General features: G+C 64.8%; 373 protein-coding genes, 9 tRNA genes, 6 rRNA genes, 10 pseudogenes and 1 riboswitch (2 of these 399 running past the window's edge). Of the genes and pseudogenes, 255 read left to right on the forward strand and 143 right to left on the reverse strand.

What is annotated here, in order from left to right; translation table 11 throughout:
* A protein-coding gene (locus HWX32_RS00220; RefSeq protein WP_175934275.1) for a rhodanese-related sulfurtransferase crosses the window boundary here: on the forward strand, nucleotides 1-490 show its 3' portion. 401 nt of this gene lie to the left of the window's left edge; the window shows 490 of its 891 coding nt (coding positions 402-891); its start codon lies off the left edge, out of view; the stop codon is at nucleotides 488-490.
* Between the two features lie 290 nt (nucleotides 491-780).
* Here the strand turns inward: HWX32_RS00220 and HWX32_RS00225 are convergent, their stop codons facing one another.
* From HWX32_RS00225 to HWX32_RS00235, 3 genes are read right to left on the reverse strand one after another with little or no spacing between them, the layout of a single operon-like run.
* Nucleotides 781-1,251 carry a hypothetical protein gene (locus tag HWX32_RS00225; protein WP_175934276.1) on the reverse strand — a complete coding sequence of 157 codons (471 nt, stop codon included), beginning with the start codon at nucleotides 1,249-1,251 and terminating at the stop codon, nucleotides 781-783.
* A 10-nt stretch (nucleotides 1,252-1,261) separates the two neighbouring features.
* Complete coding sequence (locus HWX32_RS00230; RefSeq protein WP_121509078.1) at nucleotides 1,262-2,308, reverse strand: universal stress protein; 1,047 nt, start codon at nucleotides 2,306-2,308, stop codon at nucleotides 1,262-1,264.
* Between the two features lie 52 nt (nucleotides 2,309-2,360).
* Complete coding sequence (locus HWX32_RS00235) at nucleotides 2,361-2,822, reverse strand: MarR family winged helix-turn-helix transcriptional regulator (protein WP_075468637.1); 462 nt, start codon at nucleotides 2,820-2,822, stop codon at nucleotides 2,361-2,363.
* A gap of 91 nt (nucleotides 2,823-2,913) precedes the next feature.
* On the opposite strand from HWX32_RS00235, the gene HWX32_RS00240 reads away from it, so the two are divergent.
* From HWX32_RS00240 to HWX32_RS00295, 12 genes and pseudogenes are all read left to right on the forward strand, one after another.
* Nucleotides 2,914-3,276, forward strand: coding sequence for a DUF5318 family protein (locus HWX32_RS00240; RefSeq protein ID WP_175934277.1), 363 nt, complete (start codon nucleotides 2,914-2,916; stop codon nucleotides 3,274-3,276).
* A gap of 433 nt (nucleotides 3,277-3,709) precedes the next feature.
* Nucleotides 3,710-5,819, forward strand: a pseudogene (locus tag HWX32_RS00245) (transglycosylase domain-containing protein).
* Between the two features lie 6 nt (nucleotides 5,820-5,825).
* Entirely contained in the window at nucleotides 5,826-7,358 is a 1,533-nt protein-coding gene (locus HWX32_RS00250) for a glycosyltransferase family 87 protein (RefSeq protein ID WP_175934278.1), read from the forward strand.
* Complete coding sequence (locus HWX32_RS00255) at nucleotides 7,355-7,543, forward strand: hypothetical protein (RefSeq protein ID WP_075468633.1); 189 nt, start codon at nucleotides 7,355-7,357, stop codon at nucleotides 7,541-7,543. Before HWX32_RS00250 ends, HWX32_RS00255 begins: the two co-directional genes overlap by 4 nt.
* Nucleotides 7,544-7,574: 31 nt before the next feature.
* Nucleotides 7,575-7,829 (forward strand): hypothetical protein, encoded by a 255-nt coding sequence (locus tag HWX32_RS00260; protein ID WP_075468631.1) that lies wholly within the window; start codon nucleotides 7,575-7,577, stop codon nucleotides 7,827-7,829.
* Between the two features lie 379 nt (nucleotides 7,830-8,208).
* A complete protein-coding gene (gene rpsF / locus HWX32_RS00265) occupies nucleotides 8,209-8,505 on the forward strand; it encodes a 30S ribosomal protein S6 (RefSeq protein ID WP_075468629.1) in 297 nt (98 codons plus the stop codon).
* Nucleotides 8,506-8,565: 60 nt separating this feature from the next.
* Nucleotides 8,566-9,186, forward strand: a complete 621-nt coding sequence (locus tag HWX32_RS00270; protein ID WP_175934279.1) for a single-stranded DNA-binding protein — start codon at nucleotides 8,566-8,568, stop codon at nucleotides 9,184-9,186.
* 56 nt (nucleotides 9,187-9,242) lie between these two features.
* Nucleotides 9,243-9,695, forward strand: a complete 453-nt coding sequence (rplI, locus tag HWX32_RS00275; RefSeq protein WP_075468624.1) for a 50S ribosomal protein L9 — start codon at nucleotides 9,243-9,245, stop codon at nucleotides 9,693-9,695.
* Between the two features lie 167 nt (nucleotides 9,696-9,862).
* Nucleotides 9,863-10,036, forward strand: coding sequence for a hypothetical protein (locus tag HWX32_RS00280; RefSeq protein ID WP_165603581.1), 174 nt, complete (start codon nucleotides 9,863-9,865; stop codon nucleotides 10,034-10,036).
* A gap of 32 nt (nucleotides 10,037-10,068) precedes the next feature.
* Complete coding sequence (locus HWX32_RS00285; protein WP_175934280.1) at nucleotides 10,069-10,839, forward strand: hypothetical protein; 771 nt, start codon at nucleotides 10,069-10,071, stop codon at nucleotides 10,837-10,839.
* A gap of 12 nt (nucleotides 10,840-10,851) precedes the next feature.
* A complete protein-coding gene (locus HWX32_RS00290) occupies nucleotides 10,852-11,544 on the forward strand; it encodes an AAA family ATPase (RefSeq protein ID WP_175934281.1) in 693 nt (230 codons plus the stop codon).
* Nucleotides 11,541-12,224 carry an AAA family ATPase gene (locus HWX32_RS00295; protein ID WP_175934282.1) on the forward strand — a complete coding sequence of 228 codons (684 nt, stop codon included), beginning with the start codon at nucleotides 11,541-11,543 and terminating at the stop codon, nucleotides 12,222-12,224. Before HWX32_RS00290 ends, HWX32_RS00295 begins: the two co-directional genes overlap by 4 nt.
* Here HWX32_RS00295 and HWX32_RS00300 read toward each other — a convergent pair.
* Both HWX32_RS00300 and HWX32_RS00305 read right to left on the reverse strand, forming a co-directional pair.
* A complete protein-coding gene (locus HWX32_RS00300) occupies nucleotides 12,221-12,595 on the reverse strand; it encodes a type II toxin-antitoxin system death-on-curing family toxin (RefSeq protein WP_175934283.1) in 375 nt (124 codons plus the stop codon). The genes HWX32_RS00295 and HWX32_RS00300 overlap by 4 nt on opposite strands.
* A complete protein-coding gene (locus tag HWX32_RS00305; RefSeq protein ID WP_075468617.1) occupies nucleotides 12,592-12,798 on the reverse strand; it encodes a hypothetical protein in 207 nt (68 codons plus the stop codon). The genes HWX32_RS00300 and HWX32_RS00305 overlap by 4 nt, the downstream gene beginning before the upstream one ends.
* A 69-nt stretch (nucleotides 12,799-12,867) precedes the next feature.
* Here HWX32_RS00305 and HWX32_RS00310 point away from each other — a divergent pair, with 69 nt between their 5' ends.
* The 3 genes from HWX32_RS00310 to HWX32_RS00320 all read left to right on the forward strand — a co-directional run bounded on the left by HWX32_RS00310 (nucleotide 12,868) and on the right by HWX32_RS00320 (nucleotide 17,121).
* A complete protein-coding gene (locus HWX32_RS00310) occupies nucleotides 12,868-14,940 on the forward strand; it encodes an ATP-dependent DNA helicase RecQ (protein ID WP_175934284.1) in 2,073 nt (690 codons plus the stop codon).
* Between the two features lie 362 nt (nucleotides 14,941-15,302).
* On the forward strand, nucleotides 15,303-16,829 hold the full coding sequence (gene dnaB, locus HWX32_RS00315; RefSeq protein WP_175934285.1) for a replicative DNA helicase: 1,527 nt from the start codon (nucleotides 15,303-15,305) through the stop codon (nucleotides 16,827-16,829).
* 91 nt (nucleotides 16,830-16,920) lie between these two features.
* Entirely contained in the window at nucleotides 16,921-17,121 is a 201-nt protein-coding gene (locus HWX32_RS00320) for a hypothetical protein (RefSeq protein WP_175934286.1), read from the forward strand.
* Nucleotides 17,122-17,178: 57 nt separating this feature from the next.
* Here HWX32_RS00320 and HWX32_RS00325 read toward each other — a convergent pair whose 3' ends face one another.
* The 4 genes from HWX32_RS00325 to HWX32_RS00340 form a co-directional block, all read right to left on the reverse strand.
* Complete coding sequence (locus HWX32_RS00325) at nucleotides 17,179-18,516, reverse strand: MFS transporter (protein ID WP_075468609.1); 1,338 nt, start codon at nucleotides 18,514-18,516, stop codon at nucleotides 17,179-17,181.
* 84 nt (nucleotides 18,517-18,600) lie between these two features.
* Nucleotides 18,601-20,904, reverse strand: coding sequence for a cation-translocating P-type ATPase (locus HWX32_RS00330; RefSeq protein WP_175934287.1), 2,304 nt, complete (start codon nucleotides 20,902-20,904; stop codon nucleotides 18,601-18,603).
* A 44-nt stretch (nucleotides 20,905-20,948) separates the two neighbouring features.
* Complete coding sequence (locus tag HWX32_RS00335; protein WP_075468604.1) at nucleotides 20,949-21,149, reverse strand: heavy-metal-associated domain-containing protein; 201 nt, start codon at nucleotides 21,147-21,149, stop codon at nucleotides 20,949-20,951.
* A gap of 50 nt (nucleotides 21,150-21,199) precedes the next feature.
* Nucleotides 21,200-21,400 carry a heavy-metal-associated domain-containing protein gene (locus HWX32_RS00340; RefSeq protein WP_175934288.1) on the reverse strand — a complete coding sequence of 67 codons (201 nt, stop codon included), beginning with the start codon at nucleotides 21,398-21,400 and terminating at the stop codon, nucleotides 21,200-21,202.
* Nucleotides 21,401-21,491: 91 nt separating this feature from the next.
* On the opposite strand from HWX32_RS00340, the gene trxA reads away from it, so the two are divergent.
* Nucleotides 21,492-21,863: a thioredoxin gene (trxA, locus tag HWX32_RS00345; protein WP_175934289.1), complete on the forward strand. Its 372-nt coding sequence runs from the start codon at nucleotides 21,492-21,494 to the stop codon at nucleotides 21,861-21,863.
* 99 nt (nucleotides 21,864-21,962) lie between these two features.
* Complete coding sequence (locus HWX32_RS00350) at nucleotides 21,963-22,931, forward strand: PspA/IM30 family protein (RefSeq protein ID WP_175934290.1); 969 nt, start codon at nucleotides 21,963-21,965, stop codon at nucleotides 22,929-22,931.
* Nucleotides 22,932-23,032: 101 nt separating this feature from the next.
* Here HWX32_RS00350 and HWX32_RS00355 read toward each other — a convergent pair whose 3' ends face one another.
* Complete coding sequence (locus HWX32_RS00355; protein ID WP_175934291.1) at nucleotides 23,033-24,439, reverse strand: NYN domain-containing protein; 1,407 nt, start codon at nucleotides 24,437-24,439, stop codon at nucleotides 23,033-23,035.
* A 202-nt stretch (nucleotides 24,440-24,641) separates the two neighbouring features.
* Between HWX32_RS00355 and HWX32_RS00360 the strand changes: the two genes are divergently transcribed.
* The 6 genes from HWX32_RS00360 to rrf (HWX32_RS00385) all read left to right on the forward strand — a co-directional run bounded on the left by HWX32_RS00360 (nucleotide 24,642) and on the right by rrf (HWX32_RS00385) (nucleotide 32,639).
* Entirely contained in the window at nucleotides 24,642-25,016 is a 375-nt protein-coding gene (locus HWX32_RS00360; RefSeq protein ID WP_175934292.1) for a GntR family transcriptional regulator, read from the forward strand.
* A complete protein-coding gene (locus tag HWX32_RS00365; protein ID WP_217702877.1) occupies nucleotides 25,013-25,783 on the forward strand; it encodes an ATP-binding cassette domain-containing protein in 771 nt (256 codons plus the stop codon). Before HWX32_RS00360 ends, HWX32_RS00365 begins: the two co-directional genes overlap by 4 nt.
* The gene (locus HWX32_RS00370; RefSeq protein WP_175934294.1) at nucleotides 25,783-26,781 is read left to right on the forward strand and encodes a hypothetical protein; all 999 of its coding nucleotides are present in this window, start codon (nucleotides 25,783-25,785) and stop codon (nucleotides 26,779-26,781) included. Before HWX32_RS00365 ends, HWX32_RS00370 begins: the two co-directional genes overlap by 1 nt.
* Before the next feature lie 553 nt (nucleotides 26,782-27,334).
* A 16S ribosomal RNA gene (locus HWX32_RS00375) occupies nucleotides 27,335-28,847 on the forward strand.
* A gap of 397 nt (nucleotides 28,848-29,244) precedes the next feature.
* A 23S ribosomal RNA gene (locus HWX32_RS00380) occupies nucleotides 29,245-32,336 on the forward strand.
* A 185-nt stretch (nucleotides 32,337-32,521) separates the two neighbouring features.
* Nucleotides 32,522-32,639, forward strand: a 5S ribosomal RNA gene (gene rrf, locus HWX32_RS00385).
* The 16S, 23S and 5S rRNA genes sit together here, the layout of an rRNA operon.
* A gap of 91 nt (nucleotides 32,640-32,730) precedes the next feature.
* Here rrf (HWX32_RS00385) and HWX32_RS00390 read toward each other — a convergent pair.
* On the reverse strand, nucleotides 32,731-33,690 hold the full coding sequence (locus HWX32_RS00390; protein ID WP_175934295.1) for a pseudouridine synthase: 960 nt from the start codon (nucleotides 33,688-33,690) through the stop codon (nucleotides 32,731-32,733).
* Nucleotides 33,691-33,710: 20 nt separating this feature from the next.
* Between HWX32_RS00390 and HWX32_RS00395 the strand changes: the two genes are divergently transcribed.
* The 6 genes from HWX32_RS00395 (at nucleotide 33,711) to HWX32_RS00420 (ending at nucleotide 36,914) form a co-directional block, all read left to right on the forward strand.
* Nucleotides 33,711-33,857, forward strand: coding sequence for a hypothetical protein (locus HWX32_RS00395; RefSeq protein ID WP_165603583.1), 147 nt, complete (start codon nucleotides 33,711-33,713; stop codon nucleotides 33,855-33,857).
* A 50-nt stretch (nucleotides 33,858-33,907) separates the two neighbouring features.
* Nucleotides 33,908-34,801: a universal stress protein gene (locus HWX32_RS00400; RefSeq protein WP_175934296.1), complete on the forward strand. Its 894-nt coding sequence runs from the start codon at nucleotides 33,908-33,910 to the stop codon at nucleotides 34,799-34,801.
* 176 nt (nucleotides 34,802-34,977) lie between these two features.
* Nucleotides 34,978-35,247, forward strand: a complete 270-nt coding sequence (locus HWX32_RS00405) for a GlsB/YeaQ/YmgE family stress response membrane protein (RefSeq protein ID WP_175934297.1) — start codon at nucleotides 34,978-34,980, stop codon at nucleotides 35,245-35,247.
* 69 nt (nucleotides 35,248-35,316) lie between these two features.
* Nucleotides 35,317-35,934 carry a TetR/AcrR family transcriptional regulator gene (locus tag HWX32_RS00410; RefSeq protein WP_075468718.1) on the forward strand — a complete coding sequence of 206 codons (618 nt, stop codon included), beginning with the start codon at nucleotides 35,317-35,319 and terminating at the stop codon, nucleotides 35,932-35,934.
* Between the two features lie 2 nt (nucleotides 35,935-35,936).
* Nucleotides 35,937-36,761 carry a class E sortase gene (locus HWX32_RS00415; RefSeq protein WP_075468719.1) on the forward strand — a complete coding sequence of 275 codons (825 nt, stop codon included), beginning with the start codon at nucleotides 35,937-35,939 and terminating at the stop codon, nucleotides 36,759-36,761.
* A complete protein-coding gene (locus HWX32_RS00420) occupies nucleotides 36,762-36,914 on the forward strand; it encodes a hypothetical protein (protein WP_175934298.1) in 153 nt (50 codons plus the stop codon).
* Between the two features lie 58 nt (nucleotides 36,915-36,972).
* Here the strand turns inward: HWX32_RS00420 and HWX32_RS00425 are convergent, their stop codons facing one another.
* The 4 genes and pseudogenes from HWX32_RS00425 to HWX32_RS00435 form a co-directional block, all read right to left on the reverse strand.
* Entirely contained in the window at nucleotides 36,973-38,085 is a 1,113-nt protein-coding gene (locus tag HWX32_RS00425) for an HNH endonuclease signature motif containing protein (RefSeq protein ID WP_175934299.1), read from the reverse strand.
* A 100-nt stretch (nucleotides 38,086-38,185) separates the two neighbouring features.
* Entirely contained in the window at nucleotides 38,186-38,725 is a 540-nt protein-coding gene (locus HWX32_RS11340) for a TIGR00730 family Rossman fold protein (protein ID WP_368485900.1), read from the reverse strand.
* Nucleotides 38,726-38,746: 21 nt separating this feature from the next.
* Nucleotides 38,747-39,133, reverse strand: a pseudogene (locus HWX32_RS11345) (NUDIX domain-containing protein); the annotation flags it as partial.
* Nucleotides 39,130-39,675: a DUF2020 domain-containing protein gene (locus tag HWX32_RS00435; protein ID WP_175934301.1), complete on the reverse strand. Its 546-nt coding sequence runs from the start codon at nucleotides 39,673-39,675 to the stop codon at nucleotides 39,130-39,132. The pseudogene HWX32_RS11345 and the gene HWX32_RS00435, both read right to left, overlap by 4 nt.
* Here HWX32_RS00435 and HWX32_RS00440 point away from each other — a divergent pair.
* Together HWX32_RS00440 and HWX32_RS00445 are read left to right on the forward strand one after the other, a co-directional pair.
* Nucleotides 39,674-40,909, forward strand: coding sequence for a sensor histidine kinase (locus HWX32_RS00440; RefSeq protein WP_175934302.1), 1,236 nt, complete (start codon nucleotides 39,674-39,676; stop codon nucleotides 40,907-40,909). The genes HWX32_RS00435 and HWX32_RS00440 overlap by 2 nt on opposite strands.
* Entirely contained in the window at nucleotides 40,910-41,548 is a 639-nt protein-coding gene (locus tag HWX32_RS00445) for a response regulator transcription factor (protein WP_075468723.1), read from the forward strand. It abuts the gene before it with no gap.
* Between the two features lie 136 nt (nucleotides 41,549-41,684).
* Here the strand turns inward: HWX32_RS00445 and HWX32_RS00450 are convergent, their stop codons facing one another.
* The gene (locus HWX32_RS00450; RefSeq protein ID WP_075468724.1) at nucleotides 41,685-42,326 is read right to left on the reverse strand and encodes a DUF6474 family protein; all 642 of its coding nucleotides are present in this window, start codon (nucleotides 42,324-42,326) and stop codon (nucleotides 41,685-41,687) included.
* Between the two features lie 99 nt (nucleotides 42,327-42,425).
* Between HWX32_RS00450 and HWX32_RS00455 the strand changes: the two genes are divergently transcribed.
* Nucleotides 42,426-43,919 (forward strand): TM0106 family RecB-like putative nuclease, encoded by a 1,494-nt coding sequence (locus tag HWX32_RS00455; protein WP_175934970.1) that lies wholly within the window; start codon nucleotides 42,426-42,428, stop codon nucleotides 43,917-43,919.
* Here the strand turns inward: HWX32_RS00455 and HWX32_RS00460 are convergent.
* Both HWX32_RS00460 and HWX32_RS00465 read right to left on the reverse strand, forming a co-directional pair.
* The gene (locus HWX32_RS00460) at nucleotides 43,916-45,103 is read right to left on the reverse strand and encodes an MFS transporter (RefSeq protein ID WP_121509083.1); all 1,188 of its coding nucleotides are present in this window, start codon (nucleotides 45,101-45,103) and stop codon (nucleotides 43,916-43,918) included. The genes HWX32_RS00455 and HWX32_RS00460 overlap by 4 nt on opposite strands.
* A gap of 178 nt (nucleotides 45,104-45,281) precedes the next feature.
* Nucleotides 45,282-45,884 carry a superoxide dismutase gene (locus HWX32_RS00465; protein ID WP_175934303.1) on the reverse strand — a complete coding sequence of 201 codons (603 nt, stop codon included), beginning with the start codon at nucleotides 45,882-45,884 and terminating at the stop codon, nucleotides 45,282-45,284.
* Between the two features lie 92 nt (nucleotides 45,885-45,976).
* On the opposite strand from HWX32_RS00465, the gene msrA reads away from it, so the two are divergent.
* On the forward strand, nucleotides 45,977-46,630 hold the full coding sequence (gene msrA, locus HWX32_RS00470) for a peptide-methionine (S)-S-oxide reductase MsrA (protein WP_175934304.1): 654 nt from the start codon (nucleotides 45,977-45,979) through the stop codon (nucleotides 46,628-46,630).
* Between the two features lie 3 nt (nucleotides 46,631-46,633).
* Here msrA and HWX32_RS00475 read toward each other — a convergent pair whose 3' ends face one another.
* Complete coding sequence (locus tag HWX32_RS00475) at nucleotides 46,634-47,530, reverse strand: GDSL-type esterase/lipase family protein (protein ID WP_217702878.1); 897 nt, start codon at nucleotides 47,528-47,530, stop codon at nucleotides 46,634-46,636.
* Nucleotides 47,531-47,588: 58 nt separating this feature from the next.
* Nucleotides 47,589-49,475: an alpha/beta-hydrolase family protein gene (locus HWX32_RS00480; protein WP_254868183.1), complete on the reverse strand. Its 1,887-nt coding sequence runs from the start codon at nucleotides 49,473-49,475 to the stop codon at nucleotides 47,589-47,591.
* A 65-nt stretch (nucleotides 49,476-49,540) separates the two neighbouring features.
* Between HWX32_RS00480 and HWX32_RS00485 the strand changes: the two genes are divergently transcribed.
* The 6 genes from HWX32_RS00485 (at nucleotide 49,541) to HWX32_RS00510 (ending at nucleotide 56,817) form a co-directional block, all read left to right on the forward strand.
* On the forward strand, nucleotides 49,541-50,317 hold the full coding sequence (locus tag HWX32_RS00485) for a glycerophosphodiester phosphodiesterase family protein (protein ID WP_303049127.1): 777 nt from the start codon (nucleotides 49,541-49,543) through the stop codon (nucleotides 50,315-50,317).
* 35 nt (nucleotides 50,318-50,352) lie between these two features.
* Nucleotides 50,353-51,276, forward strand: coding sequence for a DUF5926 family protein (locus HWX32_RS00490; RefSeq protein WP_175934306.1), 924 nt, complete (start codon nucleotides 50,353-50,355; stop codon nucleotides 51,274-51,276).
* Between the two features lie 133 nt (nucleotides 51,277-51,409).
* Complete coding sequence (locus tag HWX32_RS00495) at nucleotides 51,410-53,077, forward strand: ABC transporter substrate-binding protein (protein WP_175934307.1); 1,668 nt, start codon at nucleotides 51,410-51,412, stop codon at nucleotides 53,075-53,077.
* 28 nt (nucleotides 53,078-53,105) lie between these two features.
* Nucleotides 53,106-54,179 carry an ABC transporter permease gene (locus HWX32_RS00500; protein ID WP_075468730.1) on the forward strand — a complete coding sequence of 358 codons (1,074 nt, stop codon included), beginning with the start codon at nucleotides 53,106-53,108 and terminating at the stop codon, nucleotides 54,177-54,179.
* Nucleotides 54,179-55,168, forward strand: a complete 990-nt coding sequence (locus HWX32_RS00505) for an ABC transporter permease (RefSeq protein WP_075468731.1) — start codon at nucleotides 54,179-54,181, stop codon at nucleotides 55,166-55,168. Before HWX32_RS00500 ends, HWX32_RS00505 begins: the two co-directional genes overlap by 1 nt.
* Complete coding sequence (locus HWX32_RS00510) at nucleotides 55,165-56,817, forward strand: ABC transporter ATP-binding protein (RefSeq protein WP_175934308.1); 1,653 nt, start codon at nucleotides 55,165-55,167, stop codon at nucleotides 56,815-56,817. The genes HWX32_RS00505 and HWX32_RS00510 overlap by 4 nt, the downstream gene beginning before the upstream one ends.
* A 312-nt stretch (nucleotides 56,818-57,129) precedes the next feature.
* On the opposite strand, the gene hutI is transcribed toward HWX32_RS00510, so the two are convergent.
* The 3 genes from hutI to hutH all read right to left on the reverse strand — a co-directional run bounded on the left by hutI (nucleotide 57,130) and on the right by hutH (nucleotide 61,827).
* On the reverse strand, nucleotides 57,130-58,320 hold the full coding sequence (gene hutI, locus HWX32_RS00515) for an imidazolonepropionase (protein WP_175934309.1): 1,191 nt from the start codon (nucleotides 58,318-58,320) through the stop codon (nucleotides 57,130-57,132).
* 82 nt (nucleotides 58,321-58,402) lie between these two features.
* Nucleotides 58,403-60,094, reverse strand: a complete 1,692-nt coding sequence (hutU, locus tag HWX32_RS00520) for a urocanate hydratase (RefSeq protein ID WP_175934310.1) — start codon at nucleotides 60,092-60,094, stop codon at nucleotides 58,403-58,405.
* Between the two features lie 182 nt (nucleotides 60,095-60,276).
* Nucleotides 60,277-61,827, reverse strand: a complete 1,551-nt coding sequence (hutH, locus tag HWX32_RS00525) for a histidine ammonia-lyase (protein ID WP_175934311.1) — start codon at nucleotides 61,825-61,827, stop codon at nucleotides 60,277-60,279.
* A gap of 212 nt (nucleotides 61,828-62,039) precedes the next feature.
* Between hutH and HWX32_RS00530 the strand changes: the two genes are divergently transcribed.
* From HWX32_RS00530 to HWX32_RS00540, 3 genes are all read left to right on the forward strand, one after another.
* Nucleotides 62,040-63,665, forward strand: coding sequence for a sodium:alanine symporter family protein (locus HWX32_RS00530; RefSeq protein ID WP_175934312.1), 1,626 nt, complete (start codon nucleotides 62,040-62,042; stop codon nucleotides 63,663-63,665).
* Between the two features lie 160 nt (nucleotides 63,666-63,825).
* Nucleotides 63,826-64,614 carry a PTS sugar transporter subunit IIA gene (locus HWX32_RS00535; RefSeq protein WP_175934313.1) on the forward strand — a complete coding sequence of 263 codons (789 nt, stop codon included), beginning with the start codon at nucleotides 63,826-63,828 and terminating at the stop codon, nucleotides 64,612-64,614.
* A complete protein-coding gene (locus HWX32_RS00540) occupies nucleotides 64,611-66,170 on the forward strand; it encodes a PTS ascorbate transporter subunit IIC (protein WP_075468737.1) in 1,560 nt (519 codons plus the stop codon). Before HWX32_RS00535 ends, HWX32_RS00540 begins: the two co-directional genes overlap by 4 nt.
* Here the strand turns inward: HWX32_RS00540 and HWX32_RS00545 are convergent.
* The 4 genes from HWX32_RS00545 to HWX32_RS00560 all read right to left on the reverse strand — a co-directional run bounded on the left by HWX32_RS00545 (nucleotide 66,167) and on the right by HWX32_RS00560 (nucleotide 70,780).
* Nucleotides 66,167-66,898, reverse strand: coding sequence for an IclR family transcriptional regulator (locus HWX32_RS00545; RefSeq protein WP_175934314.1), 732 nt, complete (start codon nucleotides 66,896-66,898; stop codon nucleotides 66,167-66,169). The two genes, HWX32_RS00540 and HWX32_RS00545, sit on opposite strands and share 4 nt — an antisense overlap.
* A gap of 90 nt (nucleotides 66,899-66,988) precedes the next feature.
* Complete coding sequence (locus HWX32_RS00550; RefSeq protein ID WP_175934315.1) at nucleotides 66,989-68,386, reverse strand: YjiH family protein; 1,398 nt, start codon at nucleotides 68,384-68,386, stop codon at nucleotides 66,989-66,991.
* 69 nt (nucleotides 68,387-68,455) lie between these two features.
* Nucleotides 68,456-69,598, reverse strand: a complete 1,143-nt coding sequence (locus HWX32_RS00555; protein ID WP_175934316.1) for a CaiB/BaiF CoA-transferase family protein — start codon at nucleotides 69,596-69,598, stop codon at nucleotides 68,456-68,458.
* A 15-nt stretch (nucleotides 69,599-69,613) separates the two neighbouring features.
* Nucleotides 69,614-70,780, reverse strand: coding sequence for an acyl-CoA dehydrogenase family protein (locus HWX32_RS00560; protein ID WP_175934317.1), 1,167 nt, complete (start codon nucleotides 70,778-70,780; stop codon nucleotides 69,614-69,616).
* Nucleotides 70,781-70,931: 151 nt separating this feature from the next.
* On the opposite strand from HWX32_RS00560, the gene hutG reads away from it, so the two are divergent.
* Nucleotides 70,932-71,909 carry a formimidoylglutamase gene (gene hutG, locus HWX32_RS00565; protein WP_175934318.1) on the forward strand — a complete coding sequence of 326 codons (978 nt, stop codon included), beginning with the start codon at nucleotides 70,932-70,934 and terminating at the stop codon, nucleotides 71,907-71,909.
* 34 nt (nucleotides 71,910-71,943) lie between these two features.
* Here the strand turns inward: hutG and HWX32_RS00570 are convergent, their stop codons facing one another.
* The 3 genes from HWX32_RS00570 to HWX32_RS00580 form a co-directional block, all read right to left on the reverse strand.
* The gene (locus HWX32_RS00570; protein ID WP_175934319.1) at nucleotides 71,944-73,383 is read right to left on the reverse strand and encodes a YjiH family protein; all 1,440 of its coding nucleotides are present in this window, start codon (nucleotides 73,381-73,383) and stop codon (nucleotides 71,944-71,946) included.
* Between the two features lie 133 nt (nucleotides 73,384-73,516).
* Nucleotides 73,517-74,878, reverse strand: coding sequence for an LCP family protein (locus HWX32_RS00575; protein ID WP_175934320.1), 1,362 nt, complete (start codon nucleotides 74,876-74,878; stop codon nucleotides 73,517-73,519).
* 249 nt (nucleotides 74,879-75,127) lie between these two features.
* Entirely contained in the window at nucleotides 75,128-75,829 is a 702-nt protein-coding gene (locus HWX32_RS00580; protein ID WP_175934321.1) for a CPBP family intramembrane glutamic endopeptidase, read from the reverse strand.
* Nucleotides 75,830-75,873: 44 nt separating this feature from the next.
* Here HWX32_RS00580 and pheA point away from each other — a divergent pair, with 44 nt between their 5' ends.
* A complete protein-coding gene (gene pheA / locus HWX32_RS00585) occupies nucleotides 75,874-76,779 on the forward strand; it encodes a prephenate dehydratase (protein ID WP_175934322.1) in 906 nt (301 codons plus the stop codon).
* On the opposite strand, the gene HWX32_RS00590 is transcribed toward pheA, so the two are convergent.
* The 3 genes from HWX32_RS00590 to HWX32_RS00600 form a co-directional block, all read right to left on the reverse strand.
* Nucleotides 76,776-77,123: a metallopeptidase family protein gene (locus HWX32_RS00590; RefSeq protein WP_075467695.1), complete on the reverse strand. Its 348-nt coding sequence runs from the start codon at nucleotides 77,121-77,123 to the stop codon at nucleotides 76,776-76,778. The two genes, pheA and HWX32_RS00590, sit on opposite strands and share 4 nt — an antisense overlap.
* Nucleotides 77,124-78,245, reverse strand: coding sequence for a septum formation family protein (locus HWX32_RS00595; protein ID WP_175934323.1), 1,122 nt, complete (start codon nucleotides 78,243-78,245; stop codon nucleotides 77,124-77,126).
* A gap of 61 nt (nucleotides 78,246-78,306) precedes the next feature.
* Entirely contained in the window at nucleotides 78,307-79,032 is a 726-nt protein-coding gene (locus tag HWX32_RS00600; RefSeq protein WP_175934324.1) for a GntR family transcriptional regulator, read from the reverse strand.
* Between the two features lie 91 nt (nucleotides 79,033-79,123).
* Here HWX32_RS00600 and serS point away from each other — a divergent pair, with 91 nt between their 5' ends.
* From serS to HWX32_RS00615, 3 genes are read left to right on the forward strand one after another with little or no spacing between them, the layout of a single operon-like run.
* Nucleotides 79,124-80,377 (forward strand): serine--tRNA ligase, encoded by a 1,254-nt coding sequence (gene serS, locus HWX32_RS00605; RefSeq protein ID WP_175934325.1) that lies wholly within the window; start codon nucleotides 79,124-79,126, stop codon nucleotides 80,375-80,377.
* Entirely contained in the window at nucleotides 80,377-81,234 is an 858-nt protein-coding gene (locus HWX32_RS00610; RefSeq protein ID WP_075467686.1) for a 1-acyl-sn-glycerol-3-phosphate acyltransferase, read from the forward strand. The genes serS and HWX32_RS00610 overlap by 1 nt, the downstream gene beginning before the upstream one ends.
* Nucleotides 81,235-81,237: 3 nt before the next feature.
* The gene (locus tag HWX32_RS00615; protein ID WP_175934326.1) at nucleotides 81,238-82,083 is read left to right on the forward strand and encodes an HAD family hydrolase; all 846 of its coding nucleotides are present in this window, start codon (nucleotides 81,238-81,240) and stop codon (nucleotides 82,081-82,083) included.
* 67 nt (nucleotides 82,084-82,150) lie between these two features.
* On the opposite strand, the gene HWX32_RS00620 is transcribed toward HWX32_RS00615, so the two are convergent.
* Nucleotides 82,151-82,729, reverse strand: coding sequence for a hypothetical protein (locus tag HWX32_RS00620; protein WP_175934327.1), 579 nt, complete (start codon nucleotides 82,727-82,729; stop codon nucleotides 82,151-82,153).
* Between the two features lie 654 nt (nucleotides 82,730-83,383).
* Here HWX32_RS00620 and glpK point away from each other — a divergent pair.
* Nucleotides 83,384-84,844: a glycerol kinase GlpK gene (glpK, locus tag HWX32_RS00625; RefSeq protein ID WP_175934973.1), complete on the forward strand. Its 1,461-nt coding sequence runs from the start codon at nucleotides 83,384-83,386 to the stop codon at nucleotides 84,842-84,844.
* Nucleotides 84,845-84,854: 10 nt separating this feature from the next.
* Here the strand turns inward: glpK and HWX32_RS00630 are convergent, their stop codons facing one another.
* Nucleotides 84,855-86,831, reverse strand: coding sequence for an N-acetylmuramoyl-L-alanine amidase (locus HWX32_RS00630; RefSeq protein WP_254868184.1), 1,977 nt, complete (start codon nucleotides 86,829-86,831; stop codon nucleotides 84,855-84,857).
* A gap of 157 nt (nucleotides 86,832-86,988) precedes the next feature.
* Between HWX32_RS00630 and glf the strand changes: the two genes are divergently transcribed.
* From glf to HWX32_RS00660, 6 genes are all read left to right on the forward strand, one after another.
* Nucleotides 86,989-88,176 carry a UDP-galactopyranose mutase gene (gene glf / locus HWX32_RS00635; RefSeq protein WP_175934328.1) on the forward strand — a complete coding sequence of 396 codons (1,188 nt, stop codon included), beginning with the start codon at nucleotides 86,989-86,991 and terminating at the stop codon, nucleotides 88,174-88,176.
* Nucleotides 88,177-88,185: 9 nt separating this feature from the next.
* Nucleotides 88,186-88,434, forward strand: coding sequence for a hypothetical protein (locus tag HWX32_RS00640; protein WP_075466629.1), 249 nt, complete (start codon nucleotides 88,186-88,188; stop codon nucleotides 88,432-88,434).
* Between the two features lie 682 nt (nucleotides 88,435-89,116).
* Nucleotides 89,117-90,019: a siderophore-interacting protein gene (locus HWX32_RS00645; RefSeq protein ID WP_075466627.1), complete on the forward strand. Its 903-nt coding sequence runs from the start codon at nucleotides 89,117-89,119 to the stop codon at nucleotides 90,017-90,019.
* 12 nt (nucleotides 90,020-90,031) lie between these two features.
* Nucleotides 90,032-91,054: an iron ABC transporter permease gene (locus HWX32_RS00650; protein ID WP_075466625.1), complete on the forward strand. Its 1,023-nt coding sequence runs from the start codon at nucleotides 90,032-90,034 to the stop codon at nucleotides 91,052-91,054.
* On the forward strand, nucleotides 91,054-92,049 hold the full coding sequence (locus HWX32_RS00655; RefSeq protein WP_303049128.1) for an iron chelate uptake ABC transporter family permease subunit: 996 nt from the start codon (nucleotides 91,054-91,056) through the stop codon (nucleotides 92,047-92,049). The genes HWX32_RS00650 and HWX32_RS00655 overlap by 1 nt, the downstream gene beginning before the upstream one ends.
* A complete protein-coding gene (locus tag HWX32_RS00660) occupies nucleotides 92,046-92,816 on the forward strand; it encodes an ABC transporter ATP-binding protein (protein WP_075466623.1) in 771 nt (256 codons plus the stop codon). Before HWX32_RS00655 ends, HWX32_RS00660 begins: the two co-directional genes overlap by 4 nt.
* A gap of 21 nt (nucleotides 92,817-92,837) precedes the next feature.
* Here HWX32_RS00660 and HWX32_RS00665 read toward each other — a convergent pair whose 3' ends face one another.
* The gene (locus HWX32_RS00665) at nucleotides 92,838-93,791 is read right to left on the reverse strand and encodes an iron-siderophore ABC transporter substrate-binding protein (protein WP_242648218.1); all 954 of its coding nucleotides are present in this window, start codon (nucleotides 93,789-93,791) and stop codon (nucleotides 92,838-92,840) included.
* 99 nt (nucleotides 93,792-93,890) lie between these two features.
* A complete protein-coding gene (locus HWX32_RS00670) occupies nucleotides 93,891-94,067 on the reverse strand; it encodes a hypothetical protein (RefSeq protein WP_175934330.1) in 177 nt (58 codons plus the stop codon).
* Nucleotides 94,068-94,145: 78 nt separating this feature from the next.
* Here HWX32_RS00670 and HWX32_RS00675 point away from each other — a divergent pair, with 78 nt between their 5' ends.
* The 3 genes from HWX32_RS00675 to HWX32_RS00685 all read left to right on the forward strand — a co-directional run bounded on the left by HWX32_RS00675 (nucleotide 94,146) and on the right by HWX32_RS00685 (nucleotide 97,606).
* A complete protein-coding gene (locus HWX32_RS00675) occupies nucleotides 94,146-95,738 on the forward strand; it encodes a sodium:proton antiporter (protein ID WP_175934331.1) in 1,593 nt (530 codons plus the stop codon).
* A 57-nt stretch (nucleotides 95,739-95,795) separates the two neighbouring features.
* Nucleotides 95,796-96,134, forward strand: coding sequence for a hypothetical protein (locus tag HWX32_RS00680; RefSeq protein WP_175934332.1), 339 nt, complete (start codon nucleotides 95,796-95,798; stop codon nucleotides 96,132-96,134).
* A gap of 251 nt (nucleotides 96,135-96,385) precedes the next feature.
* Complete coding sequence (locus tag HWX32_RS00685; protein WP_175934333.1) at nucleotides 96,386-97,606, forward strand: ATP-binding protein; 1,221 nt, start codon at nucleotides 96,386-96,388, stop codon at nucleotides 97,604-97,606.
* A 115-nt stretch (nucleotides 97,607-97,721) separates the two neighbouring features.
* On the opposite strand, the pseudogene HWX32_RS00690 reads toward HWX32_RS00685, so the two are convergent.
* Together HWX32_RS00690 and HWX32_RS00695 are read right to left on the reverse strand one after the other, a co-directional pair.
* A pseudogene (locus tag HWX32_RS00690) lies at nucleotides 97,722-98,003 on the reverse strand (DEAD/DEAH box helicase); the annotation flags it as partial.
* A 457-nt stretch (nucleotides 98,004-98,460) separates the two neighbouring features.
* Nucleotides 98,461-98,841, reverse strand: a complete 381-nt coding sequence (locus HWX32_RS00695; RefSeq protein ID WP_075466613.1) for a hypothetical protein — start codon at nucleotides 98,839-98,841, stop codon at nucleotides 98,461-98,463.
* Between the two features lie 189 nt (nucleotides 98,842-99,030).
* Here HWX32_RS00695 and HWX32_RS00700 point away from each other — a divergent pair, with 189 nt between their 5' ends.
* From HWX32_RS00700 to HWX32_RS00750, 11 genes are all read left to right on the forward strand, one after another.
* Complete coding sequence (locus HWX32_RS00700) at nucleotides 99,031-100,950, forward strand: glycosyltransferase (protein WP_303049139.1); 1,920 nt, start codon at nucleotides 99,031-99,033, stop codon at nucleotides 100,948-100,950.
* Entirely contained in the window at nucleotides 100,940-101,452 is a 513-nt protein-coding gene (locus HWX32_RS00705; RefSeq protein WP_175934334.1) for a phosphatase PAP2 family protein, read from the forward strand. The genes HWX32_RS00700 and HWX32_RS00705 overlap by 11 nt, the downstream gene beginning before the upstream one ends.
* Complete coding sequence (locus HWX32_RS00710; protein ID WP_175934335.1) at nucleotides 101,453-102,460, forward strand: decaprenyl-phosphate phosphoribosyltransferase; 1,008 nt, start codon at nucleotides 101,453-101,455, stop codon at nucleotides 102,458-102,460.
* Between the two features lie 34 nt (nucleotides 102,461-102,494).
* Nucleotides 102,495-104,315 (forward strand): hypothetical protein, encoded by a 1,821-nt coding sequence (locus HWX32_RS00715; RefSeq protein ID WP_175934336.1) that lies wholly within the window; start codon nucleotides 102,495-102,497, stop codon nucleotides 104,313-104,315.
* Nucleotides 104,316-104,459: 144 nt separating this feature from the next.
* Entirely contained in the window at nucleotides 104,460-105,494 is a 1,035-nt protein-coding gene (locus tag HWX32_RS00720) for an alpha/beta hydrolase family protein (RefSeq protein WP_175934337.1), read from the forward strand.
* A 410-nt stretch (nucleotides 105,495-105,904) separates the two neighbouring features.
* Nucleotides 105,905-107,857: an alpha/beta hydrolase-fold protein gene (locus tag HWX32_RS00725; RefSeq protein ID WP_075466607.1), complete on the forward strand. Its 1,953-nt coding sequence runs from the start codon at nucleotides 105,905-105,907 to the stop codon at nucleotides 107,855-107,857.
* Nucleotides 107,858-107,871: 14 nt separating this feature from the next.
* Nucleotides 107,872-108,321: a DUF732 domain-containing protein gene (locus HWX32_RS00730; protein WP_175934338.1), complete on the forward strand. Its 450-nt coding sequence runs from the start codon at nucleotides 107,872-107,874 to the stop codon at nucleotides 108,319-108,321.
* 212 nt (nucleotides 108,322-108,533) lie between these two features.
* Complete coding sequence (locus tag HWX32_RS00735) at nucleotides 108,534-109,289, forward strand: cutinase family protein (RefSeq protein WP_368485894.1); 756 nt, start codon at nucleotides 108,534-108,536, stop codon at nucleotides 109,287-109,289.
* Between the two features lie 31 nt (nucleotides 109,290-109,320).
* Nucleotides 109,321-111,141, forward strand: a complete 1,821-nt coding sequence (locus tag HWX32_RS00740) for a FadD32-like long-chain-fatty-acid--AMP ligase (RefSeq protein ID WP_175934339.1) — start codon at nucleotides 109,321-109,323, stop codon at nucleotides 111,139-111,141.
* Nucleotides 111,142-111,457: 316 nt separating this feature from the next.
* Nucleotides 111,458-116,311, forward strand: coding sequence for a polyketide synthase Pks13 (gene pks13, locus HWX32_RS00745; protein WP_175934340.1), 4,854 nt, complete (start codon nucleotides 111,458-111,460; stop codon nucleotides 116,309-116,311).
* A gap of 11 nt (nucleotides 116,312-116,322) precedes the next feature.
* Nucleotides 116,323-117,873, forward strand: coding sequence for an acyl-CoA carboxylase subunit beta (locus HWX32_RS00750; RefSeq protein WP_175934341.1), 1,551 nt, complete (start codon nucleotides 116,323-116,325; stop codon nucleotides 117,871-117,873).
* A 171-nt stretch (nucleotides 117,874-118,044) separates the two neighbouring features.
* On the opposite strand, the gene HWX32_RS00755 is transcribed toward HWX32_RS00750, so the two are convergent.
* The 7 genes from HWX32_RS00755 to trmB are packed head-to-tail and all read right to left on the reverse strand — an operon-like array spanning nucleotide 118,045 to nucleotide 126,123.
* The gene (locus HWX32_RS00755; RefSeq protein ID WP_254868185.1) at nucleotides 118,045-118,392 is read right to left on the reverse strand and encodes a DUF3054 domain-containing protein; all 348 of its coding nucleotides are present in this window, start codon (nucleotides 118,390-118,392) and stop codon (nucleotides 118,045-118,047) included.
* 10 nt (nucleotides 118,393-118,402) lie between these two features.
* The gene (locus HWX32_RS00760; RefSeq protein WP_254868186.1) at nucleotides 118,403-119,701 is read right to left on the reverse strand and encodes a cyclopropane-fatty-acyl-phospholipid synthase family protein; all 1,299 of its coding nucleotides are present in this window, start codon (nucleotides 119,699-119,701) and stop codon (nucleotides 118,403-118,405) included.
* Nucleotides 119,702-119,705: 4 nt separating this feature from the next.
* A complete protein-coding gene (locus tag HWX32_RS00765) occupies nucleotides 119,706-121,157 on the reverse strand; it encodes an FAD-binding oxidoreductase (RefSeq protein ID WP_175934342.1) in 1,452 nt (483 codons plus the stop codon).
* 58 nt (nucleotides 121,158-121,215) lie between these two features.
* Nucleotides 121,216-122,349 (reverse strand): YbhN family protein, encoded by a 1,134-nt coding sequence (locus HWX32_RS00770; protein WP_254868187.1) that lies wholly within the window; start codon nucleotides 122,347-122,349, stop codon nucleotides 121,216-121,218.
* Nucleotides 122,339-124,648, reverse strand: a complete 2,310-nt coding sequence (locus HWX32_RS00775) for an MMPL family transporter (protein WP_175934343.1) — start codon at nucleotides 124,646-124,648, stop codon at nucleotides 122,339-122,341. The genes HWX32_RS00770 and HWX32_RS00775 overlap by 11 nt, the downstream gene beginning before the upstream one ends.
* A 21-nt stretch (nucleotides 124,649-124,669) precedes the next feature.
* Nucleotides 124,670-125,344, reverse strand: coding sequence for an NYN domain-containing protein (locus HWX32_RS00780; protein ID WP_175934344.1), 675 nt, complete (start codon nucleotides 125,342-125,344; stop codon nucleotides 124,670-124,672).
* A gap of 2 nt (nucleotides 125,345-125,346) precedes the next feature.
* Nucleotides 125,347-126,123, reverse strand: coding sequence for a tRNA (guanosine(46)-N7)-methyltransferase TrmB (gene trmB, locus HWX32_RS00785; protein ID WP_175934345.1), 777 nt, complete (start codon nucleotides 126,121-126,123; stop codon nucleotides 125,347-125,349).
* 217 nt (nucleotides 126,124-126,340) lie between these two features.
* Here trmB and HWX32_RS00790 point away from each other — a divergent pair.
* A pseudogene (locus HWX32_RS00790) lies at nucleotides 126,341-128,149 on the forward strand (phosphoenolpyruvate carboxykinase (GTP)); the annotation flags it as partial.
* A gap of 202 nt (nucleotides 128,150-128,351) precedes the next feature.
* Here the strand turns inward: HWX32_RS00790 and HWX32_RS00795 are convergent.
* From HWX32_RS00795 to HWX32_RS00810, 4 genes are all read right to left on the reverse strand, one after another.
* Complete coding sequence (locus HWX32_RS00795) at nucleotides 128,352-129,053, reverse strand: response regulator transcription factor (protein ID WP_175934347.1); 702 nt, start codon at nucleotides 129,051-129,053, stop codon at nucleotides 128,352-128,354.
* A complete protein-coding gene (locus HWX32_RS00800; RefSeq protein ID WP_175934348.1) occupies nucleotides 129,040-129,882 on the reverse strand; it encodes a sensor histidine kinase in 843 nt (280 codons plus the stop codon). Before HWX32_RS00800 ends, HWX32_RS00795 begins: the two co-directional genes overlap by 14 nt.
* 351 nt (nucleotides 129,883-130,233) lie before the next feature.
* Complete coding sequence (locus HWX32_RS00805; RefSeq protein ID WP_175934349.1) at nucleotides 130,234-130,662, reverse strand: hypothetical protein; 429 nt, start codon at nucleotides 130,660-130,662, stop codon at nucleotides 130,234-130,236.
* Between the two features lie 112 nt (nucleotides 130,663-130,774).
* Nucleotides 130,775-131,515, reverse strand: a complete 741-nt coding sequence (locus tag HWX32_RS00810) for a class I SAM-dependent methyltransferase (RefSeq protein ID WP_175934350.1) — start codon at nucleotides 131,513-131,515, stop codon at nucleotides 130,775-130,777.
* 4 nt (nucleotides 131,516-131,519) lie between these two features.
* Here HWX32_RS00810 and HWX32_RS00815 point away from each other — a divergent pair, with 4 nt between their 5' ends.
* Nucleotides 131,520-132,584, forward strand: a complete 1,065-nt coding sequence (locus HWX32_RS00815) for a glycosyltransferase family 4 protein (protein ID WP_175934351.1) — start codon at nucleotides 131,520-131,522, stop codon at nucleotides 132,582-132,584.
* Here the strand turns inward: HWX32_RS00815 and HWX32_RS00820 are convergent.
* From HWX32_RS00820 to HWX32_RS00835, 4 genes are all read right to left on the reverse strand, one after another.
* Entirely contained in the window at nucleotides 132,567-133,019 is a 453-nt protein-coding gene (locus HWX32_RS00820) for a DIP1984 family protein (RefSeq protein WP_075466583.1), read from the reverse strand. The genes HWX32_RS00815 and HWX32_RS00820 overlap by 18 nt on opposite strands.
* A gap of 307 nt (nucleotides 133,020-133,326) precedes the next feature.
* Nucleotides 133,327-133,578 carry a three-helix bundle dimerization domain-containing protein gene (locus HWX32_RS00825; protein WP_075466581.1) on the reverse strand — a complete coding sequence of 84 codons (252 nt, stop codon included), beginning with the start codon at nucleotides 133,576-133,578 and terminating at the stop codon, nucleotides 133,327-133,329.
* 186 nt (nucleotides 133,579-133,764) lie between these two features.
* Nucleotides 133,765-135,159, reverse strand: a complete 1,395-nt coding sequence (locus tag HWX32_RS00830; protein WP_254868191.1) for a hypothetical protein — start codon at nucleotides 135,157-135,159, stop codon at nucleotides 133,765-133,767.
* Entirely contained in the window at nucleotides 135,146-135,772 is a 627-nt protein-coding gene (locus HWX32_RS00835) for a hypothetical protein (protein ID WP_175934352.1), read from the reverse strand. Before HWX32_RS00835 ends, HWX32_RS00830 begins: the two co-directional genes overlap by 14 nt.
* A 29-nt stretch (nucleotides 135,773-135,801) precedes the next feature.
* On the opposite strand from HWX32_RS00835, the gene HWX32_RS00840 reads away from it, so the two are divergent.
* Entirely contained in the window at nucleotides 135,802-136,977 is a 1,176-nt protein-coding gene (locus HWX32_RS00840; RefSeq protein WP_254868192.1) for an acyltransferase, read from the forward strand.
* On the opposite strand, the gene HWX32_RS00845 is transcribed toward HWX32_RS00840, so the two are convergent.
* From HWX32_RS00845 to HWX32_RS00855, 3 genes are all read right to left on the reverse strand, one after another.
* Complete coding sequence (locus HWX32_RS00845) at nucleotides 136,963-138,018, reverse strand: HNH endonuclease signature motif containing protein (protein WP_175934353.1); 1,056 nt, start codon at nucleotides 138,016-138,018, stop codon at nucleotides 136,963-136,965. The genes HWX32_RS00840 and HWX32_RS00845 overlap by 15 nt on opposite strands.
* 64 nt (nucleotides 138,019-138,082) lie before the next feature.
* On the reverse strand, nucleotides 138,083-141,145 hold the full coding sequence (locus HWX32_RS00850; RefSeq protein ID WP_175934354.1) for an alpha-(1->3)-arabinofuranosyltransferase family protein: 3,063 nt from the start codon (nucleotides 141,143-141,145) through the stop codon (nucleotides 138,083-138,085).
* 4 nt (nucleotides 141,146-141,149) lie between these two features.
* Entirely contained in the window at nucleotides 141,150-141,356 is a 207-nt protein-coding gene (locus tag HWX32_RS00855; protein ID WP_075466571.1) for a DUF2613 family protein, read from the reverse strand.
* 112 nt (nucleotides 141,357-141,468) lie between these two features.
* Here HWX32_RS00855 and HWX32_RS00860 point away from each other — a divergent pair, with 112 nt between their 5' ends.
* From HWX32_RS00860 to HWX32_RS00870, 4 genes are read left to right on the forward strand one after another with little or no spacing between them, the layout of a single operon-like run.
* On the forward strand, nucleotides 141,469-142,683 hold the full coding sequence (locus HWX32_RS00860) for a glycoside hydrolase family 3 protein (protein WP_175934355.1): 1,215 nt from the start codon (nucleotides 141,469-141,471) through the stop codon (nucleotides 142,681-142,683).
* Between the two features lie 24 nt (nucleotides 142,684-142,707).
* Nucleotides 142,708-143,571 carry a hypothetical protein gene (locus tag HWX32_RS11350; protein WP_368485895.1) on the forward strand — a complete coding sequence of 288 codons (864 nt, stop codon included), beginning with the start codon at nucleotides 142,708-142,710 and terminating at the stop codon, nucleotides 143,569-143,571.
* Nucleotides 143,529-144,470 carry a VanW family protein gene (locus HWX32_RS11355; protein WP_368485896.1) on the forward strand — a complete coding sequence of 314 codons (942 nt, stop codon included), beginning with the start codon at nucleotides 143,529-143,531 and terminating at the stop codon, nucleotides 144,468-144,470. The genes HWX32_RS11350 and HWX32_RS11355 overlap by 43 nt, the downstream gene beginning before the upstream one ends.
* A 39-nt stretch (nucleotides 144,471-144,509) precedes the next feature.
* Complete coding sequence (locus HWX32_RS00870) at nucleotides 144,510-145,901, forward strand: GntP family permease (RefSeq protein ID WP_175934979.1); 1,392 nt, start codon at nucleotides 144,510-144,512, stop codon at nucleotides 145,899-145,901.
* Here the strand turns inward: HWX32_RS00870 and HWX32_RS00875 are convergent.
* Nucleotides 145,898-146,719, reverse strand: a complete 822-nt coding sequence (locus tag HWX32_RS00875; RefSeq protein ID WP_254868193.1) for a triacylglycerol lipase — start codon at nucleotides 146,717-146,719, stop codon at nucleotides 145,898-145,900. The two genes, HWX32_RS00870 and HWX32_RS00875, sit on opposite strands and share 4 nt — an antisense overlap.
* A 58-nt stretch (nucleotides 146,720-146,777) precedes the next feature.
* Nucleotides 146,778-146,898: riboswitch (SAM riboswitch) on the forward strand.
* Nucleotides 146,899-146,910: 12 nt separating this feature from the next.
* Between HWX32_RS00875 and HWX32_RS00880 the strand changes: the two genes are divergently transcribed.
* The gene (locus tag HWX32_RS00880; protein ID WP_175934356.1) at nucleotides 146,911-147,321 is read left to right on the forward strand and encodes a hypothetical protein; all 411 of its coding nucleotides are present in this window, start codon (nucleotides 146,911-146,913) and stop codon (nucleotides 147,319-147,321) included.
* Here the strand turns inward: HWX32_RS00880 and HWX32_RS00885 are convergent.
* Nucleotides 147,318-147,821, reverse strand: a complete 504-nt coding sequence (locus tag HWX32_RS00885; protein ID WP_254868194.1) for an Ltp family lipoprotein — start codon at nucleotides 147,819-147,821, stop codon at nucleotides 147,318-147,320. The genes HWX32_RS00880 and HWX32_RS00885 overlap by 4 nt on opposite strands.
* Before the next feature lie 342 nt (nucleotides 147,822-148,163).
* Nucleotides 148,164-148,234: transfer RNA gene (locus tag HWX32_RS00890), tRNA-Gly, on the reverse strand.
* 133 nt (nucleotides 148,235-148,367) lie between these two features.
* Between HWX32_RS00890 and dcd the strand changes: the two genes are divergently transcribed.
* Both dcd and HWX32_RS00900 read left to right on the forward strand, forming a co-directional pair.
* Complete coding sequence (dcd, locus tag HWX32_RS00895; RefSeq protein ID WP_175934357.1) at nucleotides 148,368-148,931, forward strand: dCTP deaminase; 564 nt, start codon at nucleotides 148,368-148,370, stop codon at nucleotides 148,929-148,931.
* 70 nt (nucleotides 148,932-149,001) lie between these two features.
* Nucleotides 149,002-149,421 (forward strand): hypothetical protein, encoded by a 420-nt coding sequence (locus tag HWX32_RS00900; RefSeq protein WP_175934358.1) that lies wholly within the window; start codon nucleotides 149,002-149,004, stop codon nucleotides 149,419-149,421.
* 183 nt (nucleotides 149,422-149,604) lie between these two features.
* Here HWX32_RS00900 and HWX32_RS00905 read toward each other — a convergent pair whose 3' ends face one another.
* A complete protein-coding gene (locus HWX32_RS00905) occupies nucleotides 149,605-150,570 on the reverse strand; it encodes a hypothetical protein (protein WP_175934359.1) in 966 nt (321 codons plus the stop codon).
* Between the two features lie 106 nt (nucleotides 150,571-150,676).
* Between HWX32_RS00905 and HWX32_RS00910 the strand changes: the two genes are divergently transcribed.
* Together HWX32_RS00910 and HWX32_RS00915 are read left to right on the forward strand one after the other, a co-directional pair.
* Nucleotides 150,677-152,023 (forward strand): UDP-glucose/GDP-mannose dehydrogenase family protein, encoded by a 1,347-nt coding sequence (locus HWX32_RS00910; RefSeq protein ID WP_175934360.1) that lies wholly within the window; start codon nucleotides 150,677-150,679, stop codon nucleotides 152,021-152,023.
* 107 nt (nucleotides 152,024-152,130) lie between these two features.
* Entirely contained in the window at nucleotides 152,131-157,935 is a 5,805-nt protein-coding gene (locus tag HWX32_RS00915; protein WP_175934361.1) for a hypothetical protein, read from the forward strand.
* A gap of 123 nt (nucleotides 157,936-158,058) precedes the next feature.
* On the opposite strand, the gene HWX32_RS00920 is transcribed toward HWX32_RS00915, so the two are convergent.
* From HWX32_RS00920 to HWX32_RS00945, 6 genes are all read right to left on the reverse strand, one after another.
* The gene (locus tag HWX32_RS00920; protein WP_254868198.1) at nucleotides 158,059-158,655 is read right to left on the reverse strand and encodes a PIN domain-containing protein; all 597 of its coding nucleotides are present in this window, start codon (nucleotides 158,653-158,655) and stop codon (nucleotides 158,059-158,061) included.
* A 241-nt stretch (nucleotides 158,656-158,896) separates the two neighbouring features.
* Nucleotides 158,897-160,129 carry a pyridoxal phosphate-dependent aminotransferase gene (locus tag HWX32_RS00925; RefSeq protein ID WP_175934363.1) on the reverse strand — a complete coding sequence of 411 codons (1,233 nt, stop codon included), beginning with the start codon at nucleotides 160,127-160,129 and terminating at the stop codon, nucleotides 158,897-158,899.
* 11 nt (nucleotides 160,130-160,140) lie between these two features.
* Entirely contained in the window at nucleotides 160,141-160,788 is a 648-nt protein-coding gene (locus HWX32_RS00930; protein WP_175934364.1) for a DUF1707 domain-containing protein, read from the reverse strand.
* A gap of 241 nt (nucleotides 160,789-161,029) precedes the next feature.
* The gene (locus HWX32_RS00935) at nucleotides 161,030-161,965 is read right to left on the reverse strand and encodes a substrate-binding domain-containing protein (protein ID WP_175934365.1); all 936 of its coding nucleotides are present in this window, start codon (nucleotides 161,963-161,965) and stop codon (nucleotides 161,030-161,032) included.
* Nucleotides 161,958-162,338 (reverse strand): hypothetical protein, encoded by a 381-nt coding sequence (locus HWX32_RS00940; RefSeq protein WP_175934366.1) that lies wholly within the window; start codon nucleotides 162,336-162,338, stop codon nucleotides 161,958-161,960. Before HWX32_RS00940 ends, HWX32_RS00935 begins: the two co-directional genes overlap by 8 nt.
* A 9-nt stretch (nucleotides 162,339-162,347) precedes the next feature.
* Nucleotides 162,348-163,658, reverse strand: a complete 1,311-nt coding sequence (locus HWX32_RS00945; RefSeq protein ID WP_175934367.1) for a Na/Pi symporter — start codon at nucleotides 163,656-163,658, stop codon at nucleotides 162,348-162,350.
* Between the two features lie 200 nt (nucleotides 163,659-163,858).
* Between HWX32_RS00945 and HWX32_RS00950 the strand changes: the two genes are divergently transcribed.
* Nucleotides 163,859-164,818, forward strand: a complete 960-nt coding sequence (locus HWX32_RS00950; protein ID WP_175934368.1) for an endonuclease domain-containing protein — start codon at nucleotides 163,859-163,861, stop codon at nucleotides 164,816-164,818.
* 186 nt (nucleotides 164,819-165,004) lie between these two features.
* Here HWX32_RS00950 and HWX32_RS00955 read toward each other — a convergent pair whose 3' ends face one another.
* Both HWX32_RS00955 and HWX32_RS00960 read right to left on the reverse strand, forming a co-directional pair.
* Nucleotides 165,005-166,897, reverse strand: a complete 1,893-nt coding sequence (locus HWX32_RS00955) for an ABC transporter ATP-binding protein (protein WP_175934982.1) — start codon at nucleotides 166,895-166,897, stop codon at nucleotides 165,005-165,007.
* A 62-nt stretch (nucleotides 166,898-166,959) separates the two neighbouring features.
* Nucleotides 166,960-168,618: an ABC transporter ATP-binding protein gene (locus HWX32_RS00960; protein WP_175934369.1), complete on the reverse strand. Its 1,659-nt coding sequence runs from the start codon at nucleotides 168,616-168,618 to the stop codon at nucleotides 166,960-166,962.
* Between the two features lie 83 nt (nucleotides 168,619-168,701).
* On the opposite strand from HWX32_RS00960, the gene HWX32_RS00965 reads away from it, so the two are divergent.
* A complete protein-coding gene (locus HWX32_RS00965; RefSeq protein ID WP_254868199.1) occupies nucleotides 168,702-169,886 on the forward strand; it encodes a Fic family protein in 1,185 nt (394 codons plus the stop codon).
* A 132-nt stretch (nucleotides 169,887-170,018) separates the two neighbouring features.
* Here HWX32_RS00965 and HWX32_RS00970 read toward each other — a convergent pair whose 3' ends face one another.
* The gene (locus HWX32_RS00970) at nucleotides 170,019-171,380 is read right to left on the reverse strand and encodes an FAD-dependent oxidoreductase (RefSeq protein WP_175934370.1); all 1,362 of its coding nucleotides are present in this window, start codon (nucleotides 171,378-171,380) and stop codon (nucleotides 170,019-170,021) included.
* 238 nt (nucleotides 171,381-171,618) lie between these two features.
* On the opposite strand from HWX32_RS00970, the gene HWX32_RS00975 reads away from it, so the two are divergent.
* From HWX32_RS00975 to HWX32_RS01020, 10 genes are read left to right on the forward strand one after another with little or no spacing between them, the layout of a single operon-like run.
* On the forward strand, nucleotides 171,619-173,271 hold the full coding sequence (locus HWX32_RS00975) for a nitrite/sulfite reductase (RefSeq protein ID WP_175934371.1): 1,653 nt from the start codon (nucleotides 171,619-171,621) through the stop codon (nucleotides 173,269-173,271).
* On the forward strand, nucleotides 173,268-173,540 hold the full coding sequence (locus tag HWX32_RS00980; RefSeq protein WP_175934372.1) for a hypothetical protein: 273 nt from the start codon (nucleotides 173,268-173,270) through the stop codon (nucleotides 173,538-173,540). Before HWX32_RS00975 ends, HWX32_RS00980 begins: the two co-directional genes overlap by 4 nt.
* 7 nt (nucleotides 173,541-173,547) lie before the next feature.
* Nucleotides 173,548-174,315 carry a phosphoadenylyl-sulfate reductase gene (locus HWX32_RS00985; protein WP_175934373.1) on the forward strand — a complete coding sequence of 256 codons (768 nt, stop codon included), beginning with the start codon at nucleotides 173,548-173,550 and terminating at the stop codon, nucleotides 174,313-174,315.
* Nucleotides 174,308-175,207: a sulfate adenylyltransferase subunit CysD gene (gene cysD / locus HWX32_RS00990; RefSeq protein WP_175934374.1), complete on the forward strand. Its 900-nt coding sequence runs from the start codon at nucleotides 174,308-174,310 to the stop codon at nucleotides 175,205-175,207. The genes HWX32_RS00985 and cysD overlap by 8 nt, the downstream gene beginning before the upstream one ends.
* On the forward strand, nucleotides 175,207-176,496 hold the full coding sequence (locus HWX32_RS00995) for a sulfate adenylyltransferase subunit 1 (protein WP_175934375.1): 1,290 nt from the start codon (nucleotides 175,207-175,209) through the stop codon (nucleotides 176,494-176,496). Before cysD ends, HWX32_RS00995 begins: the two co-directional genes overlap by 1 nt.
* Before the next feature lie 5 nt (nucleotides 176,497-176,501).
* Nucleotides 176,502-177,221, forward strand: a complete 720-nt coding sequence (locus HWX32_RS01000; protein ID WP_175934376.1) for a sirohydrochlorin chelatase — start codon at nucleotides 176,502-176,504, stop codon at nucleotides 177,219-177,221.
* Complete coding sequence (locus HWX32_RS01005; RefSeq protein WP_175934377.1) at nucleotides 177,221-178,159, forward strand: sulfite exporter TauE/SafE family protein; 939 nt, start codon at nucleotides 177,221-177,223, stop codon at nucleotides 178,157-178,159. Before HWX32_RS01000 ends, HWX32_RS01005 begins: the two co-directional genes overlap by 1 nt.
* The gene (locus tag HWX32_RS01010) at nucleotides 178,146-178,823 is read left to right on the forward strand and encodes a GPP34 family phosphoprotein (RefSeq protein WP_175934378.1); all 678 of its coding nucleotides are present in this window, start codon (nucleotides 178,146-178,148) and stop codon (nucleotides 178,821-178,823) included. The genes HWX32_RS01005 and HWX32_RS01010 overlap by 14 nt, the downstream gene beginning before the upstream one ends.
* Before the next feature lie 24 nt (nucleotides 178,824-178,847).
* The gene (locus HWX32_RS01015) at nucleotides 178,848-179,402 is read left to right on the forward strand and encodes a nucleosidase (RefSeq protein ID WP_254868200.1); all 555 of its coding nucleotides are present in this window, start codon (nucleotides 178,848-178,850) and stop codon (nucleotides 179,400-179,402) included.
* 1 nt (nucleotide 179,403) lies between these two features.
* Nucleotides 179,404-180,009 carry an endonuclease gene (locus HWX32_RS01020; RefSeq protein ID WP_254868201.1) on the forward strand — a complete coding sequence of 202 codons (606 nt, stop codon included), beginning with the start codon at nucleotides 179,404-179,406 and terminating at the stop codon, nucleotides 180,007-180,009.
* Between the two features lie 426 nt (nucleotides 180,010-180,435).
* Here the strand turns inward: HWX32_RS01020 and HWX32_RS01025 are convergent, their stop codons facing one another.
* Nucleotides 180,436-180,960 (reverse strand): type 1 glutamine amidotransferase domain-containing protein, encoded by a 525-nt coding sequence (locus HWX32_RS01025; protein WP_175934381.1) that lies wholly within the window; start codon nucleotides 180,958-180,960, stop codon nucleotides 180,436-180,438.
* Between the two features lie 63 nt (nucleotides 180,961-181,023).
* On the reverse strand, nucleotides 181,024-182,427 hold the full coding sequence (locus HWX32_RS01030) for an AI-2E family transporter (protein ID WP_254868290.1): 1,404 nt from the start codon (nucleotides 182,425-182,427) through the stop codon (nucleotides 181,024-181,026).
* A gap of 268 nt (nucleotides 182,428-182,695) precedes the next feature.
* Between HWX32_RS01030 and HWX32_RS01035 the strand changes: the two genes are divergently transcribed.
* Both HWX32_RS01035 and HWX32_RS01040 read left to right on the forward strand, forming a co-directional pair.
* Nucleotides 182,696-184,216 (forward strand): aldehyde dehydrogenase family protein, encoded by a 1,521-nt coding sequence (locus tag HWX32_RS01035; protein WP_175934383.1) that lies wholly within the window; start codon nucleotides 182,696-182,698, stop codon nucleotides 184,214-184,216.
* 371 nt (nucleotides 184,217-184,587) lie between these two features.
* The gene (locus HWX32_RS01040) at nucleotides 184,588-188,070 is read left to right on the forward strand and encodes a Rib/alpha-like domain-containing protein (protein WP_175934384.1); all 3,483 of its coding nucleotides are present in this window, start codon (nucleotides 184,588-184,590) and stop codon (nucleotides 188,068-188,070) included.
* A 124-nt stretch (nucleotides 188,071-188,194) separates the two neighbouring features.
* Here the strand turns inward: HWX32_RS01040 and HWX32_RS01045 are convergent, their stop codons facing one another.
* From HWX32_RS01045 to HWX32_RS01060, 4 genes are all read right to left on the reverse strand, one after another.
* Nucleotides 188,195-188,941: a hypothetical protein gene (locus HWX32_RS01045; RefSeq protein WP_175934385.1), complete on the reverse strand. Its 747-nt coding sequence runs from the start codon at nucleotides 188,939-188,941 to the stop codon at nucleotides 188,195-188,197.
* Between the two features lie 186 nt (nucleotides 188,942-189,127).
* A complete protein-coding gene (locus HWX32_RS01050) occupies nucleotides 189,128-199,726 on the reverse strand; it encodes an Ig-like domain-containing protein (RefSeq protein WP_175934386.1) in 10,599 nt (3,532 codons plus the stop codon).
* A gap of 300 nt (nucleotides 199,727-200,026) precedes the next feature.
* The gene (locus HWX32_RS01055; protein WP_175934387.1) at nucleotides 200,027-204,241 is read right to left on the reverse strand and encodes an Ig-like domain-containing protein; all 4,215 of its coding nucleotides are present in this window, start codon (nucleotides 204,239-204,241) and stop codon (nucleotides 200,027-200,029) included.
* A 294-nt stretch (nucleotides 204,242-204,535) separates the two neighbouring features.
* A complete protein-coding gene (locus HWX32_RS01060; protein WP_175934388.1) occupies nucleotides 204,536-209,812 on the reverse strand; it encodes an Ig-like domain repeat protein in 5,277 nt (1,758 codons plus the stop codon).
* Between the two features lie 1,058 nt (nucleotides 209,813-210,870).
* Here HWX32_RS01060 and dnaK point away from each other — a divergent pair.
* From dnaK to HWX32_RS01105, 9 genes and pseudogenes are all read left to right on the forward strand, one after another.
* Entirely contained in the window at nucleotides 210,871-212,718 is a 1,848-nt protein-coding gene (gene dnaK, locus HWX32_RS01065; RefSeq protein ID WP_175934389.1) for a molecular chaperone DnaK, read from the forward strand.
* A 19-nt stretch (nucleotides 212,719-212,737) separates the two neighbouring features.
* Complete coding sequence (gene grpE, locus HWX32_RS01070; protein WP_254868202.1) at nucleotides 212,738-213,469, forward strand: nucleotide exchange factor GrpE; 732 nt, start codon at nucleotides 212,738-212,740, stop codon at nucleotides 213,467-213,469.
* Between the two features lie 181 nt (nucleotides 213,470-213,650).
* Nucleotides 213,651-214,844: a molecular chaperone DnaJ gene (dnaJ, locus tag HWX32_RS01075; RefSeq protein WP_175934390.1), complete on the forward strand. Its 1,194-nt coding sequence runs from the start codon at nucleotides 213,651-213,653 to the stop codon at nucleotides 214,842-214,844.
* Between the two features lie 15 nt (nucleotides 214,845-214,859).
* A complete protein-coding gene (locus HWX32_RS01080; RefSeq protein WP_175934391.1) occupies nucleotides 214,860-215,294 on the forward strand; it encodes a heat shock protein transcriptional repressor HspR in 435 nt (144 codons plus the stop codon).
* 1,721 nt (nucleotides 215,295-217,015) lie between these two features.
* Nucleotides 217,016-219,247: a YPDG domain-containing protein gene (locus HWX32_RS01085; RefSeq protein WP_175934392.1), complete on the forward strand. Its 2,232-nt coding sequence runs from the start codon at nucleotides 217,016-217,018 to the stop codon at nucleotides 219,245-219,247.
* A gap of 14 nt (nucleotides 219,248-219,261) precedes the next feature.
* Entirely contained in the window at nucleotides 219,262-221,745 is a 2,484-nt protein-coding gene (locus HWX32_RS01090; protein ID WP_175934393.1) for a hypothetical protein, read from the forward strand.
* A 137-nt stretch (nucleotides 221,746-221,882) separates the two neighbouring features.
* Complete coding sequence (locus tag HWX32_RS01095) at nucleotides 221,883-222,764, forward strand: hypothetical protein (RefSeq protein ID WP_175934394.1); 882 nt, start codon at nucleotides 221,883-221,885, stop codon at nucleotides 222,762-222,764.
* Nucleotides 222,764-224,107 (forward strand): IS256 family transposase, encoded by a 1,344-nt coding sequence (locus HWX32_RS01100; protein WP_175934395.1) that lies wholly within the window; start codon nucleotides 222,764-222,766, stop codon nucleotides 224,105-224,107. The genes HWX32_RS01095 and HWX32_RS01100 overlap by 1 nt, the downstream gene beginning before the upstream one ends.
* 80 nt (nucleotides 224,108-224,187) lie before the next feature.
* Nucleotides 224,188-225,258, forward strand: a pseudogene (locus tag HWX32_RS01105) (IS3 family transposase); the annotation flags it as partial.
* Between the two features lie 176 nt (nucleotides 225,259-225,434).
* On the opposite strand, the gene HWX32_RS01110 reads toward HWX32_RS01105, so the two are convergent.
* From HWX32_RS01110 to HWX32_RS01125, 4 genes are all read right to left on the reverse strand, one after another.
* Nucleotides 225,435-226,253 carry a hypothetical protein gene (locus HWX32_RS01110; protein WP_254868203.1) on the reverse strand — a complete coding sequence of 273 codons (819 nt, stop codon included), beginning with the start codon at nucleotides 226,251-226,253 and terminating at the stop codon, nucleotides 225,435-225,437.
* 358 nt (nucleotides 226,254-226,611) lie between these two features.
* Nucleotides 226,612-228,372 (reverse strand): pyruvate dehydrogenase, encoded by a 1,761-nt coding sequence (locus HWX32_RS01115; RefSeq protein WP_303049129.1) that lies wholly within the window; start codon nucleotides 228,370-228,372, stop codon nucleotides 226,612-226,614.
* 50 nt (nucleotides 228,373-228,422) lie between these two features.
* Nucleotides 228,423-229,589 (reverse strand): alpha/beta hydrolase, encoded by a 1,167-nt coding sequence (locus tag HWX32_RS01120; protein WP_175934396.1) that lies wholly within the window; start codon nucleotides 229,587-229,589, stop codon nucleotides 228,423-228,425.
* Nucleotides 229,586-229,843: a hypothetical protein gene (locus tag HWX32_RS01125; RefSeq protein WP_175934397.1), complete on the reverse strand. Its 258-nt coding sequence runs from the start codon at nucleotides 229,841-229,843 to the stop codon at nucleotides 229,586-229,588. Before HWX32_RS01125 ends, HWX32_RS01120 begins: the two co-directional genes overlap by 4 nt.
* A gap of 91 nt (nucleotides 229,844-229,934) precedes the next feature.
* Here HWX32_RS01125 and HWX32_RS01130 point away from each other — a divergent pair, with 91 nt between their 5' ends.
* The gene (locus HWX32_RS01130; protein WP_175934398.1) at nucleotides 229,935-230,777 is read left to right on the forward strand and encodes a carbon-nitrogen hydrolase family protein; all 843 of its coding nucleotides are present in this window, start codon (nucleotides 229,935-229,937) and stop codon (nucleotides 230,775-230,777) included.
* Here the strand turns inward: HWX32_RS01130 and HWX32_RS01135 are convergent.
* A complete protein-coding gene (locus HWX32_RS01135) occupies nucleotides 230,774-231,835 on the reverse strand; it encodes a hypothetical protein (RefSeq protein ID WP_175934399.1) in 1,062 nt (353 codons plus the stop codon). The two genes, HWX32_RS01130 and HWX32_RS01135, sit on opposite strands and share 4 nt — an antisense overlap.
* 80 nt (nucleotides 231,836-231,915) lie before the next feature.
* Between HWX32_RS01135 and HWX32_RS01140 the strand changes: the two genes are divergently transcribed.
* Nucleotides 231,916-233,265: a sodium/glutamate symporter gene (locus HWX32_RS01140; RefSeq protein WP_175934400.1), complete on the forward strand. Its 1,350-nt coding sequence runs from the start codon at nucleotides 231,916-231,918 to the stop codon at nucleotides 233,263-233,265.
* 21 nt (nucleotides 233,266-233,286) lie between these two features.
* Here the strand turns inward: HWX32_RS01140 and HWX32_RS01145 are convergent, their stop codons facing one another.
* Entirely contained in the window at nucleotides 233,287-233,745 is a 459-nt protein-coding gene (locus tag HWX32_RS01145; RefSeq protein WP_175934401.1) for a YafY family protein, read from the reverse strand.
* A 354-nt stretch (nucleotides 233,746-234,099) separates the two neighbouring features.
* On the opposite strand from HWX32_RS01145, the gene clpB reads away from it, so the two are divergent.
* The 10 genes from clpB to HWX32_RS01195 all read left to right on the forward strand — a co-directional run bounded on the left by clpB (nucleotide 234,100) and on the right by HWX32_RS01195 (nucleotide 245,764).
* Complete coding sequence (clpB, locus tag HWX32_RS01150) at nucleotides 234,100-236,646, forward strand: ATP-dependent chaperone ClpB (RefSeq protein WP_175934402.1); 2,547 nt, start codon at nucleotides 234,100-234,102, stop codon at nucleotides 236,644-236,646.
* Between the two features lie 100 nt (nucleotides 236,647-236,746).
* Nucleotides 236,747-237,655: a 3-hydroxyacyl-CoA dehydrogenase NAD-binding domain-containing protein gene (locus HWX32_RS01155; RefSeq protein ID WP_175934403.1), complete on the forward strand. Its 909-nt coding sequence runs from the start codon at nucleotides 236,747-236,749 to the stop codon at nucleotides 237,653-237,655.
* A gap of 667 nt (nucleotides 237,656-238,322) precedes the next feature.
* Nucleotides 238,323-238,769 carry a DUF4265 domain-containing protein gene (locus tag HWX32_RS01160; protein ID WP_075469143.1) on the forward strand — a complete coding sequence of 149 codons (447 nt, stop codon included), beginning with the start codon at nucleotides 238,323-238,325 and terminating at the stop codon, nucleotides 238,767-238,769.
* A 47-nt stretch (nucleotides 238,770-238,816) separates the two neighbouring features.
* The gene (locus HWX32_RS01165; RefSeq protein WP_175934404.1) at nucleotides 238,817-239,659 is read left to right on the forward strand and encodes a sulfurtransferase; all 843 of its coding nucleotides are present in this window, start codon (nucleotides 238,817-238,819) and stop codon (nucleotides 239,657-239,659) included.
* Between the two features lie 80 nt (nucleotides 239,660-239,739).
* Nucleotides 239,740-240,867: a hypothetical protein gene (locus HWX32_RS01170; RefSeq protein ID WP_175934405.1), complete on the forward strand. Its 1,128-nt coding sequence runs from the start codon at nucleotides 239,740-239,742 to the stop codon at nucleotides 240,865-240,867.
* Nucleotides 240,860-241,390, forward strand: a complete 531-nt coding sequence (gene pyrE, locus HWX32_RS01175) for an orotate phosphoribosyltransferase (RefSeq protein WP_242648326.1) — start codon at nucleotides 240,860-240,862, stop codon at nucleotides 241,388-241,390. The genes HWX32_RS01170 and pyrE overlap by 8 nt, the downstream gene beginning before the upstream one ends.
* Nucleotides 241,383-242,057 (forward strand): RNA methyltransferase, encoded by a 675-nt coding sequence (locus HWX32_RS01180; protein ID WP_175934406.1) that lies wholly within the window; start codon nucleotides 241,383-241,385, stop codon nucleotides 242,055-242,057. Before pyrE ends, HWX32_RS01180 begins: the two co-directional genes overlap by 8 nt.
* A gap of 53 nt (nucleotides 242,058-242,110) precedes the next feature.
* Nucleotides 242,111-243,313 (forward strand): glycoside hydrolase family 76 protein, encoded by a 1,203-nt coding sequence (locus HWX32_RS01185; RefSeq protein ID WP_075469138.1) that lies wholly within the window; start codon nucleotides 242,111-242,113, stop codon nucleotides 243,311-243,313.
* Nucleotides 243,314-243,441: 128 nt separating this feature from the next.
* Nucleotides 243,442-244,476: a class II fructose-bisphosphate aldolase gene (fbaA, locus tag HWX32_RS01190; RefSeq protein ID WP_075469137.1), complete on the forward strand. Its 1,035-nt coding sequence runs from the start codon at nucleotides 243,442-243,444 to the stop codon at nucleotides 244,474-244,476.
* A 70-nt stretch (nucleotides 244,477-244,546) separates the two neighbouring features.
* A complete protein-coding gene (locus HWX32_RS01195; RefSeq protein ID WP_254868204.1) occupies nucleotides 244,547-245,764 on the forward strand; it encodes an aromatic acid exporter family protein in 1,218 nt (405 codons plus the stop codon).
* A gap of 477 nt (nucleotides 245,765-246,241) precedes the next feature.
* Here the strand turns inward: HWX32_RS01195 and HWX32_RS01200 are convergent, their stop codons facing one another.
* Nucleotides 246,242-247,069, reverse strand: coding sequence for a PRC and DUF2382 domain-containing protein (locus HWX32_RS01200; protein ID WP_175934407.1), 828 nt, complete (start codon nucleotides 247,067-247,069; stop codon nucleotides 246,242-246,244).
* Nucleotides 247,070-247,379: 310 nt separating this feature from the next.
* Complete coding sequence (locus HWX32_RS01205) at nucleotides 247,380-248,144, reverse strand: hypothetical protein (protein WP_175934408.1); 765 nt, start codon at nucleotides 248,142-248,144, stop codon at nucleotides 247,380-247,382.
* Between the two features lie 53 nt (nucleotides 248,145-248,197).
* Between HWX32_RS01205 and HWX32_RS01210 the strand changes: the two genes are divergently transcribed.
* From HWX32_RS01210 to HWX32_RS01260, 12 genes and pseudogenes are all read left to right on the forward strand, one after another.
* A complete protein-coding gene (locus tag HWX32_RS01210) occupies nucleotides 248,198-249,487 on the forward strand; it encodes an adenylosuccinate synthase (RefSeq protein WP_175934409.1) in 1,290 nt (429 codons plus the stop codon).
* A 243-nt stretch (nucleotides 249,488-249,730) separates the two neighbouring features.
* A pseudogene (locus tag HWX32_RS01215) lies at nucleotides 249,731-249,946 on the forward strand (adenylosuccinate synthetase); the annotation flags it as partial.
* A gap of 663 nt (nucleotides 249,947-250,609) precedes the next feature.
* Complete coding sequence (locus HWX32_RS01220) at nucleotides 250,610-252,751, forward strand: hypothetical protein (protein ID WP_175934410.1); 2,142 nt, start codon at nucleotides 250,610-250,612, stop codon at nucleotides 252,749-252,751.
* Nucleotides 252,736-255,204, forward strand: a complete 2,469-nt coding sequence (locus tag HWX32_RS01225; protein ID WP_175934411.1) for a putative Ig domain-containing protein — start codon at nucleotides 252,736-252,738, stop codon at nucleotides 255,202-255,204. Before HWX32_RS01220 ends, HWX32_RS01225 begins: the two co-directional genes overlap by 16 nt.
* Nucleotides 255,205-256,009: 805 nt before the next feature.
* Complete coding sequence (locus tag HWX32_RS01230) at nucleotides 256,010-262,045, forward strand: YPDG domain-containing protein (protein ID WP_175934412.1); 6,036 nt, start codon at nucleotides 256,010-256,012, stop codon at nucleotides 262,043-262,045.
* 12 nt (nucleotides 262,046-262,057) lie between these two features.
* Nucleotides 262,058-262,195: a hypothetical protein gene (locus tag HWX32_RS11130; protein WP_217702879.1), complete on the forward strand. Its 138-nt coding sequence runs from the start codon at nucleotides 262,058-262,060 to the stop codon at nucleotides 262,193-262,195.
* A 117-nt stretch (nucleotides 262,196-262,312) separates the two neighbouring features.
* The gene (locus HWX32_RS01235) at nucleotides 262,313-263,371 is read left to right on the forward strand and encodes an ATP-grasp domain-containing protein (protein WP_175934413.1); all 1,059 of its coding nucleotides are present in this window, start codon (nucleotides 262,313-262,315) and stop codon (nucleotides 263,369-263,371) included.
* 603 nt (nucleotides 263,372-263,974) lie between these two features.
* A complete protein-coding gene (gene pta / locus HWX32_RS01240; RefSeq protein ID WP_175934414.1) occupies nucleotides 263,975-265,330 on the forward strand; it encodes a phosphate acetyltransferase in 1,356 nt (451 codons plus the stop codon).
* Nucleotides 265,331-266,536, forward strand: coding sequence for an acetate kinase (locus tag HWX32_RS01245; protein WP_175934415.1), 1,206 nt, complete (start codon nucleotides 265,331-265,333; stop codon nucleotides 266,534-266,536).
* A 228-nt stretch (nucleotides 266,537-266,764) separates the two neighbouring features.
* Nucleotides 266,765-267,211, forward strand: coding sequence for a Rib/alpha-like domain-containing protein (locus tag HWX32_RS01250; protein WP_175934416.1), 447 nt, complete (start codon nucleotides 266,765-266,767; stop codon nucleotides 267,209-267,211).
* A complete protein-coding gene (locus HWX32_RS01255) occupies nucleotides 267,180-269,519 on the forward strand; it encodes a Rib/alpha-like domain-containing protein (protein ID WP_175934417.1) in 2,340 nt (779 codons plus the stop codon). Before HWX32_RS01250 ends, HWX32_RS01255 begins: the two co-directional genes overlap by 32 nt.
* Nucleotides 269,520-269,523: 4 nt before the next feature.
* Nucleotides 269,524-271,923 (forward strand): hypothetical protein, encoded by a 2,400-nt coding sequence (locus HWX32_RS01260; protein WP_175934418.1) that lies wholly within the window; start codon nucleotides 269,524-269,526, stop codon nucleotides 271,921-271,923.
* Here the strand turns inward: HWX32_RS01260 and HWX32_RS01265 are convergent.
* From HWX32_RS01265 to HWX32_RS01275, 3 genes are read right to left on the reverse strand one after another with little or no spacing between them, the layout of a single operon-like run.
* Complete coding sequence (locus HWX32_RS01265) at nucleotides 271,920-274,433, reverse strand: serine/threonine protein kinase (protein WP_254868206.1); 2,514 nt, start codon at nucleotides 274,431-274,433, stop codon at nucleotides 271,920-271,922. The genes HWX32_RS01260 and HWX32_RS01265 overlap by 4 nt on opposite strands.
* Nucleotides 274,430-275,518: a glutamate ABC transporter substrate-binding protein gene (locus HWX32_RS01270; RefSeq protein ID WP_254868207.1), complete on the reverse strand. Its 1,089-nt coding sequence runs from the start codon at nucleotides 275,516-275,518 to the stop codon at nucleotides 274,430-274,432. Before HWX32_RS01270 ends, HWX32_RS01265 begins: the two co-directional genes overlap by 4 nt.
* Nucleotides 275,515-276,993: a hypothetical protein gene (locus HWX32_RS01275; protein ID WP_254868208.1), complete on the reverse strand. Its 1,479-nt coding sequence runs from the start codon at nucleotides 276,991-276,993 to the stop codon at nucleotides 275,515-275,517. Before HWX32_RS01275 ends, HWX32_RS01270 begins: the two co-directional genes overlap by 4 nt.
* Nucleotides 276,994-277,029: 36 nt before the next feature.
* Between HWX32_RS01275 and HWX32_RS01280 the strand changes: the two genes are divergently transcribed.
* The 3 genes from HWX32_RS01280 to HWX32_RS01290 are packed head-to-tail and all read left to right on the forward strand — an operon-like array spanning nucleotide 277,030 to nucleotide 279,248.
* On the forward strand, nucleotides 277,030-277,536 hold the full coding sequence (locus tag HWX32_RS01280; RefSeq protein WP_175934419.1) for an NUDIX domain-containing protein: 507 nt from the start codon (nucleotides 277,030-277,032) through the stop codon (nucleotides 277,534-277,536).
* Nucleotides 277,529-278,524, forward strand: coding sequence for an ABC transporter ATP-binding protein (locus tag HWX32_RS01285; RefSeq protein ID WP_175934420.1), 996 nt, complete (start codon nucleotides 277,529-277,531; stop codon nucleotides 278,522-278,524). The genes HWX32_RS01280 and HWX32_RS01285 overlap by 8 nt, the downstream gene beginning before the upstream one ends.
* The gene (locus tag HWX32_RS01290) at nucleotides 278,517-279,248 is read left to right on the forward strand and encodes an ABC transporter permease (RefSeq protein WP_175934421.1); all 732 of its coding nucleotides are present in this window, start codon (nucleotides 278,517-278,519) and stop codon (nucleotides 279,246-279,248) included. Before HWX32_RS01285 ends, HWX32_RS01290 begins: the two co-directional genes overlap by 8 nt.
* 527 nt (nucleotides 279,249-279,775) lie before the next feature.
* On the opposite strand, the gene HWX32_RS01295 is transcribed toward HWX32_RS01290, so the two are convergent.
* The 5 genes from HWX32_RS01295 to HWX32_RS01315 are packed head-to-tail and all read right to left on the reverse strand — an operon-like array spanning nucleotide 279,776 to nucleotide 284,778.
* Nucleotides 279,776-281,311 carry a phosphatidylserine/phosphatidylglycerophosphate/cardiolipin synthase family protein gene (locus HWX32_RS01295; protein WP_175934422.1) on the reverse strand — a complete coding sequence of 512 codons (1,536 nt, stop codon included), beginning with the start codon at nucleotides 281,309-281,311 and terminating at the stop codon, nucleotides 279,776-279,778.
* Between the two features lie 6 nt (nucleotides 281,312-281,317).
* Entirely contained in the window at nucleotides 281,318-282,097 is a 780-nt protein-coding gene (locus HWX32_RS01300; protein ID WP_175934423.1) for an exodeoxyribonuclease III, read from the reverse strand.
* Between the two features lie 10 nt (nucleotides 282,098-282,107).
* On the reverse strand, nucleotides 282,108-283,070 hold the full coding sequence (locus tag HWX32_RS01305) for a GNAT family N-acetyltransferase (protein WP_175934424.1): 963 nt from the start codon (nucleotides 283,068-283,070) through the stop codon (nucleotides 282,108-282,110).
* A gap of 27 nt (nucleotides 283,071-283,097) precedes the next feature.
* Nucleotides 283,098-284,153 carry a hypothetical protein gene (locus HWX32_RS01310; RefSeq protein ID WP_175934425.1) on the reverse strand — a complete coding sequence of 352 codons (1,056 nt, stop codon included), beginning with the start codon at nucleotides 284,151-284,153 and terminating at the stop codon, nucleotides 283,098-283,100.
* 46 nt (nucleotides 284,154-284,199) lie between these two features.
* Nucleotides 284,200-284,778, reverse strand: coding sequence for a peptide deformylase (locus HWX32_RS01315; protein ID WP_075469240.1), 579 nt, complete (start codon nucleotides 284,776-284,778; stop codon nucleotides 284,200-284,202).
* Between the two features lie 15 nt (nucleotides 284,779-284,793).
* On the opposite strand from HWX32_RS01315, the gene HWX32_RS01320 reads away from it, so the two are divergent.
* The 6 genes from HWX32_RS01320 (at nucleotide 284,794) to HWX32_RS01345 (ending at nucleotide 293,048) form a co-directional block, all read left to right on the forward strand.
* On the forward strand, nucleotides 284,794-285,009 hold the full coding sequence (locus HWX32_RS01320) for a DUF3263 domain-containing protein (RefSeq protein ID WP_075469239.1): 216 nt from the start codon (nucleotides 284,794-284,796) through the stop codon (nucleotides 285,007-285,009).
* Nucleotides 285,010-285,460: 451 nt separating this feature from the next.
* On the forward strand, nucleotides 285,461-286,603 hold the full coding sequence (locus HWX32_RS01325; RefSeq protein WP_175934426.1) for a LytR C-terminal domain-containing protein: 1,143 nt from the start codon (nucleotides 285,461-285,463) through the stop codon (nucleotides 286,601-286,603).
* Nucleotides 286,604-286,811: 208 nt separating this feature from the next.
* Nucleotides 286,812-288,905, forward strand: a complete 2,094-nt coding sequence (locus tag HWX32_RS01330) for a hydantoinase/oxoprolinase family protein (RefSeq protein WP_175934427.1) — start codon at nucleotides 286,812-286,814, stop codon at nucleotides 288,903-288,905.
* Nucleotides 288,898-290,550 (forward strand): hydantoinase B/oxoprolinase family protein, encoded by a 1,653-nt coding sequence (locus HWX32_RS01335; protein ID WP_175934428.1) that lies wholly within the window; start codon nucleotides 288,898-288,900, stop codon nucleotides 290,548-290,550. Before HWX32_RS01330 ends, HWX32_RS01335 begins: the two co-directional genes overlap by 8 nt.
* A gap of 20 nt (nucleotides 290,551-290,570) precedes the next feature.
* Nucleotides 290,571-291,884 (forward strand): cytosine permease, encoded by a 1,314-nt coding sequence (locus HWX32_RS01340; RefSeq protein ID WP_217702880.1) that lies wholly within the window; start codon nucleotides 290,571-290,573, stop codon nucleotides 291,882-291,884.
* A gap of 24 nt (nucleotides 291,885-291,908) precedes the next feature.
* Entirely contained in the window at nucleotides 291,909-293,048 is a 1,140-nt protein-coding gene (locus tag HWX32_RS01345; protein ID WP_175934429.1) for a glutamate--cysteine ligase, read from the forward strand.
* Here HWX32_RS01345 and HWX32_RS01350 read toward each other — a convergent pair.
* From HWX32_RS01350 to HWX32_RS01390, 9 genes are all read right to left on the reverse strand, one after another.
* A complete protein-coding gene (locus HWX32_RS01350; protein WP_175934430.1) occupies nucleotides 293,045-293,473 on the reverse strand; it encodes a monovalent cation/H(+) antiporter subunit G in 429 nt (142 codons plus the stop codon). The two genes, HWX32_RS01345 and HWX32_RS01350, sit on opposite strands and share 4 nt — an antisense overlap.
* The gene (locus HWX32_RS01355) at nucleotides 293,470-293,748 is read right to left on the reverse strand and encodes a monovalent cation/H+ antiporter complex subunit F (RefSeq protein WP_075469232.1); all 279 of its coding nucleotides are present in this window, start codon (nucleotides 293,746-293,748) and stop codon (nucleotides 293,470-293,472) included. Before HWX32_RS01355 ends, HWX32_RS01350 begins: the two co-directional genes overlap by 4 nt.
* 4 nt (nucleotides 293,749-293,752) lie before the next feature.
* Complete coding sequence (locus HWX32_RS01360; protein ID WP_175934431.1) at nucleotides 293,753-294,265, reverse strand: Na+/H+ antiporter subunit E; 513 nt, start codon at nucleotides 294,263-294,265, stop codon at nucleotides 293,753-293,755.
* Complete coding sequence (locus HWX32_RS01365) at nucleotides 294,265-296,073, reverse strand: Na+/H+ antiporter subunit D (protein WP_175934432.1); 1,809 nt, start codon at nucleotides 296,071-296,073, stop codon at nucleotides 294,265-294,267. Before HWX32_RS01365 ends, HWX32_RS01360 begins: the two co-directional genes overlap by 1 nt.
* On the reverse strand, nucleotides 296,063-296,551 hold the full coding sequence (locus HWX32_RS01370) for a Na(+)/H(+) antiporter subunit C (RefSeq protein ID WP_075469229.1): 489 nt from the start codon (nucleotides 296,549-296,551) through the stop codon (nucleotides 296,063-296,065). Before HWX32_RS01370 ends, HWX32_RS01365 begins: the two co-directional genes overlap by 11 nt.
* Complete coding sequence (locus HWX32_RS01375; protein ID WP_175934433.1) at nucleotides 296,552-299,563, reverse strand: Na+/H+ antiporter subunit A; 3,012 nt, start codon at nucleotides 299,561-299,563, stop codon at nucleotides 296,552-296,554.
* Nucleotides 299,564-299,907: 344 nt separating this feature from the next.
* The gene (locus tag HWX32_RS01380) at nucleotides 299,908-300,531 is read right to left on the reverse strand and encodes an acetyl-CoA acetyltransferase (RefSeq protein ID WP_175934434.1); all 624 of its coding nucleotides are present in this window, start codon (nucleotides 300,529-300,531) and stop codon (nucleotides 299,908-299,910) included.
* Between the two features lie 242 nt (nucleotides 300,532-300,773).
* Nucleotides 300,774-302,126, reverse strand: coding sequence for a M20/M25/M40 family metallo-hydrolase (locus HWX32_RS01385; RefSeq protein ID WP_175934435.1), 1,353 nt, complete (start codon nucleotides 302,124-302,126; stop codon nucleotides 300,774-300,776).
* A 68-nt stretch (nucleotides 302,127-302,194) separates the two neighbouring features.
* Entirely contained in the window at nucleotides 302,195-302,344 is a 150-nt protein-coding gene (locus HWX32_RS01390; protein ID WP_175934436.1) for a hypothetical protein, read from the reverse strand.
* Nucleotides 302,345-302,616: 272 nt separating this feature from the next.
* Between HWX32_RS01390 and groL the strand changes: the two genes are divergently transcribed.
* The 20 genes and pseudogenes from groL (at nucleotide 302,617) to HWX32_RS01490 (ending at nucleotide 327,927) form a co-directional block, all read left to right on the forward strand.
* Complete coding sequence (gene groL, locus HWX32_RS01395) at nucleotides 302,617-304,254, forward strand: chaperonin GroEL (RefSeq protein WP_175934437.1); 1,638 nt, start codon at nucleotides 302,617-302,619, stop codon at nucleotides 304,252-304,254.
* A 407-nt stretch (nucleotides 304,255-304,661) separates the two neighbouring features.
* A complete protein-coding gene (locus tag HWX32_RS01400; RefSeq protein WP_175934438.1) occupies nucleotides 304,662-304,802 on the forward strand; it encodes a hypothetical protein in 141 nt (46 codons plus the stop codon).
* A gap of 31 nt (nucleotides 304,803-304,833) precedes the next feature.
* Entirely contained in the window at nucleotides 304,834-305,013 is a 180-nt protein-coding gene (locus HWX32_RS01405) for a hypothetical protein (RefSeq protein ID WP_175934439.1), read from the forward strand.
* Between the two features lie 136 nt (nucleotides 305,014-305,149).
* Nucleotides 305,150-306,049, forward strand: coding sequence for a polyphosphate kinase 2 (gene ppk2 / locus HWX32_RS01410; protein ID WP_075469257.1), 900 nt, complete (start codon nucleotides 305,150-305,152; stop codon nucleotides 306,047-306,049).
* Nucleotides 306,050-306,510: 461 nt separating this feature from the next.
* The gene (locus tag HWX32_RS01415; RefSeq protein WP_175934440.1) at nucleotides 306,511-307,026 is read left to right on the forward strand and encodes a DUF6036 family nucleotidyltransferase; all 516 of its coding nucleotides are present in this window, start codon (nucleotides 306,511-306,513) and stop codon (nucleotides 307,024-307,026) included.
* A 334-nt stretch (nucleotides 307,027-307,360) separates the two neighbouring features.
* Entirely contained in the window at nucleotides 307,361-308,941 is a 1,581-nt protein-coding gene (locus tag HWX32_RS01420) for a SpaH/EbpB family LPXTG-anchored major pilin (RefSeq protein WP_175934441.1), read from the forward strand.
* A gap of 21 nt (nucleotides 308,942-308,962) precedes the next feature.
* Entirely contained in the window at nucleotides 308,963-309,847 is an 885-nt protein-coding gene (locus HWX32_RS01425) for a class C sortase (protein ID WP_175934442.1), read from the forward strand.
* Nucleotides 309,834-312,272, forward strand: a complete 2,439-nt coding sequence (locus HWX32_RS01430) for a DUF5979 domain-containing protein (RefSeq protein WP_175934443.1) — start codon at nucleotides 309,834-309,836, stop codon at nucleotides 312,270-312,272. Before HWX32_RS01425 ends, HWX32_RS01430 begins: the two co-directional genes overlap by 14 nt.
* Nucleotides 312,273-312,556: 284 nt before the next feature.
* Nucleotides 312,557-313,624 carry an LLM class flavin-dependent oxidoreductase gene (locus HWX32_RS01435; RefSeq protein ID WP_175934444.1) on the forward strand — a complete coding sequence of 356 codons (1,068 nt, stop codon included), beginning with the start codon at nucleotides 312,557-312,559 and terminating at the stop codon, nucleotides 313,622-313,624.
* 100 nt (nucleotides 313,625-313,724) lie between these two features.
* Nucleotides 313,725-313,829, forward strand: a pseudogene (locus tag HWX32_RS01440) (polyphosphate kinase 2); the annotation flags it as partial.
* Between the two features lie 799 nt (nucleotides 313,830-314,628).
* On the forward strand, nucleotides 314,629-316,236 hold the full coding sequence (locus tag HWX32_RS01445; protein WP_175934445.1) for a SpaH/EbpB family LPXTG-anchored major pilin: 1,608 nt from the start codon (nucleotides 314,629-314,631) through the stop codon (nucleotides 316,234-316,236).
* Nucleotides 316,237-316,316: 80 nt separating this feature from the next.
* On the forward strand, nucleotides 316,317-317,228 hold the full coding sequence (locus tag HWX32_RS01450; RefSeq protein ID WP_254868213.1) for a class C sortase: 912 nt from the start codon (nucleotides 316,317-316,319) through the stop codon (nucleotides 317,226-317,228).
* A 2-nt stretch (nucleotides 317,229-317,230) separates the two neighbouring features.
* Complete coding sequence (locus tag HWX32_RS01455; RefSeq protein ID WP_175934446.1) at nucleotides 317,231-318,637, forward strand: SpaH/EbpB family LPXTG-anchored major pilin; 1,407 nt, start codon at nucleotides 317,231-317,233, stop codon at nucleotides 318,635-318,637.
* Between the two features lie 55 nt (nucleotides 318,638-318,692).
* Nucleotides 318,693-322,904: a VWA domain-containing protein gene (locus HWX32_RS01460; protein ID WP_175934447.1), complete on the forward strand. Its 4,212-nt coding sequence runs from the start codon at nucleotides 318,693-318,695 to the stop codon at nucleotides 322,902-322,904.
* Between the two features lie 156 nt (nucleotides 322,905-323,060).
* Complete coding sequence (locus HWX32_RS01465; protein WP_175934448.1) at nucleotides 323,061-323,750, forward strand: hypothetical protein; 690 nt, start codon at nucleotides 323,061-323,063, stop codon at nucleotides 323,748-323,750.
* A 125-nt stretch (nucleotides 323,751-323,875) separates the two neighbouring features.
* A complete protein-coding gene (locus HWX32_RS01470) occupies nucleotides 323,876-324,382 on the forward strand; it encodes a hypothetical protein (protein WP_175934449.1) in 507 nt (168 codons plus the stop codon).
* 2 nt (nucleotides 324,383-324,384) lie between these two features.
* Nucleotides 324,385-325,143: a hypothetical protein gene (locus tag HWX32_RS01475; protein ID WP_175934450.1), complete on the forward strand. Its 759-nt coding sequence runs from the start codon at nucleotides 324,385-324,387 to the stop codon at nucleotides 325,141-325,143.
* Nucleotides 325,144-325,283: 140 nt separating this feature from the next.
* Nucleotides 325,284-326,024 carry a hypothetical protein gene (locus HWX32_RS01480; protein ID WP_254868215.1) on the forward strand — a complete coding sequence of 247 codons (741 nt, stop codon included), beginning with the start codon at nucleotides 325,284-325,286 and terminating at the stop codon, nucleotides 326,022-326,024.
* 226 nt (nucleotides 326,025-326,250) lie between these two features.
* Nucleotides 326,251-327,105, forward strand: a complete 855-nt coding sequence (locus HWX32_RS01485) for a hypothetical protein (RefSeq protein ID WP_175934451.1) — start codon at nucleotides 326,251-326,253, stop codon at nucleotides 327,103-327,105.
* A 150-nt stretch (nucleotides 327,106-327,255) separates the two neighbouring features.
* The gene (locus HWX32_RS01490) at nucleotides 327,256-327,927 is read left to right on the forward strand and encodes a hypothetical protein (RefSeq protein ID WP_254868216.1); all 672 of its coding nucleotides are present in this window, start codon (nucleotides 327,256-327,258) and stop codon (nucleotides 327,925-327,927) included.
* A gap of 12 nt (nucleotides 327,928-327,939) precedes the next feature.
* Here HWX32_RS01490 and HWX32_RS01495 read toward each other — a convergent pair whose 3' ends face one another.
* Nucleotides 327,940-328,383: a MarR family winged helix-turn-helix transcriptional regulator gene (locus tag HWX32_RS01495; protein WP_175934452.1), complete on the reverse strand. Its 444-nt coding sequence runs from the start codon at nucleotides 328,381-328,383 to the stop codon at nucleotides 327,940-327,942.
* Nucleotides 328,384-328,438: 55 nt separating this feature from the next.
* Nucleotides 328,439-328,735 carry a rhodanese-like domain-containing protein gene (locus HWX32_RS01500; protein WP_175934453.1) on the reverse strand — a complete coding sequence of 99 codons (297 nt, stop codon included), beginning with the start codon at nucleotides 328,733-328,735 and terminating at the stop codon, nucleotides 328,439-328,441.
* Between the two features lie 19 nt (nucleotides 328,736-328,754).
* On the opposite strand from HWX32_RS01500, the gene HWX32_RS01505 reads away from it, so the two are divergent.
* From HWX32_RS01505 to HWX32_RS01520, 4 genes are all read left to right on the forward strand, one after another.
* Nucleotides 328,755-329,534, forward strand: coding sequence for a hypothetical protein (locus HWX32_RS01505; protein WP_254868217.1), 780 nt, complete (start codon nucleotides 328,755-328,757; stop codon nucleotides 329,532-329,534).
* 119 nt (nucleotides 329,535-329,653) lie between these two features.
* On the forward strand, nucleotides 329,654-330,589 hold the full coding sequence (locus tag HWX32_RS01510) for a hypothetical protein (protein ID WP_175934455.1): 936 nt from the start codon (nucleotides 329,654-329,656) through the stop codon (nucleotides 330,587-330,589).
* Nucleotides 330,590-330,669: 80 nt separating this feature from the next.
* Nucleotides 330,670-331,509, forward strand: a complete 840-nt coding sequence (locus tag HWX32_RS01515) for a hypothetical protein (RefSeq protein WP_175934456.1) — start codon at nucleotides 330,670-330,672, stop codon at nucleotides 331,507-331,509.
* Nucleotides 331,510-331,536: 27 nt separating this feature from the next.
* A complete protein-coding gene (locus HWX32_RS01520) occupies nucleotides 331,537-333,363 on the forward strand; it encodes a hypothetical protein (protein ID WP_175934457.1) in 1,827 nt (608 codons plus the stop codon).
* Nucleotides 333,364-333,664: 301 nt separating this feature from the next.
* On the opposite strand, the gene HWX32_RS01525 is transcribed toward HWX32_RS01520, so the two are convergent.
* Complete coding sequence (locus HWX32_RS01525; RefSeq protein WP_175934458.1) at nucleotides 333,665-334,198, reverse strand: inorganic diphosphatase; 534 nt, start codon at nucleotides 334,196-334,198, stop codon at nucleotides 333,665-333,667.
* Between the two features lie 63 nt (nucleotides 334,199-334,261).
* Here HWX32_RS01525 and dacB point away from each other — a divergent pair, with 63 nt between their 5' ends.
* From dacB to HWX32_RS01605, 16 genes are all read left to right on the forward strand, one after another.
* Entirely contained in the window at nucleotides 334,262-335,521 is a 1,260-nt protein-coding gene (dacB, locus tag HWX32_RS01530; RefSeq protein WP_175934459.1) for a D-alanyl-D-alanine carboxypeptidase/D-alanyl-D-alanine-endopeptidase, read from the forward strand.
* Between the two features lie 13 nt (nucleotides 335,522-335,534).
* Nucleotides 335,535-336,494 carry a tRNA lysidine(34) synthetase TilS gene (gene tilS / locus HWX32_RS01535; RefSeq protein ID WP_254868291.1) on the forward strand — a complete coding sequence of 320 codons (960 nt, stop codon included), beginning with the start codon at nucleotides 335,535-335,537 and terminating at the stop codon, nucleotides 336,492-336,494.
* Between the two features lie 272 nt (nucleotides 336,495-336,766).
* Nucleotides 336,767-337,366 (forward strand): hypoxanthine phosphoribosyltransferase, encoded by a 600-nt coding sequence (gene hpt, locus HWX32_RS01540; RefSeq protein ID WP_075469207.1) that lies wholly within the window; start codon nucleotides 336,767-336,769, stop codon nucleotides 337,364-337,366.
* Between the two features lie 37 nt (nucleotides 337,367-337,403).
* The gene (ftsH, locus tag HWX32_RS01545; protein ID WP_175934460.1) at nucleotides 337,404-339,791 is read left to right on the forward strand and encodes an ATP-dependent zinc metalloprotease FtsH; all 2,388 of its coding nucleotides are present in this window, start codon (nucleotides 337,404-337,406) and stop codon (nucleotides 339,789-339,791) included.
* Nucleotides 339,784-340,365 carry a GTP cyclohydrolase I FolE gene (gene folE, locus HWX32_RS01550; RefSeq protein WP_175934461.1) on the forward strand — a complete coding sequence of 194 codons (582 nt, stop codon included), beginning with the start codon at nucleotides 339,784-339,786 and terminating at the stop codon, nucleotides 340,363-340,365. The genes ftsH and folE overlap by 8 nt, the downstream gene beginning before the upstream one ends.
* Before the next feature lie 7 nt (nucleotides 340,366-340,372).
* Complete coding sequence (gene folP, locus HWX32_RS01555; RefSeq protein ID WP_175934462.1) at nucleotides 340,373-341,215, forward strand: dihydropteroate synthase; 843 nt, start codon at nucleotides 340,373-340,375, stop codon at nucleotides 341,213-341,215.
* Nucleotides 341,208-341,570, forward strand: coding sequence for a dihydroneopterin aldolase (gene folB / locus HWX32_RS01560; RefSeq protein ID WP_175934463.1), 363 nt, complete (start codon nucleotides 341,208-341,210; stop codon nucleotides 341,568-341,570). Before folP ends, folB begins: the two co-directional genes overlap by 8 nt.
* A 4-nt stretch (nucleotides 341,571-341,574) precedes the next feature.
* Nucleotides 341,575-342,033 carry a 2-amino-4-hydroxy-6-hydroxymethyldihydropteridine diphosphokinase gene (folK, locus tag HWX32_RS01565; protein WP_175934464.1) on the forward strand — a complete coding sequence of 153 codons (459 nt, stop codon included), beginning with the start codon at nucleotides 341,575-341,577 and terminating at the stop codon, nucleotides 342,031-342,033.
* Entirely contained in the window at nucleotides 342,030-342,497 is a 468-nt protein-coding gene (locus HWX32_RS01570; RefSeq protein WP_175934465.1) for a DUF3180 domain-containing protein, read from the forward strand. Before folK ends, HWX32_RS01570 begins: the two co-directional genes overlap by 4 nt.
* A 10-nt stretch (nucleotides 342,498-342,507) precedes the next feature.
* Nucleotides 342,508-343,428: a DUF6779 domain-containing protein gene (locus HWX32_RS01575; protein ID WP_175934466.1), complete on the forward strand. Its 921-nt coding sequence runs from the start codon at nucleotides 342,508-342,510 to the stop codon at nucleotides 343,426-343,428.
* Nucleotides 343,429-344,130, forward strand: a complete 702-nt coding sequence (locus HWX32_RS01580) for a hypothetical protein (RefSeq protein WP_175934467.1) — start codon at nucleotides 343,429-343,431, stop codon at nucleotides 344,128-344,130.
* A gap of 3 nt (nucleotides 344,131-344,133) precedes the next feature.
* A complete protein-coding gene (locus HWX32_RS01585; protein WP_175934468.1) occupies nucleotides 344,134-344,922 on the forward strand; it encodes a pantoate--beta-alanine ligase in 789 nt (262 codons plus the stop codon).
* Between the two features lie 24 nt (nucleotides 344,923-344,946).
* The gene (locus HWX32_RS01590; protein WP_175934469.1) at nucleotides 344,947-346,200 is read left to right on the forward strand and encodes a hypothetical protein; all 1,254 of its coding nucleotides are present in this window, start codon (nucleotides 344,947-344,949) and stop codon (nucleotides 346,198-346,200) included.
* 16 nt (nucleotides 346,201-346,216) lie between these two features.
* Nucleotides 346,217-347,728 (forward strand): lysine--tRNA ligase, encoded by a 1,512-nt coding sequence (lysS, locus tag HWX32_RS01595; RefSeq protein WP_175934470.1) that lies wholly within the window; start codon nucleotides 346,217-346,219, stop codon nucleotides 347,726-347,728.
* Nucleotides 347,729-348,364, forward strand: a complete 636-nt coding sequence (locus HWX32_RS01600; protein ID WP_175934471.1) for a hypothetical protein — start codon at nucleotides 347,729-347,731, stop codon at nucleotides 348,362-348,364.
* Nucleotides 348,365-348,381: 17 nt separating this feature from the next.
* A complete protein-coding gene (locus tag HWX32_RS01605) occupies nucleotides 348,382-348,930 on the forward strand; it encodes a hypothetical protein (RefSeq protein ID WP_175934472.1) in 549 nt (182 codons plus the stop codon).
* Between the two features lie 14 nt (nucleotides 348,931-348,944).
* On the opposite strand, the gene HWX32_RS01610 is transcribed toward HWX32_RS01605, so the two are convergent.
* The 3 genes from HWX32_RS01610 to HWX32_RS01620 all read right to left on the reverse strand — a co-directional run bounded on the left by HWX32_RS01610 (nucleotide 348,945) and on the right by HWX32_RS01620 (nucleotide 352,087).
* Nucleotides 348,945-350,048, reverse strand: a complete 1,104-nt coding sequence (locus HWX32_RS01610; RefSeq protein WP_175934473.1) for a hypothetical protein — start codon at nucleotides 350,046-350,048, stop codon at nucleotides 348,945-348,947.
* Nucleotide 350,049: 1 nt separating this feature from the next.
* A complete protein-coding gene (locus HWX32_RS01615) occupies nucleotides 350,050-350,760 on the reverse strand; it encodes a hypothetical protein (RefSeq protein WP_131820168.1) in 711 nt (236 codons plus the stop codon).
* A 67-nt stretch (nucleotides 350,761-350,827) separates the two neighbouring features.
* Entirely contained in the window at nucleotides 350,828-352,087 is a 1,260-nt protein-coding gene (locus tag HWX32_RS01620) for a hypothetical protein (RefSeq protein ID WP_175934474.1), read from the reverse strand.
* 268 nt (nucleotides 352,088-352,355) lie between these two features.
* Between HWX32_RS01620 and HWX32_RS01625 the strand changes: the two genes are divergently transcribed.
* Complete coding sequence (locus HWX32_RS01625; RefSeq protein WP_175934475.1) at nucleotides 352,356-353,354, forward strand: hypothetical protein; 999 nt, start codon at nucleotides 352,356-352,358, stop codon at nucleotides 353,352-353,354.
* 33 nt (nucleotides 353,355-353,387) lie between these two features.
* Nucleotides 353,388-354,770 (forward strand): hypothetical protein, encoded by a 1,383-nt coding sequence (locus HWX32_RS01630; protein WP_175934476.1) that lies wholly within the window; start codon nucleotides 353,388-353,390, stop codon nucleotides 354,768-354,770.
* Between the two features lie 3 nt (nucleotides 354,771-354,773).
* Here HWX32_RS01630 and HWX32_RS01635 read toward each other — a convergent pair whose 3' ends face one another.
* Together HWX32_RS01635 and HWX32_RS01640 are read right to left on the reverse strand one after the other, a co-directional pair.
* Nucleotides 354,774-356,222, reverse strand: coding sequence for a serine/threonine-protein kinase (locus HWX32_RS01635; protein WP_175934477.1), 1,449 nt, complete (start codon nucleotides 356,220-356,222; stop codon nucleotides 354,774-354,776).
* 5 nt (nucleotides 356,223-356,227) lie between these two features.
* Entirely contained in the window at nucleotides 356,228-356,899 is a 672-nt protein-coding gene (locus HWX32_RS01640) for a hypothetical protein (protein WP_175934478.1), read from the reverse strand.
* A gap of 38 nt (nucleotides 356,900-356,937) precedes the next feature.
* Here HWX32_RS01640 and HWX32_RS01645 point away from each other — a divergent pair, with 38 nt between their 5' ends.
* The 6 genes from HWX32_RS01645 (at nucleotide 356,938) to HWX32_RS01670 (ending at nucleotide 366,980) form a co-directional block, all read left to right on the forward strand.
* Nucleotides 356,938-357,675, forward strand: a complete 738-nt coding sequence (locus HWX32_RS01645) for a hypothetical protein (RefSeq protein ID WP_175934479.1) — start codon at nucleotides 356,938-356,940, stop codon at nucleotides 357,673-357,675.
* A 137-nt stretch (nucleotides 357,676-357,812) separates the two neighbouring features.
* A complete protein-coding gene (locus tag HWX32_RS01650; RefSeq protein WP_175934480.1) occupies nucleotides 357,813-359,900 on the forward strand; it encodes a glucose PTS transporter subunit IIA in 2,088 nt (695 codons plus the stop codon).
* Nucleotides 359,901-359,926: 26 nt separating this feature from the next.
* The gene (ptsP, locus tag HWX32_RS01655; RefSeq protein ID WP_175934481.1) at nucleotides 359,927-361,618 is read left to right on the forward strand and encodes a phosphoenolpyruvate--protein phosphotransferase; all 1,692 of its coding nucleotides are present in this window, start codon (nucleotides 359,927-359,929) and stop codon (nucleotides 361,616-361,618) included.
* A 450-nt stretch (nucleotides 361,619-362,068) separates the two neighbouring features.
* A complete protein-coding gene (locus HWX32_RS01660; protein WP_175934482.1) occupies nucleotides 362,069-363,733 on the forward strand; it encodes an ABC transporter substrate-binding protein in 1,665 nt (554 codons plus the stop codon).
* A gap of 158 nt (nucleotides 363,734-363,891) precedes the next feature.
* A complete protein-coding gene (locus HWX32_RS01665; RefSeq protein ID WP_175934483.1) occupies nucleotides 363,892-366,663 on the forward strand; it encodes an ATP-dependent Clp protease ATP-binding subunit in 2,772 nt (923 codons plus the stop codon).
* A gap of 146 nt (nucleotides 366,664-366,809) precedes the next feature.
* Nucleotides 366,810-366,980, forward strand: a complete 171-nt coding sequence (locus HWX32_RS01670) for a DUF4236 domain-containing protein (protein WP_082259708.1) — start codon at nucleotides 366,810-366,812, stop codon at nucleotides 366,978-366,980.
* Here the strand turns inward: HWX32_RS01670 and HWX32_RS01675 are convergent.
* Nucleotides 366,959-367,819 (reverse strand): A/G-specific adenine glycosylase, encoded by an 861-nt coding sequence (locus HWX32_RS01675; RefSeq protein WP_254868218.1) that lies wholly within the window; start codon nucleotides 367,817-367,819, stop codon nucleotides 366,959-366,961. The genes HWX32_RS01670 and HWX32_RS01675 overlap by 22 nt on opposite strands.
* A gap of 22 nt (nucleotides 367,820-367,841) precedes the next feature.
* Between HWX32_RS01675 and HWX32_RS01680 the strand changes: the two genes are divergently transcribed.
* Together HWX32_RS01680 and HWX32_RS01685 are read left to right on the forward strand one after the other, a co-directional pair.
* Nucleotides 367,842-368,468 (forward strand): carbonic anhydrase, encoded by a 627-nt coding sequence (locus HWX32_RS01680; RefSeq protein ID WP_075466299.1) that lies wholly within the window; start codon nucleotides 367,842-367,844, stop codon nucleotides 368,466-368,468.
* Nucleotides 368,469-368,477: 9 nt separating this feature from the next.
* The gene (locus HWX32_RS01685; protein WP_175934486.1) at nucleotides 368,478-369,209 is read left to right on the forward strand and encodes a hypothetical protein; all 732 of its coding nucleotides are present in this window, start codon (nucleotides 368,478-368,480) and stop codon (nucleotides 369,207-369,209) included.
* Here HWX32_RS01685 and radA read toward each other — a convergent pair.
* Nucleotides 369,206-370,576, reverse strand: coding sequence for a DNA repair protein RadA (gene radA / locus HWX32_RS01690; protein ID WP_175934487.1), 1,371 nt, complete (start codon nucleotides 370,574-370,576; stop codon nucleotides 369,206-369,208). The genes HWX32_RS01685 and radA overlap by 4 nt on opposite strands.
* A 91-nt stretch (nucleotides 370,577-370,667) precedes the next feature.
* Entirely contained in the window at nucleotides 370,668-371,216 is a 549-nt protein-coding gene (locus HWX32_RS01695) for a hypothetical protein (protein WP_175934488.1), read from the reverse strand.
* 231 nt (nucleotides 371,217-371,447) lie between these two features.
* On the opposite strand from HWX32_RS01695, the gene HWX32_RS01700 reads away from it, so the two are divergent.
* The 8 genes from HWX32_RS01700 to rlmB are packed head-to-tail and all read left to right on the forward strand — an operon-like array spanning nucleotide 371,448 to nucleotide 378,099.
* Nucleotides 371,448-372,038 (forward strand): CarD family transcriptional regulator, encoded by a 591-nt coding sequence (locus HWX32_RS01700; RefSeq protein ID WP_175934489.1) that lies wholly within the window; start codon nucleotides 371,448-371,450, stop codon nucleotides 372,036-372,038.
* Nucleotides 372,039-372,740: a 2-C-methyl-D-erythritol 4-phosphate cytidylyltransferase gene (gene ispD / locus HWX32_RS01705; protein ID WP_175934490.1), complete on the forward strand. Its 702-nt coding sequence runs from the start codon at nucleotides 372,039-372,041 to the stop codon at nucleotides 372,738-372,740.
* 53 nt (nucleotides 372,741-372,793) lie between these two features.
* Complete coding sequence (locus HWX32_RS01710; protein ID WP_075466281.1) at nucleotides 372,794-374,056, forward strand: hypothetical protein; 1,263 nt, start codon at nucleotides 372,794-372,796, stop codon at nucleotides 374,054-374,056.
* A gap of 31 nt (nucleotides 374,057-374,087) precedes the next feature.
* A complete protein-coding gene (locus tag HWX32_RS01715; RefSeq protein ID WP_175934491.1) occupies nucleotides 374,088-374,654 on the forward strand; it encodes a hypothetical protein in 567 nt (188 codons plus the stop codon).
* A complete protein-coding gene (locus tag HWX32_RS01720; RefSeq protein ID WP_175934492.1) occupies nucleotides 374,655-375,272 on the forward strand; it encodes a hypothetical protein in 618 nt (205 codons plus the stop codon).
* Between the two features lie 17 nt (nucleotides 375,273-375,289).
* Nucleotides 375,290-375,778: a 2-C-methyl-D-erythritol 2,4-cyclodiphosphate synthase gene (gene ispF, locus HWX32_RS01725; RefSeq protein WP_075466275.1), complete on the forward strand. Its 489-nt coding sequence runs from the start codon at nucleotides 375,290-375,292 to the stop codon at nucleotides 375,776-375,778.
* Nucleotides 375,779-375,783: 5 nt separating this feature from the next.
* Nucleotides 375,784-377,151 (forward strand): cysteine--tRNA ligase, encoded by a 1,368-nt coding sequence (gene cysS, locus HWX32_RS01730; RefSeq protein ID WP_175934493.1) that lies wholly within the window; start codon nucleotides 375,784-375,786, stop codon nucleotides 377,149-377,151.
* A gap of 6 nt (nucleotides 377,152-377,157) precedes the next feature.
* Nucleotides 377,158-378,099, forward strand: coding sequence for a 23S rRNA (guanosine(2251)-2'-O)-methyltransferase RlmB (gene rlmB / locus HWX32_RS01735; protein WP_175934494.1), 942 nt, complete (start codon nucleotides 377,158-377,160; stop codon nucleotides 378,097-378,099).
* Here the strand turns inward: rlmB and HWX32_RS01740 are convergent.
* The 6 genes from HWX32_RS01740 to HWX32_RS01765 all read right to left on the reverse strand — a co-directional run bounded on the left by HWX32_RS01740 (nucleotide 378,089) and on the right by HWX32_RS01765 (nucleotide 383,144).
* On the reverse strand, nucleotides 378,089-378,859 hold the full coding sequence (locus HWX32_RS01740) for a PHB depolymerase family esterase (protein ID WP_075466269.1): 771 nt from the start codon (nucleotides 378,857-378,859) through the stop codon (nucleotides 378,089-378,091). The genes rlmB and HWX32_RS01740 overlap by 11 nt on opposite strands.
* Nucleotides 378,841-379,554, reverse strand: coding sequence for a trehalose-phosphatase (locus tag HWX32_RS01745; RefSeq protein WP_254868219.1), 714 nt, complete (start codon nucleotides 379,552-379,554; stop codon nucleotides 378,841-378,843). The genes HWX32_RS01740 and HWX32_RS01745 overlap by 19 nt, the downstream gene beginning before the upstream one ends.
* Nucleotides 379,551-379,931, reverse strand: a complete 381-nt coding sequence (locus HWX32_RS01750) for a hypothetical protein (RefSeq protein WP_175934495.1) — start codon at nucleotides 379,929-379,931, stop codon at nucleotides 379,551-379,553. The genes HWX32_RS01745 and HWX32_RS01750 overlap by 4 nt, the downstream gene beginning before the upstream one ends.
* Nucleotides 379,932-379,978: 47 nt before the next feature.
* A complete protein-coding gene (locus HWX32_RS01755; RefSeq protein ID WP_175934496.1) occupies nucleotides 379,979-381,274 on the reverse strand; it encodes a trehalose-6-phosphate synthase in 1,296 nt (431 codons plus the stop codon).
* On the reverse strand, nucleotides 381,275-381,637 hold the full coding sequence (locus tag HWX32_RS01760; RefSeq protein WP_075466262.1) for a hypothetical protein: 363 nt from the start codon (nucleotides 381,635-381,637) through the stop codon (nucleotides 381,275-381,277). It abuts the gene before it with no gap.
* Between the two features lie 61 nt (nucleotides 381,638-381,698).
* Entirely contained in the window at nucleotides 381,699-383,144 is a 1,446-nt protein-coding gene (locus HWX32_RS01765; protein WP_175934497.1) for a threonine/serine exporter ThrE family protein, read from the reverse strand.
* Nucleotides 383,145-383,221: 77 nt separating this feature from the next.
* On the opposite strand from HWX32_RS01765, the gene HWX32_RS01770 reads away from it, so the two are divergent.
* From HWX32_RS01770 to HWX32_RS01780, 3 genes are all read left to right on the forward strand, one after another.
* Nucleotides 383,222-383,297, forward strand: a tRNA-Thr gene (locus HWX32_RS01770).
* Between the two features lie 353 nt (nucleotides 383,298-383,650).
* Nucleotides 383,651-384,352: a response regulator transcription factor gene (locus tag HWX32_RS01775; RefSeq protein WP_175934498.1), complete on the forward strand. Its 702-nt coding sequence runs from the start codon at nucleotides 383,651-383,653 to the stop codon at nucleotides 384,350-384,352.
* A 21-nt stretch (nucleotides 384,353-384,373) separates the two neighbouring features.
* The gene (locus HWX32_RS01780) at nucleotides 384,374-385,750 is read left to right on the forward strand and encodes a cell wall metabolism sensor histidine kinase WalK (RefSeq protein WP_175934997.1); all 1,377 of its coding nucleotides are present in this window, start codon (nucleotides 384,374-384,376) and stop codon (nucleotides 385,748-385,750) included.
* Here HWX32_RS01780 and HWX32_RS01785 read toward each other — a convergent pair.
* On the reverse strand, nucleotides 385,728-386,144 hold the full coding sequence (locus HWX32_RS01785; protein WP_175934499.1) for an HIT family protein: 417 nt from the start codon (nucleotides 386,142-386,144) through the stop codon (nucleotides 385,728-385,730). The two genes, HWX32_RS01780 and HWX32_RS01785, sit on opposite strands and share 23 nt — an antisense overlap.
* Nucleotides 386,145-386,175: 31 nt before the next feature.
* On the opposite strand from HWX32_RS01785, the gene purD reads away from it, so the two are divergent.
* Both purD and purB read left to right on the forward strand, forming a co-directional pair.
* On the forward strand, nucleotides 386,176-387,432 hold the full coding sequence (purD, locus tag HWX32_RS01790) for a phosphoribosylamine--glycine ligase (RefSeq protein ID WP_175934500.1): 1,257 nt from the start codon (nucleotides 386,176-386,178) through the stop codon (nucleotides 387,430-387,432).
* Nucleotides 387,429-388,865: an adenylosuccinate lyase gene (purB, locus tag HWX32_RS01795; RefSeq protein ID WP_175934501.1), complete on the forward strand. Its 1,437-nt coding sequence runs from the start codon at nucleotides 387,429-387,431 to the stop codon at nucleotides 388,863-388,865. The genes purD and purB overlap by 4 nt, the downstream gene beginning before the upstream one ends.
* Here purB and HWX32_RS01800 read toward each other — a convergent pair.
* Nucleotides 388,862-389,440: a hypothetical protein gene (locus HWX32_RS01800; RefSeq protein WP_175934502.1), complete on the reverse strand. Its 579-nt coding sequence runs from the start codon at nucleotides 389,438-389,440 to the stop codon at nucleotides 388,862-388,864. The genes purB and HWX32_RS01800 overlap by 4 nt on opposite strands.
* 19 nt (nucleotides 389,441-389,459) lie before the next feature.
* On the opposite strand from HWX32_RS01800, the gene HWX32_RS01805 reads away from it, so the two are divergent.
* Together HWX32_RS01805 and HWX32_RS01810 are read left to right on the forward strand one after the other, a co-directional pair.
* Nucleotides 389,460-390,356: a phosphoribosylaminoimidazolesuccinocarboxamide synthase gene (locus HWX32_RS01805; protein ID WP_075466323.1), complete on the forward strand. Its 897-nt coding sequence runs from the start codon at nucleotides 389,460-389,462 to the stop codon at nucleotides 390,354-390,356.
* A gap of 53 nt (nucleotides 390,357-390,409) precedes the next feature.
* A pseudogene (locus HWX32_RS01810) lies at nucleotides 390,410-392,518 on the forward strand (S9 family peptidase); the annotation flags it as partial.
* 21 nt (nucleotides 392,519-392,539) lie between these two features.
* Here the strand turns inward: HWX32_RS01810 and HWX32_RS11360 are convergent.
* Together HWX32_RS11360 and HWX32_RS11365 are read right to left on the reverse strand one after the other, a co-directional pair.
* Nucleotides 392,540-392,593, reverse strand: a pseudogene (locus tag HWX32_RS11360) (hypothetical protein); the annotation flags it as partial.
* Nucleotides 392,594-392,687: 94 nt separating this feature from the next.
* Nucleotides 392,688-393,056, reverse strand: a complete 369-nt coding sequence (locus tag HWX32_RS11365) for an HNH endonuclease (RefSeq protein ID WP_368485897.1) — start codon at nucleotides 393,054-393,056, stop codon at nucleotides 392,688-392,690.
* 355 nt (nucleotides 393,057-393,411) lie between these two features.
* Between HWX32_RS11365 and HWX32_RS11370 the strand changes: the two genes are divergently transcribed.
* On the forward strand, nucleotides 393,412-394,233 hold the full coding sequence (locus tag HWX32_RS11370; protein ID WP_175934505.1) for a hypothetical protein: 822 nt from the start codon (nucleotides 393,412-393,414) through the stop codon (nucleotides 394,231-394,233).
* 129 nt (nucleotides 394,234-394,362) lie between these two features.
* Nucleotides 394,363-395,037 (forward strand): DUF2334 domain-containing protein, encoded by a 675-nt coding sequence (locus HWX32_RS01825; RefSeq protein WP_175934506.1) that lies wholly within the window; start codon nucleotides 394,363-394,365, stop codon nucleotides 395,035-395,037.
* Between the two features lie 6 nt (nucleotides 395,038-395,043).
* Here HWX32_RS01825 and HWX32_RS01830 read toward each other — a convergent pair whose 3' ends face one another.
* From HWX32_RS01830 to HWX32_RS01840, 3 genes are read right to left on the reverse strand one after another with little or no spacing between them, the layout of a single operon-like run.
* Complete coding sequence (locus tag HWX32_RS01830; protein ID WP_175934507.1) at nucleotides 395,044-395,943, reverse strand: metal ABC transporter permease; 900 nt, start codon at nucleotides 395,941-395,943, stop codon at nucleotides 395,044-395,046.
* Nucleotides 395,940-396,623: a metal ABC transporter ATP-binding protein gene (locus tag HWX32_RS01835; RefSeq protein WP_175934508.1), complete on the reverse strand. Its 684-nt coding sequence runs from the start codon at nucleotides 396,621-396,623 to the stop codon at nucleotides 395,940-395,942. The genes HWX32_RS01830 and HWX32_RS01835 overlap by 4 nt, the downstream gene beginning before the upstream one ends.
* Nucleotides 396,624-396,633: 10 nt before the next feature.
* Entirely contained in the window at nucleotides 396,634-397,440 is an 807-nt protein-coding gene (locus tag HWX32_RS01840; protein WP_175934509.1) for a metal ABC transporter solute-binding protein, Zn/Mn family, read from the reverse strand.
* Nucleotides 397,441-397,760: 320 nt separating this feature from the next.
* Here HWX32_RS01840 and purS point away from each other — a divergent pair, with 320 nt between their 5' ends.
* The 3 genes from purS to purL are packed head-to-tail and all read left to right on the forward strand — an operon-like array spanning nucleotide 397,761 to nucleotide 400,954.
* Nucleotides 397,761-397,991, forward strand: a complete 231-nt coding sequence (purS, locus tag HWX32_RS01845; protein ID WP_075466238.1) for a phosphoribosylformylglycinamidine synthase subunit PurS — start codon at nucleotides 397,761-397,763, stop codon at nucleotides 397,989-397,991.
* Nucleotides 397,988-398,662, forward strand: coding sequence for a phosphoribosylformylglycinamidine synthase subunit PurQ (gene purQ, locus HWX32_RS01850; RefSeq protein WP_175934510.1), 675 nt, complete (start codon nucleotides 397,988-397,990; stop codon nucleotides 398,660-398,662). Before purS ends, purQ begins: the two co-directional genes overlap by 4 nt.
* A 6-nt stretch (nucleotides 398,663-398,668) precedes the next feature.
* The gene (gene purL / locus HWX32_RS01855) at nucleotides 398,669-400,954 is read left to right on the forward strand and encodes a phosphoribosylformylglycinamidine synthase subunit PurL (RefSeq protein WP_175934511.1); all 2,286 of its coding nucleotides are present in this window, start codon (nucleotides 398,669-398,671) and stop codon (nucleotides 400,952-400,954) included.
* 85 nt (nucleotides 400,955-401,039) lie between these two features.
* Here the strand turns inward: purL and HWX32_RS01860 are convergent, their stop codons facing one another.
* Nucleotides 401,040-402,068 (reverse strand): acyl-CoA thioesterase, encoded by a 1,029-nt coding sequence (locus HWX32_RS01860; protein ID WP_175934512.1) that lies wholly within the window; start codon nucleotides 402,066-402,068, stop codon nucleotides 401,040-401,042.
* A gap of 25 nt (nucleotides 402,069-402,093) precedes the next feature.
* Between HWX32_RS01860 and HWX32_RS01865 the strand changes: the two genes are divergently transcribed.
* Genes HWX32_RS01865 through purM form a run of 3 tightly spaced genes read left to right on the forward strand, consistent with a single transcriptional unit; the run spans nucleotide 402,094 to nucleotide 405,057 of the window.
* Nucleotides 402,094-402,486: a sterol carrier family protein gene (locus HWX32_RS01865; protein ID WP_175934513.1), complete on the forward strand. Its 393-nt coding sequence runs from the start codon at nucleotides 402,094-402,096 to the stop codon at nucleotides 402,484-402,486.
* A 30-nt stretch (nucleotides 402,487-402,516) separates the two neighbouring features.
* On the forward strand, nucleotides 402,517-403,986 hold the full coding sequence (gene purF / locus HWX32_RS01870) for an amidophosphoribosyltransferase (protein WP_075466230.1): 1,470 nt from the start codon (nucleotides 402,517-402,519) through the stop codon (nucleotides 403,984-403,986).
* Between the two features lie 6 nt (nucleotides 403,987-403,992).
* Nucleotides 403,993-405,057, forward strand: coding sequence for a phosphoribosylformylglycinamidine cyclo-ligase (gene purM, locus HWX32_RS01875; protein ID WP_175934514.1), 1,065 nt, complete (start codon nucleotides 403,993-403,995; stop codon nucleotides 405,055-405,057).
* An 88-nt stretch (nucleotides 405,058-405,145) separates the two neighbouring features.
* On the opposite strand, the gene HWX32_RS01880 is transcribed toward purM, so the two are convergent.
* Nucleotides 405,146-405,361: a DUF3073 domain-containing protein gene (locus HWX32_RS01880; RefSeq protein ID WP_175934515.1), complete on the reverse strand. Its 216-nt coding sequence runs from the start codon at nucleotides 405,359-405,361 to the stop codon at nucleotides 405,146-405,148.
* A gap of 109 nt (nucleotides 405,362-405,470) precedes the next feature.
* Entirely contained in the window at nucleotides 405,471-406,526 is a 1,056-nt protein-coding gene (locus HWX32_RS01885; RefSeq protein ID WP_175934516.1) for a folate-binding protein YgfZ, read from the reverse strand.
* A 22-nt stretch (nucleotides 406,527-406,548) separates the two neighbouring features.
* On the opposite strand from HWX32_RS01885, the gene HWX32_RS01890 reads away from it, so the two are divergent.
* Nucleotides 406,549-407,454: an aminodeoxychorismate lyase gene (locus HWX32_RS01890; protein ID WP_175934517.1), complete on the forward strand. Its 906-nt coding sequence runs from the start codon at nucleotides 406,549-406,551 to the stop codon at nucleotides 407,452-407,454.
* A 45-nt stretch (nucleotides 407,455-407,499) separates the two neighbouring features.
* Here HWX32_RS01890 and HWX32_RS01895 read toward each other — a convergent pair whose 3' ends face one another.
* Both HWX32_RS01895 and HWX32_RS01900 read right to left on the reverse strand, forming a co-directional pair.
* Complete coding sequence (locus HWX32_RS01895; RefSeq protein ID WP_075466220.1) at nucleotides 407,500-408,144, reverse strand: FABP family protein; 645 nt, start codon at nucleotides 408,142-408,144, stop codon at nucleotides 407,500-407,502.
* Nucleotides 408,145-408,163: 19 nt separating this feature from the next.
* Nucleotides 408,164-408,889, reverse strand: a complete 726-nt coding sequence (locus HWX32_RS01900) for an LmeA family phospholipid-binding protein (RefSeq protein WP_254868221.1) — start codon at nucleotides 408,887-408,889, stop codon at nucleotides 408,164-408,166.
* Nucleotides 408,890-408,926: 37 nt separating this feature from the next.
* Between HWX32_RS01900 and mshD the strand changes: the two are divergent.
* From mshD to HWX32_RS01930, 6 genes and pseudogenes are all read left to right on the forward strand, one after another.
* Nucleotides 408,927-409,795 (forward strand): annotated as a pseudogene (gene mshD, locus HWX32_RS01905) (mycothiol synthase).
* A 188-nt stretch (nucleotides 409,796-409,983) separates the two neighbouring features.
* Nucleotides 409,984-411,135: a phosphate ABC transporter substrate-binding protein PstS gene (gene pstS / locus HWX32_RS01910; RefSeq protein ID WP_175934519.1), complete on the forward strand. Its 1,152-nt coding sequence runs from the start codon at nucleotides 409,984-409,986 to the stop codon at nucleotides 411,133-411,135.
* 162 nt (nucleotides 411,136-411,297) lie between these two features.
* Nucleotides 411,298-412,383, forward strand: coding sequence for a phosphate ABC transporter permease subunit PstC (gene pstC, locus HWX32_RS01915; RefSeq protein WP_075466213.1), 1,086 nt, complete (start codon nucleotides 411,298-411,300; stop codon nucleotides 412,381-412,383).
* A gap of 19 nt (nucleotides 412,384-412,402) precedes the next feature.
* Nucleotides 412,403-413,398 carry a phosphate ABC transporter permease PstA gene (gene pstA, locus HWX32_RS01920; protein WP_082259704.1) on the forward strand — a complete coding sequence of 332 codons (996 nt, stop codon included), beginning with the start codon at nucleotides 412,403-412,405 and terminating at the stop codon, nucleotides 413,396-413,398.
* A 36-nt stretch (nucleotides 413,399-413,434) separates the two neighbouring features.
* Nucleotides 413,435-414,211, forward strand: a complete 777-nt coding sequence (pstB, locus tag HWX32_RS01925; RefSeq protein WP_175934520.1) for a phosphate ABC transporter ATP-binding protein PstB — start codon at nucleotides 413,435-413,437, stop codon at nucleotides 414,209-414,211.
* Nucleotides 414,212-414,337: 126 nt separating this feature from the next.
* The gene (locus HWX32_RS01930; protein ID WP_175934521.1) at nucleotides 414,338-415,276 is read left to right on the forward strand and encodes a hypothetical protein; all 939 of its coding nucleotides are present in this window, start codon (nucleotides 414,338-414,340) and stop codon (nucleotides 415,274-415,276) included.
* 18 nt (nucleotides 415,277-415,294) lie between these two features.
* Here HWX32_RS01930 and HWX32_RS01935 read toward each other — a convergent pair whose 3' ends face one another.
* Complete coding sequence (locus tag HWX32_RS01935; protein WP_075466207.1) at nucleotides 415,295-416,029, reverse strand: phosphate uptake regulator PhoU; 735 nt, start codon at nucleotides 416,027-416,029, stop codon at nucleotides 415,295-415,297.
* Between the two features lie 5 nt (nucleotides 416,030-416,034).
* A complete protein-coding gene (dusB, locus tag HWX32_RS01940) occupies nucleotides 416,035-417,204 on the reverse strand; it encodes a tRNA dihydrouridine synthase DusB (RefSeq protein ID WP_175934522.1) in 1,170 nt (389 codons plus the stop codon).
* Between the two features lie 194 nt (nucleotides 417,205-417,398).
* On the opposite strand from dusB, the gene HWX32_RS01945 reads away from it, so the two are divergent.
* Both HWX32_RS01945 and HWX32_RS01950 read left to right on the forward strand, forming a co-directional pair.
* A complete protein-coding gene (locus HWX32_RS01945) occupies nucleotides 417,399-418,910 on the forward strand; it encodes an acetyl-CoA hydrolase/transferase family protein (RefSeq protein WP_175934523.1) in 1,512 nt (503 codons plus the stop codon).
* A gap of 113 nt (nucleotides 418,911-419,023) precedes the next feature.
* Nucleotides 419,024-419,096 (forward strand) — tRNA-Lys (locus HWX32_RS01950).
* Nucleotides 419,097-419,150: 54 nt separating this feature from the next.
* Here HWX32_RS01950 and HWX32_RS01955 read toward each other — a convergent pair.
* Nucleotides 419,151-419,834, reverse strand: coding sequence for a metal-dependent transcriptional regulator (locus HWX32_RS01955; protein ID WP_075466203.1), 684 nt, complete (start codon nucleotides 419,832-419,834; stop codon nucleotides 419,151-419,153).
* An 80-nt stretch (nucleotides 419,835-419,914) separates the two neighbouring features.
* Between HWX32_RS01955 and zupT the strand changes: the two genes are divergently transcribed.
* The 7 genes from zupT (at nucleotide 419,915) to HWX32_RS01990 (ending at nucleotide 422,290) form a co-directional block, all read left to right on the forward strand.
* Nucleotides 419,915-420,721, forward strand: a complete 807-nt coding sequence (zupT, locus tag HWX32_RS01960) for a zinc transporter ZupT (protein WP_175934524.1) — start codon at nucleotides 419,915-419,917, stop codon at nucleotides 420,719-420,721.
* Between the two features lie 47 nt (nucleotides 420,722-420,768).
* Entirely contained in the window at nucleotides 420,769-421,182 is a 414-nt protein-coding gene (locus HWX32_RS01965) for a YccF domain-containing protein (RefSeq protein WP_075466201.1), read from the forward strand.
* 205 nt (nucleotides 421,183-421,387) lie between these two features.
* Nucleotides 421,388-421,460, forward strand: a tRNA-Glu gene (locus HWX32_RS01970).
* A gap of 1 nt (nucleotide 421,461) precedes the next feature.
* A tRNA-Asp gene (locus HWX32_RS01975) sits at nucleotides 421,462-421,535 on the forward strand.
* Nucleotides 421,536-421,793: 258 nt separating this feature from the next.
* A tRNA-Asp gene (locus HWX32_RS01980) sits at nucleotides 421,794-421,867 on the forward strand.
* 1 nt (nucleotide 421,868) lies between these two features.
* Nucleotides 421,869-421,941: transfer RNA gene (locus HWX32_RS01985), tRNA-Phe, on the forward strand.
* Between the two features lie 67 nt (nucleotides 421,942-422,008).
* Nucleotides 422,009-422,290, forward strand: coding sequence for a GNAT family N-acetyltransferase (locus HWX32_RS01990; RefSeq protein WP_175934525.1), 282 nt, complete (start codon nucleotides 422,009-422,011; stop codon nucleotides 422,288-422,290).
* A gap of 3 nt (nucleotides 422,291-422,293) precedes the next feature.
* On the opposite strand, the gene epsC is transcribed toward HWX32_RS01990, so the two are convergent.
* Together epsC and cysK are read right to left on the reverse strand one after the other, a co-directional pair.
* Nucleotides 422,294-422,884 (reverse strand): serine O-acetyltransferase EpsC, encoded by a 591-nt coding sequence (gene epsC / locus HWX32_RS01995; protein ID WP_175934526.1) that lies wholly within the window; start codon nucleotides 422,882-422,884, stop codon nucleotides 422,294-422,296.
* A gap of 97 nt (nucleotides 422,885-422,981) precedes the next feature.
* A complete protein-coding gene (gene cysK / locus HWX32_RS02000) occupies nucleotides 422,982-423,923 on the reverse strand; it encodes a cysteine synthase A (RefSeq protein WP_175934527.1) in 942 nt (313 codons plus the stop codon).
* A 285-nt stretch (nucleotides 423,924-424,208) separates the two neighbouring features.
* On the opposite strand from cysK, the gene ramA reads away from it, so the two are divergent.
* Together ramA and murA are read left to right on the forward strand one after the other, a co-directional pair.
* Nucleotides 424,209-425,054 carry an acetate metabolism transcriptional regulator RamA gene (ramA, locus tag HWX32_RS02005; RefSeq protein WP_075466187.1) on the forward strand — a complete coding sequence of 282 codons (846 nt, stop codon included), beginning with the start codon at nucleotides 424,209-424,211 and terminating at the stop codon, nucleotides 425,052-425,054.
* Between the two features lie 102 nt (nucleotides 425,055-425,156).
* Nucleotides 425,157-426,416 (forward strand): UDP-N-acetylglucosamine 1-carboxyvinyltransferase, encoded by a 1,260-nt coding sequence (murA, locus tag HWX32_RS02010; RefSeq protein ID WP_175934528.1) that lies wholly within the window; start codon nucleotides 425,157-425,159, stop codon nucleotides 426,414-426,416.
* A 199-nt stretch (nucleotides 426,417-426,615) separates the two neighbouring features.
* Here murA and HWX32_RS02015 read toward each other — a convergent pair whose 3' ends face one another.
* The gene (locus HWX32_RS02015) at nucleotides 426,616-426,864 is read right to left on the reverse strand and encodes a hypothetical protein (protein ID WP_175934529.1); all 249 of its coding nucleotides are present in this window, start codon (nucleotides 426,862-426,864) and stop codon (nucleotides 426,616-426,618) included.
* A gap of 138 nt (nucleotides 426,865-427,002) precedes the next feature.
* Here HWX32_RS02015 and HWX32_RS02020 point away from each other — a divergent pair.
* The 5 genes from HWX32_RS02020 to HWX32_RS02040 all read left to right on the forward strand — a co-directional run bounded on the left by HWX32_RS02020 (nucleotide 427,003) and on the right by HWX32_RS02040 (nucleotide 435,926).
* Nucleotides 427,003-428,516 (forward strand): 16S ribosomal RNA (locus tag HWX32_RS02020).
* 399 nt (nucleotides 428,517-428,915) lie between these two features.
* Nucleotides 428,916-432,004 (forward strand): 23S ribosomal RNA (locus tag HWX32_RS02025).
* Nucleotides 432,005-432,184: 180 nt separating this feature from the next.
* Nucleotides 432,185-432,302, forward strand: a 5S ribosomal RNA gene (gene rrf / locus HWX32_RS02030).
* A 339-nt stretch (nucleotides 432,303-432,641) separates the two neighbouring features.
* Nucleotides 432,642-433,370: an ABC transporter ATP-binding protein gene (locus tag HWX32_RS02035; protein ID WP_175934530.1), complete on the forward strand. Its 729-nt coding sequence runs from the start codon at nucleotides 432,642-432,644 to the stop codon at nucleotides 433,368-433,370.
* Nucleotides 433,371-435,926: an ABC transporter permease gene (locus HWX32_RS02040; RefSeq protein WP_175934531.1), complete on the forward strand. Its 2,556-nt coding sequence runs from the start codon at nucleotides 433,371-433,373 to the stop codon at nucleotides 435,924-435,926.
* A 25-nt stretch (nucleotides 435,927-435,951) separates the two neighbouring features.
* Here the strand turns inward: HWX32_RS02040 and HWX32_RS02045 are convergent, their stop codons facing one another.
* From HWX32_RS02045 to HWX32_RS02055, 3 genes are read right to left on the reverse strand one after another with little or no spacing between them, the layout of a single operon-like run.
* On the reverse strand, nucleotides 435,952-436,317 hold the full coding sequence (locus tag HWX32_RS02045) for a CrcB family protein (RefSeq protein ID WP_175934532.1): 366 nt from the start codon (nucleotides 436,315-436,317) through the stop codon (nucleotides 435,952-435,954).
* A complete protein-coding gene (locus HWX32_RS02050) occupies nucleotides 436,310-436,660 on the reverse strand; it encodes a CrcB family protein (RefSeq protein WP_175934533.1) in 351 nt (116 codons plus the stop codon). Before HWX32_RS02050 ends, HWX32_RS02045 begins: the two co-directional genes overlap by 8 nt.
* 27 nt (nucleotides 436,661-436,687) lie before the next feature.
* Nucleotides 436,688-438,106, reverse strand: coding sequence for a sodium:alanine symporter family protein (locus tag HWX32_RS02055; protein WP_175934534.1), 1,419 nt, complete (start codon nucleotides 438,104-438,106; stop codon nucleotides 436,688-436,690).
* Between the two features lie 212 nt (nucleotides 438,107-438,318).
* On the opposite strand from HWX32_RS02055, the gene pgm reads away from it, so the two are divergent.
* The 9 genes from pgm (at nucleotide 438,319) to HWX32_RS02100 (ending at nucleotide 443,781) form a co-directional block, all read left to right on the forward strand.
* Entirely contained in the window at nucleotides 438,319-439,977 is a 1,659-nt protein-coding gene (pgm, locus tag HWX32_RS02060) for a phosphoglucomutase (alpha-D-glucose-1,6-bisphosphate-dependent) (protein WP_175934535.1), read from the forward strand.
* Between the two features lie 190 nt (nucleotides 439,978-440,167).
* Nucleotides 440,168-440,608, forward strand: a complete 441-nt coding sequence (locus tag HWX32_RS02065) for a MauE/DoxX family redox-associated membrane protein (protein ID WP_175934536.1) — start codon at nucleotides 440,168-440,170, stop codon at nucleotides 440,606-440,608.
* Between the two features lie 68 nt (nucleotides 440,609-440,676).
* Nucleotides 440,677-441,411: a thioredoxin domain-containing protein gene (locus HWX32_RS02070; RefSeq protein WP_175934537.1), complete on the forward strand. Its 735-nt coding sequence runs from the start codon at nucleotides 440,677-440,679 to the stop codon at nucleotides 441,409-441,411.
* A gap of 78 nt (nucleotides 441,412-441,489) precedes the next feature.
* A tRNA-Ala gene (locus HWX32_RS02075) sits at nucleotides 441,490-441,562 on the forward strand.
* Nucleotides 441,563-441,601: 39 nt separating this feature from the next.
* Nucleotides 441,602-441,677, forward strand: a tRNA-Ala gene (locus HWX32_RS02080).
* Between the two features lie 29 nt (nucleotides 441,678-441,706).
* On the forward strand, nucleotides 441,707-442,168 hold the full coding sequence (locus tag HWX32_RS02085) for a methylated-DNA--[protein]-cysteine S-methyltransferase (RefSeq protein WP_175934538.1): 462 nt from the start codon (nucleotides 441,707-441,709) through the stop codon (nucleotides 442,166-442,168).
* A complete protein-coding gene (locus HWX32_RS02090; RefSeq protein ID WP_175934539.1) occupies nucleotides 442,161-442,919 on the forward strand; it encodes a fructosamine kinase family protein in 759 nt (252 codons plus the stop codon). Before HWX32_RS02085 ends, HWX32_RS02090 begins: the two co-directional genes overlap by 8 nt.
* Nucleotides 442,920-442,988: 69 nt before the next feature.
* Entirely contained in the window at nucleotides 442,989-443,375 is a 387-nt protein-coding gene (locus HWX32_RS02095; RefSeq protein ID WP_175934540.1) for a type II toxin-antitoxin system Phd/YefM family antitoxin, read from the forward strand.
* Nucleotides 443,368-443,781 (forward strand): PIN domain-containing protein, encoded by a 414-nt coding sequence (locus tag HWX32_RS02100; protein WP_254868222.1) that lies wholly within the window; start codon nucleotides 443,368-443,370, stop codon nucleotides 443,779-443,781. The genes HWX32_RS02095 and HWX32_RS02100 overlap by 8 nt, the downstream gene beginning before the upstream one ends.
* On the opposite strand, the gene nadE is transcribed toward HWX32_RS02100, so the two are convergent.
* Nucleotides 443,778-444,602 (reverse strand): ammonia-dependent NAD(+) synthetase, encoded by an 825-nt coding sequence (nadE, locus tag HWX32_RS02105; protein ID WP_175934542.1) that lies wholly within the window; start codon nucleotides 444,600-444,602, stop codon nucleotides 443,778-443,780. The two genes, HWX32_RS02100 and nadE, sit on opposite strands and share 4 nt — an antisense overlap.
* A 35-nt stretch (nucleotides 444,603-444,637) precedes the next feature.
* On the opposite strand from nadE, the gene HWX32_RS02110 reads away from it, so the two are divergent.
* From HWX32_RS02110 to nrdE, 5 genes are all read left to right on the forward strand, one after another.
* Nucleotides 444,638-446,008, forward strand: a complete 1,371-nt coding sequence (locus tag HWX32_RS02110; RefSeq protein WP_175934543.1) for a sugar porter family MFS transporter — start codon at nucleotides 444,638-444,640, stop codon at nucleotides 446,006-446,008.
* A 140-nt stretch (nucleotides 446,009-446,148) separates the two neighbouring features.
* Nucleotides 446,149-446,271, forward strand: a complete 123-nt coding sequence (gene ykgO, locus HWX32_RS02115) for a type B 50S ribosomal protein L36 (protein WP_005288826.1) — start codon at nucleotides 446,149-446,151, stop codon at nucleotides 446,269-446,271.
* Between the two features lie 477 nt (nucleotides 446,272-446,748).
* Complete coding sequence (gene nrdH / locus HWX32_RS02120; RefSeq protein WP_075466344.1) at nucleotides 446,749-446,976, forward strand: glutaredoxin-like protein NrdH; 228 nt, start codon at nucleotides 446,749-446,751, stop codon at nucleotides 446,974-446,976.
* 103 nt (nucleotides 446,977-447,079) lie between these two features.
* A complete protein-coding gene (gene nrdI, locus HWX32_RS02125) occupies nucleotides 447,080-447,601 on the forward strand; it encodes a class Ib ribonucleoside-diphosphate reductase assembly flavoprotein NrdI (RefSeq protein ID WP_175934544.1) in 522 nt (173 codons plus the stop codon).
* Between the two features lies 1 nt (nucleotide 447,602).
* Nucleotides 447,603-449,768 (forward strand): class 1b ribonucleoside-diphosphate reductase subunit alpha, encoded by a 2,166-nt coding sequence (nrdE, locus tag HWX32_RS02130; RefSeq protein ID WP_175934545.1) that lies wholly within the window; start codon nucleotides 447,603-447,605, stop codon nucleotides 449,766-449,768.
* Nucleotides 449,769-449,846: 78 nt separating this feature from the next.
* Here the strand turns inward: nrdE and HWX32_RS02135 are convergent, their stop codons facing one another.
* Nucleotides 449,847-450,560, reverse strand: a complete 714-nt coding sequence (locus tag HWX32_RS02135; RefSeq protein WP_175934546.1) for a FadR/GntR family transcriptional regulator — start codon at nucleotides 450,558-450,560, stop codon at nucleotides 449,847-449,849.
* Nucleotides 450,561-450,712: 152 nt separating this feature from the next.
* Between HWX32_RS02135 and nrdF the strand changes: the two genes are divergently transcribed.
* From nrdF to HWX32_RS02150, 3 genes are all read left to right on the forward strand, one after another.
* Entirely contained in the window at nucleotides 450,713-451,711 is a 999-nt protein-coding gene (gene nrdF / locus HWX32_RS02140) for a class 1b ribonucleoside-diphosphate reductase subunit beta (protein ID WP_175934547.1), read from the forward strand.
* A 333-nt stretch (nucleotides 451,712-452,044) separates the two neighbouring features.
* Nucleotides 452,045-453,811 (forward strand): cytochrome c oxidase subunit I, encoded by a 1,767-nt coding sequence (ctaD, locus tag HWX32_RS02145; protein WP_175934548.1) that lies wholly within the window; start codon nucleotides 452,045-452,047, stop codon nucleotides 453,809-453,811.
* A 165-nt stretch (nucleotides 453,812-453,976) separates the two neighbouring features.
* The gene (locus tag HWX32_RS02150; protein ID WP_254868223.1) at nucleotides 453,977-454,690 is read left to right on the forward strand and encodes an aminoacyl-tRNA hydrolase; all 714 of its coding nucleotides are present in this window, start codon (nucleotides 453,977-453,979) and stop codon (nucleotides 454,688-454,690) included.
* Here HWX32_RS02150 and HWX32_RS02155 read toward each other — a convergent pair.
* Together HWX32_RS02155 and HWX32_RS02160 are read right to left on the reverse strand one after the other, a co-directional pair.
* A complete protein-coding gene (locus tag HWX32_RS02155; protein ID WP_175934549.1) occupies nucleotides 454,680-456,710 on the reverse strand; it encodes an ATP-dependent DNA helicase in 2,031 nt (676 codons plus the stop codon). The genes HWX32_RS02150 and HWX32_RS02155 overlap by 11 nt on opposite strands.
* A 68-nt stretch (nucleotides 456,711-456,778) precedes the next feature.
* Nucleotides 456,779-458,137: a nicotinate phosphoribosyltransferase gene (locus tag HWX32_RS02160; protein WP_217702881.1), complete on the reverse strand. Its 1,359-nt coding sequence runs from the start codon at nucleotides 458,135-458,137 to the stop codon at nucleotides 456,779-456,781.
* Between the two features lie 96 nt (nucleotides 458,138-458,233).
* Between HWX32_RS02160 and clpS the strand changes: the two genes are divergently transcribed.
* The 5 genes in view from clpS to murI are tightly spaced (at most 22 nt apart) and all read left to right on the forward strand, a layout consistent with a single transcriptional unit that may run on beyond the window.
* Nucleotides 458,234-458,533, forward strand: coding sequence for an ATP-dependent Clp protease adapter ClpS (clpS, locus tag HWX32_RS11135; protein WP_075466376.1), 300 nt, complete (start codon nucleotides 458,234-458,236; stop codon nucleotides 458,531-458,533).
* Nucleotides 458,534-458,547: 14 nt separating this feature from the next.
* Nucleotides 458,548-459,087, forward strand: a complete 540-nt coding sequence (locus HWX32_RS02165) for a DUF2017 domain-containing protein (protein ID WP_175934551.1) — start codon at nucleotides 458,548-458,550, stop codon at nucleotides 459,085-459,087.
* Between the two features lie 22 nt (nucleotides 459,088-459,109).
* Nucleotides 459,110-460,117 (forward strand): P1 family peptidase, encoded by a 1,008-nt coding sequence (locus HWX32_RS02170; protein WP_175934552.1) that lies wholly within the window; start codon nucleotides 459,110-459,112, stop codon nucleotides 460,115-460,117.
* A 12-nt stretch (nucleotides 460,118-460,129) separates the two neighbouring features.
* Complete coding sequence (locus HWX32_RS02175; RefSeq protein ID WP_082259714.1) at nucleotides 460,130-460,933, forward strand: rhomboid family intramembrane serine protease; 804 nt, start codon at nucleotides 460,130-460,132, stop codon at nucleotides 460,931-460,933.
* A gap of 10 nt (nucleotides 460,934-460,943) precedes the next feature.
* Nucleotides 460,944-461,373, forward strand: the 5' portion of a protein-coding gene (murI, locus tag HWX32_RS02180) for a glutamate racemase (RefSeq protein ID WP_175934553.1). It continues 365 nt past the right edge of the window; only the first 430 of its 795 coding nucleotides appear in the window; its start codon is at nucleotides 460,944-460,946; its stop codon lies beyond the right edge, outside the window.

The raw sequence follows: 461,373 nt of genomic DNA on the forward strand, positions 1-461,373 counted from the left end.
CGGACGCAACGCGCGCGAAGCCGAAATCGGACGCTTCAAGAACGCCGTGGTCCCGGACGTGGAGACCACCCACGACTTCATCGCTGAGCTGGAATCCGGCAAATACGACTGGATGAAAGACAAGCCCGTCGTGTCGTACTGCACCGGCGGCATCCGCTGCGAAGTGCTGTCCAGCCTGATGAAGAACCGCGGTTTCGAGCAGGTCTACCAAATCGACGGCGGCATCGTCCGCTACGGCGAGGCCTTCGGCAACTCCGGGCTGTGGGAAGGCTCGCTCTACGTTTTCGACAGCCGCATGCACACCGAATTCGGCGCCCCCGACGACCCCGACTACGTGCAGCTCGGCCACTGCGAGCACTGCGGCGCGCCCACGAACACGTTCTACAACTGCGCCGAAGAGCCCGAGTGTCGGCGCCAGTACTTGAGCTGCGAGGAGTGCCGCGAGCGGAACCCGTACTGCGCGCAGCACGCGGCGCTGGCTGAGCAGTAGGGGATCTTGCTGGTTGGGTTTGAGTGGCCGGGTCTGGGTTGTTGGGCCGGGCTGGCGGCTGGGTCGGGGTTGGTGGGCCGGGTTGCTCCGGTAGACCTGGATTTGCGCACCGCGGTAGACCTCGATGCCTGGTAGACCTCGATTTGGCTCCAAAACCCCAGTTGGAATGTGTGTACAAGTGATCGGGGTCTAGTGCGGTCCGGTCATGGAAAGCTGAGTCCTTGTTTCGCCCCGCGCCGATTAAGTGCCCAGCAACAGACAAGAGCTCAGCGAGCCGCCGCTCGCTACAACTAAGCCAGGTCCACCGCCAGGATCCCCACTGTAAGCACCAGCCAGCCCATGCAGAACGGGACGAGCGGGATCCAGAACACGCCCATCCACGGCATCCAGCGCTCGTAATTGTTCAGCTTGCGCACCATGATCACGGCGCAGCTGAGCACACCGGCGATCGGGGGGATGGAGGTGAGCACCGCCCACCACGTGCGCCAACCTGGGGTGCACAGCCAGGTGGCGGTGCCTTCGCTGCACAGCGGGCCGCCTTGCATCCGCGAAATCAGGCCGAGTACCAGCGCGAACAGAAACGTCACGGCCACGGTGCCGACGCCGAAGATGATGGCGTCGCGGGTGGAGCGGCGGTTGCGTCGGTCGATCTCTAGCGGGTCCGGCTCGTCGGCGAGGTCGTCGAACGTGCGGGGTTCAGGGCGGACGCGGGAGAAGCGGTCGGCGGGGGAGTGCAGGTCGTTTTCCGGGTGGTCGCGCATGTTGGCCAACCTACCCCTCGTGGTCGTCGCGGCGCGGGCAGATGACCACGGGCACGGAGGCGAACCGTATGAACTCGCACTCGCGCGAGCCGACGAACACGCTGCGCAGCTGGCCAGTGGGCTGGGAGCCGAGGCACATCAAGTCGCCCTTCTTCCACTTCACCGAGTCGATGGCGCGCTTCCAGCTTTTCGCAGCCGCCACGGAGGACTGCACGTCGAAGTGGTCCAGGCGGTCCGGGGTGAGGGCTTCTGCGACCAGCCAGGCGCGGTCGCGCGCGCGGTCGAGCATGCCGAGCGTCGCCTCGTTCCACCCGGTCGGCTGCTCGGTGTACGCGGTGGGGGAGAAGGCGATGATGCGCAGCGGCACCCCGATGTGGCAGGCCAGGGCGGTGGCGAAGTCGAGGCCGGGGAACGTCGGGTCGGCCGGGTCGGTGAACTCCGATTCGACGATGGCGTAGGTGACGCGGGTCGGACCCTTCTTCGACAGTTTCACGCCGCGAGGTGCCAGGCCGAGGGGGACGGGGGAGGAGCGCATGAGTTCGTCGGCAACAGTGGTGGGGCGGAAGCGCCCCTTCGGTGCCTTCGCGCGAGAGCCCAAGAGGATAAGGTCTGCGTCGAATTCGTTCGCGGTGGTGTGCAGCGCGCCGACGGCATCTTTCGCGTCCACGAGTTTTGCTGGCTGGTCGGCCCACTGCGTGCGCGGCAGGTGCTCTTTCAGCGCCCGCACCACGCGGGTGTGGAAAGCCTCGTTGGCCGCCTTGAGTCGCTTCTTGCGATTCTTTCCGCTGTTTCGGATGGGTTTCGTCCACGGGGCGGAGGTGGTGGACATCACCTGCACGCTCATCGGTAACGAGTGGCCGAGCCAGGCGGCGAACTCCACGGCTTCAGTGTTCGTGGCGTCCCAACCAACTACAGCGCGTACGGGTTCATCCTCGCTGGGCAGGCGGACGAAGCTTGTCACACTGGCCGGGTCGGCTGGCTGTGCTTCGGCGGCTTGGCTGCTCAAGTCCTGCCCTCCCTGGAGGCACTCGGGGTCCACGTACACGTCGATAAGCATGCGATGCTTTGCGTGTCATCATATGCGCCCGCCCGCAATGGGCGAAAACCCGCTAGGGAGTCTCGCCCTCCACGTAGGCGGCGGCGAGTTTGTCCATCACGTCTGCGAACCCCTCGAGTTTGTGCAGCGACTCGTTGTCCAGCGAGTCCAGCATTTCCGCGAGGTAGCGGGTGCGTTCCGCGCCGACGCGCTCGAGTTCCTCGCGCCCGAAATCGGTCAGCTCGACGCATACGCCGCGCCTGTCGTCCTGCGAGCGAACGCGGTGCACCAGGTCACGTTTCTCCAGCTGGTTGACGGTGTTCGACGCGGTGGGCAGGCGCACGCCTTCTTCGTCTGCGAGCTGGCTGATACGCATGGGGCCGCGCAGGGCGAGCCGGCTGAGCACGGACAGCTGTGGCCCACTCAGATCCGAGTGTTGCGCGTGGCGGAAGTATGAGACGTACAGGCTTGTCATCGCGGGCCGAATTGCGCTGGCGATGCGCATGGCATCGGGCCTAATATGCTGCTCAGCCATAGTGTGTTGGTCCTTTCCGCGGCAACCAATTTGGTGACCAAGTTTCTGCCGCGAAACATTACCACTGTCTCCGACACTAGAATGTTCCGCGATGGTCAGATACGTACATGAGGTCTCGCACGAGTGGCGCAGGCGCAACACGTTGCGCGCGTTTCGGCAGGGGCATGTGCTTATCGACGAGCTCTGCGACGCCGACTTTCTCTTAAGGGCGGCCGCCGAGCACCACGGGGACGCGTCGATAAGCAATTGCCCTGTGTGCGGGGAGGCGATGCGCGACGTGAAATGGGTGTACAGCGAGAAGCTCGGGCGACGGACTGGTACCGCGCGCAGCGACGACGAGATCGAACGGATGGTCGAAGAAGTTGGGCCGATCACGGTGCACGTGGTTGAGGTCTGTCAACACTGCAAATGGAACCATCTGCTGAAGGAATTCACGGCCGTCGCGGGCGAGTGAGGCGCCAGCTGCGATTGCTGGTATGTGAATGTCGGGTGGGCGGGTAGTGTGTCCGATAGCAATTGAGTAGGTCAATAACGCCCGCGCCGCCCACTCTTGCGGGGCAGCAGGGCGGAAATGTGCAGGGAAACGCGTGGCAGACAAGAAAAAGGGCGCCGGCGACGGGCGTGTCGAGCGGGTTGAGAAGGTGAAAAAGACCCGCGCAAAAAGCGACGGCAAGCGTGCCGAGCGAGTGGAGAAAGTCGAGGTCGTCGAGGACGACGCGGCCGAGGTTGCCGACGCGGCCGAGGTTGCCGACGTCGCCGACGTGGATGCGGCCGCGGACACCGACTCGGACCCCGACGGCGACAAGAAGGCCGCCGGCGGCAGCACCAAGGTGAAGAAAAAGAAGCGCAACCGCGTGTGGCAGTGGGTTCTCGCGATCCTGCTGTTCCTGGCGCTGCTCGCCGCGATTCCGCTCGGTTGGTTCGCCTGGGCCTACTCGCAGGCTGAGGTGCCGGATCCGAACGATATTGAGACCGCGCAGATTTCCAACATCTACTTCAGCGACGGGGAAACTGAGCTCGCGCGCATTGTGCCGCCGGAAGGTAACCGTGAGCAGATTGCGCTCGAGGCGGTGCCGGAGCACGTGCAAAACGCCGTACTCGCCGCGGAGGACCGCGACTTCTGGGAGAACCCGGGCTTCTCGCCGACCGGCTTCGCGCGTGCCGCGATCGGCCAGATCACCGGCAACCCCGGCGCCGGCGGCGGCTCCACGATTACGCAGCAGTACGTGAAGAACGCCCTGGTGGGCAACGAGCACTCGTACCAGCGTAAGGCGAAAGAGCTCGTCTACTCGGTGAAGATGACCAACCAGTGGGACAAGGAAGAGATCCTCCGCGCCTACTTGAACACGGTGTACTTCGGCCGCAACGCGTATGGTGTTGAGGCTGCCGCGCACGCCTACTTCGGCAAGCCGTCCACCGAGCTCACGCTCGAGGAGGGTGCTGTCCTCGCCGCATCCATCCAGCTGCCGAGCGAGCTCGACCCGTGGACGAACCCGGAGGGTGCGAAGGACCGCTGGAACTACGTCATGGACGGCATGGTGGAAATGGGTGCCTTGGCGCCTGAGCAGCGCGGCGGGCTGCAGTACCCGGAGACCCGCGACCCGTCGACGTACTCCGCATACACCGAGGCAACCGGCCCGAACGGCCTGATTAAGAACCAGGTCATCGCGGAGCTGGGAGAGAAGGGCATCACGGAGGACGACCTGACCAACCGTGGCCTGCAGATCACCACCACAGTGGACGCGGCCAGCCAGGCGAACGTCGAGCGCATTGCCAACGAGCGCTTGGAGTACCTGCAGGAGGACGCACGTACCGGCGTGGTGGCCATTGAGCCGAGCACCGGCGCGGTGCGCGCCTACTACGGCGGCGACGACGCGAGCGGCTGGGACTACGCGAACGCGGGCCTGCAGACCGGCTCGACGTTTAAGATCTTCGGCCTCGCCGCGGCGCTGCAGCAGGGCATTCCGCTGAGCGCTACGTTCGACTCCTCGCCGGTTACCTTGCCCGGCGGCCAGGTGGTGACCAACTGGGACGGCGGTGGCGGCGGAATGCTGTCTATGGCCGAGGCGACCCGTGCGCATCCAGGACGATTTGGACAACACCACGCAGGACACGGCGGATATGGCGCACGCGCTCGGCGTCGCGCGCTCTATCCCGGGTATCCCGGTCACGCTGCGCGAGAACGGCGGCCAGCCTTACGAGGGCATCGTGCTGGGCCAGTACCAGTCCCGCGTCCTGGATATGGCAACGGCGGTTTCTACCCTGACCAACCGCGGCCTGATGCACCCGACCCACTTCGTGGAGCGCGTGGTGGACGCAAACGGTGAGGTGCTCTACGAAAACGACCCGGAGTACGCCGAGCGCCGCGTCTCCGAGCAGGTGGCGGACAACGTCATCGAGGCGATGCAGGGCGTGGTGGGTTATTCCAACGCCACGTTGGCGGGCGGGCGCCCGTCGGCAGCAAAGACTGGCACCGCGCAGATGGGTGACACCGGCATGAATAAGGACGCCTGGATGGTCGGCTCCACCCCGCAGCTCGCTGTGGCCGTGTGGGTGGGCACCGCGGACAACACGTCGCCAATTTTCAACGAGTACGGTGGCAACATGTGGGGCTCCAACACCCCGGCGAAGATCTGGAAGGAGATTCTGGATACTGAGCTTGAGGGCCAGGAGTTCGAGGCCTTCCCGGTGGCTACCCCGGTGAGCTGGGGTGTGACCCCGTATTCCGGCGGCACTAACCTGGGCGGCTACTACTCCGGTGCCGGCACCTCCGGGTACAACAATGGCTGGCAGGGTACGGCGGACACGCCGGCGGAAGCACCCAGCTCCGCGGCACCCGCACCGGAACCGGCACCGGCACCTGCGCCCGCTCCGGCCCCAGCTCCGGCTCCTGCCCCCGCGCCGGCCCCGGCTCCGCTGCCAGCCCCCGCGCCGCCGCCGGGCATCCGCGACGCGGTGAACGACGTAATCGGCCAAGTCCAGGACGCATTCCAGTAAGGCATCATGACTGAAACGACAAACACAGCCACCGCGGAAATCACCTGGCCAGACCCCGCCGACCGGGTGCAGCCCGGTAGAACCGAGCCCGCTGCGAAGGGCTGGGTGGGCATGCTCGGCGGGCCGATGGGCCGCTACGCACAAATCGGCCGCGCGCGGTTCTGGACACCTTTGCGCGCCCTGCTCGCTGTCGCCTACGTCTTCCTGTCCTTCGGCCTGCTGCAGAAGGCGCACTGCGCCGGTGGCCGAGCCGACGACAATGGAATCATCCAGCTCAACTGGGACGGCAACCGCCAGTTCACGGCCGCCTGCTACAACGACATCATCCCACTCTACGGGGCCCGCGGGCTCGACCAGCCGGGATTCGTGTACGACTACTCCTGGGTGGAAGACGGCATCACCCGCTACATGGAGTACCCGGTGCTTGCCGGGTTGTTCCAGCAGCTTTCCGCCTGGATCTCGCGCGGCACCTACTTCTTGGTGGACAGCGTGCTGCCCGAAGCTGGCTGGTACTTCTACGTCACCGCGCTGCTCATGTCCATCCTATGGGTGATGACCATCCGCATGGTGGCGGAACTGGCAGGAAACCGCATCTGGGACACGCTGCTCGTCGCGGCGTCTCCGCTGCTTATCGTCCACGCGTTTACCAACTGGGACATCCCGTCCATCTTCTTCGCGGTCGCCGCGATGCTGGCCGCCCGCAACCGCAAGTGGTGGCTCGCAGGTGTGCTCATCGGCCTGGGCACCGCCTTCAAGATGTGGCCGCTGTTCCTTCTCGGCGCCTACCTGACGGTGGGTGTCCGCGAGCGCAAACTCGTGCCCTTCTTCAAGATGGCCGGCGCCGCCGCCGTCACCTGGGTCGCCGTGAACCTGCCGGTCTACCTGCGCAACCCGGACGCCTGGGCGGAGTTCAACCGCCTCAACACCGAACGCGGCTGGGAATGGACCACCATCTACGCGGTGCTCTCCCGCGAGTTCGGCTGGACCGGCTTCGACACGGGCGAGGGCGCCCCGGTGATTCTCAACACCGTGACGTTCGTCCTGTTCGCACTCGGCTGCCTCGCCGTGCTCGTCATGGGGCTTAAAGCGCCGCGCACCCCGCGCATCGCGGAGCTGGTGGTGCTTATCCTCGGCTTCTTCCTCATCTTCAACAAGGTGTGGAGCCCCCAGTACTCCATCTGGTTCGTCGTCCCGGCAGTGCTCGCGCTGCCGTACTGGCGCCTTCTGCTGAGCTGGATGGTGGTGGACATGATGGTGTGGCCGGTATTGATGTGGCACATGCTCGGCGCGGACAACATGGGCGTGCCGGGCTGGTTCCTGGACATTTTCGTGCTTGGCCGCGACGCGTTCATCATCGCCATCATGGTGCTGGTGATCCAGCAGATGTTCGGCAAGCGCGAGGACAAGGTCCGCGCCGCGCACAACGGCCACGACCCGCTGCTGTCCACTCCGGCGCAGTGGAAGGAGCAGCTGCTTATCGACGGCTCCGCCCACCAACCGGACGGCGTCGATAAGCACGTGCTCGAAGGCGCCCGATGACTGCCGGAACAGTCGCTGGCATCATCTCCATCGTGATCGCCTTCGCGCTGTTTTCCGGCGCGTTCTTCGCCACGATGCGCGGCAAGAAACGCCTGGCCATCGGCCTGGGCGTGACGGCGTTTCTGTTCATGACGCTCATACCCGTCTCGCTCGCGCTGTTCGTGGCCGTGCCGAACCCCACGTGACATCTCGAGCGACATCGGTACAGTGGGGCGCATGTTTACGAAGAAAGCCATCGCAACCGCCGCAACCGCAACCCTGGCCATCGCTGGCCTGACCGCCTGCAACGACACCGCAGAAACCGTGGACGACCAGACGGGTGCGGACGAATCCGTGGCCTCCGAGGTCGCCTCCGAGGTGGAGACGAACCCGCAGGAGACCACCTACGCCGACACCGAGCAGCCCGTCGACGACACGATGGGCACCGACACGGTGGAGACCCTCGACCCGGGCACCGCTCCCACGAACTAGAACCTTCTTCGCTTCGCGGCTGTCACGCACTCGCACGTGGCGGCCGCTTTTGTGTCCTCGGGTTGGGCGTGCCGGGCATGGATGGGCCGTGCGAGCCAGCCAAAAGACTTCATGTGTCGGTGAGGGAGCCGGTCGCGATACACGAACCGTGGATACGGGCCAGAAATGTGCGAGTTTTCGGGATCGGGCCCACCGCCCGTAATCCAACAAGCCGACCCCCAAGACCCACGCCACCAGTCAATTACCCGGCCCACCCCAGAAGCCCAGGTTTTGAGCTGCGGAAACCGTGCGCTAAGCTGTTCAGGTTGCTTGACGTAAGCGACCCTCCTGCCACCACCACAAGGGTGATGGCCGAAAGATACCAAGACCATAGGAGGTGATGAGGTCCGTGCGTCACTACGAAGTAATGATCATCCTCGATCCGCAGCAGGATGAGCGCACCGTTGCCCCGTCCCTGGACAAGTTCCTTGAGATTGTCCGTAAGGAAAACGGCAAGGTGGAAAACGTTGATGTGTGGGGCAAGCAGCGCCTTGCGTACCCGATCAACAAGAAGGAAGAGGGCATCTACGCCGTTGTGAACCTTGACTGCGAGGCTGACACGGTTAAGGAGCTCGACCGCGTGATGAACCTGAACGAGAACGTTCTGCGTACCAAGGTTCTGCGTACCGATAAGTAAGAACCGGTAGGCTCGGAACCCACACGATCACCAGCATTTCTGGCAGGAAGGTGCAAGGACATGGCTCAAGGCGACACCCCGATTACCGTGGTTGGCAACCTGGTTGCTGATCCGGAGCTGCGTTTCATCCCCAGTGGCGCGGCGGTTGCGAACTTCCGTATCGCATCCACCCCGCGCTCGTTTAACCGGGAGACGAACCAGTTCGAGGACGGCGAAGCCCTGTTCCTTACCTGTAACTGCTGGCGCCAGATGGCCGAGAACGTCGCGGAGTCCCTGACGAAGGGGATGCGCGTCGTAGTGACCGGCAAGCTGCGTCAGCGTTCTTACCAGACGAAAGACGGCGAGAACCGCACTGTGTTCGAGGTGGAGGTCGACGAGGTCGGCCCGTCCCTGCGCTACGCCACCGCGTCTGTGAACCGTAACCCGCGTGAGGGCGGTTACGGCCAGGGCGGCGGCAACCAGGGCTACCAGAACCAGGGCGGCTTCGGCGGCGGCCAGGGCCAGAACCAAAACCAGGGCTTCCAGAACCAGGGTGGTTTCGGCGCCCAGGGCCAGAGCCAAGGTCAGGGCCAAGGCCAGTCGCAGCAGGGCCAGCAGGCTCAGCAGCCGGCGAATGATCCGTGGAATTCCGCTCCTCCCGCCGGTGGTTTCGGCGGGATGGATGATGAGCCTCCGTTCTAAAACGACAACCCCACCAGCATTTTTCACTAGAAGGCAATTTAAGGAAGGTTAGGATTATGAGGCTGATCCTCACCGCTGCCGTTGACAAGCTTGGCGAACCTGGAGAGGTCGTCGAGGTCAAGGACGGCTACGGACGTAACTTCCTGCTCCCGCGGGGCCTGGCTATCCCGGCTACTCGCGGCGCAGAGAAGCAGATCGAAGACATCAAGCGTGCTCAGGCTGACCGTCAGGTCCGCGACCTGGATCACGCGAAGGAGCTGCGTGACCAGCTCGACCAGCTCAAGGGCGTCAAGGTTGCTGTGCGCACCTCGGACGAGGGCAAGCTGTACGGTGCGGTCCGCCCGGCGGATATCGCTGATGCAGTCAAAGCTGCAGGCGGCCCGTCGCTGGATAAGCGCCGCATCAATGTTCCGCGTGGTCTGGTCACCAAGACCGGCGGTTACCAGGTTAAGGTTGCGCTCCACGATGATGTGGAGGGCAAGGTGAACTTCGAGGTCGTCTCCGCGTAAGTGCTTGAGCGTAAGCTCGCATTTGCTTGACGACGATTGCCTGGCCACTTGAAGCCAGCGCAGTCCAACGACAACAGCATTTCGGCCGCGGGTCCTGCTTGTGAGGAGCAGGGCCCGCGGCCGTTTTTCACGTGCGTCTTACACACTGCGTCTGGCACACTGTGGGCATGAACAACAACACCACGGGCAACCAGGACATCGTGATGGGGCTGGTCCTGTTTGTGGCTGGCTTCATTGCGGTAGCTACGGCTTGGGGCACGATCTCGTACATGACCGCGGTGGCCAGCTGGATTGCCGGTGGTTACCTGGTGTTTCGAGGTGTGACGAAGAATCGGAGTTAGGCGCGTCTAGGGGCGGGGTAGACTCTGCAGCCATGTTCCGAAACCCTGCCCTCGCTGTGCGTAGCCTCGTGCTCCCGTTGCTTCTTGCGTTGGCGGTAGCGCTTGGCGGTGCTGTGGCCGCTGCCCCGAAAGCATCCGCGCTCGCGGTGTATTCCGGCGACCAGATCGTCGTCCGTTTCAGCAACGGCGACGCGTATGCGTGCACGCTGAACTCGGTGGCGCGCAAAGACGGCGCGCTGTGGGGGATCACGGCCGGGCACTGTTTGTCGCCGATTGGCGGGGCACGTCCGGTGGGTGTGTACGCTGCGGATAACGCCACGCCAATCGCCTCCGACCTGCGCGGGTCCGGCGTGCAGTTCGTCGGCGGGCGCGGTGCGAACAACTTCACCGACGTCGCTTGGTTCCGTCTCGACGGCCACGTGCAGGACGCAGGTGCGGCGCGCGGCGGTAACTACAGCGTGCCCTTTCTGGGCGGAAACACCCCGCTCACACAGGTCACGCGAACGCTTCACCCGAATCGCGCCATCGCAGGCCGCCTGCCGGTCAGCGCGCTGCGCATAGGCCAGATCGTGTGCAAGGACGGGGGCACCACTGGCCGCACATGCGGCCCGGTGATCAGGGTGAATGCCGACTCCGGCGAGATCTGGGCGCTCATGCTTTCAGCCGTCGGCGACTCGGGTTCGCCGGTGTACACCTTGGGCCCGGATCGGCGGGCGTACATCGTGGGTGTGCACTCGCGCGGCGGCTACGGCGTGCTGTCGGTGGCGGATGCGGCGCTACCGTTGCCGGCGGGCCTGCGGTAGGGGAGAGTCTCGATGTTCGTCACGAAGGTGAGCGTTACGGCGCCGGTGAAAGGGTATGCGGCCGGGCTGGCTGTCGTCGATAAGCTAAGCTCCGCCCCGCTCAAACTCGCGCAAGTGACTGCGCTGACCGGCGACAACGGCAGCGGCAAGTCCACGCTTGTGGAGGCGGTGGCCGTCGCCGCCGGGGCGAATGCGGCCGGAGGTTCGCGCCACGCGCGCTTCGCAGCCGCGGACCACTCGTCGCTGCACGCCTCGCTTACGCTCACCCGCCGGAAAAACCCGGCTGACGTGTACTTCCTGCGCGGGGAAACCTTCCTTGACCTCGGGGAATATCACGCAGGCCTGGCTCCGCCGGAGGAGGACCCCCTTGCGGACATCCCGAAGCGCAGCCACGGGCAGGGCATTTTGCACCTCGTGCGCACGCGCTTCGGGCCGGGCACGCTGATTATTCTGGACGAGCCCGAGGACGGCCTTTCGGTGCTATCCCAACTCGAACTGCTCGGCCGGCTCACGGCCCTTGCCCGCCGCGGGGCGCAGGTGGTGATGGCGACGCATTCGCCGGTGTTGCTCGCTATGCCGGGCGCGCGGATCTACGAGGTGCCGTCGCTTGAGGCGGTTGAGTTTGCGCAGACTGCCCCCGTCACCGCCACCAAAGAGTTCATCCGCGACCCGCTGGGTACCGCCGAGTTCCTGGTGGCGCCATGACAGCCAAGGCGTTGTTTATCGAAGGCGTTCACGTCGACGCCGCCTTGGCTCCGGACTGGGCGTCGCGCACCCCCGCAGTTTCCCACGTCGCCGCGTACGGGCTGACGTTTGAGCGCCCCGTGACCGTGCTTACCGGCGGCAACGGGGTGGGCAAATCCACGCTGCTCGAAGGCATGGCGCGGGCTTGGGGGTTTGATGTGGAAGGGGGGACGTGGGGCGTCGATAAGCCAAGTGCCTCGGATGTGCTCTACGGCGCGCTGACGCTGCAGACCGGGCCGCGAGCAAAGGCCGGGTATTTCCTGCGGGCGGAGGCGCTCACGCGCACGAACTACTTCGGCGGACGCTCGCACGGCGAAAGTGTGCTTGAGCTGACATCCCGTCTCATCCCGGATGCGCTGTACCTGTTAGACGAGCCGGAGTCGGGCCTGTCAGCGGTGGCGCAAATGGCGTTGCTCGCGCAGCTACACGCACTCGGGGAAGCCGGTGCGCAGGTGGTAATGGTGACCCACTCGCCGATCCTCACCGCAGTACCCGGGGCCGAACTGCTAGAGGTCGACGACCACGGCATCACCCCGCGTGCGGTGGAGGAGACGATGGCGTTCCGGGCAATGCGGGACTTCCTGGCTGACCCGCACGGCGTCGCGGAATACATGGCCGAATGGGCGGAGGGCGAGTTTTAGCTGGTCAAAAGCTCTAATTTGCGGGCGATGGACTCCACGCTCGGGTGCGTTGCGGCGATGTCGCATACGAGGTCGAAGAACTCGTCATCGCTGATTGCAGCGTCGTCGACACCATGCGCCGCGAGCAACAAGCTGGTCAAAAGGACCCCGGCGCGCTTGTTGCCGTCGTAAAGCGGGTGGCTGCTTTGGATGCTGTGCAAGAGCGCGGCGGCCTTGTGCCAAGGGTCGGGGTAGAGTTCGGTCCCATCGAAACGGAGCCAGGGGCGCTCTAACGCCGCAGCCAGCAAGCCCATATCCCGAATGTGGAAGCCTTCGCGCTCGAGCCACTCGGCGATGACCTCAACTTTGAGTAAGGTTCGAGGATCGCTCATGCGTCCTTCAATCGTTCCATCAGCTGGGTGCGCTGAGCGTAGATACGGTCGAGCTCCGCGTGTGCGATGCGCCGAGCTTCTTCGCGATCCCACGCTTCCCGGATGAGGCGAGTTACGGTCTGATTCTTCGAGAACCCCGTCGCTTTTGCCAGCTCATTGAGCATGCGGTCTTCTTCTTCGTTGAGCCGTAAGTTGAGAGCCATGGGTCTATGGTACTGCCATGGTACCGGTTCCGGAAGGGCGTGTCGTACCCGTGTTATAGGGTGTGCGCCATGAACGAATTATCGAACACAACCGCGACGCGCCAACACGCGGACGAACTGCTCAAAGGGATTGCGGGTGAAGGCGCCCAGCTGCGAAGCGATCAATGGTCGGCCATCGACGCTTTAGTGAACCAACGCAAGCGCATGCTGGTGGTGCAGCGCACCGGCTGGGGGAAGTCCGCGGTGTATTTCATCGCGGCGAAATTGCTGCGTGAGGCGGGTAGCGGTCCGTCGATCATCGTTTCGCCGCTGCTCGCGTTGATGCGCAACCAGGTGGAGGCCGCAGCCCGCGCCGGGATCCGCGCCGCCACGATCAACTCGGCAAACGTCACGGAGTGGGACCAGATCGACGTCGGTGCCCTCGACGTGCTGCTTATCAGTCCGGAGCGCCTCAACGCGCCGGACTTCCGCAGCGAGGTGTTGCCGCAGCTCACCGCAGACGTGGGCATGCTCGTTGTGGACGAGGCGCACTGCATCTCCGACTGGGGGCATGACTTCCGCCCGGATTACCGCAGGATCGCAGTGCTTATCGACGAGCTGCCGCCCGCCACTCCTGTCCTCGCCACTACCGCAACCGCCAACGACCGCGTGGTAAACGACGTGGTCGCGCAGCTCGGCGGCGATACTGGGGTGCTGCGCGGAGGGTTGGACCGCGAATCCCTTTCGCTCAACGTGGTGCAGTTGGAAGACCCTACGAAGCGCGCAGCGTGGATCGCACAATACCTGTCGCGGGTGGAGGGCTCCGGCATCATCTATTGCCTCACTGTCGCCGCCGCCCACGACCTGGCGGAGGCACTGGAGACCGCCGGGTGGAACGTCGCCGCTTACACCGGGCGCACGGAGGCGGAGGAGCGCGAGCGGCTGGAGGGCGCGCTGATAAACAATGAGCTCAAAGCGCTGGTGGCCACGTCTGCGCTCGGCATGGGCTTCGATAAACCCGACCTTGGCTTCGTGGTGCACCTTGGCGCGCCTTCGTCCCCGGTGAGCTATTACCAGCAGATCGGGCGCGCCGGGCGTGCGACGGATCACGCTGAGGTGGTGCTGCTGCCTGGCCCGGAGGATGAGCGGGTGTGGGAGTACTTCGCCTCCGTGTCCATGCCGGCCGAGCCGGTGGTGCGCGACTTGCTTGCGGCGCTTGGGGACGAGCCGGTTTCCACCCCGAAGCTGGAGAACGCCGTCGATCTGTCGCGCACCCGCATCGACCAAGCGCTCAAGGTGCTCGACGTCGACGGGGCGGTGCAGCGGGTCAAGGGCGGCTGGGTGTCCACGGGCGCGAGTTGGACTTACGACCACGAGCGTTACGGCGGCCTCGCCGAGGCGCGCCAGCGGGAGCAGGACTTGATGCTCGCCTACGAATCCACCGACGGCTGCCGCATGGCGTTTCTGCGCCGCGAGCTGGACGACCCGACTTTGGGCACGGAGGAGCGCTGCGGGCGTTGCGACAACTGCACGGGCAACCACCTGCCCCACGACGTTGACTCCGCGCTTGCGGAGCGCATCGACGCCCGCCTCAAAGCCCCCGGCGTGCCTCTGGGCCAACGCAAGATGTGGCCCACCGGCTCGGCCCGCCGTGGCAAGATCAAAGGGGTGCTGCCGGGTAAAGCGCTGGGCAGGCTTAACGACGTCGCCCGCGGTCCCGCACTGACCTCCCTGCTGCGTGACAACGCCTATCGCCCTGCGGCGAACTGGCGCGAGGACCAGTGGATGCGTCGGTTCGTGGCGGTGCTCGCCGACTGGGACTGGGACACCCGCCCTGCCACCGTGGTGGCGCTGGGGACACACGATCCTGCGCGCACCGAAATGGTCGCCGCGACCGCGGAGGCGCTTGCGGCCGTGGGACGGATGTCTTTCGGCGGCGTGGTGCATGCTGGCGCGCACGAGATCCAGGCACGCAACTCAGCATTCCGCGTCGGCGCGCTGGACCGGTATTACGACTACTCGGCGCTGGATGTCGCAGCCGGGCCGGTGCTGTTGCTTGCAGGCGAGGTGGACACGGGTTGGTCGGTTACCGTCGCGGCGGCGGACATCGCGCAGCGATACGGCGTCGAGGTGTTGCCACTTGCGTTCGCGGCTTCGTCGTGAAGCTTGCGAAAGTCTCCACCGTAGTGTGGACCCGGTGTGGATAAGTGTGGGATAAGAATCCCTGCGTAGGGCAGGAAATGGTTACGAGAAGGTAAAAACTGGCCGTGTCAAACGTGCAGGTTGGGAAGTTATCCCCCGCCGTTTATGGATACTCGAAAAGTAAATAAATACCCGCTGAACTGCGGGAAGTGAGGTTTGTACTGGCGTGTCTCAGTGGCATTCCACACGTTTTCCACAAGTTCTCACCGCAGGGTGTGGAAAACCTCCTCACACAACGCAGGTTTGTGCACAGCCCCTGTGGATAACTTCCGGAGGGGCTTGCGCGACGGGGTACAGTCATGGCAGTAGCGAAAGGGGAGCACATGAGCGCGAACGATGGTGCGAGCGCAAGTTTCGGGGACAGCTTCGAGGATTATGTTCCGCCGCCGGAGCCGGCTGCGGACTACGGCGACTTCGGGGATTTCAGCGACTTCGAGTCGAACGGCGGCGGCTCCACGCGTTACGGCGGCAACCGCTCCGGCGGCGGCAAGTACTCGAACTACAACCGGGGCCGCAGTGACCTCGAGGAGTACCGGCAGCCGCCGCACGACGAGCGCGCGGAGCGCTCGGTGCTCGGCGCGATGTTGCTGAACCCGGACGTCATCCTGGATGTTGCGGAGGGTTTGAGGCCCGAGGATTTCTACTTCCCGGCGCACCAGCTCATCTACCAAGCGGTTCTGGACTTGTTCGCGCAGGGCAGCTCGATCGACGTGCTCATCGTTTCCGGCCGCCTCGACCGCCTCAACGCCCTCGAGCGCGTCGGCGGCGCGCCGTACCTGCACACGCTGATTTCTGAGGTGCCTACGGCGGCGAACGCGCGCTACTACGCGGAGATCGTGGAGGAGAAGTCCCTCCTGCGCCAGCTGGTCAACGCGGGCACCGAGGTGGTGCAGCTGGGCTACGACGGCGAGGAGGGCATGGAGATCGACGCGTTGGTGGACCACGCGCAGCAGAAGATCTTCGCCATCTCGAAAAACCAGGCGGGCGAGGATTACCGCCCGCTGTCGGACCTGCTCAAGCCCACCATCGACGAGTTGACGATGATCGCCTCCGGTGGCGCGCTCGAGCAGGGGGTGCCGACCGGATTCATCGATCTGGACAAGCTGACCAACGGCCTGCACGCCGGGCAGATGATCATCATCGCGGCTCGCCCCGGTGTGGGTAAGTCGACGCTGGCGCTCGACTTCATGCGTTCGTGCTCGATTCACCAGGGCAAGACCTCGGTAATCTTCTCGTTGGAGATGAGCGCGTCCGAGATCATCATGCGCATGCTCTCAGCGGAGACGGAGATCAAGCTCTCGGCGATGCGCTCGGGCCAGATGGAGGAGCGGGACTGGGAAAAGCTCACCACCCGCCTCACGGAGATCCAGGATGCGCCGCTGTTTATCGACGATTCCCCGAACCTCACCATGATGGAAATCCGTTCCAAGGCCCGCCGCCTGAAGCAGCAGCACGGCCTGGACCTCGTGGTGGTGGACTACCTGCAGCTGATGAGCTCGGGCAAGCGCGTCGAGTCCCGCCAGCAGGAGGTCTCGGAGTTCTCCCGACACCTCAAGCTTTTGGCGAAAGAGCTCGAGGTGCCCGTGATCGCTATTTCGCAGCTCAACCGTGGTCCGGAGTCCCGCACGGACAAGCGCCCGCAGCTCGCAGACTTGCGTGAATCGGGCTCGCTGGAGCAGGACGCCGACATGGTGTTCCTCCTGTACCGCCCGGACTCGCAGGACCGCGACGACGAGCGCGCGGGCGAGGCGGACATCATCGTGGCGAAGCACCGCGGCGGGCCGATCGACACCATTCCGGTGGCGCACCAGCTGCACTACTCCCGCTTCGTCAACATGGCCCACGGGTAGGATTACCTACGTAAGGCTTGGCTTTCCAACGGTGACAACGCAGGTGACGGCGGTATAGCATCGCGCTTATCGACGTCCCGAAGGAGGCACCATGACCGTTCGATCCATCAACGCTCCCGCGGCCTGTGCGGCCACTGTGGCGAAACTTGACCCGTCCATCACCGTCGCCCGCACGGGTGAATCGACGATGCTGATGAACCTCCCGCGCGACATCAACCAGCTTGAGCAGGCGACGGACACGGGCCTGAAAGGGTTCCGTCGCAAGCTGGCTAAGCTCTTCGGCGCCAAGTAAGCCACTCAGCCGCTGAGCCGCTGAGCCCCCGGGGCGCCCCGGGGCACCTAGCCCCCTCTAACGCAGCGCGACGCCTTTTTGCTCCGGCAGGGTGAACGCGGCTATGCAGGCCACGGCGAACGACGCCGCGAACACGCTGAACACCGCGATCGGCCCGCCGAAGGCCATCACTGGCGGCACCACCAGCGGCGCAAGGATAGAGCCGATGCGTCCGAAGGAGGCGCCCGCCCCGGTGCCGGTGCCGCGGATAGCGGTGGGGTAGAGCTCCGGCCCGATGGCGTACAGCGCACCCCACGCCCCCAAGTTGAAGAAGCTGAGCAGGCAGCCCGCGGCGATAATCTGCCACTCCGCGCTGGCTAGCCCGTACAGCAGTGCCGATACCGCCGAGCCCGCGAGGAAGACCGACAGTGTGATGCGGCGGCCCCAGATTTCAATGAGCCACGCGGCGGCGAAATACCCGGGCAGCTGCGCGATCGTGATGATCAGGGTGAAGCTAAACGAGCGCACCAGGGAGAACCCCTGGTCCACCAGCAGGGACGGGATCCACGTGAACGCGCCGTAGTAGGAAAGCGATACGCAAAACCACACCGTCCAGAACGCCAGGGTGCGCCGCCACAGGTCGGGGCCCCAGATCCCGCCCTGCACCGGTTTCTCCTGCGGTGCTTCGGTGGTGTCGTAGTCGGCCGGGTCGGCTGCCGCCTCGAACTCGCGCACGATCTGCTCAGCCTCCGCGTGGCGGCCCTTCGACTCTAGGAACCGAACCGATTCGGGCAGCCCCATGCGCACGTAGATCGCGTACAGCGCAGGCACGGCGCCGAACGCGAAGCCCCAGCGCCAGCCGTTCTCACCCTGCGACACCACGAACGTGCCGATGACGGCGGCCATGATCCAGCCCACCGCCCAGAACGCCTCGAGCAGCACCACCATGCGCCCGCGCGACTTCCGGGGAGAAAACTCGCTGACCAGCGTGGACGCCACGGGCAGCTCCGCGCCCAAACCGAGGCCCACCAGGAAGCGGAACACCATCAGAGAGCCCACCGACCACGCCAGCGCCGATGCGCCGGTGGCAAGGCCGTAAATCAGTAGCGTCGCGGCGAACACTTGGCGCCGGCCGATCTTATCGGCGAGCAGGCCGCCTAGCGACGCCCCGACCGCCATCCCGATAAAACCCACCGACGCAATCCACGACGTGGTGGTCTTATCCAGCTCCCAGTGGACGGCGAGCGCGGCGATGATGAAAGACACCAGGCCGATATCCATCGCGTCTAGTGCCCACCCGATGCCGGATCCCACCAACAGACGTTTGTGTTTGCTGGTCACCGGGAGACGGTCGAGTCGCTCGGTTCTGGAAAGTTGTGGCGCGGGCTGTGCCGGCACCTGTGAGGGGGCTGTCATGCGGGGAAAGCGTACTCGCCCATCGGATTGAAGTGGCGAGTTCTTTTCACCCCGACGTCCTATGCCCGCCCCCCGAGCCACCGGCTACGCCTCGAGCGGCTGGAACCCGCGCAACCTCAGGGAGTTCGACACCACGAACACCGAGCTAAACGCCATCGCGATGCCGGCGAGCATCGGGTTCAAGAAGCCCAGCGCCGCCACTGGGATCAGCAACACGTTGTAGGCGAAGGCCCAGAAGAGGTTGCCCTTGATGGTTTTCAGCGTCCGGCGCGACAACCGGATCGCGTCGGCGGCGGAGAGCAGCGAGTTGTGCATCAAGGTGATGTCGGAGGCTTCGATGGCCACGTCAGTGCCGGCGCCCATCGCTAGACCCAGGTCGGCCTGAGCGAGCGCGGCGGCGTCGTTCACGCCGTCGCCCACCATGGCCACGCGGTGCCCGGACTCCTGCAGCGCCTTCACCACTTCAACCTTGTCTTCCGGAAGCACACCAGCGGTCACATTCGCTGGTGCGATGCCCACCTCTGCGGCGATGGCTTCGGCGGCGCCCTGGTTGTCGCCCGTCAGCAGATGCGGGGTGAGCCCCAGGGCCTCCAGCTCGGCGACCGCACGCGCGGAATCGTCTTTCACGGTGTCGCGCACGGCGACGAACCCGGCCAGCTCGAGGCCAGAGCCGCGCTCGACTTCCACGGCCACAGGGGTCGCGCCGGAGCGTTCGGCTGCTTCGAAATCGCTGGCCAAGGTGTCGAGATCCACGGTGGGGCGGCCGACGCGGACGCGGGAGCCGTCGATAAGCGCTGATGCCCCGCGCCCCACCTCGTTCTGGAAGTCCGCGGACTCCGGGACGGTTGAAACTGCCGCAACCACAGCTCGCGCGATCGGGTGCTCCGAGCCGGCCTCAACGCCGGCGGCCAGCGACAACACATTGTCCTCTGACCAGCCCGGCGCAGCGGTGACGCCCTGGACGCTCATCTCGCCGGTGGTCACGGTGCCGGTTTTGTCCATCACGATCGTGTCCACTTGGCGGGTGGATTCGAGCACCTCGGGGCCTTTGATCAAAAGCCCGGTCTGGGCACCGCGGCCCGTGCCCACCAGAATCGCGGTGGGCGTGGCGAGGCCGAGCGCGCACGGGCACGCGATGATGAGCACGGCGACGGCGGCGGTGAACGCGTGCGCCACCGAGTGGCCAACCATCAGGTGCCCGGCTAGCGCCACCAGCGCAATCCCGATCACGGTGGGCACGAAGATCTGGGAGATGCGGTCTACCAGGCGTTCCACCGGCGCCTTGCCGGCCTGGGCGTCTTTCACCAGCTGCCCCATCTGCGCAAGCGTGGTTTCGGAGCCGACGCGCGTCGCCTCAACCACCAAGCGGCCGGACGTGTTTACGGTCGCCCCGGTCACGCGCGAGCCTTCGGTGACTTCCACGGGCACCGATTCGCCGGTGAGCATGGATTCGTCCACCGCGGAGCTGCCGGAAACCACCACGCCGTCCGTGGCCACCTTTTCGCCGGGGCGCACGATGAAGCGGTCGCCGACGGCCACCTGGGAGATCGGCACGCGGACTTCCTTGCCCGCGCGGATCACGGCGGCGTCTTTGGCCCCCATGTCCAATAGGTCGCGCAGCGCCTGGGAGGATTGCCCCTTCGCGCGCGTCTCAAACCAGCGCCCCAGCAGCAGGAACGTGATCACCACGCATACGGATTCAAGGTAAATCTCGTGGTGCCCGGCACCCGACGGCAGCAGCGACATCTCCATCACCATGCCGGGCTCGCCCGCGCCGCCGAAGAACAGCGCCCACACCGACCACAAATAGGCGGCTGTGGTGCCGAGCGTGATCAGCGTGTCCATGGTCATCGCGCCGTGGCGCAGGTTGAGCAGCGTCGCGCGGTGGAACACGCGCCCGCCGGCGAAGTACACCAGCGTCGTCGCGGCGAAGGCGGCCCACTGCCAGAACCGGAACTGCCACGCCGGGATCATGGACACCAACGTCACGGGCAGCGACACCGCCGCCACCCAGATCACGGTGCGCTTGAGCTGCTCGGCTTCCTTCTCGCGCGCGTCGTCGAGCACATTGCTTTGCGACGCTCCCCCGGCCGCCCCCTCCGCAGCATCACCAGCCTCCCCGGCGGCGTCTGTGTTCGATCCACCCATGGCGAACGCGTCGTAGCCTGCGGCCCGCACCGTCTCAATCAGCGAGTCCGCGTCCTGCTGCGCCGGGTCGTAGTCCACCACGGCGGTTTCGGTGGAGAAGTTGACGTTCGCCTCCACCCCATCCAGTTTGTTCAGTTTGCGCTGCACGCGCGATGAGCAGGACGCGCAGGTCATGCCTGTCACGCCCAGCTCGATGTGTTCAAGTGCGGGTACGTCCGCGGGCGTTGTGGAAGTAGTCATGCTCCCCACCCTATACCCCCCGGGGGTATGAACGCTAGGCCGGTTTAGGCCAGCTTGTAGCCGGCCTCTTCCACGGCGGCGGCGATCTGGTCGTCGGTGTAGCCCTCGCCGATCACGGTGACCTCACCGGTTTCGTGGTCCGCCTTCACGTCGTTCACACCGGCGATCTCAGCGACCTCTTCCTTCACGCTCATTTCGCAGTGCCCGCAGGTCATGCCCTCAACGTTGAAGATGCGCTTTTCCATCATGTTCCTCTTTCCTTCGTTGGCTACATCTGCGCCACCGAGGGTAGCGCTTAATCCGCCACTTGGTAGCCCGCGTTTTTCGCGGCCTTCTGCACGTCCGCGTCGGCGAATTGGTGCCCGACCACCGTAAGACGCCCGGCTTCGATGTCGATGTCCACCTCGTGCGCACCGTCGATAAGCGAAAGCTCATCGGCGAGCGAGTCGACGGCGACCTGGTCCGCAGGGCCAGTGATCCGGTACGTCTTCGTCATGGCGGGTTCGCGCCTCCTTGGAATACTGCGAGAATTGTTAGGGTTGGGTAACGCATAAGCACCTTATCTACGAACTTCAAGGAGCGAAACATTGAGCACTATTGATGTAACCGAGGACACGTTTGAGCAGACCGTTGCCCAGGACGGGATTGTCTTCGTCGATGCGTGGGCGAGCTGGTGCGGCCCGTGCCGCCAGTTCGCGCCGGTGTACGAGGCCGCGAGCGAGAAGCACACGGACGTCACCTTTGCCAAGCTGGACACCGAAGAGAACCAGGGCGTCGCTACCGCGCTGGAGATCCAGGCGATTCCGACGCTGATGGCGTTCCGCGACGGCATCCTCGTCTTCCGCAACGCGGGTGCGCTGCCGCCTGCCGCGCTGGAGGATCTCATCACCCAGGTGAAGGGCCTGGACATGGAAGAGGTCAAGCGCCAGATCGAAGCGCAGAACGCCAACGAAGGCTAGTTAGACCCGCTCGAGCGCCCTCCGGGGCGCTTTTTTCATACACTTGGGGCAATTGCTTATCGACGAATCCCCGAAGACCCCAAAGAAAGGACCTGACCCATGGCGAATCCGTTCAGCAAGGGCTGGAACTACCTCATGCAGTCGTTCGACACCAAGATCGACCAAAACGCAGACCCGAAGGTGCAGATCCAGCAGGCCATCGCCGCTGCGAAGGAGCAGCACCAGGCGATCTCCCAGCAGGCCGCGGCGATTATCGGCAACCGTAACCAGCTGCAAATGAAGCTGGACCGCCTGATCAAGTCGCAGGAGGACCTGCAGACCAAGGCGCGCACCGCGCTGCAGGCCGCCGACAAGGCCGCCGCCGCGGGCGACGCTGAGAAGGCGCAGCAGTTCAACTCCACCGCCGAGGTCATCGCCACGCAGCTGGTCAGCGTGGAGCAGGAGCTCGAGCAGACGAAGCAGGCGTACACCGCGGCCGAGCAGGCGGCGAGCGAGGCGCAGGCGAAGCAGCAGCAGTCCGAGGCGCGCCTGAAGGAGCAGATGGCGCAGGTCTCCCAGCTTGAGTCCCAGCTGAACCAGGCGAAGATGCAGGAGCAGACCGCGGCGACGATGGACTCCATGAACTCCATCGGCACCAACGACAACGCGCCCACGCTCGACGGCGTGCGCGACAAGATCGAGCGCCGCTACGCCAACGCCCTCGGCGCGCAGGAGCTCGCGGAGAACTCCATGGGTGACCGCATGGCGGAGATCGAGGCGGGCACGACCGACATCGCGGCCGCGTCGCGCCTGGACCAGATCCGCGCGTCCATGAACGGCGGCAATGAGCTCGAGGCCGGCGCCGCTGGTGCGCTCGAGGCTGGTGAGGCAGGCGCTGAGGGCGCGGAGGGCGCGGAGGGCGCCGGCTCTGCATCTCAGGCTGAAGAAACCCCGTCCGCCGAAACCCCCACCTCTGGCACCGCCGCGAGCGTGGACGACATCCTGGCAGACGCCGCGGCCTACGTGGGCGACGATCCTGACGGCGACGATGCGGACGTCGAGGGTGCGGCAGGGGACGACGAGCGCTAGTCGCACCCTAAAACAGTTCCGGCGGGCCCCCCGCAGCATCCATCCCTTTGGGGATGTGCTGCAGGTAGCCCGCCGGTTTCGTGTGGGTGGGGAACCCGCGCCTAGGATTCGCGCTGAATGTTGATCAGCACCCCGCGGATCCCGGAGTGGAACCCGTCGCGCAGGTTCACGCGCTGCGTCTCGGTCAGCGTGTACTCGTGGAGTGTCTCGCACGCGAACTGCAGCAGCGGCCTATCGATCTCGGGCGGCAGCCCACCGCCCGAAAGCAAATGCGCGTTGTCGCGCTGCTCCATGGAAGCCGCGTTCTCAAACCACCACGTGGCGTACTGCTGGCCCACGTCGTACGGGGTTTGGAAGCCCGCGGAGGTCCACACCTCCTCCGGCAGCGGCACGTAGCGCGAGCGCAACTTGCGGCGCGGCGCCATCATTGACGGTTTCGGCGCGGGCTTGGGGCCCGGCTTTGGCGTGTCCTCGCTCGCCACCTGCTTGTTGCCGGGTTTGTTGGCTTGGTTGTTTGCCTCCACCTGCGCCTCGGATGGCTCGTCGAGCTCCGGCGACTCGGGGCGGTGCGTGCGCTGGTCCGAGGGGTGGGCTCCCACGATGTCGGAGGGTTTCGGCGCGGGTTTCGGGCCGGGTTTCGGTGCGGCAGGTGCGGTGTCTGCCGCGTCTGCCGCGTCTGTCACCGGGGCGCTCGGCGCTGCCGGGGTGGCCGGAGCGGGCCCCGGCACTGGGGCAACCGGGGCAAGAGGCTCCTGCGTAGACCCCGCCGAAGGCTTCTTCGCGCTTTCCGGTGTGGCTTCCCCCGCAAGTTCCCCAGCCTGCGTGTCCTGCTCCGCTGCCTCCTCGGACTCCGGGCGCAGCGGGTCGGGCCCAAGCCCGGGCACTGGTGCGGGGCCGGCATCCTCGCCGATCGGGGCAGCGTCGTTAAGCGGGCGCTCCCTGATGGTTGGCGGCAGCGGGCCTTCGAGCACCTGCAGCTGCATGGCGTCGGCGAAGTCCTCGCGCGGGTCGAGGATGGTGGTGGAGTCGCACGAGTGTCGCAGCGCCGAGGACATGGAGTCCCAGCCGAAGCCGTAGAGGTGCATTCGTGCGCCGTGGGCGGTGACTTCCTCCACGCCGGGGATCATGTCCGCGTCGCCGGAGACCAGCACGAAGTCGCTGAACTTCTCGTTCATCGCGTTGACCACTAGGTCGGCGACGAGCCGTGTGTCCACCCCCTTCTGCGTGCGACGTTCCCCCCATTCGATGAGTTGGCCTGTACGCAGCTGCACGCCGTCGCAGGTGCGCAGGGCGCGCTGGTAGCGGTGTGGGCCGGAGTCCGGGATGCCGTCGTACCAGAACTGCCGGTGGATGGGTTGATGGAGTTGGTTGGTGATCATCTTGCCGAGGGTCGCCACAACCTCCGGCAAATCAATTTCTAACTGTGCGCGGGCGCCGATTTCCCACGAGTTGTAAAAGCTCGCGAGCAGGTATGACGTGTCGACGAACACAAGTGTGCGTTCAAGCATGGCTCCTAAATTCCGTTTTCTTTATGTTCCTAATTTGAGTTTTCCGGCCCCTATAGGGAGCTAGATACGCCCATTTTGCCGAAATTTGGCCGATTGCACCACGTTCCGAGCGCAACCGCCTTGCCAGCTCTCCTGGAACCGTGTTAGCTAGTTAGTTACTCGAGTAACTAACCGTCCGTAACTTTGGAGAGAGGGGGTCGCAGTGAACCCAGACGCCGAGCCGTTGTTCGTGCAGATCGCCCGCTTCGTAGAGGACTTGATCGTCGACGGCTCGCTGAAACCCGGCGACCAGGCGCCGTCCCAAAACACGCTCGCCGAGTTCCACGAGATCAATCCCGCCACGGCGCGCAAGGGGCTGAGCCTGCTTGTCAGCGCCGGCGTGCTGGAAAAACGCCGAGGCCTCGGCATGTTCGTCACCGCTGATGCCCGCGAGCGCATCCTCGCGCAACGTCGAGAAGCTTTTGCGGGCCAGTTCATCGCCCCGCTTATCGACGAAGCCCTCCACCTCGGCCACACCCGCTCCGAACTCCACGACCTCATCGACCGCGTCGCAGAAAGCAGAGGCATGTACCAATGACCGCCCCAGTGACCATCTCAACTCGCGGCCTCACCCGCTCTTTCAAGAAGAAGCACGTTCTCACCGGCGTCGATCTCGACCTCGGGCCCGGCATCCACGGTCTGCTCGGCCGCAACGGCGTGGGCAAATCCACACTGCTGCGCATCATTGGCGGGCAGCTCAAGCCAACCTCGGGCACCGTCGAGGTGTTTGGCGAGCGCCCCTTCGACAATGGCAGCGTCATGGACCGCACATGCCTCACCGGCGTCGACACCGCGTACCCGGGCACGTGGTCCGGCGCGGACGTGATCAAAGGTGCCCGCCTGCGCTACCGCACGTGGGACCAGCAGCTTGCGGATGCCCTGACCGCCGAATTCGCCATGGATCAGGCATTGGAAACCCGCTACGGCAAGCTTTCCCGCGGCCAGCGCGCCATGATCTCCATCGTTATCGGCCTGTCCGCCGGTACGGGGCTTTTGCTTCTCGACGAGCCCTACGTCGGCCTCGACACCCACAACACTGACGTGTTCTACCGCCACCTGCTCGCACAGGCTGGCACGGGCCGCACCATCGTCATGGCCACCCACCACATCGAGGATGCGGCGAAGGTGCTGGATTCGGCGGTGGTGCTGGGCCGTGAGGGGACCGTCGTTAAGCAGTGTGTCCCTGAGGACGCCGACGCTTTCGCAGTGGCCGGCGGCGAGCTTTTGCCTATCGACGACGCTCCGCGCCACGCCCGCCCAGCCCACTTCGACGACCTCATTGCGCACTACCTGGAGGTGTACTGATGAACACGACCCTGCTCGGATTCTTCCGCCACCAGTTCGTCGCGTCCTCGCTTTTTAGGTTGCTGTGGATGGTGCCGCTGGCGGTGATGTTCGGCCTCGGCGCAGCGATTACGAATCACCAGCTTACTGCGGTGATGAGGCCTGCAATTGTGACCCTCTTTGTGATCGGCGCGCTCTCGATGGAAGAGACGGCCTACGCGGCCTACGGCATGCCGCGGGATCGGCGGCTACGACTTGCCGCGATGGCAGTGGTGCCGGCGGTGGTGGTTGGCGTGGCCGTCGCGTTGCTGCTGCGGCCTGATTGGATTGGAGTTGTGGGCGCCTTGGGAGCCGTGGCGATGGGCCTGATCATGGGGCAGCGCTACGTCACCGGCGAGGTGCCCGAGGCGAGTGAGCGTGTGCGGTCGCGCGTAGGCTCGCGAGGCTTCCTTTTGGAGCTGGTGTGGAAACCACAGCTGCTCTGGGCTTTGGGCATCGCGGCGGCGCATTGCGTGACGCTTTATCTGGCCAGCCTCATTGGTTCCGAGTCGCTCAGAGTGTGGATTGGGGCTTTGCCGTTGTTGGTTTGGTACGGCGTGTATTGCATGCACGGCACGGGGATCGCCGGCCCGGACGTGGGCGCGAGCTACGGGGTGCCGCGTCGGCGCTGGCTCGGAGTATCGCTCGCTGCATCGGTCGTCTCGGTGCTGTTCTATGCGGTCGTAGTTGGTGTTTTCTCGGCTTTGAGCTGGGCCGCGGTGGTGGCCGGGGCGGCGGGTGCGTTCGCAAGCTCGGTGGTGGGGTCGGCCATGAAAACGCGTCGCAGCGAAATGGGGCTGTTGCCGGCGATGTTCCTGGCCATTCCCATTTCGCGTGCGGCGGAAGCGGAAAGCTTCGCGGACGGTGACGTCGTGTACTGCCTGATCGTATCGGGACTGCTGTTGCTGGTCGGTGCAGTGCTGCAGGTGGCGTATTTGGGTGGCTGCATGAACCCAAAACGAGCAATTAAAGGGACATAAAAACCCAAGTTGTGCTGGGGGTTTGTGTTGTGTGTGGGGTGTGTGTAACTTATATCGAGTCAGCGAGACCGACAACGCCCCGCTAGAGAGCAAGGTTTTTGCTTCTGGTTTGTGTGGCGGGCAGGAAAACAATCGTTGACGGAAATAAAATCCTTCAGCTTCTTTCGGCTAGCCCTTGTTTGTGGGGTTGGTTGTGGTGTGCTGGTGTTGTTTGAGAACTCGATAGTGTGCCAATGTATATTTTTTGTTTGTGGGTTGGTTGCGTGTGCGCTGTGCTGCATCGTTTTGGTGTGGTTGGTGTGTGCCGGTTGCAGTTGTTGTGAACCTTTGATGGCAATGATTGTTTCTGGTGGATCGTGAACTGATTCATGTTTGTGGTGCTTGTGGTTTTTCCTCGTCGGATGCGCAGGTGCCATGTGTTGTGATTTTTTGCAGCAGTAATTTGAGGATTGCCAGTCCGGCACCTTTTTGCTCTTGGAACTGTTTTTGGTTTTGGGTGTGGGGTGTTGGTTGGTTTGTTTTTTGCCAGTTTGGTTGGGCTTTTCACGGCCTTTTTGTGGAGAGTTTGATCCTGGCTCAGGATGAACGCTGGCGGCGTGCTTAACACATGCAAGTCGAACGGAAAGGCCCTAGCTTGCTGGGGTGCTCGAGTGGCGAACGGGTGAGTAACACGTGGGTGATCTGCCCTGCACTTCGGGATAAGCCTGGGAAACTGGGTCTAATACCGGATAGGACCACTTCTTGGAGGTTGTGGTGGAAAGTTTTTCGGTGTGGGATGAGCTCGCGGCCTATCAGCTTGTTGGTGGGGTAATGGCCTACCAAGGCGTCGACGGGTAGCCGGCCTGAGAGGGTGTACGGCCACATTGGGACTGAGATACGGCCCAGACTCCTACGGGAGGCAGCAGTGGGGAATATTGCACAATGGGCGCAAGCCTGATGCAGCGACGCCGCGTGGGGGATGACGGCCTTCGGGTTGTAAACTCCTTTCGCCAAGGACGAAGCTTTAAGTGACGGTACTTGGAGAAGAAGCACCGGCTAACTACGTGCCAGCAGCCGCGGTAATACGTAGGGTGCGAGCGTTGTCCGGAATTACTGGGCGTAAAGAGCTCGTAGGTGGTTTGTCGCGTCGTTTGTGTAAGTCCGTAGCTTAACTGCGGGACTGCAGGCGATACGGGCATAACTTGAGTGCTGTAGGGGAGACTGGAATTCCTGGTGTAGCGGTGGAATGCGCAGATATCAGGAGGAACACCGATGGCGAAGGCAGGTCTCTGGGCAGTAACTGACGCTGAGGAGCGAAAGCATGGGGAGCGAACAGGATTAGATACCCTGGTAGTCCATGCCGTAAACGGTGGGCGCTAGGTGTGAGTCCCTTCCACGGGGTTCGTGCCGTAGCTAACGCATTAAGCGCCCCGCCTGGGGAGTACGGCCGCAAGGCTAAAACTCAAAGGAATTGACGGGGGCCCGCACAAGCGGCGGAGCATGTGGATTAATTCGATGCAACGCGAAGAACCTTACCTGGGCTTGACATACACCAGATCGCTGCAGAGATGTAGTTTCCCTTTGTGGCTGGTGTACAGGTGGTGCATGGTTGTCGTCAGCTCGTGTCGTGAGATGTTGGGTTAAGTCCCGCAACGAGCGCAACCCTTGTCTTGTGTTGCCAGCATTTGGTTGGGGACTCATGAGAGACTGCCGGGGTTAACTCGGAGGAAGGTGGGGATGACGTCAAATCATCATGCCCCTTATGTCCAGGGCTTCACACATGCTACAATGGTCGGTACAACGCGCGGCGAGCCTGTGAGGGTGAGCGAATCGCTGAAAGCCGGTCGTAGTTCGGATTGGGGTCTGCAACTCGACCCCATGAAGTCGGAGTCGCTAGTAATCGCAGATCAGCAACGCTGCGGTGAATACGTTCCCGGGCCTTGTACACACCGCCCGTCACGTCATGAAAGTTGGTAACACCCGAAGCCAGTGGCCTGTAATGGGAGCTGTCGAAGGTGGGATCGGCGATTGGGACGAAGTCGTAACAAGGTAGCCGTACCGGAAGGTGCGGCTGGATCACCTCCTTTCTAAGGAGCTTATTTGTTTTTGTGCCCGCAGTTGCGGGTGTGCCCACACGTTTTGTGGTGTGGGTTGGTGGTTGAGTCGTCGAACGAATGGCTGCCGCCTTTTTTGTTTTGGAAAAATTGTCCGGGTGGACACACGCCGGCGGCCATGGGTTGGTTGCTTTTGTGGTGTGCGCGTTGAGCTTTCCTGCAAGCAAGTGTGTGTTGGTGCGCTGTTGGGTGTCTGGGGCAGCACGTGATGTGTTTTGTTCCTTGTGGCTTCCATGTGCTGCATGCGTGTGTGTTGCATGCGTGTGTGGTGTGTGGGGGTGTGTTGTGTGAGAACTGTAGAGTGGACGCGAGCATCTTTCTTTTTATTTTTTGTTTGTGTTTTGGTGTTTTGTACCTGTTTTTGTCTGTGATGGTTGTGTGTTACGGGCGTATGGTGGATGCCTTGGCATGCTGAGCCGATGAAGGACGTGTGAGACTGCGTTAAGCCTCGGGGAGTTGTCAACAAAGCGTTGATCCGAGGGTGTCCGAATGGGGAAACCTAGCCGTGGTTGTGTGCGGTTACCTGCTGGTGAATACATAGCCGGTGTGGGGGTGTACGCGGGGAAGTGAAACATCTCAGTACCCGCAGGAGAAGAAAACAATTGTGATTCCGTGTGTAGTGGCGAGCGAAAGCGGATGATGGCTAAACCGTGTGTGTGTGATACTTGGTAGGGGTTGCGCATGCGGTGTTGTGGGGTGCGGGTGTGTATGGTCTACCAGCTGTGCGCATGTGTTGCGGTGTGAGCGGAAGTGTCTGGGATGGCACGCCGGAGTGGGTGATGAGCCCCGTACGTGTAGGCACCGCAAGATGTGTTACCCGTAATCCCCGAGTAGCAGCGGGCTCGTGGAATCTGCTGTGAATCTGCCGGGACCACCCGGTAAGCCTGAATACTCAGTGTGACCGATAGTGGATAGTACCGTGAGGGAATGGTGAAAAGTACCCCGGGAGGGGAGTGAAAGAGTTCCTGAAACCATGCGCTTACAATCCGTCAGAGCACCGTTTTGTGGTGTGATGGCGTGCCTTTTGAAGAATGAGCCTGCGAGTCAGCGGCATGTCGCGAGGTTAACCCGTATGTGGGGTAGTCGTAGCGAAAGCGAATCCTAATGGGGTGTTTTTTTAGTGGCATGTCCTGGACCCGAAGCGGGGTGATCTACCCATGGCCAGTGTGAAGCAGCTGTAAGAGGTTGTGGAGGCGCGAACCCACTTAGGTTGAAAACTGAGGGGATGAGTTGTGGGTAGGGGTGAAAGGCCAATCAAACTCCGTGATAGCTGGTTCTCCCCGAAATGCATTTAGGTGCAGCGTGATGTGAGCTTGCCGGAGGTAGAGCTACTGGTTGGTTGAGCGGGACTATCATCTTAGCGACGTCAGCCAAACTCCGAATGCCGGTTATAGTGTTGCATTGCAGTGAGACTGTGGGGGATAAGCTTCATAGTCGAGAGGGAAACAGCCCAGATCGCCGGTTAAGGCCCCTAAGGGTGTGCTAAGTGGAAAAGGATGTGGGATCGCGAAGACAGCCAGGAGGTTGGCTTAGAAGCAGCCATCCTTGAAAGAGTGCGTAATAGCTCACTGGTCGAGTGGTTCTGCGCCGACAATTCAGTGGGGCTCAAGCACACCGCCGAAGCCGCGGCAACACTTGTTTTGTGTTGGGTAGGGGAGCGTCGTGTGTGGGGTGAAGCCGTATCGTAAGGAGCGGTGGACTGCATGCGAGTGAGAATGCAGGCATGAGTAACGAATGGCAAGTGAGAATCTTGCCCGCCGGATGACTAAGGGTTCCTGGGTCAAGTTCGTCTTCCCAGGGTGAGTCGGGTCCTAAGGCGAGGCCGACAGGCGTAGTCGATGGTCAACGGGTTGATATTCCCGTACCCGTGTGTGCGCGACAAATTGTGAAGCGGTGATACTAACCACCCTGACCCGCCGGCCAAACACGACCTTTGGTTGTGTGGTTGGTGGTGATGCGTGGGGCCTGATCTGTTGTAGCAAAGTGATGGGGTGACGCAGGTTGGTAGCCAATGCCGCTTATTGGATTGCGGTGCAAGCGTGTGGCACGACACCATGGTCAAATGCGGGTGTCAATAGTGTGAGGCGTGATGCGTAAGCCCTTTTGGGTGAAGTTGGTGATCCTGTACTGCCGAGAAAAGCCTCTAGCGATGTGCATGTACGGCCCGTACCCGAAACCGACACAGGTAGTCAGGTAGAGAATACTAAGGCGCTCGGGTGAACTGTGGTTAAGGAATTCGGCAAAATGCCCCCGTAACTTCGGGAGAAGGGGGACCTGCACTGGTGACACACGTATCGTGTGGTAGCTGGTGTGGGTCGCAGAGAAGAGAGGGGAGCGACTGTTTATCAAAAACACAGGTCCGTGCGAAGACGGTTAAGTTGATGTATACGGACTGACGCCTGCCCGGTGCTGGAAGGTTAAGAGGACCTGTTAGGACATTTTTTGTCCGAAGCGGAGAATTTAAGCCCCAGTAAACGGCGGTGGTAACTATAACCATCCTAAGGTAGCGAAATTCCTTGTCGGGTAAGTTCCGACCTGCACGAATGGCGTAACGACTCCTCTGCTGTCTCAACCACAGGCCCGGTGAAATTGCATTACGAGTAAAGATGCTCGTTACGCGCGGCAGGACGAAAAGACCCCGGGACCTTCACTATAGCTTGGTATTGGCATTCGGTGCGGTTTGTGTAGGATAGGTGGGAGACTATGAAGCGGCCACGCTAGTGGTTGTGGAGTCGTTGTTGAAATACCACTCTGACCGTAGTGGATATCTAACCTTGGCCCATGATCTGGGTTGGGGACAGTGCCTGGTGGGTAGTTTAACTGGGGCGGTTGCCTCCCAAAATGTAACGGAGGCGCCCAAAGGTTCCCTCAGCCTGGTTGGCAATCAGGTGAGTAGAGCGTCAGTGCCCACGGGAGCTTGACTGTGAGACTCACAAGACGAGCAGGGACGAAAGTCGGGACTAGTGATCCGGCACCTACTTGTGGATGTGGTGTCGCTCAACGGATAAAAGGTACCCCGGGGATAACAGGCTGATCTTCCCCAAGAGTCCATATCGACGGGATGGTTTGGCACCTCGATGTCGGCTCGTCGCATCCTGGGGCTGGAGTAGGTCCCAAGGGTTGGGCTGTTCGCCCATTAAAGCGGCACGCGAGCTGGGTTCAGAACGTCGTGAGACAGTTCGGTCTCTATCCGCCGCGCGCGTGTGAAACTTGAAGAAGGCTGTCCCTAGTACGAGAGGACCGGGACGGACGTACCTCTAGTGTGCCAGTTGTTCCGCCAGGGGCATCGCTGGTTGGCTACGTACGGAAGGGATAACCGCTGAAAGCATCTAAGCGGGAAGCCTGTTTTAAGATGAGGTTTCGATTGAGGTTCCCAGCAGACTACTGGGTTGATAGGCCGGAGTTGTACCCACCGTAAGGTGCTGAGACGACCGGTACTAATACACCGATTGACAACCAACACCAACAAAGCAAGTGTTGCAAAACACCAACAACAAAAACACGCAAAACAATGTAGAAAGAACCAGTCGTGTTCGCGTCCACTGTGCAGTATCTGACACAACACACCCACCCCAACCCCGGGTGGCCACAAACATAAATGAACAGTTACGCCCAACGCGTGGCACACTCATTGCCCCAATAAGTGTGTCGGTGGTTGATGGCGGCGGGGAAACGCCCGGTCCCATTCCGAACCCGGAAGCTAAGCCCGCCCGCGCCGATGGTACTGCTCCCGGGAGGGAGTGGGAGAGTAGGTTACCGCCGACCCAACAACTTCAGAATAGAAAGCACCCGCGCCACTTCCCACACAGGGACCACGGCGCGGGTGCTTTTTCGCGTCCGCCCAGCGTCAAAAACGTCAAAGAGCGAAGGAACGCTGCTCGCCAGACAACGGGTCCGCAAAGCCGAGATGCACGCACCGTAAACGCATCGGCGCATCAAAGTCTTCAGTTTCCGCCGGCAAAGGCGTCGGGTAAATGCGGTCACCGAGAATGGGCGCCGCCTCCAACATCATCTGCACCCGGAGTTGGTGTGTTCGTCCGGTGATAGGCCGAAGTGTGTACCGCGCGAGGGGCTCGGTGGTGTGGTGGAGGCGTTGGAGGTGCGTGAGCTCGTCGTGAAGCAATTGCTCGACCTTGAGCAGTTCCGTAAACGAGTTTGGCTCCGCGTGCTCGTCCCATGTCGTCGCGACCTCGCCCGGCACCTTTGCCAAGTGGTGCGCCCACGTCGCGGGCGCCTGCATTGGGCGCAGCGGCGCGATCGCCTCGTACTTCTTAGACACCTCACGCCGCGCAAACAGCTCCTGATAGGGGCCGCGTAACTCGCGTCGCTTGGTAAGAAGTAGAAGCCCGGAGGTCGCGCGGTCGAGGCGATGCGCTGGTGTGAGCTCCTCGTTGCCGGTCGCGCGTCGAAGCCGTACCGTCGCGGTTTCGGTAATGTGCGCGGCGCGGGGCATGGTGGCAAGAAACGCAGGCTTATCGACGACCATGATGCCCTCGTCCTCATACACCACCTCAATCTGGTGTGGCACTTTGCGCTCGGGGGCGGGGCGCCGGTAGAAGAAGACGTCAGTGCCGGGAGGTACCACGTCGTCGGGTGCGAAAAGCGTGCCATCGCGGGCAACCACCTCGCCGGCAGCAAACCGGGCAGCGACCGCGTCGGGGGTATCTTCCGGGTGGCGGTGGCGCTGCGTGGCCACGAGGTGCGCGACGAACTCGAAAGCGGTGAGTTCTGCATCCTCCGGGACGCGGGCGCGCGTGGCACCAAGCCCGTTACGCGGGGGCAGTGGTGTGACTGGTGTGGTCTTTTTCCTGGCCATTGTGTAGTAGATTATCCGCCATGGATCTTGCAGCACTTATTGAGCCGATTCTTGCGTTCTTCTCCCAGGGCATTGGCAAAGCTATCGCGGACGCGTTGACCTTCCTCTACCACCTTCTCTTCCCGGCGAACGCGCCGGCGGCCACTCCGGTGCCCCTGCCGAACTAAGCGCAGTATGCTGTGGGTATAACCAGTTCGTGGACGGAAAGGACTGAAAAATGACCCGCGAAGACATCGTTGTGGTGGCCGTTGACGGTAGCCCGGCGTCCGATGTAGCTGTGCGATGGGCGGCCAACACAGCCCGCAAGCGCGACATCCCGCTGCGGCTCGCCGCAAGCTACACCATGCCCCAGTTCCTCTACGCAGAGGGGATGGTGCCGCCGCAGGAGATTTACGACGATCTGCAGCGCGAGACGATGAAAACCATCGACGCCGCCCGCGAGATCGCGCTCGGTGTGGCGCCGGATCTGCGCATCGGTCACGCGGTGGCAGAGGGCTCGCCGATTGACATGCTGCTCGAGATGTCGCGCGACTGCACGATGATCGTCATGGGCTCGCGTGGTCTCGGCGGGTTGTCAGGCATGGTGCTCGGCTCCGTGTCCGGCGCGGTGGTCTCCCACGCACACTGCCCGGTCGTGGTGGTGCGCGAGGACAACGAGATCAACGAGGGCAACAAGTACGGCCCCGTGGTGGTCGGCGTGGACGGTTCTGACGTTTCCCGCCGCGCGACCGAGGTGGCGTTCGAAGAGGCCGACGCGCGCGGTGCTCAGCTGCACGCGGTGCACACCTGGGTGGACACCCAGATCCAAGGCCCGGGTGCCGGCTACACGGTGGCGGACGATTACTGGCAGGCCGTGCAGCAGGAAAAGTCCGAGCTTCTGGGCAACTACCTCGGCGAGCTCTCGGAGCGGTTCCCCAACGTGGAAGTGAAAAAGACGATCACCCGCGACCGCCCGGTGCGCGCGCTGACCGCGGCCGCGGAGGACGCGCAGCTTCTGGTCACCGGCTCGCACGGCCGTGGCGGGTTCAAGGGCATGCTGCTCGGCTCCACGTCGCGCGCGCTGCTGCAGTCAGCGCCGTGCCCAATCATGGTGGTGCGCCCGCAGGACTAAAGCCGGTACCAGGCGCGGGTGCGCTGCCAGGTAATGGTGGCGCAATTGTTACGCAAATGCATGCGTAGCGTTGCACAACCCGCGCCGAAACGCTGGATAATGGGGGTTGTGGCGCTTTGAGCGCGATAAACATACGAGAAAACAATCGACGTTATTTTGAAAGGTAGCGCAACACAATGACTCCTCAGCTCGGTTTCCTCGGCTGGCTTATTATCGGTGGCCTCGCAGGCTGGATCGGCTCCAAGATTCAGGGTCGCGACGCACAGATGGGCATCGGCCTGAACATTCTGGTAGGTGTTATCGGCGGTCTGCTTGGCGGTTGGCTGCTCACCCTGTTCAACATCGACGTCGCGGGCGGCGGCTTGATCTTCAGCTTCCTCACCTGCTTGCTTGGTGCGGTGATTTTGCTGTGGATTGTGAACGCGGTGACCAGCAGGCGTCGATAAGCTTCTGCTTCATCCCCCGGGTAGACCAACCCGGGGGATTTTTTGTACCGATTGGTCTATATTGAAGTAATGGCCACAGGCACAAAGAAGACCCGCCGACGCGACCGGCCCAGCCCCCGGCAACGGTTGCTGGACGCTGCGACGAAGCTGTTCACCGAGGAAGGCATCCGCGTCATCGGCATCGACCGCATCTTGCGGGAGGCGGACGTGGCGAAGGCGTCGCTGTACTCGCTGCTCGGGTCGAAGGACAACCTGGTCATCGCCTATCTAGAGGAGCTGGACGCCGAGTACCGCGCGCGCTGGGAGTCTCGCGCCGCGGACCTCGAGGGGGCCGACGCGAAGATCCTCGCGTTCTTCGACATTGCCATCGAGCAGGAGCCGGAGAAGGAGTTCCGCGGCTCGCCGTTCATCAACGCCGCGACGGAGTACCCGCGCCCGGAGACAGATTCGGAGAAGCAAATCGTGGCCACGGCAGCGGCGCACCGCACGTGGCTGCACGACACGATCACCGGCCTTTTGAACACGAAGAACGGCTACGATTCCTCGGGGCTGGCCGACGAGCTGCTCATTTTCCTCGAAGGCGGGCTCACCGGCGCGCGTTTCGTGCGCGATGTCGCCCCGCTGATCACTGCGAAGTCGCTCGCCGAGTCGAAGCTTGGCGCCCCGCCCGCGGATTACTCTATTTAGCAATGCGCTTATCGACGACTACCCCCCTCAACTCCCCACCCAAACCACAACCAGTGCACCGGCTCAACGCCTCGACAGTAATCGGCGAGGTGCTGCTCACCGTCGGAGTGCTGCTGCTGCTGTTCGCGTTCTACGAGTCCTACTGGACCAACCTCGCCTCCGCGCGGATGCAGGACGAGGTGCAGACCCGCCTGGAGGAGCAGTGGGTCAACCCCCGGCAGGCGCGCGCCACCGAAATGGGAGAGGCGTTTTCCAAGCTGTACATCCCGGCGTTCGGCCAGGACTACCAGTTCGCCGTGGTGGAGGGCGTGCAGGAGGCGCAGTTGCTCACCGGGCCGGGCCACTATCCGGGCACGCAGATGCCGGGGCAGCCGGGCAACTTCGCTGTGGCGGGCCACCGCGTGGGTAAGGGTGCCCCGTTCAACGACTTGGGTGCGCTGCGGGCGTGCGACGCCATCGTGGTGGAAACCCGCCAGGCGTGGGTGACGTATCGCGTGATGCCGATGGCCGCGGACCCCGGTCAGCGCCACGCGGAGGGCGCCGGGTGCCTGCCCGGTCCCCTCAACGAGCGCGTCGCCTCCGGTGATTACGCCGCGGTGCAGGGCCGCCACATCACGCTGCCGGGCAACATCGAGGTGGTCAACCCGATGCCGGGTGCGCGCTCCACGCAGGTGCCCGACGGTGCGCTGCCGCTGGTCACACTCACCACATGCCACCCGCAGTTCTCCAACGCGGAACGCATGATCATCCACGCTGTGCAGACGGAGTATCTGCCGAAAGACGAAGCCGCCGGTGCGTTGCCGGCCGCGATGCAGGAGGTGCGCTAGATGTACGCGGCGTTGTGGCGGAAGTTGCCGGGCCCGCCGTGGGTGAAGTGGCTGCTCACGCTGATCATCCTGGTGGCGGTGTTTTTCCTGCTCATGGAGGTTATCTTCCCGTGGGTGTCATCGCTCATGCCGTACAACGACGTCGCCGTGTAGGCACTGCAGGCGCGCCGAAGCGCCCGCGGCTGGCGGGGTTTTTCAAGCGGGCAAGCAATCAGGCAGCGAAGAGCGTGTGCATCGCTCCGTATCTGTGGCGGGTGTTTGGCGCGGGGTAGCCGCGGGGTGAGATCCAGGTGGCGGAGCCGTCGATAAGCGAAATGCGCCCCCGTCTCGCCGCGCGCGGATCGTCGTCGTTGACCCTGTTGTGGTAGCTGCACAGCGGCGCCAGGTTCGCGATGTTCGTTTCGCCCCCACGCGCCCACGCCTCAACGTGGTGGCTCTCGCAGTTGTCCGAGCCGTGTCGGCACCCGGGCACCAGGCACGAGCTGTAGGCCAGGCGCATCAGGTCGCGCTGCTTCTTGTTCGCCAGGCGCTCGTTGCGGTACAGGTTCACGGGCCCTTCCTGCGGGTGGAACAGCGCTGCCTCGGCGACGCCGCCGTTTTCCGCGAGCAGGTTGAGGTACTCGGCGCCGGTGATGGTGGTGCCGTCGCTGAGCCCCAGGACGGTGTCGTCGCCGTGCCCGCCGAGGATGGCCACGTGGGTATCAAGTGGCACGGCGAGCACGGGGCGCGGCGCGGCGGGCGCCACGGCCGGAGGAATCGCCTCGCCGGGTTTGCCGGTCGCCGCCGCGAGCTGCCCGCGTATCAGCGCGACGAAGCGCGTGAGCAGCTGCGGGCCTGCCGGAAGGTCGGGGTTCAGGCCCTGGCGCAGGTAGTGTTCAAGGTCGGCGATGTCGCGTTCCGGGCCAACGAGCACGAGCGTGCGCATCCCGAGTCGCGACGCGGAGAACCGCACGGTCGGCTGTGGCGGTGTCGGCTCGGGCGGCGGGAGGAGCTCCTTGGCGCGCCGCTTCAGTGCGTCGTAGTTGCCGCGCACGGCCAGCAGTTCGCGGCGTAGGCGCCACTGTTCAAGTTCGGTGTCCACGCGGGCAAGTTGCTTCTCGACGTACACCAGCTGGTCCAAACTCAACCCACCTTCGCGGGCCGCGTCCAGGGCGAGGCGTTGTTGTTTCCGGCAGCGGGTGGGGGTGAAGTACGTCTCGTGCACCCGGGCGAGGTCGCGGACCTGGCAGGGGCGCAGCCCGGCGTCGATCGCGGCTTGCCGGTCGAAGTCGGCGAGCGCGTCGACGCTTGTCAGCGCCTGCAGCAAGGTGTGGAAGGTGGTCATGGGAAGCACGCTATGCGACGAGCGCAAGCGTGAAAAGCCCCCCTCCCAAATTCTGTGGATAACTCCCTGCTGCGCGAAGCGGTTTTCCACAATCCGCAGGTTAGAGCCACCGAGGCACGGGCGGCGACCATCCCCGCAGATTCGCGATGAGCTCGTCCGGGTCATCCGCAACCACCAAGTGCTCCCGGTCGGTGGCGCGGATGAAGCCGGCCGCGACCATGTGGTCGACCATGGAAAGCAGCGGCGCCCAGAACTCGGTGCCTAGCAACCCGATCGGCTTGGCGTGCAGGCCGAGCTGCTGGTTCGTCCACTCCTGGAACAGCTCGTCCAAGGTGCCGGTGCCGCCGGGCAGGGCCACGATTGCGTCGGCGAGCTCGCTCATGCGGGCCTTGCGCTGCGCCATCGTCTCCACCACTTCGAGGCGGTCGAGGTCGTCGTAGCGCAACTCGTAGCGCTCCAGATGCGTGGTGAGCACGCCGATGCGCCGCCGCGCCCCGCGGGCCACCTCGCCCATCAGCCCGAGCTTCGAGCCGCCGTAGACCAGGGTGATGCCCTCGCGGGCGAGCGCCTCGCCGAACGCGCGGGCAAGGGCGGCGTTGGCTGGGTCGGTGCCCACGCGCGCCCCGGCGTAGACGGCCACTGCGCCGAGTTCGCGCGGGGCGAGGGCCGGGAAGATCTGCGTTTCCAGCAACGGCGCGAGCTCTTCGCCGACGTGGTCGAACGGGTCGATCCAGCGCAGCTCCGCGATCTCCCCGCGCGCCACCGGCGACACAGCAGCGCCCGGCGGCGCGAGGAACACCCGCGACGTCACGCTCTGCCCCGGCTCGTTCGATGCGGCGGCCGTGAACGTGCCCAAAAAGCTCAGCTGCTCCGCGTCCAGCGCCACCCCGGTTTCTTCGCGCACCTCCCGCACCGCGGTTTCGGCCGCCGTCTCCGCCCCCTCCGGCTTGCCGCCGGGCAGCTGAAACCGCGGGCTGGACGCTTTGCGCACGCACAGCACCCGCCCCCGGTCGTCGCGGAACACTACTGCGGAAACGAGAATGCTCATAGCCCCAGGTTAGCGATAACTTCCGCCGCCACCATCTCCGCTTTCACTGACTCGTCCTGGTTCGTGAACACCGTGATGGCCCGCGGCCCTTTCGACACGGAAAACGCCGCCCCGATGCGCCCGGGCACGTCGCCGCCGCCGTGGCGCCCACCTTCCCAGCCGCCGTCCAGCGAGGCCGGCTGCGTGTGGTCCACGGGCGCCGCCCAGTCCACTTCCTCCCGCGCGCGTTCCTCGGTGCCCATGTCGCGCACGATGACGGTCAGCTGCGGCTCCTCTGGGTAGGACCAGAACTGGCACGCCGGGGGATCGAATCGCTCGTCCACGCCTACGCCGGTGACCATCTGGCCGTTCGTGTTAGCCACCCACTGCGTGTCCAGGTACGGGCACTCGTTCCAATCGGTGCGCTGCGTCGCTGGCAAAGCGTCGAGGGCTAGTCCGTCGCTGGCGGGGGGTGCGGGGGCGGGGTGAGCGTCGTCAAGCGATTGCTCCGAACATCCGGCGAGCGCAAGCACGAGCAGCGCGGTGGGTAATCTCAAACGCATGAGCTCCAGACTAGTGGTGCTGGAGAAGCACCCCGGCAAAGCGAGGGACAACACTGCGCTGGACACGGGCATCACCATCCTCGCGGTGTGCCTGCTGGTGGTGTCGCTCGGTGCGTTGGCGCGGATGCCGCTCAACGCCGCGTTGCTGCACATTGTGCTGGTCAGCGCGTTTTCCTTCCTGCTGTTCTACGGCATGTTGGAGATGTACCGGTGGGGCAAGTGGGGCCGCATCATCTGGCTCGTGGGCATCACGGCGGTGTGGGTGGCGGACATGACCGTCTCCGCGGTGGCCGTGTACTGGGTGTTTCTGCTGTTTTTTGTGTACCTTCGCGCATTCAATTCGTGGCGCGGCTACGTCTGGGTCGCGGTGGGCCTGGCCATCACGGTGGCGATGCAGATCCCGGCGGGACTCACACTTGGCGGGGTGATGGGCCCGGCGCTGTCGGCGGTGGTGGTTGTGGCGATCAACTATGCGTTCACCACCATCGACAGGGTGAGCAAGGAGAGGCAATTGCTTATCGACGAGCTCCTGTCCACCCGCGAAGCCCTCGCCGAAACCGAACGCTCCGCGGGCGTGGCCCAAGAACGGGAGCGGCTCGCGCACGAGCTGCACGACACGGTGGCGCAGAATCTGTCTTCGATCCAGATGCTGCTGCACTCGGCGGAGCGCGACATCCGCGGTTTCGTGCGCGCGGGGGAGATGGAGCAGCCGCTGCGCAAGATGGAAACGGCGCGGCGCGCGGCGTCCAACAACCTCGCCGAAACGCGTGCGATGATCGCCGCGCTCGCGCCCGCGCCGCTGTCGGAGGCCTCCCTGCGCGAGGCGCTCGAGCGGGTGGCCGCCGACTTCTCGGCCGCCGGCGACTTGGCGGTGGAGGTGGACGTGGACGGCGAGCCGAGTGACCCGCTGCCGATGCGTTTAGAGGCCGGGCTGTTGCGCATCGCCCAGGGCGCGGTGTCGAACGTGGTGAACCACGCCGCGGCGACCCGCTGCCGCATCACGCTCACCTACGGCGAGGACGAGGTGCGCCTCGATGTGGTGGACAACGGCCGCGGCTTCGACGTCGCCGGCGCCGTCGAGAAACCCTCCGGGCTGGGCCACCTTGGCCTCGACGCGATGCGTTCTCGGGCGGCCGAACTCGGCGGGCGCTTAGACATCGAGTCCGCGCCCGGCGGGCCGACGGCGGTATCGGTGGCGGTACCCGTTAGTATCAACCGAAAGGAGGATGCTTAGATGATCAGGGTTTTGCTCGCTGACGACCACGAGATCGTGCGTCTTGGCCTTCGCGCCGTACTCGAGGAGGCCGACGACATCGAGGTCGTCGCCGAAGTGGCCACGGCAGAGGGCGCGATTGCCACCGCTCAGGCCGGCGGCATCGACGTGGTGCTCATGGACCTGCGTTTCGGCGCCGGCGCCCAGGGTGCCCGCGTGACCACAGGTGCGCAGGCCACCGCGGAGATCCGCCGCACCATGCAGCACCCCCCGAAGGTCCTGGTGGTCACAAACTACGACACGGACGCCGACATCCTCGGCGCCATCGAGGCCGGCGCCGTCGGCTACCTGCTCAAAGACGCCCCACCGGAGGAGCTCGTCGCGGCGGTGCGCTCCACCGCGCGCGGCGACGCAACCATGTCCCCCGGCGTGCGCGACCGCCTAGACACCCGCGAACGCGCCCCGCGCAGCTCGCTCACCCCGCGCGAACTCGAGGTACTCCAGCTCGTCGCCGCCGGCAAATCCAACCGAGAGATCGGCGCCGAGCTCATGCTCTCCGAGGCAACCGTGAAAAGCCACCTCGTGCACATTTACGACAAGCTCGGCGTGCGCTCCCGCACCTCCGCGGTGGCGTCGGCGCGGGAGCAGGGCGTGCTGTAGCGGGCTCCTTCGTCGCCCGCTACAGGGGAAGTGGGAGCGTCGCCCGCTACAGGGGGTCTTCGTTCGCTGTTCTTCCTCGTAACGCGAGGAACGAGCGTCGCGTCACAGGTTTTCCTCGTAACGCGAGGAACGAGCGTTACGAGCGGCGCGAGAGCTTCTCGTGCACCTCTGCGGCGAGGTCGTTCAGGTCGTTCTCCACAGACGCGTACGCGAGGCGGCGCTGCTCCGGGTTCGCGTGCTCTGCGTTGCGTACGGCTTGCTCGAGTTCGTCGAGGCGGACGCGGGCGTCGCTGCGGAAGCCGTCGCTAAGCGAATCTGTGTGCTCCACGTTTGCGCGCACCGCGTCGATGCGGGCCTTCAGCTCAGCGCCGCGGCCGGAGTGGCGCGCGAGGTCCTGCGCGTCCACGCCGAGGTCGGCGGCGCGGGTGTTGATCGCGCCCTGCTGGCGCGCGGTGAGCGCCTTGTACGCCAGCGGCAGCAGGATGGGGATGAGCACGCGCGCCGCGCCGATGCCCTGCTTCGCCTTCTTCTTCGTGATGCCGGCGTTCTCGATGCGCTTCAAGTGCGCCTCCGCGAGTTCCTTTTCGTGCTTGCGCTTGCGCTTGAGGCCCTTCTTTTCCTCTTTCAGCAGGCGCTTTTCTGCCTTGTCCAGCAGCTCGAGCGTGCGCTTGTCCAGCTTCGCCTGCTGCTTGGCCAGCTGGCGTGCGCGGACCTCGGCGGCTTTGACATCGGCCTTGGTTTTCGCGCGGGATTTGCGGATGGCCTCGAAAATGCCCATTGTGGGGTACTCCTTGCACGTTTTTGTTCGTATTCGCACACCAACTCTACCTGGCCTATCGTGGGCGGCATCGTGAAAACAGCGAAAGCAGCGAAAGCAATGGATGTGCCCGGGGAGGCGGTGCGGGCCGGCGATCTTGTCGGGTGCCGCTATCGCCTGCGTCAGCGCACCGCGCACCCGGATACGCCGGAGTTGCCGGAGGCGCTTGAGCGCCAGCCGCAGTTTGATGCGGCGCGTGCGGCGGTGTTTGGGTTGTTGCCGCAGAAGCGGGCGCTTGGCGACGGGCGCAAGCGTTTCATCCGCGTCGACCTAGATCCGGCCCCAGACTCGGCAGGCGACGCTGCGGCGGCGACGCGCGAGGCGATCCGTACCCGCGCCAACCTGATCACGAACGCGCTGCTTATCGGCGAAATTGACGGTGTGCCGGCGCAGGCTGAGGTGGACGTGTTGGTGCGCACGGGGCGCGGGTACGCGCCGGTGATCATTTCGAACCACCGCGTGGCCCGGCCGCACCCGGAGGCGACGTTGCAAATGGTGCACACCGGGCGCCTGGGGCTTTCCGGCCCGCTTGAGGTGCGGGCGAAGGCGCGCCACCACACCGTTGACGGTTACCGCATCGCAATGGCGCACCTGCTGCTGGGCGATGTGGCGGACGGTCGCGGCGCGGCGATCGGGCAGGACCGCACGCGCGCGTACGTGGTGGAGGCGAACCGCTACGTGCCGCAGCTTTTGGAGGCGTTGCACGCCCCGGTCCCGGACGAGCCCAAGCGGTTGAAGCAGTGCGCCACATGCCGCTTTTGGCCGCTGTGCGGGCCGCGGTTAGAGGAGCTCGACGATATTTCGCTGCTGCTTCCGGGTGGTCGCGGCGACGTGTGGCGCGAGCGCGGCGTCGACACGGTGCAAAAGCTTATCGACGCTAAAGTGGGCGAGCCTTCCTCCCTCGCCCGGGCTTGGCGCGCTGGTGTGCCGGTGCTGCGCCGCCCGGGCGAGATCACCATCCCGCGGGCGGACGTGGAGATAGACGTGGACATGGAGGCCTACCTGGACCAGGGCGCCTACCTGTGGGGGGCCTTCGACGGCGAGGCTTACCGTCCGTTCGTTACCTGGGACGAGCTCGGCGCAGGCGACGCGGAGGAGCGCAACTTCGCGGCGTTTTGGTCGTGGCTGAAAGGGGTGCGTGAGGCGGCGCACGCGCAGGGGAAGACGTTCGCGGCGTACTGCTACGCGGCGGGTGGGGAGAACCATTGGCTGCGCGCTTCGGCGAAGCGCTTTTCGTCGGTGGACGAGGCGGAGGTGGCCGCGTTTATCGCCTCGGATGAGTGGGTAGACGTGTTCGCCCACGTGCGGCGTCACCTGGTGGGCACCGACGGGTTGGGGCTCAAAGTGCTCGGGCCCGTGGTGGGGTTCAACTGGGAGGACGACGACGTGGACGGGGAGCGTTCCGTGGCGCTGCGGCGGGCAGGGCGGCTCGGCGACGAACGCGCCCGCGAGATGCTGCTGCGCTACAACGAGGACGATTGCCGCGCCACCCGCGCCGTGCGCGAGTTCCTTACCGCTGGCGCGCCGGGCGTGCCGGTGCTCGGCGAGGTTTAGCGCCGCTCCGCCTTCCACAATAGAAACGTCACCGCGCACATCGAGGCGAGCAGCGCGGTGAGCACGCCGACGAAACCAGCCCAGGGCAGCGCCTCGAAGGCGCGGCCGGTGGCGGCGCCGAGGATGGACGAACCCATGTAGTAGCTGAACACGTACATCGAGCTGGCCTCCGCGCGGTCGCGCTCCGCGATAAGCCCCACCCAGCCCGACGCGGTGGAATGCAGTGCGAAGAAGCTCGCGGTGAACACGAGCAGTCCGGCGAGTGCGAGCCAGAGGTTCGGGCTTGCCACCGCGAGCGAACCGAGGAGCATGAGCGCGGCGGCGCCGAGGACGGTCGGGCCGCGCCCGTAGCGCCGGGCGAAGAAGCCGGCCCGCGCCGACGACACCGTGCCCGACAGGTACACCACGTAGACCAGCCCCGACAGGGAGGCAGGCAGGCCGAAGTCGAGCACGGCGCGGAAGCCGAAGAAGTTGTACATGGACACGAACACGCCCATCGCGATAAATGCTGTGGCGTACAGGCCGACAAGGCGCGGGTTGGTCAGGTGGCCGACCATTGCGCGCAGTTCGGCGCTCGGGCGGATGGACGCCTTGGGATGGAAGTTGCGCTGCGCGGGCAGGAGCACGGCGGCGGCAACGGCGAGTGCGAACGCGACGGCCCCGCTGCCGAACAGTGCCCAGCGCCAGGTGGTCACCTCGAGCAAGAACGCCGGGATGAGGCGGCCGGTGAGCCCGCCGATGGTGTTGCCCGCGATGTAGAGCCCCATCGCGCCGGGGAGATCTTTGGCGTCGAGTTCCTCGCTGAGCCACGTCATCGCGACGGCGGGGGTGCCTGCAATCATCGCTCCTTGGACCGCGCGCAACGCGATGAGCTGCGCGGCGTTGTGCGCCAGCGGCAGCAGCAGGCCCAAAAAAGTGGCGGCGATCGCGGAGACGACGAGCACGCGACCGCGGCCGTATTTCTCCGACAGGATCGACGCCGGTACCACGCACAGCGCGAGCGCGCCGGTGGCGGCGGAGACGGTCAGCGCCGCTGTCGACGGGGTGATGCCCAACTCCCGGGTGAGCACGGGCAAAAGCGCCTGGGTGGCGTAGAGGGTGTTGAAGATGGCGAGTCCCACCGCGAGCATCGCCAGGGTGGCGCGCCGGTATTCCACGCTTCCCTTCTCCATTCCCTTTTCCATGGCCTTCGATGGTAACCCCGGCGCGAAAAATTTCCGTCAACCCCTTGTGAGTTAAGGCAAGCCTAACCTAGGATGAGGGGCGGGTTCGCGAGGACTCGACGTATCACAGGGAAAAGCAAACGCCCGCCACTTGCGAAAGTGGCGGGCGTTTGCGTGAGCTCGTCGATAAGCGAACAGCTTATGCGGCGGCCTTGGTGTAACGCTCGTTGACGTCGTCCCAGTTCACGACGTTCCACCACGCCTCGACGTAGTCAGCCTTGACGTTCTTGTACTGCAGGTAGAACGCGTGCTCCCACATATCGAGCATGAGCACCGGGGTGAAGTCCACGGAGATGTTGCCCTGCTGGTCAGTCATCTGCTGGATGATCAGGCGGCCAGCAACGTGGTCGTAACCCGCGACAGCCCAGCCGGAGCCCTGCAGACCGTTGGCGACAGCGGAGAACTGCTTCTTGAAGCCCTCGAAGGAGCCGAAGTCGCGGTCGATGGCCTCAGCGATCGCGCCGGTCGGGTTGCCGCCAGCGTTCGGAGCCATGTTCTTCCAGAAGATGGAGTGGTTCGTGTGGCCACCAAGGTTGAACGCGAGGTTCTTGGTCAGCGCGCGGATCTTGTCGGCGTCAGCCTCGCCGCCCCGCTCCGCCTCCAGCGCCTCAAGCGCGGCGTTGGCGCCCTTGACGTAGTTCGCGTGGTGCTTGTCGTGGTGCAGCTCCATAATCTCGGCGGAGATGTGCGGCTCCAGCGCGTCGTATGCGTACGGCAGATCGGGCAGCTCGTAAACAGCCATGATTGGTATTCCTTTCAATTGCGTTCGTGTACGGCACCCCATGGTAGAGAAAATTTGGGAACAGGGTCGCGGGCCCAACCGTTATGGCAGGTATGGGATTTATGTTTGGTAGGTTGGCGGAGCTCGTCGATAAGCAAAATGCTCTTCCGGGGCGCGGGGAGCCCGTGCTTGCGCACCCCAAGTCCCACGCGGTGCTGGACACCCCGATCACGGGGCCGTGGCGCGAAGGGCAGAGGCGGCTGCTGGTGGGCATCGGCTGCTTCTGGGGCGCGGAAAAGATGTTCTGGCAGCTCGACGGGGTGGAATCCACCTCCGTGGGCTACGGCGGCGGCGTGACCCCTAACCCCACCTACGGAGAGGTGTGCACGGGGCAAACCAACCACGTCGAGCTGGTGGAAGTGGTCTACGATCCGCAGGTGGTGAGCCTGAAGGAACTCGTGCGCGTGGCGCTCGAGGCGCACGACCCGACGCAGGGCTACCGGCAGGGCAACGACGTGGGCACGCAATACCGCTCGGCGTTCTACACTGACACCGAGGCAGAAGCGGAACAGATCCGCGGCTGGATCACCGAGTACGGCGAGGCGCTTCGCGACGCGGGCTACGGCGACATCACCACCGAAGTCGCCTCCGTGGAGCGCGACGGTGTGGACTACTACCTCGCCGAGGACGAGCACCAGCAGTACCTGCACAAGGTGCCCGACGGCTACTGCCCGCACCACTCAACAGGCGTGGCCTGCGGGATCTAACGGCTAGAGGCTGCGAGCGATTTGCTCGGCCATAAACCGCGAGCCGGGCACGGTCGGGTGCAGGCCCATCGTGTGCTGCGTAGTGGTGTCAATCGCGCCCGCGACCCAGCGCTGCGCGTCCGGCGCGCACGTGTTGTGGGCGGCGGACGGGGCCTTCAACTCGACGTACGTCGAACGGGTGGCGTGCGCGGCGGCGCGCTGGTGGTTGCGCACGTGGTTCTCAATCGCCTGCAGGCCCGGCAGCGGGATGCCCGTGCGCAGGTTGGGGATGACGTTGACCAGGCACACCGACTGCAGGCCGTACGGCTCGGAGACGGAAAGCATGCCGGAGAAGATGATCTTCGCCCGCGGGGCCACGGCGCGCACCTTGTTCACGGCGGTGGTCATGTTGCTTACGTACTCGCGGTGCATCCGCGGCTGGTCGAGGGGCTTCGCGCCGCGGTTGATGCCGTACGGGCCGTAATCGTTAATCCCCACCGCGAACACCACCGCCCGGGTGCCCGGGTGAATGTCGCCCTGGGCAATCGCACGGTCCACGCGGCCCGGCATCACGTGCGAAGACTCGGCTGTGCAGGAGTGGTCGCTCACCGGCACGTTCGCGATGCGGCTGAGCTGGCGCGGCCAGTTGTCCGGCGACTGCAGGCAGCCGTTCTTGCTGGGGTAGGTGCCCCACACGAAGTGGCGGATCTGGGGGACCTGCGACTTCTTCAGCGTGTTGCGCACCTCGTCCGGGTTCGACGTGTAGGAATCGCCGAACGTGACCACGTTGCCGTTGGGCGCGGCGTGGGCAACCGGGCTGGTCGCCGGGCTCACCGCCACTCCCGCGAGCGCCGCCGCAGTAGCCAGTGCTGTCATGAGGCGTCGAAGCTTCATCGCCGCGTCCTTTCCTTGCGCGCCCACGCTGGGGTCCGTGTGGGCATTTAACTGTTGGGCAAGTGTAGCGTCCCCGGGGCCCGTTTTAGTACCCGTGCTTGGACGGGAAGCCGTCCGGCGGCTTGCGCAGCTTCGTCGCATCCTGGTGGATCCACTCCGCGGCGCGCTCGATTTCCTCGGGTGTCAGCCCGGCGCCCTCGCCGTTGACCACCGCGTTCCAGTAATGCACCGTCTCGTCGTGATAGTTGTGCCCGTGCGGCGAGGGATACTCCTGCGAGGCCAGTTGGTCGATGCCTACCTGCCAGAACGTGATCAGCGGCGTCCAGCGCAGCGTGTCCAGCACGTCGAGGTGCTGCGCCTCAGGCGCCGGCACCCCACGCGAGCCGGGCTCCCTCAACCAGTCGGGGATGCGCCAGGCCAGGCTGGGGCGCCACCACACCACCGGGTCGGAGGCGTGCTGGGCGAACAGGTAGCGCGGCTGTGTCCACTCGTTTGCATAGGCTTCGCCCTGGAAGTCGTGGGCGATGTGGTCTTGGTGGGCGGCGAAGCGGATGTGGCGGCCGCCGTCGACAAGCGGCAAGCGCTCCGGCGAACCTTCCTCGCGCGCGTCGGTGACCGCGCGGTGGTTGCGCGCGAACCCGGGCACGCCGGTGAACACGCCGCCGGAAGTGCCGTCCAAAAACTCCTCGACGCTTTCAAACGTGTCGGACACGCCGTACGCGCCGAGCGATTCGCCGCCAACGTAGAGCTTCGGGCGCTCGTTTTCGGGCATGTCCTGCATTTCGCGCAGGATGGCAAGCACGAGCGCGCGTGACGACGCCACCGGGGACTCGTGATCGGCCAAATACGCGTAGGCGGACGGCAGGTACGAGTACTGCATGGCGACGATCGCCGAATCGCCGCGGGTGACGAACTCGAAGCCGGACGTGTGGAAATCGTTGATCCACCCGGTGCCGGCCGCCGACATCACGGCGATGTGGGAGCGCTCGAACGCGTCGGTGCGGTGCATCTCCGCCACCGCCTCCTCGGCCATGGCCTCGAAGTCCGGCGACGCGCTCGGGTCCAGGTCGTGCAGGCCGATGAACACGCGGATCGGCTCGGCCTCCGCGCTGCCCACCACCTCTTCGATGTCGGCCTTGCGCGGCCCGCCCGCCACCACGGCGCGGCCCTGGCGCCCCATGGAGTTCCAATCCACCGCCGATGCCGGGGAGCCGGAGCGTTCCGGCTCTGTCGGCTGGTCGGCGCCGCGCATGAACTCGCGGTCGAGCTCCATCGCGGACTTCGACGCGGCCGAGAGGAAACGGCGGATGATGAGCCGGTCGCCCACCAGGACGAGCAGCGCGCCGCCGCCCGCGATGGCAAGCGGCCACGAGGTCACGGACGGCAGCTTGCGGCCCAGAAGCGCCTCAATCGAATCGATAAACCGCTGAATGCCCTCGCCCACCAAAAGCAACCCGCCGTAGCCGACGGTGCCCAGTGCGATGCCGCCGACCACCTCGGCCACGGTGAACGAATCGTCCGACTCCACCAGATTCTCGTGCTTCACGCGCCTCGCCATGGAGCTGGCGTACACGCTCAAAGTCACGCCGGTCATGGCCAGGCGCGCCGAGCGTGGCAGCGGCCCGCCCACGCCCTTAGGCAGCACGGGTTTGAGCGCCTGCGTGAGCCCGGTGGCGCAGGCGTGGCCGATGGCCTGCCAGGCAGCCACGTTCGCCGTCATTGCCCACAGGCTGTGCGGCAGAAGCGACGGGCTCACCGCACCCCACGTGGCCACTTCCGCGCCGACGAGACCCGCGCGGAAGTTCTCCGGCAAGCTGCGCATCCCCCGCATGCGCAGCCCCGGGGCGAGATCGGAAAAGACATCCACAGCCATCATCGGCACGGCCAGCACGCCATCGCGCTTCAGGGAAAAGCGGCGCTTTGTGCGTCGGACTGCATCGGTAAGAGGTACCCGGATGTCGTCGATAAGCATGCGCCCTATTGTCCCAAAAACCTTCCGCTCGCGCCCGCTTGCAAGCGGGGGTAGCGTTGGGGCCCGTGAGCGACGTCCAGACATCCGAGCAGACCCCGAAGATTGTGGCGCACCGCGGCTTTTCCGGAATGTTTCCCGAACTGACCTTCCGCGCGTTCGACGAGGCGCTCAAGCTGCCCATCCACGGTATCGAATGCGACGTGCGCCTCACCCGCGACGGACGCCTAGTGGTGTTCCACGACGCGACGGTCAACCGCACCAGCGACGGCCGCGGGCGCGTCGACGCGATGGACTACAAGGACCTGCGGGAGCTGAACATCGGCACCAAGGAAGACCCGCAGCACATCATGCTGCTGGAAGAGCTGCTCGAGCTGATGGGCGACTACCCCGACAAGCACATCTACATCGAGACGAAACACCCCACCATCTACGGGCCCGAGGTGGACGAGCAAACACTGCGCATGCTCTCCTACGCACGGCTTTTGGATTCGGAGAACATCCACGTCATCTCCTTTTCCCACAAGGCGGTGCGCTACTTCACCCGCATGGCGCCGCAGCTGGAGACCTACTACCTGTTTCGGCTCAAAGAGCGGAAGTGGAACCCGAAAAACGCGATGCTCTCGCGCCCCTACGGCGTGGGCCCAGCGCTGTCGCACCTGCAGTCGAAGCAGGAGCTGCTGCACAAGGACGGGCTGAAAACGTACACGTGGACCGTGAACACGCCGCGCGAGATGATGTGGTGCGCCGACAAGGGCGTGGACGTGATGGCCACCGATCTACCGAACTTGGCAGTCGACACGTTCGAGCGGGGCATCCAGTACGCGAAGGCCGTCGCGCAGTAGCCGGCCGTACGATTGCGTGCCGTACGATTGCGTGCATGGTGCAACGCAAGCCGAAGAAAAAGAAGACGAAAGAGCAGCTGCCCGAGGGTATGAGCCGCCGCGAGGCGAAGCTGGCCGCCCGCGCCGCCGAGCGTGAGGCGCTGCAGCGCGATCCCCGCCCGTTCAAGGGTCTGGCCGCCGAGGCGGATCTGGTGGCGCTGCAGGAGTTCGTCCCGTCCGCGGTGACGCAGTTCGAGGTCCGCGGCACGCCCGTCAACGTGGTGACGGTGCTGCCGGGCGCGGGCGCGGCGCTTGTGCGCGAGGAGGCCCAGGGAGGCGAGCGTTTCGTCGCGCTGCAGGTGCAGCACCACTCGCAGAACCCGGGGCGCGACTTGGCGTACGCGCTGAATTGGGTGCTTCAGGCCGCGCCGGGTGAGTCGTTGCAGTCCACTGTTGCGGATGGTTCGCAGCCGGAGCTTGCATCGCTTATCGACGTTGACGTGACCCCCGAGATCACCACACACCAGGACTTCGCCTGGTGGTTCCCCGAGGGCGCGGCCGTGCCGCCGCAGGTGCAGCAGGCGCTGCGCCAGGCCAACGACGCGGTGCTGCCGTCGCAGCAGGTGGGCGAGGGCCTGCCGGGCGCGATCTGGTGGGTGAACCCGGGCGGCGGCAAGGCACACATCCGCTGGGTGCGCACCGAGGACAGCGAAGAGCAGATGCTGGCCGCGCTGGCGCGCATCGCCGCGCGCGGTGAGCTCAACCTGGGCGAAGGCACGAAGTTCGCGGGCGCGTTCCGTACGCACGGCTTGGTGGTTCCGGTGTTCGACCTTGATCCGTCCGTTGCGGCCGCCGCCTACGAAGGCGCACTGAAGGCGCTGGATGAGCGCATCAGCGCGGAGTACGGCAACAACGCGCAGCTCAGTGCCGAGGAGCGTAAGCAGCTGGACAACATCAAGTCGCGCCAGGTAACCATTTAAAGGTTTCGTACTCTGACGCGCACGCGTTTTATAACGTTTTTATAACTCCTAGGGTTTTTCTACTATCTACCCGGCTACAGTTTCTGCAACGTTGCCGCAGACCCGGGCAACTGATAACGCTAGGAGTTTTTGCATGTCCTCTTCGAAGAACCGCGTCCTGCTTGCGCCGGTACTTGCCCTGATCACGGCCGGTGCCCTCACTGCCTGCGCGACAACTGACACAGCGTCCAACGACGCCGAGACCACCGCGGCGGAGGGTTCCGATGCCGCAGCCGCCCCCGCGGGCGAAGGCGTAATCACCGTCGGCACCACCGACAAGGTGACCAAGCTCGACCCGGCCGGCGCCTACGACAACGGCAGCTACCAGGTCATGCGCCAGGTCTACGGCTTCCTGGTGGAGTCCCCGGCCGGCGAGGAAGACGCGACACCTGTGCCGTCGCTGGCGGAGTCCGCCGAGTTCACCAGCCCGAACGAGTACACCGTGAAGCTTCCGGAGGGCCTGACGTTTGAAAACGGCAACGAGCTGACGTCGTCCGACGTGAAGTTCACCTTTGACCGCCAGATTGGCATCGACGACCCGAACGGCCCGGCTTCGCTCCTGGCCAACCTGGACTCCGTCGAGACGCCGGACGAGCAGACCGTGGTGTTCAAGCTGAAGGAAGGCAACGACCAGACCTTCCCGTTCGTGCTGAACTCCCCGGTTGCGCCGATCGTGGACGAAGAGGTCTTCGCCGCCGACAAGGTGATGGAAAACGCCGAGGTTGTGGAGGGCAAGCCGTTTGCTGGCCAGTACACGATCGACAACTTCAACGAAAACGAGCTCATCTCTTACTCCCCGCGCGCCGACTACAAGGGCCTGCTGGGTGAGGCGGCGAACGAGGGCGTGAACGTGAAGTACTACGCCGACGCGTCGAACATGAAGCTCGACGTCCAGCAGAACAACATCGACGTCGCCTATCGCTCGCTGACCGCCACCGACATCGACGACCTGCGCGGCGACGACAACGTGAAGGTCGTCGAGGGCCCGGGTGGCGAGATCCGCTACATGGTGTTCAACCTCAACACCCAGCCGTACGGCGCGACGACCGAAGAGGCCGACGCTGAGAAGGCGAAGGCTGTGCGCCAGGCCGTGACCGCGTCCATCGACCGTTCCGCGCTGGCCACCGACGTGTACAAGGACACCTTCTCCCCGCTGTACTCCTCCGTGCCGGAGGCGATGAACGGCGCCACCGAGCCGGTGAAGGACCTCTACCTCACCGCCGACGGCGGCGCGGACGCCGACAAGGCAAAGCAGATCCTTGAGGACGCGGGCGTTGAGGTTCCGGTGGACCTCGCGCTGCAGTACAACCCGGACCACTACGGCCCGTCTTCCGGCGACGAGTACGCGGCGATTAAGTCCCAACTCGAGGCAACCGGCCTGTTCACCGTGGACCTGCAGTCCACCGAGTGGGTGCAGTACAACAAGGACCGCACCGAGGACGTCTACCCGCTGTACCAGCTCGGCTGGTTCCCGGACTTCCCGGACGCGGACAACTACCTCACCCCGTTCTTCACACTGAACAACTTCGTGGGCAACCACTTCGAGGATGAGACTGCGGACAAGATGATCCGCGAGTCCGCCGTGGAGCCGGACGAGGATGCACGCATGGCGAAGCTGGGCGAGGTCCAGGACTACATGGCGGAAGAGCTCTCCACTGTCCCGCTGCTGCAGGGCAAGCAGTTCGCCATCGTGGGCAAGGACGTCGAGGGTGTTGAGCTCGACTCGTCCTTCCTGCTCCGCTTCGGCCCGATTTCCAAGTAACACCAGAAAGTAAGGCTCAGCGAGAACTATGACTGCCGCCGTAGAGGCGGAAAACGAACAGAAAACGAGTAAGGGTAGCGGCGGGAGTTTCCTGCGGTACATCCTTATTCGTTTTCTGCTTATTTTCCCCACAATCTTCATCCTGGTCACCACCGTCTTTTTCCTGATGCGCTCAACGGGCGACCCGATTAGCGCGGCCCTCGGCGGGCGCCTGCCAGCCGACGAGCTGGCCCGCCGCGTGGAAGAAGCCGGTTACAACAAGCCGCTCATCGTCCAATACTTCGACTACCTCGGCGACGTCGCGCGCGGCGACTTCGGCACCACGTTCACCGACGGCCAGAAGGTCACCGATTTGCTGGTCACCTACGGCGCCGCGACCGCGGAGCTGGTGTTTTACGGGCTCATCGTCGCGCTGCTGCTCGGCGTGCCGGGCGGCATGGTCGCCGCCTACTACCGCGACCGCTGGCCAGACGCCGTGCTGCGCATCCTGGGCATCCTCGCCTACGCCACCCCGGTGTTCTTCGTCGGTCTGCTGCTCAAGCTGGTCTTTTCGGTGCAGCTGGGTTGGTTGCCGGTAGCAGGGCGCGTATCGACGGCCGGTGAAGCGACCCTGCGCTCCATCACCAACCCCACGCCTTTCTACGGCCTTGACGCGCTGCGCTTGGGCGACCCGGCCCTGATCAAGGACGTCGCTTCGCACGCGATCCTGCCGGCCGTCGCCATCGGCCTGCTCATCGGTGGTGTGTTCCTGCGCCTGGTGCGCACGAACCTGATCGGCACACTGGAGCGCCAGTACATCGAGTCCGCCCGCTCCCGCGGCGTGAAGGAGCGCAGGCTGGTCACCCACCACGGCCTTCGCCCCGCGCTGATCCCCGTGATCACGGTGATGGGTATGCAGATCGCGCTCTCGCTCGGCGGCGCCGTGCTCACGGAGACCACCTTTGAGTGGAAGGGCCTGGGCTACATCTTGGTGCAGTACATGCAGGCGCGTGACTACGTGGCGGTGCAGGGCATCGTCATGCTCATGGCCGTCATCGTCGCCGTGACCAATTTCATCGTGGACATCATCGCCGCGTTCGTCGACCCGAGGGTGAGGTTCTAATGTCCACCGCAACCACAGCGAAAAAGTCCCCCGGCACCACGCCGAAGTGGAAGCAGCTGCCACTGATTAAGGACGTGGTGCGCTCGGCTGGCCTGCAGCGCTTCATGCTTATCGTCGGCCTTATCCTCACCTCGATTCTGTTGCTCACCGCGCTGTTCGCTCCGCTTATCGCGCCGTACACCTGGTCGCAGACCGCGGACGAGGCTGGCACGTTCGGCACCCAGCAGCCGCCGTCGGCTGAGCACATCTGGGGCACCACCGTGTCCGGCTTCGACGTGTTTTCCCGCGTGGTGTGGGGCACCCGCACCGCGGTGGCCGTCATCGTGGCGGCCGTGGTGCTGTCCATCATCCTGGGCACGCTGCTCGGGCTGATCTCCGGCTACATCGGCGGCTGGCTCGACCGCATCCTGGTGATGATCGCGGACGCCATCTACGCGTTCCCGTCCCTGCTTTTGGCCATCGTGATGTCGATTGCGCTCACCGGCGGCAAATCGAGCGCGCTCGGCGGCATCGCCGCGGCCGCGATCTCGATCACCGTGGTGTTCATCCCCCAATACTTCAGGGTGATACGCGCCGAAACCATGCGCTTGAAAGCCGAGCCGTTCGTGGAATCCGCCATGGTGGTCGGCGCGTCGCGCTGGCGCATCATGGGCGTGCACATCTTCAGAAACGCCACCCGCACCCTGCCTCTGATCTTCACGTTGAACGCCTCCGAGGCCATCCTCACCCTGGCGGGCCTGGGCTTCATCGGCTTCGGCATCGAGCCCACCTCGGCCGCGGAGTGGGGCTACGACTTAAACCGCGCCGTCTCCGACGTCACCTCCGGCATCTGGTGGACCGCCCTCTTCCCGGGCCTGGCTATCGTCCTTTCAGTACTGGGCATCACACTGGTCGGCGAGTCCTTGAACGACTTGAACGACCCGCGGCTGCGTGTTCGTCGTAAAGCAAAAGCCCACGACACAGACCGATTCGAGGAGGCGGACGCATGAACCGCGTAGATATTGAAAACCTGCACGTCGGCTTCAACACCGACTCCGGTTTCGTGCACGCAGTGCGCGGCGTGAACCTCGCGCTCGAACCCGGCGAGATCCTCGCGCTCGTGGGCGAATCCGGCTCCGGCAAAACCGTCACCGCCCGCTCCGTGCTCGGGCTGCTCGGCGACACCGCCGTATCCAAAGGCACCGTGCTGGTCGAAGGCAACAACGTGACCACCATGAGCGGCGACGAGCTGCGCGAAATGCGCGGCAAGGACGCCTCCATGATCTTCCAGGAGCCCTCCAGCGCCATGAACCCCGTGTTCCCCATCTGGTGGCAGATGGCGGAGGGGCTGCGCGCGCACAACCCGAAGATCTCGAAGAAGGAAGCTAAACGACGCTGCGTGGAAGCGCTGCGCGCCGTGGGCATCCCCGAGCCGGAAAAGCGCATCAACCGCTACCCGCACGAATTCTCCGGCGGGCAGAAGCAACGCATCATGATCGCGATGGCCATCGAACTCGGCGCGAACACCATCGTCGCCGACGAGCCAACCACCGCACTTGACGTCACCGTGCAGGCCGAGATTCTGCAGCTGCTGCGCAAGCTTCGCGACGAGCGGGGGACCTCCATCATCATCATCACCCACAACATGGGCGTCGTGGCGGACCTCGCGGACAGCGTTGCCGTGATGTACCAGGGGCGCATCATCGAGCGGGCGCCGGTGCGCGAACTGTTCGCCAACCCGCAGGAGGACTACACCAAGCGGCTGCTGAGCGCGGTTCCGCGGCTGGGAACACAGTCGCTTTCGGCGCTGACGCCCGCGGCGGAGTTGGATGAGATGCGCTCCGGTGTGCCCGTGGTGGAGGCCAATGGGCTCGAGGTGACGTACCCGGGCCGTCTCGGAGCGCCTTCGTTTACCGCGGTGAAAGGCGTGTCGTTCGCGATTCACGCGGGCGAGGTGTTCGGCCTGGTCGGCGAGTCCGGCTCCGGTAAGACCACCATCGGACGTGCCATGGTGGGGCTGGAGAAAGTCACCGGCGGGTCGCTGAACGTGCTGGGGCAGGACCTCAAAGGCATCCGCCCCGATGCGCTTCGCGAGCTGCGCAAACGCGTCGGCTTCGTGTTCCAGGACCCGGCGACCTCGTTCAACCCGTACTTCACCGTGGAGGAGTGCATCACCGAGCCGATGGTGGTCAACTCTGACGCGTCGGCGAAGGACCGGAAGCGTCGCGCCGCCGAGCTTCTCGACGCCGTCGAGCTCCCCGTCGAATTCGCATCCCGCTACCCGCACGAACTCTCCGGCGGCCAGCGACAGCGCATCTCACTTGCCCGCGCACTGGTCCTCGACCCGGAGCTGCTCATCGCCGACGAGCCCACGTCCGCCCTCGACGTCTCCGTCCAGGCCGTGGTGCTCGAGCTGTTCCAGTCGCTGCAACGCGAACTGGGCTTCGCGGCACTGTTCATCAGCCACGACCTAGCTGTGGTGGACATGGTCTCCCACACCGTCGGCGTGCTCTACCACGGCGACCTGGTGGAATACGGCTACGGCAAGGATGTGATGGCCAACCCGCAGGAGGCCTACACGCAGCGCCTAGTCGGCTCGTTGCCGGTGCCGGATCCGGTGGAACAGGCCGCGCGCCGGGAGGCGTTCTTCGCCAAGTAGGCGGCGCGGGGGCTGCGGCGGCGCTGGTGCCGGGGCGAGCGCGCCGGGCTGCAGAGGTGTGCCGGGGTTTACCGGCCTCCGCGAAGTAGACCCAGCGGTTGAAGTCAGCGTCAGCGAGCGCGCGACCTGGGGGTTTGTGGTAGGTCCCTGTAGACCCCAGCGCTGGGGTCTACATCAAAATCTATAGCTGTAGACACCAGAGATTTGTATAGATATACGAGCTGGAGTTTTATCGCGTGATTCTGGGCTCAGATGCGCTGGGGTCTACTTGCTTGTAGACCCCAGCGTTTGGAGGGTGCGCGGGGCTGCGCCTTAGCCGTAGACCTTCTCGCCTGCGACCCAGGTCTGCCACGTGATCGGCATACCCGGGCGGTACGCCAGGTTGATGGCGTTCTCCGCGTCGAGGATGTGCAGGTCAGCGGCTGCGCCCGGAACCAGGGTGCCCTTCGCGGGGCGGCCCTGTGGGTCTTTGCCGCCGCCGACATTGTGGCGGCGCAGGGCCTTGGCGCCGCCGGTGGTGGCGGCCTCGATGGCCTCGTCCAACGTGAGGTACTGCTGCAGCACCGCCGTGGTGACGCAGAAGTTCATCGAGGACGTGAAGCTGGTGCCCGGGTTGAGGTTGGAGGCGATGGCGAGGGTGGCGCCGGCGTCGCGAAGCGCGCGCGCCGGGGCGAGGTCCTCGCGGGTGGACAGGTCGCAGGCGGGCAGCAGCGTGGCGACGGTGTCCGAGCCAGCCAGCAGCTCAATGTCCTCCTCGGACAGGTAGTTCACGTGGTCGACGCTGGCCGCGCCCATCTCCACGGCGAGCTTCACGCCAGGGCCCTCACCGAGCTGGTTGCCGTGCACGCGCACGCCCAGGCCGGCGGCCTTGCCGGCCTCGAGTACGCGGCGGGACTGCTCCTCGTTGAACGCGCCCTTCTCGCAGAACACGTCGATCCAGTTCACGTGGTCCTTCACGGAGTCGAGCATCGGGCCGACCACCTCGTCGAGGTACTCTTCCGCGTCCGCCCCCGGCGGCACGAGGTGGGCGCCGAGGAAGGTGACCTCGTCGACGTGGCGGGCCGCCACGCGCGCGGCCTCCGCCTCGGATTCGACGTTCAGGCCGTAGCCCGTCTTCGTCTCGAACGTGGTCGTGCCACCGGCGTGGCCTGCGGCGATGCGCTCGCGCACCAGCTCGTCCAGGCGGTCCTCGCCGGCGGAGCGGGTTGCTTCCATGGTCACGGCGATGCCGCCTGCGGCGTAGGACTCGCCGGCCATGCGCGCCTCGAACTCCTCGGCACGGTTGCCGTCGAAGACCATGTGGGTGTGCGAGTCCACCCAGCCTGGCAGCACGGCGCGGCCGCCCACATCCACGCGCTCAGCGGAGGAAGCCTCCGCGGGGGCTTGGTCGGCGGGGCCGACCCAGGAGACCACGCCATCGTCGATAAGCAATGCTGCATCCTTGATGGTGCCAAGCTCAGACACGGTGCGAAGTTCGGAAATACCAGTAATGAAAGTGCTCATGGGTGCCTTTCTAGTTGATTTGATGAAAAACCGCCCACGCCCGGTTGGGCGCAGGCGGGATGTAGAGGCCGGGTTCTAACGATTAATCGCGTGCGTTGAACGGCATCGGGATGCGAACGCCGCGCTCCTCGGCCACCTCAGCGGCGCGGGAGTAACCGGCATCGAAGTGGCGGAACACGCCGAAGCCAGGGTCGTTGGTCAAAACGGCCTTCAGCTTCGCCTCTGCAATGTCGGTGCCGTCAGCGACGGTGACCTGGCCGGTGTGGATGGAACGGCCCATGCCAACGCCGCCGCCGTGGTGGATGGACACCCAGGTAGCGCCGCCGGAGACAGCGGTCATCGCGTTGAGCAGCGGCCAGTCCGCCACAGCGTCGGTGCCGTCGAGCATCGACTCGGTCTCGCGGTACGGAGACGCAACGGAGCCGGAGTCGAGGTGGTCGCGGCCGATAACGATCGGGGCCTTGACCTTGCCCTCGCGCACCAGGTTGTTGAAGATCACGCCGGCCTTGTCGCGCTCGCCGTAGCCCAGCCAGCAAATACGCGCGGGCAGGCCCTCGAACTCCACGTACTCCTCGGCCGCGTCGAGCCACTTGTGCAGGTGCTCGTTGTCCGGGAACGCTTCCTTGATGGCCTGGTCGGTGACCTTGATGTCCTCCGGGTCGCCGGAAAGCGCAACCCAGCGGAACGGGCCGAGGCCCTCGCAGAACAGGGGACGGATGTAGGCCGGGACGAAGCCCGGGAACTCGAAGGCGCGGTTGTAGCCGGCCTTGCGCGCCTCGTCGCGGATGGAGTTGCCGTAGTCGAATACCTCGGCGCCCTCGTCCTGGAACTCCACCATCGCCTGCACCTGAGCGGCCATGGCCTCGCGGGCCTTCTTGGTGAAGGTGACCGGGTCGGCGGCGGCCTCGTTGTGCCAGTCCTCGAAGGCGATCTCGGACGGCAGGTAGCTCAGCGGGTCGTGTGCGGAGGTCTGGTCGGTGACAATGTCCACCTCGAGCTCGCCGGCGCGGTGGCGGCGCAGCATCTCCGGGAAGACCTCCGCGGCGTTGCCCACCAGACCGACGGACAGGGCACGCTTCTCAGCCTTCGCCTCGGTGACCAGCTTGATAGCTTCCTCGATGTCGGTGGTGACCTCGTCGAGGTAGCGCTTGCCCTGGCGGCGCTTCAGGCGCGACTCGTCCACGTCCACGATGAGGCAGGCGCCACCGTTCAGGGTGACGGACAGCGGCTGAGCGCCACCCATGCCGCCGCAGCCGCCGGTGAGCGTCAGGGTGCCGGCCAGGGTGCCGTCGAAACGCTTGCGCGCAACCGCCGCGAAGGTCTCGAAGGTGCCCTGCAGGATGCCCTGGGTGGCGATGTAGATCCAGGAGCCAGCCGTCATCTGGCCGTACATCATCAGGCCCTCGTCCTCGAGCTCACGGAAGTGCTCCCAGTCGGCCCAGTCACCGACGAGGTTCGAGTTCGCGATGAGCACGCGCGGCGCCCACTCGTTGGTCTTCACAACACCGACGGGCTTGCCGGACTGCACGAGCAGCGTCTCGTCCGACTCCAGGTCCTTCAGGGTGTCGCAGATCGCGTCGAAGGCCTCCCAGCTGCGGGCTGCGCGGCCGGTGCCGCCGTAGACCACGAGCTCGTCCGGGTTCTCCGCAACCTCCGGGTCGAGGTTGTTCTGCAGCATGCGCAGCGGAGCCTCGGTCTGCCAGGACTTCGCGGTGATCTCCGTGCCGCGGGGTGCGTGGACCTCGCGGGCGCCTTCGGACCAGTTCTTCGCCATAGGAATTCCTCCATCGTGAACGTAACGGGAAATTGTGATGCGGACCTCCGGTGCCCACCGGTGTTATCCGCGTTACTCGTAGGTTAGGGCTCGCGCCCTGTTGCAGAAAGTAGGTTTTGCGCGATGCTGTCTCGAATGCGAGACGTCCCGCGGGTGTTTCGGTGCCCACCGTGAGGCGTCGATTAGCGCAATGCCCCAACTGCCTGCTCGACCGTCGCGACGTAGGCGCCCGACTTCACCAGCGCCACCGACGCCTCGATGTCGGGGGAGAGGAAGCGGTCCGTGCCCGGCCCCGGCACCGTTTCACGCAGCACGTCGCGGGCCGCAGCGGTGCCCGGCGCCGGGTCCTCGTCGCGCATGTCGATGGCGCGCGCGGCGGCGAGCGCCTCCACCGCAAGCACCCGCTGCAACCCGTCCACGCTGCGGCGCAGCTTCTTGCCCGCGGCCCAACCCATCGAGACGTGGTCCTCCTGCATCGCGGAAGATGGGATCGAATCGGCCGACGCCGGCGCCGCGTCGCGCTTCATCTCGCCGACAATCCCGGCCTGCGTGTACTGCGCGATCATCAGCCCGGAATCCACGCCCACATCGTGTGCGAGGAAAGGGGTCAGCCTGCGGTTGCGGGCTTCGTCGAGGAGGCGGTCGGTACGGCGCTCGCTTATCGACGCTTCGTCAGCAGCCACAATGGCCAAAAAGTCCAACGCGTAAGCCACCGGGGCGCCGTGGAAGTTGCCGTTGGACGCTACCCGCCCGTCAATCGTGACCACGGGGTTATCCACCGCAGACGCCAGTTCGCGGCCCGCCACCTGCGCGGTGTAGTCGATCGTGTCGCGGAAGCCGCCGGAAACCTGCGGGGAGCAGCGCACCGAATACGCGTCCTGCACGTGGCTCTGGGCGAACGCCTCGGTCGCCGCCGCGAGGATCGGGGAGTGGGCCGCAACCGCGCGCACGTTCGCGGCGGATGCCGCCTGGCCCGGGTGCGGGCGCAGCTCCTGCAGGTCGGCGTCGAACACGGAGATCGACCCGGTGAGCCCCTCCAGCGTCATCGCGGTGGCGATGTCGGCCACCTTCGCCGCGGCGCGTAGGTCGTGGATGGCCAGGCAGAGCATGCCGAGCATGCCGTCGGTGCCGTTGATCAGGGCGAGGCCCTCCTTTTCCAGGAGGGTAAGTGGGGCTATGCCTGCGTCGTCAAGCGCGCTTCGCGACGCCACCGGCGCCCCACCCTTCACCCTGCACTCACCTTCCCCGAGCAACGCGAGCGCGCAATGCGCGAGTGGCGCGAGGTCGCCCGAGCAACCCAGCGAGCCGTACTCGCGCACGACCGGCGTGATGCCCGCGTTGAGCGCGTCGGCGTACGTCTGCGCCACCACCGGGCGCACGCCCGTACGGCCCGTGCACAACGTGGAAAGACGCAGCAGCATCATCGCGCGCACCACCTCCTCGTCGACCTCCGCGCCCGAACCGGCGGCATGCGAGCGCACGAGCGAGACCTGCAGCTGCTCGCGCATCTCCTTCGGGATATGGCGGCTGGCCAATGCCCCGAAACCCGTCGAGATGCCGTACACCGGCGTGGGATCCTCCGCGAGCGCCTCCACACGGGCGCGGGAGGCGGCCATCTGCTCGACCGCGGCGTCGTCGATGCGCACCTGCGCGCCGTTGCGGGCGACGGCGACGACGTCGTCGATGGAAACGGGGCCTGTGCCGACAGTTACGTACGTGGGTTGGGTGGTCACGTTGGGTCCCTCCTTGTGCTCTGGTGTCTTCGAAATGGTGACGCAACAATAGCGCTTCCGCCGTGGAATAAGACGATTTTTATAACGCGACCAATTTTTTCACCAAAAGTGATACGGGGCACACCCCGATGGCCTATGTTCGCTACAGAACATCTTTTGACGTTCACGTGTCCAACTGTTTCCCGTACGTTTTCCCACATGAGGAGGGCCCCATGGAGGCTGTGTTAAGCACCCTGGACGGCATCATCTGGTCCAAATGGCTGGTGTACTTGTGCCTTGGCGCCGGCATTTACTTCACCGCAGTCACCCTGTTCATGCAGGTTCGCTGCATCCCCGACATGCTCAGGCAGCTGTCCCGCGGCGAGAGCTCCGAGGCGGGCATTTCCTCGTTCCAGTCGCTGATGATCTCGCTGGCCGGCCGCGTTGGCGTGGGCAACATTGCGGGCGTATCGACGGCTATCGCGTTCGGCGGCCCCGGTGCCGTGTTCTGGATGTGGATCGTGGCCTTCCTGGGCTCCGCCACCTCCTACATCGAGTGCTGCCTCGCCCAGATTTACAAGGAGCGCGATCGCGACACCGGCGAGTACCGCGGTGGCCCGGCGTACTACATCGAGAAGGCGTACTCCCACACCGCGGCGGGCGGCTTCGCCAAGGTGTACGCCGTCATCTTCGCCATCTGCATGATCCTGGCAACCTCCTACTTCCTGCCCGGCATCCAGGCCAACGGTGTGGCCTCCGCGGTGAACAACGCGTGGGGCGTCAACGTGTGGATCTCCGCGGCTGTGATGGCCGTGCTGCTCGGCTTCATCATCATCGGCGGCGTGAAGCGCATCGCGAACTTCGCTTCCATGGTGGTGCCGTTCATGGCGGTGCTCTACATCATCTTCGCAATCGTGGTGATGGTGATGAACGCGGACCAGATCCCGCACGTGTTCAGCATGATCTTCAACGCTGCCTTCGATAAGGAGGCTGCCTTCTCCGGCATGCTCGGCGCCGCCATCATGTGGGGTGTCAAGCGCGGCATCTACTCGAACGAGGCTGGCCAGGGCACCGGCCCGCAGTCCGCCGCCGCAGCCGAGGTGTCCCACCCGGCGAAGCAGGGCTTCGTGCAGTCCTTCGCGGTGTACGTGGACACCCTGTTCGTCTGCACCGCCACCGCGTTCATCATCCTGTCCACCGACATGTACCGCGTGTTCGAGGGCCAGTCCGAGGACGGCGCCGTGATCTACGAGGGCTCCCTGCCCGGCGACATCCCCGTTGGCCCCGGTTTCGTGCAGGAAGGCCTGAACACCTTCGGTGCGGGCTTCGGCGCGTCGTTCGTGGCGCTGGCGATCATGTTCTTCGCCTTCACCACGGTGCTGGCCTACTACTACATGGCAGAGGTGAACTTCGCCTACCTCAACCGCTGGGTGAAGAACCCGGGCGCGCGCACCGCTATCATCTGGATCCTGCGCGCGCTGATCATCGTTGCCGTGCTCGTCGGCGCGACTTCCACCCCGGGCACCGCCTGGGCGCTCGGCGACATCGGCGTGGGCGCGACCGCGTGGCTGAACATTGTGGCCATCCTGTTCCTGCAGGTCCCGGCACTGCGTTGCCTGTGGGACTACCGCCGCCAGAAGAAGGCCGGCTTCGACCCGCAGTTCGACCCGCAGGCACTGGGCATCAAGAACGCCACCTTCTGGGAGGACCGCAAGGCCGAGATGGTTGCCAACGGCACCTGGGCGCACCCGAACGCGCCGGCTACGCCCGCCGCAACCGAAGCGGCCGCCACCGCGCCGGGCGCCGACGGCTTCGGCGGCACGGGCTCGACCGCAGTGCGTCAGGACCCGCTGAAGTAAACCCCTCGAGGCAAAATCGCCGCACCCCGGACGCGGGGCGCGGCGGTTTTCGCGTGGTGCACCCGCGCGGAGCCCGTGGTTGCGCTCGTTTGGGGTGGGCGGGATGTGGCGAACTTCACGTGGTTATACCTGGTGTTAGGTTCCCGTTAACATTGAGTTCATGTCACAAATCAACACGTTGCTGACGGACGAGTCGATCGATCTCTCCGCCCGCGCGTCCTCGTGGCAGGACGCGATACGCCAAGCTGGCGCGCTGCTTGAGGCAACGGGCCAGGTTGAACCCGCCTACACCCAGGCGATGATCGACAGCGTGGAGGAGAAGGGCCCCTACATCGTGGTCGCGCCCGGTTTCGCCTTCGCGCACGCCCGCCCCTCCGAGGCTATCCATCAGACCACCATGTCGTGGCTGAAGCTGGAGCAGCCGGTGGAGTTCGGCCACAAGAAGAACGACCCGGTTGACCTGGTGGTCGCGCTCGCGGCCACCGACTCGTCGTCGCACCAGAAGGCGATGGCGGAGATCGCGGGCCTTCTGGGCAAGCGCCGCGCCGAGCTGGATGCCGCCGCCACGATCGGCGAGCTGCGGGCAATTCTCGACGGCCCCGCCGCCGCGTCCGGCGCTCCGTCCAGCACTCCAACCCGCGCCACCACCAAAGACAAGATCCTCACCGTGTGCGGCAACGGCCTGGGCACCTCCCTGTTTTTAAAGAACACGCTGGAGAACGTACTCGGACAGTGGGGCTGGGCCCCGTTCATCACCGTTGAGGCGACGGACACGATCTCGGCGAAGGGTAAGGCCAAGGAGGCCGACCTCATCATGACGTCGGGCGAGATTGCACGCACGCTTGGCGACGTCGGGGTCCCTGTGCACGTGATCGAAGACTTCACCTCCGCCGCCGAAATCGACGCCGCGCTCCGCGAGCGCTACGACATTGAAGGGATGCAAGCATGAACGCAGTAGTTGATTTCGCGCAGTTCATTGTCAATGAGATTCTCGCGGTGCCCGCGTTCCTCATCGGCATCATCACCGCGGTGGGTCTGGCGGCGCTGAGGAAGTCCTCCGGCCAGGTGATCGGCGGCGCGATCAAGGCGACGCTCGGCTTCCTGCTCATCGGCGCCGGCGCGACGCTGGTGGTGGCTTCGCTGGAGCCGCTCGGCGTGATGATTCAGGGAGCGACCGGCGCGCAGGGCGTGATCCCCACCAACGAGGCAATCGCAGGTATCGCGCAGCAAGAGTACGGCGCGCAGGTGGCGTGGCTGATGATCTTGGGCTTCGCGGTATCGCTGCTCTTGGCCCGCTTCACACCACTGCGCTACGTGTTCCTCACCGGCCACCACGTGCTGTTCATGGCCACGATGATCACCATCATCCTCGCCACCGCGGGCTACAACTCGTGGGTGGTTGTGCTGGTCGGTGCTGTATTGCTGGGCATCCTCATGGTGTCGCTGCCGGCCATCGCGCACCCGTGGACGCGCCGCGTGACCGGCGACGATTCCATCGCCATCGGCCACTTCGGCACCGCGGGCTACGTCGCCGCCGGTGCCACCGGCAAGTTGGTTGGCGGCAAGGGCAAGAAGATGTCGCCGTCCACCGAAGACCTCAAGCTGCCGGAGGGCCTGCGCTTCCTGCGCGATTCCATGGTGGCCACCGCGTTGTCCATGGTGCTCATGTACCTCGTGGTCGCAGCGCTCCTGCACGCCCGGGTCGGTGCCGAGGAGGCGTTCACCGCGTTCCCCGACGGCGCGTCCGGCGTGGGCAACTACTACATGCAGGCCGTGACCCAGGGCCTGTCCTTCGGCGTGGCCGTGGCCGTGATCCTGTTCGGCGTGCGCACCATCCTCGGCGAGCTCATCCCGGCGTTCCAGGGCATCGCCGCGAAGGTGGTGCCGGGCGCGATCCCGGCGCTGGACGCACCGATCGTGTTCCCGTACGCGCAGAACGCCGTGCTCATCGGCTTCATCTCCTCGTTCGTGGGCGGGTTGATCTCGCTGCTGATCCTTGCTGTCTGGCTTAACCCGGCGTTTGGTATTGCGCTGATTCTGCCGGGCCTCGTGCCGCACTTCTTCACCGGCGGCGCCGCGGGCGTGTACGGCAACGCCACCGGTGGTCGCCGCGGCGCGGTGCTCGGCGCGTTTGTCAACGGTGTGATCATCACGTTCCTGCCGGCGTTCCTGCTGCAGGTGCTCGGCGCGTTCGGCGCGGAGAACACCACCTTCGGCGACGCGGACTTCGGCTGGTTCGGCATCCTGCTCGGCCTGTCCACCCGCGCCCCGGGCGCGGTTGGGCTGTTGCTGGTTGCACTGTTGGGTGCGGCCGTGTTCGGGCTTGGGCTTTGGGCGCAGAAGAAGCTTGTCGACGCCAACTGGGACCCCACCCCGCACCGCCCCGCGGCCAAGCAAAGCGAAGCGGCCAAGGCTGCCGACGCTCCGGCAGCCCAGGTGCGCACCTACCCGAAGATCGCTCCGCCGGCCGGTGCCCCGGTGCCACCGGCGAAGATCGAGCTCTAGCGCGTGAACATCTTGGTGCGGATCCGCGAGGCCGCGGCCTGAAGCTGGGCGACCACGTCGATAGCCGGCTCGCGCGATGTGGCGAACGTGACGGCGAGCGCCGCCGCCGGGCGGTCCAGGTGGTTGAGCACCGGCACCGCGATGCTGCGTTGGCCGCGGGAGACCTCCTCACGCTCTTCCTCCCAGCCGCGCTCGCGAATAGCGGCCAGGTGCGAAAGCTCGCGTTGGTAGCGGCTGCCCTCGCCGGAGGCGGTGAACACGCTGCGCGCCTCGGCCTCCGGCAGGTGCGCCACCATCGCGCGACCAGAGGCGGTGCGCAGCGCGGATAGACGTACGCCGACCTGCGTGATCAGCGACGGCGCCTGGGGGGAGCGGATCTCCTGCAGGTAGACCACCTCCGAGCCGGCCAGGCGGGAAAGGTGGCCGGTGCCGGAGCAGGCGTCGGCGATTGCCCGCAGATCCTTCTCGGCGAGGCGCACGATGGGCTGCTGGATGGTGTAGGCCTGGGCCATCGAGTAGGCAGCCATACCGAGGCCGTAGGTCTGGGTGTCCGGCAGGTGAACCACGTAGCCGGAGCTCTCCAGCTCGGCGAGTAGGTGGTAGGTGGTGGAGCGGGGCAAGTCGAGCTCGGCGCGGATGCGTGCTGCGGACACCGGGGCGTCCAGACTGGATAGCAGGGTGAGGATCTGCAGCACGCGGTGTGCGGCGGGGACTTGCGCTTCTGCCATGCTTGCTGAGTTTACGGCAGGCACAAAGAAGAACCCCGCCGCGTGAACTACTCAGCGGCGGGGCTCGTCGTGCTCGAGGCCCTAGAAGCTCTAGAAGATCAGGTAAGCGAGCGGCACGGTGAGGATGATGGACAGCACCACGCGCTGGAACCAGATGATCACCATGCGGCCGATGGGCAGCGGGATGTCCGTGGCCAGCACTGCCGGGATCATCGAGGAGAAGAAGAACACCTGGCTGATGGACACAACGCCCACGGTGAAGCGCAGGATCTCCGACTCGTGCCCGGCGACCAGGGTGGCCGGCAGGAACAGCTCGGACAGGCCGATGGCGAACGCCTCGGAGGCCAGCCACGGGTCCGGGATCTGCATGATCCAAGCGATGGGGAAGAACACAGCGCCGATGATCTTGAACACCGGGGTGTAGAACGCCAGCGCCAGGCCGATGATGCCCACGGCCATGATGCCGGGGATCACCTGGATCGTCATCAGCAAGCCGTCTTTGAAGTTGCGCCAGATGGTGCGCGGCAGGGAATCGGCCTGCGCGAGGAACGCCATGGCTTCCTTCCAGGCGGCCTTCACGACGTTGCCCTGGGCTTTCTCCTCCGGTTGGGGTTCGGCGCCGGGAGCGTAATCGTCAGGAATGGTGCTCAACGGCGGGATACGCACGACGATCGCGGTGACAAGGAAGCACACCGCGAGGGTCACGGCGAAGTAGATGCCCCAGATGTCCATCAGGTCCAAGGTGCGGGCTACCACCACCATGAAGGTTGCGGAAGCGGTGGAGAAGCCAGCCACGATAATCGACGCCTCTCGGGCGGTGTAGCCACCCGTGCGGTAGATGCGGTTCGTGATCAAAAGGCCCAGCGAATAGGAGCCCAAAAACGACGCCACCGCGTCCACCGCCGACTTACCGGGGGTGTGGTAGACGGGCCGCATGAAGCGCTGCACCATCACGCCGATGAACTCCATCAGGCCGAAGCCAACCAGCAGGCCGAGGAAGATCGCGCCCACCGGGATGAGCAATCCCACCGGGATGACCAGCTTGTTCAGGATGAAGGGGCCCAAGCGATCGTCGAAAAGAAAGCTCGGGCCGAACCCAAACACAAGCATTGCGCACAAGATCACCGCAAGCACGTTGAGGAACGCGAAGATCATCCGCGCCGTGTCTTCCTTCCAACGGCCGGAGATGAATTGGTAGGCGGCGCCGGCGGTGATCATCACCAGCGAGATGTAGGGCAGCGCGGGCCCGAGCGCGCCCTGCAACCAGCCGACGATGTGGTCGAGCAGAATCGTGTTCTTCTCACCGATGGTGAACGGCACGAAGAACGCGAAGATGCCGATTGCGCTGTAGAGGAAGAAGCGCCACTTGTTTGACGGATCTAAGGTCTCCACCTCGTGCTCCGGGGGAGGCGAGGGAACCGGAGAAATGGGGCTGATTTTGCGGCTCACACCGCGCGCGGGGATGGGGTTTTGAGTGGTGTTGTCCATGAGGCTCTCCTGGGGAAGAGGATGGGCAGCTCCCCGCACATCAAGGCGGCGGGGAGCTGACTTTTGGGGTTAAGGGGAACGCGGCTCCTCGTCGAGCCACTTGGAAATTTCGTCGTTGTATTCGCCGAGCTTCGACGCCGGCGAGGGAGCGACCATGCCTGCCAAGCGCAGCGGCGAGGCGAGCGTTTTGAACCCGTCGGATTCCTCGGCGATGACGCCTCGTTCCTCCGCGAACGGGCTGCGCAGCGCCTCGTCCAAGTCGTAGACGCGGGCTGTGGGTACGCCATGCTCTGTGAACAGGGCGATCGTCTCGGACTGGGTCTTGGTGCTCAAGAACTCCTCGATGAGCTCGCGCAACGCGACGCGGTTGTCAGAGCGGGCGACCGGGTCGTTAAACCGCTCGTCCGTCATCAGCTCCGGCATATTGAACGCGTTCGCTAGACGCTCGAAGAGGCGGTTGTTCGTAATCGCGATGACCACGTCGCCGTCCTTTGTGGCGTAGGTGGAAAACGGGGCGGAGAGCCCATGGTCGTTGCCGATGCGGGTGGGCGGGTTTTCGTCGTAAAGCGCGCGCATGCCCACCGATTCCATAATGGAAACCAGCGAGTCGTACATGGCCAAGTCGATGTGCTGGCCCTCGCCGGTGCGTTCGCGCTGGTAAAGCGCGGAGACCGTGCCGAGCGCGGCGTAGAGGCCGGGGACCAAGTCACCGAGCGAGATGCCCACGCGCGTCGGCTTGCCGGTTGCCCAGCCGGTGATGGACATCAGCCCGCTCATGGCCTGCGCCACGAGGTCGTAGGCCGGTTCCTTCGCCAACGAGCCGGTCTGACCGAAGCCGGAGATGCTGGTAACCACCAGGCGCGGGTTGATCTTCAGCAGCTCCGCGGGGCCCAAGCCGAGCTTTTCCAGCACTCCGGGGCGGAAGTTCTCCACCACCACGTCGCTGCGGCGCACCAGCTCGCGCAGGATCTCCTTGTCCTCGTCCTGCTTGAAGTCGAGCGTGATGCCCTTCTTCGAGCGGTTAAACAGGCGGTAGTAGGCGGATTCGCCGTCCACGAAGGGGCCGAACTGGCGCGAGTCGTCGCCCCAGGGGGATTCCACCTTGATTACCTCGGCGCCCAAGTCGGCGAGGATCATGGCGCAAAACGGCCCGGCGAGCACGCGGGAGAGGTCGAGGACGCGGACGCCCTCAAGCGGTGCGGGGGAAGTCATGTCGGTGCGCCTCCCTTACACGAACGCGGATTCGCCGGTGAGCGAGCGGCCGACGATGAGCTGGTTGATGTCGTAGGTGCCCTCGTAGGAGTAGATCGCCTCGGCGTCGTTGAAGATCTTCGCCATGCGGTAATCCGAGATCAGCCCGTTGCCGCCCATGAGCTCGCGACCGAGCGCCACGGTCTCGCGCATGAGCTTCGAGGTGAACGCCTTCGCCAGGGCGGACTGCTCGTTGTTCGCGGTGCCGCGGTCTTCCATGCGGGCGAGCTGCGCCATCATTGACTCGGAGGCGACGAGGTTGCCCTGCATGGTGGCCAGCTTGTTCTGGTTGAGCTGGAACGAGGAGATCTTCTTGCCGAACTGGATGCGCTCGTCCGCGTAACCCAGCGCCACGTCGAGCGCGCCCATCTGGGTGCCCACGGCCTGCCAGCCCACGGTGGAGCGGGCGGACTTGAACACCTTGTTGATGTCCTTGAACGAGTTCGCGCCCTCGAGCTTGTTCTCGTCCGGCACGAACACGTTGTCCAGGGTGATGTCGGCGTTTTGCACGGCGCGGATGGCGATGCGGTTTTCCATCAGGGTTGCGGTGTAGCCCTCCGACGTGGTGTCCACGATGAAGCCCTTCGCCTGGTTGTCCTCCGGGTCGCGCGCGTAGACGGCGACGTAGTCGGAGAAGGTGGCGTTGCCGATCCAGCGCTTGGCGCCGTTGAGCACCCAGCCGCCGTCGACCTTCTCTGCGGTGGTGCGCATGCCCTGCGCCACGTCGGAGCCGGCCTCCGGCTCGGTGATGGCCAGCACGCCGGTCTTGCGCACGGCGTAGAGGTCGGGCAGCCAGCGCTCCTTCTGCTCGTCCGAGCCGAGCAGCTCGATCGAGCCGGTGAACAGGCCGTCTTGGCCGGAGAAGAAGGTGCCCACGGAGCCGTCGGCGCGGTGGATCTCGGCGGCGACAAGGCCTGCGAGCAGGCGGGAGCGGCCCTGGCCGCGCACGAGGCTGATGATGTTCAGATCGGCGATCGAGGGCAGGAGCTCGTGCGGGAACTCGGAGCGGTTCCAGTAGTCGACGGCGATGGGCAGCACCTTGGTCTGCGCCCAGTCGCGCACCTTGTACAGGATGTCCTTTTCTTCGGTGGACAGTTCACCTTCGAAATCGTAGAAGTCACCGTTGGGGTAGCGGCCGGCCATGAGAATCTCCTCTCTGCGACGGAAGTGTTGCGGGTTTGAAAGTACCCTAGGTCACATTTCGGGGTTCGAGGAGTGCTGAATTACATTACCAGTCTGGGATTTCAGACAGCAGATGCTTATCGACGATCTAAAGTAACTACCCTCGATACACATGAACACCATCGAAGGACCCCTGTACGCACCCGCTGATGCATGGTCCGGCCGCGATGACGGCCCGGGCCCCGAGCACGCCCGCTGGCACAGCGTGGTTTCCACCGGCGACGTCACCGCCGCTACAAGCGCTGCCGGCACCGAATCTCCCGGCGCGGTACTCATCGGCTACGCCTCGGACGAGGGCGTGGAGCGCAACGGCGGCCGCCAGGGCGCGGCGGCCGGCCCGGACGAGCTGCGCGCCGCGCTGGGCAGCCTGGCCATCCACGACGACTCCCCCCGCCTCGACGCCGGCACCGTGACCACCCAAGCCGACGACCTCGAGGGCTCGCAGCAGGCGCTGTCCGACCGAGTGCGCGACCTCGCCGACGCCGGCCACCTCGTGGTGGTGCTCGGCGGCGGCCACGAAACCTCGTTCGCCACGCACCGCGGCGCGCGCGACGCCGTGGGCAACATGGGCATCATCAACTTCGACGCCCACTTCGATCTACGCACCGCCACCCGCCCCACCTCGGGCACCCCGTTCCGCCAGATCGCCGACCTCTACGATGGCGACGGCTTCACCTACTCGGTGCTGGGCATTTCGCGGCCGAACAACACGCGCGTGCTTTTCGACGAAGCCAAGGCCCTAGACGTGCGCACCATCTTGGACACCGAGCTGGAAAACCTCACCCCCGCCCAGGCCGCAGACCTCGCGGTTAAGGCCATCCCGGCCGAGGGGCCGATTCACCTGTCCATCGACCTGGACGTCCTGCCAGCGTCGGTCGCGCCGGGCGTGTCCGCGCCGGCCGCCCTCGGTGTTGCGTTCCCCACCCTGCGCGCGATGGTCGAGGCCGTCGCCGCGACAGGCCGCGTGGCGCTGGTAGACGTCGTGGAGCTCAACCCGTCGTTCGACATCGATTCCCGCACCGCCAAGGCGGCCGCCCGCCTCATCGACGACATCGTGGCCGCGCACGCGCGAGCCGTCGCAAAGCGCTAAGCCCCCACGGCCCAACCAGCCGGGCCGGCCCCTTCTAGAACACCAGGTGCGCGACCGGCACCGTGATCACCAGCGTGAGCAGCACGCGGATGAACCAGATCAGCACAATCTTGCCGATGTTCAGCGGGATGTCGGTGGCCAGCACCGCAGGCACCATCGCGGAGAAGAAGAAGATCTGGCTCACGCACACCACAGCGATGGTGAACTTGAGCACCAGGTCGTCGCTGCCCGCCACCATGGTGGCCGGCAGGAACATCTCGGCCAGGCCGGTCGCAATCGCGCCGGAGGTCTCCCACGGGTCGGGCAGGCGCAGCAGCCACACCACCGGGTAGAACACCGCGCCGAGGATGTTGAATACCGGGGTGTAGTACGCAATCGTCAGGCCCAGCACGCCCACGGACATGATGCCCGGGATGACCTGGATGACCATCACGATGCCGTCGCGGAAGTTGTCCCACAGCACCTTCCACAGCGGGTCGGCGTTGGCCAGCTCGCGCTGGGATTCGCGCCAGGCCGCCTTGAAGCGGTTGCCGGTGATCTTCTTCTCGGGGTTCGGCTCCGCGCCCTCGGCGACCTCGTCGGGGATGCGGGACAGCGGCGGGATCCACACCGTGATCGCCGTGACTGCGAAGGTGATGGCGAAGCAGATGAAGAAGTAAGGCACCCAGTAGTCCATGATGTCCAGGGTCTTGGCCACGATGACCATGAACGTTGCGGAGACCGTCGAGAAGCCCGATGCGATAATCGCGGCCTCCCGCCCGGTGTAGGCGCCGGACTTGTACATGCGGTTGGTGATCAAAAGGCCCAGGGAGTACGAGCCGAGGAACGACGCCACCGCGTCCACCGCGGACTTGCCGGGGGTGCGGAACACGGGGCGCATGATCGGCTGCACCATCACGCCGATGAACTCCATCAGGCCGAAGCCCACCAGCAGGCCGAGGAAGATCGCACCCACCGGGATGAGCAGGCCGACCGGGATGACCAGCTTGTTCAGGATGAACGGGCCGATGTCCTCGTTGAACAGGAACGACGGGCCGAAGCCGAAGGTGAGCATCGCGCAGAGCACCACCGCGAGCACGCTGAGGAACGCGAACACCATGCGTGCGGTGTCTTCCTTCCAGCGGCCGGAAATGAACTGGTACGCGGCGCCCGCGGCGATGGCCACGAGCGCGAGGACCTGGGCGCCTTGGCCCAGGGTGGTGATGATCCAGTTCGTGATGTGGTCCAGCAGGATCGTGGACTTGCCGTCCGGGCTGGTGGAAAACGGCACGAAGAAGGCGAAGATGCCGATCGCGCTGTAGACGAAGAAGCGCCAGCGGTTCTTCACCTCGATGGGGCCTTCGTCGCCGTAGGTGCCACCTTCGAGGTTCTCCTCGACGTGCGTGCGCGTCGGCGACGGCTTGATGGTGAAGCTGGGTGGGTAGGTGAATTTCCCGCCGCTTTGGGGCTGCGGTGTGGGTGGTTCTGCAGACATTGTGATCTTCCTCCAATCTGTCGGTGGAGTAGTTTAAATCACTATTCGCGCGCATTTGTGGCGGGGGTCAGATTTTTGTCAGATGTTTGATCGCGCCGGGTGTGGTCGCCCACCCCCGTCGATAAGCATGCGCCTAGCGCAACCTGGCGAAAAGCTCCTCCGCGGCCACTTCGTCCCACAGCACTACGCTGCCCACCTCGGTGTCGGCGAACCCGCCAATCGGCACGGTTTCGGTGTCCAGCCCCGCCATCATCGCCACGGGGATGCGCGCAAGGTTCCACACGTGCTCGCCCTGTCCAACGATGAACATCGACGGCATCGACCACATCAGGTTGCCCACGCGCAGCGGGTTGAGCCACACCGCCGGCGACAGCGCACGCTTCACCAGCGCGGCGAGGAACTCGCGCTGGCGCCTCACGCGGTCCAAGTCGCCCTGGGCGGTGGCGCGGGTGCGCACGTAGCCGAGCGCGGTGGCGCCGTCCATCATCTGGCAGCCGGGCTGGAGGTTGATGTTGGCCAACGGGTCGTCGATAGGCTCCGCGACGCAAATCTCCACCCCGCCCACCGCATCGACAGCGGTAGCGAGCCCACCCATGCCGATCTCGGCGTAGCGGTCCACGTGGATGCCCGTGTTGTACTCCACCGTCTCCACCAGCAGCTCCGGCCCGCCGAGCGCGAACGCGGCGTTGATCTTGTCGTAGCCGTAGCCTGGCACTTCCACGTAGGAGTCGCGCGGAATGGACATCAACGTCGCCTGTCCCGTCAGCGGCATGTGCAGCAGCATGATGGTGTCGGTGCGCGTGGACCCGATGTCGCCGCCGGTGCCCAGCCGCTCGGCCTCCGCCTCGCTGAGGCCCTCGCGCGAGTCCGAGCCCACGAACAGCCAGTTCGTTCCCGACGTGTTCGCGATCTGCTCGTCCGGCATCGCGGCGACGCGCGTCAGTCGTGCGTCGGTGACCAGCACCGCCGCGAGTATCAAGGCGAGCAGGAAGGCAATGACGGTGCCGCATCCAGGGGCTTTTGCTTTACGACGTCTCCGTGCCCCACCTTTCCTACTCCCCCCACTCACCTGCATCGGAACCTCTTCAGGCCGGCGTTGGGGGCGCTGCTGGGGGGCGTACTGCTGTGGGCTGTACTGCTGGGGTGGCCGTTGTTGCTGCGGGTACAGCGCGGTGCCTGGCTGCTGCTGCGCTGGGCGCTGTTGTTGTGGCGGTTGTTGCCGCGGCGGCTGCTGGGCGGGCCGCTGTTGGCGCGGCGGGTACTGCGGTGCCCTCCGCGGCTCGTACTTCGTGCTGCCCGTGCTCGAGCCCGCGCCAGTGCCCGTGCTCGAGCCTGCGCCAGTGCCCGCGCCAGTGCCTGCGCCTGCGGCTGGCCGAGCCGCGGGCCTGCGCCGAATCGGCCGCCCGTAGCGATCTACCAGTGGCTTTCCGTCTTTGCCCAACACGTAATCCCCCAAGTTGTCCCTGGGGTCGTTGGAGTGGGGCTGCTGAGACATGCAAACAGTGTAAACCCAAGTGGCGCGTGTGGTTTAGCTGCCGGGGTGCGCTCCCCGCCCCGCCGCTGGCCGTCACCCTCTACCTGGACACCGATTACAACTTTTGTCCAAACCCGCTCTAAAACCCCAGGAGGCGGACAGATCAGGACACATTTGTCCCGCGAATCCGGACAAACTTCGCAGGATCTGTCCGGGCGGGGCCGCTCAGACCCGCCTGGGGCCGGCGAGGCTCGGCGGGCGAGCGCAAGATTAAATGCCGAGCCAGGAGAGGTCGAGGAGCGGGTAGGCGATGAACGCCACGGCGTCGATGAAGAAGTGTGCCAGGATCAGCGGCCACACTTTGCCGGTGCGGGCGTAGTACCAGGCGAAGATGAGGCCCATCGCGAAGTTGCCGAAGCCTGCTGAAACGCCCTGGTAAAGGTGGTAAGAACCGCGCAGCGCGGCGGACGCCCCGATCACCGCCCACGGCCTCCAGCCGAGCTGCGTCAACCGTGTGACCAGGTACATCACCACCACGACCTCCTCGCCGAAGCCGTTGGCGAAGGACCACAAAAGGCTCGTGGGCACCTCCACGGCGGCGGTGGTGGGCACGACTACCTTCGACCAGCCGGCGTGCACCGCCGCGACATAGAGCGCGAGCCCCGGGATGCCGATGAGCGCCGCGAACCCCGCACCACGTGCGGCGTCGCCCCACGAAGGCGCTCTTAGTCGCTCCCCGAGCAGGTACAGCGCGAGCCCGCCCCACGCGAACAGCGTGAGCGCGGACGTGACCTGGAGGGCGAGGTCGAGCCACGCCACCTGCGATGCCGCGTCGTGGATGGTGGTGGTTTGTTGGTTGAGGGGCGGGGGTTGCAGGAGTGCGTCGATAAGCTTGAGCCCTGCGCGCAACCCGGCGGTGCCGAAAGTGACGGCGAGCACGAGGAGCACTTCGGTGATCAGGCGCGTTCGCATGCGGTAACTCTAGCCCCGGGTGCGGTGGCCTAGGCTTTAAAACCATGACCCGCATCAGCTACCTCGGCCCCGCTGGCACCTTCACTGAGGAGGCCGCGACCCGCTTCGAGCTGCAAAACCCCGAGTACATCCCCGTCGATTCGCCGGCCGCCGCGCTGCAGGCTGTTGAGGCGGGCGAGGCCGACTACGCCGTCGTGGCGATTGAGAACTCCGTCGACGGCGCCGTGACATCCACCTCGGATGCGCTGGTGGATGCGCCGAACACGCAGATTGTGGGTGAGACGGAGCTCGCCATCGCGTTCGCCATCATGACAAAAAAGGGCACAACGCTTGACGACGCCCACACGTTTACCACCCACCCCGTCGCCTATCAGCAGGTGAAGCGCTGGGCGGCCGAACACATGCCGGGTGCGCAGTTCGTGCCGGCCGCCTCCAACGGCGCGGCCGCGAAGCAGGTCGCGGAGGGCGCGGCCGACGTCGCCGCCGCACCCGAGCGCGCGGCGAACGTGTTCGGGCTCGAGGTGCACGCCAGGGGCGTTGCAGACTTGGCGACGGCGCGTACCCGCTTCGTGCTCGTCGGTAAGCGAAGTGCCCCTCCCGCTCCGACTGGCAACGACCGCACATCGCTGGTGTTCCAAACCCCCAACGAGCCGGGCACGCTGGTGGCCATCCTGCAGGAGTTCGCCTACCGCGGTGTGGACCTCTCACGCATCGAGTCGCGGCCGACGCGCAAGGAACCGAACACGTACAACTTCTTCGTCGACCTGGTGGGGCACATCGAGGACGCGCCCGTGGCGGAGGCACTACGCGGGGTGTACCTGCGCGCCTCCCAGGTGCGTTTCCTGGGGTCGTGGCCGCGCGCCGCGGCGGCGGAGGGGGCGCAATCGCGTGGCGACGAGCGCATCCGCGCAGCCACCGAGTGGGTGGAAAACGCGAAGACGGGAGCCTAACCCCAGCCGAGCGCGTGCAGCTCGTGCTCCTCTAGCCCGAAGTAGTGGCCAACCTCGTGCAGCACGGTCACCTTTACCTCGTGGCGCAGCTGCTCCTCGTCGACGCAGATCGCCTCGAGGGCGTTTTTGTACACAAACACCGCGTCCGGCAGGAAGCCCGTGTGGTTTGAGTGCTGCTGCGGCAAGGGCACGCCCTCAAACAGGCCGAGCAACGTAGGGTTATCCGGGTTGTAGTCCCGCGCCAAGATGACCATGTTGGTCATGTGGCGGGCGAACTCATCCGGGATGGTGTCTAAGGCGTCGTTGATCATCTCCTCGAACGCCTCGTCGCTCACCGGCAGCATTTAGTACACCGGCACCTGGTTCGGATCCACTACGCCCGGGGCGGGCACCTGGTTCGGGTCCACAACGCCCATCTCGGCGGCCGGGTTCGGCTCGTTCAGCGCGGCAGGATCCGTGGGCTGCGGCGTGGGCAGCTCGGAACGCAGCGGTCGGCGTTCGGGTCGCTCGGGGGGCGGGTTGCCGTCGATAAGCAATTGCCCTCTGCCTTCCTTCGCACTGTGCTGCAGGTTTGCGAACTCGCCTTGCGGGCGCGAGAACATCAGCGAGCAGTTCACGGAGCGCGAACCGCCCTCCCATGCGGCGGCCGGCTGCGTGGTCCAGAACGGACGCAGCGCGATCTGGTACAGGTTCTCCTCGCCGCCGAGGTAATCGTGCGCGTCCTTCGTGCAGCGATCGCCGAGGAACTTGTCCTGCTCCTCCACGCTCGGAGTGTGGTCGGGGAAGGCCTCCGCCAGGTTGACCTGGCTGGTGATCTCCAGCTGGTGCGGGTCCGCGCACGGCACGGCGGCGAGGCTGTTCGCGCCGTCGATGCTCACGCACTGGCCCGGCTCGAACAGGCGCGCCTGGTCCTGCTCAGCCACGCGGCCCGTGGTGAGCACCGGCTCACCCGCCCGGTTCGTCTCCTGCAAACCGCAAAGCATGGTGCGATCGCCGCGCTCCCACGCATCCGCCGGCGGCAGGATCGGGGCGATGGAGTAACGCCCGTTCGGGTCGTAGCGCCCATCCAAGTAGCGCAGCGTGGCCGCGCCGCACAGCTCCTCGCGCAGCTGGGCCTGGCGGGTTTGGTTGGGCAGCTCGGCCTCCGGGCCGAACTCGGAAGTGGGGTAGGTGGCCAGGTCCTCGCGCAGGGAGACCTCGAAGCGGTGCTCACCCGCGCAGTCGGCCTGCTCGAAGTTCGAGATCGTGCCGTCCTCCGCCACCTGCCACGTCAGGCACGACCCGGCGTCGGCGGTAGTAAACGTCACCGCCTCCTGCGGATCAGAGCTGGGGGTGGGGCTGGCCGCGCCTGTGCCGCCCTCGTTTGGGCCGGTGGCCACCGCGTAGGCGCCGGTAGCCACAGAGCCCGCAAGCGCGGCGATAAGAAACGCGCGCAGCGCCGCCGGCGCGGAATTCAGGGAAGCCATGAGTCCTTATTATTCCAATCCCGCCGCCAGTGCGTCCAACTGCTGGCCCCGATGTGACGGGTCAGCTGCGCACCACTTGCGTGGTGAGCGTGTAGCGGTCCGTGCGGTACACCGAGGAGCAATACTCCACGTGCACCTCGCCCGAGCGCGCGTAGCGGATGACGTGCAGCAGCGCCGTCACCTGGTCAACCTGCAGAAGAGAAGCGTGCTCCGGGCCGGCCGCGACCGCCGTGACCGTCTGCTCCGCATCCGTGATGGGCATGCCGAACTGGTCCAGCAGGGAGTAGACGGATTGAGCCACGTTGTTTTCCAGAAGGTCCGGCACCACCGCGGCGTTGTACCAGGCGTCGTCCACCGCGTATGGCTCGCCGTCGCCTAAGCGGAGCCGTCGTAAATGAATGTGCTCCTGCTCCGGGGGCGTGCCGAAAAACGCGGCGACCTCCTCGGGCGGCGTGGCGCGGCCGGAAAGCAGGATGCGCGAGGTCGCCTCGACCTTCTGGGAGCGCATCTCGTCGGAAAAGCTCGCCAGGTGCAGGCGGCTGACCATCGGCGCGGGGGCGACGAAGGTGCCCTTGCCGCGCACGCGGCGCAGCCGACCCGCGGCCACAAGGTCCCCGATGGCGCGGCGCACCGTGATGCGGGAAACGCCGTACGTCTCCTCCAGCGCGCGCTCGCCCGGCAGTGGGTCGCCGGGGGAGAGCTCGTCCGCGATCATCTGCTGCAGGATCGCCTTCAGTTGCGCGTGCTTTGGCACCGGGCCATCGGTGATGGAGGGTTGGACGGACATAGGGCCAGTCTAACGCGGTGGTTATGACCAGTCCAGGAGTTCGGGATGATCGCCAAGTTCGGCGTCGGGGGACAAGGTAAGCTGTGCAACTGTGATTGATCTGAAGTTTGTGCGCGAGAACCCCGATTTCGTCAAAGCCTCCCAGGTGGCCCGCGGTGAGAACCCGGCGCTGGTGGACCAGCTCATCGCCGCAGACGAGGCGCGGCGCAGCGCCATCCAGGCGGCGGACGAGCTGCGCGGCGAGCAGAAGGCCTTCGGCAAGAAGATCGGCCAGGCCACCCCGGAGGAGCGCCCGGCACTGCTCGAGGGCTCCAACGAGCTGAAGGCCCGCGTGAAGGACGCGGAGGCGGCGCAGGCGGAGGCGGAGGCGCGCGTGAGCGAGCTGCAGTACGCCATCCCCAACCCCATCCAGGGCGCGCCCGCTGGAGGGGAGGAAGACTTCGTGGTCCTCGAGCACGTCGGCGAGGTCCCGGAGTTCGACTTCGAGGTCAAAGACCACATGGATCTCGGCGAGGCGCTGGGGATCATCGACATGAAGCGCGGCACGAAGATCGGCGGCGCGCGCTTCTACTACCTCGCGGGCGACGGCGCCTGGATGCAGCTCGGCATGCTCATGCTCGCCGCGCAGAAGGCGCGCGAGGCCGGCTTCAAGGTGATGATCCCGCCGGTGCTGGTTCGCCCGGAGATTATGAAGGGCACGGGCTTCCTCGACGAGCACGACGAGGAGATCTACTACCTCGAGCGCGACGATCTGTACCTCGTCGGCACGTCCGAGGTGGCGCTGGCTGGCCTGCACCAGGACGAAATCATCGACTTGTCCGACGGGCCGCTGCTGTACGCGGGTTGGTCGTCGTGTTTCCGTCGTGAAGCCGGCTCCTACGGCAAGGACACGAAGGGTATTCTGCGCGTCCACCAGTTCGACAAGCTGGAGATGTTTGTTTACTGCAAGCCGGAGGACGCCGAGGCGATGCACCAGAAGCTCCTCAAGCTTGAGCGCGACATGCTCGCCGCGGTCGAGGTGCCGTATCGCATTATCGACGTTGCCGCGGGCGACCTCGGCTCTTCCGCCGCCCGCAAGTTCGACACCGAGGCTTGGATCCCTTCGCAGAACACCTACCGCGAGCTGACCTCCACCTCGAACTGCACCACTTTCCAGGCCCGCCGCCTGGCCACGCGCTACCGCGACGAAGACGGCAAGACGCAGATCGCCGCGACGCTCAACGGCACACTTGCCACCACGCGCTGGCTGGTGGCCATCATTGAAAACGGCCAGCAGGCCGACGGCTCGGTGCGCGTGCCGGAAGCGCTGCGCCCGTGGGTGGGCAAGGACGTACTCACTCCCTAATGACTATGCAGATCAAGGGCTTTAAGGTCCCCCTCGGCTACATTGAGCCGCCGCGGCACGACGAGGCGTACGAGAACCTCTACCAGCGCGTAGTGGGCGGCGCCCGCCGCTTGATCAAGCTGTTCGGCCTCGAGGTAAGCGTCTACGGCGCGGAGCACATCCCAGCCGAAGGCGGCGCCCTGATCGCGGGCAACCACACCGGCTACGCGGACTTCATGCTCATGGGCACCGGGCCGCACCTGCGCGGGGAGCGGCTGGTGCGGTTCATGGCGAAGCAGTCCGTCTTCGAGGTGCCGCTGGTGGGCCACGTGATGCACAAGATGCGCCACGTGCCGGTGGACCGCAAAGCCGGGGCGTCGTCGGTGGATGCGGCGGTGGACAACCTCGGCCGTGGCCTGCTCGTGGGCATTTTCCCGGAGGCGACCATCTCGCGCTCCTTCGAGCTGGCGAACTTCAAAACGGGCGCGGCGCGTATCGCCCACCAGTCCGGAGCGCCGCTCATCCCGTGCGCCATCTGGGGTTCGCAGCGCATCTGGACGAAGGACCTGCCGAAGAGGCTGCGCGGCGTGCCCGTCATCGTGCGCTACGGCGAGCCGGTCGCGCTCACCGGCGATGCGGAGGCGGACACTGCGGAACTGAAGCGCAGGATGCAGGAGCTTCTCGACGCCTCCCGGGAGGAATACGCAACCCGCTACGGCAGCGGCGAAGGCGAAGCCTGGATGCCGCAATCCCTCGGCGGCACCGCCCCGACACTGGAGGAAGCCGAAGAACTCTACGCGGCCGAGCGCGCCGAGCGGGACCGCAAGAAGGCCGCTAAGCGGGAGAAGCGCGCCCGCAGGAAACGCGGGAAGAAGTAAGCCATGAGCCCCCAGCAGCCAGCGACCGCACCCGCGCCGCGTTTGATCGTTTCCGACATCGACGGCACGTTCATCGACTCGGCCGGGCGCGTGTCACCCCGGCTGCGCGACGTGGTGGTGCGCGCGGTGCGCTCTGGTGCCAAGTTCGCCCTGGCCACGGGGCGGCCGCACCGCTGGCTCATCCCGGTGCTGGACCAGCTGCCGCTCACGCCGGTGTGCGTGTGCGCCAACGGAGCGGTGGTCTACGACCCGGCGACAGACGCCGTCGTCCACGCCTTCGAGCTAGACACCCCGGCGATGGCAGAGGTCATGGCCGTCGCCGAGGACGCATTCGCCGACGTGCCGCACGGCTACGGGGTGGAGCGCGTCGGGTCCTCCGCCCTCGACCCGGAGGACGAATGCTTCCTCATCACGCCCGAATACAACCCGGATGCGTGGGATAGCCGGTTTGGCATCGTCGATAAGCAATCGCTCATTTCTGCCCCCGCGGCGAAGCTGCTCGTGCGCTGCCCAGTGATGCACTCGCGAGAGATGTTTGACCGGCTCGCCCCGCTTATCGACGACACCGTCGCCCACGTCACCTACTCCATGGACGAAGGCCTCATCGAAATTTCACGGCCGGGGGTGAACAAGGCGTCCGGCGTGGCGGTGCTCGCCGAACGCTACGGCGTGGCGGCGGCCGAGACGGTCGCGTTCGGCGACATGCCCAATGACCTAGAGATGCTCACCTGGGCTGGCCTCGGCGTCGCCATGGCGAACGCGGACGCCGTGCTTCGCGACGCCGCCGACCACGTCACCGCCACCAACGACGAGCACGGCGTCGCCGAAGTCCTCGAGCGCTGGTTCTAGGCTTCCCGCACGGTTTTGCGCGTGGGTCTTGCGCGTGGGTCTTGCGCGTGGGTCTTGCGCGTAATGTTTACGCGTAGCGCTCATCCCGCTCGATGCGCGCGAGGTACTCCCGGTACGTCTCCTCCCTGCGGTTGGGCAACTGGCGCACACCCGGATGCAGATTGATCAGTGTTTGTACCCGCGCGATGAACCTGGCTTTCGACTCGTGCCAACCGGTGCGCACGAACACCGCCCCGTGGTTTTGCATCTGCACCTCGCGGTGCCGCTCCGACACGGTCAACGGGACCAGGTCGCCGTACGTGCCGTCTTTCTTCACCAGCCCGTCAGCTTCCACGGCGATGAACCCGTTGACCAGCATGTCCGCCCACGCGGTGGTGGGGGAGCCGTCGGGGTCCGCGATGTCGAAACCGATCTGGAACTCCAACGATTCCACCCCGGTCAGGCGCCCATCTGCGATAGCGCGCAACAGCGCGTCGCGTTTGATGGTTTCCAGCGGGCTTGCCGATAGGTCGCCGGAATACGCGATGAGCTCGCGGAACGCGCGGATGCCTCGGCCGTTTGGCAGGGTCTCTGCCTGCTCCAGGAGTTGCTCGGTAGTGAGTTGGTACTGAAATCTCGCCGACTCTATTTCTACGAGTGCCTCCATGCGCCCGTGGTATCGCAGAGCGTCGTAAAGACAGCGAATCCCCCTCGCTACCCGGACACCGTTCTTGGTGGTCCAGGCCTCTGGTGCGATGTCACCGCTGCGGTACACGCGGTCTTTGTACGTCTTCTTCGTTCCCCACGCTTTGGAAGTGCCCGGGAGAACCAGGTCAACGTCCTTCACCCATTTGTGCGTTTTGATCCCCCAAAGTCTCGCCCCCGCCGGGCCTGTGACCACGGCTTTAGTTGTACTTTGCGTCACTCGGTGTATCAGCTCGAGTTCTTCTCGGCGCTTCCGCTCATTGGTGTTCTCCCCATTCATGCGAGCAGTATGTACCGGGTTTCATAGCTTGGGAAGACCCCTCCTCGAAAACTGTGGATAACCCGTTTCGGATCGCCCCGCCTGTGGATAACTCGATCTGGAAATCGAGGTCTACCGGTCCGACGTATCCCACTAGACCTCGATGAGCGTGCCTCCACATAACCCCAGGTCGTATGAGACTGATGTGACACCGCGGGCATCGAGGTCTAGTGGCACCGCCCCGCCCGGTAGACCTCGATGCAGGAGCAGTTGCTTATCGACGCCCACCTGGCCACCTCACTGCCATCGGCCATCCCGCACCCGGGCCAGCGACCCGCGCACCCTAGAATCATCCCCATGCCTCTCCTCGCCGCGATTGACCAGGGCACCACTTCGACGCGCGTGTGCATCACTGACGCTGACGGCCACGTGGTCTCGCAAGCGCAGTTCGAGCACGCCCAGCACATGCCGCGCCAGGGCTGGGTGGAGCACGACGCGGCGGAGATCTGGCGCAACACCCGCCGCGCGTTGAGCGAGGCGATGGCGGAGCAGGATATCGCGGAGGACGATGTCGCCGCGCTCGGTTTGACCAACCAGCGGGAAACGGCGGTGGTGTGGGAGAAGAAGACAGGCAAGCCGATCTACAACGCGATCGTGTGGCAGGACACGCGCACGAATCACGACGGGGATGTGTACCGCTACCAGCAGAAAACGGGCCTGCTGCACAATTCGTATCCGGCAGCGCCGAAGTGGGCGTGGATCCTGGACAACGTGGAGGGGGCGCGTGAGCGGGCGGAGCGCGGGGAGCTTCTGGCGGGGACGATTGATTCGTGGCTGATCTGGAACCTCACGGGCGGTTCGCGGGAGCCGGAGCACGCGCTGCATGTCACGGATGTGACGAACGCGTCGCGCACGCTGCTCATGGATTTACGCACGCTGGACTGGGACGATGATCTTTGCGAAGCGTTGCGGGTGCCGAGGAAGATGTTGCCGGAGATTAGGCCGTCGATAGGCTATTTCGGCAAAATCCGCCGCCGTGGCCCGCTGGCTGGTGTGCCGATTACGGGCGTGCTGGGCGACCAGCAGGCGGCGCTGTTCGGCCAGAATTGCCTGCAGGAAAACGACGCGAAGATGACGTACGGCACGGGCCTGTTTATGTTGCTGAACACGGGTTCGGAGCCGCGGATTAGCGAAAATGGCCTGCTCACCACTGTCGCGTACCAGATTGACGGTGAGGAGCCGGTGTACGCGCAGGAGGGCTCGGTGGCGGTTGGCGGCAGCTTGATCCAGTGGCTGCGCGACCAGCTTGGCATCCTCAAATCAGCAGCGGAGACGGAAACGCTTGCAGCGCAGGTGCCCGATAGCGGCGGCGTGGTGATCGTCCCGGCATTTTCCGGCCTGTTCGCGCCGCGGTGGCGCCCGGATGCCCGCGGTGTGATTGTGGGTCTGACCAGATTCGCGGATAAGCGCCACATCGCCCGCGCGGCGTTAGAGGCTACGTGCTTGCAGGCGCGCGAGGTGGTGTGCGCGATGGGCGGCGACCCGGATCGCCTGCGCGTGGACGGCGGCATGACGGCGAATAACTTGCTCATGCAGATGCAGGCGGACATTTTGGGGATCACGGTGCAGCGCCCCGCGAACATTGAGACGACGGTGATGGGTGCGGCGTCGGCGGCGGGCATGGGCATTTCGCTTATCGACGCTCCGTTGTCACTCGGCCCCACCACCACCTGGAATAGCGAAATGGCCGGCCCCGAGAGGGACCGGCTGGTTTCGGCGTGGGAGGACGCGGTGGGCCGCTCCCTGGGGCTGGCCTAGCGGCGCCCGCTTACTTCACGTTGATGTTCACCGCGTTGTTGACGGGGTTGTACACGATGGAGCCGCCTTCGAAGTCCACGCGCACCTCGTCCTTGGTGGGGTAGTAGCGGCGGGTGATCGGCATCCCCAGCGGGCCGACATCGAGGCCCTGCTGCAGCCAAGCTTCCGCGATCTTGCCCACGAGTTCGTAGATCTCGCCGTTCGAGTCGCGCACGGCCACGCCGCCGGAGTAGAGCGCCACGGCCGGGCCGGTCGGGCCGCCGACACCGGCAACGAGCTTGCCCAGGGTGGGTTCGAACTTGTACCACACCGCGGCGGCGTCGTTGGCGCCGAACGCCTTGAGCGCCGGGCCGACGGACGGGCTGACCTTGCGCGCGATGTCGGCGGCCTGCTGCAGGTTCAGCCCCGCCATGAGGTCCACGCCGGCGAGGTTTTGCATCTGCGGCATGATGTTCTGGCTGGCCAGGAAGAGCAGCAGCGCGCCGACGGCGGTGCCGGCCACGGCGGCGATGGCCACCGGGTCTCCGGAGGAGAGCTTGGTCAGGGCGTCGCGTGCGGAGCCGACGGCGTCGGCGGCGCTGCCGTCGCCGGATGAGCCGTTGCCCTTCACCACCGTGGTGACGGTGCCGTCCGGGTTGACGGTGGTCTCGGTGTTGGAGCTCAGCGAGGACAGGTCGCCGACCGCGCCGGCGATGTCGGTGACCGCATCGACGGCGTTGGTGGCGTTCTGGGCGGCGTTGGCTGCAGCGCTCAGGCCGGAGCGGCCGCCGAGCGACTTGTACTTCGTGTTGGCGATGGTGCGAATAGTGCCCATTTGCGCGTACAGGTAGTCGCCGGGGCAGTCGTTGAAGTGGAAGTCGCGGTGCGCGTTGATGTTCGGGAACATCTTGCCCTGGCCGGCGGCGAAGCGGGAGCCGTTGAAGTTGCCCTCGGCGTAGTGGTAGCTCGAGCCCATCGGGTCGAAGCCGGCGACGGCTGCCTTCCAGCCGATGATGTCGCCCATCGCCTGCAGCGCCGCCTGGGACGGGCGGGCGACCTCGTAGTTGCCCAGCATGGACACGCCCCAGGTGTTCTGGTTGAACGCGCCGACGTGCGCGCCCTGCGGGCCGCGGTCCATGCCGCCTGCGCGCCCTTCGTAGATGTTGCCGTACTTGTCCACCAGCGCGTGGTAGCCGATGTCGCCCCAGCCCAGATCGCGCGCGTGGTACTGCCAGATGCCGCGGACGATGCCCGGGGCCTGCGCCTCGGTGTAGTTGTTGGAGCCGGCGGTGTGGTGCACCGTGGCTGCGGTGGTGGGCTCGGAGTAGTACGGCGATTTGGAGGAGCTGGCGCCCCACTGCGCGCGGGTGATCACCTTCGGCATGCCGGAGGTGTAGCTGTCGGCAACTGGGGCGATGCCGCCGTCGACGGTGCCGGTGCCACCGTCGAGGAACACGGCCTCGATGTCCTTGGCGGTGGTGGGCGCGTTGGAGTCGGTGCGGGCGCGGTCGAGGAGGTCGACGTTGCCGGTGGACACCTGGATGCGCTTGGTGCTGCCCACGAAGATCGGTTCGGTGCCGAAGGTGGTGGCGCCGGTCGGCGGGGTCGCCTGGTCCATTTCGTACCACTCACCCCAGGAACCGTCCGGCTGTTGGGCGCGCACGAAGGCGACGATGTCGCGGTCGCCGGTCCAGGTCAGGCCGATCATGGAGAACTCGCGGTCGTTGGTGAACTCTTTCACCACGCGACGGACCTCGTCTTCTTCGCCGCCCTGGGTGCGCACAGCTGCGTCGTTGACGGTGATGTTCGCGCCGTCGGCGAGAGTCTTCTCCGCGGTGTAGACCTCCGGGGCGCCAGCGCCGAGGGACTGCACCGGTAGGATGCGCCCGCCGCTTGCGGCATGCACAGCGACGAGCGATGCGATGAGGATTGCGGACAGGATCGCAGTGAACATGGCGGCCCGGCCGGGCTTGGCCGATGCGCCTGCGAGGGTTCGGCGTTGCTGCACAGTTACACTCCTGGTGCTTTTGGGATTATGGGGACAATTGTGACTAGAGCGCAGTGTAGTGCAAGTTGAAGTCTCAAGAAAGACTTGAGACTTTTGGGGCGTGTCGCGCGTGTCGGGCGGGAGCTCGTCGATAAGCAATTGTGCGAAAATAGGCCGCATGACTTACGACCTCATTGTTGTTGGATCCGGCTTCTTCGGCCTGACGATCGCGGAGCAGGCCGCGAGCGAGCTGGGCAAGCGCGTGCTGGTGGTGGAAAAGCGCGGCCACATCGGCGGCAACGCATACTCCGAACAGGAGCCGGAAACCGGCATTGAGGTGCACAAATACGGCGCCCACCTGTTCCACACCTCGAACGACCGCGTGTGGGAATACGTCAACCGCTTCACCGACTTCACCGACTACCAGCACCGCGTGTTCGCCATGCACGACGGCACCGCCTACCAGTTCCCGATGGGCCTCGGCCTAATCAACCAGTTCTTCGGCCGCTACTACTCGCCGGAGGAAGCCAAGGCGCTCATCGAGGAGCAGCGCGAGGGCAAAGACCCCGCCGAGGCGACGAACCTGGAGGAACGCGGCATCGCGCTGATCGGCAAGCCGCTTTACGACGCATTCGTGAAGCACTACACCGCCAAGCAGTGGCAAACCGACCCCACCGACCTGCCGCCCGAGATCATCTCGCGTCTGCCCGTGCGCTACACCTTCAACAACCGCTACTTCAACGACAAGTACGAGGGCCTGCCCGTCGACGGCTACGCCGCCTGGCTGGAGAAGATGGCAGAGCATGAGCTTATCGACGTTCGCCTGAACATCGACTGGTTCGACATCGCCGACTCTGTGCGCAGCGAGAACCCGGACGCGCCGGTCGTGTACACCGGCCCGCTCGACCGCTACTTCGACTATGCGGAAGGCCGTCTAGGCTGGCGCACCCTCGACTTCGAGCAGGAAGTCCTCGAGGTCGGCGACTTCCAGGGCACCCCTGTGATGAACTACAACGACGCGGACGTGCCCTACACCCGCATCCACGAGTTCCGCCACTTCCACCCGGAGCGCTCCTACCCGTCCGACAAAACCGTGATTGTGAAGGAGTACTCCCGCTTCGCCTCCGACGACGACGAGGTCTACTACCCGATCAACACGCCTGAGGACCGTGAGAAGCTCGAAGCTTATCGACGGCTCGCCGCCACCGAATCCGAGCAAAACAACGTCCTGTTCGGCGGCCGCCTGGGCACCTACCAGTACCTAGACATGCACATGGCGATCGCCGCGGCGCTGACGCTGTTCGACAACCAGATTCGCCCCTTCTTCGAGTCCGGAGAGCCCCTGTCGCAGCCGCGCGGGCACTAGGAGGTACTTGTGGGCACCGAGATTTTCGTCCACCCCGACTGTCCCGACTGCACGGACGTGATCGCGCAGTTCCAGGCAGACCCGCAGGTGTTCGGCGACGCGGAACTTCTCGACGTCACCAACCTGCCCAACCTCAAACGCTTCCTCACCCTGCGCGACTCGCTCGACGGGTTCGCAGACGTGCGCGCCACCGGCAAGATCGGTGTGCCGTCCAAGGTGATCGACGGCACGACGGTCGAGTTCCCCGGCGAGGTGTAGCCGGCCTCGGCTGCTCGGCGGCTCGGCGGTTCGGCGGCCCAGTGCTGGGGCGCGGTGCTCGGGCGCGGTGCTGGGGCGCGGTGCTGAGGCGCGGTGCTGGGTGGCTGGGACGCCCGCCCCGCCCCGCCGTCCGGCCTTGCCCTTTTCGTCGATGGCGATAGCTCGATGTCGATAGTTCCTGGTCACGGCGTTTTCGCGTTTCTCGTCGCACCACAGGCTAAAACTCGCTGACCTGCAAGTATTGTCATCGAGCTATCGACATCAAGGTTTCGGCATGAACTAGCACCTCATCAAAACGCTGGCCAGGTTGTGGGTGATAACCACGCTTCCTGACCGGCTGATGAGCGCGATCGTGTCAAGAATGGCAGCTCCGGTCGATCGGCCGGTCGAGTTATAAACAACTCCAAACAACTAGTCTGACCTGCGGCGATGGGCTTATTTCGGGTCAGTTTTATAGCGAGTTGTTTCAGAGTTGTTTTAAATAACTCCGGAACAACTTTTGCTAGGCGCTTGGGACCGGGGCGACGAACGTCGAGACGAGGTACCGGTTGATGTCCGGGCGGGTATCGTGTCCGTGCCGTCACCTGCTTTGAAGGTGGCTAGCCACTCCAGCTACGCGGGCGCTAGAAGACAGTGTGCTTCACACTTTCATTAGGTTAGGCAAGCCTATATAATCCGCAGGGTGAGTTTTAGGCCTTTTCCTGCAACCGTCGTCCGGAGTGAACGTATTGCACCGAGTTTCCAGCGGGTGACGTTCACCGGGGTTGACGCCATGGGGCCCGCCGTTCCGATCAGAGATTTGCGTATCAAGCTGCTGATCCCCCCTGCCAGCGGTCTGTTCGAGCTTCCCGAAGAGGGGTGGTGGGACACATGGCGTGCGATGCCGGAGCACATGCGCGGACATCTGCGTACCTATTCCATTCGGGAGTTCCGGCGAAGTGCTGACAGCCCTGACGAAGTGGATGTGGATTTTGTTCTGCACAGCGATAGTCCCGGTCCCGCCTCGGCGTGGGCACAAGACGCACACCCTGGACAGCAGCTGCTGATTATTGGACCAACACGCGCCGATGATTCCGGTGTTGGTATTGAATTTAACCCCGGATCTGCTGTGGTTGCCCGTCTTTACGGCGATGAAACCGCGTTGCCCGCAATGGCTCGTATCTTGGAGGATTGGCCCGAGGGGCTCACCGGTTCGGTTGATATCGAGGTGCCCGCCGGCAATTACCTGCCCATCGACTCTCCTTCACAGGTTGATGTCCGTTGGCATTTTCGTGCAGAGGGGGACTTCGACTACGGAGGCTTGCTTCTTGCGCAGCTGAAACAGGAAGTTGGATCCCGTTGTGCCTCCGCTTCGTTGGAAACTGGAAAATCTGGCCTTGTGGATGAAGCCCAGCTCGATGAAGTCTGGGAGACACCCACGTATTCCAGCAGTGGAGAATTGATAGGTCCCACGTTGGGTAGTGCAGGGCACACCTACTACTGGATCGCTGGGAAGAATACGGCTGTGACGGCGATGCGGCGGCTTCTGGTGGGTGAGGCGGGAGTGCCTCGCCACCACGTGTCGTTCATGGGGTACTGGCGGTAACGGAGTAACAGCGTGACTAAACGTGTTGGGCTTGTCGTCTTCCTTGTGGTTTCCACTGTGTGTGCAGCGCTGGTGTCGCTGTTGATCGGGGCGCGCGAAATGGGTTTCGAGGCAACGGTGAGCGCGGTTCGTAATGGACTCATGCTGGCGTTCTCGGGCGCAACCGAACAACTTGAGATGTCCAGTGATGAGGCGAAGATCATCGCGCAACTCCGTGTTCCGCGCACCCTACTTGGTCTGTTGGTGGGGGCAGCGCTGGGCACCGCGGGCGCACTGCTGCAGGGACACACCCGAAACCCGCTCGCAGACACAAACCTGCTAGGTGTAGGTCCTGGCGCCGCCCTTGCGGTGGCGGCAGCCATTTCCTTTCATGGCTCAATGACGGTGTTGGGCACTGTCGGGGTGGGATTCCTCGGCGCAGTACTTGCGGTAGCGCTTGTTTTCTTGCTCAGCGTGAGAAGCCTGGGATCGAGCCCGATCATGGTTGTGCTCGGTGGTTCTGCGCTGGGCGCGGTTTGTAGTGCGCTTACCAGTGGCATCGTGCTGACGAATACACAAAGCCTCAACGAGATGCGGTTTTGGACGGCAGGCGCTATTGCTGGGCGCGACATGCAAGTGGTCGCGGTGCTCGCACCGGTGATTCTCCTCGGGCTTGTGGGGGCCTTTGCTACGGCAAATCGGGTGAACCTCCTGAACTTAGGAGACGATGTGGCAAGTGCCCTTGGCGTAAGAGTCCCCATCACGCGAGCTGTAGGCATTGTTCTTGTCGCATTGCTCACGGGTGCCGCGGTGGCTGGGGCGGGCCCAATCGGGTTCGTCGGCCTGGTGGTTCCGCACCTCGTGCGTAGCCTCACCGGCCCGGACTACCGCTGGGTGCTGCCGTGTTCCGCGCTGGCTGGAGCGACGTTGCTCTTACTCGCTGACGTTATTGGTCGCGTCATCGCGCGCCCTGGAGAATTGCAGGTCGGCATCACGCTTGCCTTCGTTGGAGCCCCATTTGCACTGCATATCTTGCGGAAAGGGGCGAATCGCTGATGCGGGTTTTCGCGATAAACGCTGCTCTTGCGGTGCTGGCCCTAGCCGCTGCCCTCGGGGGCGTGATGGTTGGAGATTTCGAGCTATCAGTTCGAGACGTAGTCTCTGCCCTTATGGGCCAAACCACGGAGTTGGCCCGGACTGTAGTTCTTGAGTGGCGCCTGCCACGAGTGGTTACGGCGCTGGGTGTAGGTGCTGCGCTGGGCTTTGCCGGGGCGATCTTCCAGACCATTACAAGGAACCCGCTGGCGAGCCCGGACATCTTGGGGGTCACCTCGGGCGCCTCTGCTTTCGCTTTGACCGCGTTACTCGCTGGTGGAAGTACCGGGATGATGTTGCGTGGACTGGGAGTACCACTCAGCGCATTCCTCGGTGGAGTGGCAGTATCTGCTGCAATCTGGTGGCTGAGCCGTGGTGCAGGTTTAGGGTCCTTCCAGCTTGTTTTTGCCGGCACCATCATCAATGCGCTGGCGATGGCTTATAACTCGTTCTTGCTTGTTCGCGCCGACTATCGGGATGTTGGCAAGGCGCAGGCGTGGATAACCGGTTCAGTGGGTTCCTCTAGTTGGCACGATGTCCTCGCAGTACTCATTGCGCTGGCAGTTGTTATTCCACTGTTGCGGTGGGCAGCCTTCAAACTTGAGGCGCTCTCTCTTGGGGAGGCCACTGCTGCTGGCCTCGGGGTAGAGCCCCGCCGTACCCAGCTCATCCTCATGATGATGGCTGTAATGCTGGCATCGATGGGCGTTGCAGCGTCTGGGCCGATAGCGTTCGTGGCGTTTGTCGCACCACAGATCGGACACAAGCTCGCACATGCAGCAACGCCGCCATTAGGAACCGCGATGCTTACTGGCGCGGCGATCGTATCTGTTGCTGACTTGGCGTTGCGAGTCCTGGTGCCGGGGAACCTGCCGGTGGGGATAGCCACAACTGTAATTGGTGGCGTAGTGCTGCTTTACACGCTGTTGAGTGCAACACGAAAGGTGTCCATATGATGCTTCAAGGCCGAAATCTTAAGGTAAGTTATGGCGATTCCGTCATACTCAATGGTATTGATTTCGACGTGCCCAAAGGCGGAATCACCACAATCATCGGGCCAAACGGTTGTGGCAAGTCAACGCTGTTGCGTGCTGCGGCAGGGCTTCTTACGCGTGACTGTGGCACAGTAACGCTGAACGGCGTGGACCTGGCAAATCTGAAGCGCCGCGAGATTGCACGCCAGCTTGCTGTGTTGCCACAGACTCCGGTTGCTCCCGAGGGGCTGCAAGTTCGTGATTTGGTTGGCCGCGGACGCCACCCACATCGATCTTGGCTGCGACAGGGCTCGACTGAGGATTCACGTGTGGTCGATGCAGTGATGAAACTGACCAATATCACGGAGTTTGCAGACCGTCCGCTCGAGCGGCTTTCTGGTGGTCAGCGTCAGCGCGCTTGGGTTGCGATGGTTTTAGCGCAGGAGACTCCGCTCGTGTTCTTGGACGAGCCGACGACTTACCTAGACTTGTCTCACTCTGTCGAAGTCTTGTCGCTCGTACGTCAACTCGCCGATCAGGAGGGCAGAACCGTGCTTATGGTGCTGCATGATTTGAACCTCGCAGCACGCTATTCGGATCAACTCATCGTGATGCAGCGTGGCGAGGTGGACGCGGTCGGTGCGCCCGCTGAGGTGCTTACCGAGTCTTTACTGGACCGCGTTTTTCATCTGCCTGCTGTCGTGACAACAGACCCAGTAAATGGGGGCCCACTGGTTGTCCCCCGGTAAGCACCACTTCCGCCTGGTGTTCTAGAGCGACTTTTTGATTTGCTCGATTGCGTACGGGATGGTGAGGGGGTTCGGCATGCTCATTGCATTGGCGGTATCGGTGTCTAACCAGTAGACCCCGCCACGCTTATTCACATCGAGGTCCATGAAGGTGGCGTCGTTTTTCAGCGCATCGATTGCGCCGTAGTAGTCCAGCACGAAGAGGTAATCCACGTCATTGAAGTCGACGTAGTTTTCAGGCGACCAGTCGAGGAAGAAGCTGGAGCCATCGCCGTTGAACTTCTCTGGGATCTTGAACCCAAGCTTTTCAATGAAGGAGCCGCGGCCGTCGCCCGAGGTATATACGCCAAACTTCCCGTCGTAAGGCATGCCGATTACCGCTGTTTTGCCTTGCAACTCAGGGTGAGCTTCGCGGAAATCTTGGAAAGCCTGCTCGGAATCGGCGATGAGTTTTTCGCCTTCGGCTTCCTTATTCAACGCCTTGGAGATTTCCTTAATCTGTTCATCCCACGGCACTTGCCAATCTTGGTATTCATCCGAGTGGAAAGTGGTTGGCGCAATCTGCTCGAGCAATGCCTTCTTGTCGGCTTCGAGACCACTGTTCACCGCAATGATCTTTGTCGGGTTGAGCGAGGCAACTTGTTCGGCAGTGTCGGTGCTGAACTCGGTGGTCGTGTCCCGGATCGGGTTTGGGTCGACTGTGAGCTTGTCCTTGGCCCATGGTCCAAGTCCGGAAGGGTCTCCCGAACCTTCCTGTTGCCAGGTGGCGTAACCGACCGGTTGTTTACCGAGCGCAAGGACCGTATCGACGTCGCCGAGACCCATTGTCACGATGCGCTCCTCTGACCCGTTGGCATTGGAGGTTTCGGGAGCGGTTGTTGAATCGCTTGATTCGGTGGAGCAGCTGGCAAGCATGAGCGCCGCAGTGAACGTGGCTGCGATCCCCTTCAGGGCGCGAGAGGTAAAGAGTGCCAAGGTTGCACCTTTCGTAGGTGGTCAAAGAATTTCGCGTTAGGTCTACCTAACCTAACGCGACCACTCTAAGGTATGCCTGGCCTAAGTGGCAATCCTTGTCTAGGCGCTCGGGACCGGGTCGATGAACGTCGAGACGAGGTACCGGTTGATGTCGGAGCGGTTGATGATGCCAACCACCGTGTCGTCATCGGTGCCGAACTCGGCCGAGTCGTTGCGGGCAAGCAGTGCGTATGGGACGGTGAAGGCTGGGACGGAGTTGCCGATGACGTCCAACACGTTGCCGGCGGAAGACGATAGCTGATTTCTGTGAATTGGGCTGATGGGCGAGAGAGCCGCGTCGTAAGCTGGGTCAGCGTGGGAACTTTCATTGCACTTATCGGGCTGCTGCTCGCCACCGTCTTTGTCGCCGCGATCGGCGAGCGCACCGGGTTGCCGTGGCCCGCGCTGCTTACCGTCGTTGTTGCTCCGGTGCTGTTCATACCGGGGATCGAGACGGTGTCCATACCGTCGCACCTGATCCTGCCCATCTTCCTGCCGCCGCTGTTGTGGTCGTTGGCGAGGCGCACGAGCTGGGGGCAGATTGGCTCGCAACTCAACGTGGTGCTGACCATGTCGGTGATCCTGGTGTTTCTCACCATCGCGGTGCTGACGGCCACGGCAATGTGGATGCTGCCGGGGCTGAGCCTGGCCACCGCGATGGTGCTCGCCGCCGCGATCGCCCCGCCGGACCCGGTGGCGGTGGACGCGGTCGCCGGCCCGGCCGGCATTCCGAAGCGCATCACCGGCACGCTGCAGACGGAGGGGCTGTTCAACGACGCCGCCTCCATTGTCACCTTCAACGTCGCCATGGCCGCGGCGGTGGCGCACGGCGAGGTGGACTTCACTAAAGGCTTCCTCCAGTTCCTCTACGCCGCCATCGCCGCTGTGGTGATCGGCCTGGTGGTGGGCAGGTTGGCCGCGATGTTCGCCAACTCCGTGCCGGACTCCGTCATCCGCACCGCATTCACGTGGGTGCTCCCGTTCGCAATCTACGCAGGCAGCGAGGCGATCCATGCCTCCGGCGTGATCGCCATCGTCATCGCCGCGGTGGAAATGTCCTCGCGTTCCGCCATGACCGCGGAGGACCGCCTCACCGGCCACTCCTTCTGGGAGACCGTGGAGCTGCTGTTCACCGGTGTCGCCTTCGGCCTGATTGGCATGAGCGTGCGCGACGCCATCGACACCGCCGGTACCCACATCTGGCAGGCTGTGCAGGTGGGCGTGGTGCTGTCCGCAGTGGCGTTCGCCGTGCGCTTCGGCTGGATGTGGGTGCTGTACCAGATGAACACGAAACGCGGCCGCACGAACGTCTCCCCGCTGCGGCTGCAGGAGGTGCTGCTGATGGCGTGGTCCGGCATGCGCGGCCTGGTCACGCTGGCGCTCGTGCTGTCCATCCCGGCGTCGGCGACGGGCTACCACCACGAGCTCTCAGTCATCGCGCTTACCGTCCTCACCTGCACGATGGTGGTGCCGGGGCTGTTGTTACCTTGGCTCGTCGATAAGCTTGACCTGCAAAATGGGCCGGGCGGGGACAAGGCCATTGAGGAGCTGAACCAGCGTGCGTACGCGGCCGCGCGCAAGGCGGTGAAGCAGCACGGCGAGGAGTACGCGCCAGAGGCGTACTCGATGGTGCAGGAGTGGCTGGATTCGATTGCGGAGAAGCGCCTGCAGGACCCCGAGGGGTCCGAGGAGCGCAAGGACGCGTTCAAGCGCGCACGTGCCGGGGCTGCGCAGATGCAGGAGGTGGCGCTGCGTGCCGCGAGCAGGGAGCTGCAGCAGGCTCGCCGCGAGCGGCAGTACAACCCGTCCGATGTCGATGCGGTGCTCGCGGACCTGGACAAACTCATTCTCGCCCGCGACCGCAGCGCGCTCGCCACCCCCAGCACATTGTGGGAGCCGAAGGAGTAACTACTTCTACACCGTGCCGGTGACAGTTTTCGTGGGCCGGACGCCCGCGGCGACGGCGTGGCTACCGAGCTCAACGAGCGCGCGTACGAGGCCGCGCGCCACGCCGTCCAGGAACACGGGCCGAAGCTCGCCCCGGAGTGGCAGGACGCGCTGGCCGAACGCCGCCACGTAGGGAAGGAGAGTTCCCGGGAGCGCCGCGAGGCGTTTGAGCAGGCCTGCGCCGCCGCCATCGAGGTGCAGAACATGGCCCTGGCCGCCGCCACCGCCGAGCTGGAGAACGCCCGCACCGAGCGCGGCTACAACCCCGCGGACGTGGACGCGGTGCTCGCGGAGCTCGACACCATGGTCTTCGCCGCCGAGCGCGACGCCCTCGCGCCTCCCCGGCGGTTGCGATAGGGGCCTTTCGCTTATCGACGCCCCTTCGGCCCGCAGATCACCCGACACCATACAGCGATAGCGCTCAACGCGCTGATTTAGGCAGAAGACTGCCCGCTTTTTGGGCCTGTCATGCGCTATCGCCAACAACCTTCGTTTTCAAAATGACAACCAAACGGCTTTCGATATGAAAACCAAATCATTTTCAATATGTAAATCAACACGCTTTCAAAATATGAACCTGAGCTTTCTAGCTGCTACGATCTGGATCCATGGCTCGCGTGTATCTACCGCGTCTTGCGGATGGCGAATTGGAGAGGGCACTCCGTAGACAGGGCGGGGTGCTGATTCAGGGTCCGAAAGGTTGTGGGAAGACAGAGACGGCGAAGCGACAAGCTGCGAGTTTCCTCAACGTGGAGACGGACCCCGGCGTCTCACTTGCCATGGAAACGGACCCGCGGCTGTTGTTAGAGGGCGCGACGCCGCGCCTGATCGATGAATGGCAGTTGCAGCCGAGACTGTGGGATTTCGCGCGGCACTCGATTGATGAGCGTCGGGCGACAGGGCAGTTCATTTTCACCGGTTCCACAGCACCCGGGGCGGATGCGACGAGCCACTCGGGCGCGGGCCGGTTTGCCCGTTTGACCATGTCGACGATGACCTTGTTCGAGACTGGGGAATCCGACGGGTCGGTGTCTCTTGCAGCGGTGGTCGCAGGTGACCCGTTGCCGTTCTCTGCGCCCGCACTGACGCTGCCGGAACTCGCTGAAAGGGTGTGCCGAGGCGGATTGCCGTACAACGTTGGGCTTCCGCTTGGCGACGCATTGGACAACGTCCGGGATTACATCCAAACTGTCGCGGACGTGGACATCCACACTCCTGGCGGGGTGAATCGTGACTCTGAGCGCGTGAGGCGGATGATCCGCTCGCTTGCTCGGGGCGTCGGAACCGAGCTGGAGCTGCAAACCATTGCGACCGATTCCGATTCGTCGCGAGTGACCACACGGGACTATCTCGATGCGCTGGCGAGCATCTTCGTCTCCGTGGATCAGCCCGCGTGGTTCACGCACCTCCGTTCCAAGGCGACGTTGCGGAAGGCTCCGAAGCGCCACCTCGCAGACCCCTCCTTCGCCATGGCTGCACTCGGCCGCGGTCCTGAGCACCTCCTGCGCGATCCCGCCTACTTCGGCCAACTCTTTGAGTCCCTCGTGGTTCACGAGCTGCGGGCGCTCACGGGCAGAACGGTGTACCACGCCCGGCTTAACACGAAGCTGGAGGTCGACGCGGTCGCGAACGTCGGTGGCCGGGACGTGCTAGTCGAAGTGAAACTGGGCTACACCCCAGAGGTGATTGAGCGTGCGGCCGACACACTCAAGCGGTTCGTAGGGCACCTTGATGACGACCCAGCCTTGGTGGTGATCACCTCGGGAGGACCCGCGCTTCGCCGCAACGACGGTGTTGCAGTGATTCCTATCGGGGCTCTGGGTCCGTAGTCCTTGCAACATCGCTCGTGAGAGCGTGATCGACTCTGTAAAAGGGCCTAATGCTGCCCGGAGGCAAACGCTGCTGCTGGCCAGCGGCTTCGAGCTCGCGCCATTCCTCGCCAGCGAGAGCATTGAGCTTATCGACGAATCCACGAACGATCACCAACGCTTCCTCAATGTTCTGGCCGATCACCTTCTCATCCTCGTCCGACGAGCTCTTGGTGAATTCCGCGATGGCCGCCTGAAGATTGTCGATGAGCGGCGCGTACGCCTCAAGCAGACCGCTTTCCTTTTGCCGGAACTTGCGGTTCACGCGCGCAAGCGTTTGCATCAACAACGCACTCTTAAGGGGGCGGTCAAGATACAGCGTGTGCAGCGGGGGAGCGTCGAACCCGGTGAGCATCATGCCTTAACCCCGTTTACCCTGTCCCGGTAAGCCGCCGCGGTACGTACGTATGCTCACGCCGGGGTCTACGCTGTGGTCGTCGATTCCCCAAGTGTCATGGAGCTCGAGTGCATAGCGGTCGCTGAGACTCTGCCGGTTTCGCCTCGCCCTACTGCGCCGCCGGTGTTCCTCGTCGCGCTGTTTCCGCTTTTCCGCCTGTTCTTTTTCCTTGCGGAGCTCATCGGTGCGCTTGACCTTGTGGCGTGCAGCATGGTCGCGCCCGGAAGGTGAACGCTCGGAGATTATGATCTTGCGGTTGCTGTAGGGACACGCCACGCTGACACCCCGAGCGGTATGGGCAGGCAGCCGGTCGTCGTCGACCTTCACTTGAAGAAGTGCCTCGCAGACAGGGCATTGCACTCGGCCGTCGCCGCGGCGGACGACGGTTACTGGCTTTTTGCGTCGGGTCGCCATGGCGTCACTTCGCCGGGCGCGACCCGCCCTGCTCCCCGCCGAACTCGCGCTTGTAGTGGGCGTCCCAGTCGAAGCCAGAGTCGATCCCGCCGTCATATCCAGAAACAGATCCAGCATCGGAGTCGTAGTTCTCCAACGTCAACGGCCCCTCCCGGCGCGCGTCGTAGACCTCGCCGCGCGGGCCGGGGATGCCGTACTCCTCCACAGCCATGGGGTCCTCGGCGAAGTGCTCGATCTGCGCACCACGGATGAACATCACAGTTCCCGCGAGCGCCGCGGCGATGCAGACGAAGACGGAGGTGGAACCGTCCAGGAAGATCATCGCCAGCACCGCCAACACGATGAAGAAGGCGCCGAGCGCGTAATCCCTACCTGCTGAACCCATGCGCCCGAGTATCCCGGCGCTGAACAACCCCCGCAACCCGCGAGCCACGACCCGCATTTCGAGACCGAACCGTTACGCTTGGATTCCAAATGCCCTCTCAAGCTACCCAGCAAGAAAGTGAGAGCCGTGGAAAACACCACACAAGCCCAGGCGGGCCAGGCAACCCCCGCCAACCAAGACGCGGACCGCATTCTCGCGCGCGTGCTCATGCCGAAAAAGGGCGAGCCGCGCGACGTGCGCATGCTTTACCTCATCGAACCGGACCAGAATAAGCTGCGTTTGCGCTGGCAGGACCGCACGAGCCTCACCATCCCGGACGGCCAGGAAGTCACCTTCCAGACGTATTTCAACGCGTTCCCGGCCTCCTACTGGCGCCGCTGGTCCCAGCTCACGGAGGTCCTCCTCGCGATGGACGTCGAGGGCCGCGCGACCATCTCCGTGTACCGCTCGAAGCACGACGGCACCCGCATCAGTGTCACCAACGTCGAGGCCACCGGCTACGTGGAAATCCCGCTCGCGCTGAATAACTTCGAAGACGGCGGTTGGCTTTGGTTCGACGTCACCGCCGAGGAGGAGTCCACCATCCGCGACGCGGCGTGGGTCGCCCCGCACGCGCCCAAGGAGCAGCAGCTTCTCGACGGCACCACGCTCCCGCCCCAACCCAAACACGTCGCCGTGGGCATCCCGACGTTCAACCGCCCGCGGGACGCGGTGAATGCGTTGCATGCGCTTGCGGAGGACGGGTACGTGGAGGCGTCGATAAGCCATGTGCTCATGCCCGACCAGGGCAACCAACATCCGGCCGACGAGCCTGACTTCGCCGAGGCCGAGGCGAACCTCAACGGCAAGCTGCAGATTTTCCAGCAGGGCAACCTGGGCGGCTCGGGCGGTTACAGCCGAATCATGTACGAGGCGCTGAACAGCACCGACGCGCCGTTCATCCTGTACATGGACGACGACATCGCGATCGAGCCGGACTCCATCGTGCGCGCGGTGCAGGCGGCGCGCTACGCGAAGCAGCCGATTCTGGTGGGCGGGCAGATGCTCAACCTGCAGGACCGAAGCCAGCTACGCACCTCCGGCGAGGCGGTGGACAAGGACATCTTCATGTTCCGCGCCGCGGAGCACGGCGTGTACGACCACGACTTTGCCAAGTACCCGCTGGGCTACACCGGCACGGACGAGGAGGAGCTGGATCCGCGCAAGACCACCTCGCGCGCCCTGCACCGGCGCGTGGACGTGGATTACAACGGCTGGTGGATGAACCTGTTCCCCCGCGTGGTCGCCGAAAAAATGGGCTTGCCGCTGCCGCTGTTCATCAAGTGGGACGACAACGAATACGCCTTGCGTGCAAAGGAAGCAGGCTTTCCGACGGTCACCTGGCCCGGCGTGGCCATCTGGCACATGGCGTGGGCGGACAAGGACGACGCGATCGACTGGCAGGCGTACTTCCACATGCGCAACCGCCTCATCGTGGCCAGCATCTACGGCCCGGAGAACCCGGACGCGATGCTAAAGAACATGCAGAAGTCCACGTACAAGCACTACATGTGCATGGAGTACTCCACCATCGCGATCCAAAACGAGGCGATGCGCGACTTCCTCGCAGGCCCGGAGCAGCTCTTCGACATCCTTGAATCCTCGTTGCCGCGCATCCAGGAGATCCGCAAGAACTACCCGGACGCTCAGGTCGTGCCGTCTGCCGCGGACCTGCCCGCGCCCACGGGTGCGCCGGGCGTGCCCACGAAGACAGTCGGGGGGCGCCTGGCGAAGGTGAAGAAGCTGCCGTGGGCGGCGAAGGCGCTGTTGCACATCCGCAAGGAGGAGGACCGCGCGCACTGGGACGCCCCGCAGCTCAACCTCACTGCCGAGGAGGCGCGCTGGTTCACGCTTGCGCGCCTGGATTCGGCGACGGTGTCCACCGCGGGCGGTACCGGCGTGGTGTTCCGCAAGAGGGACAAAAAGCTTGCCGACGACCTGACGGAGGAGCAGAAGCGCCTCCGCGAGGAGATCAGTAAGCGCTGGCCGGAGCTGCGCCGTCAGTACCGCGACGCGCGCGCTGAGCTGACCAGCCACGAGAACTGGGGGATGATCTTCGATGCCCAATAAAGAGCCCAATAAAGAAATAGACGCGCTGGTTGCCATCCAGGACGCGCTGTATACCCCCGCCACCGCCAAGGCGGCAAGGGGCTTGAGCCACTTTGGCGAGCACGACCTGGGCTGGATGGGAGTGGCGGCGGCGGGGGCAGCCGTCGATAAACGAAATGCCCGCAAGTGGATCGCGCTGGGTGTGGGCACGTTCACCGCGCACGCGGCGTCCGTGGTGCTGAAGCGTATCGTGCGCCGCCCGCGGCCGAACTCTCCGCGGGTGAAGGTGGGCGTGAAAACTCCGTCGCAGCTTTCTTTCCCCAGTTCGCACGCGACGAACACGGCCGCCGCCGCGGTGCACCTGAGCGACATTACGGGGCGCAAGTGGCCGTGGTTGCTTGTGCCGGTGATGATGCTTTCGCGTAACGTCCTCGGCGTGCATTACCCGTCCGACACCCTCGCTGGCGCGCTGCTGGGTGCGGGCGTTGCGAAGGCAACCGTCGAGGCAGAGAAGAGGATTTAAGTGGCACAGGAGCCGACGTACCCGCAGGGCGCGGTGGAGGAACCGCTGTTCAAGTCCGAACCGCACACCTCCGGCGTGGACCAGGTGATGAAGAAGAAGCCCCCGAAGAATCTCGTGGACGCGATGATCAAGGGGCTGCGGCCGAAGCAGTGGGTGAAAAACGTCCTGGTGCTCGCCGCGCCGCTCGCGGCTGGGTTGGATTCGTTCACGGAGCGCACGCTTATCGACGTCGCCCTCGCCTTCATCGTCTTCTGCTTCGGCGCGTCCTCCATCTACCTCATCTACGACGCCCGCGATGTGGAGGCGGACCGCCGCCACCCCACGAAGCGTTACCGCCCGATTGCCTCCGGCATGCTGCCAATCAATCTGGCGTACATCATGGCGGCGCTTTTGGTGGCCGCCGCGATCGGGCTGTCGTTTTTGGCTACGGACGGTGCTTCGCTGGCCTGGGTGATCGGCATTTACATCGCGCTGCAGCTGGGCTACTGCTTCGGCTGGAAGCACATCCCGGTGATTGATATCGCGCTGGTGTCGTCCGGCTTCATGCTGCGCACCATGGCCGGCGGTGTGGCCGCGGGCATCGTGTTGTCGCAGTGGTTCTTGCTGGTGGCGGCGTTTGGCTCACTGTTCATGGCGTCCGGCAAGCGCTACGCGGAGCTGCTGTTGGTCAAGGAGACGGGTGCGGAGATCCGCCGCTCGCTGCAGGGCTACACCGAGACGTACCTCCGGTTCGTGTGGACGCTGTCCGCCACGGCGGTGGTGATGTCGTACGCGCTGTGGGGCTTCGAGTTGTCCAACCAGGTCGAGGGGGTGCAGTCCATCTGGTACCAGGTGTCGATGGTGCCGTTTGTCATCGCAATTTTGCGCTACGCCTCCGTGGTGGATTCGGGCCAGGGCGGCGCGCCCGACGAGGTCGCGCTGGAGGACCGTGTACTGCAGACGCTGGCGCTCGCGTGGATCTTCTGCATCGTCATGGCCGTCTACGTCAGCCCGGCGCTGGCAGGTTAAGCAGCGCCGCGCCCGCCCAGGTAGTATGCGCCGAATGACCAATAACGCCCGCACCTCTGTGCTCGCCGCCACGGTGGTTGCAGGCGTGTTCGCATTCATCGGCGGGTACTCGCGCCGCTGGATTTCGGACGACGGCCTGATCGTCCTGCGCACCGTTCGCAACATCCTGGCCGGCAACGGGCCGGTGTTCAACGCCGGGGAGCGCGTGGAGGCGAACACCTCAACGCTGTGGCAGTACTTGATCGCGCTGTTCGGGTGGCTCACCCCGGCACGGCTCGAAGACGTGGCGATGTGGCTCGCGCTCGCCTGCACCGTCGCCGCCGCCGCGTGCGCGACGTACTTCTCTGGTAGGTTCTGGACCGGCCACACCCGCGTCAGTCGTGCCCGCGAGGTTGGCGCGGTGATCCCGTTCGGCATCCTCATCTACCTCGCTTTGCCGCCGGCGCGCGACTTCGCCACCTCCGGCCTGGAATGGGGCTTGGCCCTGTTCTGGCTCGCGGTGTGGTGGGCGCTGCTGGTCAACTGGGCCACCCCGCCGCGCCGGGGCGTTGAACAGGTGGGTTACTTCCTCGCGTTCTGGTGCGGCCTGTCCTGGCTAGTGCGCCCGGAGCTCGCGCTCTACGGCGGGGTGACGGGCCTGCTGCTCATCGCGTCCAACTGGCGCAAGACGCCGGGGATCCTCGCGGCGGCACTCCCGGTGCCCGCCGCGTACCAGATCTTCCGCATGGGCTACTACGGCCTGATCACCCCGCACACGGCGGTGGCGAAGTCCGCGGCGGATTCGGAGTGGGCGCAGGGCTTCGAGTACCTCGGCGACTTTGTCGGCTACTACTGGCTCTGGCTGCCCCTGGTTGCGGCTGCTGTTGTGGCGGTGTGGTTTGGCAGGGGGGCGTTTGGACGTCGTCAAGCGATCATGCTCCTCACGTTCGGCTGTGCCTTCGTGCACGTGGTGTACGTGCTGCGCGTGGGCGGCGACTTCATGCACGCGCGCATGTGGCTGCTGCCGCTGTTCGCGGCGCTTCTGCCTGTGATGGCGGTGCCGGTGACGAAGGCGTCGGGCGCGCTCGCCGTCATCGTGGCGATGTGGGGCGGGGCGACAATCGCGCGCGCACACCCGATTGACTGGGAGCTTTACGAGGTCGGCGCCAAGGAGCTTGGCATTGTCGACGAGCGCGAGTTCTGGACCATGGCCCTCAAACGCGAGCCGGGCGACGCCCCGTACTACGCCGAGGACTTCCTCACCTCGAAGCTCATGACGGACTGGAACGAGTCTCTGGGCGATGCGCTCGCGGACGACGCCGCGCAGATCACTCTCTTGCGCACCAGCCGCGAGCCGGAGGCGTACGCATGGGCGCCCGTCGAACGCGAACCCACCGCGAGCGACCTGCGCGCGCTGCCCACCACCGCGTACCTGATTAACCTCGGCATGACTTCCATGAACGCGCCTTTGGACGCGCGCATCCTGGACACCGTCGGCCTTGCCACCCCGCTCGCCGCGCGCATGCCGCGCGATCCGGAGGGACGCGTGGGCCACGACAAGAGTCTGCCGTTCATCTGGCAGGTCGCGGACTCGGACGCGAACTTAGACGCGCTGCCCGGCCACATCGACGCGGTGAAGGCCAAGCAGGCGCGCGCCGCGCTGCGCACCCCCGAAATCGCGGAGCTGCTCGCCGCTTCGCGCGAGCCGATGAGTTGGGAGCGGTTCTTCAAAAACGCCCGCTACTCGCTCGGCGGGGGAAGGAGCTTGCAGCTTGACGACGACCCCTCGTCCTACCTCACCCCCTCTGAACTCGAGGCAATCGCCCGCGGCGAAAACCCTGGCTTGGACGGCGCCCGCATCGCCTGGCCGAACTAGCGCCAGCACCTGTAATGCCCCCTTGTAATGCCCCCCTGTAACGCCCCCGTGTAACGCACAGGGAATGGCGGTCGATATAACGGCTTGCTAACGTGTTCTTACCTTTTGCCTTGATAGAAGCTTGAAGGATTTTCGATGGGTTCTATGTCTACTTCCGGGTCCACTTCCGCGACCACTTCTGCCCCGCGCACCTCGCTGCGCCGCAAGATCACCACGACCGTGGTCGCCGCCGCGACTGCCCTGACCGCAGTGGTCGGTGCGCCGCAGGCGAGCGCCGCGCACCGCGACTGGCTGCGCCCCGGCTGCTCGTGGGACCCGGTGAAGTACTGGGTGCAGCGCTGCAACGTGTGGTCCCCGGCGATGAATCGTCACATTCCGGTGCAGATCCAGCCGGCGAAGCGCGGCGGCAACGCGGGCCTGTACATGCTTGACGGCCTGCGTGCGCTGAACACCACCAACGCGTGGGTCAACGACGTTAACGCGGCGAAGAGCTTCGTCAACCACAACATCACCCTCGTTATGCCGGTGGGCGGCGAGTCCTCGTTCTACACCGACTGGAACGCCCCGGCGACGTACGACTTCAACAACCCGGTGACCTACAAGTGGGACACCTTCCTGACGAAGGAGCTGCCGCCGTACCTGCAGCGCCACTTCGGCGTCTCGCCGACGAACAACTCCATCCTCGGCCTGTCCATGGGCGGCACCGCCGCGATCAATCTCGCTGCCCAGCACCCGCGTCAGTTCAAGCAGGTGCTGTCGTTCTCCGGCTACCTCACCACCACCGTCCCGGGTGCGCAGACTGCACTTCGCGCAACGCTTCTCGACGGTGGCATGTACAACGTCAACGCCATGTGGGGCTCGTCCCTCAACCCGCGCCGCTTTGAGAACGACCCGTTCTTGAACATGGGCAACCTGCGCGGCCGCGACGTGTACGTCTCTGCAGGTTCCGGTAACCCGGGCCCGGCGGACGCGAAGTACAAGCCGGAGCACCGCGCCGCAGGTATTGCTCTTGAGAAGGTTGCGAACGCGACCACCCGCGCCTGGTCCGCGAAGGCGAAGGCCACCGGTGTTGCGCACACCGCAGTGTTTACCCCGACCGGCCTGCACAACTGGGATCAGTTCGGCTCGCAGCTTGAGGCGACGAAGCCGCGCATCCTCAACGTGATGAACGCCTGGTAAGTCTTAGCCGCCGGCCTGGCCGCGATCTCACACCGCGCTCCTGCTTAGCAGGGGCGCGGTTTTGTCCTGTTAAAGCGAGAGTCAAGCGAGTGTGAAGCGATTTCCCCTGCCCAGCGAAATCGAGGTCTACCGGCCCTCCGCGGGGCACTAGACCTGGTTCCTGGAAACTGAGAAAACGCAGTGCGAACCCGGTGGTCGATTGTATGTATAAGTGATCGGGGTATAGTGGTCTGTCGCCTGCCGGTAGACCTCGATGCGACGCGCCGCATCGCCCCGGCTGACACGGCCCCGCAACGCCAACTGTGTCACACCTGCACCACTACTCTCGGCGTGTCTCCCGACTAAAGTCTCAACCAGTACTTAACCTTTAGGGAATCATGCACCCTGAGGCACACTGAGGTAGGAGACCCATGCGAGACAACCGTTCCCCAAAGACGTGGCTTGCCGCCGCTGCGCTTCCCGCCGCCGCGGCCCTGGTGGTCACGCTCGCCCCCGGAGTAACCTCCGCGAATGCGCAGCCGGACCTGTCGTCCGAGATGTCCTCGCGGGGCCTGAACTCCCGCGGGCTTTCCGACGGCCTGCGCCCGAAGGACCCGCCGCCGCGCACCCCGATCGAGGTGGACAAGAACCCGCAGATCCCGGGCCTGCCGGAGGGCGTGAAGGTGGACCGCATCGAGTGGCTGACCAGCCGCCGCGTCGCGGTGTTCATCAAGTCCGCCGCGATGCCGAAAGAGCTCATCCAGGTGCAGATCCTGCTCGCGCGTGACTGGCACTCCAACCCGGGCGCGAAGTTCCCGGAGGTGTGGGCGCTCGACGGCCTGCGTGCGCGTGACGACGAGAACGGCTGGACCATCGAGACGAACATCGAGCAGTTCTATGCCGACAAGAACGTCAACGTCATCCTGCCGGTGGGCGGTGAGTCCAGCTTCTACTCCGACTGGCAGCGCGAGAGCAACGGCAAGCACTACATGTGGGAGACGTTCCTGACCAAGGAGCTCGTGCCGATTCTGAACAACGAGTTCCGCTCCAACGGCCGCCGCGCCGTGGTGGGCCTGTCCATGGGCGGCACCGCCGCGATGAACCTGGCCGAGCGCAACCCGCAGCTTTTCGACTTCGTGGGTTCGTTCTCCGGCTACCTGGACACCACCACCACCGGCATGCCCACCGCGGTCAAGGCGGCGCAGCTGGATGCCGGCGGCTACAACGCCGAGGCCATGTGGGGCCCGCTGGGTTCGCAGGACTGGATTGACCACGACCCGAAGCTGGGTATCGAGAACTTAAAGGGCAAGACGGTCTACGTCTCCGCCGGCTCGGGCCGCGACGATTACGGCAACGCCAACTCCGTGGCGAAGGGCGCGGCGAACCCGGCGGGCATGGGCCTCGAGGTGATTTCGCGCCTGTCCACCCAGACGTTCGTGGACTACGCCGCGCGCACCAGCGTGAAGCCGATCGTGCGCTTCCGCCCGTCTGGCGTGCACAGCTGGGAGTACTGGCAGTTCGAGATGACGCAGGCCTGGCCGTACATCGCCAACGCACTCGACGTGCCGGAGGCGGACCGCGGCTCGAAGTGCGCGCCGAAGGGCGCGATCGCGGAGGCGACGAAGTCCGGCGTGATCGGCACGTGCGTCAACGACGAGTACAACGCGGGCAAGGACGCGCGCGGCAAGGCGCAGGACTTCCGCGGCGGCACCGCGTTCTGGTCGCCGCAGACCGGCGCGCACCCGCTGTACGGTGCGATTCTGGCGAAGTACACCGGCCTCGGCGGCGCCACCGGCTGGCTGGGCTTCCCCACCACGGGCGAGACGAAGACGCCGGACGGTAAGGGCCGCTTCGTGCACTTCGAGAACGGTTCGATCTACTGGACGCCGCAGACGGGTGCGTACGCGATCCCGGGCGACATGTTCGCCGCGTGGGGCAAGTCCGGCTACGAGACCGGTGTGTTGAAGTACCCGGTGGCCGAGGCGAACCAGGTGGGCAAGGGGTACGTGCAGAAGTTCCAGGGCGGTTTCCTCACCCGCAACCCGGACAAGAAGCACTTCCAGGTCCACGGCGCGATCGGCACGAAGTACGGCGAGCTGGGCACGGCGACGTCGCAGCTCGGCTTCCCCACGTCGAACGAGATCGCCATCCGTGGCGGCGCGTTCCAGCAGTTCGAGGGCGGCAACATTTACTGGTCGCCGTCCACGGGCGCGCACGTGGTGTACTACGGCGACATCTTCAATGAGTGGGGCAAGCGCGGCTACGAGCAGGGCAAGCTGGGTTGGCCGACGAAGGACATGGAGAAGATCCCGGCGGGTGGCCTTACCGCGGAGTTCCAGCGCGGCACGATTTCCCAGATCAACGGCGTGGTGAGCGTGAAGTGAAAAGGGCACTTTGCTTGACGACGCTTGGCCTCGCCGCTTTCCTCACCGCTTGCGGCGGGGCGACCGTCGACTCGGAGGACGTGACTGCAACGGCCGCGTCCACGGCTACAGATACGGCTACGTCTAGTGCGGAATCCTCTTCTTCAGCCGCGTCGGCGGCGCAGCCGTCGAGAAGCGCAAATGCCGACGACCGCCCGGCGCAGGAAGTGGAGACCATCCCCACCCAAGCCGCCGCATTTAGCCCCGAGGAGCAGGCCTTTTTGGATCACCTACGGGAAAACGGGGTGAACGTGGAGGGGGTTGAGGACCAACTCACAGCCACCGGGTTTACTGTGTGCGCAGACGATCCCGTAACACGCGACGCGGTGGCGGGGCAGCTCGTGGAGCAGCGTCGCACCGACATGGATGCCGGGCAGGTTGCAGAGCTGCTCAGCGAAACCGCGCGCACGAATCTGTGTAGCTAGCGTCGCGTTGTAGTTCGCGGCGGAGGCGGTAAGGAGCCGATTGGTATGCGTTCCTCGCGCAACGTGTTTGTGGTGGCTGCGGCACTGGTGGTGCTCGCGCTCATTGGGTTGGGCATTTACCAGTGGCAGTCCGGCGACGGGGAGCCGCCTGTGGCCGAGCCGCCGCACTCTAGCGAGCCCGCCCCGAGCGAAGAGGTGCCCGCCGAGCCCGAATGGTGCCCGGCACCTGGGAGTCCGCGCCGGACGACGACCCGTTCAACCCCCAGGCCAACCCGCAATCGTTCATGCTGAGCATCACCGCTCCGCTGCAGCAGCAGTACGACCAGAAGCAATTGCGCGTGTTCACGGTGCCGTACACCGCCCAGTTCAAGAACATCCAGTCGCCGCAGGGGCGCGCGGAGAAGCCGTACGATGTCTCGCGCGCCGAGGGCACCGCGAAGCTGAGAGGCGAGCTTGCGCACGTGGCCGAGCAGTGCTCGCGCACGCAGTTCATCATCGCCGGGTTCTCCCAGGGTGCGGTGATTGTGGGCGACGTGGCGGCCGAGATCGGCGCGGGCAACGGTCCGATCCCGCCCGAGCGCCTCGCGGGCGCGGTGATGGTCGCCGACGGCCGCCGCGAAAACGGCGTGGGTGTGAACCCGGGTGCCGAAGTCGGCGGCGTGGGTGCGGAGATCGCCCTCCAACCGTTGCAACGCGTGGCGGACCGCGTTACGCCCGGGGCGACGTTGACCGGCCCGCGGCCCGGCGGTTTCGGTGCGGTTTCGGACCGCGCCTTTGAGATCTGCGCGCCGAACGACACCATCTGCGACGCGCCCGCGGACATCGGAACGGCCCTGGGTAGGGCCCAGGAACTCATCGCCGCGAACGGTGTGCACGCGATGTACGCAACCAACCCGGACGCCATTCCCGGGACCACCGCGCCCGAATGGACGCTAAATTGGGTCCGGACTGTGGTAGATAGTTTGTAGCGCAAAACATTTACGTCCCGAAGGAGCCCACGTGGACCTCAAGCAGCTGATCGCGAAGTTCATCGACGAAAACGGCGACATCGCCCTTCCTCCCGGTTTCACCCTGCCCCGCCTCATGGAGCTGCTCTACCAGGCCCAAGTGCAGGCGGGCGGCGGCGACAAGGTGGTGCTGAAGGACTGGGACTTCTCCGAGGACGTCGACGGCACGGTGCGCGAGTTCACCCGCACCGAGGTGAACACCCGCATCAAGGCGGTGGCTGCGCGTCTCGCCCAGATCGGCCAGCCGGGCGACCGTGTCGCCGTGATGGCGCCGAACTCCGCCGAGTACCTCTTCGGTTTCCTCGGCGCGATGTACGCCGGCCAGGTGCCCATTCCGCTCTACGACCCGAACGAGCCAGGCCATGCGGACCACCTGCGCGCGGTGCTTTCCGACGCAAACGCGAAGATCGTGGTGACCAACACCGCCGGCGCGCCCGCCGTGCGCGCGTACTTTGCGGAGCTGCCCGCTGCCGAGCGCCCCCGCACCCTCGCCGTGGACTCCCTGCCGGATACCCTCGCGCAGTCCTACGAGCCCGTCGCCGACAGCGTGGACACCGCGGGCGACACCTGCTTTTTGCAGTACACCTCGGGCTCCACCCGCAACCCGGCGGGCGTGGTGATCACGAACGAGTCCATCGTGACCGACGTCATCCAGATCTACGACTCGATCGTGTTCCACATGCCTATGCGCGGCGTGAGCTGGCTGCCGCTGCACCACGACATGGGCATCATCGTGGGCACCCTGGTCATCCTGCTTGGCCAGGAGTTGGAGATCTTCTCGCCGCGCGAGTTCATCCAGCAGCCGAAGCGCTGGATCGAGCGCCTCGCACGCCGCGAGGACGACCCGGAAGACATCCACGTCTACACCGCGGTGCCGAACTTCGCGCTCGACCTGTCCGCACGCTACGCAGCGCCGGAGGACCCGGAGGAGTACGACCTGACCTCCGTCGACGGCATCATCTGCGGCTCCGAGTCCGTGGCGAAGGCGGGCGTGGACAGCTTCGTCGAGGCGTTTAGCCCCTCCGGCTTCGAGCGCACGGTGCTGCGCCCCTCCTACGGCTTGGCCGAAACGACGCTGCTCGTGGCTACCGACCGCACCGACGAGCGCCCCAAGTTCGTTGAGCTGGACCGTGAAGCACTCGCCGAGGGGCGCGCAGAGCTTGTCGACGGTGGCGTGCCCATGGCATCGAACGGCCAACCTGTGAACTGGATGCACTTCGCGCTCGTGGACCCTGAGACCCGCAACGAGGTCGCTGAAGGACACGTCGGCGAAATCTGGGTGCACGGCAAGAACGTCGCGGCGGGATATCTGGACCGCCCGGAGGAAACCGCCGAGACCTTCCACAACACCATCGGCGAGACCATCCAGGACGGCCTGCCGAAGGACGACTGGTGCGCCACCGGCGACCTGGGTGCGCAGCTCGACGGCCACCTGTACATCACCGGCCGCGTGAAGGACCTCGTGGTGGTGGCTGGGCGCAACCACTACCCGCAGGACATCGAAACCACCGTGATGGAGGCATCCGGGCACGTGCGTAAGGATTCCGTCGCCGCGTTCGCAGTCCCAGGTGTGGAGGACAGCGACGGCACCGAGCGCCTCATCCTGCTGGTCGAGCGCACCGACGACGCGACCGCAGACGGCGACGCCGCCGCCGAGGACGCCATCCGCGCCGCCGTGACCGCCAAGCACGGCATCTCGCCCGAGGTCATCGAGTTCTACGCGCCGGGTGAAATCACCCGCTCCTCGGCCGGCAAGATCGCGCGCCGGGTCAACGCGAAGCGCTTCCTCGAGCGCGAAGCCGCGCAGCAGTAGCGGCACATCTGCGTGCTGCGGGCGAGACTCGGGGCAAACCTGAATTCGCCCGCCCCCAACTCGCTCGCCGCCGCTGAACCCCCAGCTCGCGCCCGCTCCGGCGCCGGCCCCGCCGCCGCGTAATCAGGTTTGCCCCCCAAACCTGATTACGGGCGGCGCTTTCGTGCGCGTATTTGTGCCGGAGCCGGCATTGCGGCCCGTGCGACGCTGCGGAATTCAGGTTTGCCCCGAGTCTCGCCCGCAGCATGGTGAAGCGCACCGTGCGGCGGCGCGGGCAGTAACGAAACGGTCACGGTGGGCGATAAGGTGGGATGTTATGAATGAGCACCAATTGACACAGTGGCTCACCGAGTGGGTGGAGCGCACCACTGGCGTGGACGCCGTGGATGCGGCGACCCCGCTCGACACCTACGGCTTGTCTTCGCGCGACGCGGTGATCCTCTCCGGCGAGCTGGAGAATCTACTGGGGCGACGCGTTGACCCGACCATCGCGTACCAGTACCCGACGGTAGCTTCGCTGGCCAAGGCGCTCGTGGCGCCGGAGAAGGCGCGGCCGGAGACGGGGGAGACGGTGACGCGTCGTGAAGCAAGCACTGCTCACGACGTGGCCGTGATCGGTTCCGCGGGCCGCTTCCCGGGCGCGGCGAACAACGACGAGTTCTGGCAGCTGCTGCTCTCAGGCCAGGTGACCACCGGGCCGCTGCCACCGCTGCGCTGGAGCGAGTACCTCGGTGACCCGGTCGTGCGCACGAAGATGTCGGAGGAATCCACCGACGGCGGCTACATGGACGGCGTGGCCTCCTTTGACCACGAGTTCTTTGGGGTCAGCCCGCTCGAGGCGGCGAACATGGACCCGCAGCAGCGCATCATGATGGAAGTTGCGTGGGAGGCGCTCGAGGACGCGGGTCTGCCCGCCGACCAGCTGCGCGGCGAGCCCGTCGGCGTGTTCGTGGGCTCGTCGAACAACGATTACGGCATGCTCATCGCGGCCGACCCGGCGGAGGCGCACCCGTACGCGCTGACTGGGTCGTCCTCGTCGATTATCCCGAACCGCATCTCCTACGCGTTCGACTTCCGCGGGCCCTCGATGAACGTGGACACCGCGTGTTCGTCCTCGCTGGTGTCGGTGCACCACGCGGTGCGCGCGCTTCGCGACGGCGAGGCGGACGTGGCACTCGCGGGCGGCGTGAACGTGCTGGCCAACCCGTTCGCCTCGCTGATGTTCTCCGAGCTGGGCGTGACCTCACCGACGGGACGCATCCACGCGTTTTCGGACGATGCGGACGGCATCGTGCGCGCCGACGCCGCGGGTTTCGTGGTGCTCAAGCGCGTCGAGGACGCGATGCGCGACGGCGACAACATCCTCGCCGTGATTAAGGGTTCCGCCACGAACTCCGACGGCCACTCCAACGGCCTGACCGCCCCGAACCCGGAGGCGCAGGTGGACGTGCTGCGCCGCGCTTATATCGACGCGGGCGTGGACCCGCGCGAGGTGGACCTGGTCGAAGCCCACGGCACCGGCACCATCCTGGGCGACCCGATCGAGGCCGCCGCGCTGGGCGAGGTGCTTGGCCGCGGGCGCGAGGCCGCGAACCCGCTGTTGCTTGGCTCGGCGAAGTCGAACATCGGCCATTCCGAGTCGGCCGCAGGCGTGGTGGCGCTGATCAAGGTGCTCGAGGCGCTCAAGCACGACACCATTCCCGAGTCGCCGAACTTCAGCGGCCCGAACCGCTACGTGGACTTCGACGCGGAGCGCATCGAGGTAGTTCAGGATCCGCGCGAGTGGCCGCGTTACTCCGGCCGCCGCGTCGCGGGTGTGTCCGGCTTCGGATTCGGCGGCACGAACGCGCACGTGGTGGTGGCTGACTTCGATCCGGCCGACTACCCGGATGTGCAGGTGCCGGAAACCGCGGCCGCGTTCACCGACTTGGAGCAGGCGGCGCTGCCGGTTTCCGGGCTGCTGCCCAGCCGTCGCAAGGAGGCGGCTGCGCAGCTCGCGGACTTCCTTGAGGCTCGCAACGACCGCAAAGATACCGACCTCATCCCGCTGGCGCGCACGCTCGCGCGCCGCAACCACGGCCGTTCCGCGGCGGTGGTCCAGGCCCGCACTGTTGAGGAGGCGGTGCGCCGTCTGCGCCAGGTCGACGAGGGCAAGATCGGCCCCGGCATCGCGTCCGCGGACGCCCCGGACCCGATGGGGCCTGTTTTCGTGTACTCGGGCTTCGGCTCGCAGCACCGCAAGATGGCCAAGGAGCTGATGAGCAGGTCGCCGCTTTTCGACGCCCGCATGCGCGAGCTCGACGAGGTAGTCAAGTTCCAGGCCGGCTGGTCGATGGTGGACATCATCTTCGACGACGAGAAGACCTACGACACCGAGACCGGCCAGGTCACCATCACCGCCATTCAGATCGCGCAGACGGACCTGCTCGCCGCGTGCGGTATGAAGCCGGCCGCGACGATGGGCATGTCGATGGGCGAGATCGCCGCGGCGTACGGCGCGGGCGGCATCAGCGCCGAGGACGCGCTGCTTATCGCCTGTGCACGCGCGCGCCTGATGGGCGAGGGCGAGGCGATGATCGCCGGCACCGAGCAAGAGGGTGCGATGGCGGTGGTGGAGCTTTCCCGTGAGGCGCTCGCCGAGTTCGTCGAGGCCCACCCGGAGGCCGCGGGTGTGGAACCCGCCGTGTACGCGGGCCCCGGCATGACCACTGTGGGTGGGCCCGGCAAGGCCGTGGACTACCTGGTGGCCGCGCTCGAGGCGGAGGAGAAGTTCGCCCGCAAGCTCAACGTGCGCGGCGCCGGGCATACGAGTGCGCTCGACCCGATCATGGGCGACCTCGCGGCGGAGATCGCGGGCATCGACGCCAAACCGCTGAGCGTCCCGCTGTTTACCTCGGTTGATCGCGGTGAGGTGTACCACGCGGGCGAGACCGTCCACACGGACGACTACTTCCTGCGCATGACGCGTCAGCCGGTGTACTTCCAGGACGCCACGGAGGCGGCGTTTGCCGCGGGGCACTCCACGCTGGTGGAGATCACACCGAACCCGGTTGCGCTGATGGGCATGATGAACACCGCGTTCAGCGTGGGCAAGCCGGATGCGCAGTTGCTGTTCACCACGAAGCGCAAGGTGGACGAGCTGGAGAGCCTCACCGATTTGGCCGCGAAGCTCTTTGTGGCGGGCCAGCCGGTGGATTTCGCCGCGTTGTTCGGCCCGGGCGAGCAGCTTGACGCGCCGAAGACGCAGTTCAAGCAGGTGGATCACTGGACGCCGGCGCGCCCGTCGTCCGCGAACCAGTCGCTGCTCGGCTCGAAGGTGCGGCTTCCGGGCGGCGAGACAGCGTTTTCCACGCCCGCGGACCAGATTTTCAGCCCGCACCAGCTCATTGAGGCCGCGGCGGCCGAGGTCGCGCCGGGTGCGCGCGTGGTTGCCGCCGAGGATCACGGCGTGCTGCCCGCGGACGGTGAGGTGACAACCATCGTGGCACCGTCGATCGCGGGGGTGAGCATCAAGCTTTACGACGACTCCGTGCTCGTCGCGGAAGGTTTCGCCACCACCCTTTCCGCAGTGGAACCGACCACTTCAGCCGGGCAGGCGCCCGCCGCGGAGGAGACGCCGGAACCCGACGCGCTCGCAGACTCCGTCGGCACCGGCAGCCTGGACGGGAGCCTCGATGAGAGCCTGCGCTGGGACCCCGCATCCGGCGAGACGGTGAAGGAGCGTCTGCGCGGCATAGTCTCCGAGTCCATGGGCTACGACGCCTCCGACCTGCCGGACGAGCTACCGCTAATCGACCTCGGGCTCGATTCGCTCATGGGCATGCGCATCAAGAACCGCATTGAGCACGATTTCCAGATTCCGCCGCTTGAGGTGCAAACGCTTCGCGACGCCTCCGTGGCCGACGTCATCACAATCGTCGAAGACGCCGTCGCGGGCCGCGAGCAGGTGCTGCCGCGGCCGGACAACTCCCAGACGCGCGACCCAGCGAGCGAAGCCGCAAAGGCGCACACGGGCGTGGGCGTCGCCCCGCGCGATGCCTCCGAGCGCGCCGTGTTCGGTGCGTGGGCGAAACACACTGGTGCTGCCGCGGCGGGCGTGACCAGCCCGCTGCCGGAGATCACCGAAGCGCAGGCCGCGGACATCGCCGCGCACCTCACGGAGCGTGCCGGCGTGGAGATCACCGCCGAAGACGTGCGTGGCGCCGAGACGCTCGAGCCGCTGGCAAACCTCGTGCGTGAGGGCCTGGAGACCCCGGTGGACGGCAACATCCGCGTCTTCCGCACCGGCGCCGCCGCTGGCGCGGACGGCGCCGGGGAAGCGGGGCCGGACGAAGGAGGCCCGGCTGGCGCGGACGGCGTCGGGGAAGCGGGGCCGGACGAAGGAGGCCCGGCCCCGGTGTTCGTGTTCCACCCCGCGGGCGGCTCAAGCTCGGTGTACGCTCCGCTGGCGCGCCGCCTGAACCCGGACGTGCCCGTCTACGGCGTGGAGCGCCTCGAGGGCGAGCTGGAGGACCGCGCGGCGCAGTACGTCGAGGACATCAAGCGCATCGCTGACGGGCGCAAGGTTGTGCTCGCCGGCTGGTCGTTCGGCGGGGCGCTCGCCTACGAGGTCGCGCACCAGCTTGGCGACGAGCACATCGAGTTCATCGCGCTTCTCGACACCACCCAGCCGTCCGAGCCGATCCCCAACACACCGGAGGAGACGAAGGCGCGCTGGGGCCGCTACGCGAAGTTCGCCAAAGACACCTACGGGCTCGACTTCGAGGTGCCCTACGAGCTGCTGGACACCGCCGGTGAGGACGCGCTGTTGGCCATGCTCACCGACTTCCTCGCCACCACGGACGCCTCGGAGCACGGCCTGGCCGCCGGCGTGCTGGAGCACCAGCGCGCCAGCTTCGTGGACAACCAGATCCTCAACCACCTCGACTTCGCCCGCTGGGCCGACGTCGACGTGCCGGTGCTTTTGTTCCGCTCGGAGGGCATGCACGAAGGTGCGATTACCCTCGAGCCGAACTACGCCAACATTGACGAGGACGGGGGATGGGGCGCTATCGTCGATGACTTGACAATTGTCCATCTGCCCGGTGACCACCTCGCCGTGGTCGACGAGCCAGCCATTGGCATCGTGGGCACACACATGAACGCATGGATTGAGGGGAAGCGGAAGTGACGGAAGCGTCGATGAGCAAAAGCTCCACTGCCGCCAAGCTCGCCGACCTGCGCGAGCGACTAGCCAAAGCCCAAGACCCGGGATCGGAGCGCTCGCGCAAGCGGCGCGACGACGCCGGGCGCACCACCCCGCGCCAACGCATCGACGCGCTACTCGACGAAGGCTCCTTCGTGGAAATCGGCGCGCTCGCCCGCACCCCGGGCGACAAGGACGCGGTGTACTCCGACGGCGTAGTCACAGGCTACGGGCGCGTCGACGGGCGGCCGGTGGCGGTGTACGCGCACGACAAGACCGTCTACGGCGGCTCCGTCGGCGTGACGTTCGGGCGCAAGGTGACCGAGGTGATGGAGTTCGCGATCAAGATCGGCTGCCCCGTGATCGGCATCCAGGATTCCGGCGGCGCCCGCATCCAGGACGCCGTGACGTCGCTTGCCATGTACTCCGAGATCGCGCGGCGCCAACTCCCGCTGTCGGGGCGCTGCCCGCAGATCTCCATCATGCTGGGCAAATCCGCAGGCGGCGCGGTGTACGCCCCGGTGACTACCGACTTCGTCGTCGCCGTCGACGGGGAAAGCGAGATGTACGTCACCGGCCCGAATGTGATCCGCGAGGTCACCGGCGAAGACATCACATCCGCCGAACTCGGCGGCGCCCGCGTGCAGGAGCAAGCCGGCAACATCCAGGCCGTCGTGGGCAGCGAGGAGGAAGCATTCGACTACGTGCGCGACCTCCTTTCGCACCTGTCTACCTCGGCGTTCGACGCACCGCCGCTTGTCGACGCCCCGGCGGACGACGAACTCGACGACACCGCCCTCGATGCCTTCATGCCCGACGACACCAACGCCGGCTACGACATGATGGACCTGCTCGTTCAGCTGGGCGACGACGAAGACCTCCTCGAAGTCCAAGCCGGGTACGCCGAGAACCTCATTTGCGCGTTCGGCCGCATCGACGGGCGCACCGTCGGCTTCGTGGCGAACAACCCGATGTACCTCGCGGGCTGCATCGACGCCGACGCCGCCGACAAGGGCGCGCGATTCATCCGCACCTGCGACGCGTACAACATCCCCATCGTCTACGTCGTGGACACACCCGGCTACCTGCCCGGCGTGGAGCAGGAGCGCCAGGGGCTGATTCACCGCGGCGCCAAGTTCGCCTTCGCCGGCGTGGAGGCCACGGTGCCGAAGATCGCGCTCATCGTGCGGAAAGCCTACGGCGGCGCGTACGCCGTGATGGGCTCGAAGAACCTCTCGGGCGACTTGAACCTGGCGTGGCCCACCGCCCAGATCGCGGTGATGGGCTCGGCCGCCGCGGTGGTCATGCTGCAGGGCAAGCAGCTTGCGGCTATCGACGACCCCACGCAACGCGAAGCCATGAAGAAAATGTTCATGGACTTCTACGACGCCGAGATGACGTCGCCGTACGTCGCGGCGGAGCGCGGCTACATCGACCAGATGATTGAGCCGAACCAAACCCGCGTCGCTTTACGGCGCGCCCTTCGCCAACTAACATCCAAGCAGGAATTCGACCTGCCTAAGAAGCACACGATTAGTCCCCTCTAGTAAGGTTTTGACCCATGCTCTCTTCTACCCTTGACATCGTCGGCGACCTGGTCAGCATGCTGATCTGGTTTATCAATGGCATTCAGACCGGAAACCCGGCCTGGAACTTCGGCATCGGCTTCTAAGCCTGTACGCCGAAAACGCACCCGTTTGGTTGGCGGGTGCGTTTTGTTATTTGCGCACGAGTTTTGCCACGCCGCGCCAGCCCAGCATCAGCAGCGCGGACATGGTGGTGGCGACGATGATGAACGACCAGTGGGGGATGGCCTGGTTGCGGATACCCCAGATGACCAGGCCGGTGACCACGGTGACGATCCAGATGATCCCACCGTTGTTCTTGCGGGTGATCAGCCACCCCAGCGTCACCCCCAGGGCAAACGGCCACAGGGTGGACAGCCAGCCGGTGAAGTTGAACGGCATCTCCTCGGTCTGGTGGGCAGCGCGGGCCAAGAGGGCGAAGGCGGCGATGGCGACGTAGTCGGCGGCGATGGCGTAGGGCTTGGAGATGGTGTTGCTCATGCCAGCCACTCTAGAACACCGAGTCGTTCCACCACCGGCGCTCAGGTGTGCCGACGCGGGAGCCGTCGCTAGCAAGCTTGATGCCCACGACTTGGTGCAGCTCCACGACGTCGTGCTCGAAACCCCATTCGGAGCCCGCCATGTACATGCCCCACAGTTTGGCAGTGTTCTCGCCGACGAGCGCGACTGCCTCGTCCCAATTGGCCTTGAGGTTCTCACACCAGTCGTGCAGCGTGCGCATGTAGTCGAAGCGGATGTTCTCCTCGTGGAAGACTTCGAAGCCGTGGTCCTGCATCTCGTAGATGATCGTGCCGGAGCCGGTGAGCTCGCCGTCCGGGAAGATGTAGCGGTTCATGAAGCCGCCCTGCGACGTCTTGTGGTTGTCCGGGTAGGTGATGCAGTGGTTGACCATCACGCCACCCGGGCGCAGCTTGCCGGCGAGGAACTCAAAGTACGAGGCGAAATTCTTCACCCCGATGTGTTCCAACAGGCCGATCGAAGAGATGCCGTCGAAGTCGGTCTCGGTGACGTCGCGGTAGTCCAGGAAGCGCACCTCCGCGAGGTCCTCAAGGCCCTCCTCCTTGATCTTCGCCTGCGCCCACTCGGCCTGCTCCTCCGAGAGGGTGACACCGAGGGACTTCACGCCCTGGCGGGCTGCGTAACGCACCATGGAGCCCCAGCCACAGCCGACGTCGAGGTGCTTGTCACCGGGCTTAAGGTTCATCTTCTCAAAGACGAGGCGGAACTTGTTTTCCTGTGCCTCGTCGAGCGTGGCGTCCGGGGTGGGGTAGTAGGCGCAGGTGTAGGCCATGGAGTCGCCGAGGAACAGCTCGTAGAAGTCGTTGCCCACGTCGTAGTGGGACGAAATAACCTGGGCGTCGCGTTCCTTCGAGTGCGGGGCGAGGCCCTGGCGGATGGTGCGCTCGAACCAGGACGCTTGCTCCGCCTCCGGAATTGGCTGGATCTGCAGTGCGCCCATGGAGCGCAGGGAGCGTGCGATGCGGACGAGCTCGCGCGGGTTCGGGCGCTTGTAATTGCTGTAGAGGGTGCGCATGTCATCGAAGACATCGTAAGGGTGGGCGAGGTGCGCGCCTTCAACCGTCAGGCCATCGGTGACCCAGGCGCGGGCGAGGCCGACGTCGCCGGGGTGGGTGACTATGTAGGACAGGCCCCCGGGGCTGTTCACCTTCACGGTGTGCTTGGCGTCCGCCGGTCCCATTGATGAGCCGTCGAAGGCTTCCCACCTGAACGGGGTGCCAGAGGGGAAGAGGGTGTCGACGATATCCGCCACGGTCATCTGCATGGTCATTCTCCTACGCGTTTTCCACTGTCTTTTCGTAGAGGCCCGGGAAGCGCCGGTCCGGGTCGTACTGGGCTTTCATCCGCTCCGGCAGGTCCCCGCCGTAGAGGCGCTCGAACTCGACGCGGTCGTAGAACGCCTCCGAGTACAGGGACTTGTGTCCGCCGAGGTCTGAGACCTTCCGCTCGATGACCTTGTTGAAGGCCCCCGGCTCCACCTCCGGGACGCCGGACCAAAAGCCGACGTTCACCCACGTCGTCGCCGGCTCGAGGGGGTAGAGTGGCCACGGTGCCTCCTCATCGAGTCCGACGCCAGCGAGCGTATCGACGCCGTCTCGCAGCCGGATCGGACACAGCCAAACCGGCTGGATATCGCTGGCTTTGAAGAACCAGTCGAGGAAGTCGGCGACCTGCGTGTCGCGCACCTCGATGTCTTGCACGACGCGCTCGGTGCGCGGCAGGCCCTTCGGCTTCTTGAGGAACCGGTACTCCAGGTCGTACTTTTTGTCCAGGCCCACGAGCTTCCAGTAGAACGCACTGCGACGCAGCTCGCGCGGCCAGAACTTGCGCACCTTGGGGTTTTGGGTGCCGAAGGCGCGGGAGCACCAGAACCAGTCGGTGTCCCAGCGCCAGATGTAATCGCGGATAGTGAGGAAGTCGTGGTGCACGCCCGACGGGTGCTGCAGCGAGCGGTAGTACACGGCGTCGCGCGTGTAGTCAGAGGTCTCCGGCGCCTCGCCCGCCTGGAAGGCGCAGACGAGGTACTGCTCGGTGGGAGAGAACGCGACGGCGTCGAGGCCGTGCAGGGCGCGTCCGCCCCATTCGCCGGTGGCGGCGGCATCGGCCAGGGCGTCCTGGAAAGCCGTGAGGTCGTCGTAACGCACGTGCTGGAGCTCGATGAATGGCTCGACCTCCTCGAGCTCGATGGTGAGGCGCACCGCGTAGCCGAGTGAGCCGTACGAGTTCGGGAACGCGCGGAAAAGTGCAACGTTGTGCTCGCGCGAGCAGGTGACGACGTCGCCGGTGCCCACCAGCACGTCCATCTCGAGCACGGATTCGTGTGGCAGGCCGTTGCGGAAGGAGGTGGACTCCACACCCATGCCGGAGACGGCGCCGCCGAGTGTGATGGTTTTCAGCTGCGGCACCACGAGTGGCACGAGGCCGTACGGCAGGGTCGCGTCGACTAGGTCTTCGTAGGTGCACATGCCCTGCACGTCGGCGGTTTTCGTCACTGGATCGACGGCGATGACGCCGCGCAGGCCATCCACGTCGAGCCCGGCGCTCCCCGCGTCGCGGGAACGGAAAAGGTTCGACGTCTTCTTGGCCAGGCGCACCCGCTGGCCGTCTGGCACCCGCCGGAAGCTATCCAGGAGTGCGATAACCCCCTCCTCGTGCGCGTGCCAGCCGATGGGCGTGACACGTTCAAAATCCACGCTGCGTCCGTAAAACATCCTGGAAACGCTCATGTAATGCAACTATAGATCCAAGTTGCACGCCACGCGCAAGATAAAACGTCACGCAAATTCAAACGGCTTTGCCAGCGGCCGGACGCCCGGCCATGAAGCCGCGCCCGGCGTACACCGCGGCGTAGACCACCCACCCGATCGCGGTGATGAGCGCAAACGACACCGCGCGGTACACCACCGTCGCCGCGGTGGCGTGCACCAACGTCATCCCGCCGGCCACCAGCATGGCGGCGGCCACCGGCTCCACGGTGCCGAAGCCGCCCGGGGTGATCTGCGCGGCGCCCGCGAGCTTCGTCATGATGTAGGCCAGCGTCACGCCCATCACCGTGATCTCGTTGAGCCCGGCCGTGACCCCGGGCGGGGACCCTAATACGGCCCAGACGGCGAAGTACATGGTGGCTACGTCGAGAATCTGGTTGAAAAGCGACAGCGCAGCCGCGGCCGCGAACTCGCCGCCACGCATCCGGATTGCGGCGACCTCGTCCACCACGTCGCTGACTCGCCCGCGCAGCCGCTCCGGCAGGTAGCGCACCCACCGCTTCAGCACCGCCGGGTGCAGCGTGGCCCAAAATATCGCCGCGGTCGTGCCGGCGGCGGCGGCGAACATGGCGCCGAGCGTCCACACCGACAGCTGCGCCCCCAACAGAACCACCGCGGCGGCGCCGATGACCACCATCCACACCGTGGACAGCGCGCCGGAGATGACGAAGAAGAACCCGCACAGCCCCACCGGCGCACCCCAGGCGCGCTGCACCCGGAACGTCAGCCACGCGGAGAACGCGGGGCCGCCGGGCACGGTGGTGGACCACGCGTTGGACGCCAGCACCACCGCGTTCGTGCGCCGCGGCCCGCAGATGCGCCCCTCCAAGTTCAGCAGGACCTGCATCACCCCGCTCATCGCGGCGATCGCGGCCAGCGCGGAGGCGACGGCCGCGGCGAGCGGGCCGAGGGAGGCCTCCGACAGCGCGTCCCACGCCTCGCTGAGGAACGGCAGCCGGTCGCGGAAGATCACCAAAAGCGCCACGATGGCGGCTACGGGCGCGAGCCATCGCAGCCACTGCCGCAGGTGCTGCCTTCGCGCCGTTCCCGCCCCGTCGGCAGGCGGATGCGCAGGCTGCCCGGGCTGCGCCGACTGCGCCGACTGCGCCGACTGCTCGGCGCTGTGCGGCCCGGGCGCGGCGTTAGCGCTCAAGTTCTTTCTTCTTCAGCTGGCCGAGCGCGTCGCGGCGGTTTCGCTCGTCGATGCGGCGAATGAGCTCGTCGAACGGCACGAGTGTGGTGTCCTCCTCGACGGAGACGCCGGAGCGGTACGGCTGCGTGTCCACCACCATGTCGGCGACGGCGTCCTCCCCGCGGGGGCGGGCGGCGGGGGCGCGGGAGCCGTCGCCAAGCGAACTTGCGGTGCGCTGCACCCACTTCGGCGCCCACCAGTTGTCTTCGCGCAGCAGGTGCATCACGGCGGGCACGAGCAGCAGACGGATGATTGTGGCGTCCAGGGCCAGCGAGAAGATCATGCCGTAGGCGATGTATTTCATCATCACGATGTCGGACAGGGCGAAGGCGGCCGCCACCACGATCATGATTGCCGCGGCCGCGGTGATGATGCCGCCGGTGTGCGCCGTGCCTTCCTTGATCGCGCGGTCCGTCGGTGCCCCTTCGTCGCGCGCCTCCACCATGCGCGAGACGAGGAACACCTCGTAGTCGGTGCTCAGCCCGTACAGGATGGCGATGATCAGCACGAGCACCGGGCTCATCAGCGGCCCCGGCGTGAAGTTCAGTGCACCCGCGCCCACGCCTTGCACGAAGACGAGTGTGAGGAAGCCGAGGGTCGCGCCGATGCCGAGGACGTTCATGATCACTGCCTTCGCCGGCAGGATCAGCGAGCCGAACAGAAGCGCCATCAGCAAAAACGTCGCCAGCACCATGTAGAGCGCCATCCACGGCAGCCGCTCGAGCAGCGCCTCGATCGATTCGACCTCCATGGCGGGGGTGCCGGCGACGTAGGTGTCCACTTCGGCGTCGATGTTTCGCAATTGCTTGACGACGTCAGCCCCGCCGTTTCGGTCCGCCAACGGCGCAGAAAGGACCGTGATCCCGTCTTGCGTCGGGTGGGCAGGCTTTAAAGGCGCTGCGAGGCCTTCGATTTGGCGCGCCTGCACGTAGACGTCGATAAGCTGCTCGTTCGTCGCCCCCGCAACCACCAGCTTGATGGGGTCGGTGCGGAACTGGGGGAATTCCTCGTTGAACTCGTCCTGCACCTGGCGCGTGGCCTGGTCCGGCGGCAGGTAGGTCTCGTTGATGCCGCCGAAGGAGATCTTCGCAATCGGCACGGTGAGCAGGATCAAAACGGCCGTCACGCCGACCACGACGCCTTTCGCGTGGCGCATGGCCCACGAGGGGATGCGGTACCACACCGTGTCCTCGACGGAGCGGCCCTTCCGGGAGGTGCGGCGGCGCACCGACCACTTGTCGATGTTCCCACCCAACATGCCGAACAAACTCGGCAGCATGGTCACCGAGATCACCGCCGCGAGCACCACCGCGCTGATTGCGCCGTAAGCCACCGACTTCAAAAACGCCTGCGGGAACATCAGCAGGCCGCTCAACGCCACGCCCACCATGAGCGCGGAGAAGAACACCGTCTTGCCGGCGGTGGCGGTGGTGGAGGCGACGGCGTCCTCGACCGGCTTGCCCTGGTCCAGCTCCTCGCGGAAGCGCGAAACCATGAACAGGCCGTAATCGATGGCCAGGCCCAGCCCCAGGAGCGTGATGATGGACTGTGAGAAGATGTTGACCTGCTGGTACTTCGCCAAAATGGCCAGCAGAGACAGCGAGCCGATGATGGACAAAATGCCCACGATCAACGGCATGCCCGCCGCCACCACGCCGCCGAAGACGAACAACAAGATCACCGCGATGAACACCAGGCCGATCTTCTCGGCGCGTGCGATGTCGTCTGCCATGCCCTTATCCAACGCGTCGGCCACTGCGGTGGCGCCGGCGATCTGCACGCTTGCGCCGTCGGGAAGCTCAATGCTCTCAAGCGCTGGCTGGATGGTGCGGAAGTCTTTCAGCGTTTGCTCGCCGTCGCCCGCGAGCCCGATCGCCGCGAACGCCTTCGTGCCGTCGGACGAAACCTGCTGCGGGTTCGGGTGGTCGAAATACGAGGTGATGTGGGCGATCTCGTTGGGGAAGTCCGCCTTCAGCGCGCTGATCTGCCGGTTCGCGGCGTCGAACACGGCTGGGTCCTGCACCCCGTTCGGCGCGCTGACCAGCACGATGACGTCGCCGGAATTGTCGCGGCCGAACGTGTCCTGCTCGATGACCGCCGCCGTGGTGGAATCCGCCCGCGGATCCTCCCAACCCTCGCCGGAGAGGCGCTCGCCCAGCTTCGCTCCGAAGAACACTTGCAGCAGCAGGATGAGCACCACCACCACAACGGGGATGATCTTGCGATGCCGGTAGGCGTAGCGGCCCCAGGAGTAAAACACGTCGCCTCAGCCTCCTTCCCTTTACGCGCGGGTGCCCCGCGTCAGCGATTTCAGCGGGCGGAACGGCTGCAGCCACGCGCCCTCTTCCGGCAGCTGGTCCAGGTTCACGCGCGGCAGCGGGTTCTGGAACACGCCCGGGATGTCCTCTAAGTCCACGAACTCCACGTCCGGGGAGTTCACGGCCCAGGAGGCGTGCTCGTGGAAGCCGAGCACCGTCACCGGCACCCCCGCAGCTACCAGCTCGCCGATGGGTTCCTGGAAGTTCTGCCCGTCCGCCGATGCCACGACCAGGCCCTGCAGCACGCCCTCGGCGCGGCGGCGGTCGATGTGGGTGAGCATGTCGGCGTCCACGTCGGAGTCATCGTCGCTCTTCGGTTTCGCGAACACGGCGAAGCCCACGTTGCGCAGCGCCTCCACCCAGGGGCGCACCGCGTCGGTGCCCGCGGCGGAGACGTTGGTAAACACCGTGGCCTCCGGCTCGATGGCGCGGCCGAGGGTGGCGGAGCGCTCGTCGGAAAGCGAAATAAGCCAACGCCCAACCGCGTCGAAGCGCGGACGGTGCGCGGCGGTGGGCCGCCCACCCAGGATCGCGCCGAGCCCCATGTCCAAGTTGGGGGCGTCCCACACCAGCAGGTAGCTCTCGGGCCCAGGCGCGGCGCTGGGCGCGTACGGGTGGGTGAGCGCTTGCAGGTCCATCGTTACTTCTTCTCCCAGAGGTACTCGCGGATGACGTGGTCTTTATCCAGGCCTTTACCCTCGAACTTAGTAATCACTTGTCTATCAGTCAGTAGCGGCGCGTCTTCCCAGGGCCAGCCTTTGTATTCCAGCTGTGGCTCGACGTGCACCAGTTCGTCGATCCACTCGGCGTAGTCCGCGTGGTCGGTGGCCACGTGCAGCACCCCGCCGGGCTTGAGGCGGGTGGCGATGAGGTTCAGCGTGCCGGATTGCACGATGCGGCGCTTGTGGTGGCGGGCTTTCGGCCAGGGGTCGGGGAAGAAGATGCGCACCCCGTCGAGCGATTCGGGCGCGAACATGCGGGCGAGCACCTCAACGCCGTCGCCGCGCACCATCCGTACGTTGTCGATGCCGCCGCGCACCACCGCGCCGAGCAGTTTCGCCAGGCCGGGCTTGTACAGCTCGACGGCGACGATGTTGGTGTCGGCCTCCAGCGGCGCCATCGCGGCGGTGGAGGTGCCGGTGCCGGAGCCGATTTCCACGATTGTGGGGTGGCCTGCGCGCCCGAACCAGGCGTCGATGTCGATGACGTCGTCGGTGTCTTGCGTCAGTACTTTGCCGAGGCGTGGCCAGTGTTCGTCGAAAAGCGTTTCCTGGTTTTCGGTGAGCGTGCCGCGCCGGAAGGTCACGGAACCGAGCCGCGGGTAGTCAAGGCCGGTGCCGAAGTCGGTTTGCAGCGGCCGGCCGGCGGGCAGTTCGCCGGTGCCGGGGCGCGGTTGGGGGGTATCAGGGGTATTCATCGCATTCAAGTTTCGCAGATGCTTATCGACGAGTTCTTGGTACCCCCGATCGTGGGTCAAACCCCAGCCGGTTGACGAAGCGGTGGGGGTGACCGCCACCCCCGTGGTGCTGCCGGTTATATCCGGGGTTGCTGTGGAGGTGGCGAACTCGTGGCCAGATGAATACCCGTTTCGATACGCTGGAACTTACGCATGAACTAACGCCGAAGGAGCGACCATGACCACTGCAGTCAAACGTCTCGAGGGCGAAGCCCCCACCGACAACGAGCAGCTTATCGCCTGGATCAATAACGCCGTGGAGACCTTCAACCCGGACCGGGTTGTTTTCGCCGACGGCTCCCAGGAGGAGTGGGACCGCATGGCCGCCGACCTCGTGGAGAAGGGCACGCTGATCAAGCTCAACGAGGAAAAGCGCCCGAACTCGTACCTGGCGCGTTCCAACCCGTCGGATGTGGCGCGCGTGGAGTCGCGCACGTTCATCTCCACGGTGAAGCAGGGCGATGCGGGTCCGACGAACAACTGGGCGCGCCCGGAGAGCCTCAAAGAGGAGATGATGGAGCACTTCGACGGCTCCATGAAGGGGCGCACCATGTACGTCGTGCCGTTTTGCATGGGGCCTATCGACGACCCGGATCCGAAGCTCGGCGTGCAGCTGACCGACTCCGAGTACGTGGTGATGTCCATGCGCATCATGACCCGCATGGGCACGGAGGCGCTGAACAAGATCGAGGGCAAGAACTTCGTGCCTTGCCTGCACTCTGTCGGTGCGCCGCTTGAGCCGGGCGAGGAGGACGTAGCCTGGCCGTGCAACGAGACGAAGTACATCTCGCACTTCCCGGAGACGAAGGAGATCTGGTCCTACGGCTCGGGCTACGGCGGCAACGCCATCTTGGCCAAGAAGTGCTACGCGCTTCGCATCGCGTCCGTGATGGCGAAGGAAGAAGGCTGGATGGCCGAGCACATGCTGATTTTGAAGCTCACCTCCCCGGAGGGCAAGGCTTACCACATCGCGGGCGCGTTCCCGTCGGCGTGTGGCAAGACCAACCTGGCGATGATCACCCCGACGCTCGAAGGCTGGACCGCCGAGGTGGTCGGCGACGACATCGCATGGCTGAAGCTTCGCGACGACGGCCTGTACGCCGTCAACCCCGAAAACGGCTTCTTCGGCGTGGCGCCGGGCACCAACTACGCGTCGAACCCGATCGCGATGCAGTCGATGGAGCCGGGCAACACCCTGTTCACCAACGTCGCGCTCACCGACGACGGCGACGTGTGGTGGGAGGGCATGGACGGCGACACCCCGGAGCACTTGATCGACTGGCGCGGCAAGGACTGGACGCCGGAGGAGTCGCGCAAGGCGGCGCACCCGAACTCGCGCTACTGCGTGGCCATCGAGCAGTGCCCGACCGCGGCCGAGGAGTTCGACGACTGGCAGGGCGTGAAGATCGACGCGATCCTGTTCGGCGGCCGCCGCCCGGACACGGTGCCCCTGGTCACCCAGGCGTACGACTGGCAGCACGGCACCATGATCGGCGCGATGCTGTCGTCCGGCCAGACCGCGGCGTCCGCCGAGGCGAAGGTGGGCTCGCTGCGCCACGACCCGATGGCGATGCTGCCGTTCATGGGCTACAACGTGGGCGACTACTTCCAGCACTGGCTGGACATGGGGGAGAAGGGCGGCGACCGCATGCCGGCCATCTTCCTGGTGAACTGGTTCCGCCGCGGCGACGACGGCCGTTTCCTGTGGCCGGGCTTCGGCGAGAACTCGCGCGTGCTGAAGTGGATCGTGGACCGCATCGAGGGCAACGTCGGCGCCATCGAGACGGTGGTGGGCCACACCGCCCGCGCCGAGGACATCGACCTGACCGGCCTGGACACCCCGATCGAGGACGTGCGCGAGGCGCTCTACCCGGACCCGGAGCTGTGGCGCAACGACCTCGAGGAGTCCCGCGAGTACCTCGAGGAGCTCGGCTCCCGCGTGCCGCAGGAGATCCTCGGCGAGCTGGACCAGCTCGGCGAGCGCATCAAGATCGCCAACAACGCCTCCCAGAAGATGGCGGCCGCGATCGCTGAGGCGGTGTCGAAGGCGCTGATCGAGAACAAGGCCGCCCGCGGCGTGAAGGCGGACTAGCCGCCGCGCTGCGCGGCGCCGGTCGAGCGCCGCCCCCGGTGCTTGCCACGCTCCTTGAGGCCCGCCGATTGGCGGGCCTTTCGCTTTGCACTCTTGCTTAGGGCAACTCTCTTGCTAGGGCAGCGAGTTCAGCTCGGCTTTGCGCGCCAAATTTCCGTAGTAACGCCGAGACCTTTTTCTTCACGGTTACCTCTGCGTAATCCATCTCTCCACCGATCCTACGGTTTGTGTAGCCGCGGCTAATCAGATGAAGAAGCTGACGTTCTTCATCTGAAACGTCTGGGCTCACTTCCGCAGGTTTATCTTCTGGGCTTCGGAGGGTTGTGAGTAACCGCCGCCCGCTTTGAGCGGAAATGCTTAAATTGCCGTGCGCTGCAGCTCGGATCGCCTCAATTATCTCGTGGGGCCGCTGACTTTTTACCACGTATCCCACCGCGCCCTCGGTGAGAGTAGCAATCAAGTTTCGATCAGTGTCGAATGCGGTCATTGCTACAAAAAGCGGTGGCTGAGGTAGTTGCTTTACCCAGCGCAGGAGCGCTATCCCGTTAACTTCAGGCATCTGGATGTCCGACAACACGATCTCGCAACGGTTCCCGCGAAGCCATTCCTGTGCAGCGAGACCGTCGTCGGCGACACCGGCAACGGTGAGATCGGGGACCGCGGCAAAGTAGGCGGGAAAACAATCTCTAATTACTGGGTCGTCGTCGACCAGCAAAATTCTCAAGGGGTTCGCTTGCACCACGAATTCTTTCGTCCAATCACCACGCAGCCAATACGCATCATTATTAGCCGCCTTCACTGAGGGGGATGGAAATCTCTGTCTGCCAGGTTTCGCCTGAATCCCTAACCGATAGCGAACCGTTCACAGTCCCGAGCCGTCGTTTCATCATCCTTAACCCCATGCGATTCGATTGGGAAGGCACGGGAGTCGAAGAGACTTCATTCTCAATGCGGACTGTTAACACTCCTCCTTGCACTCCAGAATAAATACTGATTTCGGAGGACCTATCACCGTATTTCAGAATGTTTGTCGTGATCTCGGACAGACACTCGTCGAGTACTCGGCAGAATTCCTCGCTAACGATCAGCGGTCCAAGTGCACCATCGAGCTTTGTGTGAAAACCATGCGCGCGGAGCGTCAGATCAATGGTCTTTATCGCGGTGTCGGGCTGTGCCGCAATTGACTTTGGGCTGGATAAGGTGGCCGCGCGCATCGTTTCGATCAAGACGCGTACATCGGAAATTGTGTAGCGTGCTGAGTCCGCGCATGTGTCCAGTTGTTTCTTGAGTTGCGGGTTTTCCATTGCGAGTACCTCTAACCGGACGACAAGAGAGGTAAGTTCAGCTGCCACCGTGTTGTGGGTAAGGATCGCTAGCTCGTCACGCTCACGCAAAACTTTCGCCCGTTTGATGTAGCGGCGGTGGAGCTGCGTTTTTAACCACCAACCGCAGAAAAAGGCGATGACCAAAAAGGTTACGTGGGTAGTAACTGAGTAAGGGTCCGCAGAGAATCTTCGCTCCTCGATTGAGTAGAAGCCCAGTACTGAGAACGCGGCTCCGTATGCAAGACACCACCAGATGTTTCTTTGAGCAGCCAGGCTTCCCATCAGGGGATAACCCAGCAGCACAAGTAAATCGGCGTACGTTCCAGCAATTTCGAGTGAGGAAAGAAGTAGTAGGAACGATGCGGCAGCGAGTGTCGGGTACCAAACGGAGATTGGCAGAGTTGCAGCGAGGCAGGCAAGAAAGAATCCAATGACAATACCCGGTGGAGGTAGGAAGCAGCGTACAACGAAAAGCGCAGCTGATACGCACCCGAGAGCAACGGATATTGGAACTCTCACGGGGACGTGATCGCTCTTTTGGTAATTGGTTCGCGTTGATTTCAGAACCGGTAGAGAGCGACCTCTAGCCTTGCTTCGCACGGGGCTCCTTACCGGTGGATCTTTTCTGGCACGCCACTTAAAGCAGCCTCAACACTAACGAACGACGATACGAACCACTTGCGGTTTTTCAGCGACGGTGACGGTTGTCTTCCCTTCGAGTGTCCGGCTACCCGAGGACAACGCGGCAACGCTCGGGCAAGAAGCACTGATGGTGTGCGCACCTGGCAGAAGTTGCGTCCGGTAGATGGAGTCTTTGTCCGTGTAGTGCACCTTTTCCTGCACGAGACCACCGAGGGCACACACCCCGGCAGATTTGCCGTCAGTAGTCACTACCTGAATCACTGACTCGCCATTTTGCGGTTCTACGGGCGGTGCCTCAGATAGCGTGTTCGCGATGAACGGAGATGCGATGAGGAGAATGAGAGTAACCAATGCGGTGCCGATGGCGAGCGCATTCTGCGGTGAAGAACGGAACTGGTCAAGAGCTCCCTGGATGGAAGATGGGAGTTGAAGCGGGCGCAACTGAGTGCTCCTTTCGGGTTAGGACGACAGCGAAGGTGTATGTGAATTATCTCCGTCGACGGCGAAGCATGTGAGGCCTTCAGTAGGTTCGTATACCTTCGTATATCTTCGTCTACACCCGCAGGACGAGGACCAGGTTCGACACCGCGAACTCGCGCAACACCGGCACTTTCGTGACCCACCACGCCCAAGCCGGGTGGTAGCGCGGAAACGCCGCCACCAGCTGGCCGGTGGATTCGGCCCAGGTGAGGCCGTCGGAGGCGGAGACGTCGAAAAGCGAAGTGCCCCACACGTTCTTCGGCGGGTGCCCGTGCACCTTCTCGTAGCGCCGGCGGGCGAACTCCCCGCCGACGTAGTGCTGCCACAGCCCCGTTTCGTGCCCGCCGAAGGGCCCGAGCCACACCGTGTAGCTGAGCACCACCAGGCCGCCGGGTTTCGCCACGCGCAGCATTTCGGAACCCATGGCGCGCCAGTCGGGGATGTGCTCGGCGACGTTGGAGGAGTACACCAGGTCGAAGGAGCCGTCGCGAAACGGCAGGGCCGCGCCGTCGCCGCGCACCGCGCCGTAGCCGGACAGGCCCGCCGCACTCATTTCGGACACGCTCGGCTCCAGGCCCACGTACCAACAGTCCGAGAACGCGTCGGCGAAGTAGCCCGGCCCGCCGCCGACATCCAGCACCGACGAACCGGCAAGCGGGGTGCCGGAAAGGTCGCGCGACAAGGCGTCGGTAAGCGAATGTGTGTCGCGGGCGAGCAGCGAGTAGAAGATGCGCGGGCGGAACTGCTCGTAGGCGAACGCGCGCAGCAGCCGCAGCGAGCGTGAAAGCGTGGCCATGCGTCGGGTACGGTGCATACCGATGAAGATACTGCTCATGTGCTGGCGCGACACCACCCACCCGCAGGGCGGCGGCTCGGAGCGCTACCTCGAGCGCGTCGGCGAGCACCTCGCGGCGGCCGGGCACGAGGTGATTTACCGCACCGCGAAGCACACCGACGCGCCGCGGCGTTCGATGCGCGGCGGGGTGCGCTACGAACGCGCCGGCGGCAAGTACGGGGTGTACGTGTTTGCGCCGCTGTCCATTTGGCGCAACCGGCCGGACGTGATCGTGGACACGCAAAACGGCATCCCGTTCTTCGCGCGGCTGTTCACGCGCCGCCCGGTGGTGCTGCTCACGCACCACTGCCACCGGGAGCAGTGGCCCGTCGCCGGGCCGGTGATCGGGCGGCTGGGTTGGTTTTTGGAGTCGAAGGTGGCGCCGCGCGTGTACCGCGGCGCGCAGTACGTGACGGTGTCGGAGGCGTCGCGGCGCGACCTCGAGGCGTTGGGGGTCGACGGGTCGGCGGTGGAGATCATCGCCAACGGCGTCGACGAGGTGCCGAAGGAGTCATTGCTTCTCGACGGCACCGTGCCCCACCTCGTCACCCTGTCGCGGCTGGTGCCGCACAAGCGTATCGAGATGGCCATCGACGCCGCCGCCGCGATGGACGGGGTGGTGCTCGACGTGGTCGGCTCCGGCTGGTGGGAGGACAACCTGCGCGAGTACGCCCGCGAGCGCGGGCTGGGCCCGGAGAAGGTGGTCTTCCACGGGCACGTCTCCGAGGAGCACAAGCACGCGCTGCTGGAGCGTGCCCGGCTGCACCTTCTGCCGTCGCGCAAGGAGGGGTGGGGGATTGCGGTGATTGAGGCGGCGCAGCACGGGGTGCCCACCGTGGCGTTCGCGGACGCGGGCGGGGTGCGCGAGTCCATCCGCGACCGCGAGACGGGCCGGCTGGTGCGCCGCGGGGAGTCGTTCGCCGCGGCGGTGCGCGAGACGCTTGCGGCCGCGCCGGAGATGAGCGGGCCCGCGCGGCGCTGGGCGGCGTCGTTTTCCTGGGCGGAGACGGGGCGGCGCTGGGAGCGGCTGCTAGAGCAGTTCCGTTGACCAGTTCAGCTGCTGGATTTTGGTGTCCAGCTCGCGGTAGGCCTTCGCGGCGTCGTCGGCCATGGTGCGCAGCGCTTTGACGTCGACGGTGGGGACGTAGCGCACCTCGGAGCGCGAGTAGCGCGCCTGGCGGCCGGCGCCGGCTTCGGCGACCTGCTGGTAGAGGTGCTTGGCTCTCAGGGTGGCGTCGCGGCGGGCGATGGCGTCGGTGAGCGTCGCGTCCTCGAACGGTGTCTGCGCGTTGGTGTGGTTGATGCGGCGCACCAGCGTCTCGATTTCCTGCATGAGCGCCGCGGCCTCTTGCAGCAGCTCGGCCGGGTCCTCGGGCGGGGTGTCGCCCTCCTGGATGAGGGCGCCTTCGACGAGACGTACCTGGACGCGGTTGAGACGGTCTTGCGCCTCGGCGCGCTTGGACAGTGCTTCTGCGAGCAGCATGTGTACCTCCAAAGTGTGTTGGGCCCACCCCCAACGCCGCGGTAGTGAAATGTGTTCAATGCCTTCCCCGGCTTTCCGGGGTGATGTGCCCGTGTGCGGTGTGCAGGCTCGGGGATGTGTGACTTCGGGCGGAATCGAACCGCTCCAGCCCCGCTGAGCCATGGGGCGCCATGCAAGCCGCCCGTTTGCCCCCGGGCGGCGTGGGGTTTGGCGTTCGCTGGGTGGGCTTGCCGGACCTTCAAGGCCCGACGTGGCGACAATAGCAAAAAAGCCCGCGGGTGCGGGCGCTAGTTTTGCTTTTCGACGTCTACGCGACGGCGGGGAACAGCTCGCCGGTGCGCAGGCGCTCCTTCATCTCGGCCTCGACGAGCACGGGGATGTAGTCCTCGACCTCGGCGGTGGCCTTGTGGTGGCGCACCACGGCGTCGAAGGCGTCGTTGTACTCCATCTCGTCGAGCCAGTCGCGGTGCTCGGCGTAGAGGTCCTCGCGGATGTTGCGCAGGGCGCGCTCGCGGATGATGGAAAAGTCGATGTTATTGATGTCGGTGTAGGTGCGCATGGTGCGTATCCTTTCTGTCTTCAAGTCGTGTGAAAGGCGGGGCCAGATCGAAGCGGCCTCCTCGGATGTAACCTTTCGTTCATCTGGCGTTCACTTTAAACACGCGGAGTTAACCATGCAAGAACGCCAATCGTTGGCGGGTGCCATTCGTTGGTGATTGCCAACTAATCCTGCCGTTCGCGCAGGTCAGCGCCGCGCGGAAGACTTTTGTGATTTAGGGCACAGTGCGAGCAGGGGGACCGTCAACCACAGGGCAAACAACGCAACACCCGCAGGCGGAAGCGGCTTTGCCGGCGCCCCCGTATCGGTCACCGAGCCATCAGCGTGCACCACCAACCCGACGCCCAACGCCCGCAGCGTCCCCACATCCGCTCCCTGCGCCGCCACCCACCGCGCGTTCGGCGCGTCCACCACCACGCCGTCCACCACCAACGCGCCGGGCTCAACCACGTTCATAGCCTTGAAGGTGGGATTGACGGTGGGGGTGCCGTCGATAAGCACAAGCGACGAAGCCCCCTCAAACAACACATCGCGCCCACCATGATCAACCTCAACCACCTCCAGCTGCGACGGCGTCAGCGTCGCAAGCGCCACCGGCGCATCCGGCACCTGCAACAACGCACACGCCGCCGCCGCCTTCGCCACCCGCGCCTCCAGCGCCCCAGCCGCCGCCACGAACGCGGGAAGGGCGAGGATGAGCCACTTCTGGGCGTCGCGAAGCAATCCGCCCCCGGGCACCCGCTCAACCAGCGGCGCCAAAACCCAGCCCACGACGCCACCGCCACCGCAAACCCCGCCCCCGCCGCGAGCAGCCACCCCCGCGGCACCGCGCGCCACCCCAGCGCGAGCAGCCCGAACAACACCACCCCGAACAGCGCGAAGCCCACCTCCCGCGACGCCGGCACCGCCGCCGCGTTCCACACCCCGCCCAAACCGAGCAACGCCCCCAACGTGCCCACGTGCCCCTCCGCGCGCGGCGCGAACGCCGCCGCCGACGCGCGCGCGCGCCCGCCCCCAGCCGCAAGCATCCCGGCTACCGCCCACGGCGCGCACGTCACCGCGGACGTCACCGCCCCCAGCCGCCCGCGCGCGAACACCGCCGCCGCCAGCGCCCCACTCGGCGTCAGCGACGCCGCCCAATGCGCCACACCGCCCACGGCGCGCTCGCTCGCGCCACCCCAGCGCCGCCGCAGGCACAAGCCACGCCGCAACCGCCAACGACCACTGCCCCTGCAGCATCCGCTCCACCACAAACGGGTTGAACACCGCAACCGTCATCGCCGCCGCCTTCCCCGCGTTCGTGCGGCCCAAGCGCCACCCAGCCCACGCCGCAGCCGCAGCCGCACCCACCATCACCACACGCAACACCAACACCGGGTGCGGCACAACCGCCAAAAGCGCGTCCTGCGGCACGTTACGCGCAGGCAAATCGCCGAACCCCAACGCCGCACGCGTGAGCGCCATACCATCGAACACCACCATGTCGCGGTGCAAAAACGCCTCACCCGGCACCAAAAACGGCCACGTCACCGCCGCCACCAGCACCACGCCGTAGGCGAAAAGCCACCTAGCGGCGCGCATACGCGTACAACCCCGCCAAAAACGCCACCCCGCCAATCAACCGCGTGAGCACCGCCATCACCTGCAGCCCGCGCAGCATCGCCACATCGTCGCGAGCCGCCGCGACAGCCTCAGCCTTCGACGCCTCCGCCAACCGGTACTGCGCACCCGGGCACGTAAACACCTCGTCCACCACCCGGCCGGTGCGCCGCTCTGCGTCCACGACGCGCTCGCACTCGCCGACATCGGCCCGGTACTTTAGCGTCTCCAACCCGCGCACCGCACCCGCGCCTATGTAGTCCAGCGCCACGTCGCCGCCCGCGGTGTGCAGCGGGTACGTCTTACGCTGCGGTTCGTACGGCAAAAGCGGCCCCAACCCGGCGCGCCCGGTGGCAGTCGGCATGCGGGTGGCCGGATCAATGGCGAAGCGGTCCACCTCGGCGCCGTCCACCGCCACGGCCGCAACGAGCTTTTTGCGTTCCTTGCTTAAGGTCAGGGTGCGGGTGTGGGAGGTGGGGCCGTCGAAAAGCATGCTCTGCTCGCCGGGGGTGAGCGTGCGCTGCTGCGACACCACCCACGGCGAGGCGAGGTTGAGCGCGAAACACACCGCGACAACGCCAAACGCTTTCTTCACACCAATGGGCACACCGATACACTAGGCCAATGCTGCCGGAACTCGAGGGACTGCGCGCCGTGGCGGCGTTGGGCATCGTGACCACGCACGTGGCGTTCCAGACCGCCGTTGGCTCCCCGCTTCTCGAGCGCTTCGACTTCTTCGTCGCCGTCTTCTTCGCATTGTCGGCGTTCCTGCTTGCCCGGGGGCCGTGGCGCGGCGGCTACTTCGCGCGGCGCTTCGCGCGCATCGCCCCGGCGTACCTCGTGTGCGTGGGCGTGGTGTTGCTCACGTTGCCGCCGCTCGCGCGGGTTTCGTTGTCGCAGGTGGTGGCGAATGTTGCGCTTGTGCGTGTTTGTGCCGGGCTCGCTTATCGACGGGCTCACGCACCTATGGTCCCTGTCCATCGAGTGCACCTTCTACCTCGTCTTGCCGGCGTATATGGCGCTGGGGCAGCGGGGCGCTGGGGGGCGCTCATCGCGGCGTGCGTGGTGGGGTTGTTGTGGCCGTGGGTGGTGTGGGGCCACTACGACCCGGACGTGCTGAACCTGCAGATCTGGCCGTTTTCCTACGCGCCGTGGTTCGCCGTGGGGTTGGTGCTCGCGGAGCTGGAGCGCTATGGCGTGCGCTACGCCGGGCCGCGCTGGCCGTTCGCGCTGGCGGCGTTGCCGGTGGCGTGGTTCGCCGGTGCGGTCGGGCCGGCGGGGCTTGCGCACCCGACGCCGCGCGAGTTCAACGCGCGCGTGATCTTGGGTGCGCTGTTCGCGGCGCTTGTGGTCGCCCCGTACGCGCTCGGGCCGCGGTTTTCGGGCACGGTGTTGGCGTCCGCGCCGATGCGCGCGCTGGGGAAGTGGAGCTACTCCATCTTCTTGTGGCACATGGCGGTGTTGTACTGGGTGTTCCCGGTGCTGGGCGTGCCGCTGTTCGGGGGACACTTTGCGCTCGTGCTGCTTGCGACGCTCACCGCTTCCATCGCCGTGGCCTTCATCTCCTACGAGCTCGTCGAGGTCCCCTGCGCCCGCTGGTTGCGCGCCAGAATCCCCGCGCGCACGAGCGACGGGGCTAGCAGCAGAGTGGGCGCCGAAGAGCGTGACCTCGAGCGCGACGCCGAGCGCACCGGGCGCGACGCCAGCGGCGCCGAGCGCAGCGGGGCGGGCGCCAGAGACGCCGAGCGCGGCGGGGCGGGCGCAAGCGCAGGCGAAGGTGCGCGCCTACACGCCGAATAGTGCGTACATGGCGCCGTAGCGGTGGTGCTTCGTTTGCACCTGGTACCCGTGGGGTGAGCACCACACCGGGGTGTGGTTGACCATGACGATGCGACCGCGTCTTCGCAGGTGGTCATCGTCGTCGTTGGTGCGGTTGTGGTACCTGCACAGCATGGCCAGGTTTGACATGTTCGTCGCGCCGCCGTGTTTCCACGCCTTGACGTGGTGCGCCTCGCACTGGTCGGCGCCGCGGCGGCACCCCGGAACCGGGCAACCCGGCAGCACCAGGCGAGCCAAGTCGCGCTGCTTCGCGCTGGCCGACCGTTGCGTGTCGTAGAGGTTCACCGGGCCTTCCTTCGGGTGGAAAAGCGCGACCTCAAGCGCCTCACCGTGGAACTTCGCCAGGTACTCGGCGCCGGTCATGGTGGTGCCGTCGGTGAGTCGCAGTACGGTGTCGTCGCCAAGCCCTTGCGTAATCTGCGTGTACTGCGGAAGCGGTATGAGCACCTGCGGGCGCGGCACCGCCTCGGCCACGCCGCCGTTGCCGAGCAACTCGAAGAAGTTGGCCACGTTCTGGGGCATAACGGGCTTGGTGTCGTCCAGCATGGTGAAGAGTTTGTGGTCCAGGTTCGCGAGCTTGCGCTCTTCCGCCCACACGTACAGCCCGCGGAAACCGTCGATAGACTGCGTCATGCGCAGCGATTCCTCCCGCGGCTTCGGCTTTTGGGGAGCGACCTCGTCCGCGCGGTCCTTGAGCGTATGGAACGTGCCGGGGCGCGCCAGCATGTCTAGGCGTGCTTGCCAGCGCTCCGCGTCGCCGTCGACAGCCTTGAGGCGGCGCTCGATGTACACCAGCTGCTCCAGCGAAAACGCCCCCGCCAGCTTGAGGGCCTCCCGCTGCTTCGCCGTGAAGCGCGTCGTGCCGTAGTACACCTCGTGCAGCCCGGCCCACGACGACGCCTGCGAGGGACTCACACCGGCAGCGACGGCGGCGCGCCTGTCGAAGCCCACGAGCACGTCTATCGACGGCAACGCCCCCAGAAACGCTTCAAACGGTGTCATGTGCCCCACGCTAAACCGGGCCCGCGCGGCCGCACAAGGGGCTGCACATTAGAGTGTGCAGCCTCTAGCCAGCGCGTTTGTCAACCTGTACGCTGTTTGTCCTTCTGTTTGCTCCGTCCGGCCAGGAAAGGCACGCCACGGCGAACAGGCACGCCGCGACAGTGAAGGCGCTCGAGCCCGCGTAGTCGGCCGCCGGCCACGGCGCGCGCGCCAGTGCCAATCCCGACGCCGCCATCGCCGCACCGGCAAGCCAGCGCGCGGGCAGCGCGGTGAAGCGGCGCACCGCCCACGCAAGCCCCACAGCGAGCGTGCCCCACAGCGGCGAGGCGGCAACGGCGGCGACGGCGGGCACAGCGGGCAGCAAGCCGACCAGCCGCGCAGGTGCCGCCGGCTCCCACCGCTCGAAGCGCCGCCACGGCACCCACAGACACCAAGCCGCCACCAACAGCGAAAACGCCCCGCCGAACAGCAGCGAGTACCGGTACGCGTCCTCGCCGGTGAACCAGACGCGCACCTCGCCGCCCACACCGGCGGGCACCTCAAACGCTTGCGCGCCGGCGTCGACGCGCGTGGGCGCAAGCTCCACGCCGCCCACCGAAGCGCGCAGGCCCGAGTTGAATGCGCGGGTGGTCAGAAGCAGGCGGTCGTGCTCGGCGGCCGTGACGTCGCCGACGCTGCCGCCGACGCCCCCGTCGCCCTCGCCGTCGTCGCCCCCGCCGACGCCGACGGGCGACCACGCGGGCAGCTCCGGCACGCCGCGGGTGATCAGCAGCGTTTCGGCATCCGTGACCACTTCGTGGGGGCCGGCGGAGAGGAAGGTGGTGCCGGAGCGCTTTGTGCCGTCGATAAGCGCGGGCGAAGACAGCGTGAACTTGCCGCCCTCCGCGACGGTGAAGCGGCGCTGCAACACGTCGGTTTCGGGGAAGAGGCGCTGGAAGAAGTACGTGTCGGCGGTGCCTTCGACTTCCACGATGCGCGAGCCGCCGGACAGTTCGGCGATGCCGACGGGTTCGGTGAGGTAGAGCCACTGGTAGGAGTCGTTGCGCACGGTGCGCGGCTGCCCGCCAACGAGGGAGATTTCGCGGCGGGTGTCGCCGTTGCTTAGGGCTACGGTGGTGTCGTCGGTGGCGGTGATGGTGACGGTGTCGCCGTCGGGTTCGAAGGCGATCCAGGGTTCGGGGTCGCCGGGGGCGGGCCACCAGGCGGTGTCGTCGAGGCCGTCGAAGGCTGCGGTGAGGGACTTGGAGGGTTGTGCGCCGCCGAATGCGGTGGCGTCGGCCCAGGATGAGGATGCGCGGGCCGGCAGGTCGGCTCGCACGGCGACGTCGCGTCCGGCGGAGGGGTAGTCGTAGAGCCGGTTGCCTACTTGGTCGGCGGCTTCGAAGTCGTGTTGCACGTGGGCGGATTGTCGCCCGTCGCCGTAGTTGCGCGCGGCGAGCGCGGGCGTGTCGGTGACGATGTCGATTTGGCCCCCGTCCGAGCTTGCGAGGACGGCGGGGAAGTAGCCCAGTTCGCGCCATAGGAGGGGGAGGGTTTCGCCGGCGCCGTCGATAAGCAATGGCGTGTCGGCGAGCATCATGTCGCGGGCGGGTTCGAGCAGGTAGATGTTGATGTCGCCGAAGGTTGCGGTGGGTTTGCCCAGGTCGGGCTTTTGCTTATCGACGTCGCCACGCACCAGCACCGCACCCACCCCGATCGAGCGCAACGCCTCCGCGTCGATGGCCTCAACCTGCCCGTCGAGGCCGCGGATCGCCTCCGGGTCCACCAGTGGGATCGCGTCGCGGAACGCGAAGCGGGTGCCGGTGAGCGCCTGGATCGGCTCGTCGCGCGTCCAGCCCCAGTCTTGGCGGGGGAACGGCACCGCCGGCACGACGAGGGTGCGGGTGTGCGAGGCGTGCTCGTCGAGCCATTGCCCGGCGGCGACCCAGTCGGGGCTGACCTCGCGCCAGGTGCCCTGGGGGAGCAGGCGCAGCGACCACGCGGGCGCGACAGCCACCACGGCCGCAAGGAGTACCGCCGTGAGCTGCGGCGCACGCACCTTCGACGCCAACCACCCGGCGCCGAGCACCAGCGGCAGGCGCACCAAGGGGTCGAATTTGTGAAGGTTGCGGAAAGGGGCGAGGGTGGCGTCGTAAAGCGATGCGTGCATGTGCGCCGATGCAAGCAACGCGAACCCGACGGAGAAGACGACAAGAAGCGGACCGCGCCACGGCATGTCGCGCCGGGCGAGCCCCGCTAGGCCGAACGCGGCGACCAGGCTCGTGGCGATGATGAACGCCGGCCCAGAGACGAGCAGGTGCCCGGCGACGCGCTCCGTCTCCACGAACGGCGCCCAACTCGTCGTGCCGCGCAGGATCTCCACCGGGTTGAGCCACGCGGTGGTCACGGCCGCGGACTCGATGAACTCCGTAAACGGAGGCGAATACCGCCCCAGCACCAAAAGCGGGCCGATCCACCACGCCGACACCGCCGCCGCACCAAGCGTGAACTGCGCGGCCTTGAGCGGCTCGCGGCGCGCGATAAGCCACAGCGCCGCCGGCAGGCACGCCGCGATGGTGGCCGTGGCGTTGACCGCGCCCATGCAAAACACCGCCACTATCGACGGCGCCACCTGCGGCCGACGCGCCACCAACGGCACGAGCGTCCACGGCACGAGCGCAACCGGCCACGCCTCCGACGAAATCGCCGTAAGCGTGGTGAGGATGCGCGGCGATAACGCGTACAACCCCGCCGCCACCACCGGGCCCACGCCGCGCATGCCGACGCGCCGCGCCAACACCAACGCGCCCGAGTACGCCACGCACAAAAGCAGCGCCCACCACAGGCGCTGCTGCACCCAATCGGGAAGCGGGGAGGTGGCGAGGAAAAACGCCCCCTGCGGGAACAGGTACCCGTACGCCTGGTTCTGCACCTGGCCAAGCGGGAACTCGTCGGTGTACGCGTGCGTCGCCCGCGCCAAAAAGCGCGCCGGGTTGGCCACGAGGTCGAACTTCGTGTCCGCCGCCACCTCACCTGGGGGCTGGAGGAACGCAATGAGCCACAGCGCCACCCAGCCGGCGGCGTGTGCGCGCCACGGTTCGCGCCCACGTGCGCGCTCGCGCAGCGGTGCCCGCCAGCGTTGCCGCATGGCGTTACTTGCGCGAGCCGTACTCCGGGCCGCCGAGCACTGCCTCGTCGGCGGTCACGGCCGTGCCTTGCGGCACCTCGGACTGCCCGGAAAACGACGCGACCCCCACAATGCCCACCACGCCGAGCACCACGCCGACAACGGTGCTGGCCAGCACAGGGGAGGCGGCGCTGGCGGTCGCGGCGGGCGCAGTGAACACTCGGTGGGACATGTCCGTGGAGCCTACCAGCGCAGGTGTACAGTAGGCGACGTTTCGCGCTCGGGTCCCGGCGGCCGTGTCGGGCGGCGCCAGGGATAAGCAAGGTGAGGTGAGGGGCATGAGGATGCGAGCATCCCGTCGCGCGCGGGCCGCCTCGCTTGCGGCCGCCCTCACCGTCACGCTTGCCGCGTGCGCCCCCGCCCCGGACGGTGCGGCGCCAAACGACACGGCGCCAAACGACACGGCGCCAAACGACACGGCGCCAAACGACGCGGCCGTCAACGCCGCCCCAAACCAGCCGGGCGCCGAAGACGCGCCGCAGGGGCCGACGCAGGAGCGGGTGGTGGAGCCGGAGCGCGACCTGCGCGAGCGGGTGGCCAGCCTCATGGTGGTGGGCGTGAGCAACTACGCCCAGGCCCGCTTCGCGCTCGACCAGGGCGCCGGCGGGTTGATTATTCCGAGCTGGGCGGACCCGAAACTGCTCACGGAGGAAGGCCGCAACATCAACGCGTTGCGCGCTGAGTACGCGCGTCCGTTCTCGGTGGCGATTGATTTTGAGGGCGGCCGCGTGCAGCGCCACACCAGCGTGTTCGGCGAGTTCATGCCGCCGCGCGATTTGGCGGCGCGCGAGGATGCGGCGATTCGCGGCACCGGCTACGACATCGGCCGCGCCTTGCGCGCGTACGGGGTGAATGTGGATTACGCGCCGGTGGTCGACCTTGATACGGCGGGGTTGGAGATTATCGGGGACCGCGCGTTCGGCACCGATCCGCGCGAGGTGGAGCGCGTCGCGGGGTTGTTTTCGCAGGGGCTTATCGACGCCGGCGTCACCCCCACCTTCAAGCACTTCCCGGGCCACGGGCGTGCCTCCGGCGATACGCACCTGGAGTTGGCCACCACGCCGCCGTTGGACGAGCTGAAGCGCTCCGACCTTCTGCCGTACGGCCCGCTGCTTGAGCGTTTCCCGCACGCGAGCGTGATGATGGGGCACATGATCGTGCCGGGCCTTGGCGCCGATGGGGTGCCGAGTTCGATGGACCCGGAGGCGTACCGCATCCTGCGGGAGGGCGATTATCCCGGCGGGGTGCCGTTTGACGGGGTGGTGGTCACCGACGATTTGTCGGGTATGCGCGGGATTTTGGATTACGCGCCGACGATCCATGCGGTGGCCCGGGCGATCGGCTCCGGCGCGGACCAGGCGTTGTGGTCTTCCGGCGCGGGTTTGGCGGAGATCATCGACCACGTGGTGTGGTGCGTGGAGAACGGCTACATCCCGCCGGAGCGCGTTGATGAGGCGGCGGGGCGCGTGCAGCAGCAGCTCATCGATGTCGGTTTGTGAGTCATCTGCACTACCCTTGTTGGCGTGACTACGACCTTCCACCGCAGGCGCGGCACCTCGGGCGGGCGGGTCGCGCTGGGCATTTTGCTCGGTGTGCTCGCCGTAGCCCTCGCGCTTTACCTCGCCGACCTGGCGCTCAACCGCGGCAACGTGCCGCGCGGCACCACCGTCGGCGGGGTTGCCATCGGCGGTATGGCGCCGGGCGAGGCGCAGGAAAAGCTTGAGCAAGAGCTTATCGACGCCCCCACGCGCCCCCTTTCCATCCGCGCCGCCGAACAGGACGCCGTGGTGGTGCCGGCCGAGGCGGGTCTAAGCGTGGACTTCCCGGCAACCATCGAAGCCGCAGGCATTGAAAGTGCGAACCCGTTTTCGCGCCTAGTGGGGCTGTTCCGTGAGCACGAGGTGGACGCGGTGACCGTGGTCGATGAAGCCCTTCTGGCCCCGCAGCTGGACCGCGTGCAGCGCGAGTTGCATGTGGAACCGGTTGATGGGGTGATTCGGGTTGAGGGGGGCGAGGCAGCCGTCGATAAGCCAAAGCTCGGCCAGGACGTGCCCCGCGACCGGCTGCGCGACGAGCTGACCGCCGGTTGGCTCAACCCCGACGGCGTGGACGTGGAGCCCGACGAGCTGCAGCCCGCCATCAACGACGAGGTGGTCACCGCCGCCATGGACGGGCCCGTCAAGGCCGCGCTTTCCGGGCCGCTCACGCTCACCGGGCGCGGGCAGGGCCAACCCGGTGACCCCGAAGGCGGCGACGCGGGCAGGGCCAACCCGGTGACCCCGAAGGCGGCGACGCGGGCGAGGAAGTCAAAGCCACCATCCCGGCCGAGCGCCTCGGCGAGATCGTGCAGTTCCCCAACGTCGACGGGCGCATCGAACCGCACGTGAACTACGAGGCCGCAGGCCACATGCTCGGCGAGCAGATCGTGCGCACCGAGCGACCCATGCAAAACGCGCGGGTGCTCGAAGGCGGCGGCGTCGCACCCGCTGTCGACGGCTCCGTGATCGACTGGGACGCCACCCTAAAAGGCTTCAACGAGCGCGTCCTCGGCGGACAACCGCGCGACTGGGACGCCACATACAAGGACAAACCAGCCGAATACACCACCGAGGAAGCCGAGCGCGCCACCTTCAACGAAACCGTCGGGTCGTTTACCACCGGCGGGTTCTCCGGCCCGTCCGGCACCAACATCGCGCTGGTGGCCGCCACCGTCAACGGCGCGATTGTGAACCCGGGCGAGACGTTCTCACTCAACGGCTACACCGGCCCCCGCGGCACCGCGCAGGGCTACGTGTCCTCCGGCATCATCTTGAACGGCCGGGCCGACAACGCCGTCGGTGGCGGCATCTCCCAGTTCGCCACCACCTTGTACAACGCCGCGTACTTCGCGGGCATGACCGACGTCGCCCACACCCCGCACTCGTACTACATCTCCCGCTACCCGGCGGGCCGCGAGGCCACGGTGTACGAGGGCGCGATCGACCTGCAGTTCCGCAACGACTCGCCGCACCCGGTGCGCATCGCCACGTCGGTGGGCGGGGGAGAGGTCACCGTTTCCCTGATGGGCGTGAGCACCGTCAGCGTCGAATCCGTCAACGGCGGGCGCTGGGCGTACACGTCGCCGGGCACGGTGAACGCCGCGGGGGCGGGGTGCGTGCCGTCGTCAGGCTCGCAAGGCTTCACCACCTCGGATACGCGCTACGTCTACGACCTTTCCGGCAACCTCATCTCCTCTGAAACCCAGACGACGGTCTACGACCCGGAGCCGGTGGTCACCTGCGGCTAACATTTCGCAGGTCAGGCGCGGTACGCTACCGCCATGGACATGGATACTTGGGAGCCGGTGCTGGGCGCCGGCCCGCTGCTTGGCATTGCGGCGCTGGCTATTGCGCTGATTTTGTTCCTCGTGATTCGGCTGCGGATGCACGCGTTCGTGGCGCTGATCGTCGCGTCGGTGTTCACCGCGATCGCGGCGGGGATCCCTATCGACGGCGTGATGCCCACCCTGATGACCGGCTTTTCCTCCACACTCGGCAACATCGCCCTGCTCGTCGGTTTGGGCGCGATGGTGGGGCGGCTGGTTGAGGCCTCCGGCGGCGCGCAGTCGCTTGCCGACGCCCTCGTGCGCCGCTTCGGCGACGACCGCGCCCCGCTCGCCCTCGGTGTGGCGTCGCTGATCATGGGCTTCCCCATCTTCTTCGACGCGGGCCTCGTGGTGATGCTGCCGGTTATCTTCGCGGTGGCGCGCCGCCTGAACGGCCCGATTCTGGCGTACGGCCTGCCGGCCGCCGGTGCGTTCTCCGTGATGCACGTGTTCGTGCCGCCGCACCCGGGCCCAGTCGCGGCGTCCGACTTCTACGGCGCGGACATGGGCCTGGTGCTCATCTTCGGCCTGCTTATCGCGGTGCCGACGTGGTACGTCTCCGGTTACCTGTGGGGGTTGAAGTGCGGCGAGAAGTTCCCGGAGCGCGTCGCCGACACGCTGCTGGGCGCGAAGGAGGAGGGGCAGGTCACCCAGAAGCAGGCCACCCCGGGCACCGTGATTTCGGTGCTGCTCATCCCGATGGTGCTCATCTTCGGCAACACGGGCGTCAACGCGCTGTCCACCGCGGGCCGCATCGACGGCGACGCGCTGTGGGCCCGCACGCTCACGTTCCTCGGGCAGACCCCGATCGCGCTGCTCATCACCGTGCTCGTGGCGATGGTGGCCGTGGGCTACAACTTGGACGTGCCGCGCGCCGAGGTGCAGGCGCGCATGGAGTCGGCCCTCGGCCCGGTGTGCTCCGTCATCCTGATCACCGGCGCCGGCGGCATGTTCGGCGGGGTGCTGCGCACCTCCGGCATCGGCGACGCGCTTGCGGATTCGATGTCCAACCTGGGCATCCCGGTGCTGCTCGCGGCGTGGCTCATCGCGGCGGCGCTGCGCGTGGCGCAGGGCTCCGCGACGGTGGCGCTGACCACCGCCGCCGCCCTGATGGTGCCGGCGGTGGAGGCGGGCGCCTACTCGCAGGTGCAACTCGCGCTCATCGTGCTGGCCACCGCGGCCGGTTCCGTCATCGCCTCCCACGTCAACGACTCGGGCTTCTGGCTGGTGGGCCGCCTCATGGGCTTAGACGTGGCCACCACCTTGAAGACGTGGACGGTCAACCAGACGCTCATCGCCGTGATCGGCCTGGTGTTGGCGTCGGCGTTCTACGGCGTGACGCTGCTGTTCTAGACACGTATCGGTGGCGGGGTGTGCTCGCCGACGGCGCGGGTCAGCCCCCACACCGTCAGCCGCGCGTAGAGGGGGTCGCGCGGCATGAGCGGGTGCAGCGGCGCGTAGCCGTCGTACCACTTGGCGGAGTCGATGTTCGCCACGTCGGCGCCGTCGACAGGCTCGAGCTCCGACGCGGAGTTCGGGGTGACCACCGTGTCCGCCGGCGAGTACAGCGAGGTGTACACCACCCGCGGGTCCGTGTCGGGGACGCCGGCGCGCTCAAGCACCCATGACGAGCCCGCGAGCTGCTGCACCGCGCCCGGGGCGATAACCGACGCCAGCCGCGGGACGCGCCCCGCCACCTCGCCCAACCAGTCGGCGCGGCCGCTGAAGTCGGTGCCGTGGAAGTTCGCGCCCATCGCCACCACTCGGCGCACCTTCGCGGCGCCGCCGGCGGCGATGTAGAGCTTCGTCATCAGCCCGCCCTGCGAGTGCGCCACAATGTCCACCTGCTCGGCGCCCGTGCGGGACAGCACCTTGTCGACGTTGTCCGCCACGTCCTCGACAATCGCGTCCAAGTCGCCCACGCCGAAAAACCCGGGCGCGAGCATGTCGCCGTAGTCGTAACCCCACACCCAAAAGCCCTCGTTGCGCAGGTGCTCCGCGTTGAGCCGGAAAGCGGCGGTGCGCGAGTTGATGCCGTGGATGTACAGCACGGGAGTGGCGTGGTCGGGTTTGAAATCGCGGTCGTTGAACGGCAGCGCCGGGCGGTTGTTTGCGCCCTGCAGCGCCCCGTACCCGGCCGCGAGGGTCATCAACGCGCTTGCCAACTTCATGCCATTCGAGCATAACGAAGTTGCGGCAGACAAAGCGGTCTACTATGGTGGTGGCCTGGATCAAGATGATCGGCGAAAAAGGCCCCCGGCAAACGTCGATAAGCAACCGCGCCCTGTCGCGCACGGTGCTCCCGGGGGAAGATCCGCCGGCTGGCCACCGCCCGCCGGAAGTGCGATACAAGGAGATACCCATGTTCACCCGGAAAGAAATCGCGGCGTTTCTCAACCCTTACGGTCCCGTGCCCGAAGAGGATGCGACGACGTCGCGCCTACGCGTCGTGGATCGGCACGCATGCCAAATCGTCGGGCGTGGGCACAACACCCACTACCTGCCCGCGCTGCGAGCCGCGAACGGCCCCGCCGACGAGTGGCTGCCCATTGAGGTGCTTGCCCACCACGGCACCCGCCTCACCTTCAACACCCCCGACGGCATTTTCGTCGTGCACCACCACGACCCGGACGCACTCGCCCAAGCCGTGGAATACCACCCCGGCTACCGCATCCTCCGCGGGCCCGAAACCCGCAGCGCAGACGGTTACCTGAGACGATCCGCTCTTCTCGTCTCGTACGAGCCTGTGCGGGAATGCCTCGCCGAGGGCTAGCCGTCCAGGTGGTCGATCGCGTACTGGGCCTGCTCCGGGGTGAACTGCTCGCCGTACTCGCTCACCAGCTGGTCGTAGAGTTCCGCGTCCGACATCGGTGAAAACTCGAGATACTGCTTCGCCGACTTTAAGGCCTGCTCGTTCCAGTCCACCTGAAGGTTGTCCACCGCGTACTGAGCGGCATCGGCGGGAAACTGGTCGGCGTACTCGCTGGTGAGCTGGTCATAGAGCCCCTGGTACGAAAACGCCGAGAACTCGAGGTAGTTTTCCGCCGAGCGCAAAGCGTTGCGGTATTCGCGTGGAACGTCCTCCGCCTTGGAGGACGGCGCCGCGGCCTCTTCGGTGGTCGGTTCCGCCGATGCTTCCTCGCGGGTGGACGACGGCGCCGAGGTCGTTTCGTCCCTCTGGGTTGCAAGCGGCGCCGTGCTGGTGGTCTCGGTCACCCCAACCGGGTCGCTTTCCGAGTCGCCGCCCAAGCACGACGCCATCAGCACCAGCACCGCGAGGACACCGGCCGCGATGCCGCCCCACTTCGCGCAGCCGCCCTTTCCGCCAGATGCGGCATCAATCGATTCGAACGGCTGTGGCTGCGTCTGTGTCTGCGGCGCCGACTGGCCGAAGCCCTGCGACTGAGGCGCGGCGTAGGGGTTGTGCGGGCCGTTCGGGTCCGGGGTTCAGTTAAACCTCTTTCGGGTCGTGCCCCGTGACACGGGGCGGGGAAACAATGCCCCACCAGAAAAGCACCACCCCCAGACACCGCCTGCGCCTAAGCGAACGCCCGTTTGGCCCGCCCTCGCCCCGGGATGCGAAAACGGCCAGGGCAAACACCCTGGCCGAAGCGGAGCCGGCGACGAGAATCGAACTCGCACTCTCAGCTTGGGAAGCTGATGTTCTACCACTAAACTACGCCGGCGCTGGTCGCGTGGACCGCGGATAACTCTAGCACCGCCCCGCCCGCGCCCAAAAAATCGCGGCCTGCACCGCCGCGGCACCGACCCGCCCGCGCCCAAAAGCACCCCGGCGCCCCGCCCGTTACACTGTTGCCCGTGCTGCTTTCAGACCGCGATATCCGCCACGCCATCGAGTCCGAGCGCCTCGTCATCGATCCCCTCGACGCCGCGCTCATCCAGCCCAGCTCCATCGACGTGCGGTTGGACAGCCTGTTCCGCGTGTTTAACAACCAGCGCTACACGCACATTGACCCGAAGCTGGAGCAGCCGGATCTCACCACGCTTGTTGAGGTCCCCGCAGACGAGCCTTTCGTCCTCCACCCGGGCGAGTTCGTCCTCGGTGCCACGCTGGAACGTTTCACGTTGCCCGCGGATCTCGCTGGCCGTCTCGAGGGCAAGTCGAGTCTGGGTCGCCTGGGCCTGCTTACGCACTCCACGGCCGGGTTCATCGACCCGGGGTTTACGGGGCATATCACGCTGGAGCTTTCGAACGTCGCCAATCTGCCCATCACGTTGTGGCCGGGTATGAAGGTCGGCCAACTCGCGTTGTTCGACATGACATCGCCCGCGGAGACGCCGTACGGCTCGTCGGTGCTCGGCTCGAAGTACCAGGGGCAGCGCGGTCCGACGCCGTCGAAGGCGTACTTGAACTTCCAGTAGGGGCAATTGCTTATCGACGTCTCCCTGTACCGTATTTGGTGTTAACCACCCATCCCTCAAGGAGACAGAAATGACGAACCAGAACCCGACCAACACCTGCGGCTGCGGCAACCACGCCGAGAAGCCGGTCGACCCGCAGCGCGCCGAGGTGCGCGAGGAGATCAAGCTGGTGCCCGCCGAGGGCAGCGTTGAGACCACCGGCACCTGCGGCTGCGGCCACGAGGCGGGCCAGTGCTCTTGCGGCCACAACCACGCCGCCGCCAACACCCAGACCACCGCACCGGCGGAGCAGGCAACCGGCGGCTGCTGCGGCGGCCACGCGACCGGCAAGGACAACCACAACGCTGATATCGATGGCGCCGTGCGCACCGTCGACGAGGCCGAGAACCACCGCCCGGGCGCCGCGTGGAACGACGGCAATGTGCCCACCGCCGACGGCGACGCCACCGCGAGCGGCCAGGGCAACAACGACGCGGACAACGTGAACTAGCCCGACGGCACCAAACCTCAACCCCCGGCCCGCCGCCCCCGTGAAAGATTCTTTTAAATTCTTCACGGGGGCATTCGCGACCTGGGACGATGCGAATGCTCTTCAAAATCTTTCACGCAAGCGCGGGATCGAGAGTGGGGTCTAGGGACCACCGGCCGGACCCATGCAGCCCGGCCGCCCCAGCTACCGCGGGCCTAATTGGCTGGCGAAGAACGCGTCGAGCCGGTTGTACATCATCGGCAACGTCATTCGGGTGAACCGGAAGTATCGCCAGCCTTGAACCCCGGTCTCGATGTTGATCAGGGAGTCTTTCTGCATTTGCTCGCGCCCGGCATGGTGCTCGCCGTCGTACATGAGGCCGACCTTGAGGTCGCTTTGCGCGTCGGTAAGCGCGAGGTCAAACGAGGTCACCCACGTGCCACCGTGTTTTACCGGAACTTGTTCTTGCAGTACCAGGCCGTACTTCTCGGCCAGCGCCGCCGCGATGAGGCGCATCTCGGTCTCCTTCGGTGAGTCGGCGAGCTGCGACGACGCGGCCAGGGCCTCGGCGACCCACCGCAGGTCGAGGCGGTTCCGCGCGGCTCGGAGAACGTCGAGGGGGTTGATGTTGAGGTGGGCCTGGGTGGCGTCGAGAAGCTGCACCGCCCGCACGAACCTTGCCTCGCCCACGTCGAGCACCTCCCAGCCGTTGCTACCGCGCCGTACCTCTTGCAGGGCTTGCACGACGGCGAGCCCGGGCGCGACGACCGGCACCCTGGTTCCGCGGCAGGTCACGTGCCACAACTCCGATGGGGGAGTGTCGGCGCGCATCAATTTCGGCCGGGCTGCGGTAGGGCCTTGGGTTCGTCTCACTCTGGAGGAGGTAAGGACCGTGTCGCACCCGTCGACGAAAAACGACAGGCCGTATAGCGCCAGGGCCGCGAATCCGCTGACCGTGTGGCCGGGGTGCTCCAGCGCCCAGGCGGCGGCGCGCAGATGAGCTGGCACCCGATAACAGACCCCCGCCCCGTGGTAGCGCGAACGGTGTTTTGCCAGTTCCCACGGTATTTCCTTCGTGCTGGATACCTCGAATTTGTCGCTTACGCGCAGCCCCCACGCTGGGTCGCCGGGGACGCGCGGCACAAGCAGGTCCGCTCCCGTCACGGGCATGCCGTCGGTCAGCTTCACTTCTCCCATATCGAGTTAGACGCTGACACGCCCGCCGCGGTTCCCTTCGCCCTGCCGATCCGCGCGCCCCACGGCATAATGGCCAGTTATGCGGATGACTGTGATTGGTACTGGTTACCTCGGCGCGACGCATGCGGCGTGCATGGCTGAGCTGGGCCATGAGGTGCTGGGCATCGATGTGGACGAGCGCAAGATCGAGGCGCTCAAGGCGGGCAAGGTCCCTTTCTACGAGCCGGGTTTGCCGGACGTGTTGGAGCGCAACATTGCTTCTCGACGGCTCTCATTTACCACCACCTACGAAGAAGCCGCCCAGTTCGCCAACGTGCATTTCATCGGTGTGGGTACGCCGCAGCAGCGCGGCTCGTACGCGGCTGACACTACGTATGTGGAGGCTGTGATCGATAACCTGGTCCCGCACCTTAAGGGCGACCACCTGATCCTGGGCAAGTCCACCGTCCCGGTGGGCACCGCCGCCGCGCTGCAGGAGCGGGCGAATCGGCTTGCGGCCGACGCTGGCGGTCACGCCAGCGTTGAGATCGCCTGGAACCCGGAGTTCCTCCGCGAGGGCTACGCGGTGAAAGACACCATCGAGCCGGACCGCATCGTCTTGGGCGTGCGTGGCGCAAGCACCACGGAAGGGGAGAGCCGCGCCGAGGCCATCGCCCGCGAGGTCTACGCCACGCCGCTTCAAAACGGCACACCGTTCATCGTCACCGACCTGCAGACCGCAGAGCTGGTGAAGGTTTCCGCCAACGCGTTTTTGGCCACCAAGATCTCCTTCATCAACGCCGTCAGCGAGGTCTGCGAGATCGTCGGCGCGGACGTCACCCAGCTCGCGGACGCCATCGGCTACGACGACCGCATCGGCCGCAAGTTCCTCGGCGCCGGTCTGGGCTTCGGCGGCGGCTGCCTGCCGAAAGACATCCGCGCGTTCATGGCCCGCGCCGGCGAGGTGGGCGCGGACCAGGCGCTGACGTTCCTTCGGGAGGTCGACGCGATCAACATGCGCCGCCGCCAGCGCGTGGTGGACTTGGCCCGCGAGGAGCTGGGCAGCCTGATCGGGCGCAACATCACGGTGCTCGGCGCCGCGTTCAAGCCGAACTCGGATGACGTGCGCGATTCGCCGGCGCTCGCGGTGGCGGGCCAGCTTTCGTTGGCGGGTGCTTCGGTGCGCGTCTACGACCCGCAGGGCATGGACAACGCCGCGAAGGTGTTCCCCACGCTGGATTACGCCAGCTCGCTCGAAGATGCGCTCGCTGGTGCTGAACTCGTCATTCTCGCCACCGAGTGGGACGAGTTTAAGCAGATGGACCCGGTGTGGGCGGCGGAGCTCGTCGATAAGCAATTGCTTATCGACGGCCGCAACGTGCTCGACCCCCCAACCTGGCAGGCGGCAGGGTGGCGGCTGCGGGCGCTCGGGCGCGCTAGTGGCTAACTGGTAACGAACTGACAGGAAAATGTAATAACGCTAGGGTGGTGGATGAACATAATTCTCGCAGCTTGCTTGTTCAGGTAGGTTGCCCTTCTCACCTCGGAGTTCTCATGAGTGTTCACTCCCACGCCACCCGCGCAAACAGCCGTGTCGCCACCCGTGCGATCGGCGCCGCAACCGTCGCCATCCTCGGCCTGACCACCGTGCAGGTGGCCGCCCCCGATTCGACCTTCCTGCCAACCGCCGATGCCGCGACGCGCACGGTTCAGGGCACCACCGTCACCTACGACGATCAGACCCCGGCGTCGGTGCCGTGGAATACCACCGTCAAGCAGAACGTCACCCGCTACGGCACGTTGTACCTGAGCCTGGACGCGGTGGCCGCCGACGGCATAGCCAGGACCGGCACCTACGACCAGTGGGGAAGCCCTGTTCCGCTGACCATCTGGGATCCTGCCAAACCGACGATCTACCGCAATGGGTTTACGTCTGCTGTGCGCCCAGATCCGTTCAGCAATTCCAACAAGATTACGACTCAGCTTGGCGAATGGTCCTACGTCTCCCAAAGCTCCACGTTCCAGGTGACCTGGAACCCGGCCCCGGGCTATATCGGTTACGCTCCGCCGCTGCCGATCCAGATCGACCCGGTGAAGCCCGGCGGGCAGCCGGCGCCGCAGTACGACTACGCCACCACCGGCCTGCCGGGCAAGACCACGTCGCCGCTCGCATCCGCGGGTGCGCTCGGTACGACGCAGACCGCGCAGGCCGGAACAGGGTTCCAAGGTGTCACCGACGGCATCATCTGGGACGGTTACCTGGCCACCTACGCGTTCCAGGTTGACAGGAACGACCCGATCGCGGCGCTGGCCAACCTCACCGACGACCAGTTTGCCACCGACGCAGACGGCAACTACGTCGGCTACGTCACCAACGAGCTGAACACCAGCGAGGGCCGGTACACGATTAACCCGGACTCCGGCGAGGTCACGTTCACCCCGAACAACGACTTCTTCAAAACTGGCGACCCGACCACCAAACAGGCCACCCCGATCCGCGTGATCGTGTCCAACATGACCACGAACACGGACGAGGGCAACGGCCGCGTCATGGCCTACGGCGTCACCCGCCCCGCGCACACGATCAACGCGAACAACCAGTCCTACTCCGAGGTCAACACCACCTACACCCCGACGGTGACCAAGCCGTCGGTGCAGCTCAAGGACGTCGCCGCGCAGAACCAGGTCGGCCGCGCCGTGACACTGCGCCCGAACTACGCGCAGGCTGACGGCGCCCCGGCGATCAACACGGACACCGTTGAGCTGCTGAACCCGGACGGCACGACCGCAGGCAAGACCCTCACCGTCGAAAACGAGGGCACGTGGCAGGTCAACAGCAACGGCACCGTCACCTTCACCCCGCAGGTCGGCTTTATCGGCGACCCGACCCCGGTGCAGTACACGGCGAAGAACACCGTCGGCATCCAGGCGGACTCGGCCACGCTCACCGTCGACTACTTCGTGCCGGACGGTCGCCCGGCAACGACGTTCGGCACCCAGGGCGTGACGCAGAAGTCCACCGACAGGACCACTTCCGAGGGCGACCGCGGACTGACCGCCCAGCAGATGTTCCCGGGTTACCCCACCAACTGGTACAGCTCGTTCACCTACCAGCTTGTCGACCGGAACGGCAACGCAATCGCGCCGAACACCGCGCTCAAGTACGACAACGTTGGCACCTACACCATCGACGCCGCGTCCGGCGAAGTCACCTTCACCCCGGACCCGTTCTTCGTCGGCCCCGCACCGGAGGTCGGCGTGCGCATCGCCAACCTCACCACTGCGAACGGCCAGGAGCGCGGCGCGGACGGCTCCTACCTACCCGTGGTTACCGCCTCGAACGTGTACCTCCAGCCCGCGTTCGCCAACGGCAACGTCGGCGACACGCTCAAGGCCACACCCGAGTACAACAAGATCGACACCGAGAGCATTTCGCTTATCGACGACTCCGGCAAACGCGTCGGCACCACCCTCACCGTCGATGGCCAGGGCACCTGGACCGTCGATCTTGCGACCGGTGAGTTCTCCTTCACCCCGGTTGCGGGCTTTTTGGGCAACCCGGCACCGGTGAAGTACACCGCGCGGAGTGTCGACGGTATCGCGGCCCGCGAGCCGTCCACCGTCACGGTTACCTACAACCCGCTGGTCACCCGTACCGCCACCACCATCGGCGGCCCGACCCAAACCCAAAAGTCGACCGACCTGAACTCCCCGGGCGACGCCGGCAAGACCACCGCGGAGCTCTTCCCGGGCCTGCCCGAGGCTTGGTTCAACGCGCCGGTGCAGTTCAAGCTCGTGGACGGCACCAACCTCGTCGACACCCTCACCGTCGATGGCGAGGGCATCTACACCATCGATCCCGCCACCGGCGTGGTCTCGTTCACCCCGGACGCCGGGTTCCTTGGCGGGGAGCCCTCGAAACAGGCGGGCGGGGTGAAGATTCAGGCCATCAACACCACTGCCAACGGCACGAAGGTCAACTCGACGCTCATTGCGCAGTACATCCCGACCGTCGAAGACCGCACCTACACGTTGCCGTCCGCGACCAGCTCGGCGCCGCTCGGCCAGCCGGGTAAGGCGACGCCCGATTACGGCACCACCATCGACCCGACGAGCGTGCAGCTTCTCGACGCTGCCGGCAACCCCGTCGGCAAGACGCTGGACATCCCGGGACAAGGCACCTGGACCGTCGACCCAACGACGGGCGAATTCACCTTCACGCCGGTGCCGGGCTTCGTCGGCACGCCGGTGAGCGTGCTCTACACCGCCGCGGCCACCAACGGCGGCACGGTGACCGACACCGGTGGTGTGACCATCACCTACCCGGCGGCCATCACGGTCCCCGCCACCACCGTCGGCCCGCAGGGCACCGCCCAGAACAGCTTCGACAAGGGCGCGAACGACACCGGCCGCACCCCTGCCGAGATGTTCCCGAACCTGCCGACAGATTGGTACGGCAAGGACAACAGCCCGGTGAAGTTCCAGCTTGTGGGCGCAACCGGCAACGTGCTCACCGTCGACGGCGTGGGCACCTACACCATCGACCCGGTCAAGGGCACCGTGAAGTTCGAGCCGGAGAAGGGCTTCACAGGCCAGGCCCCGGCAGTGGAGATCCAGACCGTCGGCCTCAGGGACGCCAGCGGCCAGCCAGCCGAGATGACCAGCACCTACCAGCCGTTCGTCGTGCCGGTGCGCGTCGAGATCCCGTCCGACTACGCCAAGGCCACCCGCATTGGCCAGCCGGTGGAGGTCACGCCCGAGTACCTCGACAAGACTGTCGACACGAGCACGATCCGGATCATCGCGCCGCAAGGCAGCACGCTCTCCCCGGACGGCAAGACGCTGGTTGTGCCAGGCGAGGGCACATGGACCGTCGATACGCAAGGCAACTTCACCTTCACTCCGCAGGGACCTGACGGTGAGGGCGGCGCGTTTGTGGGCAGCCCGACCCCCATCGACTACACCGCCACCAACTTCGACGGTATCCCTGCACAGGTGCCCGGCCAGATCTCGGCGTTCTACCCCACGCCGGATCCGATTTCGGCTGTTACGACCAATCTGCAGGGCGTGACGCAGCACTCCGACGACAAGAACCGCCAAGACCAGGGTCTCACTGCGAAGGAGCTGTTCCCGAACATCGCCCAGGCCACGTGGTGGGACCAGGCAGTCTTCGGACTCTTCGCCCCGGACGGCACCCCGGCGGAGAACAACACCCTCACCGTCGCGGGCGAGGGCACGTACACCATCAACCCGGCAACCGGCCAGGTCACGTTCACCCCGGACCCGGCGTTCGTCGGCACGGCGCAGTCGGTGGGCATCGGGATCGTGAACGCGCAGGGCACGCCGACGGCGAAGTACACCGCCGTCGTTGAGCCGGTGGATGTGCACCTTTACGACGCCTGCGTGCTCGGCAACCTCGGCAGCCCCCTGAAGGTCACGCCGAGGTACCTGGACACGGTCGATAAGTCCACGGTGGAGTTCGTCGGTGCCGACGGGAAACCCGCAGGCAAGGAACTCGAGGTCGACGGGCAGGGCACCTGGACCGTCGATAACAACGGCACGTTCACCTTCACCCCGGTAGACGGCTTCTACGGCACGCCGACCCCGGTGAACTACACCGCGAAGAACACCAACGGCGTGCAGTCCACCGACACCGGCACGGTCTCCGGCGACTACCGCTCGCCGAGGACGTCTCCGTCGATAAGCACTGGCGATGTGAACCAGACGCAGACCTCGAAGACCGGCGCGGAAATGTTCCCGTCGTTCCCGAGCGCCTGGACCATCACGTACTCGCTGCCGGGTGCGACGGACAACAAGATTGAGACCGCTGAGGGCACGTTCCAGATTGATCCGGCGACGGGCGTGGTCACCTTCACCCCGGCGAAGGACTTCAGCGGCACCCCGGACCCGGTGACCGTGCAGGCCACCACCGCGACGGGTGCTACCGAGACCACCACGTACCAGGTGTCGGTGACGGGTAGGACCACGACAACTGCTACGACGAGCGTGTCGACCACCGCGACCGCAACCGCGACCGAAACGCAGCGCTTCACCGACGTGGTCACCGCCACCAACCCGGTGGAAACCATCACCGCCACCGCGGATCCGGTGACGGTAACCCCGCCGACGGTAACAGTGAGCCCGGAACCTGTCGTCACGACCGTCACCCAGACACAGGAGCCGCAGACGGTCACACTCACCCCGGCGCCGGTCACGGTCACGCACGACCCGATCACCACTGCGGTCACCGTCCCGGGCGAGCCCACCGCAGTCACCACGACGCTCACCATCAGCCCGGAGCCGAAGACGGTCACCCCGGAGCCGATCACCTCGACCATTCCGGGCGGCACCGAGACCATTGCCGTCACGGTCACCCCGGCGCCGGTCACGGTGACGCAGGATCCGATTACGGTCACACCGGACCCGGTCACGATCACCCGCGAATCCACGGTCACCCACACCGCGCCGGGCGGCAGCACCGTCGAATTCACCGCCGGTCGTGCGCGGTTCGACAGCATCCAAGGCACCGTGGTGCAGGTGGTGGTGGGGGATGGTTCCGTCGATAAGCAATCGCTCAAATTCCGCCCCGTTCCGGGCGCATCGCTTAGCGACGACTCCCGCACCCTCACCATCCCGACCCAAGGCACCTGGACCATCCACGAGGACGGCCACGTCACCTTCGTGCCGGAGCCGAACTTCGTCGGCGAGCTGACGGAGGTGCAGATCGACTACGCCCGCACCGACGGGGCCAAGGTGGATGGGCCGTACCTGATCTCGGGCAGCTACCGCCCGGCGCAGGTCGCCCCGACCCCGGGCACTGTCACGGCAACGGAGACGGTGACAGCGCCTGCAACCACCACGACCGCTGCGGCCGGTTCCTCCGGCAACGAGGCCATCCAGCGTTGCGTGGCCAACGCGGTGCGCTCGCCGATCCTGTGGGCGCTCCCGATCGGTCTGCTCGCGTACGTGGGCGGCAAGGTTGCGCAGCCGTACGTCGGGCAGTTCCAGGCGCAGATCGACGCCATGAACCGCGAGATTCACGAGCACATCCGCCGCAACACCCCGGACCTCGGTATTGGTGGCGGTGGGCGTCACGACGACCTGTGCCGGGAGATCCGCCAGCAGATCGACGCCGTGAACCGGCAGTTCGCCCAGGTTGCGAACCGCCCGGAGGTGCAGACGGCTGGCAAGGTACTCGGCGGCATGGTGGCGCTCGTTGCCCTGTCGGCCGTGATGTACGACTGGTGCACCGCCGAGCCGGGCAAGGCAGTCACCTCAATCGACTTCGAGAACGGGTCGTCCGCCAAAGACAAATCCAGCGTCACCCGCTACGGGTCGGGTAGTTCGAACGGCCAGTAACAGAAGTCCAGGAGGCTGCAGACAACGCGAGTCGTCTGCAGCCTCTTGCGCTCCACCAGACCTCGATTTTGTACATTGACATTCACCCTGGGGAGAGCTCCGCGCCCCATACGCTTGTGATGGTTACGGGGTTACAACCTGACGGATTTTGGCTGCGGTGCTAGGGTCCGTCGCTTTTTCCAGTTGGTTCAGGACTGTTTCTTCATCCTTGGAGGCACTGAGCTCAATACAGAGATGATGCGCTTCCCGGAATTTCCCTGGAAAGTCCGTCAAAAGCCGGTCGATCATAACCGAGGGCTGAATGAGCTCGATGCCGTGGTGCCTCATCCAATCAGCGGGAAAATCTTTCGTGTTGTTGGTGAGCAATATGTCCGCGTCCGTCGCGAGCGCAGCCGCGAGTACATGGCGATCCTTCGGATGAACCTCCACTTCGTGCGGAAGAACTATTTTGGTGGGGCCTTTGAGCATCGCATCAGGGAGGAACTCTTTCATGAGCTCTTCTAGACGGCGTGTAGAGGTTTCATCGAGACCGATGAAGATACGGAGATTTCGTGACATCTCGTCCAGAACCTCTTGGCTCCATCGAAGATCCAGCGCTCCCATGTGAGCGCTGTAGAGAAAATAGTCTCGGAGCACACGTGAGAAAAGAATGTTGGCATCGGTGAATACGACCGGCACTCTTTGTCGCGGGTTCCCGCTACTCAGTGAATCCGATCTCATTTGAGAAATCCGCAAGTTTCCGAGCTACATGCTCTCGGCGCTCGAACTCTGAATCCGCACTTTCAAGTACTTGGAGAATAGTTTCCGCCTCGTGATGGGAAAGTACAACCTCGGCGGACGAGGATCGCGCCGCTTCGCGCATGGCCTGACGGAGGGTTCGCGCGTTATCGCGGAACGCCTCGCTCGGCACTGGCACAGAAGTCATACCCGCAGGATACATCCTCAAATCGGTCGCCGGAACCTAGTGCTGGTGGTAGTCCACCAGGAAGTTCCCCAGCCGCTCGATGGCGTTCTCCAGCTGCGAGCGCCACGGCAGGAACACCACGCGGAAGTGGTCCGGGGTGGGGTAGTTGAAGCCCGTGCCCTGCACCATGAGGATCTTCTCGGCCTTCAGCAGGTCGAGCATGAAGCGCTCGTCGTCGTAGATCTGGTACATCTCGGTGTCGATCTTGGGGAAGCAGTACATCGCGCCCTTCGGCTCCACCACCGAGATGCCGGGGATTTCGCGAAGCTTATCGACGGCAGCGTTGCGCTGGTTCAGCAACCTTCCACCTTCGCCGGTGAGCTGGTAGATCGACTGCCGCCCGCCAAGCGCGACCTGGATGGCGTGCTGGCCCGGCACGTTCGCGCACAGGCGGGTGCCCGAGAGCAGGTCGAGGCCCTCGATGAACCCTGTGGCGCGGCGGCGGGGACCTGTGATGATCATCCAGCCGGCGCGGTAGCCGCACACGCGGTACGCCTTCGACAGCCCGTTGAACGTCACCGTGACCAGGTCTGGGGCGACTTCGGCCATGGAGATGTGTTTCGCGCCGTCGTAAAGCACGCGGTCGTAGATCTCGTCGGCGAGCACCATCAGTTCGTGCTCGCGCGCGATGTCCGCGATGCCCTCGAGCACCTCGCGCGAGTACACCGCGCCGGTGGGGTTGTTCGGGTTGATCACCACGATCGCCTTGGTGCGCGGCGTGACCTTGGAGCGGATGTCCTCGAGCGACGGGTTCCAATCGTCCTCCTCGTCGCAGAGGTAGTGCACCACTTTGCCGCCGGCGAGGGTGGATGCGGCGGTCCACAGCGGATAGTCGGGGGTGGGGATGAGGATCTCGTCGCCGTCGTTAAGCAAGGCCTGCGTGACCATGGAGATAAGCTCGCTGACGCCGTTGCCCAAGTAGACATCGTCGATGTCGAACGGCGGGAAGGCGTCGATCTCCTCGTAGCGCGTGACCACCGCGCGGCGTGCGGACGTGATGCCCTTCGACGTGGAGTAGCCCTGCGAGGTGGGCAGGTTGGCGATCATGTCGCGCATGATCACGTCCGGCGCCTCGAAGCCGAAGATGGCCGGGTTGCCGGTGTTCAGCTTCAGGATGGTGTGTCCGTCGCGCTCCATCTTCTCGGCGGTGGCGGTCACGGGCCCGCGGATGTCGTAGAAGACGTTCTTGAGCTTGGTTGCCTGATCGAAGTGCCGGTGCTTATCGCTCATGCACCTAGAGGTTACTGCTTTTTGAAGCGGTTCATGGTCTGTTGCGCCACATCGAGGGCGTCGGTGGTGAGTTGGTTGAACTGGTCCTTGCGTTGCGCCTTCATCAGTGCCTGTTGCTGCGCTTTCGCGGTTTCGATTTCCAGCTGGCGCGCCTTGACCTCCTGGCGGCGCTGCATCTCCAGCTGGCGCAGCGACGGCGTGTACCAGGAGTCGGGCCCGATTTTCATCACGTACAGCAGCACGAACAGGGTGGGGATGAGTAGCAGCGACAGGACGGGCGCGACCGTCAAATTCATCGCGCTTGTAATCCCCACCAGCCCGAACGCGCCGATGGTGCCTAGCCAGAAGGTGCCCGCGCGCATCCGTTGCCCGGAGCGCCGCGCCTGCATGATTTCGGCTTGGGAGTACAGCACCGCCTCATTGGGCACTTGCTTATCGACGGCTCCCGCCCCCACACCCCGCGGCCCAACCTCCACCGGCGGCAGATCGTCCAGCACGTCGGCGAGGTCGCCGAGGTACTGGGCCTCAGCGACGGCGGCGCAGCGCTGGTCGAACTCCTCCATGGTGAGCCGACCCTCGCCGAGGGCGCGGCCGAGGGTGTCCATGGCCTCCATGCGTTCCTGGTCGCCGATTCTGTAGTTGCCGTATGGGGTGCTCACGGTTGCTCATTGTACTGGGATGGGTGCCGCCCGCCGTGGCGGTTCGGAGGTTGCCCGGTGGCCGCCCCGTCTCGCGCGCAAATGCCCGCCAAGAAATGCCCGTCAACCGAGTGGTGCGCCCCGCGGAGGGGGAGGTTACTCGACTGACGGGCATCTCTTGGCGGGCATTTGGGGACACAGCGGGTTGTGGCCGCCACCGCGCCGCCGCCGCACCGCCGCCGCACCGCCGCCGCACCGCCCCCTAGTGCCAGCGCGCGTCGGCGCCGAGGGTGCGGTCCTCGAAGCGCTGCTTGGCGGTGTCGTAGTCCTCCTCCGGCAGCTGGTAGAAGTACACGCGCGGCAGCACAGCTTCGACCTTGTCCAGGTACGTGGTCACGAACTCGGCTACGTCGTCACGCTCCGCGGAGTCCTTGTTCACGTAGAGGAACAGGGGGCGGGCGAGCGGGTAGTTGCCGCTCTTGGTCTCCTCGGCGGTGGGGGCGATGCCGTCGACCAGCACGTTGTCGATCTTGTCGCGCACCTCGCCCTCGGTGGCCAGGTAGTTACCGATGCCCATGAAGGAAAGCGCGTTCACATCGTCGGCGACCCAGGCGGAGAGCTCCTGGATGTCGTCGGTGGCGTCGTAGTCCTCGCGGATCTCGTCGCCGCCGAGCACCAGCTCTTCGAACACGCCGAGGGTGCCGGAGCCAGACGGGCGGCCGTAGAGGGTGATCTCCTCGTCGGGCCACGCCGGGTCGATGTCGGACCACTTGGTTACGGCAGAGTCGGCCGCCCAGATGTCGTGCAGCTGCTGGATGGTCAGGTCCTGGGCCCAGTCGTTGTCGCGGTGCTTGACAATCGTGATGGCGTCCAGCGCGATCGGCAGCTCCACGAACTCGACGCCGTTTTCGGCGCACTGCTTCTGGAAGTCCACCGGGGCACCCGCGCCCGGGATAGCTACGGACGCGTCGTTGATGTCGGCGTCGCCGTCGCAGAACTTTGCGAAGCCGTCGGTGGAGCCGATGGCCTCGACGTTCACGTTGAAGTCGTAGCGGTCCGCCATGTAGGACGTGATCGGCTCAACGGTTGCGGAGCCGGTGACCTGGATGGCGTCCTCGCCCGGTGTGTTCTCGTTCGAGCAGCCCGCGGCGAACAGGGTCACGGCGGCCAGCGCCGCAGCAGTCAATCGTTTACGCATGGTTCTTGCCTTCCCGCATCTCGGCGCGGAATTCGCGCAGCAGCTGGAACAGGTTCTTCCAGGAACCCTTGCTGTTCGCCCAGTATTCGGGGAAGTGCTCCAGCTCGGCTTCCTGCTCAGGGGTCACGTTCGGGTTGATCTTCTTGTGCTTTTGCTTATCGACGGCCGCCTGACCTTCGTCCACGGAATCGTCGTTAAGCTGCTGCTTCTTGCGTCCCCTTGCCTCGAGTTCGGTGCGTAGCTCGTCGGCGGCTTCCTCGAGCTCGTTGAGCAGGGCCTTGAGCGCCTCGTCCGGTGCCTCGGCGTGGATGAGGTCCTGGGCGAGCGGGGAGAGATCTGGGGTCTCGTTCGTGGGGTTTGTCGGGTTGTTCACGGTGGCTCCTTAGGAAACGGCGTTGGAGATGAACACGGCGAGGATCGGGATGATGAAGAACACGCCGCCGATCCAGGCGAAGACGTACATCTTGTTCTTCACAGCGAGGCCAGCGAGCCAGTCGGAGCCGGCGGGCGGCAGCTTGCGCAGGAACGGGACGCCGAGGATGAGAATCGCGGCGAAGGTGTTGAAGAGTGCGTGCACGAGCGCACCGGCCATGGCGGCTTCGGCTTCGGCGCCGGAGGCGGAGAACGCAGCGATCAGGCCGGTGAAGGTGGTACCGATGTTCGCGCCCACAACGAACGGGAACAGCGTGCGGACCTCGAACTTGCCGGACGCCGCCAGCGGCACCGTGAGCGCGGTCGTGGTGGAAGACGACTGCACCAGCGTGGTGATCAGCGCACCGGAGAGCACGCCGATAAACGCGTTCTTGCCCAGCGCGGCGTACAGGATGTCCTGCGCCTTGCCCACGAGCAGGGCGTTGAGGATGTTGCCGATGAACTGGATGGATAAAAGGATCAGCGCGATACCCACGACGGACAGGATGATGCCGCCCCACACGTCGCCGAGCGGCTCAACCAAGCTGCTGGCCAAACCGACGAGTGGCTCGGTGATCATGTCGATGAAGTCGCCGACCGCCTCGAACGCGCCCGAGACAGCGCCCTCGCCCTGGCCGGAGAGCGACGGCGCGATGGCGGTCGCGGTCTTGCCCAGGAAGCCGGTGATCATCTCCAGCGGGAAGAAGATCAGGATGGCGATGAGGTTGAAGAAGTCGTGCACGGTGGCCATGGAGAAACCGCGCTGGAACTGCTTCTTGTTGCCAGCCAGGCCAAGTGCGACCAGGGTGGAGGTGACCGAGGTACCCATGTTGGCGCCGAACAGCATCGGGATAGCGATGTTCAGGGGCAGGCCACCGGCGATCATGCCCACCACGATCGACGTGGTGGTCGACGACGACTGAATAATCGCCGTGGTGACGATACCGATCGCCAGGCCCACGAACGGGTTCTCGGCGAAGGAGAACAGCTCCTCGGCCTGGTCGCCGGCGATCAGCTTGAAGCCGTCGCCGATCATGCCCACACCGTTGAGCAGCAGCCAGATGCCGAGGAACACGGCAATCCAGTTCGCTACCTGCTTCGCGGTGCCTTCGAAGGGGAGGAACCCGAGGGGGTCCTTGCGCTCGTCGTCGCCGTCGACGTCGTCGTCTTCCAGGTTGGACGTATCACCCAGGTTCGGGTCGGACTTGCCGGAGTTCTTCTCGTGCGTCTTCACGGCGGTGCTGCCGCCGTCAGGGCTGACGCTCTTATTCTCTTTACTCATCTGCTCCCCATCGTTTGCTGGTGGTCGTCACGAGTGCCGCCGCAACCGCGGTCGCGCCGGACACAGGTATTCCCAACCGTACGGGTGCGGTGTTGTTGGCGGGTGACGCGAAGATGAACGTTGGGAAAACTTGTGAGCAGTTTTGGGAAATCTTGGCAAATTCCGGGAACCGGTGCCGCCCCGCGAGCGTCCAAGCACATATGGGGACAAAGTTGGACAGGGAAAACGCGTCCGCGCTTGCGGCGTGGGAGGAACGTAAAGCCGAGCTGCGGGGGTTGATCGTGGATACGCGGACGCTCACCCGCGCCGGGCTTTTGGCGGTGACGGAGCGCGCGGCCGAGTACGTCGAGCTCGACCCGGTGATTTTCTTTCCGAGGGAGAACTGGGCGGCGCTCAAGTACCACGAACGGCGGTGGCTCGAAGTCGAAGCGGCCGCGAGGAGTAGCCGCGGTGCCGTCCTGGTCGGGCGGTCCGCGGCGCGGAAACTCGGGATGTGGGTTGTGAGCCGGACGGCGGAGGCCGTGGAGTTGACGTTGCCGTCGAGAAGCAATTCGCCCCGGCGCACCAAGAGCCGCGGATTCACGTTCCGCTACTCCGAGGTGTCGGCCGACGAGCTGCTCACCTACGAGGGGCACCGGGTGACCGACCCGGTCCGCACATTCATCGACATCGCGCGCTACCACGGCTTCGTCGAAGGCCTCATCGCCGCGGATTACCTCATGCGGCGCGGCAAGACGCGCGGGGAAATCGAGCGGGGGATTCGGCGGATGGGAAGGTGCAAAGGCTTAGCGACGGCCCGCCGCTGCCTCCACCACACCATCCCCACGTCCCAGTCCCCGTACGAATCCTTCGTGCGCGCGCTTCTCATCGAGGCCGGCATCGGCCCCGTTGCCGCGCAGTTCCAGGTCGACGGGTGGTTCGTTGACCTGTGCGTCGACGGGTGGCTGCTCATCGAGATCGACGGCGAGCTGAAGTACGAAGGCCCCGACGGGGAGGCCGCGTGGCGCGCCGAGAAGGACCGCGAGAAGCGGATAAGCAACAAAGGGTTCAAGTTCCTGCGCTTTTCGCCGGAGTTCATCCGGAAGCACCCCGACCTCGTTGTTCAGGAGGTGCGCGATGCGTTGGCGTCGCGGGACCTGCTCATCCGCCGGATGGGGTAGACGGCGCCGGAGCGATGAGTTGTTCCCGGAAACCGCAAATGCCCGCCAAGAGATGCCCGCCAAGAGATGCCCGTCAGCCTGGTGGATTCTTCCGGGGGAACTCCGCTACACGGTTGACGGGCATCTCTTGGCGGGCATGTGGGTTCAACGGCGGCGGAAACCAGGCGGAAACCAGGCGGGAACCCCCTAATCCTCCGCGAACTGCGACTGCTGCAGCTCCCAGTACGCCCCGCGCCGCGATAGCAGCTCCGCGTGCGACCCCTGTTCCACGATCGCACCGTCGCGCATGACGAGGATCAGGTCGGCGTCGCGGATCGTCGACAAGCGGTGCGCGATAACGAACGATGTGCGGGACGAACGCAGCGCCTTCATCGCCTCCTGCACCAGCACCTCGGTCCTCGTATCAACGGACGAGGTCGCCTCGTCGAGAATCAGCAGCGTCGGCTGCGCCAGAAACGCCCGCGCGATGGTGATCAGCTGGCGCTCACCCGCGGACAACGAGCCGCCGTCCTGGTCCACCACCGTGTCGTAGCCGTCGGGAAGAGAGCGCACGAAGCGGTCCACGTAAGTCGCGCGCGCCGCCTCCAGCACCTCCTCATCGGTGGCGTCGAGGCGGCCGTAGCGGATGTTGTCCATGATTGTGCCCTTGAACAGCACCGCATCCTGCAGCACCATGCCGACGTAGGAGCGCAGCTCGGTGCGCGGGATGCGGCGGATGTCGGTGCCGTCGAGAAGAATTGCTCCGCCGTCCACCTCGTAGAACCGCATGATCAGGTTCACCAGCGTCGTCTTGCCCGCGCCCGTCGGCCCCACGATCGCGGCGGTCTGCCCGGGCGCGACGCGCAGGTTCAGCTCTTCGATGAGCGGGTCGTTGCCGTAGGAGAAGTCCACGTCGCGGAATTCGACCTCCCCGCGCACATTGCTTATCGACGAACCCCCGGCTTCCTCTTCCTCTTCCCCCGCGTCAAGCAGCTCGAAGATGCGCTCCGCGGACGCGACGCCGGACTGGAGCATCTGCATCATCCCCGCCAGCTCGCCGAGCGGCTGGTTGAACTGGCGGGAGTACTGGATGAACGCGGTGGCGTCGCCGAGTGTGAGCCTGCCCGAGGCCACCTTCACCCCGCCGAGCACCGCGATGACCACGTAAGACAGGTAGGAGATGAACTGCATGATCGGCTGCATCGAGTTGGAGAGGAATTGCGCCTTCTGTGCGGCGTGTGCCAGCTCGTTGTTGCGCCGGTCGAACTCCTCGCGCATCTGGTCGGTGCGCCCGAAGATGACGGCGACGTCGTGGCCGGAGAACGCCTCCTCCACGTGGCCGTTGACGTCGCCGGTGGCCTTCCACTGCGTGCGGAACTGCTTCTGCGAGCGCGTGCCGATCAGCCCCACCACCACACCCGTGAGTGGAATGGCCAGCAGCGCCACCAGCGCCAGCTGCGGGGAAATAGCGAACATCATCGCGATGATGCCCACCAAGGTGAGCACCGCGTTGAACAGCGATCCCAGCGATTGCTGCAGGGCCTGCTGCACGTTGTCCATGTCGTTGGTGGTGCGGCTCATCACGTCCCCGCGCTGGCGGGTGTCGAAGTAGGAAAGCGGCAGGCGGTGCAGCTTGCGTTCCACGTCCTGGCGCAGGCCGAACACCACGCGCATGGTCAGCCGGTTGAGCACCGCACCTTGTGCCCACATGAACAGCGAGGACACGAGGTACAGTCCCAGCACCAGCCCGATCAGCTGGCCCAGACGCGTGAAGTCGATGCCGCTGCCGGGGTTGAGGTCCATCGCGGCGGCCATGTCGGCGAAGCGGTCCTCGCCGGCGGCGCGCAGCCCCTCCACGGCCTGCTCCTTGGTCACACCGGGCGGCATCTGCTTCGACACCACGCCGGAGAAGATCACGTCCATCGCGCGGCCCATCACGCGCGGCGCCCAAACACTCAGGACGACCGCCCCGATGTTCATGACCAAAACCGCCAGCAGCGCCAGCTTGTAGGGTGCGAGCAGCCCGAGCAGCCGCTTCGCGCTCGGCCAGAAGTGCTTGGCTTTGCGCGGGGCCTTGCTGGAGTAGTCGTCGCCGGCCATCTTCTCTTCGTATTCAGCCAGCTGGGCTTCGTTCAGCTCGGTTTCGTGCCGATTCGACTCGCTCACGCGTCCACCGCCTCCTGGCTGCGCGCGATTTCGCGGTAGGTGCCGCAGGTTTCCATCAGTTCCTCGTGCGTGCCGCGGCCCACGATCTCCCCGGCCTCCAGCACGATGATCTGGTCCGCGTTTTCAATGCTGGCCACCCGCTGGGCTACGAGGATCTTCGTCATGGGCAATCGGTCCAGCTCCTCTTGTAAGGCGGCGCCGGTGAGGGCGTCGAGGGCGGACAGGGAGTCGTCGAGAAGCAAAATGCTCGGATTGGCGGCGACGGCGCGCGCGATGCATAGCCGCTGCCTCTGGCCGCCGGAGACGTTCGTGCCACCTTGGCTGATGGGCATGTCAAGCTTCTCGACGAAGCCCGCCTGCGCAATGCGCAGCGCCTCCCAGAGCTGCGCGTCGGTGGCATCCGGGTTGGCCACGCGCAGGTTCGAGGCGACGGTGCCGGAGAAGAGCCAGGGTTTCTGCGGTGCCATTGAGACGCGCCCGCCTGTGGCGACGGTGCCTGAGGTGGGGGAGTACAGGCCCGGGATGAGGCCCATGAGCGTGGATTTGCCGCTGCCCGTCGAGCCGATGATGGCCGTGGTGGTGCCGGGTTCGGCGGTAAACGAGATGTGCTTGAGCACCGGCTCGGCCGCGCCGGGGTATTGGTAGGTGACATCGTCGAAGATCACGGTGCCGTCGGCCGCGTTTGCTGTATTTGCGGCCTCCCTCGGGCGGTGTTCCAGCACCTCCTCGACGCGGCGGGCGCACACGATCGCGCGCGGGAGCATCATGAGCATGAACACGCCCATCATCACCGCCATCAGGATCTGCATTAAATACTGCATGAACGCGGTGAGTGCGCCGACGTTAATCAACCCCTCGTCCACGCGGTGGCCGCCGAACCAGAGCACGGCCGCGGTGGCGAGGTTCAGGATGAGCATGATCACCGGGAACATGGTGACGAAGATGCGGCCGATGTTCAGCGACAGCTTGGTCAAATTGTGGTTGGCCTCGGTGAAGCGCGCGGTTTCGTGGTCCTCCCTGGTGAAGGCGCGGACCACCCGGATCCCGGCGATCTGCTCGCGGAGGATGCCGTTGATGGTGTCCAAACGGGTCTGCATCTGGCGGAACATTGGCATGAGCACTACGGCGATGATCGTGACCACCACCGCAAGCGTCACCACAGCGGCGATGACCAGCCAGGACATGCCCGGATCCTGGCGCAGCGCCATGATCACGCCGCCGATCGCCATGATCGGGGCGGCGACCATGAAGTTCAGCGTGAGCAGGAAGGTCATCTGGATCTGTTGCACGTCGTTGGTGCCGCGCGTGACCAGGGTGGCCGCCCCGAAGTGGCCCATGTCCTCCGCGTTGAAGCCTGTGACGTGGTCAAACACCGCCTTGCGGATGTCGCGCCCCGTGAACATACCCGCCCTCGACGCGAACCACACCGCCACGACCGCTGTGAGGACCTGCGCGAACGCAACCACGAGCATCACCCGGCCCGTGCGCCAGATGTACGGGACGTCGCCTTGGGCCACGCCGTTGTCGATGATGTCCGCGTTCAAATCCGGCAAGTACAGCGTCGCCAGAGTGGTGATCAGCTGCAACGCGAGCACCGCAGCAATGAGGCCCGCGTACGGCTTGGCGTACCGGCCGATAATTCTCACTAAATCCACCGGGTCATCATAGACCGGGGTTTGGGGGTGGTCGGATGGCCGGTTTCGGGGCAACTCTCCGCGGGCGACTGCAGAAGATTACAGTGCTCGACACCCCCGACATGTCGATTTTTCCTGAAAAAATCGACACGTCGCGCCGACGTGTTTATTCTTTCGACATGTCAGACGTGCCATCCCCAGATCCGGCCCGGACCTTCGACCCGGCAGTCCCTTATAACGATCTGCCGCCGCTTCCCCCGGCCCAGGAGCTCGAAACGGCGAGAGTGTTGAAAGCGGTCATCGAGGCCCGGAGTGAGCTGGCGGCACTGAACACCGCGTGCAGATTGATCCCCAATCCCGAGATCATCACGTCCACCATCCCGTTGCGTGAAGCGCAGGCCTCAACCGAGATCGAAAACATCGTCACCACGAACGATGAACTGTTCCGCGCGGAATGGAGTGTGGACCTAGAACCATCTCCCGCCACCAAAGAGGCCCTGCGTTATCGCGACGCACTTCACCAGGGAGTGGAGATGCTCAAGCACCGTCCTGTCTCGGAGAAAGTTGCGGTGGAAATTTGTTCTACCTTGCAGGGCGGTCACGCGGCACTGCGGTCGACACCAGGCACCTACATCGGTGACCCTCACCGAAACACCCGGATCTATACCCCGCCGGAAGGGCTTGAGGTTATCCAGCGGCATCTTTCAGCGTGGGAGCGCTTCCTCTATTCCGACCACGGGCTCGATCCGCTCGTGCTCATGGCAGCGGCCCACTACCAGTTCGAAGCGATCCATCCGTTCTACGACGGTAACGGTCGCACTGGCCGAATTTTGAACATCCTTCTCCTGCTCCAGGAAGAGGTGTTGTCGCTGCCAGTGCTGTATTTGTCCGGTTACATCGTGGACAACAAGGATGAGTACTATCGCCTCCTCAACGCGGTCACCGCACACGGCGAATGGGAAGACTGGGTGCTTTTCATGGTGCGGGCAGTCGCCACGTCGGCCAGGAGCACATCGTTGCTTATCGACGACCTCCGGCACCTCCAAGACACCACCACCAAACGCGTCCGAGAGCTGGGTATCGCCCCCGCCGCCGAATTGACGGAACTTTTGTTCATTCAGCCTTACGTCCGGATCAGCGACGTGATCGACCGTGGTTTGGCCAAGCGGCAGACCGCGTCCGGCTGGCTTGCTGCGTTGGTGGAGGCGCACATCCTCGACGAATGGAGGGTTGGCCGGTCGAAGGTGTTCCTGAACACCGCGGCGCTAGAAATTCTGACGCGCCGCTGACCCCGAACCACCTCCCCTTACAGTGCCCGGCACCCCCGACATGTCGATTTTTCTTGAAAAAATCGACACGTCGCGCGGACATGTCGATTTGGTGTACATGTCGGGCTCGAACCCCCGGGCCCTAAACCCGGCCTAGCTCAGGCGGGACGCCTCGACCATGTCCTCCCACTCCACGATCTTTTTGCGCTCGCGCGGGTGGTCGGCGTCGCCGGCGCCGAGGTTGCGCTCCGCCTCGTCGAGCTTGTACCAGCCGTCCCAGGAGGTCACCTCGACGCCGCGGCCGCGCAGCAGCTCCAGGATCGCGTCCGGGTCCTCGTGCACCGGCGCGGTGAGACGGCCGGCCAGAGCGTCGGCGACCAGCATGTCCGTAGTCTCCTTCGCGTCCGACTTGGTGTTGCCGATCAGGCCGATGGGGCCGCGCTTGATCCAGCCGGTGGTGTAAAGGTCGGGGACGATTTCGGAGGACCCGGCCTCGACAAGCACGTGGCCGCCGTCGTTCGGGATCACGTGGCGCTCGAAGTCGAAGGGCACGCCCTCGGTCGGCTCGGAGCGGTAGCCCACTGCGTGGTAGACCTGCTGCACCGGCCAGTCAGTGAATTTGCCGGTGCCCTTGATGCCGCCTTCGCCGTCGAGTTCCTGGCGCTCGGTGCGAAGCCCCACGATCTGGTCGCCCTCCAGCAGCACCTCGACTGGTTCTTCGAAGAAGTGGATGTAGATCTTGTGGGGGCTGTCGTCGGGTTCGCGCATCGCGTACTGCTCGAGCACCTGGCAGTTCAGGTCAATGGACTTGTCGGCGCGGCGCACCTCCTCGGAAAGCTGGTCGTAGTCGATGTCCTCCGGGTCCACGAGCACCTGAATGGTGGGGGACTCGTCGAGTTCGCGCAGCTCCTTAGGGGTGAACTTCGCCTGGGCGGGGCCGCGGCGGCCGAACATGTGCACCGTCTCGGCCTTGTTCTCGCGGAGCGTCTCGTAGACGTTGTCCGGGATCTCGGTGACGGTGAGCTCCTCGCCGGTCTTGGCTAGGATGCGCGAGATGTCGAGCGCCACGTTGCCCACGCCGACCACGGCGACCTCCTTAGCTGAGAGGTTCCAGGAGCGCTCGAAGCGCGGGTTGCCGTCGTAGAAGCCGACGAATTCGCCGGCGCCGATGGATTTATCGCCGCCGGGGATGAGCAGTTCGCGGTCGCGCACGGCGCCGGTGGAGAACACCACCGCATCGTAGTACTCCTGCAGTTCCTCTACCGAGATGTCGCGGCCCACGGTGACGTTGCCGATCAGGCGCAGCTCCGGCTTATCCATCACCGCATGCAGCGACTTCACGATGCCTTTGATGCGCGGGTGGTCCGGCGCCACGCCGTACCGGATCAGGCCGAACGGCGCGGGCATCTGCTCGAACAGGTCGACGCGCACGTCCACCTCGGAGTTTCGAATCAGCAGGTCGGAGGCGTAAATACCGGCTGGTCCGGCACCGACAACGGCTACGCGCAGGGTCATTGGAATCCTTTCGTCGAGGGTTTCGCTACACGCTACTATATCGCTAGACCGAGCAGTCTAATAAATTCAGTCGGGGGAGGGGGAGGGAGCGTCGATAAGCGATGCGATTTACATTCAGCTGCAAACCTGCACGTTACATGCTGCGGAAACGGGGCGCACCTTGTGGTAGACCATGCGGTACGGCAAACTTGCGGTCCAATACGCCATCCAGAGCGCGAAACAGACAAAGGGGTCTACCATGACAGCGACGGTTCGCACCAAGAAGCCCGAGGGGCAATGGCTTATCGACGGCACCTCGCCGCTCAACCACGACGAGGAGCTCAAAGCCGCCTCACCGGTGCTCGACGTGCGCCAAAGGGTGATCGACACCTACTCCAAGCAGGGCTTTGATTCGATCCCGCGCGAGGACCTCTACCCGCGGTTCAAGTGGCTCGGCCTGTACACGCAGCGCAAGCAGAACCTGGGCGGCGAGTTCACCGGCCAGGACAACGAGGTGCTGGAAGACAAGTACTTCATGATGCGCATCCGCTTCGACGGCGGCATTGCCACCACCGCGCAGGCCCGCGCCGTCGGCGAGATTTCGCGCGACTACGCCCGCTCCACCGTGGACCTCACCGACCGGCAGAACATCCAGCTGCACTGGGTGGGCATCGAGGATGTGCCGGCGATCTGGGACAAGCTCGACGCGCACGGCCTGACCACCCTGGATGCCTGCGGCGACGTGCCGCGCGTGGTGCTGGGGAGCCCGGTCGCGGGAATCGCGAAGGACGAGATCATCGACGCCACCCCGGCGATCCAGCGCATCCAGGAACTGTTCACCGCGGAGGAGTTCCAGAACCTTCCGCGCAAGTTCAAGTCCGCGATCTCCGGCAACGCCCGCCAGGACGTGGTGCACGAGATCAACGACCTCGCCTTCATCGGCATCGAGCACCCCGAGCTCGGCCCCGGCTTCGAGTGCTACGTCGGCGGCGGTCTTTCCACCAACCCGATGCTGGCGCAATCGCTCGGCGCGTTCGTCACTCTGGAGCAGGTGCCGGACGTGTGGGCGAACGTGGTGCGCATCTTCCGCGATTACGGCTACCGCCGCCTGCGCAACCGGGCGCGTCTGAAGTTCCTGGTCAAGGAGTGGGGCGTGGAGAAGTTCCGCGAGATCCTGGAGGATGACTACCTCGGCTACAAGCTCCCGGACGGCCCGCACGCGCCCTCCAACCTGGTGGATCGCGACCACATCGGCGTGCACGAGCAAAAAGACGGCCGTTTCTACGTGGGTGTGAAGCCGACGCTGGGCCACATGTCCGGCGAGCAGCTCATCGCGCTGGCGGACCTGCTCGACGGCTATGGGCTCACCGACATCCGCTTCACCCCGTTCAAGGAGATCTTGGTCCTGAATGTGGAAAAGGAACTCGTCGAGAAGCTGCAAAGCGAACTGGAAACCCTGGGCCTGTACTCCACCCCCTCCGAGTTCCGCCGCGGCCTGCTCTCGTGCACCGGGCTGGAGTACTGCAAGCTCGCGCACGTGACCACGAAGTCGCGCGCGATCGAGCTGGCGGACGAGCTTGAGGAGCGCTTCGGCGACCTCGACAGCCCGATCACGATCACGCTCAACGGCTGCCCGAACTCGTGCGCGCGCTTCCAGGTCTCCGACATCGGGCTGAAAGGCCAGATGGTGGCGGGTCCCGACGGCGAAAAGGTCGAGGGTTTCCAGGTGCACCTCGGCGGCACGATCGGTGATGGCGCGAACTTCGGCCGCAAGCTGCGCGGGCACAAGGTGCTTTCCTCCGAGCTCACCGACTACGTCACCCGCGTCGTGGGCAACTACGTCGACCAGCGCGAGCCCGGCGAAACCTTCCGCACCTGGGTGCAGCGCGCCGAGGAGGATGACCTGCGATGAGCTTTCGCCGCGACCCGAACCCGAACCGCAACTTCCCCACGTTCTGCCCCTACTGCTCCGGCGAGGACCTCTGGCCCAACGAGGAGACCGAGTTCGCCTGGAAGTGCGGCGAGTGCCTGCGCGTGTTCGAGGTGAAGTTCCACGGCCAGGACGACCCGGATCACGCGCCGGCAGCTGCGCGTTCCACACCCGACGCTCTGCAGGCTTCGCTTGCCCGTCACGGGCACGCGGGCATCCTGCGCGAAACCCCGGCAGATAGGCCACACTAGGTAAGTTATGAAAATCCAAAGTCTCAGTTACCGGGACCCTTCGATTAGTCCGGAGGGCCCGACCACAACGCAACCGCTTGATCCGGAGATTGCGCGGGTAAATGCGGAGCTCGTCGAGAAGCATGGGCAATTGCTTTACGACGCCACCGCCGCCGAAATCCTCGACTGGGCCCACGAGCACGCCCCCGGCCCACTTGTGGTGACCCTGTCGATGGAGAACACCGTGCTGGCGGAGCTCGCCGCCCGCCACCTGCCGGACGCCGATTTCCTGTTTTTGGACACCGAGTACCACTTCCCGGAAACGCTCGAGGTGGCCGACGAGGTTCAGGCGCGCTACCCGGACCACCGCCTCGTGCGGGCGAAGGCGCAGCTGAGCCGAGCCGAGCAGGACCGCGTGTACGGCCCGAATTTGTACCTGCGCGATCCCGGCGCCTGCTGCCGGATGCGCAAGGTGGAACCGCTGGCCGTATCGATGAGCAATTACGTCGGCTGGATCACCGGCCTGCGCCGCGCCGACGGCCCGACCCGCGCGGAAGCACCTGCGCTCAGCCTGGACGCGACCGGGCGGCTGAAGATCTCGCCGCTGGTGACGTGGTCGCTGGAAGACACCGCTAAGTACGAAGAGGACAACAACTTGATCATCCACCCGCTCACGCGGCAGGGCTACCCCTCCATCGGCTGCTCCACCTGCACGCTTCCGGTGGCCGAGGGCCAGGACCCGCGCGCAGGGCGCTGGGCATTTGCGACGAAGACGGAGTGTGGTCTGCATGAGTAACTTAAGCCCCCACCTGAAGGACTTGGAAAACGAGTCGATCCACATCATCCGCGAGGTCGCGGGGCAGTTCGACAAAATCGGCCTGCTGTTTTCCGGCGGCAAGGATTCGTGCGTGGTGCTCGAGCTCGCGTTGCGCGCCTTCCAGCCCGCCGCGATCCCGATCGAACTGCTGCACGTGGACACCGGGCACAACTTCCCGGAGGTGATTGCATTCCGCGACCGGCTGGTGGAGGAAAACGGCCTGCGCCTGCGCGTGGCGCACGTGCAGGACTGGATCGACCGCGGCGACCTAGTGGAGCGCCCCGACGGCACCCGCAACCCGCTGCAGACCGTGCCGTTGGTGGAGACGATCGCGGAGGTCGGCTACAACGCCGTGCTCGGCGGCGCGCGCCGCGACGAGGAGCGCGCCCGTGCGAAAGAGCGCGTGTTCTCTGTGCGCGATTCCTTCGGCGGCTGGGACCCGCGCCGCCAGCGCCCCGAGCTGTGGCACCTGTACAACGGCGCGACCCTGCCGGGTGAGAACGTGCGCGTGTTCCCGATTTCCAATTGGACCGAAGCGGACGTGTGGGAGTACATCGGCGCGCGCGAAATTCAGCTGCCGAGCATCTACTTCGCGCACGACCGCGAGGTGTTCTCGCGCGACGGCATGTGGCTCACCCCCGGCGAGTGGGGCGGGCCGCGCGAAGGCGAGGAGCTTGAGACCCGCCGCGTGCGCTACCGCACCGTCGGCGACATGAGCTGCACCGGCGCCGTCGATTCGGACGCCACCACCATCGACGAGGTGTTGGTGGAGATCGCCAACTCCACACTCACGGAGCGCGGCGCGACGCGTGCCGACGACCGCCTGTCCGAGTCCTCCATGGAGGACCGCAAGAAGGAGGGTTACTTCTGATGACCGAAACGAAACCTTCGTCTGTCAGCGGAACGCTAGCGGAGCGACAGACGCTGCGGCTGTGCACCGCCGGCTCCGTCGACGACGGCAAGTCCACCTTCGTCGGCCGCCTGCTGCACGACACGAAATCCGTGCTCGCGGACCAGCTCGCCTCAGTCGAGCGCACCTCCGCCGACCGCGGCTTCGAGGGCCTCGATCTTTCGCTTTTGGTGGACGGGCTGCGCGCCGAGCGCGAGCAGGGCATCACCATCGACGTGGCCTACCGTTACTTCGCCACGGACAAGCGCACCTTCATCCTCGCCGACACCCCGGGGCACGTGCAGTACACCCGCAATACGGTCACTGGCATGTCCACCTCCCAGGTGGTCGTGCTGCTTGTCGACGCCCGAAACGGCGTGGTCGAACAAACCGTGCGCCACCTGACCGTGGCGAAGCTCTTGGGCGTGCGCACCGTGATCCTCGCGGTGAACAAGATCGACCTGGTGGATTACTCCCAGGAGCGCTTCGAGGAGATCAAGGCGAAGTTCGATCAGAAGGCGCAGGCGCTGGGGATCGAGGACCCGCACGTGGTGCCGATCTCCGCGCTTCGCGGGGACAACGTCGCGGAGCACTCAGCGCAGACCCCGTGGTACGAGGGCCCGACGGTCCTCGAGCTGCTCGAATCCATCCCGGTGCAGCACGGCCGCGCCAACGACCTCGACTTCCGCTTCAACATCCAGTACGTGCTGCGCGAGCACGCCTCGGACTACCGTGCCTACGCCGGGCGCGTCGACGCGGGCTCGGTGAGCGTGGGCGACGAGATCCTCGCCGTCAGCGGCCGCACCACGAAGGTGGCCGGCATCGACACTGCCGACGGCGAGGTTGATTCCGCCGCCGCCGGCGACTCGGTCGCGTTGCGCCTGGAGGACGAGATCGACCTCACCCGCGGCGACCTCCTGGCGGCGGGGACCCGCCCGGAAGCGGTGCGCGAGTTCCAGGCCACCGTCGTTGGGCTCACCGAGAAGGAGCTCGCCGCCGGCCAACCCGTGAAGCTGCGCATCGGCACCGCGTTCGAGCGCGCCCGTATCGCCAGCGTGGACCGCGTACTCGACATCGACGGCGCGGACGGCGACGACCTCGCGCCCGAGGCGGTGCGCCTCAACGACATCGCGCACGTGACCATCCAGACTGCGAAGGAGCTTCCGGTGGAGGACTACGCCGCCCGTGGCGCCGTCGGCAGTTTCTTGCTTGTGGATCAAGCCTCCGGCAACACGCTCGCCGCCGGTCTCGTGGGGCAGAGGCTGAGGTAGGTGCAATGCACGCGCTCATCACGCTGTCCCACGGTTCGCGCAACCCGCGCGCGAAACGCGGGATAGAGGTGCTCACTGGGGAAGCGGGTGCGCTGCTCGGCGTCCCCGCCGCGGATGCGCACCTCGAGTTCGACACCCCGACGCTCGAGGCCGCCGCCCGCGAACTCGCGCGCGCCGGGCACACCAGCGCAACGGTTGTGCCGCTACTGTTCACCCGTGCGTTTCATGCGACGGTGGACGTGCCGGAGGCCGTCGATAAGGCACATGCCCACTTGGACCTCACCTTGGCCGAGGGCCTGGGCACCGGCGAGGACATCGCCCGGATCCTTGAGATGCGCGTGCTGCTGGACGCAGAGCCGAACTCGCACGTGGTGCTCTACCCCGTGGGCACAAGCAACCCGGAGCAGACGCGCGCCTACGAGGAGCTCGCGGAGCGCCTCGCTGGCCGCCTTCAGCACGGCGCCGCGGGCGTTTCCGTGGTGTCGGCGACGCGCGGCGGCATAGAGGCGCTGCGGGAAATTGCGCAGGTACACGAGCGAATGCACCTGCTTCCGCTCTTCGTCACACACGGCACGCTGCTGGACAAGGCGTATGACGCGCTTCCGCTGCTCGCGGCCGAAACTGGGGCGCACATCACTCACTCCGCGCCACTTCTCACCTCGCTCGCGCCCGTGGTGGCCGAGCGGTACAAGAGCGCAACCAGCTTGATCAAGGAGGCATCCTGATGCTGAAACTCCACACGCTGCTACTGATCTCGCTCGCGGGCTTCGCGGCCCAGCTCGTCGATGGCGGCCTCGGCATGGGATTCGGCGTCACCTCCACCACCATGCTCATCATGCTGGCCGGCTGCACCCCGGCGGCGGCCTCGGCAGTCGTGCACACCGCTGAGCTGGGCACCACGCTCGTCTCCGGAATCGCGCACACGCGCTTCGGCAACGTGGACTGGCGCACCGTCGCCGCCATCGGCATCCCGGGCGCGGTCGGTGCGTTTATCGGCTCGACCGTGCTCGTGCGACTGTCCACCGAGTCGGCGCGGCCGATCATGTCGCTCATCCTCGCGCTCATCGGCCTGAACCTGATGCTGCGGTTCTCGCGCGGGCTCACCCATCGCGTCGCTAAGCAAAAGCCGCACTCGAAGACATTCCTTGCGGGCTTGGGCCTCGTCGGCGGGTTCGTCGACGCCACCGGAGGCGGCGGCTGGGGCCCGGTGACCACGTCAACGCTGCTTTCGGCGGGCCGTTCCGAGCCACGCCGCATCGTCGGCACCGTGAATACCGCGGAGTTCCTGGTCACCCTCGCCGCCACCCTCGGCTTCGCCATCGGCATGTGGCAGGACCTACTGGCGAACCTCGCGGCGGTCATCGCGCTGCTTGTCGGCGGCGTGATCGCAGCCCCCGTCGCGGCCTGGCTCGTGAGCCGGCTCAACCCGATCGCGCTCGGCGGCATCGTCGGCGCGCTCATCGTGGCGCTCAACCTTCCCGTCGTCCTCGGGGCGCTCGGCCTCGACCAGCACCTGTGGATCGTGCGCGTGCTCGTGCTGGCCATCGGCGCGGTGCTCACGTGGCGTGGCGTGGTGCGCGCCCGGGTGAACTCGAAGGCCGCGTCGCGGGCGGAGGGTGCGACAGTCGTCGATAAGCAAGAGCCCGTGCATGCGAATCGCTGAGCAACTCTTCCTCCTGCTCACCACCAACTCGGGCCGCGCGGAGCCGTGGGCGACGTACCGCCGCTACGCGCTTTCGGCCGGGGTGATCATGGATCTCGCCATCGCCGAGGCCGTCACAGTCACCCCAGGCAGGCGCGCCAAGGTGGTGCCGGGGCCAATGCTTATCGACGCCCCCACGCCCGCCGAAGCCGACGCCCTCAAACGCATCGGCCACAAACCTGGCCGCAGGGCGCAGGGCTGGATTGCCAGCCAGTACTTTGCCCGGCCCCGCCTCATCGCCGCCCCGCTTGTCGACGCTGGCGTGCTTGAACGCCGCCACCGCGGCCTCGGCTTCATCAAGTGGTCTAACTACCCGGTGCGGGACGCCTCCGCCGAGGCCCACCTCCGCGCCCGCCTGCAGCAGGTACTGCACGGCCAGACGCAGGAGACGCTGGAGGAGGGCATCGTACTGCTGTTCTTGCACACTATCGACGCCCACCGCTCCGTACTCAAAGACGAAATCAAAGGCGTCGGCTACGGCCACGTGGGCCGCACCGCGAAGGAGATCCGCTACTCGCTCATTTCCCCGGAACTCGACCGCACCCCGCCCCACGTCGCCGATGCCGTGGAAGGCATCAACTACGCACTTGGCGCGGCGGTGCAGGCGGCAAGGTCGGCGAACTAGGAAGCGTCGATTAGCATCGTGCCCATGCTTATCGTCGCCGCAATGAAGGAAGAAGCCGCGGACATCATGTCCAGCGGCGACCACGAGGTGCTCATTACCGGCATCGGCACGCTGCCGGCCGCGATCGCGCTGACGAAACGCCTGGCTACCGGCGAGCTGCCGGACCGCGTGGTGAACGTGGGCACCGCCGGCGCGCTGCGCGACCTGCCAACCGGCGTGTACGAGATCTCCGCCGCGGTGAAGCACGACTTCAAAGTCGGCGGCACCTCCGAGCTCACCGATTTTGTGTACCCCCGCTGGTTCTCCTTCGAGCCGCTCACCGACCTGCCAAAGGCCAAGCTCGCCACCGGCGACGCGTTCGTGAACCGCTCCGATCTTCGCGACGAGCTCGCCCGCGAATGCGACCTGGTGGACATGGAGGGCTACGCGCTCGCCGCGGTGTGCTCCACTTTCGGTGTCCCGTTGACGCTGCTCAAGCAGGTTTCGGATTCTGCCGACGAGTCGGCATCCGAAGTCTGGGAGGCCGCGCTGGACCGCGCCCGTGTCGAGCTCGAGCAGGCGCTCACCCAGGCGTTTTAGAGTGAAAACATTCGCCGAGGAAGCGGGCATTGCGCTTGACGACGCCCCCGAGCCCCTCTTCCAACTCCTCACCCTGTGCATGCTGCAGGCGAAACCGATCCGCGCCTCGGTCGCGGTCGCCGCTGCTCGGGAGCTGTTCGCGGCGGGCCTGACGACGCCCTCGGCTGTCTCCGATGCGCCACGCTCGACCATGATCGGCCTGTTCGGCCGCGCCGGCTACGCCCGCTACGACGAATCCACCACCACCCGCCTGAAAGCCATGTCCGCGAAGCTGCTCTCGGACTACGGCGGTGACCTGCGCGAACTGCGTCCCGGTGCCCCGAAGTCACTTGAGGTCTTCGACGGCGTTGGCCCCGCCTGCGCCACGATGTTCGCCCGCGAAGCCCAGGGTGTGTGGCCCGAGCTTGCACCCGTCTTCGACAAGAAGGCGCTCGAGGGCGCTGCGAAGCTCGGCCTGCCGCAGGACCCGGAAGCTCTGGCAGCGCTCGCGGCGGATCCTTCCACGGACTGGCCGGCTGCACTCGGCACGGAACCGTCCACGGACTCGCTCTCGGACCTGCCGCGCTTCGCGGCCCACCTCGTACGCGTCGCCCTGGGGGTGGAGTAGCCGGATAGCGCGGCTCACTCTCGCGCACCGCGCCCGCCCGGCCGGGCCAAACAAGAGCTCAAGGTGGAACATGAGCTCAGCAAAGTCAGCGACCTGGGGGTTCGTGGCGCCCGGTGCGCTGAGTTCTTGTTCGCGAGCGCGGGCCTCGGGCAGCTTGATCATCGAGGTCTAGCGACGTCACTGCACGCGGTAGACCTCGATGACTTGTCTATATACCTGAACTGGGTAAACAGAGGTGGGCTTATCGGGTTTATGCATCGAGGTCTAGCGGGGCGACGCGGGCCGGTAGACCTCGATGGGACGGGCGGGGTTGAGCGGGCGGAACGGGCGGGTGGGTCAGCAGGGTCAGCAGGGCGACAGACATACAATAAGCCCGCTGCTGGGATGCAGCGGGCTAACGCCGGGGGAGTGTTACCAGCGGCGAAACTACTTCGCGAACTCCTCGACGAGCTTTGCGTTGAACGCCGGCAGGTCGTCCGGGGTGCGGGAAGAGATGAAGCCGGAATCGACGACAACTTCCTCGTCGACCCAGTTGGCGCCAGCGTTGACCAGGTCGGTCTTCACGTTTTCCACGCTGGTGAGCTTGACGCCCTTGATTACGTCGGCCTCGGTAAGAATCCAGCCACCGTGGCAGATCACGCCGACCGGCTTGCCAGCATCTACGAAAGCCTTCACCAGTGCGACCGCGTCGGAGTCGGTGCGGATGGTGTCAGCGTTGACGGTGCCGCCAGGCAGAATAAGTGCGTCGTAGTCGGAGGCGGACGCGTCGGCGGTGGTGAGGTCAACGTCGATAGCCGTGCCCTTCTTGCCCTCAATCTGGCCCGCCTCGGTGGAGATGACCTTGGTGGTGGCGCCGGCGGCCTCGACGGCCTCCTTCGGCGAGGTGAGCTCCGAGTCCTCGAAGCCGTCGGTAGAAATGATTGCAATCTTCCTGTTCGTTAGATCGGACATGTCGGCCACGCTACAGAAAAAACCGGCTACGGGTTTTCGTAGCCGGTTTAGCCTGCGAGAAGGCTAGGCCTTGTCGTCGTCAAGCTTGCGCTGACGCTCTTTATCACTGTCCTCGCTACCTGAAGAATCCAGCGCGCGGTTGCGGCCGGGGGTTTCCTTGTCGTAGGTCTTCACCGGGCCATCGCTGCCCATCGGGACTTTGGTGGAACCGAGGGACATGCTGACCGGCTCTTCGAGGTCCGGCTTCTCGCGGCGGGCCATGGTCATCATGTGGTTGCGCACCGCCATAAATGCCTCGCGCGAATCCATGGTTTGTGATTGCTGCGTGGCTATCGATATGTCGTCAGCCGTGATTTGGCCCGTGCGCAGCGAGACCATCTCCGCCCAGTAGCGGAACCACACCGCGGCGACTGCTGCGACCGGCACCGCGAGGAACGCGCCGACGATGCCGAACAGGGTGCCGCCCACGGCGACCGCGAGCAGCACAATGGCTGCGTGCAGGCCCATGGCCTGGGACTGCAGGATGGGCTGCAGGATGTTGCCCTCGAGCTGCTGCACAGCGATAACCAGGAGCAGGACAAAGACCGCGTTCCAGAAACCGTTGGAAACCAGCGCGATGATCACGGCCAAGGCGCCGGCGGTGAACGCACCGATGATCGGAATGAAGCCGGCGAAGAACGTGATCACGGCGAGCACCGGCCACAGCGGCACGCTGAGGAAGAACAGGCCCAGACCGATGAACACGGCGTCCACCATGGAAACGATCGCCTGCGTGCGGATGAAGCCAGAGAGAGTGTTCCAGGAGCGCATGAGGACCTCGGTGAGGTGCCACCCGGCTTTCACCCCGGTGTACTTGCGCAGCCACGGCAGGAAGCGGTCGCCGTCTTTGAGGAAGAAGAAGGACAGGATCAAGGTGAGCACGACGGTGGTGCCCACGGACGCGATGGCACCGATGCCGGTGAACACACCCGAGGCGATGTTGGAGGCCTGGCCCTTAGCAAACTTCTCGATCTGGTCCACCGCCTGCTCGATGCGGTCCGGGTCGAGGAACGTCGTATCGACATTTTCCTTCAACCAGGTCACGATCTGATCGATGCCGGCGCGCGCCTGGGTGACCAGCTGCGAGCCCTGTGTCTTCACTGTCGGCGCCATAGCGGCGAAGATGCCGCCGATGATGCCGAAGAATCCCAGCAGCACGATGATCACCGCGAGTGCGGCTGGGACCTTGTGGTTGCGCAGCCAGCGCACCGGCGGCCACAGCACCGTGCACACGATCAGCGCGAGCAGGATGGGCAACAGACCCATCCACACGAACTTGAGCAGGTAGAGCAGCAGCGCGGTCGCAGCCACGATGATGATGAAGCGAAGCGCCCAGGCGGCGGCGGTGCGGCCGTCGCTGGCGATGACTTCGCCGCGGTCGATCGGCTCGTCCGAGAGTTCTTGAGCCGCGTCGGCCGGTGTGGGCATGGTGTCAATGTCTTCGACCTCGGTGTCGAGAGCACCCACAAATTCTTGGTCTTTGTTAGTCACCCGCGACATTGTGCCAGATAAAGAGCATTTTGCTTATCGACGACCCTTACCCCGCCCCCGGTCACCCCACACACTCGTGCTGTGAGGCGGGTGGAGGGGCGCTTCGGGGGGCGTGTCGTCGATAAGCAAGATGCCCTGGCGCACATTGTGGCGAGAGTGTAATCTCGGTCACACTTATCCGCCGACACCTAGAAAGGGCAGTGCCATGACCGTGTACCCGAACCCCGGAACCGAAGGCAGCAACGTTAATTACCGCAAGCGCTACGACAACTACATCGGCGGCGAATGGATCGCGCCGGTGGACGGCGAGTACTTCGAGAACATCACGCCCGTCACCGGCGAGGTGTTCTGCGAAGTCGCACGCGGCAAGGAAGCCGACATCAACCTCGCGCTCGACGCCGCACACAAGGCCGCTCCCGCCTGGGGCAAAACCAGCGCCCAGGAACGCGCGGGCGTGCTGCTGAAGATCGCGGACCGCATGGAGGAGCACCTCGAGGAGCTCGCCGTCGCCGAGACCTGGGAGAACGGCAAGGCGGTGCGCGAGACCCTCGCCGCCGACATCCCGCTGGCCATCGACCACTTCCGCTACTTCGCCGGGGCACTCCGCGCGCAGGAGGGCCGCCTCTCCCAGATCGACGAGGACACGGTGGCCTACCACTTCAACGAGCCCCTCGGCGTTGTCGGCCAGATCATCCCGTGGAACTTCCCGCTGCTCATGGCCGCGTGGAAGCTCGCCCCGGCGCTCGCCGCAGGTAACGCGATCGTGCTGAAACCTGCGGAGCAGACCCCGGCATCGATCCTGTACTGGGTGGATCTGGTGGGTGACCTCATCCCCGCGGGCGTGCTCAACATTGTCAACGGCATGGGCGACGAAGCGGGCGCGGCCCTGTCCGGCTCCGACCGGATTGCCAAGATCGCGTTCACCGGCTCGACCGAGGTGGGCAAGATCATCAATAAGGCAGCCGCGGACAAGATCATCCCCGTCACCCTGGAGCTCGGCGGCAAGTCCCCGTCCCTGTTCTTCGCCGACATCCTGGACAAAGACGACGATTTCAAGCAAAAGGCCATCGAGGGTTTCGCCATGTTCGCGCTCAACCAGGGCGAGGTGTGCACCTGCCCGTCGCGGGCGCTCGTGCACGAATCCATCGCGGACGAGTTCCTCGAGCTGGGTGTGAAGCGCGTCCAGCAGATCAAAACCGGCAACCCGCTGGACACCGACGTGCAGATGGGCGCGCAGGCCTCCGTGGAGCAGATGAACAAAATCCAGTCCTACCTGGAGCTCGGCCCCCAGGAGGGCGCGGAGGTGCTCACCGGCGGCGGCGTGAACAAAATCGAGGGCCTGGAAAATGGCCTGTACATCGAGCCGACCGTGTTCAAGGGCACGAACAACATGCGCGTGTTCCAGGAGGAGATCTTCGGCCCGGTGATGTCCGTGACCACGTTCAAGGACTTCGACGAGGCCATCGCAATTGCCAACGACACCATCTACGGCCTCGGCGCCGGGGTGTGGGCGCGCTCCGGCAACACGGCCTACCGTGCGGGCCGCGCCATCCAGGCGGGCCGTGTGTGGGTGAACCAGTACCACACCTACCCCGCGCACGCGGCGTTCGGCGGCTACAAGCAGTCCGGTATCGGCCGCGAGACCCACCTGATGATGCTCGGCCACTACCAGCAGACCAAGAACCTGCTCGTGTCCTACTCGGAGCAGGAGACCGGCCTCTTCTAAAGGGCTTTTGCTTATCGACGCCCCCGGGTACCACGCCCCCGGCACCTCTTCAGGTGCGGGGGCGTTTTGCTGTCTTTAGGGGTGCGTATGTGTGGGTCGATGCACCGGAGAGAAAAATTCACCCGGGGTTAATCTGCGGCTGGAATTAATGAGCTGGTTTCTGAGAGTTCACTAAAGATGCAGCTCGAGCCCGCCGCTCCCGGATGGCCAAATTTAATTCCGGGTGAACACCCAGTTACATCTTCGTGTTCTGTTGTCAAATCCGGCCGTTGGTGCTGGTTGTACGGCTTATTGGCGTATCGGTGAGCGGGGATTTTTTATAAGCTCCAAACTGGTATTTACCCGCCTCCCAGGAATTCAAGGAGTTCCCAATGTCCACAAAGAAATCCACCTCCGTGCTGTCCAAGGCGGCCATCATCGCCTTGGCAGCCGGCATGGTCGCTGTCCCGCAGGCGAACGCTGAGACCAAGACGAACCTCGACCAGCCGTTGGCGTGCAACCTGCAGTTGAAGGATCCGGGGAGGATCCCTGCTGGTCAGGCCGATGGTGTTCAAGGCGTGTACAACGCGGCGAACCCGACTTACAACAACTTCAAAATCAAACTCGCTGAGACCTCGGCTCCTGACACTGTGGAGCAGGGCAAAGAGTTTGACTACGTGATCAACGCGGGCACCATTGGTGTTCCGGCTCAGATCAACGCGTTTGTGACTGCGAATGTTTCCAAGGTGAGCCAGCTCAACCTGTGGTACGAGTTGCCGGAAAACGCTGAGTACGTCAGCCACACCCAAGAGGGTGGCCAAGCGGGTATCAAGGTGGAGAAGGACGGCAACAGGCTCCGCATTTGGGTCCCTGCACCTGAGAAGGGCAGCGTCGATGTCACCCAGTGGTCGAAGAACACCCGTGGCGCTTACGCGCACGGTGGTGCTGAGGCGACTAAGGCGGGAAGCCTCTTCAACATTGACATCCCGAAGGTGACCGTGAAGCTAAAGGCGACCGGTGAGCCGGGCTCGACGATCCAGCCGGGTTTCCCGAAGGTCGACGCGGCCCAGTTCGGCTCGGATCTGCCGATCCAGTTCTACGCAGACGCCTCGGCCAAATTCTTGTGGTCCAACATCACCGCCAACGGCTTCATCCGCTGTGGCCTCTCCGAGGACGACACGTACTGGCCGGGGGAAAAGAACGGCACCAACCTCCCGTCGACGAAGTTCTCCGCGGTGACGATCACCGAGGCGAAGAAGACCGAGGCCGAGACCACCACCCCGACTGCGAAGGCCCCGGTGACCATCACCAAGGGCGACAAGCTGCCTGATGCCAAGGCTCAGCTCAACGGGGTTCCGGCGAACGCTACCGCGAAGTGGACCACGAACCACACGGAGATCGGCGACAACCAGCCGGGCGAGATCCAGGTGACCTACGCTGACGGTTCCACCGACACCGTGAAGATCACCGTGAATGTGAAGCGCGCACTGACCCAGGCTGAGAAGTACGAGCCGAAGGCAAAGACGGACAAGATCGTCTACTACCAGGACCAGAAGTTGGGTGAGGGCGAGTTCGCTGCGAAGGCAAGCGTCGCCAATGTTGCGGATCTGCCGGCAGACGCGAAGTACGACTGGAAGTACCCGGCGAACAAGATCGGTGAGAACCTCACCGGCACGATTGTCGTGACATACTCGGATGGTTCGGTCGACGAGGTCACCCGCCCGGTCGCTGTCCGCCCGGCTCGCACCCAGGCGGATTTTAACGATCCGCAGCCGATCGTTGATCCGCGCCTGAAGTGGACGCTCGGCGACCCGAAGCCGCCGGCGTCCGAGCGCGTCGAGGGCTTCAACGAGCTTCCGGAGGGAACGACCGCTGAGTGGACCTCCGAGGTTGGCAAGGTGGGCGAGAACCTCACCGGCATCATCACCGTGACCTACCCGGACGGCTCCACGGATGAGGTCCGCCTCCCGGTTGACGTCTCTGCCCCGTACGCGCCGCAGGCGAACGCGAACCCGACTGAGGTGACTGTCGGCGCAACCGTTGCTGACGAGGACGCAAAGGCTCAGATCGCGAACGCTGAGCAGGCTCCGGACGGCACCACCTTCACCTGGAAGACCAAGCCGGCCACCACGGAGGCTGGCGACGTCACCGGCGTTGTGACCGTCAAGGTCCCGAACAGGGACGCCGTCGACGTTGAGGTGCACTACACCGTCATCGCTGAGGGCGACGACACTTGGCGTCCGCAGGTGACCACTGAGGTCACTGAGGTCAAGCGGGATGCCGAGATTGCTGATGACGATGCCAAGGACCTGGTGAACAACCTGAATGAAGCCCCGGAGGGTGCAACGGTCGCCTGGAAGACCAAGCCGGACACCTCTAAGGCTGGTGCAACCACCGGTGTCATCACCATCACCGTCGGTGAGGGGGAGAACGCCACGTCTGTCGACCGCACCGTGCGTTACACCGTCACCGAGACCTACGCACCGGAGGCGAAGGAAGATCTCACGGTTGAGATCGACACCGAGATCGACGACGACGCAGCTGCGGCGATTGCCAACGTTGCTGGGGCACCGTACGGCACCACCTACGAGTGGGTTACGAAGCCGGACACCACCAAGGTTGGTGAGACCACCGGTACCGTGAAGGTTTCCGTCCCGGGCCAAGGCGACACTGTCACCTCGGTGAATGTCGAGGTTACCTACCAGGTCACCTCCTCCTTCGCGCCGAAGAAGAACGACACCCCGGCCGACGTGGTTTACAGCACCGACACCGACAAGTGGGGTGCGGACGAGGCTGCCGCCCAGATCCAGAACCGTATCGAGGCGCCGGCTGGTACCACCTACGAGTGGGTCACGAAGCCGGACACCACCAAGGAAGGCAAGCAGGCCGGCCAGATCAAGGTGACCGTCCCGGGCCACACCGATGAGGAGAAGAAGACCTTCACGGTTGACGTTGAGGTCAACGTCACCGACGCTCCGGTGGAGATTGTGCCGTTCAAGCCGGTGGCGGCTGAGGGGCTCAAAGCGATGCAGGGTCAGGAGATCGACGCCCGCGAGTCCATCGCGAACAAGGATGACGCTCCGGAGGGCACGACCTTCACCTGGAAGGAAAAGCCCGACACCCAGATCCCGGGTGAGGGCAAGAAGGGCACCGTGATCGTGAAGGAACCGGGCCAGGACCCGGTCGAGGTTGAGATCACCTACACCATCGAAGAGCGCAAGGTCGAAACCCCGGCCCCGGAGAACCCGACCCCGGAGAACCCGACCCCGGAGAACCCGACCCCGGAGAACCCGACCCCGGAGAACCCGGCCCCGACCCCGGAGATCCAGGACGGCAAGCTCAAGTTCACGAATGACGACGGCGCCAGCATCTTCAAGCCCGGTTCGCAGATCAACCTCGTGCGCGAGGACGGCCAGAAGGTGACCGTGATTGCCGACGAGAACGGTGCTTTCCCGGTCCCGGAGGGGCTTGCCAACGTCCAGACCGTCACCTTCTCCGGCCCGGGCAACTTCGAGGAAGTGACCTACACGGTTGACCTGGAGAAGAAGACTGTCAAGAAGAACATGACCACCGCGCAGATCGCTGGCACCGTCATCGGTGCAGTGCTGGGCACGGTTGGCCTGTTGGGCTCGGTTGTGCAGCTGTCGGGCATCGCGAAGTTCAACACTGATCTGCAGAAGCAGCTGGGCATCTACAACCCGCAGATTGCCAAGCAGGTTGAGCAGGCGATGCCGGCGGTCAGCGGCGTGCTGGGCCTGGCCGGCCTCGGTCTGGTCATCGGTCTGTTCGTCCCCAAGAGCGGCGACAAGGTGAACGTGAAGCTGGGCGAGACTGAGTTCAGGTTCGCGGGCTACACCTTCCCGAAGAACCAGTAGCACCGCGCGCTAAAGGGCCCGGGTTCGCAGCGAACCCAGGCCCTTTTCGCATTTGCTTGGCGACGAAAAACCGGCCCGGCCCATCAACGGGCCGGGCCGGTGCTGTTCTTCCAGCGGGCGGCGCCTACGCGGTGTCGCTGGCGGCGTTCTTTTCCACGGTGATCTCCACGTTGGCGTCCTTCAGCGCCTTCACCAAGCCTGCGATGGCGCCCGCCAGGCCGGCTGCGCCGATCACGCCGCCGGCTACGGGCAGGGCGTTCTCCACGGCGGAAACAACCTGCGGGTTGTAAATCCCCAGCGACTTCTGGGTGGCGGTGATCATCTGCTCCAGCGCCGGGATGTGCGTCTGGCTGCCGACGAGCACGGCCAGGCTCACCACGGCACCGATAATCGGCCCGGCGAGATCGCCCGCGGTGACGTCCCCGCTGACGGTGCTGCCGCCGGGGCGGGTTTGCTGCGCGACGGTGAACGCGTACGGAGCCGACTGCGCACCGGTCTTGCCCTCGCTCAGCACGGCGGCTTGGACCACGTACTCGCCGGCGTTTGCGAAGGTGTGGTTGAACGTGGCCTTGCCGTCGTCGATGGGTGCCTGCTGGCGGACGATCTCGGTGACCGTTTCGCCGTCCGCGGCCTTCGCGGTGACGACGAAGAGGACTTCACCCGGGACATTGGGAAGCACTGTCGCGGTGAAGACGGATTCGCTGCCGGCGGGCTTTGCGTCCACCGTCACCCAGCCCGGGATCGGGCGGGAATCGGCTGCGACGATGTGGTCGGGCTGCGCCGGGGCGGCCGTGGCGGTGATCGGTGCGGCGGCGGCCGCTATTGCGGTCAAACCGGCGATTGCGGTGCGGTACGGGAAACGCTGGGACATGGGGGGACCTCTCGCTGGGGGAATGTGGGGTGACTCAGAAGCGACAGGCCACTGGGTACACCCCATTTTTAGCAGCTCACGGCACGTTCCGCGCGCCGAAGAACCGGCGGGGTGGAGGCTTTCCCAGGGACGCGGAAAACGCCGCCTCCCCAGCCGTGGGAAGGCGGCGTTTCGCCTGGTCAGATGCTAGTAGCGGATGCCGTACTGGGCCAGGAAGTCGCGCACCTGCGGCAGGTTCAGGATGATGGAACCCACACCCGCCAGGCTCGCCAGAACGGCCAGCACGATGCCGGTGATGATCCACGGGCGGTTCGGCCCGTCGATGCTGGAGCCGTCCTCGCCTTCGCTGCTTAGCGACGATCCCTTGCCGGCGCCGCCGGTCTCCTCGGCCGCCACCGTGAGGGTGTACGGCTCGGATAGTTCACCGGTCGGTTCGCCCCGGCCGTCGAGAAGCTGCGCCTGCAACGCGTAGGCTCCCGGCTTGTCGAAGGTGTGCTTGAGCTCGGCCACCCCGTCGATGACGGTGCCGGTGCCGACGATCCTGCCGTCGGTGAGCACGAAGCGGACCTTCTGGCTGTTCTCAGCGCCCGGCACCTTCGCCTTGAGCGTGACCGGCTTGCCGGTCTGCGCGGCGGCGGAATCGGCGCTTTCGATCACCGGCTTCACCGTCGCCGGCGGCTGCTGCTCCTGCTCATCCTGCTCCTCCGGCTTTGCGGCGACGGTGACTTCGAGGGTCTGGCTGGACGGCTTGAACGCCGCGGCGTCGTTCGGGATGAACTCGCCGCGCAGGTCGTGCGTGCCCTCCGCTAGGCGCAGCGGGATTTCGGCGCGCCCGCCTATCACCTCGGCGGAGCCGAGTAGCTCGCGGTCTGTGCCGTAGATCTCCACCAGGCCGGTTTCCGCGTTGGCCACGGTGGCGAAGATCGTGGTGTCCTTGTCCGCCGTGGGGTTTTCCTCCGCGGTGAGCGTGAGCGAGGTGTCCACGGCGTCGGGGGTCTTGATCTTCACCTTCACGGTGCCGGTGTTTTCTGACGGGTCGAACCCGGTGCCCGCCTCCGGGACGAACCGCACGTTCACCGTGCGCTCCTCAATCGGGGACTCGAACTGGATGCCCTTGATCACCGCGGTGCCGTTGAGCACGTCGGCTTCGCGCTCGCGGATCTCGCCGGTGTCCGGGTGCTTGTCCCAGAACACGACCTTGCCCTTCGCGTTGACCGGGGTGACACGCGCGGTGAGGTCGCCCGGCACGCCCGCTACGAAGGTCTGGCCTTCGGTGACGGTCACGGTGGAGGCGGTGTTCACCGCCGCGATCTTCACCGGGGCGGAAGCGCCCGCGTTGTACACGGCGTTTTCGGCAGGCACGTAGCGCGCCTGGATTTCGGTTTCGCCCTGCGCCGGGGTGATGGTGGCGGTGGCGCGGCCGTTGTCCAGCGGTGCCTCGGCGAGCTTCTCGCCGCCGGCGGTGTAGAACTCCACCGTGCCCGGCGCGAGCTGCGGCGTCACCGTCGCGGTAAGTGTGAGGGGCTCACCGGCGGTCACTGGGCCGTCGATAGTGTTCAGTGCGACCTTCGCGTCCTCCTTCATCATCGCCTTGATCGGTTCGGACTTGGAGCCTTTGAGGTCCGCGCCGTCCGCCGGGGTGTACACCGCGACCACGTCGCGCTGGCCCGGGATGACGAACGAGTAGGTCGTCTCGGCCTTGCCACCTGCGGCTTCGGCTTCGCCCATCTTGTAGTCGTTGGAGTAGAACTCCACTGTGCCGCCGGTGACCGGGTTGCCCTCGGCGTCGGTGATGGTTGCGGTGTAGGTGTACGGCGTGCCGGTCTTGCCCTCAGCAGGACCTTCGATGGTGGTTTCGGTGCTCTTGCTTATCGACGGCTTCGGCGCCACCGTCACCGTCTTCGTTGCGGAGGTGGACGGTGTGTACGCGTTGAGGTCCGTCGGGGTGAACTCCGCGCGGACGACGTAGGTGCCCTCGGCAGCCACACCGGTCACGGACGGGGTGGTGTTGGTGCCGTCGACCTCGACGATGCCGATCTCGGTGTCCTTGCCGTCCACCGCCACCACGAAGCGGACCTTGCCCGGAATGTTGCGCGGGATGGTGGCGGTGACCGTCGCCGGGTCGTCGGTCTTGAGGTCGCTCGGTACCTCGATCTCAATCGACGTCTCTTCGGCCGGCGCGGCAACCTCGACGGTGCCGGTGGTCTCCTCGGCCTGGTAGGTGTCGCTGTCCGGTGTGAAGACCACGCGGATCTCCTTGGCCGGGTCTGCCTCGCCGATGGTGACGTTCTCCACCGTCGCCGCGCCGTTGTTCACCGCGGCTTTGCCCAGGGACGTCGTGCCGTCGAACAGCTCGACCGTGCCGGCCGCGTTGTTCGGGTTCACCCGGACGGTCAGAGCGCCGGTCTGGCCGGCGGTGAGCGACTGGCCGTCGACAAGCGATGCCTGCGCGGTGCGCGCCGAGGCCTTCACGGTGACGGCCTCGGCGCTTGCCGACGCCCCCGTGGCCGCGTCCTGCGGCACGAAGCGGGCTTCGATCGTGCGCTCGTTGAGGTCCTGCGGCGTGAAGCGGTAGGTCGCCTTGCCCTGGGAGACGCCGCCCTCGCCGAGCTTGACCGGGTTCGCGGCGTCGGTGACGTCGTAGAACTCGACCTTGCCTTGCGCGAGCTGCGGGGTGACGGTGGCGGTGAGGGTGACCGGGGTGCCCACCGTCGGCCGCGGGTTGTTCACCGCGAGCTTCGTGGTGGAGGCCTCCTTGATCACCAGGGTGGCCTCGCCGGACTTCGCCGGGTTGTAGCGCGAGTCGGTGGCCGGGACGTATTCCGCGACAACCTTCTTGGGGCCGCTGAGTGTGAACCGCTGGTCCGGCAGGCTCGCCTCGCCCTGGGCGTCCACGTCTGCGGTGCCCTGCACAGCACCGTTGACGATGAAGCGGACCTTGCCGTAGGCGACGTTGCCGTCGCCCTCTTTCGGCGCCACCTTCGCGGTGAGGGTGAGTGGCTCGCCCTTCGCGCCCTCGGTCGGGCCGGTGTAGGTCACCGCAGAGTCCACGGTGCCGGCGGCGACGGTGAGGGTGTGGTCCGCGGTGGAGCGCGACGCCACGAACTCGCTGGTGTTGTCCGGGGTGAACTCGGCGCGGATGGAGTGCTCGCCCTCCGCGAAGCGCTTGGTCAGCTTCGCTTCGCCGTTGTCGACGGTGGCCGAGCCGATCTCGGTATCGCCCTCGTAGAAACGGACGGTTCCGGCGGCGGCCGGGTCGACCGTGGCGGTGACGGTTGCATCTTCCAGCGCGGTGGCGGCCTGCGGGCCGGACAGCGTTAGCGTCGTGTCCTGCGCCGCCTTGGCGACGGTGACGGTGCCGGTGGCCTCGCTCGCGGAGTACTTCGAGTCCGCGGCCGGGGTGAACTTCGCCTTCACGGTGGCGGTGCCGTCGGTAGCGAACTTCGCGTTCGCCAAGGTGGCGACACCGTCGGTGACCTCGACCGGGCCGCCGATCGGTGCGGGCACGGTACGGCTCATGTCGAGGAACTGGACGGTGCCCTTCGCGTCGGCAGGCGTGACGCGCGCGGTGAGTGGGCCCTCCTCGCCGGCGGTGAAGGCCTGGCCGTCCACGACTGCGACGGCGGAGCCGATCTTCTGCGGGGTGACAGTGGTGCGCCCCTTCGAAGCCGCGTACTCGCCGCCGTCCGCAGGGGTGAAGCGGGCCTCGTACACGCGTGCCGTGGTGCCCTCCGGGGTGACGGAGGCGGTGGCGCGGCCGTTGTTCACGTCCGCCTCGCCGACCTTGGCCGGGTTGGTGGCGTCCGTGACGTCGAAGAACTCAACCTTGCCGCCAGCCAGCGACGGGTTCACGTTCGCGGTCAGGGTGACCGGGGTGCCCACCTGCGGCTTCGCGTTTGAGGCGCTCAGGGTGGTGGTGGTCTTGGCGGCGACCTTCATCTCGCCCTCGCCCGTCGCCGGGGCGAGCTTGGAGCCGTCCGCCGGGATGTACTCCAGTTCCACGCGGACAGTGCCGGCGTTGTTGAAGGTCTTGTCGTAGAAGGCCTCGCCGTTGTCATTGACGTTGCGAAGCGGATCGAGCCGGACACCGTCGACAATGAAGCGCACCTGGCCGCCGCTGACCGGGTTGCCGTCGGCATCGGTGACCTTCGCCACCAGGTTCGGCTTCTCGCCGGCGACGATGTTGAACGGACCGTCGAACGCGATGGTCGTCGGTGCCAACGCCGGGGTGATGGTCACCGTGTGGTTCGCAGTGCTTGACGACGGGTTGTAGGCCGCCACATCGTTTGGCAAGAACTCCGCACGGATCTGGTGCTCGCCCGGGGTGAGCGTGTCGATGTCCAGCGTGGCGGTGGTGCTGTCCGCCGCGACCTCCGCGGTGCCGAGCTCGTTGTCGCCCTCGAGGAAACGCACGGTGCCGGCCGCCGCGGCCGGGTCGACGGTGGCGGAAAGGGTGACGTTCTCGCCTTCCTTGCCGGTGGCCGGGCCGGAGACCGCGACGGTGGTGTCCTCCGCGGGCTTCACCACGTTGATGGTGCCGGTGCCTTCGGATTCTTTGTAGACGGTTTCGCCGGACGGGGTGAACACGGCGCGGACAGCCTTGTCGCCGGCCTCGTTCAGCGCGACGTTGTCCACCGTGGCCACGCCGTTGGCGACGTCTGCGGTGCCGAGGGAGGTGGCACCGTCGAAAAGCGCGACTGTGCCGTCGATGCCGCCCGGAACCACGCGGACGGTCACCGAACCCGGCTCGCCGGCGGTGAGCGCCTGGCCCTCGGGGATGGTGACCTGCGCGGAGATCTTCTGCGCGGCGACGGTGACCGGCTGGCTCTGCGACGCAGCGTACTCCGGCTTCTCCGGCGCGAAGCGGGCCTCGAACCGGCGGGCGCCGATGGCGGTTGGCGTGTACTGCGTTGAGGCCCTGCCGTTCAGCGGGGTGACGGCTGCGGCGTCGCCCACCTGGACCGCGTTGTCCGGGTCGGTGACATCCCAGAAGGTGACGGTGCCGTTCTGCAGCGGGGAGACGGCTGCGGTGAGCGTGACCGGGGTGTTCACATCCGGGGTGGCGGTGGAGGCAGACAGCGTGGTTGTGGTTGCCTTCGCGGTGATCTCGAAGGTGGCGTCCTCGGTGGAGACGGAGCCGTTGAACTTCGAGCCGTCCGCCGGGATGTATTCCAGCTTCAGCGTGTGCTTGCCCGGCGCGGCGAAGGTTTTGTCGAAGGTGGCGATACCGTCTTTCACCGGCTGCGGGGTGAGCTCGGTGCCGTCGAGTGTGAACTTCACTTGGCCGCCGTTGACGGGGTTGCCGTCGGCGTCCTTGACCTCGGCCTTCATGTAGTGCTTAGCGCCGGCCTGGTTGGTGGTGTTTCCGATAGACGCCACGGTGGTGTCGATCTTGGCCACCGAGATGGTCAGGTTGTGCGCGTCGGAGACCGGGGACTCGTTGAAGTACGCGTCCTCGCTGGTGACCGCCGGGAAGAACTTCGCGGTGATCGCGTGGTTGCCTTCGGCGAACTTCTGCGTGAGCGTGGCCTCGCCGTTGACGACGTTTTGCGCCTGGCCGATTTCGGTGCCGTTGTCATAGAACTGCACCGTGCCTTCGGCGTTGATCGGGGCGACGCGGGCGGTGAGGGTGGCCTCGTTATCGGTGGTCTCGGTGGCCGGGCCGGAGACGGTGACGGTGGTGTCGGCCGCCACCTTGGCCGCGTTCACGGTGACGGTGCCGGTGTTCTCGGAGGCGGCCAGGTTGGAGCCAGCCGCCGGGGTGAACACGACGCGGATGGTCGTGTTATCTGCAGCGTCGGCGAAGGTCGGGTTGACGGTCGCGACGCCGTCGGTGACTGCTGCAGAGCCGAGGGACTGGTCGCCGTCGAAGAACTCGACGGTGCCGTTCGCGCCCTCGGGTGCAACGCGGGCCGACAGCGGGCCCTGCTTCCCGGCGGTGAAAACCTGCCCCTCGCCGAGCGCGACGTCGGACTTCACGTTGACCGTGGCCACGTGGTCGGACGCCGTACCGGACGGGGTGAACTCCGCCGGGTTTGCCGGGATGAACTCGGCGCGGATGGTGTGGGTGCCGGCGGCAAAGGTCTGCTTGAGCGTCGCCTTGCCGTTTGCCACATCGACGGTGGCGAGCTCGGAGGTGTTCCCGTTCGCCACCTCGAGGAAGCGCACCTGGCCAGCCGCGCCAGCGGGCGCGACGGTGACGGTCACGTTGGACTCGCCGCCCTCGGTCACGGTAGAGGTTGGGGCGTCGAACGTGAGCGTGGTGTTCTCCGCGGCCTTGGCCACGGCAACCTTGCCGGTGGACTCGGAGGCCGCGTAGTTCGTGCCCGGAGTCGGGGTGAACTTCACCTTGATGCTCTTGTCGCCCGCGGAACTGAAGGTGACGCCGTTCAGCGTCGCCACGCCATCCACAACGTCGGCCTCCCCCTTCGGCACAGCCACGTTGGTGCTCATGTCGAGGAACTGGACCCTACCCGTCGCGCCGGCCGGGGCGACGGTTGCCGAAAGGGCGCCTGCCTCGCCGACGGTGAACGCCTGGTTCGGGGCGAGGGTTATCGTCGAACCGATGGCCTGCGGGGTGAGCGTGAGCACCGTGCTCTTCGAACCCGCGTAGGTGCGCTGGTCGGCAGCCGGGGTGAAGCGGGCCTCGTACTTGCGCTGCGAGAGGTCCTCCGGCGTGACGGTGAAGGTGGCGTTACCGCCGGACACGTCCTTGGTCTCGCCGACCTTGGTGCCTTCGTTGCTCGCGGTGACGTCGTAAAGCTCGATGGTGCCCTTCGCAAGCTGCGGGTTCACCGCGGCGGTGAGGGTGACCGGGGTGCCCACCGTGGGCTTGGTCGTCTGCGCGGTGAGCGTGGTCGTGGTTGCCGCCTGGATTGCGATCTCCACTGGGGCGGTGCTTGACGACGGTGCGTAGTTGGAGCCCGCCGCCGGAATGTACTGCAGCTCGAGCTTGTACACCTCCGCTTTGCTGCGCGTCTGGTCGTAGAGCGCCTTGCCCGCGACGGTCTTGCCGATCGGCTGGTCGCCCTTCAGCGGCTGGCCGTTGACAATGAAGCGGACGGAGCCGTCGGTGATCACGTTGCCGTCGGCGTCCTTGACCTCGGCGAGCATGTTGATCTTCTGGCCGGCCGGGCTCTGGGTCGGGCCGACGTACTCGATCACCGTGGCGGTCTTCTTCTGGTTCACCGTCACCGTGTGGGTGCCGGAGGTGACGGAGGCGTTGAACGCGGCCGAGTCCGCAGGGATGAACTCGGCGCGGATTTCGTGGGTGCCGGGCGCCATGTTCTCCACGGCGAGGGATGCCTGGCCGTCCGCGAGGGCAACCGTGCCCAGCTCGTTCGTGCCCTCGAGGAAGCGGACCTGGCCGGCCGCGTCGCCCGGGGTGACAGTCGCGTTCAGCGTGACGGTTTCGCCCTCGGTCTTGGCGGTGTCGCCGCCGAGCGTGATCGTGGTGTCCGCAGCCGGGAAGGCCACGGTCACGGTGCCGTCGCCCTCGCTTGCGGCGAAGTTCGAGCCGGCGGCCGGAGTGAATTTGGCGGTGATGGCCTTGTCGCCGCCATTGGGGAAGGTGACGTTCTTCGTTGCCACGCCGTTGTTCACATCGGCGGTGCCCAGGGAGTCGGCGCCGTTGAAGAACTCGACGGTGCCCTTCGCGTTGTTCGGGGTGATGCGCGCGGTGAGGGCGCCCTCGGTGCCTGCGGTGAAGGACTGGCCCTCCGGAACCGTGACGGTGGTGGCAAGCGCCTGCGGGCTCACGGTGATCGGATCGCTCGTGGCCGGCAGGTTGATCGCGCGCGACGGCACGAAGCGGGCCTCGATCGTCTTGTCGCCGAGGGTGGACGGGGTGTACGCCCGCAGTTCAGCCTTGCCGTTGGAGCCAGCGGCCTCGCCAAGCTTCTGCGGGTTAGCGGCATCGGTGACGTCCCAGAATTCGAACTTGCCGGCGGCCAGCGCCGGGGTGTAGCGGGCCGTGAGCGTGATTGGGGTGCCCACGGTCGGGGCGGGATTCGAGGCCTGAAGGCTCAGCGTCGTGGTGGCCTTGATCAACACGTCCGTCCCGGTGGAGGACGACGGGTTGAACAGCGTCCCCTCAGCCGGCACGAACTCGGCGACGGCGTTTTGCGTGCCGCTCTGCGTGAAGGTGTGCTCGGTCTCGGCGATGCCCTGCCCGTCGACGGCCACACCCTGCGCGAGCACCGTGTTACCTACGCGGAAGGTGACCGTGCCCTTCGCCGCCTCCGTGCCGGATACCGGGGCGACCTGCGCCTTCAGCGTGACTGGCTTGTTCTGCTCGCCCTCGGTGGCGCCGGTGTAGGTCGTGGTGGTGTCCACGCGCGCCGGGGCCACGTTGAGCACGTGGTCCGTGGTGGTCGCGGAGGCGTTGAACGCATCCGGTTGCGCCGGGATGAACTCGGCGCGGATGGTGTGGGTGCCCGGGGTCCAAGAACGCGTGAGCTCTGCCTTGCCGTCAGCGACGGTGATGGTGGCCAGCTCGTTGCCTCCCTCCAGGAAGCGCACGGTACCGGCCGCGCCCTGTGGCGTGACGGTCGCGGTGATGGTGACGTCCTGCGCCTCGGGCGCGTCGGTCGCGCCCGACAGGGTCACGGTCGTGTCCTGAGCCGCCTGGGTGACAGTGACGGTGCCGCTGCCGGTGTTCTCAGCGAAGTTCGAGTTCTCCGCCGGGATGAACTTCGCGGTGATCTCCGGGGTGCCGGCGTCGGCGAAGGTGACGTCGTCAAGCGTTGCGATGCCCTGCTTCACCTCAGCGGTGCCCAGCACCCGGTTCCCGTCGGAGAATTCGACGGTGCCCTCGGCGTTGGTCGGGGAGACGGAGGCCGTCAGCGCGCCGGGCTGGCCGGTGGTGAAGGTCTGGTTCGGGTCCACCGTGACGGCGACGTCGTACTTCTTCGCGGTGACAGTGATCGCTTCGCTTGTCGACGGCTTGTTCACGTTCCCCGTCGGCACAAACCGCGCCTCGATCGTGTGGGCCTGAGTGTCGTTCGGGGTGTAGCGCGTGGACGCACTACCGTTGGCGCCTGTGGCCTCACCGATCTTTACCGGGTTTTCGGTGTCGGTGATATCCCAGAACTCGACCTTTCCGGCCGCGAGAGGCGGGGTGAAGGTGGCGTTCAAGTCGATCGGGGTGTTCACCGTCGGGTTGGCGTTCGATGCCGCGAGCTGCACGGTGGTTTCAGCGGTGATGAGGACATCGACCGCCTGAGCCTGCGACGCGTTCAGGTTGGAACCGTCTGCGGGGACGTACTCGGCGACAACGTTCTGCGTGCCGCCGAGGGTGAACGTGTGGGTGGTGGTTGCGACGCCGTTGACCACGGGCGCTTTAGCAACGACCGTGTTACCGACGCGGAAATGCACCTCGCCTTCCTCGACGGTAGCGGGGGAACCGAGCGCCGCGACTGGGTCCACGGTGGCCTTCAGCGTGACCGGCGTGCCCTTCGCGCCGTTGACGTCGCCGGTGTAGGCCGTGACCGTGTTGAACTGGCTGGCGTTGACCGTGAGCGCGTGGTTCGCGGTGGTTGCGGACGCGTTGTACTGCAGCGGGTCCGCCGGGGTGAACTCGGCCCGGATGTCGTACGTGCCCGTCTGGAAGGTGCGCTTGAGTTCAGCCTTGCCGTCCTTTACCGCAACCAGAGTGTCGGTGAGCGGGGTATTGCCGTCAAAGAAACGAACGGTGCCGTCGGCGACCGGGGTGCCGTTCGCGGTCACATCGGCCGTGATGGTGACCTCGTCCTTGTCTGTGGCGGTGTTGACGCCGCTAAGGGTGATCGTGGTGTCCGCTGCCGCCTGGTCAGGGCGGGGGATGCGGTCCGGGATGGGCTGCGGGGCGATGCGGAACGCGGCCTCGTCCATGCGCTCGAGGACGTGGGTGTTACTACCGTACTTGTAAGACGCGTACTGTGGCACGTATACACCTGGGGTGGTGGGCGCTACGAACGAACCCTGCAGGATATACTTGGTGCCGTTTCCGGCTGCGTACGTCCTCGGGTGCTGGCCACCTACGTAACCGCGGGTAACGGGCGGGTACTTACCGGTGCCCCAGCTCGGGTGTTCGAATCTGCGTCCGGTATTCAAGTTACGTTGGGTCCCTGTGCCAGTACCGACACCGATAACGTTGAACCCCTCGTCAATCCGCGAGAACGCTTTGTACTGTTCGTTTGAGGGGGGATTGAAGCCGACCTCGTAAATCTGGCTTGGACCATCGTTGACGGTCATCGTGCCACGCAGGGTGTATTGAGACCCTGGGGTGATTAGCACTGGGTTTTCCAAACTTGATGTCGCGATATCGGTAGGGGTCTGTCCAATACCGAATCCAGAGTAAAGGTCGTAGTCTCTATCGTTCACGACAATCGACTTGTCCATCACCGGCGTGGTGAACGTCGCCGCGCCGTCCGGGTTCGGGTTGTAGTTCTCGCCGTCGATGTAACGGGCGGTTACGGTGTGGGGTGCGCCTGCGGTGCCGTAGGTGGTCGGCGTGATGTTCTGGGCGGCCTGGCCCGATTGGTCTACGTCGACAGGCGTGCCAACGGGCACACCATTAAGGTAGAACTGCACCCGCCCGGTGGACACTCCTGGGACGGTGGCGGTGAAGGTTCCTTGCGTGTTGATACCGAGGTCGGCCGGGCCATCAACACTGACTGCGGCAGCCGCCGCATTCGCTACGGCCGCGGAGATTCCGGGCAGATCAACGGGGGAAATGATCGGGGCGGTTACCGCAAGTGCGGTGAGGCCAGCGATAGCGGTACGGAATGGGAAACGTTTAGCCATGAGGGCACCTCGGGGGAGTGTGAGATCACCGGCAGCGCAGGTGAGAGGCGGAAACAGACAAGGGTTGCGTGATGAGCTTAGGACGGAAAAGGGTTTCGCTCACCTGCAAGAAAAGTTTTGACCTGCGGGTATCCAAGTGTTTGTCAGATGTTCAGCTGGGGTTTACGTGTTGGTGGTGTGGTGGTCATGCCGGGGTTGGGCGTGGGGGTGTGGAAATGGGTGTCGCCCCCGCGGGCGGTGTGCTCGCGGGGGCGACGTTTCAGGGACTCGGTGTGGTGAACCGGTTTGGGGTTCTACCTGTTACAGGCGGATACCGAACTGGTTGTAGACGAAGTCCTTGAATTGCTGGTTGTTTGCCAGGCCGAAGCCGAGCAGGCCGAGCAGCACGACAACGGCGGAGACGATGATGCCGATGGTTGCTGGGCGCGACAGGCTGGAGCCTTCGGAGCTTGCGCTGGAGTTGTCGGGTTCGGTGGTCTTTTCTACAACCTCGAAGGCGACCGTGGCGGTGGTGGTGGCACCGTTGGGGCTGGAGATGGTGATCTCACCGTAGGGGTCTGCCTGGGTGGGCAGTTTCGTCCAGACCAGCACAGCACCTGCGGGCAGGTCCTGGGTGTTGGCCAGCACGTCGCCCGGGGCGGGCAGGGTGGCGCCTTCGGTGGTCTTGCGGGTCTCCTGCTTGACTTCGGGGGTGTAGTCCGAGGTCGGTGCCGGGGTGTCGGTCTTCTTGGTGACGTTGACTTCGGTGATCTGCGAGGTTGCTTGCTTGGCGGTGGTGTTGTCCTCAGCTGGGGTGAACTTCGCGGCGATCTTGTTGGTGCCTTCGGCCAGCTTGGTGGTGAAGGTGGCGGTGCCGTTGGTGACCTTTGCGGTGCCGAGGGAGGTGTCGCCGTTGAAGAACTCGACGGTGCCCTCGGATGCCGGGGTGATCTTCGCGGTGAGGGTGATCTCGTCCGCGTCGGTCTTTCCGGCGGGTGCGGTCACGGTCACCGTCGGGGCGGTCGCTTCCTGGGCCGGGGGCTGCTGGGTGTTGTCCGTCTTCTTGGTGACGGTGAACTTCGGGGCGGCCTCGGAGGTTGCTTCCTTGGCGGTGGTGTTGTCTTCGGCCGGGGTGAACTTCGCGGTGACGGTGTAGTCGCCTTCTGCCAGCTTGGTGGTCAGGGTTGCTTCACCGGTGGCCGGGTCGTAGTCGACGGTGCCGTCGATCTTGGTGTCGCCGTTGAAGAACTCGACGGTGCCCGCGGAGGCCGGGGTGATCTTCGCGGTGAGGGTGATCTCGTCGGCGGTGGTCTTCTCACCGGCCGGTGCGGTCACGGTCACCGTCGGGGCTGTGGCCTCTGGTGCCGGCGGCTGCTGCTGCTCTTCCTTCTTTTTCACCGTGAATGCCGGAGCGGCCTCGGAGGTTGCTTCCTTGGCGGTGGTGTTGTCCTCGGCCGGGGTGAACTTCGCGGTGACGGTGTAGTCACCTTCTGCCAGCTTGGTGGTCAGGGTTGCTTCACCGGTGGCCGGGTCGTAGTCGACGGTGCCGTCGATCTTGGTGTCACCGTTGAAGAACTCCACCGTGCCCGCAGAGGCCGGGTCGACCTTAGCGGTCAGGGTGACTTCATCGTCGGTGGTCTTCTCACCGGCCGGTGCGGTCACAGTCACCGTCGGGGCGGTGGCCTCCGGTGCCGACGGCTGCTGCTCTTCCTTCTTCTTCACCGTGAACGCCGGAGCAGCCTCGGAGGTTGCTTCCTTGGCGGTGGTGTTGTCTTCGGCCGGGGTGAACTTCGCGGTGACGGTGTAGTCACCTTCTGCCAGCGTGGTGGTCAGGGTTGCTTCGCCGGTGGCCGGGTCGTAGTCGACGGTGCCGTCGATCTTGGTGTCACCGTTGAAGAACTCCACCGTGCCCGCGGATGCCGGGGTGATCTTCGCGGTCAGCGTGACTTCATCGTCGGTGGTCTTCTCGCCCGTCGGAGCAGTCACAGTCACCGTCGGGGCGGTTGCTTGCGCTTGAACCACGAGCTTCGCTGCTGCGGAGGTTGACGGCGCGTTCTTCGTTACCTCGCGGGGAACGAATTTCGCAGTGAGGTTGTATTCGCCAGCAACAGCAGGAATGGAGAAAGTTGCCACGCCGTCATCGACCTTGGCGGTCGACAGAAGCTGGTCTCCGTCGTAAAGCTCGACATCGCCCTCTGGCTTCGCATCCGGGTTGTTCGGGTCGGTGACGGTCACGTCGATTGTGACATCCTCACCGTCGGTCGCATTCTTCGGCAGCTGGGTGATTTCCGTCTTCGTTTCCGGAACAGCAGGGGCTTCAGAATCCGTGTCCGCCTTCACGGGTACAGCGATCCTATCGGTGGAACCGAGGAATTCAGCCTGTTGATCATCCGCAGGCGTGAACTCGGCGCGTACCTCGTAGATGCCGGCCTCAGGGAAGCTGGTCTTTGCCGTTGCACGGCCGGTCGCGGGGTCGTACGCAACGTCAGCGATCTCGGTGTCACCGTTGAAGAGCTTCACGACGCCCGGTACATCCTTCTCGGCCAGGGCGGCGACGATCTCAACTTCTTGATTAGCGATGACATCAGCAGGCTGCTCGATGCTGATCTGCGGATCCTTCGGCTCAACCTGCTTGACGACGGTCACCGTGCCAGTTTTTTCCGCAGTGGCGTACGGGGATCCCTCGGCCGGAATGAATTTCACGTTTACCGTGCGCTCGCCGAGAGGCTCGATGAACTTGATGTCCTTGAGAACAGCGGTACCGTTTACAACCTTGGCGGTGGTGGAGCGGCGCTCCCCGGTGTTCGGGTCGGTGTCCCAGAATTCGACTTCACCCTGCGCGTCGACAGGCGAAACGCGCGCGGTGAGGTCGGAACCCTCGCCCGAAACGAAGGTCTGCCCGGACGTGACGGAAACGTTTGCCTTACGCAGCTGGGGCGCGATGGTGATGGTGGACGCACTCGAAACGGAGTTCAGGAAGTTCGGATCCGTTGGCAGGTACTGTGCCACAACTTGGTTGGCACCAGCTTGGGTGAAGGTGTACTCAGCGGTAGCGGTGCCGTTCTGAAGCGTTGCGTTGGTATCGAGAGCCGTGCCGTTGACGAGGAATCGGATCTGACCGTCGACGGACGCCTGGTTGTCAGCGGTGACGGTGGCCTTCAACGTGACCTGCTCGCCTACCCTGCCTTCGGCCGGAACGTCGAGTGCTGTGTTCGTTTTCACCTCGTTGTTCTGAACCGGTGCTGCGGTTACGGTCAACGTGTGGTTCGCGGTGGTCTGGGAGGCCTCGAATGTAGTCGCGTCTGCCGGGGTGAACTTCGCGATGATCTCGTACTCACCCGCAGCGAAGGATTGAGCGAGGGTGGCTTTGCCATCTCGGACGTTGATCGGGGTGTCGTTAAGCTGCTGGTCCCCTGCGAAGAACGTGACGGCACCTTCCGCCTCCGGGGAAACGATCGCGGTAATGGTTGCGATCTCGTTGTCCTGCGCTGAAGTAGTGCTTGCAGTATCGAAGGTCAGCGTGGTTTCGGTGAGTCCGGTGTTTCGGTTCGGAATCTCCTTGGCTGGGACGAGGAATGCGGCCGTGTCCATGCGGCGCAGAACGTGGAGTGCGCGCGAGTACTTGTACGCGGCGTACTGGGGCACATACACACCGGGCGTTTCGGGGGCCGTGAACTGCGCCTCGAACACGATGTCGTTGCCCTTGCGCTCGGAATACGTGCCCGTGGATTGCTGCGCAACGTATTCTTTATTCACCTTGGGGTATGTGCCTGCCCACTTGCCAGTTTGCGTGGTCCCCCAGTAGGGAGCTTCGTAACCACCAACAGGAATGACCTGCGTTGTCGAACCCTCGTCGTTGCCGCGCGTAGGGACGTGTGATTCGTAACCGATACGCTTCATCGTCCCTTCGACGTACGTCGATCCAGCCGGAGGGTTAATTCCGGACTCGTAGAAGTTAGTGAACACACCACTCGAAGTGATTTTCTCACCAGCCCAAAGCCAGTAGTTAGAACCAGCTTCGATCACGACCGGGTTTTCCAAGCCGGATGTAGCGAGTGCGTCTTTGCTCGCACCGATTTTCGGCAGGAAGAACGTATCGTTGTCAGGTCCGTTGATAATAATTTCCTCTTCCACGTCCACCGGTGTGGTGAACGTCGCGGTGCCGTCGGGGTTCGGGTTGAAACCCTTGCCGTCGATGTAGCGAGCGGTGACGGTGTGCTTGAATTCACCGGACGTGTAGGAGCTGGGCGTGACCTCCTTGCTGGCGGTCGTGCCGGTCAGCTCCACGGGGCCATCGATAGCAACACCGTCCAAGTAGAACTGCACCTGGCCGCCCTGTGCGTTCGGGACGGTGGCGGTGAAGGTAGCGGATGCACCAATTTTGATTTCGTCGGCGCCGGTAACTGTTACCGCTTCAGCCGCGAATGCAAACGGTGCGGAAAGGATCGTGTTGTGAGTCGGGGCGATGACGGGAGCGACCATCGCCAAGGTGGTCAGGCCAGCGATGGCAGTGCGGATAGGGAAACGTTTAGCCATGAGGGGACCTCGCTAAGTTGAAACTTCCTCCATGACAGGCGGAAGCCAGAGAACGGACAGGTTCGTCCGACAATCCTAGGGTGGAGTACGAGTTCTCTCATCTGTTTGCCCGTTTCTGACCTGCGGTTTTCTGATTGTTTGTCAGATGTTCAACTGGGGTTTACGTGTTGGTTGCGGTGTGGCCATACGTGGGGCTGTGGTCTGTGGGGGGTGGACGTGTGTCGCCCCCGCGGGCGGTGTGCTCGCGGGGGCGATGGGGGTGCCGGGTGAGGCCCGGCGGGGACTTATCTTGGGTTAGAGGCGGATGCCGAACTGGGTGTAGACGAAGTCCTTGAACTGCTGGTTGTTTGCCAGGCCGAAACCGAGCAGGCCGAGCAGGAGCACCACGGCGGTCACCGAGATGCCGATGATGGCCGGCCTAGACAGGCTGGAGCCTTCCGAGCTTTGCGACGAGCCTTCGGAGCTGTTGCCGTTGGTGGTGTCGGTCTTGCCGGTGACGGTGAACGCAACCTTGGCGGTTGCGGTGGTGCCGTCGGGGTTGATGACGGTGATTTCACCGACCGGGTCAGCCTCGGTTGGCAGTTTCGACCAGTACAGCACCGAACCCGGCAGGATCTGGCTTGCGTTGGACAGGACCGCACTCGGTGCCGGGAGGGTGGCGCCTTCGGTGGTGGTGCGAGTCTCGTTCTTCACCTGCGGGGTGAAGGCTGGGGCCGGGTTCGGGTTTGGCTGGTTCGGGGTCGGCTGGTTCGGCTGGTCGTCGGTCTTTTCCGTGACGTTGACCTCGGTGACCTGGGAAGTTGCTTCCGTAGCGGTGGTGTTGTCTGCCGCTGGGGTGAACTTCGCGGTGATTGCGTTGGCACCGGCCGGCAGCTTTGTGGTCAGGGTTGCTTCGCCGGTTGCGGGGTCGTAGGCCACGGTGCCGTCGATCTTGGTGTCGCCGTTGAAGAACTCCACCGTGCCCGCAGAGGCCGGGTCGACCTTAGCGGTTAGGGTGACTTCATCGTCGGTGGTCTTCTCACCGGCGGGTGCGGTCACAGTCACCGTCGGGGCGGTCGCTTCCTGGGCCGGGGGCTGCTGGGTGTTGTCCGTCTTCTTGGTGACGGTGAACTTCGGGGCGGCCTCGGAGGTTGCTTCCTTGGCGGTGGTGTTGTCTTCGGCCGGGGTGAACTTCGCGGTGACGGTGTAGTCGCCTTCTGCCAGCTTGGTGGTCAGGGTTGCTTCACCGGTGGCCGGGTCGTAGTCGACGGTGCCGTCGATCTTGGTGTCGCCGTTGAAGAACTCGACGGTGCCCGCGGAGGCCGGGGTGATCTTCGCGGTGAGGGTGATCTCGTCGGCGGTGGTCTTCTCACCGGCCGGTGCGGTCACGGTCACCGTCGGGGCTGTGGCCTCTGGTGCCGGCGGCTGCTGCTGCTCTTCCTTCTTTTTCACCGTGAATGCCGGAGCGGCCTCGGAGGTTGCTTCCTTGGCGGTGGTGTTGTCCTCGGCCGGGGTGAACTTCGCGGTGACGGTGTAGTCGCCTTCTGCCAGCTTGGTGGTCAGGGTTGCTTCACCGGTGGCCGGGTCGTAGTCGACGGTGCCGTCGATCTTGGTGTCACCGTTGAAGAACTCCACCGTGCCCGCAGAGGCCGGGTCGACCTTAGCGGTCAGGGTGACTTCATCGTCGGTGGTCTTCTCACCGGCCGGTGCGGTCACAGTCACCGTCGGGGCGGTGGCCTCCGGTGCCGACGGCTGCTGCTCTTCCTTCTTCTTCACCGTGAACGCCGGAGCAGTCTCGGAGGTTGCTTCCTTGGCGGTGGTGTTGTCTTCGGCCGGGGTGAACTTCGCGGTGACGGTGTAGTCGCCTTCTGCCAGCGTGGTGGTCAGGGTTGCTTCGCCGGTGGCCGGGTCGTAGTCGACGGTGCCGTCGATCTTGGTGTCGCCGTTGAAGAACTCGACGGTGCCCGCGGAGGCCGGGGTGATCTTCGCGGTGAGGGTGATCTCGTCGGCGGTGGTCTTCTCACCCGTCGGAGCAGTCACGGTCACCGTCGGGGCGGTCGCTTCCTGGGCCGGGGGCTGCTGGGTGTTGTCCGTCTTCTTGGTGACGGTGAACTTCGGGGCGGCCTCGGAGGTTGCTTCCTTGGCGGTGGTGTTGTCTTCGGCCGGGGTGAACTTCGCGGTGACGGTGTAGTCGCCTTCTGCCAGCTTGGTGGTCAGGGTTGCTTCACCGGTGGCCGGGTCGTAGTCGACGGTGCCGTCGATCTTGGTGTCGCCGTTGAAGAACTCGACGGTGCCCGCGGAGGCCGGGGTGATCTTCGCGGTGAGGGTGATCTCGTCGGCGGTGGTCTTCTCACCGGCCGGTGCGGTCACGGTCACCGTCGGGGCTGTGGCCTCTGGTGCCGGCGGCTGCTGCTGCTCTTCCTTCTTTTTCACCGTGAATGCCGGAGCGGCCTCGGAGGTTGCTTCCTTGGCGGTGGTGTTGTCTTCGGCCGGGGTGAACTTCGCGGTGACGGTGTAGTCACCTTCTGCCAGCGTGGTGGTCAGGGTTGCTTCGCCGGTGGCCGGGTCGTAGTCGACGGTGCCGTCGATCTTGGTGTCGCCGTTGAAGAACTCGACGGTGCCCGCAGAGGCCGGGTCGACCTTAGCGGTCAGGGTGACTTCATCGTCGGTGGTCTTCTCACCGGCCGGTGCGGTCACAGTCACCGTCGGGGCGGTGGCCTCCGGTGCCGACGGCTGCTGCTCTTCCTTCTTTTTCACCGTGAACGCCGGAGCAGCCTCGGAGGTTGCTTCCTTGGCGGTGGTGTTGTCTTCGGCCGGGGTGAACTTCGCGGTGACGGTGTAGTCACCTTCTGCCAGCTTGGTGGTCAGGGTTGCTTCACCGGTGGCCGGGTCGTAGTCGACGGTGCCGTCGATCTTGGTGTCACCGTTGAAGAACTCCACCGTGCCCGCGGATGCCGGGGTGATCTTCGCGGTCAGCGTGACTTCATCGTCGGTGGTCTTCTCGCCCGTCGGAGCAGTCACAGTCACCGTCGGGGCGGTTGCTTCCTGGGCCGGGGGCTGCTGGGTGTCGTCTTCCTTCTTGGCGACGGTGACAATCGCAGCACCGTCTGCCGGGGTTTCAGCGTTGGTGAATTTGGTCTGGTCAGCGGAGGTGAACCTGGCGGTGATCGCGTTCCTGCCTTCCGGCAGGGTGGTGTTCAGGGTTGCTTCACCGGTTGTAGGGTCGTAAGAAACGGTGCCGTCGATTTTGGCATCGCCGTTGTAGAACTCGACGGTGCCGGCTGCGGCCGGGGAAACCGTTGCTGTGAGCTGTACTTGCTCGTCGATCTTTGCGGTGGTCTTGTTTGCCTCGACGGTTACACCAGTCTTCTCTGCCGGTTTCGTGATCGCCACGGTTGCGGCATCGGCTGCAGGAACGGTTGCGTTGGTGAACGCGTTGGTGTTGTCCGAGGTGAACTGCGCGGTGATCGTGTTGTCGCCCTCGGGCAACGCCGTGGTCAGGGTGGCGGTGCCGTTGGAGACGGTTTGCTCGTCGCCAAGCGGCTGCCCGTTGTTGGAGAATTGGACCTTGCCCTGTGCGCCTGCCGGGACAGTGGCGGTCAGGGTGATCTCGTCTTCGGTGGTTCCGGATGGCTTGTTAGCGGCGACCGTCAGCGTGGTCTGTTCGGCATCCTTCGGGGTGATGGTCACCGAACCAGCGTCGCCAGCGATGTAGTTGCTGCTGTCGCCCGGGACGTAGACGGCAATAAAAGTCTTGGACTCGGTGTTCTCCGGGGAGAAGGTGAAGGTGGCCTGATTGTTCGAACCGGTGAGGCCCTTCTCTTCGATGACTTTGTCGCCGTCCTTGAGCTGGACCTTGCCGGATGCCTGTGCCGGCGTCACCTTCGCGGTGAGCGTGACCTCTTCGTCCACGATCGGGTCGGTCTTGGATGCAGTCAGCTGAACACTTGCTTCGTCCTTGATCGCAACGGAAGCCCGAGCGGTGTTCCCGGTGTAACCGCTGTTCTGTGCCGGAACGTACTGAGCAGTAACGTTGCGAGTGCCCGCGCTGGCGAAGGTGTGTTCAACTTCGGCAACACCGTTCTTCACTTCAGCGGTCACAGGGTTGAGCGCCCCGACGTTGAACTGGACGGTGCCACCGTCAACCGGCTGGCCGTCGGCTTCGACCTTGGCGCTGAGCGTGATTGCCTGGTTCAGCTTGCCCCCCAGGTCGCCGTTGTACTCGACCTGGGTAGCAACGTTGGAAACCTCGATCGTCTGAGGCTCTGAGGTCTGGCCGTTGTATGCCGTCTGATCGTTCGGGGTGAACTTCGCGGTCACGTTGTGGGTACCAGCGGGGAGCTGCTTCTTCAGGGTAGCGACACCGGTCGCAGGGTCGTACTCGCCAGCGCCCAAGGAGTTGGTGCCGTTGAAGAACTCAACGGCGCCGGCGACGTTGCTCGGCTCCACCGTGGCTGTCAGGGTGACCTCTTCTGTGGCCTTTGCTTTAGCTGGGGCCTCCAGAGTGATGCCGGTGTGCTCAGCTGCAGGCTGAACGTTTAGTTCAGCGGTTGTCTGGTTGCCCTTGTATGTGCTGTTTTCAGCTGGAACGAACACCGCCGTGAGGGTTTTCTTGCCCTCTTCGGTCGGGGTGTAGGAGTAGGTGGCCTCGTTATTGTCGTTGAGGTTCACGGTGCCCAAGACATCGTCGCCGTCCTTGAACTGCACAGCACCGTCTGCGTCGGTCTCCTCGACCGTAGCGGTGAGTGTCACCGCCTCGTTCACCTTCGGGTTGGCGTTGGAGGGGGTGAGGGTCAGCGACGATTCGTTTTTGTCGTTGACCTGCACGGAGCCTTTGCTTTGCGACGATTCGAAGCCCGTGTTGCTGGATTCAAAAACTACGTCGACTTCCTGGGCGCCGAGAACGTTAAGCGTCACGTTCTTTACGGTGGCGCTGCCATCTGCATTGATGGTGTCAGTCGAGCCGAGCTCAGCGTCGTCCTTGGAGATCGTCACCTTGCCCTGCGCACCCTTAGCGACGGTGACCTTCAGCTCGCCCGGAACATCCACGGTGAGAGACTGATTCTCCACGAGCTGGACCTCCGATGCGATTGCAGTCACCTTGAGGTCGGCATTGGCGGTGCTGTCCTCGTAGACCTTGCGCGGGGAGGTCAGGGTCGCGGTGACCTCGTAATCGCCCGGGTTGTCGATCTTCTTGGTAGCGGTGGCCGTGCCGTCCTTAATCTCGCCGGTGCCGAGGTCGATGTTCTCGCCACCGGCCTTCGGCGTAGCGATGAACTTGACCTCTCCGGTGACCTCCTTATTCGGGATGGTCGCGGTGACGGTGCGCTCCGAACCAGCCGCTTCGTCACCGGTTACCGCGATCGTGAACTCGGGGCTGTAGGGCTCGACGACCTTGATGGTGGCCAATGGGACATCGTCAGTCGGGCGACAAAGCGTGACAACCTGGGAGTAGTACTCCTGGAAACCGAAAGTGTTGTTGGCTTGCTTGTAGGTGTTGTTGTTTAGTGGCAAATCGTCGGTCCCCGCACCACGTTGGCTGAAGACGATGGTTTCACCAGCGGTCGCGCCCGCAGTGACGGGAACGGTCACCTTCGGGAGCTGGAATTCGCCTACCGCATCATTCTGAGTCCCGTTGCCAAGGCCGACACCAATCCCAACATTCGCATCGTCACCGCCACTGTTGTGGGGCGTATAACGTGCGTCATTGCGTGAGTTGGTGTCCTCACCCCATATGCGGAGGACATCTCCGGATTCATCTGGTGAGTCATTGACACTATTTACCCTATCCACGCGCATGTTGCCATTGCCCGCGGTGGCGTGGTAAACGCGATTCCAGCTTGAAGTCCAGCCAGCGAGGCGGGAGGAAGAACGTGCGTCAACTGTAGCGGTGCCGACTGTTGCATTGGCAGGAAGCGCGATGTCGTACTTCATACGTCCGACCCACATGCCTCCACCGTCAGAGGGGGTGCGTCCAATCGACCCAGGCCCGGGCTGGTACTCGAAGTTAAACTCCTCGCCGGGAGCAACTTCGCTGGGATAGCGAGTGATTACCGAGCTGGGGGCGTTGTGCGAACGGGTGGCAGCTCGACCAGCCTTCTCGAAAGACTGACAGGACATTGGCGCGTTGACAGTGCGGTTTTCACCCGCGGCAACCTGCGCGGTCGAGAACGGGGCGGTGAGGAGCGTTGTCACAAGCGATGCAGTTACGGCAGAAGCTACGAAGCTCTTGCGGCGTAGAGACATGGCGGGGCCTTTCGGGAAGTGGGGAGTGGAGTTTTCAGTTGCGTGGGCAAAACTGAATTCTGGTGAACGATACGTCGATAAGCTTGCGTGCGCAGCGCCTATAGACGGGTGTAATGGGCTTTTGGGGAAGAGTTCTTCCGAAATTCACGCTGCGTTCATGTCTTAGAAACGGCGACCGCATCGGGTGGGGTGGCAGCAACTAACGAATCCGGGAGGAAAATTTTTTTCTAGATCGGGAACAAGCATCCGTGTCCGTGAGTTACATAGGTTGAGTGATCAATGCTCAACTTTAATTCGACACAACCGCCGCCGGTGCTATAGTCGCTGTCGAAGTTGAGTCGTAGCAGTTCAACTCTCAAACAATTTAGATAAACAGCATTTCCAAACAGGAGGAACACACACTTATGGCACGTGCAGTTGGTATCGACCTTGGCACCACGAACTCCGTCGTATCCGTCCTTGAGGGCGGCGAGCCGGTAGTTATCCCGAACGCCGAGGGTTCCCGCACGACCCCGTCCGTTGTCGCATTCGCGAAGAACGGCGAGGTGCTTGTCGGCCAGTCCGCGAAGAACCAGGCGGTGACCAACGTCGACCGCACCATCCGTTCGGTGAAGCGCCACATGGGCGACGACTGGACCGTCGACATCGACGACAAGAAGTACACCCCGCAGGAGATCTCGGCTCGTACGCTGCAGAAGCTGAAGCGCGACGCGGAGGCCTACCTGAGCGACGAGGTCACCGAGGCTGTTATTACCGTCCCGGCGTACTTCGAGGACGCGCAGCGCCAGGCCACCAAGGAGGCTGGCCAGATCGCGGGCCTGAACGTCCTGCGCATCGTGAACGAGCCGACTGCGGCTGCGTTGGCCTACGGCCTGGACAAGGGCGAGAAGGACCAGACCATCCTGGTGTTCGACCTGGGTGGCGGCACCTTCGACGTTTCCTTGCTGGAGATCGGCGACGGCGTGGTCGAGGTGCTCGCAACCGCCGGCGACAACGAGCTCGGCGGCGACGATTGGGACAACCGCGTCGTTGAGTGGCTCGTCGATAAGTTCAAGTCCCAGAACGGCGTGGACCTGTCCAAGGACAAGATGGCTATGCAGCGTCTGCGCGAGGCGGCGGAGAAGGCGAAGATTGAGCTGTCGTCCGCGCAGCAGGCATCCATCAACCTGCCGTACATCACGGTGGACTCCGAGAAGAACCCGCTGTTCCTGGACGAGACGCTGACCCGCACCGAGTTCCAGAAGATCACCTCCGACCTGCTCGAGCGCACCAAGGCGCCGTTCAACCAGGTGATCAAGGACGCCGGCCTGTCCGTCGGCGAGATCGACCACGTCGTGCTGGTCGGTGGCTCCACCCGTATGCCGGCTGTGACCGACTTGGTCAAGGATTTGACCGGCAAGGAGCCGAACAAGTCGGTCAACCCGGACGAGGTTGTCGCGCTCGGCGCCGCCCTGCAGGCAGGCGTGCTGCGCGGCGACGTGAAGGACGTGCTGCTTCTCGACGTCACCCCGCTGTCCCTGGGCATTGAGACCAAGGGTGGCGTGATGACGAAGCTGATCGAGCGCAACACCACCATTCCGACGAAGCGCTCCGAGACCTTCACCACGGCTGAGGACAACCAGCCGTCCGTGCAGATCCAGGTGTTCCAGGGTGAGCGCGAGATCGCTTCCGCGAATAAGCTGCTCGGCTCCTTCGAGCTGGCGGGCATCGCCCCGGCGCCGCGTGGCGTGCCGCAGATTGAGGTCACCTTCGACATCGACGCCAACGGCATCGTGTCCGTCTCTGCGAAGGACAAGGCCACCGGCAAGGAAAACACCATCAAGATCCAGGAGGGCTCGGGCCTGTCCGACGAAGAGATCGAGCGCATGGTGAAGGACGCCGAGGCACACGCCGAGGAGGACAAGAAGCGCCGCGAGGAGCAGGAGACCCGCAACAACGCCGAGAACATGGCGTACCAGACGCGCAAGTTCATGGACGAAAACGGTGAGAAGCTCCCCGAGGACGTCAAGGGCCGCGTCACCGAGGCGGCAGATGCTGTCGACGAGGCGCTCAAGGGCGACGACCTGGACGCCATCAAGGAGTCCGTGGAGAAGCTGACCACCGAGTCCCAGGCAATGGGCACCGCGCTGTACGAGGCTGAGGCCAACGCCGGCGCTACCCAGGCCGACGCCCCGGCTGGCGACGACAACGTCGTTGACGCCGAGGTTGTCGAAGACGACGAGACCGACGCCACCGACGGCGAGAACAAGTAAGCAGGAAGGAGGGCGAGCAATGCCGAACCCGACGAACCCGAGTGACGAGTTCAACCAGGAAATGCCCCGCGACCCGGGCGCACCGACCGAGACCGACGAACAGTACGTCTCCCCGGACACCGCAGAGTCGCTGGCTGACGAGGCCGCCGAGTCCGAGGCACTCGCCGCGGACGAGGACCCCCTCCTAGACGCCAGCCCGGAGGAGCTCGACGCCGAGCTTGCCGAAGCCGCGGAGATTGCCGACGCCGAAGAGCGCGGCGCAGGCGCCGAAGTAGACCCGGACGCCGACGGCGACGGTGTGGTATCCGACATCGAGATGCAGCTCGCCGAGCGCACCGAGGACCTGCAGCGCGTGAGCGCCGAGTACGCGAACTACCGTCGCCGCACCGAACGCGAGCGTGGCCAGTCCGCGGAGCAGGCAAAGGCGAAGTTCGCCACGCAGCTGCTGCCGCTTCTCGACGATCTCGATCTAGCCAAGCAGCACGGCGACCTGGAGCAAGGCCCCCTGAAGGCCTTCAGCGACAAGTTCCACACCGTGCTCGAGGGCCAAGGCGTCAAGGCCTTCGGCGAAGAGGGCGAGCCCTTCAACCCGGAGATCCACGAAGCAGTGCAGGACCTGTCCGAAGGCGACGAGAAAGTCCTGGGCACGGTACTGCGCAAGGGGTACACGGTGGGCGAGCGCCTCGTGCGCAACGCCATGGTGATCATCGCGGACCCTGCAGCCGATAACACCGATAACCAGGCGCAGTAAGAAACCATCACCGCCATGGGCCGGGGCATGAGGACACGCGAGCAGACAAGCGGCCTCGTCCCCGGCCCCTTTCAATAGCCTTTAGTTACCGCTAGGTACAGCTAGCTTCAGCAGTTAAAACGACAAAACTCATTTAGCAACCACCACACCACGCAACAGACACAAGAAAGGAGGGTGCGGGATGGCCATGCAACAGGAATGGGCAGATAAGGATTACTACGGCGATCTGGGCGTGAGCTCGTCGGCAAGCCAAGCGGACATCAAGAAGGCGTACCGCAAGCTCGCACGCGAAAACCACCCGGACTCCAATCCCGGCGACAAAAAGGCCGAGGAGAAGTTCAAGCGCGTCGCCGAAGCCTACGACGTGATCGGCGACGAGGCGAAGCGCAAAGAGTACGACCAGCTCAAATCCATGATTAGTTCCGGCGGCGGCTTCGGCGGCCGATTCGGGCGGGGAGGAGGCTCCGGGTTCCCGGGCGGGTTTCGCACCACGGAAACGGAGTTCGACCTCGGAGACATCTTCGGAGGGGCTGGTGGACAAGCTGGAGACGGCGGCCTTGGTGATATCTTCGGTGGCTTCTTTGGCGGCCGCGGCGGTGCTGGCAGGAACGCTCGGCCGTCGCGGGGGGCCGACGTCGAAACGGAAATAACCCTCGACTTCCGCGAGGCAGCCAAGGGCACCACCATCCCGGTGGAGCTCACCGGCGACGCGCCGTGCACCACGTGCCACGGCTCCGGCTCCAAGAGCGGCAAGACCCACACGTGCGAGGTGTGCTCCGGCTCCGGATTCATCCGGGAAAACCAGGGCGCGTTCGGCATGGCGCGGCCGTGCACGAACTGCGGCGGCACCGGCGAAGTGATCGAAGACCCGTGCCCTACTTGCGACGGCACCGGCACCGTACGCCGCACCCGCTCCATCACCGTGCGCATCCCCGCAGGCGTGGTGGACGGGCAGAAAGTGCGGCTGGCCGGCCAAGGCGAGGCGGGCCCGAACGGGACACCCTCCGGCGACCTGTTTGTCACCGTGCACGTGCGAGACGACAAGGTGTTCAAGCGCTCCGGCGACGACCTGGAGGTCACCGTGCCCGTGTCCTTCTCCGAGGTTGCCCTCGGCGCCACCATCACCGTGCCCACCCTGGACAACCCGGTGAAGGTGAAAGTGCCGGCCGGCACCCCGAACGGGCGGACTCTGCGCGTTCGTGGCCGTGGCATCCCGAAGAGCTCGGGCAAGAACGGCGATCTGCTGGTCACCGTTGAGGTGAAGGTGCCGTCGTCGGCCGACCTCGATCCTTCGGCGACCTCGGCGCTTCGCGCCTACGCCCAGGCCGAGAAAGACGCGGGCTTCGACCCGCGCGCCGGCTGGGCCGGACTATAGGGGGAGGTGAGGTAGATGGCAGAAAGGCAATCATCGCAGCGACGCGAGGAGGAATACTTCGTCATCTCCGCCGCCGCCGAGCTCACCGGCATGCACGCCCAAACCCTGCGCACCTACGACCGGCTCGGCCTAGTCACCCCGGTACGCACCAAGGGCGGCGGGCGACGGTACTCCAAGCGCGACATCACCATGCTGCGGCGTATCCAGTACCTCTCCCAGGAGGAAGGGGTAAACCTCGCGGGCATCAAGACCATCATCGAGATGACCCAGCAGATCGAGGAACTCCAGGACGAACTGGAAGCGCAGCGCGGGCGTAACGAGGAGCTGCGTCAGCGTCTGGATGCGGGTTCCCCGCGCCGGGGCGGTGAACTGGTGCACGTCCCGCGCTCGACCGCGGTGGTCGCGTGGGAGCCAGCTGCTTCTCGACGGAGGCGGAGAGCGTCTTCCTAAACTGTCACTAAGCCCAGTTTAGAAGTTGCATAAATTACGCCCGCCCGATTGATCCGGGTGGGCGTTCGGTTTAGGCTCATCCTTGAATATCGATATTTGCAGGTTTCGGGCAGGAAACTCCAAGATTTTATGGACACGTGCACGAACCGCTCTTTCAAGGAGATTCCATGGGTGCTTCCCGTTCGGTTTCCAACCCGCGTTCCTTGCGTTCCCGCCGCCGGGGGACCTCAATTGCAGCTGCTGCGCTGTCGCTTGCGCTTGTGTTGCCTACCGCGCAAGCGCTTGGAGCTGCAGACTCCATGCAAGCGGCTGCGGCGCAAACGACGATAAACAGAGTACCCAACTTCGCTCCGGTGATCGAAGCGGATGCGCTGGAGAGTGGCTACGACGGCTCGGCTAACACCATTTCTGGTGTGGTCTATTTAGGGGAAACGAGGAACACCGTTCGTTACGGTGCCCCAATCTATTTGCAGTGGATCGACAACGATGGCGCCGTGTCGCCGACTTATAAGGCCTCCGTGCGTTCTGCGAAGTTTAAGTTCGACCTCCGGGAGGGCTTCACCGATAGTGCGGGGCGGACACATAAATTTGCAGCCAGGGAAGGTCAGCGCTACAAGATTTGGATGGATCCGGTCTATCACGCAACGTCGGGAAATCTCCTTAGCCCGATGTTCGCCCATGGAGCTATCAACCCGGGTGAATTCGTCATGGTAGACCCAGAACAGGCGCGAGGGACGACGGTCACTGTTGGATCAGATGTCAGTGGCATTCAAATTCGCATGTACGAGTTTCCAGACGTAAGTCTGATGACTAAACCTGAGAATGAATGGCTCCGAGACGACGAAGGATATTCGGATACTGTCGATACTCCACTCGGGTGGTTCTCTGGGAGTACTAGGCGTGAAACTTCGCCATGGGGTTTCGACAGTGCCATTGGAATGGTCACTGGTGAGACGTACGAGGTTGTTTTCTCAGTGCTTGATGAAGACTACGTCGACATTTATCGTGCGGCAGTAGGCAGCGGAAATAACAGCACCAGAGACGTAAAAACGTTCCTACAGGATAATCCGGACGCGATCGCTGCAACGGTTGTGACCTACTTGGGGACAGGTAGCTTCACTGTTAGATTCCCAGAGGGGGTGGTATCGGAAAAGAACCGTGATTATGTCTACGCTTTTGTCCGCAATTCAAATGGTGATCCGGTGCCCTCGCTGAGTGCATGGACCAGACCGGAATTCCGTTCGCCGCTATCTGGTTCTGATGACACCAGAAAAAATGAATCTCACTTGCGCTTGAACGCTAGCGGTGGCTACGGCGGGATTTACTTTGGATTGCCGCTCCAAGATTCCGTAGCGATCAAGCTGACGGGTGCCGACTTAAAGGAGGAATTCGTCCAGCCAGGAGAGACTCTAAAGGTCACAGCCTCTGGAACGGTACCGGAAATTGGTCGCAATTATGTGCAAATCTATCGCAACGGTGAGCGGCTCGATGATGAGTGCTACATATATCCGGACTCCGTCGCAGGCATTGACCGTTGCGATTTCCGGGTACCTATCGATGCGAAAGACGGAGACATAATTACTACCATTGCGATCTACAGCAATGAGTCTGATGAGGTAGCTGCGGATTCGGTCATCGTAAAGCTTCCCGAGTATGAGGTAGCCTACGCTCCGAAGGTTGTGGTTAGAAACGAAGGTGCGGTTGAAGTTTCTCCGGAGTACATGTCGGCAACCCCACCGGATCGCGTGGCCGAATATAACCTGGCCGACGGCTTCGTTGCCCCCGAAGGGTACTCCGTCAACTTAAGACCCTGGGACGGTGGGTTGAGGGTGTACGCGTACAGCAACGCGCGGGTCGAGGAGCTGGACATCCCGATCGAGATCTCCTTCAAAAACGGAGCCGACCCCGTATCCACCACCGCGACGTTCCTGTTAGACACCGACGGTGACGGCATCCCCGATATCGAGGACCGAGACGACGACGGCGATGGTGTCGTGGACGAGATGGACCAGGATCCAAAGGATCCGAGGGTGGGCAACGCATCGCTCACCCACGAGCTGGTGTTCCCCGAGGCTGTGTCCGGCTACCCGGGCGAGCTCGTCGAGGTGCAGGGTGAACTTCGCCGCGACGGATTCGCGGTAGCGATTCCTAATGGCGCGAGGTTCACCATCAGTGGCGAGGGGGAAGGGGTCTCGAACAGGGGCGTCGCAAAGATCCGAATTCCGGCGGACGCTTCAGCTGGTGACACTATTACTGCCGAGGTGACCATCACATACGCCGACGGTACCACCGACACCGCGTTAGCATCCGCGGTCGCCAGAGAGCTGCCGCGGCCGCCCGCACCGACGACATCCGCGCCCACGCCAACGAGCGCAACGTCGGTTCGGCCGACGACGACAACCCCCGTTCCTTCGAGTACGACGGTCCCAACGACCACCAGCACGACACCGGTCCCCACGTCGGCGGTGCCAAAGCCCACACCGACACCGGTCCAGCCGAGCGTCAGCGACGCACCGGCCCCGGTCGCCGAAAAGGACGCGGACCGCTACCAGCCCGTGTTCCCCACGGTGTACGCGCGAGCGAACAAGCAGAGCCTGTCAGTGAACCCGTTGGCGACGCTGACGGATAACGATCAGACCTTCCAGAATCAACCGTTGCCCGTCGGCACGAAGCTCGACGCCAAGACCCCCGGCGCTGAGATCATCGAGGTCACCGATGAGGACGGCGTCACCCGCCAACTGGTGCAGTTCACCCCGCCTGCGAACGCTAAGGCCGGCGAAACGCAGCAGGTTCGCGTGCAAGTGACGTACCCGGACGGATCCACGGAAGAGGTCACGATCCCGTTCGAGATCGTGGAGAAGACGCAGGCCGATGACACGAACCTCGCCTACGAGGCGGATAAGGCTGCCGCTCCGAACAAGACGGTGAATATCGTCCAAACAGGGACCCGCAACTTGCCGGCAAACACCGAGTTCATCACCGCGCGCACGAACCAGCTCGACGGTTGGCGCGTATCCGTCGACCCGGCGACCGGCGACCTGCAAGCCACGGCCCCCGAGAATGCAAAGCCGCTCACGTTCACTACCCTTGCGCTGTTCGCGGACGGTTCGACGAAGACGATCACGACGACCATCGGGGTAGCCGAGCCGACCAGCGACGCCGAACGGTACCAGCCCGCCTACCCCGAGACCGTGATCAAGGTAGGGGAGCAGGGGACCGCGGCGCGTACCGGCACCGTCGGCACGAACGCGAGCTTCACGCTTGTCGACGCCGCTGGGTTGGTGGACGGAGTCGTCGATGAGCCAACTGGCGCTATCACGGCGCGGGTACCGAAAGAGGCGGCGCCGGGAACGAAGTTCTACCCGGTGGTGGAGGTGCGCTACGCCGACGGATCGACCGAGTTCGTGACGGCGGAGTTTGTTGCGGATTCCATCGCGCGTGTCGCGGAACCGGAGTGGGCAGAGCTGGTCGTGCCGGCTGGGCAAACGTCGTCCGAGGACACGAAACGCAGCGTGCCCGAGGACACCACATTCGCCATCCAAGACACGTTCGAGGCTCCGAACTGGGACATCAGCATTGATCCGACCACGGGTGAACTCACCGTCCACACGAGCGAGGACGTCCGCGAGAACGAAGAGGTCATCATTCCGGTCGTAGCGACGTTCAAGGACAACTCGCAGAAGGTTGTCAACGTCAAGGCTAAGGCCGTCAAGTCCGCTTCAACGGCCTCGAAGGCCGCAACCCCGACGGTGACGACAACGGTCACCTCCACCGTGGGCGCGCCCGCACCCGAAACGTCGAAGCAGGCCGGCTCCAGCGCGAGCGGGATCATCGCGATTGTGCTTGGCGCTCTCGCGCTCATCGGTGGTGCTGGATTTGCGCTGACACAAAACCCGAGCCTCATCCCCGCACCTGTCCGTGACCAGCTCCGCCAGTTCGGCATCAACCTCTAGGAAGGCCAGAAAGCATGCGAACCCCCAAAACCATCATTGCGCTGGCCACCTCGACCGCGCTTGCCCTGGGCACCGTCGCCGCCGTGCCTGGTATACCGGCGACTGCCGCGACATCCGTGAACGGCCAGGTAGCAACCTATAACCGCAGCGGTGAGGGAGCTCTGACAAGCGCAACGTTGGACGCGTTGCACCAGACATCCCAGCTCCAATTCACGTGGAATGCTCCCCTATCTACCGCGGGGCTATTGCAGACGGACATTCAAACCTCGATGTACATCGGCGGTACGAGGCAGTTCGTCACCCCCGCGCGCGTGAGCCGCAACGGGGACACCACCACGATGGTGACCACGGATCCGGGAACCGGGATCGAAGTGTCCAGGATCGTCCGAGTGGACGGCTCGCGCGTGGATGTCACTGTCGAAGCCACCAACACCACGCCGAGACAGCAAAATCTCCAGCTCGACCTTCTCCACTTCGCTCGCAGGGACCCGAGGAACCCAGCCGCGTTTGCGGGCACTTTCGACGGAAAGGCAATCTTCGCGGAATCGGAGGCGCCGGGTTACGACATGGAGGTCACCTTCAGCGGAGGTCACCAGACGTCCGGGTTCGCCAGCGATCCGAATTATGCGATCCCCAGTGCCCGGTGGGGCGTAGACGGCGGGAAGGGCCAGGCAGTCGATGGTGGGGCCAGCGCGCAAGGCGCCGGTTGGTTCCGCGGGTGGGATCCGGGGGAGACCGTGAGGGCGTCGATAAGCGTAGAGCTCACCCCGCAGCTGCGTACGAAGGACGCGGACCAGGACGGCATCCCCGACGAGTGGGAGCGCGGCTCCTTCACCCCCAGCGGTGGGCAGAAGCTCGACCTGGCGAGGTGGGGCGCGCGCCCCGACCAGAAGGACGTGTTCCTCCAGCTCAACTGGATGGAGCCGGAGTTCAACGAGAACGCGTGCAATGTGAGGGGCAGGTTTGCCAAGAACATTGACAAGACGATGAACTGGGTCGAGTGCGCCGAGGTGAACAAGAACGCCTACCGGCCATCGAAACAGATCCTCGATGACCTAGTCAAGGAATTCGCGGACAACGGTGTCAACCTGCACATTGATGCAGGTGAGTGGTACACCAACTTCGCATCCTTCGAGTCGGGGCAACTCAAGGGCGGGCCCATCGAGTTCGAGCGGTACCCGTTCAACGGGAAGGATGGCCGTGAGGTTCTTCAGGGCTACAGCGACACGCTCCTCGGAGACCGGGACGCAGTCTTCCACCTCGGTGTGATCGGCGACCAGATGGCGCCCAGAAATGACGCTTCCGGGTTGGGCACCATGCCGGGAGGATCGTTCTACGTTGCCTGGTACGCGCAGATGAACCGCGACGAGCAGGTGCGCAACACCATTCTTCACGAGTTCGGACACAACCTCGGCCTTGGTCACTCTGGCGCGATCAACCAGCCGAATCGGGCGGTGGGGTACAACTACGTGCCCGGGTACAAGTCGACCATGAATTACCTGTACCAGTTTGAGCACTTCGGTTTCACGAAGGGCCCGTCGCGCAACCCTGCGCAGCTCGAGGACCGCTGCGCGCGTCTGAGCGCTGCGGACCCGTGCTTCACGGGCACCTACGAGATTGGTGCCGACTGGGACAACCTCACCTTCACCGGCGGCAAGGTAGGTCGCGCGATCGGCCATATTGAGAAACCAGAGATGTCGAAAAACGAGGACGCAACCACGCGTGATCTCGTTGTCATCGCCGCCGCCAAGAACAACGGCAAGGGCGGATTCCGTTTGGTGGATACGGAGGAGCGGCCGAACGGCATCGTCACCGCGAACCCTGACAACGTCATCCACGCAGAGGTGAGCAACCATGGTGTCGAGGAGCACACCTACCTGCTCGAATACACCTACAACGAAGACACTTACACGGAGAAGTACACCGTTCCCGGTGTCAACGATCCCTCCGGGGGCACATTGCTTATCGACGTCCCAGTGCCCAACCTCACCGGCTACAAGAGCGAGGTCCTCCCCATTCGCTTCAGCCTGTACAACGAACAGAACGAGGTGCAGTACAGCCAGGACCTCAACGTGCCGGTGCTGGACCTGACGAAGGAAGAGCTGAGCGAGGTCGTCGAACAACTTCCCACCGAGACGAACGAGAAGCTGAAGAAGGTCGTCGACGAGAAGCTGAAGCCTGCGATTACCGCAACGGCGACCCCCTCTCCGTCGCCTACCCCTTCGTCCGTGGCTCCTACGTCAACTTCGGCGCCCGCGCCCGTGGTGCCAACCCCGGTGAAGACGCGGCCGAACCAACCGGCACCCGCGCCTGGGAAGAACGCGGTAACGGTGACTTCCACCGTCACCACCACGACGACACCGGTCGCTGGGCCTGCGAGCGATTCCCCTAGTCCGTCTAACGTCGCGGCGATCGTCGCCGGCCTCTTGATGGCCTTGGGCGGCATCGGTCTCGCGGCATGGGGCTGGGTCACTGCGAACGGGATGCCCAGTTTCTAGAACCCACCGGCTAAGTCTGATGATTGAGGACTTAGCCAGGTCTGTCGGGTCCGGCCGGGCGCTGGCCCTGTAAAAATCGATATCCGTCCCTTAGTGCCAGGGTGGTTGTGAACGACGAACCGTAGGAGGTTTTGTTCATGACCGATTCGCAGTTGCCTCAGTTGGTGCCGTCGGTGTTGACGTCGGCTCCGGCTGTTGAGGTCCCGGTGGCTACCCGGAAGGTCAAGCCTAAGACGTTGCGTGAGGAAGTCGAGGAGATCTTGGCGGTGCCGCCGCGTGTGCTGGGGGCGGGGGAAGTGCTCGATGAGGAGACGTTGGCGTCGCCTGAGGCGGTGGTGTTCGTGTTCTCCCCGTATCGTGTTACCGGTTCTGGTAGTTGGTTTCATCCAGCACAGCAGCGGCAGATGATCACGATTTACAACGTGTTGCCCTATGGGACGAAGGGCCTGTGGTGTGCTCGGCAGGGAATTCAATACGTCAATATCAAGCGTTGGGCCCGCGCATTGCAGAAGTCGAAAACCACTGATGACGGCCTTGACGGTGCCGAGCGTGCCAAACGCTTGGTTGATGCTGCCTACCTGGGCAGACCTAGTGCGGAATACATCCGTGAGGTGGTTGTCGAGTACGGGTTAGTACCGCATGGCCAGAAAGAAGCGTGGTTGGTTGCGCATGGACTTGCTTTGCACACCGTGCGACGCTGGACAGCAATGGTGGCTGACGGTGATCTGCCGACACGCACAAGGCCAAGGAGGGTTGGAACGTTGACAATGGATGAATGCGCTGAAATTCAGCAGCTGCGCAAGGAAATCTCCGCGCTAACGCAGGACAAACGCAAGCTGGAACTCGACGCGAAACGCCGGGAAGAAGCAATGCAGCGTGCCCTGGATAAGGCCACGGAAAGGGCAGAGCGGGCTGAGTTGGCCACTGACGTGTTGGGAAAAGCTTTAGCGTCCATGCCAGGAGGGAGTGTCAGGAAGTTTGTGTGTGAGGCTCTGATCCAGAGGGAGTTTCACCGATAATGACTACGGTGTCACCGAAGAAAAACCATGACCCGACCAGGGTCAACGAGATCAGCGAGAAGCTGATGGATAATCCCGAGCTCGCCAAGCTCATCGGCGAGTTATCGACCTCCGCAGACGATGCCAGCGACCTGGTACGAGGATTGCTGCAGGCATCGATTAACGCTGGCCTGCAGGCAGAGATGGACAACCACCTCGGCTACCAGCACTCGGATCGCAAAGCGAAAGCTGAGTCCGGGGAGGATACGAACCACCGAAACGGGTCGTACACCAAAACCGTCGATTCCGGTTACGGCCCAATTGAGGTCACGATGCCGCGTGATCGCGCGGGCACGTTCACCCCGCAGATGGTGCCGAAAGGCTCACGCCGTTTGACCGAGCTCGACGACATGATCATCTCGCTCTACGCCGGTGGGATGACTGTGCGTGACATCCAGCACCACCTCGCCACCACCCTTGGGGTGGAGATGAGCCCGGATACGATCAGCACGATCACCGACGCGGTGTTAGACGAGGTAATGATCTGGCAGAACCGTCAACTCGACGAGTTCTACCCGGTGATTTTCCTCGACGCGCTGCGCGTGAAGATCCGCGACGGACACCGGGTGATCAACAAGGCCTGCTACATGGCGGTCGGGGTGGATATGGACGGCATCAAGCACATCCTGGGGTTGTGGATCGCCGACAATGAAGGCGCGAGCTTTTGGGCTTCCGTCTGCGCGGATCTTGCTAACCGCGGGGTGCAAGATGTCTTCATCGTCTGCTGCGACGGGCTTAAGGGCCTGCCGGAAGCGGTAGAAGCGACCTGGCCTGGATCGATGGTGCAGACCTGCATCGTGCACCTGATCCGAGCGGCCAACAGGTGGGTGTCCTACGCGGATCGCCGCCAAGTCTCAGCTGCCCTGCGAGACGTCTATACTGCGCCGAATGAAGACACCGCCTCTGCAGCCCTGGAGGCGTTCGCCGACTCCGCTTTGGGGCGCAAGTACCCACAGTCGGTGAAGGTCTGGCGCGATGCGTGGGAGCGCTTCATCCCGTTCTTGCAGTTCCCGCCAGCTGCGAGGCGGGTGCTCTACACCACGAACTCGATCGAGTCGCTAAACGCCGAGCTTCGCAAAGCAACCCGTAACCGGGGACAGTTTCCAAGTGATGCCGCGGCGCTGAAGACGCTGTGGTTGATGATCTGCAATATCGAGGACAAGCGTGCCGCCCAACGTGCACGGAAGGCGAAGCGGGCAACGGAATGCAACGGCTATATTGAAGGAGCGAAAGCCACCGGCTGGAAAGAAGCCATCAACCAGCTAGCCGTGGCGTACCCTGACCGGTTCGCGGACTACTTGTAAACCAAGCCCCGCACACAAACAATCGGACACTCTCTGCCAGGAGCACCTGGCGTGGACTCAGACGCGGAGGAAAAGTCCTCACCGACGCCCAACAACGTCTCTACGAGCAAGGACGGCAAGCGGAAGAAACGCTGATCAACCAGCTTGTTTCCGTCGGTTACTCCAAAACGAAGGCAATGGGCATTATCGGCGTGTCGCGCAGCCGGGTCTTCTACGAAACCAATCCGCGCCCACGTACCGACAATCCGATTCCGCATCACCAACGCCGGATCAACCGGTTGCCGGATGCCACTGTGAAACGCATCGTGGAAATACTGGATGACAATCCGCATTGCGGGGTGGACCAGGTGTTTTACGCCGCGTTGAACAATGGGATCTATCTGGCGAGTCTGCGCAGCTTTTACCGGGTGGCCAAAGCCCATGGCAAACTGTTGCACCAACGCCACAACACCAAAGCCAGACAAGCTACACGCCGCCACACCGCCGCGCCGCCGCATGTGCACGCCACCGCCCCCGGACAGGTGTTGTGCTGGGACATTACGTTTTTGCCTGGCCAGTACTACGGGCACACCTTCGCGTTGCACATGGTGATCGATCTGTACTCGCGTGCCATCGTCGGGTTCGTCGTCGCCGAACGAGAAAACAGCCAACTTGCAGCAGCGATGTTCGCCGACATCTTCACTCGTTTTCCCGATGTGCACACCGTGCACTCCGACAACGGTGCTGCGATGACCAGCAAACGACTCGGCAAGCTGTTCGCCGAACACGGTGTGGCCCGCTCGTTGAACCGGCCGCACACCAGCAACGACAACCCGCACGCCGAGTCGGTGTTTCACACCCTAAAGACCAGGACTTACTATCCGAAAACCTTTACCACGCTGGGCGAAGCCAACGCCTGGGTCAGCGCTTGGGTGCCGGCCTACAACGCCACCCCACACAGTGGGATCAACTACTACCCACCACAAGCAGTCCTCGACGGCACCTGGATACACCTGCAGCACAAACGAGAAGAAGCGATGCGAACCACACTAAGCGAAGGCACCATCACACAACTACCGGACACCAAAGCCGGCACAGGCCTTCCGGCAGAAGTCAGCATCATCCGCACCACCACTCAAACCGCCCCACCCCCACAACCCATCACGATCTAACACCCGAACCCGTTCACAACCACTTGACACAAAGCGCGTCCCCACGATCAAAGACAAAACCCCAGGTCAGCGAACGGGGTTTGTCGATCCTTACAGGCCAACCCGCCCGAGCACGAAAAACGCCCCGTACCTCCAAGAGGTAGCGGGGCGTTGTGGGTTAAAGAACCCGAGCTGAATTAGCGCTGGTTGCGGTTCAGCACGGAGCGGGAACCAGCGGCACCGGCGAGGGCGGAAACCACAGCGCCGATGATCAGGCCGGCGAAGGTCCACCAGGTGCCAACGGCGGCGTCGTCGGAAACCTCGTCAGCGGTGCGCTTCGCGTCGTCCCAAGCCTCGTTGGCCTGCTGCTTCGCGTTGTCGATGTCTTCCTGGGTGACCTGGTCGCGGGCGTCGTTGATGGCGTCCTCGGCCTGGTTAGCGGCGTCGCGAGCCTCCTGCTCGGTCACGTTCTCGGAAGCGTACTGGCCAGCAGCGTTAGCGGCACCACCAACAGCGGAACCGGTCGCGGTAGCGGCGGTGCCCAGGATGGAGCCCAGGCCGCCGAGCACGGAAGCGCCGAGCCAGCCAGCGAGGATCACGGTGGCGATCAGGGAGGTCGCCCAGGTGCCCAGACCGTGGAACAGGCCAGCACGCACGCCGAGTGCGCCGGACACGTAGCCGGCGGCGGCGAAGGCGATGACCAGCGCGATCACAGCGAAAATGCCGGTTGCAGCGCCGGTGGAACCCTGCAGACCCATAGCTGCGGCACCGACACCGAGCAGGATCATGATTGCGATGAAGGTGACCACGCCAGCGAAGATGGCGCCCCAGGAGACGTTGCCGTCCGAAACCTCGGTGGAGTTGGTGCCGATCCAGGCTTCCTGGCCGATGTGCTCGTCATCCTGGGATTCGGTGCGCACGGCGGTGCTGGTCGTAGCGGCAGTCGTCTGCGGTGCAGCAGTGCGACGGGTGGTAGTGGTCTTGCGGACCTGCTTTCCGTTGTTCGGAGAAGTCATAAAAGTGTAGACCCTTTCTATAAGTCTTTCGCCATATTTTGGCAACTTCCGCAACGTTACTGCACAGGTACGACTAATTGGGTTTCGGTTGAATAACGGTTCGGTATGGAAACGGTCCCGGTGTCGCTACCTCCCGCCGCCAGATGTGAACCAACGAATGTGAGCCAGCAAATGTGTACCAACAGGTGCAGACCAACCGAGTGATCGCGCGGGTACCTAGATTCGTGACCTGGCTGGACTGCATCTGTTGGTTCACATTTGGGAGCTGAGATGGCGGAGGGGACCCACAGACGCGAAAACCGCCCCGCTGCCGCGAAAGTTCGGGCAAAGCGGGGCGGTGATCAGCCCAGGCGTAGAACTAGCCGAGCTCGATCTGCGCTGCGCCGCCGAGGTGGCGGATGTTGGACTTCGCCAGATTGAACAGGCGGCCCACGCCACCCTCAACGAACGCGGTGCGCGCCGCGGACTGGGAGAAGCCCTTGATCATGTCCCAGGTCACGTCCGGCGGAAGGGAGAGCGCCTCCGGGTCGGTGACGATGTCCACCAGCACCGGGCCGTCGTACTCGAAGGCCTCCTTCAGCTTCGGCTCCAGGTCGTCCGGCTCCTCGATGCGGATGGACTTGATGCCTACGCCGTTGGCAATCTCGGCGAAGTTCGCTTCCTCGTGGTCGGTGCCGAAGTACGGCATGCCAGCCACCATCATCTCCAGCTTCACCATGCCGAGCGAGGAGTTGTTGAATACCACGATCTTGATCGGCAGCTGGTGCAGCTTCACGGTGAGCAGCTCGCCCATGAGCATGCCCAGGCCGCCGTCGCCGCACCAGGCGACAACCTGGCGGTCCGGCTGGGAGGCTTGCACGCCAATCGCCATCGGCAGGGCGTTGGCCATGGTGCCGTGGCGGAACGACGCCGCCTCGTCGCGCTTGCCGTTCGGGGTGAGGTAGCGCGAGGACCACACGTTGCACATGCCGGTGTCCACGGTGAAGTACGCATCGTCGGCGGCGATCTTGTCCAGTGCGGATGCGGCGAGCTCCGGGTGGATCGGCTTCTTCGCCTCGGCTGCCTTGTTGGTGTACTTCTTCACCACGGAATCCAGAAGCTCGTAGTGGCGCTTGAGCATCTTGTCCAGGAACTTCCGCGACTTTTTCTCCTCGATGGAGGGCAGGATGTTCTCAATCACGCTTCTAACGTCGCCCACCACCGGGTACTTCACTGGGGTGCGGCGGCCGATTACGGAGCCGTCGATATCAATCTGCGCGACGTTGTCGTCCGGCAGCCAGTCGGTGTACGGGAAGTCTGTGCCGATCATGATGAACAGGTCGGCTTCCTTCGCCGCGTCCAGGCAGGCGCCGTAGCCGAGCAGGCCGGACATGCCGACGTCGTAGGGGTTGTCGTACTCGAAGAACATCTTGCCGCGGAAGGAGTGGCCCACCGGCGCCTTGATCTTCTCCGCGAGCGCGAAGACCTCGTCGCGGGCATCCTGGGCGCCCCAGCCGCAGAACAGGGTGACCTTATCGGCCTTGTTAATCGCATCCACCAGGCGGGCGGCCTCACCCGGGTCCGGGAAGGTGCGCGCGCCAGCACCGGTGGCGTAGACACTGTCGGCGGTGTGCGGGCCGTCCGCAACGTCGGCTGCGAAGATGTCGCCCGGCACCACAAGCACGGATACGCCGTTGCCGGCCAGGGTGGACTGGATAGCGTTGTGCATCACGCGCATGCCCTGGTCGGCGGTGTGCACCATCTCCAGGTAACCGGAGCACTCCTGGAACAGAAGCTCCGGGTGGGTCTCCTGGAAGAAGCTGGAGCCGATCTCTTCCGTCGGGATGTGGGAGGCGATGGCGAGCAGCTTCGAGCCGTTGCGGTGCGACTCGAACAGGCCCTGCACGAAGTGGGCGTTGCCGGGGCCGCAGGAACCGCCGCAGACGGCGAGCTCGTCGTTGGCTAGCGCGTCCGCACCCGCGGCGAAGGCTGCGGCCTCCTCGTTGCGCACGTGGATCCACTCGATGTCGGATTGGCGCACTGCGTCAGATAGCGGGTTGAGCGAGTCGCCCACCAGGCCGTAAATGCGCTTGACGCCGAGACGCTCGAGATGCTCGACCATTTGTTCTGCGAAATTCACTTGTCAGCTCCTTTTATAAAGGTGTGTTCATTCAACGGGAGCCATGGTAGCTACGTTTCGGCCCGCGCGCCGTCGTGCTGTGCTAGGGCAGACAGGAACGCAGGGGATGTGAAGTGGTCCGAATGCCGCCCGCGCACCCCGTCTACCCGTTGCGCGCCGTAGTCGGGGTGCGCAGGTGAGGCGCCCAGGGCGGCGTTCGGTCCGTGGCGCAGCAGGCGGATCGGGTCGGCGTGCGCGTCCACCACGTGCACGGTGGAATTCGGCCCCGCAAGGGTGAGGTCGTCGACGGAGTTACCGGCGACTCCTGCGCTGCCGAGGAGCCAGAGATCGTCGACAAGCAGCCCGTGCTCGTGCGCCGCCCGCGTGGCCAGAAGCGTGCCGTAGGAGTGCGCGACCACGGTCTTCTGGGCGGTGGGGAAGCGCTCCTCGAGCGCCGCTTGGAACATGGAGAGATCGTCCGCGCCCGCCCCGGCCGGAAGGGGAGACAGCGCCCGCGGCACCGAGGCGGGCGGTGCGTAGCCCTGCCACACCACCACCGCGGCGCCGGTACGTTCCGCGATGAGCTGCGCCTTCTCCAGCTCCCGGGCGAGCTGCTCCGGCTTGCCCGTCGTCGCACCGGCGACCATGGTGATCACGCGCGACGGGTTCACCGCGTCGCCGAGGTACACGGTGGTGCTGGCTGGGCCGGCCTCCACAATCTGGCCGCCGTGGGCTTCGACCAGCTCCACTGTCGCCGCCGGAACCGTCTTCGTGTACCCGGCGTGTAGCGCTGCGAAGTCCTGGTCTGGGTGGGCGAAAAGCGGCTCGTAGTCCTGCTCCAGCACGCCGAGGTCGTCCAGGCCCAGCAGCGCCTGTGCGAGGCGCACGTCCAGCAGTCGCGACATGGCGTTCAGCCACGCCACCATGCGCGCGTGCATGCGCGGGCCGGGAAACCACAGCGCCGCCTGGTCCAGCGTGCGTTGTGCCGCGGCCGCCGCGTCGAGCAGCCCGGCCGCCGTGCGCAGCTGTGCCGCGTGCGCGTCCAGGTCGCTGCCAAGTGCGAGCACAGTGCTTCTCGACGCCTCCGCCGCCACCCCAGCAAACCCCGTCGCGTCCACAGCCTCCTGGGCGCCCGCGGCCTCGCGCGCCCGCGCACCCACGCTGGCGGCGGCGAGGCGCAGCGCGGCGGCCGCCTGCGTGAGCTCGCCCGCGTCCAAGGTCGGGCAATACGCGCTCATAAGGAACCTCCCAACGCATCACCGAGGGAGGCGTCCAGTGCAACCACGCGGTCGGCGAAGGAGGCCACGGCTTCGAGGTGGGAGGTGAGGGAGGACGTGGTGGCGTCGATAAGCATGTGCTCCCTGCCCTGCCACGAGGCGAGCGCGGCGGCGGACCGGGAGGCGCTCAGCGTGGCTGCGGGAAGCGGCGCGGCAAGCGGGATGTGGGCGCGGGCGGTGGGGGCGGTGCGTGTGGAAAGTGCGAGATACGTCATGCGGCGAAGCGTGCGCGAACGAAACGTCCGAATCAACCCCTGCGCGCAAATCTGTGGATAAACCCCTCCCGCGCACCCTAAAGTTATCCACATGAAGCTCGCCCTCTTGCAACAGGCCACCGGAGCCGACAAACTGGAAAACTTGGCCCTTTTCATCCCGCTCATCCGCGAGGCCGCGGCGGCCGGCGCCACGCTGATCGTGCTGCCCGAGGCCGCAAGTCAGGGCTTTGAGCAGGGCAGACTTGACACCCAAGCCGAGGAGCTCGACGGGCCTTTCGCCACGGGCTTGCGCGAGCTGGCAGACGAGCTCGAAGTGACCATCGTGGCCGGCATGTTCCGCCCGGCTGACACCAACACCATCGACACCGGTGACGGGCAAAAGAAGGTCAACCGCGTGTACAACACCGCGCTGATCACCGGCGACGGCGTGCACAAGGGCTACGACAAGATCCACATCTACGACGCGTTCAATTTCAAGGAATCCGACACCGTCAAGCCCGGAAACACCCTGGTCACGTTCACGCACGAGGGGGCGACGGTGGGCGTGGCCATCTGCTTCGACATCCGCTTCCCCGAGCAGTTCAAGGAGTTGGCGAAGCGCGGCGCTGAGGTGATCGTGGTGCCCACAAGCTGGGCGGACGGGCCGGGCAAGCTGGAGCAGTGGCGCCTGCTCGCCGCCGCCCGCGCGCTGGACACCGGCGCGTTCGTCGCCGCGTGCGGCCAGGCCCGCCCGGACCACGAGCACAAGGCGGGCGAGGAGTCCGGCCCCACCGGCATCGGGCACTCCGTGGTGGTCGCCCCGGATGGCACGCGGGTGGCGGAGGCGGGCTACGGCCCGGAGACGCTCATCGTGGACATCGACATCAGCCAGGTCGCCGAGATGCGCCGCACGCTTCCGCTCGCGGCGATGAGCTTGAGCGCAGAGCTGGGTTAAGCGAGAGCAAGCTTGACGACGAGCTCCGCTCCCGCCCCGCGCACCCCCTCAGCAACCACGCCCACCTCTTCGGCGCCGCCGCAAACGTAAACTTCCCGGCCCCACCACGCGCCGGGGCCCGCCGCCACCTGCGCAAGCGGAGCGTGCAGGTGGCGCACGTGTTCCGGCAACCCGGCGGCCGCCCACTCGTTCGCGCCGCCGCGCTCCACCACCCACGTCACGTCCAACCAGCTGTGCGCGGCGGCCAATGCGGCGAAGGTGTGCACGTCGTAGACGTCTTCGGTGTGCTCCGCGCCGACGATGAGGCGCACGTCCACGCGTTCCTCGCGCTCCACGAGGTCGAACACCACCGCCTTCGCTGCCGCCAAGCCGGTACCGGGCGCCACGATCAACGCGGGCTTGTCCACCCGCGCCACCGGGCCGCGGCCCTGACCCAGCGTGAGGTAGCCGCCCACCTCGGGCGCCCAATCCGCGCCGGTTTCGCGGGTATCGATGTGAAACTCCAGCTGTCCCAACGCATTCGCCGGCAACGCGGGGGCGAGCGCACGCCAGATACCCGGGTGCGCGGCGTTCATCACCGGTACGGTCTGGCCGGGGAGGTAGGCCACCTCGTTTCCCGCCTCCGCGCGCACCACCGCCACCGGGCCGCGGAAGTCCACGCTAGTCACCTGCGCCGCGGTGGCCGGGGGCACGCCAGCGGTGTCGGCGGCGGAGGCGGCGCGCGCCATCACCTCGCCCGCGGCGCGCAGCACCCCGGCGTCCTGATCCGTCAGCCCGTAGGCCCCGGCCGCTTCGATGAGCGTTTCGGCCGCCTTTGGGTACTCCTGCGAGGGGAAACCGGTGCGGCGCAAATCCAGCGCCAACGCCTCCAAGCGCTGCACCACGTCCGCGGGCAGATCGGGGCCGTTGGAGGCGGCGAGGGTGGACACGGCAGCGTCGATAAGCATGCTCGGCATCTGCGACGCGCCGGGCGGGAACATGCCGCCCGCCTGCGGGAACGTCCCCACAAACCTCTCAAACCACGCCGCGCGCAACCCCGGGTTATTCTCCAAAGCCATGGCCCAAGGGTAACGATTCTGCCGCGTACACCACGTGGGATATTGTGACAGACAAAAATCACAAAGAGAAAGGTGCCGCGATGGAGTTCACCCCTTACACGCTGCTCACCGACATCGGCTGGATCTCCATCCTGCTGATCATCGGCAACGTGCTGCGCAACCGGCTGCTCATCCTGCAGAAGCTTCTGCTGCCGGCCCCCATCACCGCCGGAATCCTCGGACTCATCCTCGGCCAGGAAGTCCTCGGCGTCATCGAGTGGTCCGACCAGGTAGGCACCTACACCACACTGCTCATCGCCGTGGTGTTCGCCTCCATGGCCTACTCCATGGAACTCGGCGGCTCCGTCGCCTCCGGCGCGCGCAACATGTGGGGCTACTCCACAGCCATGTTCATGGGCCAATGGGGCCTGTTCATCCTCCTCGGCATCTACCTGTTCGCGCCCGTCTTCGGCACCGAGCCCTGGTTCGGCATGATGCTGCCCGTCGGCTTCGTCGGCGGCTTCGGCACCGCCGCCGCCGTGGGCTCCGCGCTGGAGGAGATCGGCATTGAGGGCGCGTCGTCGCTCGGGTTCACCTCCGCCACCGTGGGCACCTTGGTGGCGATTGTGGGCGGCGTGATCATGGCCAACATCGGCATCCGCCGCGGCAAGGCCTCCCAGCTCGCCGGCGACCTGCCCAGCGACCTGCGCACCGGCTACATCGACAACGAAGCCGAGCGCCCCTCCATCGGCCGCGCCACCACGAACCCGTCGTCCATCGAGCCGCTCGCGCTGCACGCCGGCTTCCTCGTGTTCACGGTGCTCGTGGCGTACCTGCTCAACGGCGCCATCAAGGGCCAGTGGCCGAATGTGTCCATCCCGCTGTTTGCCATGTCCTTCGTCGTCGGCCTCGTCGGGCGCCTTCTGCTCAAACTCGCCGGCCGCCCGAACTACCTCGACGGCGAAACCGTGAACTCCATCTCCGGCGCCGCCACGGACTTCATGATCGCGTTCGGCATCGCCTCCATCGTCCCCGCGGCACTCGCCGACTACTGGCAGGCACTCGTCTTGCTGTTCGTCCTGGGCGCCGTGTTCTGCGTGGTGTGGATGGTGTGGGCCGGCCCGCGCTTCTTCGGCGAGCAGTGGCTTGAGCGCGGCCTGTTCGGCTGGGGCTGGGCAACCGCCGCGGTGGCCACGGGTATCGCGCTGTTGAAGATGGTGGACCCGAAGCTGAAGTCCGGCACGCTCAACGAGTACGGCGTGGCCTACGTGGGCTTCGCCCCGTTCGAGATCGGCATGACAATCCTCGCGCCGATCGCAGTGATCGCAGGCTTTACGACGGGCCTCGGCTGGGCCGCCTTTATCATCGCCGCCGGTGTCGTCGTGCTGGCCTTCGCCATGAAGTGGATCCCGGTGCGCGATAGGGTGCAGGAGGCGCAGGCGGCGGGGTAGCCGTCGATAAGCAATGTGCCCTTAGCTTTTCTTCTGCTGGTGCACGGTCCACACGGCGCGCATCATCATTAACTCCCTGGTGATGGCGCGCTCCTCCGCCCGGCACTCTTCGACCGCCGCAGGAAGCATCATGTACGTGATCATGTTGTAGAGCTTCCGCGCGCTGGCGTACAGCGGATCGTCCTCCGGCGCGGTCGTGTGAAGCGTTGCGAGCGCGACCACCAGCGTTTTTAGCTCCTCCGGCTCGAAGCTGAGCGGGTGCATTTCCTCGCCTGCCTCGAGCCAGTACGCCCCCTGCGCGCCGCGCTTGCTCTCAATCTTGTAGCCCGCTTCGCGCAGCTGCGTGATGTAGTTGTGTAGCGATCGCGCCTCGATGCCCAGCTCGTCTTTGATCTCGCGGGCTTCGTACTGGCGGCCCCACTGCATGAGCTGAATGAGGCGGATGCCGCGCAGCGCTGGCGGTGTGTATTTCTTTGGCATGTGTTTCCCCCGGGATTTTTGTGTGGTGTGTCGCGTTTGGGGAAGCGGAAAATAGTTTCGTGATAGCCCCCCGGTGTGCGATATGTACCCTTTTACCAGGGGAAATGGGGAAAGGGAAGAGGGGAAATTGCGGAAAATATTTTCGTAGGTATTGGGGAAACTATTTGCCAGATTTTATTTTGCGAGCGTGTCTTCTGTTTAGGCCGCTGACCTGGGCCGTCGATAAGTTATGAGCGCACCCCGCGCAACTTCCTGCAAAAATTTTCGCAAAAGCTGGACTTGACAGGAACAGACTCAACTTCCCGCGCGTTACACCTAGTGCGAAATCAACTTAGACACGGAAAGGTAGTGCTCATGGCACAGAAACACACGAACAAGACGCGGGAGGCCCTGCAGCAGGCGCAGATGCGCGCGTCGGCCGCTGGCAACCCGGAGATGCGCCCGGCGCACGTGCTCGAGGCGCTGCTCACGCAGGAGGACGGCATCGCCGCGCCGGTGCTCAAGGCCACCGGTGTGGACCCGGAGACGGTGGCGCAGGAAGCATCGCAGCTTATCGACGGCTACCCAACCGCGTCCGGCCAAAACATGGCGAACCCGGGCGTGAACAGGGACCTGCAGACGGCGCTCGCGAACGCGCAGGACCTTGCGGGGGAGATGGGCGACGATTTCGTCTCCGCGGACGTGCTGCTCGCAGCCATCGCGAAGGGCGGCGACGACGCCGCCGAGCTGCTGACCAAGCGCGGCGCGACGTACGAGGCGCTCAAGGAGGCCTTCCCGGCGGTGCGCGGCGGCAAGACCGTCACCACGGAGAACCCGGAGGACCAGTTCCAGGCGCTTTCGAAGTACTCCACCGATCTCACCGCGCGCGCCCGGGAGGGCAAGATCGACCCGGTGATCGGGCGCGACTCGGAGATCCGCCGCGTGGTGCAGGTGCTTTCGCGCCGCACGAAGAACAACCCGGTGCTCATTGGTGAGCCGGGTGTGGGCAAGACTGCGATCGTCGAGGGGCTTGCGCGCCGCATCGTGGCCGGTGACGTGCCGGAGTCCCTGAAAGGCAAGACGCTGATCAGCCTGGATCTGGGCTCGATGGTTGCGGGCGCGAAGTTCCGCGGCGAGTTCGAGGAGCGCCTGAAGGCGGTGCTGGACGAGATTAAGGAGTCGAACGGGCAGATCATCACGTTTATCGATGAGCTGCACACCATAGTCGGCGCCGGCGCGACCGGTGATTCGGCGATGGACGCTGGCAACATGATCAAGCCGATGCTCGCGCGCGGCGAGCTGCGACTGGTTGGTGCGACGACGTTGGATGAGTACCGGCAGTACATCGAGAAGGACGCCGCGCTTGAGCGCCGCTTCCAGCAGGTGTACGTGGGTGAGCCGACGGTGGAGGACACCATCGGCATCCTGCGTGGCCTGAAGGACCGCTACGAGGTGCACCACGGCGTGCGCATCCAGGACTCGGCGCTGGTAAGTGCGGCGGAGCTGTCGAACCGCTACATCACGAACCGTTTCCTGCCGGACAAGGCCATCGACTTGGTGGATGAGGCGGGCTCGCGCCTGCGCATGCAGATCGATTCTTCCCCGCAGGAGATCGACGAGCTGGAGCGCATCGTGCGCCGCCTGGAGATCGAGGAGATCGCGCTGGAGAAGGAGTCCGACGCGGCCTCGCAGCAGCGCCTGGAGCACCTGCGCGAGGAGCTAGCGGACCAGCGCGAGAAACTCGGCGAGATGAAGGCCCGCTGGGAGAACGAGAAGGGTGAGGTCAACCGCATCCAGTCCGCGAAGGAGGAGCTCGAGCGGCTGCGCAACGAGTCCGAGATCGCGGAGCGCGAGGGCGACTACGCGAAGGTCTCGGAGCTGCGCTACGGCCGTATCCCGGAGCTGGAGAAGCAGGTCGCGGAGGCTGAGTCGCAGGCCGGCAGCAAGACGATGCTGGAAGAGGAGGTCACCCCGGATGTGATCGCGGATGTGGTTTCCTCCTGGACCGGCATCCCGGCCGGCAAGATGCTGCAGGGCGAGACCGAGAAGCTGCTGAACATGGAGTCGGTGCTCGGCGAGCGCGTCGTGGGCCAGAAGGACGCGGTGGTTGCGGTCTCGGACGCGGGGCGCCGCGCCCGCGCCGGTGTGGCGGATCCGAACCGCCCGATCGGTTCCTTCCTGTTCCTCGGCCCGACGGGTGTGGGTAAGACGGAGCTGGCGAAGGCGTTGAGCGAGTTCCTCTTCGACGATGAGTCGGCGATGATTCGCATCGACATGTCGGAGTACGGCGAGAAGCACTCGGTGGCCCGCCTGGTCGGTGCCCCTCCGGGGTACGTCGGCTACGACGCGGGCGGCCAGCTCACCGAGGCTGTGCGCCGTCGCCCGTACTCGCTGGTGCTTTTCGACGAGGTCGAGAAAGCCCACCCGGATGTCTTCGACGTGTTGCTGCAGGTGCTCGACGAGGGCCGCTTGACCGACGGCCAGGGCCGCCACGTGGACTTCAAGAACACCGTGGTCATCCTCACCTCGAACCTGGGCGCGGGCGGCGACCGCGAGCAGATCATGAACGCGGTGAAGCACCACTTCAAGCCGGAGTTCATCAACCGTCTCGACGACGTGGTGGTCTTCGAGCCGCTGAGCCAGGAGCAGCTGGTGGGCATCGTCGACATTCAGCTCGAGGGGCTCGCACAGCGACTCGCTTCTCGACGGCTCACGCTCGACGTCTCCGACTCCGCCAGGTCCTGGCTTGCAGAGCGCGGCTACGACCCGGCGTACGGCGCCCGCCCCCTACGCCGCCTGATCCAGCAGGCGATCGGCGACCGCTTGGCGAAGAAGCTGCTCGCCGGCGAGATCCGCGACGGCGACACAGTGCACGTGGACGTCGCCGACGGCGGCGAGGCGCTCTCGGTTCAGGCGCGGTAGGCAGAGTCGCGTTAAGCGGAGGCGCGTTAGGCACCGGCAGGCGTCGATAAGCGGGCGTAGCATTGAAGTCGTCTTACCTTCGATGAGAAAGGACATTTCGGTGAGCGACTTCAACAATGTGGCAGTGCTCGGCACTGGAACGCTGGGCTCGCAGATCATCATGCAGGCTGCCTACGCCGGCAAGAACGTCGCGGCGTACGACATTTCGGACGAAGTGTTGGCGAAGCTGCCGGACCGTTGGGAGTGGATGCGCGGGTTCTACCGCAACGACCTGGAGGACTTCACGGAAGAGAAGTTCGACGAGGCGATCGCGCGCATTACCCCGACGACGGACCTGAAAGCCGCGACGGAAAACGCCGACATCGTCATCGAATCGGTGCCGGAGAACATCGACCTGAAGCACAAAGTGTACAAGGAGCTCTCGGGCTACGTCTCCGACGATTGCATCGTGGCGACGAACTCGTCGTACTTGCTGCCGAGCGAGATGGCGCCGGCCGTTGAGAAGCCTGAGCGCTTCGGCGCCTTGCACTTCGCGAACAAGGTGTGGAAGGGCAACAACGGCGAGATCATGGGCTGCGATTCCACCGCACCCGAGACGCTGGACGCCATCGAGCAGTTTGCCAAGGAGATCAACCTCCGCCCGTTCAGGGTGCTCAAGGAGGTCCGCGGCTACATCCTCAACGCTCAGCTCGTGCCGCTGCTGCGCAACGCGGTGACCCTGTACGCCAACGGTGTGGCCAGCTACGAGGACATCAACGACTCGTTCAAGGTGGCCCTGCAGTACCCGACCGGCATGATCGAGGTCGCCGACACTGTCGGCTTCCCGCTCCTCGCCTACGCGTGGGCGAATGAGGAAGACCCGAAGCTGCGCGAATGGGCTGCCGCCGCGGGCGAGGCCGTGAAGGCCGGCAAGGGTGGCCTCGGCGACGGCGAGGGCTTCTACAAATACGACGAGCAGGGCAACGTGGTGGGCAAGGGCACCGCGTTCCCGGACGTCTGGGGCGAGTAAGAGCTTTCAATCGCTGGCGCGGGTCGGTAGTTCGTGAAGTTGCGGCAGTCTTGACTCCGGAATACGGGAGACGTCAAAGCAGATCGCCCGTTTGATGCGCCCCTCGTAGAGAGTTCAGACTGAGGTAGCGAGTCTGCTATACGAATGCTGACCCGCGCCCTTCCTGGGTGTGCAAAATCGGGTAATTCGTATCGCTGTTAGTTGGAGATTCGCCCCCAAGCGAGAGATTGATTGCCCCCTGTCTGGTCGATGTAGGGTTCAAGCCGTTGCTGCGAAACCCATGCGATGTCTCTGCGCATCTTGTCGTTACCCCCGCTAATTCCCCAAAAAAGTTCGACTCTCGCTATAATCACGCGCAGACCGTCTGAATGGCTTGGTTTTCAACGTCGTCGACGGTGAGGGTCTTGCTGAAGCGTAATCGCTTGCAAGGCCCTCGTTTCGCTTCCAATGAGTCGGCGCTGCGATGCTCGAAGTTGGCTCACCGGCATCCGGCTCGGGAGAATGCCCCGTTGGTTTCACGACATACCTGGAGTGAAAAGTAACAGGTACACCTACGCCTGTTCGCGCGACCAGAGGCGGCCGTCGAAGTACCGCCCCCACCACCACAAACCGCGCCCAACCCCCGTAACACTGCCCGCGCGTCGGCGGAGGGTTTAGACTGCCAAGCATGCAGCCGACTACGACGATCCTCACCCGCGTTGCCATCCCCGGCGTGGAGAGCGAACAGCTCGAGGCGCACCAGATCGGCAACAACCACTTCGTGGTGGCCAGCGTGCCGTTCGTGGACACCACGCTGGCGCTCGGCGACATCGTGGAATGCGTGACCGTTGGTGGGCAGTTCCACGTGGACCGCGTGCTGGTGCGCGGCGGCGCGTCGACAGTGCGCGTGCTGCCGGAGGACGCGGACCCGGACGCTGGCCCGGGGATGCCTAACGCCGCGGCGGACGATATCGCGGAGACGCTGCTCGCCTTTGGCTGCAGGGTGGAGTTGGGCCCGGGTGGGATGCTCGCGGCGTCGATAGGCGCGGACTGCCCCCGCGAAGGCATCACAGAATGGCTCGATGGCCTGGCGCGCGACGGCGTGATTCAGGTCGCGCCGGGCTACATGGCGTAAGGCCCTGGCCCCTGCGGTGTGCCAGCACCGCCTATACACTGGCGCCCATGAGCGTCTTTGTCTCCGCTGCCGAGTTGTTCGACACGATTCAGTCCGGCCACAAGCACACCGTCATCGCCGCGTTGTGGGAGCCGAAAGAGGGCAAGGCCTGGTCAAAGTTCCAGTCCGAGCACATTCCCACCGCGCTGTTCTGCGACCCGTCGTCGCAGCTCGCGGGCTTGCCGGGGCGCAAGAACGGCCGTAACCCGCTGCCGCCGTTCGATGTGGTGGAGAAGGCGGTGGCCGAATGGGGCATCGAGGAAGGCCGCCCGACCTTTGTCTACGACGGCGGCAACGGCCTCTTCGCCGCGCGCCTGTGGTGGGTGCTGCGCTGGGCGGGCGTGGAGGACGTGCAGATCCTCGACGGCGGCTTCGCCAACTGGGATGCAAACGGCTACCCCACGGTTGCGGGCCCGGGCGGCATGGTTGTGCCGCGCGGCATGGAGCTTGAGCAGGGCAAACTGCCCACAGCAAGCATCGATGAGGTGAAGAGTTTTAGCGGCATGCTTATCGACGCTCGCGGGCAACGCCGCTTCCAAGGCCGCCGCGAAGTCCTCGATCTACGCGCTGGCCACATCCCGGGCGCGCTGAATTTGCCGGTGGAGGACTTCTTCGACGCTGAGACGCACCGCGTGAAGGACGACGACTACATCCGCGACCGTTTCGCCCAGGTGGGGATTACGCACAACTCTTCGCCGGATGACGCGATCACGTACTCCGGCTCGGGCAACCACTCGGCGCTGCTGCTCGCCGCGATGGAGCACGCGGGCCTGCCGGTGCTACGCCACTATGTGGGCGGCTGGTCGCAGTGGAGCGCGGACCCGGAAAACCCGGTGAGCACGCAGCTCTAAGAGCCTGTTTCGACTGGTAGGGCCGGTGCGGCCACGCCGCGCCGAAATTTCGTCGGGCGGGCTTGTAACATCTGTTCTCGATGGTTGCCCTACTTTTTCTTCTCGCCCTCCTCGCCTTCGGCGGCGGGGTGGCGCTGTTTGTCGCGGATTCGCGGGAACGCTCCGCGCAGGCCGGGGACTCGGGGCAGGATGCAGGGCAGGTCGCGGGCCCGGCCGCTGGGCAGGAACCGCAGCAGGATTCTCAGCCGGAGCGGGCCCGCGAAGCTGCAACGCAAACCCCCGCGCAAGCGCCAACGCAAGCCCCAACGCAAACACCAGCGCAGCGCTCGGAATCGCGCTCAGCGCAGCGCGCCAAATCGCGCTCAGCTTCCTTGCCCGCGTCCCTTCCCGGCGGGCAGCGCCGCGAGCGTAAGGCGTGGGCGGAAAGCCACGGGTTTACGTTCTCTAAGACGGACGACTTGCTGGCGGGCGAGTGGCACCGCGGCGCGGCGGCTAGTGGGGCGGCGCCGCGCGACGTGCTTGCGGGCTCGGCCTACGGGCACGACACCCGCATCGTAGATCTTGGTGGCACGACGGTGATCGCCATGACCACGGGGGCGGTTTCCCCAGTGGTGGTGGACATGCGCCGCGCAAACCCCGATGCCAGCCCCGACGCGCAGCCGGGTGAAGAGGTAGGCGTCGGAACCGGTTCGGACCTTGCCAAGGTCACGGACGCCGCGGGTTTTGAGGTGTTTGGGACGATGCCGGGGGCGGTGCGGAGGTTCGTCGATAAGCGAGTGCTCACTGCGCTCACCGAGCTGCCCGCCGCGGTGGCCGCGGTGTGGTGTGAGGGCGAGTGGGTGCTCGCCGAGCTGGACCAGCCCGGCACGCAGGCGTGGGAGGACGTGCTTGCCCCGCTCGCGCTGGTGGCGGACGCCGCGCGCACGTTGCCGCCGGAGGAAGACGAGCCGTTCCCGGAGCTGCCGGAACCGGACGCGCACACCGACGCTGATCATGCTGCGCAGGCCGCCCCGCTGCAGCGCCCCGAAAACCCGGTGGAGCTGCCCACGCGGCGCACCGGCGCCGCGCGCGGCGACTTCGAGGACCGCGAGCTGGGCGACGACGACGTGGAAACCATCGCCGGCACCGAGCACCGCACGGATTTGAACCGCGTGCGGCGGCAGCAGAAGCCGCCGTCCATTTTTGATGAGGAGGACACACATGAGTAAAGAACGTCTCGCCGAGCTGGTGAAAGAGCTGGCAGTGGTGCACGGGAAGGTGACGCTGTCCTCGGGCAAGGAGGCGGATTACTACGTCGACCTGCGCCGCGCGACGCTGCACCACGAGGCATCCCCGCTGATCGGGCAGCTGCTGCGCGAGCTTACCGACGACCTCGAGTTCGACGCTGTCGGCGGCCTTACCCTGGGCGCCGACCCGGTGGCAACGGCCGTGATGCACGCCGACGGCCGCCCGATCGACGCGTTCGTGGTGCGTAAGGAGGCGAAGAAGCACGGGATGCAGCGCCGCATCGAGGGCCCGTCGATTAAAGGCAAGAAGGTGCTCGTAGTTGAGGACACGACCACCACCGGCAACTCGCCGCTCACGGCCGTCGAAGCGTGCCGCGAGGAGGGCGCCGAGGTGGTTGCGGTGGCCACGGTTGTGGACCGCGCGACGGGTGCGGAGCAGGTGCTTCGCGACGCCGGCCTGGAGTACCGTTTCCTCCTCGGCCTCGAGGACCTCGGGCTTGCCTAACCAAGAATCCACACCCGAGCTCGCGCCCGGCCGCGGCCCCACTGAGTGGAACGAGGGCCGCCACGGCGTTGGCCCCTGGGAAGGGCCGTGGCCCGATGACCCGCGCCTGGACCCGGAGTTTCTCCGCGAGGGCGACAGACGCAACGTGGTGGACGCGTACCGGTACTGGTCCCTCGACGCCATCGTGAGTGACTTGGACCAGCGGCGCCACCCGTTCCATGTCGCGATCGAGAACTTCGAAAACGACATGAACATCGGCACCGTGGTGCGCACTGCGAACGCGTTTTTGGCGCGCGAGGTGCACATCGTGGGTCGCAAGCGCTGGAACCGGCGCGGGGCGATGGTGACGGACCGTTACCAGCACATCCGCCACCACGAAGACGTCGCCAGCCTCATCAAGTGGGCCGAAAGCGAAGGCTTGGCGGTCGTGGCCATCGATAACACGCCCGGCTCCGTGCCGCTGGAGACGGCTGAGTTGCCGCGCGAGTGCGTGCTGCTGTTCGGCCAGGAAGGCCCCGGCGTGACGCAGGCGGCGCAACAGGCGGCGGTAATGACGTGCTCGATTGCACAGTTCGGGTCGACGCGCTCCATCAACGCGGGCGTGGCCGCGGGCATCGCGATGCATGCGTGGGTGCGCCAGCACGCGGACCTTTCAAAGTCGTGGTAACGCGCGGCTGTGCCGTGGCAATATAGTCACGGGAACAACACAAAGGAGTGCCAGTGCCGGATACGTGGGCGCACAGAGCTGACCTGGCTGAGTCGGCGGTGCAAGAGCGCCACGCGCAGAAACTCTGGCTGCAGCCGAAGACGAACCTCGCCGTGGTCACCTGGCCGCCGGGGCTGAAGGACAAGCTGTTCTGGCACTGGCACTACTGGTGGCAGGCGCAGTACCTGGACTGCTTGGTGGATGCGGCGTCGCGCCGGGCCACGAAGGCACGCAAGCGCCGCATCGCGGACACGGTGCGCGGCATCGAGCGTCGCAACCGCGGGCGCCTGACGAACAATAAGCACTACGACGACAAGGCGTGGCTCACCCTCGCGTGGAACCGCGCGGTGGACCTCGGGGTGCTCAAGCACTCGCGCAAGCTCAGCGCGCTGGAATTCGACCTGCTTGCGGGCATCGACCCGGTGACGGGCGTGCTTCCGTGGCGCAAGGACGAGACGTACTACAACGTGCCGTCGAACGCGCCGGCCGCGATCATTTTCGCGCGCACGGGCCGCTTGGATAAGGCCCGCGAGATCATGGACTGGACCTTCGACAACCTGATCTCCGAAAACGGTCTGCTCCAAGACGGCATCCGGATGCGCATGCACGGCCCGGAGACGAACCCGAAGATCTACACGTACAACCAGGGCACCGCCATCGGCGCGAGCCTGGAGATCGCGCTTGCGCTGCGCGAGGACGTCGGCTTGGCCCTGGACGAGCCGATCGACAGCTTCGAGTATTCCGAGCGCGCGGACGCGTCGATGTTCTACATCACGCACATCCGCTCCACGGTCAAAGCAGTTGCATTGCACTTGGCGACGCCCCAGGGAGTGCTCATAAGCCCCAAGCACGAATCCGGGGAGGGCGACGGCGGCTTATTCAAAGGCATCTTGGCGCGCTACCTCGCGGACGTGGCGATTCGCATGCCGGAGGATAGCCGCCAGAACATCGCGACGAAGAAGATCGCGGCGCGCATGGTGCTGCAGTCGGCCGAGTCGCTGTGGTCGCACCGCCTCGAAGTGGACGGGCTTCCGGTCTTCGCCGCGGAGTGGACTGAGGATGCAAAGTTGCCGCATAACTTTGGGATAGGGCCATCGTCGATAAGCGAAGCGGTTGGGCTGGTGCGCATCGATGAACGCGACCTTTCCGTGCAGCTTTCCGGCTGGATGCTGCTGGAAGCAGCGGCGCGCGTGGAAGCCGCCCTGAACGAACAGTAGAGCGCGACGCTGAGTCCCGCCCCGCGCACAGCGACGCCCCTTGCGACGCCCCGCCGCACACCTGCAACCAGCCAGCAAAGCGGGCATACTTGAAGGCGTAACTGATCCCGAAAGCAGGAGGCACTTTCATGCCCATCGCAACCCCCGAGGTTTACAACCAGATGCTGGACACCGCCAAGAAGGGCGGTTTCGCGTTCCCGGCGATCAACTGCACCAGCTCCGAAACGATCAACGCCGCGATCAAGGGTTTCGCGGAGGCTGAGTCGGACGGCATCATCCAGTTCTCCACCGGTGGCGCGGAGTTCGGCTCTGGCCTTGGTGTGAAGAACAAGGTCGCAGGCGCCCGCGCGCTCGCGGCGTTTGCGCATGAGGTCGCGGAGCACTACGACGTGAACATCGCGCTGCACACCGACCACTGCCAGAAGGAGGTGCTCGACGAGTACGTCCGCCCGCTGATCGAGATCTCGCAGGAGCGTGTGAACGCCGGCGAGCTGCCGCTGTTCCAGTCGCACATGTGGGACGGCTCCGCTATCCCGATCGACGAGAACTTGGAGATCGCTCAAGAGCTGCTGGCGAAAGCGAACGCGGCGAACATCATCCTTGAGGTTGAGATCGGCGTCGTCGGCGGCGAGGAGGACGGCGTTGAGGCGAAGGCCGGCGCGAACCTGTACACCGACGAGGCGGACTTCGAGAAGACGATCGACGCACTCGGCACCGGCGAGAACGGCCGCTACCTGCTGGCCGCCACCTTCGGCAACGTGCACGGCGTGTACAAGCCGGGCAACGTGAAGCTGCGCCCGGAGGTGCTCGACCTGGGCCAGAAGGTTGCCGCGAAGAAGCTCGGCTTGGAAGACGGCGCGCAGCCGTTCGACTTCGTCTTCCACGGCGGCTCCGGCTCCGAGAAGGAGAAGATCGAGGAGGCGCTGCGCTACGGCGTGGTGAAGATGAACGTGGACACCGACACCCAGTACGCGTTCACCCGCCCGGTCGCGGCGCACATGTTCGAGAACTACGACGGCGTGTTCAAGATTGACGGCAACGTGGGCAACAAGAAGGTCTACGACCCGCGCTCTTACCTGAAGAAGGCGGAGGCCGGCATGTCCGAGCGCGTCGTGGAGGCGTGCCAGGACCTGCACTCGGTGGGTAAGTCCGTGTCCAAGTAGGCATTTGCTTATCGACGACTAAAGGTGCCGCACCCCGGCACCTTTTTTCACGCCTAGACTGAGCTGAATCATGGCTACGCAGAAAAAGCAGACCGGCAAGCAGCGCATGAGCACGCGCGAGCGGCTGCAGCAGGTGGATAAGTCGCTGCAGTCGCGGTTCAAGCGTGTGCGCAAACGGCTGCTGCCCATTTTGCAGACGGGCCTTGCCGCTGGGCTGGCGTACTGGCTGGCGCATTCGGTAGTGGGGCACCCGCAGCCGTTTTTCGCGCCGATTTCGGTGGTGATCATCGTCGGCATGTCCGGCGGCGACAGGCTGACGAAGTCGTTGGACATGGCGCTCGGTTGCATCCTGGGCGTGCTGGTGGGCGACTTGTTGTTCTACCGGCTGGGCGACGGCGGTTGGCAGATCGCGGTGATTGTCGCCGGGTCGCTTTTGATCGCGTCGTTCTTCTCCAAGTCGGTCCTGGTGAATAACCAGGCGGCGATCGGCGCGATCCTCATCGCCACGATCATGCCGCCGGACGCCGAGGTCACGGGCATCGACCGCACCGTGGATGCGTTCATCGGCTGCGCGGTGGCGATCGCCACGATTGCGCTCATCCCGCAGGCGCCGCTGGCTTCCGCGCGCGCAGAGGTGTCGAAGGTGATGGGCATTATGTCTTCAGTGCTTGACGACGTCGCCGACGGCCTGCGCGACCGCGACCCCAAAATCATCGACGAAGCACTCGATCTCATCCGCGGCTCCCAGACCGGCATCGATGATTTGGCGGCCGCCGTGAAGTCCGGCGAGGAGGCCTCTACGGTCTCGCCGTTTCTGTGGGGGCAGCGGCGCTACATGCAGTCGCTTTCGCGGGTGATCCCGCCGGTGGATAACTCCGTGCGCACCACCCGCGTGCTGGCGCGCAGGGCGCGTGTGCTTGTGGAGGATAACGACACCGTCTCCGACACCCAAGTCGAAATCCTGGACAGCCTGGCCCACGTATGCCTCGAGCTTTCCGAGGTCTACGACGTCAACTCTCGGCAAGCCCAAGCCCAGGTGATCCCGCAGTGCGTGAACGATCTGCGCGCAGCGGCCCAGCGCGCCGGCATGGACGTGGTGACCGACAACCCCAACACCCCCGACGGTGCCGACCCAGTGCTCTCCGCGTACGCGATCCTCGCGCAGACCCGGTCCCTGATCGTGGACCTGCTGCAGGTGTGCGGTATGTCGCGGGAGTCCGCACTGGCGGCGCTGGCACCGACCTCCACCACGCCGCGCTACAAGCCGGAGTCCTTCGACTTCGACTAGCGCGTGCACGGGCCCCGCGCCCGTGCGGTGCGTCCCTCCGCCCCCGCGCCTGGCTGCCCGACCCGTGGAAAGGGCCGTTCGACGCCTGCGGGAAGTGGCGCGTGCGGGGCCGCCGGAGGCCGTTGGGGGCTCGGAAAATAGTTGCGTAAAGCTTGAGGGCCGATCTGCGCATGCGAAACGACGAAGATGCTGGTCAGAGTGATTTTTGGAAAGGTGGAGGTGTCGCAAAATGGAATCCGGAAAATATGTTCCGGTTCCAAAAATCTGAGTGAGTGTTCTTGGCGCGAGGAAAGCCGAACGGCGCAAGCGTAAGGGGAGCCGGTCGGCGCGAGCGCGCGGGGCAGCGCGCGAGGCGGGGCAGCGCGAGGGGAGAGCGGATAGCGAAGCGCACACGAAAGAACCCCGGCTGGGAATCAATCCCAGCCGGGGCTCGAAGCCTTGCGACCGCTACTAGAGAGAAGCTCTAGCGGCTAGTGCTTAGCGGTTGTCGCGGATGTCGCGGCCAGCCTCGCCCTCGACGATGCCGTCGGTCTCGAAGCGCTCCTTGCGGACCTCCTCGGAAACACGCTCGGTGTCCTGAACGGTGTCCTTCTCCAAGGAGACCTTCTCCACCGGCACGGACTCCTTGGAAACGTTCACGCGGTCCTCGTGCAGGGTCACGGAAGCCTCCTGCTCGCCGATGTTGCCGTCGTAGTTAGCGCGGTCAGCGTCGGTGATCGGCTCGCGAACAACGCGGACCTCTTCACGCTCAACCGGAACCTCAACGGTCTCGGTCTCGTTCACGACGTACTTGCGCAGGTTCACCTGGCCGGTCTCAACACGGTCCTTGGAGACGTTGAGCTGCTCCTCGGAACGGATGATCTCGCCGTTCTCGTCGCGCGGAGCCTCAGCGCGGTCGGTCTCAACACGCTCGCCAGCAGCGTAGCCAGCGCCAGCAGCGCCTGCGGCCGGAGCGGCACCACGCTGGTTGGTCTCGTAGGTGGTGACGTCCTGGGTCTCGGTCAGGCCGTAGTGGCGGTAGAACGCCTCCTGGTCCTCGGTGGTGAGGTGGCCGTTCTCGTCCAGATCCGGAGCGTCGTTGATGCGCTCCTTCGGGAAGGCCAGGCGCAGCTCGCCGTCGCGCAGGGTGTGGCCGCGCAGCGGAACGATGGAGTCGCCGGAGCCGAAGCCAGCGTCGACGGAAACGAAGTCCGGCTGGCCGGTGGTGTCGTTCACGTACACGTCCTTGACGGCGCCGACCTTCTCGCCGTCAACGTCGACAGCGGTGGCGTTTGCCAGGTCCTCAATGCGGTTGTAATCAGCCATGGTTCTAAATCTCCTTGCATGTTCTGTTTGCTGGAACATCACCTAACGTAATGACCCACACCACACAACGTCTGAACGACCGTCCAACTTTAAGGTTCGGCCGGATTTATTGCTGCAAGCGCGGAGAGTTTCCGGTAGCCCGGCACGGCACCCCATGACCAGCGCAAATATTGAGCGGAATTGCTAGCGACGGCCCAGTGTGCGGCCCGCCCTTATCTCATGCGCATAACGGAACGCGCGGAAAACGCCCCAAAAATTGCCGATGTGATATAAAACACACCCGGGTTCCTGAGAAGCGCGCGCGGCCGAACTACGAGCCCCGCACGGCCTGAATGTCGCGCAAATGGCGGTAGAAGGTGACGCGGTTGACGGGGCGTGGGCGGGCGGAGCCGTCGATAAGCACTGCGATGTCCTCGCCGCCGGATTGCACGGCTCGGCCGGTGAGTACGCGTGAGTCGTCGACGGCAACCTTGCGGAAGGGGCGTTTGACCAGCGCTGCGGCGGCCATACCCGGAGCGTCGACGAGCGGAACGAGGCGTGCGCCGCGCCCGGAGGAGTACAGAAGCGTCTCGGAATCCACGATCACTTCGCCGACGTACTCGCCGCCGCCGGCGCGGGTGAGCTCCGCGGAACCGGCCACCACCTCGCCGAAATCCGTGCGCACGCAGGGGATCGGGCGCACGTCACCGGACATGGCCAAAGAAACGGACTCGGCGCCCCAGATCAGCGCAGCCGGCGAGGAGGGGTCCACGGGCACGTACGCCACCTCGATCCACATGTTGTCCGCGCGCATGAGTCGCGTCAAAACCAGCCCCAGCGCGCGGTCGGTACCGGAGACGATCACGCGCAGCGGCTCCTCAGGCTGCTGCGGCGCAAAGTCCGGGGCGCCCATGTGGGCGACGTCCGGCATGCGTTGAATTTCGTCCAGTGACGGTGTCGGATCGACCGGAAGGGCTCCGCGGGCGGCGGTGTCGAGGAATTTGAGGTCGCGTTGCGGGGGCTCGTCGATAAGCAAATGCTCCTCAACCCCCGGGATGGAAACCCCTGAACCGCACGCACAATGAATAAGTTTCATGCGGCTCACGCTACAATATGCCCGTTCAAGGCCCTATATATAAGGAGCATGTGATGTCCGCGATCATTATCGTCGGCGCCCAGTGGGGGGACGAGGGGAAAGGCAAGGCCACCGACATCCTCGGCGGGCAGGTTGATTACGTGGTGAAACCCAACGGCGGCAACAACGCCGGGCACACCGTTGTGGTGGGCGGGGAGAAGTACGAGCTGAAGCTGCTGCCGGCCGGTGTGCTCAGCGAGAACGCCACCCCGATCCTGGGCAACGGCGTGGTGATCAACCTGGAGGCGCTGTTCGAGGAGATCGACGGGCTGGAGGCCCGCGGCGCCAACGCTTCGCGCCTGCGCGTGAGCTCGAACGCGCACCTGGTGGCGCCGTACCACCAGACGCTGGACCGCGTGCAGGAGCGCTTCCTGGGCAAACGCGCGATTGGCACCACCGGTCGCGGCATCGGCCCCACCTATGCGGACAAGGTTGCGCGCGTGGGGCTTCGCGTGCAAGACATTTTCGACGAGTCCATCCTCCGACAGAAAATCGAATCCGCCCTGGACGTAAAAAACCAGATGCTGGTGAAGATGTACAACCGCCGCGCCATCAGCGTCGAAGAGACCATGGACTACTTCGGCCGCTACGGCGAGCGCCTTACCCCGATGGTGATCGAGGCGGAGCTGGAGCTCAACCGCGCGCTGGACGAAGGCAAGCACGTGCTCATGGAGGGCGGCCAGGCCACCATGCTGGACGTGGACCACGGCACCTACCCATTCGTCACTTCCTCCAACCCGACCGCCGGCGGCGCGTGCGTGGGCTCCGGCATCGGCCCGACGCGCATCACCGCCAGCTTGGGCATTGTCAAGGCGTACACCACCCGCGTGGGCGCGGGCCCGTTCCCCACCGAGCTCTTCGACAAGTGGGGCGAGTTCCTGCAGGTCACTGGCGGCGAGGTTGGTGTGAACACCGGCCGCACTCGCCGCACCGGCTGGTACGACAGCGTGATCGCGCGCTACGCCAGCCGCGTCAACGGCTTCACCGACCTGTTCTTGACCAAGCTGGACGTGCTCACCGGCATCGGCGAGATCCCCATCTGCGTGGCCTACGACGTGGACGGCAAGCGCTTCGACGAGATGCCGCTGACCCAGACCGACTTCCATCACGCCACACCCATCTACGAGACGATGCCTGCCTGGGACGAGGACATCACCGAGTGTCGCGAGTTCGAGGACCTGCCGCAGAAGGCGCAGGATTACGTGCTGCGCCTCGAGGAGCTCTCCGGGGCCCCGATTAGCTACATCGGCGTGGGCCCGGGCCGAGATCAGACCATCGTGCGCCAGGATGTGATGGAGCGGTAGGGATGGCTAAGGTGTATCTGGGCAACCCAGCGCATAGTCGAGGGAAAGCGCTGCACCTGGTTCGATCCGTGTATTGCTCCAACCCTGGAAACAACGTTTAAGCCTTGGGGCGAACCTGAGCTTGGAAAGAGAAAACCGGCTATCCCTGCCTAGCAGGGAAGTCCTCCCCTGGAGGACTTATCGCCGGTTGTCTCGATTATGGCTTGGCAAGCGACGCTTGTCGATAGGTACTTTTCGGGTTGTTCCCAAACCGACTTCCACCACGCGGTGCCGATCTACGAGACGATGCCAGCCTGGGACGAGAACATCACCGAATGCCGCACCTTCGAGGACCTGCCCGCCAAGGCGCAGGATTACGTGCTGCGGCTTGAGGAGCTCTCGGGCGCGCCGATTTCCTACATCGGCGTCGGCCCTGGCCGCGATCAGGCCATCGTGCGCCAGGACGTGATGGAGCGGTAGTTCGGGATTGCGCCGGGGATCGGGGCTTTTGCTTATCGACGGCTCCTTGCCCCACGTGGACCCCGGACGCTGCGGGCGAGCCGCCTTTAACCCCGATGTGGGGTGAAATGGGGTGCCCTGCGGACTCACATTTTCAGCTCAGGTAACCGGGGTGTGCCCAGGCCTCGTTGAGGGGCTTGCGCAGGGTAACAGTCAGTTCGGGGTGGAGCGTGGCGGCGGGGTTCTGCGACCGCCTCCGCGGGGTGGTGACGGGTCGGGGCAGCTCACGTGCGAGATTGTTGAACGATTTTTGGCGGCGGCTGTCCCGTTCGAGAGGCCGCAGCGTCTCGCGCTTGGCGGGTGTTGCGGCCGTGAATCGTCGCGGTTGAGCGCGGGGTGTGCGCGGGCGCCCGCTCAGTGAAATCTCATCAATCCGGGCGGCGAGGGCAGAGGGTTGCTGTTTGTCGTTTGAATAAACCCAGTTCGGAGGCATTTCCGTGCGGGTGTAGCATTTCTGCGTATTTCTTTAACGGATGTCGATTAAAGGAAATCCCAGGCATTGTCACAACTCTTTGACAGGCGTAGTGTTTTGCCTGTCAGACTTCTGCGACAGTTGTTCAACAATGTGGTTGTGGAAGAACTGCCGCCCCTCTTCTTTTCCACACTTTCTCGAAGGGAACTGCCTTGAAGAAGAACTACATCGCCCGCCGGCGCGGTACCTCCGTAGCCGCAGCGGCACTTTCCATTGCGCTTATCGCCCCGTTCGCGCAACCGGTTGCGTTTGCGGCGGACACGCCGAATGCGGTTACCCAGCCGGCAGCGGGTTCGGCTGACGACGAGACGAACAACCAGAACAACGCCATCAACGTCGACGCTTTCGACGAAGCGCTTTATGGCCAAAACGCGATCCAAAACGCGAACCAGTTGTCGTCCGCACAGGGTATCGCGAAAGATGTGATCTCCGGTCGCTACAACCAGCTGGTTAAACTTCCGGCCGGTCAGCTCACCGCGACGTACGACGGATGCCCCGCACCCCCGGAAGGCCAAAAGGTATACCTGCAGTGGTACGACACTGACGGCGCGGTCTCTCCGATCTACGTCACCCAGTCTCACAACGGCGTCCCCGGTATTGCTGGCACTGGTGGAGACGGCATCTTCGCGTTCAGGCTTCCCAAGTGGACCGACGGTGCTGGCAAAGAACACCACTACAGGGCTCTGACGGGACAGCGGTACCGCATTTGGACCGAGCCGTTCGACCACCCGGAAACCGGAAACCGGATGGTCCCGATGCGCGTTTCTCCTGGCGTTGCGCAGCGACGCTACGCTTTTGGGTCTGGTGACGGCACGGGCCAGTTCCCGGGCGCAGTCGGCACCAACGGCAACGTTCAGCGCAACGCTGTGTGGGTTATGGAAAAGCAGCTGCCCGGCGAGGACCGCTATATGCTGGCCCAGGATCCGGCGAAGATCACCCAAACTGGTCCGGATGATGTGCTCGCGCGGCCTGCGTCGCAAAATCTTGCTGGCGATTTCAAACCGGTATCTGGCCGAGTGTGGTTGGAAACCAACCAGAACCCTGCCCTCCTCCAGGGCCCGTTCGATACGGCGGAACCTGGTGCGGCAGGGTACAAGGTCTACACATCGTTCACCGACCCGAAGTACATCGCCGATTTCAAGAGGATCCGTAATGAACCCGCGCAGACTCGTTCCAAGCTGACGAAGGAATTCATCGAGCAGAACCCCGACGCGGTTGCCTTCACCGCAGTGGCTGAAACCAACAAGGACGGCTACTACACCCAGAAGGTGCCAAGCGACATCTTTGATGCTGCAAAGTACGGTATCGACGCCTACCGCAAGTCCTACATCTATTCGTGGGTTGAGTCGCCGACCGGTGAAATCGTGACCACCCACACGAACCAGTTTGAACCGGTCTTCGGGTACTGGATGGACTCGCAGCAATGGGCGTCGGGTGCCACTCCCGGGCCCGATCTCGGGTTCCCGAACCGCGTGTACAACTGGAACTTCGCAGTGATGCCGGACTTCCGGGCCGACATCACAATCACGAACTACAACACCACCGACAATCCCGCATTCGTAGGTGGTGCCCCTGCTCAGGCTGCGATCACGGGCGACTTCACGCCGGGCAACACCAAGGTTGTGTGGCGCGTCAACGGCAGTGAGAAGAAGAGCTGCGACATCGATAGCTCGGCCGATCTCAAGGGCTGCGAGACCTTCGATATCCCGGCTGACGCGAAGCAGGGTGACGTGGTGCAGGTCCAGCTGGTCACCGGAAACTCGGTCATCTCGGCGGATTCGTTTGTGATTCGCGAGGAATACCCGTTCTGGAACGACGTGAAGCGCCCGGTGCCGAAGGGTAACAGTTTTGAGGAGCTCATCGTTCCGATTCCGAACGCTGTGCCTGACGGGCAGGCGTGGAATTGGCCGGCGAACCTGGTCTTCGAAGTGCAGCGCAACGGGGAGACGCTCCGCCCCGCGTACGGCAGCAAGCCCGTGCCGAGCAATGCCTCGCAGGCGCCGACAGACGACAGCGACTACATGATCTACCTCGGCCCGAACCCGGGTGAAGCTGACGGCGGCTCGATTGCGTTCTTGCCGAACCCGGCGCTGGGTATCAAGGCCGGCGATGAGTTCGAGATCATCGCTCGCAACGGAAACAAGGAGTTCGACCGCGTCACTGTCCGCTACGTTGGCCAGTCGGACAGCTACGACCCTGGGTACGACACGGTGAGCACCCCGAAGGGCAAGCCGACGAAGTCGGGTAAACCGGTTTTCACTGATGCAAACGATAACGAGTGGATCCTTCGCTGAAGAACACCGACCCGTACGAGGTTGGCGGTGACCTTCCTGACGGTTACCTTTCCAAGGATTCCGTTGACGAGGTAGAGGCCCCTGGCGACTTCTACCTGGATCCGGAAACCGGCGAGATCACCCTCATCCCGGCGGACGACGCAGAGCCGAACTCCATCGTTTCCATTCCGGTGGTGGTGGCTTACGCGGACGGCACCACGGATACCATCAACGCACCTTTCGCTGTGGTGGACGCCACGGCGCAGGGATCGGTTCACGTGCACCCGCAGCGCGACGTCGTGACCACGGTGAACAAGCCGATCAAGCCGGTCTACATGCTGGTCGAAGTTGACCCTGACACACCGGAGCTGGTTGACACGGTCAAGATCACGGTGGATGGGTTGCCGGACGGTTTGGCGTACAACCCCGACACCCGCCAAATTGAAGGTACCCCGACGGAGCTGGGTGAGAGCACCGTTACTGTGACGGTTACCGCTGGCAAGGGTAGCGAGATGAAGGAAACGCAGCAGTTCCTCATTCGGGTTATCACCGCCGATGTCAACGACCTAGACGGTGACGGTCTTTCGGACGACGATGAGGAGAAGTACGGCACTGATCCGAGGAACCCGGACACCGACGGCGACGGTGTGACGGATGGTGAGGAAGTCAACCGCACGGACGACCAGGGGAACCCGGCACCAACTGATCCGAAGAACCCGGACACCGACGGCGACGGCCTCACCGACTTCGAGGAGAATCAGGTAGGCACCGATCCGAACGAGGCTGACACCGACGGCGACGGCCTGAAAGACGGCGACGAGGTCAAGGGCACGTTGACCGACGATAACCTCGACCCGGTGAAGGACGGCGATGGAAACGACATCACCTTCACCCCGACCGACCCGACGAAGGCTGACACCGACGGCGACGGCATCAATGACAAGGATGAGGTCACCGGTGAAGGCAACACGTTCGACGGCAAGCCAACCGACCCGACCAAGGCTGATACCGACGGCGACGGCGTGAACGACGGCGACGAGGTCAACCGCACGGACAAGGACGGCAACCCGGCCCCGACCGATCCCAACAACCCGGACACCGACGGCGACGGCCGCACCGACGGCCAGGAGCAGCGCGACGGCACCGACCCGCTGGATCCGAAGGACTACAAGGGCGAGGACTCCGACCGCGACGGTCTCTCCGACAAGGAAGAAAACGACGGCACCCTCAACCCGTTCGGTCCGCCGACCGAGAACCCCGACGGCACCAAGACCTCGAACCCGAAGAAGGACGACGAGCCCAATGGTGCCCCGACCGACCCGGGCAACCGCGACTCCGACGGTGACGGCATTTCGGACGGCGAGGAGCTGACCCGCAAGGACAAGGACGGCAACCTGGCGCCGACGGATCCGAACAACCCGGACACCGACGGCGACGGTATCTCGGACGGCCAGGAGCAGCGCGACGGCACGGACCCGCTGGATCCGAAGGACAACAAGAAGGACTCGGACGACGACGGCCTGACGGACAACGAGGAGAACTCCGGCTCGAAGAACCCGTGGGGCGAGCCGACGGTCAACCCGGACGGCTCCAAGACCTCCAACCCGAAGGGGGACGGCGAGCCCAACGGCGCCCCGACCGACCCGAACAAGGCGGACACGGACGGCGACGGCGTCACCGACGGCCAGGAGATCATCGACGGCACCGACCCGAACAACCCGGACACCGACGGCGACGGCGTCACCGACGGCCAAGAGAAGCTCGACGGCACCGACCCGCTGGACAACGGCTCCTTCAACAACAAGCTCACGCTGGTTGTGGGGAAGGACTACACGGGGATCGTCGGCAAGCAAATTGCTCCGATCACGATCGAGACGAACGGTGAGTTCACCAAGGACGATGTGAAGGGCCTGCCGGAAGGTCTTGAGGTCACCGACATCAAGACGGAGAACGGCAAGACCACCGGCCGCATTACGGGCACTCCGAAGACGGAGGGCCAGTTCACGGTGACGATCACCGCGAAGCGCGCGACCCCTGCGGGCACGACGGAGACAGTGTCCTCGGACGTGAACTTCAACGTGGCGAAGGGTATCGACGAAGGCCGTTGCATCGCCGCTTCCCTCGGCTTCGGTTTGCCGCTGCTGGCGCTGCTTCCGATCGGCTTGGCCACCCAGATGGCCATCCCGGGTCTGACACCGGTGGTGGAGCAGTTCTCGGTGCAGCTTGAGCAGGTGAACGCGAACATCCAGCGTCAGCTGGGCATCTTCAACCCGCAGACGGCGTCGCAGGTTGCGGAGATGAACGCGCAGCTGCGCAAGGTGGGCCTGAGTGTGGCTCAAGTCGGCGCTGGTCTGGCGATGCTCGCCGCCGGCATCCTCGCCGGCACCGTCATCTACGACAGCTGCAAGCCGGGCGGCCCGACCTGGTTCAGCTCGAGCGCCCGCACGGAGGGTTCCTCCACTCCGCGGCAGTAACCGGTAAGGCGCTCTAAGGCCGTCGCCCCGTTCGCGGGGTGGCGGCCTTTGGCGCTTTTGCTTATCGACGTTTCCCCGTCCCCTACCGTGAACACAACCGCTGCCCGCCCCCGTGGGGCTCTTGGGATCGACGTTTTCAGGGCAACTAGTTCGCTAGGCGGCACGTGCCGCTATCTCCCAGTGCGGGAGTAAGGGGCGTTCGCTTATCGACGCCCCGGTTGCCCCCAAACCCTCAGAAAACCCTGAATCCAATCCTGCGTGACTAATTCCACAAAAGTATTTCTTTCTGCCACTCGGGCTGCCATTCGTGGGCTGGCACTAACTCTCCCTGTGTGCTGTGCCACTATCGCGGCGCCTTGTCTGCCAGAGCGCTTCCTGCGCACTTTTTGCCGGCCACCTCAAAACCCCTGCTTGCGGGCGTGGCGGGGGATCGTTGAACAATCGGGCGGAAATCCCGCCGCAATTCGCCGTCTCTGGCGTCGCCTAAGGGTTAATTTTGGCGCTAAAAGGATCTTCCTCTACGTACTTCTCTTTGACGAATGTGAACAAAGGTGCCCAACTTCGTCCCTTTTCAGCCTAGTTCAGCGCCCGTTTGCGCAGTTAAACACGCCTTTCAGAACCTGCGAAATTTCTTGCATCTGTCCAACTGTGCAGCTCTCATGTGATTTTTATCGTTGAGCTCCCTGGGCTGCCTGTCTACTCTGTAGGTATTCGCTCCGCGTCGGATTGGATCAGATTGTTCAACATTGCGGTTCGCTGGAGCGGAGCGTCCATATGTCTTGGAATTTTCTCGGAGGAAATTTTCGTGAAGAAGAATTACATCGCGCGTCGCCGCGGCACTTCTGTTGCTGCTGCGGCGTTGTCGTTTGCGTTGGTGGCGCCGTTTGCGTCTCCGGTGGCTGGTGCGCAGGAGAACGGGGGGGCTGGCACGGTTGAAGCTGCAGACGCTGCGACGCCGGAGCAGACCGACCCGGATAAGAAGGCGCAGGCTGACACCCTTGATGAGGGTACGTTGGATGATTATGACCCGAAGACGAACCCGTCGGGGTGGACCCACGCGTACTGGGTGCCGGGCAAGCAGCAAGGCCCGACTCAGCCGAAGTTGCTTGAGGATGGCACCTATGATGTCGACGCGATTGCGTCGGGCCAGATCACGCGCGGCGGGCAGCTGACTACGTGGACTGGCGCGGGCTATGACGTGGTGTCGGGTCGTGCAACGATTGTCAATCCGCGTTTCGGCGGCCAGTTGACGGCGGTGTACCCGGGGTTTGAGTCGATTCCGGATAATATCCCGGTGCGGTTCCAGTGGATTGACGACGATGGTGCGGTCTCTCCGGTGTACACGGCGCAAACGCACGATCTGCCTGGGCTTGGTGCCCAGGGTGGTGCGTATGCGTTTGCGGTGCCGCAGTGGATTGACGCAACCGGTAAGAAGCACCGGTTTAGGGCGGCGTTGGGGCAGAAGTTCCGCATCTGGTTCGAGCCGGATGTCAACCCGGATACGGGCAATAAGCTTGTGCCGTTGCGTAACGCTCCGGGTATGGTGCCCCAGGCGTTCTCGAACACCGGTAACGGCGACCTGCTCGGTGAGTTCGGTGGCGCCGTGAACCTCAACGGCAATATGACGAAGACGGCGGTGTGGGCGTACGAGCTGCCGACGTCAGGTAAGGCCGGTAACGAGAACTACATGCTGGCTACGGGTGAGCGGTTCTACGAGGATAACCAGGGCCCGATTAAGAACCCGACGGCGCACATGAACCAGACGTTCGGTGCGGATACGCCGTATGCAGGCCAGATCGTTAAGCGCACGGTGTCTGGCAAGGTGTGGTTGGAAAACGGCAACGAGCGCCAGCTGTTTAGCGGTGCGACGGCGACGGGGAATGCGCCGGCGAAGGGCTACCGGGTGTTCGCGTCGGCGTTGACGGATGAGGGTGCGAAGCAGTACGACGCTGAGGTGGGCACGTTGCCGCCTGATCAACGTGATGAGGCGACGAAGGCGTTTATCGAGCGTAACCCGCAGTTCCTTGCGGGTACGGTGTCTGGCCCGGTGGCTGATAACGGCGAGTACACGCTGCGGTTCCCGGAGGCGATTTTCGCCAACAACTTCGAGGCTGCGCTTTCGGACGAGTTCCAAAACCACCTGTACATGTGGGTTGAGGATGAGAACGAGAAGGTGGTGCCGACCTACTCCACATTCACTCAGCCGGTGTTCCAGAACCCGCGCAACAACCTGCAGTGGGCCCCGACGGTGGATCCGCGCCACAACAACGCGTTTTCGCGTTCGCGTTTTGACAGTGTGAATTTCGCGGTGGTGCCGAATACCGACATTGAGTTGGAGATCACCAACTACGACACGCTTGAGCGTCCGGCGAAGCCGGGTAGTGTGGCGCGGTTGAAGTTGAAGGGTGATTTGCCGAAGACGGATAACTTCATCGAGTGGCGCGATGCGAATAACCGTGTGTTGAAGCGTTGCGCGGTGACGCCTCCGGGTACCGCTGACGCGGATTTGAACGGGTGCGATTGGTTTAGGGTGCCTGATGATGTCAACCGGACGGGTAAGTTCTTTACCGCGGTGTTGACCAACGGCGCGAACGAGATCGCGGCGGATTCGTTCGTGGTGGTCATTGAGGGCCCGGCGTGGGGTGATACCCGCCAGACCCCGGGTAAGGATGCAGTGACGCTTCCGAACATCGGTGAGAAGGCCAATGACCGGGCGAAGACGCCGCAGGGCTTGCCGGAGCCGCCGGTGTTTGTGCTGAAGGATAAAGACGGCAACGAGATCACCGACCCGGAGCAGTACCTGACGTGGGATGAGAAGACCGGTGATATCACGTTCACCCCGGCGGATGCGTTGAGCACCAATGACGGGGACCGCTACACCGTGGAGGTGTACCGTCTGGTCGATAAGCTCGACGAGGACGGCAACAAGATCCCGCTGGATAACTCGCAGAACCCTCAGTACGAGAAGACCGAGGAGTTCATCGACGACGCGACGATTTACTACCTGGGTGTGGCGAATGATTTCGCACCGGAGTACCCGGGCTACATCTACCCGTTCCCGAGCAGCGAGGGTACATGGAGTAAGTCCAGCACTGATGCTGACGGTAACCAGTTGCGTCCGAAGTTCTACAAGTCGGACGCGGACGGCAACCCGGTTGTCGACGAAAGCGGCAACCGCGTCGAGGTTGCGCGGAATCAGGCGCAGCTGGCGCAGGAGAAGAACGACAATGGTGTTGAGGTCGCCCCGTTTAGGATCGACGTGGACAACTTGCCTGAGTTCTGGATGGTCGGGGATGAGCAGATCCCGGCGAACTGGAACGTCAAGGCAGACGGGCAGGTTAGCCAGCCGGGCGATGTCTCGGTGCGAAACGACGGTTGGGTGACGTTTATCCCTGGTGCGCAGGGCGTGACCAACGATGCGGCTGATGCGGGTAAGCGTGCCGAGTTGAAGGAGAAGCTTGGTGGTGCGTCTGCGCAGGTGCCGGTGATTGTCACCTACAAGGACGGGTCTGAGGACCGGGTGTGGGTTGATTTGTTCCTGCAGAACAAGTTGACGGACCGCTACGACCTCGCGTACGACGCGAAGGTTGCCGAGCCGGATCAAGAGGTGACGATTGATCCGGTGGTGACTGAACGCGACGGCAAGAAGGTTAATGTGCCGGATCGTTCCAAGTTCGCGTTGAAGGCGGATGAAAATGGTGACCCGTTCACCGCGCCTGAGGGCTACACCGTCAAGGTTGATCCCAAGACGGGTGTGGTCACGGTGACCACCCCTGCTAACGCGACGGCTGACACGGTTGAGCAGTTCGATGTGCCGGTGGTGATCACCTACGACGATGGGTCGACTGATGAGGCGAATGCCCGGGTGCAGCTCGACACCGACGGTGATGGTATCCCGGATGTCGAGGACGACGACGACGATAACGATGGTGTGCCCGATGGCCAGGAGGCCATCGACGGCACGAACCCGAAGGATCCGAAGGATTTCAAGGAGCGTGGTCTCTACGAGCCGCGGTACACCCCGGCTGATGGTCGTGCCGGTGGCGAGGTGACGATCGCGGCGCCGGAGTTTACTGATTCGCGCACACCTGGTCAGGCTGTGGACAACCCGGGTGCGAAGTTCTCCGCGCCTGGGGAGGTCAGCGGTGCGAAGGTCACTGTCAACCCGGATACGGGTGAGGTGAAGGTCACGGTGCCGGAGGGTGCTAAGACTGGTGACCGTATCGATGTGCCGGTGACGGTGACGTACCAGGATGGTTCGACCGATGAGGTTGTGGCGCGTGTGAACGTGACGAACCAGGCCGATCAGTTCGACCCGTCGTACGGGGAGCCGAAGACGATCAAGCCGGGTAAGTCCGAGGTTGCGCACCCGGGCAACACGCCGGAGGGCACCACGTTCGCGCCGGCTGACGAGTTTGAGGTGCCTGAGGGCTACACCGTTGTGGTGGATCCGCAGACCGGTAAGGTCACCGTGACTGCACCGGAGAAGCCGACGGCGGATACGGCTGAAGAGGTCAAGGTGCCGGTCGTGGTGACCTACCCGGATGGTACGTCTGAGAGGGTCGAGGTGGTCTTCCAGCTCGACACCGACGGCGACGGCATCCCGGATGTCGAGGACGACGACGATGATAACGACGGTGTCTCCGACGAGGACGAGGAGAAGGCCGGTTCGAATCCGAAGAACAAGAATTCGATTCCAGCAACCAAGCTGACCCCGGCAACCCCCGGAAACACCGACGGCAACAACAACGGTGGGGACGGCAACACCGGTGACAACACTAACAACGACACCGCGAAGAAGCCGACGTCTGTTGATGAGTCGAGTGTTGAGACTGTGAAGCCGACTGACGACGAGCAGCCGACTGGCATCAAGGTCAACGATAAGGACGGTGATACGAAGATCACCGCAACCGATGAGGACGGCAACAACATTCCGGTCCGCATCGATGATGACGGCAAGGTTTTCGTCACCCCGGGTGAGGGTGTCGATGGCCCGATTACGGTTGTGATCACTGATCCGGACCTGCCGGGCGGCAAGGCTGAGATCCTTGTGCCTGTCGAGGGCCACGAGGAGGGTCGCGACGATAACGACTCCAACACCTCTGTGGATTCGTCGAACGTGAACGAGGTTCAGCGGACCGACGACGAGCAGAACACCGGCGTGAAGGTCAACAACCCGACCCAAGAGACCGAAGTCGATGCGTTCGACGAGGACGGCAAGAAGATTCCGGTCCGCATCGATGAGGACGGCAACGTTCTGGTCATCCCGGGCACCGATGTCGATGGTCCGATCACGGTTATCGTGAAGGATCCGTCCCTGCCTGGCGGCCAGACCGAGGTGAAGGTCCCGGTTGTTGGTCACGAGGAGAACAAGGACGACAACGGAAACGGCAACCCGGGCACCAACCCGGTTTCGGTGGATGATTCCAACGTCAACACGCTTGATCCGAATGATGATTCGTCGCAGGACACCGGCATCGTCGTAAAGAACCCGACCGACAAGACCACGGTCGAGGCGAAGGATGAGGACGGCAACGATGTCTTCGTCGAGATTGATGGTGACGGCAAGATCAGCGTGAACCCGACGAAGGATTCCGACGGCAATGACATTGACGTTGATGGTCCGGTGACGGTGATTGTGAAGGATCCGAACCTGCCGGGCGGCCAGCGCACCATTGTGGTTCCGGTTGAGGGCCACGCTGACGGCCGCGACGATAACTTCTCGGATGCGAAGCCGAACTTCGGCGGTCAGCGCACCGAGGTCAAGCCTGACGGCAAGGGCACGAGCCGTGACCCGTTCCAGGGCAAGGACGTCAAGATCGACAAGGCGACGATCACCGACGGCGACGCTTCGAAGGGCGGCTGGAAGTTCGAGGTCGATGAGAAGACTGGTGTTGTCACCGGTACTGCGCCGAAGACCGACGAGCTGCGTCAGCTGTTCGACCGCGAGTTCAAGAACAACCAGCCGAAGGACTGGAACGACTTCGTCAAGCGCTTCAAGAACACCGGCCAGCCGGATGTCGATGTGACGTTCGACTTCCCGGGTAACCGTGGCGACGAGACGGCGACCGCCGGCTTCGACCTGATTGGTCAGGACGGCAAGTCCATCTTCGACCCGAACGGCGACTTCGACGGCGACGGTAAGAGCAACTTTGACGAACTGTTCGGCGACGGTGTGGATTGGTCGAAGAACACTCCGAACCCGTTTGGCCCGCAGGCAACCTTGCAGTTCGAGGGCAACGGTAAGAATGTTGTCGCCGACGGTGAACCGCACATTGTGGGCAAGGTTAACCTTCCCGCCGGTACCACTGGAACGATTGAAGGTATTCCGGGGTCCAAGGTTGAAGTTGATGAGAACGGCAATGTTTCCGTTACCGTGCCGGACAACTACATCCAGCCGGATGGAGATGCAATCTGGGGCCGAATCGTCTTCCCGGGTGTCGATCTTGGCGATGCCAGGGTTCGCATCGTTGGCAAGGTGAACGTCGGCAAGTGCATCGCCTCCAGCGTTGGCTTCGGTCTCCCGCTGCTCGCGCTGATCCCGCTGGGTCTGGCGATCACCGTTGGCCTGCCGGGTCTGGAGCCGCAGATCAAGCAGTTCAACAAGGTCATCGAGGACGCGAACACCTCGCTGCAGCGTCAGCTGGGCATCTTCAACCCGGAGATGGCCCGCCAGGCTGCGGAGGTCAACGCCCAGCTCAAGCAGGTCGGCATGAACCTGCTCACGGGCGCCGGCATCCTCCTGCTGATCCCGCTGGCTGTCGGTGGTGCGTTCAGCATCGCGAATGGCTGCACCCCAGGCGGTCTGAGCGAGGCCTTCGGTTCGTCCGATAACAGCTAGCCTCCCCGCTTAATGCCCCTTCCTCCTACGTGGAGGAGGGGGCATTTCGCTGATCTGCGGTCACCCACTCAGCTTGGCGTTTCTGCCGGCGGCGCCGTGGCCACCGGCTTCGGCTGGTGGTACAGCAACGGCGGCCAGCTGCCGTTCTAGCCCGGCACCCGCAGCGGCCCGTGCGAGCGGGTATGGCGCCGCCGCCTGCTTCCCCGGTGAGGGGAGGGGGCGGCGGCGTTCGTGCGTCGTGAAGCAAATGTGCGATAATCCAAGGTCATGACCGAACCTACGAATCGGCGCGTGCTCATCCTCGGCGAGGGCACGGTGGCCGAGGAGCTGGCAGACGCCTACCGGCACCTGGGGCTCGAACCGGTGCTGGGCACCCTCGAAGATGCAGCGGAGCTGCGGCCGGCGGCTATCGTCACCACTGATGCTTCCGCGCCGGTAGACCGGCTGGTGGTGGCGGGGGAGGAGTCGGGTGCGGTTGTGGTGCCGTCGATAAGCGCATGCGAAATCACCACCAACCGCGAGACCATCCGCACCAAAGCCACCGAAGAGCTGGGCCTTCCCACCCTCGAGCACGAATTCGTGCGCACACCGGCGGAGCTGGAGGCGGCGATTGAGCGCATCGGGTACCCGTGCGTGTTCAAGCCGTTGCAATCCTCGAACGGGGTGGGACAGACGGTGATCCGCTCCACGCAAGACCTCGCCGAAGCCTGGGGCGCGGCGCGCAACGCCGACCAGCAGGACGGCGGGGTGGTGGAGCGCTACCTGGAGGCGGACCAGGAGATCACCATCATCACCGCGCGCTCCATCGACCCCGCGACCGGACGGCTGGCCACGTGGTTCTGCGAGCCCATCGGCACCCGCCACGAGCGCGGCCGGCTTGTGGAGGCCTGGCAGCCCGCGCCCATCTCCGAAGCCGCCATGGATAACGCCCGCTCCATCGCCGCGCGCATCACCGGCGCGCTGGATTGCTGCGGCGCACACGCCATCGAGCTGTTCGTCGACGGCGAGGAGGTCTACTTCTCCCAGGTCATCCCGCGCCCCTCGCGCCTGGGCATGGTCAAGCTCGCTACCCAGCGGTTGGATCAGTTCGCGCTGCACGCGAGGGCGTCGATGCAATTGCCTATCGACGTCACCCTCACCTCCCCCGGCGCCGCCCTCATCGTCCCGCGCACCGGTGCCGTGCCGAGGGATGCGCTCGCCGCGGCCCTGGCCGTGGAGGAAACGCAGGTGCGCATGATCCCGGACGCCACAGTGATCCTATCCACCGCGGACACGACGGAGGAGGCGCGCGAGCGGGCGGCCCGTGCTGCCGCGGCCCTGGGGTAGGGCTGGTTGTGCGCTGCGCGGCTGATTGTGCGCTGGTCGGGTGGTTGTGCGCTGGGCGGGTGGTTGATGGCGCATTTTCGACTGCAGTCCCCTGTGTTCGGGCTGGCTACCCCTCTCAACCATGCCAGCCCGAATCGGGGTCTACCGGCCCGCGTTGTCTCACTAGACCCCGATGCAAGAAACCGGGATAGCTACTGCTGTTTTCCCAGTTTGGATGTACAGACAAGCAATCGAGGTCTACCGGGTTGCTTTGTGGCGCTAGACCTCGATGCTGCGGTAGACCTCGATGCTGGAGTACCGCATATTTGCGCTGGCGAACAAGAGCTCAGCGCACCAGGGGCTGTAAAAGGCCAGGTCGCAATTTTTCTTGAGCTCTTGTTTCGCTTTGAGCTCTTGCCCGACAAAGGGGCGGGCGGCCCCACCTAGTCCGTGCCGAGCGCAACGCGGACCAGGTGAGCAGCATAGTGTTTAGGACTGTCGCGAATGCACGGTCCGCTTGATCTAGGCCACATTTTTCGGCGCGCGGGGCAGTTTTCACGCCGGTACAATGGTCACTGTTTTGCCGAACGCTCTTCGACGCAACTGTTTACGAAAGGTGACGCAATGTCTCAATCCCTGTTAGTAACCCTGGCGAACCGCACGTTCGACGGTCTGGACCTGGACGGCCTGGCTGGCCGCTTGAACCTCCCGCTTACTCGCGTTGAGGGTGACAATGTGGCGGAGGTGTACAACTCGGGCCAGATCTCGCAGGACGCGGCGCTGATTGTGGGTACCGGCGATTACAACTTCGACGCGGAGCTCGCGGCTGCCCTCGGCGCCCCGGTGCTTGTGGTGGCGGGCGACGCCGAGGTGGCGAAGCTGGCGCAGCGCCGCATCGAGCAGCAGGGCGCAACTGTTGCCGCAACGGTGACGGATGCGGAGCTGGAGAACATCGATACCGCGCAGCTGCAGGGCGCCGAGGCGCGCCAGGTGATGAGCCCGACGGTGTTCGAGCGCCAGCTCATCGAGCAGGCGAAGGCCGCCGGCTCGCACATCGTCCTGCCGGAGGGCGAGGACGACCGTATCCTGCAGGCCGCTGACCAGCTGCTCAAGGGCGACGTTGCGGAGATCACCATCCTGGGCGACGTGGACGACATGAACCGTCGCGCGGCCGACCTTGGCCTGGACCTCAGTAAGGCGCACCTGGTCAACCACCTCGAGTCGGAGCTGCTGGAGGAGTTCGCGGCGGACTTCGCCGAGCTGCGCAAGAAGAAGGGCGTGACCATCGACGAGGCGCGCGAGACCATGAAGGACGTCTCCTACTTCGGCACGATGATGGTGCACAAGGGCATTGCCGACGGCATGGTGTCCGGCGCGGCCCACACGACGGCGCACACGATTAAGCCTTCGTTCCAGATCATCAAGACCGCCCCGGGCGCTTCCGTGGTGTCCTCCATCTTCCTCATGGTGATGCAGGACCGCCTGTGGGCGTTCGGCGACTGTGCGGTGAACCCGAACCCGACCGCGGAGCAGATCGGCGAGATCGCAGCGGTGTCGGCGAAGACGGCGGCGCAGTTCGGCATCGACCCGAAGGTGGCCGTCCTGTCCTACTCCACGGGCACCTCGGGCACTGGCCCGGACGTGGACCGTGCGGTTGAGGCCACCGCGAAGGCGAAGGAGCTCGCACCGGACGTGGCCATCGACGGCCCGCTGCAGTTCGACGCGGCGTGCGACCCGGGCGTGGGCAAGAAGAAGGCCCCGGATTCCCCGGTTGCGGGCGAGGCCACCGTGTACATCTTCCCGGACCTGGAGGCTGGCAACGCGGGCTACAAGATCGCGCAGCGCACCGGCGGCGCTCTTGCCATCGGCCCGGTGCTGCAGGGCCTGAACAAGCCGGTCAACGACCTCTCGCGCGGCGCGACCGTGCCGGACATCGTGAACACCGTCGCCATCACCGCTATTCAGGCAGGAGTGAAGTAAATGTCCTACGTTCTCGTCATTAACTCGGGTTCGTCCTCGATCAAATTCCAGATCGTCGACCCGACCGCGGACGCGTCGCAGGACCCGTTCGTCTCCGGTCTTGTCGAGCAGATCGGCGAACCGACCGGTCGCATCACCGTCAAGCATGACGGCCAGAAGTATGTGGTGCAGAAGGCGGTGCCCACGCACGGTATCGGTCTGCAGGAGACATTCAAGCTTCTCGACGCTAAAGGCATCGGCCCCACCCAACTCGACATCATCGCCGCTGGCCACCGCGTGGTCCACGGCGGCATGATCTTCTCCGAGCCGGAGCTGATCGTGGACCCGGTGGTGGAGCAGATCCGCGACCTCATCCCGCTGGCGCCGCTGCACAACCCGGCGAACATCGACGGCATCGAGGTGGCGCGTAAGCTGCTGCCGAACATCCCGCACGTCGCCGTGTTCGATACCGGTTTCTTCCGCGACCTGCCGCCGGCCGCCGCGCTGTACGCCATCAACGCTGAGGTGGCGTCGCAGAACCTGATTCGCCGCTACGGTTTCCACGGCACCTCCCACGAGTTCGTCTCCTCGCAGGTGCCGGAGCTCATCGGCCGGGACCCGCTGCACACCCGCCAGATCGTGCTGCACCTGGGCAACGGTGCGTCCGCCTCGGCTGTGGAAAACGGCCACCCGATTGACACCTCGATGGGTCTCACCCCGCTCGCTGGCCTGGTCATGGGTACCCGTTCGGGCGACATCGACCCGGGCATCATCTTCCACCTGTACCGCCAGGGCGGGCTGTCTATCGACGAGATCGATGCGCTGCTCAACCGCCAGTCCGGCGTGAAGGGCCTGTCGGGCGTGAACGACTTCCGCGAGCTGCGCACCATGATTGAGAACGAGGATGAAAACGCCTGGTTGGCGTACAACGTGTACATCAACCAGCTGCGCCGCTTCATCGGCTCCTACATGATCGAGCTTGGCCGCGTGGACGCCATCACCTTCACTGCCGGTGTGGGTGAGAACGACAAGTTCGTCCGCGCAGACGCGCTGGACAACCTGAAGATGTACGGCATCGAGATCGACCCGGAGAAGAACGACCTGCCGAACGACGGCCCGCGCATCATCTCCACCGACGAGTCCAAGACGAAGGTCCTCGTCGTCCCGACGAACGAGGAGCTGGCCATCGCGCAGAAAGCCGCTGCCGTCGCCGCCCGCGAGGCTTAACAGCTCCCGGGCGCTACCCGGTGACTACCCGGCGCTCCCCGGCGACTACCCGGCGCCCGCCTGAGTTCCGGCCCACCTGCCCTTCCGCCCCGCTGCACCGCACTGGTGGCGGAGGGGCTTTGCCGTGCCAACCCGGTCACACAACCGCATCGGTGCGTTGTGTCGCCGCAGGGAAACCGATAGATTGGTGAAGGCTATACATTCCAACTTTTTACGCAGGGGAGCAGCATGTCCCAATCACGGAAGGCACCGGCGGCGCCGGCGGCACCAGCACAGCGTCGTCGCCGGGGGAGCGCGCTCGCGGCTGGCGCGCTCGGCGTGAGCCTGCTGCTCTCTGGCACCCAGGCCGTGCCCCCTGTGGCGACGGCCCAGGAGGAGGCCGACAAGCCCCGTTCCGAAGCCGAACAAACTGAGTTCAGCTACCGGGACGCCACGGTCCGCCCGGGTGGTGAGGCCCGGATGGTGCCGCGCGGTAGCGGCATCGGGCCAAACGAGTACCGCGCCAGCGTAAACATGACCGTCCAACCTGGTTGGAGCGTGACGGTCAACGGCCAGACCGGTGTGGTCACCGCAAGCGTGGTGAACGATAAGGCTGAAGGCTTCACCCCGAAGCAGGAGATCGCGGTGTTCGCCACCTTCGGCGATGGTTCCACCAAGACTTTACGGCCACTGTGACCTACCAGCCGGACGACACGACGCCCGAACCCACGGACCCCACCCCGGATCCAGACCCACCCCGGATCCGGACCCCGATCCGGATCCAGACCCAGACCCCGATCCGGACCCGATCCCCGACGACTTCGAGTGGCCCACCATCACGGTTCGCGCTGGCGAGCAGGTCGTGGCCAACCCCACCCGCGCGAACGAGGGCCCGGATGCCCCGGGTGTGGTGCCTAACGGTGCGATGCCGGATTGGGTGAGCATCGACCGCCTGGGCCAGGTGCACGCGAACCCGCTGCGCGAGACGAAGCCGGGCACCTACACCTTCGAGGTGGTCACGTACGCGGGTGAGGAAGACACGATCACCATCGTGGTCACCGAGCCTGTGAAGGCGGGCGAGGCGATCGTGCCGGAGTACCGCCTGGCGTACGTGCGCGCGGGTGCTACGGGTACGGGCCAGGTGCCGGTGTCCACCATCACGCGCAATGGGCTGCAGTACGCCGGTCAGCCGATCCCGAAGGGCACCACATTCGCTACGGATGTGGAGGGGGCTGAGGTGGGGCCGGATGGCGTCGTCAAGCTCAATGCTCCCCTCGACGCGCAGCCGGGCTCGAAGCTCGAGGTGCCGGTGCGCATGACGTTCCCGGACGGCTCCACGGGCGACGCGACGGCCGAGTTCGAGGTGATCAGCGGGTTCTACAACGAGCTGTACCAGCCGGCGTACGAGCAGGGCCGCGCGGTGGAGCAGGGACGCACGGCGACGGTGCGCCAGCTCACCGACGGGCTGCCCGCGCACACCGAGTTCACACTCGCGGAGACGCAGCGCAACATCGACAACATGCTGCAACGCGACTGGGACTTCATCGTGGACATCAACACCGGTGCCCTGCGCGCGACGGCCCCGGCGGATGCGGAAGGCCCGGTGACGGTGGACATCTTCGTCACCTACTCCGACGGCACGTTCGAGACAATTACCGCGACCGTCGGCGTGCTCACGGGCTTTACCGAGTCGCAGGAAGTGCCGCAGTTCAACTACAGCCAGCCGTTTGTCAACGAGGACGGCAACCTGATCATCAAACCCAACGCGGAGCTGCCCGCGGGCACCACGTTCGCCCCTGTCGGGCACACAGCATTGCCAGTGCTTATCGACGAAGCCACAGGCGAAATCACCGTATCCATCCCGAAGAACGCACCCGCTGGCGCCGCGTTCGACGTCGGTGTTGTGATGACGTTCCCGGACGGGTCCGTCCGCGAAATCTCGGCACCCGTGGTCACGCAGTCGCAGGCCTCGAAGTGCGCGGTGTCCTGGCCGCCGGTGAACGTGCCCGAGGGCGGAAACCCCGTCACGGTGCGGCCTACATCCGTCTCCGAAGGCGCGCGCTACGCGCTGTCCGCGCAGTTCAACGCGCCGGGCTGGGAGGGCTCCATCGACCCGGTCACCGGCGCGCTCACCGTCGCGCGCCCAGGTGGTGCGAGCGCGACCACGTCGGCGACGGTGCCGGTGGTGGTGTCCTACCCGGACGGCTCCGAGCGCCTCGTGCCGGTGCGCGCGTTCGCGGTGCGCGGCCTCGCCGCCACGAGCGAAGTCGCGTACCCGGAGACAGTGGTGAAAAACGGCCAGACGCTGCACGTGACACCGCAGCCCGGCAACACGGCGGCACCCGTGCGCTACTCGCTGCGCCGACCGCTCGAGGGCGTAAACACGAGCATTAACGAGCGCACCGGCGAACTCACCGTCGCCGCCCTTCCGAACACGTTCCCAGGTATGCGCCGCCTCGAGGTGGAGGCCGCGTTCGCCGACGGCACCACCCGCGTGATCGGCGTGGCGCTCGACGTGCGCACCCTTTCCGGCGCCACCACCCTCGCCGAAGAAGCGGGGCTGACCGGTTTCACGCTGCTGGCCAACCGCTCATCCGAGGTGGGCTACGTGATCACCCGCCCGGTCGGCTCGAAGGCCCGCCCGTTCACCCTCGGCGAGTTCGACGCGCCGGGCTGGGACGTGCAGCTTAGCGACGACGGCGCCCTCACCGTCAGCATCCCCTCCGACGCCGAAGGCCAGACCGTGGTCATCCCTGTGGACGTGGCGTTCGAGGACAACTCCGTCGGCCACATGCCGGTGACCGTGAAAGTCTCACCCGCGCCGGAGCAGGGGAAGGTGAATGGGGGCAGTTCGGGGAGCAGTGGATCGTCGATAAGCAATGTGCCCCAAGAGGCGATCATCGCCGCCATTGTGGTCGGCGTGCTAGCGCTCATCGGCGGCATCAACGTGTTCATTTACAACTACCAAGAGTATTTCCAAAACTTCCTCGTGTGGTGGACATAACGCTATGAAGACACGCAACGCACTCATCGCCGGCGCGACCGCCCTCGCCCTCGCCGCGGGCGGCACCACCGTGCCCGCGCACGCCGAAATCACCGCCCGCGGCTTCTCCGTCGACGTGACCACAGGCGACCCCTTCGGCTTCGCCACCGCCGAAGTAAACAAGGGCCGCGTGTCCTGGCTGATGTACAACAGCCGCACCTACGGCACCATGCCCACCGCCTTCTACCTCGACGCATTCACAAACGGCAACCGCATTGGCTTCGCCGGAGATGCGACTCAGGTGAGCACCTCCACCACAGGCGGCGTGGACACAGTGACAATGCGTCACACCGACCCCGCCCTCGGCGTAGAGCTCGTGCGCACGTTCACCGTCACGTCGAAGCAAATCGACATCGCGGTGCAGCTGCGCAACACCGGCACCGCAGCGAAAGACCTGAAGCTGGACCTAAGCACCGGCCTGCTGCTCTACGATTACGAGATCACCGCCGAGCGCCAAGGCTCCGGCTTCGACCTCAGCGTCGGCGGGCGCTACAAAATGCAGACGCGTTACGACGGCGCCGTGAAGTCCGGTACCGGTGGCACCCAACCGGCAGCCGTCGGTGGCGAACTGAAGGAAAACTCCCGCTTCCAATCCGCCACCTGGGAAAAAACCGTCGCCCCGGGCGAAGCACTCAGCGCGCGCGTGAGCGTGCTCGGCGACTCATCCACCGAGCTGGTCGACTCAGACGGCGACGGCTTCCCCGACGCCTGGGAACGCCACGGCTTCACCGACGAGCGCGGCAAAGAATTCCCGCTCCACCGCTGGGGCGCAGACCCCGAGAAGCCCGACCTGTTCCTGCAACTGAACTGGATGAAATCCGAGTGGGAAACCCTGAAGTGCTCGGAGAAACGCAAGTACGCACCCACCGAGGAAGACTTCGCACAGTTCCTCGAATGCGCCAACGCAAACGTGAACGTCTACCGCCCGTCGCGCGCCACCCTGCTCGACCTGGTGGAAATCTTCAACCGCCGCGGCATCAACCTGCACATCGACGCGGGCAGCTACTTCAACAACATCCCCGGCTACACCGAAACCCACGGCGGGCCCACCCTCAACTACGAGCCGTACTACTTCGAAGGCGTAGAACCCGGCGTGCGCCTCAGGCAGGATAAGGTGCGTCTGCTCGGCGACCGCCGGGCAATCTTCCGTGTGGGCATCATCGGCGATACCCAAGCCCCTGGTGTGATGTCCTCCGGCAACAGCCTGCTCTCCGACGGCGCGTTCTACGTAGCCAACAACTACCTCTTGACATCGCAGGAACAGCTGCGCAACACCATCCTGCACGAGTTCGGCCACAACTTAGGCCTCACCCACTCTGGCCCCGCCAACTCCACGACCAACCCGCCGTCGAACTACGTCCCGAACTACGAGTCGGTGATGAACTACCTCTACCAGTTCAGTCACGCCGATTACTCCGACCACGAATCCAAGTACGACCCCAAAAAGCCACTGCCGGAGGCCTGCCGCAACAACACCGTGTCCTGCTACAACGGCACGTACAACATTTCCCCGGACTGGACGAACCTGGACCTAATTAACGGCGAGATTGGCAAAACTGGTGGTGCCGTGGGCGTGGACGACCCCCCGAACACCTCCGGCCACAACCACCCGGACACTGACGAGCTGGTGGTCATGGCCGCCGAGGACAACAACGGCCAGGCCGGCTTCCGCGCGCTGAACCAGGACGTAACCCCGATCATGGCCAACCGCACGGACTCCAAGGTGAAGGTGGAAATCTCCAACCTGGGACTAGACATCCACGACTTCACCCTGAAGGTGAACTACCCGGGCGGCAGCTTCAAGGAGACGTACCCCATCGAGGGCGCGCTGAGCCGCAACTCAAAGCTCGCCATCGACGTGCCCATCCGCGAAACTGGAAACTACACCGACGCCACCATGCCGGTGCAGTTCCGCGTGTACAACCGCGACGGCAAGCTAGTAGCTAACGAGACGCTGAACTACTCGGTGCTCAACCTCACCGACGAGGAGGTCGAGGAGCTGCGCCGCGAGTTGAAGGAGAAGAACTCTTCGCTTATCGACGACTTCAACAACACCGTCGGCGCCACAGACCCCGCGAAGCCCACACCAACCAAGCCCACGCCGATGCCCACCACCGGCAACAACACCATCGCACCGCCCACCACGCGGCCCGCGGTGACCGGGCTGCCCGCAGCGACCACCTCTACGGTGAACCCACGGCCCACCCAACGCGACGACGCCGGCCAGGTGACGGTCACGGCGAAGCCTGGTGAACCGTCTGGGTCGTCGGCCAACGCCGGCATCATCGTCGGCGTGGTAGTCGCCCTGCTCGCGGTGCTGGGCATGGGTGCGGTGGCCGCGGACGCGATGGGTCTCCTGCGCTAGGGCCTCGGTCGGCTGGGCGCCCAGCCTGGCCTGGGTGACCTGGGCGGTCTGGGTGGCCCGGGCAATCTAGAACCAGGTGGCGGGCGGACCTTGTTCGCCATGTCCACCAGCGCGTAGCGGTGCTGGGGGTACGGCGCCACGCGGGCCTGCTCGCGCAGGGTGATGGCCAGGCCGCGGCGGAGGCCGCGCATGGTGAAGGGGTACTCGAAAAGAGGGGAGCGCGACGCGGGCTCTTCGTCCCGCAGGAAGTTCAGGCCAGCCTGGATGACGGCCACCTTGATCTGCATGTAGCGCGGCTCGGTGGAGGGGATCTTCTCCAGGCGGCGGGCGGCGCGGCGGATGCGGGCCTCGGTGACGGATCCGTCGGCAACCGGGGTGACCAGGCACAAAATGGCCGTCAGCTTCGCCATGCGGTCGTGGCGCGACGAGTTCGGCACGCGGTCGAGCGCCTCGATCGCCAGCTCCACCTGGCCTTCGCGCATCAGCTCGCGGGCGAGGCCGAAGGCGGAGGAGACGGTGGTGGGGTTGGTCAGCCACACCAGGGAGTACAGGCGGATCGCGTGGAAGCGCAGGACTTTTGGCGCGGCCGCAGCGGTGGACCACTCTCGGTCGGTGAGGCCGTCGTCCACCCAGCGGGTGAACACGTCGTCGGGAAGCTCGTGCAGTTGGCCAGCGAGTCCGGAGGCGGCGCGGGTGACGGTGGCGTCGAGAAGCACATGCTCATGCACCCCAAGTTGCTGCAACAGCAACTCGCTCACGGCGGCGATGGCGAGCTTCGGCGCCGCCTCGCCGGGCAGCACCATGAGCACTTCGGTGAACGAGGCTTGCGCGGATTTGAAGTCGCCGAGCAGCGTTTCCACCACGCCGGAGTACCACGAGTAGCGCCACGTCCCGCCAAGTTTGTCCGCTAAAGAGCGCAGCCAGGTGCGGGCTTGGTCGGTAAGCCCCAGGTCGAGCATGGTGCGCACCACCATGAACGGGATCTCGCGCGATTCTTCGTACTGCGGGCTGGCCATCGCTTGGCGCAGCGACTCCAGCGTTTCGCGCGGCTCGGCGTAGGAGGAGCCTTGGAGCATGGCGGCGCCGACGTCGTCGCGGTCAATGAGCGGCGTGGGCAGCGCGGCGACGACTTCCTGCGGGGTGATTTCTACGGTGCGGGAGATGCCGTCGATGAGCTGGTCGGTGCGAAACACCAGGTGTTTGGTGCCAAACGTGGTGCGCTGCGGCGAAAACAGCGAATGCTGCGCGGGGTAGGTGCGGCCGTCGCGCACCGCGATGACCTCGCGCAGCACGCCGAGCAGCTGGCTTTCCAGGGCGCGCACGGTGGGGAAGCGGCGCGCCGGGTCCTCGTGGCAGCAGCGCGCGATGAGGCGGTACAGGGAGGTGTAGCGGCGGAACAGCGGCTCGTCGGTGGGGGTGGGCAGCTCCAGGTCGTACACCCAGTCGGTTTGGGGGAGGTGCACCATTAACGACGCTAAAGTGCGCCCAACCGTATACACATCACTGGCCACACTCGGCCCTTCGCGGGCGACCTCCGGGGCTTGGAAGCCTTTCGTGCCGTAGATGAAGCCGTAGGCGCCGATGCCGGAAACCGCACCTAGGTCGATGAGTTTTACCTGGTCTTCGGTGACGATGATGTTGTCCGGCTTTAAGTCGTTGTACACCACCCCGCGTGAGTGCAGGTAGTCCAGCGCGGGCAGCACTTCGAGGATGTAGGCGATCGCCACGTCGGGCTCCAGCCTTCCGCCTTCCGCGGCGTTGCGCCGGGCTCTTAACGACGGCCCACCGACGTACTCCATCACCGTAAACCCACCGGGCACCCGGGGATCGTCGATGAAGTTGAAGATCTTCACAATGCCGGGGTGGGTGATGTCCGCGAGGAACTCGCGCTCCGCGGCCGCGGCGAGCGCTTCGTCCGGGTTCTTTTCGCTGTGCAGACCTTTGAGCACCACCACGCGCTCGGCCACGTAATGGTCTTGGGCGAGGTAGATCCAGCCCATGCCGCCGTGGGCGATAACCCCCATGATCTCGTACTGGCCGGCCACGATGTCGCCGCGCTGCAGCACCGGCGCCTTGATGCCCTTTTGGGTCACGGCCCGGGTCGGATCAATAAGCGCATCCTTCGGCTCGATGGGTTCGACCCAGGGCAGCTCCACCATGCCGTCGGCCACGGTGCGGCTGGCGCGCCGGGTGCCGCGCCGCTCGCGGAAGGTATCCAGGGCAATGCGGCGCGAGCGTTGCGACGTATCCTCCTTCGCCCCGCCCTTGCGCAGCTTATTCAGGTCTTTGAGTAGGCCCGCCATCTCGCCGAAGGAGCCGGAGTCGGCGAAGAGCTCGTCTGAATCCTCTCCGTCGTCGTCGGCGAACGGGTCGAACGCCACGGCCTCGGTGCTGGTGTCGTCTGCGTCGTCGGGGTCGTCGGCGAACGGATCGAAGGGCACCGCCTCGGTGCCCACCTCCTCCGGGTCCTGCGGGTCCTGCGGGGCCTGGTGCTCTTGCGGGTCGCTCACTGTTCCTCCTCCCGGTACATCAGCGGCGGCGGGGTGGAATCGGTGATCGCGCCCGCGAGCCACTCGGAGTACAAGCGGTACCAGGTGCCGTCGCTACGCACGCGCTCTAGCGTGGCGTTCACCTGCCGCACTAGGTCCTCCTGGCCCTTCGGCAGGCCAACGCCGTAGTACTGATTGGACAGTGTGCCGGGCAGGATCTGGGCGTATGGGTCCTGGGCGGCGATGCCGGCAAGGATGACGTCGTCGGCCATGATTGCGTCCGCCTGGAACTGCTGCGTGGCCATCAAACAGTCCGACCAGGTGCGGGTGCGCAGCACCTGCGAATCCGGCGCGAAGTGGCTGGCCATCTGCAGAAGGTTCGTGCCGTCCACGATGCACACGGTTCTGCCCGCGAGGCCTTCCACGGTCTCGATGCCGCGGTCCCTCGGCGCCAACACCCGCACGCGCGAGGTGAGGTACGGGGTGGAAAATTCGATCTCCTTCGCCCGCTCCGGCGTGATCGACATCGTGCGGATCACCACGTCCACCTCCCCGGACTGCAAAAGGCCGGAGCGCGCCGCCGAATCCACGAAGCGGAAGTCCACCCAGCCGGTCTCGCCCGGGCGGCCGTCGGGGTCCACGCCCTTAAAGATGTCGTTGGCAATCTCGTGCGCCAGGTCCACCTCGAAGCCGCGCAACTGCCCGCTTGCGGTGTCGCGGAACGACAGCAGGTTGAGCGACTGGTCGATGCCCACAATCAGGCGGCCGCGCTTCCGGATCGCATCAAGCGTGGGCGTCGGCTCATCCGCGTTCGGCGCGGCGACGCTCACCGGGCGCAGGGAACCCTCCCAGTCCAGCTCCTGGGGTTGCCACCCGTCAGCCGGGGTGTGGTGCGCCTCGTCCAGCTCCGCGCCGGGCGGCAACGGCATGTCGCGGCGCACGTTGGTGGCGGGGGCGACGGGGATGTCGTCGGCAGGACCGGGCTCGTCGGGCGGCGAAGGCTGCGGCGCGCACGCGGAAAGCGCAAGCCCGAGCGCCACCGCGAGGGTGACCATGAGGGTGATGGTGGGCAACCGGGAGGCGTCGATAAGCAATGTGCTCCTCACAGGTACTCCCCCAAACGGCGACGGATGCCCACCCAAATGCAGGCGACGGCGACGACGGAAAGCAACGCCACCGCCGCCGAGACCGCCCGGGTGGCGTCCAGCGAATCGTCGATGTAGGCGCGCGTGGCCTCGCGTGAGGCGGTGATCAGCTCGGAGAGGTCCTCGTCCAACTGGCGGTACGGCGAAGCGTCCTGCGGGCCGGCGTCGCGGGTGTCCAAAAGGCGCGCGGCCTGGTCGTAGGATCCCGAGTTCAAGGCGGTGGTCAGCTCCCGGTGCTCCGCCGCCCAGCCGTCGAGGTGCTCGCGGGCGCGCGCCACCTCCTCGTCCGCGCCGCCGTAGCTCTCCGCAGTCTGCAGGGCCGCGCGCACCCCGCCGTACATGTCGTCAAAGCCCTGCGCAGACTGCGCGACGCTCTGGCGGCGCAGCAACGCGAACGTCTCGTCGGTGCGGGTCTCCAACGCGTCGATGCGCGCCGCGGTGAGCTCCTCCCACGGCTGCGCCGCGCTGGCGTACTCCACGGAACCTGAGCGCCAGGACTGGTAGTTCGACACGCCCACCCACGCGATAGCCACCACTACCGCGAGCGTGGCGGCCAAAAACCCGCGGTTCAGCCTGCGGCGGAAGATGCGCCACAGCCACCACTGCGCCACCAGAAGCAGCACCAGCGCGGCAAGCAAGCCGGACAGCGGCACCCACTGCGGCTGGGAAAGCCGGCGCATCTCGTCGGCCACCACTTTGCGGGTCAGCTCGTTGATTTCCTCGGCCGCCACCAGCATCCGCTCGCGCATAATGCCGGACGCCTCCGACATGTACGCCACGCCCACCGGGTTGCCCATGCGCTGGTTCACCTTCGCGCGCTCGTTGAGCCCCGTGTACACGGGCAAGTCGCGCACCACTTCGGTGACCAGCTGCGCGATGCGTCTCGACGACGGCGTGTCCGCCTCCACCGCACCCGCGTGAATATCCGCGGCTGCCGTAACCGCCTGGTCGACGGACGCCACGTACACCGCCACGTCCTCGCGCGTCAATGGCCCGGCCTGCACGAACCCGCCCGCAGCCACGGTGTCGGCCTGCAGAAGCGACGTGGATAAAAGGTGCGCCGACGCGCTCATCGGTTCCGCGGCGTCCAGCACCGTCTCCAGCGCACGGTTGCGCTGCGACATGGACTGGCTCATGGAAAACCCGGCGGCGAGCAGCATGATGGTGAGCACCAGCATCATCGCCACGATTTGCCCAGGGGTAGTGGCCGCGAACGCCTTGCCGCGCCGACGCATCCGCGCTGGGCCCCTCAAGGGCCCGCGCACCACGCGCGTCAGGGCGCCGTCGCGCGGGGCGGCGGCCAGCTCGTCGAGCCAGGCGTCATCGCCCGCAGAGCCTCCAGCGCTGTCAGCGCCCGCAGAGTCAGCAGAGCCAGCAGCGCTCGCGGGGCCATCAGCCTCGGCCGCGGCAAGCGTCGATGTGGCGCGCGTCTCCATTCCGCAATAATAACTGTTCGCACCTACAGTGGGGGCATGCTTGGAGACGGAAACGGATGGGTCGTCGCCCCCAGCGGCATGAAGCTGTGGGGCAAGTACGGCGCGGCGGGACTGTTCCTCGTGGCGGATGGAGGTCAGGCAGGTGAGACAGGCCGAGAGACCGGCCAAGAGGGCGTCGAAAAGCAAGTGCTCCTGCAACACCGCGCGAAATGGACCGCGCAGGGCGGCACCTGGGGCATCCCGGGCGGGGCAATCGACAGCCACGAAACCGCCGCCGAAGCCGCCGTGCGCGAAACGGTGGAGGAGTGCGCCATCGACCCCGCGCAGGTGGAGGTGGTGGACACCATGGTCACCGCCGAATTTCCCGGGTGGAGCTACACCACCGTGCTTGCCCGCTGCGACGCCCCGCTTGAGGTGCAGGCGAACGAGGAATCCGAGGAACTTCGTTGGGTTGAGCTGTCACGCGTGCGTGAGTTCGATCTGCATCCGGGGTTCGCGGGTTCGCTCGAGCGGGTCATGGGGCATACTGTCACGCATGATTGAAGTACAGGGGCTGAGTAAACGCTACGGCCCGGTCCAAGCGGTCGAAGACCTCACGTTCACCGTCAAACCCGGCGTGGTCACGGGCTTCCTCGGGCCGAACGGCGCGGGCAAGTCCACAACAATGCGCATGATTTTGGGGCTTGATAAGCCCACGGCGGGAAGTGCGCTTATCGACGGCTCCGCCTACCGCGACCTTCCCAACCCCACACGCAAAGTCGGCGCGCTTCTCGACGCTCAAGGCATCCACCCCAACCGCTCCGCCCGCGCCACCCTGAAGTGGCAGGCCCAAGCCGCGGGCATCGAGGCCTCGCGGGTGGACGAGGTGCTCCGCCTCGTGGGCCTCACCGACGTGGCCGACAAGCGCGTCGGCGGCTTCTCGCTTGGCATGGGCCAGCGCCTCGGCATCGCGGGTGCGCTGCTCGGCGACCCGGAGTACCTCATCCTCGACGAGCCAGTCAACGGCCTCGACCCCGAAGGCATCCGCTGGGTCCGCGGCCTTCTGCAGCGCCTCGCTTCCGAAGGCCGCACCGTACTCGTGTCCTCCCACATGCTCGCGGAGATGGCGCAGACCGCGGACCGCCTGATCATCATCGGCCGCGGCCGCCTGGTCGCAGACACCACCGTGGCGGAATTCATCCGCGAAAACTCCGGGGTGACCACCATCGTGCGTGTTGCTGGGGAGGGGGAGGAGCGAGCGGGAGCCGTCGATAAGCTTGCCGATGCCCTCACCCGCGCCACCATCACCGCGAACCGCACCGTGGACGCCGAAGGGCGCGAAACCCTCGAAGTGCCGGACCGCACCAGCGACGAAATCGGCGCCATCGCGTTTACCGCCGGCGTACCGCTCGCCGAACTCTCCGAGCGCCACGCCTCCCTCGAGGACGCCTACATCCGCTCCACCGAAGGCCACGCCCAATACGCGTCGGCGCCTTCTGGTTCTTCTGTTTCTGCCCCTGCCCCTGCTGCCCCGGAGGCCCGCAATGCTTAACTTCATCCCCGCCGAGTGGACCAAGCTGCGCAGCACCGCCTCCTTCTGGTGGACAAGCGCCATCCTCATCGCCATCGGCGCCCTGTACGGCGCGCTGTTCGGCTGGACCTCGCGACTGTCCGGCATGCCCTACATCCCGCTCACCGTCATCGCGTCCGTCGCGCTCACCGCCGCAATCGTGGTGATCGTGCAGGCCTCCATGATGGTCACCACCGAGTACCGCTTCGGCGTACCCGAGACCAACTTCCGCGTCGCCCCCAAACGCTGGCAACTCGCGCTGGCGAAGGTGCTGCTTGGGGCGGTGCTCGCCTTCGTGACCACACTTCTCGCCCTGGTCGTCGCGTTCGTTCTCGGCGACCTCACCGCCCTCGTCCCCGCCGGCTGGACCTCCAACGGCGCCGCCCACCGCGCTCTGTGGGCCGTGCCGCTCGGAATGGTGGTGGTCACCGTGCTCATGCAGGGCGTCGGCTGGATCGCACGCAACACCGCAGGCAGCGTGGTCACCGGCATGGCGCTTCTGCTCATCGTGGAATCCATCGTGGGCATGATCCCGCGCATCGGCGCCGACGTGGCCAAGTACCTCCCCTTCGGCAACCTCATGGCATTCATGACGAACCAGCCCACCCAGCACTTCGGCGTGGGCGTCTCCCTGGCCATCGCGGCCGTGTGGGCGGTGGCCGTGTGGATCATCGGCGTGATTCTTCTGGAGACCCGCGACGCCTAGCCGGGCCGGTTCTGGCGGGCCGGGGCGGCTCGGGCGTGCCGCGGATGACACTCGGCGGGTGCCGTACCGGGTGTTTGTAGCCACGGTGGTCAGCTGTGGCACACGGCTGGGGTGGCTCGTGTCGACGTCATTCTCCTGTAGATGTCAGTCCAGCGGTGTCCGGACAAAGTTAACAACCACTTGACACAAAGCGGATCTGTCCAGATGCGACCTAAAACCCCAGGAAGCGGACAATGTTGGTCAAATTTGTCCCGTGATGTCGGACAGAAAATACGAGATCTGTCCATGAGGCTGTATTTTCCCAGGTGCCGGACAAAGTTAACGATGTTTGTCCATTCGCGCGGGCTGACGGGCCGGGGCAGGCTGCTGTCCCGCCAAACTCAGCTAGAAGGACAGGCAACTTCGCCGAAAAACGATGAAGTTGCGATTCCAACTAGCTGAGTTCTCTGCCGACAGGCCTTCGCGGGCGGGGTAAGACCGGCCGGGGCAGGCGGTGCCAGGCGCCCCAGCCGCGGTGGCCGGGCCGCCTACTGCAGCGCCGAGGTCAGCTTCATCACGTTGTCCACGTAGCGGCGGTACCAGGGCCGCTTCTCCCACTCGGTCAAGGTGAGCTGGTGGGAGACGGCAAGGTAGTACTCCGACAGGTCCTCGAGCGCGGGCAGCAATGAGCCCCCGGCGACGAAGAGGGACGACTCGTAGTTCAGGGAGAACGAGCGGATATCCATGTTGGACGAGCCGACGACGCCGACGGCTCCGGGGGTTCCGGCGTCGGCGAGCGCGAACTTCGAGTGCAGCACAAACGGGGCGGGGAACTCCCAGATGTGAACGCCGGCGCGTAACAGCTGCTCATAGTAGGAGGACTGTGCGTGCTGCACCATGAACTGGTCCGCCTTTTCACCGACGAGGAGGTCGACGCGGACGCCGCGGTAGCAGGCGGATGTGATGGCCTCGAGAAGCGAGTCCTCCGGCACGAAGTACGGGGAGCACAACACCAACGATTCCTTCGCGTGGTGGACCATGGCGTTGAACATGCGCAGGTTCGGCTCGGTGGTGTAACCGGGGCCGGAGGGGACGAGCTGGAGGAGGTTCACGTCGGAGGGGGCCGCCCCGGCAGCTGCGCCCGGAGCCGCGCCAGCTATGCCAGCCCCGCCAGCGCCCGCCGTGACCACACCCGGCACGACCTTCTGCGGCGCGTGCAGCTTGATCACCTCGCCGGATTCGGTGTACCAATCCACGGAGAACATCGACTCCACCGAGGTGACGATGGGGCCGCTCAGCTCCACGAAGGTGTCCACCCATTCGCGGCCAGCGCGGACGTGGCCGGGCATGAGGTAGCCGCGGTCGATGAGGTTGAACGAGCCCAAGAACGCGACCTCGGAGTCGATGATCACCAGTTTGCGGTGGTTGCGCAGGTCGGGGCGACGCCACCTCCCGTGCAGGGGGTCGAGCGGCAGCATGAGGTGCCAGTCCACGCCAATGTCGGTCAGGCGCCGCTTCAGCCGCCGGAACCCGGGGTATTTCTGCGAGCCGATGTGGTCGAACAAAAGCCGCACATGCACCCCTCGAGCCACGGCCCGCTCGATGGCTTGGAAGACCACGTGGGTCGTTTCGTCCCAGGCTACGGCGTAGATTTCGATGTGTACGTGGGACACGGAGGCGTCGATAAGCTCTGCGATCCTGCGCATCGTTTTGTGGTAATCCGTCCACATGTACGGCACGCGGCCGTAGACGGCGGGGAAGCCGGTCAGCTCACGGTTGAGGTGCACGAGCGAGGCGACTTCTTCGCCGAGTTCGCTGTCGGAGGGGTAGTCCTCGACGGCGTGGTGGACGTTTTCTACCTCCCGGTTTGCCTCCTGTTGGATGCGGTGGCGGCGCCGCGACACCACGGTCGAGCCCATCAGCAGGTAAAGCGGCAGCCCCACGACAGGCAGCAGCAGGATGAGCAGCAGCCAGGCGTTGGCGGATGATGGTTTGCGGTTGCCCGGCACGATGCCGATCATGATGAATTTGATCGTGTAGTCCACGATCAGGCCGATGAGCTGCCAGGTGGAAAGGTCCGTCATCGGCGCCTATCTCACCTGGTCGAGGCTGAGCGCGTGCGTGTCGTAGTCCGCCACCACCGGCGCGTGGTCGGATGCGCCTTTGCCGGTGCGTTCGTCGACGTCCACCCAGGCGTTTTGGAGCACATTGCTTATCGACGCCGTAGCCAGCTGAAAATCAATCAACATCCCCTCGTTCTTTTGAAAGCGCATGGCCTTGTAGTCCCAGAACGAGTAGGGGTTGTCGTGCGTGACTTCCGTCAGTCCGGCCTCGATGAGCATTTGGAAAGCGGCGCGTTCGGGTTCCGTGACGTGCGTTTTGCCCTCGAACCAGGCGATGTCCCACACGTCTTTGTCGCGGGGTGCCACGTTGAAGTCGCCCATGTACAGCTCGGGCGCGGCCGGGTTGACCTGGTCGGCGAGCGACCAGAGGAACTGCAGCTTGTAGTCGTAGTGCGGGTCGCCGATTTCGCGGCCGTTGGGTACGTACAAGCTCCAGATGTCTACCCCGCCGCAGGTCGCGCCGACCGCGCGGGCCTCGCGGGCGTCGTTGAACTCGGGCTGGCGTTCGAAGTGGTCGCGGACGTTGTCCAGGCCCACGCGCGAGGCGATGGCCACGCCGTTCCACTGGTTGGTGCCCACGTGCGCCACTTCGTAGCCTGCGGCTTCGAAGGTGGCGTAGGGGAACTTCGCGTCCGCGGTTTTGGTTTCCTGCATCGCCAGCACGTCCACGTCGTGACGCTCAAGGAACGCGGCGACGCGTTCGGCGCGCGTGCGCACGGAGTTGACGTTCCAGGTGGCAATTCGCATGCGTAACACCCTAACGCAAGCGGGCGTAGCGGTGGCGGTGGTGTTCGATGAACCCGGTTTTCGCGTACAGCCCCAGCGCCGCGGTGTTGGTCGCCCTGACCTGCAGGTACGCCTGGTCGGCGCCCTGTTGCTCGCCCCAGTGCTGCACGGCGCGTGTCAGTCTCGTGCCCAAGCCTTGGCGGCGGTACTCGGGTGCAACCTCCACCGCCGAGTACCCCAGCCAGCGTCGCCCGTCGTCGGATTCGGTGACGGTGGCGCGGGTGACGGCGACGGTGCGGGAGTCGCAGATAAGCCTGGCGAACCCGATGCGGCCGTCAATCTTTCGCGCCAGGTCCCGCACCGCGCCCTCGGGCAGCGCCTGGCCGCGGTAGTGGTACATGGCGAGCCACTCGTCGTCTGGCGCGTCGTCGATGCGCACCTGCGGGTCGGCGCTGCCTGCGAGCGGGCACGTCATCACCACGATCTCCTCGCCCAGTTCCCACGCGTCCGGCTGCGCCTGCACGAGCTTCAGCGCTGGCTTGCCGATGCGCTCCGGGATGCACAGCTGCACCGGCATGTCGCGCTCGCGGTAAAACTCCACGATGGCATCAAGGGGCACATTGCTTAACGACGCCCCGTGCCCCACCGGAGTCGCCGAATTCGAACGCTCGGCAATTTCTGCCCCGGCGCGGGCAAGCCAGCCGTCGATAAGCAATTGCTCCTGGCCGGGAAACGCGCGGGCTGTCGCCGCCTCAACGGCGCGGATGTCGGAATTGCGGACAGTTCGCGGGGACAGCTTCTTGATGATGTGCACCTCATCCACCACCACCTCCGCCTCATCCGACGGGAACCCGCCGACCTTTTGCGGGCGGATGGTCAGCGGCTCGAGCGCGGTGACGTGGCCGATGATGTCGCTGGCCAGCTCGCCGCGGCGCTGGCGCACCACCACGCGGTCGCCGACGGCGACGGCGTCAGAGCGGAAAATCCGCGACACGGTGACTCAGGGCCTCCGGCGCTTCCGCTACGCCGGGCGGCGCATGAGCACCAGGCCCGCCAGGGTAGCCAGCGCGCCAAGCACGATGAGGCTGAGCATCGGGGAGCCGGTCTCGGCGAGGTCGTCGTCGCGCTCATCGTCGTCGTCCCACGTGGACGTGGTGGTCGGCGTGGTGGACGTGGACGAGTAGGTGCTGGACGTCGTCGGTGTCGTGGTGGTGGAAGCCGAGGTGCGGCGGTTCTCCATGATCGACGTCGGCGCCGTGGTGGTCTCCGACGTTGTCGAGGAGGTGGTGGTCTCGCCGGTGGTGGTCGTGGTGGCGGTGTTGGACTCCGTGTTGGTTTCCGTGCCGTTCGTGGTGGTCTCCGTTTCGGTGGTGGTCTCGCCCGTCATGCGCTCGGCGGTGTAGCGCACGCTCGTCGGTGCAGGTGCGGCCGGTGCAGCCGGCGCGGGCGCTGCCGGGGTTAGCGCGGCCGCGGGTTCCGTCGGCTTCGTGGCGGTGGTGGCCGGTGCGGCTGCGGCGGTGCCTGCCGCGGAAGCAGCAGCGGTACCAGCGCCAGCGCCTTCCACGCCCGCGACACCATCCACGCCCGGCAGCCCGTAGACAATGTTCTTGCCCTCGGCGGAGCGCTCCACCGCGTCAACGGCCACAACATCCAAAAGCCCGCCGAGCACGCGTACGGCCTCCGGGACGTACACCGTCTCGTCGGCAGGCAAAAGCTCCACGCGCAGCTCGCGCACCTCGGCGCGCTCCTCGCGGATCGTCTCGCGCGCCTCGTCGAACTCTGCAGCCTGCGCCTTCGTCAGCTTGCCGTCCAGGTCGCGGGCGTCCTCGCGCAGCTCCGCCAGCTCGTCCTCGGCATCAATGAGCGCCAAACGCCACTCATCCAACACGTCGCGCACAGCGTCCTCGTTATCCTCAGCCTTCTTCAGGGCTTTGAGGGAGTCTGCGTGCAACACGGAGACGTCGATAAGCAATTGCTCAATCGGCGCAGGCGCAGAAACCGTGGTGGTCGCGGCAATTGCTGGCGACGCCGCCGCGAGCGTCAGCGCGGCAGCGACGGTGAGAGCGGGCAAACGCATGGGGTCCTCCGGAGGCTAAAGACAGATAAAAGCCACTATAGCCTGCCTACTCGTCGTGACCGAAGGGATCTTCATCCGTCCCCGGAAGCCATGTGTTGCCCGCGGTGTTCCAACCCTCGTCGCGCACCGCGCGCTTCGCCTCCTTCTTGTACCGGCCCGTGAGCACATCCGTGTAGACGTAACCGTCCAAGTGACCCGTCTCGTGCTGCAGGCAGCGAGCGAAGAAACCGGTGCCTTCCACCTCAATCTCGTTGCCGTTCTCGTCCAGGCCAGTCACCTTCGCCCAGTCCGCGCGGCCCGTCGGCCAGCCGTACCCCGGCACCGACAGGCAGCCCTCCTCATCCGAGCCGTCATCCGCCGGCATCGTCTTCGGGATCTCACTGGTCTCCAGCACCGGATTAATCACCGTGCCACGACGCATCGTGTCGCCGTCCGGGCAGTGGTAGACGAACAGGCGCAGCGGCACACCAATCTGGTTCGCGGCCAGGCCAACGCCGTTCGCCGCGTCCATGGTCTCGTGCATATCCGCGATGAGCTCCTGCAGCTCCTCAACCGGCTGAGTGACTTCCTTCGTGGGCTCGTGCAGAACAGGGTCGCCATAGATAACGATGGGTCGGATTGTCATGCCAATATATTAAGCATGCTTACCGACGACGACCTCTTGGTACTCCGCTTCGCCGCCCGCGCACCCCGCTCCATCGGCGCGCGCGAAGACCTGGTGCGCTCTGAGCTGGGGATCACGCCGGTGCGCTACTACCAACGGTTGAACGTGCTTTTGGACTCGCCCGATGCGCTCGCCGCCGAGCCCCAGCTGGTGCGCAGATTGCAAAGGCTTCGCGACGGGGGCTCCTTCTAGCCTTTTCGGTTTGGTTCTGGGGGTGCTGGCAGGCGGGGCATCGTCGCTAAGCCTTGTCCTTGTGTTCGTGCCGGGGGTTGAGCCGCGGGGCTTGCGCCACGGATGAGAGCAGGCTCTTGTAGACGCCAGCTCGTCGCGCCTGACAAAGTGGACCAGATCTGTCCGGTGCGCGCGGACAAAGTTGACGCGATCTGTCCAACCGGGGTGTATTTCCCCTGGTGCCGGACACAGGTGACAAGATCTGTCCGGCGGCGGGGGTCTCTGGAATCTACAGCTGGGGCCTACAGGCGCAAGCGTGGAGTCCGGCACGCCGAGTCCACCGGGTTCAGGTACTTAACTCGGCCTGGCTAACTCCTCATTTGTCTCCAGTGCCGTTTCCAGCCATTCCGACGACCGTCCATCGGTGTGTTGCAGCGCAGCGTAAGTGGCACGTGTGGTTAGAGTTTCGTTTGTGACTAGCAAATACAATGGCAACGACCCTCGAGACCCCCGCGACATCGCGAACGGCCACCCGGGCGAAGACTTCTACCCGGAGACTGAATACATCGACGCCGAGTACGAAGATGCCGAGTTCCAGGACGCTGAGTACCCGGACACCGAGTACCCGGACGCTGAGTACCCGGACACCGAGTACATCGACGCGGATTACGACGATGCCCGCTACGGCGACGCGCGCTACGACGACGTCGAGTACGTCGAGACCGAGTACCTGGAAGACCCCGCCGACCAGGTCGCACCCGCGGCAGCTGCTGGAACGGCCGCGACAGCGGGGGAGTACCGCGGTGCGCACCGTCGCCGCGATGAGAATGCCGACGATCGCGACGACTACGCGGCGGCCGGTGCTGGCTCGACCGCCGTCGCCAGCGGTGGCGTTCCGAAGCGCGGCCTCGCGATGATCCTCATCGCCGTCGCTGCACTGCTCCTGCTCTGGGGCATCTGGGCAATGACGCAGAACAGCAACACTGGCGACGACGCCGCCCCGGCCCAGAACCAGGACCCTGCACCGGCAGGCCAGCAGGATCCGAACGCGGCGCCGGCCGACGGGCAGCCGAACCCGAACGATCCAGCCAATCCGAATGGCCAGAACGACCCGGCAAATCCCAACGACCCGGCTAGCCCGAACGGGCAGAACGACCCGAACAACCAGGGCAAGCAGGACGACCCGAACAACCCGACGAACCCCAACGACCCGGCTAACCCGAACGGGCAGGATGACCCCGCGAACCCGGCCGCACCTGCACCGGCGCCGGGCCAGGGGCTCACCGCGCAGAACGCGCAGGTCTACGTGTACAACAACTCTGGCGTGCCGGACCTGGCGGGCGACACCGCGAACCGCCTGCAGGGCCAGTTCAACGTGGTCAACGAAGCGAACGACGGCTCGATGAACATGCCTGAGCAGCAGTACGGCATCTTCCCGGAAACCTACGTCTTCTTCGATCCGCGCGTGGCGGGCGCTGAGCAGGTTGCGGCGGACATCGCAGGTCGTGTCGGCGGTACCGCCCGCGCGATCGGCGACATCCCGGAGGGCGCGGTCGGCCTTCCGCAGGAGGCGGCTGGTAACCGCAACGCGATCACAGTCGTGATGGCAGGCTAGCCCCCAGGCTGAAGCCCGGCCGAACCCCAGGCTGAAAGCCCGGGCGAACTCAAGCCCGAATACTGAAGCTCCACCCTGCACCCGCCGGGTGGAGCTTTTTAGCGCGATAGATCCTAGCGCTATGAAAATTATTCGCGTAAAAGATAATTTTCATCCGGGGAGCCGTTATCCTTGCTCTCTAAAGTAAAAGCTGAAGCTAGGGGAAGTTATGTCGAAGCACCGATCGGTCCGGATCGCTACAGATGTGGGCGGCACCTTCACGGATCTCGTCGCTTTTTATACGGACCCGGATTCTGGTGAGCAAACGGCGATCACCGCGAAGTCCGACACCACGCCGCCGAACTTCGAGCAGGGTGTGCTCCGCGTGATTGAGAAGGCCGGGGTGGACCTCGGCGACGTTTCGACGCTGGCGCACGGCACCACGGTGGTCATCAACGCGCTCACCGAGCGCAAAGGTGCAAAAACAGCGCTGATTACGACGGAAGGCTTCCGCGACGTGCTGGAGATCGCCCGCGGCAACCGCCCGGATTTCTTCAACCTGCACTACCGCAAGCCGCAGCCGTTCGTTCCCCGGAAATTCCGCTTCGAGGTGCCCGGCAGGCTCACTCCCGACGGGGAAGAACGCATCCCTCTTGACGTGAGCCGGATCCCCGAGATTGCACAGGCGCTTCGCGACGGCGGAATCGAGGCCGTGGCTGTGTGCCTTTTGCACTCGTACGCAAACCCGGAGCACGAGATCGCGGTGGTAGACGCGCTGCGCGAGGCGTGGCCGGAAGGCACGATTGTGGCGTCGCACCAGATCACGCGCCAGTGGCGGGAGTACGAGCGCTCGTCGACAGCGGTGCTCTCGGCGTTCGTGCAGCCGACGGCGGAGAAGTACCTCACCAAACTGGAGGACGGGCTTGCGTCGGCAGGCTTTGACGGCAGTTTGTATGTCATGCAGTCCAACGGAGGCGTGGACAAGGTTTCGCACACCAAGCAGATCCCGATCACCATGGTGGAATCGGGGCCGGCCAGTGGCTTCCTCGGCGCCGCTGCGCTGGGACAGCTGGTCGGGGAACCAAACGTGCTCGCGCTTGACATCGGTGGCACGACCGCGAAGTGCTCGCTCATTGAAGATGGCCTGGTCAAGGTGATGACGGACTACTGGATCGAGCGCTCCCGCACCTCAGCGGGCTACCCGATCATGGTGCCGGTGATTGATCTCGTGGAGATCGGTAACGGCGGCGGGTCGATCGGCTGGGTCGACGACTTTGGCAAGCTTCACGTCGGGCCGCAGTCCGCGGGTTCCACCCCGGGGCCAGCCGCGTATGGCAAAAGCGGCAAGGATGCCACCACCACCGACGCCAACCTCGCCCTCGGGCGGATCAATGCGGAGTATTTCGTCGGTGGAGAGGTAGAGGCGGATCTCGCAAGCGTCGATAAGGCGCTTGCTTCCCTTGCTGCCCAGCTTGAGATGAGCAACGACGATGTCGCCCGCGGCATTGTCCGCATCGCGAACAACAACATGATTAATGCGCTGAAGCTTGTTTCGCTCAACCGCGGCCACGACCCGCGCGATTTCACACTCGTGGCGTTTGGTGGCGGCGGTGCGATGCACGCGTGCGATCTCGCCGCTGAGCTGGGCATGAAGAAGGTGATCGTGCCGAATGCCGCGGAGGTGTTCAGCGCGTGGGGCATGCTGATGGGCGACCTGCGCCGCGACCTGTTCCTCACGCGCCTGCTGCCCCTGATCAGCGAGAACATGGGTGCGATTGAGCAGCTCATCGCCGATTCGGAAGCGCAGATGCGCAATGAGTTCGAGGCGGACGATGTCGCTGGCGAGGCGGTGTCGTTCAAGCGCTTCGCCGAACTGCGCTACGTCAATCAGGAGCACTCCGTCGAGGTGGAGCTGCCGAGTGAGGTCGGTTCAAGCACGCTGGAGCAGCTGCTTGAGCACTTCCACGCTGAGTACGAGCGCGAGTACACGTACCGGCTCGACGCTCCCGTGGAGTTCGTGGGCCTGCACCTGATCGCGATGGCGGATGTGGGCAAGCTCGAGCCGCAGCGCCTCGACCGCACTGGTGCCACGATAAAGGAGGCGCGCAAAGCCAGCCGTGAGGTGGACTTCCTCGAGCATGGTGTGCATGAGGCGCAGATTATCGACGGGCAAAAGCTGGAACCCGGCATGGAATTTGTCGGACCAGCGATCGTGGAATACCGCGGAACTACCGCAGTGATCCCGCCCCGCAACGACACCATCGTCGACGACTACGGCAACCTCCACATCACGATCAACGCGAAGGAGCGCAACGGTGACTAGGACCGATCCCTTCACTCTGGAGATCATTCAGAGCAGTCTGCAGGCAATCGCCGACGAGATGTTCGCGGCGATGAAGAAGACAGCGATGAGCCCGATCATTTACGAGGTGCTCGACATGGGTACCGGAATTACGGACGGGCGCGGCCAGCTGGCGTCGTCAGGCGCAGGCATTCCGGCGTTCATCGGCGTGCTGGATAAAGCAGTCATGCGCATCCTGGAGCTCAACGACGCAGAAACGATGCGCCCGGGGGACATCTTTGTCACGAACGACCCGTTCTACGGCGGCGTGACCCACCTCAACGACGTGGTGCTCGCCATGCCGGTCTTCGCCGACGACCGTCTCGTCGCCTGGACCGCGAACATCGCGCACTGGCCGGACCTGTCGGGCATGATGCCGGGCGGTGTCTCGGCGGAGGCGACTGAGATCTTCCAGGAGGGTATCAGGCTGCCTGCAGTGAAGCTTTTCGACGCTGGCCAGCCGATTGAGCCGCTCATGCGTGTCATCGAGGTTAATTCACGGCTTTCCGAGACGCTGCTGGGTGACCTGTGGGCGGCAGTGGCCGCGGTGCGCATCGGTGCCAAACGTCTCCAGGCGCTCGCCGGGAAGTACGGCGTGGATACTTTCGAAACCGCATTGGACGAGTTCATGGAGCACGGCGAGCGCGTGGCCCGCAGAGGTCTCGCCGAGCTGCCGCACGGCCGTTTCGAGCTGTCGGAGGAGCAGGACAGCGGCGAGACGTACAACGTGGTCGTGGAGATCACCGAGGACAAGTTCGTCGTCGACCTGCGCGACAATCCCGCTCAAGACAACGGCCCGAACAACTGCAACCGCGACGGGTGCATGGTTTCCGCCCAGATGATGTTCAAGTCGCTCACCGACCCGTACGGTCCGGCGAACGCCGGTAGCTTCCGGCCAATCGAGCTGCTTACCACCCCGGGCACTGTGTTCGACGCGGAGGAGCCCGCGGCATTCTCCATCTACTACGAGGTGGAGATCCGCCTGTTCGACCTCATCTGGCGCTGCCTGGCCCCGGAGTTAGGCGGCCAGCTGCCCGCCGGCCACTTCGCCAGTATCTGCGGCACATTCATCGGTGGTACGCACCCGGACACGGGCAAGCACTTCACCATCGTTGAACCGCAGGTCGGCGGCTGGGGTGGAAGTAAAGAGGGCGACGGCAACTCCGCTCTGTTCTCCGGCTTCCACGGGGAGACCTACAACTGCCCGGCTGAGATCGCGGAGCTGCGCTACGGCCTGTACGTCAACCAGCTGCGGCTTAACGACGAACTTGGCGGGGAAGGAAAATTCAGGGGAGGGCGCGGCATCGTGCTGGACTACGAAGTGAGGAACGACAACTGCTTCGTCACAGCTGCGTACACCCGCGCTCACCATACGCCCTGGCCGCTGGAAGGCGGCCGCGACGGTTCCGGTAACGCCGTTGAGATCATTCGGGCCGATGGGACGAGCGAAAGGCGCTCGGTCGTTTCGAACGAGATTGTCAACGAAGGCGATGTAATCCGGATCCGCACCGCAAATGGCGCAGGCTACGGCGACCCCGCGGAACGCTCCGCGGAGGCAGTAGCGGATGACGTTGCGAACGGGCTGATTTCAGCCGCGGACGCAGCCGAGATTTATCAATACCCCTGATTGAATTTTCCTAAGGACCCATGATGACCCAGAAGGACGCAACAACCGCCTTCTCTACTGACAATCCGCTCGACCCTGTGCCGCTGGGAAAGCGGCAGCACTGGCTCACCCCAGCCATCATTTTCGGTGGCCTTGAATTCACCATTCCGGTGCTTATGGTCGGTGCCACCCTCGCGTCTTCTTTCAGCCTCGGCGCGGTGGCGCTCATCGTCATCCTCACCATGTTGCTCATCCAGTGGCCCGGCAACGCGGTGAGCGGCTACGTCGGCGCGAAAACCGGCTTGCCATCGACGGTGCTGGCGAACAACAGCTTCGGCGAAGCCCAGGCCAAACTCGTCGCGGCCGGGACCATCTTCTTATCCTCCCTCGGTTGGTGGGCGTTGCAGACGGCGGTCGCGGGTAACGCGATCAGCGCGATGTTCGGCATCGACCCGGAGACCCAGTGGGGCACGTGGGCATTGATTACCGCGGTTGCGGGCATCACGTTCGCGATCCCGTCGATTATCGGCTACTCCAGCATGAAGTGGACCGATTACATCGCGGTGCCCGCTGGCTTGCTACTTATCGCCGCGGGAATCTACTTCGCGCTGCAAAACACCGGCTGGGAGCAGATCCGCGATTGGGATCCTGAGCCGAGCATGTCTCTCATTGCCGCGATCAGCCTGGTGGTCGGCGTGAACGCGTCCCAGTGGGTTATCAGCACCGACTACACCCGCTACGCGCAACCCTCGTGGAAGGACAACATCCTCATCCCCTGGGGCATCCTCTCCGTGGGTATCCCGCTGTTCATCGTCGGCGCGTTCATGGCGGTCGGCGTGGGTGAGGCGGACATCGTTGCGGTGATGGTGGAGCTCGGCTTCCCGTTTTGGGGCTTCCTCATCCTCTGGCTCGCCACGTGGACGAGCCAGCTGGTGAACAACTACTCAATGGGCCTTGCGCTGTCGAATCTTGTCAACGTGGATACCAGCCGCGGCCGCCAGTGGCTCACTCTGGCCGGAACGCTGGTAGGCCTGTTGCTGGCCATTGGTGGCATCCTGGACTACTTCATGGACTTCCTCTACTTCACCTCGCTGGTCTACCCGGCGATTGCAGCGGTAGTGATGGTGGACTTCTTTGTCATTCGCAAGCAGCAGTGGGTGTCCATCCCCGGCTGGAACTGGGTGGCCACTGCCTCCACCATGGTGGGGATCGCGGTGGGGTACTACACGCAGTACACGAACCCGATGGGTATTCCGGCTCTGCAGTCGCTGGCAGCGGCAGGGATTGTTTACTATCTCGGCATGGTGCTCCAGGCAAAGACTCGACCCGGTAAATTCAGTGCTACTACCAATTAATACAAGGCAACAGGTTTTTAGAACATGGCAAGTGCCAACTCGTACAAAGAATTCAACCGGTCGGCTAAGCCCACCTTGGGCGTCGAATGGGAGCTGGGTCTTCTAGACACGCATTCCCGCGACTTGGTGCCGCACGCCGCGAAGATCATCGACGAGATGCAAAAGCGCTACCCGGATACGCATCTGGAGCGCGAGTTCCTGCAGAACACCGTGGAGCTGGTTACGCCCGTGTGCAAGAACGCGGGCGAGGCGGTGGCGAACCTCAAGGACAGCTTGTACAAGCTGAAGGAGGTCACGGACGATGCGGGTCTGACGCTGTGGAGCTCCGGCGGCCACCCGTTTTCGGATTACCGCGAGCAGCCGCTCACCCCGAAGATCACGTATCAGGAGATCTTCGACCGCACGCAGTTCTGGGGCCAGCAGATGCTGCTGTGGGGTGTGCACTGCCACGTGGGTATCAGCCACGAGGATAAGGTCTGGCCGATCATCAACGCGGTGATGACAAACTACATGCACATCCTCGCCGTCTCCGCCTCCAGCCCGGGGTGGAACGGCCTGGATACGGGCTACGCCTCGAACCGCACGATGATGTACCAGCAGCTGCCCACGGCGGGTATGCCGTACCACTTCGATACGTGGGACGAGTGGGTGTCGTTCATGTCCGACCAGGAGAAGGCGGATGTGATCAGCCAGTTCGGCTACATGCACTTCGATGTACGCCCAGCCGCGAAGTGGGGCACGATCGAGGTGCGTATCGCGGATTCCCCGTCGAATTTGCGTGAGCTCGCGGCGATTGTCGCGTTCACACACTGCCTCATCGTCCACTACGACAGGATGCTGGAGGCCGGGGAGGAGCTGCCCGATCTCCAGCCTTGGTACAACGCGGACAACAAGTGGCGCGGCGCGCGCTTCGGCCTTGAGGGCTGCGTGATCGTCGATAGGGAGGGGGATCAGAGGTGGATTGCAGATGAGGTGCGGGAGCTCGTCGATAAGCTCATGCCCGTTGCGGCTGACTTAGAGTGTGTCGAGGAGCTCAAGCTTATCGACGAAATCCTGGACAACGGCGCCGGATACCAGCGCCAACGCAACATCTACACCCGCACCGGCGACTGGGTGAAGGTGGTTGACGCCACCGCCGCGGAGCTGTGGGAGATGAACCCCTAGAGCGTGGGGCGGTCCACCTCTTCCGCGTTGCGGGGATTCACGCGGCGGGGGTGGTAGTTGGCGGGGCGCTCATTGACCGTGAGCTGCTCCTCGCCGCCGTAGAGGCCCTCGCGGCGCGCGATGCGGCCCAGGCGCTGAGCGGTGACCGGGTTGGTCATCAGCGCGAACACCACGAGCAGCAGCATCATGCCGATGTCGCCCTTTTCGTGCGGGCCGAAGTCGTCTGCGGTGGTAACGCGGATGATGGTGCCAGTGATCATGAGCACCAGGCCGGTGGTCTGCGGCTTCGTAATGGCGTGCACGCGTGCGAGCGTGGAGTTGAAGCGCACTGTGCCCACCGCGGCGGAGAACACCATGAACGCGCCGGGCAGGATGAACAAAAGTGAAACGATGTCTGCGAGCAGCGACCAGTTGATGCTTGTCATAGGGAACCGTCCCTCTTCCTAAAGCGTGCGACGGACAGGGAGGCGATGAAGCCGAGCAGCGCGATGACAATCATCACGTTGACCACCGTGGTGTCCAAACTCCAGCAGATGTACAGGGCAAGTGCGCACTGCAGGGAGGCGGTGATCGCGTCGTTGCCCAGCACCCGGTCCATGGAGTCCGGGCCGACGAACACTCGCCAGGCCAGCATGAAGAACCCGGCGATGAGCAGCACCGCGGCGATGGCGAGGAAGAAGTTGTACAGGGTGGGGTCCATGGGGTCAGCTCCTCGTCTCGAAGATGTCGATCATCTGGCGCTCCAGCTTCGCCACGTTCGCAATCTCGTTTTCAATGGCTTCCTTGCTGCTGGCGTCTAGCACGTGGATGGTCCATTCGCGGTTGGCCAGGTCGATGTCGGTCACCGACCCGCCCGGCTGCAAGTTGTACGCGCAGGTGGCGAGGTATAACACCAGCTCGTTCGACACGCGCATGGGCACCTGCAGGATCGCGTTTTTGGGCTGCTCCTGGGGGCGCAACGCGATCCAGGCCACCTTCGCCGACGCCACCAAAAGGTCCCAGGTCCATTCGCCGACGAACATGATCAGCTTGTTCCAGCGGATCTTGTACTCAGAGCGGGGCACCTGCGGCAGCGGCAACGCCAGCACGATGAGCACGGCAAGCCCGAGCCCAGCGAAGAAGTTGCCCCAGGACACCTCGCCCATGAGCAAGATCCACATGAACGTCAGCCACGCCACGAACCAGGGGCGGAAGCGGTTTTTCAGGCCTTGCAGCATTACTCTTCACCGCCCTCATCTTGCTCGTCCACCTCGTTCGATTCCGCGTCCACGGGCGCGGGCACCCGCTCGGTGGTCACACCGGTGGTGATCACTTCGCTGGAGCGCACCGAGTCGCGCCTGTCCAGCGCGTCGTGGCCGCCGCCGGTGTCGGCCTCGCTGGTGAAGGAGTCCGGGTCGCGGGTGGGGTTCTCCCAGTTATCGCCCAACACCGCGGTGCGGTAGATGGACAGGTCTTGTGCCGACTGGGCCGCGCGGTCCGTGATGTTCGAAATCGGGCCAGCGAGGAACGTGATCGAGGTGGACACCACGACCAGCAGCGCGGTGGAGAAGAACATGCCGGCGGGCACGCGGCCCACGTCGGTGCGCTCGTGCACGGCGACAGTCTCGCCGCGGTCCGCCAGGGTGGACGGACGCGCGAGCGCCACGTCGCCCTCGGGTGCGTCGGCACGGTCGCGCAGGAAGGCCTTGGACCACACGTTCATCAGGGCGTACAGGGTAAGCAGCGAGGTGATCACCGCGCCGGCGATGAGCACCCACGCCAGCCAGGAGCCGTCCTTGGCACCCGCCTGGATGAGCATCACCTTGCCCAAAAAGCCCGAAAATGGCGGGATGCCGCCCAGGTTCAGCGCAGGGATGAAGTACAACAGCGCGATCAAAGGCGCGGTGTACATCAGCGAGCCCAGTCTGCGCAGCTGCGCGGAGCCGGCCTGGCGCTCAACAAGGCCCACCACGAGGAACAGGGAGGTCTGCACCAGAATGTGGTGCACCGCGTAGAAGATGGCGCCGGAAAGCCCGGTCACAGAGCCCAGCGCGATGCCGAAGATCATGTACCCGATGTGGGACACCAGGGTAAACGACATGAGGCGTTTGATGTCGTTTTGGGCCAGTGCGCCCATCACGCCGATGATCATGGTTAAAAGCGCCACCCACATGAACAGAGTGTCCAGCGAGCCGTCGGTGAACACGGTGGAGCGCACGCGGATAATCGCGTACACGCCCACCTTGGTCAAAAGGCCCGCGAACACGGCTGTTACCAGCGAGGCGGCGGTGGGGTAGGAGTCCGGCAGCCAAGCGTCGAGCGGGAACACCGCCGCCTTGATGCCGAAGGCAACCACCAAGGTGGCGAAGATGGCGGCGCGGGTGCCGTCGGGCACCTCCTCCATGCGCAGCCCTGCCTGCGCCATGTTCACCGTGCCCACGGAGGCGTACACCAACGCGAGGGCGAACAGGAAGATCATGGACGACGCCATGGAGACCATCACGTAGCCAATGCCGGCGCGCACGCGCTGCGGGGAGGCACCCAGGGTGAGCAGCACGTAGGAGGCGACGAGGAACACCTCGAAGCCGACGTAGAGGTTGAACAGGTCGCCCGCCAAAAACGACAGATTCACGCCCATGGAAAGCAGCATGTAGACGGGGAGGAAGACGGCCACCGGGTCGTCCTCGTCGCCGTCGCGAAGCCCCTGCGAAATGCCGTACCACTGCACGGCGAACAGCACGATGGAGGAGACGAACAGCATAATGGTGGACAGCCGGTCCGCCACCAAGGTGATGCCAATCGGCGCTTCCCAGCCGCCCATCTCCACGGTTTGAATGCCGTGGATGTCCACGATGATGATCATCGCGCCGGAGATCACCGCCAGCACCGCAAGCGTGCCGAGCGCGATGGTGCGCTGCAGGTTCACGTGCCGGCCGGTGAGCAGGATGAGAGCGGCGGCGATGGCGGGCAGCAGGATCGGCATGACCGTCAGGTACGGCATCGCAGGCAAGGCCCAGGATGCGAATTCCATGAGGCTATCGCGCATCGTCGGCCTCCTTCACGGGTTTCTCGAAGGGGGTGGGCCCGAAGTTATCGCCGCTCACCGACGCCTTGCCGGAGATGTCGTCGGAACGGTCGTGGTCCGGCGCGGCGGTCGGATTCGAGCGTCGCGTGGCAATTGCGCGGTCCTCCTCGTCGCGTTCGATCACGTCGTCAGTGCGGTAGCGGTACTGCCTGTAGGCGAGCGCGAGCATGAACGCCGTCATGGCCATGGAGATCACGATCGCGGTGAGGATCATCGCCTGCGCCAGCGGGTCCGACATGGCATCGGCGGCCTCTGATTCGCGCTCCAGAATCGGCGGCGAGCCCGCCTGGCCCCCGGATTGGAGGATGAGCAGGTTGGCGCCGTTGCCGATGAGCACCACGCCCAAGATCATCCGGGTCATCGCCCGGTCGAGCATGAGGTACACGCCACACGCGATGAGCACGCCGGAGCCAATGAGCAAAAACAGGTTGGCGTCCACTTACTCGCTCCTTTCTTGGGGGCTATTGCTTATCGACGCTTCCGTGTCTCCCCCCACCACCGAAGACCCAGTGTTTGCCACTGCAACACGTTTGTCGAAGCGGTCTCTGCGCGTCTGCGCCTGCTGGCGGCGACGCTGCTCGTTCTTGGCCTGCAGCTCGCGCGCGCGGTCGCGGGCGCGCTCCTTGCGGGTGTCCTCTTCGCGGTCGAGGTACGCGCCCATGGAGGTGAGCACGTGCATGATCAGCCCCACCACGATGAGGTACACGCCCGCGTCGAATACCAGCGCCGACGGGATGTCGAACTCGCCGATGAGCGGCAGCGTGACCGTGGCGTAATCGCTCATCAGCGGCGGGTACCCGAAGAACATGGGGAACACCGCGGCTATCGAGGCGACCACGATGCCGGTGCCCAGAATCTTTGCCGGGTCGATCGGCAGCGTCTCCTGAATCTCGCGGCGCCCGCCCGCGAGGTAGCGCAGCGTGAGCGCGAGCGCCGCCACCAGGCCGCCGGCGAACCCGCCGCCCGGGGCGTTGTGGCCGGAGAAGAAGAAGAACATGGACAAAAGCATCATGGACGGGAACAGGATGCGGGTGGCCACATTGACCATGATGGAACGGTTCTGCGCCGTCTCCGACTGCACGCCCGAAGCCAGCCACCGCGGCTTCGTGGTCTGTAGCGTCGGGCGGCGCGAGGTTCGCCCGAAGCGGCCGGTGCCGAAGATCAGGCTAGCCACACCGGTAGCCGCGATCACCAGCACGATCGACTCGCCGAAAGTATCGGCGGCACGCAGGTCCACCAGCAGCACGTTGACGGTGTTGCGGCCGTGGCCGATCTCGTACGCCAGGTCCGGCATCTGCTCCGAGATCGGCCGCGCTGTACGTGCCGACATCGCAGACATCGCCACCGTCACCACCGACACACCGGTGCCGATGGCCAGCCACGCGCGCAGGCGGTTGTCCTCGTTACGCGGCTCCACCTCCGTGGGCATCTTGCGCAGCACCAGCATGAACACCACCATCACGATGGTTTCCACCAGCGCCTGGGTCAACGCCAAATCCGGCGCGCCGTGCAGCGCGAAGATCATGGCCAGGCAGTATCCGGTCAGACCCACCATCACCACTGCGGAGAGACGGTTGCGCTGGATCGTGGCGAAGAACGCCATGCCCACCATGATGATCACGATGAGCCCCTGCCACACGTTGTCCCACACAATCATGTGGATCGTGGAGTTCTCGCCCAAAACCAGGTACGCCAGCGGCACCACCATGAGCACCGCGAAAATCACGGCCAAGTTGATCACCAGAGAACCGCGCTGCGTCGACGCCGTCAAGCGAAGCGACAGGGTGCGCAAGGTTTTCAAGATGTTGTCCCAGAGCTCGTTCGCGTCGCCAAGCGCAGGGCGATCGAACTGCGCCTTGCGCACCAGATCGCGCTGCCAGTGCATAATGCTGCCCGCAGCGACGATGACCACGGTGAGGATGAGCGGCACCGTAATGCCGTGCCACAGCTCAAGCTCGGAAGACTCCACGTCCGGGAAGCGCACCGCCAGGTGCAGGTTGATCGCCTCGGACAGCCAGCGCGGCATCACGCCGAAGAACAGCGTGCCCACCGTGAGCACCGCCGGCGAGAGCCACAGTGTGGGACCCACGTGGTGCATCTCGCGCACCGCCTCGCTCATCTCGCCGTCGTGCTCGCGCTTCGTGGCGAACGCGCCGAAGACGAAGTACAGCGAGTACGCCATGGTGAGAATCGAACCGACCACCAGCACCACAAGCGTGATGTTGCCTGGCATGCCCGTGAGCAACTCCTCGTGCAGCACCGCATCCAGCGCGGTTTCCTTCGCCACAAAACCGAACAGGGGAGGGATACCGGCCATGGACGCAGCGGAGATCGTCGCTAAGCATGCAAGCAATGGCTGTTTGCGGCCCAACCCCGACAGCTCGTGGATGTCGCGCGTGCCGGTGGCGTGGTCGATCGCGCCGACGATCATGAACAACGCCGCCTTGAACAGCGAGTGCGCGAACGTAATGGCCAGGCCCGCCATCATCGCCTCACGCGACCCGATGCCGATCACCGTGGTGATGAAGCCCAGCTGGCTCACCGTGCCGTACGCCAAAATCAGCTTCAGGTCGCGCTGCTTGAGCGCCATCCAGCCGCCCAGCAGCATCGTGAACCCGCCGGTGGACAGCACCACCAAGTGCCACGTGTTCACCGCCGACATATCCGGCGCGAGGCGCGCGACCAGGTAAATGCCGGCCTTCACCATCGCCGCTGAGTGCAGGTACGCCGACACCGGCGTCGGAGCCGCCATCGCACCCGGCAGCCAGAAGTGCCACGGCGCCTGCGCCGACTTCGTCAGCGCGCCCAGCATGATCAGCACGATCGCCGCCGAGATCGCCGGCGTGGCCTCAATATCCACCACCTGCGAAATCTCAGACAGCTTCCAAATACCCGCCTGGAAGCCAAGCAGGTTAATACCCACCAGCATCGCAAGACCACCGAATGTGGTGACCATCAACGCCTGCATCGCCGAGCGCCTCGACGACGCCCGCTCCCCGTAGTACGACACCAACAAGTACGACAGCACCGAGGTGAGCTCCCAGAATACATACATCAGCAGGAAGTTATCCGCGATGACCAGGCCGTACATCACGGTGGCGAACATGGTCAGCTCACACGCGAACTTCGCCAACCTGCGCGGGTTCGAGTCGAAATACCCCCAGCAATAAAACAGCACCAGCGCGCCCACACCCAAGATGATCAGGCTGAACAACCCGGCCAGCGCGTCGAGACGGAACTCCAAATTCAAGTTCACCGAGGGCATCCACACATACGTGGCGACAATCTCCCCGCCCGTACGGAACACCCCCCGCTGGAACAGCGAGACGATCCAGATAAACCCGGCGAGAGGCACCAGCGCCAACAGCGCGAACCCGGCGCGGCCGACCGTCCGGAGCAGCACAGGTGCGATAAGCGTGGCGGCGACGAGTGCGATCAGCAGCGTCAGCACAGTCTGCAGCCCTCCTTCATGCGTAGGCGGTCGGTGGCGGGCCGAACCAGCAAACGCGCACCAAGGCGAACTGCCCGGGCAGGAAGTGAACTACACCGTATTTAACTTGCTCTAACTTGCGCTACACACAAACAAATTAATAAGGCGCGTCAGTGTCCACGGTGCCACCTGCGCTAACGGCGTGGATACGCGAACAACGGAGGTAGCAGTGTCAGAGGCGCGGCCAACGAAAAGACATGTTACAGAATTCACGCCGGTCGCGGTATTTCGGTGTTCACCGGCTGAGTATCAGCGGACGCCCTTGTGTCGTGGGCGGTGAGCAGGAGGGCGACCTAGAGGTTGCCCTAGAGGTTGCCGTGGACGCGCTGCGCACCCGCCGACATCGCCGCAGCCGCCGACTCCGCCGGCGTCGCACCGAACCCAATCGCCCAGTACACGCGCAGGTGGCGCTCCGAGTGCCCGACCTTCAGCATGGTCAGCGACCGGCCAAAAACCTCCGCCTGGTGGAACGACAGGATCTCCACATAGCGGTTGTGGCGGCTGAGCACCTCGCCGATCGCGCGGACAGGCCCCGACGCCTCGACGGTCTCAGAGCGGTGGCGGGCGGCCCGCGTCTTCGGCATCGCGTGGACGTCGAAGTGATACTCGTTGAGCATCCAGTTCAGTTTCTCCTCCGCCTCGAGCGTGACCTTCAGGGTCGGCTCAGGGGCGTAGGTGGCGATGAACAGGCCCCAGCTCATGTCGCGGGCGCCGTCGCGAAGCTCGCGTGGCAATGCTCGGTCGATCTCGATGCGCCGCAGGTCGTCCGGCAGCTCCGCGTACTCCGGCGCGGCCGGCTGCGGCGCGCGGTGCAGCGCACGGGACCGGATGGGTGCTTCGGATTCCGAGTTGAACGTCGCGTTGTAGTCAGCGGCGGTCTTCGGGGGCTGGGTTTGGATTTCGGTTTGGGTTTGGGTTTGGGTGAACACGGCGGGGCTCCTTGCTGGGAAGTGGTGGGTCTCGACCCTGGTACTGGGGAGCTAACGACTACTTCCACGCGCCGCGGGGTCGGTTTACGCGGCGGGGTACGTAGCCCTGAGTACTCGCTGTACCTGCTGTGCAAGGAGAGTGTTCTGAATCACGTGTGTCAGTGTAACCGCAGTCACAGTGATGTGCAACACAAGTCGGGGCGGCAGAAGCCGGCCGAAGACGCCCCACCTCCGAAAACGGCCTACTTGCCGTAGGTGAGCAGGAACTTCGCCTCGGCGATGGCGACGTTCTCAATCTCGGTCGGGTCGACGGACTCGTCAACGCCGTGGATGCCGGCCTGCGGATCGGCGACGCCGTAGAGGGCGAACTCGGCCTCCGGGAAGTGCTTCTGCAGCGTGACGGTCAGCGGGATGGAGCCACCGGTGCCAACGATGGTGATTTCCTTGGCGCCTTCGTCGGCGTAGGCGTCGACAAGCGCTTGCCCGAACGCCTCGAGTGCGGGGCCCTCGGAGTCGGTCATGAACGGCTGGTTGATGCCCTTGATGTCCACCTCAACCTTGGCGCCCCACGGGGTGTGCGAAAGCACATGCTCGCGGACCTTATCGGCCACCTCGGCGGCGTCCTGCGGCGCGGGGACGCGCAGGTTGAGCACAGCGGAGGCGGTGGGGTTGACAATGTTCGACGCCTCGGAGACCGGCACCGAAGTAAACCCGATGACGGTGATGGCGGGGCGTGCCCAGACCATGTCGGCCGGCTCGTCGTCGACGGTGCCCAGAAGCTGCACGCCGTCGAGCACCTTGGCGTCGGCGCGGAATGCCTCGCGGTCGTAGGGGTCGCCGTCCCACTTGGCGGTGCAGTCGACGCCGTCGATGGTGGTGCGGCCGTGCTCGTCGAATAGCGAGTCGATGATGCGGATCAGCGCGTGTGCCGCGTCCGGGGCTGCGCCGCCGAAGCCGCCGGAGTGTACGGGGCCGCTGAGCGTCTCCACGTCGATGAACACCTGGGCGCCGCCGCGCAGGTGGGTGGTCAGGGTGGGTACGCCGACGGCCACATTGCCGCCGTCGCCGATCATGATGACGTCGGCCGTAAACAGGTCGGGGTTTGCGTCGATAAGCTTGCCCAGCCCGTCCTCACCACCGAGCTCCTCGGAGCCTTCGAGCACGACCTTGAGCCCTAAGTCGGTGCCGCCGTTTTCCTGCACCATGCGCAGGGCCTCGAGGTGCATGACGATGTTGCCCTTGCAGTCGGAGGCGCCGCGACCGTACCAACGCCCGTCGCGTTCCTGCAGGTCAAGCGGGTCGTGCGTCCACGCTGCGGGATTCTGCGCCGGCACGACGTCGTAGTGGGAGTACAAAAGCACGGTCGGCGCGTCGCCCACGGGCTCCTTCAGCCCGATGATGGTGTCGGCATCGTCGACGGTTTCGTGTCGGGTGACATCGAGTCCAAGGGCTTCAAGCTTATCGACGCACCACTGAGCAGCCTTCTCATGTTCCTCCGCCAACTCCGGCGTGGAGTGCGGGGAGTGGTAGGAGATGATCTCGTGCAGTTCGTTGAAAATGCGTTCCCGGTCGGGGTTCAGTTTGAAATCGCTCATGGGCCCAATGGTAACGGCAGGCGGACGAGCGGCGGGGCGACAATCCCTGACAGGGTTGCGGCTACTGGTCAGAGTTCCTTGGTGGTCCACTCATCTAGCTCGCGGGCCGGCAACTCCAGGTCGATGTTGGCATCCGCGTCCGTGACCATCTCGTGGAGCGAGATAAAAGGATTCTGGTGTCTAGGGGATTCCTTGGCGCTGGGGTGCGGTGGGAGCATGAGTTTTCCTCCGGCTCGGGCGAACGGCTCAAGGGAACGTTGTCTTCTCGCCACGGTATCACCGCGCCAGACAGCAGCCATGCGCGTCTTGCACTCAACTTCCCTGAGTGCTAAAAATGGCCTTGGCACTCGGAGACCCCAAGTGCCAAATAAACGAACGAAGCGGGTGAGGCTGATGCCACTCGTCAGCCGTGCCGTCGCGGGCGCCTGCTAATCCGCGGCCTGAGTGACCGTCAACGAATACCTCTATAAATAAGGAGAGACACACTCACATGGCAAAGATGATTGCCTTCGACGAGGAAGCACGTCGAAGCCTGGAAAACGGCCTGAACACCCTGGCAGATGCCGTGAAGGTCACCCTCGGCCCCAAGGGTCGCAACGTGGTGCTGGAGAAGAGCTGGGGCGCGCCGACGATTACGAACGACGGTGTGACCATCGCTAAGGAGATCGACCTCGAGGATCCCTACGAGAAGATCGGTGCGGAGCTGGTCAAGGAAGTCGCGAAGAAGACTGACGACGTTGCTGGCGACGGCACCACCACCGCAACCGTGCTCGCCCAGGCGCTCGTGCGCGAGGGCCTGCGCAACGTTGCGGCTGGCTCGAACCCGATGGGCATCAAGCGCGGCATCCAGGCCGCGACCGACAAGGTGACGAAGCACCTGCTGGATTCCGCGAAGGAAGTGGAGACCCAGGAGCAGATCGCTTCCACTGCTGGCATCTCGGCGTCCGACCCGGAGATTGGCAAGAAGATCGCCGAGGCGATGTACGCCGTGGGCAACGGTGCCGTGAACAAGGAATCCGTGATCACGGTTGAGGAATCCAACACCTTCGGCGTGGACCTCGAGGTCACCGAGGGCATGCGCTTTGACAAGGGCTTCATCTCCGCGTACTTCGCCACCGACATGGAGCGCGGCGAGGCTGTGCTGGAAGACCCGTACATCTTGCTGGTCTCCTCCAAGATCTCCAACGTCAAGGAGCTCGTGCCGGTGCTCGAGCAGGTGATGCAGACGGGCAAGCCGCTGCTGATCATCGCCGAGGACGTTGAGGGCGAGGCCCTGTCCACCCTCGTGGTGAACAAGATCCGCGGCACCTTCAAGTCCGTCGCCGTGAAGGCCCCGGGCTTCGGTGACCGCCGCAAGGCCATGCTGCAGGACCTGGCTATCCTCACCGGCGGCCAGGTTATCTCCGAGGAGGTCGGCCTCTCCCTTGAGACCGCCGACATCGCGCTGCTGGGCCAGGCCCGCAAGGCTGTGATTACCAAGGACGAAACCACCATTGTCCAGGGCGCTGGCGACCAGGAGCAGATCGAGGGTCGCGTGCGCCAGATCCGCGCTGAGATCGACAACTCCGACTCGGACTACGACCGCGAGAAGCTCAACGAGCGTCTGGCAAAGCTTGCCGGCGGCGTTGCCGTGATCAAGGTTGGTGCCGCCACCGAGGTGGAGCTCAAGGAGCAGAAGCTGCGCATCGAGGACGCTGTGCGCAACGCGAAGGCTGCTGTGGAGGAGGGCATCGTCGCCGGCGGTGGCGTGGCACTCCTGCAGGCCGCGAAGGAGCTCGAAGGCGACCTCGGCCTGGAGGGCGATGAGGCGACCGGCGTGAAGATCGTCCGCGAGGCGCTGTCCGCCCCGCTGAAGCAGATCGCGCTGAACGCTGGCTTGGAGCCGGGCGTGGTGGCCGACAAGGTTGGCAACCTGCCGGACGGCGAGGGCCTCAACGCCGCGACCGGCGAGTACGTGAACATGATGGAGGCTGGCATCAACGACCCGGCCAAGGTCACTCGTTCCGCACTGCAGAACGCTGCGTCTATCGCCGCGCTCTTCCTCACCACCGAGGCTGTTGTGGCCGACAAGCCGGAGCCGGCTGGCGCTGGCGCCGGCATGGACCCGGAGGCCATGGGCATGATGTAAATCGCCCCTGACCTGCACACGCGCCCTTCGGGGCGCGTTTTTTATTGGGCATTTGCTTCTCGGCTGCTTCTCGTCTGCTTTTCGGCGCCCGCTTCGCCTGCCCCCGAATTGGTGTGGCTACTGGCCCGGCGGGCGAGCGGCCCGTTACGAATTGCCCTCGGGCGTGTTCCGGGTTGGGCGCCGCACGTTTCGGAGTAGCAGCTCAGCGCCTGTAAAACGTAAAGACGTTGTTCCGGGTTGCCGTCGGCGAGCTGGGCGCCGGCTGCGCCCCTTTTAAAGAAATTTTCAGCGCACTCTTGACGCTCCGGCAGTCTGTGGCAAAATACGCCGTGTGGCGCCCGCTGAGGGTGTCAGTACATATCACATCAAGGCCAGATGCACTGGCACCCATCGGAAAGGGAATCGATATGCCGATCGACCTCAAGGCAGTCCAGAAGGCTCTCAATGACTTCTCCACTTTCGCTGAGAACTTGGTGAAGATCTTCCAGGGCCTGCCGGAAGCTATCCAGACTTTCGCCAACACGGTGCAGAAGTCGCTCCAAAACTAGTAAGACGTAGAGAGAAATAGGAGACTTAACGATGGACCTCAACCCGATCTACCAGTGGGTAGCCCTTTCTTCCGGTAACGACGCTGTGAAGGTTCCCGCTGGCGTCAAGTTCGAAGGCCCGACCCAGATCCCGTACGCTCTTCTCGAGCTGCTCAAAGACCTCGGCGAGCTCGCCGGCAACCTGGCCAAGCTCATCGGCCTGATCGCGTAAGTAACGCGCCAGAAGCCGACGGCTTTCAAGGTCCCCGCCGCGCACGCGGCGGGGACCTTTTGTGTGCCCTCCCGTCTGCCCGCCGTCGCGCCGACTTTCCCAGCGCTGCCCGCAAAACCGGAATAGGATGGTCATTATGGCTGACCAAAAAGACGACGAACTGCCGATGATCGACCTCGCCGCAACCGAAGGCTGGGTTGTGGACGACACCGATGAGGACGACCCGGTGCTCCTCATGCCGGACGGCACGCCGATCCAGACGTGGCGCGAGAACTACCCGTACGACGAGCGCCTTTCCCGCGACGAGTACGAAAAGGAAAAGCGCGCGCTGCAGATCGAGCTGCTGAAGTGGCAGAACTGGACCAAGGACACGGGCCAGCGCCACATCATCCTCTTCGAGGGCCGCGACGCCGCCGGCAAGGGCGGCACCATCAAGCGCTTCAACGAGCACTTGAACCCGCGTGGTGCCCGCACGGTGGCGTTGGAGAAGCCGTCGCCACGCGAAAGCACCTCCTGGTACTTCCAGCGCTACATCGAGCACTTCCCGGCCGCCGGCGAGATCGTCTTCTTCGACCGTTCCTGGTACAACCGCTCCGGCGTGGAGCGCGTGATGGGCTTCTGCACCGAGTCCCAGCACGCCGAGTTCCTCCGCGAGGTCCCTATGCTGGAGAACATGATTCTCGGCTCCGGCATCTCCCTGACGAAGTTCTGGTTCTCCGTGACGCAGAAGGAGCAGCGCACCCGCTTCGCCATCCGCCAGGTGGACCCGGTGCGCCAGTGGAAGCTTTCGCCGATGGACTTGGCTTCCCTGGATAAGTGGGACGATTACACCCGCGCCAAGGAGGAGCAGTTCCGCTACACGGATACCGACGAGTCGCCGTGGATCACCATCAAGTCCAACGACAAGAAGCGCGCCCGCCTGAACGCCATGCGTTACATTCTCTCCAAGTTCGAGTACACGAACAAGGACCACGAGGTTGTCGGTGAGCCGGATCCGCTCATCGTGAAGCGCGGCCGCGACCAGATCGGGGACTAGGGGCTTTTTGCTTATCGACGCCTCGGTCACCACCGGAAAGGAGCCACAGTGGAACGGTTTTACACCTATCCCCGTTTCGCCAGCTGGGTCCGGGAGGAGCTGGATGGGGCGAACGATCCAGCGTTCATCGTGCGTGTGCTCAAACACACGGTGTCGGACATCCGCGACATTCCTGATGAGGAAGGATTCCTCAGTGCTCACGCCCAACCGGGGCCGACGGGGAGCGCAGATTGGGACAGGGTCGTCCGCGCTGCGGCGGAGATGACTTTCTCATCCAGGTTCCCCGGAGAGGCTCCACCTTGGTCGATCGAGGTGGAGCGCGCACCTTCGGAATGGTTCTATCCAACAAGTCGGCCGTCCCGTTTCGCCTTCAACCTGGAGAGGACCCCAGCGCCGTTCGCTCGTCGCCGTGTGTGTATCGGCGAAGGAAATCTGCGCACAGCTAAGGACCATGACCGGCCATGGAACTGAACCGGGACCAACTTCTCGAGGCTCTCGGTGAGCTCGACGCTGAACTCGCAGGCATGGGTGTTAAAGCGGTGCTGCACGTGATCGGGGGCGCGGCCATCGCGTTGAAATACAACGAAAACCGGTCGACCGCTGATGTCGATTCACTCTTTGACCAGTACGGGGTTGTTCGGCGAGCGATCGATGCGGTTGCGGATCGTCGCGGTCTGCCTCGAAACTGGGTTAATTCGCAGGTCCATGATCTTGGGTTACCGCTGGAGCGCGATACCCAGGCGGAACGGATGGTAATCGGCCCCAACCTGACCTTAATAATTGCATCGGCGGAGTTTCTACTTTTTACTAAATTGATCGCAACCCGCCAGGCGGACCAAGATTTCGAGGACGCCGTGATTCTGGCTCGATACCTGGGTCTGTCAACTCCCGCTGACATCGAGCAGGCAGTTCGCCATTTTGGTTCGATTGATGGGCCAGTCGAGCTCCTCATTGAGGATATTGCAGAGGAGCTTTAGACCCGCTCAATGTGAAGCGCGGCCGCGACCAGATCGGGGACTAGGGGCACATCGCTTAGCGACGATCCGCTTACAACCGCCACGGCCACCCCGCCGCGGCGGTTTTTCTGGCCCCAAGTTCGACGCCGCCCCCGGTAGCCAGCCGGCTCCTGTAAGGATCGACATGGCCCTCATCCACGACCTGGGATTTTCTGTCGACCCGGCCGATGATGTGTCGATCGTTACTGCAGAGGGCATCCCCGCCAATGCGCACCACTTCGGTTTTTGCGTGACATATAAACATGTGCTACTCCATTCTCGGAAGGTTTGAATCTTGATCCGAGAAGGGGACCGCATGACCCGCACCATCTCCAGCCGCGTAGCTGGTATTTCTCTCGCAGTTGCTCTCGCAGCGGGTGCCGCGACGCCACTGCCGCTCGCACTCGCGGCTGACGCGGGTACCGACTTCGGCAACGCTGTGACCGTGTCGAACACGGATGTGCAGCAGCTCATCGCCAACGTGGCTTCCCAGGGTGCAAACCCGGTGGCCCTGAACCTGCACAAGTACATCGGCGACCCGGTGGCCACCCAGCCGGAGTACACCGGTGGCCAGGCCAATAACGCCGCGGATGGGCTGACCCCGGCAAACGGGGTGGAGTTCACCGTGCGCCGGGTGAACAACATCGACCTCACCACCGTGGCGGGTTGGCAGCAGTACTCGCAGCTGCGTAACGCCACCACGCCGGCTGCGGCCGACCTGGGGCCTGCGACCACCCTGACCACGGCGAACGGCGTGGCTACGGGCAACTTCCCGGTGGGTGTGTACTACGTCGAGGAGACGGTGACGCCGGCCGGCGCGACGGCGGTGGCCCCGTTCTACATCGCGCTGCCGCTGCCGCTGACCTCAGGTGAGGGCGCGGACCAGGTGGTGACCGGGTGGAACCGGGAAGTGCACGTGTACCCGAAGAACCAGCAAGTCACGGGTGAGAAGACGGTGGATGACTCGCGCGTGTACGCCGGCGAGAACATCAAGTACACAGTGAGCGGCTCCGTTCCGGCGGTGCCCGCCACGAACACGTTCGACGGCTACGACATCGTGGACGACTTCGACGAGACCCGCCTCGACGTCGTGGACAACACCATCGCCGTGACGCTCACGGGTGGCACCACCCTGGACAGCGGCACCGATTACCGGGTGGTGCAGGGCAACGGGAAGTTCGGTGTGTCGCTGACCAAGAGCGGCCTGGAGAAGTTGGTGACGGCGCGGAAGGCCAACGGGGAGCAGACCCGCGTGGTGCTCGCTTACGAGGCGAAGCTCAAGGACGGCGCGACCTCCGGCGAGGCGACGAACTCGGCCCAGATCTACCCGCCGAATACCGCGAACACCAATGCCCAGTTCACCCGCGGCGTGATCGACGTGGACAACCCCGACCGTAACGTCACCCCGATCGACGTGCCGGCGGTGAAGACGGTGCTGGGTCAGATCACGATCAATAAGGTGGGCGAGAACGACGCCGCCCTCGCGGGTGCGAAGTTCCAGCTCTACCGCTGCAACCCGGGCACCACCCAGACCAACGCGGGCCCGATCACGGTCAACGGCACCGACACGTGGACCACGGGCAATGACGGTTCGGTCACGCTGCCCGCGATCCAGGTGGAGGACTTCTACAACAGCGCCTCGCAGGATGACAGCTTCGACTACTGCGTGGTGGAGACCCAGGCGCCGCGCGGCTACGCGTTGAACCCGCAGCCGGTGGCGGCGTCCATCACGGATGCCAACCGTACGAACGCGGTGAGAATCACCAACGTGAAGGACAACACGGCCATCAACCTGCCCACCACGGGTGAGCGCGGCACCCTATTCGCGGTAATCGGCGGTGGCCTGCTGGCACTGCTGGCCGCGCTGTACTTCGCACGCCGTAACCGCACGGCGTAGGCCGGTCGGGTGAGGAGGGCCGTGGCGGGGGAGCCGGAGGTCGTCGATAAGCAAAAGCGCTCCTGGAAAGATGTGTTCTGGGCGCTGGCGCTGATTCTCGGCCTGCTGGGGATGCTGTACCCGGTGACCTCGACGCTGGTGAACAACCGCTACCACTCGATCATCGCAGAGCGCACCCGCGCGGAGACGGCGCAACTGCCGGACCACGAGCGCAACAGGCTGTGGGAGGAGATGCTGGCGTACAACCGGGACATCACCGCACGCCCGGTCTCTGAGCTGAGCATCGGCGGCGACCACTCCTCACCCGACTACCGCCGCTACCTGGACACCGGGCTGGCGCCGGGCCAGGATCAGCTCGCGCAGGTGGTGATCCCCTCTGTCGGGATCGCGCTGCCGGTGTACCACGGCACGTCCGATCGCGTGCTGACGAAGGGTGCGGGCCACCTGTTCGGCACCACCTTCCCCACGGGAGGGGAGGGGTCGAACACGGCGATCTCCGCGCACACGGGGCTGGTCAACGCGTCGATGTTCGACAACCTGCCAAAACTGAAGAAGGGCGAGGACATCTACATCCACGTTCTCGGGCGCACGCTGCGATACCAAATGGTGAGCTCGAAGGTGGTGCCGCCGGACTCGCTGGACGCGATCCCGCTGCCCGGCGAGCCGGGCGACCACCTCTACCTGATCACCTGCACGCCGTACGGGCTGAACTTCAACCGCCTCGTGGTCGACGCGGTGCGGGTGCCCATGGACGAGGAGGCGCCGAGCCCGCAGACCTCGAACACGATCATCGGCTGGCAGTGGTGGATGTGGCTCTCCGTCGGGTTTGCCCTGCTTGTTCTGCTGCTACTACTTATTCCGCTGCTTCTGTGGCGCAGGAAGGATGAAGAACATGAGGATGCTTAAGCGCCTTGCGTCCGCGCTCACCGCCGCGGCGCTTCTCACCGTGCCCGCGTTCGCGTCCGCGCAGACCACCACTCAGCCGCAGCCGGAGCCTTCGCTTATCGACGCCTCCGTGACCACCCCTCCCACAACCACCACCACCCCGGTCAGCACGTCGACTACAGCGCCGACCACTGTTGCCGCCGCGCCAACGCCCTCGTCGCCGATGTCCACACCCACCACCACGGCGCGTGTGGTGGCTCCGTTTGCCGCGCTGGCCCCGCAGGCGAACCAGATTGTGACCAAGTGCGATTACCGTTCGGGCGCCGATAGCGAACAGGGCCCGTACGCCAACAACATCTGCTGGTTGGACTTCGGCCCGATCTTCAGCGGCGCGGCAACCGGCGGCAATGCACAACCTGGCGGAACGCGCCTGCCGAATCTCGCGCCGGCTGCGACCTCCGCCGGGCAACCCGTGTTGGTCAACGTGGGCGGGCCCCGCAACGTGCAGCTCACGTTCAACTTGAAGGTGCAGACGGTTGCCGCGAACGATACCAACAAGCAACAGCTTGCCGACGGCACCACGTTCTCCCGCGACACCCTCACCAGGATCGGCGCGTACTCCAACGTGCTGTGGAACCAGCAGTTCTGGGGCAACCCCGCGAAGAACCCGGGGTACTACCTGGCCACCGATCCGAGCGCGCAATCGGCCCGCCCGATCATCGGAGCGTCCAGGATCGCAGAACCCGTGGTGTTCCGCTTCGACGACATCACCATCTACGAAGACGGCGTGCCGCTGACCCGCGACTACTCCTTCGTCATGGCGGATGCGGAGTCGGTGAACAACGGCGAAGAGATCGGCATGGTCGCCGACACCGCAGTGAACTCGCTCGCGTTGGTCAACCCGCCCGGAAGCAACCGGGTGTGCTCTGGATCTTCGCGGCTGCCGCAGTTTGGCACCAGTGGTACGAACGGCTTTTTCAACTGCGTGGGCGGCGGCAGCGGCGCATCCGCCTTCTACCTCGCCCAAGCGCTGTCACCCAAGACCGTCGAAGCGGCCATTTGGCGCACGAACGGCGCGCAGGGCTTCGCAATCGGGCTGGGTACCAGTGCCGTTGAGGAGCAGCAGAAGGTCGAGGCCGTCACGCTGCCCGATACCGGCACCCGGGACGACACCACCTTCACCATGGACGTCCAGCGTGCCGAGCTGAACGGCACGGCCGCGGACGAAGCCCCGCTCATCAACGCCACCCAGCGGGCCAACCAGCCTGTGGAGACGAAGAAGAGCACCTACCTTTACGACGGCTCATCGCCCGTCCTACGCTTCACCTCCCGCATCGCGGCGTCCGACGACCGCCTCAACCGCGCCGCACGCTACGGCCAGCCGCGGTGGACCTGCTACAGCCAGGCCGGCACCGCACGCACCCCGATCACGCCGACGGTGGTACCGGAAACCGAAGGCGGCCTGACCACCGGTTCGGTCGCTTCCATCACCACCACCGGGCCCGGCGACTACCACTGCGAGGTGCAATGGCCGGCGTGGATCACGCAAGGACAGCTCAACCTATCCAAGCAACTGCTTGGCGACGCCTCCGGCCCCCTCGCCCAGACCCCATTCACCATCACCGCCGTATGTGCCCTGCCGACCGGCGTGGACCCGCGGCGCTACACCCAGGCCTTCGGCGTCCCCGTTGATCCGCAGAACCGGATCACCGTTCCGCTGACCGTGCGGGCGGGTGAGCCCGCCGTGCCCATCTACGCGCCGGTGGGAAGCAGCTGCACCTTCTCCGAGACCGCCACAAACCAGCCTGGTACTACCCACACCCTCGCCTGGCGCGTGGATAACGGTGCGGAAGTCCCCGCGCCCACCGTGACCGTGGTGGCGGCGGCCGCGCCGAAAACCGTGACAGCCATCAACCGGTATTTCCCGATCCTCACGTCAGCCTCCGTGCGACGCAACGTGGTCGCACCCGCCGACGCCGCTGGTCTCGTCGGCGCGTCCAGCCCCGTTGCCTTCGACTGCGGAACCCGCACCATCGGTGGTGCCACGGTGCAGCTTCGCGGCACGGTCAACGTCGGGTCTGGGCCAACCGCACTTCCCGTTTCAGCCGTTCAACCCCCCGCTGGCGTGACCGCAGCCCAGCTCGGCCTTCCCGGAAGCCCGGGCGTGCTGGCGGTCCCCGTGGGCAACGTGTGCACCTTCACCGCGACCGCGAGCACCCTTCCCGCTCCGGGGAAGTACGAGTGGACGTTCGCGGGAGCCTCGGTCACCGCTGCCGAGGGCCAGCGTGCCGACGCCCTGGTGACCCTCACCGCCGTCAGCGCGTCCCAGGTCATCCCGCTGCTGCCGCTTCCCGCCACGGGAAGCAAGCCGTACCTGGTGGTGCTCACCCTGCTGAGTGCGTTGCTCTTGGTGGCAGTGGTCGTTCGGAGCTTCTGGCGGCGGTAGGGGAGGGGCCTCGCCGGGCTCGCGCAAGGTTCCGGCCTAACGCGTCGCTAAGCGACGCACAAGGGTTCGGCTCTGATCATCAATGATTGGCCCGAGCGCTTTCGCTGCACACGACTTTCCCCGTTGGCACCATCTTGGGGGTAGAGAGGTGATAGCTCAATGGAGCGTTGACAAACGACTCGAGCAGGTCTTTGACTAGGGCGTTAACCCCGCCGCCACCCGGGACATTTTAGAGCGGAATGCCGCCCTAATTCTTGATACATCGACAAAAGGAGTGTTAACCAATGAAAGCCTTCGGATTCTTGAGCTTCGGGCACTACGCCATCGACGGCAAGCGTGGCCCGTCCGCGGAACAGGTCGCCAAGATCCACCTGGAGATCGCCCAGGCCGCGGACGAAATCGGGGTGAACAACGCGTCCTTCCGTGTCCACCACTTCGTGCCGCAGGCCTCCGCGCCGATGCCGCTGCTTGGTGCTGTCGCGGCCACCACCAAACACATCGAAGTGGGCACCGGCGTCATCGACATGCGCTACGAAAACCCGCTCTACCTGGCCGAAGAGGCCGCGTCGCTGTACCAGATTTCCGGTGGCCGCGTGGCCTTGGGCGTCTCGCGCGGTGCCCCGGAGGTGGCTGACCGCGGCTGGGAGGCCTTCGGCTACAAGGGCGAAGCGCCCAACGGTGCGGACGTGGCACGCAGCCACCTCGAGGCGTTCATGGCCGCGATGGACGGCAACGGGTTCGCCGTCGCCGCTCCGCTGGACCGGCAGTACCCCAACATGTTCCAGCCCGGCTCCGCCCTGCCGGTCTTTCCCATGGCGCCCGATCTGCGCAAACACATCTTTTACGGCTCCGGCACCCACACCTCGGCTGAACAAACTGCGAAGGACGGGTTGAACCTGATGTCGTCCACCCTGGTCTCCGAGACCACCGCCGAAACGCTGGGCGAAATCCAGGCCGACCAGATCAGCCGCTACCGCGCCGCGTGGAAAGAGGCAGGTCACGCTTGGACGCCGCGCGTGTCGGTGTCCCGCTCCGTCTTCCCCATCGTCGACGGCGCGGACATGCAGATGTTCGGCATGCAGGCCTCCGGTTCCGACCAGGTGGGCGCGCTGCCTGATGTCGGCTCCACCACCTTCGGACGCACCTACGCCGCCGAGCCGGACAAGCTCATTGAGCAGCTCAAGGCCGACCCCGCCGTCATGTCCGCCGATACCCTGCTCATCACCATCCCCACCGGCATGGGCGTGGACGTCAACGTGAAGATCTTGGAAAATTTCGCCACTCACGTCGCCCCTGCGCTGGGCTGGCAGCCGAACACCGAAGGCCCAGTCGCCGGCTATCCCATCAACTAACTCCTGCCAGTCGCCCCTGTTGCCGCGGCTGTCCACGACTGCAGCCAGCGTCAACGGGGCGGCAGCAGGCCCTTCGCATCCTGCGTCGGTTCAGTGCACCTCCCTGGACAAGTGGGACGATTACACCCGCGCCAAGGAGGAGCAGTTTCGCTATACGGACACCGACGAGTCGCCTTGGATCACCATCAAGTCCAACGACAAGAAGCGCGGCCGCGACCAGATCGGGGACTAGGGGCACATCGCTTAGCGACGGCATCGTCACCACCGCCACGGGACCCCATCCCGTGGCGGTTTTTCCATTCATCTAGCTTGTCCCGTTGGGGCGTCCAACCGAGTGGGTAGACGAGGATCACGCCGAGATTGGCAGTTGGAGTGTCTCAGGCGCGCAATTAGTCTTCGCGGTGAATACTTACCCCAAGCCACTGGCATTCCGAACTGGGGTCAGAAAAGCGGGGCCGGAGTGGCAATGACGTGCTCTTCCCGCTACCGCAGGGATGACCTCGCAGCTCGTGCTGAGCAGTGCAGGTAACCGGTAGAACAGCTTTTACCGGCACGCGTTAGTTGGCAAGCAGCTCGGAGTCGGCTCTCGAGAACCAGAAACGAAAGCGGGCTGCAATTTGTAGTGTCAAACGCCACCCCCGATCAACACCCCCGACCTAAGAGGATCCTGTATGACCCCACTCCTTTAAGTTGGTCGACGTGTGGGTGGCATGACTGCCGGAAAATTCGAGATGCGCTTACACAGCGCCATGACATGGGGGTATCGGGGGTCGTGACAGACGCGAACCAAGGCGGCGACAGGCGTAATTTTCGCGACATATGTCTTTCCTGAACACCCTTAAGCTGCATGTTTGGGCAGAATCGACGCCTCTGTGAGTTAGTAGTACATTCCTATCTGTGCCCAAGCTGGGCTAGGTCTCCCAGGGGTGATTCCCAGAATCCCGGAGCCCTCAATCGCTGACCTGAACGGCCCAGCGACCACCACATCCGAAAGGAACACACTCATGGCAGTAGCCCTAAAGAAAACCGCGGCGATCGCTATCGCTGCAGGTTTCGCCATCTCCGGCGCCGCCGGTATGGCAGCCACGGAAGCTCTGGCTCAACCGGCCGCAGCGACGTCTGCGTTCACGGGTACGCAAAACATCCCGTCCGACTGGACCACCGGCAACCTTTACATCAACAAGTTCGAGAACGCGACCTCGGGTACTGCGGGCAACGGCGAGAAAATCGACGACACGTCGAAGCTCGGGCGCCCGATGCAGGGCGTGAAGTACTCCATCATCAAGCTCGATGGCCTCGATGTGCGCAAGAACTCGGACTGGCAGAAGTTCGCCACCTTCAACACCCTGAACAACAACGGTGCTCTACCGGAAGGGGTCACGGAGGGCACAAAGACCGAGGTCACTACTGACGCAGATGGTCTGGCAACCGCAGAGCTGCCGATCGGCTTCTACAAGGTGGTTGAAACGGTCCCGGAGGGTTACACCGCCAAATCCAACCCCTTCTACGTCTCGCTTCCGATGACGGACCCGTCCAACCGCTCTCAGTGGATGCGCGACGTGTACGTCTACCCGAAGAACCAGGGCCCGGAGGAAACCAGCAGGCCGACCAAGACGGTCGTGGATGCGAATAAGCACGCTGGCGAGATCATTGAGTACCCGGTCTCGCAGGTGCTGCCGAACACTGCCGACACCCGCGCCAACGGTTTTGCATACTACGCAGTTCGAGATGTGGTTCCGCAGGATCGTTTGGAGCTACCGACTGCGAACGACGCGGCCAGCGCTGTTAAAGATGTCACGGTGAACGGAACGGCTCTGACCGCGGGCACTGACTACTTCGTTCAGCTCGACAATGCCGGCAACCCGGTTGTGACCTTCTCCAAGTCTCGAGTCGATCAGCTCAAGGCCAATGACACCGTTGAGATCAACTTCCAGTTCAGGGTCAAGGCTGTTGCCGGCGAGGAACTCGGTTCTGTCGAGAACGAGCTCGAGACCTACCCGGTCCCAGGCAACGCGACCAACCCGCCGACCCCGCCGACCGACACCCCGCCGGACACCCCGTGGGAGCCGCCGACAGATACCCCGCCGGACACCCCGGAGCACAACCCGAACTCCTACTTCGGCAACGCGTACCTGACGAAGAAAGACGCCTCCGCCAAGACCGCGATTAAGGGTGCGCAGTTCTCGGTCTACGGTGGCGCCTGCTCCACCGTAGACACCTCCACCACGGCGTTGATGACGGCGACTACTGGCGACGACGGCCGCGCAGACTTCCTCGGCCTGCACGTCAACAACTTCGAGAACGATGCAGCGACGGGGGAGACCCAGACGACTCCGAAGAGCTACTGCCTCGTCGAGTCGCAGGCAGCCCCGGGCTACGAGCTTCTTGCCCAGCCGATCGATTTCCAGATCCTCGTCGAGGGCCAGGATGCCGCAGGCAAGGGTGGCACCGTGAAGGCTGTCAACCTCACCACCGACCAAAACCTGACGGACAACACCAGGCTGAACCTGCCGCTTACCGGTGGCAACGGCATCTGGTTTGTTCTCGCCATCGGCGCGATCCTCGTCGCAGCTGGCGGTGCTTACTCCTACGCACAGCGTCGTAACGCGTAAGCAATTCGCGGTGTAACCGCACGCTGCCCGCGATCCGTGCGGGCAGCGACCAAACTTCGTACACGGAAAGGGGAGCAGTGGTGTCCACAGCTCTTGTCGAGCCACCAGCTCAAGGGCCCGTCCCTCAGGCGGATGCTCCGCGGCGGAAGAAACAGTCGAAGATTGTGCCGCTGCTCCTCGTTCTCGCTGGGATCCTGGTGCTGTTGTACCCGGTGGTTGCCACCTACATGGCAAACCGGAACCAGTCCGTGGTGTCCCAGGTGTACACGGATACAACTTCACAAATCTCGCAGGAACAAAACGACGCCATTATCGGCGCGGCGAAAAGGTACAACGCAGACAGTGTCGGTGGACCGATTCTCGATCCCTGGCTTGCCCGCATTCGCGAAGACAACGCGGCGTACATGGAGTACCTCAAGCAGTTGGACTTCGGTACGGACGCGATGGCTCGCGTGGTCATCCCGTCGATCCACTCGGACTTGCCCATTTACCACGGCACCACCGAAGAAGTGCTGGAGAAGGGCATCGGTCACCTTTTCGGTACCTCGCTGCCGGTAGGCGGTGAGGGGACTCACGCGGTGCTGACTGGACACACAGGCCTCACACGCGCGACGCTCTGGGACAACCTCGCAGACGTCAAACCCGGCGATGCTGTGTATATCCAGGTCGGCTTGGAAAAGATGAAGTACCAGGTGGATGGCTCCAAGGTTGTCCTCCCGGAGGAAACTCAGTCCCTTCACCCTGAGCCGGGTGCGGACAAACTCACTCTGGTTACCTGCACCCCTTACGGCATCAACTCGCACCGCCTCCTGGTGGAGGCGCACCGGGTGCCGATGGATGCTGAGGGCGAGCAGGTGTTCACACAGCCGCTTACTCCTTGGCAAAACTGGATGACATGGGTGCTCGTCGCAGTAACCGCGATCCTCCTGTTCATGCTGATTACGTACCTGCGACGCAAGAGCAAGCAACGGTCAGGAAAGGCCGAGGTATAGCAATGAAACAATTACGGCTCCTTCCCTGGCCGGCGGTATTACTTATCGCTTTCCTGATGGTTCTCGGTCTGCCTGTGGCCCAGGCGCAAAACGCCTCCACCATTGACGCAGCGCGCACCGGTTCGCTTACCATCCACAAGTCTGAGGGGGACCCGTTCACGCAGTATGGCGATCCGTCGAGAGGCGGAGCAACTGCGGAACGTGCGCCACTCGAGGGCATCCCGTTCGAAATCCGACGGGTGACTAGCCTCGATGTGTCGAGCAACAAGGGTTGGCGCGACTACGCCAAAACCAACATCGAAGACTTCTTCGCCGGAGGCGCCCGCGAGAAGCAGCTCGGCGAGAAGCGGGTGGCGAGCACCGACGCGAACGGAAACGCGAGATTCGACGACTTGCCATTGGGCTTTTACTACGTCTCGGAACTCCCGACTGTGGGCCAAGACAGGTCACTCTCTCTGATCCGCCCGTTCATCGTTTCGGTGCCTGGCACCGATCCCGCCACCAGGGAGCGGTGGCTTTACGACGTCACCGTGAACGCCAAGGACCAACGCCTGCAGATTAATAAAGCGCGTGACCGTGAGCGAGGCATTGTTGGCGACGAGATCCGCTACACGATGTCTGCGACCTCACCAGCGCCGCAAGCCGACGGGAAGATCCACCGCTACGAAATCGTGGATCCGCTCCAGTCTGATCTCACGTACATCGGCAACCCCGAGGTAACCCTCACAGACGGTCACGGCAAGCAAGAGATCTTGCCGGGTTCCAACTACCGCGTTGAGGCAATCGAAGGGCGGATCGTGAGAATGCAATTGAATGAGCGGGGCCGTGAAAAACTCGCTGCGATCCGTCTGGGAAATCCAGCCGCGCAAGTGACCCTTAGCTTTACTACGCGAATCGCCCGCGATCCCGATGACCACGTGATCCGCAACACTTCATACTTGCTCACCGAGGGTTACCCAGAGTTCGACTCCGGCAAACCTCGCCAGGGCGTGCCCTCGAACGAGGTGACCACAATCGTGGAAGATTCGGATCCGGGCAATGAGCCTTCCAAGACACCGACGCCAACCAGCGTGACGTCCACCGAGCCGACAACATCCGTGTTTACGCCGGTACCCCCGCCAAGCGACGAGCCCTCGACAGTTACCTCGACTCGCAAGACCACGATCCCGAACGAGTCAATTACCCGGGAAGTGGGTACTGGTGAGCGCGTTACCGTGACGAATGTTCGGGAAGCTAATTCCCGAGAGAACGTGACGGTTACTGGTATACCCGGCAGCGACGACCCGCGCCGCTCCGGACCGTTGGCCTCCACCGGCGCTGACGTTCTATGGGCTGCTGGAGTGGGTGCGGTACTGGTGCTTGCCGGAATCTTCCTGGCAACGCGCCGCAGGGAGGACAGCAATGAATAGCCGCCTAGCCGATCAGAAACAGGAAAATCGACCGTTCTCGTTAGGAAGTAGAGCAATGAACAAACGTGCGCTGCTTAACATCTCAGCCTTCGTCGGAGTGCTGGTACTTATCCTCGGTGTGATGGTCTTTCCGATTAGCCGTATGGCTATTGCGTCGGCGCAAACTGTGAACGAAGATAGCATCGATCAAGGCCCTGCCCTCCCCGTCGAGGAAAGTCTTGATCCGGAATTCGCCGAAACGGATTCCGTGAATTTGCCACGGTTAGCCACTTACGCAGCTACTGAAGAATCGCCCGGTACGGAAGCAAACTGCACGGAGGTGAGCATTCCCATCGCCAACGTTTTCGCTGGCCCTGGAACCCGTACTACTGCTGCTATTCAGTCTGATTTCGGGAACATAACGGGGAAAACAACGCTCGTAAATTTGAATATTACGTCTTCGGTGGATTTCAACTACAAGTTCACCGACTGGTCGGTTGATATTGCTGGCCAAGTTTATAACAGTGGCAATGATTTCCAGCTGATTCAGAATAATCCCCGTAGTGCCACTCTCACTTTCAATGAGCCGGTCCGTGTGAAAGCTTCGCAGCGAATGGTTATTCACACCTATTTCAACGGTCGGCCGAGCGCAGCAAAACCGGTCATCATTGCAGACGGTCTGGCTTGTCCCAGCGACAACCAGCCCAAAACTGCCGCTCCGGACGACGTATGTACGACTACAGAAGCAAACACTAACGACCCTGTTTCGACCGGTACAGGCAACTTCACTCAGACTAACCAGATTCCCGCCGGGTGGGCCTCGCGGCCTCTTGCGCGACCCGTGCGACTCGAAAGTATTGAGTTTGGCGTTAAATCCGGCCAAAATATCGTAAAGAGCGTTTCTGCTCAGGGAGGAAATCAGGGCTATTTCGTTGTGGAAGTAACGCTCCCCGATGACGAGGGGCTTGTCACTTATGTGGGTGGCGAGGATTTCACCGTCAGCGGTAACTGGTCCGACGATTCGGGTTCTGACTTCGTACTCAATTTTTATAACCCTCCTGCTTTGCCAGACGGTGCCGAAGTGCAGGTGAAATTCCTTACTCATGGGCCAATCGACGCTGCGGCGCGTGCGATGAAGCCTGATAACATCGAGCTTCTATTCGTGGGCAAAACGTGCGAGGGTGGCAAGGTTCCTCCGGCCTACGAGTGGGCACCTCTACAGGGTTCCGGTGATGGCACAAATAAAGAAACCGAGTCCGAAGGTGTCGGTGGTTATGCGACTATTCGACAGTACGCGCGGGCGTTTAACCCCAACGTTCACTCGTCAAATGACTCAGCTATTGCGTCGAACGATCTTCGGTACACGAAGGGCGCAACCTTTGAGTTGTGGCTTGGCGATCGGAATAGCACCACGAGTGGGCCGGTGACGCGGATTAACCGCCCGGAAGCAACATGCACCATTGCAGACAATGGGTTCTGTGATCTACGCGTGCCCACCACCGTCAACGGTAGATCTACCGAATATGTAGGCAAACGCGTATGGGTGGTTCAGACAAAGGCAGCGGATGGTGCCTACTGGGGTAACGAAATCAAAACTGGCGACTACGACGGCCCTGAGAAAACTACTCGCACCATCGGGTACACAGATCCGCTCAAGGATGGCAAGACCTACAACGCTTCCTTAACGGGCAACGACCGTGAACAATCGTTTGGTGCCGCAGTTCAAGCATTGGACAATCCCAACTTGCCACCGACTTGCAATCCTGGTCCGAAAATCGCCCTGGTTATGGATCTGTCCGCGTCAATCTCCGAAGACGAAATGCGCACGTACCAGAACGCATTGACCGGCCAGGGCGGACTCGTGGACAAACTCGCAGGCACGAATTCTTCCCTGTCTGCTTACACCTTCAGTTGGGGCTCTCCATCTGAAAACAACCAATCAATTAGAAATTACTCCGATTTGGTGAATGTCGATACGAATCCGGACCTGGCCAAGAAGATTATTAACGACAGAATGAATCGAGGGGGCCGCACCAACTGGAACCAAGGCTTAGCTGCCGCCTACGAAGGAGGGAAGAATATTAATGACCCCGCTCGGCCTGATCGAAAAAGGTACGATCTCGTCCTGTTTATCACGGATGGAAACCCGAACACCACCGGTTCGCAGGAGTACCGCCCGGCAGGAAACGACGTTTCGTTAAAGGCCCTAGAAGGCGGTGTCTACGCTGCCAACGAGCTTAAGGCCGAAGGAACCCGGGTAGTTGCCGTTGCTGTAGGCCGGGAAGGACAAAACACTCCGGAGAATCTTCGCCTCATTTCTGGTCAGAAGGAGAATGTCGACTACTTCAACCACAACTGGGACCAGCTGGCTGAAAGTGTCTCGTCGATCGTCCGCGGTGTGTCCTGCCAGGGCAAGATCACAGTTACTAAAGAGATTGTCAACGAGCAGGGTGAGAAGATTGCCGATGGCGCTGATTGGGGCTTCACTGCCGGTTTGAATGACGTGGCAGGTAAGTCGAACGTCAGCAACGGAAACATCCGAGTGGTGAATACGCCGGATGCTGGCCGCGAGGTGCAACAAGATACTAAAGCCAACGGTACCGCAACGTGGGGTGTCAATTTCAACACCGAATCCACCGCTGATGCTCGGGCCACGGCGTATCTCTCTGAAGAAGAAAAGGCCGGTTACAAATTCCGCGAAGCGGTGTGTAAACGAACTGATCTCAATGGGAAAGTGAAACAAGAGAAGACGATCTCCGAGTTGAGCTCCGGACGTATTGAACTCGGAGAGATTGCGCTTGAGGAAAATTGGGACTGTTTAGTCCGAAACCAGAAATCGGCACCGAAGGTCGACCTGAATAAGCAGGTTGTCGACTACAAGCAGCTTTCTACTGGAGATAATGCAGGGAAGTGGCAAATCGATTACGACGTTACGGTTACAAATTCTGGTGACACAGACGTTAAGTACTCGTTGAATGACGAACTTCGCTACGGACAAGGTCTGAACCCTGAGGAAGCAACATGGAGGAAGTTTGAGGGTACGAACAGCACACCAGTCAATCAGGGGCGTTGGACGAACCTAGGTTCGAACAAGACTGCGGCTCTCGCTCAGGATGACGTGGTTGAAAGTAGCTCGCTCCACCGCTACCGCGTTACCGTGATCGCTTCGCTTGAGCAGGGGACAGCTTATCCTGCAGGACGTGCGTGCGTGTTTACCAATGGCGTCCCGGAGCCGGGCGGATTCCTCAACACCGCATCGCTGACACCCGAAGGGCTCGACTCACAAAACGCCAGCGCATGTGCTGAGCCGGAGGTGCCCGAGATCCTAAAGGTGGGAAAGCAGGTTGAGCCCATCGGTGATGGTGAATACGAAGCGACGTACTTACTGACGGTCAGGAACAGGACGAACATCCAGCGTGAGGGGTACACCGCTATCAACAAGAACCTGGTGTACTCGTTGACTGATCAGCCGAGCTTCCCTGAAGCTGCGACCGTGACCGGTTGGACTGTCTCAGCTCGGAGTGGAGTTAGCAATTTCTCGGAAAAGCAGATTAACTCTGGAACGTTGCCTATCGAGGTCGTGCCAGAGTCGGCTCCGCAGGTGATCGCACCAGGAACTCAGCATCAGTATGAGGTAAAGATTCGGTACAAGCTCGAAGGGCTTACGAACGTGTCGGCCCTCAAGTGTGAAAGCAATGGTGGCACTGGTGGGTTACGCAACACTGCAACGGTGAAATCCGGCGCACAAACCAGGGACGCTGTTGCTTGCTTAGACGGCCCAGATCCCACTCCGACGTTCAAGATTGGCGTTGAAAAATGGGGTGACGATGGTTCAGGACTAAAGAACCTGGGTGATCCAGCGAGCGGAAATAGCTATGGCTTCGAAATCCGAAGCGGGGAAGTAGTGACGCAGCTGACGAAGTTTTCGGACTCCGAGAACGGCGGATACCTCACGGCTGATCTTGAGCTCGAGCCAGGCACTCAGTACCAGCTGGTTGAGACCGAAGCTCCGGTGGGATATGAGCTCCTGCCTGCGCCGGTGACGTTCACGATCACTCGCCAAACAGACGGTTCGTACGAGTTGCAGATCCAGGATTCCGGAACAGTGTCAAATGTCGTTGCCGTAGACGCTGTTGGAGACCCGAACTTGCGGTTGTTGAAGGTCACCGACGTCCGGCGCGGCGAGTTGCCCCACACCGGTGGCGTAGGCGTCCAGCTGCCGATTCTGCTCGGCGGCGCCCTGATCGCCGCGGGCGCTTTGATGGGGAGGCGCAAGGTCGCAGCCTAAGCGCTGGAGCCCGCTCTAAATGCGCACAGAAAGGGCCCGGCTCAATTGAGATTGATTGGGCCGGGCCTTTTTGTCGCGCAAGACTATTGTCAGCAGCGGGCCCGGACCAAGTTCGCGCTGCGAGATCTCTCAGGTAGCGCTAATTTTTGACGCATAATGTCCCGCCGCGCACTCGCCGCCACCACCGCTGCCATTTTCGCCGCCGCCATCGCCGCCGTACCCGCTAGCGCCGCCCAGCCGGAGGCGTTCCCCGAATCCACCCGTCCATACCTGTACTTCCAGAGCTTCGACGGGGTGGACAACCCCGCACACTTCACGCAAAACCTGCCGGACGGCTTGTCGCAAGACGTCAAGGGCGTGACCTCGGGCGAGGCCCGCTGGAACGGCTGGACCATCTCCGACGCGCGGCACTGGACGTGGGCGTCCGGCACTGACGAGCGCCACTACTTCACGCAGGGACACGATCAGTTCGCCATCATCGATTCGAAGCAGCAGCGGCTGGCTGAGCGCGACTCAATGGACGCGCGCATGACCACCGAGCCGATCAACGTGAGCGGGCAGACCAAGGTCGCCCTCGAGTTCGACCAGCACTACCGCCAGGGCAAGAAGGGGCAAACCGCACTGGTTGCGGTGAGGTTCGATGGTGGGGAACCGGATGTCGTCGATAGGCTGACCAGCAACCGCTACTCCTCCCACGAGTACTACGAGCTCGCGGTACCGGAAGGCGCGACAACTATGCAGGTGACGTTTAGCTACCTCGGCGGCAACGACGACTACTGGTGGGCCGTGGACAAAGTGGCGGTGCGCGCGCCGTTTACCCAAGTGTTTAGACCACGTGTTCAGTAACGGTGCGGTGAGTGTCGGGTAACGCCCGGGTGGGTATCGGGTAACACCCCGCAGGGGCTGGAACCCGCGCGCGCCAACAATTAAACTTGCATCCGTTCGTTCCGCCACAGGGGAGGAGGAGCCAAGTGCGATTGACAATCGAGCAGATTGCGGTCGGCTTTCGCGTCGAAGAGTCGTCGATCCGAAACGTCGTTGACCAACAGTTGGTCACCCTCGACGCCGATGGCACACTCCATCACCTTCTCGCCCAGGCCGTCGCGAGGTACGTCTCTGACGAGTTCACGGACCTCTTCGGCTCGTCTGTAAACCTCCCCGGCTCGCAACTGGTCTTTGTCCAACCCGGGGTGGCGGGCTGTTCTGGGTTCACGCGCGCGGGGATAAGCCTGTTGGGTCGCGAGAATCTCGGTATCGCGCCCGGTGGCCGCGAGTACTACCAGGCGCGCAGCGTTGACCAACTTCACGCTGCCGGTCTCACCTACCTGACCAACGAGATGACGAATCTCGGATTTCTAATCCGCCACGAAGACACTAGCGAGATGCAAGCTCTCGCGGACGCGTACATGCTCGGCGATGCTCGTATTCAAGCCGCAGTCCGGAAGCGCATAGATTCCTCCTCGAGTACTGCTGCCTAACTATGCAAGAGGGTATCTTCCCGCACGTCGCCGAAGTGGCCGGAATCCTCGAGGGAGAGGATTGGCTACTGGTAGGTGGTGCGATGACGCAGGTTCATTGCGCATTGCACGGCATCACCTACGAGCGCCCGACTACCGACGTCGACCTCGTGGTTGACCCGGTCAATGGATCCACTCTCTACGCAGTGGCCGCCCGCCTTGAGCACAACGGTTTTGAAAAGGTCGAGCTCCCAGATGGCGAAGGGGCACTCCACCGTTTTCGCCGAGAGGACGGGTTGGTGGTCGATGTAATGGGCAGGGACAGCAGCTTAACGCCCCGGAAGTGGTTCGGTTACAAGGTTGTGCAGTGCCCCGGATCTAAATCGGCATTGGGTGTTTTCTCTGATGGCTCACCGAAACCCGTCGTTGATGTCGACCTCGGTGGCGAGCAAAACGTTAGGGTTCCCAACGTTTGGTCATCGCTAGCGATCAAGGGGCGAGCGCTTCGGCAAACCGGTGCGTATAAGGAGCGGCACATCCAGGATTCGTTGGCGCTCCTCGCATGTGCGTCCGCCGTCGAGTCGAAACGCGACCTCACCAAGTCCGAGCGGCAGGCAATCAATTTCACCCTCTCCAGCAGTTACTTGGGGGATCTTGCGAATTGGACTCCGCTCTCAGACAGCCATTGGCCCGCAGCCCTCAGCGAAATTCGACGACTTCGCCCGCAGGGTGAGATTGGTGTCCCCCAGCCCCTCCAGCCACTTTTACCGGAGTCGTCCTAATACCAGCTTGTCCAGAAACTCGCCTGCCGGACCGCCATTCAAAGGTGCAAAATACGCGGTGGTGCACTCGTTGGTCCGGCAGGCGCTGCATCCTCTCAAGTCCATTTCGCCCAGCGAACTTCAGGACGTACGCTAAAGCGATGCATTCGTCGGCACCGCAACTGCCCCCAGCACGCAACCGCCAGGGGGCGACCGCGCTCGCCGTCGGCGTGCTCGTCGGTGCCTTGCTCCCGTTCGTGAGCGGCCTGACTGCACCGGGGAATTCGGGGGAGGAGGCGGCGCCGGTGAGCGTCGAGAAGCAAGCGCCCGCACCTGCGCCGGACGACTCCCGCATCATCCCCAGCAGCCGCCCTCTCGAGATGTACGTCCCGGCCATCGGTCTGGTTGCAGGGTTCGAGCAAGGAAGCTGCAGGCTTGTCGACGGCTTCATCGACCCCGTGAGCCTTGACCTGGCGTGCGCGTACACGGCACCGGATCGCCCGTATCGGCTTCCCGGCTCGAACGCCGACGACATCGTAGTAATCGCGGGGCACGCGGGCGCCGGCACGGCCGCTGTCTTCGACCCGATGTATAACCCGAACGCCGATCATCACAACGTGCGGGTCGGCGACGTCCTCTATATTCGCACCGAAACCTCCGGCGAGAATTGGTTGAAATACACCGCGACCGATTTGCACAGCCCGGAAAAGAGCGGTCTGGCTGGCGATGCCTCCGTGTGGGGCGAGGGGGCCACCCCCGGGAGGTTGTTGACGATTAGTTGCATCCAGCCCGCATTCGCGCCGTCCGTGCGCAACGCGGTGGTGGGGTGGCAGTTCGCCGGAATCGCCGGTCCGGGGCCTGGCGCGGACGCGCCGCCGCCGATCCTTCCCGCCGCGGGTTGAAATACGTAACGCTTTCAGGCTTTAGGACGATGTCCTTGATGTAAACCGAATACTTCTACTCGGACCTCCGTTTTCCGTTACGCATGTGGCAGAAGTTAAAATATGAATCTTTTGTTTCTGTAATTTTTGCCGGCTAGTGGTACGGTGTCCGCGTAGGTGCTTCGCAGTCTTTTGGCGTTTGCGTCAGGGGCAGGCGGAGCGCGTCGCATTTTCGAAGGAGAAAAATATGAAGCGTACGAACAAGACCGCCATCGCGCTGGCAACTGCTGGCGCACTCGGCTTCGGCATCGTCCCGATGGCCGGCGCGCAGCCGACCACAACCACGTACGAGACACAGCGTGCGGCTGACAGCACCAACGACGCCACAACTGAGATCTTTGACACCGATTCCGCGAACCCCAAGACAGGTCCAGCTGAATCCTACGTCGAAGGGAACGACCCTGCGGCTAACCGGCCTGAGGCGGCTCTCGTTGTCGAGACCACGGTTGAGGGAACCCCGTCGACGACCACCCGCACCGCTGAAGCTGGCGAAACCTTCCCGCATGGTCACGTAATCACCAAGAAGGAAGGTGACAAGACTCTGGTCCTTTTCGAGGACGAGAACAAGGCCCAGTTCTACCTTGAGACGAACGCAAATGGCGAGCCGGTTCGCAATGGCAAGGTGGTCGAGGGCCTGCGTCCGGCATCCGTGGAGCGCAAGCCCGGCGAGACCACCGAGAAGGACGCCCTTCCGGTCGTCCTCGGTGTGCTTGGCGGCCTGGCTGGTCTCGGCCTGGTCATCGCCGGCGTGAACTACTGGGTGAACAAGGACGGCAACCTGGTCACTGACCCGGACAAGGTCAACGAGCCGTCGAAGCCGGAAGACGCCGCCAACACCGAGAAGATCGTGGGCGAGAACGTCGATGAGGTTGCTCAGCAGGTCGGCATCGACCCGGCCACCGGCCAGCCGGTCGACGGCGGTGAGCGCGGTATCGGCGCTTCCACCGGCGTGAACAAGATCCCGGCCGCGCTGCTCAGCCTGCTGCTCGCGTCCGTGCTCGGCGCCGCCGCCTTCGTGTTCGGCCGCCGCCAGCTCGTCTAAACGCGAACGGTGTAGCCCTAACCGGAACCAGGGGACTTCAAGTCGCCCGGTTCCGGTTTTTGCGTTCTCGGCGGCTGCGGCCGGGATAATTCCGGGTCCGCCATCGTCGCCGCTAGCATCACTCTGATCAAGGTAGGAGAGGAGGCCTCCATGGCCGGTCGTCGCGGGGGTGGGGGTGTGCTGGGCGCGGCCGCCGTCGTCATGCTTGCGCTCGCTGGCGCGTACTGGGTGAGCGAGACGCGCGATGTTCAAGCGCCTGCCCCGCCACAAGCGGCGCAGGCCCCGGTGTCGCCGTCTACTGCCTACATCCCTGAGAGTCGCCCGGTGGAGATGCGCATCCCGGCGATCGGGTTGGTCGCCGGCTTCGAGCAGGGCGATTGCCGCGCGCACGACGGTACGATCGACCCGGCCACGCTGGACCTCGCCTGCGCGTACACTGCGCCGGATCGCCCGTACGCGCTGCCGGGGTCGGACGCGCAGGATTTGGTGGTGGTTGCCGGCCACACGGGTTCGGGCGTGGAAGCAGTCTTCGACAAGCTTTACGACGGCTCCTCCGACCACCACACCGTAAAAATCGGCGACGCGTTGTACCTGCGCACAGAGGCTTCCGGGGAGGCGTGGCTGAAGTACACGGCGACGGACCTGCACGACCCGGTGAAGGAGTCGCTGCGCAGCGACGCGTCGATCTGGGGCGACGGCGCGACACCGGGGCGGCTGCTCACCATCAGCTGTATCCAGCCGCCGTTCTTTGCGCAGTCGGTGAGAAACGCTGTGGTGGGCTGGCAGTTCGAAGGGGTTGCGGGCCCGGAGGCGGCTGGCTAGGGCCGCATCGCCTTAGTCCGACTCGTCGGAGAGGATCGCCTGCGACAGCTTCTTAATGCTCTTCAGCTGCTTCTGCGACGCTTCCTCGAGCGCACGGTCCTCGGCCTCGGTCACGTCATCCGCCAGTGTGTCCAGGGCTTTGACGCCCTTCTTCGTGGCGGTGACAATTTGCCGCCGCCGGTCGTCCGGGTCGCGTTCGCGCTTGACCCAGCCGTGGTCTTCGAGCGAGTCGAGGAGGCGGACCATGTCGGAGGCGTCGACGATCAGAAGCTCCGCGAGCTGGCGTTGCGACATGGGAGTGTCGGCGACGCAGGTGAGAATCCAGAATTCGCGCATGCTGCAGTCGTGGCGAGCGAGCGTGCGTTCCACCTCATCTTTGGTGTGGCGGCGGACCCGCTCGATTTGGAATGAGGGGGACTTCGCCAGCGCGTTGGGAAGTTCGGGAAGCGTCGACATGACACCTATTCTACGGCCGCCGAAACCTGCGAATTCGTCGGTTGGCTGAAAGCAGCTAAATTTCGGTGGGCATGCCCGCGTCCACCCACGCGATCATCCCGCCGGAGACGTTGTGCACGCCGTCGTAGCCGCGCGCCATTTCCAGGTACTCGCCAGCCTGCGCGGAGCGCGAACCCGCGTGGCAGATGAGGTAGATGTCCTGGTCCGGGTCGATCTCGTCGGCGCGCGCGACGAACACGGACAGGGGGATGTTCACGGCGCCAGCTGCGCGTCCGGAGTCGAATTCGTCGGGCTCGCGAACGTCGATAAGCTGTGCGCCCTTGGGCACGGCGGTGGGTTCAATTTCCTTCATTCCTCGTATGATAACGGCCGTGAGCGCCGATTACGTTCCCCGCACCCCGCCCGAGCACACGCGCGCCCCGCGCCCGCAGCGCCCTCCCGAGTGGGTGTTCTGGGCGCGGCGCATCGTTGCGCTCGCGTTGCTCGCATTGTTGCTGTGGGGGCTGGTGAGGTGCACGAAGCTTATCGACGGCTCCGCGGAGCCAACCGAAACCCCTCCCGCGCCCGAAACTGAGGTGGTGGTGACAACGGAGCGTCGAGAAGCGCAAAGCTCTATCCCGACCTCGCGACCCGTGGAAATGATGGTGCCCGTGCTGGGGCTGCGCGCCGACTTCGAGGACGCGGACTGCCGCGTGGTGGACGGCGCGCTGGACCCGAAGACCATGGATAAGGCGTGCGCGTACACGGCCGACGACAAGCCGTACTCGCTGCCCGGCACCGACGCCGAAGACATCGTGGTGGTGGCGGGGCACACGGCGGCAGGGGTGAACGCGGTGTTCAACGAGCTTTACGACGGCTCCCGCGAAGAACACCGCGTCCACACCGGCGACAGCCTCTACCTGCGCACGGAGACCTCGGGCGACGACTGGCTGAAATACACCGCCACCGACCTGCACGACCCAGAGAAGACCGCCCTTTCGGACGACCCGGAGATCTGGGGGACCGGGCCCACCCCCGGCCGGCTGCTCACGATCAGCTGCATCCAGCCCGCGAACCTGCTCGCGGATTCGGTGAAGAACGCCGTGGTGGGGTGGCAGTTCGCCGGCACAGTGACGTGGGAGGATGTGCGCACAGCCTTCGAGCCGCGGTAGCCGCGTGGCGCTGCGCGGTAGCTTTGTGGCGACAAAAGCCTCAAGTAACTCTTGAGACTTTTGTGAAACTTGTTTACTCTCATGACATAACACTTCCCAGTAGTTGTCAGGAGAATCCAATGAAGCGCTTCGCCACCACCCTCACCGCGGCCACGATGGTCGGCGCCCTCGCATTCGCGGCGGTGCCGCAGGCCGGCGCCCAGGCCGAAGGGCCTGCCGCAGCGCCCGTCGCAGAGCCCGCTCAAGTCGGCGCCATCGACCCGCGTGCCATCGAGTTCCTGCAGAATCCGCCGGAGCTCATCCAGGACCAGCTGGGTGATGTCTGGCGCCTGGTGAACGGCGACTACGTGAAGACCGAGATCCCAGCAGACGCGCCCGAGGCCGCCGCCGCGCCGAAGTTCACCTTGAACGCCGACGGCGAGGTTGTGTTTGAAGACGGCACGAACCTGTTCCCGGAGAATCCCGCCCCGGCTACCGACCCGGCTGCGCTTGAGGCGGAGGAGGCTCCGGTTTCCATGCCCGCGCTGAACATGCGATGCGGCGAGACCATTTGGTACCGCACCGGCGACGGCAAGCACTACGTCACCGACCAGGCCCGCGTGAACGGCGCGCTGCCGAAGGATAAGACCCAGGTGCGCACCGCGGCCGAAATGGAGGCCGTGAAGGACCAGTGCGCGTTCATCGAGGGTATGCCTGTTGCTACCCCGGAGGGCCTTACCCCGGGCCAGATCGCGGGTATCGCGGGCGCCGCCGTTGCTGTGCCGCTGATCATCGGTGGCATCGCGTACTGGCTGAACAAGGACGGCCAGACCCTGGTGCCCAGCCAGGAACGCGTGAACGCGGAGCCGACGCCACAGGAGCGCGCTGAGTCCGACCGCCTGCGCGCCGAGCACGCCGCGGAGATCGCCGCGCAGCAGGTTGAGCAGGCGTCCGACGCCCGCGGCATCGCCGCGGAGACCGGCTCCAACACGGTCGCCCGCACTCTGTTCGCCCTCGCGCTCGCCACCATGCTTGGCGCTGCTGCGTTTGTGGCGGGGCGCAGGTTCCTGGTGTAGCGGGAGCGCGTCGATAAGCAATGCCCAAACTCTTAACCTATACTTGAGAGTTACATAACCCCCGCGACCCAGGAGAAACCATGAACCGCATCCTCGCCGCCGCAGCAGCGGGCGCCATCGCGTTCGCCGCGATCCCCTCCGCTGCGGCCCAAGATCTGCCCGAGCGGACCACCGACGCGCGCGGTGAGACCTACTTCCTCAACGAGGAGCGCACGCACTACGTCCGCGACCTACAGGAGGCGGCCAAGCCTTACGCCCAGCTTGACGCCGGGCAAAAGGAGCGGGCGGTCGAGGTGGGCAATGCGGCAATCGCAGGGCTTATCGACGCCGGCGTAATCCGCGACCAACCCACCAACCAGCCTGAAGCGGCCCCCGCCCCCGCGCCTGCTCCGGCGGGCGCTCCCTCGGGAGCTCCGGCGGAAAAGCCGATCGGCCCTTCCGACGTGAACCCGGCAGACCCGGCCCCGGCGGCTGGTGGCAACGTGAAGTTCCCGCCGGTGCTCACCCTTGGCGACACGATCTACTTCCTCACCGCCGACGGCCGCACTTACATCACTGACATGGCACGCGTGGCCGAGATGCCCACGCCGGAGGAGGTCGCCGCCTCTGAGAAGCTCGTGCGCGAGAACGAGTCCGAGGTTGGCCGCCAAGCCCTCGAGGCCGCCCGCGCCGCCGGCGAAGCTCCCGCCGTCGCCGAGGTGGAGTACAACGCGGGCGAGGCCCCGGCCGCCGACGCTGCGGGTACCGCTAACGCCGTCACCGGCGCCGCCGAGGTTGCCGCCGCCACCGCAGCCGACGCGACCCGCGGCATCGCCGCAGAAACCGGCTCCAACACGCTCATGCGCGTACTCGCGGGCCTGCTTATCGCCTCCGTGCTTGGCGCCGCCGCCTTCGCGTACGGCCGTCGCCAGCTGGTCTAACATTTTCCGGCTGGTAATATCTCGCGGGTGAATAACCGGAAACTGCTGGCAGCCGCCACTGCGGCTGCCGTGTTCAGCGGCGTTGTAGCCGCCCCCGCTGATGCTGCCGCGCGTATTGATCCCCTCGGCAAGGAATGCAAGGCGGCCACCGCCGCGGCGAAGCTAGGCCAGCCCATCCCTGGCCTTTCGAACTTTGTGCTTAGCGACGCCGAAAACGCCATCGACGGCAACACCCTCCGCATCAACAGCCCCGAGCGTTACAAGCCGTACATCCGCCAGGCCACCGACATGTGGTCGAAGGCCACCGGCGGGCTGATGCGCTTCGAATTCGTCGACCAGCCGGGCTACAAGGTGGTCACGGTGAGTGAGGCGTCGCTCGGCAGTGCCGTCGGCCGAGTGACCGGCAACGTACACAACATGCAGCTGCTCCTCGAGCCCGCGATGCTACGCAACGGCTACATCGACAGCCTGGTCATGACCATCGCCCACGAGCTCGGCCACGCCATGGGCCTTGCACATTCTTGCGACGGCGCCCTGATGAAGGACGGCACCAACCGCGGCAAGCTCGCCCACACGCCGCAGCCGCTCGACGTCCAGGTGCTCATCCAGCACAACAACCTCAAGCAGTACGCCGGCCGGCCGGTTCAGCCGGTTCAGCCGGTCCAGCCGGTCCCGCCGGTTCAGCCGGTTCAGCCGGTTCAGCCGGTTCAGCCGGTTCAGCCGGTCCAGCCGAGCGTCGATAAGCCCGCGCCTGCTCCTTCTCTTTCCGAATCCACCCCGACGATTTCCGTCCCACCGCAGGTGAACACCAACCCGCAGACCGAGGACGAGGCTCGCGTGGCACTGCGTCTCGCCGAGCGCAACCTCGCTGCTGCCAAGGCCGCGCTTGCCGACGCCGAGCACGCCCTCGCGAACGCGAAGTTCTACAACCGTTCTCGCCTCGAGCGCGAAGCGGACAGCGCGGCCCAGCGTGTGGCGAACGCGGAGTCCGCAGTCCGCGCCGCCGAAGGGGTGCTCGCCGCCTTCGCCCCGGCGCCGGTGGAGCCCGCGCCGGTTGCGCCGACTGATGCGCCCACCGAGCCGCCGGTGGTGATCATCACCGTCACCGAGCAGCCCGAACCGTCCTCCGAACCGTCCTCCGAAGCTCCGACCGAAACTCCGACCGAAGCGACCCCGGCAGCCCCCACGCCGACCAGCCTCGCGGAAGCGATCGCCGCAAAGGAGGCCGCCGAGCGCGCATACATCGAGGCCGACGAACGTGCCCGCGACGCCGACAACCTAGGCATCGACCGGGAAGCCGCAGACCGCGCCGCCGACGACGCCTGGGTGGCGCTCCAAAACGCCGAAGCCAATCTCGCCGCGTACCGTGCCGCGCACCCAAATGAGACGCTGACCGCTGAGCCGGCCATCACGGAAGCGCCCGTTGCGGTAACTTCCGTTGCGGAATCGTTTACTACGGAAGCCGACGGGCCGTCGCCCGTAACCACGACGGTGGTCACGACGATCACCGAGACACCGACGAAGAAGGCACCTCTGACCACGAGCGCTAAAGCGAGCACGACTCACGTCCCGGCACCGGTGACATCCTTGACTGCGCCGCGGCTCACCACTGCGAAGACGGTTGTTAGTTCCGCAACGTCCACTGTTTCCACAACGGCGGAAAAGACAACGGAGTCCGCGGAAGCTTCGACCGCCTCTTCGCAACCCGCGAAGCCTTCGGAGTCCGCAACGTCCACTGTTTCCGCAACGGCGGAAAAGGCGTCTGGAACATCGCCCGTTGTTATCGCGGTGTCGGTGATTGCCGCGTTGCTCGCGGTAATTGGGTCGGGCTGGGCCGTCGCGAAGTTCGTCTAGGCCGCATTGCGTAAAGTCCCCGCAGCACGGTGAAAATAATTTCGCCTTCGTTGCGCCAAGGTGCATGCTATGAAAATGGGCATTGAGCTGGCGATTTAGCGCAATCCATGGTGGAAAATGCATAGAAAAACGGAAACACGAAAATAGTTGCGAGTTTCCGTTTTTCGAGTGTGTATCGGCCCGCGACAGTGGCCGCGCACAGATGTGAGCCGATGTGAGCCGGTACGAGCCACCCAGTGCGCCGCGGCTCGCTTACGGGCGGGCGGAGGGCACCGGGAGGACGTCGATAAGCGAAAAGCCCCTAATTGACGGTCTTTTCTTCCTTCTCGTCCTCGAGACCCTCTCGGGAGTTGTCGCCGACGCGCTCGTACTCATCCAGCGCAGCCTGCAGGATCTTCTCCGCCTCGGCGCGGTCGCCCCAACCCGAACCGGTGACCTCCTTGTTCGGCTCGAGATCCTTGTAGTGCACGAAGAAGTGCTCGATCTCGTCCTTCACAAAGTCGGAAACGTCCGAGATGTCCTTGTAGTTCTCGTAGCGCACGTCGTCGATGACGCAGAGCAGCTTGTCGTCACCGCCAGCCTCATCGGTCATTTTGAACACGCCGACCGGACGAGCAATCACGGTCACGCCAGGGAACACAGGCTCCGGGCAGATGACGAGGGCGTCGAGCGGATCGCCGTCGTCAGCAAGCGTGTTGTCGATGAAGCCGTAGTCAGCCGGGTAGGCCATCGGGGTGAACAGGTAACGGTCGAGGAAGATGCGACCAGTTTCGTGGTCTACCTCGTACTTGTTGCGGGAACCCTTCGGGATCTCGATGATGACCTCAATAGACATGGTGACTCCTTCTTTTCGGGGATAATCCGCCCGCCATCTTACGTGGACTAGGCTTATCGCCCGATGAAGGTATGGACATGGGTCGCTGGCGCGCTCGCTCTCGCCGCCGTTAGCGGGGTGGCGGTGTTCGGCGTTGTGGCGCAGCAGGAGCTCTCGCGGATCGAACACGACCCGCCATTCGTGCTTGAAAGCGCCGGTTTCCCGCTTGAGCCCGCAGAGCCAATGCCCATCGACGGCTCCGCGCTCCACGCCACCCTCACCCAACTGGCCGAAAACCCCGGGCTCGGCGAGTTCCACGCGCGCGTCTCCGACGCCACCACCGGGGACGTCGTGTTCGACCGCCTGGCGGGGGAGGCCCTCCAGCCGGCGTCGGTGACGAAGGTGCTCACCGCGGCCGCCGCAATCCTTCAGCTCGGCGCCGAGGACACCGTGACGACCGAAGTGGTGCGCGGCGTGAACCCGGACCGCGTGGTGATCAAAGCGGCCGGCGACGTGTGGCTCGACGCGGAAGCCCTCGACGAGCTGGCGGCGCAAGTGGGGCAGGCGCAGGAAGTGTTCATCGACACCTCCGCGTGGGCCGGCATGCCGGAGATGATTAACGGCTGGGATCCCGTGGACATTGACGGCGGCTACGTCGCGCCGCTTCAGCCGGCCATGCTGTCCGGCGGGCGCCTCGACGGCGCCACCAGCGGCGACGTGCCGCGCTCACACACCCCGGCGTTGGATGTGGCGCAGGCACTCGCGGACCGGGTCGGCGCGATTGTGGTGGGGGAGACCGACGCGCCCCCGGAAGCGGAGGTCGTTGCGTCCGTGGAGTCGCCGACGCTGGTGGAGCGACTCGACGTGATGATGAAGCAGTCCGACAACGTCTACGCCGAAGCCATCGGCCGCGAGGTCGCCCTTTCGCGGGGCACCCAGGACGCGCCCGCCGCGACGCTGACGATTCTCGGCGAGCACGGCTTCGACGCCGCCGGGGTGACGCTCGCCGACAACTCCGGCCTGTCCACGTTGAACCGCATTCCGCCGCAGCTTATCGACGCCATCCTTGCCAACGCCGCCGCCGAACCCACCCTGCGACCCCTGCTTTCCACCCTGCCGGTCGCCGCTGGCGAGGGCACGCTGGTGGACCGTTACGAAGACCTGCCCGGCCGCGGCTGGGTGCGCGCGAAGACCGGCACACTCGACGGTACGGCCGCGCTCGCTGGCACCGTGACCAGCGTAAACGGCAACGTGTACACGTTCGCGCTGATCTGCAACGACGCCGACGTGCTCGAGGCGCGCCGCGGCATGGACGAGTTCACCTCCGCCCTGCGGCAGTTCTAGGGCAGGGGTTGTGATGGTTGTGATGGGCACGCCAACGGAACCGTTCTGGCCGCGCCGCTCCCCGCACTTCCTGAAGTGCCGCCGCGCGGTGCGTGCGGTATCCGCGGCACGGGAGGCGCGGGCGGCGCATTCGTGCGCCGCTGGCCCGGTGGTGATTGGTGTCTCCGGCGGCGCGGACTCGTTGGCGCTCGCCGCGGCCGCTGCCGCCGAAGGGGTGGATGCGCGCGCCGTGGTGGTGGACCACCAACTCCAGGAAGGCTCGGCTGCGGTTGCCCAGCGCGCGGCTGACCAGGTCCGCAGTTTTGGTCTCGCGGCGGAGGTCGTCGCGGTGGAGGTGCCCGAAGGCAACGTGGAGGCCGCCGCCCGCGAAGCGCGGTACGCTGCGCTTTTCGCCGCGGCCGACCGGTACCAGGGCGCCGACGTGTGGGTCGCCCACACCGCCGACGACCAGGCGGAGACGTTTCTGCTCGGCGCCCTGCGCGGCAATCCTGCGGGTATGGCCCCGCGCGCCGGGCGACTTGTGCGCCCGCTGCTCGGCGTGCGCCGCGCCGACACCGCCGGGGCCTGCGAGGAGCTCGCCATCGAGCCGTGGCACGACCCGATGAACTCGGATCCTGCGTTTCGGCGGGTGGCTGTGCGCACGCAGATCGTCCCGGCGCTCAGTGAGCTGCTCGGGGGCGACGCTGTGCCGGCCTTGGCTGCGGCCGCAGACCGCATTGCCGCTGATGAGGCGTTCATCGCCGCTCAGGCGCAGCTCGCGCCGACGACTGACTGCGCGGAACTTCTCCGAGACGAGGCGGTGGTGCGGAGCCGTCGATTAGCAAGCTGGCTCCACGACAACAACGTGCCAGTCCAGGGCGACCAGCTCGCCGCGATCGACGCCCTGGTGACGAACTGGCACGGCCAAGGGCCGGTCGACGTGGCCGGCGGCCGGGTGGTCGTGCGCGAGGGAGGGCAGCTTCGGCTGCGGTGAGACCGGCCGCGCCCGCTCCCTCCGCTCCTCCCGCCCGCTGTTTGAACGGCGAATTCGACGTCAACTTACGACTTCCGCGATTGGCCGCGGCCACCCAACCCAGCACCATGAATGCGGTTCTGGGCCGCCCCCCGCCCTGCGGAATCGCGGCTGGCTGCCAACGCCTGCAGAGCCGATACCCCACGACCTCCCGATTGGTTGTCCCACTCAACCGAAAGGTGGCAAGATGGGGCAAGTTACGCGCAGGTGAACAAGACGAAGGAACCCACCCGATGACCGAGCTGCACGACACCAAGGATTTCAACGTTCCGCCGAACCGCTACGGGGAGGACGTGGAGGCTATCCTGATCAGCGAAGATGCGCTGCAGGCACGCATCCAGGAGCTGGCCGATATGGTCTCGGAGAAGTACAAGGACACCGAGGAAGACCTCATTTTGGTGTGCGTGCTCAAGGGCGCGGTGCTGTTCCTCACGGATTTTGCCCGCAAGCTGTCCATTCCGGCGGAGATGGAGTTCATGGCGGTCTCTTCGTACGGGAACTCGACGACCAGCTCGGGCGTGGTGCGCATTCTGAAAGACCTGGATAAGGAGATTGCGGGCCGCGATGTGTTGGTGGTGGAGGACATCATTGATTCGGGTCTGACGCTGTCGTGGCTGTTGAGGAACCTTAAAGGTCGCGGCCCGAAGTCGCTTGAGGTGGTTACGCTGCTGCGTAAGCCGGAGGTGCAGACGGCGAAGATCGATCTGCTGGATATCGGTTTCGACATCCCGAATGAGTTCGTGATCGGTTACGGGTTGGACTACGCCGAGCGGTATCGTGACCTGCCGTACGTGGGCACGTTGCACCCGCGCGTGTATTCGGGCCAGAACTAGCTTTCTAGAGTTCTTTCTAGAGTTCTTTCAAGGGTTTATGAGCAAAAACAATAATGTGTTGCGGTGGGGCTCGATTGCCGCCATCGCATTGATCGTCCTCTATTTGCTTACGCTGATTGGGGACGATTCTCGCGCGTACCAGCACGTGGACACGTCGGTTGCAATGCAGCAGCTTAACGACGGTAACGCGGAAGAAGTGCAGATCGACGATCGGGAGCAACGCGTCCGTATTGATCTGCGCGAGCCGATCACTGTCGACGAGCGCGAGGGCGTGGAATCCATCTCCGCCCAGTACCCGGCCCGCACTTCGCCGGAAATCTTCAAGGCGGTGCGGGACTCGAACGCGGAGAGCTACGAGACGAACGTGACGCAGGATTCGTTCCTGATGTCCATGTTGGGCTTCATGCTGCCGATGGTCCTCATCTTCGGCCTGTTGTTCTTCTTCATGTACCGCATGCAGGCGGGCGGCGGCATGTTCGGCATCGGCGGCTCGAAGGCGAAGCAGCTGACGAAGGACAATCCGACGAACACGTTCGCGGACGTCGCTGGTGCCGACGAGGCGGTGGATGAGCTGCACGAGGTGGTGGACTTCCTCACCGACCCGAGCGCGTATGAGAAACTCGGCGCGAAGATCCCGCGCGGTGTGCTGCTTTACGGCCCGCCGGGCACCGGTAAGACGTTGCTCGCCCGCGCGGTTGCGGGTGAGGCGGGTGTGCCGTTCTACACCATTTCCGGTTCGGACTTCGTGGAGATGTTCGTCGGTGTGGGTGCCTCGCGCGTGCGTGACCTGTTCAAGACGGCCCGCGAGAACGCGCCGTGCATCATCTTCGTCGACGAGATCGACGCGGTGGGTCGCCAGCGCGGCTCCGGCATGGGCGGCGGCCACGACGAGCGTGAGCAGACGCTGAACCAGCTGCTGGTGGAGATGGACGGCTTCGACGGCCGCGAGGGCGTAATCCTTATCGCCGCGACGAACCGCCCGGACATCCTGGACCCGGCGCTGCTGCGCCCCGGCCGCTTCGATCGCCAGATTCCGGTGACGAATCCGGACCTCGCCGGCCGCGCGCAGATTCTGAAGGTGCACGCGAAGAACAAGCCGCTTGCCGACGACGTCTCGCTCGACGCCCTGGCGAAACGCACCGCCGGCATGAGTGGTGCGGACCTGGCGAACGTGCTGAACGAGGCGGCGCTGCTCACCGCGCGTATCGGCGGCAACGTCATCACCGCCGACGCGCTGGAGGAGGCGACCGACCGCGTGATCGGTGGCCCGCGCCGCTCCACGAAGGTGATCTCCGAGCAGGAGAAGAAGGTCACCGCCTACCATGAGGGCGGCCACACCTTGTCGGCTTGGGCACTGAAAGACATCGAGCGCGTGTACAAGGTGACCATCCTCGCCCGCGGGCGTACCGGCGGCTTCGCCATGACGGCGGACGAGGACGACAAGGGCATGTACAACCGCGACGAGCTGTTCGCCCGCATGGTGTTCGCGATGGGCGGCCGCAGCGCGGAGGAACTCGTCTTCGGCGCGCCGACTACGGGTGCGTCCAACGATATCGAGCAGGCGACGAAGATCGCCCGCGCGATGGTCACCGAGTACGGCATGACCTCAGCGCTCGGCCCGGTGAAGTACGGCCAGGAGCAGGGCGATCCGTTCTCCGGCCGCGGCGGGGGCGGCGCGCTGGAGTATTCGCCGGCGGTTGCGGCGAAGATCGACGAGGAGATGCAATGGCTTCTCGACGAAGCGCACAAGGTCGCGTACTCCAACCTTGAGAAGTACCGCGACGAGTTGGACGCGCTTGCCTCCAAGCTGCTGGAGAAGGAAACGCTGCGCCGCCCCGATTTGGAGGCACTGTTCGAAGGCATCGAGCCGGTGCGCCCGGAGCTGCCGGCGCACGACGAGCGCTTCGGCCGCCAGGCGGGCCGGGAGCCGGTGAAGACGCCGGTGGAGATCGCGAAGGAGCGTGGCGAGGAGCCGCCGAAGCGGTTCTCCATCCTGGAGGCGTCGCAGGCGACGCGCGAGCGCCGCCGCAAGGAGCGCGAGGCGCAGCAACAAGGCACCGCGAAGGGCTCGTCGCGCTGGCAGCCACCGAAGGCGAACAAGCACCCGGAGTACGGCGGGCCGAAGCCGCCGCAGGGGTGGAGCTACCCGGGCCAGCAACAGGACCCGAACCCGGGCCAGCAGCAGGGCCCAAGCCAGGAGCAGCAGGACCCGAACCCGGGCCAGCAGGCACACCCCGGCACCCAGAATTACCCGGCGCAGCCGGAGGAGCAGATCGGGTTCCGCCTGCCGGAGCACGAGCGCCCGGACCACGCCGCGCGCGGGCCGGAGCCGGAGACCACCCCGGCTAAGGAACCACCGATGCCGGACCCGGAGGGCGAGACCACGCAACTGCCGAAGCACAGGAAGGTGGAAGACGATGACTGAAGCAGGTAACCACTTCGACCGCGAGCGCGCAGAGGCCGCGGTGCGTGAGCTGCTCATCGCGGTGGGCGAGGACCCGGACCGCGAGGGCCTGGTGGAAACGCCGGCGCGTGTGGCGCGCGCCTACGAGGAGGTCTTTGCGGGCCTGCACACGGACCCGACCGAGGTGCTGGACAAGTCGTTCGCGGAGAACCACCGCGAGCTGGTGTTGGTGCGCGATATCCCGATCTACTCCACGTGCGAACACCACTTGGTGCCGTTCTACGGCAAGGCGCACATCGGCTACATCCCGGGCCCGGACGGGAAGGTCACGGGGCTTTCCAAGTTGGCGCGCCTGGTGGACATGTACGCGCGCCGGCCACAGGTGCAGGAGAGGTTGACGGGTCAGGTGGCGGACGCGATCGTCGAGAAGCTTGATGCTTCTGCCGTGATTGTGGTCATTGAATGCGAGCACCTGTGCATGGCGATGCGCGGCATCCGTAAGCCGGGGGCCACCACCACAACCTCCGCGGTGCGCGGGGGCTTCCAGAACAACGCGGCCTCGCGCGCCGAAGTCTTGAGCCTGATCAGGGGGTAGGCGGGGCATGACCACGGTCGCGGAGCTGACGGTGCCGGGGCGCACGACGGTGATGGGCATCGTCAACGTCACGGTGGATTCGTTTTCGGACGGCGGAAAGTACGTCGACACCGACAACGCGATCGCGCACGCGCGCGAATTGGTGCGCCAGGGCGCGGACATTATCGACGTGGGCGCGGAATCCACCCGCCCCGGCGCCACCCGCGTGCCGGCAGAGCTGGAGGCGCAGCGCGTCCGCCCGGTGATCCGCGCCCTGCACGAGGAGGGCATCCGCACCTCCGTGGACACGATGCGCGCCGCCACCGCGCTCGCCGCGGCGGAGGAAGGCGTGGACCTGATCAACGACGTCTCCGGCGGGCTCGCGGACGAGAACATGTACAACGTCATGGCGGAAACGGGCCTGCCGGTGTGCCTCATGCATTGGCGCGCGGCCGCGTTCGGCGACGCCTCGGGCGCGGCGGACCACGGGGGAGACGTGGTGGCGGATGTGCGGGCGGTGTTGGCGGAGCTCGTCGATAATGCGATGCGCGCGGGCGTGGCGAAAGAGCAGATCACGCTCGACCCGGGCTTAGGCTTCGCGAAGACCGCGGAGGACAACTGGGCGCTTCTCAACGCCCTGCCCGAGTTCGTCGCGGGCGAGTTCCCGGTGCTAGTGGGTGCGAGCCGCAAGCGCTTCCTCATGGCGGTGCGCGAGTCGCGCGGGATGGAGCACACGCCTATCGACGCCGACCCGGCCACCGCCGCCGTCACCGCGCTCGCCGCGCACATGGGGGCGTGGTGCGTGCGCGTCCACGAGGTGGCTGTCTCGCGCGACGCCGTGGACGTGGCGGCGAGGTGGCGCAATGGCTGACCGCATTGAACTCAAAGGGCTTACGTTCCACGCCAACCACGGGGTGCTCGCGCACGAGACCGAGTTTGGCCAGTCCTTTTCGCTGGACATCGTGTGCTGGCTGGAGTTCAACGATAGCGACGACCTAACGCAGACGGTGAACTACGCCGAGCTGGCGCAACTGGCCCTCGACATCGCGGCGGGCACTCCGCGCCAGCTCATCGAGACGGTTGCGGTTGAGGTCGCCGAGACCGCCATGCGCCGCTTCGACGCGCTGCACGCTGTGGAGGTCACGCTGCACAAGCCGCACGCGCCGATCCCGGCGGTGTTCGACGACGTCGCGGTGGTTGCCCGCCGCTCGCGGAAGAGGATGTGATCCGATGCGCGCGGTGCTCTCCACAGGCTCCAACATGGGCGACGCGCGCGCCCACCTGCAGTCGGTGGTGGACGAATTCGCCGACGAGCTCGTCGCGCAAAGCTCGATCTACGCCACCGCGCCGTGGGGTGTGACGGATCAGCCGGACTTTTTGAATCAGGCATTGCTTATCGACGTCGCCGCGTCCCCCAAAGAACTCTTAGCCCGCTGCCAGGACCTGGAGGGCCGCGCCGACCGGGTCCGCGAGCGCCGCTGGGGCCCGCGCACCTTGGACGTGGACATCGTGTGGATCGAAGGCTACGAGTCGGATGATCCGGAGCTCACCGTCCCGCACCCGCGCGCGCATCTGCGGCGCTTCGTGCTGGAGCCCTGGGCGGAGATTGATCCGGGGGCGCGGTTGGGGGGCGCGTCGATAAGCAATGTGCTCGATGAGTTGGAGGACCAGGGGGTGCGCAAGCTGTGAAGCGCACGCCTATCGACGGCCTCATCATCGCCGCCGGATTCTTCGCCGCAGCCGCGGTGATCCTGGTGCGGCGGTTTTACTGGCTGCTGGAATCGCTGAACATGGTGGTGCCGCTGTCGCTGTGGGTGATTGCGGCGGTCGCCGGGTGGATCGCGTGGGTGGTGAAGAAGCGGCGCGACGAAGGCAAGATCGGGCTGGATCGGACGCAGCTCAACCCCATGATGGTGGCGAACTTCATGGTCTTCGGCAAAGCCTGCGCGTGGGCTGGCGCGGTGTGCGGCGGGGCGTACCTCGGCGCGCTGGTGTACGTGGTGCCGAAGCTGGGGGTGCTCGCGGCCGCGGCCGAGGACGTGCCGCCGCTGGCCGTAGGCACCCTTGGCGGGCTGGTGTTGTGCGTGGCCGGGCTGGCGCTGGAGAAGGTGTGCGAGGTGTCGCCACCCGGCGAGGGAGAAGGCGCCAGCTAAAGTGTGGGGCATGAGTGCCGAAAACACCTCCCGAGACCGCGCCAGCCTTTGGGTGATCCTTCCGTTTGTGGTCGCGGTGATCGGCACCGTGGTGATGCTGTTCACCAACTCCGCCAACGCGCTGAAGGTCGCGCTGATCTTCGCGCTGTGGGCGGGCGCCGCCGGGCTGATCGTCAACGCCCGCGTGCGCCGCGAGCGCGAATCCGCCGCCGAGCAGGCCCGCATCGCGGAACAGCGCGCGGCCGAGCAGCTGCAGCGCTACCAGGCAGACCGCGAGGTGCTTGAGGCTATCGACGCACTCCCGGCCGCCCAACCACAGCCCGCCGCCGCACCGAGCGTGGACATGGAAGCGCTGCGCCAACTGCAGCAGGAGATCTCCGCGCTGCGCGAGCAGCTGGAGGAACTCTCCGGCAAGGTCTTCGAGTACGAGCCGGCCGCGGTGCGTGCTTCCGCACGGCGTATCTCGGAGATCGAGGCGGTGCGCGAGCCTGAGCCCGCGCCCGCGCCCGAACCAGAAACTGAGCCCGCCCCGGAGCCGGTGTCTGAGCCTGAGCCCGCGCCGGAGCCTGCGGCCGGCCCCTCCAAGGACGACACAGTGCGGATTGCGAAGGTGCGCCCCTCTGGCGCCCCGAGCTCGGACGCGATTGCGGGCCGACTTGGCTCCCAGCCGTCGCGGCCCGCGCGCAACCCGCTGTCGGACCTGATCAGCGAGCGCACCGCGGAGCAGGAGGCGCAGCCAGAACCGGCACCACAGCCAGAACCGGCGCCGGCTCCCGAGCCGACGCCACAGCCTGAGCCCGCACCCCAGCCTGAGCCAGCGCCAACACCCGAGCCTGAGCCCCGCTCTGGCCGCCGCCGCCGCGACGAGCGCGGCGAAGGTGCTGTGTCCGTGGCGGAGCTGCTCGCCCGCCGCGCCGCAGAGGAGCACTAAATGCCGCCACGCCTCATGGTGGGCGCGGTGTTCGGCACCACGCCGTTTTCGGTGGAGCTCGAGCGCGCCGGGCACACCGTTCGTCCCATCGACGTCGAGGGGGACCCAGGGCTAATCGCCCACGTCGACCTCGTGCTGCTCGACGGCCCACCGGAAGCCATCCCCAAAGCCGCTACCGCGCTCGCCCCGTACGCGCGCCCGCGGCAAATGTTCTTGCACACCGCGCTCGAAGAGGGCCCGCAGCTTCTCGACGACGTGGAGACCGCCCAGGCCATCGTCATGTGCGCCCACAACATTTTCTCTAACGTGTGGGTCACCTCCGCCGCTGACGAGGTCGGTGAGACGGTGGTGGGCCTGCTGCTCGCCGAGGTCGGCGGCACGAGCCTGCGTATCGATGACGCGCACCGCGCCACCATCGCGGCCGCCCAGGAATTGCGCGCGCTGGAATCCACGGTGCGCGACGACGCCCTCGAGCTGATGGCGAAGGTGCTGCCGGATTTCGACGCGGTGGCTGACGCGTTCCTTGCCGCGCCGCCGGCATCCTACCGCGCAGCTGGCCGGGACGACCTTGAGCGACTCGTAAACGCGCTGCCGAAGGCTGGGGTGCGGCGGCTGTTCGTGGATTTGCAGCGCCGCCGTGCGGAGTTGGCGCAAGATACCGATACCTTGTTGTGGGTAATCGAGAAGTACGAGGGAGCTTGAGACATGGCATTCGAACCAGGCCAGGCCACGGTGGTTACCGACGAGGCGCTGTTGGCCACGTACGGTCGCGCGTTCCGCAAGATCGGAAAGAGTGTGGTGGTGGTGCCAGTTGGCTCCGACATCCACGCAGGCCACGTAGAGCTCATCCGCGCCGCGAAGTCGCTGCTCGGCTCGTATGTGGTGGTCACGTTCTCCGGCACGCAGGTGCCGGAGGTGTTCGCGCGCGAGCAGGTTGACCTCGTCTTTCACGGCGAGTTGCGCACGCGGGTGCTTATCGACGCTGGCGTGGACCCTTTGGAGCCCGCGGATGAGGTGCAGCGTGCCGTCGCAAAGCATATTGCCGCCATAAATGCCACGCACGCGACCGATATTGTGCTGGGGGAGAAGGACTTCGAGGTGCTGGTTGCCACGCAGTACGCGGTCTCTGGGCTGCGCATGGAGGTCAAGCTGCACAGCGTGCCCACGGTGCGCACGCCGGATGGGCTGGCGGTCTCGCTGCGCAACGCGCACGTCGCCGACGGCGACCGCGAAGCTGCGCTGGCGCTGTCCGCGGCGCTGACCGCGGGCGCCCACGCGGCCGAGCACGGAGCCGAGACCGTGCTGGAGACGGTGCGTGGGGTGCTCGCCGCCGCGGGGCTTGAACCGGAATACTTAGAGCTTCGCGACCTGGCCATGCGCTCGGCGCCCGCGGAGGGCGACGCCCGGCTACTCGCCGCTGTGCACGTCGGCGGGGTGCGCCTGATTGACAACGTGGGGCTGCCGCTGGGGATCGGCTTCAAGAACATCGAGTAGGGCGAGCGGGTAGACTGCTTAACCATGTCTGCAGCCCCCATCGCCGATCTGCTCGCCGAACGCTTCGGGTTTTCGTTTACCGCCGACCAGGTGCAAGAAACCGGGCGCACTGAAACCTCCACGCTGTACACCGCTGCCGACGATAAAGGCCACGCGGTTGAGGTGGAGGTCTTCGACGCGCCGGTGGACGGCTCGGTGTCGGAGGACGTGAACACGCTGAACCAGCGCTTGGCGCTCGCGGCGCACCCGGGGGCGTTCCAGCCGCGCAGCGTGGGCACCACCGGCGACAACCAGCTGTTCGTGCTGCGCGAGGCGCCCACGGGCACCCCGCTAGCCGAGCTCATCGAGCAAAAGGGGCCCACGTTTACCCCGGACGAGGTGCAGGCGCTGCTGGGCCCCATCGCGGAAGCGGTGGATGATTACGACTTGAAGGGCCTGTCCGGCTTTGTCACCCGCTCGCTGTCGCCGGAGCGCCTCTTGGTGCAGCCGCAGTGGTCCACCACGCCGGTGAAGATGACGCTTGTGGGCCCGAGCCTGGACGCCGCGGCGCAGGTGGGGGAGCTGGATATCGCGGCAGCGAACGTGCAGAAGTTCGCAGCGGTGGTCTCGCTCATGACGGGCCAGCCGCCGCGGGACGGCGTGAAAACGTGTGCGGAGGTGTTGGGGGCGGAGCCCGTCGATAAGCATGTGCCCGAAGCCTCCGCTGTCGCCCCGCGCCCGGAGGACGGCTACCGCAAGCCGCCGGAGCCCTACGCGTACGGCCCGGACGGCCAATACGCGCGCCCCACGGAGGCGAAGAAGCAGCGCAACCCGTGGGTATGGGTGATTGCGCTTCTGGTGGCTCTGCTCGTGGCACTTGGCGCGCTGTGGTACTGGTGGGCGAACCGCGGCGAGGAATGGGCGGGCGCGGAGGCGCAGATCGCCGAGACGTACCCCAACATCGTGTCCAGCCGCGAGGGCCTCGACGGATGGAAGGACCTGAAGTGCGAGTACGGCACGCCGGACGCCGACCAGGAGGGCAAGATCCGCTGCGCCGACGAAAACCTCGGGCTTTCCGTGGTGAAGTACGCCGACGAGTTCGACCGCGACGCCGCGGTGCCGGGGCCCGAGGACGCAACCGTGCTGGGCAGCGGCGAGTGCACCATCAACTCCTATGTGCTGCCGGACGCGCAGCCGCCGGCGTTCGTGATGACGCCGCAGGACAAGCCGGAATACCTGTTCATCATCAACGGCTTCGAGTCTGAGAACCAGCGTCTCGACCTGCCGGTGTGTGAGTAAGCTAAGCTTACTCGGCGTGAGTACGCAGGATCTTTCAGAGCAGCAAACCATCCGCCGCGAGAAGCGGCAAAGGCTTATCGACGAAGGGCGCGACGCCTACCCCGTAGAAGTCGACCGTACCGTGTCGCTCCGCGAGCTGCGCGCGAAGTACGACGGCGCCCTCGAGGCGGGGGATGAGACCCAGGATATTGTCGCGGTTGCCGGGCGCATCATGTTCCAGCGCAACACCGGCAAACTCTGCTTCGCCACCCTGCAGGAAGGCGACGGCACCCAGCTGCAGGTCATGCTCTCGCTCGCCGAGGTGGGCGAGGAAGCGCTGGCGCAGTGGAAGGCCGACACCGACCTGGGCGATATCGTCTCCGTGCGCGGGCGCGTGATCTGCTCGAAGCGCGGCGAGCTCTCCGTCATGGCGCAGTCCTGGCACATGGCGTCGAAGGCGCTCTCCCCGCTGCCTGTGGCGTTCGCGGACATGAACGAAGAGCAGCGTGTGCGCCGCCGCTACACCGACCTGATCATGCGCGAGGATGCACGCAAGAACGCAATGACGCGCATCAAGGTGATCGCGGCGGTGCGCAAGTACCTCACGGGGCTGGATTTCGTGGAGATTGAGACCCCGATGCTGCAGACGCTGCACGGCGGCGCGGCTGCGCGGCCGTTCGTCACCCGCTCCAACGCTCTGGACATCGACCTGTACCTGCGCATCGCCCCGGAGCTGTACCTGAAGCGCGCGGTCGTCGGCGGCATTGAGCGCGTCTTTGAGATCAACCGTAACTTCCGCAACGAGGGCGTGGATTCCTCGCACTCGCCGGAGTTCACCATGCTGGAGACGTACCAGGCGTGGGGCACCTACAAAGACGGCGCCGAGATGATGAAGGGGCTCGTGCAGTTCTGCGCGCGCGAGGTGTTCGGCTCGGAGCAGGTCGAGCTTCCCGACGGTTCCACGTACGACTTCTCCGGCGAGTGGCAGGTGCTGGAGATGTACCCGAGCCTGAACGAGGCGCTGCAGCGCAAGTTCCCCGGCCAGCCTGAGGTCACCGTGGATTCCTCGGTGGAGGAGCTCAAGGGCATCGCCGAGGCGATCGGCCTGAAGGTGCCGGAGAACGCCGGCTGGCTGCACGGCAAGCTGGTGGAGGAGATCTGGGAAGAACTGTGCTCCGACCAGCTTTACGAGCCGACGTTTGTGATCAACTTCCCGGTTGAGACCTCCCCGCTGACCCGCGACCACCGCGAGAAGCCCGGCGTGACCGAGAAGTGGGACCTCTACGTCCGCGGCTTCGAGCTGGCCACCGGCTACTCGGAGCTGGTTGACCCGGTGATCCAGCGCGAGCGCTTCGAGGACCAGGCGCGCTTGGCCAGCGCCGGCGACGACGAGGCGATGGTGCTCGACGAGGACTTCCTCGCCGCCATGGAGCAGGGCATGCCCCCGACAGCCGGCTGCGGCATGGGCGTCGACCGCCTGCTGATGGCACTGACCGGCCTGGGCATCCGCGAGACCGTGCTCTTCCCGATGGTGAAGCCGGAGGCGTAAGTGAAGCGGGGTGTTGTAATCGCCGCGGCCGCACTCGCAACCGCGGCAACGGTAGCCGGTTGCGGCACCGAGGGGGACGAGCTGGCAGAGCAGGCGCAGCCGGTGTTTACGTCGGTGACGTCGGCGTCGGCGGAGGCGGAGGCGTCGGCCACGGAGTCGTCTGCCACGCAGGCGAAGAAACCGGCAACGAAGGCCGAGGAAACCACGTCGGCCAAGGAGTCGTCGACAAGCGCAAGCCCGAGCCCGAGCTCTAGCACCGCACCAAATACCGGCCTGAACACTGGCCGCTACATCGATGCCGCCGGGCGCGGCGAGTGGGTGGAGGAAGTCTCTACGCCGGCGTGCGACGGGCGAAACATCCTGATTCTGGACTCGATCATCGATTACGGCGACCGCAGTGACACCATCAACCGCATCGCGGACCTGGTGATGTTCGCGGACCCGAGTGGCAAGCCGCGTCGCTTCATGGCGCCGGGGCACTGCCCGTCGCTCCGCGCGCAGCTGGACGGCAACGACATCTACCCCGTGTACCTCGACTTCGGCTCCGACGTGGACGGAATGTGCGCCGCGAAGGCCGCCCAGGGCGGCAACGGGCGCGTGCTGAGTAACCGAAGCGAGTACGTAGACCCCTGCTAGTTCGCTACCATCCCGGTATGCGCACAACACTGAAACGCGGCTGCGCGGCCGCCGCAGTACTCGCCGCGTTTGCTGCGGCCGGTTGCACCCCAGAGCGCGGCGAGCGCGAGGAGCTACCTGAGCCCACGCCCGTCGCTGCCGCTGACGGCGACTCGGAATCAGAGGCCGAGACCGAAGAGCCGGAAGATGAGGCAGCCGAAACCGAGGCTCCCGAAGATGAGGCCGAGGAACCCGAAGAGGATGAAGATGAAGACGCACCCGCGCCCCCGGACTGCACGGATGCCGCACTGCAGGCCTCGCCCGGGTTCGAGCGCTTCGCGTTTCACGACGGCTGCCGCGGCAACTTCGCCCGCCCCGGCGTGCCGAACTCCGGCGTGATCGCGCTGGCCTGGTGGAACGGGAAGCACTGGGAGCTTGTCGAACCCGACGGCATCTGGGACGGCATGGGCATGCAGCGCCCCTGCCACAACCGCGAAAAGCTCGAGGACCTGGGTGTGCCCGGCGAGCTGATTAAGCAGGAAGCGATCTGCGGCGAGTACGGCCCGGGGCAGGAGCCACAGAACTAGTGCAGCACTAGCGGCTAGGACTGCTTCCAGGTGGCGTCCTCGCCGTCCACCTGGGCCACGTGCACCAGGAAGCGCTCGGAGCGCATCTCCGGCTCGAAGTCGCCGCAGAACTCGATGGCGGCGGTCTCGCCCTCTTCGAGCGTGTAGCCGCCGGTTTCCGTCATGCGCATCTCAACTGTCTGGCCGTTGGGGAAGATGGCGTAGAGCGGGCCGGGGATCTGGAAACGGTTGGCGTAGCCGTTTCGCGTACCCAGGGTGAAGTCCATGACCGCGCACGCCCGCGCGGAAGCGTCGCCGTCGCGCTGCAGGTCGGTGCTTTTGAGGGTGAGGGTGGAGTTGTCGAAGCGGTCATCGTCGACAAGCAATTGCTCGCCCGGCGCCTTCGCCTTGCCCTGCGCGTCGGCGAAGAGTTTCGCGGTGACGGCGGGGGAGGCGGGTTGGACCTCGAGGAACTCCGGTTTGGAGAAGTCGAAAAGACCGTGGTTGGTGCGGGAGAAGTCGTACTGCGTCTGCATGTTCTGCAGCTGGCGCGCGAGCGGGTAGAGCGTCTCGCAGGGGCCAGCTGCGCGCAGCCATGCTTCGGACATCATGGGGCTTGACGACGTCATGAAGCACGCCATCCCGTTCGAAGCCTGCGGGAAGACCTGATCATCGACCGATTCGAACTTCTCCGGGTCCTTGGTTTCCTTCCAGCCGATCAGCTCCCCGTCGCCGGTGGCGGTGGGATCCGGAAGCTGCGTTTTGGTGGTGCGCAGTTCCACACGCACTTCGTCGCCGTCGGCGGTGGTGACAAAGCCGGAGCAGGCCTGGTCCTCTTTGGTCACGTCGTGGATGCCGGCGGAAGCGTAGAAATCCTCGCCCAGGTCGCAGTCGCGCAGGCGGCCGGCATCCAACTTGGACGCGATCGTTTCGTCGTCCCATCCCAGCGGGCCCGTCGGCGCGGGCCGGAACGCCTTGAACGCCCAGAGTGCGGCCAGCAGCAGCGCCACCACCGCGAGGAGGATGAGGAAACCACGGACGACGCCGGGTAGGCCTTGGCGCTGGGGCTGGGCCGGTTGGGCCGGCTGGGCTGGCTGGGCTGGCTGGGCTGGCGGAGTGGGCTGGGCCGGGGCGGTCATGTTAATCGAAGATGCGGATCGGCTGCTTGATCACCAGCGGCTCGAAGCCGGGCTGGTACACCTTTGCCACCATCGTGTATTCACCGGTGAAGTCCAGGTCCCACGCGAACACTGCGTCGCAGCCGCCGCGGACGCTGTCCTCGCTGGCCAGCGTCATCGGCTGGCCGTGCTCGTCGAGAAGCTCCATGTCGATGCGGCAGGTGTCGTTCGAACCGAGTTCGCGCTTGTCCAAATCAACCGCATTGAGGGTGAGCTCGAGTTCTTTCGCGAAGTTCGAGTCGTAGCCTGCGGCGAGCACATATTGCATGTTGCCGTTCATGTAGCTGGCCGGTGCGATGACCTCGACGCTGGAGAAGCCCTGTTCCGGCAGGTTAGTGTACGTCGCCTTCACGTCGCGGGCGGTGCCGCCGCCGGGCGGCTGGGTGGACAGCAGGTAGGTGCCGTCACCGTTGTCCAACTCATCGTTGAAGGAGCCGCTGCCTTCCTGCTTCGCGCTTGTGGTGGAGCTGGTCTCCGCGCTCGATGTCTCAGAGCTGGTGGCCTCCGAGGTGGTGGTCTCCGCGCTGGTGGTGGCCTCCGAGCTGGTGGTCTCCACCGCGGAGAACGACGGCTCGCTCACCTCCGGCTCTTGTGCTTCGTTGCTGCACGCCGTCGCGGCGAGAGCGGTGGCGGCGATCACGCCAGCCAGGGCAGCGCGGTGGTTGCGCGACATATCAAACTCCGTTTTCTGCATCTTCTCTGCATGCTCGAGGTGAAAAAACTGCCGATAGTATACGCAGCTACACGTCCTCGGTGCCCTCTGCGTCGCCCTCATCTTCGCCAGCCGGGGCGGGTGCCGGTGCGTCGCCAACGACCCAGGTCATCCAACCCTCCTCGTCGGCGATGTAGGCCACGAAGGAATCGGAGGTGATGCCCGGGGTGAAGTTGCTGCAGTATTGCAGGTCGCTGCGGGTGTCGCCCGGGTGCAGGGAGATCCTGCCGTACTCCTCAAGCAGCTCAACGCGCTGACCGCTCGGGAAGATAGCCACGTAGGTGTCCGGGGTCTCGAAGTAGGGCACGTAGCTCTGTGACCGCTCGCCGAGCGTGAAGCTGGTGGTGATGCACACGCGCTTTCCGTCGCCATCTTCCGCGTCTTCAACCGAGCCGCCGTCCACGGCCATCATGGAGCCGTCGTGGTAGACCGAATCCACAGGCATGCCCTCGCCGAGCGGCACAGCGGCGTCGACGGCTTCCTTGAACAGGTCCGCCTGCACCGTCGGGGTGACCGGCTCAACGTCGAGGTAGTTCGGGCGCGAGAAGTCGAACAGCCCGTGGTCTTTGCGGGAGAAGTCGTACTGTTCCTGCAGGTTGTGCAGCTGGCGCGCCATCGGGTAAAGCACCTCGCACGGCGCGGACGCGGACATCCAGGTGCCCTTGAGCATTGGCTGCGAGCTGTACATCTGGCAGCGGTAGCCGGAACCGTCGGAGTTCGGCAGATCGTCAAGCGATTCCGGAATGCCCTCGGTCGGGTCCTTCGTCTGCTTCCAGCCGATAAGCTCCGGGTCGTTCGGGCTGGTGGCCTCGCCCTCCGGGCCGATTTCGGTGTACAGGGTCACGCGGATGTCCTTGCCGTCCGCGGTCTTTGCCACGCCGGTGCAGTAGCCTTCCTCGACGCGCACGTCGGTCACGCCGACAGAGTCGTAGAAATCCTGGCCCAGATCGCAATTCGTGATCTTGCCGCCGTCCAGCTTGGATTCCAGCGTCGCCTCATCCCAGCCCAGCGGTCCGAGCGGGGTGGAGCGCACCTTCTGGAAGATGAACAGCCCGCCGAGCAGGAGCGCGATGACGGCAAGAATCGCTAGCAGGATCTTCACCGGGTTCGGCAGCCCCGCGCTTTCCGACGGCTGCCGCTGCGGCTCAGGCTGCTGAGACGGCTGCGACCACGTCTGTGTCGTGGATTGTGTCGTGGGCTGTGCATTGTATGCGGTGCTGCCTGCGGGTTCCGGCTGTGGGGCGGGCGCGCCCCAGTCGTAGCCGCCGGGATTGTTCGGGGTGGACATAGTGCTGAAAGCTCCTTGGGAAACAACAACGTGGGATACGCGGTGCAGTATGCAAGGTAATGCCCCGGCTGCGTGTGGCAGCCGGGGAACATTCCCCACAGGGGTTAATAAAGCATTCCCACAATGCTTTTGCCATGATATTAACTTGTTTGCATTGTTTTCCCGTTTCTCGGTGCCCTGGGGGAATGCTCCCCGCGTTGCCGTGTGCGGGACCGTTTTAACGTTTACGCTGTGACGGAACGCGACACACGACTGAGAAAGGTGCACCATGGCACACTACGACCTGTATAACTCCATCGGCCTGGACCGCTCGAAGGACCCGGCAACGTTGGCGGCTGAGTTGGATGAGCGCATCAACTCCGGTGTGGCCACCAACCCCGGTGGTATGGAGGAGCTGAAGATCGCCCGAGGCATTCTTGGCGACGCTCAGCGCCGCACCCTCTACGATCAGAAGCTGGCGGACACGAACGCGCCCGACATCAACATTGCCGCGCTGCGCGACCTGGCTAACGCTGACTTCGGTGGAGCACAGGCAGGCGCTCCGGCGGGTGCGCCGGCCGGTGCCGCCGCAGGTGCTGCTTTCCCGGGTGGCGGTCAGGACGGCGCCACCAGCGTGAAGGTCTCCCCGGCAGGCGACGGCGAGAAGGGCCCGAGCGCACTCGACCGCGGCCGCGAGAGCTTCAACAAGGCGAAGGAGAACCTCACGCCGGCGATGGAGAAGACCCGCGCCGAGTACGCGCGTTCCTCCAAGGGCATCATCGCAGCCACCGCGATCGCCACCGCGCTGGTTATGCTGCTTATCTGGGGCCTGTTCGCCGCGTTCGGCGGCGATTCCGGCGAGCGCAAGGCGAAGGCCATTACGAACGAGTTCCTGCAGTTGCGCACAAACGAGGAGACGGAGCGCTGGCTCATCGACAACGCGGCAGGCGAATCACGTGCTGCAATCATCGACGAACTTGAGGTGGGCGACGGCTACACCGGCGTAGACAACTACTTCGGTGCGTCTGAGCCGAAGGCCGGCGAGGTGATGAACTTCAAGGACTTCGCGAAGATTTACAGCCGCTACGATGAGGACGCGTACTACCGTGGTCTCAGCCGGTTGGGTATGGATGAGGCATACTTCGTTCAGGTCAATAACTCCAACGGCAGCGGCGCTGGCGGCATGGTGATCGCATTTATCGAGGGTGGTAAGGCCAAGGTCGGTTACCTCGAGGAAGGCCTTCCGGACATCGATTCCGAGCTGTCCGATATCTACTCGCTCTTCTAACCCCCTGACCGCCCGCAACCCAGAAGGAACACCATGGTTGACTCCCAGCTCGCCAAGATCCTGAACGACAAGTACGCCTTGTCCAACGGGTCCGAGAAGGCCAGCACCGACATTTCCACCCTGTACACCGCCACAAACACGTGGGGCACCTCCACGGTTGAGGTGGAGTACTTCAACGACCCGGTGCCGGAGGCCGCCGCGGAGGAGCTGGCGAATGTCGCTGGCTCCCTGGGCTGGCTGGAGAACAACGCGGTGTTTACGGTCCGCGATTGCGGGCTCACCGAGGACAGCCGCCTGTACGTGCTGCGTGAGGAGCCGCAGGGCACACCGCTTCGCTCGCTTATCGACGGTCGCGCCACCTGGGGCACACCCTTTTCCAACCAGGAAGCCGAGCAGCTCTTGGGCCCTGTCGCCCAGGCTATCGACCACTACAACTCCGCGGGCCGCGCAAACTTCCTGTCGCGTTCCATCGACACTGACCACCTGCTCGTGCAGCAGGGCGGTCCAGTACCGCTGAAGCTGTCGCTGGTTGGCCCCACCGCAGGGGCGGGTCTGGCGTCCGAGAACAAGAACCGCCGCGCCTTCGCCGAGATCCTCGCGGAGATGACCGGCGCAGAGGTGGATGAGGAGGCGCTGGAGAACACCAACAGCGCCACCGACTACCTGCTGTCTGTGGTCCGGCCGCCGGCTCCACAGGCCCCGCCGGCAGCGGCGCCTACCCCGGAGCCGCAGTACTGGGAGCCGCAGCCGGAACCGGCGCCGCAGCCCGAGCCGGAGACGGAATCGATCCTGCCGCCGCCCCCGCCGGAGCCGGAAGTCCCCCGCCCGCAGCAGTACTTCCCGGACACGGACCCGGGCATGGAGCCGGTCGGTGGCACTGCGCAGTACGGCTACGCGGATTACCAGCAGCCCTACCAGGAGCCGCAGAAGAAGCGAAAGGCGTGGCCGTGGGTGCTCGCCGGCGTGCTGCTGCTCGGTGGCGCTGGCGCTGGCGGCTACTGGTGGTACACCCAGAACCCGCAGACTGAGCCGTGGACGGGCGTGAACGCGGAGATCGCGGAGCAGTTCCCGGACATCGTCTCCGACGAAGCGGAGGGCACCGGCTTCCAGGGCCTGACTTGCCACGCCGGCGAAGTTGCGGGCGATGAGAAAGGCAAGGTCCGTTGCGCCGACGCGGATGCTGGCGTGAGCATTGTGAAGTACGAAAACGTCGAGGCGCGCGACAAGGCCATCCCGGGCCTAGAGAAAGCGGAGCACTTCGGCAGTGAGTCCTGTCAGATCCGCAGCGTGAAGATGGAGGGCCAGGACCTGCCCGCCTACTACGTCGCCCCGGAGGGCGAGGAGCTCGGCGTGTACTCCTTCCTGGTCAACGGCAATGACGCGGAGCAGATGCGTCTGCGTCTGCCAATCTGCTAGCGCCTAGCACACCGGCAGGTTAAGCCGGTCGCGCTGCGCGTCCGGGCCCGCCACCAAGATGGCGTAGCGGTCGCGCGGCGCCTCCAGCACCACGGCGTACGCGTTATCGGACGCGCCGGGCAGCTGGCCGGAGCGGATGGTGCAGCGCGCCGAGGTGAACTCCTCCAGGCCGTCCGCGGGCACGGCGGCGGCGCGCTGCCCACCGGAGCCGTAGTCCGCCACCACGAAGGACACGCCCGGGCCGGTGCAGGACACCTTCGCGCGCTGAGCTCCCTCGGGCTCGCCGGCGGTGCAGGTGGTGCCCGCCCACCCGGCGCCGCCCTGGTGCTCGGCCACCAGCTGGGGGAACGCCGCGGCGATGGGTGCTTCCGGCGCTGCCCAAGGTTGTTCGCCGCCGAACACGTACAGCCCACCGGCGGCCGCGAGCGCGGCGACGGTCACGGTGGCCACCACCGGCTTCTTCCAACCGCGGCGGCGTGGCGTGGGGGTGTCGGGTGCCTGGTCGGGTGCCTGGTCGGGTGCCTGGTCGGGTGTTCGGTTGGGTTCGGGGTCGGTGCGCGGAGCCGTCGATAAGCGCGATTGCTCCAATGCCTCAAGAAACGCCCCGGCGGTGGGGAAGCGCTTCGCCGGGTCGTTGTCCAGCGCGCGGGTGAATACCTCGGAGGCGGGCACGCGCTCCAAATAGTCCAGCGGGCGGTCGCCGCGCCACGCCACATCGCTCATCGTGTTGGCCAGCTGCTGGCGCGACACCATCTCCAACGCAACCAGGGCAAACGCGTAGTTGTCTGAGGCTGGCGTGGGCTCCGGGGCGAGCAAATCCTCGCCCGGTTTGAACATCTCCGGCGCCATGTAGCGCGGTGTGCCCACGAAATGCCCCTCCTGGGTCACGCGCGGGTTGTCCGCAACGTGCGAGACCCCGAAATCCGTGAGCATCGCCCCGCGCGGCTGGAGGATGATGTTCGCGGGCTTGATGTCGCGGTGCACGATCGGCTCAGTGAGCGACCCGCCAGCGCGCCCCGGGTCGTCGGGGTTGTGCAGGTAATCCAGCGCCGAGGCGATCGGCGTCAGGATTTTCACCGTCTGGGCCACGGAGTAGCGCTGCGTGGTGCGATCGAGCGCGTCGGCAAGCGTGGGCCCGGGGCAGTACTCCATGGCGAAGTACGGCACGCCGCCCGGCGCGACTTGGCCCTGGTAGACCTGCACGATTGCCGGGTGGCGCAGCTGCGCCATCGTCTGCATTTCCTTGTTGAAGCGGTCGATGGAGCGCTGCTCGCCGATGAGGTTGGTGTTAATCGCCTTGATTGCCACGTCGCGGCCGAGGTGCATGTCGCGGGCTTTCAGCACCACGCCCATGCCGCCGCGGCCCGCCACCTCGCCGAGCTCGTAACCCTGCGAAGTGAGGTGCTCGACCAGCCCGTCCCATTGGTGCGAGGAAAAACCGTGCTCCATCATCGCCCCTACTGCGGCCGGTAGTGCTCAGCGGCGTACTTCGCCAGCTGGATGCGCCACGGCACCTGCGTGGGGCCTTTTTGGAACTCGGGCACGCCGGCGCGCTCCAGGGCGTCGACAATGCGCTGCATGCGCTGGTTCGTTTGTTTCTGCGTCCAGTTGAGTTGGGCAGCAAGCTTATCGACGCTCGGTGTCACCCGATGCGGTTCCGCCGACGGGTCCTGCCACAGCGGATCCGCGAGCGCCCGCAGCAACCGCAGCTGCTCCGCGTTCGGCTCGAAGCCTTCGGCGGTGAACGCGCCGTCCGGGGGAGGGGTGCGGTCCGCAGCCGGCTGGGGCACCGCGTTGAACAGGGCGATCTCGTAGGCCATGTGTTTCGTCTCGAACGTCACGGCCACCTCGCCCGGCGGCAGCGGCAGCGTGGTGTTCGGGCTGAGCCTCAGCGGGGTGAACTGGTTGCGGCCCCGCGCGATGATGCGGGCGGTAAGCGTTTCTCCAGCGTTGTGGATGTACCACGCGCCGTGGTGCTTCCAAATCTGCAGGAACCTGCGGTGCATTGCCGGGTCGTCCTCGCCGATCGGGATGGTGCCGGCGCGGCCGAGCATGACGGAATCGTCCGGGGTGAGGTGGTAGCGGTTGCCCACCAAATCGTCGACAAGCAAATGTCCTATAGGCAGCACGCGATGAATTCTATCGCGGAGCGCTAACATGATTCACCATGCGGTTGAAGCGAGAGACAATGGTGGCGGTATGCGCGGCGCTGGGCCTGGGCGCGGCATTGACGGGCTGCGCCGCCCAGGACGTGGCGGAGCCGCAAGCCCCCGCCTTCACCAGCATTCCCGACGAAACGGCGGGGGCCGAGGCCGAGTCGAAGACGGAGGAAGCCGAGGAAGACGAGGACTCTGACGAGGACTCCGAGGACGGGGAAGAAGGCACCAAGACCAAGGAATCCAAGGGCAAGGATTCCAAGGGCAAGGAGTCGGGCACGAAGGCCAAGGAGACCACCTCGCGCAAGCCTTCCGCCACGCGCGGGCCGGACGTGCCGGTCAACCCTGCCGCCTACGAGCGCGCCGGGATGAGCGTGTTCACCTATGACCTGGGCTCGTACTCCGGCACCTGCGCGATCTCTCCGCACGGCGCGACCTGCCAGGGCCGCACGCCGGCGGACGCACCGACGGTCACCGCGGTGCCGCTGCCGCCGCGCAAGGCCGACGCGATCTACACGGGCGACGACGGCATGCACTTCACCGTCTTCGAGGGCGTGGGCCCCTCGCAAGGCCGCGTGGAGGCAGGCCAGTCCATCACCGTGGAGGAAAACTCCTGCTGGTACCCAACGGACGACACGCTGCGCTGCCGTTCGCGCGGCAACACCTTCACCATCGAGCCGGACGGCACGATTGTCACCGACGGCCAGCTCGACCCGCCACCGGTGTGGACGCTGCCTGACTACTACTAGGGCGCTTTGCTGCTACCTTTGGCGAGAACTAATGTGAGTACCATGCAACACGACAGTTGTGTGAGACCCGGGACACACGCGTAGATTTCTACGCCCGTCCCGGGTCTTTTTCGTTGCCATGCGAAAGGAGTTCAAAGATGGCAACCACAAAGGCGGACCTGCAGTCGCAGGCCGCGGACATCCTCGAAGGGGTGGGCGGCGCCGACAACATCTCGTCGCTGACGCACTGCGCCACCCGTTTGCGCTTCGAGCTTCACGACGCTTCCTTGGCCGACAAAGACCGCCTCGAGGCGAACCCGAAGGTGATGGGCGCCGTTCCCCAAGGCGGTAGCCACTACCAGGTGATTGTCGGCGGCGACGTGGCCACCGTGTACAACGAGATCAACCGCCTGCCCGAGATGGCAGACCGCGCCGCGGTGTCGAACGACGACCTGAAAAAGCAGCAGCGCGACAAGGCGAAGGGCAAGATGCCCTGGCTGGACACCTTCTTCGAGTACCTCTCCGACTCCTTCCGCCCGATCCTGGGCGTGCTGCTGGGCGCCTCGCTGATCATCGCGTTCGCCGCGGTGCTCGACGCGTTTAACCTGGTGGACTTCCGCGCGGAAGTCAAGACACCGGGCTGGCAGTTCGTGGACGCCATGTGGGGCTCGGTGTTCTTCTTCCTGCCGGTCGCGGTGGCCTACAACGCGGGCAAGAAGCTGGACATCGACCCGTGGGTGCCCGCCGCGGTGATGCTGGCCCTGTTCACCCCGGATTACATGAACCTCACCGATCACCCGGAGGCCCGGGTGGTGGAATTGTTCGGCGCGCCGACGAACGTCATCGACGTCTTCGGCCTACCGATGATTCTGAACCCCTACAACGGCAACGTGTTCGTGCCGCTGATCATGGCTGCCGTGGCGGCGCTGTTGTACAAGGCCCTGCAGAAGATCATCCCGTCTGCGGTGCACATGGTCTTCGTGCCGTTCCTGACGCTTCTGGTGATGATCCCGGTCACCGCGTTTCTCATCGGTCCGTTCGGCTACCTGCTCGGCGCCTGGATCGGCACCGGGCTGGCCTGGATGAACAGCAACGCTCCGTTCATCTTCGCCGTGCTCATCCCGATGCTGTACCCGTTCCTCGTGCCGCTGGGCCTGCACTGGCCGCTCAACGCGCTGATGCTGGTGAACATCAACACCCTCGGCTACGACTTCATCCAGGGCCCGATGGGTGCCTGGAACTTCGCCTGCTTCGGCGCCACCGCAGCGGTGCTGGCAATCTCCATGCGCGATAAAGATCCGCTGATGCGCCAGACTTCCGGCTCCGCGCTTGCCGCGGGCCTGCTCGGCGGTATCTCCGAACCGTCGCTGTACGGCATCCACCTGCGCTACAAGAAGATCTACCCGCGCATGCTGGTGGGCTGCTTCGCCGGCGGCCTCACCATCGCCATCCTGGGCACCCCGTTCGGCGGCGTGAAGACGAACGCGTTCGTGTTCACCTCCATCCCCACCATGTTCGTGTTCGACCCGATGTGGGTCTACATGATCGCCATCGCGGTGGCGTTCTTCACCTCCTTCTTCATCATCCTGGTCACCGACTACCGCACCCCGGAGGAGAAGGCGGAAGCCTTGGCGCGCGCCGCGGCTGCCCGCGAGGCATCCGAGGGCGTCGAGGCTGAAATGGTTGAGGAGGAGGTCGTGGCTGAGGAGGATCCGGCGCGGGAGCCCGTCGCAAAGCAAACTGCTCCTGCTGCCGCTGAACCCGCCGAATCCGCCGCTGAGCCGGTAACCACTGAGGTGCTCGCGCCGGTCGGCGGCGAAGTGATCGCAATGGGCGCGCTAAGCGACGCCGCGTTCGCGTCCGGCGCGCTCGGCCAAGCCGTGGGTGTCGTGCCGGCGAACGCGACGCTGAAGGTGCTCGCACCTGTCGCGGGCAAGGTGATTTCCGTGGCGAAGACGAACCACGCCTACGGCATCAAGACCGACAACGGCGTGGAGCTGCTCGTGCACATCGGCATCGACACCGTGAAGCTCGAAGGTGCAGGCTTTACGCCGCTGGTGGAGAAGAAGCAGCGGGTTGAGGCTGGCGACGCGCTGGCGGAGGTGGATTTCGCCTCCATCGCCGCCGCGGGCGTGGACACCACCGTCATCACCACGGTGGTGAACTCGAAGAAGCTCGCAAGCGTGAACGACGTGGCCGAAGGCACCGTCACCGCAGGCCAGCCCGTGCTCGAGGCCGTGAAGTAAGCCACCCGCCAAGAAAGGATCTGAACATGTCGAACCGCACCGTCCTCCACGGCATCGGAGTCTCCGCTGGTACAGCATCCGGGCCGGTAGCCGTCGTCACGCCTGCAGTGGGTATCGACGAGCACGAACCCGCCTCCGTTGACCCGGAGGCCGACGGCCAGCGCGTGCGCGAAGCACTCGGCGAGGTTGCCGATTCGCTGGGCGCCCGCGCCGCCCACGCGAACTCCAAGTCGTCCAAGGCCGTGCTCGAGGCCACCGCGGCGCTGGCCACCGACAAGGGGCTGATCCGCGGCATTGACAAGGAGCTCAAGAAAGGCACAGGCGTAACGAAGGCGATCCACGACGCCGTCGAGGTGTACGCCGCCAAGCTACGCAAACTCGGCGGCTACATGGCGGAGCGGGTGACCGACCTCTACGACATCCGCGACCGCGCCACCGCGCGTGTGCGCAACCTGCCCGAGCCGGGCGTGCCGGATCTCTCGGAGCCGTCTGTGCTGGTCGCGCACGATCTCGCCCCTGCGGAGACCGCCACGTTGAACCCGGAGCAGGTCCTCGGCATCATCACCGAGGCGGGCGGCGCGACATCGCACACCGCGATCCTCGCCGCGCAGCTTGGAATCCCCGCGGCTGTGCAGGTGAGGGGCATTTCGCAGGCTATTATCGACGCTCCGTTGGTTGCCCTCGACGGCGGCGTCGGCGAAGTCATCGTGGCACCGAGCGAATCGGATGTCTCCGAACTCGCCGAGCGCTCGAAGCGGCGCGCCGCCGCCCTGGCCGGTTCCTCCGGCGAAGGCGCGACCCGCGACGGCACCCGCGTGAAGTTGCTGGCCAACATCGGCACCGCCGACGACGCCGAGAAGGCAGCGAAGTACGACCTGGAAGGCTCCGGGTTGTTCCGCTCCGAGTTCCTTTTCCTTGACCGCGACGCCGCCCCGAGCGTGGAGGAGCAAGCCGAGACCTACACGAAGGTGCTTGAGGCTTTCGACGGCCGCCGCGTCGTCGTGCGCACCCTCGACGCTGGCGCCGACAAGCCGCTGTCGTTCGCGGACCTCGGCGAGGAGGAAAACCCCGCACTCGGCCGCCGCGGGCTGCGTCTCTCCCAGGCGCGCGAGGACCTCCTGGACGCCCAGCTCGAGGCGCTGGCGCAGGCCAACGCAAAGGTAGACGGCGCCGACCTGTGGGTCATGGCGCCTATGGTTGCCACGGTCGAAGAAGCTCACTGGTTCGCCCAACGCGCCCGCTCGTTCGGCCTGCCGAAGGTGGGCGTGATGGTGGAGACCCCCGCAGCCGCAATCCGCTCGAAACAGATCATGGAGGAGGTGGACTTCGCCTCCATCGGCACCAACGACCTGTCGCAGTACACGATGGCCGCCGACCGAATGCAGGGCGAGCTCGCCGACCTGCTCAGCCCCTGGCAGCCGGCGCTGCTGTCGATGATCCGCGAGACCTGCCGCGGCGGCGACGCCACCGGCAAGCCCATCGGCGTGTGTGGTGAAGCTGGTGGCGACCCGCTCATGGCGCTCGTGCTCGTCGGCCTCGGCGTGAAGAGCCTCTCCATGGCCCCGGGTAAGGTTCGCGCCGTGCGCGCCGCGCTGCGGATGCACGACTTCGACACGTGCCGTCAGATGGCGAACTTCGCTGTCGACGCCCGCACCGCCCACGACGCCCGTGAAGCTGTGCTCGCTCTGGCCGACCCGGTGCTGCGGGATTTGCTTTAGGCGTTGCGCGTCGTGCGGTCTCGGGGGTGGGGGTAGCAAGCGCATTGCGGATTAGTTGGCCCGCACCCACTTGTCCGCAATGCGGAGTTCGGTCGGGGCTTGCGGTGCCTCCGCTCCAACTAGTTGGTCGGCACCAACTTGTCCGCAATGCGGGGTCCGGCCGGGTCAGGCGGTGCTTCTGCTCCAAATGGTTGGTCGGCACCCATTTGTCCGCAATGCGGAGTCCGGCGCGGGCGTCGCTGTCTAAGATCGCGCGCAATGAACAGGACGGTACATATTTTTATTCGCGCTAACGATTTGGATTGGAGGGCGTTGTGCAGGGGGAATCGTCGATAAGCTAGTGAAAGTAGACAGGGCTGTATGGCGGAGATTGTTTGGTTGCTGCCGGCTCGGGATAGTTTGTGTTGACACGTACAAGTCCACTCACTCATCGGAATCGAGCTGACAATCATGCAAGACCGCACGCGCGCGATCCTCGCGCCTGTTCTCGCCGTAGCTACCGTCGTTTCGCTCGCGGCATGTGCGACGACGGAAAGCGACTCCGCCGCAAACGACGCAAAGACCGCAAACACCGAAAGCGCCGCAAACGGCGCGGCAGGCGGGGACTACATCACGATCGGCACCACCGACAAGATCACGCGTATCGACCCGGCCGGGGCCTACGACAAGGGATCCTTCGACGTGATGCGCCAGGTGTACGGCTTTCTGGTGGAGCCGGGTGCGGAGGACACCGCGATCACGCCGTCGCTTGCGGAATCCGCCGAGTTCACTGCCCCGGACGAGTACACCGTCAAGCTGAAACCGGACCTCGCGTTCGCGAACGGCAACGAGCTGACCTCGTCGGACGTGAAGTTCACCTTCGACCGCCAGAAGGCTATCGACGACCCGAACGGGCCGGCATCGCTCCTCGTGAACCTGGAATCGGTGGAGGCGCCTGACGATCTGACGGTGGTGTTCAAGCTGAGCGACTCGAATGACCAGACTTTCGCGTCCGTGCTCAGCTCGCCGGCGGCGCCGATCGTGGACGAGGAAGTGTTCCCGGCGGACTCGGTGCTGGATAGCCAGGAAATCGCGGAATCCGGCGCCTTCGCCGGCCCGTATGTGCTGGAAACGTACCGGGAGAACGAGCAGGTGACCTACGCGAAGAACCCCGAGTACAAGGGCGTGCTCGGTCAGGCGCGCAACGAGGGCGTGGACGTGAAGTACTACGCGGACGCGTCGAACCTCAAGCTGGATATCCAGCAGAACAACATCGACGTCGCGCACCGCTCGCTCACCGCAACCGATATCGACGACCTGCGCAAGGACGACAACGTCACGGTCGTGGAGGGGCAGGGCGGCGAGATCCGCTACCTCACCTTCAACCTGAACACTCAGCCCTACGGCGCCACCACGCCCGAGGCCGACGAGGAGAAGGCGAAGGCTGTGCGCCAAGCGGTTGCGGCGTCGATCGACCGCGATGCGCTGGCCAAAGATGTCTACCGTGACACCTACTCCCCGCTGTACTCCCACGTTGCGGACGGGCTGCTCGGTGCCACGGAGCCGCTGAAGGAGCTTTACCTCGCCGACGACGGCAAGCCGGACGCCGGCAAGGCGCGCGACATTCTCGAGGCCGCCGGTGTGACTACGCCGGTGGAGCTGAACGTCCAGTACAACCCCGACCACTACGGGCCGTCTTCGGGCGACGAGTACGCCGCGATCAAGGCGCAGCTGGAGGGAACGGGCCTGTTCACCGTCGACCTGCAGTCCACCGAGTGGGTCCAGTACCAGAAGAACCGCGTCGCCGACGCTTACCCCGTGTACCAGCTCGGTTGGTTCGCGGACTTCCCGGACCCGGACAACTACCTCACGCCGTTGTTCGCCCCAGGCAGCAACTTCTTGAACAACCACTTCGAGAACACCGCAATTACCGACGAGCTGAACAAGTCGTCCCACGAACAAGACGAGGCGGCGCGCGTTGAGGAACTGGCCACGGTGCAGCGCGAACTGGCGGAGGAGTTGCCGACGGTGCCGCTTCTCCAGGGCAAGCAGACCGTGGTGACGGGGACGGATATCGACGGGGTGGTGCTCGACGTTTCGGTGGGCTTCCGCTACGCGCTATTGAGCCGTCGATAAGCATGCTCTGCAGCCCTGTTCGCTACGGGCGAACACCCCGCCCGACCTGCGCAATTGCATCGCTTAACGACGGCCGGGTGGCGAAGGCGGGAAGAGGTGTCGGCGGCCGACGTTATGGTGGTGGACAACAATTTTTGGTTTAGGAAGGGGCAAGCCACATGTTCGAGCGGTTTACGGACAGGGCCCGTCGCGTTATCGTCCTGGCGCAGGAGGAGGCGCGCGAGCTCAACCACAACTACATGGGCACAGAGCACATCCTGCTCGGCCTGATTAAAGAGGGCGAGGGTGTCGCCGCGAAGGCGCTCGAATCCATGGGCATCAACCTGGAGGACGTGCGTCGCGAGGTCATCGACATCATCGGCCATGGCTCCCAGCCGGCCACCGGCCACATCCCGTTCACCCCGCGCGCGAAGAAGGTGCTTGAGCTTTCGCTGCGCGAGGGCCTGCAGATGGGGCACAAGTACATCGGCACCGAGTTCCTGCTGCTCGGCCTCATCCGCGAGGGTGAAGGCGTTGCGGCGCAGGTGCTGATCAAGCTCGGCGCCGACCTGCCGCGCGTGCGCCAGCAGGTGATTCAGCTGCTCTCCGGCTACGAGGGCGGCGAGGGCCAGAACCCGGAGTCCCCGCAGCAGGGCGGCGGCGGTTTCGCTGGCGCTGGTGCTGGCCCGGGTGCGGGCGGCGGCCAGCGTGGCCCGCAGGGCGGCGAGCGTTCCAACTCGCTCGTGCTCGACCAGTTCGGCCGTAACCTCACCGCGGCGGCGAAGGAAGGCAAACTCGACCCGGTTGTCGGCCGCGACAAGGAAATCGAGCGCGTAATGCAGGTGCTGTCGCGTCGTACCAAGAACAACCCGGTGCTCATCGGTGAGCCCGGCGTGGGTAAAACCGCGGTGGTAGAGGGCCTCGCCTTGGACATCGCCAACGGTAAGGTTCCGGAAACGCTGAAAGACAAGCAGGTCTACTCGCTGGACCTCGGCTCGCTGGTGGCCGGCTCGCGCTACCGCGGCGACTTCGAGGAGCGCCTGAAGAAGGTACTCAAGGAGATCAACCAGCGCGGCGACATCATCCTGTTCATCGACGAGATTCACACGCTCGTCGGCGCAGGTGCAGCAGAGGGTGCTATCGACGCGGCTTCGCTGCTCAAGCCGAAGCTGGCCCGCGGCGAGCTGCAGACCATCGGTGCGACGACGCTGGATGAGTACCGCAAGCACATTGAGAAGGACGCCGCTCTGGAGCGTCGTTTCCAGCCGGTGCAGGTGGACGAGCCGAGCGTGGAGGACACCGTGCAGATCCTCAAGGGTCTGCGCGACCGCTACGAAGCGCACCACCGCGTGTCCTACACCGACGACGCGCTCAAGGCCGCCGCTACGCTCTCGGACCGCTACATCAACGACCGTTTCTTGCCGGATAAGGCAGTGGACTTGCTCGATGAGGCCGGTGCCCGCATGCGCATTAAGCGCATGACCGCTCCGGAGGAGCTTCGCGAGGTCGACGACCGCATCGCCGAGGTGCGGAAGGAAAAGGAAGCGGCGATCGACGCCCAGGACTTCGAGAAGGCTGCTGGCCTGCGCGACACCGAGCGCAAGTTGGGCGAGGAGCGCTCCGAGAAGGAAAAGAAGTGGCGCTCCGACGACCTGGAGGACATCGCCGAGGTCGGCGAGGACCAGATTGCCGACGTACTGGCGAACTGGACCGGTATCCCGGTGTTCAAGCTCACCGAGAGCGAGTCTTCTCGCCTGCTCAACATGGAAGACGAGCTGCACAAGCGCATCATTGGCCAGGACGAGGCTGTGAAAGCCGTGTCCCGTTCCATCCGCCGCACCCGCGCTGGCCTGAAGGACCCGAACCGTCCGTCCGGTTCCTTCATCTTCGCCGGTCCGTCCGGTGTGGGTAAGACCGAGCTGTCGAAGGCGCTTGCAGAGTTCCTCTTCGGCGACGACGACTCGCTGATCCAGGTGGACATGGGCGAGTTCCACGACCGGTTCACCGCCTCGCGCCTGTTCGGTGCCCCTCCGGGGTACGTGGGCTACGAGGAGGGTGGCCAGCTCACCGAGAAGGTGCGTCGCAAGCCGTTTAGCGTCGTGCTTTTCGACGAGATCGAGAAGGCGCACAAGGAGATCTACAACACGCTCCTGCAGGTGCTCGAAGAAGGCCACGTCACCGACGGCCAGGGCCGCAACGTTGACTTCAAGAACACCGTGCTTATCTTCACGTCGAACCTGGGTACCGGTGACATCTCCAAGCCGGTCGGCCTGGGCTTCACGGGTGACACCGCGGTTGACTCCGAAGCGCAGTACGAGCGCATGAAGGGCAAGGTTAACGACGAGCTGAAGAAGCACTTCCGCCCCGAGTTTTTGAACCGTATCGACGAGATCGTGGTGTTCAAGCAGCTCACCCAGGGCGAGATCGTCGAGATGGTGGACCTGCTTATCTCCCGCGTGGACAAGAACCTCGCCGCCCAGGACATGGGCATCGAGCTCACCGAAAACGCGAAGAACCTGCTCGCAGTCCGCGGCTTCGACCCGGTGCTGGGTGCGCGCCCGCTGCGCCGCACGATTCAGCGCGAGATCGAAGACATTCTCTCGGAAAAGATCCTCTTCGGCGAGATCGGCGCCGGCGAGATCATCACCGTGGACGTCCAAGGCTGGGACGGCGACGTGGAGACCGCCCGCAAGGACCGCGGCAAGGCTGCCCCGGATGCGGAGTTCACGTTCACCCCGCGCCCGAAGCCGCTCCCGGCCGACACCTTCGATGAGGAGGAAGTCGAGCTGGAGGAGGAGATCCGCGACATCGAGCCGGGCAACCGCGAGGACGAGACTGAGGCGTCCGAGTTCCCGGACGAGCGCGACACCGACCCGGAGCGCCCCGACGAAAACCCGGGTGAGGGCCGTGACGGCCAGGGCAACGAGGGCGAAGGCCCCGAGCCGGTCTAGCGGTTAGCGCCAGTAACGGCTAGAAAAGCGCCAGCGAAGCGTGGATGCTTCGCTGGCGCTTTTTGTTGCGTGCAAGTAGTGAAGCTGCCATGATGAGCAGCACAACACGACTTTTGGGCATAAATAAGAAGTGTAGGCTGCTGCGCATGGGTTACCAGTATCGGAAGCGCAAAAAGATCAGCAAGGACAGCTGGCTGAACTTCTCCGGCTCGGGGGTCTCCGCGTCGAAGAAGATCGGGCCGGTCACCGTGAACTCGCGCGGGCGCGTATCTGTGAAGCTGCCCGGCGGGCTGCACTACCGCGGCAAGTGGAAGTAGCCGCGGGAGTCTTGGACGGCGAGGCCGTCGTCAAGCAGTGAAAATAGTGCGCGGGAAAGTTGGGCTTGGTCGGGCCAGGTGGCGTCGATAAGCGATTGCTCCACCGGCGAATCCGCCTCGCGCAACAGGCGCATGATTTTGCCGCGTACCTGCCTGTCCGTGCCCGCGAACTTTTGCGTGCGGCGCGACTTCAACTCGTCCTCGCTCGGCGCGGGCTTCCCGGCGGCCACCCACTCGCATCGCGTCACGGGGCACTGCCCGCACTTCGGCGCTTTCGCCGTGCATACCAGCGCGCCGAGCTCCATCAGGCCGGCGGAAAACTCCGGGCCGCTTGTTGGGGGCAGTAGCTTATCGACGGCTCCCAGCTCACCTTTCCCCGCCACCCCAACCGGGCGCCCGCGTTCAGCGCGCGCGACGACGCGGCGGACGTTCGTGTCCACCACCGGCACGTTCTTGCCGAACGCGAAACACGCCACGGCGCGGGCCGTGTAATCGCCGATGCCGGGAAGCGCGAGGAGCTCATCGACGTCGCGGGGCACCTCGCCACCGTGTTTGTCCACGATCACCTGCGCGCACTCTTTCAGCCGCAGCGCTCTGCGGGGGTAGCCGAGTGAGCCCCAGGCGCGCAGCACCTTGTCCGTGCCGGCGGCCGCGAACGCTTCCGGGGTGGGCCAACGCCGCATCCACTCCTCCCAGATGGGGGCGACGCGCTCTACCTGCGTCTGGTGGCTCATCACCTCGCTGAGCAGGATGCCCCACGGCGACGTGCCGGGTGCGCGCCACGGCAGCGGGCGGGCGTTGTCGCGGAACCAGGCGATGATTTCGTTCGAGTCGAGCACAATGTTTGCAACAATAGTGCGTATGACTACTCCTTCTGACACCGATCTCCTCTCAGCAACCTCGCCCCGCGACGCTTGGGAGCGCCTGCGGGCCGGCAATGAGCGTTTCGCAGCGGGCGAAGACACTGGCGCCCACCGCGACGCCGAGTACCGCCAGCAGCTCACCTCCGGACAAAACCCCGCCGTATGCATCGTGAGCTGCTCCGATTCGCGTGTTCCGGTGGAGCTGCTTTTCGACGCTGGGTTCGGCGACGTATTCGTCATCCGCACGGCTGGCGGCATCGTCGATTCCGCAGTTTCCGCGTCTGTAGAGTTCGCAGTAGACGGACTGGGTGTAAAGCTCGTGCTCTTCCTGGCGCACGAGTCCTGCGGTGCGGTCGGCGCGGCCACCAAAGCGCTGGATTCGGGCGAAATCCCGGCAGGACTGACCCGCGTGTTCGTGGAAAAGATTGCCCCCTCCGTGGTGGAGGCCAACGCCCGCGGCGAGCAGGTGGAACAGGCGCACGCGCGCAACGGTGCGGAGCACCTCGCCGCCCGCATCCCTTCCGTGGTGAAGGGCTTGCAGGCCGGCACCGTCGGCGTGGTCGGTGGGCGCTACCGCCTCTCCGACAGCCGTGTCGAGACCACGTACGAAAACTTCGGCAACTAAGTTAAAGGCATGTCGAACCAGCGCCCCCTTCCCCCGGAGATCTACATGCGCCGCCGCGTGGCGGCACTCGTCATTCTCTTGGTGGTCGTGGCGCTGCTTGTGTGGGGCTTGACCGCCTGGGCCCGCAGCGGCGGGGGCGACGACGGCGCAGACGGGGTCTCCGAAACCACCGCCGAGGCAACCGCGGAGCAAACCCCTACGTCGAACCCGGCCACCGAGCCGACGGTGCCCGCCCCGGGCGAGGAGACGGAGACCACCGAAACTACGGGCAGCTCCACCGCCACCGTGACAACCCAGGTGACCAAGAGCGAGGATGCGGAGGAGACCGCGGCCGCACCGGCTCGCTCCGGCGTGTGCGAACTGAAAGACTTGGTGGTCACCGCGATTCCGAGCCAGCCGTCCTTCCCCAAGGGCACGCAGCCGATGTTCTACATGGAGGTTCAAAACCCCACCGACACGGACTGCGAGATCGACCTGGACGAAAACCTGCTGCGCTTCGAGGTCTACGACATGGCCTCCAACGAGCGCATCTGGGCAGATACGGACTGCTACGAGCCGGTGGCCACGGGCTCGGAGACGTTCAAGGCGGGCGACAAGCGCGGCTGGGAGGCCCGCTGGTCCGCCACTGCCTCGCAGCCCGGCCAGTGCAGCAACCGCCCGGCGGTGGAGCCCGGCTCCTACTTCCTGCACGCGGTGATCGGGGATAACGCCTCGGACGCGTCGCCGTTCAACATCACCTAGCCGCGTTCCTTCAGCAGCGCGATGGCTTGGCCGAGGGTGGAGGCTTGGTGGACCGTCAGGCCGTCGATAAGCACCTGCTCCCCGGCGGGCACAATGGCCTGCTCGTAGCCTAGGCGCGCGGCTTCCTGCAGGCGGCGGCCGAGGTTGGGTACGCGCCGGAGTTCGCCCGCGAGCCCCACCTCGCCGATCACCACGGTTTTCGCTGGTAGCGGCGTTTCGTGCAGCGACGACCAGGTGGCGAGCGCAACCGCGAGATCCGTCGCAGTCTCCGTAATTCGCACCCCGCCCACCGTGGCCACGTAGGCGTCCTTGTCGTTGGTGCGTTCACCGCAGCGGGCCTGGAGCACGGCCAGCACCATGGGAACCCTATTGAAGTCGAGGCCCGTGACCACGCGCCGCGGGCTCTTGTTCACCGGGTCCACCGTGAGCGCCTGCACCTCGGCGAGGATGGGGCGCACACCGTCCATCGCCACAGTTACCGCGGAGCCGTCCGGGGTGCGCCCACGGTGCGAAAGAAACAGGCCACTTGGGTCCGGCACCTCGCGGATCCCGTCGGCGGTTTGCTCGAAGCAACCCACCTCGTCCGTCGCGCCGAAGCGGTTCTTAATGCCGCGGAGCATTCTTAGCGACGACTGCCGGTCGCCCTCGAAGTTCAACACCACGTCCACCAAATGTTCAAGCACGCGCGGGCCCGCCACGTTGCCGTCCTTGGTCACGTGGCCGACCAGGAGCACCGGCATGTTCGTGGTCTTGGCAAGCGAAGTCAGCGCTGCCGTCACGGCGCGGGACTGGGCCACGCCGCCTGCGACGCCCTCGACACCCGCGGCGTGCATCGTCTGCACCGAGTCCACGATGAGCAACGAAGGTTTCAGCTGCTCAACGTGGCCGAAGACCACATCCAGGTTCGACTCGGCTGCGAGGTACAACGAGTCTTTAAGCGCCCCGGTGCGCTCGGCGCGGGTCCGCACCTGGCCTGCCGATTCTTCCGCCGTGACGTACAGGGCCTTGCGGCCCAGCGAGGCCCAGCGCGACGCCACTTCGAGCAGCAGCGTGGACTTGCCCACGCCCGGCTCACCCGCCATGAGCACCACGGAGCCCGGCACCACGCCGGAGCCGAGAACCCGGTCCAGCTCCCCGATCCCGGACTTCACGGTGTGGGTGGCTGCCGCGTTGATCTTAGTAATCGGGGTGGCGGGCGAGGTAGGAGTAAGCGCGGAAGTTTTCACCGGACCCGAGCTGGAAGCGGCCACCGGGGTCTCCTCCTGCAGGGTGCCCCAGGAGCCGCACTCCGGGCAGCGGCCGAGCCACTTCGGGGAGGAGTAGCCGCATTCGGAGCAGGTGTGGATCACGCGTTGTTTCTTCGCCATGGGTAGAAACCGTATACCACGCTCCGACGCGAACTTTGGGGACGAAAAAACCGCTGGTCAAGCCAGCGGTTTCGTCAATTCAAGCGAGCGCTTAGTGGTCGGCGTTCCCGCCGTCGCCCGTCTCGCGGTTCACCTGACCGGACGGCAGGGTGGGGGCGGACACCGTCGCGGTGACATCCACGGTGCCGGTGTCGAAGGTGAACTTCACCGGCAGGTTGCCGCCGTACGCGAAGCCCTCGTTGTTCAGCGCGGTCTCGGTGTAGACGATGCAGTTGTCGTCGTCCTGCGGCATGCGCTCCAGGCCCTCGGCCGAGTCAGCCACCAGAGCGCAGTTGTACTTGATCGCGCCGGAGTTTTCCAGCTGCACCGTCTGGCCATCGACCGCGACGTTCTGCAGGGTGTGATCCTTCATGGAGGTGTCCTGGTTGGTGGCGGTGAATTTCAGCGCCGCGGTACCGTCCTCCGCCAGGACGACGGTGACGTCCTGCACGGCAACTTCGCCGTTTTCGGTTGCGCCGGAAGCGCCGTCAACTGCGGCGACCTGGTCCGAGGTCTGCGTGATCTGACCGGCCGAGCAGCCGGTGAGAGCCAGGGCGGCACCTGCGGCGAGTGCTACGCCAGCAGCTTTCAGGGACTTCACGAGGGGTCCTCCATCGTTTGATCATCTCGGGGTTATCTCCGCATTACTTTAGCGGTTGTCGGCTCACTTTTCCCACTTTCTACCCCTAATCGGTGGCTGCCCTGTGGGCGTCGATAAGCAAATGCTCTGTTAGGGTTGTGGGGTCAATCTTTCGTTCAAGCGCGCTCGAGACCGTGCTAGAAACCGTGCTCGAGAATGTGCTCAAGGTAGGGCATCAAGCAAGGAGCTGCAATGGAATTCAAGGTCGGGGAGGTCGTGGTGTACCCGCACCACGGCGCGGCTCGTATCGCCGATATCGAGCAGCGGGAGATGAAGGGCGAGAAACTCGATTACCTCGTGCTGCAGATTCTCCACTCCGACTTGGAGGTCCGGGTGCCGGTGAAGAACGCCGAGTTGGTGGGCGTGCGCGACGTGGTGAACGAGGAAGGCCTGCAGAAGGTTTTCTCAGTGCTGCGCGAAACGGACGTGGAGGAAGCCGGCAACTGGTCGCGGCGTTACAAGGCGAACCAGGAGCGGCTAGCCTCGGGCGACATCAACAAGGTTGCCGAGGTGGTGCGCGACCTGTGGCGCCGCGACCAGGGCAAGGGCCTGTCCGCGGGTGAGAAGCGCATGCTAGGCAAGGCGCGCCAGATCCTGGTCGGCGAGCTCGCGTTGGCGGAGCCGGTGGATGAGGCGAAGGTCGATGAGATGGATAAGGAAATCCAGCGCATCATCGACGAGCAGGTCAAGGCCGGAATCGTCGCGGACCCGGGTGTGGTGGACGACGAAGACGACGTCGATCTCGACGAGCTCAGCTTCGACGACGAGGACGACGAAAGCTAATTGGATCGCCGCGTAGTCGCCGTCGTCGCTGCCGCGGGCAAGGGTGCCCGTTTGGGGGCCAACGTGCCCAAGGCCTACGTGCCGCTGCAGGGCCGCACGCTGCTTGAGCACTCGGTCTCCGCGATGGAGAACTCCGAGATGGTCGACGAGATTGTGGTGGTGGTCAGCCCGTCGATGGAGCCGCTGGCGCGCCGCTACCTCGAGCGCCACGATGTGCGGTTTGTCCACGGGGGAGCGGAGCGCGCCGACTCAATTTATGCCGCATTGCAGAGCATTGAGCTTGACGACGCTTGCGTGCTCATCCACGACGCGGCCCGCGCGCTCACACCGCCGGGGATGATCGTCAGGGTCGCACAGCGCGTGCTGGCGGGGGCGCCAGCGGTGGTGCCTGTCGTCCCCGTGGCCGACACCTTGAAGCGCGTTGAGGGGGACGTGGTGCGCGACACCCCGGAGCGTTCCGCGCTGCGGGCGGCGCAAACACCGCAGGGGTTCGACCTGCGGGCGCTGCGGGAGGCTAACGAGGCATATTTCGCGGGAGCGGCGGGATTTGAGGCGACCGACGATGCGTCGCTGATGGAGTGGTTTGGCGCTCCCGTGGTGACGGTCCCGGGCGATCCGCTGGCGTTCAAGATCACCACGCCCATCGACTTGCAGCTCGCGACCGCGCTCACCGATGCGGCCTCCACGACAATTGTTGAATAACTTTTACCTCTGCACTAGCTGACACTTAGACAAAATTCAGTTATTGTTCGATCATGCAATTTCGACGAGTGATCACCGCCACGGCTGTCGCGGTAGCGTTGACGGCTTCTGCGGTTCCCGCAGTGGCCGTCCCCGCCATGCCGCAGGGATACCCGGTCCCCGGCTACGGCACTGCCTGCGCCGCGGACACGCAGCCGAACGGCCCGCAATGGCGCTACGGCGAAATCGGACGCAGGTACCTCTCCGACGGCAGCCTCCAATTCACCAACCGCACCGACCAGGTCGTCCCGTACTCCGCGACGGTGGAGACCGGCACCAACCACGCCATCAAGGCGAACTCGAAGGCCACCCTCCCGAGCGGCTGGGACACCACAGCCAAGACGGATATCGGGCTGAAGGAGACGAACGGCTGGATTGAGGGCGAAACCTTCGGACCCATCAAGCTCGGCCCGGGCGAGTCCTTCCGCGTCGACTACGGCGTACTGGAGAAAGACTTCATCTCCATGTTCATGACGTGCGACAACGGGGTGCTGCGCAATGCCCCCGGCGCGAATGTCATCCGCGGCACCGGGCCGGCGGAGCGCTACGCGTTCGCCTACATCATCAAAGCGGACGGCACCGTCTCGGACGTGGCGCTTGAGATCCCGTCGCGCAGCCCGGGGGCGAATTCGCGCCCGGTAGGCGACACCTACACCGCGGTCTCAGGGCCCAGCCTGGAGGAAATCGCCAGCCCGCAGGATACGATCGTCGAGCCGGACGCGCTGTTCCAGCGCGATCCCCAGTGGCCCACCTTGGGCCAAAAGGCGCGGCGGGGGGATAAGTCCTACTACCCGTACGACATCACCGCTGTAGCACCGACCTACCGCAAACCGGGGTACTCGGTGGACTTTCTCAACTGGACAAAGGGCGAATACACATACACCCCGGTCACCGACTACGTCGTCGGCGCCGAATACAACGGGTATCTGAACTGGATGGGCAACAACAACAGGTTGCCCTCGGGGTGGCTTGAATCGGTGGGCGCGGTTTTGCGCGCCTACATGCCCGTGGGCACCGAGCTGAAGCCGGTCCGGCTCGCCCCCGGGGAGCGCGTGCGCGTGGAGTACGGCACCACCATGACCCGAATCAACTACCGCGAGCTTTCGGCGGGCCGCGACGGAACGTACAGCCGCGTGACGCAGCACCCGCAGGCCAGCGCGCCGAGCGGCTTTTGGGCCGAGGCTGTGATCACCGCCCCTGATGGCACAAAGCGCACCGAGGACGTCACACCAGACGCGTTCCGCACCCTGCCCGTCGCCACTCAGAGCACCCTCTAACCAGTTTCTTTCACGATGTAAGGACACCACCATGAAACGCACACTTTCCACCATCCTCGCAACGTCCCTCGCCCTCGCGGCGCTCGCGCCGACGGCGGAGGCCGCGCAGAAGCGCACCGTCGCGCCGACGAACCCGACCACCATTGGCGCCACCTGCTCGAACCCGGGCGAGCGCGGTCAGACCGTGCGAATCGTGCGCAGCTACTTCGACGGCTCCGCGGGCACGTGGACGGTGTCGAACTACAACGACGAACCTCTGCCCATCACCCGCACGATCACCGAAACCAAGACGAAGACGTGGAACGTCACCGCGGGCTTGAGCTTCGATGTGGCGAAACTGATCCAATTCACGTTCTCCACCAGCTACACCGATTCCCAGTCCTACTCTGTGGGCGAGCAGATCGGCCCGTACAACGTCGCGCCGGGCAAAACCGCAGTGCTCCAGGCTGGGTGGATCGTGTCCGACTTCGAGGGCCAAGAGACTGTCTGCGCGGCCGACCGCACCTGGCGGCCGAGCGGCGCCACGTTCACCGCAACCATGCCGAAGGAGCGTCACGTGCGTGTGAGCACCCGCGACAACATCGACTGGGGCGCGTAAATGCGCATCCGGAAAAACGCCAACGCAGTTCTCGCCGCAGCCTTCAGCGCGGCGCTCGTCGTGGGAGGCGCGAATGCGCCCGAGGCCGCCGCGGCAACGCAGCCGGCGGGCTACGAGTTCGAGCTTCCGCAGCGCTGGAACGAGGATCTCGCTCCCGGCAGCCGCTGCGCAACGCCGGGGCTGAAAGACACCTACGTTTCGGCGCGCCGGCGCTGGTTCAAGCAGACGGACGCGGCCAGCGTCTCAAACTTCACCGAGGAGACGATTCCGGTGACCCACACGGTGAAGGAGAAACGGGTGCAGACCCTCGAGGTTTCCGGCACGTTCACACCCAAGGGCGACTTGGTGAAGAATGTGTCGCGCTCCTACGGTTGGAATTACGTCCGCGAGATCAGCTGGGCGTTCAACCAGAAGGTCGGGCCCTACCTGCTCGACCCGCAGACGCAGGGGCGTCTGGTGTGGGGGTTCGTGATGTTGGACGGCGATGCCCAGGACGTGCTCTGCGGCAGGGACCAGCGTTGGGCCGCCACCGGGAGACCGTACACCTTCAGCGTGCCGGAGGCCCGCTACTCGGAGCTGGTGGTGGAAGCACACGACATCATCGACTGGGGAGTGTAGCGGCTAGGGTTGGCCACATGAGTGAGCTGCGAGTAGGCACTGCGTTCGACGCGCACCAGATCGAGGCGGGGAAGGAGTGCTGGATCGCCGGCATCCTGCACGAGGGCCAAGACGGGTGCGAGGGCCATTCCGACGGGGACGTGGTCAGCCACGCGGTGGTGGACGCGGTGCTCTCCGCCGCGGGCTTGGGTGACCTCGGGTCGTTCGTGGGGGTGGACCGTCCGGAGTACGGCGGGGTGAAAGGCGTGGAGCTGCTCCGCGAACTGCGCGAGCTGGTTGCGCGCCACGGCCACCGGGTGGTGAACGTGTCGGCGCAACTCGTGGGCCAAACCCCGAAGATGTCGCCCGTGCGCGAGGAGGCGGAGCGAGTGCTCAGCGAGGCGCTCGGAGCGCCGGTGAGCGTGTCGGCCACCACCACCGACCACATGGGTTTCACCGGCGAAGGCAAAGGTAGGGCGGCGATTGCGACGGCGCTCGTGGAAGTGTCGGGCGGGTCCGTAGACTAATCACCGTGACTCAACGCATCTTTGACACCAAGACCCGCACGTTGCGCGACTTCGAGCCGTTGCGCGAAGGGAGCGTGTCCATTTATTTGTGTGGCGCGACCCCGCAGGCGAAGCCGCACATCGGCCACCTGCGCTCGGGCGTGGCCTTCGACATCGTGCGCCGCTGGTTTGCGGCCAAGGGCTTCGACGTCGCGTTCGTGCGCAACGTCACTGACATCGACGACAAGATCCTCACAAAGGCCGCGGAGCATGGCCGCCCCTGGTGGGAGTGGGTGTCCACGTACGAGCGTGAGTTCACCCGCGCCTACGACACGCTCGGCGTGCTCCCGCCGTCGGTGGAGCCGCGCGCCACGGGGCACGTGACCCAGATGGTGGACTACATGCAACGGCTCATCGACGCGGGCTTCGCCTACGCCGCGGACGGCTCGGTGTACTTCGACGTGGATGCGTGGGTGCGCGCAGGCGGCGACTACGGTTCGATCTCAGGCAACCGGGTCGAGGATATGGAGCAGGGCGAGACGGATAACCGCGGCAAGCGCGGCGCGCGTGACTTTGCGTTGTGGAAGGCCGCGAAGCCGGGCGAGCCGTCCTGGCCCACCCCGTGGGGCGACGGTCGCCCGGGTTGGCACCTCGAGTGCTCCGCGATGTCCACCTGGTACCTGGGCGAGAGCTTCGACATCCACGGCGGCGGGCTGGATCTGCAGTTTCCGCACCACGAGAACGAGCAGGCGCAGTCGCACGCCGCCGGCGACGGTTTCGCGCAGTACTGGATGCACAACCACTGGGTGACCATGGCGGGTGAGAAAATGTCCAAGTCGCTGGGCAACGTGCTCTCCATCGACAACATGCTCGAAGAAGTGCGCCCGGTGGAGCTGCGTTACTACCTAGGCTCGGCGCATTACCGCAGCGTGCTGGAGTACTCGCCGGAGGCGCTCAGGGAGGCCGCGGCGGGCTATCGCCGCATTGAGGATTTCGTGCGCAAGGCAGGCACGCCGAAGCCCACTACGTGGACGGAGGGGTTCCAGCAGGCGCTTGACGACGATTTCGCGGTGCCCAAAGCCCTGGCAGAAATCCACAACGCTGTGCGCGAGGGCAACAAGCACCCCGAGCGCGCCGCCGAGATTGCTGGCCAGGTGCGCGCCATGGCGGCCGTGCTGGGCGTGGACCCCGGGGAGTGGGGCAGCGCCGCCGAGTCCCAGACGGGCACGAACGCCGCGCTCGCGGTGCTGGTTGAAGCGGAACTCGAACGCCGCACGACCGCACGCGCGGAGAAGGATTGGGCGACCGCGGACGAGGTGCGCGACCGGCTTGCCGCAGCCGGTATCGAGGTGACGGATACGGCCGACGGGCCGACCTGGGAGATCAAGGAGTAAAACGACATGGCGAAGCCGTACCAGCGCCGCGACGTGCAGAAGAAGAACAAGAAGGGCCCGACGAAGGGCTCCGGCGGGCAGCGCCGCCGCGGCCTGAAGGGCAAGGGCGCGACCCCGAAGGCTGAAGACCGCGTCTACCACTCGGCGCACAAGCGCAAGGTGGAACAGAAGCGCCGCGACCAGGGCCGCCACGACCGCGAGGTGGCGGATCTGGTGGTGGGCCGCAACCCGGTGGTGGAGTGTCTCAAGGCGAAGGTGCCGTCCGAGGCGTTGTTCGTCGCCCAGGGCACCGGCCACGACGACAGGTTGAGCGAGGCGGTGGCGATTGCGAATGCGCGCAACCTGCCGGTGCAGGAAGTGCCGCGCCAGCAACTCGACGCGATGACCGGCAACGGCATGCACCAGGGCGTGGGACTGAAGATCCAGCCGTTCAAGTACGCGGACTTCCAAGACCTGCTTGAGGCCACGGCAGAAGCGGACGCGCCGGGCATGTTCGTGGTGCTGGACAACATCACGGACCCGCGCAATCTAGGCGCGGTGATCCGTTCCACGGCGGCCTTCGGCGGCAACGGCGTGATCATCCCGGAGCGCCGCTCTGCGCAAGTCACAGGCGTGGCGTGGCGCACCTCGGCCGGCACGGCCGCGCGCCTGCCGGTGGCGCGGGTGACGAATGTGACGCGCACGGTGGAACAGTTCAAGGACAACGGCTACACCGTGGTCGGCCTGGACGCGGGCGGCGAGCACACCCTGGACACGTTCGACCAGGCCACCGAGCCGGTGGTCATCGTGGTGGGAAGCGAAGGCAAGGGCATTTCACGCCTGGTGCGCGAGCACTGCGACGTGATCATGAGCGTGCCGATGACGGACTGGGTGGAGTCCCTCAACGCCTCTGTGGCGGCCGGTGTGGTGCTCAGCGAGTTCGCCCGCCAGCGCCGCGTTACAGGCTAAAGAAGCCGCCGACGATCTCCGCGCCGGTGACCAACTCCGTGCCGGGGCCGATGCGGGGATCTAGATCGGTGCGCCCGGGAACCATGTGGCCGAAGTCTGCGATGCTCCAAAGTTCCACCGGGGCCTCACCCGACCAAGCGTCCACCCGGTAGCCGCGGTGCTCCTGGGCGGAATGCCCGGTGCAGCCATTGAGCTGCGCGAGGTACTCGGCGGAGCCCAGCGCGGAACGTGTCTCGCCGCGGTTGTTGTTATTGATGCCCGCCATGCCACCCTTATACGGCACCAAAGGATCGGCGGTGCCCTGCACGCTCACCACCGGGGTGGGCACAAACTCCGAGGTATCCACCGCCGTGTTGTCCTCGGTAGGCATGGACGCGCCGAAGAGGGCGGCGCCGGTGAGCACCCCGGGGGCGTCGAAAAGCATGCGAAGCACCATCTGTCCGCCGTTGGAGAATCCGATGCCGATGACCCGCTCCGCGGCGTAGTGCTCCACCAGCTTGCGTAGGAAGCCGACGTCGTCGATGCCAAGGCGCCGCGTCTCCTCGGCGAGCCCGGTGCGCAGGTCGTTGAAGTGCCTGCTCACCCCGTCCGGGTAGACCACAGTAGGCCCGAGCTCCTCGAACTGGCGGGAGGTGAAGTTGCGCATCACGCTTCCCGATTGCAGTGAGCCGTGCAGCACCATCAGCAGCGTGTCGCGCTTACCCGGCACCTCGAGCCAGGTGCGCGTGCGTGCATCGTGTGTCAGTTCGCGGCGTTCCATCGCTCCCTTTCTCCCGCGAGTTCTTGCAGGAAATCGGCCATTTCGTCCACGCCGCCGACGCGCACATTGCTTATCGACGGCTTGCCGCCCACCTTCCCCCCAAGATCAGCCGGCCCCAGCACCGCCATGGCGGTTTCGTCCGTGTCGTCGTCGCCGGCGAACACCGTGGCGGCGAAGGCGTGCTTGTGGCGAGCCAGCCAGGAGCCCTTCGTGATGTCCACGGCGGAAAATTCCACCACGTTATGTCCGGGGGTGACGGGGCGGGTGGTGTTGATAGCCAGGGCTTTTGCAAGCATGCGCTGCGCGGCGGGGCGGTCGGCCACCGGCGCGACGTGCAGCACGCGTTGGTAGGGCTTGACCTCCACGTACGCGCCGTCCCGGACGATGGCCTCAAGCTGGCGGCCGATGTCGTCGAGGTACGCCTCGTCCTCCGCGGTGAGCGCCGGGCCAGGCTCCGCGCCGTGGGAGCCGACGAGCGTGGCGGGCAACCCGTGGGGCAGCACGCGACGCAATCCGTCGAGGTGCCGGCCGGTGAGGATGGCTACCTCGGTGCCCGGCACGCCCGCCAGGCGGCGCAGCGCGTCGTCCGCCGCCGGGTGCATGGCCACGGCGTAAGGGTCCGGGTTGAGCTCTGCGAGCGTGCCGTCGAAATCCAGGCACACCAGAAGCGTTTCAGCGCGGGCTTGGTCGATCACAACAACATCAGCCTTAACGATGGTGGCTCGATGGCCTCCACGACGGCGGTGAGCACCACTTCGTAGTCCGACAGCTGGTGCACGTCGAAACGGGCTCCTGGGGAAAGCAGCCCCGCGAGCTGATCGTGGGTGCGGCGCGCCCCGCCGACGCAACCGCCCGCGTCCGGCATATCCACGTCCGTCACCGTCAGTACGCCCTTATCGATGGCGTACGTCCCGCTCATCTCGGCGCACCCAGTGGTGCCGCGGAACGACGAACCGTCGACGGCCACGTTCACCGCGCCCGCGGCGTCCACGGGCAGCGCGCCGGGGGTGTCCGGGTCGGTGTACACGGCGACCACCTGCCACGTCTCCTCGCGCGCGCAGGCGGAAAGCACGAGCGCTGCTGCTATAACGGGTAAAGCGAACCGTTTCACGGTGTTTCTCACAGGGCCCCCATAAACGCCTCGGCCCAGGCAGCAACGTCGTGGGTGAGCACCCAGTCGTGCATCGCCCGCATACGCGCAGGCTCCGGGTCCATCGCCTGCATGATCGCGTGCTTTATCGACGCCACGTCAAACGGGTTGCACAGGTACGCCTGGTCGAGCTCCACCGCGGCGCCCGCGAACTCAGAGAGCACCAACGCGCCGGAGCCGTCCGGGTGCGCCGCCACGTACTCTTTCGCCACCAGGTTCATGCCGTCCTTGAACGGTGTGACCAACATGAGATCCGCAGCGGCGTAGTAGGTGGCCAGCTCCCCGCGCGGCACGCCACGGTGCACGTAATGCACCACCGGGCGGCCCACCTCTCCGAAGCGCCCGTTGATGCGCCCGACGGCCTCCTCCACATCCCTGCGGGTCTGGCGGTAGTGGCTCAGGCGTTCGCGGGAGGGGGTTGCGAGTTGGACCACGGCGACGTCGTTAAGCGAATGCTCCTCAAGCAGCTCCTCTACCGCAAGCAGGCGCTGCAAGATGCCCTTGGTGTAATCCATGCGGTCGACGCCCAACATGATGCGGGAAGGGTTGCCGAGGCGCGCACGCAGTTCGCTTATCGACGCCTCCGGTGCCACCCCCACCGCCTCAGGATCTATCGAGATGGGGAACGTGCCCGTGCGGATGTCGCGACCCAGCAGGCGGAAATTCACCTCATCCGCCTCCCGCTGGAAGCCGATGAGGTCGCAGCCGGAAAGGCCATCCAGGATCTCCTCGCGCCACGGCAACTGCTTAAACAACGCCGGGGCGGGGAAGGGGATGTGCAAAAAGAAGCCGATCTTCACGTCCGGCCGCAGGCGCTTCAGGATTCCGGGGACGAGCTGGAGCTGGTAATCCTGCACCCACACCGTTGCTCCCTGGGCCGCGGTGTCGGCGGCGGCGCGTGCGAAGCGCTCGTTGACCGCCACGTAGCGCTCCCACCACTGCTGGTGATACTCCGGGGTGACAATCAGGTCGTGGTAGAGCGGCCACAGCGTGGAGTTCGAAAACCCCTCGTAGAACCCTTCAAAATCCTCCCCGTCGAGGGGGACCGGCACGAGCGAAATGCCGTCGAACTCGAACGGATCGAGCGCGGAATCAGTCTCTACGGGGTCTGCAGTGTCGCCAATCCAGCCCACCCAGGACCCGCCGCGGCGCTTCAGTACCGGCGCCAGCGCAGCAACCAAGCCACCGGGAGAGACCTGGAAGGCGTCGCCCACCTTGTCTACGGGCAGGCGGTTCGCCACAACGACGAACTCGTTGTCGCCCATTTAGGCCTTCTTTGCGGCCTTCTTCGTCGACTTCTTAGTGGCCTTCTTCGTAGCTTTCTTGGTGGCCTTCTTTGCGGCCTTCTTCGTCGCCTTCTTCTTGGTGGCCTTCTTCTTCGCGACCTTCTTTGCTGCCTTCTTGGTCGCCTTCTTCGGCGCCTCTTCCTCCTGCTTTTCCAGGTCTTCCACGTAGCGCTTGTACGCAAAGCCCTTCGGAGCCACGCCCAGCATGGACATCAGCGTCACACCGTCGAGGAAATCCTCCGCGTACGTGGCCACAATCCGACGAGCGCCCGACGCGGTCTGCTCCTCCACGGCATGCGTGGCCTCGGCGGAGGGGCGGGAATCGGTGATCTTCGGTGGCACTTGAAGGATCCTCCTGGAAACAAAAGAAACGGGTCAACCTACAGGCAGCCGATTCTACACGCTACCGGCGCAGGCGCACCTTCCGGATCTGCTCGAAGGTAGCCCGGCCCGCACGGCGGAACGCCCGGTACGGCGCGTAGAGCTGCGGCGCGCGAATCTTGCGTGCGATCCACTCACCAAACACCACACCGCCCGCGAGCGCCATGCAGGTGCCGATGGCGGTAAACAGGTTCATCATGCCCAGCAGGATCTGCTCGTTCATGATCGCGTACATGCCACGGTAAATCCACGAACCGGGCAGAAACGGCGTCACGCCCGCCACCGCTGTGATCACCGGGTTGATTAAAAAACGGCGGGAGATCAAACCACCAACAAGGCCCACCACGATCGCGCACACCGTGGTAGCCAGCAATCGACCCGCGCCGAGGGGCTGGATGATCACGTAGAACATCACCGAACCGAAAGCCCCGGTGATAAACGACAGCACCACCGCCTGGCGCTCCGCGAAACACGTCACCGCAAACGACGCCGCCGCCATCGCGCCGCCGAGCACCGTGAGGAAGATGCTGCTGTACGCCGAAGAGCCGGGCAGCATCTCAACCGGGGGAAGAGGCATACCAACCAGCTCAGAGACCGCCACACCGGTTGCCACACCCGCGACAATGCCGCCGGTGTTCAGCATCGCCGAGAAGAATCTCGCGGCGGCGTTGATGGAGGAGCCGGTGACGCCGTCGAGAAGCGATTGCACCAACGTCAAACCTGCAAGCAGCACGATGATGCCTGTAGCGATGAGCTGACTCGGCACGATCGTATGGCCGATGGACGCCGAGAAATCGTAGAAAATCGCCGCTGGCACTGTGGCGAGGAACCCGCCGATGACGTTGTGGAAAAACGCCGGCAGCCCGCCGCGGGAGAGGAGCTTGTTGAAGCCCATGATGAGAAACGCCGTGATGCCGCCGACGATCATCATCAACCAGTCGCCGCCCAAAAGCATCGCCACGAACATGCCCATCACGGCCCAACCCAGCAGGTTGCGGGTGTTGCGGTGCGGAATCGGCATCGTGTCGATGTCGTTGAGGATCTTCTCGGCCATCTCCGGCGGCGTCGCGCCAGAGCGGATCGACCTGATGAGGCGGTCGACCTCCTGCAACTTCGCGTAGTTCTCGCTGATCATGGTGACAACACGGAACACGTTCACCGGGGGGCGCTTATCCACCCCGATAATCGTGTTCAGCGTAATGGTGTTCACCACGATGTTGATGTGCACATAGTGCAGGCCGTACGACGAACACACCGAGTGCATGTACTTGATCGCATCCGATGAGGTGGTCGCGTTGGCGATGAGGATCTCGCCGATGCGGGCCGCGAGGTTCATCACCGCGGCGACCTCGGCCGGGTCAGTCAGGTTCACCGGGGCGAGGACCGACGGCGGCGGGGACGTGCGTGCGTCGTCGATCGTCGCGACGCGCTGGCGGGAACCGCTGATCTTCTCCCACAAAGTGTTCATCCCGTTTGGCACACCGACAGAGTATCGGTTGAGCTCTTTTCGCGCACCGATAGGCGGTGTGTAAACTTTGGCCCATTGCTGGAGTGGCGCAATCGGTAGCGCAACGGTCTTGTAAACCGTAGGTTGCGAGTTCAAGTCTCGTCTCCAGCTCCAATTCTTTTCGGGTGTTGCTTGCACGGGGTGTAGTAGATCTCAGCGCCTCAATCTGAGAGATTGTGCGTCATCGCCCAAGGTGGAATGTGCACATAAAACTCTGGGGTCTACATCTGTTTGTGGGGGCAGGGGACAAGGGGCAGGGGGCAGGGGACAGGGCACTGCGCATAGGCGAATCCCTCGCAAGTCGAATGGTGCCTGGAAGCCAACGCACAGGAAACGCCCAGCGGGATGTTGTTTAATCACCTATGGAAACAACCGGCGTGAAACGCGTGCCCGGAAAGGTGCGCTCCCGCTGGAAAAACGCGCAGCTCAACCGCTGCGAAATGATGAAAGTGTGAACGGAGCAAACAATGGCTGACCAGAATGTGAAGGTGCTTGTCGTTGACGACGAGCCGAATATCGTCGAACTGCTCACTGTGTCGCTGAAGTTTCAGGGTTTCGAGGTCGAAAGCGCGAACTCGGGGGCGGAGGCTATCGAGCTGGCGCGCTCCTTCAAGCCGGACGCCTACATCCTGGACGTGATGATGCCGGAGATGGACGGGTTTGAGCTGCTGGGCAACCTGCGCTCTGAGGGTTTGGATGGCCCGGTCCTGTTCCTCACCGCGAAGGATGCCGTGGAGGACCGCATTCATGGCCTGACTATCGGCGCGGACGATTATGTGACGAAGCCGTTTTCGCTGGAAGAGGTGATCACCCGCCTGCGCGTGATCCTGCGTCGCGGAAATGTCACGGAGGAAGCGGGCGAAGACACCACGTTGCGTTACGCCGACCTCACGCTTAACGACGAGACGCACGAGGTGACCAAGGCGGGGGAGATCGTGGAGCTTTCCCCCACAGAGTTCAACCTGCTGCGCTACCTGATGCTCAACGCCGAGGTAGTGGTGCCCAAGGCAAAGATCCTGGACAACGTGTGGCACTACGACTTCGGCGGCGACGGCAACGTGGTGGAGTCCTACATCTCCTACCTGCGCCGCAAGGTGGACACTGGCGACGTTCCGCTCATCCACACTGTCCGCGGTGTCGGCTACGTGCTGCGCACCCCGCGCCAGTAAACCCCGCAGGCGCTACACGTGATGCGGTTTCTTCCCGCCGGATCGTCGAGAAAGCCCCTCAAGCGGCAGCTGGTTGGGCTGGTGATGCTCATTTCCATCATCGGCACCCTGGCCAGCTCTCTGATCATCTACTTCGTGATGCGCAGCCTGCTCATCGACAGGGCGGACGACCAGCTACGCGAGGGGCAGCAAACCTGGGCGCACCAAGGCCCTGCGTGGCAGTTCAACCTGTGGAGCCTGCCGAGTGAGTTCACGCAGAGCACCTACTACCCGTCGCAGGGATGGTGGTCAGGCGCATCTGCCGGCGGTAGCCCGCCGGACTACGCCCAGGTTGAGGCGCTGGATAAGCCCCAAACCGTGCCTTCAGTGCCAGGGTCTGAGCAGGACAAACGCTGGCGCGTGATCGCCCACCAGGACACCAATGGCGACATTCAGTACGTGGCGAAGTCGCTTGAGTCAGAACGCAAGATGCTCGTGGCGCTGGCGTGGGTAGAGGCCTCGGCTGGCATCCTGGCGCTCATCGGCATCGGGTGGGCGAGCAACCACTTCGTGGGCCGCGCGCTCGCCCCGTTGAAAACCGTGGAGAACACCGCGCTCGCGATTGCAGAAGGCGATATCGACCGCCGTGTGCCGGCGTGGTCGCGCGAGACCGAGGTGGGAAAGCTCTCCTACGCCATGAACACCATGGTCAGCCGACTGCAGGAGTCCCTGGAAACCGCGCGGACGCAGGAGGAACAGATGCGTCGCTTTGTGGGAGACGCCTCCCACGAGCTGCGTACGCCACTGACCAGCATCCGTGGTTACACCGAGCTGTACTCCAAAGGCATGGCGAAGGACCCGGACATGGTGCTGGGCAAGATCGACGAGGAATCGGCGCGCATGCAGCTGCTCGTCGAGGACCTGCTCGCGCTCACCCGCGCGGAGGGGTCGCGGCTGGAGAAGAAGCCGGTGGACGTGCTGGAGCTTGCGCTATCGGTGAAAGACTCGCTGCATGCGGCGTTCCCGGAGCGCGTGTTCACCGTGGTGAACGATTCGGACGGCGTGCCGGTGGTGGAGGGCGATTCTTCGCGGCTGCACCAGGTGCTGGTGAACCTCACCAGCAACGCGTTCAAACACGCGGGCCCGGAAGCAGAAGTGACGGTGACTATCCGCCGCAACCTCGACCGCGTGGTGGTTGATGTGGCCGACAACGGGTGCGGCATGCCGCAGAAGGACGCGGAGCACATCTTCGAGCGTTTCTACCGCGCAGACACGTCGCGCACCCGCGCCTCGGGAGGCGGCTCGGGGCTGGGCCTGGCCATCACCAAGTCACTTGTGGAGGCGCACGGCGGCACGATCACGGTCGCCACAGTCGAGGGCGAGGGCTCGACGTTTACTATTTCGCTTCCGGCTGCGTGAGCCCCTTGCGGATGGTTTCCGCTGCTGCGTCCATCTTCGCGTCGTCGGTGGAATCCGGGCTCATTGCGCGCGAGAGGTCGTAGCCGGACATGTCGTCGGCCGGGAAGACGTGGATGTGGGCGTGCGGCACCTCGAAGCCGGCAATGAGGTAGCCCGCGCGCGACGCGCCGAACTCACGCACAATCACCTGGCCGATTGCCTGGGCCACCTCGTTCATGTGCGCCCACAGCTCAGGCGAAAGATCGGTCCACTTATCCACCTCTTCTACCGGCACCACCAGGGTGTGGCCGTAGGCGACCGGCTCGATGGTGAGGAAGGCCGCGACCGTGTCGTCCTGGTACACGATGCGCCCGGGGATCTCGCCTGCAATGATCTTGCTGAATACAGTAGCCATGCCTTAAAACGCTACCGGTAAATTAGTGGCCATGCGCGTACTAGTGATCGGTTCGGGCGGCCGCGAACACGCCCTTCTCAACGCAATGCAGGGCAACGAGCTTTTCGTCGCGCCGGGCAACGCCGGCATGGCGAATGTGGCCGAGGTGCATGCGGTGGACGTGAACGACCCGGCCGCCATCGTGGCGCTGGCGCGGGAGCTCGCCGCGGACCTGGTGGTCATCGGCCCGGAGATTCCGCTTGTGGCGGGTGCCGCGGATGCGCTGCGCGAGGCTGGTATCGACGTGTTCGGCCCTAGCCAGGCGGCCGCGGCGCTGGAGGGGTCGAAGGCGTTTGCTAAGGAAGTCATGGCCGCGGCCGGGGTGCGCACCGCCTCCGCCACGCGGGTAGAAGCAGCCGCTGAAATCGAGGCGGCGCTCGATGAGTATGGCCCGCGCTACGTGGTCAAAGACGACGGGCTGGCCGGTGGGAAGGGCGTGGTGGTTACGGAGGATCGTCGAGAAGCTGCTGCCCATGCCGAAGCCGTTATCGCCGCGGGCAACCCGGTGCTCTTCGAATCCTTCCTCGAGGGCCCCGAGGTGAGCCTGTTTTGCCTGGTGGACGGCGAAATGGTCGTGCCGCTTCAGCCCGCGCAGGACCACAAGCGCGCCTACGACGGCGACGAGGGCCCCAACACCGGCGGCATGGGCGCCTACACCCCGTTGCCGTGGTTGCCCGAGGGCGGGGTGCAGGTGCTTGTCGACGACATCGCGCGACCGGTTGCCCGCGAAATGGTGAATCGGGGCGTGCCCTACCAGGGGCTGTTGTACATCGGTGCGGCGTGGGGCCCGGAAGGCCCGGCCGTGGTGGAGTTCAACGCGCGCTTCGGCGACCCGGAGACCCAAGCTGTGCTCGCGCTGCTGGAAAGCCCGCTGGCGGAAGTGCTGCAGGCGGTGGCGCAAGGCCGCTTGGCGGACTACATCGCGCAGTCGGGGGAGCTGAAGTGGCGCGACGGATACGCCGCCACCGTGGTGCTCGCCGCCGAAGGCTACCCGCAGGCCGCGAAGACCGGCGGGGCGATCACGGGCCCGGTGGATGATCCGGCAACGGTGCTGCACGCCGGCACCGGTACCCAGGGCGGGCAGCTAGTGGCCACAGGCGGGCGCGTGCTGAACGCCATCGGCCGGGGTGCCACGCTTGAAGAGGCGGTCGCGGACGCCTACAAGGTGATTGAAAAGATCGGCCTGCCGGGCTCGTTCTACCGCAAAGACATCGCCCGCCCCGCGATCGAGGGAGCTATCTCCCTATGATTGAGCGCGTGAAACCGAACAACGCGAATGTCCTGTCCAACCGGTACGCCTCCCCAGAAATGGCTACGTTGTGGAGCGCGGACCACAAGATCATCCTGGAGCGCCAGCTGTGGATCGCCGTGCTGCGCGCCCAGAAGGAGCTCGGCGTCGAGGTAGCCGAAGGCGCCATTGAGGCCTACGAGCGCGTCATCGACCAGGTGGACCTGACCTCCATCGCGGAGCGCGAGAAGGTCACCCGCCACGACGTGAAGGCTCGGATCGAGGAGTTCAATGCGCTCGCGGGCTTCGAGGAAATCCACAAGGGGATGACCTCGCGCGACCTCACCGAAAACGTGGAGCAGCTGCAGATCTACCGCTCGCTGGAGCTTACGCGTGACAAGGCCATCGCCCTGCTCAAGGCCGTGGGCAACCGTGCGGGCGAGTACAAGTCGCTTGTGATGGCGGGCCGCTCCCACAACGTGGCCGCCCAGGCCACCACCCTGGGCAAGCGCTTCGCCTCAGCTGCGGACGAGATCCTGGTGGCGGTAGAAAGCATCGAGGAGCTGCTCGGCCGCTACCCGCTGCGAGGCATCAAGGGCCCGATGGGCACCGCCCAGGACATGCTGGACCTCATGGGCGGCGATGAAGAGAAGCTGGCTGCACTGGAGACGGAGATCGCGCGCGGGCTGGGCTTCGACCGCGTCTTCGACTCGGTGGGCCAGGTCTACCCCCGCTCCCTCGACTTCGACGCAGTGAGCGCGCTGGTGCAGCTGGGCGCGGGCCCGTCGTCGCTGGCCACCACCATCCGCCTCATGGCAGGCAATGAAACGGTGACCGAGGGATTCAAGGAAGGCCAGGTCGGTTCCTCCGCGATGCCGCACAAGATGAACGCGCGCTCCTGCGAACGCGTCGGCGGCTTCCAGGTCATCCTGCGAGGCTACCTCACCATGGTGGCGGACCTCGCCGGACAGCAGTGGAACGAGGGCGACGTGTTCTGCTCCGTGGTCCGCCGCGTGGCGCTGCCGGATGCGTTCTTCGCCATCGACGGCCAGCTGGAAACCATGCTCACCGTGCTCGACGAGTTCGGGGCGTTCCCCGCCATGATCAACCGCGAGCTCGACCGTTACCTGCCTTTCTTGGCCACCACGCGCATCCTCATGGCGTCGGTACGCGCGGGCGTGGGCCGCGAAACGGCACACGAGGTGATCAAGGAAAACGCGGTGGCCATGGCGCTGGACATGCGCGAAAACGGCGCGGAGCAGAACCTGGTGGAGCGCCTCGCCGCCGACGAGCGCCTGCCGTTGAGCGCTGACGCACTCAACGAGGCCCTTGAGGACCGCCACGCGTTCATCGGAGCCGCCGAGTCGCAGGTGGATCGTGTGTTGGACAGGGTGCAGAAGCTTATCGACGCTCACCCGGACGCCGCCGCCTACACCCCCGGCGACATCCTCTAGCGCCAGCTAAAGCTGGTGTCCTGGGTGCTCAGCTCCACCCCGGTGCCCTCGATGCCCGGGTTGGCGGTGCCCACCCAGGAAGCCACGTACGTGCGCTGCGGCTCGCCTGCGACGAGGTCGCCGGTGTAGCCGCTCAGCGGCACCAGCTCTGAGCCTCCGTCAGGTGCTTCGTCGGCTGCTTCGGCTGCTTCGGCGCAGTAGGCGGGGTCGGCGAGGTTGGCGTAGCGGGAGCCGTCGATAGGCTTCAGCTCCGGCAGCGCGACGGTGACATCCGTGCTGAACACGCCCACCGCCACCGGGGTGAGCTCCACGGGGAAACAGATGAACTGCTTTGTTTGGGCGGCGGACCTGGGGGCGTCGATAAGCTTCGGCTTTTCAACCTTCACTTCCCACTGCACCGGCACGTGATGCGCGACATCCTCCGTGACCACCTTCGCCACCTGCCCGAACCTCAGCGTGGCGCCGTCCTTCGTCTCGCTGAACTCCGGCATTTCGCCCGTGAAATCGCTGGCGGGCGCGCACGCCGCAAGCCATAGGGCCACGGGCAGGAGGACGGCGGTCGCGCGCTTTCGCATGGCGAATATACTAACGCGCATGCGTCCAGAGCTTTCTGATTACACCCACCTCTCCGGCGGCAAAGTCCGCGAGATCTACGAGGTGGACGACAAGACCCTGCTCATGGTGGCCACCGACCGTATCTCGGCCTACGACTACTCGCTTGAGCCCGCCATCCCGGACAAGGGGCGGATTCTCACCGCGACCGCGATGTTCTTCTTCGAGCTGCTCGAAGACATCCCGAACCACCTCGCCGGGCCGATCGATGACCCACGCATCCCCGAGGAAGTGCTCGGCCGCGCGATCGTGGTGCAGAAGCTGGACATGGTGCCGTTCGAATGCGTGGCGCGCGGCTACCTCACCGGAAGCGGCAAGAAAGAGTACGACGCCGCCGGGATGGTGTGCGGCGTAAAGCTGCCGGAGGGGCTCACCGAAGCGTCGAAGCTACCCGAGCCGATCTTCACCCCCGCGACGAAGGCGGAGCAAGGCGACCACGACATCAACGTCACCTTCGAGCAGATGGCTGGCAAGCTCGGAGCCGAGCTGGCCGGTGAACTGCGCGACCGCACCCTGGAGATCTACAGCCGCGCCGCGGAGTACGCGGCCTCGCGCGGCATCATCCTGGCCGACACGAAGCTGGAGTTCGGCCGCGACGCCGAAGGCAACATCGTGCTGGCGGACGAGGTGCTCACCCCGGATTCCTCGCGTTACTGGCCAGCGGATGAGTACGAGGAGGGCAAAACGCAGCCGAGCTTTGACAAGCAGTACGTGCGCGACTGGCTCACCAGCCCGAAATCAGGTTGGGACCCGGACGAGGGCACCCAGCCGCCGGAGCTGCCAGGCTCCGTGGTGGAGGCCACCCGCGAACGCTACATCGAGGCCTACGAGCGACTCTCGGGGCGGCGCTTCGCAGACTGGCCGGGGGTTGGCGCGTAACGGAGCGGAGGTTCGCGGAGGCTTGCCGAGGCTAGCGCGTAGGCTGGCGTCCCATGGACGCACCCAAGGCAGCAAAACATCCGATTACCCGCACGTTCCACGGCCGCGAGTTCGTGGACGACTACGAGTGGTTGCGCGATAAGGAAAATCCGGAAACTGTCGCGTACCTCGAGGCGGAAAACGCCTACACCAACGAGCGCACCGCCAGCTTCCAGCCGCTGGCGGACGACATCTACGCCGAGATCAAAGGCCGCATCAAGGAAACGGACATGTCCGTGCCACAGCGCCAGGGCGACTGGTGGTACTACGGCCGCACGATCGAGGGCAAGAGCTACGGCATCTCGTGTCGCGTGCCGGTTGAGGAGGGCTCGGACCCGTGGGCGCCGCCGGAGGTCACCGATTCGATGCCGCAGGAGCAGGTGCTTCTCGACGTCAACGTGCTCGCCGAGGGGCACGACTTCTTTTCGCTCGGCGCGTCCTCTGTGTCTACCTCGGGCCGGCTCTTGGCGTACTCCTACGACACGGAAGGCGACGAGCGCTTCACGCTGCGCATCAAGAACCTGGAAACCGGCGAGTTGCTCGACGACCAGCTCGACGGCATCTTCTACGGCGCCACTTGGGCAGGGGAGGACTACCTGTTCTACGTGCGCGTGGATGACGCGTGGCGGCCGTTCCAGGTGTGGCGCCACAAGGTGGGCACCGCCGCGGATGAGGACGTGCTGGTGCACCAGGAGGACGACGAGAAGTTCGGCGTTGGCGTAGGGGCGGACCGCTCGGAGCGCTACCTGATGATCGTCGCATCGTCCTCTTTGACCAGCGAATACCGCGTCGCGCCGCTTGCCGATCCCACGGCGGAGTTCGAGGTGCTCTGGCAGCGCGAACCGGGAGTGGAGTACCACCCGGACCTCGCGGTCCTCGCGGGCGAAAACGGCGGGGAAGAGGAGTTCTGGGTGGTCACGCACAACACGCGCGGGCCGAACTTCGCCGTCTCCGCAGTTCCGGTTGAGGGCCCCCTGCCGGACCTGCGTGACGCGAACGTACTCGTGCCGCATTCCGACACGATGCGCATCGAAGGCATCGACACCTACCGCGACTTCATGTTCATGGGATACCGTCGCGGCGGCATCCCCCGCATCGCGGTGTCAGACCTCACCGGCGGCGAGTTCGCGCCGTTTACAGAACTCGAGTTCTCCGAAGAGCTCTACTCCGCAGGCTTGGGCGGCAACCCGGAGTGGGACGCGCCCGTGGTGCGGGTCGGCTACACGTCGTTCACCCAACCGTCGCAGGTGTTGAACTACCGCGTAGCTACCGGCGAATTCACGTTGCTGAAAGAACAGGAGGTGCAAGGCGGTTACAACCCGGACGACTATGAGGCGTTCCGCGTATGGGCCACCGCCGAGGACGGCACGGAGGTGCCGGTGAGTGTGGTGCGCCGAGTGGGCGTCGATAAGCATGCTCCTGCACTGCTCTACGGGTACGGCTCCTACGAAGCGTCGACCGACCCCTACTTCTCCGTGGCGCGGCTGTCGCTGCTGGACCGCGGGATGGTGTGGGCGTGTGCGCACGTGCGCGGCGGCGGCGAAATGGGCCGCACCTGGTACGACCACGGCAAGATGCTGCACAAGAAAAACACGTTCACCGATTTCATCGCCGCCGCCGACCGCTTGGTGGAGCTGGGGCTGACCAGTTACGACCAGCTCGTGGCCGAGGGCGGATCGGCTGGCGGGCTGCTCATGGGCGCCGTGGCGAACCTGGCGCCCGAGAAGTTCGCGGGCATCCAGGCGATCGTGCCGTTCGTCGACCCACTGACCTCTATTTTGAAGCCGGAGCTGCCGCTCACCGTCGGTGAGTGGGAGGAGTGGGGCGACCCGTACCACGACGCGGAGGTCTACGACTACATGTCGGGCTACGCGCCGTATGAAAACGTCGTGGCGCAGGATTACCCGGATATCCTTGCCGTGACCAGCCTGAACGACACCCGCGTGCTGTACGTCGAGCCCGCGAAGTGGGTGGCGAAGCTACGCGAAGTGGCCACCGGCGGCGAGATCCTGCTGAAGACGGAGATGTCCGCTGGGCACGGGGGCGTTTCCGGCAGGTACGCGAAGTGGAAGCAGACCGGGTTCGAGTACGCCTGGACGCTTGTGAAGTCGGGCGCGGTGGAGCCGGGCGCGGTGGAGCCGGGCGCGGTGGAGCCGGGCGCGGTGGAGCCGGGCGCGGTGAATTCGGGCGCGGTGAATTCGGGCAACATGGAAACCGGCAAGTAGCCACCCTGCCTAGCCCCACCCGACCCAGCCCCACCAACCCAGCAGGCCGCCCGGCCCCAACCCCGGTTTAGGGCCGCGGCTTACATTCGAACAGCACGGGGTCGGGTCGGTGGCGCTCGGTGGGCGGGTGCTTCGCCCTTGCCTTCGCGGCATGTCGCTGACCTGGTGATTCCTGGTACTGGTAGGTGGTGGGGCGCCGAGGTGGCCCGCCGCCGGCGGGTTGGTATATCACGTCGCCGGAGTCTGGATCCCGGTCGAAGTAGCCTTTGTTGCCTTCGCCGTTTCTTGCGTCGTTGTTGCACATGTGGTGTTCGCGACACAGGAGGATCATGTTGTCGATGCTGGTGAGCCCGCCTCTGAGGAACGATTCGAGGTGGTGTGCCTCCAGCTCCACACCGGGCTTGGTGCAGCCGTTCCAGGCGCACACTCCCTGCATGGCGATGCCGCGCGAGACGCTGGCCGACAGAGGCGAAACGGGCGCGGCCGAGGGACAGCGGCACGCCTGTTGCAGAGTCGAGCTGAAGGAGGAAGCTGTCTCCGGCCAGCCCGAGGCGGACGATGTCTATAGGCGTGAGGGACACTGAGGTGTTCGTGGTGAATTGGGTGTAGGCATCGGCCCCGAGGAGGTCCTCGAGCGTCAACGTGATCACCACGGTGCCCACCCCGCCCCGCGCCGCCGAAGATGCGCTGCCGTAGCGACGCAGGATTTCATCGAGCTGGTCGCAGCGGCGCTGGTGCTTGCGCCGGGTGTCGCGGTCGGCGGCGTCGGCGCCATCCATGTTTGAGCCGAGGTGATCGCCGGCCGCGAGGGCGGCTTCGAGAAGCGCGCGGGACGCGGCATCGAGGTATCCCTTGAGTTCGGATCCCCCGTCGGCGTCGGGAGCGCCGAGCCAGATGCCGCGCTTCTTCCAGGCCGCGAGCGGATCCTTCTTCCCCTCGTAATCCTTGCCCTTCTTGTTGGCGCGCGAGACGAGGTTGGTCACATACTTGCGCAGTTCTTCCGGTGTCATGGTGTCGGCGGCTTCGAGCGCTTGGGCCATGATCGTTTCGGCGCCGGGGTCGGCGTGCTCGTTGAGCTGCTTGAGCGCTTGGGTGATGATGCGTTTCTTCTCCTCGCTCGCCTGGGCGGCGGCGCGCCGGGCCCGTTCTTGAGCCTCCTCCGCTTCGCGGCGGCGTCGGGCTGCTTCTTCCTCCTGGCGCTTGCGTTCGGCCTCGTCTGCGTCTTCGGCCGGCTCAGGCTCCGGCACGTTGGGCTTGCCCCAGATCAGGCGGGCTTGTTCCAGCAGGTTGAAGGCCTGGCTGCGCGACATCCCGAGGCGCTCGGTGAGGTATTCCACGGCGTGGTTGGCGCCCACGAGGGTTCCGGCTTTATCGCGCTCGCAAACGTACGCAAACGCAACGTTGATGTTGGAAAGCAGTGGCAGTACCTCATGGAGGCGCTCCATCGCCTGGTGCGTGCCGAGCAGGTGGAGGGCGTCGGGCTGCGAGAGGTGGCTCGCAAGCTCGCTCAAACCGTCGGCGATCTTGTCTACGGACTGGTTGATTGCGGTGCTCATTTTCACCTCCTTACCTCGGTGTTTGCGCTTCTTACGAACTTGTTGGAATCAATATAGAACACGCAAAGACGCAACTTTTCTTGACTAGAACACCCGTTCGAGCAATTTGCTTATCGACGAGCTCCGCGCCCCACCGCCACCCCACACGCAGCGCGGGATCCCCTGCGCTGTGCGACAATGTTTGTCATGCCTGGTCGCCTGCTCGTCTCGATTTCCTCGATTTTCGACGCCACGCTCGGCGACGTTTCCAGCCTCACCCGCGACCTCGACCGCGAGGGGGTGCCGGTGTCACTGTTGGTGGCACCCCACATCGACAAGAAGTGGCACCTGGCCAGCGACAAAAAGACCAAAAATTGGCTTTTGGAGCAGGCTGAGCGGCGTGCGCTGATGCTCAACGGGTTCGATCAGCCGGTGCAGGGGCGCCGGTCCGAGTTCGCGAACCTCGGCGACCATGAAGCTAGGCTGCGGTTGAAAGGCGCAACCCGCCAGATGAAGGCGCAAGGCTTCGAACTAGACATGTTCGCGCCACCCCGCTGGCGCATGTCCGACGGCACGCTCGCAGTACTGCCGGAGTTCGGTTTCCGAGTTGCGGCCTCGACGAAGGGGATCTACCAGTTGGCGCACGGCGAGTTCGCCCAGGCGCGCAACCTTTCGGTGGGCGAGGGCTACGGTGCCGCGAAGTGGTGGCGCCGTAACGTGATCAAAGCTGCTGAGCGCGGCGCGGAGAAGGGCAACACGATCCGCTTGTCGGTATCTGGGCGCGAGCTGGGGGAGAAGAAGGTGCGCCGCGATTTCCTGGCGGCGGCGGAGGCCGCGGCGTCTGCGGGGGCTACACCTGCGGATTACCGGGAGTACCGCTAGGCGCGGCTACAGCGTCCCCGCACCCGACTGGCCCGCACCACCCCCAGCACCCGACCGGCCCGCAGCCACGCGAATCCGCCGACCACGCACGCGGCCAATCAGGCGGCACACCAGGTAGATGCCGAAGGAGATGAACGCGACGAACACGCTCACCGGCACTCCGGGCGCGAGGGAGAGGATCATGCCGCCGACCGCGGAGACTTCCGCGAACAGTACCGACCACCACACCGCGTGCACCGGGTTTGCGGTGATCTGGGCGGCGGCCGCGCCGGGGGTGATGAGCAAGGACATCACCAAAAGGGCGCCCACAATCTGCACGGATTGGGCGGACGCTATGCCCACCAGCACCGCGAAGATGAGCGACATGGTGCGCACGCGCACCCCGCACGCGGCGGCCATCACGGGGTCAGCGGAGGCGAACAGCATCGGTCGCCACAGCACCACCACCGCGGCCACCACGAGTAGAGCGGTGACAGCCAGCATGATTAGGTTCTGCCCGGACACGCCCACGATCTGGCCTGTGAGCAGGGAAAGCGCCCGGTTGGAATTGCCAGGGTAGAGGTGGATGAACAGCACGGACAGTCCCATGCCGAAGCTCATTACCACGCCCACCGCGGAGTCCTGCTGGCCCCGGAACCCCAAGGCGGCGAGCACGACAGCGGCCACGATTGCACCGGCCACCGCACCGAGCCCCACATTCAGGCCGAACAGCAGGGCGGCCGAGGCTCCCATGAGCGCGAGCTCTGAGGTCGCGTGCACCGAAAACGACATTTGCCGTAGCACGATCAGCGGCGCCATCACGCCGGAAAGAATGCCCAGCAGCACGCAAGCGACAAGGGTGACCTGCACGAAGTCGAGTGTCAGAAGTTCTGTCGTGGTGTCCCACGCGGAGGCGAGCCAGCTCATAGGACCACCATCCGTCCATCGACTTCCACCACGTCAACGCGCGTACCGTAGAGCTCGCTGAGCACCTCCGAGCGCATCACTTCGCCCACGGTGCCCACCACGTGGCCTTTCGGGCCGAGGTAAAGCACGCGGTCCACCACACCGAGGAACGGGTTGATGGAGTGAGTCACGCACATCACGGCGGCATCGCTTTCGGCGAGCCGGGAGACGGTTTCGCGCTCGCGGGCGAGGTCGAGTGAGAGGAGGGGCTCGTCGGCAAGCAAAAGCTCCGGTTCCTGCGCAAACGCCTGTGCTTGGCGGATGAGCTGCTGCTGCCCGCCCGAAAGTAGGCCCGCGCGCCGGTCCGCAAACCCTTCTGCCCCCACAAGAGCAAGTAGCTTATCGACGGCTTCGCGCGCCACCTTCCCCCTTGACCTCGGCGCCATCGCCAGGGAAACCAAATCGCGCCCGCGCACAGGCAGATCCGGCGGGAACATGGACTGCTGCGGAATGAACCCCACGCGCCCGCGAACATCGACGGTGCCGCGGGTGAGGCGACGCGTGCCCAAAATGGTGTGGAGCAGCGTCGACTTGCCCACCCCGTTGGGCCCGAGCACCGCGATGAACTCGCCGCGCTCGACGGCCAGGCTAAGGCCTGACCACAGCGGATCCACCGCCGCGTTGTTGAACTGCAGAATCACTTGAGGGAGTCTAATTCTTCGGCTGCGGCAGTTCAGTATCCGGGAGCGGATCTGCTTTCTGAACGGTCGCCTCGATCTCGTCGATAATCTGCTCAAAATAGTCCAGGAAGTCCACACCCTCCGGCAGGGTCTCGCGGATCTCCACGACCGGCACGTCGTTGTCCTGCGCCGCCTTGGCCAGGCGCTCCGTGGCGCCGTTGGTGCTTTGCGGATTCACCACGAGCAGGTCCAGCGTGCCGCTTTCAATCAGCTCCATCATTTGCGCGATGTCGGACACGGAGGGCTCTGAGTGGTTCAACGCCGCGTGCATGTAACCCTCCGGTGTGATGTCGTGCAGCTCAGTGCCCCACACCAGCGGTGCGGCGATTGGCTCCGTCATCGCGAGGTGGGCGTGCTCAAGCGACTTCAGGCGGGTCTCGACGTCGCCCATGCGTTCCGTCACCTTGGTGGCGTCGCCGCCGACGCGGTCCTGAATCTGTAGGGCGACTTCCTTGACCTTCTCCGGCGAGAACCAGATGTGCTCGAGCTCGTCCAAGGACTCGGGGGTCGCGGAGTGGGCGTGGTCGTGGTCGTGCGCGGTGCCGTCCATGAGCAATGGCGCCGCGTGGATGATGCGGTCCTGCTCGGCGACGGTGTACAGCGAGGCGTCGTAGTGACCGCCGTTCGCAACGACCGTCTCTGCCCCGCGAACCCGCGCGAGGTCCTTCGCGCTCGGTTCGAAGTGGTGCGGGTCGATGGACCTATCGGAAATGATCGCCTCCACCTCATTGCCCGTCACCGCCGATGCGACATCAGCCCACACTCCGGTGGTGGCCACGATCTGTGTTGCTTCTTGGGGTGCTTCATGCTGATCGGCCCCCGAGCTGTCGGAAGAGCAAGCTGCCAGCGCAGAGGTGGTGAGAACGGTGACCGTTGTAACACCTATTAGGCGGAGAAGTTGGTGGGATTTCATCGAGAATTCCAATCGGTTGGATCAAGCAGTTCCACGGGCGTAATCGCCTCGCAAGCAACAATCAAACCACTAATGAAAACGGATTTCAATTGTGATCCATACAGGTGATCAAGGTTTCAGGCCGTGTCGGGGTGTCCGATATACTCACTGACGTCTTTCCACCTCTGACGAAATGAAGGATTCTCATGGCACGTGTCGTGGTTAATGTCATGCCCAAGGCCGAAATTCTTGATCCGCAGGGTCAGGCGGTGCTGCGCGCACTGGGGCGTATCGGAGTCGACGGCGTCGCGGACGTGCGTCAAGGCAAGCGGTTCGAGATTGAGGTGGACGATTCTGTCACCGACGCTGAGCTCGAGCGCATGGCCGAAACGCTGCTGACGAACACCGTGATCGAGGACTTCGAGGTTGTTCGATGAGCGCAACCATCGGCGTAATTACTTTCCCGGGCACGCTTGACGACGTTGACGCGTTGCGTGCCGTCCGTCTCGCCGGGGCGGAGGCGAAGCCCCTGTGGCACGCGGACAATGATCTGACTGGCGTGGACGCGGTTGTTGTGCCGGGTGGGTTCTCCTACGGCGACTACCTGCGCTCCGGCGCCATCGCGGCCCAGGCGCCCATGATGGGTGCCGTGGTTGAGGCTGCGGGCAAAGGCATGCCGGTGCTGGGCATCTGCAACGGTTTCCAGATTCTCACCGAGGCTGGCCTGCTACCGGGCGCTTTGACTCGCAACCAGAACCTGGACTTCCACTGTGTGGATACCTACCTCGAGGTGGCGAACCATGATACGGCGTGGACGAGACAGCTGGGGGAGCGCATCTACGTGCCCGCCAAGCACGGCGAGGGCCGCTTCCAGGCTGCGCCGGAGACCATCGAGGCGCTGGAGAAGGAAGGCCGCGTGGTGTTCCGCTACACGGACAACTTCAACGGCTCTATCAACTCGATTGCAGGCGTGACCAACGAGACCGGCCGCGTGGTTGGTCTCATGCCGCACCCGGAACATGCCATCGAGACGCTCACCGGCCCGTCCACCGACGGGCTTGGCCTATTCGACTCTGTTATCGCCGCCATCTCGAAGATCGGAGCGTAAAACACCATGACCGTGCATAACGACACTGTTGAAAACGCGTTTGACACCCCGGAGCTCGAGCAGCCTTACGCCGAGCTGGGGCTGAAGACGGACGAGTACGAGAAGATCAAGGCCATTCTGGGCCGCCGCCCGACGGACGCGGAGCTCACCGTGTACTCGGTGATGTGGTCGGAGCACTGCTCCTACAAGTCTTCCAAGGTGCACCTGCGCTACTTCGGTCAGACCATGACCGACGAGATGGCCTCCAAGCTGCTCGCCGGCATCGGTGAGAACGCCGGCGTGGTGGACATCGGTGAGGGCGACGCGGTGACCTTTCGTGTGGAGAGCCACAACCACCCATCCTTTGTGGAGCCGTACCAGGGTGCGGCCACGGGTGTCGGCGGCATCGTCCGCGACATTATGGCCATGGGTGCTCGCCCGATTGCGGTGATGGACCAGCTGCGCTTCGGCCCGCTTGACGCGGATGATACGAAGCGTGTCCTGCCGGGCGTGGTGCACGGCATCGGCGGCTACGGCAACTGCCTCGGCCTGCCCAACATCGGCGGCGAAACGGTCTTCGATGCGGCGTACGCAGGTAACCCGCTGGTCAACGCGCTGTGTGTCGGCACGTTGAAGGTTGAGGACCTCCACCTTGCGTTCGCGTCCGGTACCGGCAACAAGGTGATCCTGTTCGGCTCCCGCACCGGCCTCGACGGCATCGGCGGCGTGTCCGTGCTGGGATCCGCCACGTTCGAGGAGGGCGAAGAGCGCAAGCTTCCGGCCGTGCAGGTTGGCGATCCGTTCGCCGAGAAGGTGCTCATCGAGTGCTGCCTCGAGCTGTACGCCGCTGGCGTTGTCGTGGGCATCCAGGATCTCGGTGGCGGCGGCCTGTCCTGCGCCACCTCTGAGCTCGCAGCGGCGGGCGACGGCGGTATGACGGTCAACCTCGATGCCGTGCCGTTGCGCGCAGAGAACATGTCTGCCGCGGAGATCCTCGCTTCCGAGTCCCAGGAGCGTATGTGCGCTGTGGTCACCCCGGAGAACGTGGACAAGTTCATGGAAATCTGCGCGAAGTGGGACGTCAACGCCGCGGTAATCGGCGAGGTCACCTCCGACGCAGATCGCCTGCTCGTGTACCACAACGGAGAGATCGTCGTAGATGCTCCGCCGAGCACTATCGACGAAGGCCCGGTCTACGAGCGCCCCTTCGAGCGTCCGGAGTGGCTCGACGCTGTACAGGCCAACACCGAGATCAACACGGGTGCGGATTTGAAGAGCACCTGGCTGGACATGGTGGCGTCGCCAGCACTGTGCTCGCGCGACTTCATCACCGAGCAGTACGACCGCTACGTGCGCGGCAACACCGTGCAGGCGAAGTACGCCAACTCGGGCGTGCTGCGCATCAACGAGGAGTCCGGCCGCGGCGTCGCGGTGTCCGCTGACGCGTCCGGCCGCTACACCTACCTCGACCCGAACACGGGCGCGCGTCTCGCGCTTGCGGAGGCGTACCGCAACGTCGCCGTTACCGGCGCCCGCCCGGTGGCAGTGACGAACTGCCTGAACTTCGGCTCCCCGGAGGACCCGGGCGTGATGTGGCAGTTCCGCGAAGCGGTGCACGGGCTTGCCGACGGCGCCGCGGAGCTAACCATCCCGGTTTCCGGCGGAAACGTGTCCTTCTACAACCAGACCGGCGACACGGCTATCCTGCCGACCCCGGTGGTCGGCGTCCTCGGCGTGATCGAGAACGTCGCCGACGCGATCCCGCACGCACTGCCGGCGGGGGATGAGGATTACACCCTGATTCTCCTCGGCGAGACGAAGCCGGAGTTCGGCGGCTCCGTGTGGCAGGACATTTCCGGCCAGGGTCTCGCGGGCTTGCCGCCGCAGGTCGACCTCGCAAACGAGGAGCGCTTGGCCGAGTTCTTCACTTCCAGCCCCGCTGCGCAGACCGGTGTTTCCGCTGCGCACGACCTGTCTGAAGGCGGACTATCGCAGGCGGTGTTCGAGATGCTGCTCGGCTCCGACAAGGGTGCGGAGCTCAGCCTCGAGGCCGTGCACGATGACGCGTTCACCGCGCTGTTCGCAGAGTCTGCGTCCCGCGTGCTCATCGCAGTCACTGCGGAGCGTGCAGATACCGCTGTGGAACGCGCTGTAGCCGCCGGGATCCCGGCAGCTGTGGTTGGTCGGACCACGCAGGACGGCATCATCCGCTTCGGCGACGACGAGGTTGCGGTAAGCGAGCTCGCGGGCGCCTGGGCAGCAACCATGCCTAAGGAGTTCGGCACCGCCACGGCACCCAACGCCGCGGTCTAACTCGCTGCTTGACCCAACTAAACGTCTGAGCTCTTGTTCCCCGCGATGGGAAACAAGAGCTCAGATTTTTGTCACTACAGCCGACCTAATCCAACCGCTGCGCGGCCGGCTGCGGCTCCACCAGCGGCACCGGCTCGTACTGTCCGCGCAGGTCTTTCAGCGTCTGGGTGTGCTCCCAGAGGCGCTTGTCCTCGTCGGTGACCGGGGTGAACTGGCGGGCGGGCAGCGGGTTGCCGTCCACGTCGATACCGATGTAGGTGAACGTGGCGTGGATCGCGTTCTCCAACGCGTCGCGCCCGCCGCGCGGGTCGCCGGCGCGCAGGTGCACCGAGACGTGGTTGGAGCGTGAATCGGTGCGGGTCAGGCGCGCGTCAACTTCGATGAGGTCGCCGATGTGCACCGGTTTGTAGAAGCGGATGCCGCCCGCGTAGACGGCCACGGTGCGCTCGCCGGACCATTCCATGGTGCAGGCCAGGCCGGCTTCGTCGATCCATTCCATGGCGGTGCCGCCGTGGACGTTGCCTCCCCAGTTCACGTCCGTGGGCTTTGCCATGAAGCGGTGGATGATGCGGGGCGCGGTGGAATCGTCGGTGTAGGTCTGGCTGAGCATCTCCTCTTCGATGGCCTTGCGCAGTCCGATGCGGGATTTGGCGGCTTCGGCGACGCGGATCTCCTCGGAGTCCGTGGGGTGGAACGAGGGTACCGGGGTCGGCGCGCCGGTTTCCGGGTCCTTGGCCACGAAGACCACAAGGCAGTCGCAGGCGCGGGTGAATACGCCTTCGCGCGGGTCGGCGGAGAGCACCTCGTTGACGATGTGCATGGAGGTCCGCCCGGTCATGGCGATACGGGATCGCACCTCAACGATGTGGCCCGACGGGATGGGGCGGGTGAAGTGGATGTGCCCCACGTAGGCGGTCACGCAGTAGGTGCCGGACCATTGCGCTGCACAGGCGTAGGCGGCTTTGTCGATCCATTCGAGCACGCGCCCGCCGGACACGCCGTGGGAGCCGGCGGTGAGCACGTCGGTGGGCGAGGCCATGAAGCGCAGGGTCAGTTGCGGGGAGCGTTCTTCAGCCACAGTCGCAGCTGGGGCGGTTTCGGGGGTATCAGCCATGGGGCACACCATAATATGGGCGGGCATGGCACCGAAGCAGCAGATCGATCCAGCCGCCACCCGCAGCGCCGTCAAGGCGGTCGAGGGGTGGATTAGGGGAGGAGAGGGGGCAGCGGAGCCGTCGAGAAGCGAGCTCGCCCTAGCGGTGCGTACCACCGCGCGCACACTCGCGGCTGAGCTGCCGGGGCATTCGGTGGAGTTGCGCGTGCCGCCTTTTGTCGCAGTGCAGCTTATCGACGGTCCCCGGCACACCCGCGGCACCCCTCCCAACGTGGTGGAGACTGATTCGCGCACGTGGCTCGCGCTTGCAACGGGCCAGCTCAACTTCGACGAAGCGGTGAAAAACGGGGCAGTGGATGCGTCCGGATCGCGGGCGGGCGAGATAGCTGCGGGCCTTCCCGTGATTGCCCTGACGTAGGCGTTCTCCGATACAGTAAGGGGCGTGCAAATGGATCTTGAGCGGGATACCCCGCGCGAAGAATGCGGCGTCTTCGGCATCTGGGCACCGGGCGAAGACGTCTCGAAAATGACGTACTTCGGCCTGTTCGCCCTGCAGCACCGTGGCCAGGAGGGTGCCGGTATTGCGGTGGGCGACCGGGACAACCTGGTGGTGTTCAAGGACACGGGCCTGGTGAGCCAGGTGTTCGACGAACCGGTTCTGGAAGCGCTGCAGGGGGACGTGGCGATTGGGCACACGCGCTACTCCACGGCCGGGGGCAACGAGTGGGAAAACGTTCAGCCGATGTTCCGCACCGCGCCGAACGGCACGGACATCGCGCTCGCGCACAACGGCAACTTGACCAACTACATGGAGCTGCAGCGCGAGGCGATTGAGAAGAAGCTCATCTCCGCAAACGGGGTGAAGGGGCAGGGCTCGTCCTCTGACACGGCTGTGGTGTCGGCGTTGCTGGCGGATCTGATGACGGAGGGGCGCACGCTTGCCGACGCGGCCCGTGAGCTCCTCCCGCGCGTCCAAGGCGCGTTCTGCTTCATGGTCACCGACGGGCGCACGCTGTACGCCGCGCGCGACCCGCACGGCGTGCGCCCGCTGTCACTGGGTCGCCTCGACGGCGGCTGGGTGGTGGCCTCCGAGACGTGCGCGCTGGACATCGTGGGCGCGTCGTTCGTGCGCGACATCGAGCCGGGCGAGATGGTGGCTATCGACGAATCCGGGGTGCGCTCCGAGCGCTTCGCCGAGACGCCGCGCGCGCACTGCGTGTTCGAGTACGTCTACGTGGCGCGCCCGGATTCGGTGATTGAGGGACGCAGCGTCAACGAATCCCGCATTGAGATCGGCCGCCGCCTGTCCAAGGTGAACCCGGTCGAGGCGGACCTGGTCATGCCGGTGCCGGAGTCCGGCACCCCGGCCGCGATCGGCTACGCGGAGGCCTCCGGCATCCCGTTCAAGCAGGGCCTGATGAAAAACGCGTACGTGGGCCGCACCTTCATCCAGCCCTCGGACACGTTGCGCCAGCTGGGTCTGCGCCTGAAACTCAACCCGGTGCGCGAGGTGATCGAGGGCAAGGACCTCGTGGTGGTGGACGATTCCATCGTGCGCGGCAACACCCAGCGCAAGCTTATCCGCATGCTGCGCGAAGCAGGCGCGGCGAGCGTGCACGTGCGCATCGCGTCCCCGCCGGTGAAGTGGCCGTGCTTCTACGGCATTGACTTCGCTAGCCCCGGCGAGCTCATCGCCAACCACGGCCGCACGGATTCGGACGAGGCGATCTCGGAATCCATCCGCACCATGATCGGGGCTGACTCGCTCGCGTTCGTGCCGCTGGAGGACACGATCGCAGCTTCCAACCAGCCGGCAGAAAACCTCTGCGCGGCATGCTTCTCCGGCACCTACCCGTTGGGCCTGCCGGACGGTAACCCCAACGCAGACCTTGTCCGCCGCATTCAGAAAGACGCGTAGATCATCATGACCGAGCACAACCCCGTTTCTTACGAGGCCGCAGGTGTGTCCATCGAGGCCGGCGACAAGGCCGTCGAGCTGTTCAAGGACCACGCCAAGCGCGCCACACGCCCTGAGGTCCGCGGCGGCCTAGGCGGCTTCGCCGGCCTGTTCGCACTGGGCAAGTACAAGGAGCCGCTGCTGGCTGCCGGCTCCGACGGCGTGGGCACCAAGCTGGCCGTGGCGCAGGCGATGGATAAGCACGACACCATCGGCATCGACCTGGTTGCCATGTGCGTCGACGACCTCGTGGTTTGCGGCGCGGAGCCGCTGTTTTTGCAGGACTACATCGCCATCGGCAAGGTTGTCCCGGAGAAGGTGGCTGACATCGTCGGTGGTATCGCCGAGGGCTGCGTGCAGGCAGGCTGTGCACTGCTGGGCGGCGAGACCGCCGAGCACCCTGGTGTGATGGAACCGGACGACTACGACGTCTCCGCCACCGCCGTGGGCGTCGTTGAGGCCGACAAGCTGCTCGGCCCGGATCGCGTGCGCGAAGGCGACGTCATTATCGCTATGGCTTCGTCCGGTCTGCACTCCAACGGTTACTCGTTGGCCCGCCACGTGCTGCTCGAGCGCGCTGGCCTGCCGCTCGACGAGGAAATCGAAGAGCTCGGCCGCACCCTCGGCGAGGAGCTCCTCGAGCCGACCCGGATCTACGCACTCGACTGCCTGGAGCTGGCCGCCGAATGCGAGGTCCGCACGTTCTGCCACGTCACCGGCGGCGGCCTGGCGGGCAACATGGAGCGCATCATCCCCGAAGGCCTGGTGGCACAGATGCGCCGCTCCACCTGGACGCCCGGCCCGATCTTCCGCACCATCAAGTCCGTCGGCCAAGTACCGGATGCGGAGATGGAGAAGACCTTCAACATGGGCGTCGGCATGACCGCGATCGTTGCGCCGGAGGACCGCGACCGCGCCCTGGCCATCCTCGCCGCGCGCCACGTGGACGCGTGGGTCATCGGCGAGGTCCGCGCGGCCGAAGAGGGCGACTCCGCACGCGCAGCGCTCGAGGGCTCCCACCCGCAGTACTAGGCGAGCCGGGTCCTCCAACCTGCGGGCACGCTGAAAGAGAGGCGCCCAGCTCAGGGCGCCTCTCTTTTGTCGGTTGCTGCGTGAGGTGCTAGCGGTTGACGGCTTCGTCCTCGTCGTCCTCGCCCCAGTCTGCGTAATCCGCGTACTGGTCGTCCACCTCGTATTCGTCCTCGTCGTCCCAGTCGCGCTGCGGCTTGTTCCCTGCGAGTTCGCGCTGCAGAGAATCCAAATCCATGTCAGGCGTGTTGTACTTCAGCTGGCGAGCTACCTTGGTCTGCTTGGCTTTTGCGCGTCCGCGGCCCATGGCGTGACCCCCTTGAGGTGGTTTTCGGGCGGCCTATAACAGGCGGCCTCATCTATGCAATATTTTCCTAGACAGACACTATAGCTTGCGCCGCGACAAAATGCCCTTTCTAAGGGTTGAGCTGGGACTTTAGCTTATCGACGGCCCGCCTGCCCGCATGCTCACCCTCATCGGTAGGTAGGGACGCAGGATCCACCACGGCCGCGCAGTCGCCCACTGTCAGCTGTGCCTGCAGCGCGGAGCGCTTCACGAGGGCGAGCGCGATCGGACCTTCGTCCGCGTCGTGGACGTAGGTGCCCAACCGGCCCACCTTGCGCCCGCCCGCGGTGATCTCGGCGCCGAGCTCCGGCTCGGTGGGGGCGGAACCGTCGAGCTGCAGCAGTACGAGGAGCCTGGGGGAGCGGCCCAGGTTCTCCACCCGAGCCACCGTTTCTTGGCCGCGGTAGCAACCCTTCTCCAGGTGTACGGCACCAGGGTTGTCGCCGCGCGCGATGAGGCGGGGCGCTTCGTGGGGGATGGATTTGCCGTCCAAGTCGGCGCGCAGCTCCGGCTCGCCGGCGCGTACCCGCTGGGCGGTGAACGCCTGCAGGCCGGCAAGCTTGTAGTTCGCGGCCGCGGCGCGCAGCTCGGAGCGGGGCACCGCGATGTCCACGCGCTGCAGGTCGGTCCACGGCTCAACGCGACGGGTGAACACCTGACCTACCTCGGGCTGCTCCACGTTCGGACCGAGCAGCGTAAGTATGGCCAGATCGGTTTCCTCGATGTCCACCTGCGACCAGAACACCATCTTGCGCAGGAAGTCCACGAAGCTTTCCTGTTGGTAGGAGGGCATGTCCAGGTAGAACACGCCGTCGGCGTAGGCCACATCGACGTGGTGCAACAGCCTGCCCTGCGCGTCGAGGTCGAGGGCGGAGGCGGTGAAGCCGGAGGCGACGTCGATAAGCTTTTGCGACAACAAGTTGTTTAAAAACTCCGCCGCGTCCGGCCCGGAGACCGCGACCACCGCGCGGTGCGACCGGTCGACAGCCACCGTGTGTTCCTGGGCTGCCCGCTGCTCGCCGATGGGGTTGCCGTAGTGCCAGGCGACCCCGGTGGCGTCGAGAAGCGACTGCTCCTGGAGCGCGACCGCGCCAGGAGTGGACAGAAGAGGCGATGAGTAACCCATGACCGCCTATCATAGGGAGATTATGGAGCACTCCCACCTTTCCCCGGCGCCCGTGATCTACCTGGTTGAGCCGTTCGGCGGATCGGTGCGTAGACAAAACCCGAACATGCCGCACGTGTTCTGGGACGATGCGGCGGTCACCCGCGGCGACGGGGTGTTCGAGACCATTCTGGTGCGAGGCGGTAAGCCGAAGAACCTGAAGCGCCACCTCGAGCGTTTCGCCCGCTCCGCCGCACTGCTCGGCCTGCCGGAACCGGGCCACGAACACTGGGAGCGCGCGACGCTTGAGGCGGTTGCGGATTACACCCGGGAACGCGCGGGGGCGCTCGAGCCCAGCGAGGTGGAGGCGAAATGCGTGTGGACGCTCACCCGTGGCCGCGAAACCACCGGCGTGCCCACCGCGTGGCTCACCGTGCGCCCCATCGACCAGGAGGTGCTGCGCCAGCGCGAGGACGGCGTGAGCGTCGTGACCACGCCGCGCGGCTACACCGTCACCGGCGAAGCGGAGTGGATGGTGCAGGGGGCGAAAACGCTGAACTACTCCGCGTCTATGGCCGCGCTGCGCTGGGCGAAGGAAGGCGGCTACGACGACGTGATTTACGTCGACCCGGACTCCGGGCGCGTGCTCGAGGGTGCGACGAGCTCGGTGCTGATGGTGAAGAAGGGCGGCCGGCTGCGCACCCCGGCGCCCGGGCCCGGCGTACTGGCCGGCACCACGCAGGCCGCCATCTTCGCGGCGGGCGAAAAGCGCGGCTACAAGTGCAAGGCGAAGGATATCTACCTCGAAGAGCTGCTCAAGGCGGAATCGGTGTGGCTCGTCTCGTCGACCCGTATCGCCACGCGCGTGAAGCGCCTGGACAGCAAAAAGCTCGCGGCACCCGGCAACGAGGCCGAAATTCGCGAGCTGATTTTCGACGCGCTGAAGTAGGCGCGTTCGTTAGGCGCTTGCCGGGGTGGGCGCTTGCCCGGGGCGCTAGCCGGCGACGCGCTTGAGCTCCGCCGACATGTACGGCACCATCTCGCCGTCCACCGCGCGCTCGTCCACCCATCCCAGGTTGTTGTTCGGCATCAAACCGTACATGCGCTTGCCGGGACCGTGGTTTTCCGGGCCGGTTTCCGTCGCGATGGTGGAGGCCGAAACGACCTGCCAGGCGCGCTCGCCGACCGGGCCGCCGTACATCACTTCCACCAGGCCGCGGGAGTTCGTGGAGGTTACCTCGATTTCGTCCTTTTCCGAGATGCGCCAAAATCCCACTTCGCGCTGGTCGGGGCCCGTAGATTCGCCGTTTTCGTCGAGGCGCCAGATGCGGGACTCGAACTTCAGGTAATTCTCGCCGTCGTGGGAGAAGATGAGCTGCTGGCCGAAGGCGTACTCGTCACCACCGTCGTTGGCCTGCCCGGAGCCGGACCACACGCCAACGAGCGGCAGCAAGGCGAGGAGCCCGTCGTGAAGCGAAGGGCCGTAGCGCAGGTTCGCCGTGTCGTCCTCGAGCGGGAAATCCTCAAAACCGAGCGCCGGCAGGTTGCGGTGCGCGGTCTGCTTGGACTGCTCCGCGGCCAAGTTCACCGCGTCGTTGCCGTTGAGTGGGGCGGGGGTTTGCTGTTCGTTGTCAGACATGGCACCCAAGGGTAGACCGTCAGCCGTAGATGGGGCGAAAGTCCTCCGGTGTGACGAGGGTGTTCACGCGGTCGCGCGAGAACTCGATAGACCCGCCGACTAGTTGCACGTGGTCGGCTGGCCCGTCCAGCGGGAGCGAGGTGGTGTTGAGCTCCAAGGTGAATGCCTCAACGGCGGCGTCGGCGCCGTCGGGGGCGTTGAGTACGCGGCTCGGGCGCAGGTAGAACTTGCCGTTTTCCAGCCGGAGCGTGGCCACCACCGTGGCGGGCTCTTGCGCGCCGGGCGGGGTTCCTGTGAGCTGCGCTTCGGCCGCGCTGCCGCCGGCGGGGGAGATGTCGTAAGGGTTCGCAATGTCCAGGTCGGCGATGTCCAGCAGCTCTCCGAAGCCCACGCCGTCGAGCCGCACGCGCCTGCGCACCACGTCCGCCGTGCCAGTAGTGAAGGAGCCGGGGGTGTCGGCAACGTAATCCACCACGTCCACCCCCACAGTGCCCACAGTGCCCACAGTGCCCACAGTGCCTACTGTGCCCACGCCGTTCGAATCCAGCCCGGGCAGCTGCGCGTCGAGGCGTTCCACGCTCACCCGCGGCACCTCGCCTGTAAGCGCGCCGAGCGCGTACGGGAACCCGGAAATATAGGCCTGCTCGCCGGGGTGGGCGAGCTGGCTTTCGGCACGCGAGCCCGCCACCGTGTCGGCGGTAAACGCGACCGCCAGCACCGCGGCCAGCGCTGCGAAAAGCTTCACGCCACGTCGCACAATCCGCCTCCCGTACCCTTGACGTATGACTTCCAACATCGTAAACGCCCAGTTGCCCGCCGCCCGTGTGCGTCCCCTTCTCGCCGCCGCAAAGGAAGTGGACGGCGTCGCCGCATTCTCGGAGGAGTTTGAGCAGGGGCTTGACGACGTTCGCGTGGACCACACCCACCTCATCGCAGAAGACAACGATGGCGAAGCGGTGGGCGCGGCCGCACTCGCAGCTGATGGCTCGGCAGAACTGGTGGTGCACCCGGGCCACCGCCGAAAAGGCGTGGGTACGGCGCTGGTGAACGCGGTGCGCGAGCGGAACCCGCAGGCAGGGTGCTGGGCGCATGGGGACCTTGGGCCGGCACGTGCGCTCGCCGCCAAGCTCGGCCTGGAGAAAACGCGCGAGCTCTTGGTGATGGGGGTTGACGTGGACGCGGTGCCGCGGTTTGAAGGCGCGCCCGACGGCTACGACGTGGTGGCGTATAGCGAGGCGGTGGGGCGGTACGGGCGGGAGCTCGTCGATAAGCAATTGCTCGATGTGAACAACGACGCTTTCTCTTGGCACCCCGAGCAGGGTGGGTGGGACCTGGCGCGGTTGCAACGTGCGATGGAGGCGGAGTGGTTCGACGCGGATGGAGTGCAGCTTTTGTACCGCGGTGAGGACCTGGCGGGGTTCCACTGGACGAAGCGGCACCCGGACGGCACGGGGAGGTATATGTCGTGGGGTTGGCCTCGAAGTACCGGGGAGGGATTGGGGTACCGCTGTTACTGGCGGGACTGGAGTTTCTTCGTGAGACCGGATCTGCGCAGGTCATTCTGTATGTGGAGTCTGACAATGAGGCGGCTGTCGGGCTGTACGAGCGTCTTGGCTTCGAGGTGCGTGAACGCCACGCGGTGTATGCGTAACGCAGGTCACTTTATGGTTTCACCTGCGGAAATAGGCCAATATGCGCGAGTTCACCAGTTATTCATCTAATTGGCTACCAGGCATTAACCAGCGTTCCGTACTTTGACTGCCGTGAGTAATCCGGCTGAGGTGTAAGCCCCGCAGTCGGAACTCGACATTGAACTGTTAAGCACCGGAAAGGTATCCCGTGATCCGTAACTTCAAGCGCACCGCCGCCATCGTTGGCGTCGTTGCAGCATCTTCCGTTTCCCTCGTCGCTTGTGGCGACTCCGCAGACGACAACGCGGCTACCGAGGTCGAGACCGCGACCGAGACCAACGTCGAAACCGAGACCGACGCAGCTGACGACGCTGCCGCTGCTGGCGACTACGAGCTGACCGGCCAGACCGGCACCCTGGTTGCTGAGGGCGCGTCCTCCCAGCAGAACGCAATGGACTACTTCGCGTCCGTCTACGCTTCCGAGGTTCCGGGCGCGCAGCTCGCATACACCCCGTCCGGCTCCGGCTCCGGCATCAAGAACTTCATCGCGAACCAGGCTGTGTTCGCTGGCTCCGACTCCCCGCTGAAGGACGACGAGGTCGAGCAGGCGGCTGAGCGTTGCGGTGGCAACGAGGCTTGGCACCTGCCGTTCGTCATCGGCCCGGTTGCTATCGCCTACAACCTGGACGGTGTGGACGAGCTCAACCTGACCGTTGACAACATCGTTGAGATCTTCCAGGGCAACATCACCAACTGGAACGACCCGGCTATCGCCGAGGCCAACCCGGACGCAGAGCTGCCGGACCAGCCGATCAACGTCTTCTACCGCTCCGACGAGTCTGGTACCTCCGACAACTTCCAGAAGTTCCTGGCTGCCGCTTCGGACGGCAAGTGGGAGTCCACCGGTAAGGCGTTCCCGAACGCTGTCGGTACCGGCGCGAACGGCTCCTCCGGTGTGGCTCAGGAGGTCTCCGCGACCCCGGGCGCTATCACCTACGTCGAGGCTGGCTTCGCCGACAAGACCGCCAACATCGACTTCGGTGCTGGCCCGGTCGAGCTGAACGAGGAGACCGTTGGTAAGGCTCTGGACAACATGGAGTTCAAGACCGAGGGCCACAACATGGTCGTCGACTCTGAGGCTCTGTTCGCTTCCCACGAGGGCGGCGCTTACCCGCTGGTTCTGACCACCTACGAGATTGTCTGCTCCGCCGGCTACGACGAGGAGACCTCCAACCTGGTCAAGGACTTCCTGAACGTTGCACTCGACGCTCAGGACCAGGAGCTCGCAGACGAGGGCTTCATCCCGGTCTCCGGTGCTCACGCTGACCGCCTGCGCGAGGCTGTGAACGCCATCCAGTAAGGCGAAAGCCACTTTCGGTCCGGCGCGCGCATGAAGCGCGCGGGACGGCAGACCCCCTGACCTGACATTGTCGTGCCGGGGGGTCTACCTATGCGGGGGCGCGGTCTGTGCACAGTGTCACCGTCGTTTCAAACCAGTTTTATTCAAAAGGATTCGTAGAACATGGCTGACAACGAATTGCCTGCTACCGAACACGACGACCGCGGCGCAGGCCCTGCGACGAAGTCCGACCCGGTGGTTGCAGATTCCACGGGCTCCCCGGTTTCGAAGGGCCAGGACCCCGCAACCGAGGGTACCCCGGCCACCGGCGGCGGCGCCGGCGTGAAGCGCCCGGGCGACCGCGTCTTCGAGGCACTCTCCACCATCTCCGCAACCCTGATCACCGTGCTTGTCGCGGCGATCGGTATCTTCCTGCTCATCCAGGCCACCCCGCCGCTGGCGCGTAACGAGGGCGGCTTGCTGGGCTTCTTTACCTACGGCGGCCAGTGGTCGACCTCCGACCTGGACAACATGAAGTTCGGTATTCCGAACCTGTTCTTCGCCACCATCGCGATCTCCTTGATCGCTCTGGTAATCGCGATGCCGGTCGCACTCGGCGTCGCACTGTTCCTGTCCAACTACGCCCCGAAGAACCTTGTGCGCCCGCTGGCCACCATCGTGGACATGCTCGCCGCGGTGCCGTCGATTGTGTACGGCCTTTGGGGCGCGCAGGTGCTCGGCCCGCTGCTGGGTAAGTTCTACAGCTGGGTGAACTCCTGGGGTGGCGACTTCTTCATGTTCGCCACGTACCAAAACTCCCCGCCGTTCGCTACCGGCCGAAACATGATGACCGGTGGCATCGTGCTGGCGATTATGATTCTGCCGATCATCGCCGCAACCGCCCGCGAGATCTTCGTGCAGACCCCTCCCGGCCAGATCGAGTCCGCCCTCGCACTTGGCGCGACCCGCTGGGAAGTTATCCGCATGACGGTGATCCCGTTCGGTATGTCCGGCTTCATCGCCGGTTCCATGCTGGGCCTCGGCCGCGCGCTCGGCGAGACCATGGCGCTCTACATGGCCGTGGCTCCGGCGAACGACTTCCGCGGCTCGCTATTCGACGGCGGCACTACCTTCGCAACCGCGATTGCGAACGCGTCCGCCGAGTTCAACAACCCGGTCTCCGCAGGTGCGTACATCGCAGCCGGTCTGGTGCTGTTCCTGCTGACCTTCGTCGTCAACTCGATCGCCCGCGCGATCGTTAACAAGTAAGAGGGGAGCTAAGTAGAACATGTCTACCGCAGTACCTTCCAACGGCGCCGGCAACGAGTCGACCAAGGTGACCACCACCACGACCACGACCTCGACTGCCGCGACGCAGACCGCTACACAGCCGGCCCGCACCGGCGACAACCCGTTCACCGACATCTCCTCCGGCCGTAAGAACCTGAACAGCTTCATGGGCGGCCTGATGTGGCTGTGCATGATCCTGGCGCTGATCCCGCTGCTGTGGCTGCTGATCACCGTTATCGCCCGCGGCTTCCCCGCAATCGCGGATGGCGCGTGGTGGACCCAGGATATGGTCGGCGTCCGCGCATCCAAGGAGGGCGGCGGTGCACTGCACGCCATCGCTGGTACCTTGATGCAGACGCTGATCGCTTCGCTGATCTCCATCCCGATTGGTGTGTTCACCGCCATCTACCTGGTGGAGTACTCCAACGGCAACAAGCTGGGCAAGTTGACCACCTTCATGGTGGACATCCTGTCGGGTGTGCCTTCCATCGTTGCCGCTCTGTTCGTTTACGCACTGTGGATCACGATCCTGGGCCAGCAGCGCTCCGGTTTTGCCGTGTCGCTCTCGCTCATCCTGCTCATGATCCCGGTCGTGGTGCGTAACACCGAAGAGATGCTCCGCGTGGTCCCGATGGATCTGCGCGAAGCCACCTACGCGCTGGGTGTGCCCAAGTGGAAGACCATCGCCCGTATCGTGCTTCCGACTGCACTGTCCGGCATCGTCACCGGCATCATGCTGGCTGTCGCCCGCGTGATGGGTGAGTCCGCTCCGGTGCTGATCCTCGTCGGCTCGACCCCGGCTGTGAACTGGTTCAACATGTTCCAGCAGCCGCAGTCCTCGCTGCCGCTGTTCATGCTGGATATGTGGAAGTCCGGCGCCACCGGCCCGGCAAACGACCGCCTCTGGGGCGCGGCACTGACGCTTGTGATCCTTGTCGTCACGCTGAACCTCCTCGCTCGCTTCATCGCAAGCAAGTTCTCGGTCAAGAAGTAAGCAACCCCGCCCCAACACATTCAGGAGAAAAACAAGATGTCTACCAAGCTCCTTTTGAACGACGTCAACATCTACTACGGCGACTTCCACGCTGTCCAGAACGTCGACATGGACATTCCTGCCCAGGCCGTGACCGCGTTCATCGGCCCGTCCGGTTGCGGTAAGTCCACCGTGCTGCGCACCCTCAACCGCATGCACGAGGTCATCCCGAACGCCTCGGTGACCGGTGAGATCCTGCTCGACGGCAACAACATCTACGGCAAGGACGTCGACCCGGTGGCCGTGCGCAACACCGTGGGCATGGTGTTCCAGAAGGCGAACCCGTTCCCGACCATGTCCATCGAGGAGAACGTTGTCGCCGGCCTGACCCTGCAGGGCGAGAAGGACAAGAAGAAGCTCGCAGAGATCACTGAGCAGTCCCTGCGTGGCGCGAACCTGTGGGACGAGGTGAAGGACCGTTTGGACAAGCCGGGCGGCGGCCTTTCCGGTGGTCAGCAGCAGCGTCTCTGCATCGCCCGCGCGATCGCGGTGCGCCCGCAGGTCCTGCTCATGGACGAGCCCTGCTCCGCGCTCGACCCGATCTCGACCCTCGCCGTGGAGGACCTCATCCACGAGCTCAAGGACGACTACACCATCGTGATCGTGACCCACAACATGCAGCAGGCAGCCCGTGTGTCCGACAAGACCGCGTTCTTCTCCCTCGAGGCCACCGGTAAGCCGGGCCACCTCGTGGAGTTCGCGGACACGACCACGATCTTCGAGAACCCCTCCGAGAAGGAGACCGAGGACTACATCTCCGGCCGCTTCGGCTAAGGAGCCATAGCTTCTCGACGAGTTCCTGGCGCACCGCCCACCCCAAATCACACCGGGGTTGGGCGGTGCCCTTTTCGTCGCCCTTTTCGTCGCCCTTTTCGTCGCCGCGGCCGATACTGTTGCAGCATGGCCCACAAAAACCAGGAGAAGCTGCCCCCGCCGGGTCCGGCGTGGGCCGGTTCCCTGATGGGCACGTCCATCCTGGCCACGTTATGCGAAGCTCACGGGCTGTTCTCTTTCGCGGTTGCTGCGCTGGCGTTCGCCACTGTTGTGCTGCTGGTTCTGACGGCTGGTTGGGCGCTGCGGCGCGAACCGGGGTGGGATGCGGATGCGATGGCACCGTGGGGCATGATGTCTATGGGGGTCATGTCGCTGGGTTCAGCAGCCACTTCCGTCACCGGCCAAGGCGTATGGCAGCTCGCAGCATGGTGGGTGGGTGCACCGCTTGCGTGGGTGGTGTGCGTCAAACAGTTGCGCAACTTCCCCGGTGAGCCGACGTTCCAGTGGGGGCTTGCGCTCGTGGCACCGATGGTGGCGGCGACGAACGCGGCCCAGCTCGACGGCGAGTTCTACACAGCAGCGGGTATAGCGTCGTTTTTGCTCACCCTGTGTACCGCGATCCCGGTGTTCGGATATTGCTACAACGAGTTCTTTCACGGGCGAATGGACATCCCGGACAAGCTCGGCGGCACCACCTGGATTCCGCTCGGGGTGGTGGGCCAATCAACGGCTGCGGCCCAGCTGCTCTTCGAGGGCAAACCGGGCGTGTATTACAGCCTGTTCATGGTGGTGATGGGGGCGGGACCCGTAGCGTTCGCCGCGGTTCGCTTCGCCCGTTCAGTGGCGCGCTGGGCCGATTACGGGCCGGGCTGGTGGGGTTCGACCTTCCCGGTAGGCACCTTGAGCCTGGGCGTGCACATGCTGGCTGAATCGACTAGCTGGGTGTGGTTCGATACGGTCAGCGCCGCACTGCTCGGCTTACTCGCGGTCCACATCGCGCTGTGCGTCGCGCGGTTTGGATGCTGGGTTGGCGAGGGCAAACCGCGGTATGCCGAGCCGGTCTAGCCTGTCTCACCCCGCCGGTTATTGCTGCTGGGCGCGGAAGCGCCGCTCGATTTCGGCGAACTTTAGATCGGGCTCGTAGTTCGCCTTGTCGCGCTGCCGCAGGTAATCCTCCGGCGTCTGGCCCGTGACAAGGAACACCACGCGGCCGGCGGCGGCCACGCAGCGGTCTGCGTAGCGCTCGTAGTACCTGGTCAGCATCGCAAGGTCGACGGCTTGGCGGGTGGTGTACTCCCACTCGCGGTCAGTCACCAGCGTGGACAGGTAGGCCTTCATATCGTCCACGCCCTCGTCCACGGTGTGCAGGTCGACGGCCACATCCGGGTCGGGGTCCATCAGAAGTGCTCGCACGATCGAGCCCATCTCGTCCACCAGACGAGCCAGCTCGGCAACGTAGCCGTGCAGAGCTTCCGGGTACACGGAAGCCGGGTGGCGCTGGCGAGCGAGCAAAGCCACGTTCTTCGCCAGCGCGCCCATGCGGTTCAAGTTTTCCACGATGTAGATCGAAGAGATCACCTGGCGCAGCTCCGAGGCCACCGGGTTTTGCAGTGCAAGCAGACGCATCGCGCGGTCCTCGCAGCGCTGGCGGATCTCGGTGAGCGAATCGGTTGAGGTCAGCGCCTCTTCAGCGTCGTCAAGCGATTGCTCCAACAATGCCTTCGATGCGTGCGACATGATGCCGGTGACCCGGTCGCACATGTCCAACAAGTCACTGTTGAATTCCTCGAGGAATTCGCGGTACGCGGCTCTGAGCATGTGACCTACCCGCCGTTGTTCTCAATCTCGGCGCCGACTGGCACCGTGTCGTCCTCTGGGTCGTCGAGCCAACCCTCTGGCAGCGCGAGCTTCGCGGAGCCGCCTTGTCGCCCGCGGGCGTCGTCGGCGTGGTCGGCTAGCTCCTCCGAGCCAGCGATGGGGGCGAGGCGCTCACGCAGCTCCGCGAGCGTGGATACCTGCGCAAGAGACTTGCGGAACTCCCCGCCAACCGGGAAGCCACGCAGGTACCAGCCGGTGTGCTTGCGGATGTCGCGGCACGCGTGCTCCTCGCCGTCGTGCGCTGCCAGCAGCTCGGCGTGGCGGTAGATGATCCGCGCGACCTCGCCGAGCGTCGGCTCCGGCGGGATCTCCTCGCCGCGCAGCTGCGCCCCGAGCTGTGCGAACAGCCAAGGCCGGCCGAGGCATCCGCGCCCGACCTCCACGCCGTGGCAGCCGGTTTGCGCCATCATCTTGGCGGCGTCGTCGGCGGCGAAGATGTCGCCGTTGCCGATCACCGGCACGCCCGTGCCGTCCATGTGCTCCACCAAGCGGCCGATCTCGTCCCAGTGGGCGGTGCCGGAATAGCGCTGGGCGCCGGTGCGCGCGTGCAGGGCCACGCCCGCCGCGCCGGCGTCGGCGGCGATGCGGCCGGCGTCGAGGTGGGTGTGGTGCTCGTCGTCAATGCCAATGCGAAACTTCACCGTGATCGGGACTCCGGAGCCCTCCGCCGCGCGCACAGCCGCTTCCACGATGTTGCCGTACAGGCGCCGCTTGTACGGGATCGCGCAGCCGCCGCCCTTGCGGGTGACCTTCGGCACCGGGCAGCCGAAGTTCATGTCAACGTGGTCCGCGATGTCTTCCTCCACGATCATGCGCACCGCCTCGTACGTGAACTTCGGGTCCACGGTGTACAGCTGCATGGAGCGCGGCGTCTCGCTGGCGGCAAAAGTGGTCATGTGCAGCGTTTTCGCGTTGCGGGCCACCATGGCGCGCGCGGTGATCATCTCGCAGACGTAGAGCCCGGAGGCGGTGCCGGTCAGTTCCTGCTCGATCTCGCGGCACAGCACTCGAAACGGCATGTTGGTCACGCCAGCCATCGGCGCCAGGATCACGGGTGAATCCAGGTCGATGCCGCCGATGGTTAGCGCGGGTTGGTGCGTCGCGGGTGCTGTCATAGTGGCCACCATTGTTCCCGCAGGCAGTTGCTCAAGTCCAATCGGCGGAAATACGCCCATTCGGGGGTGGGGGCGAGCTGTGGGGCATTTGCTTATCGACGTTTACGCAGCCGCTTTTCACCAAACACGTGCAGTGAGCGCTACGTCACAATACAGTGGTGCCTGTTACATGCCCGAAGGAAAGGAAGCACACCATGAGTGAGCGCATCGCCAACGCCAAACTCGCGGACAAGGTCATGTCCGCCGAAGAGGCTGCGCAGTTTGTCAACCACGGCGACAAGGTCGGCATCTCCGGCTTCACCGGCGCCGGCTACCCGAAGGCCATGCCTTCCGCCATCGCGGAAAAGGCCAAGGCGGCCCACGACAAGGGCCAGGATTACTCCATCGACCTGTTCACCGGTGCGTCCACTGCGCCGGAGTGCGACGGCGTGCTCGCGGAGGCGAACGCGCTGCGCTACCGCATGCCGTACCAGTCGGATCCGCAGATGCGCAACGCCATCAACGCCGGTTCCATGAAGTTCCAGGACATCCACCTATCTCATTCCGGCATGATGGTTGAGCAGGGCTTCTTCGGCGACATTGACCTCGCCATCGTGGAGGCTGTGCGCATCACCGAGGAGGGCAACATCGTCCCGTCCTCCTCCGTGGGCAACTCCGTGGAGTTCCTCAACGCCGCGAAGAAGATCATCATCGAGGTCAACGAGTGGCAGTCCCTCGAGCTGGAGGGCATGCACGACATCTGGACCGTTCCGGCACTGCCGAACCGTATCCCGATCCCGATCACGAAGGCAGGCGACCGCATCGGTAAGACCTACATCGAGATCGACCCGGAGAAGGTCGTCGCTGTGGTGCAGACGAACGAGCCGGACCGCAACGCCCCGTTCAAGGCTCCGGACGAGGTGTCCGAGCAGATCGCCGGCAACTTCCTCGATTTCCTGGAGAACGAGGTGAAGGCCGGCCGCCTCGCGTACGACGGCTACGTCATGCAGTCCGGCGTGGGCAACGTGCCGAACGCCGTGATGGCGGGCCTGATGGACTCGAAGTTCGAGAAGATCGAGGCCTACACCGAGGTGATCCAGGATGGCATGGTCGACCTCATCGACGCCGGCAAGATGACCGTCGCGTCCGCCACCTCCTTCTCCCTGTCGCCTGAGTACGCGGAGAAGATGAACGAGGAGGCGTCGCGTTACCGCGAGAGCATCATCCTGCGCCCGCAGAGCATCTCGAACCACCCGGAGGTTATCCGCCGCACCGGCCTGATCGCCTCCAACGGCATGATCGAGGCTGACATCTACGGCAACGCCAACTCCACCCACATCAACGGCTCCCGCCTGATGAACGCCCTGGGCGGTTCCGGCGACTTCACCCGCAACGCCTACATCTCGTCCTTCATCTCCCCGTCGATTGCGAAGGACGGCGCGATCTCCGCGATCGTGCCGATGGTGTCCCACGTGGACCACACCGAGCACGACGCGATGGTGTTCATCACCGAGTACGGCGTGGCCGACCTGCGCGGCCTGGCCCCGCGCGACCGCGTGGCGAAGATGATCTCCATTGCCCACCCGAGCTACCGCCCGCTGCTGGAGGAGTACGTGGAGCTCGCCTCCAAGTGCAAGTACCAGCAGACGCCGCACAACCTCGAGCACGCCTTCGACTTCCACCGCCGCATCGAAGCGACGGGCACGATGGCGAAGTCGGAGGACTAGTCCCCGATAGTGCGCTGAGGCCCCGGCCGCCGCACCCTCGTTGCGCCGGGGCTTCTGGCCTCTAACGGGGTGATTTTCAACCGCCGCGGGCCTCGGGCTACGATTAGTCCCACGGGCCTTTAGCTCAGTTGGTAGAGCTACGGACTTTTAATCCGCAGGTCCCGGGTTCGAGCCCCGGAGGGCCCACCGTATGCCTCGGCCGTTTCGGCCGGGGCATTTCGCTTATCGACGCCTGCCTTCTCAGACCTTGTTCCGAATCCGCACCAGCTCCGCGGATTCCGCGCTGATCGGGACGATTGCGTCGGCCACGGCGACGTGCAGCATGGACGGGTAGGGGCGCTCGGCCACGGCGACACCCGCGCCGGGGACGATGCCGTGCGCTTCCAGGTAGCGCAGAAGTTCCGGGTCGCGGTCGCTGATGCGCTCCACCACGACATCCTCGCCGGTTGCGACGATGGCGAGGCTGTGCACTGAGGCCGTTGCGATGCGCCCCTTCGCGTCCGGGATGGGGTCGCCGTGCGGGTCCCGGTCGGGGTTGCCCAAGGCGTCGGCAATGCGCTCGACGAACGTGGGGGAGACGGCGTGCTCGAGGCGCTCGGCCTCGTCGTGGACTTCGTCCCAGCTGTAGCCGAGGGAGCGCACCAGGAAGGTCTCGATGAGCCGGTGGCGCCGCACCATCTCCACCGCGGCTTTCCTGCCGTCGTTGGTTAGTTCGATGGGTTTGTATGGCTCGCGGCGGATGAGCCCCTGCGATTCCAGGCGTTTGAGCCCTTCTGTGGTGGTGGACGGTTTCAGTCCTAACTCGCTCGAGATCCGGGTTGCGGTGACCGGTTCCTTGTCCCACTCGCTGAGCTGGAAAATCGCTTTCAGGTAGTCCTGCGTGAGGTGGGGGAGGCGGTCGGGGATGCCCTCTCTCGGAGTCATGGGTAGCACCCTACACCCAAAAAGTTCACGACACTGAAAAAATAGTTGCGCCTCAATGAAGTTTGCTGCTAGGTGGAGCCATGGACGTAGGGACGGTCACCCCCAGCGCGGTTGCTATCGCGCTCGGCATCTCGCTTCTCGCCGGTTTAGCCACCGGCTTCGGCGGGCTCGTTGTCGTGCTGCGCCGCTCGCCCGGGCCAGCCTTCCTGTCCGGCACGCTCGGCTTTTCCGCCGGGGTGATGGTGTACATCTCCTTCGTGGAACTGCTGCCAGAAGGTCTTAACGGGCTGGAAGAGGCCGGAAACGCGAACCCGGACCTGTGGGGCGCCGTCGCCTTCTTCGCCGGAATCGCGCTGATTGCGCTGATCGACCGGTTCGTGCCCGAGGACATCAACCCGCACGAGGAGCCGCACGCTTCCGGAATAACCCGCGCCCGGATGCGCAATGTCGGGGTGCTCAGCGCGGTCGCGATTGCGATCCACAATTTCCCCGAAGGCTTCGCCACGTTCGCGGTGGCGCTGGCGGACCCGGCCTTGGCGCTCCCGCTGGCTGTGGCGATCGCCATCCACAACGTCCCTGAGGGCGTGGCGATCGCAGTGCCACTGCGCGAAGCCACCGGCTCAAAATGGAAAGCGGCCGGCTGGGCGACGCTGTCGGGGCTTGCGGAACCGCTCGGCGCCGTGATCGGGTTCGCGCTTCTGCGGCCGTTCCTTGGGCCGGAGACGCTGGGCTACACCTTCGCCGCCATCGCGGGGGTGATGGTGTTTGTCAGCCTGGACAAACTGCTGCCCACTGCGATTGAGACGGGGCGCCACCACACCGCCATCTACGGCATGGTCGTCGGGATGGCCGTGATGGCGGCGAGCCTGCTGCTGCTTCCCGGGTAAGCGGCGAAGGCCGCGCACAAAGACCCGGCCGCGTCTACGCTGAACGCATGCGACTCATCCGGTTCATCCTCAACATCATCTGGCTGCTCACCGCTGGAATCTGGCTCTGCATCGCTTACACCCTCGCCGGGATCCTGGCGTGCCTGCTCATTGTCACCATCCCGTTCGGGATGGCGTCGTTCCGCATTGCCGGCTACGTGATCTGGCCGTTCGGGCGCGAGGTGGTGCAGGGCAATACCGGCGCCCTCGGCATGCTGGGCAACGTCCTCTGGTTCGTGGTGGCGGGCCTGTGGCTGGCCATCGGGCACATCGCCACCGCCACCGTGCAGGCGCTCACCATCGTCGGCCTGCCGCTGGCGTGGGCAAACCTGAAGATGATCCCGGTGACCTGCTTCCCGTTCGGTTCCCGGATCGTCAGCTCGAACGACAGCCGCGCCGGCTACGCGCCGGTCGTGCGCTAACGCTGCCAACTTCCACACTTCGGCGCGCACCTTCGCCCGGTCCGAGCCCTCCTGCCTCCCGATGCTCGAGTACCGTTTAACCGGTTCATCCTTGGTGGGGGACGGGGTTGCGCCGTGAAGTTCCGCTTCAGCGATGCGCTGTGCTGAAGTGCCCGTTTGGTTTGGGGCAGGGGGCTGTTCTATGCTGTCAAAGCTGTCGTACAGCGCCCCCATCGTCTAGAGGCCTAGGACTCCGCCCTTTCACGGCGGCAACACGGGTTCGAATCCCGTTGGGGGTACGGCCCTGTGGCGCAGTTGGTTAGCGCGCCGCCCTGTCACGGCGGAGGTCGCGGGTTCAAGTCCCGTCAGGGTCGCTCCGAGCTCGAGGTTCGCCTCGGGCTTTTTGCTTTGCGACGAATACGCCTGCCCAAAGGTCGCTGCAGCCGTTCTCCGAACGCTGCCGCGCGGACTGGCCGACCGCTGCACTCCCGCACTCCGCGCGGTGGCTGATGCGGCCGCACAATGCCCGCTTGCCTGCTGATTTGTTTCCGGTTCAAGGGTCTGTGTAAGGTATCAACTCGTGCAAGCGACAGTGCGAAAGCGCTGGAGGGGCACAAAAAATAAGAGAATATGGCCCTGTGGCGCAGTTGGTTAGCGCGCCGCCCTGTCACGGCGGAGGTCGCGGGTTCAAGTCCCGTCAGGGTCGCGGCTAGATAGCTCAGTCGGTAGAGCACACGCCTGAAAAGTGTGGGGTCGCCAGTTCGATCCTGGCTCTAGCCACACCAAGGATGAAGGCCCCTTCGCAAACGCGGAGGGGCCTTTTTCGTGCGCGGGTATCATCGCGTCCATGGATTCCAAGGATTATGAGCTAGTAAAGGGCGAGGGCCGTTACGAAATACGCATCGGCTCAGACGTGGCGGGGTTCGCCGATTACGTTGACCGGGACGGGGTGCGCACTATGCCGCACACCGTGGTCGAGCCGCGCTACCGCGGCCAGGGCTTGTCTGGGCCGCTGATTAAGTTCGCGCTTGACGACGCTCGCGCGGACGGCCTCAAGGTCAACCCGGCGTGCTCCGCGGTTGCCGGCTACATCGAGAAGCACTCGGAGTATTCAGACCTGCTTGCGTAGCTGTTAGATGATGTAGCTGCCCGGATCCACGTAGTTGTCCGGGTCGACCAGCTTCAAGCATTCCTCCGACTTGCGTGGGCGCACCTTCGCCGGAATGCCCACCGCGATGGAGTTCTCTGGCACGTCCTTGGTTACAACGGCGTTGGCGCCGATGGCGGAGCCGGCGCCAATGAGTACCGGGCCGAGCACTTTCGCGCCGGCGCCGATAGTGACGTTATCGCCGATGGTGGGGTGCCGCTTCGTCTGCGTGAGCACCTGCCCGCCGAGTGTCACGCCGTGGTAGAGCATCACCCCGTCGCCAATCTCCGCAGTCTCCCCGATGACGATGCCCATGCCGTGGTCGATGAAGAACCTGCGGCCGATCGTCGCGCCGGGGTGAATTTCAATGCCGGTGAGGAAACGGTTGAATTGCGCCAGAATGCGCGCCGGCGCTTTCCACCCGCGGTTCCACATGGCGTGGCACGCGCGGTGAATCCAGATGGCGTGCAGGCCGGAGTACACAATCGCGTTCTCTACGTCGCCGCGGGCCGCCGGGTCGTGCGCGCGGGCGTTCTGCAGGTCCTCGCGGACAGTGGAAATCACCTTGAACAGCATGTTGGGGAGCTTACATGGGTAACCCCCGCGCTCCCTTGGGTGGGAGGCGGGGGCTGGCGACAGCTCGTCGATAAGCACATTGCTTATCGACGCCTACCTAGTCGCGGATGTCCTCGTACAGAACAGTCGAGACGTAGCGCTCGCCGAAGTCCGGGATGATAACCACGATGGTCTTACCCTCGTTCTCATCACGAGCTGCGACCTCAAGCGCGGCCTTCACGTTCGCGCCGGCGGAGATGCCGCCGAGCACGCCGTCCTTGACCGCGAGCTCGCGCGAGGTGTCCACGGCATCCTCGTTGGTGACGGCGATGATCTCATCGACGATCGTGCGGTCCAGCGTGCCCGGCACAAAGTTCGCGCCCAGACCCTGGATCTTGTGCGGGCCAGCCTCACCCTTGGACAGCAGCGGGGAAGCGGCCGGCTCGACTGCAACGGCCTTCAGGTCCGGCTTCTGCTCCTTGAGGTACTTGCCAGCGCCCGAGATGGTGCCACCCGTGCCCACACCTGCGACGATGATGTCCACGTTGCCGTCGGTGTCTTCCCAGATCTCCGGGCCGGTGGTTTGGTAGTGGATGCGCGGGTTCGCCTCGTTCTCAAACTGGCGGGCCAGGATCGCGCCCTCGTTCTGCTCCACGATCTCGTTGGCCTTCTCCACGGCGCCCTTCATGCCTGCGGCGCCCGGGGTGAGCACGATCTCCGCGCCGTACGCACGCAGCAGCACGCGACGCTCGGTGGACATGGTCTCTGGCATGGTGAGGATGACCTTGTAGCCCTTCGCCGCGCCCGCCAGTGCAAGCGCAATGCCGGTGTTGCCCGAGGTGGCCTCCACAATCGTGCCGCCCGGCTTCAGCTCGCCGGATTCCTCAGCCGCCTCCACGATGGCCTTGCCAATGCGGTCCTTCACGCTGTTCGCCGGGTTGTAGTACTCCAGCTTTGCCAGCACGCGGGCCTTTGCGCCGTACGCCTCAGTAATGTCGTGCAGCTCAACCAGCGGGGTGCCGCCGACGAGCTCAAGTACGTTGTTCGCGATCTTCGCCATGATGCTCCTTCTCACTATCGCTTTGATGTTCTGCGTCGTGCTGGTACCGCACTATACACCTAATTGTAGACCGAGTGGTTTTAGCGTAGTAGACCGCATGGTTCGTTGATGGGCGAATGTTGGGTTCGATACCGCAGGTGCCCCGTTTTTGTCGAACGACACCCCATGGGGTGAAGTTTGGCTACCCCCGCGCGGGCGATATAGTGAGGGTATTTTCCGGCCAAGTTCAACACCGGGTGCACCCAATAGGGGCAACCGGCACCGTGAAAGGCGACTTACATGACGATGGACCCGCAGCAGGTCAAGGATGATGACGATGCGATCCGCGCGGCACTCACGGCGCTGAAAACAGCGACGGGGATCCCGGTGGCCATGTACGGCACCTTGCTGCCGGACAACCGGTTGCAAATTACGCAGTGGATCGGGCTGCGCACCCCGGCCCTGCAGAATCTGGTGGTCGACGCTGGTGCCGGCGTGGGCGGCAGGGTAGTAACCACTCGCCGCGCGGTGGGCATCTCGGACTACACCCGCGCCAACGTCATCTCCCACGAGTACGACAAGCAGATCCAGGACGAGGGCTTGCACTCCCTGGTTGCCGTGCCTGTGATTGTGCAGCGCGAGATCCGCGGTGTGCTCTACGTTGGCGTGCACTCCCCGGTGCGCCTGGGTGACAAGGTGATTGAAGAGGTCACCATGACCGCCCGCACTCTCGAGCAGGACTTGGCCGTGAACTCCGCGATGCGCTCCGCCGACGGCGGCGCCAACCAGGCAGGCGCAAAGGCTGGCCGCACAATGAACGGCGCCGAGTGGGAGCAGGTCCGCGCCACCCACTCGAAGCTGCGCATGCTGACGAACCGCGTGCAGGACGACGACCTGCGCAAGGAGCTCGAGCAGATCTGCGAGCAGATGGTCTCGCCGGTGCGCGTGAAGCAGACGACCAAGCTGTCCGCCCGCGAGCTCGACGTGCTGAGCTGCGTCGCCCTCGGGCACACCAATGTCGAGGCGGCCGAAGAAATGGGTATCGGCGCCGAGACGGTGAAGTCCTACCTTCGCAGCGTCATGCGCAAGCTGGGCGCCCACACCCGTTACGAGGCGGTCAACGCTGCCCGCCGCATCGGTGCCCTGCCTTAAAGGTGGGGGCAACGGCGCCTTGACGACGTCCTCCCGGTGACTACCCGTCGCCGCCCGAAGAGCCCCGCGAAGCGCAGCGACGAGTTCGGTACTGTGGTTCGCGTGAAAGAACGTTTCCTTGTCACTGGTGGTACCCGGCTCGAAGGCGTGGTGAACGTCGGCGGCGCGAAGAATAGTGTGCTGAAGCTCATGGCAGCTGCGCTGCTCGCTGAGGGGACGACCACGTTGCGGAACTGTCCCGAAATCCTCGACGTCCCGCTTATGCGCGACGTGCTAGTCGGTCTCGGGTGCGACGTGGAGATCGAAGGTGATGTGGTGCAGATCCACACGCCTGCCGATGTCTCTCCGCACGCCGATTTCGAAGCGGTCCGGCAGTTCCGCGCTTCCGTCGCCGTGCTTGGGCCCTTGGTGGCGCGCTGCCACGAGGCGCGCGTCGCACTTCCCGGTGGCGACGCAATTGGCTCGCGTCCGCTCGACATGCACCAGTCTGGTCTGGAGAAGCTCGGTGCGACAACCCACATCGAGCACGGTGCGGTGGTTGCCCGGGCCGAGCAGCTCACCGGAGCCCCAATCAAGCTGGACTTCCCGTCCGTCGGCGCGACGGAGAACATCATCACCGCCGCTGTGCTCGCGCAGGGGCGCACCACTTTGGATAACGCTGCGCGCGAGCCGGAAATCGTCGACCTGTGCAACATGCTCAATTCCATGGGCGCGCGCATCGAGGGTGCGGGCACGTCCAGCATCACTGTCGACGGCGTGGACTCGCTGCGCCCCACCGAGCACACCGTGATCGGCGACCGCATCGTTGCCGGCACCTGGGCGTACGCCGCAGCGATGACGCAGGGCGACATCACGGTTACCGGTGCTGCACCGGGCCACCTCCACCTCGCGCTGTCGAAGCTGAAGCTCGCCGGCGCCGACATCGAGACGTACCCGAGCGGCTTCCGCGTGCAGATGCACCAGTGCCCCAAAGCCGTGGATTACCAGACGCTGCCGTTCCCGGGCTTTCCCACGGACCTGCAGCCGATGGCAATCGCAATCTCAACCATCGCCGACGGCGTCTCGGTGATCACCGAGAACGTCTTTGAGGCGCGCTTCCGCTTTGTGGACGAGATGCAGCGCTTGGGTGCCGACGCCACAGTGGACGGACACCACGTTGTGCTCCGTGGCGTGGAGCAGCTTTCCTCGACCGACGTGTGGTCTTCCGACATCCGCGCTGGCGCCGGCCTCGTTCTGGCCGGCTTGGTTGCCGATGGCCAGACCACCGTGCACGAGGTGCACCACATCGACCGCGGCTACCCGTCCTTCGTGGAGCAGATGAATAGTCTCGGCGCGAACGTCGAGCGCGTAGCCGCCCAATAAGCGCGCCTTTAACAACGATAAAACCCTCAGAAAACGTTGGTTGTGCTGGGGGTTTGTGTTGTGTGTGGGGTGTGTGTAACTTATATCGAGTCAGCGAGACCGACAACGCCCCGCTAGAGAGCAAGGTTTTTGCTTCTGGTTTGTGTGGCGGGCAGGAAAACAATCGTTGGCGGAAATAAAATCCTTCAGCTTCTTTCGGCTAGCCCTTGTTTGTGGGGTTGGTTGTGGTGTGCTGGTGTTGTTTGAGAACTCGATAGTGTGCCAATGCATATTTTTTGTTTGTGGGTTGGTTGCGTGTGCGCTGTGCTGCATCGTTTTTGGTGTGGTTGGTGTGTGCCGGTTGCAGTTGTTGTGAACCTTTGATGGCAATGATTGTTTCTGGTGGATCGTGAACTGGTTCATGTTTGTGGTGCTTGTGGTTTTTCCTCGTCGGATGCGCAGGTGCCATGTGTTGTGATTTTTTGCAGCAGTAATTTGAGGATTGCCAGTCCGGCACCTTTTTGCTCTTGGAACTGTTTTTGGTTTTGGGTGTGGGGTGTTGGTTGGTTTGTTTTTTGCCAGTTTGGTTGGGCTTTTCACGGCCTTTTTTGTGGAGAGTTTGATCCTGGCTCAGGATGAACGCTGGCGGCGTGCTTAACACATGCAAGTCGAACGGAAAGGCCCTAGCTTGCTGGGGTGCTCGAGTGGCGAACGGGTGAGTAACACGTGGGTGATCTGCCCTGCACTTCGGGATAAGCCTGGGAAACTGGGTCTAATACCGGATAGGACCACTTCTTGGAGGTTGTGGTGGAAAGTTTTTTCGGTGTGGGATGAGCTCGCGGCCTATCAGCTTGTTGGTGGGGTAATGGCCTGCCAAGGCGTCGAAGGGTAGCTGGCCTGAGAGGGTGTACGGCCACATTGGGACTGAGATACGGCCCAGACTCCTACGGGAGGCAGCAGTGGGGAATATTGCACAATGGGCGCAATCCTGATGCAGCGACGCCGCGTGGGGGATGACGGCCTTCGGGTTGTAAACTCCTTTCGCCAAGGACGAAGCTTTAAGTGACGGTACTTGGAGAAGAAGCACCGGCTAACTACGTGCCAGCAGCCGCGGTAATACGTAGGGTGCGAGCGTTGTCCGGAATTACTGGGCGTAAAGAGCTCGTAGGTGGTTTGTCGCGTCGTTTGTGTAAGTCCGTAGCTTAACTGCGGGACTGCAGGCGATACGGGCATAACTTGAGTGCTGTAGGGGAGACTGGAATTCCTGGTGTAGCGGTGGAATGCGCAGATATCAGGAGGAACACCGATGGCGAAGGCAGGTCTCTGGGCAGTAACTGACGCTGAGGAGCGAAAGCATGGGGAGCGAACAGGATTAGATACCCTGGTAGTCCATGCCGTAAACGGTGGGCGCTAGGTGTGAGTCCCTTCCACGGGGTTCGTGCCGTAGCTAACGCATTAAGCGCCCCGCCTGGGGAGTACGGCCGCAAGGCTAAAACTCAAAGGAATTGACGGGGGCCCGCACAAGCGGCGGAGCATGTGGATTAATTCGATGCAACGCGAAGAACCTTACCTGGGCTTGACATACACCAGATCGCTGCAGAGATGTAGTTTCCCTTTGTGGCTGGTGTACAGGTGGTGCATGGTTGTCGTCAGCTCGTGTCGTGAGATGTTGGGTTAAGTCCCGCAACGAGCGCAACCCTTGTCTTGTGTTGCCAGCATTTGGTTGGGGACTCATGAGAGACTGCCGGGGTTAACTCGGAGGAAGGTGGGGATGACGTCAAATCATCATGCCCCTTATGTCCAGGGCTTCACACATGCTACAATGGTCGGTACAACGCGCGGCGAGCCTGTGAGGGTGAGCGAATCGCTGAAAGCCGGTCGTAGTTCGGATTGGGGTCTGCAACTCGACCCCATGAAGTCGGAGTCGCTAGTAATCGCAGATCAGCAACGCTGCGGTGAATACGTTCCCGGGCCTTGTACACACCGCCCGTCACGTCATGAAAGTTGGTAACACCCGAAGCCAGTGGCCTGTAATGGGAGCTGTCGAAGGTGGGATCGGCGATTGGGACGAAGTCGTAACAAGGTAGCCGTACCGGAAGGTGCGGCTGGATCACCTCCTTTCTAAGGAGCTTATTTGTTTTTGTGCCCGCAGTTGCGGGTGTGCCCACACGTTTTGTGGTGTGGGTTGGTGGTTGAGTCGTCGAACGAATGGCTGCCGCCTTTTTTGTTTTGGAAAAATTGTCCGGGTGGACACACGCCGGCGGCCATGGGTTGGTTGCTTTTGTGGTGTGCGCGTTGAGCTTTCCTGCAAGCAAGTGTGTGTTGGTGCGCTGTTGGGTGTCTGGGGCAGCACGTGATGTGTTTTGTTCCTTGTGGCTTCCATGTGCTGCATGCGTGTGTGTTGCATGCGTGTGTGGTGTGTGGGGGTGTGTTGTGTGAGAACTGTAGAGTGGACGCGAGCATCTTTCTTTTTATTTTTTGTTTGTGTTTTGGTGTTTTGTACCTGTTTTTGTCTGTGATGGTTGTTTTGTTACGGGCGTATGGTGGATGCCTTGGCATGCTGAGCCGATGAAGGACGTGTGAGACTGCGTTAAGCCTCGGGGAGTTGTCAACAAAGCGTTGATCCGAGGGTGTCCGAATGGGGAAACCTAGCCGTGGTTGTGTGCGGTTACCTGCTGGTGAATACATAGCCGGTGTGGGGGTGTACGCGGGGAAGTGAAACATCTCAGTACCCGCAGGAGAAGAAAACAATTGTGATTCCGTGTGTAGTGGCGAGCGAAAGCGGATGATGGCTAAACCGTGTGTGTGTGATACTTGGTAGGGGTTGCGCATGCGGTGTTGTGGGGTGCGGGTGTGTATGGTCTACCAGCTGTGCGCATGTGTTGCGGTGTGAGCGGAAGTGTCTGGGATGGCACGCCGGAGTGGGTGATGAGCCCCGTACGTGTAGGCACCGCAAGATGTGTTACCCGTAATCCCCGAGTAGCAGCGGGCTCGTGGAATCTGCTGTGAATCTGCCGGGACCACCCGGTAAGCCTGAATACTCAGTGTGACCGATAGTGGATAGTACCGTGAGGGAATGGTGAAAAGTACCCCGGGAGGGGAGTGAAAGAGTTCCTGAAACCATGCGCTTACAATCCGTCAGAGCACCGTTTTGTGGTGTGATGGCGTGCCTTTTGCAGAATGAGCCTGCGAGTCAGCGGCATGTCGCGAGGTTAACCCGTATGTGGGGTAGTCGTAGCGAAAGCGAATCCTAATGGGGTGTTTTTTTAGTGGCATGTCCTGGACCCGAAGCGGGGTGATCTACCCATGGCCAGTGTGAAGCAGCTGTAAGAGGTTGTGGAGGCGCGAACCCACTTAGGTTGAAAACTGAGGGGATGAGTTGTGGGTAGGGGTGAAAGGCCAATCAAACTCCGTGATAGCTGGTTCTCCCCGAAATGCATTTAGGTGCAGCGTGATGTGAGCTTGCCGGAGGTAGAGCTACTGGTTGGTTGAGCGGGACTATCATCTTAGCGACGTCAGCCAAACTCCGAATGCCGGTTATAGTGTTGCATTGCAGTGAGACTGTGGGGGATAAGCTTCATAGTCGAGAGGGAAACAGCCCAGATCGCCGGTTAAGGCCCCTAAGGGTGTGCTAAGTGGAAAAGGATGTGGGATCGCGAAGACAGCCAGGAGGTTGGCTTAGAAGCAGCCATCCTTGAAAGAGTGCGTAATAGCTCACTGGTCGAGTGGTTCTGCGCCGACAATTCAGTGGGGCTCAAGCACACCGCCGAAGCCGCGGCAACACTTGTTTTGTGTTGGGTAGGGGAGCGTCGTGTGTGGGGTGAAGCCGTATCGTAAGGAGCGGTGGACTGCATGCGAGTGAGAATGCAGGCATGAGTAACGAATGGCAAGTGAGAATCTTGCCCGCCGGATGACTAAGGGTTCCTGGGTCAAGTTCGTCTTCCCAGGGTGAGTCGGGTCCTAAGGCGAGGCCGACAGGCGTAGTCGATGGTCAACGGGTTGATATTCCCGTACCCGTGTGTGCGCGACAAATTGCGAAGCGGTGATACTAACCACCCTGACCCGCCGGCCAAACACGACCTTTGGTTGTGTGGTTGGTGGTGATGCGTGGGGCCTGATCTGTTGTAGCAAAGTGATGGGGTGACGCAGGTTGGTAGCCAATGCCGCTTATTGGATTGCGGTGCAAGCGTGTGGCACGACACCATGGTCAAATGCGGGTGTCAATAGTGTGAGGCGTGATGCGTAAGCCCTTTTGGGTGAAGTTGGTGATCCTGTACTGCCGAGAAAAGCCTCTAGCGATGTGCATGTACGGCCCGTACCCGAAACCGACACAGGTAGTCAGGTAGAGAATACTAAGGCGCTCGGGTGAACTGTGGTTAAGGAATTCGGCAAAATGCCCCCGTAACTTCGGGAGAAGGGGGACCTGCACTGGTGACACACGTATCGTGTGGTAGCTGGTGTGGGTCGCAGAGAAGAGAGGGGAGCGACTGTTTATCAAAAACACAGGTCCGTGCGAAGACGGTTAAGTTGATGTATACGGACTGACGCCTGCCCGGTGCTGGAAGGTTAAGAGGACCTGTTAGGACATTTTTTGTCCGAAGCGGAGAATTTAAGCCCCAGTAAACGGCGGTGGTAACTATAACCATCCTAAGGTAGCGAAATTCCTTGTCGGGTAAGTTCCGACCTGCACGAATGGCGTAACGACTCCTCTGCTGTCTCAACCACAGGCCCGGTGAAATTGCATTACGAGTAAAGATGCTCGTTACGCGCGGCAGGACGAAAAGACCCCGGGACCTTCACTATAGCTTGGTATTGGCATTCGGTGCGGTTTGTGTAGGATAGGTGGGAGACTATGAAGCGGCCACGCTAGTGGTTGTGGAGTCGTTGTTGAAATACCACTCTGACCGTAGTGGATATCTAACCTTGGCCCATGATCTGGGTTGGGGACAGTGCCTGGTGGGTAGTTTAACTGGGGCGGTTGCCTCCCAAAATGTAACGGAGGCGCCCAAAGGTTCCCTCAGCCTGGTTGGCAATCAGGTGTGTAGAGTGTAAGTGCACAAGGGAGCTTGACTGTGAGACTTACAAGTCGAGCAGGGACGAAAGTCGGGACTAGTGATCCGGCACCTACTTGTGGATGTGGTGTCGCTCAACGGATAAAAGGTACCCCGGGGATAACAGGCTGATCTTCCCCAAGAGTCCATATCGACGGGATGGTTTGGCACCTCGATGTCGGCTCGTCGCATCCTGGGGCTGGAGTAGGTCCCAAGGGTTGGGCTGTTCGCCCATTAAAGCGGCACGCGAGCTGGGTTCAGAACGTCGTGAGACAGTTCGGTCTCTATCCGCCGCGCGCGTGTGAAACTTGAAGAAGGCTGTCCCTAGTACGAGAGGACCGGGACGGACGTACCTCTAGTGTGCCAGTTGTTCCGCCAGGGGCATCGCTGGTTGGCTACGTGCGGAAGGGATAACCGCTGAAAGCATCTAAGCGGGAAGCCTGTTTTAAGATGAGGTTTCGATTGAGGTTCCCAGCAGACTACTGGGTTGATAGGCCGGAGTTGTACCCACCGTAAGGTGCTGAGACGACCGGTACTAATACACCGATTGACAACCAACACCAACAAAGAAGTGTTGCAAAACACCAACAACAAAACACGCAAAACAAAGAGAACCAGTCGTGTTCGCGTCCACTGTGCAGTATCTGACACAACACACCCACCCCAACGCGGGGTGGCCACAAACATAAATGAACAGTTACGCCCAACGCGTGGCACACTCATTGCCCCAATAAGTGTGTCGGTGGTTGATGGCGGCGGGGAAACGCCCGGTCCCATTCCGAACCCGGAAGCTAAGCCCGCCCGCGCCGATGGTACTGCTCCCGGGAGGGAGTGGGAGAGTAGGTTACCGCCGACCCAACAACTTCAAAACACGAAAACGCCCACCACACCGGTGGGCGTTTTCTCATACCCTGGAAAATACTTTCCGAAAAACACCGCGCATAGCACCCCGACGGAGATGCTAAACCCCCAGGTCACAAGGCCGGAGGGCTTGGACATCACGCCCGGTGACACATTTCGGAAGCTATTTGCCGAATTTCGTTTTGCGGGTATGCCCGCTCGTTCTCCGAGGGTTGCGGTCTGATGCGAGGGATTCAGGTAGTTCAAACTGCGTGTCGTCTTCCTGCGTATAGTCACACGAAGAACTTCGAAGATCGGGGAGTATCCGTTTAGCGGAAGGGAGCTGACGCCGGCGATGAACACACCCGCAGCAAGGGCCGTGGACCTAGTGAAGACGTACGGGGAGGAAGACACCCAGGTTGTCGCGCTCGATGGGGTGAACGTCGATTTCAACCGCAACGAGTTCACCGCGATCATGGGCCCCTCCGGCTCCGGGAAGTCCACGCTCATGCACGTCATGGCCGGCCTCGATTCCGCGACGTCAGGCTCGGCCTACATCGGCGAAACTGATCTCTCGCAATTAGACGACAAGGAAATCACCGCGCTTCGCAGGGACCGGCTCGGGTTCATCTTCCAGTCGTTTAACCTCGTGCCCACACTCAATGCAGCGGAGAACATCACGCTTCCCACCGACATTGCCGGCGGGAGAATCGACAAACAATGGTTCGATGAGGTCACCGACAGACTTGGCCTGACCAACCGCTTGCGGCACCGCCCTGCGGAACTCTCTGGTGGGCAGCAGCAGCGCGTTGCCTGTGCCCGGGCTCTGGTGTCGCGCCCCGAGATTATCTTCGGCGACGAGCCGACGGGGAACCTGGACTCCAATTCCTCTCGTGAGGTCTTAAGCATTCTGCGCACCGCGGTCGACCAAGACGACCAAACTGTCGTTATAGTCACCCACGACGCCCGTGCCGCGTCCTACGCGGACAGGGTCATTTTCTTGCGCGACGGCAACATCGTCGACGAAATGCGTGACCCGGAGATGGACGCGATCCTAAGCGTGATGTCCCGCATGGAGGGCTAGATGGGCTCCACACTGCAGAAGGTCTCGCTGCGCAACATCGCTGCACACAAGCTTCGTCTCGCGCTCACCGTGCTCGCGGTAGTTCTTGGCACCGCGTTCCTTTCCGGGGCGCTCATGTTCACCAACATGCTGTCCAATACCTTTGATTCCGCGGTGGGCACAGTGCTCGACGACGTCGATGCTGTGGTGCGGCCAGCAGAAGATGAACGTTCGCTCCCAAGAGACGTGGTGGACGGCATCAAGGGCAATCCCGATGTTGAGCGGGTGAACCTGTTCGCCGAGCTGCCGATCGTTGCGGCAACCGAAGATGAGGTTGCCATCCAGACGCAGATGGGTACCTCGCGGGCTGGCCTCTACTACCCGGAAGACGAGGCCGCGGGGCACACCTTCGACATCATCGAGGGTTCCGCCCCCGCTCGCGTGGGGGAGGTGCTGGTCAATGGCAACGGCGCAGAGCGTTACGGCATTCGCCTCGGCGAGAAGCTCATCGCCGTGGACAAGGACGGCCGCCACCCGTACACCGTGGTGGGGTTCTACGAGGACGAGCTCGTACAGGAAACGTCGCTGCGCTTTGCAATGGGTGAAGAGACGTACGTGGACTACTACACCGACGGGACCACGTTGCCCGCGGTGACGGTTGATGCGGTAGACGGGGTGGGTGACCAGGAACTCGTCGATAAGCTGCATGCGCAATTCCCTGAACTTCGTGTGGAGACAGGCCAGGCGCTGGCCGCGGAGACCTCGGAACAGATCCGCGACGCGCTGAGCTTCGTCAGCTACTTCCTCATCGCGTTTGGGCTGGTGGGGCTGCTCGTGGGTACCTTCCTCATCGCGAACACTTTCTCCATGATCGTAGCGCAGCGCACGAAGGAGTTCGCACTGCTGCGTGCGCTCGGGGCTTCGCGTGGGCAGATCACGCGGTCGGTGTCGTTGGAATCGCTGGTTGTCGGGCTCATCGGTTCTGCCATTGGCGTGGTGGCTGGCATGGGCATGGTGACGTTGATTCGCGTGGTGATGAGCGCGAACGGGATGGCGCTGCCAGCGACGGGGTTGGGGTTGTCCGCCGGTGCGGTTGCGGTGCCGCTTGTGGTGGGCACGCTCGTGACGGTACTTTCGGCGCTCGCGCCTGCTCGGCGGGCGGGGCAGGTACGCCCGGTGGAGGCGATGCGCTCGAGCGAAGCATCCACGCCGCAGCCGTTGAAGGGGCGCACAGTGGTGGGTGCGGTGGTCATCGCCGCGGGCATCGTCGCGGCACTGGCGGGCATGGCATGGACGGACGGCGCCACCGGTCGACGCGCCGCGCTGGTGGGCGTGGCGGCGTTCGCGGTGATCGCGGGTGTATTCCTCGCGGGGCCGGCGATGAGTTTGCCGGTGGTGCCGCCGCTGGGACGTGCGGTTGGTGCGCCGTTCGGGGCGATAGGCAAGCTCGCGTCCACAAATACGCAGCGTAACCCGCGGCGCACCGCCACCACCGCGTTCGCGCTCATGCTCGGCATTGCGCTGGTTACGGTGATCGGCATGCTCGGGGCGTCGATGAAGCGCTCGGTGGACGACATCGCGGACAGCGAGGTAAGCGCTGATTTTGTCCTCACCGGCCCGGAGGTTGGCTCGTTCCCCGTGCCGCAGGACATCCCGGAGCGCGCCGCGGAGGTGCCCGGCGTGGACAAGGTGGTCAGCTACACCCAGGCCCCGGTGACGGTGGACGGCGAGTACGGCTACCAAGTCGGACCCGTGGGCGTGACAGACGTGCTGCGCGGCGACCCTGCGGACCTGGTGGCGTTGGACGTGGTGGACGGCACCACTAGCCTGGAGGGCGACACGCTCATCGCACCGGTGGACATCGCCGCGGAGCGCGGCTGGCAAATCGGCGACACCGTCGAGGTCGCGGCGCCGGGTATGTCGCCGCAGGTGGTGGATGTCACGGTCGCGGGCTTGTTCGAGGGCTCCAACATTTTGCAGAACTTCGTGCTTTCCGACGAAGCCGTGGCCAAGGTCGCCCCGTCCGGCGCATGGACCATCCTCATGGTGGGCGTGAACAACGACGGCTCGGTGAGCGACGAGGAGTTGCGCGCCAGCCTGGAAGAAGAGGTGCGCTCCGACATTGTGGTGCAGGTGCGCTCCACGGAAGACATGGTGGGCGAGGTTGGCGCACTGATCGATCAGATGCTGTTTATCCTCTACGCGCTGCTCTCCCTTGCTGTCGTGGTGGCGCTGTTAGGCATTGTGAACACGCTGACACTGTCGGTGATTGAGCGGCGCCAAGAGATCGGCATGCTGCGTGCCGTGGGAGCCCGCCGCGGCCAGGTGCGCACGATGGTGTTCCTCGAGTCGGTGCAGATGTCCGTCTTCGGCGCGGTACTCGGTGTGATGGTGGGCCTGGGCCTGGGGTGGGCGTTTCTCACCGTGCTGGAAAGCCAGGGCCTGCACACCATTGTCATCCCGTGGAACCTTGTGGCCACAATGCTGCTCGGTTCGGTGTTGATGGGGCTTGTCGCCGCGATCTGGCCGGCGCAGCGGGCGGCGAAGACGCCGCCGCTCGACGCGATCGCGGAATAGCCGGCACCCTTAAGAGAGCCGCGCGTTAGGCCGGGTAGCCCCAGATCATGCCGAAGCCCGCGGCGGCTGCACCGAAGAAGGCGGTTGCCGCAAAATACTTCGCGGCATCAGCCCACCGGCGCGCGTTGAGCAGCTCGCCGAGTTCCTTCGCCAGCGTGGAGAACGTGGATACGGCGCCAGCGAACCCGGCCGTAACCGCCACTTGCCAGAACTCTGGCAGCGTCACCGCGAAGCCGGCCACGCTCGCCCCGATCATGTTCGCGGCCCACGTGGCGGTGCGCCGCGGGAGCGCCCGGGTGAGCGCCCAGCGGGTCAGGCCGCCGAGGAACCCGCCGACGAAGACGACGGTGACAATGGTGAGGGGGTGGGACACGGAAGCGTCGTTAAGCATGCTGCCCCCTCAACCGGTCGCCCACCCACCATGCGCCCACGCACAGCACGAACATGCCAAGCACGTAGGCGACGGCGAACGCGGCCGAGCCGCGCACCGCAGCCAACGTCACGGCAGAAAACGTGGTGAAGCCGCCGAGAACCCCCGTGCCAAGAAACGCTCCGGGGGAAAGCAAACCCATAAGCAGGCAGCCCAGCACGTTCACCGCCGCGATGAGCATGACCTCCTGCGACGAACCCGGGATGGCTAACGCCAGCACGGCCGTGCGCGCCACCGCGCCCACGCCCGCGCCGAGACCGACAAGCAACCCAGTTTGAAATGGGGAAGAAGCGTCAACGTTCACGGGTAGGCAGTGTAGCGAGCAGGCGGGTTACTTCCAGTCCATCTGCTGACGCTCGACGAAGGCCGCGACCTCATCGGGCGACTTCTTCAACAGCGGGTCGAACTTGAGGTACTCGCGCGTCTCGTTGGCCACCAACGAAGACAAGATGAGTAGGCCGATCAGGTTCGGGATAGCCATCAGGCCGTTGGAGAGGTCGGAGAACGTCCAGGCGAGTTCCAGGTGCGCCACTGCACCAACGAACGCCATCACCGTGAAGATCATGCGGTACGGCACCGACGCCCACTCGCCGAACAGCGCGATGGTGGCGCGCTCCCCGTAGTACGACCAGCCGAGGATGGTGGAGAACGCGAAGAACACCAGGGACACGGAGACGATGAGGTTACCCGACTCGCCCGGCAGGGCCTGGCTGAACGCGCTCGCGGTCATGATCGCAGCCTCGTCGCGGCCCATGTCCCAGGTGCCGGCGGTGACAATGACAAGGCCGGTGATGGTGACAACGATGATGGTGTCGATGAACGTCTGCGTCATGGACACCAGGGCTTGGCGCACGGGGTGCTGTGTCTTTGCGGCCGCGGCGGCGATGGCGGCGGAACCCATGCCGGACTCGTTGGAGAAGATCCCGCGGGCAACACCGAACTGAATGGCCAGCATGATGCCGGAGCCCACGAAGCCGCCCGTGGCGGCGGTGCCGGTGAACGCGTCGGTGAAGATCGTGCTGATGGCGGCGGGCACGCGGTCGGCCATCATGACGAGTGCGACCATGCCGCCGGTGACGTAAATGACGATCATCAGCGGCACGAACGCCGCGGTGATCTTGCCTACGCCCTCAATGCCGCCGAGCACTGCCGCGCCGACGCAGAAGAAGATGATGATGCCGGAAACGGTCGGGTCGACCCCGAACGCGTCGCCCAGGCCGGCGGCGATGGAGTTGCCTTGGGCCAGGTTGCCGATGCCGAAGGACGCGAAGATGGTGAACAGCGTGAATGCGCCGGCGAGGAGGACACCCCAGCGGCCGGGGAGCGCCCGTTTGAGATACACCTGGGGCCCGCCGGCTTGTTTGCCTTTGGCGTCGGTGGTGCGGAAGCGCACACCCAGGTAGGCCTCGGAGTACTTCGACGCCATGCCCACGATGCCGGTCACCCAGATCCAGAACAGCGCGCCGGGCCCGCCGATGGAGATTGCGGTGGCCACGCCGACGATGTTGCCGGTACCCACAGTTGCGGCGAGCGCGGTGGTCAGCGCCTGGTAGTTGGAGATGTCGCCGGCGCCCTCCTCGTTTTTGTCCACAAACGCGTGGCGCACGGAACGCCCCAGGGTGCGGAACTGGATGCCGCCTAGGCGGATGGTGAGGAACAAGCCGGTGCCCAACAGCAGCGGGATGAGTAGGAACGGGCCCCACACGAAGCCGGAGATGGCGCTCAGGATGTCGTTGAGTGTTGCTGCCATGGTGTCTTCCTCTGTCGAATCGAAGGTGCGACCAGTCGCCACGGATAATGTTGGTGCATATTAGCCCATTGATTGCAAGATATGCGAACCGCCCTCGCGGGATGCACCCAAACGGGTAAAGATGGAGGGTGTAGGAACGCCTGTGGGTACGAATGCTGCAGGCGCGGCAAACAGCTTGAACACCCACACCACGACACCGAAGGAGCACCCCCATGGCGCACGATCGTGCAGGGCAACCAGCCCGCGACGAGGACCTCATTGATATCGCGGAGGTCGTATCCGCCTACTACACGCGTGAGATCGACCCAGAAAACCCGGACCAGCAGGTCGTCTTCGGCACCTCCGGGCACCGCGGATCCAGCCTGGACAACGCGTTTAACGAGGCACACATTTTGGCCACCACGCAGGCGATTGTGGATTACCGCCGCGAAAACGCCATCGGCGGGCCCGTCTACATCGGCCGCGATACCCATGCACTTTCGGAGCCGGCGATGTTGTCGGCGCTGGAGGTGCTCATCGCCAACGAGGTGCAGGTGCTTGTCGACGCGGCGGGGCGCTACACCCCCACACCGGCGGTTTCGCACGCCATCCTGCGCCACAACGCGGCGCTAGCGGGCGGGGTGACGGGCACGGATCCGAAGCGCGCCGACGGTATTGTGGTCACCCCTTCGCACAACCCGCCGCGCGACGGCGGCTTCAAGTACAACCCTCCGTCCGGTGGCCCGGCCGGAGCCGACGCGACCGACTGGATCGCCGCGCGGGCCAACGAATACATCGCCGCGGGCCTCGAAGGCGTTCGCCGCACTCCGGTCACCGGCGTGCTGGACGAGCGCGCCGGGCGCTACGACTTCAAGGAGACGTACGTTGCGGACCTAGTCAATGTCGTGGACATGGACGCCATCAAGGCTTCCGGCCTGCACATCGGCGCAGACCCGATGGGCGGTGCTTCGGTGGACTACTGGGGCGAGATCGCGCAGCGCTACGGGCTGAACATGACGGTGGTCAACCCGCACGTGGACGCCACCTGGCGGTTCATGACGCTGGATACGGACGGCAAGATCCGCATGGACTGCTCCTCGCCGTCCGCTATGGCCTCGCTCGTGCAGGGCCGCGACAAGTTTGATCTTGCGACGGGCAATGACGCGGACGCGGACCGCCACGGCATTGTCACCCCGGACGCGGGGCTTATGAACCCGAACCACTACCTTGCTGTGGCCATCGAGTACCTCTTCAGCCACCGCGAAGGCTGGGCCGATGGCATCGCGGTGGGTAAGACGCTCGTGTCGTCTTCCATGATCGACCGGGTGGTCGCGTCGCTCGGCCGCGAGCTGGTTGAGGTTCCGGTGGGCTTCAAGTGGTTCGTGCCGGGGCTTATCGACGGTTCCATCGGCTTCGGCGGCGAGGAATCCGCCGGCGCGTCTTTCCTGCGGAAAGACGGAACCGTGTGGTCCACGGACAAGGACGGGCTGATCATGGACCTGCTCGCCGCGGAGATCACCGCAGTGACCGGCAAGACCCCGTCTAAGCGCTACGCCGAGTTGGAGGCGGAGTACGGCGCACCTGCCTACGCGCGCATCGACGCCCCGGCGGGTCGCGAGGAGAAGGCCAAGCTGAAGGCCATGTCGCCGGAGCAGGTAACGGCCGAGGAGTTGGCGGGCGAGCCGATCACAGCGAAGCTCACGGAGGCGCCCGGCAACGGCGCGGCCATCGGCGGGCTGAAGGTGACCACCGAAAACGCCTGGTTCGCGGCTCGTCCGTCGGGCACCGAGGACAAGTACAAGATTTACGCGGAATCCTTCAAGGGTGAAGACCACCTCAAGCAGGTGCAGGAGGAGGCGGTCCAGTTGGTCTCCGAGGTGCTCGGCTCCTAGGGGGCTTAAGTGCCAGGGGCGAGTGTTCCAACACCGCTGGGGCGCGCCGGGGGGTCGCGCCGGGTTCTCGCGTGGGCGCGGGTGCGCTAGGGTCGAATCCGTGAGCTCATCTACAGCTGTTTTGGCACAGGATCGCGGGGATGACGTGGAAGGCGCCGCGGCACACCCGGCGCCTCGTAGCACGGCAACTTTGGCCTTGGATATCGCGTCGGCGTTGGCCCGCTTCGGGCTGGCGTTCATGTGGATCTATTCCGGCGTGCAGAAGATTCTTGAGCCGCACATCAACATGACGAAGACGGTGGAGGCGTACGAGATCTTTACGCCCTACTGGTCGGACCTCGTCGCGCAAGCTATTGGTCCGCTGGAGCTCGCGGGTGGCCTCATCCTATTGCTGGGCATCAAGATCCGCTGGGCGGGCGGGGTCTCGCTCGTGGTGCTGTTTATCTTCATCCTGGGCCTGTACTCGGCGCACGCGCGCGGCTTGGTCATCGACTGCGGTTGCTTCGACCCTGCGGAGGCGGACCCGCAGCCGGGTGAGCTTCTCACCGCTATCTGGCGCGATGTTTTCCTCATCGCCGTCACCGCGTTTATGATGTGGCGTCCGTACAGCAAGTTCGCGATTTACCCGTAGGGTGAAACGTGACATCATTAGATGTCGGATGCACGTCGTATTGATTAGTTACCGAACAGGAGCACACAGTGACCACTCGTAAAGTGGAGAATCCGAACAAGAAGGGCAACACCGCCTTTATCTGGGCAATCGTGGCCGTGCTTGCCATCGCGGCGCTGGTGATTGGCCTCATCGTGTCCAACGGCCGCACCCAGCGTTCCGAGGCGGCACAGGAGGACATGGTGGACATGTCCGGAATCACCGTCGAGTGGACTGAGGGCGACGACAGGATCAAGTTGACCGGTTCCAACGCCGACGCCCCGCTGGGCGACCTGTTCGAGGACTTCTCCTGCACCTACTGCGCGGAACTGCACGTGGCCACAGACGCCGAGATGATTGAGGCCCTCAAGGCCGGCGATATCAACGTCGAGCTGCGCCCGATGGTCACCCAGGACCACGGCGTGGTGGGCCACTCCACCAGGTCCCAGGCGGCCTTCCTCGCGCTGATCGCTAACGGCGAGAACGACGCCGCATTCACCCTGCGCGACTACCTCTTCGCCAACCAGCAGCAGGTGTTCAACCAGGAAGACTCCGATTCCCTGGCAGACATGGCTTCGGATTGGGGTGCTTCCAAGGACGCTGTCCAGGACATCCGCGACGAGAAATATCTCGACACAGCTCAGGAGATCAGCGAGAAGAACTTGCAGTACCAGCAGGACGAGACGGGCGACGCGTGGACCCCGCGCGTGCTGATCAACGGCAAGGACGCCGAGGACCTCGGCGCCGGCCGCGAAGAGTGGGTAACTACCCTGTCCAACCAGTAATTTGGTCGGCTAGTTTGGGGCCGGTATATTGAGCGGAGTTGTCCACAGGGGCAACACCTCGAGCCGGTTCCGGCTTTAGGGGCTATGGCGCAGTTGGTAGCGCACCACACTGGCAGTGTGGGGGTCACGGGTTCGAATCCCGTTAGCTCCACTTCATAACTACATATTCGTGTCGCCGCTTTTGGCTCACGGGGCTATGGCGCAGTTGGTAGCGCACCACACTGGCAGTGTGGGGGTCACGGGTTCGAATCCCGTTAGCTCCACCAATTTTTGTCCTCCGCGTACCCTCGGGTAGGTGGAGGATTTCACGTTTGCGCACCATGACACTCCGTTGGGCATCCTGACCAGCGTGTGCTCTCCGGCAGGGTTGGTTCGTGTGGAGTTTTCGCGATTGCTTATCGACGAGGCTTCGCTGGCCGACCACGCCGACGTTGATAAGCAATTGCTCGAATACTTCGCTGGCGAGCGCATGCGGTTTGACCTGCCGCTGGACCTGCCAACTGGCGGATTCCAAGCGGCGGCGCAACGGGCGCTTTTGGACATCCCCTACGGGCGCACCGCGACGTACGCGGAGCTAGCGGCGGCCGCCGGTAACCCGCGTGCGGTGCGCGCCGCAGGCACGGCGTGTGCGAGAAACCCTTTGCCTATCGTCGTGCCTTGCCACCGCGTGGTGCGCACCGACGGGAGCGTGGGCAACTACGCCGGCGGGGCGCGCGCGAAGACATTCCTACTGGATTTGGAGGCGAAACATGGCTGAGTTTGTCAAACACGGAAGCGCGCCAGGCGCCGCGGCCGCGGAGGCTGCCTACCTGCGTTGGCTGGGGGAGGGGTCGGACGCGGTGGTGAAGGTGCTCGCGCTGGACGAAGCGGCGAACACAGTGACCATTGAGCGGGTGGACACGGCAAGGCCCACGCCGCAGGCTGCCAAGGAAGCCGGGCGCGAACTCGCCGCGATCCACGCGATGGGCGCCGTCGCTTTCGGCGCGCCCGCGGACGGTTGGGAGGGCCCGAACTTCATCGGCACCCAGCCCCAGGCGTGCGAACCGAGGCGGCGCTGGGCCGAGTTCTACGTCCAGCAGCGCGTGATGCCGTTCGCCGAAGATGCGGTGGGGCGCGGCAACCTGGACGAAGACGGTCTGGAAACGGTGCGTCGCGCCTGCGAGGCGTTGCTTGAGGAGGACGAGGACGCACCGCTCGCTCGCATCCACGGCGACCTGTGGACGGGCAACCTCATGTTCTCCACCACAGGCCCTCGTTTCATCGACCCGGCGGCACACGGCGGGCACCCGCTCACCGACATCGCCATGCTCGAACTTTTCGGGGCGCCGCATTTGCACGCAATTATCGACGCCTACCTGGACGCCGGCGGGACCTTAGGCGCGGATTGGGAGCGTCGGATCCCCATTCACCAACTGCACCCGCTGGCAGTGCACGCGAAAACACACGGACCGTCCTACGGCTCGGCGCTCGTGCGCGCGGCGGAGGAGACCCTGCGGGTGGTGGGGTAAGGGGTTGACGGAGATCTGAGGGCCCGCTACTCTGCGATGTAATACATGTAATACATCGGGAGGTGTCGCATGGGTGTTGAAGAACGGCTTCGCGAATTGTTGACCGATCATGCTGGTATCGCCACGGTTTCAATGCGTGAGCTGAACCAGAAGACGCGTGCGGTGATTGACCGGGTGATGAAGGAGGGGATTGCATTGACGGTGACGGATAGGGGAAGGCCGATTGCGGAAATTCATCCGGTGAGCCAGAAAACGGGGTTAGACCGGCTCGACGAACTTGGGCTCCTGGAGCAGAGGGGGAAACCATTTGAGGTGGACTGGGAACCCATCCAGCTCGACTTCACTCTGGAAGAATTGCTCGAGAGTGAGCGCGGGGAGGATCGCCTGGAGCGGGTGATGGCGGACCTTCGCGCCCTGGACAGCTCTCGGGTAGACGAGGGGAAGGGAGATGAATAGGGGGAGGCCTGTTGCCTACGTGGACTCGTCGGTACTTATTGCGTCGATCGGCAATGAGTCGTACGGCGAGTGGGCAAGAGGGGTCTTGGCAAGGAAAGAGGCCGTAAGTTCAGCCATCGCCAAAGTGGAACTGGCTCGTTTCGCTCATCGGATGGGGCAGTTGAGCGAACGCCTCCGCTCGGTGATGTCGACCCTCTCGTTCGTGAAAGTGGAAGATCAAGCAATCGCCGCCGCAACAGCGGTCAGTGGTGAAGTGAAGGCACTCGACGCCCTGCACGTGGGAACGTGGGCGCATTTAAAGGCCGTAGGGGTGGAGTGTCCGTTCATTACCCTCGACCGCAAACAGGCGGCAGCGGCCTCACGGGCGGGGGCGACAGTACTGCACCCCTTTGGCGATCTGCGCTAGCGCCACCACGCCTCGTCCGGCCCCGGTGGCAGGTGGCGTTTGTGCTGGCCCACGCGCCAAAGGTGCTCGAGTCGCTGCGCAGCATCGTCTGGCACGGGTTTGCCCTCCAGGTAATCGTCGATGTGGGCGTAGGTGACGCCGAGCGCCTCTTCGTCGGGAAGCGCGGGGCGGTCCTCTTCCAGGTCCGCGGTGGGTACCTTCTCCCACAGGCGGGGTTCGGCCCCGAGGTGTTCCAGCAGCGCCGCGCCCTGGCGCTTGTTCAGACCCGCCAGTGGCAGCAGGTCTGCGGCTCCGTCGCCGTGCTTGGTGAAGAACCCGGTGACATTTTCCGCCGCGTGGTCGGTGCCCACCACTAAAAGGCCCCTCTCGCCGGCGATGGCGTACTGCGCGATCATGCGCATCCGGGCCTTGACGTTGCCCTTGTTGAAGTCCCCCAGGCCGCTTACCCCAAGCGCCCCAGCCACCGCGTTCGCCATCGCGGTGGTGGCGGGCTCGATATCTACTGTCACCGTCTCGTCGGGCTGGATGAACTGCAACGCTGCCTGGGCGTCATCTTCGTCCGCCTGCACGCCGTGAGGCAGGCGGACCGCCACGAACGCGGCGTCTTCGCCAGCCGCACGGCGCTGTTCCACGGCGAGCTGCGCCAACCGGCCCGCCAGTGTGGAGTCCTGCCCGCCGGAAATCCCCAGCACATACCCCTTCGTGCCGGTGGCTTCGAGGTACTGCGCTAAGAAGTCCACACGGCGTTCAATCTCCGCGCCGGGGTCGATGGTGGGCTTGACTCCTAGGGCATCGATGATCTCGGACTGCGTGGTGTTCATGGCGTTTATCGTAGTTCGGGGGCATATTAGGTGCCATGACACAATCACGCGCACGCGGCAACGAGGGCAGCACCAGCTACGCCCGCACCGTCGCCGCGGTGGCCGCCTTAGGCGGTTTTCTTTTCGGCTACGACACGGGCGTGATGAGCGGCGCGCTGCTGTTCGTGGGGCCAGAGTTCGATATGACTCCCGCACAGGAGGGCACCGTCACAGCGATGCTGCTCGTCGGCGCCGCCATCGGCGCGCTCACCGGCGGCGCAGTGGCGGACGCGCTGGGGCGCAGGCGCACCCTCATCGTCGGCGGCGCGATCTTCGTGCTGGGATCGGTGTGGTGCGCCCTCGCTGGCGCGCCGGGCTCGCTTACCGCCGCCCGCTTCTTCCTCGGTCTCGCGGTGGGCGCGGTGTCCATCGTCACCCCGATGTACCTCAGTGAGATGGCGCCGTCGAATATCCGCGGCAAGCTCGTTTCGCTGAACACACTGATGATCGTGGTGGGGCAGTTGTGCGCCTACCTGGTCAACTCGGCACTGGCCAGCACGGGCAGCTGGCGCTGGATGCTGGGGCTCGCCGCGGTGCCGGGCGTCGCGCTTGCGTTGGGGATGTGCTTCCTGCCGGAAACACCGCTGTGGCTCGCCCGCGGCGGGAAACACGCCGACGCCGCACGTGTTGCGTCCCGGGTAGGGGTCTCGCGCGAAGAGCTCGACGCAACCTGGGCGCAGGACGCGAAGCTGCGCAGCACACGCGGCCAGGAGTGGAGGGCATTGAAGGCCAACCGGTGGCTGCAAATCACTGTGCTCATCGCCGCAGCCCTGGGGGTGACGCAGCAGATCACCGGCGTCAACGCGATCGTCTACTTCGCACCCACGATGATGTCCCAGGTGGGCATGCCCACGGAGAACGCCATCTACACCTCGATTGTCATCGGAGTGTTTTCCGTGGTGGCCTGCTGGGTGGGCCTGCAGATCATCGACCGCGTGGGCCGCAAACGGCTGCTGCTCATCGGCCTCGTCCTCAACGTCGTCTTCCTCACCCTGCTGTCCGTGATCTACCGCGCCGCGGAGAACGACCCGGCCTACGCCTGGGCGGCGCTTGCGTGCATGGCGGCGTTCATCGCATCGCAGCAGGCGGCGGTGTCGCCCACGACGTGGCTGCTTATCTCGGAGCTAGTCCCGGCGCAAGTGCGCGGTCTCGGCATGGGCCTCGCGGGGCTCGCGTTGTGGGTGGCCAACTGGGCGGTGGCGCAATTCTTCTTGCCGTTAGTTTCCGCGCTTTCTGCTGCGACAACGTTCCTCATCTTTGTACTGATGGGGATTCTGGCGGCCGGTTTCGTGGCGGTCTTCGTCCCGGAGACGAAGCGTCGCAGCCTCGCGGATGTGGCTGGCGAAATGGAGCGGCGCTACCACTAGCGCCAGGTATTTCGGCTGCGGCGAAGACCGGGGGTTTGGTCCCGGGGGCGGGAAACTGTAACATGTATCGACGTGTCGCGACCCGGCCACCGGCCGCGTGTCGCCTATGCAGGTAAACCCCGAGCAGAAAGGAGCGCCCGATGAAGGTCCGCAAGTCGCTTCGGTCGCTGAAGAACAAGCCGGGCGCCCAGGTTGTGCGTCGCCACGGCAAGGTCTACGTGATCAACAAGAAGGATCCGCGCTTCAAGGCCCGCCAGGGCTAGTCGCTAGCGCGGCATCTTAGGAAAACCCGTCACCGCGGGAGGAGTTGTCCTCCCACGGTGGCGGGTTTTCTTCTGCCCGGGAGGATGCGGGGGCACCGAGGGCGTTGCAGAAATCGGGATTTCGGTCCAGTTTTGGCCGTTTTCGGGCCGAAAATCCCGATTTGTGCAATCGGGGCCGGTGCTGCCCGAACCCTGGCCGCCGAGAAACCACAGGCCGGCGACTGAGCCCGCCCACAGATCTGAATTTTTCCGGTGAATTACACCGATGTTGCGCCGCGGCTTTGTAGTCGAGTGCCATATGCGGACTACATGTAGGTAATTTCCTGTACCTTACCTGGGATAACACCGTTGTAACTACTACATGTAGTAGTGGTTGCCGATATTTCCCCCAAGGTATAGTGTCTTCTCGTGTAACACCGATGTAAGTCGGTCACCGGGCAGGGCACCGGGGACGAGTAGAGAAAGAGCGCAGAGGATATGTCGATCACCGTTTACAGCAAGCCGGCGTGCATGCAGTGCAAGGCCACCGAGAAGGCACTGACCAAGGCGGGGCTGGAGTTCACCACCGTGGACATCTCCATCGACGAAGAGGCCCGCGATTACGTGATGGCCCTCGGCTACGTGCAGGCCCCGGTTGTTGAAGTCGACGGTGAGCACTGGTCCGGCTTCCGCCCGGACCGCATCCGTGGCCTGAAGGCAGCGTAACCGGAGCGACAGGCCCTCAAACCCAGCTGTTTGCACTCAGCTCATCCCCGAAAAACGGGGAATAGCTGAGTGCAGGTAGCTGGGTTTAGTAGAGGGGGAGGCAATGCTGGTCTACTTCTCATCCGCCACGGAGAACACGAAGCGGTTCGTGGAAAAGGTTGGTCTGCCGGCGCGGCGTATTCCGTTGTTGCGCAGTGAGGAGCCTTTGCTTATCGACGAGCCCTACGTCCTCGTCTGCCCCACCTACGGCGGCGGCGTGTCGGTGTCCGGCGGGAACTCCAAGCCGGTGCCGCCGCAGGTGATCCGATTTCTGAACAACGAGCACAACCGGGGCCTGATCCGCGGAGTGATCGCCGCCGGCAACTCGAACTTCGGGGCGGATTATTGCAAGGCGGGGGAAACCATCGCGGCGAAGTGCAAGGTGCCCTACCTGTACCGATTCGAGTTGATGGGTTCGGCCGAGGACGTGCAGCGGGTGCGCTCGCAGCTCATAGCCAATGCGGAAGCGCTAGGGTTGGACGGGTTGGACCCTGGGGACGTCGAGAAGCAAAAAGCCCCTGATGAGAACGCCGAGCGGCTAGCTCGGCTGCGTAAAAAGTACGAGAACAAATATAAAGGACGCTAACGTGACCTCTCAGACCTTAGGTAAAAACGTGCCGGAGCCGGTCAACGAGCACGACCAGCTGGACTACCACGCGCTCAACGCGCTGCTTAACCTGTACGACGACAACGGGCAGATCCAGTTCGACAAAGACCGCGAGGCGGCGAACCAGTTCTTCCTCCAGCACGTCAACCAGAACACCGTCTACTTCCACGACCTGGAAGAAAAGATGAACTACCTGGTGGAAAACAAGTACTACGAGCCGGAGACGATTGAGAAGTACGACTGGGACTTTGTGAAGTCCACGTTCAAGCGCGCCTACTCCTACAAGTTCCGCTTCCAGTCCTTCCTCGGCGCGTACAAGTACTACACGTCCTACACGCTGAAGACGTTTGATGGGCGCCGCTACCTCGAGCGCTTCGAGGACCGCGTGTCCATGACCGCGCTCTTTTTGGCGGGCGGCGACGAGGATCTGGCCACCGCACTGGTCGACGAGATCATGACCGGCCGCTTCCAGCCAGCCACCCCGACGTTTTTGAACGCCGGCAAGGCGCAGCGCGGCGAGCTCGTGTCCTGCTTCCTGCTGCGTGTGGAAGACAACATGGAGTCCATCGGGCGCGCGATTAACTCCTCGCTGCAGCTGTCCAAGCGCGGCGGCGGCGTGGCGCTGCTGCTTTCCAACATCCGTGAATCCGGTGCGCCGATTAAGCACATCGAGAACCAGTCCTCCGGTGTGATCCCCGTGATGAAGTTGCTCGAGGACTCTTTCTCCTACGCCAACCAGCTCGGCGCGCGCCAGGGCGCGGGAGCGGTGTACCTCAACGCCCACCACCCGGACATCATGCGCTTTTTGGACACGAAGCGTGAGAACGCGGACGAGAAGATCCGCATCAAGACGCTTTCGCTCGGCGTGGTCATCCCGGACATCACATTCGAGCTGGCGAAGCGCAACGACGATATGTACTTGTTCTCCCCGTACGACGTGGAGCGCGTCTACGGTGTGCCGTTCGCCGACATCTCTATTACGGAGAAGTACGAGGAGATGGTGGAGGACCCGCGCATCCGCAAGTCCAAGATCAAGGCGCGCCAGTTCTTCCAGACGATTGCGGAGATCCAGTTCGAGTCCGGCTACCCCTACATCCTGTTCGAGGACACGGCGAACCGCGCGAACCCGGTGAAGACGGGCCGGATCAACATGTCCAACCTGTGCTCGGAGATTCTGCAGGTCAACTCGCCGTCTGTGCTGAACGAGGATCTGACCTATGACACCGTCGGCCACGACATTTCCTGCAACCTGGGGTCGATGAACGTGGCGATGGCGATGGATTCGGACAATTTCGCCCGCACGGTGGAGACCGCGATCCGTGGCCTCACGGCTGTGGCGGACTCGACGTCCATCGACTCGGTGCCACCGGTGCGCGAGGGCAATAACGCTTCCCACGCGATCGGCCTGGGCCAGATGAACCTGCACGGCTACCTGGGCCGCGAGCACATCCAATACGGCTCGGAGGAGGGCCTTGACTTCACCAACGCGTACTTCGCTGCGGTGATGTACCAGGCCATCCGCGCGTCCCACGCCATTGCGGTGGAGAAGGGCGAGGCATTCGAGGACTTCGCCGAGTCTGAGTACGCGACAGGGGAGTTCTTCGACCGTTACGACCCGGCGGATTTCCAGCCGAAGACGGAGAAGGTGCGCGCACTGTTCGACGCGAACGACATCGCGGTTCCTACCGCCGAGGAGTGGGCGCAGCTGAAGGCCGACGTTGCGCGCGACGGCATTTATAACCGTTACCTGCAGGCTGTGCCGCCGACCGGTTCGATTTCCTACATCAACAATTCGACGTCCTCGATCCACCCGATTGCTTCGAAGATTGAGATCCGCAAGGAAGGCAAGATCGGCCGCGTTTACTACCCGGCGCCGCACATGGACAACGAGAACATCGAGTATTTCCAGGACGCGTACGAGATCGGCTTCGAGAAGATCATCGATACCTACGCTGTGGCCACGAAGTACGTCGACCAGGGCCTGTCGCTGACGTTGTTCTTCAAGGATTCGGTGACCACCCGCGACATCAACAGGGCCCAGATCTACGCGTGGCGCAAGGGCATCAAGACGCTGTACTACATCCGCCTGCGTCAGATGGCGCTGGAAGGCACGGAGATTGAGGGCTGCGTGTCCTGCATGCTCTAAGGAGCAATTGCTTGACGACGAGGGCGTGTCCGGCGGGCACGCCCTTTCTCGTATGAGTGGCCCGGCTTGAGTGCGGGCCTACATCTCCACGAAGTCGTTGACGCCGGTGAGTAGGCTTCGCGACGTCTCCTCGGCGGTGCGGCCGTCGCCTTGGGCGATGGCTTCCGCGAGGTTGATGTGCAGGCGCATGGTTTCCATGGACATCTTTTCCGGCAGCATGCCGTAGGTGGTGCGCCCATGCATCATGTCGATGATTGGCGCGGCCAGGCGGCTGAACATCTCGTTGCGGGATGCCTGCAGGATGAGTGCGTGGAAGGTGGTGTCCGCCTCGAGGAACGGCTCGGTGTAGCCCGCTCCTTCGTCGGCAAGTTGTACGATTGTTTCGGCAAGTTCCTTGAGCTGCGTCGCTTGATCCGGGGTGGCGTTGGCGGCGGCGAGGCGGGCGGCGGCTGGCTCGATCGCGTCGCGAAGCTCGCGCAGTGATGCGATTTGCGCCTCGCGCTGGTTCTCGCTGTGCAACCGCCAGGAGATTACGGAGTGATCGAAGACGTCCCACTCGCTCAGCGGCAGTACCTTCAGTCCGACGCGGCGCGATGAGGAGACCAGGCCGAGCTGCTCGAGCGCGCGCATAGCTTCGCGCGCCACGGTGCGGGAGATGCTGAAGCGCTCAGAAATGTCGTGCAGGGTGAAGGTGTAACCGACGGGTTGCGCGCCGGAGACAATCTCCATTCCAAGCGTGTCCAGGACGGACGACAGCAGCGTTTGGGACGATTTCTCCCGGCTCGCGGCCACGAATCTCACCTCAGTTATAAACGACCGATAAAACTTGAATGCGCGTATATATTAGTCGATCAATTTTGGTGCGTAACAACTTTGGTGTGTCCTTTTGGGGAAATTTGGCGGTTACTCGGCTGCGCGGGCGGGGGCTTGACGTGGGAAGTAGGATGGTCGCCATGAATGAGGATTACGAGCGCTACGTTGAGGCCCACACTCGGCCGGTGAAAGCGATTAACTGGAACGAGATCCCCGACGATAAGGACCTCGAGGTGTGGGAGCGCTTGACCGGCAACTTCTGGCTGCCGGAAAAGATCCCCGTGTCCAACGACATCCAGAGCTGGAACACGCTTAACGACGACGAGCGGACGGCGACCATGCGAGTGTTCACCGGCCTGACGCTGCTGGACACCATCCAGGGCACCGTCGGTGCGGTCTCGCTTCTGCCGGACGCGCGCACCCTCCACGAAGAGGCCGTGCTGACCAACATTGCGTTCATGGAGTCGGTGCATGCGAAGAGCTACTCCAACATCTTCATGACGCTGGCGGACACCCCGGCTATCAACGACGCCTTCCGTTGGTCGGAGGAGAACGAGTACCTGCAGCGCAAGGCAAAGATCATTCTCAGCTACTACGAGGGCGAAGACCCGCTGAAGAAGAAGATCGCCTCCGTGATGCTGGAGTCTTTCCTCTTCTACTCCGGCTTCTATCTTCCGTTGAACTGGTCGGTGCACTCGAAGCTGACCAACACTGCCGACATCATCCGTCTGATTATCCGCGACGAGGCGGTGCACGGCTACTACATCGGCTACAAGTACCAGGTGGCACTGCGCGACGAAACGCCGGAGCGCCGCGAGGAACTGAAGGATTACGCCTTCGACCTGCTGTACGACCTGTACGAAAACGAGAACCAGTACACCGAGGACATCTACGACGCGCTCGGCTGGACCGAGGACGTGAAGCGCTTCCTGCGTTATAACGCGAATAAGGCGCTAAACAATCTGGGCTACGAGGGCCTGTTCCCCGCTGACGAGACGAAGGTGTCGCCGGCGATCCTGGCGTCCCTGTCGCCGAACGCGGATGAGAACCACGACTTCTTCTCCGGCTCCGGTTCCTCCTACGTCATTGGTCGTGCGGAGGACACCCAGGACGACGACTGGGACTTCTAGCACCAACTCCGGACGCCACTGAGGACGTCGAGCCTAGTACGCCGAGTCCGGTCCGCCGATTTCACCGCCCAAAACGCGTGAACTCGGCGTGCCGGATTCGGCGTTCTGCTGTTCGGAGGGCGGAAAATATCACCAAATTGGGGGTTCGACCCCGCTCGGGGGGAGTATTGCGCGGACCGTGTGCAGGGGGCTTAATCTCGTACCTGTAGTCGAGCTGCAAAAGCTGGCTATTTAATGAACCGATAGTTATGATTATCCGGTATCACTCGTGGCAACTGGGCTCTCAGTGCGCTTTCGCGCCGGTGGCACAGTCGCTTTAGTCAGGAGGATCGTATGACCGCTGTGGCACCTAGGCTGGACAATTACGTCCCGCCGACCCGCCCGGAGCCGACGGGCAACGCCCGTAAAGGCTCCAAGATTTACAAGCAAATCACCACGACCGACCACAAAGAACTGGGCATCATGTACATCATCATGTCCTTCATCTGGTTCTTTGTGGCCGGCCTGATGGCGCTGCTCATCCGCGCTGAGCTGTTCAGCCCGGGCCTGCAGTTCCTGTCCAACGAGCAGTTCAACCAGCTGTTCACCATGCACGGCACGGTGATGCTCCTGGCGTTCGGTACGCCGATTGTCTGGGGCTTCGCCAACTACGTGCTGCCGCTGCAGATCGGCGCGCCGGACGTGGCTTTCCCGCGTCTGAACGCGTTCGGTTTCTGGGTGACCACCGTGGGTGTCGTCGCGATGCTCGCCGGCTTCCTCACCCCGGGCGGCGCGGCCGACTTCGGTTGGACCATGTACATGCCGCTGGCTGATGCGGTTCACACCCCGTCCGTCTCCGCCAACCTCTGGGTTGTCGGTGTGGGCGCTACCGGTGTGGGCACCATCGCTTCCGCGGTCAACATGATCACCACCGTGCTCACGATGCGCGCTCCGGGTATGACGATGTTCCGCATGCCGGTGTTCACCTGGACGGTCTTCGTCACCTCGATCATCGTTCTGATGATCTTCCCGCTGCTGACCGCAGCTGCTATGGGTGTCCTCTACGACCGCCTCATCGGCGGCCACATCTACGATTCCGCGAACGGCGGCGCCATCTTGTGGCAGCACCTGTTCTGGTTCTTCGGCCACCCCGAGGTGTACGTCCTCGCACTGCCGTTCTTCGGCGTGATCTCTGAGATCGTCCCGGTGTTCTCCCGTAAGCCGGTCTTCGGCTACATTGGCCTGGTCTTCGCAACCCTGGCTATTGCGGGCCTGTCCATGGCTGTGTGGGCACACCACATGTTCGCCACCGGTGCGATCCTGCTGCCGTTCTTCTCCTTCATGACCTTCCTGATTTCGGTGCCGACCGGTGTGAAGTTCTTCAACTGGCTGGGCACGATGTGGAACGGCCACCTCACGTTCGAGACCCCGATGCTTTGGGCCGTGGGCTTCCTGTTCACCTTCCTCTTCGGTGGTCTGACCGGCATCATGCTGGCGTCCCCGCCGCTGGACTTCCACCTGCACGACTCCTACTTCGTGGTCGCGCACTTCCACTACACCCTGTTCGGTACCGTGGTGTTCGCCTCCACCGCAGGTGTGTACTTCTGGTTCCCGAAGATGACCGGCCGCATGCTGGACGAGAAGCTGGGCAAGATCCACTTCTGGCTTGTGGTGATCGGCTTCAACATGACCTTCCTGGTCCAGCACTGGCTGGGCAACATGGGCATGCCGCGCCGCTACGCCGACTACCTGGACACCGACGGCTTCACGCTGCTGAACCAGATCTCCACGGTTGGCGCGTTCATCCTGGGTATCGGCTTCCTGCCGTTCATCTGGAACGTGTTCAAGTCCTGGCGCTACGGCGAGATCGTCACTGTGGACGATCCGTGGGGCTACGGCAACTCGCTCGAGTGGGCAACCTCCTGCCCGCCGCCGCGCCACAACTTCACCTCCCTGCCGCGTATCCGCTCCGAGCGCCCGGCGTTCGAGCTGCACTACCCGCACATGGTGGAGACCCTGCGCCGCGAGGCGCACACCGGACACAACGATTCGGGCCCGGCCACCGGCGCCACGCACGAGCTGTCCGCGTCCGAGGGCATGGCAACCACTTCCGCGAAGTAGCGTCGCTTTAACCTCCTGACACAAACCCCCGCCCCGGCGGGGGTTTTGTTATGCCCGGGCAAGCGACCGTATTCCGGCCGTTGCAGAAATCGGGATTTTTGCCGTTTTCGGGCCAGTTTTGGGCCCGAATCCACGATTCGTGCAACGCGGAGTAGCGTGGCCCGAGTGAATGACATCCAGCGCGCGCACGCCTTGCTGCAACACCGCGTCGGAGGCGAGTACCGCGGGCATACCGAGAACCCTGGTGATCCGTCGACCGTCCAGGCCATGCAGTTGGCCATCAACCTGCCCAAGCAAGATCCGCCGAGCCGGAACAAGGTGCTTAACGACGCCGCCCGGGCCGCAGTGGCCGTCTGCCTCGACGAGCGGGCGGGGCAAGAAGGCTTCTGGAGGGATCGGTTGGAGGCGTGGTACTCGCATCGCATCCGTAAGGTGGCGCGCAGGGCCCGGAACAAGGCGTGGGACGACGTGCAGGCACTCCCCGGAGTCACCGTGGAGAGCGTGCGCGCGTTCGTGCCTTCCCCGGTAGATGATGTGCCACACGAAATTGCGAAGCTGCAGATCAAGGGGACCGACCTGGAGGCCGGAGAGGTGCTCCCGATCGATGAGGAAGCACCTACAATCTACGTCGATGTGCGGCTGGGTATGACGCTAGGGAAGGCGGCCGCGCAGGTGGGACACGCGTCGATGCTGCTTGCTGCTGCGATGGAACCCGATTGGGTCGAGCAGTGGGCAATGGACGGATTCAGGCTGAACGTGCGCGAGGTGGGCGGAGAGGCGTTCGGGGCCGCAATTCGCCATGAAGATTCCGTGCCGGTGCAGGACTCCGGGTTTACGGAAGTGGCGCCGGGGTCCATCACCGTAGTGGCTATCCCTTAGCCACGAGACGCTTCAACGCGCCGCGGACGACTGCGGGGTCCGTGGTTTCCCAGAACGGGGGCAAGCTGCGTCGAAGATAAGTGCCGTAGCGTTTCGTGGAAAGGCGGTTATCCAGTACTGCGACCACGCCGCGGTCGGTGGTGGAGCGCAGCAGCCGGCCCGCGCCCTGGGCCATCAGCAGGGCCGCGTGGTTGGCGGAGACTTCCATGAATCCGGATCGGCCGGCGGCGTCTGCGGCGTTGGCGCGGGCCTGCATCAGGGGGTCGTCAGGGCGGGGGAAGGGGATGCGGTCGATCAAAACCAGGGAGCAGGCGCTGCCCGGCACGTCCACGCCCTGCCACAGGGTGAGGGTGCCAAACAGGCAGGAGTTCTCGTTCTTTGAGAACTCGTCGACGAGCACACCGGTGGAGTCCTCGCCCTGGAGCAGGATGTCGAAGGGGAGGCGCTCTCGCATCGCCTCTGCGGCCTGCGTGGCGGCGCGTTTGGAGGAAAACAACCCCAGGGTGCGCCCGCCGGCGGCGGTGATGAGCTCGGCGATCTCGTCGAGGGTTTCGGCGGCGAGACCGTCGCGGCCAGGTGTGGGCAAATGGCGCGCGCAATAGAGGATGCCGGCTTTGCGGGGGTCGAAGGGTGTGCCGGCATCGAGTCCGTCCCAGCTGCCCTCGGGAAGGCCCCAGTTCGCGGCCATCGCGTTGAAGTTGCCGCCCAGTGCCAAGGTTGCGGAGGTAAGCACCACCGTGGAGTCGCCGAACAGCTGGTCATGTAAGAGGCCTGCGACCGAAAGCGGAGCGACCGCCACGGAATCGCCCCAGCGGTCGTGCCGGTCGAGCCAGACGACGTCGGTGTGCTTCGCCGGGTCGCCCTCGTCGAAGACGGTGAGGATGCGCACCACCGCGTCGTGGAGGTCCTCCAGGTGGTTCCTCAGGTTCGTGCGCTCGGCGAAGCGCTCCGGGTCATTATCGGCTTCGCCTTCCGGCGCGTCCGAGATGGTCGCGCGTGTCTTCCACAACGCGTCGCGCAGGGCGACGAAGGCACCGCGTGCGGGCTCTGAGATTGTCTCCCAACGGCCGGGTGGCTCGAGCTCCAGCGCGACGGTGAAATCGTCGATAACGTCCTCGAGCGTTTCTTTCTTCGCGCCGAGTTTCTCCGCCCGTTTCGCGGCCATGGAAAGCGAGCGCTTGGAAATGCCGTTTGTGGCCACTGAGGTCACCCGGCCGTCAAGTTCGTGGGCCTCGTCGATAATCACGGCGTCGTGGGCGGGGAGCACGTCTACTTCCGAAAGCGCGTCGATGGCCAGCAGCGCGTGGTTGGTCACCACGATGTCGACGTCCTTCGTCTTCTCGCGCGCAAGCTCGGCGAAGCAGTCCTCGCCGTGCGGGCAGCGCGTCGCTCCCAGGCACTCACGCGAGGACACCGATACCTGTGCCCACGCCTGGTCGCTCACGCCGGGGACTAAGTCGTCCCGGTCGCCGGTTTCGGTTTCCTGGGCCCACTCGTTGACGCGCTTGACTTGGCGGCCCAGCCAGGAGATGTCGTCTTCTTCGATGAGGGCGTCGGGCACTTCAGCGTCGATAAGCAACTTGTGCAAGCACACGTAGTTGTTGCGGCCCTTTTGAATGGCGAACGTGGGGCGCTGCGGCAACAGTGGCTCCAACGCGTCGGCGAGACGCGGCAGGTCGCGCTCGACGAGCTGGCGCTGCAGCGCGATCGTGGCGGTGGAAACCACCACCGTGGTGTCGTTGAGTTGCGCGTGGCGGATTGCCGGGACGAGGTAGGCGAGCGACTTGCCCGTGCCTGTTCCGGCCTGGACCGCGAGGTGACGCTCCGAATCCAGTGCTTTGGTAACCGCATTCGCCATCTTCACCTGGCCCGGGCGCTCCGCGCCGCCGAGCGCCTCAACCGCGGCTGCCAGCAGGTCGCCGGTGGCGTGGCTCAGCAGTTCGTCGCGTGGCGCACGCTCGTTGTCGCGCTTCGTTGCGTCGCCACTAGTCCCAGAGTCGCTTGTGCCGGAGTCGCTCATACCGGGCAAGTCTAGTGAGGGCGCCGACGCGCGACGGAAACCCCTACGCCGAACCCCTACGCCGCCAGTTACTCGGTCGGCTCGGGGAAGCCGATGAAGTGCGTCGGGATGGCCACCTCGCCGCGGGCAAGCGACAGGCCCTCCCACGGCAGGGTCTCGCGGGCCTGGGCGTGCGTGGCGCGGACCTCCTCGATGCCTGGCAGGTCGGAGACGATCTCGCCGTCGCGGATCAGCGGCACCGTAAGCTCGCGGTACTCAAGGTGCGGCTTGCGCGGAACGTCCTGGCCGAGCGGGTGCACGATCTCGGAGACCGCCACGCCGGAGGAGCGGTAGGTGCGCATCGCGGCCTTGCCGCCGCCGTGGGTGATTTTGCCGGAGGAACGCTTCGCCACCGGGGTGCCCTCCACCTCAACCAGCTTGTACACCAAACCCGCGGTGGGGGCGCCGGAACCGGTGACCACGGAGGTGCCCACGCCGAAGCCGTCCACCGGGTCGCCGCGCAGGCCGGCGATGGCGAACTCATCCAGATCGGAGGAGACGATGATCTTGGTGTTGAACGCGCCCGCGTCGTCAAGCTGCTGGCGCACGCGGCGCGACACGATGCCCAAATCGCCCGAGTCGATGCGCACTCCGCCCAGCTCGGTGCCCGCGACCTCGAGCGCGTGCTCGACGCCCTTGGTGATGTCGAAGGTGTCCACCAGCAGCGTGGTGTCCACGCCAAGGGAATCGATCTGCGCCCGGAACGCGGCCTTCTCATCCGGCACGCCGTCCTCGCCGACGTGCAAAAGCGTCCAGGAGTGCGCCGCGGTGCCGGCTGCCGGGATGCCGTAGCGCAGCGACGCCTCCATGTTGGAGGTGGAGGTAAAGCCCGCGATGTAGGCGGCGCGGGCGGCGGACACAGCAGCCTGCTCGTTGGCGCGGCGGGAACCCATCTCCATAATCGGCCGGCCATCGGCGGCGGAAACCATGCGCGAGGCGGCAGACGCCACGGCGGAATCGGCGTTCAGGATGGACAAAAGCACCGTCTCCAAGATGACGCACTCGGCAAACGTGCCGCGCACCGTCATGATGGGGGAGTAGGGGAAATACAGCTCGCCTTCGCGGTAGCCGTCGATCTGGCCGGAGAACTTGAAGTTGCACAGGTACTCGCGTGCCTCGTCCGATAAAAAGTCAGCCACCTTGAGCTGGTCTTCGGTGAAGCGGAACTTCGTAATCGCGTCGAGGACGCGCCTGGTGCCAGCCACAACGCCGTAGCGGCGCTCGTTAGGCAAGCGGCGGCCAAAGACCTCGAAGACGCATTCGCGGTCGGCGGTGCCGTCCTTAATCGCCGCGTCGAGCATTGTCAGCTCGTACATATCGGTGAGGAACGCGGTGGAGCGCTCGGTGTCGGCCACCTGGCAGGGGGCCTGGGTCTGTGTGTCGTTCATGGTGAGCCAGCGTACCCCTTGACCGGAGAAGGTAGGGTGGGGCACATGTTTGGTACAGCCGATTCCCCGATCCGGGCCCGCGCCGCCCGCCCGCAGATGGGTTCGCCGATGGCCACGCCGGAGCTGGACGAGGCGATTGATGTTGAGGTGACCACGAGCGAGAATCTGCCGTGGATGTGCATCGTGTGGGACGACCCGGTGAACCTGATGAGCTACGTCGCCTACGTGTTCCAGACCGTGCTGGGGTACGACCGCAAGCGCGCCAACGAGCTGATGATGCAGGTGCACACCGAGGGCAAAGCCGTCGTTTCCTCCGGCGAGAAAGACAAGGTGGAAACCGACGTGAAGAAGCTGCACACCCACGGCCTGTGGGCCACGATGCAGCAGGCGGGGTAAGGGGAAGAGCTGGGATGCAACCATGGCGCAGGAAGAAGGGGCTGATGCGCGCGAGCGCAAAGTTCACCACCCGCTTCGAGCCGCTTGAGCGGGAGCTGATCGGGGACCTCACGGCGACGGTGTCGGAGGCGCTCATTCAGCGTGCGCAGTCCGCGCCGAAGGATGAGTTCGCGGAGATGCTGGGGGTGTCCACCGGGCACACCGAGCCGCCGCAGGATCCGCGGCTCGCGCGCTTGCTGCCGGATTTCGAGCGGGCGGACGACGAGGAGTTCGAGGGCGATAACGGGCTGTTGCGCTCGCTGCACGAAAACGACATCATCAAGGCAAAGCTGATGAACCTGCAGGTGGTCAACGAGGCGCTCGGCCCCACCGGCGGGGTGGACGTGAGCATCGAGGAGTCCGAGGCGCCGAAGTTCGTCGCCGCGCTCAACGACATGCGCCTGTATGTCTCCGAGGACACCTCCGGAGGCGAGGAAGCGCAGCAGAACCGCCAGCTGCTGCTGGATTGGCTCGCAGGCTGCCAGGATTCGCTGCTGCAGGCAATGACGGATTAAGGGATGGATTAGGGGAGAGCAGTTGCTTATCGACGTCGCCGGCGTCCTCGTCGGGCACACCAACCTGGGCGATACCGGTGTTACCGCGGTGTGCGCGGGGGAGAGCGAAGGGATGCGCGCCGCGGTGGATGTGCGCGGCGGCGGCCCCGGCACGCGCGAGACGGATCTTTTGGAGCCGCACAATACGGTGGAAAAGGTCCACGCCATCATGCTCTGCGGAGGCTCCGCGTTCGGGCTGGCGGCTGCGGATGGGGCGATGCGCGCCATCGCGAAGCGCGGCGGCGGATTTCCGGTGTTCGGCGACTTGGTGTCTAACGGGCCGCGCGTGCCCATCGTCCCGGCCGCGGTGATCTTCGACCTCGCCGTCGGCGACGCAGGCCACTGGCCGGACCAGGAGGACGGGGCAGCGGCCGTGGAGGCCGCGTACGCGCAAGCCGAGGCGGAAAACGCGTCCTCCGGCAACGTCGGCGCTGGCTGTGGCGCTACTGCTGGCGTGCTCAAGGGCGGGTTCGGCCGCGCCAGTGTCAGCGCCGCAGGCTACAACGTTGCCGCGTATGTGGTGGCGAACCCGGTTGGCAACGTGGTGGACCCGGAGACAGGCCTGCTCTACGGCGACTCGTCGCAACCCGCGGTGGACCTAGAGCGGTTCAACCAGCTCCAGCGCCCCATGCCGGGCGGCGCGCCGGGGCACGCCGATTCGGCGCTGAACACCACCATCGGGGTAATTGCCACCGACGCGCCCTTGACGGTCGCCCAGCTCAAACGCCTCGCCATGACCGGCCACGACGGCATCGCGCGGGCCGTGCGCCCGGCGCACTCGCCACTCGACGGTGACACGCTGTTTGCCGTGAGTGTCGGGCGGGATGAAGAGGTGGGGGTGCTCAGCGCAGCCGTCGATAAGCTTGCTGCTCTTGGCGAGGCCGCCGCGCAATGCGTGCAAGCCGCAATCGTGGACGCCGTAACGCACGCGCACACCGCGCACGGCGTGACCGCCTGGCGCGACATCGCCGAAGCTGGCACGCCGGGCTAAACTCGTGCCTCGATGAATAGCAACCACCACACGCCCCCGGGCTGGGGCTACGGCGAGACCGGCCAGCCGGGCTACGGCAAACCGTTCCAGCGCCCGTTCTCACACCCGGAAACCCAGCAGCCCGCGTTCGGCGGACCCGTCAACCCCTACGTCAACACCGGCTCCGGCGCGCCTGAGAAGGTCAGCCGCGCGTCCAAGCGCAAACAACAACGCAACACGGGCCTGCGGTTTGCAATCGGGTACCTGGTGATCATCTGGGCTGTGCACATCATCAGCCTGTTCTCGCCGATCCCGCTGCAATACTTCGGCATCCACCCGCTGGAGCTCGACGGGCTGCTCTACATCTTCACCTCGCCGCTTCTGCACGGCAGCTTCGAGCACCTCATCTCGAACTCGCTGCCCGGCGCGCTGTTTGCCTACCTCATCGGGTACTCAGGCAAGCGTGTGTTCTGGGAGGTGACCATGTTTGTGGTGATCATCGGCGGCCTAGGCACCTGGGTCTTCGGCGGGGTGGGCACGAACCACATCGGCGCCTCCGGCCTGGTGTACGGCTGGCTGACCTACCTTCTGGTGCGCGGCTTTTTCAACCGCTCCGGCCAGCAGATCACGATGGGGCTTGTGCTCGGGTTCATGTACTCCGGCCTGATCTGGGGTGTGCTGCCGGGCACCCCAGGCGTGTCCTGGCAAGCCCACCTGTTCGGCGCCATCGGCGGTTTTGTTGCGGGCATGGTGATTACGTCGGACGACCCGCCGGAGCTCGCCGCGCGAAAGGAAACCAAGCGGCTGGAGAAGGCCCAGCGGAAGCAGGGGCGTTAGCTTGCCAAAGATGGATAACAACGCGCCTATCGGCCTGTTCGATTCGGGCGTGGGCGGCCTAACGGTCGCGCGCGCGGTGATGGACCAGCTGCCGGACGAGTCCCTGATTTACATCGGCGATACTGCCAACGGCCCGTACGGCCCGCAGCCAATCGCCGATGTGCGCGCGCATTCGCAGCGCATTGCCGACGATCTGGTGGAGCGCGGCTGCAAAATGCTGGTCATCGCCTGCAACACCGCCACGGCCGCCTTCAAGCACGACGCACGCGAGCGCTACGACATCCCCGTGGTGGAGGTGATCCAGCCGGCGGTGCGCCGCGCGATTGCCACGACGCGAAACAACAAGGTCGGTGTGATCGGTACCCAGGGCACCATCGGCTCCGGCGCGTACCAGGACCTGTTTTCGCTTAAACCCGACCTTGAGGTCACTGCGGTGGCGT

Source organism: Corynebacterium sp. Marseille-P4321, from assembly GCF_903645305.1.
Taxonomy (GTDB): Bacteria; Actinomycetota; Actinomycetes; order Mycobacteriales; family Mycobacteriaceae; genus Corynebacterium.

What these genes read in the sequence shown, in the direction of transcription:
- HWX32_RS00225 (WP_175934276.1), bottom strand. Translation starts at nt 1,251, where the DNA reads ATGCGCGACCACCCGGAAAACGACCTGCACTCCCCCGCCGACCGCTTC.
- HWX32_RS00230 (WP_121509078.1), bottom strand. Translation starts at nt 2,308, where the DNA reads ATGCTTATCGACGTGTACGTGGACCCCGAGTGCCTCCAGGGAGGGCAG.
- HWX32_RS00235 (WP_075468637.1), bottom strand. Translation starts at nt 2,822, where the DNA reads ATGGCTGAGCAGCATATTAGGCCCGATGCCATGCGCATCGCCAGCGCA.
- HWX32_RS00240 (WP_175934277.1), top strand. Translation starts at nt 2,914, where the DNA reads ATGGTCAGATACGTACATGAGGTCTCGCACGAGTGGCGCAGGCGCAAC.
- HWX32_RS00250 (WP_175934278.1), top strand. Translation starts at nt 5,826, where the DNA reads ATGACTGAAACGACAAACACAGCCACCGCGGAAATCACCTGGCCAGAC.
- HWX32_RS00255 (WP_075468633.1), top strand. Translation starts at nt 7,355, where the DNA reads ATGACTGCCGGAACAGTCGCTGGCATCATCTCCATCGTGATCGCCTTC.
- HWX32_RS00260 (WP_075468631.1), top strand. Translation starts at nt 7,575, where the DNA reads ATGTTTACGAAGAAAGCCATCGCAACCGCCGCAACCGCAACCCTGGCC.
- rpsF (WP_075468629.1), top strand. Translation starts at nt 8,209, where the DNA reads ATGAGGTCCGTGCGTCACTACGAAGTAATGATCATCCTCGATCCGCAG.
- HWX32_RS00270 (WP_175934279.1), top strand. Translation starts at nt 8,566, where the DNA reads ATGGCTCAAGGCGACACCCCGATTACCGTGGTTGGCAACCTGGTTGCT.
- rplI (WP_075468624.1), top strand. Translation starts at nt 9,243, where the DNA reads ATGAGGCTGATCCTCACCGCTGCCGTTGACAAGCTTGGCGAACCTGGA.
- HWX32_RS00280 (WP_165603581.1), top strand. Translation starts at nt 9,863, where the DNA reads ATGAACAACAACACCACGGGCAACCAGGACATCGTGATGGGGCTGGTC.
- HWX32_RS00285 (WP_175934280.1), top strand. Translation starts at nt 10,069, where the DNA reads ATGTTCCGAAACCCTGCCCTCGCTGTGCGTAGCCTCGTGCTCCCGTTG.
- HWX32_RS00290 (WP_175934281.1), top strand. Translation starts at nt 10,852, where the DNA reads ATGTTCGTCACGAAGGTGAGCGTTACGGCGCCGGTGAAAGGGTATGCG.
- HWX32_RS00295 (WP_175934282.1), top strand. Translation starts at nt 11,541, where the DNA reads ATGACAGCCAAGGCGTTGTTTATCGAAGGCGTTCACGTCGACGCCGCC.
- HWX32_RS00300 (WP_175934283.1), bottom strand. Translation starts at nt 12,595, where the DNA reads ATGAGCGATCCTCGAACCTTACTCAAAGTTGAGGTCATCGCCGAGTGG.
- HWX32_RS00305 (WP_075468617.1), bottom strand. Translation starts at nt 12,798, where the DNA reads ATGGCTCTCAACTTACGGCTCAACGAAGAAGAAGACCGCATGCTCAAT.
- HWX32_RS00310 (WP_175934284.1), top strand. Translation starts at nt 12,868, where the DNA reads ATGAACGAATTATCGAACACAACCGCGACGCGCCAACACGCGGACGAA.
- dnaB (WP_175934285.1), top strand. Translation starts at nt 15,303, where the DNA reads ATGAGCGCGAACGATGGTGCGAGCGCAAGTTTCGGGGACAGCTTCGAG.
- HWX32_RS00320 (WP_175934286.1), top strand. Translation starts at nt 16,921, where the DNA reads ATGACCGTTCGATCCATCAACGCTCCCGCGGCCTGTGCGGCCACTGTG.
- HWX32_RS00325 (WP_075468609.1), bottom strand. Translation starts at nt 18,516, where the DNA reads ATGACAGCCCCCTCACAGGTGCCGGCACAGCCCGCGCCACAACTTTCC.
- HWX32_RS00330 (WP_175934287.1), bottom strand. Translation starts at nt 20,904, where the DNA reads ATGACTACTTCCACAACGCCCGCGGACGTACCCGCACTTGAACACATC.
- HWX32_RS00335 (WP_075468604.1), bottom strand. Translation starts at nt 21,149, where the DNA reads ATGGAAAAGCGCATCTTCAACGTTGAGGGCATGACCTGCGGGCACTGC.
- HWX32_RS00340 (WP_175934288.1), bottom strand. Translation starts at nt 21,400, where the DNA reads ATGACGAAGACGTACCGGATCACTGGCCCTGCGGACCAGGTCGCCGTC.
- HWX32_RS00350 (WP_175934290.1), top strand. Translation starts at nt 21,963, where the DNA reads ATGGCGAATCCGTTCAGCAAGGGCTGGAACTACCTCATGCAGTCGTTC.
- HWX32_RS00355 (WP_175934291.1), bottom strand. Translation starts at nt 24,439, where the DNA reads ATGCTTGAACGCACACTTGTGTTCGTCGACACGTCATACCTGCTCGCG.
- HWX32_RS00365 (WP_217702877.1), top strand. Translation starts at nt 25,013, where the DNA reads ATGACCGCCCCAGTGACCATCTCAACTCGCGGCCTCACCCGCTCTTTC.
- HWX32_RS00370 (WP_175934294.1), top strand. Translation starts at nt 25,783, where the DNA reads ATGAACACGACCCTGCTCGGATTCTTCCGCCACCAGTTCGTCGCGTCC.
- HWX32_RS00390 (WP_175934295.1), bottom strand. Translation starts at nt 33,690, where the DNA reads ATGGCCAGGAAAAAGACCACACCAGTCACACCACTGCCCCCGCGTAAC.
- HWX32_RS00395 (WP_165603583.1), top strand. Translation starts at nt 33,711, where the DNA reads ATGGATCTTGCAGCACTTATTGAGCCGATTCTTGCGTTCTTCTCCCAG.
- HWX32_RS00400 (WP_175934296.1), top strand. Translation starts at nt 33,908, where the DNA reads ATGACCCGCGAAGACATCGTTGTGGTGGCCGTTGACGGTAGCCCGGCG.
- HWX32_RS00405 (WP_175934297.1), top strand. Translation starts at nt 34,978, where the DNA reads ATGACTCCTCAGCTCGGTTTCCTCGGCTGGCTTATTATCGGTGGCCTC.
- HWX32_RS00410 (WP_075468718.1), top strand. Translation starts at nt 35,317, where the DNA reads ATGGCCACAGGCACAAAGAAGACCCGCCGACGCGACCGGCCCAGCCCC.
- HWX32_RS00415 (WP_075468719.1), top strand. Translation starts at nt 35,937, where the DNA reads ATGCGCTTATCGACGACTACCCCCCTCAACTCCCCACCCAAACCACAA.
- HWX32_RS00420 (WP_175934298.1), top strand. Translation starts at nt 36,762, where the DNA reads ATGTACGCGGCGTTGTGGCGGAAGTTGCCGGGCCCGCCGTGGGTGAAG.
- HWX32_RS00425 (WP_175934299.1), bottom strand. Translation starts at nt 38,085, where the DNA reads ATGACCACCTTCCACACCTTGCTGCAGGCGCTGACAAGCGTCGACGCG.
- HWX32_RS00440 (WP_175934302.1), top strand. Translation starts at nt 39,674, where the DNA reads ATGAGCTCCAGACTAGTGGTGCTGGAGAAGCACCCCGGCAAAGCGAGG.
- HWX32_RS00435 (WP_175934301.1), bottom strand. Translation starts at nt 39,675, where the DNA reads ATGCGTTTGAGATTACCCACCGCGCTGCTCGTGCTTGCGCTCGCCGGA.
- HWX32_RS00445 (WP_075468723.1), top strand. Translation starts at nt 40,910, where the DNA reads ATGATCAGGGTTTTGCTCGCTGACGACCACGAGATCGTGCGTCTTGGC.
- HWX32_RS00450 (WP_075468724.1), bottom strand. Translation starts at nt 42,326, where the DNA reads ATGGGCATTTTCGAGGCCATCCGCAAATCCCGCGCGAAAACCAAGGCC.
- HWX32_RS00455 (WP_175934970.1), top strand. Translation starts at nt 42,426, where the DNA reads ATGGATGTGCCCGGGGAGGCGGTGCGGGCCGGCGATCTTGTCGGGTGC.
- HWX32_RS00460 (WP_121509083.1), bottom strand. Translation starts at nt 45,103, where the DNA reads ATGGAAAAGGGAATGGAGAAGGGAAGCGTGGAATACCGGCGCGCCACC.
- HWX32_RS00465 (WP_175934303.1), bottom strand. Translation starts at nt 45,884, where the DNA reads ATGGCTGTTTACGAGCTGCCCGATCTGCCGTACGCATACGACGCGCTG.
- msrA (WP_175934304.1), top strand. Translation starts at nt 45,977, where the DNA reads ATGGGATTTATGTTTGGTAGGTTGGCGGAGCTCGTCGATAAGCAAAAT.
- HWX32_RS00480 (WP_254868183.1), bottom strand. Translation starts at nt 49,475, where the DNA reads ATGCTTATCGACGACATCCGGGTACCTCTTACCGATGCAGTCCGACGC.
- HWX32_RS00490 (WP_175934306.1), top strand. Translation starts at nt 50,353, where the DNA reads ATGGTGCAACGCAAGCCGAAGAAAAAGAAGACGAAAGAGCAGCTGCCC.
- HWX32_RS00495 (WP_175934307.1), top strand. Translation starts at nt 51,410, where the DNA reads ATGTCCTCTTCGAAGAACCGCGTCCTGCTTGCGCCGGTACTTGCCCTG.
- HWX32_RS00500 (WP_075468730.1), top strand. Translation starts at nt 53,106, where the DNA reads ATGACTGCCGCCGTAGAGGCGGAAAACGAACAGAAAACGAGTAAGGGT.
- HWX32_RS00505 (WP_075468731.1), top strand. Translation starts at nt 54,179, where the DNA reads ATGTCCACCGCAACCACAGCGAAAAAGTCCCCCGGCACCACGCCGAAG.
- HWX32_RS00510 (WP_175934308.1), top strand. Translation starts at nt 55,165, where the DNA reads ATGAACCGCGTAGATATTGAAAACCTGCACGTCGGCTTCAACACCGAC.
- hutI (WP_175934309.1), bottom strand. Translation starts at nt 58,320, where the DNA reads ATGAGCACTTTCATTACTGGTATTTCCGAACTTCGCACCGTGTCTGAG.
- hutU (WP_175934310.1), bottom strand. Translation starts at nt 60,094, where the DNA reads ATGGCGAAGAACTGGTCCGAAGGCGCCCGCGAGGTCCACGCACCCCGC.
- HWX32_RS00530 (WP_175934312.1), top strand. Translation starts at nt 62,040, where the DNA reads ATGGAGGCTGTGTTAAGCACCCTGGACGGCATCATCTGGTCCAAATGG.
- HWX32_RS00535 (WP_175934313.1), top strand. Translation starts at nt 63,826, where the DNA reads ATGTCACAAATCAACACGTTGCTGACGGACGAGTCGATCGATCTCTCC.
- HWX32_RS00540 (WP_075468737.1), top strand. Translation starts at nt 64,611, where the DNA reads ATGAACGCAGTAGTTGATTTCGCGCAGTTCATTGTCAATGAGATTCTC.
- HWX32_RS00545 (WP_175934314.1), bottom strand. Translation starts at nt 66,898, where the DNA reads ATGGCAGAAGCGCAAGTCCCCGCCGCACACCGCGTGCTGCAGATCCTC.
- HWX32_RS00550 (WP_175934315.1), bottom strand. Translation starts at nt 68,386, where the DNA reads ATGGACAACACCACTCAAAACCCCATCCCCGCGCGCGGTGTGAGCCGC.
- HWX32_RS00555 (WP_175934316.1), bottom strand. Translation starts at nt 69,598, where the DNA reads ATGACTTCCCCCGCACCGCTTGAGGGCGTCCGCGTCCTCGACCTCTCC.
- HWX32_RS00560 (WP_175934317.1), bottom strand. Translation starts at nt 70,780, where the DNA reads ATGGCCGGCCGCTACCCCAACGGTGACTTCTACGATTTCGAAGGTGAA.
- hutG (WP_175934318.1), top strand. Translation starts at nt 70,932, where the DNA reads ATGAACACCATCGAAGGACCCCTGTACGCACCCGCTGATGCATGGTCC.
- HWX32_RS00570 (WP_175934319.1), bottom strand. Translation starts at nt 73,383, where the DNA reads ATGTCTGCAGAACCACCCACACCGCAGCCCCAAAGCGGCGGGAAATTC.
- HWX32_RS00575 (WP_175934320.1), bottom strand. Translation starts at nt 74,878, where the DNA reads ATGTCTCAGCAGCCCCACTCCAACGACCCCAGGGACAACTTGGGGGAT.
- HWX32_RS00580 (WP_175934321.1), bottom strand. Translation starts at nt 75,829, where the DNA reads ATGCGAACGCGCCTGATCACCGAAGTGCTCCTCGTGCTCGCCGTCACT.
- pheA (WP_175934322.1), top strand. Translation starts at nt 75,874, where the DNA reads ATGACCCGCATCAGCTACCTCGGCCCCGCTGGCACCTTCACTGAGGAG.
- HWX32_RS00590 (WP_075467695.1), bottom strand. Translation starts at nt 77,123, where the DNA reads ATGCTGCCGGTGAGCGACGAGGCGTTCGAGGAGATGATCAACGACGCC.
- HWX32_RS00595 (WP_175934323.1), bottom strand. Translation starts at nt 78,245, where the DNA reads ATGGCTTCCCTGAATTCCGCGCCGGCGGCGCTGCGCGCGTTTCTTATC.
- HWX32_RS00600 (WP_175934324.1), bottom strand. Translation starts at nt 79,032, where the DNA reads ATGTCCGTCCAACCCTCCATCACCGATGGCCCGGTGCCAAAGCACGCG.
- HWX32_RS00610 (WP_075467686.1), top strand. Translation starts at nt 80,377, where the DNA reads ATGACTATGCAGATCAAGGGCTTTAAGGTCCCCCTCGGCTACATTGAG.
- HWX32_RS00615 (WP_175934326.1), top strand. Translation starts at nt 81,238, where the DNA reads ATGAGCCCCCAGCAGCCAGCGACCGCACCCGCGCCGCGTTTGATCGTT.
- HWX32_RS00620 (WP_175934327.1), bottom strand. Translation starts at nt 82,729, where the DNA reads ATGGAGGCACTCGTAGAAATAGAGTCGGCGAGATTTCAGTACCAACTC.
- glpK (WP_175934973.1), top strand. Translation starts at nt 83,384, where the DNA reads ATGCCTCTCCTCGCCGCGATTGACCAGGGCACCACTTCGACGCGCGTG.
- glf (WP_175934328.1), top strand. Translation starts at nt 86,989, where the DNA reads ATGACTTACGACCTCATTGTTGTTGGATCCGGCTTCTTCGGCCTGACG.
- HWX32_RS00655 (WP_303049128.1), top strand. Translation starts at nt 91,054, where the DNA reads ATGCGGGTTTTCGCGATAAACGCTGCTCTTGCGGTGCTGGCCCTAGCC.
- HWX32_RS00660 (WP_075466623.1), top strand. Translation starts at nt 92,046, where the DNA reads ATGATGCTTCAAGGCCGAAATCTTAAGGTAAGTTATGGCGATTCCGTC.
- HWX32_RS00685 (WP_175934333.1), top strand. Translation starts at nt 96,386, where the DNA reads ATGGCTCGCGTGTATCTACCGCGTCTTGCGGATGGCGAATTGGAGAGG.
- HWX32_RS00695 (WP_075466613.1), bottom strand. Translation starts at nt 98,841, where the DNA reads ATGGGTTCAGCAGGTAGGGATTACGCGCTCGGCGCCTTCTTCATCGTG.
- HWX32_RS00705 (WP_175934334.1), top strand. Translation starts at nt 100,940, where the DNA reads ATGCCCAATAAAGAGCCCAATAAAGAAATAGACGCGCTGGTTGCCATC.
- HWX32_RS00715 (WP_175934336.1), top strand. Translation starts at nt 102,495, where the DNA reads ATGACCAATAACGCCCGCACCTCTGTGCTCGCCGCCACGGTGGTTGCA.
- HWX32_RS00720 (WP_175934337.1), top strand. Translation starts at nt 104,460, where the DNA reads ATGTCTACTTCCGGGTCCACTTCCGCGACCACTTCTGCCCCGCGCACC.
- HWX32_RS00725 (WP_075466607.1), top strand. Translation starts at nt 105,905, where the DNA reads ATGCGAGACAACCGTTCCCCAAAGACGTGGCTTGCCGCCGCTGCGCTT.
- HWX32_RS00735 (WP_368485894.1), top strand. Translation starts at nt 108,534, where the DNA reads ATGGTGCCCGGCACCTGGGAGTCCGCGCCGGACGACGACCCGTTCAAC.
- pks13 (WP_175934340.1), top strand. Translation starts at nt 111,458, where the DNA reads ATGAATGAGCACCAATTGACACAGTGGCTCACCGAGTGGGTGGAGCGC.
- HWX32_RS00750 (WP_175934341.1), top strand. Translation starts at nt 116,323, where the DNA reads ATGAGCAAAAGCTCCACTGCCGCCAAGCTCGCCGACCTGCGCGAGCGA.
- HWX32_RS00755 (WP_254868185.1), bottom strand. Translation starts at nt 118,392, where the DNA reads ATGAGCAACACCATCTCCAAGCCCTACGCCATCGCCGCCGACTACGTC.
- HWX32_RS00760 (WP_254868186.1), bottom strand. Translation starts at nt 119,701, where the DNA reads ATGACCATGCAGATGACCGTGGCGGATATCGTCGACACCCTCTTCCCC.
- HWX32_RS00765 (WP_175934342.1), bottom strand. Translation starts at nt 121,157, where the DNA reads ATGAGCGTTTCCAGGATGTTTTACGGACGCAGCGTGGATTTTGAACGT.
- HWX32_RS00780 (WP_175934344.1), bottom strand. Translation starts at nt 125,344, where the DNA reads ATGGACCTGCAAGCGCTCACCCACCCGTACGCGCCCAGCGCCGCGCCT.
- trmB (WP_175934345.1), bottom strand. Translation starts at nt 126,123, where the DNA reads ATGAATACCCCTGATACCCCCCAACCGCGCCCCGGCACCGGCGAACTG.
- HWX32_RS00810 (WP_175934350.1), bottom strand. Translation starts at nt 131,515, where the DNA reads ATGCACCGTACCCGACGCATGGCCACGCTTTCACGCTCGCTGCGGCTG.
- HWX32_RS00815 (WP_175934351.1), top strand. Translation starts at nt 131,520, where the DNA reads ATGAAGATACTGCTCATGTGCTGGCGCGACACCACCCACCCGCAGGGC.
- HWX32_RS00820 (WP_075466583.1), bottom strand. Translation starts at nt 133,019, where the DNA reads ATGCTGCTCGCAGAAGCACTGTCCAAGCGCGCCGAGGCGCAAGACCGT.
- HWX32_RS00825 (WP_075466581.1), bottom strand. Translation starts at nt 133,578, where the DNA reads ATGCGCACCTACACCGACATCAATAACATCGACTTTTCCATCATCCGC.
- HWX32_RS00830 (WP_254868191.1), bottom strand. Translation starts at nt 135,159, where the DNA reads ATGCGCGCCGCTAGGTGGCTTTTCGCCTACGGCGTGGTGCTGGTGGCG.
- HWX32_RS00840 (WP_254868192.1), top strand. Translation starts at nt 135,802, where the DNA reads ATGCTGCCGGAACTCGAGGGACTGCGCGCCGTGGCGGCGTTGGGCATC.
- HWX32_RS00845 (WP_175934353.1), bottom strand. Translation starts at nt 138,018, where the DNA reads ATGACACCGTTTGAAGCGTTTCTGGGGGCGTTGCCGTCGATAGACGTG.
- HWX32_RS00850 (WP_175934354.1), bottom strand. Translation starts at nt 141,145, where the DNA reads ATGCGGCAACGCTGGCGGGCACCGCTGCGCGAGCGCGCACGTGGGCGC.
- HWX32_RS00855 (WP_075466571.1), bottom strand. Translation starts at nt 141,356, where the DNA reads ATGTCCCACCGAGTGTTCACTGCGCCCGCCGCGACCGCCAGCGCCGCC.
- HWX32_RS00860 (WP_175934355.1), top strand. Translation starts at nt 141,469, where the DNA reads ATGCGAGCATCCCGTCGCGCGCGGGCCGCCTCGCTTGCGGCCGCCCTC.
- HWX32_RS00870 (WP_175934979.1), top strand. Translation starts at nt 144,510, where the DNA reads ATGGATACTTGGGAGCCGGTGCTGGGCGCCGGCCCGCTGCTTGGCATT.
- HWX32_RS00875 (WP_254868193.1), bottom strand. Translation starts at nt 146,719, where the DNA reads ATGAAGTTGGCAAGCGCGTTGATGACCCTCGCGGCCGGGTACGGGGCG.
- HWX32_RS00880 (WP_175934356.1), top strand. Translation starts at nt 146,911, where the DNA reads ATGTTCACCCGGAAAGAAATCGCGGCGTTTCTCAACCCTTACGGTCCC.
- HWX32_RS00900 (WP_175934358.1), top strand. Translation starts at nt 149,002, where the DNA reads ATGACGAACCAGAACCCGACCAACACCTGCGGCTGCGGCAACCACGCC.
- HWX32_RS00905 (WP_175934359.1), bottom strand. Translation starts at nt 150,570, where the DNA reads ATGCCCGTGACGGGAGCGGACCTGCTTGTGCCGCGCGTCCCCGGCGAC.
- HWX32_RS00910 (WP_175934360.1), top strand. Translation starts at nt 150,677, where the DNA reads ATGCGGATGACTGTGATTGGTACTGGTTACCTCGGCGCGACGCATGCG.
- HWX32_RS00915 (WP_175934361.1), top strand. Translation starts at nt 152,131, where the DNA reads ATGAGTGTTCACTCCCACGCCACCCGCGCAAACAGCCGTGTCGCCACC.
- HWX32_RS00920 (WP_254868198.1), bottom strand. Translation starts at nt 158,655, where the DNA reads ATGAGATCGGATTCACTGAGTAGCGGGAACCCGCGACAAAGAGTGCCG.
- HWX32_RS00925 (WP_175934363.1), bottom strand. Translation starts at nt 160,129, where the DNA reads ATGAGCGATAAGCACCGGCACTTCGATCAGGCAACCAAGCTCAAGAAC.
- HWX32_RS00935 (WP_175934365.1), bottom strand. Translation starts at nt 161,965, where the DNA reads ATGCGTAAACGATTGACTGCTGCGGCGCTGGCCGCCGTGACCCTGTTC.
- HWX32_RS00945 (WP_175934367.1), bottom strand. Translation starts at nt 163,658, where the DNA reads ATGAGTAAAGAGAATAAGAGCGTCAGCCCTGACGGCGGCAGCACCGCC.
- HWX32_RS00950 (WP_175934368.1), top strand. Translation starts at nt 163,859, where the DNA reads ATGGGGACAAAGTTGGACAGGGAAAACGCGTCCGCGCTTGCGGCGTGG.
- HWX32_RS00955 (WP_175934982.1), bottom strand. Translation starts at nt 166,897, where the DNA reads ATGGCCGGCGACGACTACTCCAGCAAGGCCCCGCGCAAAGCCAAGCAC.
- HWX32_RS00970 (WP_175934370.1), bottom strand. Translation starts at nt 171,380, where the DNA reads ATGACCCTGCGCGTAGCCGTTGTCGGTGCCGGACCAGCCGGTATTTAC.
- HWX32_RS00975 (WP_175934371.1), top strand. Translation starts at nt 171,619, where the DNA reads ATGACAGCGACGGTTCGCACCAAGAAGCCCGAGGGGCAATGGCTTATC.
- HWX32_RS00980 (WP_175934372.1), top strand. Translation starts at nt 173,268, where the DNA reads ATGAGCTTTCGCCGCGACCCGAACCCGAACCGCAACTTCCCCACGTTC.
- HWX32_RS00985 (WP_175934373.1), top strand. Translation starts at nt 173,548, where the DNA reads ATGAAAATCCAAAGTCTCAGTTACCGGGACCCTTCGATTAGTCCGGAG.
- cysD (WP_175934374.1), top strand. Translation starts at nt 174,308, where the DNA reads ATGAGTAACTTAAGCCCCCACCTGAAGGACTTGGAAAACGAGTCGATC.
- HWX32_RS00995 (WP_175934375.1), top strand. Translation starts at nt 175,207, where the DNA reads ATGACCGAAACGAAACCTTCGTCTGTCAGCGGAACGCTAGCGGAGCGA.
- HWX32_RS01000 (WP_175934376.1), top strand. Translation starts at nt 176,502, where the DNA reads ATGCACGCGCTCATCACGCTGTCCCACGGTTCGCGCAACCCGCGCGCG.
- HWX32_RS01005 (WP_175934377.1), top strand. Translation starts at nt 177,221, where the DNA reads ATGCTGAAACTCCACACGCTGCTACTGATCTCGCTCGCGGGCTTCGCG.
- HWX32_RS01010 (WP_175934378.1), top strand. Translation starts at nt 178,146, where the DNA reads ATGCGAATCGCTGAGCAACTCTTCCTCCTGCTCACCACCAACTCGGGC.
- HWX32_RS01015 (WP_254868200.1), top strand. Translation starts at nt 178,848, where the DNA reads ATGCTTATCGTCGCCGCAATGAAGGAAGAAGCCGCGGACATCATGTCC.
- HWX32_RS01025 (WP_175934381.1), bottom strand. Translation starts at nt 180,960, where the DNA reads ATGTCCGATCTAACGAACAGGAAGATTGCAATCATTTCTACCGACGGC.
- HWX32_RS01030 (WP_254868290.1), bottom strand. Translation starts at nt 182,427, where the DNA reads ATGCCCACACCGGCCGACGCGGCTCAAGAACTCTCGGACGAGCCGATC.
- HWX32_RS01035 (WP_175934383.1), top strand. Translation starts at nt 182,696, where the DNA reads ATGACCGTGTACCCGAACCCCGGAACCGAAGGCAGCAACGTTAATTAC.
- HWX32_RS01040 (WP_175934384.1), top strand. Translation starts at nt 184,588, where the DNA reads ATGTCCACAAAGAAATCCACCTCCGTGCTGTCCAAGGCGGCCATCATC.
- HWX32_RS01045 (WP_175934385.1), bottom strand. Translation starts at nt 188,941, where the DNA reads ATGTCCCAGCGTTTCCCGTACCGCACCGCAATCGCCGGTTTGACCGCA.
- HWX32_RS01050 (WP_175934386.1), bottom strand. Translation starts at nt 199,726, where the DNA reads ATGGCTAAACGTTTCCCATTCCGTACCGCTATCGCTGGCCTCACCGCA.
- HWX32_RS01055 (WP_175934387.1), bottom strand. Translation starts at nt 204,241, where the DNA reads ATGGCTAAACGTTTCCCTATCCGCACTGCCATCGCTGGCCTGACCACC.
- dnaK (WP_175934389.1), top strand. Translation starts at nt 210,871, where the DNA reads ATGGCACGTGCAGTTGGTATCGACCTTGGCACCACGAACTCCGTCGTA.
- grpE (WP_254868202.1), top strand. Translation starts at nt 212,738, where the DNA reads ATGCCGAACCCGACGAACCCGAGTGACGAGTTCAACCAGGAAATGCCC.
- dnaJ (WP_175934390.1), top strand. Translation starts at nt 213,651, where the DNA reads ATGGCCATGCAACAGGAATGGGCAGATAAGGATTACTACGGCGATCTG.
- HWX32_RS01080 (WP_175934391.1), top strand. Translation starts at nt 214,860, where the DNA reads ATGGCAGAAAGGCAATCATCGCAGCGACGCGAGGAGGAATACTTCGTC.
- HWX32_RS01085 (WP_175934392.1), top strand. Translation starts at nt 217,016, where the DNA reads ATGTCGGCAACCCCACCGGATCGCGTGGCCGAATATAACCTGGCCGAC.
- HWX32_RS01090 (WP_175934393.1), top strand. Translation starts at nt 219,262, where the DNA reads ATGCGAACCCCCAAAACCATCATTGCGCTGGCCACCTCGACCGCGCTT.
- HWX32_RS01095 (WP_175934394.1), top strand. Translation starts at nt 221,883, where the DNA reads ATGACCGATTCGCAGTTGCCTCAGTTGGTGCCGTCGGTGTTGACGTCG.
- HWX32_RS01100 (WP_175934395.1), top strand. Translation starts at nt 222,764, where the DNA reads ATGACTACGGTGTCACCGAAGAAAAACCATGACCCGACCAGGGTCAAC.
- HWX32_RS01110 (WP_254868203.1), bottom strand. Translation starts at nt 226,253, where the DNA reads ATGACTTCTCCGAACAACGGAAAGCAGGTCCGCAAGACCACTACCACC.
- HWX32_RS01120 (WP_175934396.1), bottom strand. Translation starts at nt 229,589, where the DNA reads ATGAGCGCGTATTGCCCGACCTTGGACGCGGGCGAGCTCACGCAGGCG.
- HWX32_RS01125 (WP_175934397.1), bottom strand. Translation starts at nt 229,843, where the DNA reads ATGACGTATCTCGCACTTTCCACACGCACCGCCCCCACCGCCCGCGCC.
- HWX32_RS01130 (WP_175934398.1), top strand. Translation starts at nt 229,935, where the DNA reads ATGAAGCTCGCCCTCTTGCAACAGGCCACCGGAGCCGACAAACTGGAA.
- HWX32_RS01135 (WP_175934399.1), bottom strand. Translation starts at nt 231,835, where the DNA reads ATGGCTTTGGAGAATAACCCGGGGTTGCGCGCGGCGTGGTTTGAGAGG.
- HWX32_RS01140 (WP_175934400.1), top strand. Translation starts at nt 231,916, where the DNA reads ATGGAGTTCACCCCTTACACGCTGCTCACCGACATCGGCTGGATCTCC.
- HWX32_RS01145 (WP_175934401.1), bottom strand. Translation starts at nt 233,745, where the DNA reads ATGCCAAAGAAATACACACCGCCAGCGCTGCGCGGCATCCGCCTCATT.
- clpB (WP_175934402.1), top strand. Translation starts at nt 234,100, where the DNA reads ATGGCACAGAAACACACGAACAAGACGCGGGAGGCCCTGCAGCAGGCG.
- HWX32_RS01160 (WP_075469143.1), top strand. Translation starts at nt 238,323, where the DNA reads ATGCAGCCGACTACGACGATCCTCACCCGCGTTGCCATCCCCGGCGTG.
- HWX32_RS01165 (WP_175934404.1), top strand. Translation starts at nt 238,817, where the DNA reads ATGAGCGTCTTTGTCTCCGCTGCCGAGTTGTTCGACACGATTCAGTCC.
- HWX32_RS01170 (WP_175934405.1), top strand. Translation starts at nt 239,740, where the DNA reads ATGGTTGCCCTACTTTTTCTTCTCGCCCTCCTCGCCTTCGGCGGCGGG.
- pyrE (WP_242648326.1), top strand. Translation starts at nt 240,860, where the DNA reads ATGAGTAAAGAACGTCTCGCCGAGCTGGTGAAAGAGCTGGCAGTGGTG.
- fbaA (WP_075469137.1), top strand. Translation starts at nt 243,442, where the DNA reads ATGCCCATCGCAACCCCCGAGGTTTACAACCAGATGCTGGACACCGCC.
- HWX32_RS01195 (WP_254868204.1), top strand. Translation starts at nt 244,547, where the DNA reads ATGGCTACGCAGAAAAAGCAGACCGGCAAGCAGCGCATGAGCACGCGC.
- HWX32_RS01200 (WP_175934407.1), bottom strand. Translation starts at nt 247,069, where the DNA reads ATGGCTGATTACAACCGCATTGAGGACCTGGCAAACGCCACCGCTGTC.
- HWX32_RS01205 (WP_175934408.1), bottom strand. Translation starts at nt 248,144, where the DNA reads ATGAAACTTATTCATTGTGCGTGCGGTTCAGGGGTTTCCATCCCGGGG.
- HWX32_RS01210 (WP_175934409.1), top strand. Translation starts at nt 248,198, where the DNA reads ATGTCCGCGATCATTATCGTCGGCGCCCAGTGGGGGGACGAGGGGAAA.
- HWX32_RS11130 (WP_217702879.1), top strand. Translation starts at nt 262,058, where the DNA reads ATGCCCCTTCCTCCTACGTGGAGGAGGGGGCATTTCGCTGATCTGCGG.
- HWX32_RS01235 (WP_175934413.1), top strand. Translation starts at nt 262,313, where the DNA reads ATGACCGAACCTACGAATCGGCGCGTGCTCATCCTCGGCGAGGGCACG.
- pta (WP_175934414.1), top strand. Translation starts at nt 263,975, where the DNA reads ATGTCTCAATCCCTGTTAGTAACCCTGGCGAACCGCACGTTCGACGGT.
- HWX32_RS01245 (WP_175934415.1), top strand. Translation starts at nt 265,331, where the DNA reads ATGTCCTACGTTCTCGTCATTAACTCGGGTTCGTCCTCGATCAAATTC.
- HWX32_RS01250 (WP_175934416.1), top strand. Translation starts at nt 266,765, where the DNA reads ATGTCCCAATCACGGAAGGCACCGGCGGCGCCGGCGGCACCAGCACAG.
- HWX32_RS01255 (WP_175934417.1), top strand. Translation starts at nt 267,180, where the DNA reads ATGGTTCCACCAAGACTTTACGGCCACTGTGACCTACCAGCCGGACGA.
- HWX32_RS01260 (WP_175934418.1), top strand. Translation starts at nt 269,524, where the DNA reads ATGAAGACACGCAACGCACTCATCGCCGGCGCGACCGCCCTCGCCCTC.
- HWX32_RS01275 (WP_254868208.1), bottom strand. Translation starts at nt 276,993, where the DNA reads ATGGAGACGCGCGCCACATCGACGCTTGCCGCGGCCGAGGCTGATGGC.
- HWX32_RS01280 (WP_175934419.1), top strand. Translation starts at nt 277,030, where the DNA reads ATGCTTGGAGACGGAAACGGATGGGTCGTCGCCCCCAGCGGCATGAAG.
- HWX32_RS01285 (WP_175934420.1), top strand. Translation starts at nt 277,529, where the DNA reads ATGATTGAAGTACAGGGGCTGAGTAAACGCTACGGCCCGGTCCAAGCG.
- HWX32_RS01290 (WP_175934421.1), top strand. Translation starts at nt 278,517, where the DNA reads ATGCTTAACTTCATCCCCGCCGAGTGGACCAAGCTGCGCAGCACCGCC.
- HWX32_RS01295 (WP_175934422.1), bottom strand. Translation starts at nt 281,311, where the DNA reads ATGACGGACCTTTCCACCTGGCAGCTCATCGGCCTGATCGTGGACTAC.
- HWX32_RS01300 (WP_175934423.1), bottom strand. Translation starts at nt 282,097, where the DNA reads ATGCGAATTGCCACCTGGAACGTCAACTCCGTGCGCACGCGCGCCGAA.
- HWX32_RS01310 (WP_175934425.1), bottom strand. Translation starts at nt 284,153, where the DNA reads ATGCGTTTGCCCGCTCTCACCGTCGCTGCCGCGCTGACGCTCGCGGCG.
- HWX32_RS01315 (WP_075469240.1), bottom strand. Translation starts at nt 284,778, where the DNA reads ATGACAATCCGACCCATCGTTATCTATGGCGACCCTGTTCTGCACGAG.
- HWX32_RS01320 (WP_075469239.1), top strand. Translation starts at nt 284,794, where the DNA reads ATGCTTACCGACGACGACCTCTTGGTACTCCGCTTCGCCGCCCGCGCA.
- HWX32_RS01330 (WP_175934427.1), top strand. Translation starts at nt 286,812, where the DNA reads ATGTCGAAGCACCGATCGGTCCGGATCGCTACAGATGTGGGCGGCACC.
- HWX32_RS01340 (WP_217702880.1), top strand. Translation starts at nt 290,571, where the DNA reads ATGATGACCCAGAAGGACGCAACAACCGCCTTCTCTACTGACAATCCG.
- HWX32_RS01345 (WP_175934429.1), top strand. Translation starts at nt 291,909, where the DNA reads ATGGCAAGTGCCAACTCGTACAAAGAATTCAACCGGTCGGCTAAGCCC.
- HWX32_RS01350 (WP_175934430.1), bottom strand. Translation starts at nt 293,473, where the DNA reads ATGACAAGCATCAACTGGTCGCTGCTCGCAGACATCGTTTCACTTTTG.
- HWX32_RS01355 (WP_075469232.1), bottom strand. Translation starts at nt 293,748, where the DNA reads ATGGACCCCACCCTGTACAACTTCTTCCTCGCCATCGCCGCGGTGCTG.
- HWX32_RS01360 (WP_175934431.1), bottom strand. Translation starts at nt 294,265, where the DNA reads ATGCTGCAAGGCCTGAAAAACCGCTTCCGCCCCTGGTTCGTGGCGTGG.
- HWX32_RS01365 (WP_175934432.1), bottom strand. Translation starts at nt 296,073, where the DNA reads ATGCGCGATAGCCTCATGGAATTCGCATCCTGGGCCTTGCCTGCGATG.
- HWX32_RS01385 (WP_175934435.1), bottom strand. Translation starts at nt 302,126, where the DNA reads ATGAGCGATTTCAAACTGAACCCCGACCGGGAACGCATTTTCAACGAA.
- HWX32_RS01390 (WP_175934436.1), bottom strand. Translation starts at nt 302,344, where the DNA reads ATGCTCCCACCGCACCCCAGCGCCAAGGAATCCCCTAGACACCAGAAT.
- groL (WP_175934437.1), top strand. Translation starts at nt 302,617, where the DNA reads ATGGCAAAGATGATTGCCTTCGACGAGGAAGCACGTCGAAGCCTGGAA.
- HWX32_RS01400 (WP_175934438.1), top strand. Translation starts at nt 304,662, where the DNA reads ATGCCGATCGACCTCAAGGCAGTCCAGAAGGCTCTCAATGACTTCTCC.
- HWX32_RS01405 (WP_175934439.1), top strand. Translation starts at nt 304,834, where the DNA reads ATGGACCTCAACCCGATCTACCAGTGGGTAGCCCTTTCTTCCGGTAAC.
- ppk2 (WP_075469257.1), top strand. Translation starts at nt 305,150, where the DNA reads ATGGCTGACCAAAAAGACGACGAACTGCCGATGATCGACCTCGCCGCA.
- HWX32_RS01415 (WP_175934440.1), top strand. Translation starts at nt 306,511, where the DNA reads ATGGAACTGAACCGGGACCAACTTCTCGAGGCTCTCGGTGAGCTCGAC.
- HWX32_RS01420 (WP_175934441.1), top strand. Translation starts at nt 307,361, where the DNA reads ATGACCCGCACCATCTCCAGCCGCGTAGCTGGTATTTCTCTCGCAGTT.
- HWX32_RS01430 (WP_175934443.1), top strand. Translation starts at nt 309,834, where the DNA reads ATGAGGATGCTTAAGCGCCTTGCGTCCGCGCTCACCGCCGCGGCGCTT.
- HWX32_RS01435 (WP_175934444.1), top strand. Translation starts at nt 312,557, where the DNA reads ATGAAAGCCTTCGGATTCTTGAGCTTCGGGCACTACGCCATCGACGGC.
- HWX32_RS01445 (WP_175934445.1), top strand. Translation starts at nt 314,629, where the DNA reads ATGGCAGTAGCCCTAAAGAAAACCGCGGCGATCGCTATCGCTGCAGGT.
- HWX32_RS01455 (WP_175934446.1), top strand. Translation starts at nt 317,231, where the DNA reads ATGAAACAATTACGGCTCCTTCCCTGGCCGGCGGTATTACTTATCGCT.
- HWX32_RS01460 (WP_175934447.1), top strand. Translation starts at nt 318,693, where the DNA reads ATGAACAAACGTGCGCTGCTTAACATCTCAGCCTTCGTCGGAGTGCTG.
- HWX32_RS01465 (WP_175934448.1), top strand. Translation starts at nt 323,061, where the DNA reads ATGTCCCGCCGCGCACTCGCCGCCACCACCGCTGCCATTTTCGCCGCC.
- HWX32_RS01475 (WP_175934450.1), top strand. Translation starts at nt 324,385, where the DNA reads ATGCAAGAGGGTATCTTCCCGCACGTCGCCGAAGTGGCCGGAATCCTC.
- HWX32_RS01480 (WP_254868215.1), top strand. Translation starts at nt 325,284, where the DNA reads ATGCATTCGTCGGCACCGCAACTGCCCCCAGCACGCAACCGCCAGGGG.
- HWX32_RS01485 (WP_175934451.1), top strand. Translation starts at nt 326,251, where the DNA reads ATGAAGCGTACGAACAAGACCGCCATCGCGCTGGCAACTGCTGGCGCA.
- HWX32_RS01490 (WP_254868216.1), top strand. Translation starts at nt 327,256, where the DNA reads ATGGCCGGTCGTCGCGGGGGTGGGGGTGTGCTGGGCGCGGCCGCCGTC.
- HWX32_RS01495 (WP_175934452.1), bottom strand. Translation starts at nt 328,383, where the DNA reads ATGTCGACGCTTCCCGAACTTCCCAACGCGCTGGCGAAGTCCCCCTCA.
- HWX32_RS01500 (WP_175934453.1), bottom strand. Translation starts at nt 328,735, where the DNA reads ATGAAGGAAATTGAACCCACCGCCGTGCCCAAGGGCGCACAGCTTATC.
- HWX32_RS01510 (WP_175934455.1), top strand. Translation starts at nt 329,654, where the DNA reads ATGAAGCGCTTCGCCACCACCCTCACCGCGGCCACGATGGTCGGCGCC.
- HWX32_RS01515 (WP_175934456.1), top strand. Translation starts at nt 330,670, where the DNA reads ATGAACCGCATCCTCGCCGCCGCAGCAGCGGGCGCCATCGCGTTCGCC.
- HWX32_RS01525 (WP_175934458.1), bottom strand. Translation starts at nt 334,198, where the DNA reads ATGTCTATTGAGGTCATCATCGAGATCCCGAAGGGTTCCCGCAACAAG.
- dacB (WP_175934459.1), top strand. Translation starts at nt 334,262, where the DNA reads ATGAAGGTATGGACATGGGTCGCTGGCGCGCTCGCTCTCGCCGCCGTT.
- tilS (WP_254868291.1), top strand. Translation starts at nt 335,535, where the DNA reads ATGGTTGTGATGGGCACGCCAACGGAACCGTTCTGGCCGCGCCGCTCC.
- hpt (WP_075469207.1), top strand. Translation starts at nt 336,767, where the DNA reads ATGACCGAGCTGCACGACACCAAGGATTTCAACGTTCCGCCGAACCGC.
- ftsH (WP_175934460.1), top strand. Translation starts at nt 337,404, where the DNA reads ATGAGCAAAAACAATAATGTGTTGCGGTGGGGCTCGATTGCCGCCATC.
- folE (WP_175934461.1), top strand. Translation starts at nt 339,784, where the DNA reads ATGACTGAAGCAGGTAACCACTTCGACCGCGAGCGCGCAGAGGCCGCG.
- folP (WP_175934462.1), top strand. Translation starts at nt 340,373, where the DNA reads ATGACCACGGTCGCGGAGCTGACGGTGCCGGGGCGCACGACGGTGATG.
- folB (WP_175934463.1), top strand. Translation starts at nt 341,208, where the DNA reads ATGGCTGACCGCATTGAACTCAAAGGGCTTACGTTCCACGCCAACCAC.
- folK (WP_175934464.1), top strand. Translation starts at nt 341,575, where the DNA reads ATGCGCGCGGTGCTCTCCACAGGCTCCAACATGGGCGACGCGCGCGCC.
- HWX32_RS01575 (WP_175934466.1), top strand. Translation starts at nt 342,508, where the DNA reads ATGAGTGCCGAAAACACCTCCCGAGACCGCGCCAGCCTTTGGGTGATC.
- HWX32_RS01580 (WP_175934467.1), top strand. Translation starts at nt 343,429, where the DNA reads ATGCCGCCACGCCTCATGGTGGGCGCGGTGTTCGGCACCACGCCGTTT.
- HWX32_RS01585 (WP_175934468.1), top strand. Translation starts at nt 344,134, where the DNA reads ATGGCATTCGAACCAGGCCAGGCCACGGTGGTTACCGACGAGGCGCTG.
- HWX32_RS01590 (WP_175934469.1), top strand. Translation starts at nt 344,947, where the DNA reads ATGTCTGCAGCCCCCATCGCCGATCTGCTCGCCGAACGCTTCGGGTTT.
- HWX32_RS01605 (WP_175934472.1), top strand. Translation starts at nt 348,382, where the DNA reads ATGCGCACAACACTGAAACGCGGCTGCGCGGCCGCCGCAGTACTCGCC.
- HWX32_RS01610 (WP_175934473.1), bottom strand. Translation starts at nt 350,048, where the DNA reads ATGACCGCCCCGGCCCAGCCCACTCCGCCAGCCCAGCCAGCCCAGCCA.
- HWX32_RS01615 (WP_131820168.1), bottom strand. Translation starts at nt 350,760, where the DNA reads ATGTCGCGCAACCACCGCGCTGCCCTGGCTGGCGTGATCGCCGCCACC.
- HWX32_RS01620 (WP_175934474.1), bottom strand. Translation starts at nt 352,087, where the DNA reads ATGTCCACCCCGAACAATCCCGGCGGCTACGACTGGGGCGCGCCCGCC.
- HWX32_RS01625 (WP_175934475.1), top strand. Translation starts at nt 352,356, where the DNA reads ATGGCACACTACGACCTGTATAACTCCATCGGCCTGGACCGCTCGAAG.
- HWX32_RS01630 (WP_175934476.1), top strand. Translation starts at nt 353,388, where the DNA reads ATGGTTGACTCCCAGCTCGCCAAGATCCTGAACGACAAGTACGCCTTG.
- HWX32_RS01635 (WP_175934477.1), bottom strand. Translation starts at nt 356,222, where the DNA reads ATGATGGAGCACGGTTTTTCCTCGCACCAATGGGACGGGCTGGTCGAG.
- HWX32_RS01645 (WP_175934479.1), top strand. Translation starts at nt 356,938, where the DNA reads ATGCGGTTGAAGCGAGAGACAATGGTGGCGGTATGCGCGGCGCTGGGC.
- HWX32_RS01650 (WP_175934480.1), top strand. Translation starts at nt 357,813, where the DNA reads ATGGCAACCACAAAGGCGGACCTGCAGTCGCAGGCCGCGGACATCCTC.
- ptsP (WP_175934481.1), top strand. Translation starts at nt 359,927, where the DNA reads ATGTCGAACCGCACCGTCCTCCACGGCATCGGAGTCTCCGCTGGTACA.
- HWX32_RS01660 (WP_175934482.1), top strand. Translation starts at nt 362,069, where the DNA reads ATGCAAGACCGCACGCGCGCGATCCTCGCGCCTGTTCTCGCCGTAGCT.
- HWX32_RS01665 (WP_175934483.1), top strand. Translation starts at nt 363,892, where the DNA reads ATGTTCGAGCGGTTTACGGACAGGGCCCGTCGCGTTATCGTCCTGGCG.
- HWX32_RS01670 (WP_082259708.1), top strand. Translation starts at nt 366,810, where the DNA reads ATGGGTTACCAGTATCGGAAGCGCAAAAAGATCAGCAAGGACAGCTGG.
- HWX32_RS01680 (WP_075466299.1), top strand. Translation starts at nt 367,842, where the DNA reads ATGACTACTCCTTCTGACACCGATCTCCTCTCAGCAACCTCGCCCCGC.
- HWX32_RS01685 (WP_175934486.1), top strand. Translation starts at nt 368,478, where the DNA reads ATGTCGAACCAGCGCCCCCTTCCCCCGGAGATCTACATGCGCCGCCGC.
- radA (WP_175934487.1), bottom strand. Translation starts at nt 370,576, where the DNA reads ATGGCGAAGAAACAACGCGTGATCCACACCTGCTCCGAATGCGGCTAC.
- HWX32_RS01700 (WP_175934489.1), top strand. Translation starts at nt 371,448, where the DNA reads ATGGAATTCAAGGTCGGGGAGGTCGTGGTGTACCCGCACCACGGCGCG.
- HWX32_RS01710 (WP_075466281.1), top strand. Translation starts at nt 372,794, where the DNA reads ATGCAATTTCGACGAGTGATCACCGCCACGGCTGTCGCGGTAGCGTTG.
- HWX32_RS01715 (WP_175934491.1), top strand. Translation starts at nt 374,088, where the DNA reads ATGAAACGCACACTTTCCACCATCCTCGCAACGTCCCTCGCCCTCGCG.
- HWX32_RS01720 (WP_175934492.1), top strand. Translation starts at nt 374,655, where the DNA reads ATGCGCATCCGGAAAAACGCCAACGCAGTTCTCGCCGCAGCCTTCAGC.
- ispF (WP_075466275.1), top strand. Translation starts at nt 375,290, where the DNA reads ATGAGTGAGCTGCGAGTAGGCACTGCGTTCGACGCGCACCAGATCGAG.
- rlmB (WP_175934494.1), top strand. Translation starts at nt 377,158, where the DNA reads ATGGCGAAGCCGTACCAGCGCCGCGACGTGCAGAAGAAGAACAAGAAG.
- HWX32_RS01740 (WP_075466269.1), bottom strand. Translation starts at nt 378,859, where the DNA reads ATGGAACGCCGCGAACTGACACACGATGCACGCACGCGCACCTGGCTC.
- HWX32_RS01755 (WP_175934496.1), bottom strand. Translation starts at nt 381,274, where the DNA reads ATGGGCGACAACGAGTTCGTCGTTGTGGCGAACCGCCTGCCCGTAGAC.
- HWX32_RS01765 (WP_175934497.1), bottom strand. Translation starts at nt 383,144, where the DNA reads ATGAACACTTTGTGGGAGAAGATCAGCGGTTCCCGCCAGCGCGTCGCG.
- HWX32_RS01775 (WP_175934498.1), top strand. Translation starts at nt 383,651, where the DNA reads ATGGCTGACCAGAATGTGAAGGTGCTTGTCGTTGACGACGAGCCGAAT.
- HWX32_RS01780 (WP_175934997.1), top strand. Translation starts at nt 384,374, where the DNA reads ATGCGGTTTCTTCCCGCCGGATCGTCGAGAAAGCCCCTCAAGCGGCAG.
- HWX32_RS01785 (WP_175934499.1), bottom strand. Translation starts at nt 386,144, where the DNA reads ATGGCTACTGTATTCAGCAAGATCATTGCAGGCGAGATCCCCGGGCGC.
- purD (WP_175934500.1), top strand. Translation starts at nt 386,176, where the DNA reads ATGCGCGTACTAGTGATCGGTTCGGGCGGCCGCGAACACGCCCTTCTC.
- purB (WP_175934501.1), top strand. Translation starts at nt 387,429, where the DNA reads ATGATTGAGCGCGTGAAACCGAACAACGCGAATGTCCTGTCCAACCGG.
- HWX32_RS01800 (WP_175934502.1), bottom strand. Translation starts at nt 389,440, where the DNA reads ATGCGAAAGCGCGCGACCGCCGTCCTCCTGCCCGTGGCCCTATGGCTT.
- HWX32_RS01805 (WP_075466323.1), top strand. Translation starts at nt 389,460, where the DNA reads ATGCGTCCAGAGCTTTCTGATTACACCCACCTCTCCGGCGGCAAAGTC.
- HWX32_RS11365 (WP_368485897.1), bottom strand. Translation starts at nt 393,056, where the DNA reads ATGCAGGGAGTGTGCGCCTGGAACGGCTGCACCAAGCCCGGTGTGGAG.
- HWX32_RS01825 (WP_175934506.1), top strand. Translation starts at nt 394,363, where the DNA reads ATGCCTGGTCGCCTGCTCGTCTCGATTTCCTCGATTTTCGACGCCACG.
- HWX32_RS01830 (WP_175934507.1), bottom strand. Translation starts at nt 395,943, where the DNA reads ATGAGCTGGCTCGCCTCCGCGTGGGACACCACGACAGAACTTCTGACA.
- purS (WP_075466238.1), top strand. Translation starts at nt 397,761, where the DNA reads ATGGCACGTGTCGTGGTTAATGTCATGCCCAAGGCCGAAATTCTTGAT.
- purQ (WP_175934510.1), top strand. Translation starts at nt 397,988, where the DNA reads ATGAGCGCAACCATCGGCGTAATTACTTTCCCGGGCACGCTTGACGAC.
- purL (WP_175934511.1), top strand. Translation starts at nt 398,669, where the DNA reads ATGACCGTGCATAACGACACTGTTGAAAACGCGTTTGACACCCCGGAG.
- HWX32_RS01860 (WP_175934512.1), bottom strand. Translation starts at nt 402,068, where the DNA reads ATGGCTGATACCCCCGAAACCGCCCCAGCTGCGACTGTGGCTGAAGAA.
- HWX32_RS01865 (WP_175934513.1), top strand. Translation starts at nt 402,094, where the DNA reads ATGGCACCGAAGCAGCAGATCGATCCAGCCGCCACCCGCAGCGCCGTC.
- purF (WP_075466230.1), top strand. Translation starts at nt 402,517, where the DNA reads ATGGATCTTGAGCGGGATACCCCGCGCGAAGAATGCGGCGTCTTCGGC.
- purM (WP_175934514.1), top strand. Translation starts at nt 403,993, where the DNA reads ATGACCGAGCACAACCCCGTTTCTTACGAGGCCGCAGGTGTGTCCATC.
- HWX32_RS01880 (WP_175934515.1), bottom strand. Translation starts at nt 405,361, where the DNA reads ATGGGCCGCGGACGCGCAAAAGCCAAGCAGACCAAGGTAGCTCGCCAG.
- HWX32_RS01885 (WP_175934516.1), bottom strand. Translation starts at nt 406,526, where the DNA reads ATGGGTTACTCATCGCCTCTTCTGTCCACTCCTGGCGCGGTCGCGCTC.
- HWX32_RS01890 (WP_175934517.1), top strand. Translation starts at nt 406,549, where the DNA reads ATGGAGCACTCCCACCTTTCCCCGGCGCCCGTGATCTACCTGGTTGAG.
- HWX32_RS01895 (WP_075466220.1), bottom strand. Translation starts at nt 408,144, where the DNA reads ATGTCTGACAACGAACAGCAAACCCCCGCCCCACTCAACGGCAACGAC.
- pstC (WP_075466213.1), top strand. Translation starts at nt 411,298, where the DNA reads ATGGCTGACAACGAATTGCCTGCTACCGAACACGACGACCGCGGCGCA.
- pstA (WP_082259704.1), top strand. Translation starts at nt 412,403, where the DNA reads ATGTCTACCGCAGTACCTTCCAACGGCGCCGGCAACGAGTCGACCAAG.
- pstB (WP_175934520.1), top strand. Translation starts at nt 413,435, where the DNA reads ATGTCTACCAAGCTCCTTTTGAACGACGTCAACATCTACTACGGCGAC.
- HWX32_RS01930 (WP_175934521.1), top strand. Translation starts at nt 414,338, where the DNA reads ATGGCCCACAAAAACCAGGAGAAGCTGCCCCCGCCGGGTCCGGCGTGG.
- HWX32_RS01935 (WP_075466207.1), bottom strand. Translation starts at nt 416,029, where the DNA reads ATGCTCAGAGCCGCGTACCGCGAATTCCTCGAGGAATTCAACAGTGAC.
- dusB (WP_175934522.1), bottom strand. Translation starts at nt 417,204, where the DNA reads ATGACAGCACCCGCGACGCACCAACCCGCGCTAACCATCGGCGGCATC.
- HWX32_RS01945 (WP_175934523.1), top strand. Translation starts at nt 417,399, where the DNA reads ATGAGTGAGCGCATCGCCAACGCCAAACTCGCGGACAAGGTCATGTCC.
- HWX32_RS01955 (WP_075466203.1), bottom strand. Translation starts at nt 419,834, where the DNA reads ATGACTCCGAGAGAGGGCATCCCCGACCGCCTCCCCCACCTCACGCAG.
- zupT (WP_175934524.1), top strand. Translation starts at nt 419,915, where the DNA reads ATGGACGTAGGGACGGTCACCCCCAGCGCGGTTGCTATCGCGCTCGGC.
- HWX32_RS01965 (WP_075466201.1), top strand. Translation starts at nt 420,769, where the DNA reads ATGCGACTCATCCGGTTCATCCTCAACATCATCTGGCTGCTCACCGCT.
- HWX32_RS01990 (WP_175934525.1), top strand. Translation starts at nt 422,009, where the DNA reads ATGGATTCCAAGGATTATGAGCTAGTAAAGGGCGAGGGCCGTTACGAA.
- epsC (WP_175934526.1), bottom strand. Translation starts at nt 422,884, where the DNA reads ATGCTGTTCAAGGTGATTTCCACTGTCCGCGAGGACCTGCAGAACGCC.
- cysK (WP_175934527.1), bottom strand. Translation starts at nt 423,923, where the DNA reads ATGGCGAAGATCGCGAACAACGTACTTGAGCTCGTCGGCGGCACCCCG.
- ramA (WP_075466187.1), top strand. Translation starts at nt 424,209, where the DNA reads ATGGACCCGCAGCAGGTCAAGGATGATGACGATGCGATCCGCGCGGCA.
- HWX32_RS02015 (WP_175934529.1), bottom strand. Translation starts at nt 426,864, where the DNA reads ATGGCACCTGCGCATCCGACGAGGAAAAACCACAAGCACCACAAACAT.
- HWX32_RS02035 (WP_175934530.1), top strand. Translation starts at nt 432,642, where the DNA reads ATGAACACACCCGCAGCAAGGGCCGTGGACCTAGTGAAGACGTACGGG.
- HWX32_RS02040 (WP_175934531.1), top strand. Translation starts at nt 433,371, where the DNA reads ATGGGCTCCACACTGCAGAAGGTCTCGCTGCGCAACATCGCTGCACAC.
- HWX32_RS02045 (WP_175934532.1), bottom strand. Translation starts at nt 436,317, where the DNA reads ATGCTTAACGACGCTTCCGTGTCCCACCCCCTCACCATTGTCACCGTC.
- HWX32_RS02055 (WP_175934534.1), bottom strand. Translation starts at nt 438,106, where the DNA reads ATGGCAGCAACACTCAACGACATCCTGAGCGCCATCTCCGGCTTCGTG.
- pgm (WP_175934535.1), top strand. Translation starts at nt 438,319, where the DNA reads ATGGCGCACGATCGTGCAGGGCAACCAGCCCGCGACGAGGACCTCATT.
- HWX32_RS02090 (WP_175934539.1), top strand. Translation starts at nt 442,161, where the DNA reads ATGGCTGAGTTTGTCAAACACGGAAGCGCGCCAGGCGCCGCGGCCGCG.
- HWX32_RS02095 (WP_175934540.1), top strand. Translation starts at nt 442,989, where the DNA reads ATGGGTGTTGAAGAACGGCTTCGCGAATTGTTGACCGATCATGCTGGT.
- HWX32_RS02100 (WP_254868222.1), top strand. Translation starts at nt 443,368, where the DNA reads ATGAATAGGGGGAGGCCTGTTGCCTACGTGGACTCGTCGGTACTTATT.
- nadE (WP_175934542.1), bottom strand. Translation starts at nt 444,602, where the DNA reads ATGAACACCACGCAGTCCGAGATCATCGATGCCCTAGGAGTCAAGCCC.
- HWX32_RS02110 (WP_175934543.1), top strand. Translation starts at nt 444,638, where the DNA reads ATGACACAATCACGCGCACGCGGCAACGAGGGCAGCACCAGCTACGCC.
- ykgO (WP_005288826.1), top strand. Translation starts at nt 446,149, where the DNA reads ATGAAGGTCCGCAAGTCGCTTCGGTCGCTGAAGAACAAGCCGGGCGCC.
- nrdH (WP_075466344.1), top strand. Translation starts at nt 446,749, where the DNA reads ATGTCGATCACCGTTTACAGCAAGCCGGCGTGCATGCAGTGCAAGGCC.
- nrdI (WP_175934544.1), top strand. Translation starts at nt 447,080, where the DNA reads ATGCTGGTCTACTTCTCATCCGCCACGGAGAACACGAAGCGGTTCGTG.
- nrdF (WP_175934547.1), top strand. Translation starts at nt 450,713, where the DNA reads ATGGTCGCCATGAATGAGGATTACGAGCGCTACGTTGAGGCCCACACT.
- ctaD (WP_175934548.1), top strand. Translation starts at nt 452,045, where the DNA reads ATGACCGCTGTGGCACCTAGGCTGGACAATTACGTCCCGCCGACCCGC.
- HWX32_RS02155 (WP_175934549.1), bottom strand. Translation starts at nt 456,710, where the DNA reads ATGAGCGACTCCGGCACAAGCGACTCTGGGACTAGTGGCGACGCAACG.
- HWX32_RS02160 (WP_217702881.1), bottom strand. Translation starts at nt 458,137, where the DNA reads ATGAACGACACACAGACCCAGGCCCCCTGCCAGGTGGCCGACACCGAG.
- clpS (WP_075466376.1), top strand. Translation starts at nt 458,234, where the DNA reads ATGGGTTCGCCGATGGCCACGCCGGAGCTGGACGAGGCGATTGATGTT.
- HWX32_RS02165 (WP_175934551.1), top strand. Translation starts at nt 458,548, where the DNA reads ATGCAACCATGGCGCAGGAAGAAGGGGCTGATGCGCGCGAGCGCAAAG.
- HWX32_RS02175 (WP_082259714.1), top strand. Translation starts at nt 460,130, where the DNA reads ATGAATAGCAACCACCACACGCCCCCGGGCTGGGGCTACGGCGAGACC.